The organism is Azonexus sp. MM2026_4 (genome assembly GCF_055901855.1).
Genome location: NZ_CM148380.1, coordinates 1469873 through 1918414, shown reverse-complemented (window position 1 = coordinate 1918414; position 448542 = coordinate 1469873). Strand labels below are relative to the sequence as shown.

The 448542-nt window shown below is 65.0% G+C and carries 425 protein-coding genes, 3 tRNA genes, 3 rRNA genes, 4 pseudogenes and 1 other annotated feature (2 of these 436 only partly in view); of the genes and pseudogenes, 215 read left to right on the top strand and 220 right to left on the bottom strand.

Features of this window, described 5'->3' with window-relative positions:
- Together AC0KWY_RS08875 and AC0KWY_RS08870 are read left to right on the top strand one after the other, a co-directional pair.
- Positions 1 to 699, top strand: partial view of a hypothetical protein gene (locus tag AC0KWY_RS08875; RefSeq protein ID WP_474029279.1) — the 3' portion only. Its footprint begins 378 nt before the window's first position; only the last 699 of its 1077 coding nucleotides appear in the window; the start codon falls outside the window, past its left edge; it ends in the stop codon at positions 697 to 699.
- 14 nt (positions 700 to 713) lie between these two features.
- Complete coding sequence (locus AC0KWY_RS08870) at positions 714 to 1763, top strand: TPM domain-containing protein (RefSeq protein WP_474029278.1); 1050 nt, start codon at positions 714 to 716, stop codon at positions 1761 to 1763.
- Here AC0KWY_RS08870 and AC0KWY_RS08865 read toward each other — a convergent pair.
- The 3 genes from AC0KWY_RS08865 to AC0KWY_RS08855 all read right to left on the bottom strand — a co-directional run bounded on the left by AC0KWY_RS08865 (position 1649) and on the right by AC0KWY_RS08855 (position 6806).
- Positions 1649 to 3346 (bottom strand): IS1634 family transposase, encoded by a 1698-nt coding sequence (locus AC0KWY_RS08865; protein ID WP_474026189.1) that lies wholly within the window; start codon positions 3344 to 3346, stop codon positions 1649 to 1651. The two genes, AC0KWY_RS08870 and AC0KWY_RS08865, sit on opposite strands and share 115 nt — an antisense overlap.
- Before the next feature lie 587 nt (positions 3347 to 3933).
- Entirely contained in the window at positions 3934 to 4857 is a 924-nt protein-coding gene (locus AC0KWY_RS08860) for a hypothetical protein (protein WP_474029277.1), read from the bottom strand.
- A gap of 5 nt (positions 4858 to 4862) precedes the next feature.
- On the bottom strand, positions 4863 to 6806 hold the full coding sequence (locus AC0KWY_RS08855; RefSeq protein WP_474029276.1) for an RNA-directed DNA polymerase: 1944 nt from the start codon (positions 6804 to 6806) through the stop codon (positions 4863 to 4865).
- A gap of 644 nt (positions 6807 to 7450) precedes the next feature.
- Between AC0KWY_RS08855 and AC0KWY_RS08850 the strand changes: the two genes are divergently transcribed.
- Both AC0KWY_RS08850 and AC0KWY_RS08845 read left to right on the top strand, forming a co-directional pair.
- Complete coding sequence (locus AC0KWY_RS08850) at positions 7451 to 7699, top strand: hypothetical protein (RefSeq protein ID WP_474029275.1); 249 nt, start codon at positions 7451 to 7453, stop codon at positions 7697 to 7699.
- A gap of 110 nt (positions 7700 to 7809) precedes the next feature.
- The gene (locus AC0KWY_RS08845) at positions 7810 to 8289 is read left to right on the top strand and encodes a DUF3592 domain-containing protein (RefSeq protein ID WP_474029274.1); all 480 of its coding nucleotides are present in this window, start codon (positions 7810 to 7812) and stop codon (positions 8287 to 8289) included.
- A gap of 208 nt (positions 8290 to 8497) precedes the next feature.
- On the opposite strand, the gene AC0KWY_RS08840 is transcribed toward AC0KWY_RS08845, so the two are convergent.
- From AC0KWY_RS08840 to AC0KWY_RS08810, 7 genes are read right to left on the bottom strand one after another with little or no spacing between them, the layout of a single operon-like run.
- Complete coding sequence (locus tag AC0KWY_RS08840) at positions 8498 to 8734, bottom strand: zf-HC2 domain-containing protein (protein WP_474029273.1); 237 nt, start codon at positions 8732 to 8734, stop codon at positions 8498 to 8500.
- Positions 8728 to 9366 (bottom strand): sigma-70 family RNA polymerase sigma factor, encoded by a 639-nt coding sequence (locus AC0KWY_RS08835; RefSeq protein WP_474029272.1) that lies wholly within the window; start codon positions 9364 to 9366, stop codon positions 8728 to 8730. The genes AC0KWY_RS08840 and AC0KWY_RS08835 overlap by 7 nt, the downstream gene beginning before the upstream one ends.
- The gene (locus AC0KWY_RS08830; RefSeq protein WP_474029271.1) at positions 9363 to 9875 is read right to left on the bottom strand and encodes an HvfX family Cu-binding RiPP maturation protein; all 513 of its coding nucleotides are present in this window, start codon (positions 9873 to 9875) and stop codon (positions 9363 to 9365) included. The genes AC0KWY_RS08835 and AC0KWY_RS08830 overlap by 4 nt, the downstream gene beginning before the upstream one ends.
- Positions 9876 to 9926: 51 nt before the next feature.
- Complete coding sequence (locus tag AC0KWY_RS08825) at positions 9927 to 10655, bottom strand: HvfC family RiPP maturation protein (protein ID WP_474029270.1); 729 nt, start codon at positions 10653 to 10655, stop codon at positions 9927 to 9929.
- Positions 10656 to 10657: 2 nt separating this feature from the next.
- Positions 10658 to 11500, bottom strand: a complete 843-nt coding sequence (locus AC0KWY_RS08820) for an HvfB family MNIO-type RiPP peptide maturase (protein ID WP_474029269.1) — start codon at positions 11498 to 11500, stop codon at positions 10658 to 10660.
- Positions 11500 to 12033 (bottom strand): peroxiredoxin-like family protein, encoded by a 534-nt coding sequence (locus tag AC0KWY_RS08815; protein WP_474029268.1) that lies wholly within the window; start codon positions 12031 to 12033, stop codon positions 11500 to 11502. The genes AC0KWY_RS08820 and AC0KWY_RS08815 overlap by 1 nt, the downstream gene beginning before the upstream one ends.
- A 57-nt stretch (positions 12034 to 12090) precedes the next feature.
- Positions 12091 to 12405: an HvfA family oxazolone/thioamide-modified RiPP metallophore gene (locus tag AC0KWY_RS08810; protein WP_474029267.1), complete on the bottom strand. Its 315-nt coding sequence runs from the start codon at positions 12403 to 12405 to the stop codon at positions 12091 to 12093.
- Between the two features lie 324 nt (positions 12406 to 12729).
- Here AC0KWY_RS08810 and AC0KWY_RS08805 point away from each other — a divergent pair, with 324 nt between their 5' ends.
- From AC0KWY_RS08805 to AC0KWY_RS08795, 3 genes are all read left to right on the top strand, one after another.
- Entirely contained in the window at positions 12730 to 14427 is a 1698-nt protein-coding gene (locus AC0KWY_RS08805) for an IS1634 family transposase (protein WP_474026189.1), read from the top strand.
- A 201-nt stretch (positions 14428 to 14628) separates the two neighbouring features.
- A complete protein-coding gene (locus AC0KWY_RS08800; protein WP_474029266.1) occupies positions 14629 to 15000 on the top strand; it encodes an addiction module antidote protein in 372 nt (123 codons plus the stop codon).
- A 351-nt stretch (positions 15001 to 15351) separates the two neighbouring features.
- Positions 15352 to 15876, top strand: coding sequence for a hypothetical protein (locus tag AC0KWY_RS08795; RefSeq protein WP_474029265.1), 525 nt, complete (start codon positions 15352 to 15354; stop codon positions 15874 to 15876).
- Positions 15877 to 15961: 85 nt separating this feature from the next.
- On the opposite strand, the gene AC0KWY_RS08790 is transcribed toward AC0KWY_RS08795, so the two are convergent.
- On the bottom strand, positions 15962 to 16090 hold the full coding sequence (locus tag AC0KWY_RS08790; RefSeq protein WP_474029264.1) for a hypothetical protein: 129 nt from the start codon (positions 16088 to 16090) through the stop codon (positions 15962 to 15964).
- 69 nt (positions 16091 to 16159) lie between these two features.
- On the bottom strand, positions 16160 to 16540 hold the full coding sequence (locus AC0KWY_RS08785) for an AraC family ligand binding domain-containing protein (RefSeq protein ID WP_474029263.1): 381 nt from the start codon (positions 16538 to 16540) through the stop codon (positions 16160 to 16162).
- Between the two features lie 299 nt (positions 16541 to 16839).
- Here AC0KWY_RS08785 and AC0KWY_RS08780 point away from each other — a divergent pair, with 299 nt between their 5' ends.
- On the top strand, positions 16840 to 18183 hold the full coding sequence (locus tag AC0KWY_RS08780) for a (Fe-S)-binding protein (RefSeq protein ID WP_474029262.1): 1344 nt from the start codon (positions 16840 to 16842) through the stop codon (positions 18181 to 18183).
- Positions 18184 to 18190: 7 nt separating this feature from the next.
- Here AC0KWY_RS08780 and AC0KWY_RS08775 read toward each other — a convergent pair whose 3' ends face one another.
- The 3 genes from AC0KWY_RS08775 to AC0KWY_RS08765 form a co-directional block, all read right to left on the bottom strand.
- On the bottom strand, positions 18191 to 18703 hold the full coding sequence (locus AC0KWY_RS08775) for a hypothetical protein (protein WP_474029261.1): 513 nt from the start codon (positions 18701 to 18703) through the stop codon (positions 18191 to 18193).
- Positions 18704 to 18776: 73 nt separating this feature from the next.
- Positions 18777 to 19421 carry a hypothetical protein gene (locus AC0KWY_RS08770; protein WP_474029260.1) on the bottom strand — a complete coding sequence of 215 codons (645 nt, stop codon included), beginning with the start codon at positions 19419 to 19421 and terminating at the stop codon, positions 18777 to 18779.
- Positions 19418 to 19981, bottom strand: coding sequence for a pesticin C-terminus-like muramidase (locus AC0KWY_RS08765; RefSeq protein WP_474029259.1), 564 nt, complete (start codon positions 19979 to 19981; stop codon positions 19418 to 19420). The genes AC0KWY_RS08770 and AC0KWY_RS08765 overlap by 4 nt, the downstream gene beginning before the upstream one ends.
- 231 nt (positions 19982 to 20212) lie before the next feature.
- Here AC0KWY_RS08765 and AC0KWY_RS08760 point away from each other — a divergent pair, with 231 nt between their 5' ends.
- The 3 genes from AC0KWY_RS08760 (at position 20213) to AC0KWY_RS08750 (ending at position 22157) form a co-directional block, all read left to right on the top strand.
- Positions 20213 to 20563, top strand: a complete 351-nt coding sequence (locus AC0KWY_RS08760) for a hypothetical protein (RefSeq protein WP_474029258.1) — start codon at positions 20213 to 20215, stop codon at positions 20561 to 20563.
- Between the two features lie 14 nt (positions 20564 to 20577).
- Entirely contained in the window at positions 20578 to 21513 is a 936-nt protein-coding gene (locus AC0KWY_RS08755) for a GlxA family transcriptional regulator (RefSeq protein ID WP_474029257.1), read from the top strand.
- Positions 21514 to 21803: 290 nt separating this feature from the next.
- The gene (locus AC0KWY_RS08750; RefSeq protein ID WP_474029256.1) at positions 21804 to 22157 is read left to right on the top strand and encodes a hypothetical protein; all 354 of its coding nucleotides are present in this window, start codon (positions 21804 to 21806) and stop codon (positions 22155 to 22157) included.
- Positions 22158 to 22213: 56 nt separating this feature from the next.
- Here AC0KWY_RS08750 and AC0KWY_RS08745 read toward each other — a convergent pair whose 3' ends face one another.
- The 8 genes from AC0KWY_RS08745 to nifL all read right to left on the bottom strand — a co-directional run bounded on the left by AC0KWY_RS08745 (position 22214) and on the right by nifL (position 29034).
- Entirely contained in the window at positions 22214 to 22522 is a 309-nt protein-coding gene (locus AC0KWY_RS08745) for a hypothetical protein (protein WP_474029255.1), read from the bottom strand.
- Between the two features lie 198 nt (positions 22523 to 22720).
- Positions 22721 to 23026: a hypothetical protein gene (locus AC0KWY_RS08740; RefSeq protein ID WP_474029254.1), complete on the bottom strand. Its 306-nt coding sequence runs from the start codon at positions 23024 to 23026 to the stop codon at positions 22721 to 22723.
- Positions 23023 to 23556 carry a flavodoxin gene (locus AC0KWY_RS08735; RefSeq protein WP_474029253.1) on the bottom strand — a complete coding sequence of 178 codons (534 nt, stop codon included), beginning with the start codon at positions 23554 to 23556 and terminating at the stop codon, positions 23023 to 23025. Before AC0KWY_RS08735 ends, AC0KWY_RS08740 begins: the two co-directional genes overlap by 4 nt.
- A 2-nt stretch (positions 23557 to 23558) precedes the next feature.
- The gene (locus tag AC0KWY_RS08730) at positions 23559 to 23828 is read right to left on the bottom strand and encodes a nitrogen fixation protein NifZ (RefSeq protein ID WP_474029252.1); all 270 of its coding nucleotides are present in this window, start codon (positions 23826 to 23828) and stop codon (positions 23559 to 23561) included.
- 4 nt (positions 23829 to 23832) lie between these two features.
- Positions 23833 to 24162 carry a (2Fe-2S) ferredoxin domain-containing protein gene (locus AC0KWY_RS08725; RefSeq protein ID WP_474029251.1) on the bottom strand — a complete coding sequence of 110 codons (330 nt, stop codon included), beginning with the start codon at positions 24160 to 24162 and terminating at the stop codon, positions 23833 to 23835.
- 124 nt (positions 24163 to 24286) lie between these two features.
- Positions 24287 to 25756, bottom strand: coding sequence for a methyl-accepting chemotaxis protein (locus AC0KWY_RS08720; protein WP_474029250.1), 1470 nt, complete (start codon positions 25754 to 25756; stop codon positions 24287 to 24289).
- A gap of 102 nt (positions 25757 to 25858) precedes the next feature.
- A complete protein-coding gene (nifA, locus tag AC0KWY_RS08715; RefSeq protein ID WP_474029249.1) occupies positions 25859 to 27487 on the bottom strand; it encodes a nif-specific transcriptional activator NifA in 1629 nt (542 codons plus the stop codon).
- 14 nt (positions 27488 to 27501) lie between these two features.
- Entirely contained in the window at positions 27502 to 29034 is a 1533-nt protein-coding gene (gene nifL / locus AC0KWY_RS08710) for a nitrogen fixation negative regulator NifL (protein WP_474029248.1), read from the bottom strand.
- Positions 29035 to 29308: 274 nt separating this feature from the next.
- On the opposite strand from nifL, the gene rsxA (AC0KWY_RS08705) reads away from it, so the two are divergent.
- From rsxA (AC0KWY_RS08705) to nifE, 14 genes are all read left to right on the top strand, one after another.
- Positions 29309 to 29887, top strand: a complete 579-nt coding sequence (gene rsxA / locus AC0KWY_RS08705; RefSeq protein WP_474029247.1) for an electron transport complex subunit RsxA — start codon at positions 29309 to 29311, stop codon at positions 29885 to 29887.
- Positions 29888 to 29900: 13 nt separating this feature from the next.
- Entirely contained in the window at positions 29901 to 30428 is a 528-nt protein-coding gene (locus AC0KWY_RS08700; protein WP_474029246.1) for an RnfABCDGE type electron transport complex subunit B, read from the top strand.
- A gap of 10 nt (positions 30429 to 30438) precedes the next feature.
- Positions 30439 to 31953 carry an electron transport complex subunit RsxC gene (gene rsxC / locus AC0KWY_RS08695; protein WP_474029245.1) on the top strand — a complete coding sequence of 505 codons (1515 nt, stop codon included), beginning with the start codon at positions 30439 to 30441 and terminating at the stop codon, positions 31951 to 31953.
- Complete coding sequence (locus AC0KWY_RS08690; protein WP_474029244.1) at positions 31950 to 33038, top strand: RnfABCDGE type electron transport complex subunit D; 1089 nt, start codon at positions 31950 to 31952, stop codon at positions 33036 to 33038. Before rsxC (AC0KWY_RS08695) ends, AC0KWY_RS08690 begins: the two co-directional genes overlap by 4 nt.
- 12 nt (positions 33039 to 33050) lie before the next feature.
- Positions 33051 to 33665 (top strand): RnfABCDGE type electron transport complex subunit G, encoded by a 615-nt coding sequence (locus AC0KWY_RS08685; RefSeq protein WP_474029243.1) that lies wholly within the window; start codon positions 33051 to 33053, stop codon positions 33663 to 33665.
- Entirely contained in the window at positions 33662 to 34333 is a 672-nt protein-coding gene (locus AC0KWY_RS08680; RefSeq protein ID WP_474029242.1) for an electron transport complex subunit E, read from the top strand. The genes AC0KWY_RS08685 and AC0KWY_RS08680 overlap by 4 nt, the downstream gene beginning before the upstream one ends.
- An 11-nt stretch (positions 34334 to 34344) precedes the next feature.
- Entirely contained in the window at positions 34345 to 34617 is a 273-nt protein-coding gene (locus AC0KWY_RS08675) for an RnfH family protein (protein ID WP_474029241.1), read from the top strand.
- Positions 34618 to 34622: 5 nt separating this feature from the next.
- Complete coding sequence (locus tag AC0KWY_RS08670; RefSeq protein ID WP_474029240.1) at positions 34623 to 35750, top strand: NAD(P) transhydrogenase subunit alpha; 1128 nt, start codon at positions 34623 to 34625, stop codon at positions 35748 to 35750.
- The gene (locus AC0KWY_RS08665; RefSeq protein WP_474029239.1) at positions 35750 to 36031 is read left to right on the top strand and encodes an NAD(P) transhydrogenase subunit alpha part 2; all 282 of its coding nucleotides are present in this window, start codon (positions 35750 to 35752) and stop codon (positions 36029 to 36031) included. The genes AC0KWY_RS08670 and AC0KWY_RS08665 overlap by 1 nt, the downstream gene beginning before the upstream one ends.
- A gap of 3 nt (positions 36032 to 36034) precedes the next feature.
- Positions 36035 to 37405, top strand: a complete 1371-nt coding sequence (locus tag AC0KWY_RS08660; protein WP_474029238.1) for an NAD(P)(+) transhydrogenase (Re/Si-specific) subunit beta — start codon at positions 36035 to 36037, stop codon at positions 37403 to 37405.
- A gap of 43 nt (positions 37406 to 37448) precedes the next feature.
- Complete coding sequence (locus AC0KWY_RS08655) at positions 37449 to 38774, top strand: citrate transporter (RefSeq protein WP_474029237.1); 1326 nt, start codon at positions 37449 to 37451, stop codon at positions 38772 to 38774.
- 151 nt (positions 38775 to 38925) lie between these two features.
- Positions 38926 to 40785 carry a potassium transporter Kup gene (locus AC0KWY_RS08650; protein WP_474029236.1) on the top strand — a complete coding sequence of 620 codons (1860 nt, stop codon included), beginning with the start codon at positions 38926 to 38928 and terminating at the stop codon, positions 40783 to 40785.
- A 184-nt stretch (positions 40786 to 40969) separates the two neighbouring features.
- A complete protein-coding gene (locus tag AC0KWY_RS08645) occupies positions 40970 to 42016 on the top strand; it encodes a ComEA family DNA-binding protein (RefSeq protein ID WP_474029234.1) in 1047 nt (348 codons plus the stop codon).
- A 118-nt stretch (positions 42017 to 42134) separates the two neighbouring features.
- Positions 42135 to 43532: a nitrogenase iron-molybdenum cofactor biosynthesis protein NifE gene (gene nifE / locus AC0KWY_RS08640; protein ID WP_474029233.1), complete on the top strand. Its 1398-nt coding sequence runs from the start codon at positions 42135 to 42137 to the stop codon at positions 43530 to 43532.
- 118 nt (positions 43533 to 43650) lie between these two features.
- Here the strand turns inward: nifE and AC0KWY_RS08635 are convergent, their stop codons facing one another.
- The 6 genes from AC0KWY_RS08635 to AC0KWY_RS08610 form a co-directional block, all read right to left on the bottom strand.
- A complete protein-coding gene (locus AC0KWY_RS08635; RefSeq protein WP_474029232.1) occupies positions 43651 to 45579 on the bottom strand; it encodes a TonB-dependent receptor plug domain-containing protein in 1929 nt (642 codons plus the stop codon).
- A gap of 26 nt (positions 45580 to 45605) precedes the next feature.
- Positions 45606 to 46373 carry an urease accessory protein UreH domain-containing protein gene (locus AC0KWY_RS08630; protein ID WP_474029231.1) on the bottom strand — a complete coding sequence of 256 codons (768 nt, stop codon included), beginning with the start codon at positions 46371 to 46373 and terminating at the stop codon, positions 45606 to 45608.
- On the bottom strand, positions 46363 to 47427 hold the full coding sequence (locus AC0KWY_RS08625; protein WP_474029230.1) for a 4Fe-4S binding protein: 1065 nt from the start codon (positions 47425 to 47427) through the stop codon (positions 46363 to 46365). Before AC0KWY_RS08625 ends, AC0KWY_RS08630 begins: the two co-directional genes overlap by 11 nt.
- Positions 47420 to 48262 (bottom strand): hypothetical protein, encoded by an 843-nt coding sequence (locus AC0KWY_RS08620; protein ID WP_474029229.1) that lies wholly within the window; start codon positions 48260 to 48262, stop codon positions 47420 to 47422. The genes AC0KWY_RS08625 and AC0KWY_RS08620 overlap by 8 nt, the downstream gene beginning before the upstream one ends.
- A gap of 182 nt (positions 48263 to 48444) precedes the next feature.
- The gene (locus AC0KWY_RS08615; RefSeq protein WP_474029228.1) at positions 48445 to 48948 is read right to left on the bottom strand and encodes a DUF4231 domain-containing protein; all 504 of its coding nucleotides are present in this window, start codon (positions 48946 to 48948) and stop codon (positions 48445 to 48447) included.
- A gap of 73 nt (positions 48949 to 49021) precedes the next feature.
- Positions 49022 to 49879 (bottom strand): hypothetical protein, encoded by an 858-nt coding sequence (locus AC0KWY_RS08610; RefSeq protein ID WP_474029227.1) that lies wholly within the window; start codon positions 49877 to 49879, stop codon positions 49022 to 49024.
- Here AC0KWY_RS08610 and AC0KWY_RS08605 point away from each other — a divergent pair.
- The 3 genes from AC0KWY_RS08605 to AC0KWY_RS08595 all read left to right on the top strand — a co-directional run bounded on the left by AC0KWY_RS08605 (position 49817) and on the right by AC0KWY_RS08595 (position 52651).
- Positions 49817 to 51616 (top strand): tetratricopeptide repeat protein, encoded by a 1800-nt coding sequence (locus AC0KWY_RS08605; protein ID WP_474029226.1) that lies wholly within the window; start codon positions 49817 to 49819, stop codon positions 51614 to 51616. The genes AC0KWY_RS08610 and AC0KWY_RS08605 overlap by 63 nt on opposite strands.
- A gap of 118 nt (positions 51617 to 51734) precedes the next feature.
- The gene (locus tag AC0KWY_RS08600; protein ID WP_474029225.1) at positions 51735 to 52328 is read left to right on the top strand and encodes a methyltransferase family protein; all 594 of its coding nucleotides are present in this window, start codon (positions 51735 to 51737) and stop codon (positions 52326 to 52328) included.
- 185 nt (positions 52329 to 52513) lie between these two features.
- The gene (locus AC0KWY_RS08595; protein WP_474029224.1) at positions 52514 to 52651 is read left to right on the top strand and encodes a hypothetical protein; all 138 of its coding nucleotides are present in this window, start codon (positions 52514 to 52516) and stop codon (positions 52649 to 52651) included.
- A gap of 67 nt (positions 52652 to 52718) precedes the next feature.
- Here the strand turns inward: AC0KWY_RS08595 and AC0KWY_RS08590 are convergent, their stop codons facing one another.
- The 3 genes from AC0KWY_RS08590 to AC0KWY_RS08580 form a co-directional block, all read right to left on the bottom strand.
- Complete coding sequence (locus AC0KWY_RS08590) at positions 52719 to 53795, bottom strand: cytochrome-c peroxidase (RefSeq protein WP_474029223.1); 1077 nt, start codon at positions 53793 to 53795, stop codon at positions 52719 to 52721.
- A gap of 267 nt (positions 53796 to 54062) precedes the next feature.
- Positions 54063 to 54284: a hypothetical protein gene (locus tag AC0KWY_RS08585; protein ID WP_474029222.1), complete on the bottom strand. Its 222-nt coding sequence runs from the start codon at positions 54282 to 54284 to the stop codon at positions 54063 to 54065.
- A 22-nt stretch (positions 54285 to 54306) separates the two neighbouring features.
- The gene (locus AC0KWY_RS08580; protein ID WP_474029221.1) at positions 54307 to 54816 is read right to left on the bottom strand and encodes a hypothetical protein; all 510 of its coding nucleotides are present in this window, start codon (positions 54814 to 54816) and stop codon (positions 54307 to 54309) included.
- A gap of 135 nt (positions 54817 to 54951) precedes the next feature.
- Here AC0KWY_RS08580 and AC0KWY_RS08575 point away from each other — a divergent pair, with 135 nt between their 5' ends.
- The 11 genes from AC0KWY_RS08575 to nifS all read left to right on the top strand — a co-directional run bounded on the left by AC0KWY_RS08575 (position 54952) and on the right by nifS (position 61845).
- Positions 54952 to 55197 carry a hypothetical protein gene (locus AC0KWY_RS08575; RefSeq protein ID WP_474029220.1) on the top strand — a complete coding sequence of 82 codons (246 nt, stop codon included), beginning with the start codon at positions 54952 to 54954 and terminating at the stop codon, positions 55195 to 55197.
- A 256-nt stretch (positions 55198 to 55453) separates the two neighbouring features.
- A complete protein-coding gene (nifN, locus tag AC0KWY_RS08570) occupies positions 55454 to 56857 on the top strand; it encodes a nitrogenase iron-molybdenum cofactor biosynthesis protein NifN (RefSeq protein WP_474029219.1) in 1404 nt (467 codons plus the stop codon).
- Complete coding sequence (locus AC0KWY_RS08565) at positions 56820 to 57293, top strand: NifB/NifX family molybdenum-iron cluster-binding protein (protein ID WP_474029218.1); 474 nt, start codon at positions 56820 to 56822, stop codon at positions 57291 to 57293. Before nifN ends, AC0KWY_RS08565 begins: the two co-directional genes overlap by 38 nt.
- Positions 57290 to 57757 carry a SoxR reducing system RseC family protein gene (locus tag AC0KWY_RS08560; RefSeq protein ID WP_474029217.1) on the top strand — a complete coding sequence of 156 codons (468 nt, stop codon included), beginning with the start codon at positions 57290 to 57292 and terminating at the stop codon, positions 57755 to 57757. The genes AC0KWY_RS08565 and AC0KWY_RS08560 overlap by 4 nt, the downstream gene beginning before the upstream one ends.
- Complete coding sequence (locus AC0KWY_RS08555) at positions 57747 to 58196, top strand: NifX-associated nitrogen fixation protein (protein ID WP_474029216.1); 450 nt, start codon at positions 57747 to 57749, stop codon at positions 58194 to 58196. Before AC0KWY_RS08560 ends, AC0KWY_RS08555 begins: the two co-directional genes overlap by 11 nt.
- A 10-nt stretch (positions 58197 to 58206) precedes the next feature.
- A complete protein-coding gene (locus tag AC0KWY_RS08550) occupies positions 58207 to 58350 on the top strand; it encodes a CCE_0567 family metalloprotein (protein ID WP_474029215.1) in 144 nt (47 codons plus the stop codon).
- Positions 58351 to 58448: 98 nt separating this feature from the next.
- Positions 58449 to 58790, top strand: a complete 342-nt coding sequence (locus AC0KWY_RS08545; RefSeq protein ID WP_474029214.1) for a hypothetical protein — start codon at positions 58449 to 58451, stop codon at positions 58788 to 58790.
- Positions 58787 to 59203 carry a hypothetical protein gene (locus AC0KWY_RS08540; protein ID WP_474029213.1) on the top strand — a complete coding sequence of 139 codons (417 nt, stop codon included), beginning with the start codon at positions 58787 to 58789 and terminating at the stop codon, positions 59201 to 59203. Before AC0KWY_RS08545 ends, AC0KWY_RS08540 begins: the two co-directional genes overlap by 4 nt.
- Before the next feature lie 123 nt (positions 59204 to 59326).
- Positions 59327 to 59650 carry a HesB/IscA family protein gene (locus AC0KWY_RS08535; RefSeq protein ID WP_474029212.1) on the top strand — a complete coding sequence of 108 codons (324 nt, stop codon included), beginning with the start codon at positions 59327 to 59329 and terminating at the stop codon, positions 59648 to 59650.
- A 10-nt stretch (positions 59651 to 59660) separates the two neighbouring features.
- Entirely contained in the window at positions 59661 to 60578 is a 918-nt protein-coding gene (nifU, locus tag AC0KWY_RS08530) for a Fe-S cluster assembly protein NifU (protein ID WP_474029211.1), read from the top strand.
- Positions 60579 to 60636: 58 nt separating this feature from the next.
- Entirely contained in the window at positions 60637 to 61845 is a 1209-nt protein-coding gene (gene nifS / locus AC0KWY_RS08525) for a cysteine desulfurase NifS (protein WP_474029210.1), read from the top strand.
- Between the two features lie 784 nt (positions 61846 to 62629).
- On the opposite strand, the gene AC0KWY_RS08520 is transcribed toward nifS, so the two are convergent.
- A complete protein-coding gene (locus AC0KWY_RS08520; protein ID WP_474029209.1) occupies positions 62630 to 63994 on the bottom strand; it encodes an AlbA family DNA-binding domain-containing protein in 1365 nt (454 codons plus the stop codon).
- A gap of 494 nt (positions 63995 to 64488) precedes the next feature.
- Here AC0KWY_RS08520 and AC0KWY_RS08515 point away from each other — a divergent pair, with 494 nt between their 5' ends.
- Complete coding sequence (locus AC0KWY_RS08515) at positions 64489 to 65559, top strand: IS30 family transposase (protein ID WP_474025629.1); 1071 nt, start codon at positions 64489 to 64491, stop codon at positions 65557 to 65559.
- A gap of 188 nt (positions 65560 to 65747) precedes the next feature.
- Here the strand turns inward: AC0KWY_RS08515 and secF are convergent, their stop codons facing one another.
- From secF to queA, 6 genes and pseudogenes are all read right to left on the bottom strand, one after another.
- Positions 65748 to 66695: a protein translocase subunit SecF gene (secF, locus tag AC0KWY_RS08510; RefSeq protein ID WP_474029208.1), complete on the bottom strand. Its 948-nt coding sequence runs from the start codon at positions 66693 to 66695 to the stop codon at positions 65748 to 65750.
- 12 nt (positions 66696 to 66707) lie between these two features.
- Positions 66708 to 68585 carry a protein translocase subunit SecD gene (gene secD, locus AC0KWY_RS08505; RefSeq protein WP_474029207.1) on the bottom strand — a complete coding sequence of 626 codons (1878 nt, stop codon included), beginning with the start codon at positions 68583 to 68585 and terminating at the stop codon, positions 66708 to 66710.
- Positions 68586 to 68633: 48 nt separating this feature from the next.
- A complete protein-coding gene (gene yajC / locus AC0KWY_RS08500) occupies positions 68634 to 68960 on the bottom strand; it encodes a preprotein translocase subunit YajC (protein ID WP_474029206.1) in 327 nt (108 codons plus the stop codon).
- 40 nt (positions 68961 to 69000) lie between these two features.
- Complete coding sequence (gene tgt, locus AC0KWY_RS08495; RefSeq protein WP_474029205.1) at positions 69001 to 70113, bottom strand: tRNA guanosine(34) transglycosylase Tgt; 1113 nt, start codon at positions 70111 to 70113, stop codon at positions 69001 to 69003.
- Positions 70095 to 70628, bottom strand: coding sequence for a GNAT family N-acetyltransferase (locus tag AC0KWY_RS08490; RefSeq protein WP_474029204.1), 534 nt, complete (start codon positions 70626 to 70628; stop codon positions 70095 to 70097). The genes tgt and AC0KWY_RS08490 overlap by 19 nt, the downstream gene beginning before the upstream one ends.
- A pseudogene (gene queA / locus AC0KWY_RS08485) lies at positions 70625 to 71667 on the bottom strand (tRNA preQ1(34) S-adenosylmethionine ribosyltransferase-isomerase QueA). Before queA ends, AC0KWY_RS08490 begins: the two are co-directional and overlap by 4 nt.
- A gap of 348 nt (positions 71668 to 72015) precedes the next feature.
- Here queA and AC0KWY_RS08480 point away from each other — a divergent pair.
- From AC0KWY_RS08480 to AC0KWY_RS08470, 3 genes are read left to right on the top strand one after another with little or no spacing between them, the layout of a single operon-like run.
- A complete protein-coding gene (locus tag AC0KWY_RS08480) occupies positions 72016 to 72342 on the top strand; it encodes a type II toxin-antitoxin system RelE/ParE family toxin (RefSeq protein WP_474029203.1) in 327 nt (108 codons plus the stop codon).
- Positions 72339 to 72659, top strand: coding sequence for a helix-turn-helix domain-containing protein (locus AC0KWY_RS08475; protein WP_474029202.1), 321 nt, complete (start codon positions 72339 to 72341; stop codon positions 72657 to 72659). The genes AC0KWY_RS08480 and AC0KWY_RS08475 overlap by 4 nt, the downstream gene beginning before the upstream one ends.
- Positions 72656 to 72964, top strand: a complete 309-nt coding sequence (locus AC0KWY_RS08470; protein WP_474029201.1) for a HigA family addiction module antitoxin — start codon at positions 72656 to 72658, stop codon at positions 72962 to 72964. The genes AC0KWY_RS08475 and AC0KWY_RS08470 overlap by 4 nt, the downstream gene beginning before the upstream one ends.
- Before the next feature lie 150 nt (positions 72965 to 73114).
- Here the strand turns inward: AC0KWY_RS08470 and AC0KWY_RS08465 are convergent.
- The 7 genes from AC0KWY_RS08465 to AC0KWY_RS08435 all read right to left on the bottom strand — a co-directional run bounded on the left by AC0KWY_RS08465 (position 73115) and on the right by AC0KWY_RS08435 (position 81952).
- Positions 73115 to 73199: transfer RNA gene (locus AC0KWY_RS08465), tRNA-Leu, on the bottom strand.
- Between the two features lie 25 nt (positions 73200 to 73224).
- Entirely contained in the window at positions 73225 to 73629 is a 405-nt protein-coding gene (locus tag AC0KWY_RS08460) for a Rap1a/Tai family immunity protein (protein WP_474029200.1), read from the bottom strand.
- Positions 73626 to 74372, bottom strand: a complete 747-nt coding sequence (cobA, locus tag AC0KWY_RS08455) for a uroporphyrinogen-III C-methyltransferase (protein ID WP_474029199.1) — start codon at positions 74370 to 74372, stop codon at positions 73626 to 73628. The genes AC0KWY_RS08460 and cobA overlap by 4 nt, the downstream gene beginning before the upstream one ends.
- Positions 74369 to 76960: a cyanophycin synthetase gene (cphA, locus tag AC0KWY_RS08450; RefSeq protein WP_474029198.1), complete on the bottom strand. Its 2592-nt coding sequence runs from the start codon at positions 76958 to 76960 to the stop codon at positions 74369 to 74371. The genes cobA and cphA overlap by 4 nt, the downstream gene beginning before the upstream one ends.
- 16 nt (positions 76961 to 76976) lie before the next feature.
- Positions 76977 to 79214 (bottom strand): cyanophycin synthetase, encoded by a 2238-nt coding sequence (locus AC0KWY_RS08445; RefSeq protein WP_474029197.1) that lies wholly within the window; start codon positions 79212 to 79214, stop codon positions 76977 to 76979.
- A 10-nt stretch (positions 79215 to 79224) separates the two neighbouring features.
- The gene (locus tag AC0KWY_RS08440) at positions 79225 to 79695 is read right to left on the bottom strand and encodes a cyanophycin metabolism-associated DUF1854 family protein (protein ID WP_474029196.1); all 471 of its coding nucleotides are present in this window, start codon (positions 79693 to 79695) and stop codon (positions 79225 to 79227) included.
- Position 79696: 1 nt separating this feature from the next.
- Complete coding sequence (locus AC0KWY_RS08435; protein ID WP_474029195.1) at positions 79697 to 81952, bottom strand: cyanophycin metabolism-associated ABC transporter; 2256 nt, start codon at positions 81950 to 81952, stop codon at positions 79697 to 79699.
- 101 nt (positions 81953 to 82053) lie between these two features.
- On the opposite strand from AC0KWY_RS08435, the gene AC0KWY_RS08430 reads away from it, so the two are divergent.
- Genes AC0KWY_RS08430 through AC0KWY_RS08420 form a run of 3 tightly spaced genes read left to right on the top strand, consistent with a single transcriptional unit; the run spans position 82054 to position 83589 of the window.
- The gene (locus AC0KWY_RS08430; RefSeq protein WP_474029194.1) at positions 82054 to 82617 is read left to right on the top strand and encodes a pseudouridine synthase; all 564 of its coding nucleotides are present in this window, start codon (positions 82054 to 82056) and stop codon (positions 82615 to 82617) included.
- Positions 82618 to 82621: 4 nt separating this feature from the next.
- Positions 82622 to 83065, top strand: coding sequence for a DUF192 domain-containing protein (locus tag AC0KWY_RS08425; RefSeq protein ID WP_474029193.1), 444 nt, complete (start codon positions 82622 to 82624; stop codon positions 83063 to 83065).
- Positions 83065 to 83589, top strand: a complete 525-nt coding sequence (locus tag AC0KWY_RS08420; RefSeq protein ID WP_474029192.1) for a chorismate--pyruvate lyase family protein — start codon at positions 83065 to 83067, stop codon at positions 83587 to 83589. The genes AC0KWY_RS08425 and AC0KWY_RS08420 overlap by 1 nt, the downstream gene beginning before the upstream one ends.
- On the opposite strand, the gene AC0KWY_RS08415 is transcribed toward AC0KWY_RS08420, so the two are convergent.
- From AC0KWY_RS08415 to xseA, 11 genes are all read right to left on the bottom strand, one after another.
- Positions 83586 to 84002, bottom strand: coding sequence for a hypothetical protein (locus AC0KWY_RS08415; protein ID WP_474029191.1), 417 nt, complete (start codon positions 84000 to 84002; stop codon positions 83586 to 83588). The two genes, AC0KWY_RS08420 and AC0KWY_RS08415, sit on opposite strands and share 4 nt — an antisense overlap.
- A gap of 103 nt (positions 84003 to 84105) precedes the next feature.
- Positions 84106 to 85962 (bottom strand): sodium:solute symporter family protein, encoded by a 1857-nt coding sequence (locus AC0KWY_RS08410; RefSeq protein ID WP_474029190.1) that lies wholly within the window; start codon positions 85960 to 85962, stop codon positions 84106 to 84108.
- Between the two features lie 12 nt (positions 85963 to 85974).
- Positions 85975 to 86229: a DUF4212 domain-containing protein gene (locus tag AC0KWY_RS08405; RefSeq protein WP_474029189.1), complete on the bottom strand. Its 255-nt coding sequence runs from the start codon at positions 86227 to 86229 to the stop codon at positions 85975 to 85977.
- Between the two features lie 129 nt (positions 86230 to 86358).
- The gene (locus AC0KWY_RS08400) at positions 86359 to 86883 is read right to left on the bottom strand and encodes a universal stress protein (RefSeq protein ID WP_474029188.1); all 525 of its coding nucleotides are present in this window, start codon (positions 86881 to 86883) and stop codon (positions 86359 to 86361) included.
- Between the two features lie 13 nt (positions 86884 to 86896).
- Entirely contained in the window at positions 86897 to 87862 is a 966-nt protein-coding gene (locus AC0KWY_RS08395) for a TerC family protein (protein WP_474029187.1), read from the bottom strand.
- Positions 87863 to 88047: 185 nt separating this feature from the next.
- A complete protein-coding gene (locus AC0KWY_RS08390; protein WP_474029186.1) occupies positions 88048 to 89808 on the bottom strand; it encodes a cation acetate symporter in 1761 nt (586 codons plus the stop codon).
- The gene (locus tag AC0KWY_RS08385) at positions 89801 to 90115 is read right to left on the bottom strand and encodes a DUF485 domain-containing protein (RefSeq protein WP_474029185.1); all 315 of its coding nucleotides are present in this window, start codon (positions 90113 to 90115) and stop codon (positions 89801 to 89803) included. Before AC0KWY_RS08385 ends, AC0KWY_RS08390 begins: the two co-directional genes overlap by 8 nt.
- Before the next feature lie 127 nt (positions 90116 to 90242).
- Complete coding sequence (locus AC0KWY_RS08380; RefSeq protein ID WP_474029184.1) at positions 90243 to 91538, bottom strand: sensor histidine kinase; 1296 nt, start codon at positions 91536 to 91538, stop codon at positions 90243 to 90245.
- Positions 91535 to 92197, bottom strand: a complete 663-nt coding sequence (locus AC0KWY_RS08375; protein ID WP_474029183.1) for a response regulator — start codon at positions 92195 to 92197, stop codon at positions 91535 to 91537. Before AC0KWY_RS08375 ends, AC0KWY_RS08380 begins: the two co-directional genes overlap by 4 nt.
- An 83-nt stretch (positions 92198 to 92280) precedes the next feature.
- Entirely contained in the window at positions 92281 to 92868 is a 588-nt protein-coding gene (locus tag AC0KWY_RS08370; protein WP_474029182.1) for a superoxide dismutase, read from the bottom strand.
- 40 nt (positions 92869 to 92908) lie between these two features.
- A complete protein-coding gene (gene xseA, locus AC0KWY_RS08365; protein ID WP_474029181.1) occupies positions 92909 to 94261 on the bottom strand; it encodes an exodeoxyribonuclease VII large subunit in 1353 nt (450 codons plus the stop codon).
- A gap of 285 nt (positions 94262 to 94546) precedes the next feature.
- Between xseA and AC0KWY_RS08360 the strand changes: the two genes are divergently transcribed.
- The 11 genes from AC0KWY_RS08360 (at position 94547) to AC0KWY_RS08310 (ending at position 118174) form a co-directional block, all read left to right on the top strand.
- Positions 94547 to 95152, top strand: coding sequence for a MotA/TolQ/ExbB proton channel family protein (locus AC0KWY_RS08360; RefSeq protein ID WP_474029180.1), 606 nt, complete (start codon positions 94547 to 94549; stop codon positions 95150 to 95152).
- Positions 95153 to 95155: 3 nt separating this feature from the next.
- A complete protein-coding gene (locus AC0KWY_RS08355; protein WP_474029179.1) occupies positions 95156 to 95572 on the top strand; it encodes an ExbD/TolR family protein in 417 nt (138 codons plus the stop codon).
- Positions 95572 to 96579: a tetraacyldisaccharide 4'-kinase gene (lpxK, locus tag AC0KWY_RS08350; RefSeq protein ID WP_474029178.1), complete on the top strand. Its 1008-nt coding sequence runs from the start codon at positions 95572 to 95574 to the stop codon at positions 96577 to 96579. The genes AC0KWY_RS08355 and lpxK overlap by 1 nt, the downstream gene beginning before the upstream one ends.
- Positions 96560 to 96736 (top strand): Trm112 family protein, encoded by a 177-nt coding sequence (locus tag AC0KWY_RS08345; RefSeq protein ID WP_416693585.1) that lies wholly within the window; start codon positions 96560 to 96562, stop codon positions 96734 to 96736. The genes lpxK and AC0KWY_RS08345 overlap by 20 nt, the downstream gene beginning before the upstream one ends.
- Complete coding sequence (gene kdsB / locus AC0KWY_RS08340; protein ID WP_474029177.1) at positions 96736 to 97506, top strand: 3-deoxy-manno-octulosonate cytidylyltransferase; 771 nt, start codon at positions 96736 to 96738, stop codon at positions 97504 to 97506. The genes AC0KWY_RS08345 and kdsB overlap by 1 nt, the downstream gene beginning before the upstream one ends.
- A gap of 86 nt (positions 97507 to 97592) precedes the next feature.
- A complete protein-coding gene (gene adk / locus AC0KWY_RS08335) occupies positions 97593 to 98246 on the top strand; it encodes an adenylate kinase (RefSeq protein ID WP_474029176.1) in 654 nt (217 codons plus the stop codon).
- Between the two features lie 4 nt (positions 98247 to 98250).
- Positions 98251 to 99522, top strand: coding sequence for a 6-phosphofructokinase (locus tag AC0KWY_RS08330; RefSeq protein ID WP_474029175.1), 1272 nt, complete (start codon positions 98251 to 98253; stop codon positions 99520 to 99522).
- A gap of 104 nt (positions 99523 to 99626) precedes the next feature.
- A complete protein-coding gene (locus AC0KWY_RS08325) occupies positions 99627 to 101792 on the top strand; it encodes a type I secretion system permease/ATPase (protein ID WP_474029174.1) in 2166 nt (721 codons plus the stop codon).
- A complete protein-coding gene (locus AC0KWY_RS08320) occupies positions 101789 to 103204 on the top strand; it encodes an HlyD family type I secretion periplasmic adaptor subunit (protein ID WP_474029173.1) in 1416 nt (471 codons plus the stop codon). The genes AC0KWY_RS08325 and AC0KWY_RS08320 overlap by 4 nt, the downstream gene beginning before the upstream one ends.
- Positions 103204 to 103821 carry a response regulator transcription factor gene (locus AC0KWY_RS08315; protein WP_474029172.1) on the top strand — a complete coding sequence of 206 codons (618 nt, stop codon included), beginning with the start codon at positions 103204 to 103206 and terminating at the stop codon, positions 103819 to 103821. Before AC0KWY_RS08320 ends, AC0KWY_RS08315 begins: the two co-directional genes overlap by 1 nt.
- Positions 103822 to 103954: 133 nt before the next feature.
- On the top strand, positions 103955 to 118174 hold the full coding sequence (locus AC0KWY_RS08310) for a retention module-containing protein (RefSeq protein ID WP_474029171.1): 14220 nt from the start codon (positions 103955 to 103957) through the stop codon (positions 118172 to 118174).
- A 63-nt stretch (positions 118175 to 118237) separates the two neighbouring features.
- On the opposite strand, the gene AC0KWY_RS08305 is transcribed toward AC0KWY_RS08310, so the two are convergent.
- Both AC0KWY_RS08305 and AC0KWY_RS08300 read right to left on the bottom strand, forming a co-directional pair.
- Positions 118238 to 118933 (bottom strand): Crp/Fnr family transcriptional regulator, encoded by a 696-nt coding sequence (locus AC0KWY_RS08305; RefSeq protein WP_474029170.1) that lies wholly within the window; start codon positions 118931 to 118933, stop codon positions 118238 to 118240.
- 26 nt (positions 118934 to 118959) lie between these two features.
- Positions 118960 to 120876 carry a sigma-54-dependent Fis family transcriptional regulator gene (locus AC0KWY_RS08300; protein ID WP_474029169.1) on the bottom strand — a complete coding sequence of 639 codons (1917 nt, stop codon included), beginning with the start codon at positions 120874 to 120876 and terminating at the stop codon, positions 118960 to 118962.
- Positions 120877 to 121147: 271 nt separating this feature from the next.
- Between AC0KWY_RS08300 and exaC the strand changes: the two genes are divergently transcribed.
- The 4 genes from exaC to AC0KWY_RS08280 all read left to right on the top strand — a co-directional run bounded on the left by exaC (position 121148) and on the right by AC0KWY_RS08280 (position 125717).
- Positions 121148 to 122668: an acetaldehyde dehydrogenase ExaC gene (gene exaC, locus AC0KWY_RS08295; protein WP_474029168.1), complete on the top strand. Its 1521-nt coding sequence runs from the start codon at positions 121148 to 121150 to the stop codon at positions 122666 to 122668.
- Between the two features lie 110 nt (positions 122669 to 122778).
- Complete coding sequence (gene yiaY / locus AC0KWY_RS08290) at positions 122779 to 123930, top strand: L-threonine dehydrogenase (RefSeq protein ID WP_474029167.1); 1152 nt, start codon at positions 122779 to 122781, stop codon at positions 123928 to 123930.
- Between the two features lie 75 nt (positions 123931 to 124005).
- Positions 124006 to 124368 carry a DUF779 domain-containing protein gene (locus AC0KWY_RS08285; RefSeq protein ID WP_474029166.1) on the top strand — a complete coding sequence of 121 codons (363 nt, stop codon included), beginning with the start codon at positions 124006 to 124008 and terminating at the stop codon, positions 124366 to 124368.
- Positions 124369 to 124415: 47 nt separating this feature from the next.
- Positions 124416 to 125717 carry an NYN domain-containing protein gene (locus AC0KWY_RS08280; protein ID WP_474029165.1) on the top strand — a complete coding sequence of 434 codons (1302 nt, stop codon included), beginning with the start codon at positions 124416 to 124418 and terminating at the stop codon, positions 125715 to 125717.
- 155 nt (positions 125718 to 125872) lie between these two features.
- Here AC0KWY_RS08280 and AC0KWY_RS08275 read toward each other — a convergent pair whose 3' ends face one another.
- The 14 genes from AC0KWY_RS08275 to AC0KWY_RS08210 all read right to left on the bottom strand — a co-directional run bounded on the left by AC0KWY_RS08275 (position 125873) and on the right by AC0KWY_RS08210 (position 140157).
- Positions 125873 to 126385, bottom strand: coding sequence for a hypothetical protein (locus AC0KWY_RS08275; RefSeq protein ID WP_474029164.1), 513 nt, complete (start codon positions 126383 to 126385; stop codon positions 125873 to 125875).
- 112 nt (positions 126386 to 126497) lie between these two features.
- On the bottom strand, positions 126498 to 126881 hold the full coding sequence (gene panD / locus AC0KWY_RS08270) for an aspartate 1-decarboxylase (RefSeq protein WP_474029163.1): 384 nt from the start codon (positions 126879 to 126881) through the stop codon (positions 126498 to 126500).
- A 78-nt stretch (positions 126882 to 126959) separates the two neighbouring features.
- A complete protein-coding gene (locus AC0KWY_RS08265) occupies positions 126960 to 128309 on the bottom strand; it encodes an HlyD family type I secretion periplasmic adaptor subunit (RefSeq protein ID WP_474029162.1) in 1350 nt (449 codons plus the stop codon).
- A gap of 1 nt (position 128310) precedes the next feature.
- The gene (locus AC0KWY_RS08260) at positions 128311 to 130047 is read right to left on the bottom strand and encodes a type I secretion system permease/ATPase (RefSeq protein WP_474029161.1); all 1737 of its coding nucleotides are present in this window, start codon (positions 130045 to 130047) and stop codon (positions 128311 to 128313) included.
- Positions 130048 to 130143: 96 nt separating this feature from the next.
- The gene (locus AC0KWY_RS08255; RefSeq protein ID WP_474029160.1) at positions 130144 to 131532 is read right to left on the bottom strand and encodes an autotransporter outer membrane beta-barrel domain-containing protein; all 1389 of its coding nucleotides are present in this window, start codon (positions 131530 to 131532) and stop codon (positions 130144 to 130146) included.
- A 127-nt stretch (positions 131533 to 131659) separates the two neighbouring features.
- On the bottom strand, positions 131660 to 132484 hold the full coding sequence (panC, locus tag AC0KWY_RS08250; RefSeq protein WP_474029159.1) for a pantoate--beta-alanine ligase: 825 nt from the start codon (positions 132482 to 132484) through the stop codon (positions 131660 to 131662).
- Between the two features lie 25 nt (positions 132485 to 132509).
- Positions 132510 to 133328, bottom strand: coding sequence for a 3-methyl-2-oxobutanoate hydroxymethyltransferase (panB, locus tag AC0KWY_RS08245; RefSeq protein WP_474029158.1), 819 nt, complete (start codon positions 133326 to 133328; stop codon positions 132510 to 132512).
- A 61-nt stretch (positions 133329 to 133389) separates the two neighbouring features.
- Complete coding sequence (gene folK, locus AC0KWY_RS08240) at positions 133390 to 133872, bottom strand: 2-amino-4-hydroxy-6-hydroxymethyldihydropteridine diphosphokinase (protein ID WP_474029157.1); 483 nt, start codon at positions 133870 to 133872, stop codon at positions 133390 to 133392.
- 1 nt (position 133873) lies between these two features.
- Positions 133874 to 135205, bottom strand: a complete 1332-nt coding sequence (pcnB, locus tag AC0KWY_RS08235) for a polynucleotide adenylyltransferase PcnB (RefSeq protein ID WP_474029156.1) — start codon at positions 135203 to 135205, stop codon at positions 133874 to 133876.
- Positions 135206 to 135253: 48 nt separating this feature from the next.
- Positions 135254 to 135922 (bottom strand): histidinol-phosphatase, encoded by a 669-nt coding sequence (locus tag AC0KWY_RS08230; RefSeq protein ID WP_474029155.1) that lies wholly within the window; start codon positions 135920 to 135922, stop codon positions 135254 to 135256.
- Complete coding sequence (hda, locus tag AC0KWY_RS08225) at positions 135919 to 136572, bottom strand: DnaA regulatory inactivator Hda (protein WP_474029154.1); 654 nt, start codon at positions 136570 to 136572, stop codon at positions 135919 to 135921. Before hda ends, AC0KWY_RS08230 begins: the two co-directional genes overlap by 4 nt.
- A gap of 3 nt (positions 136573 to 136575) precedes the next feature.
- Positions 136576 to 137331 (bottom strand): TerC family protein, encoded by a 756-nt coding sequence (locus AC0KWY_RS08220; protein WP_474029153.1) that lies wholly within the window; start codon positions 137329 to 137331, stop codon positions 136576 to 136578.
- Positions 137332 to 137349: 18 nt separating this feature from the next.
- A complete protein-coding gene (tyrS, locus tag AC0KWY_RS08215; RefSeq protein ID WP_474029151.1) occupies positions 137350 to 138624 on the bottom strand; it encodes a tyrosine--tRNA ligase in 1275 nt (424 codons plus the stop codon).
- 132 nt (positions 138625 to 138756) lie between these two features.
- Positions 138757 to 140157 carry a reverse transcriptase family protein gene (locus tag AC0KWY_RS08210; protein ID WP_474029150.1) on the bottom strand — a complete coding sequence of 467 codons (1401 nt, stop codon included), beginning with the start codon at positions 140155 to 140157 and terminating at the stop codon, positions 138757 to 138759.
- 290 nt (positions 140158 to 140447) lie between these two features.
- Between AC0KWY_RS08210 and AC0KWY_RS08205 the strand changes: the two are divergent.
- A pseudogene (locus AC0KWY_RS08205) lies at positions 140448 to 140709 on the top strand (IS5/IS1182 family transposase); the annotation flags it as partial.
- Between the two features lie 327 nt (positions 140710 to 141036).
- Entirely contained in the window at positions 141037 to 142908 is a 1872-nt protein-coding gene (locus AC0KWY_RS08200) for a 5'-nucleotidase C-terminal domain-containing protein (RefSeq protein ID WP_474029149.1), read from the top strand.
- An 88-nt stretch (positions 142909 to 142996) separates the two neighbouring features.
- Here the strand turns inward: AC0KWY_RS08200 and AC0KWY_RS08195 are convergent, their stop codons facing one another.
- From AC0KWY_RS08195 to creD, 5 genes are all read right to left on the bottom strand, one after another.
- The gene (locus AC0KWY_RS08195; protein WP_474029148.1) at positions 142997 to 143932 is read right to left on the bottom strand and encodes a COG2958 family protein; all 936 of its coding nucleotides are present in this window, start codon (positions 143930 to 143932) and stop codon (positions 142997 to 142999) included.
- 2 nt (positions 143933 to 143934) lie between these two features.
- On the bottom strand, positions 143935 to 145224 hold the full coding sequence (locus AC0KWY_RS08190; RefSeq protein WP_474029147.1) for a hypothetical protein: 1290 nt from the start codon (positions 145222 to 145224) through the stop codon (positions 143935 to 143937).
- Between the two features lie 25 nt (positions 145225 to 145249).
- Positions 145250 to 145378, bottom strand: a complete 129-nt coding sequence (locus AC0KWY_RS08185; protein ID WP_474029146.1) for a hypothetical protein — start codon at positions 145376 to 145378, stop codon at positions 145250 to 145252.
- 98 nt (positions 145379 to 145476) lie between these two features.
- Positions 145477 to 146784, bottom strand: coding sequence for a glycoside hydrolase family 3 N-terminal domain-containing protein (locus AC0KWY_RS08180; RefSeq protein ID WP_474029145.1), 1308 nt, complete (start codon positions 146782 to 146784; stop codon positions 145477 to 145479).
- Positions 146784 to 148115, bottom strand: a complete 1332-nt coding sequence (gene creD, locus AC0KWY_RS08175; RefSeq protein WP_474029144.1) for a cell envelope integrity protein CreD — start codon at positions 148113 to 148115, stop codon at positions 146784 to 146786. The genes AC0KWY_RS08180 and creD overlap by 1 nt, the downstream gene beginning before the upstream one ends.
- A 246-nt stretch (positions 148116 to 148361) precedes the next feature.
- On the opposite strand from creD, the gene AC0KWY_RS08170 reads away from it, so the two are divergent.
- The gene (locus AC0KWY_RS08170) at positions 148362 to 148694 is read left to right on the top strand and encodes a DUF7079 family protein (RefSeq protein ID WP_474029143.1); all 333 of its coding nucleotides are present in this window, start codon (positions 148362 to 148364) and stop codon (positions 148692 to 148694) included.
- A 457-nt stretch (positions 148695 to 149151) separates the two neighbouring features.
- Here AC0KWY_RS08170 and AC0KWY_RS08165 read toward each other — a convergent pair whose 3' ends face one another.
- Together AC0KWY_RS08165 and AC0KWY_RS08160 are read right to left on the bottom strand one after the other, a co-directional pair.
- The gene (locus AC0KWY_RS08165) at positions 149152 to 149565 is read right to left on the bottom strand and encodes a hypothetical protein (RefSeq protein ID WP_474029142.1); all 414 of its coding nucleotides are present in this window, start codon (positions 149563 to 149565) and stop codon (positions 149152 to 149154) included.
- Entirely contained in the window at positions 149562 to 149831 is a 270-nt protein-coding gene (locus AC0KWY_RS08160; protein WP_474029141.1) for an inner membrane CreD family protein, read from the bottom strand. The genes AC0KWY_RS08165 and AC0KWY_RS08160 overlap by 4 nt, the downstream gene beginning before the upstream one ends.
- Before the next feature lie 284 nt (positions 149832 to 150115).
- Between AC0KWY_RS08160 and AC0KWY_RS08155 the strand changes: the two genes are divergently transcribed.
- The 3 genes from AC0KWY_RS08155 (at position 150116) to AC0KWY_RS08145 (ending at position 152607) form a co-directional block, all read left to right on the top strand.
- Entirely contained in the window at positions 150116 to 151324 is a 1209-nt protein-coding gene (locus tag AC0KWY_RS08155) for an RtcB family protein (protein WP_474029140.1), read from the top strand.
- Positions 151325 to 151327: 3 nt separating this feature from the next.
- Positions 151328 to 151522, top strand: a complete 195-nt coding sequence (locus AC0KWY_RS08150; protein ID WP_374328137.1) for a hypothetical protein — start codon at positions 151328 to 151330, stop codon at positions 151520 to 151522.
- A gap of 119 nt (positions 151523 to 151641) precedes the next feature.
- On the top strand, positions 151642 to 152607 hold the full coding sequence (locus tag AC0KWY_RS08145) for a hypothetical protein (RefSeq protein ID WP_474029139.1): 966 nt from the start codon (positions 151642 to 151644) through the stop codon (positions 152605 to 152607).
- 139 nt (positions 152608 to 152746) lie between these two features.
- Here the strand turns inward: AC0KWY_RS08145 and AC0KWY_RS08140 are convergent, their stop codons facing one another.
- Genes AC0KWY_RS08140 through creB form a run of 4 tightly spaced genes read right to left on the bottom strand, consistent with a single transcriptional unit; the run spans position 152747 to position 156466 of the window.
- Positions 152747 to 153577 (bottom strand): DUF3037 domain-containing protein, encoded by an 831-nt coding sequence (locus tag AC0KWY_RS08140; RefSeq protein ID WP_474029138.1) that lies wholly within the window; start codon positions 153575 to 153577, stop codon positions 152747 to 152749.
- Entirely contained in the window at positions 153574 to 154296 is a 723-nt protein-coding gene (locus tag AC0KWY_RS08135; RefSeq protein ID WP_474029137.1) for a HipA family kinase, read from the bottom strand. The genes AC0KWY_RS08140 and AC0KWY_RS08135 overlap by 4 nt, the downstream gene beginning before the upstream one ends.
- A gap of 53 nt (positions 154297 to 154349) precedes the next feature.
- Positions 154350 to 155777 carry a two-component system sensor histidine kinase CreC gene (gene creC, locus AC0KWY_RS08130; RefSeq protein WP_474029136.1) on the bottom strand — a complete coding sequence of 476 codons (1428 nt, stop codon included), beginning with the start codon at positions 155775 to 155777 and terminating at the stop codon, positions 154350 to 154352.
- Positions 155778 to 155779: 2 nt separating this feature from the next.
- Positions 155780 to 156466 (bottom strand): two-component system response regulator CreB, encoded by a 687-nt coding sequence (gene creB / locus AC0KWY_RS08125; protein WP_474029135.1) that lies wholly within the window; start codon positions 156464 to 156466, stop codon positions 155780 to 155782.
- Between the two features lie 66 nt (positions 156467 to 156532).
- Between creB and AC0KWY_RS08120 the strand changes: the two genes are divergently transcribed.
- Both AC0KWY_RS08120 and AC0KWY_RS08115 read left to right on the top strand, forming a co-directional pair.
- Positions 156533 to 156961: a VOC family protein gene (locus AC0KWY_RS08120; protein WP_474029134.1), complete on the top strand. Its 429-nt coding sequence runs from the start codon at positions 156533 to 156535 to the stop codon at positions 156959 to 156961.
- A gap of 152 nt (positions 156962 to 157113) precedes the next feature.
- Positions 157114 to 157497, top strand: coding sequence for a hypothetical protein (locus tag AC0KWY_RS08115; RefSeq protein WP_474029133.1), 384 nt, complete (start codon positions 157114 to 157116; stop codon positions 157495 to 157497).
- 18 nt (positions 157498 to 157515) lie between these two features.
- Here the strand turns inward: AC0KWY_RS08115 and AC0KWY_RS08110 are convergent, their stop codons facing one another.
- Complete coding sequence (locus AC0KWY_RS08110; protein WP_474029131.1) at positions 157516 to 158130, bottom strand: hypothetical protein; 615 nt, start codon at positions 158128 to 158130, stop codon at positions 157516 to 157518.
- A 133-nt stretch (positions 158131 to 158263) separates the two neighbouring features.
- On the opposite strand from AC0KWY_RS08110, the gene bchE reads away from it, so the two are divergent.
- A complete protein-coding gene (gene bchE / locus AC0KWY_RS08105) occupies positions 158264 to 159829 on the top strand; it encodes a magnesium-protoporphyrin IX monomethyl ester anaerobic oxidative cyclase (RefSeq protein WP_474029130.1) in 1566 nt (521 codons plus the stop codon).
- A gap of 30 nt (positions 159830 to 159859) precedes the next feature.
- Here the strand turns inward: bchE and AC0KWY_RS08100 are convergent, their stop codons facing one another.
- Entirely contained in the window at positions 159860 to 160372 is a 513-nt protein-coding gene (locus AC0KWY_RS08100; protein WP_474029129.1) for an RDD family protein, read from the bottom strand.
- Positions 160373 to 160445: 73 nt separating this feature from the next.
- Positions 160446 to 162620 (bottom strand): catalase/peroxidase HPI, encoded by a 2175-nt coding sequence (katG, locus tag AC0KWY_RS08095; protein ID WP_474029128.1) that lies wholly within the window; start codon positions 162618 to 162620, stop codon positions 160446 to 160448.
- 254 nt (positions 162621 to 162874) lie between these two features.
- Between katG and purM the strand changes: the two genes are divergently transcribed.
- The 5 genes from purM to AC0KWY_RS08070 are packed head-to-tail and all read left to right on the top strand — an operon-like array spanning position 162875 to position 169694.
- Complete coding sequence (gene purM / locus AC0KWY_RS08090) at positions 162875 to 163915, top strand: phosphoribosylformylglycinamidine cyclo-ligase (protein WP_474029127.1); 1041 nt, start codon at positions 162875 to 162877, stop codon at positions 163913 to 163915.
- Positions 163887 to 164429: a septal ring lytic transglycosylase RlpA family protein gene (locus tag AC0KWY_RS08085; protein ID WP_474029125.1), complete on the top strand. Its 543-nt coding sequence runs from the start codon at positions 163887 to 163889 to the stop codon at positions 164427 to 164429. The genes purM and AC0KWY_RS08085 overlap by 29 nt, the downstream gene beginning before the upstream one ends.
- Positions 164426 to 165523: an efflux RND transporter periplasmic adaptor subunit gene (locus tag AC0KWY_RS08080; RefSeq protein ID WP_474029124.1), complete on the top strand. Its 1098-nt coding sequence runs from the start codon at positions 164426 to 164428 to the stop codon at positions 165521 to 165523. The genes AC0KWY_RS08085 and AC0KWY_RS08080 overlap by 4 nt, the downstream gene beginning before the upstream one ends.
- Positions 165520 to 168564 (top strand): efflux RND transporter permease subunit, encoded by a 3045-nt coding sequence (locus AC0KWY_RS08075; RefSeq protein WP_474029123.1) that lies wholly within the window; start codon positions 165520 to 165522, stop codon positions 168562 to 168564. The genes AC0KWY_RS08080 and AC0KWY_RS08075 overlap by 4 nt, the downstream gene beginning before the upstream one ends.
- A 2-nt stretch (positions 168565 to 168566) precedes the next feature.
- Positions 168567 to 169694 (top strand): response regulator, encoded by a 1128-nt coding sequence (locus AC0KWY_RS08070; RefSeq protein ID WP_474029121.1) that lies wholly within the window; start codon positions 168567 to 168569, stop codon positions 169692 to 169694.
- Here the strand turns inward: AC0KWY_RS08070 and miaA are convergent.
- Complete coding sequence (gene miaA / locus AC0KWY_RS08065) at positions 169684 to 170619, bottom strand: tRNA (adenosine(37)-N6)-dimethylallyltransferase MiaA (protein ID WP_474029120.1); 936 nt, start codon at positions 170617 to 170619, stop codon at positions 169684 to 169686. The genes AC0KWY_RS08070 and miaA overlap by 11 nt on opposite strands.
- Before the next feature lie 43 nt (positions 170620 to 170662).
- On the opposite strand from miaA, the gene AC0KWY_RS08060 reads away from it, so the two are divergent.
- Positions 170663 to 171478 (top strand): D-alanyl-D-alanine carboxypeptidase family protein, encoded by an 816-nt coding sequence (locus tag AC0KWY_RS08060; protein WP_474029119.1) that lies wholly within the window; start codon positions 170663 to 170665, stop codon positions 171476 to 171478.
- Between the two features lie 13 nt (positions 171479 to 171491).
- On the opposite strand, the gene AC0KWY_RS08055 is transcribed toward AC0KWY_RS08060, so the two are convergent.
- Together AC0KWY_RS08055 and mutL are read right to left on the bottom strand one after the other, a co-directional pair.
- Positions 171492 to 174182 carry a bifunctional diguanylate cyclase/phosphodiesterase gene (locus tag AC0KWY_RS08055; RefSeq protein ID WP_474029118.1) on the bottom strand — a complete coding sequence of 897 codons (2691 nt, stop codon included), beginning with the start codon at positions 174180 to 174182 and terminating at the stop codon, positions 171492 to 171494.
- Between the two features lie 27 nt (positions 174183 to 174209).
- Positions 174210 to 176045 carry a DNA mismatch repair endonuclease MutL gene (gene mutL, locus AC0KWY_RS08050; RefSeq protein WP_474029117.1) on the bottom strand — a complete coding sequence of 612 codons (1836 nt, stop codon included), beginning with the start codon at positions 176043 to 176045 and terminating at the stop codon, positions 174210 to 174212.
- A 42-nt stretch (positions 176046 to 176087) separates the two neighbouring features.
- On the opposite strand from mutL, the gene AC0KWY_RS08045 reads away from it, so the two are divergent.
- The 9 genes from AC0KWY_RS08045 (at position 176088) to AC0KWY_RS08005 (ending at position 183917) form a co-directional block, all read left to right on the top strand.
- Positions 176088 to 176732, top strand: a complete 645-nt coding sequence (locus AC0KWY_RS08045) for a DedA family protein (protein WP_474029711.1) — start codon at positions 176088 to 176090, stop codon at positions 176730 to 176732.
- The gene (locus AC0KWY_RS08040; RefSeq protein ID WP_474029116.1) at positions 176732 to 177433 is read left to right on the top strand and encodes a hypothetical protein; all 702 of its coding nucleotides are present in this window, start codon (positions 176732 to 176734) and stop codon (positions 177431 to 177433) included. The genes AC0KWY_RS08045 and AC0KWY_RS08040 overlap by 1 nt, the downstream gene beginning before the upstream one ends.
- Positions 177434 to 177435: 2 nt before the next feature.
- Positions 177436 to 178083: a phosphoribosylglycinamide formyltransferase gene (gene purN / locus AC0KWY_RS08035; protein WP_474029115.1), complete on the top strand. Its 648-nt coding sequence runs from the start codon at positions 177436 to 177438 to the stop codon at positions 178081 to 178083.
- A 6-nt stretch (positions 178084 to 178089) separates the two neighbouring features.
- Positions 178090 to 179091, top strand: a complete 1002-nt coding sequence (locus AC0KWY_RS08030; protein WP_474029114.1) for a DUF3108 domain-containing protein — start codon at positions 178090 to 178092, stop codon at positions 179089 to 179091.
- Positions 179092 to 179323: 232 nt separating this feature from the next.
- Positions 179324 to 180586: an RsmB/NOP family class I SAM-dependent RNA methyltransferase gene (locus AC0KWY_RS08025; RefSeq protein WP_474029113.1), complete on the top strand. Its 1263-nt coding sequence runs from the start codon at positions 179324 to 179326 to the stop codon at positions 180584 to 180586.
- The gene (locus AC0KWY_RS08020; protein WP_474029112.1) at positions 180583 to 181863 is read left to right on the top strand and encodes a mechanosensitive ion channel family protein; all 1281 of its coding nucleotides are present in this window, start codon (positions 180583 to 180585) and stop codon (positions 181861 to 181863) included. Before AC0KWY_RS08025 ends, AC0KWY_RS08020 begins: the two co-directional genes overlap by 4 nt.
- Positions 181864 to 181969: 106 nt before the next feature.
- Positions 181970 to 182509 (top strand): hypothetical protein, encoded by a 540-nt coding sequence (locus AC0KWY_RS08015; protein ID WP_474029111.1) that lies wholly within the window; start codon positions 181970 to 181972, stop codon positions 182507 to 182509.
- A 1-nt stretch (position 182510) separates the two neighbouring features.
- On the top strand, positions 182511 to 183566 hold the full coding sequence (locus AC0KWY_RS08010; protein WP_474029110.1) for a hypothetical protein: 1056 nt from the start codon (positions 182511 to 182513) through the stop codon (positions 183564 to 183566).
- A 135-nt stretch (positions 183567 to 183701) separates the two neighbouring features.
- The gene (locus AC0KWY_RS08005; RefSeq protein ID WP_416694053.1) at positions 183702 to 183917 is read left to right on the top strand and encodes a hypothetical protein; all 216 of its coding nucleotides are present in this window, start codon (positions 183702 to 183704) and stop codon (positions 183915 to 183917) included.
- Here AC0KWY_RS08005 and AC0KWY_RS08000 read toward each other — a convergent pair.
- On the bottom strand, positions 183904 to 184680 hold the full coding sequence (locus tag AC0KWY_RS08000) for a ParA family protein (RefSeq protein WP_474029109.1): 777 nt from the start codon (positions 184678 to 184680) through the stop codon (positions 183904 to 183906). The genes AC0KWY_RS08005 and AC0KWY_RS08000 overlap by 14 nt on opposite strands.
- A gap of 139 nt (positions 184681 to 184819) precedes the next feature.
- Between AC0KWY_RS08000 and AC0KWY_RS07995 the strand changes: the two genes are divergently transcribed.
- Genes AC0KWY_RS07995 through AC0KWY_RS07970 form a run of 6 tightly spaced genes read left to right on the top strand, consistent with a single transcriptional unit; the run spans position 184820 to position 189221 of the window.
- Positions 184820 to 185992 (top strand): acetylornithine/succinylornithine family transaminase, encoded by a 1173-nt coding sequence (locus tag AC0KWY_RS07995; protein WP_474029108.1) that lies wholly within the window; start codon positions 184820 to 184822, stop codon positions 185990 to 185992.
- A gap of 4 nt (positions 185993 to 185996) precedes the next feature.
- A complete protein-coding gene (argF, locus tag AC0KWY_RS07990) occupies positions 185997 to 186917 on the top strand; it encodes an ornithine carbamoyltransferase (RefSeq protein WP_474029107.1) in 921 nt (306 codons plus the stop codon).
- Between the two features lie 32 nt (positions 186918 to 186949).
- Positions 186950 to 188182 (top strand): argininosuccinate synthase, encoded by a 1233-nt coding sequence (locus AC0KWY_RS07985; protein WP_474029106.1) that lies wholly within the window; start codon positions 186950 to 186952, stop codon positions 188180 to 188182.
- 3 nt (positions 188183 to 188185) lie between these two features.
- A complete protein-coding gene (locus tag AC0KWY_RS07980) occupies positions 188186 to 188407 on the top strand; it encodes a DUF2788 domain-containing protein (protein WP_474029105.1) in 222 nt (73 codons plus the stop codon).
- A gap of 1 nt (position 188408) precedes the next feature.
- Complete coding sequence (ppnP, locus tag AC0KWY_RS07975; protein WP_474029104.1) at positions 188409 to 188720, top strand: pyrimidine/purine nucleoside phosphorylase; 312 nt, start codon at positions 188409 to 188411, stop codon at positions 188718 to 188720.
- A 6-nt stretch (positions 188721 to 188726) separates the two neighbouring features.
- Positions 188727 to 189221 (top strand): YajQ family cyclic di-GMP-binding protein, encoded by a 495-nt coding sequence (locus tag AC0KWY_RS07970; protein WP_474029103.1) that lies wholly within the window; start codon positions 188727 to 188729, stop codon positions 189219 to 189221.
- A gap of 48 nt (positions 189222 to 189269) precedes the next feature.
- Here AC0KWY_RS07970 and AC0KWY_RS07965 read toward each other — a convergent pair whose 3' ends face one another.
- On the bottom strand, positions 189270 to 189893 hold the full coding sequence (locus AC0KWY_RS07965; RefSeq protein ID WP_474029102.1) for a type 1 glutamine amidotransferase: 624 nt from the start codon (positions 189891 to 189893) through the stop codon (positions 189270 to 189272).
- Positions 189894 to 190008: 115 nt separating this feature from the next.
- Between AC0KWY_RS07965 and AC0KWY_RS07960 the strand changes: the two genes are divergently transcribed.
- From AC0KWY_RS07960 to AC0KWY_RS07930, 7 genes are all read left to right on the top strand, one after another.
- Positions 190009 to 190638: a retropepsin-like aspartic protease family protein gene (locus AC0KWY_RS07960; protein ID WP_474029101.1), complete on the top strand. Its 630-nt coding sequence runs from the start codon at positions 190009 to 190011 to the stop codon at positions 190636 to 190638.
- A 12-nt stretch (positions 190639 to 190650) separates the two neighbouring features.
- Positions 190651 to 190908 (top strand): hypothetical protein, encoded by a 258-nt coding sequence (locus AC0KWY_RS07955; protein ID WP_474029100.1) that lies wholly within the window; start codon positions 190651 to 190653, stop codon positions 190906 to 190908.
- A complete protein-coding gene (locus AC0KWY_RS07950; protein WP_474029098.1) occupies positions 190905 to 191492 on the top strand; it encodes a CoA pyrophosphatase in 588 nt (195 codons plus the stop codon). The genes AC0KWY_RS07955 and AC0KWY_RS07950 overlap by 4 nt, the downstream gene beginning before the upstream one ends.
- 43 nt (positions 191493 to 191535) lie before the next feature.
- The gene (locus tag AC0KWY_RS07945; protein WP_474029097.1) at positions 191536 to 192459 is read left to right on the top strand and encodes a CobD/CbiB family protein; all 924 of its coding nucleotides are present in this window, start codon (positions 191536 to 191538) and stop codon (positions 192457 to 192459) included.
- 25 nt (positions 192460 to 192484) lie between these two features.
- Entirely contained in the window at positions 192485 to 193666 is a 1182-nt protein-coding gene (locus AC0KWY_RS07940) for an acetyl-CoA C-acyltransferase family protein (RefSeq protein WP_474029096.1), read from the top strand.
- Positions 193667 to 193862: 196 nt separating this feature from the next.
- Positions 193863 to 195284, top strand: a complete 1422-nt coding sequence (locus tag AC0KWY_RS07935) for a circularly permuted type 2 ATP-grasp protein (protein ID WP_474029095.1) — start codon at positions 193863 to 193865, stop codon at positions 195282 to 195284.
- Complete coding sequence (locus AC0KWY_RS07930; protein WP_474029094.1) at positions 195278 to 196228, top strand: alpha-E domain-containing protein; 951 nt, start codon at positions 195278 to 195280, stop codon at positions 196226 to 196228. The genes AC0KWY_RS07935 and AC0KWY_RS07930 overlap by 7 nt, the downstream gene beginning before the upstream one ends.
- Positions 196229 to 196241: 13 nt before the next feature.
- Here AC0KWY_RS07930 and AC0KWY_RS07925 read toward each other — a convergent pair whose 3' ends face one another.
- From AC0KWY_RS07925 to AC0KWY_RS07905, 5 genes are all read right to left on the bottom strand, one after another.
- Positions 196242 to 197858, bottom strand: a complete 1617-nt coding sequence (locus tag AC0KWY_RS07925; protein ID WP_474029093.1) for an NAD(P)/FAD-dependent oxidoreductase — start codon at positions 197856 to 197858, stop codon at positions 196242 to 196244.
- Positions 197859 to 197862: 4 nt separating this feature from the next.
- The gene (locus AC0KWY_RS07920) at positions 197863 to 198315 is read right to left on the bottom strand and encodes a c-type cytochrome (protein ID WP_474029091.1); all 453 of its coding nucleotides are present in this window, start codon (positions 198313 to 198315) and stop codon (positions 197863 to 197865) included.
- Between the two features lie 62 nt (positions 198316 to 198377).
- Positions 198378 to 198692, bottom strand: a complete 315-nt coding sequence (locus AC0KWY_RS07915) for a hypothetical protein (RefSeq protein ID WP_474029090.1) — start codon at positions 198690 to 198692, stop codon at positions 198378 to 198380.
- Between the two features lie 210 nt (positions 198693 to 198902).
- On the bottom strand, positions 198903 to 199508 hold the full coding sequence (ureG, locus tag AC0KWY_RS07910) for an urease accessory protein UreG (protein WP_474029089.1): 606 nt from the start codon (positions 199506 to 199508) through the stop codon (positions 198903 to 198905).
- Positions 199509 to 199515: 7 nt separating this feature from the next.
- The gene (locus AC0KWY_RS07905; protein WP_474029088.1) at positions 199516 to 200211 is read right to left on the bottom strand and encodes an urease accessory protein UreF; all 696 of its coding nucleotides are present in this window, start codon (positions 200209 to 200211) and stop codon (positions 199516 to 199518) included.
- 567 nt (positions 200212 to 200778) lie between these two features.
- On the opposite strand from AC0KWY_RS07905, the gene AC0KWY_RS07900 reads away from it, so the two are divergent.
- The 11 genes from AC0KWY_RS07900 to AC0KWY_RS07850 all read left to right on the top strand — a co-directional run bounded on the left by AC0KWY_RS07900 (position 200779) and on the right by AC0KWY_RS07850 (position 213995).
- Complete coding sequence (locus AC0KWY_RS07900; protein ID WP_474029086.1) at positions 200779 to 201369, top strand: energy transducer TonB; 591 nt, start codon at positions 200779 to 200781, stop codon at positions 201367 to 201369.
- 14 nt (positions 201370 to 201383) lie between these two features.
- Complete coding sequence (locus AC0KWY_RS07895; protein ID WP_474029085.1) at positions 201384 to 202070, top strand: MotA/TolQ/ExbB proton channel family protein; 687 nt, start codon at positions 201384 to 201386, stop codon at positions 202068 to 202070.
- 10 nt (positions 202071 to 202080) lie between these two features.
- Positions 202081 to 202497 carry an ExbD/TolR family protein gene (locus AC0KWY_RS07890; protein WP_474029084.1) on the top strand — a complete coding sequence of 139 codons (417 nt, stop codon included), beginning with the start codon at positions 202081 to 202083 and terminating at the stop codon, positions 202495 to 202497.
- Positions 202498 to 202537: 40 nt separating this feature from the next.
- Positions 202538 to 204613 carry a TonB-dependent receptor gene (locus tag AC0KWY_RS07885; RefSeq protein WP_474029083.1) on the top strand — a complete coding sequence of 692 codons (2076 nt, stop codon included), beginning with the start codon at positions 202538 to 202540 and terminating at the stop codon, positions 204611 to 204613.
- Between the two features lie 98 nt (positions 204614 to 204711).
- A complete protein-coding gene (locus AC0KWY_RS07880) occupies positions 204712 to 206742 on the top strand; it encodes a TonB-dependent receptor (protein ID WP_474029081.1) in 2031 nt (676 codons plus the stop codon).
- 12 nt (positions 206743 to 206754) lie between these two features.
- A complete protein-coding gene (locus AC0KWY_RS07875) occupies positions 206755 to 208113 on the top strand; it encodes a hypothetical protein (protein ID WP_474029080.1) in 1359 nt (452 codons plus the stop codon).
- A complete protein-coding gene (locus tag AC0KWY_RS07870) occupies positions 208106 to 209077 on the top strand; it encodes a 4Fe-4S binding protein (RefSeq protein ID WP_474029079.1) in 972 nt (323 codons plus the stop codon). Before AC0KWY_RS07875 ends, AC0KWY_RS07870 begins: the two co-directional genes overlap by 8 nt.
- On the top strand, positions 209074 to 210357 hold the full coding sequence (locus AC0KWY_RS07865) for a double-cubane-cluster-containing anaerobic reductase (RefSeq protein WP_474029078.1): 1284 nt from the start codon (positions 209074 to 209076) through the stop codon (positions 210355 to 210357). Before AC0KWY_RS07870 ends, AC0KWY_RS07865 begins: the two co-directional genes overlap by 4 nt.
- A complete protein-coding gene (locus tag AC0KWY_RS07860) occupies positions 210354 to 211166 on the top strand; it encodes an acyl-CoA dehydratase activase (protein ID WP_026688275.1) in 813 nt (270 codons plus the stop codon). The genes AC0KWY_RS07865 and AC0KWY_RS07860 overlap by 4 nt, the downstream gene beginning before the upstream one ends.
- A gap of 2 nt (positions 211167 to 211168) precedes the next feature.
- Positions 211169 to 211870: an urease accessory protein UreH domain-containing protein gene (locus AC0KWY_RS07855; protein ID WP_474029077.1), complete on the top strand. Its 702-nt coding sequence runs from the start codon at positions 211169 to 211171 to the stop codon at positions 211868 to 211870.
- Positions 211871 to 211889: 19 nt separating this feature from the next.
- The gene (locus AC0KWY_RS07850) at positions 211890 to 213995 is read left to right on the top strand and encodes a TonB-dependent receptor plug domain-containing protein (RefSeq protein ID WP_474029076.1); all 2106 of its coding nucleotides are present in this window, start codon (positions 211890 to 211892) and stop codon (positions 213993 to 213995) included.
- Positions 213996 to 214093: 98 nt separating this feature from the next.
- On the opposite strand, the gene AC0KWY_RS07845 is transcribed toward AC0KWY_RS07850, so the two are convergent.
- The 5 genes from AC0KWY_RS07845 to AC0KWY_RS07825 all read right to left on the bottom strand — a co-directional run bounded on the left by AC0KWY_RS07845 (position 214094) and on the right by AC0KWY_RS07825 (position 217544).
- Positions 214094 to 215173 carry a nucleotidyltransferase family protein gene (locus tag AC0KWY_RS07845; RefSeq protein WP_474029075.1) on the bottom strand — a complete coding sequence of 360 codons (1080 nt, stop codon included), beginning with the start codon at positions 215171 to 215173 and terminating at the stop codon, positions 214094 to 214096.
- Positions 215170 to 216402 (bottom strand): PqqD family peptide modification chaperone, encoded by a 1233-nt coding sequence (locus AC0KWY_RS07840; RefSeq protein ID WP_474029074.1) that lies wholly within the window; start codon positions 216400 to 216402, stop codon positions 215170 to 215172. The genes AC0KWY_RS07845 and AC0KWY_RS07840 overlap by 4 nt, the downstream gene beginning before the upstream one ends.
- A 10-nt stretch (positions 216403 to 216412) precedes the next feature.
- On the bottom strand, positions 216413 to 216610 hold the full coding sequence (locus AC0KWY_RS07835; protein WP_474029073.1) for a hypothetical protein: 198 nt from the start codon (positions 216608 to 216610) through the stop codon (positions 216413 to 216415).
- Positions 216611 to 216788: 178 nt separating this feature from the next.
- Positions 216789 to 216977: a hypothetical protein gene (locus tag AC0KWY_RS07830; RefSeq protein ID WP_474029072.1), complete on the bottom strand. Its 189-nt coding sequence runs from the start codon at positions 216975 to 216977 to the stop codon at positions 216789 to 216791.
- A 192-nt stretch (positions 216978 to 217169) separates the two neighbouring features.
- Positions 217170 to 217544, bottom strand: coding sequence for a hypothetical protein (locus AC0KWY_RS07825; RefSeq protein ID WP_474029071.1), 375 nt, complete (start codon positions 217542 to 217544; stop codon positions 217170 to 217172).
- A 144-nt stretch (positions 217545 to 217688) separates the two neighbouring features.
- Here AC0KWY_RS07825 and AC0KWY_RS07820 point away from each other — a divergent pair, with 144 nt between their 5' ends.
- Genes AC0KWY_RS07820 through AC0KWY_RS07805 form a run of 4 tightly spaced genes read left to right on the top strand, consistent with a single transcriptional unit; the run spans position 217689 to position 221175 of the window.
- Entirely contained in the window at positions 217689 to 218903 is a 1215-nt protein-coding gene (locus AC0KWY_RS07820; protein ID WP_474029070.1) for an FAD-binding oxidoreductase, read from the top strand.
- Complete coding sequence (locus tag AC0KWY_RS07815; protein WP_474029069.1) at positions 218904 to 219497, top strand: hypothetical protein; 594 nt, start codon at positions 218904 to 218906, stop codon at positions 219495 to 219497.
- Positions 219494 to 220246, top strand: a complete 753-nt coding sequence (locus AC0KWY_RS07810; RefSeq protein ID WP_474029068.1) for a cytochrome c3 family protein — start codon at positions 219494 to 219496, stop codon at positions 220244 to 220246. Before AC0KWY_RS07815 ends, AC0KWY_RS07810 begins: the two co-directional genes overlap by 4 nt.
- A gap of 8 nt (positions 220247 to 220254) precedes the next feature.
- Positions 220255 to 221175: a cation diffusion facilitator family transporter gene (locus tag AC0KWY_RS07805; protein ID WP_474029067.1), complete on the top strand. Its 921-nt coding sequence runs from the start codon at positions 220255 to 220257 to the stop codon at positions 221173 to 221175.
- Positions 221176 to 221210: 35 nt separating this feature from the next.
- On the opposite strand, the gene ureE is transcribed toward AC0KWY_RS07805, so the two are convergent.
- Genes ureE through AC0KWY_RS07775 form a run of 6 tightly spaced genes read right to left on the bottom strand, consistent with a single transcriptional unit; the run spans position 221211 to position 225536 of the window.
- The gene (ureE, locus tag AC0KWY_RS07800) at positions 221211 to 221750 is read right to left on the bottom strand and encodes an urease accessory protein UreE (RefSeq protein ID WP_474029066.1); all 540 of its coding nucleotides are present in this window, start codon (positions 221748 to 221750) and stop codon (positions 221211 to 221213) included.
- A 3-nt stretch (positions 221751 to 221753) separates the two neighbouring features.
- Positions 221754 to 222326 carry a hypothetical protein gene (locus tag AC0KWY_RS07795; RefSeq protein WP_474029065.1) on the bottom strand — a complete coding sequence of 191 codons (573 nt, stop codon included), beginning with the start codon at positions 222324 to 222326 and terminating at the stop codon, positions 221754 to 221756.
- Positions 222327 to 222334: 8 nt separating this feature from the next.
- Positions 222335 to 224041, bottom strand: coding sequence for an urease subunit alpha (ureC, locus tag AC0KWY_RS07790; RefSeq protein ID WP_474029064.1), 1707 nt, complete (start codon positions 224039 to 224041; stop codon positions 222335 to 222337).
- Complete coding sequence (locus AC0KWY_RS07785; protein WP_474029063.1) at positions 224041 to 224346, bottom strand: urease subunit beta; 306 nt, start codon at positions 224344 to 224346, stop codon at positions 224041 to 224043. Before AC0KWY_RS07785 ends, ureC begins: the two co-directional genes overlap by 1 nt.
- A 10-nt stretch (positions 224347 to 224356) precedes the next feature.
- The gene (ureA, locus tag AC0KWY_RS07780; protein ID WP_474029062.1) at positions 224357 to 224659 is read right to left on the bottom strand and encodes an urease subunit gamma; all 303 of its coding nucleotides are present in this window, start codon (positions 224657 to 224659) and stop codon (positions 224357 to 224359) included.
- Between the two features lie 10 nt (positions 224660 to 224669).
- The gene (locus AC0KWY_RS07775; protein ID WP_474029061.1) at positions 224670 to 225536 is read right to left on the bottom strand and encodes an urease accessory protein UreD; all 867 of its coding nucleotides are present in this window, start codon (positions 225534 to 225536) and stop codon (positions 224670 to 224672) included.
- Positions 225537 to 225691: 155 nt separating this feature from the next.
- On the opposite strand from AC0KWY_RS07775, the gene AC0KWY_RS07770 reads away from it, so the two are divergent.
- On the top strand, positions 225692 to 226189 hold the full coding sequence (locus AC0KWY_RS07770) for a hypothetical protein (protein WP_474029060.1): 498 nt from the start codon (positions 225692 to 225694) through the stop codon (positions 226187 to 226189).
- A gap of 50 nt (positions 226190 to 226239) precedes the next feature.
- On the opposite strand, the gene AC0KWY_RS07765 is transcribed toward AC0KWY_RS07770, so the two are convergent.
- From AC0KWY_RS07765 to AC0KWY_RS07745, 5 genes are all read right to left on the bottom strand, one after another.
- The gene (locus AC0KWY_RS07765; protein WP_474029059.1) at positions 226240 to 227601 is read right to left on the bottom strand and encodes an efflux transporter outer membrane subunit; all 1362 of its coding nucleotides are present in this window, start codon (positions 227599 to 227601) and stop codon (positions 226240 to 226242) included.
- A 12-nt stretch (positions 227602 to 227613) separates the two neighbouring features.
- The gene (locus tag AC0KWY_RS07760) at positions 227614 to 229584 is read right to left on the bottom strand and encodes a MacB family efflux pump subunit (RefSeq protein ID WP_474029058.1); all 1971 of its coding nucleotides are present in this window, start codon (positions 229582 to 229584) and stop codon (positions 227614 to 227616) included.
- Positions 229585 to 229746: 162 nt separating this feature from the next.
- Positions 229747 to 230883, bottom strand: a complete 1137-nt coding sequence (macA, locus tag AC0KWY_RS07755; protein ID WP_474029057.1) for a macrolide transporter subunit MacA — start codon at positions 230881 to 230883, stop codon at positions 229747 to 229749.
- 234 nt (positions 230884 to 231117) lie between these two features.
- Entirely contained in the window at positions 231118 to 231567 is a 450-nt protein-coding gene (locus AC0KWY_RS07750; RefSeq protein ID WP_474029056.1) for a hypothetical protein, read from the bottom strand.
- Positions 231568 to 231804: 237 nt separating this feature from the next.
- On the bottom strand, positions 231805 to 232116 hold the full coding sequence (locus tag AC0KWY_RS07745) for a hypothetical protein (protein WP_474029055.1): 312 nt from the start codon (positions 232114 to 232116) through the stop codon (positions 231805 to 231807).
- A 153-nt stretch (positions 232117 to 232269) separates the two neighbouring features.
- Between AC0KWY_RS07745 and ovoA the strand changes: the two genes are divergently transcribed.
- Positions 232270 to 234426 carry a 5-histidylcysteine sulfoxide synthase gene (ovoA, locus tag AC0KWY_RS07740; RefSeq protein WP_474029054.1) on the top strand — a complete coding sequence of 719 codons (2157 nt, stop codon included), beginning with the start codon at positions 232270 to 232272 and terminating at the stop codon, positions 234424 to 234426.
- 221 nt (positions 234427 to 234647) lie between these two features.
- Here the strand turns inward: ovoA and AC0KWY_RS07735 are convergent, their stop codons facing one another.
- The 4 genes from AC0KWY_RS07735 to AC0KWY_RS07720 form a co-directional block, all read right to left on the bottom strand.
- Positions 234648 to 235505 (bottom strand): bestrophin-like domain, encoded by an 858-nt coding sequence (locus AC0KWY_RS07735; RefSeq protein ID WP_474029053.1) that lies wholly within the window; start codon positions 235503 to 235505, stop codon positions 234648 to 234650.
- A 287-nt stretch (positions 235506 to 235792) separates the two neighbouring features.
- Positions 235793 to 236053 carry a hypothetical protein gene (locus AC0KWY_RS07730; RefSeq protein WP_474029052.1) on the bottom strand — a complete coding sequence of 87 codons (261 nt, stop codon included), beginning with the start codon at positions 236051 to 236053 and terminating at the stop codon, positions 235793 to 235795.
- Positions 236054 to 236125: 72 nt separating this feature from the next.
- Positions 236126 to 236521 carry a hypothetical protein gene (locus AC0KWY_RS07725; protein WP_474029051.1) on the bottom strand — a complete coding sequence of 132 codons (396 nt, stop codon included), beginning with the start codon at positions 236519 to 236521 and terminating at the stop codon, positions 236126 to 236128.
- 399 nt (positions 236522 to 236920) lie between these two features.
- Positions 236921 to 237763 (bottom strand): hypothetical protein, encoded by an 843-nt coding sequence (locus tag AC0KWY_RS07720; RefSeq protein ID WP_474029050.1) that lies wholly within the window; start codon positions 237761 to 237763, stop codon positions 236921 to 236923.
- Between the two features lie 395 nt (positions 237764 to 238158).
- On the opposite strand from AC0KWY_RS07720, the gene AC0KWY_RS07715 reads away from it, so the two are divergent.
- From AC0KWY_RS07715 to AC0KWY_RS07705, 3 genes are read left to right on the top strand one after another with little or no spacing between them, the layout of a single operon-like run.
- Positions 238159 to 239187: an ABC transporter substrate-binding protein gene (locus tag AC0KWY_RS07715; protein ID WP_474029049.1), complete on the top strand. Its 1029-nt coding sequence runs from the start codon at positions 238159 to 238161 to the stop codon at positions 239185 to 239187.
- 59 nt (positions 239188 to 239246) lie between these two features.
- A complete protein-coding gene (locus AC0KWY_RS07710) occupies positions 239247 to 240026 on the top strand; it encodes an ABC transporter ATP-binding protein (protein ID WP_474029048.1) in 780 nt (259 codons plus the stop codon).
- Positions 240027 to 240035: 9 nt separating this feature from the next.
- Entirely contained in the window at positions 240036 to 240812 is a 777-nt protein-coding gene (locus tag AC0KWY_RS07705) for an ABC transporter permease (protein WP_474029047.1), read from the top strand.
- A gap of 44 nt (positions 240813 to 240856) precedes the next feature.
- On the opposite strand, the gene AC0KWY_RS07700 is transcribed toward AC0KWY_RS07705, so the two are convergent.
- Positions 240857 to 241813, bottom strand: a complete 957-nt coding sequence (locus AC0KWY_RS07700) for a LysR family transcriptional regulator (protein WP_474029046.1) — start codon at positions 241811 to 241813, stop codon at positions 240857 to 240859.
- 97 nt (positions 241814 to 241910) lie between these two features.
- Here AC0KWY_RS07700 and AC0KWY_RS07695 point away from each other — a divergent pair, with 97 nt between their 5' ends.
- Positions 241911 to 243104 (top strand): MFS transporter, encoded by a 1194-nt coding sequence (locus tag AC0KWY_RS07695; protein WP_474029045.1) that lies wholly within the window; start codon positions 241911 to 241913, stop codon positions 243102 to 243104.
- Positions 243105 to 243161: 57 nt separating this feature from the next.
- Here the strand turns inward: AC0KWY_RS07695 and AC0KWY_RS07690 are convergent, their stop codons facing one another.
- From AC0KWY_RS07690 to AC0KWY_RS07670, 5 genes are read right to left on the bottom strand one after another with little or no spacing between them, the layout of a single operon-like run.
- Positions 243162 to 244379: a hypothetical protein gene (locus AC0KWY_RS07690; RefSeq protein ID WP_474029044.1), complete on the bottom strand. Its 1218-nt coding sequence runs from the start codon at positions 244377 to 244379 to the stop codon at positions 243162 to 243164.
- On the bottom strand, positions 244376 to 245038 hold the full coding sequence (locus tag AC0KWY_RS07685; protein ID WP_474029043.1) for a hypothetical protein: 663 nt from the start codon (positions 245036 to 245038) through the stop codon (positions 244376 to 244378). Before AC0KWY_RS07685 ends, AC0KWY_RS07690 begins: the two co-directional genes overlap by 4 nt.
- On the bottom strand, positions 245035 to 245967 hold the full coding sequence (locus AC0KWY_RS07680) for a 2-hydroxyacid dehydrogenase (RefSeq protein ID WP_474029042.1): 933 nt from the start codon (positions 245965 to 245967) through the stop codon (positions 245035 to 245037). Before AC0KWY_RS07680 ends, AC0KWY_RS07685 begins: the two co-directional genes overlap by 4 nt.
- A gap of 7 nt (positions 245968 to 245974) precedes the next feature.
- The gene (locus tag AC0KWY_RS07675) at positions 245975 to 248848 is read right to left on the bottom strand and encodes a WG repeat-containing protein (protein ID WP_474029041.1); all 2874 of its coding nucleotides are present in this window, start codon (positions 248846 to 248848) and stop codon (positions 245975 to 245977) included.
- 16 nt (positions 248849 to 248864) lie between these two features.
- Positions 248865 to 250169: a hypothetical protein gene (locus AC0KWY_RS07670; protein ID WP_474029040.1), complete on the bottom strand. Its 1305-nt coding sequence runs from the start codon at positions 250167 to 250169 to the stop codon at positions 248865 to 248867.
- A 316-nt stretch (positions 250170 to 250485) separates the two neighbouring features.
- Here AC0KWY_RS07670 and AC0KWY_RS07665 point away from each other — a divergent pair, with 316 nt between their 5' ends.
- Positions 250486 to 252471 carry an ATP-binding protein gene (locus AC0KWY_RS07665; RefSeq protein ID WP_474029039.1) on the top strand — a complete coding sequence of 662 codons (1986 nt, stop codon included), beginning with the start codon at positions 250486 to 250488 and terminating at the stop codon, positions 252469 to 252471.
- Between the two features lie 97 nt (positions 252472 to 252568).
- Here AC0KWY_RS07665 and guaD read toward each other — a convergent pair whose 3' ends face one another.
- The 9 genes from guaD to AC0KWY_RS07620 form a co-directional block, all read right to left on the bottom strand.
- Positions 252569 to 253891 carry a guanine deaminase gene (gene guaD, locus AC0KWY_RS07660; RefSeq protein ID WP_474029038.1) on the bottom strand — a complete coding sequence of 441 codons (1323 nt, stop codon included), beginning with the start codon at positions 253889 to 253891 and terminating at the stop codon, positions 252569 to 252571.
- Between the two features lies 1 nt (position 253892).
- On the bottom strand, positions 253893 to 255266 hold the full coding sequence (locus AC0KWY_RS07655) for an 8-oxoguanine deaminase (RefSeq protein ID WP_474029037.1): 1374 nt from the start codon (positions 255264 to 255266) through the stop codon (positions 253893 to 253895).
- Between the two features lie 7 nt (positions 255267 to 255273).
- Positions 255274 to 256194, bottom strand: coding sequence for an ABC transporter permease (locus tag AC0KWY_RS07650; RefSeq protein ID WP_474029036.1), 921 nt, complete (start codon positions 256192 to 256194; stop codon positions 255274 to 255276).
- Positions 256195 to 256206: 12 nt separating this feature from the next.
- The gene (locus AC0KWY_RS07645) at positions 256207 to 257265 is read right to left on the bottom strand and encodes an ABC transporter permease (protein WP_474029035.1); all 1059 of its coding nucleotides are present in this window, start codon (positions 257263 to 257265) and stop codon (positions 256207 to 256209) included.
- The gene (locus AC0KWY_RS07640; RefSeq protein WP_474029034.1) at positions 257252 to 258793 is read right to left on the bottom strand and encodes an ABC transporter ATP-binding protein; all 1542 of its coding nucleotides are present in this window, start codon (positions 258791 to 258793) and stop codon (positions 257252 to 257254) included. The genes AC0KWY_RS07645 and AC0KWY_RS07640 overlap by 14 nt, the downstream gene beginning before the upstream one ends.
- A gap of 2 nt (positions 258794 to 258795) precedes the next feature.
- A complete protein-coding gene (gene xdhC / locus AC0KWY_RS07635; RefSeq protein ID WP_474029033.1) occupies positions 258796 to 259803 on the bottom strand; it encodes a xanthine dehydrogenase accessory protein XdhC in 1008 nt (335 codons plus the stop codon).
- Position 259804: 1 nt separating this feature from the next.
- Positions 259805 to 262108, bottom strand: coding sequence for a xanthine dehydrogenase molybdopterin binding subunit (gene xdhB, locus AC0KWY_RS07630; RefSeq protein ID WP_474029032.1), 2304 nt, complete (start codon positions 262106 to 262108; stop codon positions 259805 to 259807).
- Positions 262105 to 263598 carry a xanthine dehydrogenase small subunit gene (gene xdhA, locus AC0KWY_RS07625; protein WP_474029031.1) on the bottom strand — a complete coding sequence of 498 codons (1494 nt, stop codon included), beginning with the start codon at positions 263596 to 263598 and terminating at the stop codon, positions 262105 to 262107. Before xdhA ends, xdhB begins: the two co-directional genes overlap by 4 nt.
- A 79-nt stretch (positions 263599 to 263677) precedes the next feature.
- Positions 263678 to 264184 (bottom strand): nucleoside deaminase, encoded by a 507-nt coding sequence (locus AC0KWY_RS07620; RefSeq protein WP_474029030.1) that lies wholly within the window; start codon positions 264182 to 264184, stop codon positions 263678 to 263680.
- A 161-nt stretch (positions 264185 to 264345) separates the two neighbouring features.
- Here AC0KWY_RS07620 and AC0KWY_RS07615 point away from each other — a divergent pair, with 161 nt between their 5' ends.
- Positions 264346 to 265425: a BMP family ABC transporter substrate-binding protein gene (locus tag AC0KWY_RS07615; protein WP_474029029.1), complete on the top strand. Its 1080-nt coding sequence runs from the start codon at positions 264346 to 264348 to the stop codon at positions 265423 to 265425.
- A gap of 70 nt (positions 265426 to 265495) precedes the next feature.
- On the opposite strand, the gene AC0KWY_RS07610 is transcribed toward AC0KWY_RS07615, so the two are convergent.
- From AC0KWY_RS07610 to AC0KWY_RS07590, 5 genes are all read right to left on the bottom strand, one after another.
- Positions 265496 to 266431, bottom strand: a complete 936-nt coding sequence (locus tag AC0KWY_RS07610) for an NERD domain-containing protein (RefSeq protein ID WP_474029028.1) — start codon at positions 266429 to 266431, stop codon at positions 265496 to 265498.
- Positions 266432 to 266463: 32 nt separating this feature from the next.
- A complete protein-coding gene (locus tag AC0KWY_RS07605) occupies positions 266464 to 267699 on the bottom strand; it encodes a hypothetical protein (protein ID WP_474029027.1) in 1236 nt (411 codons plus the stop codon).
- Between the two features lie 27 nt (positions 267700 to 267726).
- Positions 267727 to 268179 (bottom strand): hypothetical protein, encoded by a 453-nt coding sequence (locus AC0KWY_RS07600; protein WP_474029026.1) that lies wholly within the window; start codon positions 268177 to 268179, stop codon positions 267727 to 267729.
- Positions 268133 to 268690 carry a nucleotidyltransferase domain-containing protein gene (locus AC0KWY_RS07595; RefSeq protein ID WP_474029025.1) on the bottom strand — a complete coding sequence of 186 codons (558 nt, stop codon included), beginning with the start codon at positions 268688 to 268690 and terminating at the stop codon, positions 268133 to 268135. Before AC0KWY_RS07595 ends, AC0KWY_RS07600 begins: the two co-directional genes overlap by 47 nt.
- A gap of 150 nt (positions 268691 to 268840) precedes the next feature.
- A complete protein-coding gene (locus tag AC0KWY_RS07590) occupies positions 268841 to 269287 on the bottom strand; it encodes an RrF2 family transcriptional regulator (protein ID WP_474029024.1) in 447 nt (148 codons plus the stop codon).
- Positions 269288 to 269410: 123 nt separating this feature from the next.
- Between AC0KWY_RS07590 and ccoG the strand changes: the two genes are divergently transcribed.
- Together ccoG and AC0KWY_RS07580 are read left to right on the top strand one after the other, a co-directional pair.
- Entirely contained in the window at positions 269411 to 270814 is a 1404-nt protein-coding gene (ccoG, locus tag AC0KWY_RS07585; RefSeq protein ID WP_474029023.1) for a cytochrome c oxidase accessory protein CcoG, read from the top strand.
- Positions 270815 to 271027: 213 nt separating this feature from the next.
- A pseudogene (locus AC0KWY_RS07580) lies at positions 271028 to 271835 on the top strand (IS3 family transposase); the annotation flags it as partial.
- Positions 271255 to 271363, top strand: a sequence feature (AL1L pseudoknot). (Overlaps the previous pseudogene by 109 nt.)
- A 99-nt stretch (positions 271836 to 271934) precedes the next feature.
- On the opposite strand, the gene AC0KWY_RS07575 reads toward AC0KWY_RS07580, so the two are convergent.
- The gene (locus AC0KWY_RS07575) at positions 271935 to 272315 is read right to left on the bottom strand and encodes a hypothetical protein (RefSeq protein ID WP_474029022.1); all 381 of its coding nucleotides are present in this window, start codon (positions 272313 to 272315) and stop codon (positions 271935 to 271937) included.
- 342 nt (positions 272316 to 272657) lie between these two features.
- A pseudogene (locus AC0KWY_RS07570) lies at positions 272658 to 272951 on the bottom strand (transposase); the annotation flags it as partial.
- Positions 272952 to 273808: 857 nt separating this feature from the next.
- On the opposite strand from AC0KWY_RS07570, the gene AC0KWY_RS07565 reads away from it, so the two are divergent.
- Positions 273809 to 275050, top strand: coding sequence for an ABC transporter substrate-binding protein (locus tag AC0KWY_RS07565; protein ID WP_474029021.1), 1242 nt, complete (start codon positions 273809 to 273811; stop codon positions 275048 to 275050).
- A gap of 3 nt (positions 275051 to 275053) precedes the next feature.
- The gene (locus AC0KWY_RS07560) at positions 275054 to 277420 is read left to right on the top strand and encodes a hybrid sensor histidine kinase/response regulator (RefSeq protein ID WP_474029020.1); all 2367 of its coding nucleotides are present in this window, start codon (positions 275054 to 275056) and stop codon (positions 277418 to 277420) included.
- 63 nt (positions 277421 to 277483) lie between these two features.
- Here the strand turns inward: AC0KWY_RS07560 and AC0KWY_RS07555 are convergent, their stop codons facing one another.
- From AC0KWY_RS07555 to AC0KWY_RS07535, 5 genes are read right to left on the bottom strand one after another with little or no spacing between them, the layout of a single operon-like run.
- On the bottom strand, positions 277484 to 277990 hold the full coding sequence (locus AC0KWY_RS07555) for an ureidoglycolate lyase (protein ID WP_474029019.1): 507 nt from the start codon (positions 277988 to 277990) through the stop codon (positions 277484 to 277486).
- The gene (alc, locus tag AC0KWY_RS07550) at positions 277987 to 279015 is read right to left on the bottom strand and encodes an allantoicase (RefSeq protein WP_474029018.1); all 1029 of its coding nucleotides are present in this window, start codon (positions 279013 to 279015) and stop codon (positions 277987 to 277989) included. Before alc ends, AC0KWY_RS07555 begins: the two co-directional genes overlap by 4 nt.
- Positions 279015 to 279953, bottom strand: a complete 939-nt coding sequence (puuE, locus tag AC0KWY_RS07545; protein ID WP_474029017.1) for an allantoinase PuuE — start codon at positions 279951 to 279953, stop codon at positions 279015 to 279017. The genes alc and puuE overlap by 1 nt, the downstream gene beginning before the upstream one ends.
- Before the next feature lies 1 nt (position 279954).
- Positions 279955 to 280689, bottom strand: coding sequence for an aspartate/glutamate racemase family protein (locus AC0KWY_RS07540; protein WP_474029016.1), 735 nt, complete (start codon positions 280687 to 280689; stop codon positions 279955 to 279957).
- 8 nt (positions 280690 to 280697) lie between these two features.
- Complete coding sequence (locus tag AC0KWY_RS07535; protein WP_474029015.1) at positions 280698 to 281414, bottom strand: GntR family transcriptional regulator; 717 nt, start codon at positions 281412 to 281414, stop codon at positions 280698 to 280700.
- Positions 281415 to 281738: 324 nt separating this feature from the next.
- Between AC0KWY_RS07535 and AC0KWY_RS07530 the strand changes: the two genes are divergently transcribed.
- Entirely contained in the window at positions 281739 to 283250 is a 1512-nt protein-coding gene (locus AC0KWY_RS07530) for an NCS1 family nucleobase:cation symporter-1 (RefSeq protein ID WP_474029014.1), read from the top strand.
- A gap of 309 nt (positions 283251 to 283559) precedes the next feature.
- Here the strand turns inward: AC0KWY_RS07530 and AC0KWY_RS07525 are convergent, their stop codons facing one another.
- Both AC0KWY_RS07525 and AC0KWY_RS07520 read right to left on the bottom strand, forming a co-directional pair.
- Positions 283560 to 284423: a hypothetical protein gene (locus AC0KWY_RS07525; protein ID WP_474029013.1), complete on the bottom strand. Its 864-nt coding sequence runs from the start codon at positions 284421 to 284423 to the stop codon at positions 283560 to 283562.
- Between the two features lie 320 nt (positions 284424 to 284743).
- Positions 284744 to 285556, bottom strand: coding sequence for a KilA-N domain-containing protein (locus tag AC0KWY_RS07520; RefSeq protein ID WP_474029012.1), 813 nt, complete (start codon positions 285554 to 285556; stop codon positions 284744 to 284746).
- Positions 285557 to 285737: 181 nt separating this feature from the next.
- On the opposite strand from AC0KWY_RS07520, the gene gpt (AC0KWY_RS07515) reads away from it, so the two are divergent.
- Complete coding sequence (gene gpt, locus AC0KWY_RS07515; protein ID WP_474029011.1) at positions 285738 to 286253, top strand: xanthine phosphoribosyltransferase; 516 nt, start codon at positions 285738 to 285740, stop codon at positions 286251 to 286253.
- A 153-nt stretch (positions 286254 to 286406) separates the two neighbouring features.
- Here gpt (AC0KWY_RS07515) and AC0KWY_RS07510 read toward each other — a convergent pair whose 3' ends face one another.
- On the bottom strand, positions 286407 to 287219 hold the full coding sequence (locus AC0KWY_RS07510; RefSeq protein WP_474029010.1) for a KilA-N domain-containing protein: 813 nt from the start codon (positions 287217 to 287219) through the stop codon (positions 286407 to 286409).
- A 181-nt stretch (positions 287220 to 287400) separates the two neighbouring features.
- Here AC0KWY_RS07510 and gpt (AC0KWY_RS07505) point away from each other — a divergent pair, with 181 nt between their 5' ends.
- Complete coding sequence (gene gpt / locus AC0KWY_RS07505; RefSeq protein WP_474029009.1) at positions 287401 to 287916, top strand: xanthine phosphoribosyltransferase; 516 nt, start codon at positions 287401 to 287403, stop codon at positions 287914 to 287916.
- On the opposite strand, the gene AC0KWY_RS07500 is transcribed toward gpt (AC0KWY_RS07505), so the two are convergent.
- Both AC0KWY_RS07500 and uraH read right to left on the bottom strand, forming a co-directional pair.
- Entirely contained in the window at positions 287917 to 289101 is a 1185-nt protein-coding gene (locus AC0KWY_RS07500) for a urate hydroxylase PuuD (RefSeq protein WP_474029008.1), read from the bottom strand. It lies immediately after the preceding gene.
- Entirely contained in the window at positions 289101 to 289454 is a 354-nt protein-coding gene (gene uraH / locus AC0KWY_RS07495) for a hydroxyisourate hydrolase (RefSeq protein WP_474029007.1), read from the bottom strand. Before uraH ends, AC0KWY_RS07500 begins: the two co-directional genes overlap by 1 nt.
- A gap of 211 nt (positions 289455 to 289665) precedes the next feature.
- Between uraH and uraD the strand changes: the two genes are divergently transcribed.
- Positions 289666 to 290181, top strand: coding sequence for a 2-oxo-4-hydroxy-4-carboxy-5-ureidoimidazoline decarboxylase (gene uraD / locus AC0KWY_RS07490; protein ID WP_474029006.1), 516 nt, complete (start codon positions 289666 to 289668; stop codon positions 290179 to 290181).
- Between the two features lie 7 nt (positions 290182 to 290188).
- On the opposite strand, the gene AC0KWY_RS07485 is transcribed toward uraD, so the two are convergent.
- Both AC0KWY_RS07485 and AC0KWY_RS07480 read right to left on the bottom strand, forming a co-directional pair.
- Entirely contained in the window at positions 290189 to 291160 is a 972-nt protein-coding gene (locus AC0KWY_RS07485; protein WP_474029005.1) for a LysR substrate-binding domain-containing protein, read from the bottom strand.
- Positions 291161 to 291309: 149 nt separating this feature from the next.
- On the bottom strand, positions 291310 to 291870 hold the full coding sequence (locus AC0KWY_RS07480; RefSeq protein ID WP_474029004.1) for a helix-turn-helix transcriptional regulator: 561 nt from the start codon (positions 291868 to 291870) through the stop codon (positions 291310 to 291312).
- A gap of 12 nt (positions 291871 to 291882) precedes the next feature.
- Between AC0KWY_RS07480 and AC0KWY_RS07475 the strand changes: the two genes are divergently transcribed.
- The 4 genes from AC0KWY_RS07475 to AC0KWY_RS07460 all read left to right on the top strand — a co-directional run bounded on the left by AC0KWY_RS07475 (position 291883) and on the right by AC0KWY_RS07460 (position 294560).
- A complete protein-coding gene (locus tag AC0KWY_RS07475; protein WP_474029003.1) occupies positions 291883 to 292095 on the top strand; it encodes a hypothetical protein in 213 nt (70 codons plus the stop codon).
- 182 nt (positions 292096 to 292277) lie between these two features.
- Positions 292278 to 292586: a hypothetical protein gene (locus tag AC0KWY_RS07470; protein ID WP_474029002.1), complete on the top strand. Its 309-nt coding sequence runs from the start codon at positions 292278 to 292280 to the stop codon at positions 292584 to 292586.
- Between the two features lie 86 nt (positions 292587 to 292672).
- Positions 292673 to 293650 carry an IS5 family transposase gene (locus AC0KWY_RS07465; RefSeq protein WP_474029710.1) on the top strand — a complete coding sequence of 326 codons (978 nt, stop codon included), beginning with the start codon at positions 292673 to 292675 and terminating at the stop codon, positions 293648 to 293650.
- A 196-nt stretch (positions 293651 to 293846) separates the two neighbouring features.
- The gene (locus AC0KWY_RS07460) at positions 293847 to 294560 is read left to right on the top strand and encodes a hypothetical protein (RefSeq protein ID WP_474029001.1); all 714 of its coding nucleotides are present in this window, start codon (positions 293847 to 293849) and stop codon (positions 294558 to 294560) included.
- A gap of 121 nt (positions 294561 to 294681) precedes the next feature.
- Here the strand turns inward: AC0KWY_RS07460 and AC0KWY_RS07455 are convergent, their stop codons facing one another.
- From AC0KWY_RS07455 to AC0KWY_RS07435, 5 genes are read right to left on the bottom strand one after another with little or no spacing between them, the layout of a single operon-like run.
- The gene (locus AC0KWY_RS07455; RefSeq protein WP_474029000.1) at positions 294682 to 295419 is read right to left on the bottom strand and encodes an amino acid ABC transporter ATP-binding protein; all 738 of its coding nucleotides are present in this window, start codon (positions 295417 to 295419) and stop codon (positions 294682 to 294684) included.
- Positions 295400 to 296056, bottom strand: a complete 657-nt coding sequence (locus AC0KWY_RS07450; protein ID WP_474028999.1) for an amino acid ABC transporter permease — start codon at positions 296054 to 296056, stop codon at positions 295400 to 295402. Before AC0KWY_RS07450 ends, AC0KWY_RS07455 begins: the two co-directional genes overlap by 20 nt.
- Positions 296053 to 296721, bottom strand: coding sequence for an amino acid ABC transporter permease (locus tag AC0KWY_RS07445; RefSeq protein ID WP_474028998.1), 669 nt, complete (start codon positions 296719 to 296721; stop codon positions 296053 to 296055). Before AC0KWY_RS07445 ends, AC0KWY_RS07450 begins: the two co-directional genes overlap by 4 nt.
- Before the next feature lie 44 nt (positions 296722 to 296765).
- On the bottom strand, positions 296766 to 297551 hold the full coding sequence (locus AC0KWY_RS07440) for a transporter substrate-binding domain-containing protein (protein WP_474028997.1): 786 nt from the start codon (positions 297549 to 297551) through the stop codon (positions 296766 to 296768).
- A 26-nt stretch (positions 297552 to 297577) separates the two neighbouring features.
- Positions 297578 to 298255 (bottom strand): FadR/GntR family transcriptional regulator, encoded by a 678-nt coding sequence (locus tag AC0KWY_RS07435; RefSeq protein ID WP_474028996.1) that lies wholly within the window; start codon positions 298253 to 298255, stop codon positions 297578 to 297580.
- A 321-nt stretch (positions 298256 to 298576) separates the two neighbouring features.
- On the opposite strand from AC0KWY_RS07435, the gene AC0KWY_RS07430 reads away from it, so the two are divergent.
- The 6 genes from AC0KWY_RS07430 (at position 298577) to AC0KWY_RS07405 (ending at position 307351) form a co-directional block, all read left to right on the top strand.
- Positions 298577 to 301546 carry a type VI secretion system Vgr family protein gene (locus AC0KWY_RS07430; RefSeq protein ID WP_474028995.1) on the top strand — a complete coding sequence of 990 codons (2970 nt, stop codon included), beginning with the start codon at positions 298577 to 298579 and terminating at the stop codon, positions 301544 to 301546.
- 4 nt (positions 301547 to 301550) lie between these two features.
- Positions 301551 to 303617, top strand: coding sequence for a T6SS effector phospholipase Tle3 domain-containing protein (locus tag AC0KWY_RS07425; protein WP_474028994.1), 2067 nt, complete (start codon positions 301551 to 301553; stop codon positions 303615 to 303617).
- Between the two features lie 275 nt (positions 303618 to 303892).
- Positions 303893 to 304846 (top strand): hypothetical protein, encoded by a 954-nt coding sequence (locus tag AC0KWY_RS07420; RefSeq protein ID WP_474028993.1) that lies wholly within the window; start codon positions 303893 to 303895, stop codon positions 304844 to 304846.
- Between the two features lie 20 nt (positions 304847 to 304866).
- A complete protein-coding gene (locus tag AC0KWY_RS07415; RefSeq protein WP_474028992.1) occupies positions 304867 to 305229 on the top strand; it encodes a hypothetical protein in 363 nt (120 codons plus the stop codon).
- 367 nt (positions 305230 to 305596) lie between these two features.
- On the top strand, positions 305597 to 306550 hold the full coding sequence (locus AC0KWY_RS07410; RefSeq protein WP_474028991.1) for a hypothetical protein: 954 nt from the start codon (positions 305597 to 305599) through the stop codon (positions 306548 to 306550).
- A 183-nt stretch (positions 306551 to 306733) separates the two neighbouring features.
- Entirely contained in the window at positions 306734 to 307351 is a 618-nt protein-coding gene (locus AC0KWY_RS07405; protein WP_474028990.1) for a hypothetical protein, read from the top strand.
- A 140-nt stretch (positions 307352 to 307491) separates the two neighbouring features.
- On the opposite strand, the gene AC0KWY_RS07400 is transcribed toward AC0KWY_RS07405, so the two are convergent.
- The 4 genes from AC0KWY_RS07400 to AC0KWY_RS07385 all read right to left on the bottom strand — a co-directional run bounded on the left by AC0KWY_RS07400 (position 307492) and on the right by AC0KWY_RS07385 (position 311775).
- Positions 307492 to 308628 (bottom strand): porin, encoded by a 1137-nt coding sequence (locus tag AC0KWY_RS07400; RefSeq protein ID WP_474028989.1) that lies wholly within the window; start codon positions 308626 to 308628, stop codon positions 307492 to 307494.
- 332 nt (positions 308629 to 308960) lie between these two features.
- Positions 308961 to 309815, bottom strand: coding sequence for a cache domain-containing protein (locus AC0KWY_RS07395; RefSeq protein WP_474028988.1), 855 nt, complete (start codon positions 309813 to 309815; stop codon positions 308961 to 308963).
- Between the two features lie 33 nt (positions 309816 to 309848).
- On the bottom strand, positions 309849 to 310496 hold the full coding sequence (locus tag AC0KWY_RS07390; RefSeq protein WP_474028987.1) for a response regulator: 648 nt from the start codon (positions 310494 to 310496) through the stop codon (positions 309849 to 309851).
- Positions 310474 to 311775 carry a sensor histidine kinase gene (locus AC0KWY_RS07385; protein ID WP_474028986.1) on the bottom strand — a complete coding sequence of 434 codons (1302 nt, stop codon included), beginning with the start codon at positions 311773 to 311775 and terminating at the stop codon, positions 310474 to 310476. The genes AC0KWY_RS07390 and AC0KWY_RS07385 overlap by 23 nt, the downstream gene beginning before the upstream one ends.
- 205 nt (positions 311776 to 311980) lie before the next feature.
- On the opposite strand from AC0KWY_RS07385, the gene AC0KWY_RS07380 reads away from it, so the two are divergent.
- Genes AC0KWY_RS07380 through AC0KWY_RS07370 form a run of 3 tightly spaced genes read left to right on the top strand, consistent with a single transcriptional unit; the run spans position 311981 to position 314944 of the window.
- Entirely contained in the window at positions 311981 to 313849 is a 1869-nt protein-coding gene (locus tag AC0KWY_RS07380) for a methanol/ethanol family PQQ-dependent dehydrogenase (protein ID WP_474028985.1), read from the top strand.
- A gap of 58 nt (positions 313850 to 313907) precedes the next feature.
- Positions 313908 to 314477 (top strand): pentapeptide repeat-containing protein, encoded by a 570-nt coding sequence (locus AC0KWY_RS07375; protein ID WP_474028984.1) that lies wholly within the window; start codon positions 313908 to 313910, stop codon positions 314475 to 314477.
- 5 nt (positions 314478 to 314482) lie between these two features.
- Positions 314483 to 314944 (top strand): c-type cytochrome, encoded by a 462-nt coding sequence (locus tag AC0KWY_RS07370; RefSeq protein ID WP_474028983.1) that lies wholly within the window; start codon positions 314483 to 314485, stop codon positions 314942 to 314944.
- Between the two features lie 74 nt (positions 314945 to 315018).
- On the opposite strand, the gene AC0KWY_RS07365 is transcribed toward AC0KWY_RS07370, so the two are convergent.
- From AC0KWY_RS07365 to AC0KWY_RS07355, 3 genes are all read right to left on the bottom strand, one after another.
- Positions 315019 to 316800, bottom strand: a complete 1782-nt coding sequence (locus AC0KWY_RS07365) for a PQQ-dependent methanol/ethanol family dehydrogenase (RefSeq protein WP_474028982.1) — start codon at positions 316798 to 316800, stop codon at positions 315019 to 315021.
- A 316-nt stretch (positions 316801 to 317116) separates the two neighbouring features.
- Entirely contained in the window at positions 317117 to 319858 is a 2742-nt protein-coding gene (locus AC0KWY_RS07360) for an ATP-binding protein (protein WP_474028981.1), read from the bottom strand.
- A 34-nt stretch (positions 319859 to 319892) separates the two neighbouring features.
- On the bottom strand, positions 319893 to 320882 hold the full coding sequence (locus tag AC0KWY_RS07355) for a substrate-binding domain-containing protein (protein WP_474028980.1): 990 nt from the start codon (positions 320880 to 320882) through the stop codon (positions 319893 to 319895).
- A 222-nt stretch (positions 320883 to 321104) separates the two neighbouring features.
- On the opposite strand from AC0KWY_RS07355, the gene AC0KWY_RS07350 reads away from it, so the two are divergent.
- The 7 genes from AC0KWY_RS07350 (at position 321105) to AC0KWY_RS07320 (ending at position 330082) form a co-directional block, all read left to right on the top strand.
- A complete protein-coding gene (locus AC0KWY_RS07350; protein WP_474028979.1) occupies positions 321105 to 321872 on the top strand; it encodes a quinoprotein dehydrogenase-associated SoxYZ-like carrier in 768 nt (255 codons plus the stop codon).
- A complete protein-coding gene (locus tag AC0KWY_RS07345; protein WP_474028978.1) occupies positions 321869 to 322807 on the top strand; it encodes a quinoprotein relay system zinc metallohydrolase 1 in 939 nt (312 codons plus the stop codon). Before AC0KWY_RS07350 ends, AC0KWY_RS07345 begins: the two co-directional genes overlap by 4 nt.
- Positions 322794 to 323552 carry a TonB family protein gene (locus AC0KWY_RS07340; protein WP_474028977.1) on the top strand — a complete coding sequence of 253 codons (759 nt, stop codon included), beginning with the start codon at positions 322794 to 322796 and terminating at the stop codon, positions 323550 to 323552. Before AC0KWY_RS07345 ends, AC0KWY_RS07340 begins: the two co-directional genes overlap by 14 nt.
- 10 nt (positions 323553 to 323562) lie before the next feature.
- Positions 323563 to 325875 (top strand): TonB-dependent receptor family protein, encoded by a 2313-nt coding sequence (locus AC0KWY_RS07335; RefSeq protein WP_474028976.1) that lies wholly within the window; start codon positions 323563 to 323565, stop codon positions 325873 to 325875.
- Positions 325876 to 325880: 5 nt separating this feature from the next.
- Entirely contained in the window at positions 325881 to 327215 is a 1335-nt protein-coding gene (locus tag AC0KWY_RS07330) for a HAMP domain-containing sensor histidine kinase (protein ID WP_474028975.1), read from the top strand.
- Positions 327212 to 327859: a response regulator gene (locus AC0KWY_RS07325; protein WP_474028974.1), complete on the top strand. Its 648-nt coding sequence runs from the start codon at positions 327212 to 327214 to the stop codon at positions 327857 to 327859. The genes AC0KWY_RS07330 and AC0KWY_RS07325 overlap by 4 nt, the downstream gene beginning before the upstream one ends.
- Before the next feature lie 132 nt (positions 327860 to 327991).
- A complete protein-coding gene (locus AC0KWY_RS07320) occupies positions 327992 to 330082 on the top strand; it encodes a TonB-dependent receptor family protein (protein ID WP_474028973.1) in 2091 nt (696 codons plus the stop codon).
- A 7-nt stretch (positions 330083 to 330089) separates the two neighbouring features.
- Here AC0KWY_RS07320 and gdhA read toward each other — a convergent pair whose 3' ends face one another.
- Both gdhA and rnk read right to left on the bottom strand, forming a co-directional pair.
- A complete protein-coding gene (gdhA, locus tag AC0KWY_RS07315) occupies positions 330090 to 331433 on the bottom strand; it encodes an NADP-specific glutamate dehydrogenase (protein ID WP_474028972.1) in 1344 nt (447 codons plus the stop codon).
- Between the two features lie 27 nt (positions 331434 to 331460).
- Positions 331461 to 331835 (bottom strand): nucleoside diphosphate kinase regulator, encoded by a 375-nt coding sequence (gene rnk / locus AC0KWY_RS07310; protein WP_474028971.1) that lies wholly within the window; start codon positions 331833 to 331835, stop codon positions 331461 to 331463.
- A 138-nt stretch (positions 331836 to 331973) separates the two neighbouring features.
- Between rnk and AC0KWY_RS07305 the strand changes: the two genes are divergently transcribed.
- The gene (locus AC0KWY_RS07305; protein ID WP_474028970.1) at positions 331974 to 332921 is read left to right on the top strand and encodes a LysR family transcriptional regulator; all 948 of its coding nucleotides are present in this window, start codon (positions 331974 to 331976) and stop codon (positions 332919 to 332921) included.
- A 3-nt stretch (positions 332922 to 332924) separates the two neighbouring features.
- On the opposite strand, the gene fnr is transcribed toward AC0KWY_RS07305, so the two are convergent.
- Entirely contained in the window at positions 332925 to 333668 is a 744-nt protein-coding gene (gene fnr, locus AC0KWY_RS07300) for a fumarate/nitrate reduction transcriptional regulator Fnr (RefSeq protein ID WP_474028969.1), read from the bottom strand.
- Positions 333669 to 333753: 85 nt separating this feature from the next.
- Between fnr and hemN the strand changes: the two genes are divergently transcribed.
- The 10 genes from hemN to AC0KWY_RS07250 all read left to right on the top strand — a co-directional run bounded on the left by hemN (position 333754) and on the right by AC0KWY_RS07250 (position 345759).
- Positions 333754 to 335157, top strand: a complete 1404-nt coding sequence (gene hemN, locus AC0KWY_RS07295; RefSeq protein ID WP_474028968.1) for an oxygen-independent coproporphyrinogen III oxidase — start codon at positions 333754 to 333756, stop codon at positions 335155 to 335157.
- 64 nt (positions 335158 to 335221) lie between these two features.
- Positions 335222 to 335893, top strand: a complete 672-nt coding sequence (locus AC0KWY_RS07290) for a sulfite exporter TauE/SafE family protein (protein WP_474028967.1) — start codon at positions 335222 to 335224, stop codon at positions 335891 to 335893.
- A 1-nt stretch (position 335894) separates the two neighbouring features.
- A complete protein-coding gene (locus AC0KWY_RS07285; RefSeq protein ID WP_474028966.1) occupies positions 335895 to 338099 on the top strand; it encodes a heavy metal translocating P-type ATPase in 2205 nt (734 codons plus the stop codon).
- The gene (locus AC0KWY_RS07280; protein ID WP_474028965.1) at positions 338092 to 339774 is read left to right on the top strand and encodes a putative bifunctional diguanylate cyclase/phosphodiesterase; all 1683 of its coding nucleotides are present in this window, start codon (positions 338092 to 338094) and stop codon (positions 339772 to 339774) included. Before AC0KWY_RS07285 ends, AC0KWY_RS07280 begins: the two co-directional genes overlap by 8 nt.
- A gap of 3 nt (positions 339775 to 339777) precedes the next feature.
- Positions 339778 to 339984 carry a heavy-metal-associated domain-containing protein gene (locus tag AC0KWY_RS07275; RefSeq protein ID WP_474028964.1) on the top strand — a complete coding sequence of 69 codons (207 nt, stop codon included), beginning with the start codon at positions 339778 to 339780 and terminating at the stop codon, positions 339982 to 339984.
- Between the two features lie 8 nt (positions 339985 to 339992).
- Positions 339993 to 340331: a hypothetical protein gene (locus tag AC0KWY_RS07270; RefSeq protein ID WP_474028963.1), complete on the top strand. Its 339-nt coding sequence runs from the start codon at positions 339993 to 339995 to the stop codon at positions 340329 to 340331.
- A gap of 213 nt (positions 340332 to 340544) precedes the next feature.
- Positions 340545 to 342878 carry a TonB-dependent receptor gene (locus AC0KWY_RS07265; RefSeq protein WP_474028962.1) on the top strand — a complete coding sequence of 778 codons (2334 nt, stop codon included), beginning with the start codon at positions 340545 to 340547 and terminating at the stop codon, positions 342876 to 342878.
- A gap of 52 nt (positions 342879 to 342930) precedes the next feature.
- Positions 342931 to 344052 carry an alpha-hydroxy acid oxidase gene (locus AC0KWY_RS07260; RefSeq protein WP_474028961.1) on the top strand — a complete coding sequence of 374 codons (1122 nt, stop codon included), beginning with the start codon at positions 342931 to 342933 and terminating at the stop codon, positions 344050 to 344052.
- Positions 344046 to 344729: a Fe2+-dependent dioxygenase gene (locus AC0KWY_RS07255; RefSeq protein ID WP_474028960.1), complete on the top strand. Its 684-nt coding sequence runs from the start codon at positions 344046 to 344048 to the stop codon at positions 344727 to 344729. Before AC0KWY_RS07260 ends, AC0KWY_RS07255 begins: the two co-directional genes overlap by 7 nt.
- Positions 344730 to 344745: 16 nt before the next feature.
- A complete protein-coding gene (locus tag AC0KWY_RS07250) occupies positions 344746 to 345759 on the top strand; it encodes an extracellular solute-binding protein (protein ID WP_474028959.1) in 1014 nt (337 codons plus the stop codon).
- A 68-nt stretch (positions 345760 to 345827) separates the two neighbouring features.
- Here the strand turns inward: AC0KWY_RS07250 and AC0KWY_RS07245 are convergent, their stop codons facing one another.
- The 23 genes from AC0KWY_RS07245 to AC0KWY_RS07135 all read right to left on the bottom strand — a co-directional run bounded on the left by AC0KWY_RS07245 (position 345828) and on the right by AC0KWY_RS07135 (position 361812).
- The gene (locus AC0KWY_RS07245; RefSeq protein WP_474028958.1) at positions 345828 to 346031 is read right to left on the bottom strand and encodes a (2Fe-2S)-binding protein; all 204 of its coding nucleotides are present in this window, start codon (positions 346029 to 346031) and stop codon (positions 345828 to 345830) included.
- A gap of 195 nt (positions 346032 to 346226) precedes the next feature.
- On the bottom strand, positions 346227 to 346709 hold the full coding sequence (gene bfr, locus AC0KWY_RS07240; RefSeq protein ID WP_474028957.1) for a bacterioferritin: 483 nt from the start codon (positions 346707 to 346709) through the stop codon (positions 346227 to 346229).
- Between the two features lie 10 nt (positions 346710 to 346719).
- Positions 346720 to 347205: a bacterioferritin gene (bfr, locus tag AC0KWY_RS07235; RefSeq protein WP_474028956.1), complete on the bottom strand. Its 486-nt coding sequence runs from the start codon at positions 347203 to 347205 to the stop codon at positions 346720 to 346722.
- 166 nt (positions 347206 to 347371) lie between these two features.
- Positions 347372 to 347614 (bottom strand): ferrous iron transport protein A, encoded by a 243-nt coding sequence (locus AC0KWY_RS07230; RefSeq protein WP_474028955.1) that lies wholly within the window; start codon positions 347612 to 347614, stop codon positions 347372 to 347374.
- 10 nt (positions 347615 to 347624) lie between these two features.
- Positions 347625 to 349565 carry a ferrous iron transport protein B gene (gene feoB, locus AC0KWY_RS07225; RefSeq protein ID WP_474028954.1) on the bottom strand — a complete coding sequence of 647 codons (1941 nt, stop codon included), beginning with the start codon at positions 349563 to 349565 and terminating at the stop codon, positions 347625 to 347627.
- Positions 349566 to 349652: 87 nt separating this feature from the next.
- Positions 349653 to 349904, bottom strand: a complete 252-nt coding sequence (locus AC0KWY_RS07220; RefSeq protein ID WP_474028953.1) for a FeoC-like transcriptional regulator — start codon at positions 349902 to 349904, stop codon at positions 349653 to 349655.
- Positions 349901 to 352231, bottom strand: a complete 2331-nt coding sequence (gene feoB, locus AC0KWY_RS07215) for a Fe(2+) transporter permease subunit FeoB (protein WP_474028952.1) — start codon at positions 352229 to 352231, stop codon at positions 349901 to 349903. Before feoB (AC0KWY_RS07215) ends, AC0KWY_RS07220 begins: the two co-directional genes overlap by 4 nt.
- Positions 352231 to 352461: a FeoA family protein gene (locus AC0KWY_RS07210; protein WP_474028951.1), complete on the bottom strand. Its 231-nt coding sequence runs from the start codon at positions 352459 to 352461 to the stop codon at positions 352231 to 352233. The genes feoB (AC0KWY_RS07215) and AC0KWY_RS07210 overlap by 1 nt, the downstream gene beginning before the upstream one ends.
- A gap of 16 nt (positions 352462 to 352477) precedes the next feature.
- Entirely contained in the window at positions 352478 to 352729 is a 252-nt protein-coding gene (locus AC0KWY_RS07205; protein WP_474028950.1) for a FeoA family protein, read from the bottom strand.
- Positions 352730 to 352756: 27 nt separating this feature from the next.
- The gene (locus AC0KWY_RS07200) at positions 352757 to 353479 is read right to left on the bottom strand and encodes a hypothetical protein (protein WP_474028949.1); all 723 of its coding nucleotides are present in this window, start codon (positions 353477 to 353479) and stop codon (positions 352757 to 352759) included.
- 39 nt (positions 353480 to 353518) lie between these two features.
- On the bottom strand, positions 353519 to 353944 hold the full coding sequence (locus AC0KWY_RS07195; RefSeq protein WP_474028948.1) for an ExbD/TolR family protein: 426 nt from the start codon (positions 353942 to 353944) through the stop codon (positions 353519 to 353521).
- A gap of 1 nt (position 353945) precedes the next feature.
- Positions 353946 to 354692, bottom strand: a complete 747-nt coding sequence (locus AC0KWY_RS07190; protein ID WP_474028947.1) for a MotA/TolQ/ExbB proton channel family protein — start codon at positions 354690 to 354692, stop codon at positions 353946 to 353948.
- A gap of 2 nt (positions 354693 to 354694) precedes the next feature.
- Positions 354695 to 355336, bottom strand: coding sequence for an energy transducer TonB (locus AC0KWY_RS07185; protein ID WP_474028946.1), 642 nt, complete (start codon positions 355334 to 355336; stop codon positions 354695 to 354697).
- Positions 355337 to 355435: 99 nt separating this feature from the next.
- Entirely contained in the window at positions 355436 to 355612 is a 177-nt protein-coding gene (locus AC0KWY_RS07180) for a hemin uptake protein HemP (protein WP_474028945.1), read from the bottom strand.
- A 115-nt stretch (positions 355613 to 355727) separates the two neighbouring features.
- Positions 355728 to 356165 (bottom strand): hypothetical protein, encoded by a 438-nt coding sequence (locus tag AC0KWY_RS07175; RefSeq protein ID WP_474028944.1) that lies wholly within the window; start codon positions 356163 to 356165, stop codon positions 355728 to 355730.
- Positions 356149 to 356352 (bottom strand): hypothetical protein, encoded by a 204-nt coding sequence (locus tag AC0KWY_RS07170; protein WP_474028943.1) that lies wholly within the window; start codon positions 356350 to 356352, stop codon positions 356149 to 356151. Before AC0KWY_RS07170 ends, AC0KWY_RS07175 begins: the two co-directional genes overlap by 17 nt.
- A gap of 10 nt (positions 356353 to 356362) precedes the next feature.
- The gene (locus AC0KWY_RS07165; protein WP_474028942.1) at positions 356363 to 356530 is read right to left on the bottom strand and encodes a hypothetical protein; all 168 of its coding nucleotides are present in this window, start codon (positions 356528 to 356530) and stop codon (positions 356363 to 356365) included.
- A gap of 5 nt (positions 356531 to 356535) precedes the next feature.
- Positions 356536 to 357147, bottom strand: coding sequence for a 30S ribosomal protein S4 (gene rpsD / locus AC0KWY_RS07160; RefSeq protein ID WP_474028941.1), 612 nt, complete (start codon positions 357145 to 357147; stop codon positions 356536 to 356538).
- A gap of 173 nt (positions 357148 to 357320) precedes the next feature.
- On the bottom strand, positions 357321 to 359177 hold the full coding sequence (locus tag AC0KWY_RS07155; protein WP_474028940.1) for a DEAD/DEAH box helicase: 1857 nt from the start codon (positions 359175 to 359177) through the stop codon (positions 357321 to 357323).
- A 193-nt stretch (positions 359178 to 359370) separates the two neighbouring features.
- Positions 359371 to 360165, bottom strand: coding sequence for a ferritin-like domain-containing protein (locus tag AC0KWY_RS07150; RefSeq protein ID WP_474028939.1), 795 nt, complete (start codon positions 360163 to 360165; stop codon positions 359371 to 359373).
- Positions 360162 to 361208, bottom strand: a complete 1047-nt coding sequence (locus AC0KWY_RS07145) for an aldo/keto reductase (RefSeq protein ID WP_474028938.1) — start codon at positions 361206 to 361208, stop codon at positions 360162 to 360164. Before AC0KWY_RS07145 ends, AC0KWY_RS07150 begins: the two co-directional genes overlap by 4 nt.
- Before the next feature lie 25 nt (positions 361209 to 361233).
- The gene (locus tag AC0KWY_RS07140) at positions 361234 to 361557 is read right to left on the bottom strand and encodes a hypothetical protein (RefSeq protein ID WP_474028937.1); all 324 of its coding nucleotides are present in this window, start codon (positions 361555 to 361557) and stop codon (positions 361234 to 361236) included.
- A 33-nt stretch (positions 361558 to 361590) separates the two neighbouring features.
- Positions 361591 to 361812 (bottom strand): YdcH family protein, encoded by a 222-nt coding sequence (locus AC0KWY_RS07135; RefSeq protein WP_474028936.1) that lies wholly within the window; start codon positions 361810 to 361812, stop codon positions 361591 to 361593.
- A 68-nt stretch (positions 361813 to 361880) separates the two neighbouring features.
- Between AC0KWY_RS07135 and AC0KWY_RS07130 the strand changes: the two genes are divergently transcribed.
- From AC0KWY_RS07130 to AC0KWY_RS07075, 12 genes are all read left to right on the top strand, one after another.
- Positions 361881 to 362189, top strand: coding sequence for a hypothetical protein (locus AC0KWY_RS07130; RefSeq protein WP_474028935.1), 309 nt, complete (start codon positions 361881 to 361883; stop codon positions 362187 to 362189).
- Positions 362189 to 362746, top strand: a complete 558-nt coding sequence (gene greB / locus AC0KWY_RS07125; RefSeq protein ID WP_474028934.1) for a transcription elongation factor GreB — start codon at positions 362189 to 362191, stop codon at positions 362744 to 362746. The genes AC0KWY_RS07130 and greB overlap by 1 nt, the downstream gene beginning before the upstream one ends.
- 338 nt (positions 362747 to 363084) lie before the next feature.
- Positions 363085 to 364623: ribosomal RNA gene (locus tag AC0KWY_RS07120) — 16S ribosomal RNA — on the top strand.
- Between the two features lie 60 nt (positions 364624 to 364683).
- Positions 364684 to 364760, top strand: a tRNA-Ile gene (locus AC0KWY_RS07115).
- A 205-nt stretch (positions 364761 to 364965) separates the two neighbouring features.
- Positions 364966 to 365041 (top strand) — tRNA-Ala (locus AC0KWY_RS07110).
- A gap of 208 nt (positions 365042 to 365249) precedes the next feature.
- A 23S ribosomal RNA gene (locus AC0KWY_RS07105) occupies positions 365250 to 368130 on the top strand.
- Positions 368131 to 368225: 95 nt separating this feature from the next.
- A 5S ribosomal RNA gene (gene rrf, locus AC0KWY_RS07100) occupies positions 368226 to 368339 on the top strand.
- The 16S, 23S and 5S rRNA genes sit together here with 2 tRNA genes alongside, the layout of an rRNA operon.
- A 157-nt stretch (positions 368340 to 368496) precedes the next feature.
- On the top strand, positions 368497 to 370419 hold the full coding sequence (gene htpG / locus AC0KWY_RS07095) for a molecular chaperone HtpG (protein ID WP_474028933.1): 1923 nt from the start codon (positions 368497 to 368499) through the stop codon (positions 370417 to 370419).
- A gap of 28 nt (positions 370420 to 370447) precedes the next feature.
- Positions 370448 to 370675, top strand: coding sequence for a DUF3820 family protein (locus AC0KWY_RS07090; RefSeq protein ID WP_474028932.1), 228 nt, complete (start codon positions 370448 to 370450; stop codon positions 370673 to 370675).
- Between the two features lie 68 nt (positions 370676 to 370743).
- The gene (locus AC0KWY_RS07085) at positions 370744 to 371808 is read left to right on the top strand and encodes a GspE/PulE family protein (RefSeq protein ID WP_474028931.1); all 1065 of its coding nucleotides are present in this window, start codon (positions 370744 to 370746) and stop codon (positions 371806 to 371808) included.
- Positions 371690 to 372538 carry a GspE/PulE family protein gene (locus AC0KWY_RS07080; protein ID WP_474029709.1) on the top strand — a complete coding sequence of 283 codons (849 nt, stop codon included), beginning with the start codon at positions 371690 to 371692 and terminating at the stop codon, positions 372536 to 372538. Before AC0KWY_RS07085 ends, AC0KWY_RS07080 begins: the two co-directional genes overlap by 119 nt.
- Before the next feature lie 106 nt (positions 372539 to 372644).
- The gene (locus tag AC0KWY_RS07075) at positions 372645 to 373418 is read left to right on the top strand and encodes an oxygen-binding di-iron domain-containing protein (RefSeq protein WP_474028930.1); all 774 of its coding nucleotides are present in this window, start codon (positions 372645 to 372647) and stop codon (positions 373416 to 373418) included.
- 7 nt (positions 373419 to 373425) lie between these two features.
- Here AC0KWY_RS07075 and AC0KWY_RS07070 read toward each other — a convergent pair whose 3' ends face one another.
- Genes AC0KWY_RS07070 through nth form a run of 3 tightly spaced genes read right to left on the bottom strand, consistent with a single transcriptional unit; the run spans position 373426 to position 375498 of the window.
- Entirely contained in the window at positions 373426 to 373857 is a 432-nt protein-coding gene (locus AC0KWY_RS07070) for a DUF1841 family protein (RefSeq protein ID WP_474028929.1), read from the bottom strand.
- Positions 373838 to 374869 (bottom strand): FIST C-terminal domain-containing protein, encoded by a 1032-nt coding sequence (locus AC0KWY_RS07065; RefSeq protein WP_474028928.1) that lies wholly within the window; start codon positions 374867 to 374869, stop codon positions 373838 to 373840. The genes AC0KWY_RS07070 and AC0KWY_RS07065 overlap by 20 nt, the downstream gene beginning before the upstream one ends.
- The gene (gene nth / locus AC0KWY_RS07060) at positions 374866 to 375498 is read right to left on the bottom strand and encodes an endonuclease III (RefSeq protein WP_474028927.1); all 633 of its coding nucleotides are present in this window, start codon (positions 375496 to 375498) and stop codon (positions 374866 to 374868) included. The genes AC0KWY_RS07065 and nth overlap by 4 nt, the downstream gene beginning before the upstream one ends.
- A 238-nt stretch (positions 375499 to 375736) precedes the next feature.
- Between nth and AC0KWY_RS07055 the strand changes: the two genes are divergently transcribed.
- Together AC0KWY_RS07055 and AC0KWY_RS07050 are read left to right on the top strand one after the other, a co-directional pair.
- The gene (locus AC0KWY_RS07055; protein ID WP_474028926.1) at positions 375737 to 376750 is read left to right on the top strand and encodes a cytochrome-c peroxidase; all 1014 of its coding nucleotides are present in this window, start codon (positions 375737 to 375739) and stop codon (positions 376748 to 376750) included.
- Positions 376747 to 379329, top strand: a complete 2583-nt coding sequence (locus tag AC0KWY_RS07050) for an EAL domain-containing protein (protein ID WP_474028925.1) — start codon at positions 376747 to 376749, stop codon at positions 379327 to 379329. Before AC0KWY_RS07055 ends, AC0KWY_RS07050 begins: the two co-directional genes overlap by 4 nt.
- On the opposite strand, the gene AC0KWY_RS07045 is transcribed toward AC0KWY_RS07050, so the two are convergent.
- The 10 genes from AC0KWY_RS07045 to AC0KWY_RS07000 form a co-directional block, all read right to left on the bottom strand.
- Positions 379294 to 380358, bottom strand: coding sequence for an RNA methyltransferase (locus AC0KWY_RS07045; RefSeq protein ID WP_474028924.1), 1065 nt, complete (start codon positions 380356 to 380358; stop codon positions 379294 to 379296). The two genes, AC0KWY_RS07050 and AC0KWY_RS07045, sit on opposite strands and share 36 nt — an antisense overlap.
- An 11-nt stretch (positions 380359 to 380369) precedes the next feature.
- On the bottom strand, positions 380370 to 381062 hold the full coding sequence (gene rsxE, locus AC0KWY_RS07040) for an electron transport complex subunit RsxE (RefSeq protein WP_474028923.1): 693 nt from the start codon (positions 381060 to 381062) through the stop codon (positions 380370 to 380372).
- A complete protein-coding gene (rsxG, locus tag AC0KWY_RS07035; protein ID WP_474028922.1) occupies positions 381059 to 381724 on the bottom strand; it encodes an electron transport complex subunit RsxG in 666 nt (221 codons plus the stop codon). The genes rsxE and rsxG overlap by 4 nt, the downstream gene beginning before the upstream one ends.
- Positions 381721 to 382743: an RnfABCDGE type electron transport complex subunit D gene (locus AC0KWY_RS07030; protein ID WP_474028921.1), complete on the bottom strand. Its 1023-nt coding sequence runs from the start codon at positions 382741 to 382743 to the stop codon at positions 381721 to 381723. The genes rsxG and AC0KWY_RS07030 overlap by 4 nt, the downstream gene beginning before the upstream one ends.
- The gene (rsxC, locus tag AC0KWY_RS07025) at positions 382740 to 384446 is read right to left on the bottom strand and encodes an electron transport complex subunit RsxC (RefSeq protein ID WP_474028920.1); all 1707 of its coding nucleotides are present in this window, start codon (positions 384444 to 384446) and stop codon (positions 382740 to 382742) included. Before rsxC (AC0KWY_RS07025) ends, AC0KWY_RS07030 begins: the two co-directional genes overlap by 4 nt.
- The gene (gene rsxB, locus AC0KWY_RS07020; RefSeq protein WP_474028919.1) at positions 384446 to 385012 is read right to left on the bottom strand and encodes an electron transport complex subunit RsxB; all 567 of its coding nucleotides are present in this window, start codon (positions 385010 to 385012) and stop codon (positions 384446 to 384448) included. The genes rsxC (AC0KWY_RS07025) and rsxB overlap by 1 nt, the downstream gene beginning before the upstream one ends.
- Entirely contained in the window at positions 385012 to 385596 is a 585-nt protein-coding gene (gene rsxA, locus AC0KWY_RS07015) for an electron transport complex subunit RsxA (RefSeq protein WP_474028918.1), read from the bottom strand. Before rsxA (AC0KWY_RS07015) ends, rsxB begins: the two co-directional genes overlap by 1 nt.
- Before the next feature lie 76 nt (positions 385597 to 385672).
- Entirely contained in the window at positions 385673 to 386728 is a 1056-nt protein-coding gene (locus AC0KWY_RS07010; RefSeq protein ID WP_474028917.1) for a quinone-dependent dihydroorotate dehydrogenase, read from the bottom strand.
- Positions 386729 to 386795: 67 nt separating this feature from the next.
- Entirely contained in the window at positions 386796 to 387116 is a 321-nt protein-coding gene (locus AC0KWY_RS07005) for an AzlD domain-containing protein (RefSeq protein ID WP_474028916.1), read from the bottom strand.
- Complete coding sequence (locus AC0KWY_RS07000; protein WP_474028915.1) at positions 387113 to 387829, bottom strand: AzlC family ABC transporter permease; 717 nt, start codon at positions 387827 to 387829, stop codon at positions 387113 to 387115. The genes AC0KWY_RS07005 and AC0KWY_RS07000 overlap by 4 nt, the downstream gene beginning before the upstream one ends.
- A gap of 74 nt (positions 387830 to 387903) precedes the next feature.
- On the opposite strand from AC0KWY_RS07000, the gene AC0KWY_RS06995 reads away from it, so the two are divergent.
- The 4 genes from AC0KWY_RS06995 to AC0KWY_RS06980 are packed head-to-tail and all read left to right on the top strand — an operon-like array spanning position 387904 to position 392442.
- Positions 387904 to 389295, top strand: coding sequence for a TolC family protein (locus AC0KWY_RS06995; protein ID WP_474028914.1), 1392 nt, complete (start codon positions 387904 to 387906; stop codon positions 389293 to 389295).
- Positions 389292 to 390527, top strand: a complete 1236-nt coding sequence (locus AC0KWY_RS06990) for an efflux RND transporter periplasmic adaptor subunit (protein WP_474028913.1) — start codon at positions 389292 to 389294, stop codon at positions 390525 to 390527. Before AC0KWY_RS06995 ends, AC0KWY_RS06990 begins: the two co-directional genes overlap by 4 nt.
- The gene (locus tag AC0KWY_RS06985; protein ID WP_474028912.1) at positions 390527 to 391225 is read left to right on the top strand and encodes an ABC transporter ATP-binding protein; all 699 of its coding nucleotides are present in this window, start codon (positions 390527 to 390529) and stop codon (positions 391223 to 391225) included. Before AC0KWY_RS06990 ends, AC0KWY_RS06985 begins: the two co-directional genes overlap by 1 nt.
- A complete protein-coding gene (locus AC0KWY_RS06980; protein WP_474028911.1) occupies positions 391222 to 392442 on the top strand; it encodes an ABC transporter permease in 1221 nt (406 codons plus the stop codon). Before AC0KWY_RS06985 ends, AC0KWY_RS06980 begins: the two co-directional genes overlap by 4 nt.
- A 132-nt stretch (positions 392443 to 392574) precedes the next feature.
- Here the strand turns inward: AC0KWY_RS06980 and AC0KWY_RS06975 are convergent, their stop codons facing one another.
- The 7 genes from AC0KWY_RS06975 to AC0KWY_RS06945 all read right to left on the bottom strand — a co-directional run bounded on the left by AC0KWY_RS06975 (position 392575) and on the right by AC0KWY_RS06945 (position 398467).
- Positions 392575 to 393072, bottom strand: coding sequence for a TPM domain-containing protein (locus AC0KWY_RS06975; protein WP_474028910.1), 498 nt, complete (start codon positions 393070 to 393072; stop codon positions 392575 to 392577).
- A gap of 1 nt (position 393073) precedes the next feature.
- Positions 393074 to 393895, bottom strand: a complete 822-nt coding sequence (locus AC0KWY_RS06970) for a TPM domain-containing protein (RefSeq protein WP_474028909.1) — start codon at positions 393893 to 393895, stop codon at positions 393074 to 393076.
- A 1-nt stretch (position 393896) separates the two neighbouring features.
- Positions 393897 to 394490: a LemA family protein gene (locus AC0KWY_RS06965; RefSeq protein ID WP_474028908.1), complete on the bottom strand. Its 594-nt coding sequence runs from the start codon at positions 394488 to 394490 to the stop codon at positions 393897 to 393899.
- 43 nt (positions 394491 to 394533) lie between these two features.
- The gene (locus tag AC0KWY_RS06960) at positions 394534 to 395826 is read right to left on the bottom strand and encodes an EAL and HDOD domain-containing protein (RefSeq protein ID WP_474028907.1); all 1293 of its coding nucleotides are present in this window, start codon (positions 395824 to 395826) and stop codon (positions 394534 to 394536) included.
- A gap of 66 nt (positions 395827 to 395892) precedes the next feature.
- Entirely contained in the window at positions 395893 to 396624 is a 732-nt protein-coding gene (locus AC0KWY_RS06955; RefSeq protein WP_474028906.1) for an arginyltransferase, read from the bottom strand.
- A 5-nt stretch (positions 396625 to 396629) separates the two neighbouring features.
- On the bottom strand, positions 396630 to 397331 hold the full coding sequence (aat, locus tag AC0KWY_RS06950; protein ID WP_474028905.1) for a leucyl/phenylalanyl-tRNA--protein transferase: 702 nt from the start codon (positions 397329 to 397331) through the stop codon (positions 396630 to 396632).
- 5 nt (positions 397332 to 397336) lie between these two features.
- Positions 397337 to 398467 carry an ABC transporter ATP-binding protein gene (locus AC0KWY_RS06945; protein ID WP_474028904.1) on the bottom strand — a complete coding sequence of 377 codons (1131 nt, stop codon included), beginning with the start codon at positions 398465 to 398467 and terminating at the stop codon, positions 397337 to 397339.
- Between the two features lie 105 nt (positions 398468 to 398572).
- Between AC0KWY_RS06945 and AC0KWY_RS06940 the strand changes: the two genes are divergently transcribed.
- The gene (locus AC0KWY_RS06940) at positions 398573 to 400147 is read left to right on the top strand and encodes an ABC transporter permease (protein ID WP_474029708.1); all 1575 of its coding nucleotides are present in this window, start codon (positions 398573 to 398575) and stop codon (positions 400145 to 400147) included.
- A gap of 5 nt (positions 400148 to 400152) precedes the next feature.
- On the opposite strand, the gene AC0KWY_RS06935 is transcribed toward AC0KWY_RS06940, so the two are convergent.
- The 3 genes from AC0KWY_RS06935 to AC0KWY_RS06925 form a co-directional block, all read right to left on the bottom strand.
- Positions 400153 to 400779, bottom strand: coding sequence for an ankyrin repeat domain-containing protein (locus AC0KWY_RS06935; RefSeq protein ID WP_474028903.1), 627 nt, complete (start codon positions 400777 to 400779; stop codon positions 400153 to 400155).
- Between the two features lie 75 nt (positions 400780 to 400854).
- A complete protein-coding gene (locus AC0KWY_RS06930) occupies positions 400855 to 401865 on the bottom strand; it encodes a Fe(3+) ABC transporter substrate-binding protein (RefSeq protein ID WP_474029707.1) in 1011 nt (336 codons plus the stop codon).
- Between the two features lie 118 nt (positions 401866 to 401983).
- The gene (locus AC0KWY_RS06925) at positions 401984 to 402493 is read right to left on the bottom strand and encodes a C40 family peptidase (RefSeq protein WP_474028902.1); all 510 of its coding nucleotides are present in this window, start codon (positions 402491 to 402493) and stop codon (positions 401984 to 401986) included.
- 134 nt (positions 402494 to 402627) lie between these two features.
- Here AC0KWY_RS06925 and AC0KWY_RS06920 point away from each other — a divergent pair, with 134 nt between their 5' ends.
- The 4 genes from AC0KWY_RS06920 to ppx all read left to right on the top strand — a co-directional run bounded on the left by AC0KWY_RS06920 (position 402628) and on the right by ppx (position 408285).
- Positions 402628 to 403623 carry an oxidoreductase gene (locus AC0KWY_RS06920; protein WP_474028901.1) on the top strand — a complete coding sequence of 332 codons (996 nt, stop codon included), beginning with the start codon at positions 402628 to 402630 and terminating at the stop codon, positions 403621 to 403623.
- Position 403624: 1 nt separating this feature from the next.
- Positions 403625 to 404740 carry a GGDEF domain-containing response regulator gene (locus tag AC0KWY_RS06915; protein WP_474028900.1) on the top strand — a complete coding sequence of 372 codons (1116 nt, stop codon included), beginning with the start codon at positions 403625 to 403627 and terminating at the stop codon, positions 404738 to 404740.
- A 50-nt stretch (positions 404741 to 404790) separates the two neighbouring features.
- A complete protein-coding gene (locus AC0KWY_RS06910; RefSeq protein ID WP_474028899.1) occupies positions 404791 to 406683 on the top strand; it encodes a propionate--CoA ligase in 1893 nt (630 codons plus the stop codon).
- Between the two features lie 114 nt (positions 406684 to 406797).
- Complete coding sequence (ppx, locus tag AC0KWY_RS06905) at positions 406798 to 408285, top strand: exopolyphosphatase (protein WP_474028898.1); 1488 nt, start codon at positions 406798 to 406800, stop codon at positions 408283 to 408285.
- Between the two features lie 24 nt (positions 408286 to 408309).
- Here ppx and AC0KWY_RS06900 read toward each other — a convergent pair whose 3' ends face one another.
- Positions 408310 to 408933 carry a TetR/AcrR family transcriptional regulator gene (locus AC0KWY_RS06900; protein ID WP_474028897.1) on the bottom strand — a complete coding sequence of 208 codons (624 nt, stop codon included), beginning with the start codon at positions 408931 to 408933 and terminating at the stop codon, positions 408310 to 408312.
- 116 nt (positions 408934 to 409049) lie between these two features.
- Here AC0KWY_RS06900 and AC0KWY_RS06895 point away from each other — a divergent pair, with 116 nt between their 5' ends.
- From AC0KWY_RS06895 to dnaB, 9 genes are all read left to right on the top strand, one after another.
- Entirely contained in the window at positions 409050 to 409799 is a 750-nt protein-coding gene (locus AC0KWY_RS06895) for an electron transfer flavoprotein subunit beta/FixA family protein (RefSeq protein ID WP_474028896.1), read from the top strand.
- A 1-nt stretch (position 409800) separates the two neighbouring features.
- Complete coding sequence (locus AC0KWY_RS06890; RefSeq protein ID WP_474028895.1) at positions 409801 to 410733, top strand: electron transfer flavoprotein subunit alpha/FixB family protein; 933 nt, start codon at positions 409801 to 409803, stop codon at positions 410731 to 410733.
- Positions 410734 to 410742: 9 nt separating this feature from the next.
- The gene (locus tag AC0KWY_RS06885; RefSeq protein ID WP_474028894.1) at positions 410743 to 411408 is read left to right on the top strand and encodes an energy-coupling factor ABC transporter permease; all 666 of its coding nucleotides are present in this window, start codon (positions 410743 to 410745) and stop codon (positions 411406 to 411408) included.
- A complete protein-coding gene (locus AC0KWY_RS06880; RefSeq protein ID WP_474028893.1) occupies positions 411363 to 413177 on the top strand; it encodes a type IV pilus assembly protein FimV in 1815 nt (604 codons plus the stop codon). Before AC0KWY_RS06885 ends, AC0KWY_RS06880 begins: the two co-directional genes overlap by 46 nt.
- 173 nt (positions 413178 to 413350) lie before the next feature.
- A complete protein-coding gene (gene rpsF, locus AC0KWY_RS06875) occupies positions 413351 to 413725 on the top strand; it encodes a 30S ribosomal protein S6 (RefSeq protein WP_474028892.1) in 375 nt (124 codons plus the stop codon).
- Between the two features lie 71 nt (positions 413726 to 413796).
- Positions 413797 to 414081, top strand: a complete 285-nt coding sequence (priB, locus tag AC0KWY_RS06870) for a primosomal replication protein N (RefSeq protein ID WP_474028891.1) — start codon at positions 413797 to 413799, stop codon at positions 414079 to 414081.
- Positions 414053 to 414328, top strand: coding sequence for a 30S ribosomal protein S18 (gene rpsR / locus AC0KWY_RS06865; protein WP_474028890.1), 276 nt, complete (start codon positions 414053 to 414055; stop codon positions 414326 to 414328). Before priB ends, rpsR begins: the two co-directional genes overlap by 29 nt.
- An 18-nt stretch (positions 414329 to 414346) precedes the next feature.
- Entirely contained in the window at positions 414347 to 414793 is a 447-nt protein-coding gene (gene rplI, locus AC0KWY_RS06860) for a 50S ribosomal protein L9 (protein ID WP_474028889.1), read from the top strand.
- Positions 414794 to 414855: 62 nt separating this feature from the next.
- Positions 414856 to 416262, top strand: coding sequence for a replicative DNA helicase (gene dnaB / locus AC0KWY_RS06855; protein WP_474028888.1), 1407 nt, complete (start codon positions 414856 to 414858; stop codon positions 416260 to 416262).
- 185 nt (positions 416263 to 416447) lie between these two features.
- Here the strand turns inward: dnaB and AC0KWY_RS06850 are convergent, their stop codons facing one another.
- The 3 genes from AC0KWY_RS06850 to AC0KWY_RS06840 all read right to left on the bottom strand — a co-directional run bounded on the left by AC0KWY_RS06850 (position 416448) and on the right by AC0KWY_RS06840 (position 419670).
- On the bottom strand, positions 416448 to 417695 hold the full coding sequence (locus AC0KWY_RS06850; protein WP_474028887.1) for a transglutaminase-like domain-containing protein: 1248 nt from the start codon (positions 417693 to 417695) through the stop codon (positions 416448 to 416450).
- Positions 417696 to 417769: 74 nt separating this feature from the next.
- A complete protein-coding gene (locus AC0KWY_RS06845) occupies positions 417770 to 419188 on the bottom strand; it encodes a PhoH family protein (protein ID WP_474028886.1) in 1419 nt (472 codons plus the stop codon).
- 26 nt (positions 419189 to 419214) lie between these two features.
- The gene (locus AC0KWY_RS06840) at positions 419215 to 419670 is read right to left on the bottom strand and encodes a peroxiredoxin (protein WP_474028885.1); all 456 of its coding nucleotides are present in this window, start codon (positions 419668 to 419670) and stop codon (positions 419215 to 419217) included.
- A gap of 80 nt (positions 419671 to 419750) precedes the next feature.
- Here AC0KWY_RS06840 and AC0KWY_RS06835 point away from each other — a divergent pair, with 80 nt between their 5' ends.
- Positions 419751 to 421898: an ABC transporter substrate-binding protein gene (locus AC0KWY_RS06835; protein WP_474028884.1), complete on the top strand. Its 2148-nt coding sequence runs from the start codon at positions 419751 to 419753 to the stop codon at positions 421896 to 421898.
- Here the strand turns inward: AC0KWY_RS06835 and gph are convergent.
- From gph to AC0KWY_RS06815, 4 genes are all read right to left on the bottom strand, one after another.
- Complete coding sequence (gph, locus tag AC0KWY_RS06830; RefSeq protein WP_474028883.1) at positions 421882 to 422550, bottom strand: phosphoglycolate phosphatase; 669 nt, start codon at positions 422548 to 422550, stop codon at positions 421882 to 421884. The two genes, AC0KWY_RS06835 and gph, sit on opposite strands and share 17 nt — an antisense overlap.
- Positions 422543 to 423241, bottom strand: coding sequence for a bifunctional 2-polyprenyl-6-hydroxyphenol methylase/3-demethylubiquinol 3-O-methyltransferase UbiG (gene ubiG, locus AC0KWY_RS06825; protein ID WP_474028882.1), 699 nt, complete (start codon positions 423239 to 423241; stop codon positions 422543 to 422545). The genes gph and ubiG overlap by 8 nt, the downstream gene beginning before the upstream one ends.
- A gap of 69 nt (positions 423242 to 423310) precedes the next feature.
- Positions 423311 to 423979: an OmpA family protein gene (locus tag AC0KWY_RS06820; protein ID WP_474028881.1), complete on the bottom strand. Its 669-nt coding sequence runs from the start codon at positions 423977 to 423979 to the stop codon at positions 423311 to 423313.
- A 43-nt stretch (positions 423980 to 424022) separates the two neighbouring features.
- Entirely contained in the window at positions 424023 to 425369 is a 1347-nt protein-coding gene (locus AC0KWY_RS06815; protein WP_474028880.1) for a TRZ/ATZ family hydrolase, read from the bottom strand.
- Positions 425370 to 425471: 102 nt separating this feature from the next.
- On the opposite strand from AC0KWY_RS06815, the gene gyrA reads away from it, so the two are divergent.
- From gyrA to AC0KWY_RS06705, 22 genes are all read left to right on the top strand, one after another.
- Positions 425472 to 428093: a DNA gyrase subunit A gene (gyrA, locus tag AC0KWY_RS06810; RefSeq protein WP_474028879.1), complete on the top strand. Its 2622-nt coding sequence runs from the start codon at positions 425472 to 425474 to the stop codon at positions 428091 to 428093.
- The gene (serC, locus tag AC0KWY_RS06805) at positions 428094 to 429179 is read left to right on the top strand and encodes a 3-phosphoserine/phosphohydroxythreonine transaminase (protein WP_474028878.1); all 1086 of its coding nucleotides are present in this window, start codon (positions 428094 to 428096) and stop codon (positions 429177 to 429179) included.
- 4 nt (positions 429180 to 429183) lie between these two features.
- Positions 429184 to 430275 carry a prephenate dehydratase gene (pheA, locus tag AC0KWY_RS06800; protein WP_474028877.1) on the top strand — a complete coding sequence of 364 codons (1092 nt, stop codon included), beginning with the start codon at positions 429184 to 429186 and terminating at the stop codon, positions 430273 to 430275.
- A 9-nt stretch (positions 430276 to 430284) separates the two neighbouring features.
- A complete protein-coding gene (gene hisC / locus AC0KWY_RS06795; protein ID WP_474028876.1) occupies positions 430285 to 431373 on the top strand; it encodes a histidinol-phosphate transaminase in 1089 nt (362 codons plus the stop codon).
- Positions 431374 to 432252, top strand: a complete 879-nt coding sequence (locus AC0KWY_RS06790; RefSeq protein ID WP_474028875.1) for a prephenate dehydrogenase — start codon at positions 431374 to 431376, stop codon at positions 432250 to 432252.
- Between the two features lie 2 nt (positions 432253 to 432254).
- A complete protein-coding gene (locus AC0KWY_RS06785) occupies positions 432255 to 433088 on the top strand; it encodes a DNA ligase (RefSeq protein ID WP_474028874.1) in 834 nt (277 codons plus the stop codon).
- A 46-nt stretch (positions 433089 to 433134) separates the two neighbouring features.
- Entirely contained in the window at positions 433135 to 434199 is a 1065-nt protein-coding gene (rfbB, locus tag AC0KWY_RS06780) for a dTDP-glucose 4,6-dehydratase (protein WP_474028873.1), read from the top strand.
- Positions 434196 to 435083, top strand: a complete 888-nt coding sequence (gene rfbA / locus AC0KWY_RS06775; protein ID WP_474028872.1) for a glucose-1-phosphate thymidylyltransferase RfbA — start codon at positions 434196 to 434198, stop codon at positions 435081 to 435083. Before rfbB ends, rfbA begins: the two co-directional genes overlap by 4 nt.
- Positions 435083 to 435631, top strand: coding sequence for a dTDP-4-dehydrorhamnose 3,5-epimerase (gene rfbC / locus AC0KWY_RS06770; protein ID WP_474028871.1), 549 nt, complete (start codon positions 435083 to 435085; stop codon positions 435629 to 435631). Before rfbA ends, rfbC begins: the two co-directional genes overlap by 1 nt.
- A 68-nt stretch (positions 435632 to 435699) precedes the next feature.
- A complete protein-coding gene (locus tag AC0KWY_RS06765; RefSeq protein ID WP_474028870.1) occupies positions 435700 to 437631 on the top strand; it encodes a bifunctional 3-phosphoshikimate 1-carboxyvinyltransferase/cytidylate kinase in 1932 nt (643 codons plus the stop codon).
- Positions 437632 to 437722: 91 nt separating this feature from the next.
- Positions 437723 to 439399 (top strand): 30S ribosomal protein S1, encoded by a 1677-nt coding sequence (gene rpsA, locus AC0KWY_RS06760; protein ID WP_474028869.1) that lies wholly within the window; start codon positions 437723 to 437725, stop codon positions 439397 to 439399.
- Positions 439400 to 439410: 11 nt separating this feature from the next.
- Positions 439411 to 439695 carry an integration host factor subunit beta gene (locus tag AC0KWY_RS06755; RefSeq protein ID WP_374328250.1) on the top strand — a complete coding sequence of 95 codons (285 nt, stop codon included), beginning with the start codon at positions 439411 to 439413 and terminating at the stop codon, positions 439693 to 439695.
- 67 nt (positions 439696 to 439762) lie between these two features.
- The gene (locus AC0KWY_RS06750) at positions 439763 to 440047 is read left to right on the top strand and encodes a LapA family protein (RefSeq protein ID WP_474028868.1); all 285 of its coding nucleotides are present in this window, start codon (positions 439763 to 439765) and stop codon (positions 440045 to 440047) included.
- Complete coding sequence (gene lapB / locus AC0KWY_RS06745) at positions 440044 to 441216, top strand: lipopolysaccharide assembly protein LapB (protein ID WP_474028867.1); 1173 nt, start codon at positions 440044 to 440046, stop codon at positions 441214 to 441216. Before AC0KWY_RS06750 ends, lapB begins: the two co-directional genes overlap by 4 nt.
- Before the next feature lie 7 nt (positions 441217 to 441223).
- Complete coding sequence (gene rfaE1 / locus AC0KWY_RS06740; RefSeq protein WP_474028866.1) at positions 441224 to 442150, top strand: D-glycero-beta-D-manno-heptose-7-phosphate kinase; 927 nt, start codon at positions 441224 to 441226, stop codon at positions 442148 to 442150.
- Positions 442151 to 442160: 10 nt separating this feature from the next.
- On the top strand, positions 442161 to 443159 hold the full coding sequence (gene rfaD / locus AC0KWY_RS06735; protein ID WP_474028865.1) for an ADP-glyceromanno-heptose 6-epimerase: 999 nt from the start codon (positions 442161 to 442163) through the stop codon (positions 443157 to 443159).
- On the top strand, positions 443152 to 444051 hold the full coding sequence (cysM, locus tag AC0KWY_RS06730) for a cysteine synthase CysM (protein ID WP_474029706.1): 900 nt from the start codon (positions 443152 to 443154) through the stop codon (positions 444049 to 444051). Before rfaD ends, cysM begins: the two co-directional genes overlap by 8 nt.
- A complete protein-coding gene (locus tag AC0KWY_RS06725; protein WP_474028864.1) occupies positions 444048 to 444833 on the top strand; it encodes a 3'-5' exonuclease in 786 nt (261 codons plus the stop codon). The genes cysM and AC0KWY_RS06725 overlap by 4 nt, the downstream gene beginning before the upstream one ends.
- Before the next feature lie 63 nt (positions 444834 to 444896).
- Positions 444897 to 445445 (top strand): inorganic diphosphatase, encoded by a 549-nt coding sequence (gene ppa, locus AC0KWY_RS06720; protein ID WP_474028863.1) that lies wholly within the window; start codon positions 444897 to 444899, stop codon positions 445443 to 445445.
- A 1-nt stretch (position 445446) separates the two neighbouring features.
- Positions 445447 to 447063: an NAD+ synthase gene (locus tag AC0KWY_RS06715; protein WP_474028862.1), complete on the top strand. Its 1617-nt coding sequence runs from the start codon at positions 445447 to 445449 to the stop codon at positions 447061 to 447063.
- Positions 447064 to 447090: 27 nt separating this feature from the next.
- The gene (locus tag AC0KWY_RS06710) at positions 447091 to 447429 is read left to right on the top strand and encodes a P-II family nitrogen regulator (RefSeq protein ID WP_474028861.1); all 339 of its coding nucleotides are present in this window, start codon (positions 447091 to 447093) and stop codon (positions 447427 to 447429) included.
- A 595-nt stretch (positions 447430 to 448024) separates the two neighbouring features.
- Positions 448025 to 448542: the start of a sodium-translocating pyrophosphatase gene (locus AC0KWY_RS06705; RefSeq protein WP_474028860.1), read on the top strand. The gene runs 1525 nt beyond the window's last position; the window shows 518 of its 2043 coding nt (coding positions 1-518); the start codon lies at positions 448025 to 448027; its stop codon lies off the right edge, out of view.

The following is a 448542-nucleotide window of genomic DNA, read 5'->3' as shown; positions in this document are numbered from 1 at the left end:
GCCATCCTGGCCATTCCCGGCACTGCCTTCTTCGCCGCCGAAGCGCCGCTCTACGCGGCCGCCCGCGAGATCGGCATGCAACGTACGCTACCCGCCGACAACCCCCCGCTGCGCCACACCGTGCAGCCGGTACAGCGCTACCACCTGCCCGGCGTCGGGCTGATCTACAGCCAGTCCCTGCTGGCGCCAGCCGATACCCGGCTGCTCGCCGTCGAACTGCGCCAGGGCGGGCTGTGGCCGGTCGATCAGGGCAGCGCCCATCCGGTTTACTGTACCAACGGCAACGACCTGCACCTCATGTGGTCGGCCAAAGAGGCGCCGCCCTACCTGCGGTTGCACTGGGAAAAGGGTTTCGCTGGTCGGCAGCGCTCGGAATTCACGCCGGCGCTGGATTTTGCCAACGCCCCGCCGGCCGCCGAATTCACCGTTGCCTTCCGGCCCGACGGCGTCGATCCGGTGGCGCCGATTCCCCGCCCGCGTGCCTACCTGATCCTCGAACAGCCCGGGCTGACGCCCTACACGCAGATGCTCGGCAGCCCGCCCGAAGCCGGCGAGAAACGCAGCACCGACTGCGTGCTGACCGGCTTCCAGCGCTGGACTCCCGGTGGCGACTGGCAAGTGCGGGCGATCGGGCTCAGCTTTCAACTGCCCAGTGGCGAATTGCTGCGCAGCCTGATCGAAAGGCCCGAGCCGGGCTGAGGAGAAGCGAAACCATGCCCGCCGCCCGCCGGACCCCCCTGAGTTGGCAGCGCCAGTTCTGGCTGGCGCTTTGCCTGTCCTTGGTCGCGCTGGCCGCCCGCGCCTTTGCGCCGCCGCCCTTCCAGGGCGACGTCCTCGACGAGACCGGCCGCCTTTCCGCCGAACAGCAAGCGACGCTCAGCCAGCGCATCGCCGAACTGCGCAGCCAGGACGGCATCTGGGCCGCCGTCTTCATCACCGGCAGCCTGCAGGGCGACAGCATCGAGATGGCGGCGGTCAAGACCTTCGAACAATGGCGCCTCGGCCGGGCCGACAAGGACAACGGCCTGCTCGTCATGGTCGCGCCCAACGAGCGCAAGATACGCATCGAAGTCGGCTACGGCCTGGAAGGTACGCTCACCGACGCGCTCAGCAAGCGCATCGTCAACGGCGTCTATCGGCCCGCCTTCCGCGACGACCGCTACGCCGAAGGCCTGCTCGCCGGCTTCGACGTCATGCGCCGGAGCATGCAGGGCGATCCCGCCGCCCTCGCCGAACTGACCGCCGGCAGCGCTGACGGCCAAGTCGCGGAGATCGACGGCGCGCTCTTTCTGCAGCGCCTCCTCGCCGTCTGCCTGGGCAACCTCTGCTTTCCCCTGATTTACTGGCTGCGCCGGCGGCGGCGTGCCGATGCGCAAAAAATCCGCGGTGCCTTCATCCTGTTCGCTTTCTTCGGCCTCTTCTTCGGCCTGTTCCTTGGCGTCTTCTCGCAAGCCTTCCCGGGCGATCCGGAAATCGTCTGGGCGCTGCTCGGCGCCAACGCCCTCTTCGCCCTCGTCTTCAGCCTGCCGCTGCTGTTCGGCGGCAGGGGGCGGGCTGGCGCCAGCGCTAGCGACGCCGGGCACTCCCGAGTTCGACAGTTAAACGCGCAAGCTGTTGTTTTATATGAACCGCAGTTCAAAAACGTGTACTACAAGAGAGAAAGTTGCTGTGGTTGCGTCGGTTTTTTCAATCTCAAAGCGGCAAAAACGCGGTCCTGTGTTTCGGAGAGGCGAGAAATGCCAGTGACTGGCCGTTCGGCCTGATTGATGCGAATCTGATGATGCTGAAGCTTCTGCAACTCCTGCAGCGCCCGCTCCGGCGACAGTTGCGCATCGGCGCTGCTCAATCGCTGTCGCATGACGCGGTAAAGGATCAAGGCAATGAAGCAGATGGCAGCGTGCGCCTTGATCCGCTCTGGCAGTCGATGAAACACCGGGCCAATCTCGATTTCCGATTTCAGCACCCGGAAGCCGCGCTCGATATCGGCGAGCGACTTGTAACGGTCAACCACGCACTGTGGCGACAAATCCGGCGTATTGGTTACCAGCAGCAATTTGCCATCCATCAGTTCAGCCAGCGCCAGGGCATCGGGGTCGATTTCGTAGGCAAAGAGCTCATTCTTCAAATCGACGCGAATGATATTGGCGAGATGCGCATCCTTGACCGCGTGATACAGCCGCGCCTTGGCGCCGCTGTCGGAGAGCTTTTTGCCACGGGCTTTCACCCCGGCATCCTGCGCATCGAGTTTGCCTACCCACGCGTTCGCCTGAGCTTCCAGCGCTTCGATTCGTTCGCGGCGCAATGCCTGGGCATCCTTGGCGACGTCAGGATCGTGGGCAACGACCAAGCGCAATCCACGCCACGGCAATTCGCTGACGATTTCCTGCTCAGCATCGACGCACTGCGCCTGAAAGCTGTCGAGCAGTTCGGCAAATTCGCTGTAGCGTCGTCCGGGAACGGCCAGCACAAATTCCAGTGGCTCACCGCTTTGCAGGCGGATCTCGGAGAGCGCCTCCAGGTTATCCAGCGACAGCAAGCCCCGATCTGCCACCAGCACCACCCTGCAAATCGACGGGAAGCGTTCGAGCACCGTCTTCAAGGTCGGCAACAAGGTGGGCGATTCCGCCGTGTTGCCGGCAAACACCTCGTGATAAATCGGCAGGCCATCGCCCGTTTGCACCACTCCCAGCATGACCTGACGGGCGATGAGGCCTTCCTTGGCCATGCCGAACTGGCGGACATCGCCTTCCTGGTCAGAGGTACCTTCCGTGCGAATGGTGGTCATGTCGTAGAACACCACCGACAATTCCTGATCGATCAAGGGGCGCAGCAAGTTGGCGACCATAGCATCGACTTCAGTTTGATGATCGACCAGGGCATCCATACTGCGCAGCAGATGCTGATGGGTGATCGATTCCACCTCAACGTCCGGCATCGCTACCGTCTCCAGCCAGCGCAAGATACCGAGCTTCGACTCCGGATCACACAGGCGATTGAACACCATGACCCGAATCAGCGCTTCGACATCGATGCTGTGCCGGGTCTTGCGGAACACGCGGCGCAGTTCGCCAAAGCCCAGCGATTCCCACAGTTCGTTGAGTGCCCAGACGTTGCCGAGCGCACGCGCCGATTCGAACTCGACTGCGGGCAATGGAGCATTCAGGAAATCCGGCCGACCGGTGACCTTGAGCAGGCCAGAGATGACGGAATCCAGGCTGTCGGTCAGTTGATCCAGGCGACCGAGCGTGACCAGGGTGCGATGCTTGGCCTTGCCAGCGTCGTCACGGAAGGCTTCGACAAGCTGGAGATACTGGCGCGGACCGGAACGAGTGATCTTGAGGAACATGCCAATACTTTACCAGCACGGCAATGCTTGTCAAATATAGCTATTAAAACCAGCGACGTGCCACTACACGACTTTTTGGAAAATCGCCTTGAAACCCGCATGGCTGCGTGGGCAACTGCTCGAAAATGGCCTTTTTTGGGCTCGAACTGTCGAACTCGGGGGCACTGGCACGTCAGTTCGTCGTCATCCTCTTGGGATTCCGGGTCCGGCGATTCCTCGTCGTCGGGCGGGGGAAGTTCAGGCGGCGGCGGGGCGTCGGGGGATTATTGACGCCAGGGCTTTCGGTCGGCGGCACGGAAAGCTCAGTCAACCGAGTTGCTCCCAGTAACCGCTATTGTTTGGACAGCATCCGGCCAACAACAGCCTCTCGTTACTTCCCGAAAGCCGTCATCTAAATGGCCGCTGCACTCCGAAAGCTGCCTGATAGCCAATTCGTGCTCGTCGGCCTTTGCTGTCATTCGCAATTCTGGCAGCACCGTCTGCTGTCGCGCAATTATCGGTCGTAAACTTTGCAGTTCTTCCAATTGCGTCTGGCCTAAAACCAAACGTCTTCAATAGACGTGAATATAGGAAACGCGCCCCTCGGCTCATTTTCCTAACGCAATTCTGGCCTGAAGATCTTCAAGCGGGAAACCCGGTGGAGTCGGCTTGAAATCCTTTGATTCCTTTTGTAGTCCATATCCCTTACGCTGATGCGTTCTAAGGGCTTTCAAGTTCAAACTCATGGTCAGAAACGTGAGGTTATCTCCTCCTTTAATCCGGAGCGGGTTCATGCTGTCCGATTTCGATGGGCTGACAATACGAGAATCTCCAAAGCGTGAGTCATTGACCTGAACCACGTAGCAATGAAGGTCTCTTGCCGCGGATTCGACAATGTTGGAGAAGTAGTTGATGTCGCGGTTAAATTCGGAGGCGACGATGAAATCAACCTTACCCTTAAACAAGGATCGATCTTCAATCGAAGCTAACTCGTAGCAGTTGTATATTGCAAAGCTTGATCCGCGCCATCTGAATAGGTGGTAAGGGTTCTTCTTGGCTGGTAGCTTTAGTCCTTCATTGGTTAGGATGAACTGTTCCTCTGGCGAATAGAAGCGTTTCAATCGCCTGACTGGCACGCATGTCCAATGTCCTGCGCCAGACCGGAAGGGCAAAGCAGCAAGAACTTCATTCAGCGCTTGGCTATTGCTGTTGATTCTGTGCTCAAGACCGCAGATTACCCCAATACGATGTTTTCGCGCCCACGCCACCAACATCGCTTCCCAAGCATGCGGCACACTGACCTCCGGAAAGATCACAAGGTCAATCCGCCTCTTGTCCATTCTCCGATAGCTAGAAATTTCATTCAACAGGTTTGAGATTAGTTTCAGTCTGGCAATGCTGAGATTTGGTTTTCCTAGATAGCTCGCTTCGATATCGGCAAAACAAACGGGAATGTTCGCAAGCGCAATCTGAATGCTGCTGTGAAGGTTAGGAGCATCTGCTCCCGTCGTGATCACGTCAAATTTTGCCATATTGATTATTCCTCGTTGATCGAAGGTTCCGACCAATCCACACCGGTAATGGAACGCCGATTGATGCGTTCAAAAATGTCCGATGCCACCTTGAATTCAGTTTTTCTTTTTAGCGAAATATCGCCGCTATACGCCAATAGCATGCATTCATCGAAGTTAACAAATCTTGGTGAATACTGAATCTTGAGTGGATCTAGCTTTACGGAAGATGAGGGCGCGCGGACGCTAAGGGGACCCGTGTATGTCGTAAAGTTCAGCAGTGGGCGGCGCACAAAATGGTGTCGTATTAGGTTGGAACGCCGCAACGTTTCAGAGTGAACCCCGTTCACCAATTCAGATAAGCCAAAATCTTCAGAGCAAACAGAGTTTGCCATTGCCAGGGAAAGTTCTAGATGTAGCTTGAGATCGTTCGTGAGTTGCTCTGTCACCTCCGATTTTTCGCAGCGGACAAGCAATATCTCAGAACTGAGTTGCTTGCTGAATGCCTTGAGAGTTGGCTGGTCGCCTGTAATGCCCAGCAAGGTAAATACCCTCTCCCATAAATCGAAGAACTCGATGGCACTTCGCCCCTTGAAAAACTTCTGCAGACCACGGCTGACCTTGCGATCTGCTGGGTCATCAGTCTGTAGATGGAGGATTGTTTGCCTTGCCAAATGCTTGGCTAATTCATAACGGTTTTCGGCTACCCCCTTGACGCTTCTAAACTTATTCACTGATCCTTCGTACAGAAGCTCATAAGCAACCTCTTCCATTGAGTTGTCGGCCTCGTCCACCGGCAATAGCAGAAAATCGCTCCCGTTTTCCTCCAACTTTTTCTGAAATTTCTCCAGACCGGCGATCGAATGGCGCGCATCGAAAAACTGAAGGATGCACTTCGATTGCTGAAGCATCAGCCCCGCTCGCTCCCGGATGGCATACGCTCCATTACCGGTATCATGAAGAATCTCGGTGCGAACTAGCAAATCTGACATGAAACCACCGACGGGATCGCCATTGTTCTCTTCTGCCGGATCGCGTGGATGAGGAACAACCAATAGGATGTCGTCAACATAGCGTCCGTAGTAGGCTGGACGAACTGCTTTTATAACTGCTGAATCAAATGCCAGCAGATACCAATTAGCGAGAACCAGCGACGAACACAGTCCAATCGGCAGACCTATCACATCCGGGCCAATATCGGGGTGTGTAAGACTGAGCATAGGCGCAATGGATTTGCGATATGCCATACCAATTTCTTCAACACACTTTAGGAGTGGATGCAGTTTATTGGTACTGCTTTCTCCATTTTCGGCCTCCATTTTCAATGCTGACTGAACCTCAGCAAAGTCGATGTTGACTCTGTAAAAATACTCCTGAACATCAAGGCCCAGTATCGCAACATTACGCTGCTCATCCATAAGCATCTGCTTGGCTCGACGTATTCCTGTGTCGCGCCAGCGTGCGTATTGCTCGTGATACTTTGCGAACAACGCGATGGAGTTATCTTCATCGTTCTGTAGGTTGCTTGAAAGACGAGATCCACAGCATTCCGTACCGAGCATTCGATCCAGTATTCGTCCTTCGAGCATGATCCACAACACTGCAATCAGGTGAAGCTCGATGGGGCCATCGAAAAAGTAGTTGATTCGATCAACCTCAATTTCCGATGCTGTCGTCACGTTGGTTATGAAGCGACCCTGTTGTGGTTGCCCATCTAAGCGGTCTTGAGGTCCTGGCTTAAGCTTCTTAGGAACTAGACGGAACCCGACACTCTCTAGCCAGCGACGAAATTGACGTTCTTTCACAGGAGATTTGGCATTAACCACCTTAAGCACTGATGCCAACTTAGAATCGAAAGATCCTTCACACTCGAATGCGGCAAGACGTGCGCGCAACCGGAGGTCAGTTTTGTCGTAATAGACGAGACTTTTTAGTTTTCTGTAAGCCAGATCAATTTGATCTTTTGTCACGCGCACGCTAGGCCACCCTGACCATAAGTGAAATTGCATAGCATCTTACTAGATTACATCCCACCTGATGCCCTGATCATCTGACTTGAGCGTCACATCCAGATGTCGGGTTCAGGCACTCAAGCAGACCTTGAGGGGCGTCGCGTGATAGTCCCCTACGGCCGAGTTGCTGTAGTTCAGAAATCGTTCAGTACGACTGCTCGACACAGTTACCTGCCGTTGGTCACGCGAATAAACCAACGACCGGATTGGGTCGGTAGCTGCCATATAAACAGCAACCGATCGCCATCAGGCAGAGTTCGGCCACGAGCAGCCCCTCAGGAAATCGCCACATTGGGGACGTTGGCTATGTCCGTATGATTGCTGATTGATTGGGAGACCTGCATCGGATAATCTCCATGCCATTCAGAACCTTACGGGTGATCCAATCGTGTCCGCATTATTAGCGAAGTAATCGGGCCGCGGCCGCAAATCGCCCCGAAGTAAGTCAACGTCACCCGCATACGAATCAATCACTTGAGATGACTTACTTGAGAGCAATGACCCGGGCGTTTCTGCTCGTGAATAACTGTTAGGCAGGCTGCCCAGTGAAATATTTGCTCTGATTCTTTTTAACCTGGATATCCATAGCATGGAGCGGCGATATGGAATTAGAAATCAAAGCCAAGTTGCAACAGATGTACGAGGCCGAACTAAAGGAACATCCGCCGCTCCCGCCGTGGCTGTTCATCCCGGGAGCTGACCGCTATGACATTGCATGGCGCATGGGCGCTGGTGAAGATCAGATCATGAAACTCGCCGCTTACTTTATGTTCTGCGGCCCCGAGGCACTTGCCCGTTACCGTGCAGCATATCCGGAGCCTAAGGGCTGGGAGGGGTGGTATGACGAATAGGCTTAAATTCAAAGGCAAGGAACAACAAAACCGTTGGCTCACACCGCCTAATATCACAATCCACCGGACCTTCGGCAAGCTGCGCTTGCCTTCGTCCGCTGATTTTAACGTTGGGCATCTTCAGCATTATGACTAGCAACTTTGCGCTATTCGGAATTGCTCTAGCCATCGGCGCAATACCGCTCGCGATCAAGTCAATGCGGCGTATTCGTCTCTATCGTCAGGCGCAAGATTGGCCAAAGGTGCCGGCTACGATAACCGAGTCGTCAGTCCGAGAAGAAACTGATAGCGATGGAACTTCCTACCTTCCCGAGTTTTCGTATCGGTACTCGGTCGCTGGCAGCGAATACTGTTCAACGGTTCACACAGAAGGCCTACCGTTTCCATGCACGGAAGACGCCGCACGGCAGATGGTGAAACAATTTGCTGCTGGAAGCGCAGTCCAAGTGGCGGTCAATCCGACCAACCCGGCCATCGCGGTTCTCGACACGGGTTTCCCCAAGCCTTGGTACGTTCTAATGATCGCCAGCATTGTTGCTTTCGTCGTCGGCACGTCGATCACACTCATTGAAGCCATTTTCGCGAAATGACACCCAAGCCGGCGCTCAACCTCGCTCCCTTTGGTCGCTGGACGCTGCGCAATAAAACCTCGCAGCGCCGGTTAGCTCTACGTTCCTGAACGTCCGTTTCTCCAATTAGCCAACTTCCGCTCTGGGTCGTTTCAAGTCGTTCGTTGGTCGGAAAAACGCAATCCCGTTGCACCGAACCGCTGGCTAGCCGGTTTCACCTTACCGTTGATCAGCGCTCCGTTGTCGGCGGTTCCTGCTGCCCGCTGCCGGAAGTTGTGCCGTCGCCACCCGTCAGTTCCTCCCGATACCCCCGGCACGCCTCGCGCAGGACGTGCAGGTGTTGCTGGTAGTTGCGGCAGCCCTTGCATATGGCGAGGTGGAGGCGGAGTTCGAGGCGTTCGGCGAGGCCGAGGTCGCGGTCTTGGGCTTCCGACATGCGGTGGGTGGCGTCCTTGCAGTTCAGCATGGCCGTTCTCCGGCGAGGAACCAGCCTTTTTCCAGGCAGCCGCGCAGGGCGCTGCGGGCGCGGTGCAGGATGACGTGGCAGTTGCTGGTGCTGATGCCGGCGGCGGCGCACACCTCGCCGGTATCGAGTTCGAGGAATTCGCGCATCATGAAGACGCGCGCGGTGTTCTTGGGCAGGTGGGTCAGGCAGGCATCGAAGACGGCCCAGAAGTGCTTGTCGCGCAGCGAGGCTTCCGGGTCGCCCCAGGCGGCCGGGCGGTGCGCCGGGTGCCAGTGGGCGTTTTCCTTGAACAGGGTGTCGAAGGCCTGGTCCAGGCTGTCCTCGTCGTCGCCGAAGGCGGAGATCGGCGTCGTCCGCGACTGCTGGCGGATCAGGTTGACGATCTTGTGGCGCAGGATGCCGAAGACCCAGGTCTTCAGCGCCGAGCGGCCGGCAAAATCCTTGCCGCCGGTGAGGGCGGCGGTCAGCGCGTCCTGGACGGCGTCTTCGGCGAGCGCGGCGTCGCGCAACTGGAGTTGGGCGAAGGCGAGCATGTCGTGGCGGACCTGTTCGACGAAGGCGTCGTCGATGATGGCGGCGGTGGCGATGGCGGGCTCCCTGGCCGGACGCGGATGCGCCCCATGGTAGCTCAAGCGGTGTTCCCCGTCGTCCGCCGGCGCAGCCAGTGGTCGACCGACAGGCGGCCGGGGCCGAGCAGCAGCAAGGGCAGCAGCATGGCGAGGAAGATCGCCGGCAGCTTGTAGTTGCCGTGGCCGTCGTCGCTGATCGCGTAGCCCTGCAGCAGTTCGCCCAGCGTCTGCCAGCTTGCCGGCCAATGCACGCTGAGGATGGCAACGACGGTGAGGACGATCAGCGACAGCGAGAAGAAGCGGGTGGCCAGGCCGAGGATCAGCGCGATGCCGCCGATCAGCTCGAACCAGGTGGCCATCTGCCAGCTTAGCTCGACCGGCACGAGGTTGAACGGGAAGGGGAAACGTTCCTGGATGTCGGCAAACCAGTTTTCGCCGAGGAATTTGGCCTGGCCGGCTTCGAAGTACTCCCAGCCGAGGACGACGCGCAGCGAGAGCAGCCCTAGCCAGAGGCCGATCAGGTCGAGCCCGTCGAGCAGGCGGTGGGCGAGGGCGGTGAGGGTGTGGCGCATGGTCGGGCTCCGTAGGGGTTTGATCCTTGGTCGGAGCCGGGGGGCAAAAACTTACAGCGTGCCGAGCACGATGCCTTGCCGGCGCAGGTCGGCGAGCAGTTCGACGGCGAAATCGACCAGTCGCCCGGGGGCGGCGTGCTGCAGTTCGGCGGCGATCTGCCGCGCGGCGGTCTCGCCGCTCTGCGGGGTTGCGGCCAGCAGCGCGAGCAGGCGGGCGGTGACCGGGTTGGTTTCGCTGAAGCGGACGATGTCGTCGGCGTCGCGATGGACCAGCAGGTGCGTCGTTAGCGGCCGGCGCGGGCGCCAGTCAGGGCCGATGCGGTGCACCGGCCAGGCGTAGGCGAGGTTGAACAGCACCGGGTTGAGGACGACCGTGCCGTGGCGCAAGTCGCCGGCCGGATCGTGCGGCGGAATCGCCGCGTCGGCGATATCGGCGGCCAGTTCCACCCACTCGTAATGCGCCAGTTCCGGCAGCCAGCGCGGCAGGCGCAGGCCGGGCGTGTCGGCCAGGAAACGCATGAACTCGCGCGGGATTTCGCGGAACCACGGCGTGTGCAGAGGCCAGTCACGGCGGAAGCGGCGACCCAGGCGTAGCCAGCGTGCCTCGCCGAGGATCGCGCGGCAGACCGGGAAGGCGCTGTCGATGAAGCCCTGCAGGTTGTTGCCGACCAGTTCGCGGTATACGCCCATGCCGCGTGCCGGCACGCCGGGCGGGCGGGGGGCGCGTTGCGGGTCGCGTAGGTGGTGGGCGAAGGCTTGCTGGAAGGTCTGGAATTCCATGTTCAGGCTGCCTTGCGCTGCTTCGCCGCGGCTTGCAGCCGGGCGATGGTGTCGACCTCGGCGCTCAGGGCCGCCAGATCGGGGAAATTGAAGTCGCGTTCGAGGCAGGTCGGCACCTCGCCGCCGATGCGCGCGTAGGCGTCGGCGAGCAGCGCCCACACCGGGTCGATCACCGGCGCGCCGTGGGTGTCGATGATCAGCCCGTCCGGCTCGACGTAATGGCCGGCGACATGGACGTAGCAGGTGCGCGCCAGCGGCAGCGCGGCAAGGAATTCGTGCGCGTCGAAACCGAAGTTGCGGCTATTGACGTAGATGTTGTTGACGTCGAGGTGGAGCAGGCAGTCGGCGGCCTCGACCACGGCGGTGATGAACTCGGCGGCGTTCATCTCGGCACCGGGCGGCTCGACGTAGGTCGAGGCGTTCTCGATGCCGATCTGCCGGCCGAGGATGTCCTGCGCGCGCCGGATGCGCTCGGCGGTCCAGCGCACGGCGGCTGCGGTCTGCGGGATCGGCAGCAGGTCGTAGAGCTGGCGGTCGTCGGCGCACCAGGAGAGGTGTTCGGTGTACAGCGTTATCCCGTGTTCGCGCATGAAATCGCGGATGCGGTAAAGCAGCGCCTCGTCGAGCGGCCCGCTGCCGCCCAGCGACAGCGACAGGCCGTGGCAGACGAAGGGGTAGCGCTCGGTGAATTCGCGCAGTTGCCGCGCCGAACGGCCGCCCATGCCGGCCCAGTTCTCGGGCGCCAGTTCGAAGAAATCGATGGCCGCCGGCACGCCGGCCTGCAGCGGGGCGATCAGTTCGCGCCGGAAACCGAGGCCGGCGCCGCGTGGCGGGCGGGCGTCCATCAGGCTTCTCCGCGCGCCGGGTAGTCCTTGGCGACGACGAAGTCGATGGCGCCGAGCATGTCCTTGAAGTGCGGCCGGGCGAAGGGCATGGTCTGGACGTTGGCCCAGTAAAGGGTGAGGTCGGGGCGGATCAGGAAGACGCCGGGTTCGGAAAAGCGCGCCGGTTCCTCGACGCCGGTCGAGGTCAGGCCGCGGCCGGTGGAAATGTACAGACCCCAGGCGCGGGCGTCGGCTTCGCTCAGGCCGTAGCCGAGATCGAGCCGGTCGAGCGACCATTCCTCGGCGGCGCGGCGGGCGCGTTCTTCGGTGTCCGATGAAAGCACCTTGACGACCACGCCGCGGGCGGTGAATTCGTCGTACAGGCGGTTCAGCTCAGTCAGGTAGGCGCGGCACAGCGGGCAGTGGTAGCCGCGGTAGAAGACGAGCAGCGTGAAGCTCGGCGCTTCACCGGCGGCGAGCGAGAGGCGCTGACCGGAGAGTTGCGGCACGGCGAGCGCCGGCACCGGCCGGCGGGGGGTCAGGGATTGCGGCATGCGGCGTTTCCTTGGTGAAAGGGCCGGCGAGTGTCGCCGGCCCGGTGTGGCGGTGTCTTACTTGTTGGCCCCGCACTTGGCTTCGCCGCACTTGCCGTCCGCCTTCTTGTCGGCAGGCTTCTTGTCTGCGCCGCACTTGGCATCCGTTTTCTTGTCGGCGCCACACTTGGCGTCCTTCGCCTTCTTCTCCGCGCCGCACTTGGCTTCGCCGCATTTGCCATCCTTGCCCTTGGTATCGGCCTGCGCCAGCTGGTAGCCGGCCGACAACTGCTTGGCGGCGAAGGGGTTGTCGGCAGCGTGGGCAATCGGGGTCAGGGCGACGGCGGCAAAGGCGGAACCGATGGCCAGCGAGGTGAGGGTCTGCTTTTTCATGATGATCTCCGTTGAGTTGGGGGTGAGGGCAGAAAGCCTGCCTGTTGCTTGGTCGGCGCGGCGGCCGGGTTTCTTACAGAAGATTTCAGAAAAGTGTGGTCATTCGGACCCGGGAATCCGGCAAACGTTCGACGCTGCGCGCCACTTCACAGCGGGCTTGCGTCCCCGAGTTCGACAGTTCGAGCCCAAAAAAGGCCATTTTCGAGCAGTTGCCCACGCAGCCATGCGGGTTTCAAGGCGATTTTCCAAAAAGTCGTGTAGTGGCACGTCGCTGGTTTTAATAGCTATATTTGACAAGCATTGCCGTGCTGGTAAAGTATTGGCATGTTCCTCAAGATCACTCGTTCCGGTCCGCGCCAGTATCTCCAGCTTGTCGAAGCCTTCCGTGACGACGCTGGCAAGGCCAAGCATCGCACCCTGGTCACGCTCGGTCGCCTGGATCAACTGACCGACAGCCTGGATTCCGTCATCTCTGGCCTGCTCAAGGTCACCGGTCGGCCGGATTTCCTGAATGCTCCATTGCCCGCAGTCGAGTTCGAATCGGCGCGTGCGCTCGGCAACGTCTGGGCACTCAACGAACTGTGGGAATCGCTGGGCTTTGGCGAACTGCGCCGCGTGTTCCGCAAGACCCGGCACAGCATCGATGTCGAAGCGCTGATTCGGGTCATGGTGTTCAATCGCCTGTGTGATCCGGAGTCGAAGCTCGGTATCTTGCGCTGGCTGGAGACGGTAGCGATGCCGGACGTTGAGGTGGAATCGATCACCCATCAGCATCTGCTGCGCAGTATGGATGCCCTGGTCGATCATCAAACTGAAGTCGATGCTATGGTCGCCAACTTGCTGCGCCCCTTGATCGATCAGGAATTGTCGGTGGTGTTCTACGACATGACCACCATTCGCACGGAAGGTACCTCTGACCAGGAAGGCGATGTCCGCCAGTTCGGCATGGCCAAGGAAGGCCTCATCGCCCGTCAGGTCATGCTGGGAGTGGTGCAAACGGGCGATGGCCTGCCGATTTATCACGAGGTGTTTGCCGGCAACACGGCGGAATCGCCCACCTTGTTGCCGACCTTGAAGACGGTGCTCGAACGCTTCCCGTCGATTTGCAGGGTGGTGCTGGTGGCAGATCGGGGCTTGCTGTCGCTGGATAACCTGGAGGCGCTCTCCGAGATCCGCCTGCAAAGCGGTGAGCCACTGGAATTTGTGCTGGCCGTTCCCGGACGACGCTACAGCGAATTTGCCGAACTGCTCGACAGCTTTCAGGCGCAGTGCGTCGATGCTGAGCAGGAAATCGTCAGCGAATTGCCGTGGCGTGGATTGCGCTTGGTCGTTGCCCACGATCCTGACGTCGCCAAGGATGCCCAGGCATTGCGCCGCGAACGAATCGAAGCGCTGGAAGCTCAGGCGAACGCGTGGGTAGGCAAACTCGATGCGCAGGATGCCGGGGTGAAAGCCCGTGGCAAAAAGCTCTCCGACAGCGGCGCCAAGGCGCGGCTGTATCACGCGGTCAAGGATGCGCATCTCGCCAATATCATTCGCGTCGATTTGAAGAATGAGCTCTTTGCCTACGAAATCGACCCCGATGCCCTGGCGCTGGCTGAACTGATGGATGGCAAATTGCTGCTGGTAACCAATACGCCGGATTTGTCGCCACAGTGCGTGGTTGACCGTTACAAGTCGCTCGCCGATATCGAGCGCGGCTTCCGGGTGCTGAAATCGGAAATCGAGATTGGCCCGGTGTTTCATCGACTGCCAGAGCGGATCAAGGCGCACGCTGCCATCTGCTTCATTGCCTTGATCCTTTACCGCGTCATGCGACAGCGATTGAGCAGCGCCGATGCGCAACTGTCGCCGGAGCGGGCGCTGCAGGAGTTGCAGAAGCTTCAGCATCATCAGATTCGCATCAATCAGGCCGAACGGCCAGTCACTGGCATTTCTCGCCTCTCCGAAACACAGGACCGCGTTTTTGCCGCTTTGAGATTGAAAAAACCGACGCAACCACAGCAACTTTCTCTCTTGTAGTACACGTTTTTGAACTGCGGTTCATATAAAACAACAGCTTGCGCGTTTAACTGTCGAACTCGGGTGCGTCGAGTCTGCGGTCAGCGTGCGCATGCGCCGTGCCGAGGAAGGTAACTTCGGCGATTGCGCACCGGCGGGCAAAGGGCATCAAGATGGCGCTGAAACTGGCGCGCGAAATATAGGCGGATGTAGGAGACGGCGATGACACTGAAACTGCGCAAATGGGATGTGGTCGAGGAACTGAAGACCGACGAGGACATGGCGTTTTGCCTAGAAGCGGCCATGGAAGAAGCCGGCGATGATGCGGCCTTCATCGCCAAGGTTCTCGGCGATATCGCCCGGGCCAGAGGCATGACGCAACTCGCCCGCGATACCGGCATCGGACGCGAAAGCGTTTACAAGGCGCTCTCCGGCGAAGGTAGCCCCTGTTTTGCCACCATCCTCAAGGTCGTCCCCGCCCTTGGCGTAAGACTGCACGCCGCGCCGCTATCCGCTCCGGTCAAGCAGGCACGGCAATCCCAAAAAGACTACCGGGGAGTTGGTTCCGGTACGATGAATGTCGTGCTTTGGTGAGTTAATCGGGGGGGCAACGGGCCATGGCCGTCTCCTGAACTCAACTTCAGCTTGGAGCCTTGTTATTCCATATGGTTCATTGCACGATCCGGGCATGAAGAGATTTTTCTACAGCGTCGTGGGTCTCCCCAGGTAATCCACATCAGGAGTTTTATGCTAAGTCACCATCCTCGATTCCACAGAGGTGCATCGTCTGGCCTTGTTTACAAACTCGGTGGCCTGCCTTGGGGCTTGCCTGAGCGGTTGTGGCCGATATGTGAAGAATGTGGGCGCCCTATGAGTCATCTGGGGCAATTCCCGGCCCGCTCGCCAGAGCCGAATGCGCCCGTGTTGCCAATTGGGGAGGACGAAGTGCTGTTCCTCTTCAAGTGTGAATGGGGTAGCGTGTGCAGCTTCTGGGATTTTGCCGATGGCGCAAACCGGGTTTTCAGCCTGCCGCGCAAGGAATTGGGTGATGTGCCCACGCAACCGCCAGCCGTCCAGGCGCAAGAGGACGGGGAAGAACTCAGAATCTTGCCCGAACTGGGTATCGCCTGTTGGCTGGCGCAAGACGATGGCGCCCCCGTCGAGCTGGAGGATGCCTTCTACGATTATGGCCGCCACAATGACCTGCCCGACGATATCGCCTATCCCCACGATTGGGCATATGAGTGGCTCACCAAATTTGGCGGCGTTCCCTACTGGACGGCCAATGGCGCACTAGGCCAGCCATCAATTCCGCCGGGGCGCATGCTGCTGCAAATCGATAACTGGGTGACGATGGATGATGGCAGCCAAGCTGTCGAAGTCGCCAACTTCTGCTCCGATGGCACTGCCTATGTTTTCATCGACCGCACACAATCGCCCCCCGCGTTTTCGATGATTATCAACCGTTGAAATGGTGTCGCCATGACCGCAGATTCCTGCTGGATCAATGACGAACCATGCTTCCAGCGCGTTGGCTGCGCCCGGGAGTAGCGATTCAATCCGGCCCCGGACTGAGCCGGGCGACAAAGTGGGCGCTGGCGACGAGACCGAACTGGGTGGCGTCGAAGGGCATGGCGGCTTTCGCAAATGGGCGGAGTATCGCCAGGCGGCGCCGGCCGCTCATGGAAGAAATTGCGCGCTTCAGCGCCGGCTGGCGTATTGCCCCGGGGTAGCGGCGACGCGTTCGCGGAAGCTACCGAGTAAGTGGCTCTGCTCGGCAAAACCGGTGGACAGCGCGGCATCGCAGATCGGCGAGCAGGTGGCCGAGGGCGGCGGCGAATGGCGCCGGCTCGGGGCTGTCGTGGCTGGCCGCGAAAACCAGGTCGAAACGCTCGTAGGCGAGCGGATCGCGGGCGAGCTGCCAGGGGCGCTTGGCGAAGGTAGTGCCGGCGGTGCGCGTCGCCAGGAAATCGGCCATCCAGGCAGCGTCGAGGTAGAGCATGGGGTAGCCCCTGGTGGCGCGGTCTTCCGGGTTGCTGGTGTGCGCCTGAGCGGGCGGGATGACGACCAGATCGCCGGGCGCCAGCCGGTGGAAAACCCGCTGTGGCCGGCGTCGCCCACGCCGATCGACCATTCGGCGTGGGCCTGCGGCCGCTAGCCGGCCTGCGAGTCGGCGGCGCTGTGCGCTTCGACGAAAGGCCGCGCGGGCGAGCGGTGAAAGCGCGGCAGCTTTCGCGTTGTCGCTTGAAGCGCTGGCGTGGCGGCGGAATTCATGAGGCGATTCGCTCAGGGATGGCGGTCGTCTGTCGAACCGCCCCCCGAATGCCGGGGGGGGCGGCTTCGGCATTGTCGTGAATGCAACAAGCGGTGGTGTTGCAGCTTGTTGATTTTCCATTGATTTTTCGTGGCGCCGGTTTTGCTTGCTTGAAAGTCATGAAAACCCATCTCGACTGGTCGGCCTACGACACCTACGGCGTCGGCGATGCCTACGCCGGCATTCCCGCGACCGGCGGCAACTACGCCAAGGCGGTTGCCGTCTGCATGAACAACCACCAGTGCCAGCGCGACGGCAAGGGCGTGATGTGCCCGAGCTTTCGCATCACGCACGACCCGGCGCATTCGACCGGCGCGCGGGTCAAGGCGTTCAAGGCGGCGCTCAACGGTGAGCTCGGCGACGACCCCTTCGCCCACCCCGAGCTCGCGGCGGCGATGGACCTCTGCGTGTCGTGCAAGGGCTGCAAGAAGGAATGCCCGAGCGCGGTCGACATGACGCTGATCAAGACCGAATACCTGGCGCAGAAGAACGAGCGCCAGGGCGTACCGCGCCGCGCCCGGCTGTTCGGCGCGCTGCCGCGCTGGCTGCACGAATGGCGGCCGACGCTGCAGGCGCTGGTGCGGCTGCGCAACGCTTCGCCCTGGGTGGCGAAGCTCGCCGAGCGCCGGCTCGGTATCTCGGCGCGGCGGCCGATTCCGCAGATCGTCGCCGCCGGCTTCAAGGCCGACGCGGCGCCGGCAACCGGCGAACGCGGCAAGGTCGTGCTCTTCGTCGATACCTTCACCCATTACTACACGCCGGAAATCGCCGCCGCCGCGCTGAAAGTGTTGCGCGCCGGCGGTTACGCGGTCGAGGTGCTCGAACCGGTGGCCGACGATGGCGAACGCGAACGCCCGCTGTGCTGCGGCCGCACCTACCTGTCGCAAGGCATGGTCGAGGAAGCCAGGGGCGAAGCGCGCCGGGTGATGGCCGCGCTGGCCCCGGCGCTGGCTGCCGGCACGCCGATTGTTGGTCTCGAACCGTCCTGCCTGCTGGCGCTGCGCGACGAGTTCTACAGCCTCGGCCTCGGCCCCGACGTCGGCCAGCTCTCGAAACAGGCCTTCCTGTTCGAGGAATTCCTGATGCGCGAAGGCAACAAGGGCCTGAAGCTCAAGCTCAAGCCGATTCCCGGCGGCCGTGCGCTGGTGCATGGGCACTGCCACCAGAAGGCTTTCGGGGCGATGAAGTCAGTCAGGAAGGTACTCGGCTGGATTCCGGAATTCGAATTCGAGATCATCGACGCCAGTTGCTGCGGCATGTCCGGCAGCTTCGGCCTGGAAGCCGAACACCACGACGCATCGCTGGCCATGGCCGAACTCGCGCTGCTGCCGGCGATCTGCGCCGCCGGCGCCGATACCGTGATCGTCGCCGACGGCTTCTCCTGTCGCCACCAGATCGCCGACGGCAGCGGCCGCCAGGCGGTGCATGTGGCGGTGCTGCTGGCGCGCGCGCTGGACGGCTGAGGGACGTTCAGGGGGCGGCGGTGCGCCGGTAGATGCCGCCGTCGGTCAGCGTGAAGCCATGCTTGCGCATCAGTTGAATGGCACCGCCTTCCGGGTGGCAGGAAGAGAACCCGCCGAGGTTGAGGCCGGCGCGCATGATCCAGCCGCCCTCGGTGAACAGCGCGGCGTAGGAGAGCAGGCGGCTGCCGGTTTCCGGATCGACGACGGTGACGGTGATCTTCTTGATCGGAATCGCGGCGTTCAGTCGCCGGGTCACGGTCTGGCGCTGGTCCTCGATGGCCTGCTGTGCCGTCTGCAGGCTCGGGCTGATCGAGTAGTGCTCGGCCTTCCGGCATTCGTTGGCGAACTGCGCGCGGCCGATGATCTCGTCGCCGAAGGGCAGCGCCAGGATCAGCGCCAGCACCGCCCAGTGCTGCCAGCCCGATTGGCGCAGGCCGAGCCGATTGCCGAGCATCCGGGCAAGGCTGGAGGAAAGGTAGAGGTAGGTGGCAAACAGGGCGAGGACGAGCAGGCCGATCATGGCGCCGGATTCCCGAGAGCGAAGGATGCCGGCATTTTAACCGCGCTGCCGGCGGGCGCTGCCGTCTCGTCCCTCAGGGCAAGGCGTGGGCGACGAGCGGCCCGCTTGCCGCCGCGACCGGCAGGCGCAGCGTCGCGTAGCCGCGATAGTTGCCGGCCTTGGCCTCGTCGCTGAACCAGACCAGCCATTCGCGCCGGCCGTCGGCGGCGACGACGTCGGCGATGACCTCGAAGCGGTAGCGCCAGTCTTCGGTCTCCAATGTCACCGCGTGCGTTTCGACCTGCGGCACGGCGTTGCCGATGGCGGCGAGCGTGAAGTTGTCGCCCAGGCGCGGCCGCAGCGACGACGGGAAGCTGCGCAGGTCCAGGCGCTGCAGCAGTTCGCGGCCATAGGACGGCGGCTGCGCCGCCGTCGGCGCCAGTGTGCTGGCCTGGCCGAGCAGCGCCAGCGCATCGCACACCAGGTAGGCCTGGGCGATGCCGCGATTGTTGACCGCTTCGTCGACCGTGCCGCTGCGCTGTTCGGCCAGGTAGCCGTGACAATCGCGCACCGTGCGGCCGCTCGAAAAGCGCAGCGGCGGCCGGACGGCGCTCATCGTCTGCGCCTCGTTCGCCCAGGCCTGGCGCAATCCGGCGTTGAAGACTTCGCGCTCGCCGGGCTTGCCTGGCACGGCGGCGCAGGCGGCAACGAGGAGCAGGATGGGGAGGAGGCGCTTCACTTGGCGATTTTCTCCAACAGAGTGGCTTCCAGTCCGCGCCGGGTCGGGTAGGCATCGCCGAAAGCCCGCAGCAGCTTGACGGCTTCGGCCCAGTCCTGGCTACTGACGGCTTTCCAGAATTTCGGGGTCTTGGCGCTGAGGTCGCCGTACTGGAAGGATACCGAGGCGATGACGGTTTGTGCCTCCGCCGGCAGCGAATAGAAGTCGGTTTTTGCCGTGTTGTCGATGGCGGCCGCGTAGCGGCGCTTCAGCTTGTCGACTTCCTTGGCCTTCACCGCTTTGTCGATCTCGCTCGCTTCCGCCGCCGAGATGGTCAGGCTCTTGGCGCTCAGCGCATCGGTCGCCGCCTTGGCGGTCTTGCCGAGATAGGGCTTGAGCTTGGTGACCAGCTCGGCGGACAGGCCGAGGTTGTTCAGGTCCGATTCGTTGCGCTGGCCGATGTCGAAACCCGTTGCCACCGTCACCCCGCTCTTGCTGACCTCGCTGGCGGGAACGTAAGCCTCGGTGACGCTCCCGCCTTCGCGGTCGCTGATGAATTTGTAGTCGATCTGGTTTGCCATGTCTTGTCCTTGTGCCGGTGAAGGGGGAATTGATCGCCCGGTATTCTATGGCCAAGCCGGTGGCATATGACAAAGAATTTTACCGTTGGGGGGTCATGGCGCTCAGCCGCGCTCCAGAGGGGGAACGCATTCGTGTCCGATTCCGTCCGCTTGCGGTCCCGTTCCGGTCTGTCGTCCTGCCGTGCCCTTGCCTAAGCTTCGTCTCCAGGGAAACCGTCACGGGAGACGATCATGGAACGCGAAGTCCTGTTGTTGTTGCCGCTGCCGGCCGGGGTCGATGCCGATTCGGCACTGCTGCGGCGGCTGTTCGAGCGCTGGTGGCAGGGCGCGGCGGCGGTGGCGCTGGGCGCTGCCGACGGCTGGCCGGTGCCGGTCGAGCGCCGCTTTGCCGGGGCCGGCGTGCCGCTGGCGCTGCGCTTCTGGTTGTGGCGGCGGCGGGCGTCGCGGGTGATCGTGGCCGGCGTCGGCGCCGCCGGGCTGGTGGCCGAATTGCGCCGCCTGGGCTGGGCCGCCGAGCTGCCGGGCGGCGCTTCGTGCGACACTGGCACGGCGGGCGCGGCGGGGCTGCTGCGTCCGGCCTGATCGGGAGTTTTGCCATGGACATGCTGTTCATCCTGCATCCGCAACACACGGCCTTCGATTTCGCCGGGCCGGCCGAGGTCATCCACATGGCGGCGCAGGCCGGCGCGCCGTTCCGCCTGCGCGTGGCGGGGCCGCAAGCGGAGTGCGTCAATTCGCTGGGCGTGGTCAATCGCGTCGATCCGCTGCCGCAGACGCTGGCCGACGACACGCTGGTCTTCCTGCTCGGTACCGAGGACGAGCCGCGCGATTACGCGACGCCGGCGGCGCGGGCCATCATCGACTGGCTGCACGCGCATTTCGAGCCGAGCCGCCACCGGCTCGCCTGCATCTGCTCGGGTTCGCTGCTGGCGGCGCGCGCCGGCCTGCTCGACGGCCGCCAGTGCACGACGCACCACGCGCTGATCGCCATGCTGCGCGACTGGGCGCCGCGCGCGCAGGTGCTGGAGAACCGGATGTTCGTCGAGGATGGGCCGCTGTTCACCTCGGCCGGCATCGCCGGCGGTGTCGACCTGGCGCTGGCCATCGTCGAGCGCTTTGCCGGCGGGCCGCTGGCGACGCAGGTGGCGCGGCGCATGGTGATCTATTTGCGGCGTACCGGCGCCGACCCGCAACTGTCGCCGTGGCTGGCCCATCGCAACCACCTGCATCCGGCGGTACACAAAGCGCAGGATCTGATCGCCCGCGACCCGGCGGCCGATCTCGGCGTGGCCGAAATCGCGGCGCAGGTGCATGTCAGCCCGCGCCACCTGAGCCGGCTCTTCCGCAACGAGGCGGGAATCGGCATCCTCGACTACCGCCACGGCCTGCGCGTCGAACTGGCGCGGCAGTTGATCGGCCAGGGGCAGAGCGTCGAGCGCGCCGCCGCAGGGGCGGGCTTTGCCTCGGCGCGCGATCTGCGCCGGGTCTGGAAGCAGCACGCGACGGGAACGCCGGCGCAGGGGGTAGCCTGAGGTCCGTTCATCCCTACCGCCGCACGCCGCTGCCGGCTGCGGCGAAGCCCCGGCTCGGGGCGATCCTCGCTTGTCTGGCCGGCCTGCTGGCCTCCCCGTTCATCGGCTTCGCCGGGGTTGGGCGGGTCGGCGAGGCGGGCCTGCTACTCGGCCTCGGTCTGGCGCTGCTGCCGCTTGCCGGACTGGCGGCGCTCGCCTGGCGATACCAGCGGGGCCGCCGCCGGCTGCCGCCCGCACTGGTGGCCGAGTGGGGGCAGGGCAGATTGGTGCCGGCAGCGGGCGGGCCGGCCGTGACGGCGCCCTGGCGTTGCGCCAGGGGGCGGGACTGGATCGAGGTGCGCAACGACGGCGTGCTGGTTGCGCGCCACGTGCTGCTGGGCCTGCCCGGCGTCGCCGAGGCGACGGCAAAACTGTGGATGGCCGGCGAGATCGGCGAGTTTTTCGTCAACTGGGCGGCAGTCAGCGAGTGGCGGGTCGAAGAAGACAGCGACGGTCCGGATCGTCATGTCCTGAGCCTGGGGGCCGGGGGCGGAATACATCTGCGCCGCTTTGGCACGCCGGCGGAGGAGGTCGGCGTGCTCGACGCGGTGCGCAGCATCGGCGGTTTGCCGGTCCGTCTGCGCTGCGATCTGGATGATGCGTGAGGCGGCTCCGGCAGCGGCTGGGGCGATACCGGCTGCCGGGCGCCATGGCGGCAGGCCTATTCGCCTTCGCCGACCGCTTCGCGGGAAGTGGAAAGGAAGCCGCGCCCCTGCGCGAAATAGATGTACACCGGTTTTTCGTTGCGCAATACGTCGAGCACGCTCTGGAACATCGCCGAAGGCAGGTGCATGGCGATGATGCCGCCGCTTTCGCTGTCGTTTTCGAACTGCATGCCGGGGTCGTTGAAGCGGAGGTAGGCGGCGACCTTGTCATCCGCGCCGTAGAGCGTGATCTGTGCGCGGTTGGTCTGGTAGCCGTCGGGGCTGCCGTAGAACAGGATGTGGTAGTTGCGGATTTCCTTGGACATTTTGGGTCTCCTGATTTGGGGCACCGGCCGCGCCGCGGCTGACGCATCACGGCCCGCGCGGGTCTGGAAAAATCTCGAACGGGTGCTGCCTGCCGGGCAATGCGGGCCACCTCCTTTCCGAGTCATTTGCGGGTAATGACGTCGTTCTAGACGATGGCGGCACGATGTCAAGCATGACATCGTGCTGGTGCTTGCCGCTCAGGCGTCGAAATGCAGTGCCAGGCTGGCGAGGGCTTTGGGCAACGGCAGGTTTTCCTCGGCTTCGAGGATGCCGGGCACCGGGTGCGGGTATTCGAAGAAGACGCCGTAGGTGCCGGGACGCTGGCCGTGCAGATAGACGTGGGCGCGCAGGCTGCTGAGTTCGCTGTGGCGCAGGGTGACGATGTCGGGGTCGGCGCCGTTGTCGGGGGCGATGTCGCAGGCTTCGCCGAACTGCTCGTCGAGGCTGACCAGCAGGCGGCGCAGGGAACGGCTCTTGGGTAGCGACCAGGGATTGGTGTTCATCGCAGCAGCTCCGGTTTGATTTGTTCCAGCCAGGTGTCGATGCGGCTTTCGCTGAGGTTCGCCTGCCAGTGCTGGTCGAGCGCCAGGCCGAGGAAATGGCCGTCGGCGACGGCCTGCGAGGCCTTGAACTCGTAGCCGGCGACCGGCCAGCGGCCGACGACGCGGGCGCCGCGGGCGACGAAGGCGTCGTGCAGGAGACCGATCGCGTCGACGAATTCGTTCGGGTACTTCTGCTGGTCGCCGAGGCCGAAGATGGCGATGGTCTTGCCGGAGAGGTCGGCGTCGGCCAGTTGCGGCAGGAATTCCTCCCAGCTCGGCTGGCTCAGTCCGGTCAACGCGCCGGGCAGCTCGCCGTCGCCGAGCGTCGGGCTGCCGACGATCAGGCGCTCGTAGGCGAGGAAGTCGGCGAGCGCGCTGCGCCCGATATTGACCGGGGCGGCGGCGGCCGCCCCGAGTTTTTTGGCGATCTGCTTCGCCACCAGCCGGGTGCGGCCGGTGTCGGTGCCGAAGAAGATGCCGATCTGCTCCATGCTCAGGCGCTCACCGCGAGTTCCTGGGTCAGCTCTTCCGGCAGCACGCCGACCGGGTCGCCGAGGGTGCCGTCGGGGCCGTTCTCGAAGCGCACCAGGTAGATTTCCTGGTCGGGGTCGGCTTCGACGTGGCCGAACTGCACCACCACGCCGCGCGAGCCGGCGGCGGCGATCAGGCCTTCTTCCTCTTCGACGCCGGGCATCCCGCCGTCGTTGAGGATGTCGGTGGCGGCATAGACGAGGTCGCCGATTTCGTACTGGACGAGAGCCATGATGTCAGGCCCAGACGTCGGCGGGGGCCTTCAGGCGTTCGACCGGCTGGTCGAACATCAGGTCCTCGTCGATGATGGTGCCGACGTCGGCCGGCTTGACGCCGACGTACATCGTGCCTTCCGGGTAGACGATGACGGTCGGGCCGAGATGGCAGGGGCCGAGGCAGCCGGTGTTGGTGAGCAGGAAGCCCGAATTCCACAGGTTGCGGGCCGTGAACTCGTCGGAGAAGGCCTGCCAGGTGGCGGCGCAGCCCTTGTCCTGGCAGGAACCGCGCGGGTGGCCGGCGGGGCGGCCCTGGACGCAGACGAGTACGTGTTTCTTGGGTCTTGGCATGAGATTCTCCTTGTCGATGGAGAATCTTTAGCAAGGGTGGTGCCAGCTGTTAGTCCTTGTTTTTCAACGGGATGCGGCTGGGCGCCTGTGTCGGGTTAACGACAAAGCCGCGTCTGCCGTCGTCTCAGTGGTTGCCGTGCTTCTCGCGCACCATCGCGTCGAGGGCGTCGATCACCCCGTCGCTGCCGTCTTCGACCCGCTCGAAGGCGCCGTGCAGCTTCTCCTGGATTGCGTAGTCGGTTTCCCAGCCCGTCGCCAGCAGTTCCATCGCCCGGTGCATGTTCTGGTGCACGTTGCGGTGCGGGTCGCCGATGCGGCGGAAGCTGCCGACGTTGCCGAAGATGGCGAGGGTTTCGGCGCTGCCCAGCCATTTGCCGAGGCGGCAGGACTGTTCGTTGACCTCGACCGCTCTCGCGTTGTCCGAGTTGACGCCGTGGCTGATCGCCAGGTAGCCGTTCTGCTTGTAGATGAAGTGGTCGACCTTGGCCAGCGCCGCAAAGCTGACGTCGTGGATGTAGTGGATCTGTTCCAGCGCGCTGGCGGAGGCGGTGGCGACGTCGGCGAAGCGGGCGTCGAAGTCGCCGATGGTGCCGCGCGATTCGGAAGCGATGCCGCGCATGTCGCCGGCGTTGGCCAGCATGCGCTCGGCGTCGTTCTGCAGCGTCTTCATGATGCCGGAGATCGCCGTCGACGCCTTGATCGTGTCTTCCGCCAGCTTGCGCACCTCGTCGGCGACGACGGCGAAACCGCGACCGTGTTCGCCGGCGCGGGCGGCCTCGATGGCGGCGTTGAGGGCAAGCAGGTTGGTCTGGTCGGCGATGCTGGCGATCAGCGTCACCGAACGGGCGATTTCCTCGCGGTGGGCGTTGAATTCGACGATCGCGTGGCCGGTGTCCTCGATCTTGTCGACCAGGCGGTTCATCGCCGCCACTACCGCGTCGATCGCCGCGCTGCTTTCCTGGGCGGCGTCGGCGTTGGCGGTGGACAGGCGGGTCAGCGCATCGGTGGCGGCGACGATGCCGAGCATGTCGTTCTGGATCGTCCGCATGTTCTTCAGCAGGTTCTCCTCGTTCAACTGGCCGAGGCGGGAGAGCAGGTTGTTGCGCATTTCCTGGTGGTAGTTGCGCATCAGGATGGCCAGCGATTGCTTGCCCTGGTTGACCGCCTCGCGGAAGACGCCGTGCAGGCCCTGGCTGGCAATCGTCGCGTCGAAGCGGTTCTCGCTCGCCGCCTTGAGCGCTTCGCGCTGCTTGCCGAAGCAGTTCTCCATCTGGTCGAGCATGGCGTTGACGTTGCGACAGACGCTGCCCAGTTCGTCGCGTCGGCCGGTGTCGGGAATCCGCTGACCGATCACGCCCTGGGCGATTTCGCTGGCGACGCGGGAAATGTGGTTGAGCGGGGTCAGCGCGACGCGCAGCTTGTGCAGGTAGAACAGGCCGCTGCCGATGCCGAAGGCCATCAGGCAGGCGAACCACAGCCAGTCGATGGTCAGCCAGCCGTGGGTGGCCATGCCGATCAGGCCGGCGACGAAGAGGAGGACGTTGAGAAAGACGACTTCGACGACGGCGCTGGTGATGAAGGGCGAACGCTGCATGGGCTTTCCTGGCGGATGGTGAGACGGGGCAAGACGGGATTCTTGCCGGCGAATGTTACGGCATGATGCGGCGGCCGTGCCAGCACGGCCGCGCCGCTGCGCTCAGAACTGCTTGACCTCGATGTTCAGGGTCTGGATGCGGTAGGCAATCTGCCGCGGCGTCATGCCCAGGATGCGCGCCGCCTTGGCCTGTACCCAGCCCGCCTGTTCGAGCGCGGCGATCACCCGTTCGCGTTCCGACAGCGAGGGATCGGCCAGGTCAACCTCGTCCACCGGGGGCGGTGCCGCTGGCGCGCTGGCGAACGGCGCCGGTCCGCCGTTGCGCAGCGGCCGCCCGGAGCTGCGCTCGCGGCTGCTCGGGAAGCGGATCAGGTCGACGTCGATGCGGCCGTCCTCGGAGAGCACGGCGGCGCGTTCCAGGCAGTTCTCCAGCTCGCGCACGTTGCCCGGCCAGTCGTGGCTGGCCAGCCGGCGCTGCGCCATGTCGGTGAGGATCAGCTTGCGCTTCTGGTCGTTGCCGATCTTGCCCAGCAGGTGGCGGGCGATGTCCGGGATGTCCTCGATCCGCTCGCGCAGCGGCGGCAGGAAGAGCGGCATGACGTTGAGGCGGTAGAACAGATCCTCGCGGAAATCGCCCATTTCAACGGCGGTTTCCAGATCGCGGTGGGTGGCGGCGATGATGCGCACGTTGACCTTGATCGTCTTGCTGCCGCCGACCCGCTCGAACTCGCCTTCCTGCAGGATGCGCAGCAGCTTGGCCTGGAAGGCGGCGGAAACTTCGCCGATTTCGTCGAGGAACAGGGTGCCGCCGTTGGCCTGCTCGAAGCGGCCCTTGCGCGCTTCCACCGCGCCGGTGAAGGCGCCGCGCTCGTGGCCGAAGAGTTCGGATTCGAGCAGGTTCTCGGGCAGCGCCGCGCAGTTGAGCTTGACCAGCATGTTGCGGGCGCGCGGCGAGTTGTAGTGGATGGCGTTGGCGATCAGTTCCTTGCCGGTGCCGGTCTCGCCGCGGATCAGCACGGTGGTGTTCCACTTGGCGACCATGCGCGCCTGGTCGAAGACCCGGCGCATCACCGCCGAATGGCCGACCATGCTGTCGAAGCCGTGCTGGTGGCGGACGGTGCGGCGGAGCAGGTCGCGTTCTTCGAGCAGCGTCGATTTTTCCTGGGCGACGTCCATCGCCAGCCGCAGGTTCTGGCCGATCAGGTTGGCGACCATCTCGACGAACTGGGCGCGTTCCTCGAGCAGCCCGTCTTCCGGCGCTTCCGGCTGGACCGCGAGGACGCCCTGCAGGTTGCCGCCGACCTTGATCGGCACGGCGATGAAGGGCAGTTCCGGTTCGTAGATGCGCATCCGGTTGAGGAAGCGCGGCTCGTCGGCGACGCGCATCAGCTTGATGCTGCGCGGCCGTTCCAGGATCAGGCCGATGATGCCTTCGCCCGGTCCGTACTGTGCAGCGTCGGCGTCCGGACCGTCGGGGTTGTAGATGGTATGCACGGCGAGCTTGCCGCTCTCGGCATCGACGACGCCGATCAGGCCGCGCGTCAGCCCGGCTTCCTCGTGCAGCACGCGCAGCACTTCGCGCAGCGATTCGCGGAAATTCAGCGACCGGCTCAGTTCCCGGCTCACCGCGTAAAGTGCGGAAAGGAGCAGGATGTTGAGCTCGTGCGTGCGGCAGAAGCCGCCGCCCGGGGGGCATTCGTCGGCGCTGTGGATCGTGTGGTGTTCCTGCATGCTCATGGTCCTGGTCAGATCGGGTCGCCGTCGACGCGGAATTCGACGATGGCGGCGCAACCGCCGCTCGGGCTCTCGTCGAGATCGATGATGCCGCCGTGGTCGGCGACTACCTGCTGGGCGCGCGACAGGCCGGTGCCGATGTGCTTGCCGCTGCCGTTCTTGGCCGTGAAGAAAGGTTCGAACGCCTTGTGCCGCCACTCCATCGGGATGCCGGGGCCGCTGTCGAGGACGGAGACGCGGATGCAGTCGTCGATCACCTCGCTCTTGATCAGCAGTTCGCGGCGCGGCCAGCCCTTGACGTTCATTGCCTCGATCGCGTTCTCGACCAATGCCTTGAACAGCATGCGCAACTGCAGCGGCCGCCCGCGCAGCGGCGGCAGCACCGCCGACGGCTGCCAGTCGACGGTGATGCCGGCCTTGAGCAGGCGCGCCGTACACACTTCGAGAACGTCGCGCAGGATTTCGTTGAGATTGACCCGCACCACAATCTCCTGCGGGCTTTGCGGAATCACCTGGCGCAGCGACTCGACGTGCTCGCGGCTGGTTTCCAGCACGTGGCGCAGCATTTCGGCGCTGCCCGGGTCGCGCCGCTGCAGCACGGCGATCGCCGAGGCCATCACGTTGAGCGGCTCCTCGAGGCGGAAGACGGCGGCCGACAGGCCCTCGCGGATCGCCGCCGTGCGTTCCTCGTCGGCCAGCGACGCCTTCAACGCGGCGCCGTGGGCGCGTTCCTGTTCCTCGCGCAGGTTGGTGATGTCGGAAATCACCAGCAGCAGGCCGGACTGGCCGGCGGCGCAGAAATAGCTGTCGGCGCAGTCGTTGTGCATCTCGATCGCCGAGGCGCTGACCGACAGCCAACGGGCGCGGCCGATCGGGCTGTCGAGGCGCATCTCGCGGTTGCTGAACTCGCAGCGCCGGATGTCGCCGGCCAGCGCCTCGTACCATTCCGGCGCCAGCGCGTCGAGCAGGCGGTGCGCCGGTTCCTTGGCGCGCATGTCGGTGACCAGCTTCTTGTACTCCTGGTTGTCGAGGACGACGCGGCCGGCCGGGTCGAGCAGCGCGAAGGCGACCGGCGCCGCATCGACCACCGATTCGATCAGGTGCTTGTGGTTGCGCAGCGAACGTTCGAGGCGGTGCAGCTCGGTGACGTCGCGGTGCATGCCGAGGAAATGGGTGATTTCGCCGGCGGCGTTGTGCACCGGCGTGATCGACACTTCGGCGAGGTAGGTGCCGCCGCACTTGCGCTTGTTGAGCAGCTTGCCCGACCAAGGCTGGTGCGCCTTCAGCGCGCTCCACATCTCCTGGTAGAGCTCGCGCGGCGTGGTGTGGTTGGAGAGAACCGATTCGTTGAGGCCGATGATTTCCTCGGTGCCGTAGCCGGTGATCCGGCTGAAGCTCTCGTTGGCATAGAGGATGCGCGCGCTGGTATCGGTGATCGAGATCGCCAGATCGGCCTGGCTGACCGCCTGGCGATAGACATCGGGCGGCAGGACATCCTTCAGGGCCTGAAGGCTGGGTATCTCGGGTTGAGTCTGGGCCGGCATGGGGTGCTCCGCAGGGTGCGTCAAAAACGATGACGTGCTCCAAGCAGGTTTCATGCCGTTGCTTGCGGATTTTCGGAAATGCACGGTTTGTCGCGGCCTGGGCGGGAATTCGACAAATTTTCTGTGGCCTTTGCGACAAAGTGTTGCGGAAAAAATGCACCACTTTGGTGTGTCGTCGGAGAAAAGGCCGCAGAATGGCCCCCGCCGGGCCTTGGCGACGGATGGCACGGCTTATGCAGTATCGGCGGTGATCTTCCTTTCGAGACTTCCGTCCATGAGCGAAATCCTGTTACTGCTGCTGTCCACCGCGTTGGTCAATAACGTGGTGCTGATCAAGTTCCTCGGCCTCTGCCCGGTGATGGGCGTGTCGAAAAGCGTCGATAGCGCGCTCGGCATGGGGTTGGCGACGACCTTCGTCCTGGTGCTGGCCAGCGCCGCCTCCTGGATGATCGACAACTGGCTGCTGCAGCCGCTCGGTCTGGGTTACCTGCGCATCCTCGCCTTCATCCTGGTGATCGCCGCGCTGGTGCAATTCACCGAGATGTTCATCAAGAAGTCGAGCCCCGCCCTCTACCAGTCGCTCGGCATCTACCTGCCGCTGATCACCACCAACTGCGCCGTGCTCGGCGTCGCGCTGCTCAACGTGCAGCAGCAGTACAGCCTGTTCAAGAGCCTGCTCTACGGCTTCGGCTCGGCGGTCGGCTTCACGCTGGTCCTGCTCATCTTCGCCGGCCTGCGCGAACGCGTCGCGCTGGCCCGCGTCCCCGCCGCTTTCGGCGGGGCGCCCATCGCCTTCGTCACGATCAGCCTGCTGGCGCTGGCGTTCATGGGTTTTTCCGGATTCAACGTCTAAGGGAGAGCACAAGATGATTGCTGCCATTCTCAGTCTTACCCTGCTTGGTGCCGCTTTCGGCATCATTCTCGGCATCGCCAACAAGTTGCTGGCGGTCGAGGGCAACCCGGTGGTCGACGAACTGATCGCCCTGATGCCCGGCTCCAACTGCGGCCAGTGCGGCTTCCCCGGCTGTTCCGGGGCGGCGTCGGCGATTGTCGACGGGACGGCGGCGCCGACCTGCTGCCCGCCCGGCGGCAAGGCGCTGGCGACGGCGATCGCCGCGCGGCTCGGGCTGACCGTCGATCTCTCGGCGCTCGGCGACGACGGCCCGAAGATCGCCGTGGTCGCCGAGGAACTGTGCATCGGCTGCTGCCGCTGCTCCAAGGTCTGCCCGACCGACGCCATCATCGGCGCCGCCAAGCAGGTGCACAACGTCTTCCGCGAGGCCTGCACGGGCTGCTCCAGTTGCATCGAGAAATGCCCGACCGACGCCCTGGTGATGCAGCCGGTGCCGGTCACCCTGCAACACTGGGTCATGCCCAAGCCGCTGGCCGCCTGAGGAATTCACCATGGGATTCATGAACCTGTTCAAGCATTTCCTGGGCAAGGACTGGGGCGTCCATCCGGACGACCACAAGCATCCCGCCTGCGCGTCGCCGATCCGCAAGCTGCCGGTGCCGCCCCGCCTGCACCTGATGCTGTCGCAGCACGTCGGTGCGCCGGCGCGGCCGGTGGTCGTCGTCGGCCAGAAGGTGAGCAAGGGCGAGCTGATCGCCGCCGCTCAGGGCAACATCTCGGCGCCGGTGCATGCCTCGACCTCGGGCGTCATCGCCGCCATCAGCGACGTCACCGCGCCGCACACCTCCGGGTTGACCGGCATGGCGATCTCCATCGACAGCGACGGCGAGGACCGCTGGCTGGAGGTCGAGCCGACCGCCGATCCCTTCGCCCTGGCCCCCGAGGAAATCGCCAACCGGGTCGCGGCGGCCGGCATCGTCGGCCTCGGCGGCGCCACCTTCCCGTCGTCGGTCAAGCTCAACCTCGGCCGCCGCTCGAAGATCGACACGCTGATCATGAACGGCAGCGAGTGCGAACCCTACCTCTCCTGCGACGACCGCGTGATGCGCGAACGGGCCGCGGAAGTCGTCACCGGCATCCGCCTGATGCTCATTGCCACCGGCGCCGGCCGCGCCCTGGTCGGCATCGAGGACAACAAGCCGGAAGCCATCGCCGCCATGCAGGAGGCCGCCGCCGCGCACCAGACGGTGACCATCGTGCCGGTACCGGCGCGCTATCCGATGGGCTCCGACCGCCAGTTGATCGTCGAGCTGACCGGCCGCGAGGTGCCGTCCGACGCCCGTGCCGCCGACGTCGGCGTGATCGTCCATAACGTCGGCACCGCCTACGCGGTGCAGCAGGCGGTCTGCCTCGGCCGGCCGCTGGTCAGCCGGGTGATGACCCTCAATGGCGGCGCGGCGGCGATGCCGGGCAACTACGAAGTACCGCTGGGTACCCTGGTCAGCGACCTGATCGCCTTCACCGGCGGCCTCAAGGGCGAATGCGCCAAGCTGGTGATGGGCGGGCCGATGATGGGTTCGCTGCTGCCCCATACCCGGGTGCCGGTGATCAAGGGCACCAGCGGCATCCTCCTGCTCGACGCCCGGGAAGCCGCGGCCAGCGAAGCGGAGAACTGCATCCGCTGCGGCAGTTGCGTGAAAGCCTGCCCGATGGGCCTGCTGCCGCTCGAAATGAGCGCCCGCATCCGCAACGGCGACATGGACGCCGCCGCCGATCTCGGCCTCGCCGACTGCATCGCCTGCGGTTGCTGCGCCTACGTTTGCCCGTCGCACATTCCGCTGGTCCAGTACTTCTACCATGCCAAGGGCGATCTCTACGCCCGCGAGCGGACCAAGCTGCGCACCGAGGCGACCAAGAAACTGGCCCAGCAGCGCCAGGCGCGCCTGGAGCGCGAAGCCCGCGAGAAGGCCGAAGCTGCCGCCAAGCGCAAGGCCGAACGCGCGGCGGCGGCGGAAGCCGCCAAGGCCGCTGCCGCGGAAGCCGCCAAACAAGGAGAAATCGCATGAAACAGGCAACTCTGAACGCGGCGCCGCTCGCCTCGCCGCACGCCCACGGCGGCGGCTCGGTCAGCCGGACGATGTTCCGGGTCCAGCTTGCGCTGCTGCCGGCGACGATCTACGGCTTCTGGCTGTTCGGCTGGCCGTCGTTCTTCCTGTGGCTGCTGACCATCCTCTCCTGCCTCGGCTTCGAAGCCTTTGCGCTGAAGCTGACCGGCAGCCAGCGCATCCGGGCGACGCTGGGCGACGGCTCGGCGCTGCTCACCGGCTGGCTGCTGGCGATGACGCTGCCGCCCTGGGCGCCGTGGTGGGTGGCGGTGGTCGGCGGTTTCATCGCCATCGTCGTCGCCAAGCAGGTGTTCGGCGGCGTCGGCCAGAACGTCTTCAATCCGGCGATGGTCGCCCGCGTCGCGCTGCTCGTTTCCTTCCCGCTGCCGCTGACGCAGTGGGTGCTGCCGCTGTCGGCGACGGCGGCGGGCGGGCCGGATTTCGTGCTGTCGCTGCAGATGTTCCTCGGCAACCAGCCGATCCCCGACGCGATGGCCAGTGCCTCGCTGCTCGGCTACGCCAAGACCGAACTGTCGCGCGGCGTCGATCTGCTGCAGGCGTTGAACGCCGGGCACGCCCCGGCGCTCTCCTGGGTCGGTTCGCGGCCGGGCAGCCTCGGCGAATCGGCGTCGCTGCTGATCGCCGCCGGCGGCATCTACCTGATCGCCTGCGGCATCATCTCCTGGCACATTCCGCTCGCGGTGATCGCCGGCATCGCCGTGCCGGCGGCCATCGGCCACGGCATCGACCCGGCCCGCTACCTCGACGCCCCGGCCCACCTGTTGTCCGGCGCGGCCATGCTGGGCGCCTTCTTCATCGCTACCGACTACGTCACCTCGCCCAACACGCGGGCCGGGCAACTGGTCTTCGGCGTCGGCGTCGGCCTGCTCACCTGGATCATCCGCACCTGGGGCGGTTACCCGGAAGGGATGGCCTTCGCCGTCCTGCTGATGAACGCCCTGACGCCGGTCATCGACCGCTTCGCCAAGCCGCGCATCCTCGGCCGCGACCGCAAGGGCAAGCCGCTGGCCATCGCCGAGAAATAAGGGAGCATGCACATGAATTTCGAGTCATTCCGGGAAAAGATGTTCTACCAGCCGGTGTTGCTCGGCGTCTTCTCGCTGCTGGCGAGCGGCGCCCTGGCCTGGGCGTCGAGCGCAACCAGCGGGGCGATCGCCGAGGCGGAAGCGCGCGACCTGCGCAACTCGCTGTCGGAAGTGCTGCCGGCCGGCTTCGCCGACAACGACTTCCTCAACGACAAGCTGGAAATCGAGCGTGGCGGCAAGCCGTTGGTGATCTACCGCGCCCGCCGCGAGGGCGTCGTCAAAGGTGCCGTGTTCACCGTTGCCGAGCGCGGCTACGCGGCCGACATCGTCGTCCTGATGGCGGTCGACAGCGACGGCCGGATGCTCGGCGCACGCGTCCTCAAGCATGCCGAAACCCCCGGCCTGGGCGACAAGATCGAATTGTCGAAAGCCCCCTGGATCAAGAGCTTCGACGGCAAGTCGCTGGGCGATCCGCCGGCCGAACGCTGGGGCGTCAAGAAGGACGGCGGCGTCTTCGACCAGTTCGCCGGCGCGACGATCACCCCGCGTGCCGTGGTCAAGGCGGTGAAGGGCGGTCTGCTCTTCTTCGCCGAACATCGTGCGCAAATTCTCGGAGAAAAATCATGAGCCAGAACTTCGGTCAGCTCTTCAAGGACGGGCTGTGGGAACAGAACGTCGTCTTCGCCCAGATGCTGGCGCTGTGCCCAACCATGGCGGTGACCACCAGCGGCACCAACGGCCTCGGCATGGGGCTGGCGAGTACCGCCGTGCTGGTGGTGTCGAACGTGCTGGTCTCGATGATCCGCCAGACGGTCAGTTCGCAGGTGCGGATTCCGGTCTTCGTCGTCCTCATCGCCACCCTGGTGACCGTGGTGGACATGGCGATCAACGCCTGGATGCACGATCTGTACAAGGTGCTCGGCCTGTTCATCGCGCTGATCGTCGTCAATTGCGCGATCCTCGGCCGGGCCGAAGCCTTCGCCGTCAAGAACGGGGTCGCCGCGTCGGCGGTCGATGGTCTGGCGATGGGCCTCGGTTTCACCGGGGCGTTGACCTTCATCGGCCTGATCCGCGAATTCCTCGGCGCCGGCACGCTGTTCGCCCAGGCCTCGAACCTGCTCGGGCCGTCGTTCGCCTTCCTCGAAATGAAACTGACCGGCTTCGACGGCGCCCTGCTGATGATCCTGCCGCCGGGCGGTTTCGCCATCCTCGGCTTCCTGCTGGCCGGCAAGCGGGTGCTCGACAACCGCCTGGCCAGCCGTGCCGTGCCGGCCGCCGAGCCGCTCGCCACCTGAAGGAGCTTGCCATGCAGATAGGTGTTGCCTATTCCGAACCGGGCCGCCAGGTCTGGATGAACATCGAAGTGCCGGATACCTCGACGGTCAACGAGGCGATCGAGCGTTCCGGCATCCTCAACCAGTTTCCCCAGATCGACCTGAGCAGCCAGAAAGTCGGCGTCTTCGGTCGCCTGGTGAAGCTCGACGCAGCGCTGAAGCCGGGCGACCGGGTCGAGATTTACCGGGGAATCATTGCCGACCCCGAAACCGTTCCCCGTAAGGACATGGACCAGGACGATTGAATCAAATGCCAATAAAAATGACAACGGTGCGCGAAGTCGCACCCGGTGAACAGCGCGTCGCTCTCGTCCCCGAGACGGCAAAGAAGTTTCTCGCCCTGGGCGTGAAGCTGTGCATGGAACAGAGCTCGGGGATCGCCAGCCACCTGCTCGACAGCGACTACCCGGAAGTCGAGTGCGTGCCGGGCGTGGCGCAGGCCTACGCCAACGCCGACGTGATCCTGCGGGTGACGCCGCCGTCGCTCGACGAGATTGCGGCGATGCCGGAAGGCGCGGTGCTGATCGGGCTGCTGAAGCCGTATGAGTCGAAGGAACGGCTGGCGGCACTGAACGCCCGCAAGATCACCGCCTTCTCGCTCGAACTGCTGCCGCGCATCTCGCGCGCCCAGAGCATGGACGCGCTGTCCAGCCAGGGCGCCTGTTCCGGCTACCAGTGCGGGTTGATCGCCGCCGCCCGGTGCACCAAGTTCTTCCCGATGCTGACCACCGCCGCCGGTACCATCCGCCCGGCGCGCGTGCTCGTCATCGGCGCCGGGGTGGCAGGTTTGCAAGCCATCGCCACCTGCAAGCGCCTCGGTGCCATGGTCGAAGCCTACGACGTGCGCGCCGCGGCGCGCGAGCAGATCGAATCGCTCGGCGCCAAGTTCGTCGATACCGGCGTTTCCGCCGACGGCGCCGGCGGTTACGCCCGCGAGCTGACCGCCGAGGAAAAGGCGGCGCAGGCCGAGAAGCTGGCCAAGGCGGTCGCCGCCGCCGACGTCGTGATCACGACGGCGGCGATTCCCGGCAAGAAGGCGCCGGTGATCGTCACCAAGGAGATGGTCGGGCGCATGAAGTACGGCGCCATCATCGTCGACATGGCCGCCGAATCCGGCGGCAACTGCGAGCTGACGCAGCCGGGCGAACACGTCATCGCCAACGACGTGAACATCCACGGCCCGCTCAACCTGCCGTCGCGCATGCCGACGCACGCCTCCGAGCTGTACGCCAAGAACATCTACAACTTCCTCTCGCCGTGGATCAAGGACGGCGCCCTGAACATCGACTGGAGCGACGAGGTCGTCGCCGGCACCGTGCTGTGCCGCGACGGCGCCACCGTCCATGCCACGGTCAAGCAAATCCTGGGAGACGCCTGATGGACGGTCTGCTCGCGTTGTACATCTTCATGCTCGCCGCCTTCACCGGCTACGAGATCATCGCCAAGGTGCCGGTGATCCTGCACACGCCGCTGATGTCGGGGTCCAACTTCGTCCACGGCGTGGTCGTCGTCGGCGCGATGATCGCGCTCGGCCACGCCGAGACGCCGCTCGAACAGGCCATCGGCTTCTTCGCCGTGGCCCTGGGCGCCGCCAATGCGGCCGGCGGTTACGTGGTTACCGAACGCATGCTCGGCATGTTCAAGAAGAAGGAGGGCTGAGTCATGCCGATCACCGTTCAAGGCGCCTGGTTCGCCGGCGCCCTGCTGTTCATCTTCGGTTTGAAGGGCATGAGCTCGCCGGCCAGCGCCCGCAAGGGCATCGTCATCGCCGGTTACGGCATGCTGATCGCCATCGCCGGCACCTTCCTCATCCCCGGCCTGCACAACCTCGGCCTGATCGCCCTGGCCCTGGCGCTCGGCGGCGGCGCCGCCTGGATTTCCGGGCAGAAGGTCAAGATGACCGACATGCCGCAGATGGTCGCCATCTACAACGGCATGGGTGGCGGCGCGGCGGCGGCGATTGCCGCCATCGAGTTCGCCCGCGGCGACGCCCAGGGCCTGGTGACGACGACGCTCGCCGTGCTCGGCGCGCTGATCGGCGCCGTCTCCTTCACCGGCTCCTGCGTCGCCTGGGCCAAGCTGCAGGGCGTGCTCAAGAAGGCTTACCGGCTGCCGGCGCAGAACGCGGTCAATGTCACGCTGGCGGCGGTCGCCATCGGCCTCGGCCTGACCATGATCGCCCTGGCGCCGGCGCCGGCGCAGCCGCAGTTGATCATCGGCTTCTTCGTCGTCGCGCTGCTGCTCGGCCTGATCGTCACCCTGCCGATCGGCGGCGCCGACATGCCGGTGGTGATCTCGCTGTTCAACGCCTTCACCGGCCTGGCGGTCGGCTTCGAGGGCTACGTGCTCGGCAACCCGGCGCTGATCATCGCCGGCATCGTCGTCGGCGCTGCCGGCACGCTGCTCACGCAGTTGATGGCCAAGGCGATGAACCGACCGCTGTCCAACATCCTGTTCACGCCGATGGTCGCTTCCGGCCCGGGCGAGGCGATCAGCGGTTCGATGAAGGAATTGTCCGGTCTGGATGCGGCGGCGATGATGCGCTACGCCAGCAAGGTGATCATCGTTCCCGGCTACGGCATGGCGGTGGCGCATGCCCAGCACAAGGTCTGGGAAATGACCGAGATCCTGGAGGAAGCCGGGGTCGAGGTGAAGTTCGCGATCCACCCGGTGGCCGGGCGCATGCCGGGGCACATGAACGTGCTGCTGGCGGAAGCCGGCGTGCCTTACGACAAGATCTTCGACCTCGAGGAAATCAACGGCGAGTTCGGCCAGGCCGACGTGGCGCTGGTGATCGGCGCCAACGACGTGGTCAATCCGAGCGCGCGTACCGACAAGACCAGCCCGATCTACGGCATGCCGATCCTCGACGCCGACAAGGCGCAGAACGTCATCGTCATCAAGCGCGGCAAGGGTACGGGTTATTCCGGTGTTGAAAACGCGCTCTTCTACACCGACAATTGCCGCATGCTCTACGGCGACGCCCAGCCGATGGCCGGCGAAATCATCCAGCACCTGAAAACCATGGGGTGATCCGCGTTGCTTCGAACATCTTCATAACTTCCGAGAACAGCCCATGTATCGCCTACTTGCCCTGCTTTTCCTGTTTCCGGTCACGGCGTTCGCCGCTGGCGACCTGCCGACCGTGGGCGGGATTCCCGTCGATTTCATCCTCTTTGCCCTGACCCTGCTCGGCGTTGCGCTCTTCCACAATGCCACGCTCTACGTCGCGCTGACCGGCCTGGTGACGATCAGCCTGTACAAGATGGTGTTCACCGGTTTCAAGACCGGCGTCGGTCTGGCCGGTTTCGTCGGCCATCTCGGCCATGAATGGGTCACCGTCGCCAACCTGTTCTGCCTGCTCACCGGCTTCGCGCTGCTCGCCCGGCATTTCGAGAAGAGCCACGTGCCGGTGGTCCTGCCGAAGTTCCTGCCGGCCGACTGGCGGGGCGGTTTCGTGATGCTGGTGATGGTGTTCGTGATCTCCAGCTTCCTCGACAACATCGCCGCTGCGCTGATCGGCGGCGCCATGGCGCACCAGTTGTTCCGCGGCAAGGTGCATATCGGCTACCTGGCGGCGATCGTCGCCGCGTCGAACGCCGGCGGTTCCGGTTCGGTGGTCGGCGACACGACGACGACGATGATGTGGATCGACGGCGTCAGCCCGATCATCGTCCTGGACGCCTACGCTGCGGCCGTCGTCGCCCTGCTCATCGTCGGTTACTTCGGTGCCAAGCAGCAACACGCCTATTCGCCGATCATCAAGGGCGGCCATGCCCATACCCACATCGACTGGGGGCGTCTGTTCATCGTCGCCCTGATGCTGGTCTTTGCCGTTGCCACCAACGTCACGATCAACGTCAACGCGCCGGAGATGGCCAACCATTTCCCCTTCATCGGCGTTGCCGTCTGGGTGGCGATCATCCTGACCATCCCGGTGCGCCGCCACGACTGGGAACTGCTGCCGGAAACGGTGAAGGGGACGGTCTTCCTGCTCTCGCTGGTGCTCTGCGCCTCGATGATGCCGGTCGAGCAACTGCCGCCGGCCTCGTGGCAGTCGGCCTTCGTTCTCGGCTTCGTGTCGGCGGTCTTCGACAACATCCCGCTGACCGCGCTGGCCTTGCGCCAGGGCGGCTTCGACTGGGGCTTCCTGGCCTACGCCGTCGGTTTCGGCGGTTCGATGCTGTGGTTCGGCTCGTCGGCCGGGGTGGCGCTCTCCAACATGTACCCGGAAGCCAAGTCGGCCGGTCGCTGGCTGAAGTACGGCTGGCACGTCGCCGTCGCCTATGTTGCCGGCTTCATGGTCATGCTTGTCCTTCTCGGCTGGCATCCGGATGCCGGCCACAAGCCGGCACCCGCCACGCCGGCGGCGGTCGAAGCGCCGGTGGCGCCCGCTCACTGAGCGCCGCAGCCAATCACCAAAGGCGGCCCTGGCCGCCTTTTTCGTTTCTGTTTGACAAAAGTCATAGCCGGCCAGACGGCCGGTGCTAGATTGTCCCGTTGGAGCATCAAATAAAAAAACCGGCGCGCCAGACGTGCCAACAGGGGAACGCATGCACACAAGAAAAGCCCTCCCGGCGCTGACGCTGGGGGCGATCGGTGTCGTCTTCGGCGATATCGGGACCAGTCCGCTCTATGCGCTGAAGGAAATCTTCAACGGCCACCACCCGATTCCGGTGACGCCGGAAAACATCCTCGGCATCCTGTCAATGATCTTCTGGTCGATCATGCTGCTGGTGGCGTTCAAGTACGTGCTGCTGATCATGCGCGCCGACAACCGCGGCGAGGGCGGTTCGCTCGCCCTGCTGGCACTGGTCACCGAGCGCGCCCGGAATCCGCGCCTGGCCTGGGTGATCACCTTGCTCGGCATCTTCGCGGCGGCGCTATTCTACGGCGACAGCATGATCACGCCGGCGATCTCGGTGCTGTCGGCGGTCGAGGGGATCGAACTGGTGACGCCGACGCTCAAGCCCTACGTGATCCCGGTCACGCTGCTGATCCTGACCGCGCTGTTCTTCATCCAGAAACGGGGCACCGGCACCGTCGGGCTCTACTTCGGTCCGGTCATGGCCTGCTGGTTCGCCGTTCTCGGCGCCCTCGGCATCCTGCACATCGTCAATCACCCGGGCGTGCTGGCCGCGCTCAATCCGGCCTACGCGCTGAGTTTCATCCACGAACATCCGAAGCTCGCCTTCCTCGCGCTCGGTTCGGTGGTGCTGGCGGTGACCGGCGGCGAGGCGCTGTATACCGACATGGGGCACTTCGGGCGCTTTCCGATCCGCCTGGCCTGGTTTGCTTTCGTGATGCCGGCGCTGGTGCTCAATTATTTCGGCCAGGGGGCGCTGCTGCTGGCCGAACCGGCGGCGATCCAGAATCCCTTCTTCCACCTGGCGCCGGACTGGGCGCTGATCCCGATGCTCGGCCTGGCCACGCTGGCGACGGTGATCGCTTCGCAGGCGGTGATTTCCGGCGCCTTCTCGGTGGCCCGCCAGTCGGTGCAGATGGGCCTGCTGCCCCGGATGCAGATCGTCCACACCTCGGGCATGGAAGAGGGGCAGATCTACGTTCCCTTCACCAACTGGAGCCTCTACCTGGCGGTGGTGGCGTTGGTCATCGGCTTCAAGTCCTCGTCCAACCTGGCCGCCGCCTACGGCATCGCGGTCACCGGGACGATGCTGATCGACACCATCCTGGTCGCCTTCGTGATGCTCCTGATGTGGCGCTGGCACTGGGCGGCGGTGGCCATCGTCGGCCTGTTCTTCCTCGGCATCGATCTCGCCTTCTTTGCCGCCAACGCGATCAAGATTCCCGACGGCGGCTGGTTCCCAATCGCCATGGGCATCGTCTCCTTTACCGTGCTGACGACCTGGCGGCGCGGACGGCAACTGGTGGCGCAGGAAATGGCCAAGCAGAGCATTCCGATGGAAGACTTCATCGAGGCCATCGACGATGTGCACCGGGTCCAGGGGACGGCTGTCTTCCTGACCAGCTCCAAGGTCGGCGTGCCGGCGGCGCTGCTGCACAACCTCAAGCACAACCAGATCCTCCACGAGCGGGTGGTGCTGACCACGGTGCAGACGGCGGATACGCCCTACGTCAACGATTTCGAGCGGATCTACCTGCACCGCATGGGCAAGGGCTTCATGCGCGTGGTGATCCGCTACGGCTTCATGGAAAGTCCCGACGTGCCCGGCGCGCTCGACCAGTGCAAGCGCCTGGGCGAGCGTTTCGACCTGATGGAAACGACCTTTTACCTGTCCCGCGAGACCATCGTGCCGGCGCTGACCCAGCGCTTCACGCCGCTGCGTGCGCGCCTGTTCGCGCTGATGTCGAAGAACGCCACCAGCGCCAGCGATTTCTTCCACATTCCGACCAACCGGGTCGTCGAACTGGGGACACAACTGGTGATCTGATAGCGCCGGCGCGCTGCGCCGTTCCGACGCCAAGGCCAGCCGCCCGTCATGGGCGGCTTGTCGTTTTTGCGACAGAAATCCGCCTGGCATGCACCTTCGTTGTGCATAAAAATTATCGTAAGCGATTGATTGATTTAAATATTTTGCGGCCTATAATGCGCGGCTTTTTTCCTCGGAGAAGACCGTGTCCGCAATCCCGTCCCCGGCTACCGCCCTCGGTGCCAACCATGGCTATCGCTTTGCCGGCGACAGCGTTCATCTCAACGCCGAAGTGACGCTCGCCGCCAGCGATCTGCAGGACGGCAGCCACTGGTCGCTGCAGTTGTGGGCGAGCGGCGCCGGCTTTGCCGACCGCGCGCCGGCCGGCGTCAAGGTCGCCGAATTTCCGCTGCAGCCGCTGCCCGGCTGTTTCAATGTCGATGCCTGCGTCGCCGCCCTGCCGCCGGCCGGGCCAGACGCCTTCACCATGGCGCTGATGCTGGTTGCCGGCGATGCCGACGGCAGCGTCGAGGTGCGCGACCTGGCGATCTATCCGGCGCCGCAGTCTTTCGCCCAGCCGACGCTGGAAGGCGCCGTTGCCTGCCGGGTCGCCGACGGCACCGCCGAAATTTCCGTCGACCGCATCGCCAATCCGCGCTCCGCCGACAACCTCAGCGGCACCCTGGCCCTCGAGGTGTGGGCGCTGACGACGCCCTACGCCGGCGGCGCCTGGACCGGCACCCCGGTGGCCAGCCTGATCCTCGGCCGGCTGGCCGGTGGCGAGGCATGGACCGATTGCCGCTACACGGTGCCGGCAGTCGGCGCCAGCGACGCGGCGCTGACCGTGATGCTGCGCGAGTGGACGGCGGCCGGCTACCTGACGCGCGATTACCGCAATCTGCCGGTCGTAGCTGTCGCGGCATCCGCTGCCGCTGCTGCGACCACCGCTGACAGCGCTGCCATCGCCACCGCTGCCGCTGTCCCGTCGCTGGCGCCGGCACCGGCCGCGTCGCCGGCCAAGCCGGTGGCGAAGAAGGCCGCGGCGAAAGCGCCGGCTGCCGCGGTGCAGCCGGCCACGCTCTCGGTCAATGCGGCGAGCGTCGATGAACTGGCCGCGCTCAAGGGGCTCAGCCGCGCGGTCGCGGCCGCCATCGTCGCCGGTCGTCCTTACGCCAGCGTCGCCGACCTGCTGCGGGTCAAGGGGCTCGGTCCCAAGCTGCTGGAAAAGCTCGGCGCCAGCCTGCGCGTCTGAACGGGACGGGCTTGTCGTAAAGGCGACAAGCCCGTTTTTCTAGGTTTTTACGAAAAATCAGTGACTTGGCTGGTGGCACCCATCTTGCTGAGTAGTCTGCGGACTACCGGAGATGCGCATGAAAACCAGCGAAATCCAGGCCCTGCTCGACGAGCCCGCCTGCAGCCACAACCACAAGGAAAAGTCGGGCTGTGCCAAGCCCAAGCCCGGCGCCACGGCTGGCGGTTGCGCCTTCGACGGCGCCCAGATCGCGTTGCTGCCGATTGCCGACGTCGCCCACATCGTGCACGGGCCGATCGCCTGCGCCGGTTCCTCGTGGGACAACCGTGGCGCGCGCTCCTCGGGCGTCACCCTGTACAAGATCGGCATGACCACCGACCTGTCGGAAACCGACGTCGTCATGGGGCGCAGCGAGAAACGCCTGTTCCATGCGATCAAGCAGGCCGTCGACAGCTATGCGCCGGCCGCCGTCTTCATCTACAACACCTGCGTCACCGCACTGATCGGCGACGACATCGAGGCGGTCTGCAAGGCCGCCGCCGAGCGCTGGGGCGTGCCGGTGGTGCCGGTCGATGCGGCCGGTTTCTACGGTACCAAGAACCTCGGCAACCGGCTGGCCGGCGAGGCGATGTTCAAGCACGTCATCGGCACGCGCGAACCGGAACCGGCGAAGCCGCGCCCGGACGGCCTGCCGACCTATGACATCAACCTGATCGGCGAATACAACATCGCCGGCGAGTTCTGGCACGTCGCGCCGCTGTTCGACGAACTCGGCTACCGCATCCTGTGCACGCTGTCCGGCGACGCCCGCTTCCACGAAGTGCAGACCATGCATCGGGCGAAGGTGAACATGGTCGTCTGCGCCAAGGCGCTGCTCAACGTGGCGCGCAAGATGCAGGAAAACTACGGCCAGCCGTATTTCGAAGGCAGCTTCTACGGCGTCCAGGACGTCTCCAATGCGTTGCGCGATTTCGCCCGGCTGATCGGCGATCCCGAGCTGATCGCCCGTACCGAGGCGGTGATCGCCCGCGAGGAAGCCAAGGCGCACGCCGCCCTCGAACCCTGGCGCGCCCGCCTCAAGGACAAGCGCGTTCTGCTCTACACCGGCGGCGTCAAGTCGTGGTCGATCGTCTCGGCGCTGCAGGATCTCGGCATGAAGGTGGTCGCCACCGGTACCAAGAAATCGACCGAAGAGGACAAGGCGCGCATCCGCGAACTGATGGGCGAGGACACCAAGATGATCGACGACGGCAGCCCCAAGGCGCTGTTGTCGACCTATCACGAGTATCAGGCCGACATCCTGATCGCCGGCGGCCGCAACCTGTACACCGCACTGAAGGCGCGCATTCCCTTCCTCGACATCAACCAGGAACGCGAATTCGGCTATGCCGGCTACGCCGGCATGAGCGAACTCGCCCGCCAACTGGCGCTGTCGATGGAAAGCCCGGTGTGGGCCGCGGTCAGGAAACCGGCGCCGTGGGCGAAGGCGGTTTCGGGGACGGCGCTGGCGGCCTGAAGCGGCAGCGGCTTTCGTCAGGAATGCCGCATGCGCCGCGCTGGTGGCGGGTTGCTGCAGCAGACGGAGGGCGCCGTGGCACCCTCCGCTTAATCTTCTGAACGGAGGAGCCGAGGGATCAGAAGCGGTAGCTGCCGCTCACGTAGAAGAAGCGCTTTGGTGGGTCTTCCAGCGAATACATCGAACCCCAGTTGTCCGGTGCCTGGCGATCGAACAGGTTGGTCACGCCAGCCGCCACCGAGAACTGCGGGTTGATGCGGTAGCCGACCTTGAGGTCGGTCGTTCCGTAATCGCTGGAGAGGTTGAGGCCGCGTATCGTGTTGTGGGCGTTGTAGTAATTGAAGTAGTAACGCCCCTGCAGGTCTGCCGTCCAGCCGCCCTGCTCGAAACGGACTCCCATGCGCGCGATGTTGCCGGGTCTGCCGGTCAGCCGGTCGCCGGTTTCGTCGTTGCGGGCATCGATATGCTCGTAGCTGGCTTTCAGCGACCAGGCCTGGCTGATCTGCCAGGCGCCGCTCAACTCGATGCCTTTGATCGTGACCTTGCCGATATTGGTGTACACCGAACGCGATAGCACGCCGAAGGGATCGGTTGGCAATCGGGGCGCCGAAATGGTCGTGATCAAGTTCTTGCTGCGCGTTTCATAGGCGGACAGGTCGAGCTTGAAATTGCTCCCCGTAAACCCGGCTGCCAGTTCAAAACTGCGGCTTTCTTCGGGTTCCAGGGTGCTGTTCCCCAGGATCAGGAAGGTGCCGCGGCGGAAGGTGGCATATTGTTCGAGCACCGAGGGGGCGCGGAAGGCTTCGCCGTAACCGGCCCGGAATCGCCAGTTGCCGGGTGCGTACTGCACCGAGAGACGCGGCGTCGTCGCGTCGCCGAATTCGTTGAAACGGTCATGCCTGACGCCCGCGAGCAGGCTCCATTCGTGATTGAAACGGATGTCTCCCTGGGCAAGCACGTAGTTGTTGGTGCGATCGCCTTCCTGGCTCGTGTTGTTGATGATGTTGAGCTTGTCGTTCTGCTGGCCGAGGCCGAGCGTCAACGTGTGTTCGCCAATCGGCAGGATGTAGCGGCCGGCATACTGGGTTTGCGTGTAGTCGGTTTTTTCGATCAGCGGGTAGGCGCGGGTCGTCTTCGCATCGCTCTTTCCCCAGGCTGCGTCCAGGACGAGGAAGCCCGAGGCGATCTCGCCGGTGTAGTTGAGACTGGCGTAGTCGCGGTTTTCGCGTTCGTAAGCGTTGAAGCGGGTGAACGGTGCGCGGGTCAGTTCCCCCGGGCTGTCGTCGTCCTGCCGGGCACGCTCCAGATTCAGGCGCAGCTTGTGTCCTGGCGCCACCTGAAGGCCGCCCTGGTAGTTGACGTAGGTTTCGTCCACGCCCTTCAGGTCGGCGGCGTAGCTGCTGCGGTCAACGCGATAGTCGTCCCGGTTGCGCTGTTCGATGCTGATCCGGTGCGTCAGCATCTCGCCGCCGTATTCGAGCCGGGCTTTCCAGAGATCGGTTTCGCGCTGGCCGCCTTCGGCCTCGCCATAGGTGGCTGACAGGGCGCCGTGCAGGCCGCTGCCGAGCCTGGGTTGGCGGGTGATGACGTTGATCACGCCGCCGGAGGCGTCCGCGCCGTAGAGGGCCGACATCGGGCCGCGCACGATTTCGATCTGTTCGACGTCCTCGGTGCCGTAGAGGTTGATGTCGCGCGAGCCGTACTTCTGCGTGCGCCGCATGCCGTCGAACAGGATCAGCGTGCCGCTGCTGGTCATCCCGCGCATGCTGACCGTGCTGTTCAGCGAGGTGCCGCGAGTATCGACGCCAACCGCCTGGTCGAGCGTGTCGAGCAGCGAGACGCCGGCGCTGGCTTCGATATCGCGACGCTTGATCACCTGGACGCTGGCCTGGACGTCCTGGACGTCCTGGGCGTAGCTGGCGGCGGTGACGACGACGGTTGGCATGACGCCGGTTTCCTCGGCGGCGAGCGGGGCACTCAGCGCCAGCGGGATCGCGGCGCAGAGCGGGTGGAGACGTGGTCTGAATGGTGAGGGGATGGTTTTCATGAGGTCAGTGCTTGCATGGGAATGAATCAATCCGCGGGGCGGTGGAAAACGATAGGGCGAGCTTCCGCTTCTGCCTGGGAAGCCCTGTTGTGCTGGCGCGACAGCCAGCCAGCGGCGACCAGGCAGGCGAGCAGGGCGGCGATCGCCAAGGTCGGTGATACCGAGGCGACCCGTCGGCAGCCGATGAGCAGCAGTACGGTGGCGGCGCCGAGGCGCAGCAGCCCGGCCAGCCACGGCTGGTCGGCGCGCAGGTGGGCACCGACGCTGGCGCAGGCCGGGATCAGCACGATCATCGGGGTCAGCAGGGCGCCGAGCCCGAATACCAGGCCGAGCAGCGCGCCCTGAGCGGCCGACGGTCCGGCCGCGGCAGTCGCCAGCAGGGTGGCCAGCGGCGCGCAGGGAATCAGCGTCAGCGCGACGCCGAGCAGGAAAGGCGGGAAATTGGCGATTTTCTGCGGTCGACCGCAAGCGGCGTGGCTTTGCCGCGCCGGCGCCGCCAGCAGCAAGGCGGTCAGGCAGGCGACGCCGCCGATGACCAGGTTGCCGAGGCCGCCGGCCAGCCATTTGACGAAGCCGGCGCCGACCAGCCCGGCCAGTCCGCCGAGCGTCGAATAAGCCAGCAGGCGGCCGCCGAGGAAGAGTCCGGTATCGATCAACCCGGCCCGCCGGCCGCCGGCCTTGCCGAAGGCCAGCGTGCCGATGAACGGCAGACAGGTCGCGGCGCAGGCGGTCAGCCCGAGCGAAACACCGAGCAGGAAGACGGTCAGCAGCGATGTCGAGGTTTCAGCCGGCATGGGTTTCCCGCTGCGGCTTGCGCACGATGCGTATCGGCTTGACCTCGCCTTCCGGCGTTTCGCCGCGGACCCGTTTCTTGTAGTACTCGCGGGCCGACGAGAAGAGCGCTAGCGGTCCGAACTTGATGCGGATGACGCCGTCGTCGGGACAGAACTCGGCACAGCGTCCGCACAGCGTGCAGTCCTCGCTGAAGGCCCGCCGGCCGTGCTCGTGGTGAATTTCCGGGATGTCCATCGGACAGGCTTTGCTACAGATGCCGCACTTGTCGCACTTGGCATGTTCGATCTTGCTCAGGCGCAGCAGCGCGCCATGGCGGGCGACGGCGTTGAGCGCCAGCATCGGGCAGATGCGGCAGAACGGCTGGCGTACCGCCAGCGCCGCGGCGATGACGAAGCCGGCGAGCAGGTTGCCGACGATGCCCAAACCGAGGCTGAAGCCGTCGCCACCGGTACGGATTGCCAGCTCCTCGGGGTTGGCGGTGAGCAAGGTGGTGACGATGCGCGACGGGCAGATGTCGCAATAGGGGTTGCCGGCCGAATGCGGCGCGTAGCCGAGGCCGGCGAGCAAGGGAACGACGAAAACCAGGCCGAGCAATAGCAGCCATTTCACCGGCCGCAGCCAGCGCAGCTTGCCGGCCGGTACCGGCGTCATCCCGAAACCGAGGCGGCGGCCAAGACGGAACAGCCATTCCTGGACCGTCCCCAGCGGGCAGACCCAGGCGCAGAACGCCTTGCCGAGCACGAAGAAGAACAGCAGGAAGGTGCTGAAAGTGACGAAAACCGGGATCAGGACCTGCACGGTGATCTGCTGAGCTTTAGCCATCACCGCGCCGACCCGGTGATCCATCTGGTGCTGCAGCGGCACCAGCGCGCAGTAGCCACCGTTTGCGTTGTCGTAGGCACAGGAGAGCGCCGGCAGCGCGGTCGATACCTTCTGCGCGGCGTAGCTGCCGACGACCAGACCGCCATAGACGCTGATAGCGAAGGTCAGCAACTGCACCAGGAGGCGCAGCCGCGACAGCGTTGGAATGCGTTGCTTGAGCCAGTCACGCATGCTTTTTCTCCTTGCGGCGCAGGAGCGGTACGGCCAGGGCCATGCCCAGCGCGAACACCCCGGCGCCGAGCGCCAGGTTGCGTTCGCGCATCCGGTCCGGGTTGTAGACGTGGTTGTAGGTGGTCAGGTGGTGCTTGCCGCCGGCATCGTGCTCGACCGAGAGAACGAAGGCCTGGCGGGCATTCATGCCCTCCTTCTCGGTCAAGCGCTCGGCCATGAAATCGCGGGGAAAGCCGATTTCGGCAACGCCGTCGGCATCGGCAATGAATAGCTGGCGGCTACCGCCCTCGGTTTCCAGGGTCAGCCGGTGGCCGGGCAAGGGCTGATTGTCGTGACGTAGCAGGAAGCGCCAGCGGCTGCCCTCGCGCGTGCCGCCGTGCTCCTGCAGGCGCAACGGAACGATCTCGAGGCCGCCGCGCGGGGCGCGCAGCATCTCGGTAGGAACCTGCGGACGGGCCGGAAAAAAATAATAGGTGGTGGCGCGGACGACTTCATGCGCGTTTTCGCGCGTTGCCATGAACCACAGGTGGCCACCAGTGCCCATCTGCGCCTTGCTTACCGTCCAGCTGCCGCGCCCCGTGTCGAGGGCGACTGCGGCCGGGGCCTCGGGGGTCTGCAGAACAACACGGTCGAACTCGCCGCCGATCGCTTCGACCCGCATCCCGGGCGCCGCGCCGCGACTCATCGTCACCTGTAGCTGGGCATGGCGGGTCCAGCTTGTCGTCGAGACGGCGGCCGGCGCCGCGTGGTGTTCGCCATGGGCCAGCGAATGAGGGCTGTTGGCACTCAGGAGGAATGCCAGAAGCGTTGGGGCGAGAGCCTGATGTGGTGACATTGCGCGCGTCGATGAATTGCAGAGCGCGCAATGGTTACACAACGTCACAAAACTGCCGGTGCGACATATTGCCGCACTAAATATATGATTAAATTATTGTTTTGATTTATATCAAGCGGCTTTCCCCGATTCGGGAGAGGCGCGGCAAGATTTGCTCAACTGGGTGCACGGCATTTCCAGGATCAGTCGGTGGAGGAGCCTGGCGCTGCCCCCGGATTCCAACTTTCGGCCTTCGCGCTATCCGCCGTCGGCCCCTGCCGGTGGCCGACGATCTGCCGGTTCCACTTGTCGTTGGAAGCGCCGAGGATTTCCTGCAGACGGAAGAAGTATTTTTCGACCTGATCGGGCGGACTTGCCTCGTCGAGTACGAAAGCCGCCTCGCGCTGCAGATCCATCAGCGTGTAATAGGTCATGCGCTCGTGTATCCACAGTTCGGAAGGTTTGCGCAGGCCCTCGACCGAGGTCAGCACCCCGGTGCCGGCGGAGACCAGCAGAATGACGACGCTGATCGCCGCGGCGGACTCCGGGAATTTCAGTGACAGTCCGGCGAGCAGGGCCGACAGCGAAGTCAGCAGGAAAACCGCGTAACGCAGCCGGCGGTACAGGCGCTTGTGCTTCTCCGATTCCGCCTTGAAGACCTTCACCTTGTCGGCGAGCTGATCGAGCAGGAACTGACGTTTGTCCATGGCGTTTCCCTCCTTCCGTGGTAGCCGGCATGACCTTGGGCAGGCGGCCTGGCGGTTTGGTTCATTCGCCGTATTAGCCCTGTTGCCGCCGCGATTCCTCGATTTCCTTGTACCGTATCAATCGCCTTTTCGCCTCCGCGAACGACGTTATCCAGTCGAGCGTAGCCGGGTCCTTGTTTTCCGGGTGTGGCGCCATGAATTTCTGATGCAAGCGCATCATCAGAACCCTGGTCGCTTCTTCTTCGGAAATGTATGACTCATCCCAGGTGGTTCTATGGCTGACGGGCGAGTGGTCGCCATTGAACTCCTCGTAACGGATGCCGATTTGCACGCCGTTTGCCGTTTGCGCCAGGAAAAGTTCCCGCTTGAGCCCCTCGTCGGTGACGACCAGGCCAGTGGGGGCAGTCTGGAAGACAGGGTAATCGCGAAGAAAGGCGGCCTCGATCATCGCTTCGCGTTTGAACCAGCGCCAGATCCGGAAGACGATCAGCGCCAGCGCGCCGATCCCGAGATAAAACAGCTTTCTATCATGGATGAAAAGCGTCACCAGAGCAGCCAGCAGGAGCAACAACGCACCGCCAAGCAGATACATCAACCAGAAGCCCGAGTCTGCCGCCCGGAGCCCGATCCACATGCTTGTCAGCAGCCAGAACAAGAGGACACCGAATAAAACGCTTTCCAGGTTCATATGTTGGCGAAAGTAGAGATGGCAGGATTCTGACTGAAAAACCTGCTTCGGGTATGGTTTTGTCATTTTCTTGGTGGCTGCTTGTTGCTTGTTGATATTCCTCTTGGGTAAGCGGCAGTCATGCGGCATGATGCGATCATTTGCCGGCGCTCGCCGGTAGCCTTCAGGACAGTCATCGCCATGAATCGCGAATTCGCTCAACCCAATCTCGATGCCATCTTTCAACAAGCGATAGCGCTCCATCAGGCCGGGCGCCTGCCCGACGCGCTGGAGGCTTACCAGCATGTCATCGGCCAGCTCCGGCAATACGTCGAGGCTTTCCTCAACGCCGGCAGCCTGCTGGAACGATTCGGCCAGTTGAACGAGGCGCTGCAGAACTACGATGCGGCGATCGCGTTGCAGCCGGCGATTCCCGACAGTCACTGCCTGCGCGGCAACCTGCTGTTCCGGCTGCACCGCTTCGACGAGGCGCTGGCCGCCTACGAGCGGGCGATTTCCCTTTGCCCCGGCTTTCCCGAGGCCTACCTCAACCGCGGTCTGTTGCTGGCGCATCTGGGGCGCGTCGACGACGCCCTGGCGAGTTATGCGCGGGCGATCGAGAGCAAGCCCGATTACCTTGGCGCCCACCTCAATCGCGGCCAGTTGCTCAAGGAGCTGCGGCGTTTCGACGAGGCGCTGGCGAGCTACGAGCGCGCCTTGCGCATCGACCCGAACGCCGCCGACGTCTACAACAACCGCGGCATCCTGCTCGGCGAACTCCGCCAGCACGAGGCGGCGCTCGCCAGCTACCGGCAGGCCATCGCGCTGCGCCCCGAGCACGCCGATGCCCATGTCAATCTGGGCGTTCTCCTCGCCGAACTCGACCGGGTCAACGAAGCCCTCGCCAGTTACGACCGGGCCCTGGCGATCCGTCCCGATTACGCGATGGCCCTGAACAACAAGGCGATCCTGCTCAAGGAAACGCAGCGCTTTGACGAGGCGCTGACCTGTATCGAGCGGGCGATCCGCCTCCAACCCGATTTTGCCGACGCCCACTACATCCGCGCCGAACTGCTGCTGCTGGCCGGGGATTACGCCCGCGGCTGGGCGCTCTTCGAGGCGCGCTGGCAGAGCCGCTACCGGGCGACGACATCGCCGCGGTCCGCAACGCCGTTGTGGACCGGCCAGCCGCTGGCGGGAAAGACGCTGCTGATCGAACCGGAAGTCGGCTTCGGCGACCAGATCATGTTCGCGCGCTACGCCCGGCTTGCCGAACAGCAGGGCGCCCGGGTCCTGCTCCAGGCGTCGGCGCCGCTGTGCGAGCTGTTCGCCGGCCTGGGCGGGGCGATCGACGTGCGGGAAGAGGGCGATGCCGCGCCGGCGGCCGATTTCCGCTGCCCGATCATGAGCCTGCCGCATGCCCTGCAGACGACGGCGGACGGCATTCCGGCGGATTTTCCCTACCTGGGCGTCCCGCCGGTGCGCCAGACCGCCTGGCGCGAGCGGCTGGGCGCGGCGCGGGCGCCGCGCATCGGGCTGGTCTGGTCGGGCGCTGCGGACCGCTACCAGGACCGCAATCCGCGCACCGCCCGCAGCTTGCCGCTGGCCGCCCTGGCCCGGCTGCTGCGTTTGCCTTTTGCTTTCCATGCCCTGCAGAAGGAGATCGCGGCGGGCGACGCCGAAACCCTGGCCGCCTTCCCGGCGCTGACCAGCCATGCCGGCGAACTGAACGATTTCGCCGATACCGCCGCCCTGATCGGTGAAATGGACCTGGTCATCGCCGTCGATACGGCGGTCGCCCACCTGGCCGGCGCGCTCGGCAAGCCGCTGTGGGTGATGCTGCCCTGGGCAACCGACTACCGCTGGCAGGCGAGCGGCGAGACGACGCCGTGGTATCCCGCCGCCAGACTGTTCCGGCAAAGCCGGGCCGGGGACTGGGAAGGCGTCGTCGAGCGGGTGGGCGAGGCGCTGGCCGCGACTTTCGCCGCGAGCGAACAGTGAGCCTGTTCCCGTCGCGGCGCCCCGCCAGGCGGCCCGCTGCGCTCCCGGAAGCGCCGGGCCGATTTGCCGCCAGCGGTGAAGCGGCGAGGGAAAATCCGTGCCGACGCGAGGGGCGCCGATGAGCAGCCTCCAATCGCTCGTGCTGTCGCTGATTCACCTGCTGACCTTCGGCCTGTACGTCGCGAAATATGGTCGCTTGCGCCAGAACCGGAACTACGCCGGGGCAGGCAAGCCGCCGGTCGAGAAGATGCCGCTGGCGCGTCGGCTGACCAAGCTCGCCTTCGTCGCCAGCAGTTTGCTGGTACTGATCGGTTTCTGGGTCCGGGAGGCGCACTTCGGTTATCTCCCGGCGCCGCTGTCGCTCCGCGTCGGCGGCGTGCTGCTCTCGCTGGGCGCCTTCCTGCTCCTGAGCCGGTCGCTGAACCGCCTCGGCGAAAACTACTCGCCCCTGTTCGACACGCATCGCCCCTATTCCATCGTCGACAGCGGGCCCTACCGCCACATCCGTCACCCGGTCTATCTCTGCAACATGCTGATCATCGCCGGCTACGTGCTGGCCAGCGCTTCGCTGGTGGTGCTGCTGTTTTCCCTCTGGGGATGGGGCTACATGCTGCGCTCGATCAGCCGGGAAGAGGCGTTTCTGGCAAACGAGTTTGCTGAATACCGGGATTACCAGAAGCGTAGCTGGCGCATCCTGCCCTACCTGTATTAGCGGTGGCGTTCGGGGCGGGAAAGTGCGGACGATGAATTCGGGGTGAACGCGTGCCTCAGGTGAGGTTCAGGCAGGGACGCGCAGAATGCAGTCATGGCCGATGCATGCACCAGCGGCGTCGTCCCCGACAGAGCAGAACCAGAATACTCACTTTCACGGCGCCCTGGGCGCCCAAGGAGCACACCATGAAATTCCGCGACACCATATTCTTCCGCGAACTGCTTGCCGTCGTCGTCGGCAGTGGCCTGATGATCGCCAGCTTTACCTTCGTTGCCGTTCCCTACAGCCTGGGATCGGCCAATGTCGTCCTCCATCTGACCTGAGTCGCCAGCCGGCAGGCTCCCGCCAAGGCGGGAGCTGCAAGCGACGCGGTCGGCGGCGGAAAGGCGATTATTTCCTTGCTGTCTTGGCCGCGAGATGCGGGTCGACCGGCGGCACGACGCTGCTGCCCGGGGTCATCGGCAGGCGCGGCATCGTCTGTTGCGGGAAATTGCCGCCGAGACTGCCGAGGAAGGCGACCAGGTCCTTGACCTGCGCCGCTGACAGTTCCTTGTTCAACTGGGTCTTGGCCATCACGCGTACCGCTTCGTCGAGGCTCGCCACCTTGCCGTTATGCAGGTAGGGCGCCGTCAACGCGACATTGCGCAGGGTCGGCACCCGCCACAGATGGCGGTCGCTGTCCTTGCCGGTCACCGAGTGGCGGCCGGTGTCCGAGAGCAGGTCGTACTTCTTGTCGTACACGCTGCCGGCGATGTTGGGGAACTTCATGAAGAAACCTTCGCCGGCCGGCAGCGCCGGGCCGCTGAAATTGGCGCCCATGTGGCAGGCGTTGCAGCCGACTTCGGTAAAGGTTTGCATGCCGCGCAACTGCTGCGCGTCGAGCGCGTTCTTGTCGCCCCGCACATAGCGGTCGTACGGCGTATCCGGGTTGATCAGCGTGCGCTCGTAGGCGGCAATCGCCTGCGCGACATTGTCCATGCTGAGCGCTTCCCGGGCTTCGGGGAAGGCTTTCCTGAACAGCGGCAGATAGTCGGGAATGGCCTGCAGGCGGGCTATCGCGACCTTGGCGTCGCTCATGCCCATTTCGATCGGATTGGTGATCGGTCCCTTGGCCTGGTCTTCCAGCGTGGCGGCGCGGCCATCCCAGAACTGGCTGGAGAGGAAGGCGGCGTTCCAGACGCTGGGCGCGCTGCGTCCGCCGCGCGCGTCGTGCATGCCGATCGAGTTCGGCCGGTTGTCGTCGCCGCCCGCCATCACGTTGTGGCAGGAATTGCAGGACATCGTCCCGTGTTCGGAAAGGCGCGGGTCGAAGAACAGCATCTTGCCCAGTTCGACTTTCGCCTCGGTCTGCGGGTTGTTTGCCGGGCTCGGCGCCTGTTTCGGCAGCGCTTCCCATTGCTGGGCATGCGCGGCGAGGGGTAGTGCGAACGCACCATAGAGCATCAGGTTCAATACCGATTTTTTCATGGTTTTCACTCCTGCATCGTTTGTCTGAAAGGGGCAATGCCAGGTGCGGGCAACCTCCGGCCGAGATGTTTTTCGGTGGATTAGGCTTCAACAACAAAGCATTGCGCGGTCAACGATTGCATTTTGCATATGAACGGGGGGTGAATTTTTGCAGCCGTTTTTCGACATCTCGGAACCGGGGGCGAGCGCCTGGTTGGCCCTGGCGTCGAACCTGCCGCTTGTTGATTTGGCGTATTCCCCAGTGCGGATGATCTCGCCGGGCTGGCGTCAATCGCCGTCGTCAAACTCCACGCCATGCAGCGAAGGGCCCGGATTGCCGCCAGCGGAACTCGAAAAGTCGCGCTTTGCGGCTGCCAGCTTCACCCCGTACTGGCGTTCGAAGTCCCGGCGGCTGCGCCACTCCCTGAGCTGCAGGAAAAGCCCGAGCAGCAGTGCGGCCAGGCAGGACGCGCATTTCTGCGCTGGTGGTGGCGGTTCGGGACGGTTCATGGCGCGCCGCCGGGTGACCCGGTCAGGGGGCGGGCGTTGTTTCGGTCGGGCTTGTCGGTACGGCGAGTCGGGCAATGGCGCCCGCCTTGGCGACGAGCGCGCCGGCAATGAACAACTCGGTGACCGAGACGGCGAGCTCGAGTTTGAGGTCGGCCGTCAGGGAAGCGAAGGATGAGTTGATCTCCGCAAACAGGAAGGCGCGATACAGAACCCAGACCACGCTGGGCAGGGCTTTCGCTGCCAGCCACAGACCGAGCAGGGCGATGCCGACCCGGGCCAGTTCGTGGCCCCGCACCGACAGTCTGTTGTCATGCACGGTGCGGGGGACGATGGTGTGGGCGACGACCATGGGGCAAAACCAGAGCCATGCGGCGAAAAGCAGGAAAAGCCCACCGACGAAATAGCGGCCGTACTGAACCGAGGGGCTTGTCTCCAGCGTCGATGGAAAGGTGGTGAAGTAGGCGAGACTGGACAGGATCAGCCATACGGCAAACAGCCTGACAGCGGTACCGACGAGTTGTTGCGGAGTCATGAAATCCTCGGAAAAGGCAGGGACAGTTGAGCCCCGTGTTGCACGCAGGGGGCTGTACTGACCAATGTCGTAGTGATTTCAGCATCATATCCGGTTAAGCTGGACCGCATACTTCCGATCCGAAGGGGATATCTCATGCGCCACGGTCAACCACGAGCTAGCGCTTCATCCGGCGGCGATCTGGCGCAGTACGCCGATACCATTGCCCGGATGCAGCGGGCCCTGCATCGCATTTACGCCAACAAGAAGGCGATCAGCGAAAGTCTTCTGCGGTCTGCTGCCGCCTTGCGCACGATTTCGGCGGCAGGGGGCAGTCGTCGCAGCAATCCCGAGTCGTCGTCCTGCCGACGGCAAGGCAGCAGCGCCGGTCCGGCTGCTTGAGGCAGCAAATGGCACGGCGCGGCAGGTGACGCCGGCTACCTCCCCTACGCCTGAGTCGCAGAAACTCTGGACTATCCGCGCCGGAATGGCGGGGTACTGGCTGCCGCGGCCGATGCGCTGCGCTGGTGCATTGTTCGTCATCGGGTTTGTCGGGTTTGCGACAGATTAATGATTAGCAAGTTGTTGTTTTGATTGTGTTGTTTTCTTGGCGCGTTCATTGCTTTGAGGTGGGCAATCTCTGAGGAGCGATGCTCATATGGCCGAAATCATCCAATCGAAGAAGGCGCTGGCGGTGAATCCGTTGAAGGTGAGCCAGCCGGTCGGCGCGTCGCTGGCATTTCTCGGGCTCAACCGCAGCCTGCCGCTGATGCATGGCTCGCAGGGCTGCACGGCCTTCGGCAAAGTGTTCTTCGTGCGCCATTTCCGCGAGCCGATCCCGCTGCAGACGACGGCGATGGACCAGGTGTCGTCGATCATGGGCGCCGACGAGAACGTGGTCGAGGCCTTGCGTACGCTTTCCGACAAGAGCAAACCGGACATCATCGGCCTGGTGACGACCGGTCTCTCCGAGACGCAGGGCACCGATATCCTGCGCACGGTCAAGGAATTCCGCGCCGCCCACCCGGAATTCGACGGCGTGGCGGTGGTCCCGGTCAATACGCCGGATTACCTGGGCTGCCTGGAGAGCGGCTTCGCGCTGGCGGTCGAGGCGCTGATCCGGACGCTGGTGCCGGCGAGCGATTGCGCCGGGCGGCGGCCGAAGCAGGTCAATGTGCTGGCCTCGGCGATGCTGACGCCGGGCGACATCGAGGCGATCAAGGAGTGGATCGAGGCTTTCGGCCTGCGCCCGGTGGTGGTCCCGGACATCGGCGATTCGCTCGACGGCCACCTGGTCGAGGCCGAGTATTCGGCGCTCACCATCGGCGGCACGCCGCGCGTCGAGATCGAGGCGCTGGGCGAGTCGGCGGCGACCCTGGTGGTCGGGCCGTCGCTGGCCAAGGCCGCTGACATTCTCAAGGAACGCACCGGCGTTCCCGATTTCCGCTTCACCGGCCTGATGGGGCTCGACGATTGCGATGCCTTCACCCAGGCGCTGGCGGAGATTTCCGGGCGCGAGGTGCCGGCGAAGGTGGAGCGGCAGCGCGCCCAGTTGCAGGACGCGATGGTCGACAGCCATTTCATGCTCGGTTTCGCGCGCATCGCGCTCGCCGCCGATCCCGACCTGCTCGGCATGCAGGTGCGTTTCCTGAGCGGCATGGGCGCCGAGGTGGTGGCGGCGGTCAGCCCGCATCGTCACGAAAGCCTCGCCGCGCTGCCGCTCGCCAAGGTCATCGTCGGCGATCTGGAAGACATGGAAGTGGCGGCGCGCGCCGGCGGTGCGCAACTGGTGATCGCCAACTCGCACGCGGTGGATACCGCGCGCCGGCTCGCTCTGCCGCTGCTCCGGGCCGGCTTCCCGCAGTACGACACGATGGGCGGTTACGCCCGTACCTGGGTGGGTTACCGCGGTTCGCGGCAGGCCCTGTTCGATATCGCCAACCTGATGCTGGGACAACACCATGAACTCGAAGCCTATCGTTCTTTCTACTGGAGCGACGACCGCGATGGCGTCGGACAGCGCCATGTCGTCACGTCGTCTGCAACTGGTCTGGTCCATTAAGCAGGCGCCGCAGGCCGTGTTGCGCGTTGCCTTCGCCTCCACCGACCGGACCCGGGTCAACCAGCACTTCGGCGCCGCCGAGGGTTTCGCCGTCTATGACGTGACGCCGGACAAGGCGACGCTGGTCGGCGTCGCCGAATTCGCCGAGGAGGCGATGGACGGCAACGAGGACAAGCTGCTGGCCAAGGTCGGCTACCTGTCCGGCTGCGCCGCGGTCTATGTGATGGCGATCGGCGCCTCGGCGATCAAGAAGCTGCTGGCCGCCGGCATCCAGCCGATCCGCGTCGGCGAGGTCGATGCCATCGACGACCTGCTGGTCGAGATTTCCGGCGCCATGCGCGACGGCGGCGTGCCCTGGATCGATCGCGCGCTGGCCGCGCAACGCAAGGACAACGACCGCTTTGCGGCGATGGAAGACGAGGGGTGGCAGGGATGAGCGCGCTCCTTGAACACCGCGGCGTCGTGCAGCGGGTAGCCGACGGCAAGGCCGTCATCGCCATGGAAACGAGCGGCTGTTCGTCCTGCGGTCACGGCGGCAGTTGCGGCATCGGCAAGATGGCGGCGGGGCGCCCGGCGACCCTGCTGACGCTGCCGACGAGCGAGGAATTGCGGCCGGGCGACGTGGTCGCCGTCGTGCTGCCGCAAAGCCGCCTGACCACCTCGGCGCTGCTCGGCTACCTGTTTCCGGCGCTCGCCATGCTGATCGGCGCCGGGCTCGGCACCAGTTTCGACGGCAGCGACGGCGGCACGGCGATCGGCGCCATGCTCGGTTTCCTGATCGCCATCGTCCTCGCCCGCCTGGTCATCGGCCTGCTGCCCGGGCTGATGCCGGCACCGCAACTGCTGGCCCGGCCCCAACCCGCAAGAATTTCCCCCAAGGAGTTTCACCATGAGCACTGATCCGATTTTCGAGACCGACTTCATCAAGGAGATGGCGCGCCAGATGCGCGCGTTGGACACCTACGGCACCTACAGCGGCTGGACCGTCGAACAGATCCTCGACCCCTTCGTCCTGACCAAGGAACGCAAGGCGGGCATTCCGCTGATCGGCGACCCGGACGACGAGACGATCTCGCGCGTCAAGGCCTTCTACAACGCGATTGCCGTGCTGATCGAGAAGGAATGCAAGCTGCTGGCGGTGCCGCTGGTGCACCTGACGCACGAAGGTTTCGGCCGCGCCCTGATCACCGTCGGCAAGCTGGTCGCCGTCGACAAGACCTTGCGCGACGTGCATCGCTTCGGCTTCGCCAGCCTGTCCAAAATGAAGGACGAAGCCGACAAGCTGCTCGGCATCGCCCTCGAACGCATCGGCCAGTACCCGGTCGTTGCCGGCCTGTAAGGAGAGTGCCGTGAGCGACGAGGAACTTGCCGCCCTCGACAAGGAAGTGAAGAAGCTGAAGCGGATCGCTTCCGAGTGGGCCTCGCAGATGCACGATCTCGTGGAAGACCGCCTGCCGGCGGCCTACCAGGAGATTCCGGGCATCGCCCAGTGAACTTACGAAGCCTGCCAGGCCTGGGCCGAAGCCAACCAGCGGTTGGCGGCGGCGCAGAAGGCGCGGGCGGCGGCTTGAACGCAACTGGCGGAGCGACGATGACGGCGCCGTCCCCGGAGCTCGGCGAGTCGCTGTGCCGGGCGCTGCGCGAGCAGGTCGGCAAGCTCGGTCTGTCGATCGGCGACGAGCCGGTGTGGTCGGCCGCCAGCCTGGCGACCGAGCGCGACCCCTTCTCGCAGGCGGAGAGCGTCGTCGCCGTCTGGCGCGGCGGCGAGCGTTTCGGCAAGGCGACCTTCTTCCCGGACGGCCGGGTGTTTGCCGAGTACCAGGTGCTGCTGCCCCATCCCGGGCGGGCTGGCGCCTATGTGGATGCCGTGCAGGTCTGGGGGCGGGCGCCGGCGTGGCGCGGCGAAGCGGTTGTTGCGGAGTATCCGGCATGAGCATGGACACGCGTTTGATCCTCCTGCACAAGCAGGGTACCAGCGGCCGTTTGCGCTACCTCTGCCTGCCCGACGGCGTTGCCTTGTTTTCTCCCTTGCCGGCGCCGGCGGCGCTGCGCCCGGAAGACTGGTCGCCAACCTTGCAGGTGCATCCGAGCGCGCCGCTGCGCGAGGCGGAAACCCGGCTTGGCCTGGCCGAAGGGGCGATCGAGGCGGTGCCCGATTTTCACTGCTGGGTCGATACGCCGGCCGGCGATGTGGCGGTGCTGCTCGGCGGCTTCACCAGCATCGATCCGCCGTTCGCTGCCGCCGAGCGGCTGGGCGGTCGTTTCATCACGATTGCCGAGGCGCGCCCGCTGAGCGCCATCGAGCGCGACCTGATGCGGCGCGCCTACGAACACGTCCTGGGTTGATTGTCGCAAAACCGACACGCCTGGTGCGGCGCAACAATATATTGAATTCAATGGTTTGAGCTTGTTTCAGGGGATGGCACGGGGCTTGCAACGGATAGCTCATCCACCCCTGGGAGAATTGCCATGATCAATCTGACCCCCGCCGCCACGAAGGCTGTACAACGCTTCATCCGCGGTTCCGAAACGCCGGTCATCGGCCTGCGCCTGATGATCTCCGGCGGCGGCTGCTCCGGCCTGCAGTACGGCATGAAACTGGAGGCCGAAAAGGCCGAGGACGATTGGGAACTCGAGGTCGATGGCGTCAAGCTGCTGGTCGACCCGATGACCATGCCGATGATCGACAACGTCACCATCGACTTCGTCAACACCCTGACCCACACCGGCTTCAAGTTCGACAACCCCAACGCCAGCGCCCAGTGTTCCTGCGGCTCGTCGTTCTCGGTCTGAGGAAACAATCATGTGGGAATATTCTGACAAGGTCCGCGAGCACTTCTTCAACCCGCGCAACTCCGGTCCGCTGGAAGAAGCCAACGGCATCGGCGACGTCGGCTCGATCCAGTGCGGCGACGCGCTGCGCCTGATGCTCAAGGTCAACCCGGAAACCGAGGTGATCGAGGACGCGCACTTCCAGACCTTCGGCTGCGGCTCGGCCATCGCTTCGTCGTCGGCACTGACCGAGATGATCAAGGGCATGACGCTGGACGAGGCGCTCAAGGTTTCCAACCAGGATATCGCCGACTTCCTCGACGGTCTGCCGCCGGAAAAGATGCACTGCTCGGTGATGGGGCGCGAAGCCCTGCAGGCCGCCGTCGCCAACTACCGCGGCGAGGAATGGTCGGACGACCATGAAGAGGGCGCGCTGGTCTGCAAGTGCTTCGCCATCGACGCCGTGATGATCGAGGACGTGGTCAAGGCCAACAACCTCAACACCGTCGAACAGGTCACCTTCTACACCAAGGCGGGCGGCGGCTGCGCGGCCTGTCACGAAGGCATCGAGGAAATCCTCGCCAAGATCAAGGCCGAGCGCGCTGGCCCCGGCGAAGTCTCGCCGCCGCCGGGCCATCTGCCGGTGCTGCAGACGGAAGCCGCCAAGCCCGCCGCGGCGCCGAAGCCGGCCGCCAAGCTGTCGCTGGTGCAGAAGATCCGCAAGATCGAGGAAGTGCTGGAAGACGTCCGCCCGATGCTCCAGCGCGACCACGGCGACATCGAACTGGCCGACGTCCAGGGCAAGAAGATCTATGTCCACCTGAAGGGCGCCTGCTCCGGTTGCATGATGGAAGCGGCGACTCTCGGCGGCGTCCAGCAGAAGATGATCGAGGCCCTCGGCGAACTGGTGCAGGTACTGCCCGCCTCGCTGATGCCGGCCGAAGCGTAAGTTCAAAAAAAGACAACGATCCCCCGATCCCAACGGAAATTCTGACAAGGACTGCGCCATGACCCCGATCTATCTGGACAACAATGCGACGACGCGGGTCGATCCCGCCGTCGTCGAGGCCATGCTGCCTTTCTTCACCGAGCATTTCGGCAACGCCTCGTCGATCCATGCCTTTGGCAGCGAAGTCGGCAAGGCGCTGAAGAAGGCGCGCGGCCAGGTGCAGGCGCTGCTCGGCGCCGAGCACGACTCGGAAATCATCTTCACCTCCTGCGGCACCGAGTCCGACTCGACCGCCATCCTGTCGGCGCTCAAGGCGCAGCCGGAGCGCAACACGGTCATCACGACCAATGTCGAGCACCCGGCGATCCTGACGCTGTGCGACTGGCTGGAGAAGGAAGGCTACATCGTCCACAAGCTGAAAGTGGACAAGAAGGGCCGCATCGACATGGACGAGTACAAGTCGCTGCTACATGACCGCGTCGCCGTCGTCTCGGCGATGTGGGCCAACAACGAGACCGGCACCATCTTCCCGGTCGAGGAAATGGCCGAACTCGCCGCCGCCAAGGGCATCATGTTCCATACCGACGCGGTGCAGGCCGTGGGCAAGATTCCCATCGACCTGAAGAACAGCAAGATCGACATGCTCTCGCTGTCCGGCCACAAGCTGCACGCGCCGAAAGGCATCGGCGTCCTCTACCTGCGTCGCGGTTGCCGTTTCCGGCCGCTGCTGCGCGGCGGCCACCAGGAACGCGGTCGCCGGGCCGGCACCGAGAACTCGGCGTCCATCGTCGCCCTCGGCATGGCCTGCGAACAGGCGATGCAGCACATGGCCACCGAGAACACCGAAGTCCGCCGCCTGCGCGACAAGCTGGAACAGGGCCTGCTGTCCCAGATCACGCACTGCTTCCCGACCGGCGACGTCAGCAACCGCCTGCCCAACACCAGCAACATCGCTTTCGAATACATCGAAGGCGAAGCGATCCTGCTCCTGCTCAACAAAATGGGGATCGCCGCCAGTTCCGGCTCCGCCTGCACCTCGGGCTCGCTCGAACCGTCGCATGTGATGCGGGCGATGGGCATTCCCTACACCGCCGCCCACGGCACCATCCGCTTCTCGCTGTCGCGTTACAACACCGAAGCCGAAGTGGACCGGGTGATCGAAGCGGTACCACCGATCATCGCCCAGTTACGCAAGCTGTCGCCGTACTGGGGCGAAAAGGGCCCTTCCGCCAACCCGGAAGCGGCTTTTGCACCGACTTACGCGTAAGCGTTTACCGAGTCTCTCTCAGTGGTAACTTCAGGCCTCGGAAGCGATTCCGGGGCCTTTTTTTGGTGCGGGTTGGGGTTTTTTGAACTGCTGTGTTCTGCGCCTGGCGGGCGGGCGTGTTTGGTCGACTAAGCGCTGGGTTCTGCTGTTGCCCGGCGGGCGGCTTTGGTTTCTGATGCGCTGTTTTCCGCGCCTGACGCGCGGGCGTACTTTCTTCTTGCTTCGCCAAGAAGACAGTAGCCAAAGAAGAAGGCGACCCTAGGTCGGCGCCCGCTACGCGGGTTCCCTGCGCTACTCGTCGTTGGCGGGGGCTGCGCAACTCGGGGCTTTGCCCCTCAAACAGTGCTCGCCCTTTTTCCGCCAACGCCTGCGTTGCTCGGCGCCTCCCAAGGGGCCCGGCAAACCGAGCGCTGCTGAGAGAGTCATGATTTAAACCTTGGCCATTCTGCAGAGACGCCTTTTGGGGCCCCCTTGTGGAGCGCCGAGCAACGGAGAAGGGCCGCAAAAAGGGGGCAGGCTCAAATTATCTACAAGGGGCCCGGTACACCGAATGCAGTTTTTCGGATTTCGGGGCAGTCGACCGTGAGGGTCTCGTGGCGAAGGGTTTTGGCGTTGCATTGGATCGTGACTGGCTCCTATCGACCCATTGCTGCCCCTCTGCCAAGGAAAGCTGACGTTCAAGGTGCCCTGAGGCGTCAGCTCTAGCTGTCAAAGTTTGAGGATGTCAAGACCCTCTCATGCCAGGGTCCCCGAACGTATATGAATCACTCCTACGCCCCTGCGTCTAGAAACCGCCAGCTCTCATGCGAGCGAGTTCCTCCACGACCAGCGACATCGGCAATTCAAAGAAGTCGAAAAGTGCATAGAGTGGCGACAAGAGAGGATGAACGATCTCAGGCAAGTTTGAATCGATTACGTGGGCGTCAATGTACGTGTTCAAAGTAATCGCATCTTGGTGCGCTGCGCTGCTGTCCCAAACGTGGCGGTGGCCGTTCAGGCTGACCAAGGTTCGACCGGCGAGGCCTTCATAGGTAACCGATAACCTAATCGTTGTCGGTCCTTCAAAGAGGTTGGCCGCGAGCCGTCGGGCTTGTAGCAGCACTTCGCCGATCCTCCAGACTGGCAGGGTAATGTCAAAGACAGATGTCAATGGAATTGCGGCTTGTCCTGGGCGTTGAATGTCCCCTCCATCTTCCTGATAGCCACGCATAAGGAAGGCTAAGCCATCCGGATGAATCCGCCAGAAATCGGAATGTGCAGGATCCCTGCTTTCTGGCGGAGTTTGGACATCTCGACCCAGCCAGCATTCCACGACACCGTCGATTGGATATGGTTCGATCCCAACTCGCGTCGGATACCAGAACGGCGGCCACCCTGTGTGCCGAACAACGCTCGCCCTGAGCACTTCTGGAAATTGCGCTGGAGGGATCGGCTTGGGGTCACCGACTATCTCGTAGGCGATGCAGTAGCGCCCATGAGGGAAGCGTGCTCCCACCCCTTGCGGAAGGGCTTCAATGAGGCCATTCCAGCGCGTGCGGGCAGAGGTAATCCATTCGTCGAGCCGAGCCGGTTCAGGTGGTTGCTCCAATTGAGGAACGGCACCAGTGATCAGATCTCGGATTTGGTCGAACATTTCGTCTCGTCGATTCCGAAGGCATCGTCCTAGAAGATCGTCCCAGTCCTGTGCGCTTTGCGGCGTCTCGCTTCGCGGACCCGGCCTGCGAATATAGATGGTGTTGTTCTGAACGGTATTGCCATTTGGTCCGGCGCGCCGTGCCCGAACCGGCACTCGATGGCCGCCCGGAACGACGACGACCGGAAAGATAGCGCCTGCCGGATTTGCGACAAAGTGTACTGCGCAGTGGAACGGAGGGTCACAGTAATTGTGGACAATGCCATTTACCTGGTCCTGGCTGTAAGCATCGAACGTAGCCGGCCTGCCTTCCGCTTCCGCCACACCAGCATCGGTTTCGATCTGGCCAAGGATTATGAATCCACCACCATGGTTAGCGATGGCAAGCACAGCCTTCGCGAATGTCGCCTTATCATCGTTCGATCCCTGCAGATCAAGCCAATTCTTTACCTCGCAATCGAGATCCTCTCGAGGGGCGACCAGCAGGTCGGCGAGACGTTCGTGCGAAACAATCATGTTGCCTTCCGAATCAAAGGGGTCTGGCCAAGAAACACCGATAGCATAACCGCCGCGCAGCCGATTGTCCGCTTCAGAGCAAAGTGATCGACGGCCGCTCCTGGCCGAATGCTGTCAGCGCCTGCTGGTCAGAATATGATTCATCCACGAACAGGCGATGATTTCCGGGGGTTACTCCGCCACAAGTTTGTTTTTTTGCTCAAACGACAGGTCGACCGCAAGCGATTGGTTTTCCCCCGAAAAGTCCTGTCAACCGCAAACATTCGCGTCCGGTCGGTGTTCGGGGTCCCCCTGAGAGGCGCTGAGCAACGCAGGCGGTCCGGGGGAAGTCGGCTGGCGTTGTCTGAGCCGCGTAGCGGCGAGTTTAGCCAGCCGCCCGGACCGTCGAGTAGCGCAAGGGACCGGGCGCAGCCCGGCGCCGACCTGGGGGTGGCTTTTTCTTTGGCTGGCGGTTTCAAATCCCAAGTGCAACACTTCATAACCGGAGGAGTTGCATGACGAGAACGTATCAACAATTGAGTGCGGAAGAACGCGGCGTGGTAATGGCGATGAAGGAGCAGGCCAGTAGTGCGCGGGCGATAGCCAAGGTGCTTGGCAGATCGCCCAGCACCATCACGAGAGAACTTCGCCGCAACGGCTACCAGAGCGAAGAGGAGCAATGCGTCATGGGACGCCCCCGAGTGGCTGGCGGCTACGATGCAAACCGCGCCGGCAAGCGAGCCCGGCGGGTGCGACGTGCGGCCTGGCCGGTGCGCAAGCTCCACCGCCAAGGCGCCTTGTGGGCCGAGGTCAGGGCGTTGCTGGAACGCAAGCTCTCGCCCGAGCAGATTGCTGCCAAACTCAAGCAACGCCACCCTGAGCAGCCCCAATTGCAAGCCTCCCACGAAACCATCTACACCGCGATCTATGCCATGCCCAAGGGCGATCTTCGCCGCGAACTGGTCGTCCTGCTGCGCCAGGGGCGAGGCGCACGCAAGCCTCGCACGCGAGGCAAAGATCGGCGGGGATCGCTGCAGGACATGCTGAGCATCCACGTACGCCCGCCCGAGGCCAGCGACCGCTTGCTGCCTGGCCACTGGGAGGGCGACCTGATCAAGGGCAAGGCCAACGCTTCGGCTGTCGGCACCCTGGTGTGCCGCAAGTCGCTGTTTGCCATGCTGGTCAAGCTCGACGGCAGTACGGCGATCGATGCGCTCAACGGATTCACGCAGGCCTTCAGCGGGCTGCCGCCTGAGATCCGACAGACCCTCACCTATGACCAAGGCAAGGAGATGGCGCTGCACAAGAAGCTGGCCGAGAACACCGGCCTGAAAATTTACTTTTGTGATCCTCACAGCCCGTGGCAACGTGGCATCAATGAGCACACCAATGGTTTGCTGCGCCAATATTTGCCGAAGGGCACTGACCTGAGTGTCCACTCCCAGCGCGAACTCGATCACATGGCCTGGGAACTCAATATGCGGCCGAGAAAAACCCTGGGGTGGCGCTCTCCCGCCGAGGTGTTCTTCGATAACATCTTCATGGACAAAGCAGGGCTGATTCCAAATGTTGCACTCGGTCTTTGAAACCGCCGCTACTTTCTTTTTTCCACAAAAAAGAAAGTATGCCCGCGCGTCAGGCGCGGAAACCGGCGCTTCAAAAACCAAAGACACCCACCAGTACCCCCCCAAGAAAATCCAATGCCCCAAAAAACAAAACCCGGCCTGCCATCAGCAGACCGGGTCCAGAATTCCAGGCCGAAAAGGCCGTCAACTCAAACGCAGGCCCCGTCGTCGGTGACACCCTCGGCCGCCGTCTTCTTCGGCTTGATGAACTGTTCGCGCGAGACGCCCAGCCACATGACCAGCGGGCTGGCGACCAGCACCGACGAGTAGATGCCGAAGCAGATGCCGATGGTCAGCGCCAGCGAGAAGTAGTACAGCGTTTCGCCGCCGAAGATCAGCATCGACAGCACCATGATCTGGGTCGAGCCGTGGGTGATGATCGTCCGGGAAATCGTGCTGGTGATCGCGTGGTCGAGTACCTGCGGCGTGGTCATGCCGCGGACCTTCTTGAAGGTTTCGCGGACGCGGTCGAAGACGACCACCGATTCGTTGACCGAGTAGCCGAGCACGGCCAGCACCGCCGCCAGCACCGACAGCGAGAATTCCCACTGGAAGGCGGCGAAGAAGCCGAGGATGATCACCACGTCGTGCAGGTTGGCGATGATCGCCGAGACCGAGAAGCGCCATTCGAAGCGGAAGGCGAGGTAGAGCATGATGCCGGTGATCACCACGAGCAGTGCCATGGCGCCGTTCTCGGCGAGTTCCTTGCCGACCTGCGGGCCGACGAACTCGACGCGGCGCAGTTCGGCGCCCGGCGCGTCGGCGGACAGCGCCTGCATGACGCGTTCGCCCTGCTGCGCGCTGTTTTCGGCGCCGCGCAGCGGCAGGCGGATCATGACGTCCTGCGAGGAGCCGAAGTTCTGCACCGAGTAGTCGGTGAAACCGGTCCGGCTGAGCGCGCCGCGGATCTTCTCGAGGTCGGCGCTCTGCTGGTAGTTGACCTCGATCAGCGTGCCGCCGGTGAATTCCACCGACAGGTGCAGGCCCTTGGTGGCGAGGAAGAAAACGGCGGCCAGGAAGGTGAGCAACGAGATGATGTTGAACACCAGCGCATGGCGCATGAAGGGGATGTCTTTTTTGATGCGGAAGAATTCCATCGCCGTGTTTCCTTAATTCTGGCCGTTGGCCGCAGTGTTGCCCGGCTTCCAGATGGCGCCGATGGCGATCTTGGTCAGCTTCTTCTGACGGCCGTAGATCAGGTTGATCATGGCGCGCGAGACGACGACGGCGGAGAAGATCGAGGTCAGGATGCCCAGGCAATGCACCACGGCGAAACCGCGCACCGGACCGGAGCCGAAGATGAGCAGCGCGAGGCCGGCGATCAGCGTGGTGATGTTGGAGTCGAGAATGGTGCCGAAGGCGCGCTCGTAACCTTCCGAGAGCGCCGCTTGCGGCGGCATGCCGTTGCGCAGTTCCTCGCGGATGCGTTCGTTGATCAGCACGTTGGCGTCGATCGCCATGCCCAGCGTCAGCGCGATGGCGGCGATGCCGGGCAGGGTCAGCGTGGCCTGCAGCAGCGAGAGCAGGGCGACCAGCAGCAGCAGGTTGGCGGCCAGGGCGATCACCGAGACTAGGCCGACGACCTGGTAGTAGAGGATCATGAAGACGGCGATCGCCAGGAAGCCCCACATCGTCGACTGGAAGCCGCGCTTGATGTTCTCGGCGCCGAGCGATGGGCCGATGGTGCGTTCCTCGATGATGTCCATCGGTGCCGCCAGCGAGCCGGCGCGCAGCAGCAGGGCGACGTCGTTGGCTTCGCTGGTCGTCATGCGGCCGGAAATCTGCACCCGGCCGCCGCCGATTTCGGTACGAATGACCGGTGCCGTGACGACTTCGCCCTTGCCCTTCTCAATGAGCAGGATGGCCATGCGCTTGCCGACGTTGTCGCGGGTGACGTCCTTGAAGATGCGGGCGCCGGCGGCGTCGAGCGTCAGGTGCACGGCCGGTTCCTGGGTCTGGCCGTCGAAGCCGGGCTGGGCGTCGGTCAGGCGGTCGCCGGTGAGGACGACCTGTTTCTTGACCAGCAGCGGCGAGCCGCCGCGCTCGGTATAGAGCTCGGTGCCGAACGGCGGGTTGCCGGCGAGACCGGCTTCCAGCGCGCCCGTGCTGTCGTCGACCATGCGGATTTCCAGGGTCGCGGTGCGGCCGAGGATGTCCTTGGCCTTGGCCGTGTCCTGCACGCCCGGCAACTGGACGACGATGCGGTCGGCGCCCTGCTGCTGGATCACCGGTTCGGCGACGCCGAGTTCGTTGATCCGGTTGTGCAGGGTGTTGATGTTCTGCTTGATCGCGAATTCGGCGATCTTCTTCTGCGCTTCCGGCTTCAGCGTTGCCAGCAGGCGCAGGTCGTCGCCCTGACCGGCTTCGGCCAGCGCCAGGTCGTCGGCGTTGCTGCCCAGGACCTTGCTGGCGGCGGCGCGGGTTTCGGCGTCGCGGAACTTGATGACGATGCGCTCGCCGTCGCGGTTGATGCCGGCGTGGCGGATGTTCTTGTCGCGCAGCAGGCTGCGCAGGTCGGCGGCGGTCGAATCGAGGCGCTTGGTGACGGCACCCGGCATGTCGACCTGGAGCAGGAAATGCACGCCGCCGCGCAGGTCGAGGCCGAGGTACATCGGCAGCGCGTGCAGCGAGGTCAGCCATTGCGGCGAGGCGCTCAGCAGGTTGAGGGCGACGACGTATTGCGCTTCGGCGGCATCCGGATTGAAGGCGCGCTCGATGGTGTCCTTGGCCTTCAGCTGGGTGTCGGTGTCCTTGAAGCGGACCTTGACGCCGACGCTGTCGAGCTGCACGCCGTCATGGGCGATGCCGGCGCTGCGCAGCGCGTCCTCGACGCGGGTCTGGGTGGCGGCGTCGATCTTGAGCGTGACCTTGGCGCTGGAGACCTGGACGGCCGGCGATTCGCCAAAGAAATTGGGTAGGGTGTAGATGAAGCCGAAGACCAGCGCGATGGCGACGGTGACGTACTTCCAGAGGGGGTAGCGGTTCATGGCGGCTTTGCAGCGAGAAGGGCGGCCGCAGCCGCCCTTCGGGATGGATTACAGCGACTTCAGCGTGCCCTTGGGCAGGACGATGCCGATGGCCGGCTTCTGGACGACGACTTCGACGTCCTTGGCGATCTCGACGGTGGCGTAGGCATCGTCGACCTTGGTGATGCGACCGACGATACCGCCGCCGGTGACCACTTCGTCGCCCTTCTGCAGCGCGGCGAGCAGCGCCTTGTGTTCCTTGGCCTTCTTCATCTGCGGGCGGATCATCAGGAACCACAGCACGACGAACATCAGGATCATCGGCAACAGTTGCATGAAGCCCCCGGTCGGGTCGGCAGCGGCGCCGGCGGTCTGGGCGTGGGCAAGGCTAATCATGGGTTTACTCCGGGAATCGTGAAAATCGGAACGGGGGATTCTAACACTGGCCGGAGGATCGGTCGCGGGCGAAGCCGGTTGACCATTCGTCCAGTTTTTCCGCTTCGATGGCGGCGCGCATCTCGGCCATGATGGTCTGGTAGAAATGCAGGTTGTGGATGGTGTTCAACATGCCGCCGAGGATTTCGCCGTTGCGGAAGAGGTGGTGCAGGTAGCTGCGCGTGAAATTGCTGCAGGTGTAGCAGCTGCACGAGGGGTCGAGCGGGCCGGTGTCGGCGCGGTAACGGGCGTTCTTGATCTTGACGTCGCCGAAGCGGGTGAACAGGTGGCCGTTGCGCGCGTTGCGCGTCGGCATCACGCAGTCGAACATGTCGATGCCGTTCTTCACCCCGTTGACCAGGTCTTCCGGCGTGCCGACGCCCATCAGGTAGCGCGGCTTGTGGGTGGGCAGGCGCGGCGCGGTATGGGCGAGGACGCGCGCCATGTCGTCCTTGGGCTCGCCGACCGAGAGGCCGCCGATGGCCATGCCGTCGAAGCCGATGTCGCACAGGCCGGCGATCGATTCGTCGCGCAGGTCTTCGTACATGCCGCCCTGGACGATGCCGAACAGCGCGTTGGCGTTTTCCAGCCGGTCGTGCTCGTCGCGCGAGCGTTTGGCCCAGCGCATCGACATGCGCATCGATTTGGCTGCTTCGTCGTGGCTGGCCGGGTAGGGCGTGCATTCGTCGAAGATCATGACGATGTCGGAATTGAGCACCTTCTGGATCTGCATCGAGATTTCCGGCGACAGGAAAAGCTTCGCGCCGTCGTGCGGCGAGCTGAACTTGACGCCTTCCTCGGTGATCTTGCGTAGCGCCCCGAGCGAGAACACCTGGAAGCCGCCGGAGTCGGTGAGGATCGGTTTCTGCCAGTTCATGAAGTCGTGCAGGCCGTTGTGCGCCTTGACCACTTCCAGGCCGGGGCGCAGCCAGAGGTGGAAGGTGTTGCCCAGGCAAATCTGCGCGCCGATCTCGGCGAGCGCCAGCGGCGTCATTGCCTTGACCGTGCCGTAGGTGCCGACCGGCATGAAGACCGGCGTCTGGACGACGCCGTGGGCCAGCGTCAGGGTGCCGCGGCGGGCGCCGCCGTCGGTTTTCAGGAGTTCGAATTGCATGCGCGGATGGTCTCGTCGGGCGCCCGGGGGCAGGGGGCGTAGGGCAGGTCGCGGCCAAGGAAGGCCGTGCCCGGGATCGGGTTGAAGCTGACCGGCTCGGCGTCGCCGAAACCGAGGTCGGCATAGAGCTGGCGGGCGGCGGCGAATTCGGGCAGGACGTCGAGGCAGACGCGGCGATAGCCGGCGGCGCCGGCCAGCGTCAGCGCCCGTTCGACCAGGCGGCGGCCGAGGCCGGTGCCGCGGGCGGCTGGTCGGACGTAAACCCGCTTGAGTTCGCAACATTCGGCGTCGACCCGGCGCCAGGCGGCGCAACCGAGCACCGCACCGGCCTGCCGGGCAAGCAGCAGGCCGCCGTCGGGGGCTGCATACTTGCCCGGCAGGCCGGCGAATTCGGCGGCGTGGCCCTGGTAGTCGAGGCTGACGCTGGGAGAGGCGACGTACTCGCGGAAAATCGCCAGCACCGCTTCCCGGTCTTCCGGAAAGCAGGCGGCGTGGATCTCCTCGGCGGCGGTCATGGCTGGGCGCGTTCGAGCAGCATGGCGTCGCCGTAGCTGAAGAAGCGGTAGCGCTCCGCCACCGCGTGGGCGTAGGCGGCGCGGATCGCGTCGTAGCCGGCGAAGGCCGAGACGAGCATCATCAGCGTCGATTTCGGCAGGTGGAAGTTGGTGATCAGCCGGTTGACCGCCTTGAAGCGGTAGCCGGGGGTGATGAAGATGTCGGTTTCGCCGCTGCCGGCGTTGACGACGCCGTCGTCGGCGGCGGCCGATTCGAGCGTGCGCAGGCTGGTCGTGCCGACGGCGATGACCCGCCCGCCGGCCGCGCGGGTGGCGGCGATGGCGTTGGCGGTGGCCGCCGGCACCTCGTAGCGCTCGCTGTGCATGCGGTGGTCGGCGATTTTTTCGACGCGCACCGGCCGGTAGGTGCCGGCGCCGACGTGCAGGGTGACGAAAGCGGTATTGACGCCCTGGGCGCGCAGCGTCGCCAGCATCGCCTCGTCGAAATGCAGGCCGGCGGTCGGTGCGGCGACGGCGCCCGGCTCGCGGGCATAGACCGTCTGGTAGCGGGTTTCGTCGGCGCCCTCGGCGGGATGCTCGATGTAGGGCGGCAGCGGCAGCGCGCCGTACTGTTCGGCGACGGCCCAGAAATCGTCGCGGTTGACCAACTCGATGGCGAACAGGTCGCCGTCCTTGCCGGCGCGGCCGGTCATGCGCACGCTGAAGGCGTCGGCCAGGCGCAGCCGGCAGCCGGGTTTGGGCGCCTTGCTGGCGCGGATCTGGCACAGCGCGTGCGTCGCATCGACGATGCGTTCAAGCATGATCTCGACCTGGCCGCCGGTCTCCTTGATGCCGAAGAAGCGCGCCTTGATCACCTTGGTGTCGTTGAACACCAGCAGGTCGCCAGCGGCGAGCAGGCCCGGCAGGTCGGCGAAGCGGCGGTTGACGTGCGCTCCCCCGGCGACATGCAGCAGGCGGCTGCCGGTGCGCTCGGGCGCCGGGTGCTGGGCGATCAGTTCGGGGGGAGGGGGAAGTCGAAGTCGTCGACAGTCAGGGACATGACACCAACACGGCAGGCAAACAAAAACGGCTTTCCCAATGGAAAGCCGAACTTTCATCACTACCCCGTTCCGGCATCGTGCACAGGCGGGGCGTTTCTGGATCAGGCGGTACTATAGCAGAGGCTGTCCCGGCGAGGAATTTGCCGGGTCATGCTGCCGTGGCATCGTAGAGGTTTTGCCGGGCGAAGCGGCGACTGTAGCATCCGCGTCGACCTCCTCGCATGGTTCGCCTGGCTAGACGCTTGGTGACCGGAGCGGGTTGCTCGTCGGCAGCCAGGCGAAGAAAAATGCCGATAACGGAAGCCTTCGATGCTTGATGTCTATATAAATATTTATATAATCAGACCATGAAACCAGTAGAGTTTTGCGGTAACTCGATAGACGCACTGAGATCTTTTCCAGAAAGCGCCAAGCGTGAAGCTGGCTACCAGATAGACAAGGTTCAGCATGGTGAAGAGCCGGACGACTGGAAGCCTATGACGAGCATCGGCGGCGGGGTGAAGGAAATCCGCATCCGGGACGAGGCAGGTGCGTTCCGGGTGATCTACCTGGCAAAGCTGGCCGATGCCGTCTATGTACTGCATTGTTTTCAGAAGAAGACAGAGCAGACGAGCGAGCGTGATATCCGGCTGGCACGGAAACGATTCAAGGAACTGACGGAGGCAAGGAAATGAACGAGCAGCGATTCAACAGTGTTTGGGACGCGATCGAGGACACACCGCAGCAGGCGGCGAGCATGCGCGTTCGCTCCGAGCTGATGATGGCTTTGCAGCAGTGGCTCAAGTCCGAAGGATTGACCCAGGCTGCTGCGGCCGGTTTGTTCGGTGTGACCCAGCCCCGAGTTTCTGACTTGATGCGCGGGAGAATCAATCTGTTCTCGCTCGATACCCTGATTGATATGGCTGCCACGGCGGGACTTGCGCCCTCGGTGACGATCAGGAAGCCCAAAGCCGGAAAGAACGCAGCCCACCGGGAAGCGCTGGTGGCATGAGCGGGATGTTTGATCCTCCGCACCCCGGCGAAACCCTGCGCGATGACGTGCTACCCGCTCTGGGGCTGACTGTCACCGATGCGGCCGCACAACTGGGCCTTAGCCGTGCCCTCCTTTCCCACGTGCTGAATGGCCGCACAGCAATTTCCCCAACCATGGCGCTGCGTATCGAGGCTTGGCTGGGCGTTGAGAACGGCGGCAGCGCCGATGCCTGGCTCGCGCAGCAAACCGCATACGACCTTTGGCAAGCACGCCAAACTGGGGCGCCGACCGTTATCAAGGCAGTCATTCAACGCAGTGCCTGACCGAGCAAGCTGCCCCCGGGCCCGCGAACCGAAAAACGGGATTTCAAAACGGGATTTTTTTACCCGCCGGGGCTACAGGGAAAAATCTGTAGCCAGAAAAGCAAAAAGGCCAATTCCGGAGAATTGGCCTAACTGCTTGACTCTAATGCTTGGTGCCCCGAGCCAGACTCGAACTGGCACACCTTTCGGCGGCGGATTTTGAATCCGCTGCGTCTACCGATTCCGCCATCGGGGCGAATGGAGCGCGGATTATCCCTGAATCACTTCTTCGGTTCAAGCACTTCCGGGCAGGGGAAGGCCCGGGCCAGCGCGCCGGCGACCAGGGTGGCGGTGCCCATCGTCGTGTCGGGCGGCACGCGTTCGACGTGGATGACGACGGCCCGCACCAGGCGCAGCGACAGGTCGGGTTCGTTCTTGGGCAGGCAGAAGGCGTTGATGCGCAGGCCGACCTTGTCGGCGAGGTGGTCGCCGACCGAGTAGCCGTCGGCGAAGCCGGCGACGTAGGAAATGCAGCGACCGCTGCGCAGCGCGACGTAGGGGTCGCTGCTCTTGTCGCCGGCATAGAGCCTTTCGGCGGCCCGGCAATCGTCGAGTAGTTCCTTGGCGTTGTAGGCGTGGGCGTGGCCGGCGACGAAAAGGGCGAGGAGCAGGAGGAGGCGGGTCATGGGGTCTCGAACCAGGAAAGTTTGTCGTGCAGGCCGACGACGCTGCCGACGACGATCAACGCCGGCGGCTTGATGCCGGATTCTACGATGCATTGCGGCAGTTGCCCCAGCGTTGACAGCAGGGTGCGCTGGTCGGGCAGGGTACCGCGGCGGACGATGGCGGCCGGGGTGTCGGCGGGCAGGCCGTGGGCGATCATCTGCCGGCAGATTTCCGGGGCGCCGCCGACGCCCATGTAGAAGACGACGGTCTGGCCGGGGCGGGCGAGCGCCGGCCAGTCGAGGTCTATCGTGTGGTCCTTGAGGTGGCCGGTGACGAAGGTCACCGACTGGGCATGCTCGCGGTGGGTCAGCGGGAAGCCGGCGTAGGCGGCGCAGCCGGCGGCGGCGGTGACGCCGGGGACAACCTCGAAGGGAATGGCGGCGGCGTGCAGGATTTCCAGCTCCTCGCCGCCGCGCCCGAAGATGAAGGGGTCGCCGCCTTTCAGGCGGACCACCGCCAGACCTTCGCGGGCCAGATCGACCAGCAGGCGGTTGATTTCCTCCTGCTTCAGCGTGTGTTTCGCCGCCTTCTTGCCGACGTAGATCTGGCGTGCCCGGTCCGGAAACAGCGCGCGCACGCCGTCGCCGACCAGGTGGTCATAGACGATGGCGTCGGCGCTGCCGATCAGGCGGGCCGCCTTCAGGGTCAGCAGGTCGGGGTCGCCGGGGCCGGCGCCGACCAGCCAGACCTTGCCGCCGCTCACTGGCGGGTTTCGGCGATGCGCCGCTCGATGTGGGCGAGCGCTTCCTCGACCTGGTCGATCAGGATCAGGCAGAGGTCGCCGGGCTGCAGGCGGGCCAGCGCGGTGTCGATGGCGAGGAACTCGCCGGTGATCGCTTCGACATGACGGACCCGTGTCGACTTGGTGAGACCTTCGCGCAGCAGCGCGATCACCTCGCCGTCGGCGCGGCCGCGCTGGCAGGCGTCCTGATAGAGGACCGCTTCGTCGAAGGCTTCGCCGAGGATTTCGGTCTGTTGGCGGATGTCTTCGTCGCGCCGGTCGCCGGCGCCGCTGATGACGACCACCCGCTTGCCGGCCGGCATCGCCTCGACGGCACCGACCAGCGCCAGCATGGCGTCCGGGTTGTGGCCGTAGTCGGCGATCAGGGTAGCGCCCTGGTAATCGAAGACATTGAAGCGGCCGGGCGCCGTCAACGCATCGCTGACGAAGCCGGCCAGCGCCCGTTCGACGGTTTCCCAGGCATAGCCGAGGGCCCAGGCGGTGGCGACGGCGGCCATCACGTTCTCGATCTGGAAGCCGATCGTGCCGTTGCGCGTCAGCGGTACGCGCGACAGGGGAATGCGGTATTTGCGCCGGCCTTCGCCGCAGACGATGTCGCCCTGATCGACGTAGAGCACGCGTTTGCCCTGGGCGCGGTGGGTAGCCAGCACCGGGTGGGTCGGATCGAGGGCAAAGAAGCAGACGCGGCCCGGGCAATGCGGCGCCATCGCCGCCACCACGGGGTCGGCGGCGTTGAGCACGGCGGTGCCGGTGGGCGCGACGTTCTGGACGATGACGCGCTTGATCACCGCCAGGTCATGCACGGTGGTGATGTAGTTGAGGCCGAGGTGGTCGCCGAGGCCGAGGTTGGTGACCACGGCGACGTCGCACATGTCGAAGCCGAGCCCCTCGCGCAGCAGGCCGCCGCGCGCCGTTTCCAGCACCGCCGCGTTGACGTCGGGGTGCGCCAGCACGTTGCGGGCGCTGCGCGGGCCGGAGCAGTCGCCGCTGTCGATGCGCCGGTTCTGGACGTAGATGCCATCGGTGCTGGTCATGCCGACGCGCAGGCCGTTGGCTTCGAAGATGCGGCCGATCAGCCGGCTGGTGGTGGTCTTGCCGTTGGTACCGGTGACCGCGACGACCGGGATGCGGCCGCTATCGGGCTTACCGTCGGGGCCGTCGGGATACATCATGCCGACGATCGCCTCACCGACCGGGCGGCCCTTGCCGAACGAGGGATCGAGGTGCATGCGCAGGCCGGGCGCGGCATTGACTTCGACGATGCCGCCGCCTTGATCTTCGAGCGGCTTCAGCATGGTGTCGCAGACGACGTCGATGCCGGCGATGTCGAGGCCGACCGTCTGCGCGGCGGCGACGGCGGCGGCGGCGAGTTCCGGGTGCACGTCGTCGGTGACGTCGGTGGCGCTGCCGCCGGTGGACAGGTTGGCGTTGTTGCGCAGGACGACGCGGACGCCGCGCTCGGGCACCGAATCGGCGCTGTAGCCCTGTTCGGCGAGGCGGGCCAGGGCGATGTCGTCGAAGCGGATCTTGGTCAGCGAGGTGGCGTGGCCGTCCGAGCGGCGCGGGTCGCGGTTGACGATGTTGACCAGCTCGCGGACCGAGTGCGTGCCGTCGCCGATGACCAGCGGCGGATCGCGGCGGGCGGCGGCGATCAGCTTGTCGCCGATGACCAGCAGGCGGTAGTCGTGGCCGGGCAGGTAGCGCTCGACCATGATGTCGTCGCGGAACTCGATGGCGACGCGGTAGGCGCGGCGCACCTGCTCCTCGGTCGTCAGATTGACCGAGATGCCCTTGCCCTGGTTGCCGTCCTGCGGCTTGACCACCACCGGCAGGCCGATCTCCTGGGCAGCGGCCCAGGCGTCGTCCTCGTCGGCGACCGGGCGGCCGGTCGGCACGGCGACGCCGGCGGCGTGCAGCAGTTGCTTGGTCAGTTCCTTGTCCTGCGCGATCGACTCGGCGATGGCGCTGGTGTGGCTGGTTTCCGCGGCCTGGATGCGTTTCTGCTTGCTGCCCCAGCCGAACTGGACCAGGCTGCCCTGCGTCAGGCGGCGGTAGGGAATGCCGCGGGCGACGGCGGCGGCGACGATGGCGCCGGTTGACGGGCCGAGGCGGATGTCCTCGTCGAGCTCGCGCAGTTCCTTGAGGGTCGCGTCAAGGTCGAAGGGGGTGTCGTCGAGCGCTGCCCGGCAGAGCTGTTCGGCGCGCTCGAAGGCGAGCCGGCCGACATCCTCCTCGGTGTATTCGACGACCACCTGGTAGACGCCGTTTTCGACGGTCTGCGCCGTCCGGCTGAAGGTGACCGGGCAGCCGGCCTGGGCCTGCAGGCCGAGGGCAGCGAATTCCAGCGCGTGGGCCATCGAGACGGTGTCGAGGTGATCGGTCGGGATCAGCTCGCCGAGCTCCGGGAAACGGGCGCGCAGGCGGGTTTCGAAACCGGGCAGGTCGGCGATGGCGCGCTCGGCGCCGGTGCAGGTGACGATCGCCTGGATGGCGGTGTGGCGGCTCCACAGGTTGGGGCCGCGCAGGGCACGGATACGGGAAACGTCCATGGCTGCTTCCTTGGGGTCAGATACGGCTGGCGACGTTGGCCGACTTGCGGGCACGGCGCGGCAGCAGGGCAAAGGGATCGGCGAGGTCGAGACCGAAGGTCTTGATGCCGGTGATGATGACGTCCTGGGTCAGGCCGAGCGCCCAGCCGGCGGCGACGGCGGCCAGTACGTTGGCGATGGCTTCCGGGGCCTTGGTCTTGCCGATCGCCGGCACGTCGCCGAGGCGGCAGAGCCGGATTTCGTCGGGGCCGCTGCCGAGGCAGATGCGGCCTTCGCTGACATAGACGGCGCGTTTGCCGGTGTCGAGGTGGTCGTTGAGGGCGGGGGCGTCGGTACTGCCGGCGAAGAGGATGGCTTCGCCGTCGCACAGTTCGGCCAGTGCGGCCACCGCCGGGTCGTCGCCGTTGAGGATGCAGTAGCCGCCGCGCAGCACGACGTCGACCTGGGTGCGGTAGGTGGCACGCCAGGTCGTGTAATACTCGCCGCCGGTCGGCTGGATGTCCCAGCGCGAGAGGTCTTCGCCGTCGGGCAGGATGTTGGTGACGATGCCGACCGAGCAGCGGTCGTAGGGCAGGCCTTCGCCGAGGATGACGCGGCCGCCGTTCTCGATCACCGCCGCCTCGACGGCGCGGTTGAGCAGCAGCCGGCGAGCGCCGGCAAAGTTGGCGGCGTCCTGCTTCTGCACCCGGCGCCGACCGAGGAAGACGCCGTCGCTGCAGGCCAGGCCGACGGCGCGACCGGACAGGTGGAGAAGGTGGGCAACCAGGCGGGCGACCGGCGTCTTGCCGCGCGAACCGGCGACGCCGATCACCGGGATGCGGCCGCTCTGGTTGGCGCCGAACAGGTTGTCGACGATGGCGCGGCCGACCGGGCGCGGCTGGCCGACGCCGGGCTTGAGGTGCATGAGCAGGCTGGGGCCGGCATTGACTTCGACGATGGCGCCGCCCTGCGCGGCCAGCGGCTGGGAAATGTCCTTGCACACCAGGTCGACGCCGGCGATGTCGAGGCCGACGATGCGGGCGGCCAGCGCGCAGACGGCGGCGGTTTCCGGATGAACCTCATCGGTGCAGTCGAAAGCGTGGTTGGCGGTGCGCTGGATCAGCACCTCGCGGCCGGCGGCCGGGATTGCGTCGGCGTCCAGCCCCTGGCGTTCGAGTTCCATGCGCGCCGCCGAGTCGATGCGGATCACCGACAGCGGATGCAGTTCGGTCGGGCCGCGGCGCGGGTCGGTGTTGACCTGGCTGTCGATCAGTTCGCGCACGGTGGACTTGCCGTCGCCGGTGACGGTGATCATTTCGCTGCGGTTGGCGGCGACCAGCTTGTCGCCGACGATCAGCAGGCGGTGTTCGACGCCGGGGATGGAGCGCTCGACGAGGACGCCGGAACCTTCATCGACGGCGACCGACCAGGCTTTCTCGATCTCCTCGCGGCTGGAGAGGTCGATGAAGACGCCGCGCCCGTGGTTGCCGTCGACCGGCTTGATGCATACCGGCAGGCCGATGTCTTCGGCGGCTTCCCAGGCATCGGCGGCATCCTTGACTTCGCGGCCTTCGGGAATCGGCACCCCGCAGTCGGCGAGCAGCGACTTGGTGAGGTCCTTGTCGCGCGAGATGGTTTCGGCGATGGCGCTGGTGGCGTCGGTTTCGGCCGTCCAGATGCGGCGCATCGCGGCGCCGTAGCCGAGCTGCACCAGGTTGCCGTCGGCGAGCAGGCGGATCGCCGGGATGTCGCGGTCGTCGGCGGCATCGACGATGCTGGCGGTCGATGGGCCGAGGCAGCAGGAATCGACCATGTCGCGCAGTTCCTCGATGGCGGCGGCGATGTCGAAGGGCGTGTTGTCGATGCAGGCCATCACCAGGTCGCGGCCGAGGTGCAGCGCCTTGCGCGTGACATCGTTGTGCCAGGCGCGGATCACCACCTTGTACACACCGCGCTCGCTGGTTTCGCGAGCCTTGCCGAAACCGCCGGGGAGACCGGCGAGATTCTGCAGCTCCAAGGTCACGTGTTCGAGGACATGGCCGGGCCAGGTGCCTTCCTGGACGCGGCGCAGGAAGCCGCCGCGCTCTTCGTAGCTGCAGCGATGCTCGACCAGCGACGGCAGCAGGGCGACCAGGCGGTCGTAAAAGCCGGGAATGGTGTTGGAGGGGAAATCCTCCAGCTCGCCGATGTCGATCCAGGCTTCGAGCACCTGGCGATAGGTCCAGATGTTGGGGCCGCGCAGTGTGACGATGTCGCGGATGACGATGTTTTTCATGGTGTCGGACTCACAGGAAGCGGTCGAGCAGCCGCCGGCTGTGCCGGTCGAGCGCCGCGACGTCGCGAATCAGGAACTGGATGCCGTGGCTGTCGGCGATCAGCAGGCGGCCGCCGGGCAGGCGACGGATGTCTTCCTCGCCCTTGAGCAGCAGTTCGGCCGGGCCACGGTCGGTGCGCAACTGCCAGGTGCTCGGGCAGGCAAAACTGGAAACCTCGACGATGGCGTCGATCATCGGCATGAACTCGCGGCCGGCGAGTTCCTCCTCGATCAGCGCCCGTTCGGCTGCCGGCAGATCGGCCACGGCGTCGGCCCAGCCGACTTCGTGGCCGTCGCCGCTGAGCAGCGACAGGCCTTCGTCGGGGGCGGCGATGGGAAAGGCGCGCACCGGGACGACGCCTTCGTGGCGCTCGCCGGCGGCATCGATCAGCAAGAGCCGGCCGTAGGCGTCGCGTTGCAGGGAAAATCCGGAATGCGCCATGTTATGCCTCCGCGCCTTCGACGTTGCGCGCCTGCGCCTGATAGAGCTTGTAATAGTGCCCTTCGGCGGCGATCAATGCATCATGGGTGCCGGTTTCGACGACCTGGCCGCGATCCATCACCACCAGCCGGTCGGCCTTCCTGAGCGTGCTCAGGCGGTGGGCGATGGCGATCGTCGTGCGGCCGCGCACCAGGTTGTCGAGCGCCTTCTGGATTTCCTTTTCGGTCTCGGTGTCGACCGACGAGGTGGCTTCGTCGAGGATCAGGATCTTCGGGTCGATGAGCAGGGCGCGGGCGATCGAGATGCGTTGGCGCTCGCCGCCGGACAGCCCCTGGCCGCGCTCGCCGACCAGCGAATCGTAGCCCTGCGGCAGGCGCAGGATGAACTCGTGGGCATGCGCGGCGCGGGCGGCGGCGATGATTTCGGCGCGCGTCGCCTCCGGTTTGCCGTAGGCGATGTTCTCGGCGATGGTGCCGAAGAAGAGGAAGGGTTCCTGCAGCACCAGGCCGATGTGGCGGCGGTATTCGGCGACCGGCACGCTGCGCACGTCGACGCCGTCGATCAGCACGGCGCCCTCGCTGACGTCGTAGAAGCGGCAGATCAGGTTGACCAGCGTCGATTTACCCGAGCCGGAATGGCCGACCAGGCCGACCATCTCGCCCGGTGCTATGGTCAGGTCTACGCCCCGGGTGACGGCCCGGGTGCCGTAGCGGAAACTTGCCTGCTTGAGCGCAATGCGCCCTTCGACCCGGTCGAGATGGACCGGACGCGTCGGCTCCGGCACCGACGACACATGGTCGAGGATGTCGAAGATGCGCTTGGCGCCGGCGGCGGCCTTCTGCGTCACCGAGACGATGCGGCTCATCGAGTCGAGCCGGGTGTAGAAGCGGCCGATGTAGGCGAGGAAGGCGGTGAGCACGCCGACCGTGATGTCCTTGTGCGAGATCTGCCAGATGCCGAAGGCCCAGACGACGAGCAGGCCGATTTCGGTCATCAGGGTGACGGTCGGCCCGAACAGCGACCAGGTGCGGTTGAGCTTGTCGTTGAGCGCCAGGTTGTGCTTGTTGGCGTCGCGGAAGCGTTCGGCCTCGCGTTTTTCCTGGGCGAAGGCCTTGACCACGCGGATGCCGGGGATGGTATCCGCCAACACGTTGGTCACTTCGGCCCAGACCCGGTCGACCTTCTCGAAGCCGGTGCGCAGACGGTCGCGCACGGTGTGGATGAGCCAGGCGATGAAGGGCAGCGGCAGCAGCGTGACCAGCGCCAGCCAGGGGTTGATCGAGAACAGGATGGCCGAAGTCATGGCGATCATCAGCACATCGGTGGCGAAGTCGAGCAGGTGCAGCGACAGGAAGACGTTGATGCGGTCGGTTTCCGAACCGATGCGCGCCATCAGGTCGCCGGTGCGCTTGCCGCCGAAATACTCCAGCGACAGGCCGAGCAGGTGTTCGTAGGTGGCGGTGCGCAGGTCGCGGCCGATCCGTTCCGAAACCAGCGCCAGGATGTAGGTGCGCAGCCAGCCGAGGATCCAGGCCAGCATGGCAGCGCCGAACAGGCCGCCGAGGTAGAGCGTGACCAGGTCGCGGTCGATCGGCTGGCCGTTCTGGAACGGAATCAGGATCTCGTCCATCAGCGGCATGGTCAGGTAGGGCGGCACCAGGGTCGCTGCCGTCGACGCCAGGGTCAGCAGGAAGCCGGTGAGCAGGCGGCCCTTGTAGGGGCGGGCGAAGCGCCACAGGCGCAGCAGCGTCCACGTTGACGGGGCGACCGTTTCGGCGCGCGTGCAGATCGGGCATTCGTCTTCGCCCGGCGGCAGCGGTGCCTTGCACTTCGGGCAGAGGTCGTCGCCGCTACGTTCGATCGGCGTGCCGCTCAGCCGGCTGTCGCGCTGCAGCGCGAACTCGCCGCACAGGCGCAGCGCCGCCAGGTTGCGTCCCATCGTGTAGCGCCAGACGGCGTGTCGGGCATTGTCGTCGACCAGTTCCAGGGTGCCGACACCGGCGTGGTCGTGATGTTCGAGACGCAGGCCGGCAAGCAGCGGCCAGACGCCGCCCTTGGTGTCGGTTGCCGTCCACGCCAGCAGGCGGCGGGCGGTGAGGAGAAGCAGGCCGCGCGTGAAACGCAGTTGGCCGTCGAGATCGGTTTCCAGCCAGGCTTCGACGCGTTCGTCGGGCTCCAGATGTTGATTGACAGTGTTTTGCCAGGCGGCGGGGAGGGCGGGCTGGCGCTCGGGCGACGGAGCTTGCGGTTGCGGCATCAAAGGGCTTGGGGACAAGGTTTCAGCAATAACGCGGCGAATGGCGGACGGTTGACGGTGGCTGCCGTAAAATCGCGACTTTATCCAGTTGCGCGGTCGTCGTGTCGAAAATCGTCATCTTCAACAAGCCTTACGGCGTCCTCAGCCAGTTTACGCCGGAAGGGCGCTGGCGGGGGCTGGTCGACTACATTCCGCTCAAGGGCGTGTATGTCGCCGGGCGCCTCGATGCCGACAGCGAAGGCCTGTTGCTGCTCACCGACGACGGCCGCCTGCAGGCGCGCATTGCCGACCCGCGCCACAAGCTGGTGAAGACCTACTGGGCGCAGGTCGAGGGCGAACCGGGCGAGGCCGATCTCGACCGTCTGCGCGCCGGCATCCGCCTGTCCGATTTCACCGCGCTGCCGGCCGAGGTGCGCCGCATCGACGAACCGCCCGGCCTCTGGCCGCGCGATCCGCCGATCCGCTACCGGGCGGCGATTCCCACCAGCTGGCTGGAAATCCGCATCGCCGAGGGCAAGAACCGGCAGGTGCGGCGGATGGGCGCGGCGATCGGTTATCCTGTGCTGCGTCTGGTGCGGGCGGCGATCGGCCGGCTGACGCTGGCGGATCTCGGGCTCGGCGAGTGGCGCCAGCGCGAGGCGACGATTGATGATTTGCGAGGTTGAAGGAATGAAGAAACTCGGATTGGCCGGTGTCTGCGGCCTATTGCTGGCGGGGCTGGCGGGAGCGGGTGAGGCGATGCCGGTGATCGAGCTGAGCGCCGGTTTCCACCGCATCGAGGCCGAGGTGGCGGCCGAGGACCGCCACCGCCAGACTGGGCTGATGCACCGTGAGACGATGCCGGCGCAACGCGGCATGCTCTTCGTCTTCGCCCAGGCAAACACCCACTGCATGTGGATGCGCAACACCCTGCTGCCGCTCTCGGTCGCTTTCATCGACGGCGATGGTTACATCATCAACATCGAGGACATGGCGCCGAAAACCGAGGACAACCATTGCGCCAAGCAGCCGGCGCGTTACGCGCTGGAAATGAACCAGGGCTGGTTCGCCAAACGCGGCATCGCCCGCGGTACCCGCCTGCGCGGTCTCGAACGCGCGCCGACGCCGCGCTGATGCCGGTCCGGCTCGACTGGCGGGGCAGCCTGCCCGGCGCGGCGCGGCCGTGGCGCGACTGGCTGGCCGAACCGGCATCGCTGACCGCGCGCTGCCAGCGCCACTGCCGGGAATTCCGCGTCCGCGTCCTGGCCCAGGGGCGCGCCCCGGCCCTGGCCGACGAGACGGCGCACGGGCGGCCGCCGGTGCGCGAGGTGCTGCTCGAATGCGACGGGGTGCCGGTGATCTTCGCCGAAAGCGTGCTCGCGGGCAGCCGCTGCGGCCGCCTCGGCCGCTGGTTCGACCGTCTCGGCAGCCGTTCGCTCGGCTCGCTGCTCTTCATCCACCGCGGCTTCCGGCGCGGTGACATCGAATTCGTCCGTCTGCAGCCGCGCGACGCGCTGCACCGCCGCGTCTGCACGGCGCTTGGCCGGCCCCTGCCGGCGCTCTGGGCGCGCCGCTCGCGGCACTACCTCGATGGCGGCAACGTGCTGGTCAGCGAGGTCTTCCTGCCGGCACTGCGCGAACTGCGGCCGGTCGCTTAGCCGGGAATCCCGGTACGCGCCTGCGCTTCGGCGGCGGCCCGGGCGGCCGCCTTTTCCGCCTGCCGGCGCTTGAGGTCGGCGTTCATGTGGGCGTTGCGGCTGAGCGCGAAACTGAGGAAGAACTTGCACCAGATCGTCGATCCGGCAACCGCCATCCAGGTGTCGTATGCCATTTCCCCAGTCAGTACGCCGAGGATCACGGCCAGCGCGATGCTGCCGCAGATCAGGTTGATCGCCGCCTCGAAGGGGGCGTATTTTTCCGCGTTGGGCGGCGGTTCGCCGCGCTTGAGCGCAACTTCCGAGAAATCCTTGTTGATCGCGATGCGCCAGGCGCGGCGCAACCAGTAGAACGAAATCGGGAACAGGGCCAGGAACAGGATCCAGGTCATCGCGACGTGTACGTCAAAAACCATCATCAACCTCGATATTCGTCAAGCCGCGGCGAGCGCCGGGCACTCCGGGAAAAACCCCGCCGGGACGGCCGGCGGGGTTTCCGGGAGCTTACTTCAAACCCGCTCAGTGAGCGCCATTGACCAGCTTCGAGCCGCGCGGGATGCGCACCTGCTCGACCATGTGCTGGATGTGCTCGGGCGGTTCCTTGGTCATCTTGTCGACCACGAAGGCAACGATGAAGTTGACCAGAGCGCCGATCGCCCCGAAGGCTTCCGGCGTGATGCCGAAGAAGCTGTTGGCGCCGCCGATCATGTCGATGAACTCGGTGCCCTTGATGAAGAAGATACCCTTGTGCGCGAAGACGTAGAACAGGGTGACGAACAGACCGGCGAGCATGCCGGCGATGGCGCCTTCCTTGTTCATCTTCTTCGAGAAGATACCCATCATGATCGCCGGGAACAGCGAGGAAGCGGCGATACCGAAGGCCAGCGCAACCGTACCGGCGGCGAAGCCCGGCGGGTTGAGACCGAGGTAGCCGGAGACGACGATGGCGACCGCCATCGAGATCTTGCCGGCGAGCAGCTCGTTCTTTTCGCTGATGTCCGGGTTGAAGACGTTCTTCACCAGGTCGTGCGAGACCGCCGAGGAGATCGCCATCAGCAGGCCGGCAGCAGTCGACAGCGCGGCAGCCAGACCGCCGGCAGCGACCAGGGCGATGACCCAGTTCGGCAAGAGGGCGATTTCCGGGTTGGCGAGCACGATGATGTCGGCGTTGACCGTCAGCTCGTTACCCTTCCAGCCAGCGGCTTCGGCCTTGGCCTTGGCGTCGGCGTTCTTGGTCTTGTCGTTGTAGTACTGGATGCGGCCGTCGCCGTTCTTGTCCTCGAACTTGAGCAGACCGGTCTTTTCCCAGCGCTTCATCCACTCCGGACGCTTTTCGACTTCCAGGCTGGCTTCCGGGGCATAGAGGTCGCCCTTGGCCTTGACGATGTCGGCATTGACGACCATCTTGCCGTTGGCGTCGGTTTGCAGGCCGACCGCCGAGTTGACCGTGCCGTGCAGGTTCAGCTTGGCCATCGCGCCGACAGCCGGGGCGGTCGTGTACAGCAGGGCGATGAAGATCAGCGCCCAGCCGGCGGAGGAGCGCGCGTCCTTGACCGTCGGCACGGTGAAGAAGCGCATGATGACGTGCGGCAGACCGGCGGTACCGATCATCAGCGACATCGTGTACACGAACATGTTCAGCGTGCTGCCGGCCGTCGTCGTCGTGTATTGGCCGAAGCCGAGGTCGGTGACGACCTGGTCGAGGCGGGTCAGCAGGGCGACGTCGGTACCCGACATGCTCGAGCCGAGGCCCAGTTGCGGCAGCGGGTTGCCGGTCAGGTTGAGCGAGATGAAGAAGGCCGGCACCAGGTAGGCGGCGATCAGCACGATGTACTGCGCAACCTGCGTGTAGGTGATGCCCTTCATGCCGCCGAACACGGCGTAGAGGAAGACGATCGCCTGGCCGATGTAGATGCCGGTATCGCTCGAGACGCCGAGGAAGCGCGAGAAGGCGACGCCGACGCCGGTCATCTGGCCGATGATGTAGGTCAGCGAGGCGGTCAGCAGGCAGATCACCGCCACCGTCGATGCGGTCTGCGAGTAGAAGCGATCGCCGATGAACTGCGGCACCGTGAACTTGCCGAACTTCCGGAGGTACGGGGCAAGCAGCATCGCCAGCAGAACGTAGCCGCCGGTCCAGCCCATCAGGAACAGGCCGCCGCCGTAACCCATGTTGGCGATCAGGCCGGCCATCGAGATGAACGACGCAGCCGACATCCAGTCGGCGGCCGTCGCCATGCCGTTGGTGATCGGATGGACGCCGCCGCCGGCGGCGTAGAACTCGGCCGTGCTACCGGCGCGAGCCCAGATGGCGATGCCGATGTACAGCGCGAAGCTGGCACCGACCACCAGGTAGGTTGTGGTTTGAAGATCCATCGTTCTTCCCTCTCAGTCTTCGTGTACGTCGAATTCACGGTCGATATCACCCATCTTCTTCGCGTAGTAGAAGATCAGGATGATGAAGCCGTAGATCGATCCCTGATGGGCGAACCAGAAGCCCAGGGGGTAGCCGCCGAGTTTGATCGTGTTGAACACGTCGACGAACAGGATGCCTGCGCCGAACGAGATCAAAAACCAGACGATCAGGATCTTGGTCAGCAGACTAAGTACTGTTGACCAGTAGTCCTTGCCGCTTTTTTCCATTATTTGTCTCCTCCAGATGATTGGAATGGGGGGGCGGAACGCGGACGCTCCGACCACCCTGTTCTCGAGTTTGGGAGGGAAAACTTACGGCTGACTGACGATTCGTTAATTTTCGTGTAAGTATTCGCGTCAGCGGGGCGCGCACTGGGCGCCGGTGATGAGGACGGGCAGCGTGCTCGACTGGATCACCTTGCTGGCGACCGAACCGAGCAACAGGTTGGCGGTGGCGCCCAGGCCACGGCTGCCGATGATGATGCCGCGCGCCCTGACGGCACGGGCGAAGTCGCAGATCGCAGTTGCCGGATCGCCATGCATCAGCGCATGCAAAGGGACAGTCAGCCCGGCGCCGGACAAGGCGGCGCGGGCGCTCGCGGTAGCTCGCCAGCTACGCTCGGCCAGTTCGTGTTCGGCAGCTTCCTTGCTCAACCAGGGTTCGACGTGGAGCAGGGCGAGGCGACCCGAGGGCATGCCGCGGACCAGGCGGATGGCTTCCTCGACGGCGCGCTGGGCGTGCGTCGAGCCATCGCTGCAGAGCAGCCAGGTTTCCCCGTCGATCTCTGGCGCGACGGGGATGGGGGAAAGACAGAGGTGAACGACGCGTCCCTCGTCGTCGCGGACGACGGAACTCGGCGTGGGGATCGGCTCGGTTGGCATGGTGGAGGCTCCTTCAGGCATTTTGGCGGCGCGACATGAACAGGCTCAGGAGGACGGAACTCAGGATGATGCTGCCGACGATGCCCAGCGACCAGTGGATCGGCATGTGGAACCAGGGGGCGGCGAGCATCTTGCCGCCGATGAAGACGAGGACGATGGCGAGGCCGTATTTGAGCAGGTGGAAGCGGTCGGCCATGTCGGCGAGCAGGAAGTAGAGCGCCCGCAGGCCCATGATGGCAAAGATGTTCGAGGTGAAGACGATGAAGGGGTCGGTGGTCACCGCGAAGATGGCCGGAATGCTGTCGACCGCGAAAACGACATCGCTGGCTTCGATCAGGATCAGGACCAGGAACATCGGCGTCGCCCAGAGGACGCCGGCGCGCCGCACGAAGAAGGCTTCGCCCTGGAACTCCGGGGTGATGCGCAGGTGGTGGCGCAGCCAGCGCAGTAGCGGATTCTGTTCGAGGTCGGGCTGGGCTTCGGCGAGAACCAGCATCTTGATCCCGGTGACCACCAGGAAAGCGCCGAAGACGTAGAGCAGCCAGGCGAACTGGCCGACCAGCCAGACGCCGCCGAGGATCATGCCGGCACGCATGACGATGGCGCCGAGGACGCCGTAGAGCAGGACACGGCGCTGCAGCTCGGGCGGCACCGCAAAGTAGCCGAAGATCATGACGAAGACGAACATGTTGTCCACCGACAGCGACTGTTCGATCAGGTAGCCGGCCAGGAACTCCAGCGCCTTGCGCTCGGCGATCTCGGCGCCCAGGGTCTGGTTCAGGTACCACCAGAGCAGGCCGGCGAAGAGCATCGCCAGGCTGGCCCAGGCGGCGACCCAGGTGCCGGCTTCCCTGACCGATACCCGGTGCGAGCGGCGGCCGCCGAAAACGAAGAGATCCAGGGCCAGCATGGCCACGATGAAAGCGATGAAGCCGGCCCACATGCCGGGGGTGGCGAAACTGTCGGTGCTGATCGTCATGGACGGGAGGGGACCGGAGATTGAAGTGGCGACAGATTACGCCGGCCGGGCCGTCGATCAAGGCTGCGCATTCTTATCAACGTTCAGAAAAAACCGGCGCGCTCAAATAAGAAAAAGGCCCCCGCCGTGGCAGGGGCCTTGCAGTTGGCCGGAGGGCATCCGGCCGGAGTTGTTTTTCTTCTGACTTAGTGGCCGCTGGCGCCGGATGCACCGATACCGGTTTCCGAGCGGACTTCCTGGTCGAGGTAGGCTTCGCGTTCCTTCTTGGCCTGCGCGCTGTTGTCGAGGATCGAGAACAGCCAGATGCCGACGAAGCCGATGGTCATCGAGAACAGGGCCGGCGAGGTGTAGGGGAACCAGGCGGAACCCTTCGGGTTGCCGAGCGTGGCTTCCCAGATCGACGGCGAGACCACGGTCAGCGCAACCGAGGAGATCAGGCCGAGGAAGCCGCCGATCACCGCGCCGCGGGTCGTGCAGTTCTTCCACAACACCGACATGAAGAGCACCGGGAAGTTGGCCGAGGCAGCGATGGCGAAAGCCAGCGAGACCATGAAGGCGATGTTCTGCTTTTCGAAGGCGATACCCAGCACGACGGCGATGACGCCAAGAACGATCGTGGTGATCCGGGAAACGCGCAGTTCAGCAGCCGAATCGGCCTTGCCTTCCTTGAACACGGTGGCGTACAGGTCGTGCGACACGGCGGAAGCACCGGACAGCGTCAGACCGGCAACGACGGCGAGGATGGTGGCAAAGGCGACCGCGGAGATGAAGCCGAGGAAGATGTTGCCGCCGACCGCGTTGGCCAGGTGGATAGCCGCCATGTTGCCGCCGCCGAGCAGGGCGCCCTTGGCGTCCAGGAACTGCGGGTTGGTCAGCACGAAGGTGATGGCGCCGAAGCCGATGATGAAGGTCAGGATGTAGAAGTAGCCGATCCAGGTGGTCGCCCAGAAAACGGACTTGCGGGCTTCCTTGGCATCCGGCACGGTGAAGAAGCGCATCAGGATGTGCGGCAGACCGGCGGTACCGAACATCAGCGCCATGCCGAAGGAGATCGCCGAGATCGGGTCCTTGACGAAGTTGCCCGGGCCCATGATCGACAGACCCTTGGCGGCGGCTGCGGCGGCGACGCCTTCAGCGGTAGCGGCGGGATCGGTCTTCAGGGCTTCGGCCAGCAGGCCCTTGGCGGCCAGTTCGGTCTTGATCTTGACCGCTTCGGCGAACATCGCTTCCGGGCTGAAACCGAAGTGCAGCAGCACCATGAAGGCCATGAACGAGGCACCGCAGAGCAGCAGGATGGCCTTGATGATCTGTACCCAGGTCGTCGCGGTCATGCCGCCGAACAGCACGTACACCATCATCAGCGCGCCGACGATGACCACCGCCATCCAGTATTCGAGACCGAACAGCAGCTTGATTAGCTGGCCGGCACCGACCATCTGGGCGATCAGGTAGAAGGCGACGACGACCAGCGTGCCGGTGGCGGCGAAGGCGCGGATCGGGGTCTGCTTGAAGCGGTAGGCGGCGACGTCGGCGAAGGTGAACTTGCCGAGGTTGCGCAGGCGTTCCGCCATCAGGAAGGTGATGATCGGCCAGCCGACGAGGAAGCCGATCGAGAAGATCAGGCCGTCGTAGCCGTTGGCCATCACCGCGGCGGAAATACCGAGGAAGGACGCGGCCGACATGTAGTCGCCGGCGATCGCCAGGCCGTTCTGGAAGCCGGTGATGCCACCGCCGGCGGTGTAGAAGTCGGCCGCCGACTTGGTCTTGGCCGCTGCCCACTTGGTGATCCACAGCGTGAAGGCGACGAAGATCGCGAACATCGCGATGGCGGTCCAGTTGGTCGCCTGCTTCTCGGCCTGGCCGAGGTCGGCGCCGGCCGCGAAGGCCGTGCCGGCAACGGCGGCCAGGGCGAGCGCGCCGAGGAGTTGTTTGTGCTGCTTAACCATTGCTGGCCTCCTTGACGATTTCCGCCTTCAACTGGTCGAATTCGCCATTGGCGCGGCGCACGTAGATGCCGGTGATGACGACGGTGAACAGGATGACGCCGACGCCGATGGGAATGCCGATCGTGGATACGCCGGTGCTGTTCAGCGGCGTGGCCAGGAATTCCTTGTCGAACGCGATCAGCGCGATATAGCCGTAATAGACGATCAGCATGAGCAGGGTCATGACCCAGCCGTAGTTATTGCGGACCGATTTTAATTGCTGGTATTTTGGATTTGCCCGGATCCGGGCATAAACGTCTTGCGACATCGTCGACCTCCTCGTTTTGTTGTGGCGGTTACGGGATATGTAACGATTTAAATGATCGGCCCGCCACCTTACACAGAACTTAATGAAGTCAACTTAAGAAAAATCCGCAGGATGGCGCTTGTCGGCGTCAGTTGAGCGGCAGTTCGACGCGCACCGTCAGGCCGCCGCCCGGCGTGTCGTCGAGCGCGATCCGGCCATTGTGGTGGCGGACGATTTCGAGCGCGATCGCCAGTCCCAGGCCGCTGCCCGGAATCGACGTGGCGAGACGGCAGAAGGCCGCGAAGACGCGTTCCCGCTCGCTGGCGGGGATGCCCGGCCCGTTGTCGGCAACGCTCAGGCGGGCGCATTCGTCGTCGTGGGTGACGCTGATGTCGATCCGGCCATCGTCCGGGGTATAGCGGATGGCGTTGTCGATCAGGTTGGAGAGCAGCACGCGCAGGGCCTCCGGGTCGCCCACCAGCGCGGTCGGCATCTGCTCGGCGAGGCCGAGGTCGATTCCCTTGGTGGCGGCCAGGATGTCGCATTCGATGATGACGGTTTTCGCCAGTTCGAGCAGATCGACCGTTGTCATTGCCCGTTTGCCGGCAAATTGCGGGTCGAAGCGCGCCAGGTGCAGCAACTGGCTGACCAGGTGTGAGGCCCGGTCGACGCCGGCGCGCAGATTGCTCAGCGCTTCCTGGCGCACCAGCGGGTCGGCTTCGGTGCTGACCACCTGGGCATTGAGCTGCAGCGCGGTGAGCGGCGTGCGCAGTTCGTGGGCGGCATCGGCGATGAAGCGCTGGCGGGCGAGAAAGGCCAGATCAAGGCGTTGCAGCATGTCGTTGAGCGCATCGACGATGACCAGCATCTCGTCGGGGTAGGGCTCGCGGGGAATCGGCGACAGGAAACCGGGGACGCGTTCGCGGATTTCCTGGCGTAGCTGGCGCAGCGGCTGGAAGGCCTGGGCGGCGGCGATGGCGATGAAGCTGCCCATGATGACGACGAGCACCGTGAACGGGACGATCAGCGAACTACCGAACTCGCGGAACCACAGGGCGTGCGAATCGCTCGGATTGGCCACCTGGACGGTGCTGCCGCGATCCTCGATGACCACCGCGTGCCACTCCTGTTCCTGCCAGGTGAAAGTGCTGAAACCCGGTTTCTGGCGCGGTAGCGGCTGATCGGGGCGGGAGGCGAACAGCAGCTTGCCGTCCTTTCCCCAGACCTGGCTGATGATGCTCTGCTGGTGGTTGGAGAGATCGTAGATCTCGGGGTGCATGCCGTGGTGGCGCATCACCGCCCAGGCCACCTGTTCCAGCGACAGGTCGCGGCTGCGGCTGAACTCGTTCCAGGTCATCCGGTAAGTCAGCGCGGTGACGAAGGCGGCGGTGATGATCAGGGTCCCGATCTGCCAGGCGAGCAGGCGGGTGAGAACGGAGTTCACGCCGGCTCAACCAGCTTGAAACCGATGCCGCGGATGTTGCGGATCCATTCCTTGCCCAGTTTCTTGCGCAGGCGGTGCAATTGCACTTCGATCGAATTGCTGGCGATTTCCTCGCCCCAGCCATAGAGGCGTTCTTCGAGCTGGGTGATGCTGAGGACAACGCCGGGAACCTCGATCAGCGCCATCAGTAGGCGGAATTCGCGGTCCGACAGGTGAATTTCCTGGTCGGCCAGCCTCACCTGGCGCTTGCGCGGATCGACGCGCAGCGCGCCGAGGCACAGTTCGCTCTGCGTCCAGCCCTGGGTGCGGCGACGCAGCGCGAAGACCCGGGCGACCAGTTCCTCGAGTTCGAAAGGTTTGACCAGGTAATCGTCGGCGCCGGCGTTGAGGCCGCTGACCCGGTCGTCGAGGCCGCCGCGGGCAGTGATGATGAGAACCGGCAGGCGCTTGTTGCGGTGTTCCAGGCGGGCCAGGATGTCGATGCCGTCGACGTGCGGCAGGCCGAGATCGAGGATCAGCATCCCATAGTCGTGTGCCTGGATCGCGCCGACGACATCCAGACCGTCGCTGACCCAGTCCACGGAAAAATCGTGTTTGCGCAGGCTGGCCAGAATGGCCGAAGCGATCAGCGCGTCATCCTCGGCGAGCAGGATTCTCAAGGGCAATCACTCATTGGAAAAACGGCCCCCGGGATTTGTCCGGGGGCCGTTCGGATTGATGCGTGAGGCATCGAGAAAATGGATCAGCCGGCGAAGTTGGCTTCGACGAAGGACCAGTTGACCAGGTGGTTGAGGAAGGTTTCGACGAACTTCGGACGCAGGTTGCGGTAGTCGATGTAGTAGGCGTGTTCCCAGACGTCGACGCAGAGCAGGGCCTGGTCGCCGGTGGTCAGCGGGGTACCGGCGGCGCCCATGTTGACGATGTCGAGCGAGCCGTCGGCCTTCTTCACCAGCCAGGTCCAGCCGGAACCGAAGTTGCCGACGGCGGAGGTCTGGAAGGCGGCCTTGAAGGCGTCGAACGAGCCCCACTTGGCGTCGATGGCCGCGGCCAGCGCGCCGCTCGGCGCACCGCCGCCGTTCGGCTTCATGCAGTTCCAGAAGAAGCTGTGGTTCCAGACTTGGGCGGCGTTGTTGTAGATGCCGCCGGCCGGGGCCTTCTTGACGATGGCTTCGAGGTCGAGGGCTTCGTATTCGGTGCCCTTGATCAGGTTGTTCAGGTTAACCACGTAGGCGTTGTGGTGCTTGCTGTAGTGGTAGTCGAAGGTCTCGGCCGACATGTGCGGGGCGAGTGCGTCCTTGGCGTAGGGCAGAGCGGGCAGTTGGTGTTCCATTTAGTATTCTCCGTTGTTTGTCAGGGGTGATTTGAAAATTCTAGTCAGCTTCCGGCGGGGCGACAACCTGATCGACCGTTGCCGCCAGACCGCCGCGGGCCAGCCGGATCTGCAGCCGGTCGCCGGGGCGGACCGCCAGGCTGTCCTGCAGCGGCTTCCCGTCGGCATTGCTGACCAGCGCGTAGCCGCGTGCCAGCACTGCCTCGGGGTCCAGTTGTCTGAGACTGCCGGCGAGGTCATTTAGTTTCATTCGTCGTTCGGCGAGTTGCCCGCGGCTGGCTTGTTGCAGCCGATAGGCCAGTTGCGCCAGCGCGTTTTCGCGGTAGCCGGCCTGCGGGCGGCAGCCGGCGGCGCGGCGGGCCAGCGTGCTGAGCGCCAGACGCTGGCGCAGCAGGCCGGCGGCCTGGGCGCGCTGCAGGCGGTCGCTCAGGCGCGCCACGTGCTGGTGCTGGCGGAGCAGGGTCTGCGCCGGGTGAAGCAGGCGTGCCCGCAACCAGTCGAGGCTCTGCTGGTTATCGGCCAGTTGGCGTTGGCCGGCGCGCCGCAGGCGGCGTTGCAGTTCGTCGAGACGTGCCTGCAGCGCGCTGCGCTCGGGCGACAGCAGTTCGGCGGCGGCGGTCGGTGTCGGCGCGCGGCGGTCGGCGGCGAAGTCGGCGATGGTGAAATCGGTTTCGTGGCCGATGCCGGCGACCACCGGCAGCGGGCAGGCGACGATGGCGCGGGCGACCGCTTCTTCGTTGAAGGCCCAGAGGTCTTCGATACTGCCGCCGCCACGGCAGAGGATGACGGCATCGGCTCCGCTCCTGCCGGCGGCGGCCAGGGCGGCGGCGAGGCGTGCGGCGGCGCCGTCGCCCTGCACCGGCGCCGGGTGGATCTCGACGGCGAGGTAGGGGGCGCGCCGGTGCAGCGTGCTCAGCACGTCGCGCAGCGCCGCCGCCTGCAGGCTGGTGACGATGGCCAGGCGGCGCGGGTAGGCTGGCAGCGGGCGTTTGCGTTCGGCGGCGAAGAGACCTTCGCCGTCGAGTTGCGCCTTGAGCCGCAGGAAGCGTTCGTAGAGGTCGCCCTGGCCGGCACGGCGCAGCGATTCGACGGTGAGTTGAAACTCGCCGCGCGCTTCGTAGAAAGAAACCAGCGCGTTGGCTTCCACCTTCTGCCCGTTCTCCGGGCGCCAGCCCAGGAGCTGCGCCCGGTTGCGCCAGATCACGCAGCGCACCTGGGCATTGCCGTCCTTGAGCGAGAAATAGACGTGGCCGGAGGCTGCCCGCGTCAGGTTGGAAATTTCGCCGCCGACCCAGAGCAGCGGGAAGGCGGACTCCAGGCAGTCGCGCACCAGGCGGTTGAGCGCGCTGACGCTGAGCACGGAGTTATCGACAGGCAGCTGGGGGGAGGGCATGGCTGCATTCTACCTGCGGAAGTCTTTTCCCGGTAGGCGCTTGACATTTCTGTTGAATTTCAAGTTGTTGATTTTAGGTAATTTTTATTCTATGCCTCGTTTTGTGGCAGGGCAGGCGAAAGCCTTGTTTCTTGCGGGTTTGCGGCGACTGATGACAGCTCTTCCACAGACTTATCCACAGCTTTTGGGGATAAGCCGCGGCGGCCCCGGAAAATCGTCGTGCTTGCCCCTGCGGCGCCGGGGAGGCAGAATTGCGGACTGAATTTTCCCCAAGGACATCGTCAAGTGTTTGAAATCGTCAAAGCGGCCGGCTGGCCCATCTGGCCTCTGTTGCTGGCCTCGGTCATCTCCATGGCGCTGATCATCGAGCGCCTGATCAGCCTGCGCCGGGCGAAGATCGTGCCGGCGGGCCTGTTGCAGCGGGCGGTCGGGGAATTCCGGCGCGGTGCCGACAATGGCAAGCTGCTCGAAGAGCTGGACCGCCACTCGCCGCTCGGTCGCGTGCTGGCGGCAGGACTGCGCAACGTGAACAATTCCCGGGAAGTGATGAAGGAATCGATCGAGGAAGCCGGTTCGGCGGTTGCCCACGAGCTCAACCACTACCTGACGACGCTTGGTACCATCGCCTCGATCAGCCCGCTGATGGGGCTGTTCGGCACCGTCATCGGGATGATCGAGATCTTCGGTTCGCAGGCGCCGGGCACCGGCAACCCGCAGCAACTGGCGCACGGCATCTCGATCGCCCTGTACAACACCGGTTTCGGCATCTTCATCGCGATTCCCAGCCTGATCTTCTGGCGCCATTTCCGGGCGCTGGTCGATGGCTTCGTAGTCGAGATGGAGCAGCAGGCGGTACGCCTGGTCGAAGTGATGCACGGCGACCGGAAGTAAGCGATGAATTTCCAGCGCGGACGCGGCCGCGAAGAGCCGGAAATCAACCTGATCCCGATGATCGACGTGCTGTTGGTGATCATCATCTTCCTGATGCTGACGACCACTTACTCGAAGTTCTCCGGCCTCGAGATCAACCTGCCGATGGCCGACGTCGCCCAGGAAAATCAGCAGCCGAACGAGATCGATGTCGCGGTCACCGCCGCCGGTCAGATCCTGGTCAACAAGGCGCCGCTCGCCAGCGGCGAGATCGAGGCGATTTCGGCGGCGCTGCAGCAGGCGGCAGCCGGGCGCAAGGAACCGGTGATCGTCATCAACGCCGACGCCAAGGCGACCCACCAGCGCGTCATCGACGTCATGCAGGCCGCGCAGTCGGCGGGCTACCCGCACATCTCCTTCGCCACCCAGTCGCCCGAGTGATGCTCGCCGGCTGGTTGCAGCGACACTGGTACGAACGCCGGCTGATGCCGGCGTTCTGGCTTCTGCTGCCGCTGCTGCTGCCGCTCAACCGGCTTTTTGCCGGCGTTGCCGGCTGGCGGCGCCGGCAGGCGCGACCGCAGCGCTTGCCGGTGCCGGTCGTCGTCGTCGGCAACCTGACCGTCGGTGGCGCCGGCAAAACGCCGCTGACGCTGTGGCTGGCCGGCCAACTGGCGGCGCGCGGTTTTCGTCCCGGCATCGTCAGCCGCGGCTACGGCGCTGCAGCGGCCCAGCCGCGTCCGGTGCTGGCAGCGTCAACGCCGGCCGAAGTCGGCGACGAACCCTTGCTGCTCGCCCGGCGTAGCGGCGTGCCGGTGTGGGTCGGCCGCGACCGCGCCGCGGCCGGCCGGGCGCTGCTGGCGGCGCATCCGACGGTCGACCTGCTGCTTTGCGACGACGGCCTGCAGCATTACCGGCTGGCGCGCGACGTCGAGATCGCCGTCTTCGACCGGCGCGGCGCCGGCAACGGCTGGCGCCTGCCGCTGGGGCCGCTGCGCGAGCCGCTGACGCGGCTGGCCGAAGTCGATGCCGTGGTCGGCAACGATTTTGCCGCGGCCGACCTGGCCGGCGGCCGGCCGGCGTTCGCGATGACGCTGCGCGCCGGCGACTTCTACCGCCTCGACGATCCGGCAGTCCGCTGCGTCGCCGCCCAGTTGCGCGGCCGCCCGCTGCACGCGGTGGCCGGGATCGGCGATCCCGGGCGCTTTTTCCGGACGCTGGCCGGCCTCGGCCTGGACTGCGTGCCCCATCCCTTCCCCGATCATCACGCCTACGCGGCCGGCGACCTCGCTTTTGGCGACGACGCGGTGCTGCTGATGACCGAGAAGGATGCAGTAAAATGCGCCGGACTGACGGCGGCGGAGACCTGGGTTCTGCCCGTCGACGCCGATCTGCCGCCGGCATTGACCGATTTGATAGTGGAGAAACTCCGTGGACGCCCGATTGCTTGAAATACTCGTCTGCCCGATCTGCAAGGGCCCCCTCGACTACCGCAAGGCGGCGCAGGAACTGGTCTGCAAGCCGTGCAAGCTGGCCTACCCGATCCGCGACGACATCCCGGTCATGCTCGAGGACGAAGCGCGGCCGCTGGGCGCCGACGAAGCGTGATGACGCCGGCGTTCAAGATCGTCATCCCGGCGCGTTACGCGTCGAGCCGCCTGCCGGCCAAGCCGCTGCTCGATCTCGGCGGCAAGCCGATGGTCGTCCGCGTCGCCGAGCGGGCGCGGCTCGCCGGCGCCGAGGAGGTCTGGGTGGCGACCGACCATCCCGCGGTGCGCGCCGCCTGCGAAGCGCACGAAGTCGCCGCGCTGATGACGCGCACCGACCACGCCACCGGCACCGACCGTCTGGCCGAAGTGGTGGCACAGCGCGGCTGGAGCAACGACACCATCGTCGTCAACGTGCAGGGCGACGAGCCGCTGATCGAGCCGGCAGTCATCGTCCACACCGCGCGCCAGCTCGCCGCCAGTGGTGCCGACATTGCCACCGTTGCGCATCCGATCGCCGAGCCGGCCGATTTCTTCAATCCCAACGTGGTCAAGGTGGTCTGCCGCGCCGACGGCGATGCCGCCTATTTCTCGCGCGCCCCGATCCCCTATGCGCGCGACCATTTCGCCCGCGAGGGCGGCGGCGCCAGCCTGCCCGACGGCCTGCCGGCGCTGCGCCACGTCGGCCTCTACGCCTACCGCGCCAGTTTTCTGAAGGCCTACGCCGGGCTGGCGGTGGCGCCGACCGAGCAGTTCGAGGCACTCGAGCAACTGCGCGCCCTGTGGCACGGCTACCGGATCAGCGTCGCCCTGGTGGACGCGGCGCCGGCGCCCGGTGTCGATACGCCCGAGGACGCCGAGCGGATGCGCAAACTGTTTGACCGTGCCTGAATAAGCAGGTAATTTCGGCCGTCTAGAGAACGGCGCCGCAACAGCCGACAACAAGAATTTTCATACGTAACCAGAGGGACTTCTCAATGAAATTGATTCTTTTGGGCGCACCCGGCGCCGGCAAGGGTACGCAGGCCAAGTACATCTGCGAAAAATTCGGGATTCCGCAGATCTCGACCGGCGACATGCTGCGCGCCCAGGTCAAGGCCGGCACCCCGCTCGGCCTGGAAGCCAAGAAGCACATGGACGCCGGCGGCCTGGTCCCGGACGCCGTGATCATCGGCATGGTCAAGGATCGCCTGCAGCAGGACGACTGCCAGAACGGTTACCTGTTCGACGGCTTCCCGCGCACCATCCCGCAGGCGCAGGCGATGAAGGATGCCGGCGTGTCGATCGAGTTCGTTCTGGAAATCGACGTTCCGGACAGCGACATCATCGAACGCATGGCCGGTCGCCGCGCCCACCTGGCTTCGGGCCGTACCTACCACGTCAAGTTCAACCCGCCCAAGGTCGAGGGCAAGGACGACGTCACCGGCGAGGACCTGGTCCAGCGCGACGACGACAAGGAAGAAACGGTCAAGAAGCGGCTCGATGTCTACCACTCGCAGACCAAGCCGCTGGTCGATTTCTACGGCAAGTGGGCAGCCGAGGGCGATGCCGCGGCGCCGCAGGTGCGCAAGATCGCCGGTGTCGGCAGCGTGGACAACATCACCGCGGCGGTTTTCGACGCCCTGAAGTAAAACCATGGTGGCGAGGAACGCCTTCTACGCGCAGTCGGGAGGCGTCACCGCCGTCATCAACGCGACGGCGTGCGGCCTGATCCAGGAAGCACGCCGTTTGCGTCTGCAACATCCGGCGCGGATCGGCAAGGTCTACGCCGGCCACGACGGCATCCTCGGCGCACTCACCGAGGAACTGATCGACACCGATCTCGAGACCGACGCCGACATCGCCCGCCTGCGCTACGCGCCGGGTGGCGCCTTCGGTTCCAGCCGCTACCACCTCGGGCCGCTGGCCACGCACCGGCGCCATTTCGAACGGCTGATCGAGGTTTTCCGCGCCTACGACATCGGCTACGTCTTTTTGAACGGTGGCGACGGCAGCATGGGCGCCGCCTGGCACCTGTCGCAGACGCTGGCCGGGCTCGGCTACCCGGTGCAGGTGATCGGCATTCCGAAAACCGTCGACAACGACCTGGTGCTGACCGATACCTGTCCCGGTTTCGGTTCGGTCGCCAAGTACGTGGCGACTTCGATGCGCGAGGCCGGCTTCGACGTCGCCTCGATGGCGCGCACCTCGACCCGCGTCTTCATCCTCGAAGCGATGGGTCGCCACGCCGGCTGGATTGCCGCCGCCGCCGGCCTGGCCAGTGGCCACGAAGGCGAACCGCCGCACCTGCTGCTGTTTCCCGAGGTCCGTTTCGACGCCGAAGGTTTTCTCGCCCGCGTCGAAGCCTGCGTGCAGCGTTTCGGCTACTGCACCATAGCCGCCGCCGAAGGCCTGTGCGACGAAGGCGGCTGCGAGATCGGCGCGCTGCCGCAGAGCGAGTTGCCCAGCCATACCCGGGCCGGCGGCGTTGGTCGTTACATCGCCGAGCTGATCCATGCCCGGCTCGGTTACAAGTACCACCTGGCGCTCGCCGACTACCTGCAGCGGGCGGCGCGCCATCTTGCTTCCGGTACCGACGTCGAGCAGGCGCATGCGCTGGGCGTCGCCGCCGTCGAGCGGGCGCTGGCCGGGAAGAGCGACATCATGCTGACCCTGCGCCGCCTGGCCGACCGGCCCTACCGCTGGGAAATCGGCGAAGTGCCGCTGACCGCGGTGGCCAACCGGGAGCGGCGGATGCCGGCCGAATTCATTTCCGCCGACGGCTTCCATATCACCGACATCTGCCGGGCCTATCTTCAGCCGCTGATCGCGGGCGAGGACCCGCCGCCTTTCCGCGACGGTCTGCCCGACTACGTACACCTCGGCAATCATCGGGTTCCCCGGCGCTTGCAGGCTTTTGTGCCCTGAGGCATGCTCGCGGGGTGACGCCGTTTGCAATGTTTTGCATTTGGCGTGACGCTGAAAGGTAGAATCGGGCAACCATACAAATAACATGAAGGGCGACCCCAGGGATGAGCATTTCCGTTGAAGCGGTAAAAACCGGAATCCGGGCGGATTTGTTGCACCACGATCCCCTGCTTGACTGCCTGGTCGAACTGACCCGTATTCATGGGCGTCCTGGCACCCGGGCGGCATTGGTCGCCGGGCTACCGCTGGAAAAAGGCATCCTCTCGCCGTCGTTGTTCCCGCGTGCCGCCGCCCGCGCCGGTCTTTCCGCCAAGCTGTCGCGGCGGCCGCTGGAGCGGATCGATGCCGTGTTGCTGCCGGCCGTCCTCATGCTCAATGGCGAAGAGGCCTGCGTTCTGCTCGGTTGGGACGAAAGCGGCGAGAACGCCCGCCTGCTGTTCCCGGAAACCGGGCAGGGCACGGTCGTCCTCGGCCGGGTCGAACTCGCCGCACGCTATACCGGGATCGCCATCTTCGCCCGGCCGCATTTCCGCTTCGACAAGCGCACGCCGCAGGTCGGCGAGATCAAGCTGCGCCACTGGTTCTGGGGCGCCATGGCCGACCAGTGGCCGGTCTATCGCGACGTACTGGCCGCCGCGCTGCTGATCAACGTGATGGCGCTGACCATGCCGTTGTTCACGATGAACGTCTATGACCGGGTGGTGCCCAACCGGGCGATCGAGACGCTCTGGGTGCTGGCGCTCGGGGTCTCGCTGGTGATCGTCGTCGATCTCGTGCTGCGCACCCTGCGCGGTTATTTCATCGATCTCGCCAGCGCCCGCATCGACATGCAGTTGTCGGCCAAGATCATGGAACGCGTCCTCGGCGTGCGCATGGAAGCGCGGCCGGCGGCAGTCGGTTCCTTCGCCTCCAACCTGCGTTCCTTCGAATCGGTGCGCGACTTCATCACCTCGGCGACGGTCACCACCTTCATCGACCTGCCGTTCGCGCTGCTCTTCCTGCTCGTCATCGGCATCATCGCCTGGCCGCTGATCTTCCCGGTGCTGGTGGCGATGGTTCTGGTGACGGTGTACGCCTACGTGCTGCAGCACAAGATGCACGAGCTTTCGGAAACCACCTACCGCGCCGGCGCCTTGCGCAACGCGACGCTGATCGAGAGCCTGACGGCGCTGGAGACGATCAAGACGCAGGGCGCCGAAGGCGTCATGCAGAACAAGTGGGAAAAGTCGGTGGCCTTCGTCGCCCGCGTCAACAACCAGATGCGCTTCCTGTCGGCGGCGGCGACCAATGGCGCAATGGAAGTGCAGCAACTGGTCAACGTGGTGGTCGTCATCGTCGGCGTCTATCTGATCAGCGAAGGCATGCTCAGCATGGGCGGCCTGATCGCCTGCACCATGCTGTCGTCGCGGGCGGTGGCACCGCTCGGCCAGGTGGTCGGGCTGCTGATGCAGTATCACAATGCCAAGGTGGCGCTGACTTCGCTGGAGCAGGTCATGGCCAACCCGGTCGAGCGCCCGAACGACGCCAATTTCGTCCACCGGCCGGAATTGCGCGGCAACATCGAGTTCCGCGACGTCGCCTTCAACTATCCGAATACCCAGGTGGCGGCGCTGAAAAGCGTCAATTTCTCGATCCGCGAGGGCGAGAAGGTGGTTGTCATCGGCCGCGTCGGCTCCGGCAAGACGACCCTGCAGAAACTCCTGATGGGCCTTTACCAGACGACCGGCGGCGCGGTCAGCATCGACGGCGTCGATGTCCGCCAGCTCGATCCGGCCGACCTGCGCCGCAACATCGGTTACGTGCCGCAGGACGTGACCTTGTTCTACGGCACCATGCGCGACAACATTTCGATCGGTGCGCCCTTCGCCGACGACTCGGCGATCCTGGCGGCGGCCGAAGCGGGCGGCCTGACGGAATTCATCAACCGCCATCCGGACGGTTTCGAAATGATGATCGGCGAGCGCGGTGAATCGCTGTCCGGCGGCCAGCGCCAGGGCGTGGCGATCGCCCGTGCCTTCCTGATGGACCCGCCGATCCTGCTGCTCGACGAGCCGACCAGCGCGATGGACTTCTCGTCGGAGCAGCAGTTCAAGCAGCGCCTGAAGACGATCGCCGCGCACAAGACGGTGATCATCGTCACCCACCGCAACAGCCTGCTCGACCTCGCCACCCGCATCATCGTCATCGACGACGGCAAGGTGGTCGCCGACGGTCCGCGCGACCAGGTCGTCCAGGCGCTGCAAAGCGGCCGTATCGGGAGGGCGTCATGAGTCGCTTGAAAGCCTTCCTGAGCGCAGTTCATGCCTGGCTCGAGCGGGTGGCGCAGCGCGCCCGGCCGCGCGTCGAGCGCCTGCTCGGGCGCTTGCCCAACCGCGAGGAAATCGAGGTCGTCGATTTCGCCACCGACGCCGACCTCGCCATGCTGCGCCAGGAGCCGTTGCGGGCGCGGGTGTTGCTGCGCTCGATCATCTTCGTTTTCGTACTCTTCGTCGTCTGGGCGGCCTTCGCCCGGCTCGACGAGGTGACGCGCGGCGAAGGCCGGGTCATCCCGTCGCGCCAGGTGCAGGTGCTGCAGTCGATCGACGGCGGCCTGGTTTCGGACATCGAGGTGCGCGAAGGCGACATCGTCGAAGAGAACCAGTTGCTGATCAAGATCGACGAGACGCGCTTCGTTTCCTCGGTCAAGGAAAACCGCGCCCAGTACCTCGGTCTGTTGGCCAAGGCAGCGCGGCTGCGGGCGATTTCCGAGGGCAAGGATTTCGTGCCGCCGGCCGAAGTGACCAAGGAAGCGCCCGACATCGTTCTCCAGGAAAGCCAGCTCTTCCTCGCCCGCCGCAGCGAACTCGACGCCGCGGTATCGATCGCCCGCCAGCAACTGGCGCAACGTCAGCAGGAACTGAACGAGGCGACCGCCCGCCGGGCCCAGGCGTCGCAGGGCTTTGACCTGACCTCGCAGGAATTGGCGCAGACGCGGCCGCTGATCAATTCCGGCGCCGTTTCGGAAGTCGACCTGCTGCGTCTGGAGCGCGACGTTTCCCGCTATCGCGGCGAGCGCGACATGGCGTCGGCGCAGATCACGCGGACCCAGGCGGCAATCTCCGAGGCGCACCGCAAGATCGAGGAAGTTGAACTCAGCTTCCGCAACGAAGCCGGGCGCGAACTGTCGGAGACGATGACCAAGCTGAGCGGCCTGGCCGAGGGCAGCGTCGCCCTTTCCGACCGGGTCAAGCAGTCGTCGATCCGCTCGCCGGTGCGCGGCGTGGTCAAGCGGCTGCTGGTCAACACCGTCGGCGGCGTCGTCCAGCCGGGCAAGGACATGATCGAGATCGTTCCGCTTGAGGATGCGCTGCTCCTGGAAGCCCGCGTCCTGCCGCGCGACATCGCCTTCCTGCGGCCGGGGCAGCCGGCCATGGTGAAGTTCTCCGCCTACGATTTCGCCGTCTATGGCGGCCTCGAAGGAACGCTGGAGCACATCGGCGCCGATACCGTGACCGACGAGAAGGGCAACGCCTTTTACCTGGTCCGCGTGCGGACCAACAAGCCCGGCTTTGGCGACGCCAACCTGCCGATCATTCCCGGGATGGTCGCGGAAGTTGATATCCTGACCGGCAAGAAGAGCGTCCTGACCTACCTGCTCAAGCCTGTCCTGCGGGCGAAGAGCGTCGCCATGACGGAGCGTTGATGAACCATCTGATCGTAGACCGGGAAGCCCGGATGTTGCCCAACTGGCGCGATGCGATGCCGGCAGCGGCTGTCGTCTCGCGGCGGGCGACCGCCGGCGGCGACGGCAGCGGGGCCGGCATCCGCTGGTGCCGTCTGCGTACCGGGGAAAAACTGGCCGACGTCCTGCCGCATCTGCCGGCCGCCTTGCCCGGTTACCGGACGGTGATCCTGGCCGACGAGCCGAGTGATGCGCTGACGCTCGAGAGCCTGTCCGCTGGCGCTTCCGGCTGCTGCAATACGCACGCGGCGCCCGAAGTGCTGAAGCAGGTCGCGCTGGTGGTCACCAACGGCGGCCTGTGGGTCGGCCAGTCGCTGCTGCAGCAGGTCATCGGCAATACCACCCGGGCCCTGGCGCAGCGTGCCAAACCGGCGGCCGACGATCCGCTGCCCGGGCTTTCCGAGCGCGAGCAGCAGGTGGCCAGGCTGGTGGCCGCCGGGGCCAGCAACAAGGAAATCGCCGATCGCCTGCAGATCGCCGAACGCACCGTCAAGGCGCACCTCACCGCGATTTTCGAGAAGACCGGCGCCCGCGACCGGTTGCAGTTGTCGCTGCGCATCAACGGCGTCAACCTGTAGCCCGCAAACCCCCGCCGGGAGCGCCCTGGCGGGGATTTGCGACATGCCATTGACAACTGTACTTTTGTTCAATAGTCAAGCTCCTTGTCACTCCCTACACTGAAACTTCCCCCACAGTGTCTGGAGAACAAAAATGGCTGCTGTTATTGCAAAAGTTACGTCGATCAACGGCGAAGCCTTCGCCCGTGATGCGTCCGGTAAGCTGCGCCCACTCAAGGTCGGCGACGTTCTCTATGAAGGGGAAACGGTAGTTTCCGGCAACGGCGCGCAGGTCGTGCTGGCTATGAACGACGGGCGCAGCGTCACCGTTGGCGGCCAGCAGAGCGTGACCCTCGACGCCGAAGTGGCGGCGCTTGAAAAGCCCGACGCCAGCGACAGCGCGCTTGCCCATGACGGCAAGGCGCTCGCCCCGATCACCGCCGTCATCGCTCAGGGCAGCGACTTCGATGCCCTGCTCGAAGAAGAAGCCACCGCCGCCGGTGAGGCTGGTGCCGGTAACGAAGGGCACGGCTTCGTCGAATTCGCCCGTATCGTCGAGACCGTCGGCGGGCAGGCCTACCAGTTCTCCACCGAGCGGGTGGCGGCTGAAGACAGTTTCAACGGTGGCGACCTCAATCAGGAAAACGAAGCGCCTGCCGCGACCGATTACACGGTGACCACCGATGAAGACACGCCGGTTTCCGGTCGCGTGGTGGCAGTCGATCAGGATGGCGACCCGCTGACCTACACCAAGGGCAGTGACCCGCAGCACGGTACGGTGACGGTGAATGGCGACGGTACCTGGACCTACGTGCCGGCACCGGACTACAACGGCAGCGATCGCTTCACGGTGACGATCGACGACGGCAATGGCGGAATCGCGACGTCGACGGTGACGATCGGCGTGACGCCGGTCAACGATCCGCCGATCCCGGACGACCCGACCAACCCGAACTTCGATCCGACGACCGGCAACTACAGCGTGACGACCCAGGAAGACACGCCGGTCTCCGGTCGCGTGGTCGGCTCGGACAAGGACGGCGACACGCTGACCTACAGCAAGGCCAACGACCCGCAGCACGGCACGGTGACGGTCAATGGCGACGGCACCTGGACCTACGTGCCGGGCCCGGACTACAACGGAACTGACAGCTTCACGGTGACGATCGACGACGGCAACGGCGGAACCGCGACATCGACGGTGACGATCGGCGTGACGCCGGTGAACGACCCGCCGATCCCGGACGACCCGACCAACCCGAACTTCGACCCGACGACGGGCAACTACAACGTGACGACCCAGGAAGACACGCCGGTTTCCGGTCGCGTGGTCGGCTCGGACAAGGACGGCGACACGCTGACCTACGGCAAGGCCAACGACCCGCAACACGGCACGGTGACGGTCAATGGCGACGGCACCTGGACCTATGTCCCGGGCCCGGACTACAACGGAACTGACAGCTTCACGGTGACGATCGACGACGGCAACGGCGGAACGGCGACGTCGACGGTGACGATCGGCGTGACACCGGTCAACGACCCGAGCGTTCTGACCGCGGACACGAAGACGGTGTTCGAAGACGCGGTGGCGAGCGGCAATGTGCTGAGCAACGACAGCGACCTTGACGACACGCTGACGGTAGCGAGCTTCACGGTCAATGGCGCGACGGTGAATGCCGGCGAGACGGTGACGCTGGCGAACATCGGCAAGCTGACGATCGGCAGCGACGGGGAATACACCTTTACGCCGGTGGCGAACTGGAACGGTTCGGTGCCGCAAGTGACGTACACGACGAACACGGGCAGCACGAGCACGCTGGACATCACGGTGACGCCGCTCGACGACACGCCGGCGGCGAGCGACGACACGGCGCGGACGGACGAAGACCGCGCGGTGACGATCGACGTGCTGGCGAACGACCGCGACGTCGATGGCGACACGCTGACGATCACGCAAGTGAACGGAACGGCGATTGCGGTCGGCAGCCCGGTCGCGGTGGCGAACGGCGAAGTGCGACTGACGGCGGACGGCAAGCTGGAATTTGCGCCGGCGGCGAACTACCACGGTCCGGCGGACTTCACGTACACGGTGACCGACGGCCGGACGCCGGTGCAGGCGAACGTGCATGTGGACGTGACGCCGGTCAATGACGCGCCGGTGGCGAACGACGACCGGGTGACGGTGGTCGAAGACGAACCGAAGACGATCAACGTGCTGGGCAACGACAGCGACATCGACGGCGACAAGCTGACGATCACGCAGATCAACGGCACGGCGATCACGGTCGGCGTACCGCTGGCGGTGAGCAACGGCACGGTGACGGTGAATGGCGACGGGACGGTGACCTTCGATCCGGCCCCGGGGTACAACGGCGAAGCGATCTTCACCTACACGGTGAGCGACGGGACGGCGACGGACACGGCGACGGTGACGATCGACGTCGGCGGCGTCAATGACGCGCCGGTGGCCGCCCCGGATGCCGGGACGACGGATGAAGACACGGTGCTGAACGTGCCGGCGGCGAGCGGGGTGATCCTGGGCGCCGGTGCCGACACCGACGTCGATGGCGACAGCCTGCAAGTCTCGGGCGTTGCGTTCGGCGGCGCGCTGGGCAAGGTCGGCGAAGGCGTGGCGGGCCAGTGGGGCACGCTGACGCTGAACGCCGACGGCTCGTACCGCTACCAGCCGAACGACGCAGCACAAGGGCTGGACGACGGTGAAAGCCGGCAGGACGTGTTCTCGTACACGGTGAGCGATGCCGCGGGGCTGACGTTGACGACGACGCTGACGATCACGGTGACCGGGGTCAATGACGGCCCGGTGGCAGTGGATGACAGCAAGCAGATCCCGGAAGACACGCCGGTGACGCTGCCGGTGCTGGCGAACGACCTCGATGTCGATGGCGACACGCTGACGATCACGCAGATCAACGGCCAGCCGGTGACGGTCGGTCAGGTGGTGACGCTGACGACGCCGACCGGCGGCGCGATCGGGACGGTGACGGTGAATGCAGACGGGACGGTGACCTTCGATCCGGAAGCGAACTTCAACGGCCCGGTGGACTTCACCTACACGGTGACGGACGGCACGGCGAGCGACGTGGGCAACGTGCACCTGGTGGTGGACGACGTGAACGACCCGCCGGTCGCCCGAGACAACCTGGTGGAAGGCGACGAAGACACGCCGGTGACGTTCGACCCGAGGTCGAACGACTCGGACGACGACGGCGACCCGCTGACGATCACGGAAGTGAACGGAACGGCGATCGACGCCAACAATCCGGTGGTGGTGACGCAAGGCGTGATCGAGATGAACGCGGACGGCACGCTGAGCTTCACGCCGAACGCGAACTACAACGGGACGTTCACGTTCGACTACACGGTCGCCGACGGCCGCGGCGGTTCGGACACGGCAACCGTCGAGATGAAGATCAACGCGGTCAACGACCCGAGCGTTCTGACCGCGGACACGAAGACGGTGTTCGAAGACGCGGTGGCGAGCGGCAATGTGCTGAGCAACGACAGCGACCTTGACGACACGCTGACGGTAGCGAGCTTCACGGTCAATGGCGCGACGGTGAATGCCGGCGAGACGGTGACGCTGGCGAACATCGGCAAGCTGACGATCGGCAGCGACGGGGAATACACCTTTACGCCGGTGGCGAACTGGAACGGTTCGGTGCCGCAAGTGACGTACACGACGAACACGGGCAGCACGAGCACGCTGGACATCACGGTGACGCCGCTCGACGACACGCCGGCGGCGAGCGACGACACGGCGCGGACGGACGAAGACCGCGCGGTGACGATCGACGTGCTGGCGAACGACCGCGACGTCGATGGCGACACGCTGACGATCACGCAAGTGAACGGAACGGCGATTGCGGTCGGCAGCCCGGTCGCGGTGGCGAACGGCGAAGTGCGACTGACGGCGGACGGCAAGCTGGAATTTGCGCCGGCGGCGAACTACCACGGTCCGGCGGACTTCACGTACACGGTGACCGACGGCCGGACGCCGGTGCAGGCGAACGTGCATGTGGACGTGACGCCGGTCAATGACGCGCCGGTGGCGAACGACGACCGGGTGACGGTGGTCGAAGACGAACCGAAGACGATCAACGTGCTGGGCAACGACAGCGACATCGACGGCGACAAGCTGACGATCACGCAGATCAACGGCACGGCGATCACGGTCGGCGTACCGCTGGCGGTGAGCAACGGCACGGTGACGGTGAATGGCGACGGGACGGTGACCTTCGATCCGGCCCCGGGGTACAACGGCGAAGCGATCTTCACCTACACGGTGAGCGACGGGACGGCGACGGACACGGCGACGGTGACGATCGACGTCGGCGGCGTCAATGACGCGCCGGTGGCCGCCCCGGATGCCGGGACGACGGATGAAGACACGGTGCTGAACGTGCCGGCGGCGAGCGGGGTGATCCTGGGCGCCGGTGCCGACACCGACGTCGATGGCGACAGCCTGCAAGTCTCGGGCGTTGCGTTCGGCGGCGCGCTGGGCAAGGTCGGCGAAGGCGTGGCGGGCCAGTGGGGCACGCTGACGCTGAACGCCGACGGCTCGTACCGCTACCAGCCGAACGACGCAGCACAAGGGCTGGACGACGGTGAAAGCCGGCAGGACGTGTTCTCGTACACGGTGAGCGATGCCGCGGGGCTGACGTCGACGACGACGCTGACGATCACGGTGACCGGGGTCAATGACGGCCCGGTGGCAGTGGATGACAGCAAGCAGATCCCGGAAGACACGCCGGTGACGCTGCCGGTGCTGGCGAACGACCTCGATGTCGATGGCGACACGCTGACGATCACGCAGATCAACGGCCAGCCGGTGACGGTCGGTCAGGTGGTGACGCTGACGACGCCGACCGGCGGCGCGATCGGGACGGTGACGGTGAATGCAGACGGGACGGTGACCTTCGATCCGGAAGCGAACTTCAACGGTCCGGTGGACTTCACCTACACGGTGACGGACGGCACGGCGAGCGACGTGGGCAACGTGCACCTGGTGGTGGACGACGTGAACGACCCGCCGGTTGCCCGAGACAACCTGGTGGAAGGCGACGAAGACACGCCGGTGACGTTCGACCCGAGGTCGAACGACTCGGACGACGACGGCGACCCGCTGACGATCACGGAAGTGAACGGAACGGCGATCGACGCCAACAACCCGGTGGTGGTGACGCAAGGCGTGATCGAGATGAACGCGGACGGCACGCTGAGCTTCACGCCGAACGCGAACTACAACGGGACGTTCACGTTCGACTACACGGTCGCCGACGGCCGCGGCGGTTCGGACACGGCAACCGTCGAGATGAAGATCAACGCGGTCAACGACCCGAGCGTTCTGACCGCGGACACGAAGACGGTGTTCGAAGACGCGGTGGCGAGCGGCAATGTGCTGGCGAACGACAGCGACCTTGACGACACGCTGACGGTAGCGAGCTTCACGGTCAATGGCGCGACGGTGAATGCCGGCGAGACGGTGACGCTGGCGAACATCGGCAAGCTGACGATCGGCAGCGACGGGGAATACACCTTTACGCCGGTGGCGAACTGGAACGGTTCGGTGCCGCAAGTGACGTACACGACGAACACGGGCAGCACGAGCACGCTGGACATCACGGTGACGCCGCTCGACGACACGCCGGCGGCGAGCGACGACACGGCGCGGACGGACGAAGACCGCGCGGTGACGATCGACGTGCTGGCGAACGACCGCGACGTCGATGGCGACACGCTGACGATCACGCAAGTGAACGGAACGGCGATTGCGGTCGGCAGCCCGGTCGCGGTAGCGAACGGCGAAGTGCGGCTGACGGCGGACGGCAAGCTGGAATTTGCGCCGGCGGCGAACTACCACGGCCCGGCGGACTTCACGTACACGGTGACCGATGGTCGGACGCCGGTGCAGGCGAACGTGCATGTGGACGTGACGCCGGTCAATGACGCGCCGGTGGCGAACGACGACCGGGTGACGGTGGTAGAAGACGAACCGAAGACGATCAACGTGCTGGGCAACGACAGCGACATCGACGGCGACAAGCTGACGATCACGCAGATCAACGGCACGGCGATCACGGTCGGCGTACCGCTGGCGGTGAGCAACGGCACGGTGACGGTGAATGGCGACGGGACGGTGACCTTCAATCCGGCCCCGGGGTACAACGGCGACGCGATCTTCACCTACACGGTGAGCGACGGGACGGCGACGGACACGGCGACGGTGACGATCGACGTCGGCGGCGTCAATGACGCGCCGGTGGCGGCGCCGGATGCCGGGACGACGGACGAAGACACGCTGCTGAACGTGCCGGCGGCGAACGGGGTGATCCTGGGCGCCGGAGCGGACACCGACGTCGATGGCGACAGCCTGCAGGTGTCTGGTGTTGCGTTTGGCGGCGCGCTGGGCAAGGTCGGCGAAGGGGTGGCGGGCCAGTGGGGCACGCTGACGCTGAACGCCGACGGCTCGTACCGCTACCAGCCGAACGACGCGGCACAAGGGCTGGACGACGGCGAAAGCCGGCAGGACGTGTTCTCGTACACGGTGAGCGACGCCGCGGGGCTGACGTCGACGACGACGCTGACGATCACGGTGACCGGGGTCAATGACGGCCCGGTGGCGGTGGATGACAGCAAGCAGATCCCGGAAGACACGCCGGTGACGCTGCCGGTGCTGGCGAACGACCTCGATGTCGATGGCGACACGCTGACGATCACGCAGATCAACGGCCAGCCGGTGACGGTCGGTCAGGTGGTGACGCTGACGACGACGACGGGCGGCGCGATCGGGACGGTGACGGTGAATGCGGACGGGACGGTGACCTTCGATCCGGAAGCGAACTTCAACGGCCCGGTGGACTTCACCTACACGGTGACGGACGGCACGGCGAGCGACGTGGGCAACGTGCACCTGGTGGTGGACGACGTGAACGACCCGCCGGTCGCCCGAGACAACCTGGTGGAAGGCGACGAAGACACGCCGGTGACGTTCGACCCGAGGTCGAACGACTCGGACGACGACGGCGACCCGCTGACGATCACGGAAGTGAACGGAACGGCGATCGACGCCAACAATCCGGTGGTGGTGACGCAAGGCGTGATCGAGATGAACGCGGACGGCACGCTGAGCTTCACGCCGAACGCGAACTACAACGGGACGTTCACGTTCGACTACACGGTCTCTGACGGCCGCGGCGGTTCGGACACGGCAACCGTCGAGATGAAGATCAACCCGCTCGGCGATCCTCCCGTTATCACCGGGGATGATCTCGGTGCGGTGACCGAAGACGCCAGCAACCCGAACCTGAGCGACACCGGCACGCTGCTGGTGAGCGACGTCGATGGCGCGGACGAAGCGGTGTTCCAGACCACCGGCATCGTGGCCAGCGCGGGTGCGCTGGGCAGCCTGTCGATCACCGAAGCGGGCGTGTGGACCTACACGGTGCCGAACGCCGACGTGCAGTACCTGGGCGCCGGCGAAACCAAGGTCGAAACCTTCACGGTGAAGACCGCCGACGGCACCGAGCACGACGTGGTGATCACGATCACCGGCACCAATGACGGCGCCGAAGTGAGCGGCGACGACAAGGGTGCGGTAACCGAAGACACCTCGAACCCGAACCTGAGCGACACCGGCACGCTGCTGGTGAGCGACGTCGATGGCGCGGACGAAGCGGTGTTCCAGACCACCGGCATCGTGGCCAGCGCCGGTGCGCTGGGCAGCCTGTCGATCACCGAAGCGGGCGTGTGGACCTACACGGTACCGAACGCCGACGTGCAGTACCTGGGCGCCGGCGAAACCAAGGTCGAAACCTTCACGGTGAAGACGGCGGACGGCACCGAGCACGACGTGGTGATCACGATCACCGGCACCAATGACGGTGCCGAAGTGAGCGGCGACGACAAGGGGGCAGTGACCGAAGACGCCAGCAACCCGAACCTGACCGACACCGGCACGCTGCTGGTGAGCGACGTCGATGGGGCGGACGAAGCGGTGTTCCAGACGACGGGCATCGTGGCCAGCGCGGGTGCGCTGGGCAGCCTGTCGATCACCGAAGCGGGCGTGTGGACCTACACGGTACCGAACGCCGACGTGCAATACCTGGGCGCCGGCGAAACCAAGGTCGAAACCTTCACGGTGAAGACCGCCGACGGTACCGAGCACGACGTGGTGATCACGATCACCGGCACCAATGACGGTGCCGAAGTGAGCGGTGACGACAAGGGTGCGGTAACCGAAGACACCTCGAACCCGAACCTGACCGACACCGGCACGCTGCTGGTGAGCGACGTCGATGGGGCGGATGAAGCGGTGTTCCAGACCACCGGCATCGTGGCCAGCGCCGGTGCGCTGGGTAGCCTCTCCATTACCGAAGCGGGCGTGTGGACCTACACGGTACCGAACGCCGACGTGCAGTATCTGGGCGCCGGCGAAACCAAGGTCGAAACCTTCACGGTGAAGACCGCGGACGGCACCGAGCACGACGTGGTGATCACGATCACCGGCACCAATGACGGTGCCGAAGTGAGCGGCGACGACAAGGGGGCTGTGACCGAAGACGCCAGCAACCCGAACCTGACCGACACCGGCACGCTGCTGGTGAGCGACGTCGATGGGGCAGACGAAGCGGTGTTCCAGACGGCCGGCATCGTGGCCAGCGCCGGTGCGCTGGGCAGCCTGTCGATCACCGAAGCGGGCGTGTGGACCTACACGGTACCGAACGCCGACGTGCAATACCTGGGCGCCGGCGAAACCAAGGTCGAAACCTTCACGGTGAAGACCGCGGACGGCACCGAGCACGACGTGGTGATCACGATCACCGGCACCAATGACGGCGCCGAAGTGAGCGGCGACGACAAGGGTGCGGTGACCGAAGACGCCAGCAACCCGAATCTGAGCGACACCGGCACGCTGCTGGTGAGCGACGTCGATGGCGCGGACGAAGCGGTGTTCCAGACCACCGGCATCGTGGCCAGCGCCGGTGCGCTGGGCAGCCTGTCGATCACCGAAGCGGGCGTGTGGACCTACACGGTACCGAACGCCGACGTGCAGTACCTGGGCGCCGGCGAAACCAAGGTCGAGACCTTCACGGTGAAGACCGCCGACGGCACCGAGCACGACGTGGTGATCACGATCACCGGCACCAATGACGGTGCCGAAGTGAGCGGCGACGACAAGGGCGCGGTAACCGAAGACGCGTCGAACCCGAACCTGAGCGACACTGGCACGCTGCTGGTGAGCGACGTCGATGGCGCGGACGAAGCGGTGTTCCAGACGACCGGCATCGTGGCCAGTGCGGGTGCGCTGGGCAGCCTGTCGATCACCGAAGCGGGCGTGTGGACCTACACGGTACCGAACGCCGACGTGCAATACCTGGGCGCCGGCGAAACCAAGGTCGAAACCTTCACGGTGAAGACCGCGGACGGTACCGAGCACGACGTGGTGATCACGATCACCGGCACCAATGACGGCGCCGAAGTGAGCGGCGACGACAAGGGCGCGGTGACCGAAGACGCCAGCAACCCGAACCTGACCGACACCGGCACGCTGCTGGTGAGCGACGTCGATGGGGCGGACGAAGCGGTGTTCCAGACGACCGGCATCGTGGCCAGCGCGGGTGCGCTGGGCAGCCTGTCGATCACCGAAGCGGGCGTGTGGACCTACACGGTCCCGAACGCCGACGTGCAATACCTGGGCGCCGGCGAAACCAAGGTCGAAACCTTCACGGTGAAGACCGCGGACGGCACCGAGCACGACGTGGTGATCACGATCACCGGCACCAATGACGGTGCCGAAGTGAGCGGCGACGACAAGGGGGCAGTGACCGAAGACGCCAGCAACCCGAACCTGACCGACACCGGCACGCTGCTGGTGAGCGACGTCGATGGGGCGGACGAAGCGGTGTTCCAGACGACGGGCATCGTGGCCAGCGCGGGTGCGCTGGGCAGCCTGTCGATCACCGAAGCGGGCGTGTGGACCTACACGGTCCCGAACGCCGACGTGCAATACCTGGGCGCCGGCGAAACCAAGGTCGAAACCTTCACGGTGAAGACCGCCGACGGTACCGAGCACGACGTGGTGATCACGATCACCGGCACCAATGACGGTGCCGAAGTGAGCGGTGACGACAAGGGTGCGGTAACCGAAGACACCTCGAACCCGAACCTGAGCGACACCGGCACGCTGCTGGTGAGCGACGTCGATGGCGCGGACGAAGCGGTGTTCCAGACCACCGGCATCGTGGCCAGCGCGGGCGCGCTGGGCAGCCTGTCGATCACCGAAGCGGGCGTGTGGACCTACACGGTACCGAACGCCGACGTGCAGTATCTGGGCGCCGGCGAAACCAAGGTCGAAACCTTCACGGTGAAGACCGCGGACGGCACCGAGCACGACGTGGTGATCACGATCACCGGCACCAATGACGGTGCCGAAGTGAGCGGCGACGACAAGGGGGCTGTGACCGAAGACGCCAGCAACCCGAACCTGACCGACACCGGCACGCTGCTGGTGAGCGACGTCGATGGGGCAGACGAAGCGGTGTTCCAGACGGCCGGCATCGTGGCCAGCGCCGGTGCGCTGGGCAGCCTGTCGATCACCGAAGCGGGCGTGTGGACCTACACGGTACCGAACGCCGACGTGCAATACCTGGGCGCCGGCGAAACCAAGGTCGAAACCTTCACGGTGAAGACCGCGGACGGTACCGAGCACGACGTGGTGATCACGATCACCGGCACCAATGACGGTGCCGAAGTGAGCGGCGACGACAAGGGGGCAGTGACCGAAGACGCCAGCAACCCGAACCTGACCGACACCGGCACGCTGCTGGTGAGCGACGTCGATGGGGCGGACGAAGCGGTGTTCCAGACGACGGGCATCGTGGCCAGCGCGGGTGCGCTGGGCAGCCTGTCGATCACCGAAGCGGGCGTGTGGACCTACATGGTACCGAACGCCGACGTGCAGTATCTGGGCGCCGGCGAAACCAAGGTCGAAACCTTCACGGTGAAGACCGCCGACGGTACCGAGCACGACGTGGTGATCACGATCACCGGCACCAATGACATCCCCGATGTCCGTGGTGACGATCCGTCGATCCTCGGTGACCAGCTGCGCACGCCGGAAGACACGCCGCTGACCATCCTGCCGTCGGCCCTGCTGGCCAACGACAGCGATGTCGATGGCGATGCGCTGACGGTGGTCGGCGTCGATAGCGTGGCTCGCGATGCCGGTGGCAATCCGGTCGGTACCGTGACGGCGACCTTCGACGGCAATGGCAACGTGGTCAGCATCGAATTCACGCCGAACAAGGATTACAGCGGCGAGGCGACCTTCGATTACACCGTTTCCGACGGTCACGACACGGCGAGCGCGACGGTGACGGTGGAAGTGACGCCGGTTGCCGACACGCCGCTGGTGACGATCCAGGTTGGCGACGCGGTGACCAACAACGTCACCATCGACAACACCAACGTCCTGGCCGGCGCCGGCTTCACCGTCACCGCCTACAACCTGGACGGCAGCACCGGTACGGTCAGCGTCGTCAATAACGGCGGTTCCACCGGCAACGTGACCGGCTTCGGTGTCGATCAGGTGTCTTCCGGTGCCGATAGCGAAATCGGACACGCCGCAGGCGTTTCCGAAAAGGTCCGGGTGACCTTCGACGATCCGGTGTCGAGCGCGACGATCCAGCTTGCCTGGCTGCATTCCAGCGAACGCGCCAGCTACACGTTGTACGACAGCGCCGGCAACGTGATCGGCCAGGGCTCCATGAACGGTGTCACCGACGTGCTCGATTCGCCCTTCACGGTGGTCAGCGACAACGGTCAGCAGATCAGCTACATCGAATTCAGTGCCCCGCGCGCCGGCGACGATTACCTGATCCACTCGGTCACCTTCGCCCAGACCAAGAGCCATGATCTGACGATCACGGTGACGCCGCAGGACATCGACTACTCGGAAGATGTCGCGACGGTCACGGTGTCGGTACCGGCCGGGGTCACGCTGTCGCATGGGACGCAGAATCCTGACGGGACCTGGACCCTGCCGCTGGTCAGCGATGGTGCCTACACCGTCACCATCGACCCGGTGACCAAGGCGGTGCAGATTACCGGCCTGACGATGACGACGCCGGTCGAAATGACGCAGTCGATGACCGTGACGGTCACCGCGACGGCGCGCGACGGTTCGGATCTGGCCGACGGCTCCGCCTCGATCTCGACGGTGGGGCTGGTCACCAGCATCGCCACGGTATCCGAGGAAGGTCTGGCAGGCGGCAATCCCGACAACAGCGGCAGCCCGGACACCACCGATGCGGTGGTTGCCAGCGGCACGCTGGCGATCTCCGGCGACGGCGACCTCAGCATCACCTTCACGCCGCCGGCCGACCTGACGTCGAACGGTACGGCGCTGACCTGGGTCACTTCGACCGTCGGCGATGCCACCATCCTGACCGGTTCGGCCAATGGCCAGGACATCCTGACCGTGACGGTACAGCCGAATGGCGCCTACCAGGTCGAACTGAAGGGGGCGCTCGATCATCCGGTGACGGACCTCGAGGACATGCTGCGCCTGGATATCGGGGTGACGGTGAGCAACGGCGTCAACAGCACGACGACGCCGCTGACGGTGCTGGTCGAGGACGATTCGCCGGTGGCCGGGACGCTGACGCAGGATGTCGTGGTGACGCAGAACACCAACGTCATGATCATCCTCGACAACTCGGGCAGCATGAACGACACGGTCGGCTCGACGACCCGTCTGGCCTTGGCCAAGGCGGCGCTGATCAACCTCATCAACACCTACGACGGTTACGGTGAAGTGGCGGTCCAGTTGGTCACCTTCAGCACCGTTGCCAACATGTCGAGCGGCGTCTGGGTCAGTGCCAAGGATGCCATCGACCTGATCAATGCCGTCACGTCCACCAACAGCACCAACTACGACGCCGCGCTGGCGCAGGCGATCGAAGCGTGGGGCAACGCCGGCAAGCTGACGACGGTGCCGCCGGGCGGTACGCTGCAGAACGTGGCCTACTTCCTGACCGATGGCGCGCCGAATGCCAACGACGGCGACGTCAACGCGTTGCTCAACCAGGGAACCGCCAACGGTGGTGCCGATCAGGGTATCCAGTCCGGTGAAGAGTCGATCTGGACGCAGTTCCTGACTGCCAACAACATCAACTCGATCGCAGTCGGCGTCGGTTCCGGGCTGAGCACCACGCAGATGGCGCAGATCGATCCGGTGGCCTACAACGGGACGACGGGAAGCAACACCAACGCCATCCAGGTGCTCAACGAAAGCAACCTGTCGGCGGTGCTGCAGGCAACGGCGATCCCGGCCAGCTCCGGCAACCTGCTCACCGGTGCGACGCCGGGTGCGGTCGGGGCCGACGGTGGCCACCTAGTCAGCGTTGCGATCGGCGCGGTCGGCGACCGCAGCACCTACACCTGGGACACGGCGAACAACACCGTCTCCGTGGTCCGGGACGCTGGGGCAACGGGCAGCTACACCTGGGATGCGGCGACGCATGTGCTGACGATCACCACCGAACTGCAAGGCACCTTCACCGTTGATATGGACTCCGGCGACTACACCTACCGGCCGTCGGCAACGCTGACCGGTACGGTCCAGGAAGTCGTCGGGTTCACGCTGATCGACAACGATGGTGACCGTGCCAACGGCGAACTGACGATGAACATCTCCCGCAACGCGGGCGGTGAGGTCGACGGCAGCACCGGGAACGACACGCTTGACGGTACCACCGGCAACGACGTCATCAACGGCCTGGCCGGCAACGACATCGTCAACGGTGGCGACGGAGACGACAAGTTGTCGGGTGGCGCGGGCACCGACCAGCTCACGGGCGGTACCGGCAACGACATCCTGTCCGGCGGTGCCGGTGCCGACACCCTGGATGGTGGCGAAGGCAACGACATCATCTGGGGCGGCGCCGGTGGCGATACGCTGACCGGTGGCCTGGGTGCCGATACCTTCCAGTGGGTGCTGGGCGACCGCGGCAGTATCCAGTCGCCGGCGATCGACCGGGTGACCGACTTCAACGGTACCCAGGGCGACGTGCTCGACCTGCGCGATCTGCTGCAGGCGCCGGTCAACGCGTCGGCGGCCGATCTCGACAACTTCCTGCACTTCCAGTACTCGGGTGGCAACACGACGATCTACGTCAGCACCAGCGGGGCGTTCTCCAACGGCAACACGGCCGGTGGCCTGCCGAGCAACGTGTCCAGCAACGATGTCATGCAGATCGTGCTGGAAGGGGTCGATCTGGTCGGTGGCGGCAGCCCGTCGGATCAGCAGGTGATCCAGAACCTGTTGAACCAGGGGCGTCTGCTCACTGATTGATCTTCCGCGTCGTCAATAGCAAAAGGGGCTGGTCATCCAGCCCCTTTTTTTCGTCCGCCGGTTTCAGTCCAGGCTGGCGCGCAATCTCGCCAGGTCCGGAATCTCGATCTCCCGGCCGTGGACGACGATCAGTCCTTCGTCGCTCAGTTCGTGCAGGATGCGCGAGAAATGTTCCTGGGTCAGGTTGAGGCGCGAGGCGACGATGCCCTTGGTGGTCGGCAGGGCAAGCCGGGCCGCATTGCCGGTCGCCGCGCAGGGCGCCAGTTCGCGCAACAGGTAGGTGACGATGCGCTCCTTGCCGGAATGCAGCGAATAGCCTTCCAGGTCGTTGACCATCTGGTGCAGGCGGATCGCCATGCTGGCGAGCATCTTGCGCGCCAGCTTCGGGTCCTTGGCCAGTTCCTCGTCGACCGTGGTCTTGGCGATGTGCAGCAGGTGGGAGTCGGCGAGCGCCTGGGCGTCGACGATGTAGGGCGACTCCATGAACATCAGCGCCTCGCCGAAGCTCTGGCCGGGGCGGATCACCTCGACCACCTTTTCGTTGCCCTGGGCCGAGGTGAAGGCCAGCTTGATCTGGCCGGAGAGCAGCAGATGGAAGCCAAGGCAGGGGTCGCCGCGGTGGAACAGCAGACTGCCCTTGGCGGCGCGGATTTCCCGGCTGCCGCGGGCGATGCGGTCGATCTCCTCGGGCGACATGTTGGTGAACAGCGGCAGGTCGGCGAGCAGGGCGTGGATTTCGGGTCTGGGCAGGGTGGTCATCGTCGCTTCTTCATTGGGCAGCCAGATCAGGCGCGTTCGCCCTTCAGCTTGCGGTACAGGGTCTGCCGGCTGATGCCGAGCTGGCGGGCGGCGGCGCTCAGGTTGCCGGCGTGGTCGGCGACCGCCTGGTGGATGGCGGCGAGCGACAGGGCGGCAAGGTTGCGCTGGCCGGGTTCGTTGCCGGCGGCCGGGGGCTGGGGCGCGCGCTGCAGCGCATCGACCAGATCGTCGGGCAGGTGCGGCCAGTCGATCAGCGATTCGCCGGGGTCGAGCATGGCGCAGGCGGTGCGCAGCACGCTGGCCAGTTGCCGCAGGTTGCCCGGCCAGGCGTAGCCGGTGAGGCGGTGCTGCAGCGCCGGTTCGATGGCCAGCGGGGCGTCCGGGAAGAATTCGCCGAGCAGCTTGTCGCACAGCGCGGCGAAGTCGTTGCGCTCGCGCAGCGCCGGCAGGTTCAGTGTCAGGCCGTTGATCCGGTAATAGAGGTCGCTGCGGAACTGGCCGGCGGCGCTGGCTGCCGGCAGGTCGCGATGGGTGGCGCAGATCAGCGAGAAACGGACGTCGACCGCGACGCCACCACCGAGCGGCAGCACCTTGCGTTCCTGGAGGACGCGCAGCAGCCGGGTCTGCATCGCCAGCGGCATGTCGCCGATCTCGTCGAGGAACAGGGTGCCGCCTTCGGCTTCGCGCAGGCGGCCGATGTAGCCCTCCTTGCGGGCGCCGGTGAAGGCGCCGGGCTGGTAGCCGAAGAGTTCGGCTTCGATCAGGTTTTCCGGCAGCGCGGCGCAGTTGATGGCGACGAAGGGGCCGTTGCGCTGCGGCGAGGATTCGTGCACGGCGCGCGCGAACAACTCCTTGCCGACGCCGGATTCGCCGCTGAGCAGCAGCGGGATGTCCTTGCCGAGGATGCGCCGCGCCTTGTCGGCCGCCGCCCGCCAGCGCAGATCGCCGGTGTCGAGGGCGGTCAGCGCGTCGCTACGCGGCGGGGTAGCGTTCTTCGGAAGCGACAGGGCGCGCGGTTCGTGGCCGTCGAGCCGGGCGTAGATGGCCTGGCCGTCGTGGCGGTGGAGGCTGAGGAGCTGGCCGGGACGGCGCCGGCTGCGGGCGAGCAGGTCGTCGATCCGGGCGTCGAGGCTACGGAACAGCGGGGTGCCGCCGATGTCGGCCGTCGATAGGCCGAGCATGCGCAGCGCGTTGCGGTTGGCGCCGACGATCCAGCCGTCCTCGGAAAGGGCGACGATGCCCTCGGCGACGGTGCCGATGCCGGCCGGGTCCGGGTGCAGGTAGAGGCGCAGGTGGCGGCGGCAGGCATCGGCGACCAGCCGGTTCTCGATCATCCGGGCGGCGGTGTTGACCAGGCCCAGGGTGTGCGGATGACGGCTGCGCCGGTCGCCGGAAATATCGAGGATGCCAAGCAGTTCGCCGGTGGCGGAGACGATGGGCGCGGCGGCGCAGGTGAGGAAGGTGTTGCGTTCGAGGAAATGCTCGTCGCCGTGGATTTCGATACCGCTCGCTTCGGCCAGCGCCGTGCCGATGGCGTTGGTGCCGCGCTGCCGCTCGTCCCAGCAGGCGCCCGACATCAGCGCGACGCGCTCGGCCTTGCCGAGAAAATCGGTGTCGCCCAGGGTGTGCATGAGGACACCGTGATTGTCGGCAAGGACGACCAGGCTGTGACTGTGGCGCACCTGTTCGAACAGGTATTCCATGATCGGCCGCGAGTGGTTGAGCAGTTCGCGGTTGCGCCCCAGGGCGCGGCCCAGTTCGCCGGCCGTCAGATTGTCGGGGACGGCCAGGCGGCCGGTCGGCGTCAGGCCGGCGGCAAGGCTGCGCCGCCAGGAGCGGGCCAGGCGTTCGTCGATTTCGCTATCGGCAAAATTGCCGCCGTCGAGCAGCTTGAGTCTGGCCTGCCGCAACTGTGGGCCGGCTACGGGGGGATGGGCGTGCATCGGGGTTGTCTCCTTATCGGGTCGCGGCCCGTTTTTTGCCGAGTATAGGCCGCATGCCGGGCGATGCAAGTGTTGCGGGAGCAAATGTGCCAGCCTGTTCCAAATTGTTACACCTGTTGCCGCCTGCAACGTTCCAGCAAGGATTCCGGTGTTGTATTTCTGCTCGATAAAGCAATGAAATCAATCGCCTGGAATGCTGGCACGAGACTTGATATGGGGAGGCGGCCAATAGGCAAGCAATTTACCGATCCGTAAAAGACGAGGAGACAAAATGATCTACGCAGCCCCCGGCGCCGCTGGCGCAAAAATCGCCTACAAGGCCAAGTACGACAACTTCATCAACGGCCAATGGACCGCGCCGGTCAAGGGCCAGTACTTCGACGTGGTGACCCCGGTCAGCGGCAAGGTCTACACGCAAGCCGCCCGCTCCACCGCCGAAGACATCGAACTGGCGCTCGACGCCGCCCACGCCGCCTTCCCGAAGTGGGGCAAGACCGATGCCGCGACCCGCTCCAACATCCTCCTGAAGATTGCCGACCGCCTCGAACAGAACCTCGAACTGCTCGCCTACGCCGAGACCGTCGACAACGGCAAGCCGATCCGCGAAACGCTGGCTGCCGACATCCCGCTCGCCGTCGACCACTTCCGTTACTTCGCCGGTTGCCTGCGTTCGCAGGAAGGCGGCATCTCGGAAATCGACGAGAACACCATGGCCTACCACATCCATGAGCCGCTCGGCGTCGTCGGCCAGATCATCCCCTGGAACTTCCCGATCCTGATGGCCGCCTGGAAGCTCGCCCCGGCGCTCGGCGCCGGCAACTGCGTGGTCCTCAAGCCGGCCGAATCGACGCCGATCTCGATCCTGATCCTGGTCAACCTGATCGCCGACCTGCTGCCGCCGGGCGTGTTGAACATCGTCAATGGTCTCGGTCGCGAAGCCGGCATGCCGCTCGCCACCTCCAAGCGCATCGCCAAGATCGCCTTCACCGGCTCCACTGCCACCGGTCGCGTCATCGCCCAGGCCGCCGCCAACAACCTGATCCCGGCCACGCTGGAACTGGGCGGCAAATCGCCCAACGTCTTCTTCGCCGACATCATGGACAAGGACGACGGCTTCCTCGACAAGGCGATCGAAGGCATGGTCCTGTTCGCCTTCAACCAGGGCGAAGTGTGTACCTGCCCGAGCCGCGCGCTGATCCAGGAATCGATCTACGATGCCTTCATCGAACGCGTCATCAAGCGCGTCGCCGCGATCAAGCAGGGCAGCCCGCTCGACACCGAAACGATGATGGGCGCCCAGGCCTCGCAGATCCAGATGGACAAGATCGAGTCCTACCTCAAGCTGGGCAAGGAAGAAGGCGCCCAGGTGCTGATCGGTGGCGAACGTGCCCACCTCGGCGGCGACATCGAAGGCGGTTACTACATCCAGCCGACGCTGTTCAAGGGCCACAACAAGATGCGCATCTTCCAGGAAGAAATCTTCGGGCCGGTGCTCGCGGTGACCACCTTCAAGGACGAAGCCGACGCGCTGGCGATCGCCAACGACACCATCTACGGCCTCGGCGCCGGCGTCTGGAGCCGCAACGGCAACGTCGCCTACCGCATGGGTCGCGCCATCCAGGCCGGCCGCGTATGGACCAACTGCTACCACGCCTACCCGGCGCACGCCGCCTTCGGCGGCTACAAGGAATCCGGCATCGGCCGCGAGACCCACAAGGTCATGCTCGACCACTACCAGCAGACCAAGAACCTGCTGGTCAGCTACGCGGAACAGAAGCTGGGCTTCTTCTAAACCAGCCACCGACGCCCGCCTTGCGCGGGCGTTTTGCCAACTACCGGTCGGTCAGCGGGTTCAAGGGGAACGCCGCGCGGCCGGGTCATCATTTATGGAGAACAAGCAAGATGGCACAAAGTGCGTTTTTCATCCCCGCCGTCAACCTGATGGGCGAAGGCTGCCTCGAGACAGCCGTCCAGTCCCTGGGAGGGTACGGTTACCGGCGGGCGCTGATCGTCACCGACGCCTGGCTGGAGAAGGCCGGCGTCGCTGCCCGGGTAGCCGGTCTGCTGCAGGAGGCCGGGATCGCCACTGAAATCTTTGCCGGGGCCCAGGCCAATCCGACCATCGGCAACGTCGAGGCCGGCCTTGCCCAGTTGCGTGCCGCCGATTGCGACTGCGTCGTCTCGCTCGGCGGCGGTTCGCCGCACGACTGCGCCAAGGGCATCGCGCTGGTCGCCGCCAACGGCGGTAGCATCGCCGACTACGAGGGTGTCGACCGCTCGGCCAAGCCGCAGCTGCCGCTCATCGCGATCAACACGACGGCCGGCACGGCCAGCGAAATGACGCGCTTCTGCATCATCACCGACGAGGCGCGGCACATCAAGATGGCCATCGTCAACCGCCACGTGACGCCGCTGCTCTCGGTCAACGACCCGCTGCTGATGCTGGCCAAGCCGCCGGCGCTGACCGCGGCGACCGGCATGGATGCGCTGACGCATGCGGTCGAAGCCTACGTCTCCACCGCGGCGACGCCGATCACCGACGCCTGCGCCTTGAAGGCGGTGACGATGATCGCCGCCAACCTGCGGCAGGCGGTCGCCGACGGCCAGAATGTCGCCGCCCGCGAGGCCATGGCCTACGCCCAGTTCCTCGCCGGCATGGCGTTCAACAACGCCTCGCTCGGCTACGTCCATGCCATGGCGCACCAGCTCGGCGGCTTCTACAACCTGCCGCACGGCGTCTGCAACGCGGTGCTGCTGCCGCATGTCGAAGCTTTCAACGCGGCCGTCGTCCCCGAGCGTCTGGCCGATGTCGGCGCGGCAATGGGCGTCGCCCTCGATCATGCCGGCAGTGCCGAGAATGCCGCCCGCTGCCTCGACGCGATCCGCCGCCTGGCCGCCGATGTCGGCATCCCCAAGGGCTTGCTCGAACTCGGCGTCAAGGAGGCCGACATCCCGACCCTGGCCGCCAACGCGCTGAAGGACGCCTGCGGCCTGACCAATCCCCGGCGCGCCGACCAGGCCGACATCGAAGGCATCTTCCGCGCCGCCTTGTAAGTTTTCGCTGTAGTCTCTGCGTGCCCTTGCGGGCTTTTCCGGGGGCCTCGTGCCCCCGTTTTTTTGGAGAAAACCATGGTCGATCGCGTCACCGCCACCCCGGAAGCCCTGGCCCTGATCCAGCAACTGCAGGGCCAGTACGGCCCCGAGCTGATGTTCTACCAGTCCGGCGGCTGCTGCGACAACAGCAGCCCCAACTGCTACCTGCAGGGCGAGCTGACCATCGGCCCCTACGACGTCCATCTCGGCGAGATCGGCGGCGTGCCTTTCTACATCAGCGCTTCCCAGTACGAGTACTGGCAGCATACGCAACTGATCATCGACGTCTTCGACGGCCAGGGCGGCACCTTCTCGCTCGAATGCGGCAGCGGCAAGAGCTTCATCACCCGCTCGCGCCTGTTCACCGACGAAGAGGCGGCACAATTGCAGGGCGCCTGAGCGTGCCGGCGGTATACTGACCGCCTTCTACAGAACGGATCGACTTCATGGCCGCCAACGACACCGCCAGCATGGCGCTTTTCTGCGACTTCGAGAACATCGCGCTGGGCGTGCGCGACGCGCAGTACGAAAAATTCGACATCCGCCCGGTGCTCGAGCGGCTGCTCGCCAAGGGCAGCATCGTCGTCAAGAAAGCTTATTGCGACTGGGAACGCTACAAGGGTTTCAAGGCGGCGATGCACGAAGCCAACTTCGAGCTGATCGAAATCCCGCACGTCCGCCAGTCGGGCAAGAACTCCGCCGACATCCGCATGGTCGTCGATGCGCTCGACCTTTGCTACACCAAGGCGCACGTCAACACCTTCGTCATCATCTCCGGCGATTCCGACTTCTCGCCGCTGGTTTCCAAGCTGCGCGAGAACGCCAAGAAGGTCATCGGCGTCGGCGTCAAGCAGTCCTGCTCCGACCTGCTGGTTACCAATTGCGACGAATTCATCTATTACGACGACCTCGTCCGCGACCGCGAAGCCAGCCGTTCCGGACCGCGCCGCGAACGCGAGAAGCGCTCGCCGGAAGAGGAAGCCAAGCGCACCGCCAAGGTCGAGGAGCGCAAGGCCAAGGCCATCGAACTGGTGGCGGCGACCTTCGCCGACCTCATGGCCGACCGCGGCGAAGCCGAACGGATCTGGGCCTCGGTGCTCAAGGAAGTGGTGAAGCGGCGCAACCCAGGCTTCAGCGAGAGCTATTACGGCTTCCGCACCTTCGGCAACCTGCTTGAAGAAGCCGCCGGCCTCGGCCTGCTGGTGGTCGGTCGCGACGACAAGTCCGGCACCTACGTCACCCGTGCTCGCGCCCACGAAAGTGAAGCGCACGGCCTGGAAACGAGTGCCCCGGAAATTGCCGCCGAAGCTGTCGTGGCGCCTGCCGAAACAACCGAGTTGTCCGCTGCCGAAGCCACTTCCGTCCCGGAAAAGCCGGCCGAGGAAAAGCCGGCCGCGCGGCGCCGCGGCGGTCGTCGCACGCGCAAGGAAAACCGCGAGGAAGGCATCGCCATCGGCGAGGCGCCAGCCCCCGAAGCGCCTCCGGCCAGCGTTGCCGAGGAACGCGTAGCCGCACCGCTGGAAGTCGAGCCATCGGCCGTTGAGGAAGTGGCGGTAGTCGAAACGCCGAAGAAGGCTACGCGTGGCGGTCGCCGGACTTCGCGCAAACGCAGCGAGGCTGCCCCCGAAGCGCCCAGCGCCGCGCCGCTCCCGGAAGTTGCCAGCGAAGCGCCGGCCAGCGAGAAGAAACCGGCCCGCAAACCGGGTCGCAGCCGCAAGCCAAAGAAGGCCGAGGACGGCGCCGCCTGATCCTTGGCGTGAAACTCCCCCCGGTAGCGCCAGCGCTCAAGCTGGGGGAGCCAACCAAAGGGCTGCGCTTACCGGCGATTGCCGAAGATCGGCGAGCAATCCGCTCAGGGAAATGCTTGCCACCAGGGGGGATTGCGGCGCCGCCGGCGGCGCAATCAGATGACGCGCAGCAGCAGGGTGCGTAGTTCCTCGGCGCGGCGTTTGCCGTCGCGGGTCTGGACAATGGCGTGATACCAGGGGGCAAACTGTTGCCTGAGTTCCTCGTGACTTTTCGCGGCGTGGACGGCCTTGACGATATGAAGGTAGCCGAAGGGGCCGCAGAAGGTTCGCAAGGTGTTCTGGATGAAGTTGCGAGCCAGTTCAATGTCCTTGGCGTTAGGGGAGGCCGGTAGCGGCCGGAAGGCGTCGATTGCCGGCAGCGGCTCGCTGGGGGCTTCCTGCAAATCGCCGGCAGCGTTCTGCACCCCGCCGATTTCAATGAACCCGGATTCTTCAAGGAGACCCAGGGTGTGCTGCAGATCGTCGTTCTGCAGCAGTTCCCGCAACTCCTCGACGCTGCGTTTGCCATCGACCATGATCAGCACACGCCGCTGGCGGGGCGTCAGCCCGCCGGATTTCTGCGTCAACTCGGCCTGGCCCTTGTCTGTCTTGGCGAAAATTACGCCCATCAATCGTCTCCATCATATTGTTAATTAACTATTGTGGAACGAATTGTACAGAAAAAGAAAAGCCCGCCAATGGGCGGGCCTCTTCGGCAGGACGTCGGTGAAACGCTGGCCGTCAGGCTGCGGCTTGGACCGGAATCTTGTGACCGCGGCGGACGATGCGGTTCTGCGAGTCGACGTAGATCAGCGACGGCTCGTGTTTGGCGAGCTCGACTTCGGTATACGTGGCGAAGGTGGCGATGATCAGGATGTCGCCGGGCGCCGCGCGGCGCGCGGCGGAGCCGTTGACCGAGATGACGCCGGAGCCGCGTTCGGCGCGGATGGCGTAGGTCGTGAAACGTTCGCCATTGTTGACGTTCCAGATGTCGATCTGCTCGTATTCCTTGATGTCGGCTGCTTCCAGCAGGTCCTCGTCAATGGCGCACGAACCTTCGTAATGCAGATCGGCGTGCGTTGCCGTCACGCGATGCAGCTTGGATTTCAACAGGGTTCTCTGCATGGCTTTACTCATCCAGACAGTTGGGGGAAGCGAATTTTAACGGCATTACCCCTCGTGTCAACGATCTTTTTGCTGGGTTTACTGTTCCCGGAAGGTGCGGGCGAGGACGTTGCTGAGCGGTTGCACGATGTACTGGAGCAGCGTGCGCTCGCCGGTCCTGACGATGACCTCGGCGGGAATGCCGGGCTGGATTTGCAGGCCGAGCTGTTGCAGCGAGCTCACGCCGGCCGGGGTGAGCTGGATGTGGCTGTTGAAGTAGGGGAGGCCGGTGTGTTGATCGACCAGGCGGTCGCCGGCCAGGTAGACCAGCTTGCCTTCGACCACCGGCGTCGTCGTTGCCTTGAAGCCGGTGAAGCGGATGTCGGCGAGCTGTCCGGTGTGCACGGTGTCGACATCGGCGGGCGAGATGCGTGCTTCGATCAGCAGCGCGGCGCCGGTCGGCACGATGTCGAGGATCGGCGTTCCCGCCCGCAGTACGGCGCCCGTCGTGTTGACCTGCAGTCCCATGACCTGGCCGGCGACCGGGGCGCGAATGCTGGCGCGCTCGACGCGGTCGGCCAACGACAGTGACTTCTTGCGCATCTCGTCGAGGCGTTTCTGGATTTCGGTCAGGGCATCGACGTCCTGGGTCCGGAACTCCGCCTTGCGGAAATCGATCAGCATCCGGGTTTCCTGCTGCTGGACCTGCTGGTTGGCGATGTTGGCATCGTTTTCGGCAATCTCGGCCTGCAGTTCGGAAATCAGTCGTTCCGTCTGGTTCAGCTTGTGCCGGCTGATGAAGTTCTTGGCCACCAGACGTTGCAGGTCGGCGAGCTCGGATTCGAGCGAGCGCAGGGTGTCGTTCTTGCTGCCGTTGATCCGGGAGAGGCCGGCAATTTGTGATCCCGATTGCTGGATGCGTCCGTCGAGCACCCGCAGTTCGCCGCTGCGCGAGGCGCGGCGGGCGTTGAAGAGGGCGGTCTCGCTTTGCATCAGTTGGGCGATTTCCGGATCGGCGCTATCGAAATCTTCCGGGAAGGCGATGCTGCCGGCACCTTGCAGTTCCGCCTTGAGACGGGCTTCGCCGGCGCGCAGCGCCTGTGTCTGGCTGCGCGCGACGTCGAGATCGGCCTGGAACTGGGTCTGCTCCAGCGTGATCAGTAGCTGGTTGCGCTCGACATGCTCGCCTTCGCGGACGTGGATCTGGTGGATGATGCCGCCCTCGAGATGCTGCAGGGTCTTGCGGTCGAGTTCGACCTTGACCACGCCGGGGGCGACGACCGCACTGCCGATCGGCGCCAGGGCGGCCCAGCCGCCGAACAGGACGAAGGTGCTGACGATGACGAAAAAGCCGATGCGACGCGCGCGCCCTTCCTCGACGATGGCGTCGAGCGAGCGATCCTCACCCAGCACCAGGGCATTGCTGCGGAGTTCCTTGTGGGGGTGCATCTCAGACGACTTCCTTGAGCTTGGGCGGCGGCGCGTGACGATTCAGCTCGGCCAGGACGGCGTCGCGCGGACCGAACATCGACAGGCTGCCGTCGGCGAGGACCAGCAGCTTGTCGACGGCGGCCAGCACATTGGTCTTGTGGGTGATGATGAAGACGCTGGCGCCGTCGCGACGCAGCATCTGCAGGGTGTCGAGCAGGGCCATTTCGCCCTGGTGATCGAGGTTGGCGTTGGGCTCGTCGAGGACGACCAGACGGGGCGAACCGTAAATGGCGCGGGCGATCCCCAGGCGCTGGCGCTGGCCGCCGGAAAGGTTGGCGCCGCCGTTGCCGAGTCGGGTGTCGTAGCCCTGCGGCAGGCGCAGGATCATCTCGTGGATACCGGCATTGCGCGCCGCGGCGACGACCTTTTCCGGGTCACGGGCGCCGAAACGGGCGATGTTGTCGCCGACGCTGCCTTCGAACAGTTCGATGTCCTGCGGCAGGTAGCCGACATGCGGGCCGAGTTCGCTCTTGTTCCAGGTGAAGATGTCCGCGCCGTCGAGCCGGACGCCGCCCTTGGCACAGGGCCAGATGCCGAGCAGGGCGCGGGCCAGCGTCAACTTGCCGGCGGCGCTGGGGCCGATGATGCCGGTAATGGTGCCGGCGCGGACCTGCAAATGGATGTCGTGCAGCAGCACGGTGTTGCTGCCGGGCGCGGTGACCGTGATGTTGTCGACCAGCAGTTCGCCCTGTGGCGCCGGTAGCGACATTTCGCTTTCCACCAGGTGGTCGTTGTGCAGGCTGGCGTTCAGACGTTTGTACTGTTCCCTGGCCTGGGCGAACTGCTTCCAGATGCCGAGCACCTGGTCGATCGGTGCCAGGGCGCGGCCGAGCAGGATCGAGCCGGCGATCATCATGCCCGGCGAGATTTCCTGCTTGATCGCCAGGTAGGCGCCGAGGCCGAGGATCAGCGACTGGATGACGATGCGCAGGGTCTTGGCGAGCGCGGTCAGCATCGACGAGGTGTCGGCCGCCGCGTTCTGCTTGAGCATCGCGCTCTTGGTCCGGTTCAGCCAGCGCTGCCGGATGTGGCCGAGCATGCCCATGGCGGCGATCACTTCGCCGTTGCGATAAAGCCGGTTCAAGGAGGCGTTGGCCTCCTCGTATTCCTGGCTGGATTCCTTCAGCGGCTTGCGGGTGATGCGCTCGTTGGCGATCGTGATGCCGATCAGGATCAGCGCGCTGACCACGCCGGCGACGCCGATCCAGACGTGGAAGGCGAACATCACGATGAGGTAGAGGGGAACCCAGGGCGCATCGAAAAAGGCGAACAAGCCGTTGTTCGAGACGAATTGCCGGATGCCCTTGAGGTCGTGCAGGGGTTGTGCCCCGGACACCAGTCCGCCGGAAAACACCGCCTGCCGGTAGCCGACATCGAACAGCGGCGTCGCCAGCAGGATGTCGAGCCGGTTGCCGACGCGCCGCATGATGTCCTGACGCGCCCAGTCGAGCAAGCCCATGGCGGCCATGAAGACGAGCATCAGCAGGGTCAGGACATAAAGTGTCGGCAGGCTGCTGCCAACCACGACCCGGTCATAGACCTGCAGCATGTAGATGGCCGGCACCAGCATGGCCAGGTTGATGAACATGCTGAAGGCAGCGATGCTCAGGAAGCTGTTCTTGCAGAGCTTGAGCGCCTGTTCCAGGGTGGCGTGGGGATGCGGAAAATGCAGGGGCGGCAGGATGTGGCGGTTCATCCGTGGGCAGGCTCACGATACGGTTGCGAAAACCAAAAAAGGGGGCTTGCGCCCCCTGTGTCCGAGTTGCTTGGTTTCAACTCGCTGCAGCTTTGCTCAGAAGATCTGGGCGTTGAAGCACGGGATACTGTAGACCTCTTCGATGAAGTTGGTGTCGATGATGCTGTCGCTGGTCGGTGCGGCGCTGGCATCGACGAATTGCAGGTCCTCGAACCACCAGGCAGTCATCTTTTCGCCGGTGGCGTTGTTGGTGATGTCCATCGAGGCGCCGGTCCAGCTCTTCTTGACCGTGTAGTCGCTGGCATCGCCGACCAGGGTCAGCGTGTCCTTGCCCAGGCCGCCGTCGACGACGCTGCGGTCGGCAAAGCTGCCCAGCGTCAGTTTGTCGTCGCCCAGGCTCATGTAAACGCGACCCTGATTCTGGCCGACATAGACGGTATCGTTGCCGCAGCTGGCATCGACGACGCAGCTATTGGTGCCGATCCAGGCGGTGTCCTGGCCGTCGCCGAGGTTGGCGTGATTGGACGTGCCCTTGACCACCAGTTGGTCGTCACCGGAACCGAGGCAGGTGCTCTTCAGGTTGCCGTCGACCAGGAGATGGTCGTTGTCCCAGTAGCCGAGAACCGAGCAGTCAACGTTGCCCGAGATGTAGGCTTCGTTGTTGCCGCTACCCATGTTGATATGGTCGGCGTTGCCGTAGATCACGAAGCGGTCGTTGCCGCTGCCGGTGACCAGGCAGCCGGCGTCGCCGCCGGTGATGACATTGCCGGCGGCGACGCCGACGAGGACGGCGTTGTCGCCATCGCCCAGGCAGGCGTGCTTGAGGTCGCCGCCGGTCTTCACCGCATCGATGCCGCCGCAACCGATGACCGAGTCTGCATCGCCGCCGACGACGGCGCAGTTGTCGCCACTGCCGAGGTTGGCGTGCTTGAGGTTGCCATCGACGAAGAAGTGGTCGCTGCCATGGCCGCCGACCAGGCAGTCGGCATTGCCGCCGGCAATGATCTTGTTGTTGCCGTCGCCGACGCAGGCGTGCTTGAGGTCGCCATCGACGGTGACGGTGTCGTCGTTCTTGCCGGTGATGACGCAGTCGGCGCTACCGCCGACGGTGAGCGTGTTGTTGCCGTCGCCCAGATTGGCGTGGCCGAGGTTGCCGCCGACGGTGACTTCGTCGTCGCCGGCGCCGCAGGCGTTGACGACGCAGCCCAGGTTGCCGTCGACATTCAGGGTGTCGTTGCCGCTGCCGAGAAGAACGTGCTTGGCGTCGCCGCCGATGTCGATCTGGTCGTCACCGTTGCCGGCGTCCACGCAATCGACGCTGCCGACGATGGTGATGTTGTCGTTGCCGTCCCAGGTATGTACATAGTTGGCGTTGCCGCCGATCTTCAGCGTGTCGTTGCCTTTGCCCAGACAGACATTGCGGATGTCGCCGGGCAGGTCGTAGTTGGAATCGATGGTGTCGCGATCGATGAGGTCTGCCGCCATTGCCTGAACTCCTTAAAAATGCGCTTGGCGCGTGGTCAAAGTGATTTATGCACGGAGTTTATGGCAAAAGTGTATTTCTTTTGTAAAGAAATGCATGAAGCATCGTTGGTGATGCGGGGGGGCGGGTTCAGACCTCCAGGTTGTCGATCAGGCGGGTGCGGCCGAGCCGGCTGGCGGCGAGAATGACGAGCGGCTGCGCGGGCGTTTCCGGCGGCGCCAGGTCGTGGCGACGGCGGATGGCGATGTAGTCGGTCTGCCAGCCGGTGGCGGCCAGTTTTGCCACGGCAGCCTGCTCGAGAGCGGCGAAATCGGCGTTGCCGGCGCGCAGTTCGGCGGCGGTTTCGTTCAGCGTGCGGTAGAGGCGCGGCGCTTCGGCGCGCTCGGCCTCGCTCAGGTAGCCGTTGCGCGACGACAGTGCGAGGCCGTCTTCGGCGCGTACCGTCTCGCCGCCGACGATGGCGATCGGCAGCGCCAGTTGGCGGGTCATGTTGCGGATCACCATCAACTGCTGGTAGTCCTTCTTGCCGAACAGCGCGACCTGCGGCTGGACGCAGTTGAACAGCTTGCTGACGACGGTGGCGACGCCGCGGAAGTGGCCGGGCCGGAATTCGCCGTCGAGGATGTTCTGGATGCCCGGCGGCTCGATGAAGTATTCCTGCGCTTCTGGGTAGAGGTCGGCCTCGGTCGGCGCGAACAGGACGTCGACGCCAGCGGCGGCGAGCTTGTCGCAATCGGCCTGGAAGGTGCGCGGATACTTGTCGAAGTCCTCGTTCGGGCCGAACTGCAGGCGGTTGACGAAGATCGAGGCGACCACGGTGTCGCCGTGCGCGCGCGCCTGTTCCATCAGGCTGATGTGGCCGGCGTGCAGGTTGCCCATGGTCGGGACGAAGACGATGCGGCCGCGCTGGCGCAGGGCAGCGCGCAGGTCGGCGATGGCGGAATGGATTTGCATGGGGCTGGTCTGGGTTGGCCGGGGATCAGCCGGCGTAGGTGTGTTCCGGGCCGGGGTAGCTGCCGTCGCGGACGGCGGCGGCGGCGCGGCAGGCGGCGTCGTGCAGCGAACTGGCGCCGTCCATGAAGTTGCGGACGAACTTGGCTTTGCGGCCAGGCGGGATGTCGAAGGCGTCATGGACGACCATGACCTGGCCGGAGCAATCCTTGCCGGCGCCGATGCCGATGGTGATGAGGTGCAGCGCGGCGGTGACTTCGGCGGCCAGCGCGGCGGGGATCGCTTCCAGGACGATCATCGTCGCCCCGGCTTCCTGCAGTGCCAGCGCGTCGTCCTTCAGGCGCTGCGCGGCGGCTTCGCCCTTACCCTGCACCTTGTAGCCGCCGAGTACGTGCACCGACTGCGGCGTCAGACCGAGGTGGCCGCAGACCGGGATGCCGCGGCTGACCAGGAAGCGTACCGTCGCTGCCATCTCGGCACCGCCTTCGAGCTTGACCATCTGGGCGCCAGCCGCCATCAGCGCGACGGCGTTGCGGAAAGCCTGTTCGGGCGATTCCTGATAGCTGCCGAAAGGCATGTCGGCGAGGATGAAGGCGCGGTCGGAACCGCGCTTGACGGCGGCGGTGTGGTAGGCGATGTCGGCGACGGTCACCGGCAGCGTCGTGTCGTGGCCCTGGATGACGTTGCCCAGCGAATCGCCGATCAGCAGGCAGTCGATCCCGGCGCCGTCGAGCAGGCGCGCGAAGCTGGCGTCGTAGCAGGTGAACATGACGACTTTTTCGCCGGCCTGGTAAAGCTTGGCCAGATCGCCCTGGGTCGTGCGGCGGGTGACGGTTTGTGCGGACATGGGGGATTCGCTCCTATGAATCGGACGCCTAGGATACACAGCGGCGCCGCGGGTGCAATAGTCAGGCGTCGAGTCGCCGGATGCCCTGGCTGGCGACCGCCGGCAGCCACGCGGCGAGCGTGCCGCGGCCGGGGAGGCTGAGGGTCGGGTCGAGGTCGGCCAGCGGCAGCAGGACGAAGGCGCGCTGGTGCAGGCGCGGGTGCGGCAAGGTCAGGCGCGGCGTCGCGATGACCTGCTGGTCGTAGAGCAGCAGGTCGAGGTCGAGCGTGCGCGGGCCGTTGCGTTCGCCGCGGATGCGGCCGAACTGCTGCTCGATGGCGAGCAGTGCGTCGAGCAGGGCTTCCGGGGGCAGCGTGGTTTCGATGCGGGCGGCGGCATTGACGAAGTCCGGCTGACCGGCAAGGCCGACCGGCGCGCTCAGGTAGAGCGCCGAGCGGGCGAGCAGGCGGCTGTCCGGCAAGGCGTCGAGCGAGCTGAAGGCGGCACGCAGGGTGGACGCCGGGTCGCCGAGATTGGCGCCCAGGGCGATGTAGGCAATGGCCATCTCAGACTTCGGGTTCGGCAGCCGGTTTCTTGCGCTTGCGCCGGCGTTTCTTCTTGTCGCCGGCGGCTTCCGGCAACAGCATGTTGGCGCGGCCTTCGCCGTCGGCATGCTGGAAGGCCGTCCACCAGTCGCCGGTTTCACGCTCGATTTCGCCGGCTTCGGCACGCAGCAGCAGGAAGTCGTAACCGGCGCGGAAGCGCGGATGTTCGAGCAGCGCGTAGGGGCGCTTGCCGGTGCGCTGCTCGAAACGCGGCTGCAGGGCCCAGATTTCCTTGATGTCGCCGGCGATGCGGCGGGTGATCGCCAGCTTCTCGGCCTGCACGTCGAGCACCGTGTCCATCGCCTGGTAGAGCGCCGGAATCTTCGTTTCGCCGGCGGCCATGAGCTTTTCCCAGTGCGCCAGCACCTCGTGCCAGAGCAGGGTGGCGAACAGGAAGCCGGGCGAGCTGCTCTTGCCGCGGCGGATACGTTCGTCGGTGTTGGCCAGGGCGGCCATCACGAAACGTTCGCCCATCGGCTGTTCGAGGATCACGTCGAGCAGCGGCAGCAGGCCGTGGTGCAGGCCCTCGTCGCGTAACTGGGTGATGCATTTGACGGCGTGTCCGGAGGTCAAGAGCTTGAGCATCTCGTCGAACAGGCGGGCGGCCGGCACGTTTTCCAGCAGACCAGCCATCTCGCGGATCGGCTTCTTCGCCGCCGGGTCGATGGCGAGGCCGAGCTTGGCCGCCAGCCGGACGGCGCGCAGCATGCGCACCGGGTCTTCGCGGTAGCGGGCGCGCGGCTCGCCGATCATGCGCAGCGTCTTCGCCTTGAGGTCGCCGACGCCGTGGTGGTAGTCGATCACCGTTTCGGTGGTCGGGTCGTAGTACAGCGCGTTGGCGGTGAAGTCGCGGCGCGCCGCGTCTTCCGCCTGGCTGCCGAAGACGTTGTCGTGCAGCACGCGGCCGTGTTCGTCCTTCTTGGTGTTCTCGTCGAGTTGGCCGCGGAAGGTGGTGACCTCGATGGTCTCCTGGCCCATCATCACGTGGACGATCTGGAAGCGGCGGCCGATGATGCGCGAACGGCGGAAGGCGCGTTTGACTTCTTCCGGCGTGGCGTCGGTGGCGACGTCGAAATCCTTCGGCTCGGCGCCGATCAGCAGGTCGCGTACGGCGCCGCCGACGACGTAGGCCTTGAAGCCTTCGGCCTGCAGGGTTTCGCAGGTACGCCGGCTGCCGCTGGAGAGGCGGTCGCGGGTGATGCCGTGGCCGGAGACCGGGATGACCACCGGTTCGTTATGGCCGGCGCGGTTTTTCTTGCCGCTAAAGACGCGGGAAATGAGTTTGCGGATCACGAGTTCCTGGGGGGCAGGCGCATGGGGCGCGACGGAAAGACGGGGATTTTACCGCAAAGTGATGATTTTCCAGCCCATTTCGCTCGCGTAAGCACGCAGTCTGTCGTCCGGGTCGACGGCGACCGGCATTTTCACCTGGTTCATCAGCGGCAGGTCGTTGTGCGAGTCGCTGTAGAAGCTGGTGGTTTCGAAGCTGCCCCACCACAGGCCGAGCGCTTCCAGCCACTGTTCGACGCGGACGATCTTGCCCGCCTGGAACGACGGCGTGCCGGTCGAAGTGCCGAAGAAAGTGCCGTCCTTGAGGTCGGCGGCGGGGACCGTGCCGATCAGGTGCGGGATGCCGAATTCGCGGACGATGGGGCCGGTGACGAAGCTGTTGGTGGCGGTGACGACGGCGCACAGGTCGCCGGCGTCGAGGTGGTCGCGGACCAGGGCGCGCGCCTTGTCGCCGATGATCGGCCGGATGTGGCGGTCCATGAACTCCGCATGCCAGGCGTCGAGCTGCTGCCGCGAATGGCGGGTCAGCGGCGCCAGCTGGAATTCGAGGAAGGCGCCGATATCGAGCGTGCCGGCCTTGTAATGCTCGTAGAACTCGACGTTCTTGGCTTCCTGGACCTCGCGGTCGACGACGCCCTTGGCGATCAGGAACTGCGCCCATTCGAAATCGGAGTCGCCGGCGATCAGGGTGTTGTCCAGGTCAAAGAGGGCGAGATTCATGCGGGGCTTTCGTGGTTGAGCAGTTCGCGCAGCAAGGGCAGGGTGACGGCGCGTTTGTGTTCGAGGGTGTGCTGGTCGAGGGCGACGATGAAGGCGGACAGCCAGCGCATGTCGCGCGGCGCGTGGCGCAGCAGGTAATCGATCGCTTCCGGCGGCAGCTTCAGTGCCCGTTCGCGGGCCTGGGTGGCCAGCGCCGCCGCCTTTTCGGCGTCGCTCAGCGCCTGCAGGCGGTAGATCAGGCCGGAACCGAGGCGGGTGCGCAGGTCTTCGCGCAGCGCCAGGTGGGCGGGCGGCTGGGTGGCGGCGACGAGCAGCCGGCCGCCGGCCATCTTCAGCCGGTTGAACAGGTTGAACAGCGCCACCTGGCCTTCGCCGTCGAGGGCCTCGACGTTATCGACTGCCGCCAGCGTCGTTTCGCCGAGGCTGGCCAGCGCCGGGTCGGCCGCCGCGTCGAGGTAGTCGAAACCGCTCGCCTGCAGCAGGTGGCTGCGTCCGCAGCCGGCCCCGCCGTACAGGCAGAAGGCGGTGTCGGCGGGCGTCCCGGCCAGCCAGCCGGTCAGCGCGGCAACCGTCTCGGCGTTGGTGCCGGCGACGAAATTGTCCAGGCTGGGCGCGCTCTCCGGCAGCAGGTCGAGCAGCAACTGGCGCATTGCTCAGCCTTGCCCTTCTTCGCGCACGTAGGGCTCGCGCAGGTCGACCGGCTTGGCGGCGTTCTTGCGCAGGCGGATGTTGAGCATTTCGACGCCGACCGAGAAGGCCATCGCGAAATAGATGTAGCCCTTCGGCACGTGGTGGCCGAAACCGTCGGCGATCAGCACGACGCCGACGACGACCAGGAAAGACAGCGCCAGCATCTTGATCGTCGGGTGCTCGGAGACGAACTTGCCGATGGCGCCGGCGAACAGCATCATCAAGCCGACCGAGGCGACGACGGCGGCGATCATCACGCCTACCTCGCGCACCATGCCGACGGCGGTGATGATCGAGTCGAGCGAGAAGACGAGGTCGATCAGCATGATTTGCACGATCACCCCGGCAAAGCTGTTGGCGACCTTGCGCGACTCCTCGCCTTCCTCGCCTTCGAGTAGCTGGTGCACTTCGCCGGTGCTCTTCCAGATCAGGAACAGGCCGCCGCCGATCAGGATCAGGTCGCGCCCGGAGAAACCGGAACCGAACACCGTGAACACCGGCTCGGTCATGCCGACGATCCACGACAGCGCGAGCAGCAGGCCGATGCGCATGAACATGGCGAGGAAGAGGCCGAGCTTGCGCGCGAACTCCCGGGTTTCCTTGGGCAGCTTGTCGACGATGATCGAGATGAAGATGATGTTGTCGATGCCGAGCACCAGCTCCAGCGCGGTCAGCGTGAAGAAGGCGATCCAGATTTCGGGATTGAGCAGGAAGTCCATGACGGTTCCGGGTAAGGGTTATTGCCAGCGCAGCATCGCGTACTGTTTCTTGCCGCGGCGCAGGATGGTGAAGCGGCCGTAGAGGCGGTCGTCGCCGACGAGGCGGTGGTCGAGCGAGTCGGCCTTGTTGCCATTGATCGTCACGCTGCCGCCCTGGATGAAGGTGCGCGCTTCCGACTTCGACTTGGCCAGGCCGGCGGCGGCGAGGGCGTCGATCAGGCTGTCGGCGGCGCTGTCGAGCGTGATGCCGGGCATGCCGTCCTGGGCCAGTTGTTCGAGGTCGTTCTCGGTCAGGTCGGCGAGCTGGCCGGAGAACAGGCATTCGGTGATGCGCCGCGCCGCCATCAGTGCCACTTCGCCGTGCACCAGGCGGGTCGCTTCCTCGGCCAGGATGCGCTGGGCTTCGGGCTTGCCACCGCTCGCCTGGTCGGTCGCTTCGATTTCGTTGATGCGCGCCACCGGCAGGAAGGTGAAGAACTTGAGGAACTTGTAGACGTCGGCGTCGGCGGTGTTCAGCCAGAACTGGTAGAAGGCGTAGGGCGAGGTCTTCTTCGGGTCGAGCCAGATGGCGCCCGATTCGGTCTTGCCGAACTTGGTGCCGTCGGCCTTGGTGATCAGCGGCACGGTCATGCCGTAGACCTGGGTCTGGTGCAGGCGGCGGGTGAGGTCGGTGCCGGCGACGATATTGCCCCACTGGTCGGAACCGCCCACCTGCAGCTTGCAGCCGAATTGTTTGAACAGTTCGGCGAAGTCATAGCCCTGCAGCAGGCTGTAGGAAAACTCGGTGTAGGAAATCCCCTGGTCCTCGCGCACCAGGCGTTGCTGCACCGATTCCTTCTTGATCATCGCGTTGACCGAGAAGTGCTTGCCGATGTCGCGCAGGAATTCCAGGCAGTTCATGGCGCCGAACCAGTCGTGGTTGTTCGCCATCAGCGCCGCGTTGTCGCCGTCGAAGCTGAGGAAGGGTTCGACCTGGCCGCGGATCTTGCCGACCCAGGAAGCGATCACGTCCGGTGTGTTGAGCTTGCGCTCGGTCGCCTTGAAGCTCGGGTCGCCGATCATGCCGGTGGCGCCGCCGACCAGCGCGATCGGCTTGTGCCCGGCCTGCTGGAAGCGCTTGAGGATGAGTACCGGCACCAGGTGGCCGAGGTGCAGGCTGTCGGCGGTCGGATCGAAGCCGCAATACAGCGTGATCTTCTCCTCCTGCAGCATTTTGTCGAGCGTTTCCGCGTCGGTGAGCTGGGCGATCAGGCCGCGCTCATGCAGATCCTGAAGCAGGGGGGACTGGTACATCGGTGAAATCTCCATGGGAGGGGCGCCATGCCAATGGAACGGGCGCCGGAAAAACGGACGCAGGATTTTAGCAGAGCGGGCGGGGGGCGGCGGTTTTTCGCGCTTTGCCGTCGGCAATGGGAGATGGCGCGATCAGGTCCAGTCGATCTGCCCGAACAGCGCCAGCAGCTTCTCTCCCCGGGCCGGATTCACTTGCCGCAACCAGGCGAGGCGGCCTTGCAGGTAGGCGCGGAAATCCGGGTGTTGATCGCGGTTCTGTCCCCTTGGGCCGTGGCGGCGGCAGTTGGTGAGGATGGCTTTCAGCCGGTCGTACTCGGCGCGCGGCAGGTTGGGATGGCGGTTGATGAGCAGACCGGTCAGCGTCTGCGCCTGACTGGCCGGGCACAGGCGGGTCTTGCGCCAGTTCGGGGCAAAGCCTTCCTGAATGACGATTTCCTCGACCAGAAACTGGATGCGGCGGGCGCGGGGCGCATCGTCCACCGGCAGCGAAAAGGCGAGGTCGTCGACGTAACGGCTGAAGCCGCTGCGGCACTCGCGGGCCAGGCCGGCCAGGCGGAGATCCAGCCGCCAGGCGCAGAGGTTGGCCAGTGCCGGCGAGGTCGGTGCGCCTTGCGGCAGGTGGCGGGTGGCGAAGCGTCGCGCCCATGCCTGCGCCTGGCGGCGGCTTTCTAGGCTGGCATATTCGTCTTGCGGCAGTTGGCGCAAGACGCGCATCGGCGTCGCGTGCGTGCACAGTTGGGTCAGGCAGTGCGCGCTGGCCGCTGGGTAACCGAGGGTGCGGAACAGGGCAAAGACGCGCCCGGCCGGGATGCTGGCAAAGAAATCGCGCAGATCCATTTTCAGCAGCAAGGGCGAGGCGGCGTGGCGGCGGGCATTGTCGACCACCGACAGACCACGCACGCAGCCGGTCGCCGCCGCGTGTACCGGCACCTTGTCGAGAATGCCGTGCAGGATGCGGCGCTGGATGGCGCGCAGCGTTTCCTTGGGCGCCTCGATCAGGCGGGCGCCGCCGCTTGCCTTGCGCAGCCAGCGATAGCGGTAGTGATCCAGCTTCGGCTGGTTTGGCGATACCTGCCAGTTGCCGCAGAACCAGGCCAGCTCGTTGGGCAGCAGGCCGAGCCAGTCGGCCAGTTCGCCGGGCGTGGCGAGCGCCGGTAGGGAGCGCCCGGCGAGCGCTGCGGGCGGTTCGCCCATCGGCGGATGGAAAGCGAAATGGGCGCGGATGCGCGGACGGACGCACCAAGGCAGAAAAGCCTTGCGAAAGTGGCGGTAAGCCAGCACCGCTTCAAGCAAGGCGTCGTGCTGATGGGCGGTGAACGGCGCACCGAATTCCTGGTGTAGATGCAGGACCAGCAACGGCAACCAGCCTGGATTCTCGCCCAGCGCGTGGCGGCCTCGTTCGCGCAGACTGGCGGGGTCGGAGTCGCCGGCAAGGAAGGCGTGTACCAGCCCGCTGGCGACCGATCGCATGGCCCTGGCCGGCAGCAGGTCGTCCGGGGCGAAGTCGTCGGCGAAGTCGTCGGGATCGTTCATGTCGCGCCTGCGGGCGTGGCGCCCTTTCCAGCCTGTCGTGTCCTGCCTGAACCGTCCACGCCAGCGGCGTGTGAGGTTCAGGCGATGAAAAGTCCAACTGCGAGAAAACCGCCGGGGTAGCCCCGGCGTGGCCGGATTGCAGGCAACCCGAACCCGCCTGGAAAGGCGCGCCACGCGGCAAGCCTAGTGCAGCGCCGGGGTGAGCGTCAATGACGCGGTGCTAGCTTTGAGGCCGGGCTGGAACCGTCGCATCGCTTCCCGGAGCGCGTTGCACGCCGACCAGCGTCGCCTTCACGGTCGATGGCACGCTGATTGAAGCCTGGGCGTCGGCAAAAAGCTGCGAGGCCAAGAATGCTTCCGGCAAGCCGCCGGAAGTCGGTGCTCGCAACGCGACGGTGGATTTTCAAGGGCGAGGAGCGCAAGAACGACACGCACGCCTCGACGACCGATCCGGATGTTCGCCTGCTCGAGAAGTCCCGGGGCAATGAAACCAAGCGCTGTTTCATCGGCCGCGCCTTGATGGAAAGCCGGGATGGCTTGGCGGTCTTCGCAAGACCTGGGGCGCAATCCGTCCCGCGCTTGCCGAAAAACAGCCGAAATAATCCGCGCATCCCAGGTGCGGGAGAATGCAGCGCAATGACGATCCCGGAAAACGCTGGGTTTCAATTGAAGAATTTCGGAGCGGTCATAAAAACTCAATCTCTGAAATATATAGTCCGGGACGCAGCATTTCAGCTTCCTGGCTTAAGAGAACTGCAATTCGAGTTCATTGCGCCGGCTTTTCTCATGGATTAAACGATTCGCGGCGGCGATATTGGCAATCCATATTGCCAATATCGCCGCATCATGAATTAATAAACATTAAACGGGGTTAGTATCATGCGTTTGTTTTCATTGAAACCGATTCTCACCGCCATATTTCTCGCCGGCAGCGTGGCCGTACTCTCCGGTTGCATTGACGACGGTGACAGCAACAAAAAGCCCAAGGCGGTGTCGGTCAAGATCATCCACACCAACGATCACCACTCGTATCTCGACAGCAGCAGCTACGATCTCATGATCGACAACGTTGCGACGCGGGTCGACATGGGCGGTTTCGCCAGGCTTTCGACGATTATCGAACAGGAAAGAGACGATCACAGCATCGTGGTCAATAGCGGCGAGCTCAACGGTACGCTCTATTTTTCGCTTTTCAAGGGCGAGCCGGATTTCAAATTATTCAACGAACTCAAACTCGACGGTTACACCCTCGGCAACCACGAGTTTGACGAAGGCGATGCCAGGCTCGCCGAACTCATTGAGATGGCCAATTTCCCGATATTGTCTTCGAATATGTCGCCGGAGCCGGCTAGCCCCCTCTATGCGGTCAAGGACAAGATAAAACCCTACGTCATCAAGGAAATTGATGGCGAGAAAGTCGGCATTATCGGAATTCTCAAAGTCGAAAAGACCAAGAACTCTTCGCTGGTTTCCGACGATGTCACTTTCGCCGATGAAATCGAGACCGCCAAGAAAATGGTGGCCGAGCTTGAAGCCAAAGGCGTCAACAAGATCGTTCTGGTCAGCCACGTCGGTTACTACAACGACATTCTGTTCGCCCAGCAAGTGCCCGGTCTCGATGTCATCGTCGGCGGCGATACCCACTCCCTGCTTGGCGATACTTCGGAACTCGCCCAGATCGGCCTGGCGCCCATCTACGCCAACGACCAGACCGGTCCGTTTGCCGGTTACAGCCACGATGAGATCGCAAAAATGGATGGTCTGGGGAAATACCCGACCACGGTCACCGGCCCCAGCGGTGACCCGGTTTACGTGGTAACCGCGTGGAACTATGCCTACGCGCTAGGCGTGCTGAATGTCGACTTCGATGCCGAGGGCAAGGTGAAGAATGCCGATGGCAACATCATCATTCCTGTCGGCGACACATTCCAGCGCAAGAACGGCTCGGGGACATTCGTCCAGGTGGCCGAGGATGTAAAAGCCCAGATCATGGCCGCCATCGACGCTTCTCCCATCCTGACCGTGGCCGGCCTGAATTCCACGATTGATGCGCTCCTTGCGCCTTACCGGGTGAAACTGGAGGAAGCGAAGAACGAAGTGGTCGGCAGCATTACGGAAACGATGGCCAACACCCGAATTCCCACCCCGTTTGCCGCCGGTCAGACCCCAAGCGGAAGTTTCGCCGGACAGGTCGTTGCCGAAGCGTTCAGGAAAACCAATCCGGCGATCGATGTCGCCATCCAGAATGTCGGCGGGGTACGAGCCAACCTGCTCGCCGGCCCGATCACCATGGCGCAGGTGATCGAGGTTCTGCCTTTCTCCAACACGATCGTCATGATCAACATGAAAGGCTCCGACATCGTCAAGGTGCTCAACGAAGGCGCCTACTACTCGCTGCACTCGGGTTCCACCGGTGCCTTCCCGGTCGCCGCGGGTCTTCGCTACGATGTCTTCCTCAGCGGTGGCGAATACGAAGTGATCAAGAACGTGGAAGTACAGGACAGGAATACCGGCACTTGGTCAGCCATTGCCAACGACACCGTGTACACCGTTGCCACCAACTCCTTCACCGCCCAGGGCAAAGACAACTACCTGACTTTCAAGAGCGTGAGAGATGCGGACCCCACCGTTTTCGAGAATACCTACATTCTCTATTACGTACCCTTGGTGGATTACATCAAGGGCTTGCCCAACAGGCTGCTTCCTGCGCTCGACTTGACGACGTATTGCCTGAAATCGGTTACCCCATAAGTCAAACAAGGCCACCCCAGCAAAGCCGGACGAAAGTCCGGCTTTTTTCATGGTGTGCCAGGCATCTCCCTTGTCTTGCGTAAAAGGCTTAAAAATCCGCTGCCTCAGGGATGTCCCACTTGCCGACCTGGGCGCTGTCGGTCTGGTGGAACTGCCGGACCCAACTGACGAACTCGCGGAAGTCACTGTTTTCCACGGCCAGGCGGTTGCAGGCGTCCCAGTCGATTTCGCTGCGTTCCCGTGCCGGGATCAGGATTTCGCTTTCGCTGGGGGCGCCGGTGTCCAGGCGGATCAAGCCAATACCGTAAGACGCGCCGAGCAGTCGAAGCTCCTTCATCGCGCTTTCCTGGATGTCGGCGGCGACGAGATAACCCAGGTTCGCCCAGGACGAGTTGGACACCGCCTGGAACCAGGTTTCGCGGACGTTGGCGCGATTGATCAGCAACTTGACCTCGAACGACCAGAGGCGTGCCCGTTGTGCGCCGGCTTGCTGCACGCAGGCGCGGATTTCCTGATCCCAGTCTTCGCCCAGGTTTTCCAGGGCGACCAGATCGGGGAAAAGCCACTTGTTGCCGTTGGGGCCGTGGCGGTTGGTGGCGCGTTTCTCGTCGATGCGTTTGGGGTAAAGCTTCAGATCGCCATACAGGTAACGGCACAACAACGGGTAAAGATCGTGTTCGCTCAGTTTGCCGGGCTTGTTGGCCTGGGCCTGCTTTTCCACCTCAGCCACTTCCGCCGCCTCACTCGCCGCCGTCCAGTAATACTGGCGCGGGCGTCCCTCGGTCGTTCGAATCTGCGGCCAGCGCTTCTGGATCACCGGCCGATTCGAGCCGATCTCGGCGACCAGTTGCCAGAGAAAGGCCGCGTCGTCGCTCAAGTCCTGCTGGCTGTTCTTGCGCTTTTCCTCGCAAGCTTCGCGCTGGTTGGCAAATATCCACTCGGCAATCTGACGGGCGGTGAAGCGCTCATTCGGGTGCGCCTTGAGAAGGTCGGCTATGGTCTGGCGCAGGTTCATCTTGGCCATGCTCATTTCTCCGAAGAAGGCGGCGGGGCGGTGGGTTCAATCGTAACGCAGGGCTTCTGCGCCTGGCTCGGGGCGGAGTTGCCGGCGCGTTTTTCCGGGTAGGCCATGCTGATCACTTCGCTGCTGCGCAAGGTCAAGCGTGTTTCCGACGATTCGTCCTTGAACGCCAGCAACTGTTCTTCGCCGATGCGCGAAAGAATCGTCAGGCCTTGGATACGGCAGGTGGCATCGGGAGGCAGCGGTTTTTGCTTGGCGCACAGGGATGTCGTCAGTTGCGCGGCGATGCTTTGGCATCCGGTTGGTGTGACCAGCATCGTGGTGTTTTCCAGAGCGCCGAGTTTTAGCGTGCGCATGACGCTCTCCGACATGCTGCCAAGGCCACCAAGTGCGAACAGAAACAGGAAGAGCGGCAAAACGCCGAGCAGTAACGCCGATTTCCAGTTGTGAATGGCGGCGATGCCGACAGCGCAACTTACGGAAATGACCACCCAGTAGTTGAGCAGGCTCTCAAAGTCGCTTTCCCGCTGAAAAAGTGGAAACAGTTGAAACAGGAAGGTACTGATGCAGATCAGCAAGAGTGTCAGGAAGCCAAGAATCCATAGCCCGTGGGTATGGCCTCTGAATTTTCGGTAGCGCACTCTGGCCAGTAGTTTAGCCGGCCCGCCTTTCTCATAGCGCGCGGTGAAAATCACGACGCCAATCAAATAAAGGCCGCTGATCGTCAAAGTGGTCGTAACCAAGGGCCAGCCAAAAAAAGTGTGCGTCAGATCTAGATAAGCGGGGCCGAGTATCGCGAGCAAGGCGAGAAACTCAGCGACGTAGACATAGAGCAGAAAGCTCACGCGCGCCTTGCCCCTGAACTTTTGTCTGGCCGGCGTTTTTTCTTCATCGTCGAATATGCCCGAACCAGGATTGACGACTCGGTAACGCAGGCAAAGCTGTAGCGCAGCGCCAGGCAATCCTAAAAGGATCGCCAGAGAACCCAGCGTCAGCGTTCCCGCCATGGCAACACCCAGCAATATTCCAGTGATCGATTCAAGGCTAATGGCGGGGAGGTATTGAATGCGGAAGAAATACACCAGCATCAACAGCCCGCCCAGCGAGAAGGCGAGGGCGATCAGCGAACCGGCGAAATGCTCGCTGAATCGTTGTCTGGCCCACAGCAGGATTGTTCGAAGCTGGCCGATATGACGCGCATTTTTGGCAGTTTGCGTTTGCCGAATCGCTCGCCGGGGCGAATAACCGGCGCCGGCGTTGGCGGAAGGTTTGCGGTTCGGCAAGGGGGCGCTCATGGGGCCGGGTTCTTCTCAAACGACTTCAGTTAGGCAAGCGCCGCCGCTTCTTATCGAAAGGGCTGGATTCGAGCCAGTCGAGATGAGCCTCGGTAAATTGGGTGAGGCTGCTACGGATGTTCGCATCTTTGAAGATGCTGGCGAAGTTGTGCATGGGTTTGCTCGGTGATCGTTGGGCAGGCGGTTTGCGGTGCTGCCGAAGCTGTGTCAGCCGAGGATTTTGACACGGACGCGGTGCTGCTCAAAAGAATGTCAGTGGCGTTGAGATTGTCCGGCCGGGAAGTCATTCAGCCGTTGCCTGCTTGCCGCCAGGTTTTCTGCCGTCAGCCGCCCATCGGTCAACGCCGCTGCCGCGCCGTAAACCGCCCGGTAAACCTGGCGCGGGTCGTAGCTGACCAGGAGCAGATCGACGCCGGCGGCCAGCGCTTCGCTGGCCACTTTGCCGATGCCGAGGTCGTAGACCGCGCCCATGTTGAGGTCGTCGGTAACCAGCACGCCGTCGTAGCCCCAGTCCTTGCGCAGCAGGCGGACGACGGCCGGCGAGTGCGAGGCGGCGCGTTGCGGGTCGAGCGCTTCGAGCGTGACGTGGCCGAGCATCAGCGCGCTGCCGGCGTGGCCGGCGAGGCTGCGGAAGGGTAGCCAGTCGGCGGCGAGTTCGGCCGGCGTCTCGCTCAGCCGGGCCGGGTGCAGGTGGGTGTCGCGGTCGACCCGGCCGAGGCCGGGAAAATGCTTGAGCGTGCCGCGCACGCCGCTGGCGGCGAGGCCGTCGAGGTAGCCGGCGGCGATTTCGGTGACGCCTTCCGGATCGCTGCCGATGGCGCGCGCCGGGATGTCGCTGAACCTGTCGCCGGCAGGTCGGTCAGCCGGGCGCAGGTCGACCACCGGGCCGAAGTTGAGATTGACGCCGAGCCCGGCCAGTGCCTGGCCCTGACGCGCGCCGTAGGCCTGCGCGGCGCGGCCGGGATCGGGCTGGTCGACCACGCCGGCCAGCGGCGGCAGGCGTTCGAGCAGTGGCGACAGGTGATTGACCCGGCCCCCCTCCTGGTCGGCGGCGACGATCAGCGGCGGCAGGCCGGCCTGCGCGCGCAGCGCCTGCAGACCGGCGATCTCGGTGCGCACGTCGGCCAGGCTACGGCCGTGCACGTTGCGTCGGCCGACGTAGATGCCGCCGATCAAGCCTTTGGCCGCCAGTTCGCGGATTTCGTCGAGATCGGTGTAACCGACGATGAAATGCCCACCAACCGCGCGCATTGCCGGCCCGGCGGCGAGTACCGCCTGGCGTTGCCACTGGTAGTCGAGCGCCTGCCAGCCGAGCAGCAGCCCGATACCGACCAGCAGCACGCGGGCGATGCCCGGCAGCCGCCGCCAGCAGAGCAGGCCGAGCGGCGGCAGCACCCAGAGCAGCGCGCTTTCGACGTGGCGCAGGCCGAACAGCAGCGGGTGCTGGTAATACCAGGCCGAGGGCAGCAGCACCAACGGCCACAAATTGGCCGCCAGTGTCGCCGCGCCGGGCAGGCGGCGCGCCGGGGCGCCGCGCAGGGGCAGGGCGAGCGCCGCCATCAGGCCTGCTCCGTCTTGCCGGCCAGGCTGTGCCAATCGACGCGGCGGGTGGCGAGCATGATCGTGCCGAGTGCCGTGAAGAGGAGCAGGGCGCCCATCAGCAGCGCGTTGTCTTCCGAGAGCAGCACGCCGTACAGCACCCCATAGAGGCCGGTGAGGCCGCCGGCAAAGGCCAGCCCGCGCCTCGCGCCGCCCAGCGCGCCGGCCAGGTAGAAGCCGATCAGCGCGATGCAGGCGAGCGAGGACAGTCCGTAAGCCAGCGCGAACGACAGGTGTTCGGAGAGCGCGATGAGCAGCAGGAAGAAGAGCGCCAGCGCCAGCCCGACCAGCAGGTACTGCATCGGGTGGATCGGCGCGCGGCGCAGGATTTCGGTGAGAAAGAAGCCGGCAAAGGTGAGGACGATGAACAGGATGCCGTACTTCACCGCTCGCTCCGATTGCAGGTAAACATTCACCGGGTTGACGAAGTCGATCGACAGCGCCTCGCCCGAAGTCGGGTCCAGCGCGCGGTCGAAATCGCGGGCGAGGTGGGAAATCGCCCACTGCGCATCGAAGCCGTCGGCGCCGACGCTGCGCTCGCGCGGCAGGAAGCGGCCGCCGAAATTGGGGTGCGGCCAGTCCGACTTCAGGTGAATCCGGTTGCTCTGCGCGCTCGGCGTGATCGCCAGGCGGGTGGTGCCGGTCAGTTGCAGCGGAAAGCGCACGTCGAAACTGTGCGTCTTGCTCGGGTCGATGCGCCCCAGCGGCACGATCAGTTGCGGCATCTTCAGCGCCTCGCCGGTTTCCAGCCGGTTACCCGGCGTGACGAAACGGAAAGGCTTGCCGTTGATCGTCACCTCGGGATCGACATCGACCCCGCGCGGATCGGAAACGCCCACGACCAGCGTCGCCTCGGCATCGATCAGCGTGCGCTCCGGCGCGCTGGCGGCGAACGGCTCGATCACCAGCTTCGCCTGGTTGACCAGATCGAGATGGAACAGCCGCGCCTGGTAAATGCCGCGATGGCGGTTTTCCACCCGCGCCGAACCGTCGATGTTCAGGCTCTCGGCGGAGATCAACTGGCGCTGCGTCTCGATGCGCGACACCGTGCCGGTGATCTTGCCGCTGGCCGGATCGCGCGTCGGCTCCTGCACCCGCTCGCGGAATTCGAGCAGGATCACCGGCCCGACCAGCGTCTGTGCGCCGGCCGAACTGTTGGCGATGTTCTGCTGCACTTCGTGCTGGCGCTGACTGCGATCGCGAATCTGCCCCTCGATCAGCGCCAGCGGCACCAGCAGCAGGATGGACATGACGACAACGGCAATAATCTTGAACAGCAACTTGCGGTCCATGAAAGGCTCCCTGAGTGAATGACGGAGCCAGTCTCGCCGCCGCAAGTGAGGGCAGGGCGAAGTGGGGGCGGGGGATTGTGAAGCGGGGGTGAAGTGGGCGGTCGACCACCGCAAGCCGCAGCATCCCATGGCGCGGGAGTAAGCCAATGGAATGCTATGATCCCGCCCACTTGCCTCCCGGCTGTACGCTGAACGATGGCTTCACCCGCTTCCGAACCCGAAGACCGTGTCCAGGTGTGGACCGCCTTGGCCGAACTTTTCGTCGCGCGCGAATTGCAGGATTACGACTACCGAAGCATCGCGCAAACGCTGCGCGCGGCGGAGGTCGGCGCGGCGGAACTGGCGAACATCCTGCGCGACGAGGTGGCGCCCGCCTTCATGGGGAATTTCAGCGGGCTCAACCCGATGCCCGAGATGGAGGGGTGGTCCGAGGACGAAGTCCGTGCCAGGGTACCTGCTGCCATGGCGCGTTCCCGGAGATGGTGGCAACGGCTGTTCAGGCGCTTGCGCCCGGACCCGCTACGGCATCCGGTGCTGCAGGAGCGTTACCGGGTTCTTCTGGGATTGCTTGGCGACTAGCGGGGCGGATAATTTGAGCCCGGCCCCTTTTTCCTTCAAGCAAGGCGTGTACCAGTCCGCTGGCGACCGAACGCATGGCCCTGGCCGGCAGCATGTCGTCCGGGGCGAAGTCGTCGGGATCGTTCATGTCGCGCCTGCGGGCGTGGCGCCTTTTCCAGCCTGTCGTGTCCTGCCTGAACCGTCCACGCCAGCGGCGTGTGAGGTTCAGGCGATGAAAAGTCCAACTGCGAGAAAACCGCCGGGGTAACCCCAGCGTGGCGGGATTGCAGGCAACCCGAACCCGCCTGGAAAGGCGCGCCACGAGGCAAGCCTAGTGCGGCGCCAGGGGGAGCATCAATGACAAAATCCCGCGCTCAAGCGGTGTTGTGACGCAGAAGTTTTTCTGTCCGCACCGCCAAGCGAAGACCTGCAACAAACGAAGTGCAAATCGGGGCAATGGCGGGCCGTACCCAGTTCGCTAGGTGGATTTCAGGCGGTTTCTTTGCTCAAGACGGCGTGCCTGTTCTTGCGGCTCACGATTGACCTCATCGCCCGGTTTTTGCAACCAGGTGACCAAGGCCGCGTTGAAGAAAGTCAAACCCCAGAACATGAAGAATCCGGCCGAATAGACTGCAATCGGTTGCCAGGAAACCGGTTCGCCAAACAAGTAGAGCTGTTGCGGATCGATGATCGTGAAAAAGACCGCTTCACCGAAAATGGCGCTGAACAAAGAAGCACCAAGCAAGAAAATCCATTTCGCCATACTGACCTCCCGAGCCAACAAGGTGTGACAAAAGGTGTTGCACGCTGTGTTTGGACCATGCCGGGCTGCAAAGTTCAATTCCGGTCGCCCGCAGGCCGCCCCGGCGGGCGGCAGGGCGGCCGCGTTCATGCTTCCTCCGGATTGCTGCTCAGGCGATGCCAATTGACGTGGCGGGTGGCGAGCATGGTTGTGCCCTGCGCGGCGAAGAGCAGCAGGGCGCCCATCAGCAGCGCGTTGTCTTCCGAGCGCAGCACGCCGCCTAGCGCGCCGGCCAGGTAGAAGCCGATCAGGTTGAATGAATCATGCTTGCGAAGGGCCTTGTCAGAACCTGGGTTCAGCCAGCCAATGCAGTAGAAATTTGCATGTTGCGCCAATGCAACACCTGTTGCATCCATGCCGAAATATCACCTTGACCCCCGCCCCATCCCCCCGCGATACTTCCCCCACGTTTTGCCAACCGCATTTTTTGAAAGGAGTACGACATGCCTGCACGAGATCACGAGGTTTTCCAGCGCTGAGCCGCAGGCGAGTCGTCGCCCGGAACGCGCTGATCAGCGAATCCGGGCCGGGAAATGAACCCTGGCCGTCCGCCGGGGTTTTTTATGCCTTTTTGGCGGTTGACCGCAAAGTTTTCACCGCGGGCCGGATTCCATAGCAAAGCACTATTCTGGAATCCATCATGGGCATTCAATTAGAACTGAACAAGGGGCGCGTCCCGGTCAAGGTGTGGACGCGCGATATCGAAGCTTCGGCCATGCAGCAGTTGCTGAACGTGGCCAATCTGCCGATCGTGCATGGCCATGTCGCGGCCATGCCGGACGTGCATGCGGGCATCGGCGCCACCGTCGGCAGCGTCATTCCGACGCGGCAGGCGATCATTCCGGCGGCGGTCGGCGTGGACATCGGTTGCGGCATGAACGCGGTGCGCACGACGTTGCGTGCCGAGAATTTGCCGGACAATCTGCGCAGTTTGCGTCTGGGCATCGAAGGCAGCGTGCCTTGCGGCTTCGAACAGCACGCGGCGAGCCGGATGCGCGGCAGCGCCTTGCAGCGGGTCGGGCGGGTGCTCGACCAGCGGCTGGACGCGATTGTCGGCAAGCATCCGGGGCTGATGAAGATGCAGCGCCGGTTCAACGAAACCTGGCTGTGCCAGCTCGGCACGCTGGGCGGCGGCAATCACTTCATCGAGCTGTGCCTGGACGAGGCCGGCGCGGTGTGGGTGATGCTGCATTCCGGCTCGCGCGGCATCGGCAACGTCATCGGCCGCTATTTCATCGCCGCCGCGCAGAAGGACATGCAGCGTCACCGCATCCATCTGCCGGACCGCGACCTCGCCTATTTCAGCGAGGGCTCGGACCTGTTCGACGATTACGTCGAGGCGGTGGAGTGGGCGCAGGATTACGCGCTGCTCAACCGGCAGCAGATGCTGGCGGCGGTGGTCGAGGTGTTGAAGAAGCAGCTGCCGCCTTTCCGGCTGGAGAGCGAGGCGATCAACTGCCACCACAACTACGTGGCGCGCGAGCGGCATTTCGGCGAGAACCTGTTCATCACCCGCAAGGGCGCCATTTCGGCGCAGGCGGGCGAACTGGGCATCATCCCCGGCAGCATGGGGGCGCGTTCGTACATCGTGCGCGGGCTGGGCAATGCGCAGTCGTTTTGCTCGTGCGCGCACGGGGCGGGGCGGCGGATGAGCCGCAGCGCGGCCAAGCGGCGCTTTTCCCGTTTCGATCTGGAAGACCAGACGGCGGGCATCGAGTGTCGCAAGGATGGCGGGGTCGTCGATGAAATTCCGGCGGCGTACAAGGACATCGATCAGGTGATGGAGAACCAGCGCGATCTGGTGGAGGTGGTCCATACCCTGAAGCAGGTCCTGTGCGTGAAGGGGTGAGCGATGGCCAAGAAACTCGAACCGCTGATCCTGCCGCAAAGCCGGCCGCGCAACCCGCTGCTGGTGCCCGGCCTGACCCGCCGCGCCGGCCCGCACGGCAACACCCGCAAGGCCGCCCGCCAGCAGGCGCGGCAACGCACTCGAGAGATGCTCGATGCGTTGCTCGCCGGCGACGTGGCGGAGTTTGAAATCGATTGAAGGACAAGGCCGCGGCCGATCCGGTCGCGGCGCATTTTTTACCAAGGAGAAAACCATGACTGACCTTTCCCAGCCCCCGCTACGCACCTCATTCCCGAATGCACCTCCCGGAGTCATCCATGCAAAAAGCACTCGCCGACGAGATCGTCGCCTGTCTACAGGGCGAACGCACCGTCTACTCTTATTACCGTGACCGCTACGGCATCGGCCTGTTGCGGCACCACTGCCGCCAGCAGCCGGGGCGGCGTGCGCCGGTCGCCGCCTTGCGCCGTTCCGCCTACGCCGGCCTGCTCGAAAAACCGCGCCTGAAGCCCTTGCTCGCCCATTGCGGCGGCAGCCTCGACGAAGCCTGGCTCAACGCCGCCGATTACGATGCGGCGCAGACGCCTTTCATCCTCAACCTCGCCCAGTGGGGCAACGAGCGCCGCGGCGACTGGCGCTGGCAGCAAACCTCGCGGCCGGGCGTCAATCTTGTCCTGCAACTCAATTTCAGTGGCGAGCACCAGCGTCTTTTCGCGCCGCTCGGCGATGCCAAGCACCTGTTCACCTACTACGGCCACCCGGTTGCCCGCCAGCGTCACACGCTGGCCTGGGCGCGCATCGACATCGACTGGGCGAGCGGCAGCGCGCTGATCGAGGAAATCCAGAACGACTGGCTGCGCTACGCGGACGATCTGGAAGCCTGGCTGTTGCGGCAACAGCGGGCCGGAGCCGGCGACAGGGACGTCGTCAGGTACGGCTACCGCAAGCTGCCGTTACCGCTCGGCCAGTCGCTCGCCTACTGTCGCCACCTGCGCGAACGCTATCGCCCGATCTGGGCGGAAGCCATGCTATGGGCGGCGATTGCCTTCCTGCGCGAGGAAATCGGGGTCGCGCACATCTACTACCACAGCGAAGCGAGCGGTCGCCTGCTCAAGCGCATCGGCCACACGGCGCCGCCGCGCTCGCTGTACACCGAACTGCCGCGCCGCTTCTGCTTCCAGCCAACCGCCGACTGGCCGGATTTCCTGCTCGCCGACAAGGCCAACGTAGGACTGCGGCGGCAGAATCCGGCGGTGGAGATGTTTCGGTTGGCGGCGGAGTGACGGCCCTCTGCTCTGGAACCTGGTAGCGAGTGAGTTTCGTCGGCAACTCAGTGGCTGACGATTCTGCACGTCCCCAAAAGGCGTGTGCACCAAAGGGGCGATGCAGTTCGCTGTCTAGCTGTTTGATTTTCAGGCGAAATTACAAGGCGCCAGCAAACCGCCGAAGCGTCGTTTCGTCATTGGCAGGGGCGGTTTGCAAGTTCATGCCCAGCAACTCGGCGCGCACCTCGGCAAATGCCTTGAAGCACTTGCTGTCTTCGGCGGGTGCTTCGGTGGAAATCAGCGTGGCCTCGGGCAGCAGGCCCCTGGCCTGCAAACGGCGTAGTTTTGGCACCCACGAATCGGCGTGCTCGAAGACTTTGAACGGCTCGTCCTGTGCCAGGAAAAGTGGTTTGATGGCCCTGACCGGTTTGCCGTTGTCGAGCAGCACAAATGGAAAGCGCGCCCGGGTGTCGTCGTCGGCGATGGTGTGGGCCTGGAAGGGCTTGGCGAGCGGCAAAGTGCGCAACAACTGACCGATGCGTTTTTCCAGAACTTCCTCGCGGTGTTCCGGCGTCGCGAAATCGTGCTCGACGTAACGGCCAAACAGGCTCTCGAGTTCAAGCGCCGGGTCGGCGGTCAGAATCGCACGAGCCGGGGCAAAGCGCACGATCGCTTCGCGTGGATGGGTCAGCGCGGTGAACAACTGGCGGGCATTTTCGGCATCGGCGCGGGGGAAAACTTCGGTCTCCAGCATCGTTTTGACGCGCGCCAACTCCTGCTCGAAAAGCCCTAGAGCGCGAACGAACACGGCGCGGTCCAGGCGTTCGAAGAAACCGGTGATGCGCTTTGTCCGTCGGGCGTTTTGCAGACGGAAACCGAAAAAGCCGCGCTCCGGGCAAAGCAAGGCGACGCCCACGTTGGCGAACTCCCCTGTTTCTGCATAGGGAAGGAACTGCACGACAGCGTAGCGGCAAGCAAACTGGCTCATAGCGTCCTCCAGAAGTCAGGGGTTGCACAACGCGCCGCCAAGCTGCGGGCGGCTACCGGGTCGAATTGGCAGGGAATATCTTGCTCGTCGTTTTCCCACCGCCATTCGGGAGGGACATTATCGCAAGCCTCATCCCAGACGGAAAGCGCATCATTGAGCCGCGCCGCGTAACGAGCCTGTTCGGCCAGGTCTTTGAATACCGCGTCGTGCTGCCCGGCAAACAGATGGTGCGCCCAGAAATCCGCTGCTGAAAAAGCAGGGTCGAACGCCTGGTTGTGATCAATGACCACCAATTCCTTGTTGCCTGAATGCCATAGCAGATTTGGGTTGCCGCGCGTGCGGTCGCCGTTTTTCAGCCACCAGTCAAAAACCAGAATATCGCGCTGCAGGGTTTTATCGACAGCCGGCGCAGCGGCCAACTCCAGCCACTGGCAGCCTGCGGCGTTGCGCGAAGCGAACGCCGGGCCGTTGCCCAGTGGGCGCAAGTCGGGCGGACATTCGCGAATCAAGGCGGCCGGCACTTCGGCGATGCAGAAGGGCGGAATCGGCAGCCCGAAAGCCCGCCCGAGATTCCCGGCCAGCCACTCCGCCCATAAGCTGGCTCGTCCGCTGGCCCGACCTTTCACGAAATACAACTCGCCGTCGTCGCCCCGGCACAGGAAAGGTGAAGACAAACCCTGATCGGCCTGTTTGATGACTTCGACGATGGTTAGCGACATGAAAGCTCCGATCGGTAAAGCGCGTCAAGAGATGGCTACGGAGTTCTGGGGCGTCAAGGCTGCGGCAACCTGATCCAGGCTTCCCCACCACCCTCCGGGTGATTCGCAAACCCCGCTTCGCCACCATGCAATCTTGCCACCTCGCGCACCAGCGCCAGTCCCAGCCCGGTGCTTTTCTTGCCGGTCGCCGGGCGGGGCAGGGAGTAGAAGCGGTTGAAGAGTTGTGCCAGGGCGTAGTCGGGGGCGCCGGCGCCGTGGTCGCGCAGGCGGATTTCGGCGGTTTCTGCGGTTGTATGCAGAGTCAGCGAGATTTCGCCGCCGGCGGGTGAGAATTCGATGGCGTTGTCGAGCAGGTTGAGGACGGCCTGGCGCAGCAGAAAGGCGTCGCCGTTGAGGGTGACGCCCGGTTCGGCGTCGATGACGCAATGCACATTGCGCGCGGCGAGCGCCAGTTGGCGGTCGGCGACGGCGGTTTTCAGGAGTTCGGTGAGGTCGACCGCGGCCTTGGCGCCGGGCGCTTGCAGTTGTTCGACGCGGGCGAGTTGCAGCATGCGGTCGATGATGTCGCGCAGGCGCCCGGCCTGTTCGCCGATGCTGGCGGCGAAGCGGCGGCGGTCTTCTTCCGGTAGCTCGTCTTCGAGGATTTCGGCGGCGCCGATCACCGCGGTCAGCGGGCTTTTCATTTCGTGCGCCAGGTTCTGCACGTAGCGTTCGACGTACTGCTTGCCTTCGAGCTTTTCGCGCATCGTCGCCAGCGCCTGCGCCAGTTCGGAGAGTTGGCGGCCGCCGCCGCTGGGCGGTTCGGCTTTGCGCCCTTCGCTGACGGCGCGGGCGTAGTCGCGCAGGCGGTGGATCGACCAGCTGAGCCAGGCGGTGAACACCAGGCCGATCACCGCCGTTGCCAGCAGCAGCGTCAGGCCGGAGGCGCGCACGCGGTCGGTGGCGCGGTCGACGAAGGGGGCGATCGAGGTCATCGGCTTGGCCAGCGAGATGACGCCGATCAACTGGCCGTCGCGGCGCACCGGCGCGGCGACGTGCATCACCGAGGTGGTCGGATCGTCCGGCTTGTAGCGGCTCTGGCGGGCGCCGTATTCGCCGCGCAGCACGCGGGCGATGTCCTTCCATTGCGAGAAGTCAGTACCCTGCGCCTGACCGGCGGAGTCGTAGACGACGACGCCGCGCGCGTCGGTGAGATAGATGCGCAGGTCGACGCTGTCCTTCTTGATGCCGTAGATTTCGGCGCCCGGATGGCGTTGCAGCGCGGCGGCGACGGCCGTGGCGAAGGCGCCGTCATTGATCTGCCCGGCGGCGAGTTCGCGGGCGGCCAGTTCGGCGAGCAGGTTGGCGCTGTCGACCAGGCTTTCCTCGGTGGCCTGGCGGATGCTCGGCTCGCTTTCCTTGACGAAGGTGTACAGCACGAACCAGGCGGCCAGCCCGACGACCAGGAAATAGCCGAAGAACAGGCGGACCGAGATGTTCACGCTCAGGCGGCCAGGCTGTAGCCGAGGCCGCGATGGGTGAGGATGACCTCGTCGTCGCGCACCGCGCGCAGCTTGCCGCGCAGCGTCTTGATGTGGGTGTCGACGGTGCGCTCCAGGCTTTCGCCGTCGTCCTGCCACACCGCCGCCATGATCTGCGGGCGGCTCAGGATGCGCCCCGGGCGTTCGAGCAAGAGCGCTAGCAGCAGGTATTCGTAGCGGGTCAGCGCCAGCCAGTGGCCGTGGTAGGCGATGCGCAGACCGTCGCGGTCGACGGCGAATCTTTCCGGATTGGGCGCCGGGGCGCCGGAGTCGCCGTTCTGGCGCGGCTCCGGATGCAGGCGGCGCAGGATGGCGCGCACCCGCGAGGCGACCTCGCGCGGGCTGAACGGCTTGGTCACGTAGTCGTCGCCGCCCAGCTCGAGGCCGACGATGCGGTCGACCTCGTCGGAACGGGCGGTCAGGAACAGCACCGGCAGGTCGGACTCGCGGCGCAGCGCGCGGCAGACGTCGAAGCCGGTGATGTCGGGCAGGCCGACGTCGAGCACGACGAAATCGACGCCGCCCTGTTGCAGCCGCGCCAGCGCCTCGCCGCCCAGCGTGCAGCACTCGGTGGCAAAGCCCTCGGCGCGCAGCGCGTAGCTCAGCGTATCGGCGATGGCCGGTTCGTCGTCGACGATCAGGATTTTCATGATGGGGGGCAATGATACGGCATGGCGCCGGCGACGGGATTGACAGCGTTTCCGGCGCCCCGGACGATGGCGCTCCCGCTACTTGCCGCCATGCACATGATCGACCATCTCGACCACCTCGTCCTGACGACCGCCAACGAAGCCGCCTGCATCGATTTCTACACGCGGGTGCTGGGCATGTCGCTGGAGACCTTCGTCGGCGGCACGCCGCCGGTCGAGCGCAAGGCCTTCAAGTTCGGCCGGCAGAAGATCAACCTGCACCTCAAGGGCAAGGAATTCGAGCCCAAGGCGGCGCTGCCGACGCCCGGTTCGCTCGATCTCTGCTTCATGGCCAGCCGGCCGCTGGCGACGGTGATCGAACATCTGCAGGCCTGCGCCTGGCCGGTCGTCGAAGGCCCGGTCCGGCGCACCGGCGCCACAGGTCCGATCCGCTCGGTCTACGTGCGCGACCCCGACGCCAACCTGATCGAGATTTCCGAGCCGGTCGCCGGCTGAACTGCCGCTTCATCCTCGCTTCATCGTCGCCTCACCCGGCCCGGCGACAGTGGCGGCCTGAACCTTTCGGGAGTCCGCCATGCCAACAGTCATTTGCTCCGTCGTGCCGTCATCCGACTTTCCCGCCCGTCGGCGGGTGGGGGGCTGAAGCGATGTGGCTGCTTCTGCTCTATCCGCTGCTCTTCATCCTGCTTTGCGCCGCTTGCGCCAGCCTGGCCTGCCGTCTGCTCGGCGCTGGCCGTCTCGGCTGGCAGCCGGCGCTGCTCTACGGCGGCGGCGCCTTCCTGGTGATGCATGGCGGCTTCGTCTTCGGGCTGTGGCGCGGTGTCCTGCCGCTGCTCCTGCCCTTCATCGCCCTCGTTATCTGGGGCTGGTTCTTCTTCCTGCGCTGGCCGCGGCACGAGGCGGAAACCGTGGGGCTGGAAGCGGGCCTCTGTCGTTCGCTGCTTGCGGCCGGCCTGTACTTCGTCATCGGCTCGGGGATGCTGCTTTTCCTGTTCTCGCTGGATGGCTGGAATATCCCGGCGATCGACTGAAAGGTCCGGCCCACCGGTTCACGGATTGACTAGCGCCGCCAGGAAACGCTCGGCGGCGACGCTGGCCGGCCAGGGTTCCCAGGGGGTGCCGCCGTATTGGGCGAGCAGCGGGTCGTCAGTCAGTGGTCTGGCCTTGATGCCGAGTACGTTGCGCACTTCGGCGGCCGACCAACCGGCGACGTGCACCGCTTCGCTGGCGGCGGCGAGGCGGTCGGCTTCCTTGTGGCGGCGCTTTTCCTCGTCGCTCCAGGCGGGCAGGCCGTAGCGCAGGAAGACGGCCTGCGTCAGGCGTTCGGTCAGCGCCGCGAAGGCGTCGCCGAGGATGGGTTTGAGCGGCGAGATGGGGTCGAAGCCGATCAAGCCTTCTTCGGCGTCGTGCAGGAGTTCGCGCAGGGCGACGGCGGGGGCGAGCGGTTCGGGCGACATCTGGCGGCGCAGCGTCAGGACCAGGATGCTGTGCTGGGCGACCGACAGGGGACGCGGCCAGACCGAATGGCCGCCCCAGCGGAAGGTCCGCGCCAGGCCGATGGCCAGGTCGCGGTCGTCCCAGTCGAAGGGCGTGGGGTCGAGCAGGTCGAGCCGCTTTCCGGAGGGTTGGCGGACCCAGGCGCGGGGGGCTTGCTGACGGCTCATCTCGATGCGTGCGGCGGGGCGGTTTTTACGTTGGAGCAGCGACTTTAACACCGGCCGAGCCGGCTTCACCCTCGCTTCATGCTCTGCTCACCCGGCCGGTCGACAGTGGCGGCGTGTATTTCAGGAGACCGCCATGAACCGCAACGCCAAGATTCTGCTGCTCAATCCGCCGCATACCGCCATCGGCAGCCGGGTGCCCGACGACCATCTGCCGCCGCTCGGCCTGCTCTCCATCGGCGGGCCGCTGCTCGACGCCGGCTTTGCCGTCGAACTGCTCGACGCCGACTACGACCCGCTTTCGCCGGACGAGATCGTCCGCCGCGTGCGGGCGGCGGCGCCGCGCATCGTCATGGTCGGCCATGCCGGCTCGTCGACGGCGCACGCCACCATCCTTGAACTGGCGACCCGCATCAAGGCGGCGCTACCCGAGGTCTGCATCGTCTATGGCGGCGTCCATCCGACCTATCACTGGCGCGAGACGTTGACGCAGTGCCCGGCCATCGACCTGGTCGTGCGCGGCGAGGGCGAGCGCACGGCGCTGCTGCTGGCGCGCGCCATCGTCAGCCACGGCCTGGTAGGCACCGTGCCCGGCGTTGCTTTCCGCCAGGACGGGCGGGTGTGGGCGACGCGGCAGGCGAAGCCGATAGCGAATCTGGACGATTACCGCGTCGCCTGGGAGTTGATCGACTTCGCCCGCTATTCCTACTGGGGCGGCCGGCGGGCGGTGGTCGTGCAGTTCTCGCGCGGCTGCCCCTACCTGTGCAGTTATTGTGGCCAGCGTGGCTTCTGGCGCAGCTGGCGGCATCGCGATCCGGTCCGTTTTGCCCGCGAACTGGCCTGGCTGCACCGCGAACACGGGGTCGAGGTGATCAATTTCGCCGACGAACTGCCGACCGCCTCGCGCGCCGCCTGCCAGGCCTTCCTTGAGGCGCTGATCGCGGAAAACGTCAATCTCACCCTGGTCGGCTCGACGCGCGCCGGCGACATCGTGCGCGACGCCGACATCTTGCACCTCTACCGCCGCGCCGGGGTTATCCGCTTCCTGCTCGGCATCGAGAGCTACGATCCGGCGACACTGGAAGCCATCCGCAAGGACGCGACGCCGCGCGAGGACGCCGAGGCGATTCGCCTGCTGCGCCGCCACGGCATCGTTTCGATGGCGACCTACGTGGTCGGCTTCGGCGCGGAGACCGACCGCGATTACTGGCAGTCGTTGAAACATCTGCTGCGCTACGACCCGGACCAGATCCAGTTGCTCTACGCGACGCCGCACCAATGGACGCGTTTCTTCGAGACGGTCGCCCAGCGCGAGGTGGTGCAGACCGATACCCACCTGTGGGACTACAAGCACCAGGTGCTGTCAACGCCGGGCATGCCGCCCTGGCGCCTGCTGCTCTGGGTCAAGGGCATCGAGGTGGCGCTGCAACTGCGGCCGCGCGCGCTGCTGCGCACCTACTTCAGCCGCGACCCGGAATTCCGCCACGCGATGCGCTGGTACGTGCAGATGGGGCGCCGCGTCTGGTTGCGCGAGGTTGGCGAGTTCCTGTTCGGCAAGCGGCCGCGTTCGGGCGGACCGAGTCTGGCCGAGTTCGACCGGCGCCAGCGCGAACTGCCGCAAGGTTCGGTGCAAAATTCGGCGCATGGCGCGACGGTGGTCGCCTTGCCGGGCGGCCTGGACGAACGCCTGTCCGGCGCCTGAATGCGTGCCGCGCGCCGCTTGGGGCGTCGCTCAGGCGCGCGGGAAGCGGACGGGTTGCGGGCCGCGCTGCCTGGCCCTGATCACCACAGTGCTGGCCAGCTTGTCGTGCCAGCCCTGTTTCCTGCTGTCGAACCCCACCCACAGGAGGCCGAGCCCCAGCGGAACGATCGAGACGAAATAGGCCAGGTAGCGCCCGATACTTTGCGCGAGCGACAGGCTGGCGCCGGATTCGGCATCGACCACGCGCAGCGAGAGGACCGCCTTACCCGGTGTGGCTTGCCGTTGCGTCCAGAACCAGACCACCGCGGCAGCCGGTAGGACCCAGGAAATCAGGAAATCGGCCGGCCCGGCGAGCAGGGCTTCGCTGTCGAAGTATTCCCAGCCGTAGAAGGAAACGAGCAGCGGCAAGGTGATGACCACGATCAATAGCGAGTCGATGATGCTGGCGCCGACCCTGATCCAGAAACCCGCGTATTCGACATCCGTTTCGTCCATGGCAACCCCGTTCAGCGACTGGTGACAGCGCCGGAATGGCTTTGTCATGGCGCGATCCTGCCTTGAATCGGCAGTCACGGCAAGCTGCCCCCGCGGCCTCGCGGCAGCGGGGGCGCTTGGTTCAGCTCAGGTCGAAGCGGTCGGCGTTCATCACCTTGGTCCAGGCAGCGACGAAGTCGCGCACGAACTTCTCGCGGTTGTCGTCCTGGGCGTAGACCTCGGCGTAGGCGCGCAGCACCGAGTTTGAGCCGAAGACGAGATCGACGCGGCTGGCCGTCCAGCGGGTGGCGCCGCTTTGCCGGTCGACGATGGCGTAGCTGTTGCGGCCGGTCGGCTGCCAGGCGTAGGCCATGTCGGTCAGGTTGACGAAGAAGTCGTTGCTGAGCACGCCGACGCGCTCGGTGAACACGCCGTGCGCGCTGCCGCCGTGGTTGGCGCCGAGGACGCGCAGGCCGCCGACGAGCACGGTCATTTCGCAGGCGGTGAGGCGCAGCAACTGGGCGCGGTCGAGCAGCATTTCCTCCGGCGTCACGGCATAGGCCTGCTTCTGCCAGTTGCGGAAGCCATCGGCCAGCGGTTCGAGGACGGCGAAGGACTCGACGTCGGTCATTTCCTGGCTGGCGTCGCCGCGACCCGGGGCGAAGGGCACCGGGATGTCGAAGCCGGCGGCCCTGACCGCCTGTTCGACGCCGACGTTGCCGGCGAGCACGATGACGTCGGCGACGCTGGCGCCGGTTGCGCCGGCGATCCGCTCATAGACCGCGAGCACCTTCTCCAGTCGCGCCGGTTCGTTGCCTGCCCAGTCCTTTTGTGGGGCGAGGCGGATGCGGGCGCCGTTGGCACCGCCGCGCTTGTCGGAGCCGCGGAAGGTGCGGGCGCTGTCCCAGGCGGTGGCAACCATCTCGGCGAGCGACAGGCCGCTGGCGGCGATCTGTGCCTTGACGGCGGCGACATCGTAATCGGTACGGCCGGCCGGGACCGGGTCCTGCCAGATGAGGTCTTCCGCCGGCACGTCGGGGCCGATGTAGCGCGCCTTCGGGCCCATGTCGCGGTGGGTCAGCTTGAACCAGGCGCGGGCAAAGGTTTCCGAGAAGTAGGCCGGATCGTCGCGGAAGCGTTCGGCGATTTTGCGGTATTCCGGGTCGAACTTGAGCGCCATGTCGGCGTCGGTCATCATCGGCAGGCAACGGAGCGAGGCGTCTTCGACGTCGACCGGCTTGTCTTCTTCGGCGATGTTGATCGGTGCCCACTGGTGCGCGCCGGCCGGCGACTTGGTCAGCCACCAGTCGTACTTGAACAGCAGCTCGAAGTAGCCGTTGTCCCACTTTGTCGGGTGCGTCGTCCACGCGCCTTCGATGCCGCTGGTCACGGTGTCGCGGCCGATGCTGCGGCTGCTGTGGTTGTTCCAGCCCAGCCCTTGCTCATTGACGTCGGCCGCTTCCGGCGCGGCGCCGAGATTGGCGGCGCTGCCGTTACCGTGTGCCTTGCCGACGGTGTGACCACCGGCGGTGAGGGCAACGGTTTCCTCGTCGTCCATCGCCATGCGGGCGAAGGTGACGCGCATGTCCTGCGCCGTCTTCAGCGGGTCGGGCTGGCCGTCGACGCCTTCCGGGTTGACGTAGATGAGGCCCATCATCACCGCGGCGAGCGGGTTTTCCAGGTCGCGTTCGCCGGAATAGCGGCTGCCTTCGCTGCCGGTCGGCGCCAGCCACTGCTTTTCCGAGCCCCAGTAGATGTCCTTTTCCGGATGCCAGATGTCCTCGCGGCCGAAGGCGAAACCGAAGGTCTTCAAGCCCATCGACTCGTAGGCCATGTTGCCGGCGAGGATGATCAGGTCGGCCCAGGACAGCTTGTTGCCGTATTTCTTCTTGATCGGCCACAGCAGGCGGCGCGCCTTGTCGAGATTGACGTTGTCCGGCCACGAGTTGAGCGGCGCGAAACGCTGGTTGCCGGTGCCGCCGCCACCCCGCCCGTCGGCGATGCGGTAGGTGCCGGCCGAGTGCCAGGCCATGCGGATCATCAGGCCGCCGTAGTGGCCCCAGTCGGCCGGCCACCAGGGCTGGCTGTCGGTCATCAGCGCCTTGAGGTCGGCCTTCAGGGCGTCGACGTCAAGCTTCTTCACTTCCTCGCGGTAGTTGAAACCGGCGCCCAGCGGGTTGGTCTTGCTATCGTGCTGGTGCAGGATGTCGAGGTTGAGCGCCTTCGGCCACCAGGCCATGTTGGAATTGCCACTGGCGGTGTTGCCGCCGTGCATCACCGGGCATTGGCCGGTGGGCTTCGAGGTGTTTTCTTCCATGTTCGTCTCTCCTGACTGAATTTATCGGTCGCCGTTTGCAGCCTTGCATCGGCGATTTGGGGTGAACTCAGGTTAGCACCGCATGGCTTGATGGAAAGGGCTTTGGTCATGACTTTTGGCTATCGACTGTATTGGTTTTTCCCGCTTGCGCATGCCGATGTCGTGACGAATGCATGGCTGGCTGTCGCGAGTTTCGGGAAGCGGCTCCGTTTCGGGTAAAATCCGGTTTTTTCAGCAATTTGCCCCTGCCTACCATGACCCAGAATACCCCGCTTTCCTACCGCGACGCCGGTGTCGACATCGATGCCGGCGATGCGCTCGTCGACCGCATCAAGCCGCTGGCCAAGAAGACGCTGCGCGATGGCGTGCTCGGCGGCATCGGCGGCTTCGGCGCGCTGTTCGAAGTGCCCAAGCGCTATCAGGAGCCGGTGCTGGTGTCCGGCACCGACGGCGTCGGCACCAAGCTCAAGCTGGCCTTCCAGTTGAACCGCCACGACACCGTCGGCCAGGATCTGGTGGCGATGAGCGTCAACGACATCCTGGTGCAGGGCGCCGAATCGCTGTTCTTCCTCGACTACTTCGCCTGCGGCAAGCTCGATGTCGACACCGCCGCGTCCGTCGTCGGCGGTATCGCCAGGGGTTGCGAACTGGCCGGTTGCGCGCTGATCGGTGGCGAAACCGCCGAGATGCCGGGCATGTACCCGGCCGGCGAATACGACCTGGCCGGTTTCGCGGTCGGCGTCGTCGAGAAGTCGAAGATCATCGACGGCAAGTCGATTGGCGAAGGCGACGTGGTGCTCGGCCTGGCTTCCTCCGGCGCGCATTCCAACGGCTATTCGCTGGTGCGCAAGATCATCGAACGTTCCAACCCGGATATGAACGCGCCGTTCGACGGCGAACGTAGCCTCGCCGAGGTGGTGATGGCGCCGACCCGCATCTACGTCAAGCAGGTGCTGGCGACGATGCAGAAGGTGACGATCAAGGGCATGGCCCACATCACCGGCGGCGGCCTGCTCGAGAACGTGCCGCGCGTGCTGCCGGAAAACACCGTCGCCGAACTGCAGAAGGCCGCCTGGCCGCGGCCGAAGCTGTTCGACTGGATGCAGCAGGAAGGCCAGGTCGACGAGAAGGAAATGCACCGCACCTTCAACTGCGGCATCGGCATGGTCATCATCGTCTCGGCGGCCGAGGCGGACGCCGCCGAAGCCGAACTGAAGGCACAGGGCGAGGCGGTTTACCGCATCGGCCGGATTCGGGCACGGCAGGGTGACGAAGCGCAGACCCTGGTGGTCTGAGCGCCTGCGCCAGGCCGCGCTGTTCGGCGCCGGCCTCGGCCTGGCGGGGGCGGCGCTGGCGTTCGAGTTGCCGGCGGCGAGCGGCAACTCGATCGTCGACGGGCTGGCCAGTTTCTACAGCAGCCGTTTCCACGGTCGCAAGACCGCCACCGGCGAACGTTTCGACAAGAAGCAGCTCACCGCCGCCAGCAACCATTTCCCGCTCGGTAGCCACGTCGCGGTGCTGCGGCCGGCGAGCGGGCTGTGCGTCATCGTCCGCATCAACGACCGCATGCATCACCGGCAGCGCAGCGGGCGGGTCATCGACCTGTCGGCGGCCGCCGCCGATTACCTCGAAATGTTGAAGGAAGGCATCGTCCAGGTGCGTCTGGCGCATTTGCCGGATAACTGGCGCGAACGCGGGCCACAGGCCTGCGGCGAAGCTTTCACCGCCGCCAACCCGGCACCGCGCGGCGAACCCGGCTTGCTGGAACAGATCGAAAACGGCATTTCCCAAGGAATCACCCAGCCATGAAGCAGATGAAGCGGCGCGGCATCGTCGCGCTTTCCCTGGTCGGCCTGATCGGGCTCGGCTACTTTGCCTGGTCGGCCAACCGCGGCGGGCAGGCCGTTGCCGCGCCGGAACCGGCGGCCAAGGCGGCGCCGGCCGGCGGCCCGGCAAAGCCGGTGGCGGTCGAACTGGCCAAGGTAAAGGCGGTCGATTTCACCGACGAGACGAGCGCGGTCGGCACGCTGAAGGCCGCCGAATCGGTCGTGCTGCGTCCCGAGGTCAGCGGCCGCATCGCCCGCATCGGCTTTCGCGACGGCGCGCTGGTGCGGCGCGGCGACCTGCTGATCGGCCTCGACGCGACGATCCAGGAAGCCGAGCTGGCGCAGGCCAGGGCCAACGTCGAACTGGCGCGGACCAGCTTCCGGCGCAACCAGGAACTGCTGGCGAAGAAGTTCATCAGCCCGCAGGCGCTCGACGCCTCGGCGGCGACGCTCAAGGTGCAGGAGGCGGCGTTGCAACTGGCCACCGCCAAGGCCGCCAAGATGCGGCTGCTGGCGCCGTTTGCCGGCATCGTCGGGTTGCGCGACGTGAGCGTTGGCGGCTACGTCAAGGAAGGCGAGGAACTGGTCAACGTCGAGGACATCTCCAGCCTGCGCGCCGATTTCCGCCTCGCCGAAGCCTATTTCGGCCGCTTGCGGCCGGGCCTGGCGCTCGAACTTTCCAGCGACGCGCTGCCCGGCCAGACCTTCGCTGCGACGGTCGAGGCGATCGATCCGCAGATCGATCCGGCGGCGCGCTCGATCGCCATCCGCGCCCGCCTCGACAACCGCCAGGGCAAGCTGCGCCCGGGCATGTTCGTGCGCGTCCGCGTCGCCTTCGGCGAGCGTAAGGGCGTGCTGATGATTCCCGAGGAAGCGGTGCAACCGGGCGCCAAGCCGTCGGTGTTCCGCGTCGTCGATGGCAAGGCGGAAGTGGCGCCGGTCAGGCTCGGCCTGCGCCGCGACGCGCAGGTCGAGGTGGTCGAGGGACTGGCTGCCGGCGATTTGATCGTCACCGCCGGCCAGTTGAAGCTGCGCCCCGGCGCCCCGGTGAAGATGCCGCAAGCGGCGCAACCATGAGAATTTCCGAGATCTGCATCGAGCGGCCGGTCTTCGCGACCGTGCTGTCGCTCGTCATTATGCTGCTCGGCATCGTCTCCTACGACCGCCTGACGGTGCGCGAATACCCGAAGATCGACGAGCCGGTGGTCACCGTTTCGACCGATTACCGGGGCGCCTCCGCCGACATCATCGAGTCGCAGGTGACCAAGCCGCTCGAGGATTCGTTGGCCGGCATCGAGGGGGTCGAGGTCATCACCTCGATCTCGCGCGCCGAGCGCAGCCAGATTTCGGTTCGCTTCAAGCTCGAACGCGAGCCCGATTCGGCCGCCGCCGACGTCCGCGACCGCGTCTCGCGGGTGCGCAACCGGCTGCCCGACGAGGTCGACGAGCCGGTCATCGCCAAGGTCGAGGCCGACGCCAACCCGATCATCTGGCTCGCCTTTTCCTCCGACCAGCATTCGCCGCTGGAAGTCACCGACGTCGCCAACCGCTTCGTCAAGCCGCGCCTGCAGACGCTGCCCGGCGCCGCCGACGTGCGCGTCTTCGGCGAGCGCAAGTTCGCCATGCGCATCTGGCTGGACAAGCAGCGCCTCGCCGCCTACCGGGTCACCGCCGCCGACGTCGAGGACGCGCTGCGCAAGCAGAACGTCGAGGTGCCGGCCGGCCGCATCGAGAGCCGCGAGCGCGAATTCTCGGTGGTCGCCAGCACCGACCTGCAGACGCCGGAACAGTTCGCCGCCGTCATCCTGCGCAGCGTCGACGGTTATCCGGTGCGTCTCGGCGACGTCGCACGGGTCGCGATCGGCGCCGCCGCCGAGCGTACCTCGGTGCGCTTCAAGGGGCGTTCGGCGGTGTCGCTCGGCGTCATCAAGCAGGCCACCGCCAACCCGCTCGAACTGTCCAAGGCGCTGCGCGCCGAGATGCCGCGCATCGCCGCCGAACTGCCGCCGGGGATGACCGTCGACATCTCCTACGATTCGTCGATCTTCATCGACCGCTCGATCAAGTCGGTGTTCACCACCATCGGCGAGGCCATCGTGCTGGTCCTGGCGATCATCTTCTTCTTCCTGCGCAACCTGCGGGCGACGCTGATTCCGCTGGTGACCATCCCGGTCTCGCTGGTCGGCGCCTTCGCCATCATGTTCACGCTCGGCTTCTCGATCAACACGCTGACGCTGCTGGCGCTGGTGCTGGCGATCGGCCTCGTCGTCGACGATGCGATCGTCGTGCTGGAAAACATCTTCCGCCACATCGAGGAAGGCATGCCGCGCCGCGAGGCGGCGTTCAAGGGAGCGAAGGAGATCGGTTTTGCCGTGGTGGCGATGACGCTGACGCTGGCCGCCGTCTACGCGCCGGTCGCCTTCATGACCGGGCGCACCGGCAAGCTGTTCATCGAGTTCGCGCTGACCCTGGCCGGCGCCGTGCTGGTTTCCGGCTTCGTCGCGCTGACGCTGTCGCCGATGATGTGCTCGGTGCTGCTCCGGCACGAGGAAAAGCACTCGAAGGGCTTCGTCCTCGTCGAGAACTTCCTCAACTGGCTGAACGCCGGTTATCGCCGGGTGCTGAGCGCGGCCTTGCGGCAGCGCTGGATCGTCTTCATCGGCTTCGTCGTCGTCGCGCTCGCCTGCGGCGTCCTGCTCAAGGCGCTGAAATCCGAACTGGCGCCGGTCGAGGACCGCGGCGTCATCCTCGGCATGTTCAACGGGCCGGATGGCGCGACGCTCGACTACACGGAGAAGTATGCGCGGCAGATCGAGGAGATCTACAGCCGGACGCCGGACATCGAGCGTTATTTCGTCGTTTCCGGCAACCCGGTGGTCAACCAGGGGATCTCCTTCGTCGGCCTGACCGACTGGAGCGAGCGCCGGCGCAGTTCCTCCGACATCGCCAAGGAACTGTTCCCGAAGTTCGGCGCCGTGCCCGGCGTCATGGCCTTCCCGGTGACGCCGCCGTCGCTCGGCCAGAGCCCGCGCGAGAGGCCGATCAACTTCGTCATCGTCACCAGCGCGCCCTACGCCGAACTGCAGAAGGTGACCCAGGAGTTCCTCGGCGAACTGGCCAAGAACCCCGGGCTGACCAACGTCGATACCGACCTCAAGCTGAACAAGCCGGAACTCTCGGTCGCCGTGCGCCGTGACAAGGCGGCCGACATCGGCGTGCCGGTCGAGACCATCGGCCGCACCCTGGAAACCTTCCTCGGCGGTCGCCAGGTCACCCGCTTCAAGCGCGACGGCGAGCAGTACGACGTGATCGTCCAGGTCGCCGACGCCGACCGTGCCAACCCCGCCGACATCCGCGACATCTACGTGCGCGGCGGCGACGGCAGCATGCTCTCGCTCGACAACCTGCTCGACATCGGCGAAACCGTGGCGCCGCGCGAACTCAACCACTTCGGCCAGCGCCGGGCGGTGACGATCACCGCCAACCTGGCGCCCGGCTACACGATAGGCGAAGCGCTGACGGCGATGGACCAGCTCGCCGCGCAGGTGCTGAAGCCGGGCTATACCGTCGACTACAACGGCCAGTCGCGCGAGTTCCGGCAGTCGTCGGCGTCGCTGGCGCTGACCTTCGCGCTCGCTCTGGCCTTCATCTACCTGGTGCTGGCGGCGCAGTTCGAGAGCTTCCGCGATCCCTTCATCATCCTGCTCACCGTGCCGCTGTCGATGGCCGGCGCGTTGTTCGCGCTGTGGGCGACCAACGGCACGCTCAACGTCTACAGCCAGATCGGCCTGGTGACGCTGGTCGGGCTGATCACCAAGCACGGCATCCTGATCGTCGAATTCGCCAACCAGTTGCAGGAACAGGGGCGCGAGTTGCACGCGGCGGTGATCGAGGCCGCCGAACTGCGCCTGCGGCCGATCCTGATGACCACCGGCGCCATGGTGCTGGGCGCCGTACCGCTGGCGCTGGCGAGCGGCGCCGGCGCCGAATCGCGGCAGCAGATCGGCTGGGTGATCGTCGGCGGCCTGCTGCTCGGCACCTTCCTGACGCTATTCGTGGTGCCCGCCGTCTATACCCTGCTGGCGGCGCGCAAGGCCGCCTTGGCAAGCCAGGAGTGAGCATGGAAGAAAAACCGCTGGTCTTCATCGTCGACGACGATCCGGTCCTCCTCGACGTGCTCGACGCGGCACTCGCCGATGATTTTCGCCGCGAATCGTTCACCGCCGGCGAGGCCTGCTTGGCGCGGCTTGCCGAATGCCGGCCGGACATTGTCCTGCTCGACCTCAGCCTGCCCGGCATCGGCGGTTTCGAGGTCTGCCAGCGCCTGAAGGGCGACTGGGAAAGCCGCGACATCCCGATCCTCTTCATCTCCGCCAGCGACGACATCGACACCCGCCTGCTCTGCTACGAGGCGGGCGGCGAGGATTTCATCACCAAGCCCTTCGACCCCGCCGAATTGCTGCGCAAGGTGCGCGTCGCCGCCCGCATCCTCGACGAGAAGCGCGCCCTCCACGAACAGGCCGGCTACGCACAACGGACGGCGATGTCGGCGATGGTCAGCATGGGCGAGCTGGGCGTCGTTCTGCAGTTCCTCAGCAAGTCCTTCGCCTGCGGCAGCCAGGAAGAGCTCGGCGCCGCGCTGCTCGACGCGCTGCGCCAGTACGAGCTGAACGCCGCGCTGCAGTTGCGCCTGGGCGACGGCGCGCTGACCGTCAGCGACAACGGCCGCGAATTGCCGCTCGAAGTCTCGGTGCTCAACCACGTCCGCCATTCCGGCCGCATCTTCCAGTTCCGCAGCCGCTGCGTCTTCAACTACGGGCGGGTGACGGTGCTGATCAACGACATGCCGCTGGCCGACCCCGACCGCTGCGGCCGCATCCGCGACAACGTCGCGCTGCTCGCCGAGGGGGCGGACGCCCGGATGCGCTCGATCGAGGCCGAGGAACTGGCGCGTCACCGCCGCGCCGGCATCGAGGCGGCGCTGCCGCGCGTGCAATCGACGCTGGAATCGGTGCAGGCCAATTACCGGCGCAATTCGCTGGAGCTGACGCAGGCGATGATCGATTTCCAGGAAGCGCTCGGCAAGTCCTTCATCTCGCTCGGTCTCAGCGAGTCGCAGGAGCACTCGCTGACGACGCTGGCCGACGACGCCATGCAGCGCATGGTCGCCAGCCAGGACGCCAGCCTGCAGACGATCGGCGAACTGCAGGCGCTCGCCATCAGTCTGCGCGACGTGCTCAGGCGTTGAGGAAGCGGGCGACGCGGTCGGCGACCCGTTCGCTGAGTTGCGGCGCGACGCAGTCGAGGCTTTCCGCGGCGAACGAGTTGCCGAGCCAGGTGATCTGCCGCTTGGCCAGCTGGCGGGTGGCGAAGATGCCGCGCTCGCGCATCTCGCGGCGCGTGATCAGGCCGTCCTGAGCTTCCCAGACCTGGCGGTAGCCGACGCAGCGCATCGATGGCAAGCCGGCGTCGAGCCGGTATTTGCGGCGCAGTCCGGCGAGTTCTTCGTCGAGACCGGCGAGCAGCATCTCGTCGAAACGGCGGGCGATGCGTTCGTGCAGCACGGCGCGCTCGGACGGCAGCAGCGCCAGTTGCAGGAAATCGTAAGGCGGCTTCTCGGCGGCGCTCTCCTGCAGCAGTTCCGACATCGGCCGGCCGCTCGCCAGACAGACTTCGAGCGCGCGCTGGATGCGCTGGCTGTCGTTCGGCGCCAGGCGGGCGGCGGTGACCGGGTCGAGCCCGGCGAGCCGGGCATGCATCGCCGGCCAGCCGGCACGCGCCGCTTCGGCGTCGAGTTCGGCGCGCAGCGCGGCGTCGGCCTGCGGCAGTTCGGCCAGGCCATGGAGCAGGGCGCGGAAGTAGAGCATGGTGCCGCCGACCAGCACCGGCACGCGGCCGGCGGCGGTGATCTCGGCCATCGCGGCGAGGGCGTCGGCGCGGAAGCGGGCGGCCGAGTAGCGTTCTTCCGGCGTGATCAGGTCGATCAGACGGTGCGGGTAGCGGGCCAGCGTCGCGGCGTCCGGTTTGGCGGTGCCGATGTCCATGTCGATGAAGACCTGCGCCGAATCGACGCTGATCAGTTCGACGGGGAAGCGGTCGGCGAGCGCCATCGCGGCGGCGGTCTTGCCCGAGGCGGTCGGGCCCATGAGCAGGATGGCGGGCGGCAGATTCATGGCGGCGAATGCTAGCACGGCTGGGGGCTATAATCCCTGCACCATGTCTTCCCTTCTCACCCGTCGCCGCCTGCTCGCCGGCGGCCTGCTCGCCCCGACGCTCTGCCTGCCCGCGCTGGCCGGGCCGGCAGCGGTCGATCGCCTGCCCGGACTGAGCGCCCGCCACGCCTACGTCGGTAGCCTCGACGACACGCTGCTGGCGATCGACGCCGATCGCCCGGTGCAGATCGCCTCGATCAGCAAGCTGATCACCGCCTGGGTCGTGCTCAGTGCCGAACTGCCGCTGGGCGAGAGCATCCGCATCGAACAGGACGACGTCGTCCGCTCGGAATACACGCGCTCCAGCCTGGACGTCGGGACCCGCTGGCGGCGCGAGCAACTGCTCGAATGGCTGGTGGTGACTTCCGACAACCGGGCGGCAGCAGCGCTGGCGCGGACCTATCCCGGCGGTTGGGAGGAATTCCGCTACGCGATGCGGGCGCTGATGACGCAGGTGCAGTTGTTCAGCTTCGATTTCGGCGACGCCGCCGGCCTCTCGTCGACCAACCGCGCCAGCGCCCGCGATCTCGGCGTGCTGCTGGCGACCCTGGCGCAGATTCCGTATTTCCGGGACTTGTCGCGCAAGACGGCGGTGGGCGGCAAGCTGAACGTCAACCGCTTCGCCCATGACCGTTCGGTCGCGCTGCTCGCCGGCAAGACCGGCTTCACGTCGGCGGCCGGCTTCTGTCTGGCCGAGGCCGAGCAGTTCGGCGAGCGGGTCGTCGCCATGGTCGTCCTCAACGCCAACGACCGCGAGGCACGGGCCCGCGACATGGCCCGCCTGCGCAGCTACGCTCGGGAAAGACTGGGCACCGCCTGAGGCGGGTTCTGCCTCACGGCTGCACCATGTTGCGCAACATGGCTTCGGCGCTGGCCGCGCTGGCCGGCTTGCCGAAGTGGTAGCCCTGCATCAGGTCGCAACCCAGTTCGAGCAGGAATTCGGTCTGTCCCGCCTGTTCGACGCCTTCGGCGATGACTTCCTTCTGCAGGCTGGCGGCGATGGCGATGATGGCGCGGACGATGGCGACATCGTCGCTGTCGGCCGGCAGGTCGCGGACGAAGGACTGGTCGATCTTGATCCGGTCGAAGGGGAGCCGCTTCAGGTAGCCGAGGCTGGAGTAGCCGGTACCGAAGTCGTCCACCGACAGCTTGATGCCGATCGCTCGCAGTTGTTGAAGCACGTCGATGATGCGGTCGGTGTCGTGGATGAAGGCGCTCTCGGTGATTTCCAGTTCCAGCCAGCGCGCGTCGAGGCCGGTTTCGGCGAGGATGCGGGCGACCCGCTGCGGCAGGTCGGGCAGGCGCAACTGCACCGCCGACAGATTGACGGCGACCACCACCGGCGGTAGGCCCATGTCCTGCCAGCGACGATTCTGCTGGCAGGCTTCGCGCAGGACGCGCTCGCCGACCTGGTAGATCAGACTGCTTTCCTCGGCCACCGGGATGAAACGCGCCGGCGGGATGTCGCCGAGTTCCGGATGGCGCCAGCGGACCAGCGCCTCGAAGCCGATCAGGCGGCCGTTGCGGACGTCGGTCTGGGGCTGGTAATGGACAAAGATGTCGTCGCCGTAGAGGGCGCGGCGCAGGTTGTTTTCCAGCGTCACCCGTTCGGAAATGCGCAGGTTCATTTCCGGCGTGAAGAAACGGTAGGTGTTGCCGCCGGCCGCCTTGGCCTGGTACATCGCGGTGTCGGCGTTCTTCAGCAGGCTGCCGATGTCGTTGCCGTCGTGCGGGTAGGTGCAGATGCCGATGCTGGCACCGACGCGCAACTCGTGGCCGGCAACGATGAAGGGATGGCTGATGGCGTTGATCAGGCGCTGGGCGATCGTCGCCAGGCGCGCCGGTACTCCATGGCCGCGGATCAGGATGGCGAATTCGTCGCCACCCTGGCGGCTGATCGTGTCGCGTTCGTCGAGGCTGGCGCTGAGCCGCTGGGCGACCTGCAGCAGCAACTGGTCGCCGATGTCGTGGCCGAGCGTGTCGTTGATGTTCTTGAAATGGTCGAGGTCGAGGAACATCAGCGCCAGTTCCGCCTGGTTGCCGAGCGTTTCGGCAAGCGCGCTGGCCATGTGCTCGGTGAGCAGGGCGCGGTTGGGCAGGTCGGTCAGCAGGTCGTGTTCGGCCAGATGGCGGATGCGTTGCTGGTCTTCGCGCAACTGCGTGATGTCGCGGGCGACCCCGGCAACGCCGGCGATCACGCCGCGATCGTCGAACACCGGGGTGGCGATGTATTCGTAGTGGCGCTGACCGTCCTGCCCGGCATGCAGGCTGCCGGCCCGCTTCTGTTGACACTGCTGCAGCAGCGCTTCGGCGGAGAGGGCGGCGAGCGCCTGGCCGAGCGTCGTCGGCAGCCCGTTTTCCACCGGCTGGCCGAGGATCGAATCGACCGCCTTGCCGGACAGTGCCGCGTAGGCATCGTTGACCGCGATCAGCAGGCCCTGGCGGTCGCTCAGCCAGGCCGGGTCGGGCAGGCTGTCGAGCAGGGCGCGAGTGCGGCGGAAGGTGGTTTCGTAGGCGCGGGTCATGCCCTGGGCGATTTCCCGGGCGCGGTCGTAGGTGCGCATCCAGACGAAGATCCAGCCGGCGAGCACGGCGGCGAGCAGGGCGGCGCTCAGGCTGGCCCAGAAGACCTGCTGCCGCCAGTTGGTCAGGAAGTGCGCCGGCGCATGGCCGACGACGACGTAAAAGGGGTAGTCGCCGACGCGGCGGGCGACGTAGAGGCGTTCGATGCCATCGAGCGCCGACGGCGTGGTGAAGCTGGTGTGCTTGCCCTGGCGGCGGATCAGCTCGGCGATGCTGGGGTTGCTGACGATCTGGCCGATTTTCGCCGGTACCGCCGGGTAGCGGGCGATCAGGCGCTCCTGGTCGTCGAGCAGGGCGACGCTCTGGCCGCTGCCGAGGTCGAGGTTGGCAAAGAAGTTCTGGAAATGGTCGGTACGGATCGCCGCCTGGATCAGGCCGGCGAAATTGCCGTGGCTGTCCTCGATCCGCCGGCTCAGCGTGACCACCCAGTTATGGGTGATGCGGGCGTACAGCGGTTCGGAAATGACCAGCTTGCCGGACGGGTCGTCGCGGTTGCGCTGGAAATAGCCGCGGTCGTCGATGCGGGCCATCGCCGTCCGGCCGCTGGCGTCGAAGATGAAGCGGCCCTGGGCGTCGGCGACGCGCAGACTTTGCGATTCGCTGGCGATCAGTTGCAGGTGGCGGGCCAGACTGGCGTTGATGTCGATGGTGCCGACCGCGTTGCTGGTGCGCAGCGCGGACAGGTGCAACTGGCCGGCGAGCAGGATCGTGTCAACTTTGTCGATCGTGCTGCGGGCGTGATCTTCGAGGACGCGCGCAAGATTGTCCAGGTTGCGCAGGGCGAAATCGCTTTCGCGTTGGTGGGCGATGATCAGGCCGATCGCCAACAGTACGGCGTAGGTAAGGAAGGCCAGCGTTCCCAGTCCAAGCAGGGCAACGCGGCGCCAGTTATCCTGCTGGTGCGAAACCAGATTCTGGATTCGCGAAATAAGAAACTTCATCGATGCTCCGGGCGTGATGAACCTGGATTATCGACCGCGAAGAAACAATTTGTCGAGTTCGTCGAGCGACAGCGCGGTCCACGTCGGTCGGCCGTGGTTGCACTGGCCGGCGCGTTCGGTCTCTTCCATCTGCCGCAGCAGCGCGTTCATCTCGGGAATCGCCAGTTGCCGGCGGGCGCGCACCGCGCCATGGCAGGCCATGGTCGCCAGCAGTTCGTTGCGCCGCGCGGTGGCCAACTGGGTGATGCCGTGTTCGCGCAGGTCGGCGATCAGCGAGCGCGCCAGCGCCACCGGGTCGCCCGACTGGAGCAGCGCCGGCACGGCGCGCACGCCGAGCTGGCCGGGGCCGAGCGGGGCAATCCGGAAGCCGAGTTCGGCTAGCGCTTCCGCATGTTCCTCGACCGCCGCGACATCGAGCGGATCGGCCGAGAAGACGGCCGGGATCAGCAGGTTCTGGGTCGCTACCTGGCGGTTGTCGAAGGCGGTCTTCAGCTTTTCGTAGAGGATGCGCTCATGCGCCGCGTGCATGTCGACGACGATCAGTCCGCCGGCGTTCTGCGCCAGGATGTAGATGCCGTGCAGTTGCGCCAGTGCGTAGCCGAGCGGCGGGCCGTCGCGGTCGACCGGCACTTCCGGACGGAATTGCGGCGCATCGGCCGCGCTACTGCTACTGGTCGGCGCCAGGCGCTGGGCGGCCTGGGCGAAGGCCAGATAGGCCGTGGCGGCGGGCTCGGCAACGCCGAGGCTGGCCTGGTGGCGCAGCGGCGGCGGGAAGGCAGGGGCCGCTGATGCGGTGGCGGAGTACGGATTTTTCTCGGCGAAAACCGGGGTCTGTCCCCGGTTTTCGCTCGGGCCCGGCGTTTTTGCCACGGCCGGCGCCTGGATCGGCGTCGCCAGCGTGCGCTGGATGGCGTGGTAGACGAACTGGTGCACGGCGCGCGAGTCGCGGAAGCGGACTTCGGTCTTGGCCGGGTGGACGTTGACGTTGACCAGCCCGGGGTCGATCTCGAGGAACAGGCAGACGGCCGGCTGGCGGGCGCCGTGCAGGACGTCGCGGTAGGCTTCGCGCAGCGCGTGGCCGATGATCTTGTCGCGCACGAAGCGGCCGTTGACGAAGACGTTCTGGCCATCCTTGGCTTCGCCGGCGCGGGTCGGGTCGATGGCGAAACCGCTCAGAACGATCGGCCCGGCGGCGGCGTTGACCGAACGCGCGACGGCGACGAAGTCGTCGCCGACCACTTCGGCGATGCGCCGGGCGCGGTCGGCCGGGGCCAGTTGAAACAGACTGCGGCCGTTGTGCGTCAGGCTGATGGCGACGTCGGGCCGGGTCAGCGCCAGGCGGCGGACGGCATCGGCGCAGTGGGCGAACTCGGTGCTCTCCGACTTGAGGAATTTGCGCCGGGCCGGGGTGTTGTAATAGAGGTCGCGCATCTCGACCACGGTGCCGGCCATCAGCGCCGCCGGCTCGGGCTCTGCACCATTTTCGCCGCGCAGCTTCCAGGCGTGGCCGGCGCCCCTTTCGCGGCTGGTGATGGCGAGTCGGGCGACAGCGGCGACCGAGGCCAGCGCCTCGCCGCGAAAACCGAAGCTGGCGACGCGTTCGAGGTCGTCGAGGCTGGCGATCTTCGAGGTGGCGTGCCGGGTCAGCGCCAGCGCCAGCTCGTCCCTGGCAATCCCGCAGCCGTCGTCGGTGATGCGGATCAGCTTGACGCCGCCTTCCTCCAGATGCACCTGAATCGCCGTGCTGCCGGCGTCGAGGCTGTTTTCGAGCAGTTCCTTCAAGACCGAAGCGGGTCTTTCGACGACCTCGCCGGCGGCAATCTGGCTGATCAGGAGGTCGGGGAGGCGGGCGATGGTAGGCATGCCCGGATTATAATGCCGCCTCGTTCAAAGACCGGCCCGCGCATGGAACTGCTCACCCAATTCATCGACATCGTCCTCCACCTCGACGTTCACCTCGCTCTCCTGGTCCAGCAGTACGGCCTGTGGATCTACGCCATCCTCTTCTTCATCATCTTCGCCGAGACCGGTTTCGTCATCTTTCCCTTCCTGCCCGGCGATTCGCTGCTCTTCGTCGCCGGCGCGCTGGCCGCGCTCGGCCAGGGCGGCATGGACATCACCACCCTGTGCGCCGTCCTGCTCGCCGCCGCGGTGCTGGGCAACACGGTGAACTACCAGATCGGCCGCTTCCTCGGGCCGAAGGTCTTCCACTGGGAAAACTCGCGCATCTTCAACAAGGCGGCGCTGCAGAAGACGCACGCCTTCTACGAGATCCACGGCGGCAAGACGCTGATCATCTCGCGCTTCCTGCCGCTGTTCCGCAGCTTCGCCCCGTTCGTCGCCGGCATCGGAGCGATGTCCTGGGCCAAATTCACCTTCTTCAACCTGATCGGTGCCGCCGCCTGGGTGCTGTCGCTGTGCCTGGCCGGTTACTGGCTGGGCAACCTGCCCTGGGTCAAGCAGAACCTGTCGCTGCTGATCCTCGCCATCATCGCCGTCTCGTTGCTGCCGGCGGCGATCGGCTACCTGCAGCACCGGCGGAGCGCCTGATGCGCTGGCTGATCGTCGTCGTCCTCGCGCTGTCGCAGCTCGCCTGCGCGACCAAGCTGGGGCGCGACGGTCGCACCGAGACGACGGTCAACGCGCGCTACCTGCTGAAGACCGAGGTCGACCGCATCACCGACACCAGCCGGCGCGAGGTCGTCGCCGGCCTGCTGGCGATCGCCGACAAGCTGTACAAGCGCAACCCGCGCGAATGGAAGCAATCCGGCGCGGCCAGCCGCGAGGCGGCGGTGCAGCGTCTGCGTCAGCGGGTCAGTGCCGCCTGGCCGGAACTGCGCGGCCAGCGCGAACGCCTGGCGGCGAATCTGGCCTTCGCCGAGGAATTCGCCGGCGATCGCGTGGCGGCGCTGATGTTCGGCCTGCTGACCATGGTCGATGCGGCTTACGAACACAAGGACGATTTCTACGTCCTCGACAGCCTGGACGAGACCAAGCTGCACAACGCCGCGCGCAACATGGAAATCGCCATCTGGAAGCTGGGCCACGATCGCCGCGCCAGCGGCGAATTCTTCATCCTGTCGAACGAACTCGACCCCGGCAACCGCAACATCTCCTTCGAGCGCGAATTCGGCCGCATCATCGGCCTGCTCGACTTCATGGCGCAGATCGTCGCCGACCGCAACGGCCGCACGCTGTCGCGCGTCACCCAGTCGCTGGCGACCGCCATCTTCCTTCCCGTAGGTCTCTGAACATGAAAAAGATCGTCATCCTGATTTCCGGCCGCGGCAGCAACATGGAGGCATTGATCGCCGAACGCGACGGCGGCCGCCTGCCGGTCGACATCGCCGCCGTGATCAGCAACCGGCCGGCCGCCAAAGGCCTGGACACCGCCGCCGCCGCCGGCATCGCCACCCGCTGCCTCGACCACAAGGCCTACGCCGGGCGCGACGAGTTCGATGCCGCGCTCGCCGCCTGCATCGACGAATTTACGCCCGACCTGGTGATCCTCGCCGGCTTCATGCGCATCCTGACGCCGGCCTTCGTCCGTCACTACGAAGGTCGCCTGCTCAACATCCATCCCTCGCTGCTGCCGTCCTTTCCCGGCTTGCACACGCACCAGCGGGCGCTCGACGAGGGCGTGCGCATCCACGGCTGCACGGTGCACTTCGTCACCGCCGAACTCGACCACGGTCCGGTCGTCATCCAGGCCGCGGTGCCGGTGGTCGACGGCGACGACGAGGCGAGCCTGGCGGCGCGCGTGCTGCGCCAGGAACACCGCATCTACCCGCAGGCCGTGCGCTGGCTGGCCGAAGGCAGGGCGCGCCTGGTCGACGGCCGGGTCGTGTTCGATGCCTCGCTGGTTGACGACGCGGTACTGATCGCCCCCGGCCTGCGCTGATCCTAGATGCGCTACATTCTGGTCGTTGCCGTCGCCTTGTCCGTGCTGGTGCACGCCCTGGCCTTGTTCGGCATCGACTTCGGGATGTTCGGCGAACCGCCGGAAACGCCGCCGTTGCAGGCCGAGTTGCGGCGCCCGCCGCCGCTTCCGCCGCCACCTGCGCAGCCGGCTACGCCGCCGCCCGCGGCGAAGAAACCCCTTGTGCCGACCCCGGCGCCGGCGAGCGCGCCGCCGCCGGTCGTGCCGCCCAGTAGCGCCCCGGAAAACGCCTTGACGCCGGGCGAGCTGCTGCCGCCCGAGGTGACATCCTCGCCGGAGCCGCCAACTCCTGCCGTAACACCGCCGGTAGCCCCGGTGGCCCCGGTGCTGGCCGGCAGCGGCCGGCTGGCCTTCGTCGTCGTCAAGGATTCGCTCGGCATGCAGATCGGCCGCGCCGAGCATCGCTGGGAGTTTCCCGGCGACGGTACTTACCGTCTGCGAGCGATGATCGAGACCAGCGGCCTCGCCGCACTGTTCAAGCCGCTGCGCCAGGAACATGAAAGTCGCGGCCGGCTGGGGCCGGGCGGCTTGCAGCCGGAAAGCTTCCGCGTCCTGCGCAACGGCGTGTCGCGCGGCGAGGATGCCGATTTCGACTGGGCGACGCGCCAGGTCCGGCTGCAGCGCGACGGTAGCGTGCAGGCGCTGACGACCGGGAGCCAGGACCTGCTGTCGCTCAATTACCAGCTGGCCTACCTGGCGGCGCTGGAAAACGGCAGCAGCATCGGCGTCGTCACCGGCCGCAAGTACCAGCCCTACAGCCTCGATGCCTTCGGGGAAGAAACCATAGAAACGCCGGCCGGCAAGTTCCGCACCCTGCACCTGCGGGCCGCCGGCGACACCGTCACCGAAATCTGGATCGCCCTCGACCGCTGGCGACTCCCGGTTAAAATCCGTTTCACCGACAAGAAGGGCGACAGTTACGAATTGCGCGCCACCGAAATCGACGCCGCCCCGGAAAATAATCCTTGAAACCTCAGTTGACCGCTTGTCTCTCCTGGTGCCGCCGCATGAATGCCGACCGCCGCGTCTGCGCTACGACTTCCCCTTTGGGTGATGGCGCTACGCGGCCGCTGGCACGTCCGGACGGCTGCCCGGCTTTGTTGCTCCTCCTTGCAGGCATGAGCCTGCCGCGTCGTCGCTTCGCGCCGGCCATCCCGTCCAAACGCGCCATCGGCCGCGTCCAACTGAAGTTTCAAGGATCATGAAAGCCCGTTTCACACCCGCCCTGTTTGCCCACGCCGAGCAGTTGCTCGGCCAGTTGCTGCGTTTCGACCATCCGGCCGACGCCGTTGTTTCGCATTATTTCCGTGAGCACCGCCAGCTCGGCCACGCCGACCGCGCCTTCGTCGCCGAGACGGTGTTCGCCTTCCTGCGCCGTCGGCGCAGCCTGGACGCCCGCTGCGGCGAACGCCCCGACAACCGGCAGCGCCTGCTGGCGACGCTGGCCGTCGCCCGCGGCTGGAGCCAGCGCGAGCTGGCGCCGGTGCTGAAGGCGAGCGAGGAGGCCTGGCTGGCCGGCGTCAAGGCGGTGCGTGACGACGACCTGCCGCCGGCGGTGCGCTGCGACCTGCCGGACTGGCTGTACGAGCGCCTGCTCGCCCAGTACACCGACGAGGAAATCCGCGCCCTGGCCGCTGCCCTCAACCGGCCGGCGCCGCTCGATCTGCGCGTCAATACCCTGAAGACCGACCGTGAGCGCTTGCTCGCCCGGCTCGCCGCCGACGGTATCGGCGCCGCACACGGGCGCTGGTCGCCGCTGGCCGTGCGCCTGCGCGACAAGCCGGCGCTGGCGAAGACTCCGGCCTTCCTCGACGGCAGTTTCGAGGTCCAGGACGAGGGCAGCCAGTTGCTCGGCCTGCTGCTCGAGGCCAAGCGCGGCGAGATGGTCGTCGATTTCTGCGCCGGTGCCGGCGGCAAGACGCTGCTGCTCGGCGCGCAGATGAAGAACACCGGCCGTCTCTACGCCTTCGACGTTTCCGACAAGCGCTTGGCCAACCTGAAGCCGCGCCTGGCCCGTTCCGGGCTGTCCAATGTCCACCCGGTGCGCATCGAGCACGAGCGCGACCTGAAGGTCAAGCGCCTGGCCGGCAAGGCCGACCGCGTGCTGGTCGACGCGCCCTGTTCCGGGCTCGGCACGCTGCGCCGCAATCCCGACCTGAAATGGCGTCAGGACGCCGGCGCGGTCGCCGAACTGACCGCCAAGCAGGCCGCCATCCTGGCCTCGGCGGCAACCCTGGTACGGCCCGGCGGGCGCCTGGTGTACGCGACCTGCAGCCTGCTGCGCGAGGAAAACGCGGCAGTGGTCGAGGCCTTCCTCGCCGCCCATCCGGGCTTCGTCCTGGTGCCGGCGGACGGCGTGCTGGCGCGCTTCGGCATCGAACTGCCCGGCGCCATGCTGCAACTCTTGCCGCAGCAGCACGATACCGACGGTTTCTTCGCCGCCGTCATGGAGCGCCAGGCATGAACGATTCCGAAATCGCCTTCGGCAAGCTGATCGGTCACCTGCTCGAAGACTTCCACGAGCCCAGTTTCATCTGGCAGGTGGCGGCGCTGCTGAGCAGCCTCGGGCTGGCCTGGGGTATTGCCCGCTGGTGGCAGGCGAAGCATCCGCAGGAGGCGGGCTGGCATCTGCGCCAGGTCGGCAACCGGCTGGCTTTCCCGCTTTCCGGCATGCTGCTGACCGGCGTCGCGCTGCTGATCCTGAAGAATTTCTTCCCGGTCACCCTGCTCAAGCTGGCGCTCTCCCTGCTTGGCTCGATGGCGCTCGTGCGCGGCGTCGTCTTCGTGCTGCGCCAGGCCTTTCCCGGCGCCGGCTGGCTGGCCGCCTGGGAAAAGCTGATCGCCACCCTGGTCTGGGGCTGGCTGGCGCTCTACATCACCGATCTCGCGCCTTACGTGGTCGATGCGCTGGAGCAGGTCGATTTCAAGATCGGCAAGCAGCACCTCAACCTGTGGGTGATCTGCAGCGGCATCGTCACCGTCTTCCTGACCGTCGTCTTCGCCTTGTGGGTCGCCGGCGTCATCGAAGGGCGCCTGATGCGCATGCAGTCGCTCGACGGCAACCTGCGCATCGTCGGCGTGCGCGTCGCCAAGGCGCTGCTCACCGTGGTCGCCGTGCTGACCAGCCTGGCGCTGGTCGGCATCGACATGACGGCGCTCTCGGTGTTCACCGGGGCGCTCGGCGTCGGTCTCGGTTTCGGTCTGCAGAAGATCGCCAGCAACTACGTCTCCGGCTTCATCATCCTGCTCGACCGCTCGATCCGCATCGGCAACATCGTCCAGGTTGGCGCCGACAGCGGCACGGTCACCCAGATCACCACCCGCTACACGGTGTTGCGCCATGCCGGCGGTACCGAGTTCATCGTCCCCAACGAGACCCTGATCGGCAGCACGGTGCAGAACCAGACCTACTCCGACAACAGCATGCGTCTGGCGACGACGGTCGGCGTCGCCTACGACTGCGACCTCGAACTGGCGATGCGCCTGATGGTCGAATGCGCGCAGCGCCAGGAAAGGGTGCTCGCCGATCCGGCGCCGAGCGTGCTGCTCACCCAGTTCGCCGACAGCAGCATCAATCTCGAGCTGGGCTTCTGGGTCGCCGACCCGGAGAACGGCAAGATGAACGTCGTGTCGGTGATCAACCTCGACATTTGGCGCAGCTTCCGCCAGCACGGCGTGCAGATTCCCTTCCCGCAGCGCGAAGTCAGGCTGCTCGGCGGCGTTCCGCAGCAGGTTTCCTGATCCCCTTTGCCATGCCTTCGGGCTGGAATAATGTCGTTGACATTGCCGGTGGCGCGGCCTATTTTGCCTGGCTCTGAGAGGAACTTGGCGGAAAGGCGGGGGTTCGATGAAGGCAGCAAGTTCACTGGTCGGCATCCTGGTTGCGCTGGCGGCATCGACCGCGACGGCGCAGCAGGAAGACGCCGCAGGCAGCGCGCCGCCGCTGGTTGAAATCGCCGAAGCGCGCTGGTCGGCGGCGGTCGATCCGGGGTCGCGGCAGCCGGTCGCCCTCCCGAGCAATGCGCCGGCCCGCCGGCCGCTGGTGCTGTGGATGCGCCTGCGGGCGAGCGAGGCGGCGCTGGCCCGGCTCGAACAGGCGGGACGGCTGCCGATCCGCCACCGTTGGTTTCGCGAGAGTTTCGCCGGGGTGCAGGCCGAGGGGCAGACCGAGATGACCGATTCGATCGCCCTCAGCGCCGGCAGCCGCGAGCTGCTTGCCGCGCTGCGCCAGGAAGTCAGGGCGCGCGGCCATTTCGACTGGCGGACCTGGAGCGCCAAGGCGCGTCCCGGTCCCGGCCGGTGGAGCGTCGCCGTCGTCTATGCCGACCATACGCCGGTCCTGTGCGACGGCGGCAAGCCTTGTCGTTACTCGATCACGGTGAAATGAGATGACCCAGACCCCGCTCGTGAACACGGCATTGCGGCGCGCCATCGAAGAGGCCGACCTGTTGCTGGCCTACGCCGCCGAAAACGGCCTCGAACTCGACGAAGGCGTGCTGGCGACCATCGTTGCCGCCCGGCAACTGCCGGATGCGGCCACCGATGCGGCGGCGGTGGCGGCGACGACGCGTTTCTGGGAGGCCTACGGCAGCCTGGCCCGCGCTGTCCAGCCGGTGACTTCGGACAGCATCGAAGCGACGATGGGCCGCCAGGGGCGGCGCGGTGTCACTGGTCGTCTGCTCGACCGGCTCTTCGGCCCCAAATTGACGACGCACGCCGAGCGCAGCATCTATCGTTTCTCGCTGGGCTCCTTCGTGGTCCTCGTGCTGTTGCTGGCGGTGCAGATGTACTGGGTGATCGGCAACCGGCTCGAAGCCCAGGCGGCGCAACTGGTCGCCGAAGCCGAGCGGGTCGGCGAACGGCTGGCGACGCTGGGCAAGGCGCAGCTCGCCGACGACGACCGGGAACTCCTGAAACTCGAGGCGGCCGGTGAGCAGCTCAATCTCGATCTGGCGATCCGCGTCGCCGCCCTCGAACAGTGGAACGACATCTGGCGCGCGCTGGTGCCCGGCATCGCCCGGCGCAGCGCGGCGCTCGACGAGGCCGCCGGCAGTCCCTTCTCGACGATGCGCAAGGCCCGGCTGGAGGCCAGTCTGGCCAAGGAGTGCGTCGAACTCTACCTGCTGCCGCTGCTCTACGGCCTGCTCGGCAGTTGCCTGCACGTGCTGCGCACGCTGGCCGCCGGCATCGAGCGCCGTACCCACGTCGCCGGCCGCCTCTATCAGGTGCGCATCTACACCGGCGGACTGACCGGGCTGGTGATCGCCTGGTTCGGCGTCGGCGGCGATGCGACCAGTCCGCTCGCCTCGCTGACCCCGTTCGCGCTGGCCTTCCTTGCCGGCTACAGCGTCGAGCTGCTGTTCGCCTTCATGGACCGTCTGGTGTCGGCATTCGTCGGGCGCAGCGAGGCTTTGCCGGGGGCTGGCGGCAGCTCGCCGAAGTAAGCCGCAACAAGGGGTGTTGAGCGGCGGCCAGGGAGACGGTTTTTTACAATGTAAACGGATTGTGTTGTTAGTACCAACGGCATATACTCCCCGTAGAACTTTGATCTATCAGGACTTTTTATGCTGGCTGGGACGATGAACAAATTTCTCTTCCGGATCAGGACGCGCAACGGCGTCGTCGTCGACCATCTTTCCTTCTACGGGCGGGATGAGGACGAAGCGCGACGCAAGGTGGCGCAGATCTACAACCACTGCGAGGTGCTCGAATGCACGCAGCGGCGGGTCAGCATGAACGGCCGCCTGGGGACGGTCAATTACGAGAGTCTGGCGCTGCCGCTCAGCCTGTCGTGAGCGGCAGGCAGCCGCGTTCGGCCAGTTCGTCGAGCAGGCTGCGGTAGTCGTGGGCACCGGCGCTGGCGGCGTTGTGGCGGAAGACGTCCTGTTGTAGCGACGGGCTTTCGGCCACCGTCACATTTTCCGAAATCGCAATATCGAGGACGTCGTCGCCGTAGCGTTCGCACAGGCGCTGGCGCACGTCTTCGCTCATCCGCCGGCGGCGGTCGAAACGGGTCAGCAGGTAGAGCCGGGTGACGCGGCGCTTCATCACCGGTTCCAGGACTTCCAGCGTGCGCGTGATGTGCTCGGCGGCCTGCAGCGACAGGTAGTCGGTGGATACCGGGATGAGCAGCGTGTCGCAGGCGAAGATGGCGTTGAGCGCCAGGACGCCGATGTAGGGGCAGCAGTCGATCAGGCAGTGGCGGTCGGGATGGACCGCTTCCAGCGCGTCGAGGCCGTGGCGCAGCTTGTTGAGGACGGCCGGTCCCTTGCCGAAGATCGAGTCCACCTTGATCAACTGCTGGTGGGCTGGAATCAGTTGGCCAATGTGCTCCCACTCGACTTCGAGCGATTGCAGGGTCTGCTGGTCCTGGAAAAAGGCGAACAGGCTCTTCCCGGAGGCGAGCGGGATGTCGCCGTGAATACTGGAGAGATGGCCTTGCGGATCGAGATCGATGAGGAGCGGGGCGTTTCCCGAACGATGCAGGGCGGCCCCGAGGTTGAGCGCGGTGGTCGTTTTACCGACGCCGCCTTTCTGGTTGAAAATGGCGATTCGCATGGTGTGGCCGTTCTATACAAGGCGCTATTTTTCACTTAACATTCAGCTTTCTGCAACTCTTTCCGGATATTTTTGCCGGTCCGCGTTGCAATCGTTCCGGCGGCGATGGCCGCCGTTTTCGTTTTATGGGGTTTGCCTCATGTCGCATGTCATGAACACCTACGCCCGCCTGCCGGTGGCTTTCAGCCATGGCAAGGGCAGCCGGGTCACCGATACCGAGGGCCGCGAGTACCTGGACGCGCTCTCCGGAATCGCCGTCAATACCCTGGGCCACGCCCATCCCAAGCTGGTCGCGGCGATCGCCGAACAGGCCGGGCGCCTGATCCACACCTCCAACCTCTACGGCGTCACCGGCCAGGAAAAACTGGCCGACAAGCTGTGCGCGCTGTCCGGCATGCAGGAAGTGTTCTTCTGCAATTCCGGTTGCGAAGCCAACGAGGCGGCGATCAAGCTGGCGCGTTTCTACGGCCACAAGAAGGGCGTCGAGCTGCCGACCATCATCGTCATGGAAAAGTCCTTCCACGGGCGGACCATGGCGACCCTGTCGGCCACCGGCAACTACAAGGTGCAGGTCGGCTTCGAGCCGCTGGTCGCCGGCTTCGTCCGCGTTCCCTACGGCGATCTCGACGCCATCCGCGCGGTCGCCGAGCACAACCGCAACATCGTCGGCGTGATGCTGGAAGTGATCCAGGGCGAGGGCGGCATCCACCTGCGCGACGCGGCCTACTACCGCGGCGTGCGCGAGATCTGCGACGCCCACGAATGGCTGATGATCTGCGACGAAGTGCAGTGCGGCATGGGCCGCACCGGCAAGTGGTTCGGCTACCAGCAGGTCGGCGTCCAGCCGGACGTCGCGACGCTGGCCAAGGGCCTCGCTTCCGGCGTGCCGATCGGCGCCTGCATGGCCGGTGGCCGCGCCGCCGGGCTGTTCGGGCCGGGCAACCACGGCTCGACCTTCGGCGGCAACCCGCTCGCCTGCACGGCGGCGCTGACCACCCTCGACTGCATCGAGGAAGAAGGCCTGCTGGCCAACGCCGAACGCATCGGAGCGCTGATCCGCCAGGGCTTCGCCGAAGGCCTGGCCGGCACGGCTGGCGTCGTCGATATCCGCGGCCACGGCCTGATGATCGGCGTCGAGCTCGACCGTCCGTGCGGCGCGCTGGTCGCCCAGGGGCTGGCCGCCGGCCTGCTGATCAACGTCACCGGCGACACCGTGATCCGCCTGCTGCCGCCGCTCAACTTCAGCGAAGCCGACGCCCGCGAACTGGTGGCCCGCATGCTGCCGCTGATCAAGGCCTTCCTGGCGGGGTGAGACGATGGCGATCAAGCATTTCCTGCAATTCAAGGACTTCACCCGCGAAGAACACCAGTACGTCTTCGAGCGCACGCGCTGGATCAAGGACCAGTTCAAGTCCTACCAGAAGTACTGGCCGCTGACCGACCGCACGCTGGTGATGATCTTCGAGAAGGCGAGCACGCGCACCCGCCTGTCGTTCGAAGCCGGCGTGCAGCAGCTCGGCGGCTCGGCGATCTACCTGAATACCCGCGATTCCCAGCTCGGGCGCGGCGAGCCGGTCGAGGACGCGGCGCAGGTCATCTCGCGCATGAGCGACATCGTGATGATCCGCACCTTCGAGCAGGACATCATCGAACGCTTCGCCGCCAACTCGCGGGTGCCGGTGATCAACGGCCTGACCAACGAATACCACCCCTGCCAGATCCTCGCCGACATCTTCACCTACATCGAGCACCGCGGCTGCATCAGTGGCAAGACGGTGGCCTGGGTCGGCGACGCCAACAACATGTGCAACACCTGGCTGCAGGCCGCCGAAGTACTCGACTTCAAGGTCCATGTGTTAACGCCGCCCGGCTACGAATTGAACCCGGAGCTGATCGCTGGGGTCAACCCGTCGCGCTACGCGGTCTTCGCCGACCCGATGGACGCCTGCCGCGGTGCCGACCTGGTCACCACCGACGTATGGACGTCGATGGGCTACGAGGCCGAGAACGAAGCGCGCATGAAGGCCTTCGCCGACTGGTGCGTCAACGCCGAGATGATGGCGGTCGCCGATCCGAAGGCGCTGTTCATGCACTGCCTGCCGGCGCATCGCGGCGAGGAAGTGACGGCGGACGTCATCGACGGTCCGCAATCGGTGGTCTGGGACGAAGCGGAAAACCGCCTGCACGTCCAGAAGGCATTGATGGAATACCTGCTGCTCGGCCGTCTCAAGGTCTGAGCTGCATTGTCAAAACGTAACTGGAAAAGCAAATGAGCGACGTCAAGAAAGTGGTTCTCGCCTATTCGGGCGGTCTGGATACCTCGGTCATCCTCAAGTGGCTGCAGGACACCTATCAATGCGAAGTGGTGACCTTCACCGCCGACCTCGGTCAGGGCGAAGAGCTCGAGCCGGCGCGTGCCAAGGCGCTGAAGTTCGGCATCAAGCCGGAAAACATCTTCATCGACGACCTGCGCGAGGAATTCGTGCGCGACTTCGTCTTCCCGATGTTCCGCTGCAACACCGTTTATGAAGGCGAATACCTGCTCGGTACCTCGATCGCTCGCCCGCTGATCGCCAAGCGCCTGATCGACATCACCAACCTGACCGGCGCCGACGCCATCTCGCACGGCGCCACCGGCAAGGGCAACGACCAGGTCCGCTTCGAACTCGGCGCCTACGCGCTGAAGCCGGGCGTCAAGGTCATTGCGCCGTGGCGCGAATGGGACCTGCTGTCGCGCGAGAAGCTGCTCGCCTACGCCGAACGGCACGGCATCCCGGTCGAAATGAAGCACAAGCAGGGCGGTTCGCCGTACTCGATGGATGCCAACCTGCTGCACATCTCCTACGAAGGCCGTCACCTGGAAGACCCGGCGGCGGAAGCCGAGGAAAGCATGTGGCGGTGGACGGTATCGCCGGAAGCGGCGCCCGATGCGGCCGAATACCTCGACATCGAATACGAGAAGGGCGACATCGTTGCGCTCAACGGCGAACGCCTGAGCCCGGCCCAGGTGCTGACCAAGCTCAACCAGCTCGGCGGCAAGCACGGCATCGGCCGTCTCGACCTGGTCGAGAACCGCTACGTCGGCATGAAGTCGCGCGGCTGTTACGAAACCCCGGGCGGCACGATCATGCTGCGCGCCCACCGCGCCATCGAGTCGGTCACCCTCGACCGCGAAGTCGCCCACCTCAAGGACGACCTGATGCCGCGCTACGCCAGCCTGGTGTACAACGGCTACTGGTGGAGCCCGGAACGCGTCGCCCTGCAGACCCTGATCGACCACACCCAGCAGAACGTCAACGGCTTCGTCCGCCTCAAGCTGTACAAGGGCAACGTCATCGTCGTCGGCCGCGATTCGAAGACCGATTCGCTGTTCGACTCGACCATCGCCACCTTCGAGGACGACGCCGGCGCCTACGACCAGAAGGATGCCGGCGGCTTCATCAAGTTGAACGCGCTGCGCATGCGCATCGCCGCCAACCTGAAGGCGCGCAAGGGCGGTTGATCGGTGGAAGACACGCTGTTCGGCTTCAACGAGGAGCAGATCGCCGACTTCTTCTCGACCTGGGGAGTCGGTGCCTTCATCCTCTACATGCTGTTCATCATCGGCGAGATCGCCTGGCGGTCGAAGGCCGGCAAGACGGGGACCTTCGTCCTCTTCTTCGTCCTTTCCTTCGGCATGCTCGGCTTCATCGCCAAGTCAGTGATTCAAAAAATCTGGGGTATCTGAAATGTCGCAATACGACAACGTTTCCGTGGTCAAGCAGGCCAATGTTTATTTCGACGGCAAGTGCGTCAGCCATACCGTCATCCTCGCCGACGGCACCAAGAAGACGGTCGGCGTGATCCTGCCGGCCAGCCTGACCTTCAACACTGGCGCGCCGGAAATCATGGAAGGCGTCGGCGGTGCCTGCCGCGTCAAGCAGAAGGGCGAGAGCGAGTGGAAAACCTACGGCGCCGGTGAGTCGTTCAACGTGCCGGGCAATTCCAGCTTCGAGATCGCCTGCGACGAGCCCTATCACTACGTCTGCCACTTCGGTTGAGCCACCATGCCATCCTTTGACTTCACCTCCGAAGCCGACATGGTGGCATTGAAGAATGCCGTCGATGTCGCATCGCGCCAGATCGAAAATCGCTACGATTTCAAGGGCACCTCGGCCAAGGTCGAGTTGAACGAGAAGGACAAGGCGATCACGCTGTGGGGCGATTCCGAGTTCCAGCTCGACCAGATCAAGGACCTGCTTTTCCCGGCCATGGAAAAGAAGGAAAAGGACAGCGTCAAGCGGCTCGATATGCAGAAGATCCAGAGCGTTTCCGGCAACAAGTCGAAGCAGGAAATGAAGATCCGCGACGGCATCGACAGCGAACTCGCCAAGAAGATCGTCAAGCTGATCAAGGACGCCAAGCTCAAGGCGCAGGCCTCGATCCAGGGCGACGCGGTGCGCGTTTCCGGCAAGAAGATCGACGAGTTGCGCGAGGCGATCGCGCTGGTCCGCTCGAAGATCACCGACTTCCCGATCAAGGACGGCAACTACCGCGATTGATCGCCGGCAGCGGACCCGCACAGGGCGGCCTCGGCCGCCCGCTTGCGTTTACCGGCGCAGGTTGGCGATCCAGGCAGTGTAGAGCTGGTCGGACAGCGCGCGCATCGCCGGCAGGCGTTCGCCGACCTGGCCGTTCATGTCTTCCGGCGTCTGCACGCTCGGCAGGTCGCCGACGGCCAGTGCCTCGTCGGCCCACTGGTCGGCCCAGGTGGCGATCATCTCCGGCGTCATCTCGACGTGGCACTGCATGCCCAGGTGCGGGCCGAGCACGTACATCTGGTTGGCGCAGTAGGCGTTGGCGAACAGCCGGCTGGCGCCGGGCGGGATGCTGAAGGTCTCGCCGTGCCATTGGAAGACGGTGTTCGCCCGGCCGGCGAAGTCGCCCAGCCAGCGGCGGGCGATGGCGTTGTCCTCGGCCAGCGCCTCGCCCCAGCCGATTTCCTTGACCGGGTTCTTCGTCACCTGGCCGCCGAGCGCCTTGCTGATCAATTGGCCGCCCAGGCAATGGCCGATCACCGGAATGTCGCGGGCGACGGCGTCGCGGATCAGGGCGCAGATGGGTTCGATCCAGGGCAGCGGGTCATTGACGCTCATCGGCCCGCCCATGAAGCAGAGGCCGGCGAAATCTTCGCCGCTGGCGGGCACCGGTTCACCCTCGTCGACGGCGATCAATTTCCATGGAATCCCTTGTCGCTCAAGGAATATGGCAAAATAGCCCGGACCTTCGGTGGGGGAGTGACGAAAGATGGCAACGGGTTTCATGGCGGTACTCGCAAGGTGTTTCCGGATGCCGCATTTTACGCTGGCATGCCTGGGCTGTCTGAGCTCCGTTGCCCTGGCGCAGGAGGTCGGCCTGGCCGGGGTCATCGGCAGCAAGGCGCTGCTCATGATCAACGGCGCGCCGCCGCGGGCGGTGCCGGTCGGCAGCACGGTCAACGGGATCAAGGTGCTGTCGGTGCAGGGCGACCAGGCGGTGATCGAGATGGGCGGCCGCAAGCGTCCCTTGCGCGTCGGCCAGCATGCGGTCGGTGTCGCTGCCGACGGCGCCGGCGAGAAGATCGTCCTGACCGCCGACGGTCAGGGGCATTTCGTCACCCTCGGGACGATCAACGGCGCTTCCGTGCGCTTCCTGGTCGATACCGGGGCGAGCATGATCTCGCTTGGCGCCAGCGACGCGCGGCGCATGGGACTGGATTTCAACCGGGGTCAGAAGGGGGTTTCGCAGACCGCCAACGGCCAGACCACGATCAGCGTGGTCAAGCTGGACAGCGTGCGCGTCGGTGGCGTCACGCTGCACCAGGTTGACGCGGCGATCCACCAACATGACCTGCCGATTGCCCTGCTCGGGATGAGTTTCCTCAACCGGATGGAAATGCAGCGCGACGGCAGTACGATGACGCTGAAAAAGCGCTACTAGGAGAGAGAAACCATGCCACAACAGGCAAACGAGATCGCGCTGCTGCGCGAGGAACTGGAAATGCTGATGGGCGAACGTCAGGCGCTGCTGCGCGTGGTCGGCGCCAGCGCCGCGCTGATCGCTTCGCTCGACAGCAAGCGCCTGCCGGTGGCTGCCGTCGAGGCGGCGGACATGGTCGCCACCAGCATCAACGGCTTGAGCGAGGAAACCCTGCAGGATGCGCTGTCGGCGGTTCATGCCGAAATCGAGGAGGATTCGGCCGGCGCATGAGCATCGACCTGGAAAGCTTGCGGCGCAGCCTGCTGGAGAACCCACCGGCGGGCGAGGCGGTGGTCGAGGACGGCGCGGCGAGCGGCAAGCTGACGCCGGCCGCGGTGCTTTTTCCGATCGTCCGGCGCGCCGCCGGTCATACCGTGCTGCTCACGCAGCGCACCGCCCATCTGCGCGATCACGCCGGCCAGGTCAGTTTTCCCGGCGGGCGGGTCGAGGCGGCTGACGCTTCGCCGCTGGAAACCGCGCTCCGTGAAACCGAAGAGGAGATCGGCCTCGCCCGGCGTCACATCGAGGTCCTCGGCTACCTGCCGGAGTACCGCACCGGGACTGGGTTCTGCGTCGTGCCGGTGGTCGCCGCGGTAACCCCGCCCTTCGACCTGGCGCCCGATCCTTTCGAGGTCGCCGAAATTTTTGAAGTACCGCTTGCCTTCCTGCTCGACCACGCCAATCACCAGCGGCATTCGGTGCATCTGCGCGGCGCGCTGCGCCATTACTATGCCATGCCCTACGCCGGACATTTCATCTGGGGGGCGACCGCCGGCATGATCCGTTCGCTGAGCGAAAGGCTTGTGGTATCTTGACTCCGATACGAAGAAACATGGCAGTTGATTGCCGCCTTGCCCCATGAGCCTCCTTTCGCTGATCGCCGTTTTCCTGATCGAGCAGTTCAAGCCGCTGGACTACCGGCGCGTCGTTGCGACGCCGCTCGAGGCCTGGGCCGATTTCATCGAATCGCGCTTCAACGCCGGCGCCCGCCACCACGGGATCGGTGCCTGGCTGATCGCGGTCGCCCTGCCGGTGCTGCTGCTGGCCGGGCTGTATTACGCGTGCTACGCGGTGAGCCCGCTGCTCGCCTGGTTGCTCAATGTCGGCGTGCTCTACCTGACCATGGGCTTTCGCCAGTTCAGCCACCATTACACCGAAATCCAGCTGGCCTTGCGTCTGGGCGATCTCGAGCGCGCCCGCCAACTGCTCGGCGAATGGCAGGACCGGCCGACGCAGGGCTTGAGCGCGCGCGAGGTGGCGCGGCTGTCGATCGAGGGCGCGTTGGCCGCCTCGCACCGCCATGTCTTCGCCGTCCTGCTCTGGTTCGTGCTGCTGCCGGGGCCATGCGGCGCGCTGCTCTATCGCCTGGCGCTGATCGTGCGCGAGCGTTGGACAGTGCTCGGCGGCGCGGCGCATAATGAGTTCGTAACATTCGCCCGGCAGGCTTTCGCCCTGATCGACTGGTTGCCGTTACGGACGACGGCCTCGGCCTTCGCCGTCGTCGGCGATTTCGAGGATGCCGTGCATTGCTGGCGGACGCAGCCGGCACTGTGGCCGGACCGCGATCTCGGCATCGTGCTGGCAAGCGGGGCGGGGGCGCTCGGTGTGCAGTTGGGCGGCTCGGTGGTGGACGAAGGCGAGGTTTCCGACCGGGCCGAACTCGGCCTGGGCGAACCGGCCGACGTCGATTTCATGCAGAGCGCCGTCGGTCTCGTCTGGCGGGCGACGGTGTTGTGGGTGTTGTTGCTCTTTTTGTTGGGGCTGGCCAATCTGGCGGGCTGAAAATAATTTTTAAGAGGAGTTCTACATGAGCAGAGAAGTTGTTGTCCTGAGCGCAGTCCGTTCCCCGATTGGCGCCTTTGGCGGTTCCCTCGCCGATTTCGATACCAGCGAACTGGCCGGCATCGTGATGAAGGAAGCGATCGCCCGTTCCGGCGTCGATCCGCAACAGATCAACTACGTCACCGTCGGCACCACGATGCCGACCGACTCCCGTTATGCCTACGCTTCGCGCGTCGCCTCGATCCAGGCCGGCCTGCCGATGGAATCGGTGGCCATGCAGGTTTCCCGCCTGTGCGCTTCCGGCCTCCAGGGCATCGTCACCACCGCCCAGAACATCATGTTGAACGATGCCGACTACGGTATCGGCGGTGGCGTCGAAGTCATGTCGAAGGCCGCCTACCTGATGCCGACGCTGCGTTCCGGCGCGCGCATGGGCGACACCAAGGCGGTCAACTCGATGGTCGCCGTCCTCACCGACCCGTTTGGCGTCGGCCACATGGGCATCACCGCCGAAAACCTGGCGGAAAAGCATGGCATCACCCGTGAAGCGCAGGATGCCTTCGCCGTCGAATCGCAGCGTCGTGCCGCTGCCGCCATCGACGCCGGCTACTTCCAGTCGCAGATCGTTCCCATCGTCAAGCAGACGCGCAAGGGCGAAGTCGTCTTCGACACCGACGAGCACCCGAAGCGCGGCACGACGATGGAAAGCCTGGCCAAGATGAAGCCGGCGTTCAAGAAGGACGGTACGGTCACCGCCGGTAACGCTTCCGGCATCAACGACGGCGCTGCCTTCTTCGTGCTCGCCGCCGCCGACGTTGCCGCCAAGGCCGGCTACAAGGCGCGTGCCCGCATCGCCGGTTATGCCGTTGCCGGTGTGCCGAACGACATCATGGGCGAAGGCCCGATCCCGGCGACCAAGCTGGCGCTGAAGAAGGCCGGCCTGACGCTCGATCAGATGGACGTCATCGAATCGAACGAAGCCTTCGCCGCCCAGGCCCTCTCGGTGTCCAAGGTGCTCGGCCTCGACCCGGCGAAGACCAACCCGAACGGCGGTGCCATTGCTCTCGGCCACCCGGTCGGCTGCTCCGGCGCCTTCATCGCCACCAAGGCCCTTTATGAACTGGAACGCATCGGCGGCAAGTACGCGCTGGTCACCATGTGCATCGGCGGCGGCCAGGGCATTGCGGTCATCCTCGAACGCGCCTGACCGACCCGTTGCAACATCCTGAAAATCGCCGGCAGACGCCGGCGATTTTTTTTGCACCAGCTTGAATTGGCATGGCACCACATTGGGGCGGTACTTTGCGCTGCCTTTTGCCAACTCACTGATTCGATGCCATTTTGGGGCGTGGCATGGATTCTGCTGAAAGTTCTTCGAGAGCATCCTCAGTGACGAGTCCAACATGAACTTCTATAACGAGATGTATGACGCCAACGGCGGCGTCCGGGAGCACTACAAGGGATACGAGGCCTGGCTGCAGGCGACGCCGCCCGAGCGCATCGAGCGCAAGCGCGCCGAGGCCGACCTGGCCTTTCACCGCGTCGGCATCACCTTTGCCGTCTATGGCGAGGAGGCCGGCAAGGAGCGCCTGATTCCCTTCGACATCATTCCGCGCATCATCCCGGCGGCAGAGTGGAAGGCGCTGGAGCGCGGCATGCGCCAGCGGGTGCGGGCGCTCAACATGTTCCTGTGGGACATCTACCACGACCAGGAAATCCTCAAGGCCGGCAAGATCCCGGCCGAGCAGGTGCTCAACAATGCCCAGTACCGCGCCGTGATGCAGGGCGTCGATGTGCCCGCCGGCATCTATGCGCACATTGCCGGGGTCGACGTGGTGCGCGCCGGCGCCGGCGAGTTCTACGTGCTCGAAGACAACCTGCGCGTACCGTCGGGTGTTTCCTACATGCTCGAAGACCGCAAGATGATGATGCGGCTCTTCCCGGAGTTGTTCGCCCGGCACAAGGTGGCGCCGGTCCAGCACTACCCGGACATGCTGCTGGAAAAACTGCGCGCTGTCGCGCCGCAGGGCATCGCCGACCCGACGGTGGTCGTGCTGACCCCGGGCGCCTACAACAGCGCCTATTTCGAGCACAGCTTCCTGGCCCAGCAGATGGGCGTCGAGCTGGTCGAGGGGCGCGATCTCTTCGTCAAGAACGACACCGTGTACATGCGCACGACGCAGGGGCCGCAACGGGTCGACGTGATCTACCGGCGGATCGACGACGACTTCATGGACCCGCTCGCCTTCCGTGCCGATTCGGCGCTCGGCGTGCCCGGCATCCTGAAGGCCTACCAGGCCGGCAACGTCACCCTGTCGAACGCGATCGGCACCGGCGTCGCCGACGACAAGTCGATCTATCCCTACGTACCGGAGATGATCCGCTTCTACCTCGGCGAAGAGCCGCGCCTGAACAACGTGCCGACCTACATGTGCCGCAAGCCGGACGAGCTCGCCTACGTGCTCGATCACCTGGCCGAGCTGGTGGTCAAGGAAGTGCATGGTGCCGGCGGCTACGGCATGCTGGTCGGCCCGGCCTCCACCAAGGAGCAGATCGAGAAGTTCCGCCAGTTGCTGCTCGCCAAGCCGGAGGGCTACATCGCCCAGCCGACGCTGGCGCTGTCCAACTGCCCGACCTTCGTCGAGGCCGGCATCGCGCCGCGTCACCTCGACCTGCGCCCCTTCGTGCTGTCCTCGGGCAAGTGCGTGAACATGGTGCCCGGCGGCCTGACCCGGGTTGCGCTGACCGAGGGCTCGCTCGTCGTCAATTCGTCGCAGGGCGGCGGCACCAAGGATACCTGGGTTCTGGAGGATGAATCATGCTGAGCCGTACCGCCGATCACCTGTTCTGGATGTCGCGCTACATCGAGCGCGCCGAGAACCTTGCCCGCCTGCTCAACGTCACCTGGCAGATGTCGCTGGTGCCGCAGTCCGAAGGCGCAACCAACCAGAGCTGGGCCGCGATCATCGCCTTGAACAGCCTCGAGGAGGCCTACGCCGCCAAGTACGACACGGTCACCGGCGAGAACGTGCTGCGCTTCATGGTCAGCGACCCGGACAATTTCTCGTCGATCTTCAGCTGCCTGCGCCTGGCCCGCGAGAACGCGCACGCCGTGCGTGGCACGCTGACCACGGAAATGTGGGAGACGATGAACTCGACCTGGCTGGAAGCCCGTGAAAAGAGCTTCGAGCAGATTGCCAACGCCGGCATCGGCGAGTTCTTCGAGTGGGTCAAGATGCGTTCCTCGCTGTCGCGCGGCACCACGCTGGGCACCTTGCTGCAGGACGAGGCCTTCCACTTCATCCGTCTCGGCACGCTGCTCGAACGCGCCGACAACACGGCGCGCATTCTCGACGTCAAGTACCACGTGCTGCGTCCGCACGGCGAGGAAGAGGAGGCGACCGACTTCTACCAGTGGGGCGCGCTGCTCCGCTCGGTGTCCGGCTTCGAGGTCTATCGCAAGGTCTACCGCGACGTCATCACGCCGGAGCGGGTCGCCGAACTGCTCATCCTCAACAGCGACATGCCGCGCTCCCTGCGCTTTTGCCTCAGTGGCGTGGTCAAGAACCTGGAGCTAGTTGCCAACAGCCATTCCGGCGAGACCCTGCGCCAGGCCGGCCAGCTCTACTCGCAACTGCGTTACGGCCGCATCGACGACCTGCTGGAAGGCGGCCTGCACGAATGGCTGACCGACTTCATGGACCGCATCTACCTGATCGGCGACGGCATCAGCAAGGACTTCCTGGTGCCGATGAGCGAGGCGGCCTGAGTTTCGGCCGGCTTCACTGCCGGCCGAGCATCGCCAGCGCCAGCGCTTCGGCGACCTTGATTCCGTCCACGCCGGCCGACAGGATACCGCCGGCGTAGCCGGCGCCTTCGCCGGCCGGGTAGAGGCCGCGCGTGTTGATGCTCTGGTAGTCGTCGCCGCGCTTGATGCGCAGCGGCGACGAGGTGCGCGTCTCGACCCCGGTGAGCAGCGCGTCGGCCATCGCGAAGCCCTTGATCTGCCGGTCGAAGGCGGGGATCGCCTCGCGCAGCGCGTCGATCACGAAAGCCGGCGCGCATTGGGCGAGGTCGGTCAGGTGTACGCCCGGCTGGTACGACGGCTCGACGCTGCCGAGCGCGGTCGACGGGCGGCCGGCGAGGAAATCGCCGACCCGCTGCGCCGGCGCGTCGTAGCTGCTGCCGCCGGCGATGAAGGCCTGGCTTTCCCAGTGGCGCTGGAAGTCGATGCCGGCCAGCGGGTTCTGCCGGTAATCGCCGGGGAAGTCTTCCGGTTCGACATTGACCACCAGCGCCGAGTTGGCGTTGCGCTCGGCGCGCGAATACTGGCTCATGCCGTTGGTGACGACGCGCCCCGGTTCGGACGTCGCGGCGACCACCTGGCCGCCCGGGCACATGCAGAAGCTGTAGGCGGCGCGGCCGTTGGCGCAGTGATGCACCAGCTTGTAGTCGGCGGCGCCGAGTAGTTCGTTGCCGGCGTTGGGGCCGAAGCGGGCCTTGTCGATCAGCGTCTGCGGATGCTCGATGCGGAAACCGATGGCGAAGGGCTTGGCTTCGACATAGACGCCCTCGGCGTGCAGCATCTCGAAGGTGTCGCGGGCGCTGTGGCCGATCGCCAGCACGACGTGGCGGCTGGCGATGCGTTCGCCGCCAGCCAGTTCGACGCCGGTGACCTGGCGGTTCTCGGTGAACAGGCGCTCGACGCGGGCGCCGAAGCGGATTTCGCCGCCCAGTTCGCGGATCGTCGCGCGCATGTTCTCGACCATCTTGACCAGGCGGAAGGTGCCGATGTGCGGCTTGCTCAGGTAGAGGATCTCCTCCGGCGCGCCGGCCTTGACGAACTCGGTCATCACCTTGCGGCCGAGGAAATTCGGGTCCTTGATCTGGCTGTACAGCTTGCCGTCGGAGAAGGTGCCGGCGCCGCCCTCGCCGAACTGGACGTTGGATTCCGGGTCGAGCTGGTGCTTGCGCCACAGGCCCCAGGTGTCCTTGGTCCGCTCGCGCACCGCCTTGCCGCGCTCCAGCAGGATCGGCCGGAAGCCCATCTGCGCCAGCAGCAGCCCGGCCATCAGGCCGCACGGACCCATGCCGATGATCACCGGGCGCTCGTTCAGCCCGGCGGGGGCGTGGGCGACGAAGTGGTAATCCATGTCCGGCGTCGGCACGAGATGGCGGTCATCGGCCAGGCGGGCGGCGACGGCGGCCTCGTCGCGCAGTTCGACGTCGATCTGGTAGATGAGGACGATCGCCGATTTCTTGCGCGCGTCGTGGCTGCGCTTGACGATGCGGAAATCGAGCAACGCCGCGTCTTCGATCCCCAGGCGGGCGCACAGGGCGGGCCGCAGCGCGCCCGGCGGATGGTCGAGCGGCAGCTTGAGTTCGGTCAGGCGGAGCATGGTTTCAGCGCGTCTTGAACGGCTTGTGGCAGTCCTGGCAACTGGCGTACACCGCGTCGTAGGCGGTCTGGATGCGCGCCTGGTCCTTGCTCTGCGCGGCGGCCAGCAGTTCGTCGGTGCTCTTCAGGAAAATGTCGCGCTGCTGCGCGAAACGGTCCGGCTCCTGCCAGACCAGCGGCGTCGCCTTGGTCGGCGGGTAATTGGTGTCGGCGCCGAAATGCGCCCAGGGGCCGTCGCGCTTCTCGTGCAGCGCGCTGGCCAGGCGCAGGAACTTTTCTTCCTCGTAGCGTTTTCCGCGCAGCATCACGCCCATCGGCTCGAAGACCTTGATGATTTCCTTGAACGCGGTCTGCCGGGTCTTGACCGGCTGGCCGGGGCGGGTGTCCTCGGCTTCGCCGCAGGCGGCGAGGAGAAGGGCGGAAAGCAGGGCGGCGGTAAGGGTCCGGGAAAGACGCATGGCGGTACGGGGATGGCTTTGACGAAGGCCGGATTATACCCGCCGCCGGGCGTGCCGCCGGCCTACCAGGCGCGGGCGCCCTGCAGGTAGTTGCGCAGGGGCGCCGTGCGCGGCGTTGTCGACTCGCCGGACGCGGCGGCCGCTGCCGCCGGGGCTGCGCTCGGCACCCTGGCTGCCGGCAGCAGCAGGTCGCGCAACTGCAGGAGCTGGACCAGGAGTTCCTCGTCCTCGGCCGCTTCCTCGATTTCGGCCAGCCGCTGCCGGGCGTAGCCGGGGTCGCGGGTGAGGCGTTCGAGGTCGACGGTCTGGCCCAGCGTGCGCTTGACCTGCAGCTTGAAGCGGGCGAGTCGCTGCGCGGTTTCCATCGTCTTGTCCATGCGCTGTTCTCCTGTTCTGGTCTGGCAGTCCCGTTGGGGGCGGGGTGTTCGGAGATTAGCGAGATTCGTGCCGGTTGCGGCGCTGCAGCAAGGGGCCTGAAAAATCAGCGGTTTGCCGTAAAAACCCTTGTCTGGCAAAGGTCTTGACGAGTCACGATGGTGCGCGGAAGAGCCGCTTTCGGCTGTTTTTGGTGCGCTGCGAAACGGTGTTCAGAGCATGCCGCGCTCGCGGATGAAGGCGATGATCGTCGCCAGCCCCTCGCCGGTCTTCAGGTTGCTGAAAACGAAGGGGCGCTCGCCGCGCTGCGCCTTCGCGTCGTGTGCCATGACCTCCAGAGAGGCGCCGACCAGCGGCGCGAGGTCGATCTTGTTGATCACCAGCAGGTCGGACTTGGTGATGCCGGGGCCGCCCTTGCGCGGGATCTTCTCGCCGGCGGCGACGTCGATGACGTAGATGGTGAGGTCGGAGAGTTCCGGCGAGAAGGTCGCCGCCAGATTGTCGCCGCCGGATTCGACGAGGATCAGCTCGACGCCGGGAAAGGCACGCTGCAGGCGGTCGACGGCCTCGAGATTGATCGACGCATCCTCGCGGATCGCCGTGTGCGGGCAGCCGCCGGTTTCGACGCCGATGATGCGTTCCGGCGCCAGCGCCGAGTGATTGACCAGGAACTTGGCGTCCTCGGCGGTGTAGATGTCGTTGGTGACCACGGCCATGTCGATCTGTTCGCGCAGGGCCTGGCACAGCGCCAGGGTCAGGGCGGTCTTGCCGGAACCGACGGGGCCGCCGATGCCGACTCTGAGGGCTTGTTTGCTCATGTTTTTCCTAGGATCTGAAGAGACGGGAATACTGGGTTTCGTGGCGCGCGCTGGCGATCGCGAAGGCCGGCGTGAAGTTCGACCAGGCGGCTTCGGGCAGGGTCAGGGCGCTTTCCGCGATTGCCGGAAGACGGGCGCCGAGATCGGCGAGCAGGCGCTGGCCGGCGGCCTGGCCGAGCGGCACCGCCTTCAACGCGGCCATCACCTGGTTTTCCGCCCATGACCACAGGTAAGCGGTCAGTGCCGCTGCCGGGTCTAGCTTCCAGGCGGCGGCGATGCCGGCCCAGACGGTGGGAAAGGCGACTTCGGGCTGCGCTTCGACGACGGCGCCAACGCCGGCCAGCGACTCGTCGCGCAGGTCGCGCAGCAGGCGGCGCAGCGAAAAGCCCATCTGCGCCGTTTCGGCGCGCAGCTCGGCGGTTTCGCGGCTGGCCAGGAAATCGCCGTCGAGGCGCCGCACTTCGTCGGTGTCGCCGTTTGTCCAGGCCGTGATCAGCGCCGCCACCAGCGGCGCCTCGTAACGGCCGATGCCGTGCGCGAGCAGGTCGGCAAGCCAGCGGCCGGCGCCGGCCTCGTTGCTGATGACGCCGGATTCGACCGCCCATTCGAGTCCCTGCGAATAGGTGTAGGCGCCGACCGGCAGTGCCGGGCTGGCGAGTTGCAGCAGGCGGGCGAGTTGCAGCGAGGGCAGGGCGGGCGTCATGGCGGCATTGTCTCCCGGCTGCCGTCGCCGGCCAATACGCAGTTGTGCGCAGGCAGACCAGGGCGGTGTTGTGGAAGGCGGGAATGCCCTGTTCGGTGTCGGCGGCGATCTCGCCCGGCGACAGCGCGCCGAACTGCGGCGCGGCGCCGGCTTTGCGCTGCAGTTCCGCCAGTTCGAGGCTGGCACCGGCGGCGAAATGCAGGCGCCGGCCGGCGCAGTAGAAGGTGAGCGGCGGGCTGGCCGACCCGGCGCCGGGTCGGGTTGGCGACGCTGCTCCAGGGGCGTTTCGCGGTGGGGTGGGAAAAATCGAACCGGTAATTCTAAGTTATTGTTTCTGCGTTGCTATGCGGCAAATTGCCGCATCACCTGGTGCGACAATTTGTCACTTCTCCTGGCCGGAACCTTTCTCCAGAATCCGCCTCGCGCCGTTGTGGCGTGCTTTATCCGAGTGACCCGAGCGGCCCGTCTAGAGGCCTGCGGGTCAGGGGTGCCAAGAGGGGTTTGCCGATGTCTTTGTTTTTCCCGCAGGGCCGGGGGGCGCCGGGCGGGCTGCGGTCCGCGGGGGGCGTGGGCTCCGCCATTCTGGTGCACGGCATCCTGTTTGCGCTGATCGCCTTCGGGGCGACGCAGGGCGAGCGCATCATCGAAGCGGCGAAGCCGATCGCCGTGCGCCTGCTCAACGAGGCGGCGCCGACGCCGCCGCAACCGCTGCCGCCAGCACCGCCCAAGGTGACGCGGCCTACCGTCAAACCAGTAGCGCAGCCGGTGCTGGCCGCCGCGCCGGCGCCCGCTGCGACCAGCACTTTCGTCGTCGCCGAGCAGCCGGTCGCCACCCCGGCGCCGGTCCAGGCGCCGCCGGCCCCGGCCGCGCCGGCCCTGGTCGAGGCCCGTTTCGACGCCGATTACCTGTCCAACCCGAAGCCGCCGTACCCGGCCGCGTCGCGCCGTCTGGGCGAGACCGGCACCGTGCATCTGCGCGTCCATGTCAGCGCCAGCGGCGAGGCGATCAAGGTCCAGCTCAAGAAGAGCAGCGGCTTCGAGCGCCTCGACAACTCGGCGCTGGAAACCGTCGCCCGCTGGCGCTTCGTTCCCGCCCGCCGGGGCGACGAGGCGGTTGCCGCCTGGGTCGTCGTGCCAATCGTATTTGAGCTTTCTTAAAAAAGGAGTCCTCGATGGGGATCATGCATTTCTGGAACCAGGGCGACTGGGTGACCCACGGCATCGCCATCCTGCTGGCGATACTGTCGGTCCTCAGCTGGATGATCATCGGCAGCCGTTTCTTTGCCCAGTTGCGCGTCAACCGCGGCATCGAGCGCGCTTTCGACGCCTTCTGGGACGCGCCCAGCCTGGCCAGCGGCGTCGCCGCCATCGGCGAACAGGACAAGAGCGGCATCTTCGCCGGCATGGCACAGACCGCGGCGCAGGTGATGGAAGCGCACGAGCGGCGCCAGGGGCAGAGTATCGGCAGCGGTGTCTCGCACAGCGAAACGCTGACCCGGGCGCTGCGCAACTACATGGTGCACGCCCAGGCGCGCAACGAATCGGGGCTGACCCTGCTCGCCTCGGTCGGCTCCACCGCCCCCTTCATCGGCCTGTTCGGCACCGTCTGGGGCATCTACCACGCGCTGGTCGGCCTTTCCGGCGCCACCCAGGTGGTGCTCGACAAGGTCGCCGGGCCGGTCGGCGAAGCCCTGATCATGACCGCCGCCGGCCTCTTCGTGGCGATTCCCGCCGTGCTCGCCTACAACGCACTGAGCCGCGCCAACCGGCTGGTCACCGCCTACCTCGACGGCTTCGCCCACGACCTGCACGCCTACCTGACCACCGGCACCCGCATTACGCTGGCGCGGGCGGCCTGAGGAGCGCGCGATGTCCTTCGGTTCCTTCAACGAGGGCGGCAACGCCCCGATGGCCGACATCAACACGACCCCGCTGGTCGACGTCATGCTCGTCCTGCTGGTCATCTTCATCATCACCGCGCCGCTCTTCCACCAGGCGATCCCGATCGACCTGCCGCGCGTCAGCTCGACCAAGCTCGACGACAAGCCCGAGGTCATCCAGCTGGCGATCAACGCCGACGGCATCGCCTACTGGAACGGCGAGGCGGTACACCGCGACACCCTTGACGCCCGCTTCGCCGAAGCCAGCGTCCGCCAGCCCGAATTGCACCTGCGCGCCGACCGCGAGGCGCGCTACGAAGCCGTCGCCGACGTGATGGCGGCGGCGCAGCGCAACGGCATCGTCAAGATCGCCTTCGTCACCCAGCCCAAGGGCGAGGCGAAGTGAATCGAACAAACATTCCATAAAAAATACCAGGGGGTAGTTCATGAAATCCAGGCAGCGCCTGCTTGCCGTCGCCGTGGCGGCGGCTTTCGTTCAACCGGTATTCGGCGCCGACGACGGCGACCGGGTGCTGTCGCCGGTCAAGGCGGAGGCCGCGCGCGAGGTCGAAGTCCAGTCGCGCACCGAACTCGGCCGCCTGACCGAATACACGCCGCTCGCCGGGACCGTCGTCGAGCGCGAGGAACTGGAGACGGTGCGCTTCGTGGACTCCTTCCACGAACTGCTGCCGCGGGTGCCCGGCGTCAGCATGAGCCGCAACATGCGCTTTACCGACGGCGGCAAGAACTACACCGAGAACCGCATCGACGGCATGCGTGCCCGCAACAGCGGTACCTACGGTTTCGTGGACCAGGTGAACTCGGGCGACATCGAGCGCATCGAGTTCATCCGCGGGCCGGGGTCGGTGTTGAGCGGCAGCAACGCGATCGGCGGCACGATCAACGTGATCACCCGCGATCCCCCGGCCAAGCGCGAATACCAGGTGACCGGCGAAGCCTTCGAGGACGGCGGCTATCGCATGGGGCTCAGCGGTGGCGACCGCCTCAGCGACAGCCTCGGCTACTTCTTCAACATCAACCAGCTGGACCATGACGGCTGGCGCGACCATACCGACCAGAAGAAGACCTCGCTCAGCACCAAGTGGGTGTGGCGTCCGGACAGCAGCTCCAAGCTGGCGCTGCGCTACGAATACATCGACGACGACTACCAGAACGCCGGTTCGCTCGACGAAGCGCAATTCCGCGCCAACTGGCGGCAGGCCGAGCCGGACAGCTACCTGCGCACCGCGGTCAAGTATTCGACGCCGTCGCTGCACTACCGCAAGATGTTCGGCGACTTCGGCGAGCTCAATCTCTACGGCCAGCAGCGGCACACCGAGCAGACGGCGCGCTCCTCCGGGTTCAGCGGCGGCGGCTCGACGCTCGGCGATACGGACTCCGACGAAACCAATTTCCAGTTGATGTACAAGCACAACTTCAGCCTGGCCAAAACCTCGGTCACCGGCGGTTTCGATTACCTGGACACGGCCAGCGACAGCAAGAAATTCAAGGATCTCAGCCCCAAGAGCTTCCACTTCTCGCGCGGCGCGTTGACCGGGTACTCGAAGTCCTACGAAAAGAACAAGTCGCCCTTCCTGCAGGTCGAGTTCTCGCCGCTCGACCCGCTGCGTCTGACGCTGGGCGTGCGGCGCGACGACATCAGTTACCGGGTCGACGACAAGTTCAATGACAACAAGGACGGCAGCACCAGCTACGCGAAGACGGTGCGCAAGTTCGGCGCGGTATACGAAATCTCGCCGCAGACCCTGGTCTGGGCGAACGTTGCCGAGGGTTTCATGGGGCCCGGCGTCAGCACCCTGCTCGGCAGCGGCACGCCGGTACCGGCGACGCCGGCGGCGGCCTGGGCGTCCCGCTACATACCGGCCAACATGAACCTGAAGCCGGAAGAGTCGATGACCCACGAAATCGGCGTCCGTGGCAGCTTCGATTTCGGCCTCAAGTACGACACCGGCTATTACGAGACCGACTTCGAGAACCTGATCGTTTCCCAGGCTTGCATCCAGAACGTCGATTACTGCCGCACGCGCAACGTCAACGCCGCCAAGGCCAGCGCCCACGGTTTCGAGACGGCGCTTTCCTACGACATCAACAAGTACCTGGAAATCGGCCTGTCGCACACCTACGCCCGTTACCGCTATGGCGACTACAAGACGGCGACGACGGACTACACCGGCACCCGCCGCTACTACACGCCGCGCAACCACTACAACCTGCGCGTCGTGGTCAAGCCGGCCGCCGGCTGGCGGGTCGAAGTGGAAGGCGACCACATCGAGAGCTACTACACCAACCAGGCCAACAGCGACCGCTACAGCCGTCCCGACCTCTACAACCTGCGCGCCAGCTACAGCGCCAAGTCCTGGAGCGCCTGGCTGCACGTCCTCAACCTGATGGACACCAAGTACGCGGAACGGGTCGGCTCCACCGACGCCGGCGTGCGCAATTCCTATACGGAAGGCTACACGCCGCGCCTGGTCCGGGTCGGTATTTCCTACCAGTTCTGATGCAAAGCCGCATTTCTCTAGGTGAATTCATGTCGGAAAAGAACGTTCGGGATGGCGCAGCGAATGTGCCACGGGCAATCGCCCTTGTTGTGTTGGGGGTGTCCTGTCAATGGGCCTTGGCGCAGAGCGAGGACAAGCTCCTGGCGCCGGTCAGAACGACCGCCGACGCCGATCTGAGCGTTCAGGAAAAATCGGCGATCGAGACCTTCAGCCCGTATTCGCCGATGTCCGGGACGACGATCTCGCCCGAGGTCCTGGACACGGTGAAGTTCGTCGATCCCCGGCGCGAACTGCTCTGGCGCGTTCCCGGGATGACCATGATCCGCAACATCCGCATTCCCGACGGGAGCAAGAGCTACACCGACAAGCGGGTCGACGGGATGCGGGTGAATACCTACAGCACCGGCAACTTCAATGCGCTCGACGAGACCAGCCCGTCGGACGTCGAGCGGGTCGAAGTGATCACCGGCCCGGGCTCCGTGCTGAGCAGCAGCAACGCCTTCGGCGGAACGATCAACGTCATCACGCGCGATCCGCCGCGCGAACTGGAGCGCCGGATATCGCAGGAGATTGGCGCCTTCGACCTCTACCGCACAGATTATTCCCAGGGCGGGCCGCTGAATCGTGACCTCGGTTATTTCTTCAACCTGAATTACATGGATAACAAGGGCTGGCGGGAGAACGACAGCGCCTCGCAAAAGAAGGGCGCGTTGAGCGGGAAACTGGTCTATCGCCCGGACGAGTTCTCGAAACTGACCGCCCGTCTGGAATATCTGAACGATATCTCGCGCGATCCCGGATCGATTTCCGAACAGCAGTTTCACGACGACTGGCGCGAGGCTCTGGCGACCCAGTACAAGAAGACCGACACCACCTACGTCACGCCGTCGTTTCAATACAAGCGGCGGATCGGCGACAACGGCGAGTTGAACGTTTCGGCGCTGAATCGCGTGACGACCTCGAAAAGCCTCAGTGCCACCTCGGCCGCCGCGATGAGTGTGGGCGAGGGCGATACGACGGAGAACAGCATCCAGTCGATGTATCGCCACGACTTCTCGTTCGCCATGTCCACGCTGTATCTGGGCGTCGATACGACCTGGATGGATGCCAAATCCAAGAGTTTCAAGAACGCGACTTCCTATGCCCGCGCGCTGGACGGCGATTTTGCCAAGGGGGCGCTGAGCACCTCTACCGTGGGCACGGAAAAGCACACCTCGCCCTTCCTCCATTACGAGTTCTCGCCGCTCGACTCGCTCCGCCTGTCGATGGGAATCCGCAAGGACGACTTCGATCTCGAGACGGACAACAAGCTGGGCGACAAGGGCGACGGCCGCAAGAGCTTTTCCAAGCTGGTCCGCAAGTTCGGTGCCACCTACGAATTCGCCGGCGGTTATGTGCTCTGGGCGCGCGCCGCCGAAGGCTTTCTGGCGCCGAGCGTGAGCGACCTGCTGGGCACCGGCGGCGCCCCGAACAAAGCCACATACGTGCCGATGAACATGAGCCTCAAGCCGATCGAGTCGATGACCTACGAGCTGGGGCTGCGCGGCCAGTTGCTGGCGAAGCGCCTGCGCTTCGATACGGCGTATTTCGATACCGACATGAAGAACATGATCGTCCGCGAAGACTGCGCGCCGGCCGAGCCGTGCTACCAACGGAACGTCAATGCCGGCAAGGCCCGCCTGCACGGCCTGGAAACCTCCATTTCATTTGACGTCACGCGCTGGCTGGATACCGGGCTATCTCATACCTGGAGCATCGTCGAGTACAAGGACTACAAGACGCCGACCTACGACTACTCCGGGAATACCTGGAAAGGCGCGCCCGAGCACCACTTGAACTTGCGCGTCGGGGTCAAGCCCGTCGAAGGTCTGCGGGCGGAGCTGGAGTACGACCACATCGCGTCCTACTACCGCAACAACGAGAACGTCGGCGGCACCTACAAGCGACCGGACCTGTTCCACCTGCGCGTTGCCTACAAGACCAAAACCTGGAGCGCCTGGTTGCACGTCCTCAACCTGTTCGACAAGAAATACGCCGAACGGGCCTGGATGACCGCCGCCGGCAAGGCGACTTACGACGAAGGCTACAAACCGCTGACCCTGCGCGCCGGCGTCAGCTACAACTTCTGACGGGAGCGAAACGTGCGCATAGTGAAAGAATGGGTTCTGTTGTCGATGCTGCTCTGCGCGGCAAATGTGCCGGCGCAGGACAGCGGCGAGCGGCGCGGGCCGCCGCCCGGCGTCAGTCGCGGCGATTACGCCGGGCCGCGGCCGCCGGCCGATGCTTCCGACGAAGAAAAACGGGCCTTCTGGCGGGCGCGGGCGGCCGAGCGGCGCCAGGCCGAGGCGGCGCCGGTCGCTGCAGAAGCCGCTGCGCCGGCAGCCGAAAAGGCGCCGCCGGCGGCTGATGCTCGCCCGGGCAAGCCGGCAGCCGGCCAGGCAACGGCCGCTCGCGCCCAGGCGGTCGATCCGCATGCCGGGCACACGATGCCGATGGCCGCGCCGACGGCGTCGGCCGCCGCCGCCTCGGGCCGGCCGCGCGGCATGCGCGGCGGCGGCGACGGCGTGCTCTGGTTGAGCGACCAGGCACCGCGCCGCGACGGCGGCGGACGTCCGGGCGGCGCCCGTGGCGGCATGGCCGGCATGGGCGGGATGGCTGGCATGGACGACAGCGGCATGGGCGGCGCGCCCGGCCGCATCCCGAACAAGCGCCTGTGGCTGCGCAGCGGCAGCAACCCGCTGACCGCGGGCAGCGTGCCGGCGAGCGAGCCGGTGCTGCTGCTCGATGCGCAGCAGCAGGCGTCGTCGATCGACGTCGAAGCGCACGGCGGCCCCTACAACGTGACTTTCCCGATGCCCGAACCGGGCGTCTACAACGCCTATTTCGTGCGCCGCGCGGTCGATCAGGAAACCCTGGCGGTGACCGTCGCCAAGGCCGAGGTGATGCGTTCGGCCGGCCATGCGAAGGTCGAAGGCGAAGACCAACTGATGGTGCCGCGCACCGATTCCCGGGTGCCGGTCGAGATCGTCCGCGAGCGCAAGGATGGGGAAGGGCTGTTCACCCGCATCAACTACGGCGACACCATCCGCTTCCAGGTGCTGCGCGACGGCAAGCCGGTGCAGAACGCCCGCGTCAGCTTCACCAGCGGCCAGGGCTGGAGCAACAGCGTGCAGTCCGACGAGGACGGCCGCGCCGGCTTCGTCGTCATCCGCGACTATTTTCCCGACTGGCGCGAGTTCGACCGCCGCCACCGCGAAACCTTCGTGGTCAGCGCCAGTTTCCCGGTCGACCAGGCCGGCGAATGGCAGGGCAGTCCCTACCACAGCGTGCGCTACACGACGACGCTGGCCGGCGCCTACTATCCGGCGATCGAGGACTACGAGTCCTACGCCTGGGGGCTGGGCATCGCCGTCGTCGCGCTGCTCTTCTCGGGCACCGCGGTCTACCTCTACCGGCGCCGCCGCGTGCGGCCCTACCGCGAGGTGAGCTTCGATGAGTAAGCTGCGCGACGCGGTCAACAAGGTCGACCTGAAGCGTTTCCGCTTCTGGTTCCAGCTCGCCGCCTTCGTCCTCTTCGTCTATGGCGGTTACCTGGCGATCAACCTCGGCAACAGCCTGCCGATGTTCAGTTGCGGCTACCTGCGCGACGGCCGCGCCGGCGTCTGCTACCTGCTGCCGCTGCAGCACCAGCTGGCGCGGCCCTGGCCGCAACTGTTCAGCTATGCCGGGATCGCCGTGCTCACCGGCTTCGGCATTTTTGCGCTGTGGTTCATCGTCCTCAACAAGGGCTGGTGCGGCTTCGTCTGCCCGCTCGGCACCTTGCAAGACTGGCTGACCAGCCTGCGCCAGAAGCTCGGCATCCGCCAGTCGGGCTATACGCACGAACAGTTCCGCAAGCTGACCTGGATCAAGTACGTGCTGCTCGCGCTGCTGCTGCTGATTCCGCTCGGCATCGGCGGCGGCCTGTGGTCGCACGAGGTCGGCGCGCCGTTCTGCCAGATCTGCCCGGGGCGGATGGTGTTGCCGCTGTTCGTCGGCGACTTCTCGCAATGGACGATCGACTTCTCCAGCCCCGGCAAGATCGTCCTCACCGCGCTGGGCATGGGCATCACCGGCCTGTTCATCGTCGGCGCCTTCGTCAAGAAGCGCTTCTTCTGCTTCTTCTGCCCGATGAGCGCGCTGCATTACCTGCTCTCCAAGCCGGCGCTGCTGCGCCTGCGCAAGGACGGCAGCAAATGCACCCGCTGCGGCGACTGCTACACCGCCTGCGACATGGAAATCCGCGAAATCGCCGACGACGTGACGCGCAAGGAAATCATGACCGACGACTGCACGCTGTGCCTCAAATGCGTCGCCGCCTGCCCGGAAAAGGGCGCGCTGAAGGTCGATTTCGCCAACATCACCTTCTTCGAATCGACCGAGGAAGGTTTCATCAAGCGCATGAACAAGGGAATCCGCAAGTGAGTGAAATCCGCGAAGTGCCGCTCAAGCCGGCGTTCAACCAGAGCCGCCAGGCGCGCGAAGCCGAGGTCATGCTCAACCACATCGTCAACGATTTCATCGACAACCCGGCGGCGATGACTTACTTCTACGACCTCTTCCGCCACGCCTTCATTGAGGGCAAAGCGCTCGACCGCGACGGGCCGGGCATCGGCACCACCTGCATCCAGGTGCCGGAAGAGCTGATCTACGCTGCCGGCGGCACGCCGGTCCGCCTGTGCAACGGCGCCTACCATTACGATCAGGTCGGCGCCGACTTCATGCCGGCCAAGTCCTGCTCGCTGGTCAAGGCGACGCTCGGCCGCCTGCATTCGGAAAAGGCCGTGCCCGACGTCGGCAAGCTGGAGCTGATCGTCAATCCGACGACCTGCGACCAGAAGAAGAAGGCCGCCCAGATGATGGAAGGCATGGGCTACCAGGTCTACGACCTGGACCTGCCGAGCGCCAAGGACAACGAGGCGGCGCGCGAATACTGGCGGCGGGTGGTCAAGCAACTGGCGGCGCGCCTGCAGAAAGTCACCGGCAAGAAGCTGACCCGGCAGCGCCTGCGCGAGGCGATGGCCAAGACCTCGCGCGCCCAGGCGGCCTTCCGCACCCTGCACAATTTCCGCCGCAAGGCGCCGTCGCTGATCCTCGGCAAGGACGTCTTCCTCGTCACCAACGCCTATTTCTTCGACGACATCGAGCGCTGGAGCGCCGCCGTCGAGGCGCTCAACGCCGAACTCGCGCAGCGCGAGGCCGAGGCGTTCAGCGCCGTGCAGAAGAAGGCGCCGCGCATCGTGTTCACCGGCTCACCGCCGATCTTCCCCAACATCAAGCTGCCGCTGCTGATCGAAGAGGCGGGCGGCGTCGTCGTCGCCGACGAGACCTGCTCGGCCAACCGCATGCTCTACGACATGACGGCGGTCGACGAATGGCTGCTCAGCCACATGATCGAGAGCATCGCCGACAAGTACCTGAAGCCCTGTACCTGCCCGATCTTCACCCGCAACGACGACCGCATCCGGCGCTTGCTCGACCTCGTTTCCACCTTCAACGCCGACGGCGTCGTCTACCAGTCCTTCGCTGGCTGCCAGGTGTACGAGATGGAGCAGCGCAGCGTTGCCGAAGCGCTGAACAAGGCCGGCATCCCGATGCTTTACATCGAGACCGACTACAGCCCGGACGACATGGGCCAGCTATCGACCCGCGTCGAGGCCTTCCTCGAATCCATCAAGACCCGTAAAAGACAGGCTCGCGCATGACTTACTTCGCAGGCATCGACATCGGCTCCACCGCCATCAAGACCGTACTGATCAACGCGGGCGGCGAGATTGTCGGCATCCACGTTACCGACTCCGGCAGCCTCTTCCACAAGAACGCCAAGGAGGCGCTGCGCGTGCTGCTGGAGAAATCCGGCGTGGACCGGGCGCAACTGAAATACCTGATCGCCACCGGCTACGGCCGCAAGCTGTTCAAGGAAGCCGACGATTCGATTTCCGAGATCACCGCCAACGCCATCGGCGCCCACGAGACCGGCAAGGCCTACGGCGGCGTGCGCACCATCATCAACATCGGCGGCCAGGATTCGAAGGCGATCCAGATCGACGACAGCGGCAACGTCAGCAACTTCGTGATGAACGACAAATGCGCCGCCGGCACCGGCCGCTTCCTCGACGTCGCCGCGCGCAACCTCGACCTCGACCTGGAAGACCTCGGCGACATCCACTTCACCGGCAGCGGCGCGCCGCTGTCGATCAACAGCACCTGCACCGTCTTCGCCGAATCCGAGATCATCGGCCTGCTCGCCAACGGCCACGGCAAGGCCGAGATCGTCGCCGGCATCCACTATTCCATCGCCAAGCGCACGGTGCGCCTGGCCAAGCGGGTCGGCATCGAGGACCGCGTGTACATGGACGGCGGCCCGGCGCTCAACAAGGGGCTGGTGGCGGCGATTCAGGACGAGCTGCAGCGCGAGCTGGTGGTGCCGCAATACCCGCAGACGACCACCGCTTACGGCGCCGCCGTGCTGGCGCGCAGCGAGTTCCTCGCCGAACAGCAGGAAGGCCACTGACGATGCCGGTCGAGGCGGTGGCCATCGGCCTGCCGATGGCGCTCGGGCTGGGGCTGGTCTATGGGCTCGGCCCTTGTCTGATCAGTTGCCTGCCTTATCTCGGGCCGCTCTTCGTCAATGCCGACCAGGGCATCGTCCGTTCCTGGCGTATCCTGCTGCCGGTCTCGCTTGGCCGACTGACCGTCTATGGCGGCTTCGGCGCGGTCAGCGGCTGGTGGGGCGGCCGTTACGTCGGCGGCGTCAATGGCTGGGTCGTCCATCTGACGGTCGGCATTGCCCTGGTGCTGGTCGGCGTCGCGCTGCTCGGCCGGCGGCGCCCGGCTTGCGGCAGTTGCGCGCCAAAAGGTGAACAGAAAATCAGTTGGCGACCGCGTCAGGCGGCGGCCCAGGCGATGCCGTCCGGGCTCTACCTGATGGGCGTCGGCATGGCGCTGACGCCGTGCGCGCCGCAGGGCGCGGTACTGGTCGCGGCGGCGGCCAGCGGCACGGCGTGGAGCGGCGCCGCGCTCGGCCTGAGCTTTGGCCTCGGCGCCATCGCCGCGCCGTGGCTGGTGTATGGCACCGTCGTTGCCTACGTCGGCCAGCAACTGCGCGAACAACTGGGGCGCTGGCAACCGCGCATCGAAGCATTGAGCGCGTTCCTGTTGCTGGGAACGGGCCTCGTCCAGCTCTGGCAAGGGGCCAGCGCTGGCGGCATGGTTTGAAACGGGAGAAGAGAAAAACATGAACAAGGCTTGGATGGCCGGCCTGCTGGCCGTGCTGGCAGGGCAGGGCTGGGCGGCGGAACAGGTGTTGTCGACGGTCACCGTGACCGCCGACGCCGATGCGCTGGAGGAGCGACGCCAGGCGGTGACGCAGAAGGTGATCCTCAACCAGGCGGAAATCGCCAACCTCGGCGCGACGACGGTCAGCGAGGTGATCAGCAAGCTGCCCGGCATCGACGCCGGCAGCCAGGGCAGCGACGGCGGCCAGGGCATGCGGGCGCGCGGCATGGTGCGCGACTCGGTGCAACTGCTGATCGACGGCGAGCGGGTCGGCGGCAATTCGCGGATGGCGGCGGCCTCGGTCGGCCGCCTGCCGTCCGGCGAACTGGAGCGGGTCGAGATCCTGCGCGGTTCGTCGGCCGAATTCGGCGGCGGTGCCTCGGTCACGGTGAACCTGGTGATGAAGAAGACCGCGAAGAAGTCCGACACGACGCTCAAGCTCGCCACCGGCACGCGCGACGGCCGGGTCTTCGGCCAGAGCACGGTGACGCGGCGCGGCAATGCCGGCGAGTTCTCCTGGGTGCTGCCGCTGACCATCAACCACCACGTCATGGTCTCCAGCAGCGACAGCGACCGCCAGGCCTTCGCCGGCGGCGCCCGCAACGCCTGGGCGATGGACGAGAACGACGGCCGCTTCTCGATGAACGAGCTGGTCTTCAGTCCGCGCCTCAACTGGCGGCGCGGCGGCGACAGCTTTTCGATCTGGCCGACGCTGTTTCGCGGCGACACCCGGCGCTGGGGCGAAATGGAACGCTACAGCTACGCCGACCCGCTGGCCGGCACCGGACTCGCCGCCGACGGCAGCCGGTCCGACCGGGAAAGCGGCAAAACCCGCCTCTACCGCCTGCGCCTCGAAGGCGAGCGCAAGCTCGACGGCGGCAAGCTGAGCTCGCGCCTGGCCTGGATGAAAGGGCAGCGCGACACCGACACCCGGCGCAACTACCTGAGCGCCGGCGGCGTCCTGACGCCGACCCGCGACCGTCTCGAACGCGACGAGGACGAACTGAACGGCATGGTCCGCCTCGACCGTGGATTCGGTAGCCATGTCGTTTCCCTGGCGCTGGAAGGCGCCCGCCTAGAACGCGACGACCGCCAGGATTTGTCCGGCGCCGCCAGCCGCTACCGGACCGGCGAGCGGCAGACGATTGCCTGGGTGCAGGACGAATTTTCCCTGACGCCGCGTACCACGCTGACCCTCGGCCTGCGCGGCGAGCAGTTCCGCCTCGACGTGGAGGGCGACAGCCGCCGCCACGGCATCGTCGCCCCGTCGCTGGCGGTACGCTGGGAACCGTTGGAACGTTGGGTCTTGCGCAGTTCCATCGGCCGCGGCCTGAAGCTGCCGCGCCTCGACGAACTGAGCAACCGGCCGGTCCTCAGCCTGAGCGCCAACACGCCGCTCGAAGCCGACCAGCGCGGCAATCCCGACCTGCAGCCGGAGCGCAGCACCAACTTCGAAGTGGTGCTCGAACACTACCTGCCGGCCGACGCCGGCGTGCTCGGCTTCAATCTCTACGCTCGCCAGACCAGCGATTTCGTCGAACGCCGGGTGGCGCTCGAAGGCGCCCGCTGGGTCGACCGGCCGTACAACGAAGGCGACGCCGAGCACTGGGGCGCCGAACTCGATGCCAAGCTCAACCTCGCCAAGCTCGGTGTCGCGCCCGGCACCCTCAAGGGCCACCTGACCGTGCCGCGCAGCCGGGTGCACGACGAGCGCCTCGGCCTGACCCGGGAAGCCCGCGAATCGCCGCGCTACCAGCTGAGCCTTGGCTACGAGCGGCCGTTCGGCCAGCGCGTCACGGCCGGCCTCGACCTGCAGCATTTCGCCGAAGTGAAGACCAGCATCCCGGGCGAGCGCCAGGAGCGCACCGAGGACCGTACCGTTCTCGACCTGTTCGCCGTCTACCGCCTGCAGCCCGGCCTCAACCTGCGCTTCAACGCCAACAACCTGCTGCGCGCCGACACCTGCAAGCTCGCCCGCGCCCACAGCGGCGCCAATGACTGGCAACTGGAAACATGCAACGGCGCCGTCGCCAGCTACATGCTGACGTTGGAGGGGAGCTGGTAGGAAACACCGCCATCGGCGGGCGCTGCGCCGCATTCCCGCCGTGAAAGTTCCCAGGTGGTGTCGGGAAGCCTTTCCTTCCCGGCGCAAGCGCAGTCGCGCTACGTCGGGTTGCTCGGATTGAGCGAGTTACGAATGCGCCGGGCGACCTTGCTTCCAATTGCGCCGGGTTCGCGTAGAACCTGGCGCCAACTGGCGGGGGGCTGCAACAGGAGGCGCATCATGACCGAGGGGGGAGGATGGTCATGCAGCAGGCAATAATCGACGATTTCGCAATACCGGGTGTCCTTGCCAAGCGGATTGGCAACCAGGAAATCGCGCTCGAACAGCGTCAGGAAACGCTGTATCGGCTTGCGTAAAGGCCGGGGGCAAGCGCGCAGCGTTTCCACCACTTCCGGTGCCAGTGCATGATGCGGCCCGCCGCGGGCTATCAGTCTGGCCAGGTCGAGCAGTTTCATCAGCCTTAGCTGGCCCGTTTCGATCGGCGGGGTGCTCATCAACGAACACTGGATCAAGCTGTGCATGACCCGGTCGGCCAGCGCCAGGCGGGCGATCGGCAGTCCATCCAGCGTCGCAGGTTCGCAGCGCGCCAGCGCCCGGTCGTCCGGCAACAGGTCGCCGAACGACTTGCGCACGATGTGGCGATGCAGTTCCAGGCGCATCGGGCGCTCCGGGTGGTATAGCGGCGCGTAATGATGGGAGTCCTGCCAGTCGGTCGTTGCCGCCAGACTGTCCGTCCTGTAGCCCAGACGCGACAGAACGGCCAGGGCATCGGCCTGTTTCCTTGGCGATGGAACCCAGACATCGATGTCGCTCATCAATCGCGGGCGCGCCTGTCCTTCCGGTTCGCTCATCAAGGCCGCGCCTTTCAACCAGACCGGCAGGATGTCGGCCTCGGCAAAGGCAACATTGATTTCCTTCATCTGTGCCAGAAGCCCGGCCTGGCGTGTCGCCATCATCTGGCCCACCTCGACAAGGCAGTCCAGCATTGCTTCGGGTACGTTCTCCTGCAAGCCCCTGTCGATCAGTCGGGGGAGCAGTTCAGGCAGTACGAGATGGGTGTCCGCCAACTCGAACAGAATTGGCCAACGCGGGTCTTCGGGACTCACTTCCGGAATCGCATCATCGCTGGCGGGGGCCAGGATACGGCAAAGCAGCGAGTAGGCTTCCTTGCGCGTCACTGGCATTTCACCAGGCCTTCCAGTCCATTTGCTACGGCATCGAGGTCGCCATAGGTCAATTTGTAGGCGGGGAGCTTTTCGAGCATTTCCAGCAGGATTTCGGCATGTGCCATGTCCATGGTTTGCCTGGTGGTCACCCCGGCACTGATCAATTCGCAAAGGGTTTGCACGGGGGGGATCGGCGTGATCTCAAGCGTGGCCCCGGGGGAGAACCTGGGCAACAGGATGGCGCGCAATGATTGGCGCGCTTCTGTTGGAACGCGATTGCCGCCGATGGGCAGAAAACGCGCCTGCCGGTCGGCGTAAGGGACGACGGGCAGAGTGTCGATACTCGGGTAATGAGGGCGCAGCGTGGGCCAGCTTCCCGGTTTGAGGCCGATCGCCGACGGGAAGGGGTGGACCTCGAAGTCCTTGCCTTGGGACGGGCGTCCCAGCGCAACGATGTCGTCACCCAGATAGCCCCAGCCATGGGCGACCAGATAGGCCGTCAGGGTGCTTTTCCCGGCGCCCGAGACGCCCGGCAGCAAAAGGACGGACCCCGCCCGGGAAACCGCCGCCGCGTGCATGGTGGCAAACAGGCCTTGCTCGGCATAGGCAGGCTGGAGCAGGGCGGTGACCAGGCTGGAAATGGCAAAGCTTTCGTCACCGGTCCACAACACCGAGTCCCTGCTGGCCAGCCAGAAAGCTTCCCCGTCATGAATCCAGCGCAACGGGATCGGATTTTCGTTTTCGGCGGCAGCAATCATGCCGGAGAGCACGCCCCGCACCCTGGCCAGGGTATAGGGGTTGCCCGGGGCGCCGGTATCGCCTAAATCGACGCTGAAGGACTTCCCGCCCAGGCGAAGCGCCAGTTGCGAGACGACGACATGGTCCGGCAGGCGTTTGTCGGCCGGATGCCAGGTGCCACGGTCACGATCCGGGTCCCGCGCAACGCAGGGGCGTCGGGTGATCCGGTAGCCGCCCTGGATTTCTTCAAGCCAGCCTCTTGCCAGCCATTCGGTCAGGGTGCTTTCTACCGTCGCGGTGAGATCGTCGGGGGTGTCGTCGATCAGTTCGGCGCAAGCTGCGCTCAAACTGTCCAGATCGCGGATGCTTTCATCAAGCAGCAGCCAGAGAATGGCGGCCGTTGGATTGAGCACACCCAACTCGGCGCGTTCCTGATCGACCAGGACCAGATGCTCTTCCAGCAGCCTTGCGTAAAAGGCTTCCGATGCCGCGATACCCGTCATGAAACGGGCTCTAGCAGGTAAGGCTGCAGGCGCTTGCCTTGACGGACAATAGAGCCTGCGTCGCAGGGGCCGCGTAAGAGACCTTTTTGGCAATCCGCAACATTGCCTCTCTGCGTTTCAACGAAACCGTATCGCCTTGTGCCGTTTCGGAATGGGCCGCCGGCAAAGCGACGCCAGTGGCTTGTCGATGTTCGTTGGTCTGTTTCATGTTCTTTTCGGGCTTCTCTTGGAGTCAACGCTGTTCAGTTGAAATTTCTCCGAATTTACGGGGCGACGCGCACCATCCTGGCGAGCGTTTCGTCATGCATGAACCTGGACGGTTTGCGGATGGGCTCGCCGGAACGCTGTCCGCTCCGGGGGAAGGGGAGATCAAGCGCGGCGGACGGTCAGGATGCCGTTCTCGCCTGCATGGAAAACAGGGCCAGCGTCGCCGGTGCGGCATACGATGCCTTCTTGGCAATTTTTTTCAAGGCTTCGCGGCGCTTCAGCGAAACAGCGTCGCCGGGCTGCGCTTCTGCATCAGCCGCAAGCAGGTTGTTTTCGGCAGTTTGCTGGTGATCATGGGTGTTCTTCATTTTGTCTCCTTGAGGAATCTCGCCGGCGAAATCCCGTTGATTCCATTTTTCCGATGGCACGCCGCATCTCTCGCTTCATCGCTCGGGATGCCTCTTCTGTCACGGTTTCTTGTGGTTTTGGCGAGAGTCCGTGTGGTTGAGCGGCAGCATCTCCGGACGGCTCTCTTCATTCATTTCCTGCGGGCCAGGTGATCAGGATGCTCTTGCTTGCATGGAAAACAGGGCAAGCGTTGCGGGGGCAATATAGGATGCCTTTTGGCCGATCCTTTTCATGGCTTCGCGGCGCTGCAACGAAACGGTATCGCCTTGCTGCGGCGTTACCTGGTCCTCGGGAATCACATTTTCAGCAGTTTGCGCGTCGGTGTTCTTCATTTCGTTTCCTGTCGTTGTATCGGCTAAGCCGGCAGTTTCAGCGCGTGAAGCTGAAGTGCTGCGCAAACCAAAGCGCTTGCATTCTGGCGTGCCTGTGCCTCGCGCACAAGCGATTTTCAGCCCAGCCTGTCGTTGCGCAGGCTGTGCAAGATCTGCTTGATATTGCTCGCCGATTTCAGCGATGCAGCGTCGCATTCAGGTCGCGTTCATCACACCGGCGGCAGACTTGCCCGCATTCAACGCCTTGTGCGCTGCAAAAAAAGCTTCTCCGAACAATATTCCGCTCTTGCGAGCGAGCTAGCATGGGGCATTGCGCCCGCAGCCACCATCGAGAATGTCATGACCTCCCTGTCCCTGGTGCTCTGGATCGTCCTCGGCATCGCCCTCCAGTTGCTGCTCTGGCTGGCGGTCACGCTGCGCCACCACTGGCGCGATTATCGTGCGCTGGGCGTAGCCGGTATCCCTGCGGCAGCGTTCGCGGCGGTGCCGGACGAACAGCCGGCCAGCGCCGGCTGGTCCGGTTGGCGGGATTTCCGGGTGGTGGAGAAAACCGTCGAGGATGCGGCGCAGTCGGTTTGCTCCTTCCATCTGCAGCCGGTCGACGGCGTGGCCTTGCCCGAATTTCTGCCCGGTCAGTTCCTGACTTTCAAGCTCATCTTGGCGTCGGGCGAAGAGATCGTCCGCTGCTATTCGCTGTCGGACGCGCCGCGCCGCGATCGCTACCGGGTTTCGATCAAACGGGTCACGGGCGGGCGCGCATCGAACCATTTTCACGATCATGTGCAGCCCGGCACGCAGTTGCAGGTCCGCGCGCCGGCCGGCCATTTCCATCTCGACCGGAGCATGGAACCGGTGGTGCTGGTCGCTGGCGGCATCGGCATCACGCCGCTGCTGTCGATGCTCGCCTGGAGCCTGGCCGCCCAGCCCGGGCGTGAGGTCTGGCTGTTCCTGGGCGTGCGAAATGCGCGCGAGCTGATCGAGCCGGCCCGGCTGGCGGCGTTGGCCGCCGCGCATCCGAATTTCCGTCTGCATTACTGTTTCAGCGATCCGCTGCCGGAAGAACGCGAGGGCGTCGATTACCAGCACCGCGGGCGCTTGTCGGTGGCGCTGATGCGCCAGTTGCTGCCGCTCAAGGCCTGGCAATTCTACATCTGCGGCCCCTTGCCGATGATGGAGAGCGTGGTCGGCGACCTTGCCGCCTGGGGCGTGCCGGAATCGTCCATCCACTACGAAGCCTTCGGTCCGGCTTCGCTGCCGCGGCCGGCGGCGGCAGCAGCGGCCAGCGTGCCGGCCGGGCAAGAGATCGTCGTCAATTTCGCCCGCTCGGGCCGCCAGGCGGTATGGCAGGCGAGCTTCGGCAGCCTGCTGGAACTAGCCGAAGCGAACGGCGTGGCGGTCGATTCCGGCTGTCGCGCCGGCGCCTGCGGCAGTTGTCAGACGCGGGTCAGCGCCGGCGAGGTGAGTTACCGCCATCCGCCGGATTTCGATCTGCCGCCCGGGTATTGCCTGTTGTGCTCCGCGCTGCCGAAAACCAGCCTGACCCTGGAGGCCTGAATGACTGCGATGCTCACCACCAGTTCGCTCTGGCGCCGGCACATCCTGCCTTTTTCCCTGTTGCTCGGCCTGCTGGGCGCGGCCACCCTGGCCGGGGATTTCCTGCTGCACCGTTTCAACCTGGTCTGGGTCGGCCGCTATCTCGGCATTCCCGGCACCCTGCTGATCATCGGTTCGCTGGTCTATTCGCTGCGCAAGCGCAAGTACATCCTTTCCGGCAATCCCCGGACCCTGCTCAACCTGCACGAAATCACCGCCTGGCTGGGCTCGCTGATGGTGCTGCTGCACGCCGGCATCCATTTCAACGCCATCCTGCCCTGGCTGGCGACGGTGGCGATGGGCGTGAACGTGATCAGCGGCATGGTCGGCAAGCTGCTGCTGGGGCGGGCGCGCGAATACCTGGTCGGCCAGCGCGAGCAGCACGAACAGAGCGGCCTGGCGAAGGATGAAGTGGAGCGCGCCGTGTTCTGGGACGCCGTGACGCTCGATGCGATGAGCCGCTGGCGCAAGGTGCACATCCCGATCTTCATCGTCTTCGCCGTGCTGGCGCTGGGCCATATCTTCAGCATCTTCCTGTTCTGGGGCTGGAAATGAAGCGCATCGTCAAGATCATCCTGGCCCTCAACCTGCTGGTCGCTACCGTGCTGGTCTTCGTCTATCCGCACCTGATGCTGGCGCCGGGCAAGCTGATTCCGGGGCACGCCAAGCTGGAAAGCGATTGCTTCGCCTGTCACGCGCCGTTTTTCGGCAGCGCCTCTGAGCGCTGCGCGAGCTGCCACAAGCCGGAAGAGATCGGCCGCCTGACGACGACCGGCCAGCCGCTCGCCAAGCCGCTGACCAAGACAGCTTTCCACCAGAAGCTGGCGAGCAGCGATTGCGTTGCCTGCCACAGCGACCATGCCGGCGTGAAGCGCTTCCGCAGCAGCGGCCGTTTCGACCACAATCTGCTCGACCGGGCGACGCGCGGCGCGTGCCGCAGTTGCCACGAGGCGCCGCGCGACAAGCTGCACCGGCAGATCAGCGGCGAATGCAGCAGTTGCCACGGCCAGCAGAAATGGCGGCCGGCGACTTTCGATCACCGCGAGTACTTCGTGCTCGACCGCAAGCACAACGTCCAGTGCGCGACCTGTCACCTGGGCAGCGATTACCGCCGTTACACTTGCTACGGTTGCCATGAACATACGCAGGAAAACATCCGCCGCGAACATATCGAGGAAGGAATCCGCGACTACAGCAACTGCACCGAATGCCATCGCAGCGCCGACGAACACGACATCCGCGGTCGGGGCAAACATGGGGAATCGCGCCGCGAGGGGCGGCACGGAGATGACGATGATGATTGAAGGAAACCATGACTGAACGAAACACCAACGCGCCGGCCTCGCTGCAACGCTACGCCTGGCTGTCCATCGCCGCTGCCGTTTCCACCATCCTGCTCAAGGGCTGGGCCTGGCAGATGACCGGCTCGGTCGGCCTGCTGTCCGACGCCATCGAATCCTTCGTCAACCTGGCCGGTGCGCTGATGGCCTTGTGGATGCTGGCGCTGGCCGAAGCGCCGGCCGACGACAAGCACCCGCACGGCCATGGCAAGGCCGAGTATTTTTCCAGCGCCTTCGAGGGTTTCCTGATCCTGGTCGCCGCCGTCAGCATCGCCTACGCGGCGCTCAGTCGTCTGTTCGACCCGCAGCCGCTGGAATCGGTCAGCGTCGGTCTGGTCATTTCACTCTCAGCGTCGCTGATCAACCTCGCGGTGGCGCGGGTGCTGATGGCGGTCGGGCGGCGGCACAACTCGATCTCGCTGGAAGCCGACGCCCACCATCTGATGACCGACGTGTGGACCTCGGTCGGCGTCATCCTCGGCGTCGGCCTGGTCTGGCTCACCGGCTGGCTGTGGCTCGACCCGCTGCTGGCGGTGGCGGTGGCGATCAACATCCTGTGGACCGGCTACCAACTGGTGCGCCGTTCGGCCGACGGTCTGCTCGACGCCGCCTTGCCGGCCGAACAGGTGGCCGCCGTCGAAGCGCTGCTCGCCGGCTATCGCCAGCGCGGCTTGGCCTTCCACGCGCTGCGCACGCGGCAGTCGGGGGCGCGCGCCTTCATCACCCTGCACGTTCTGGTGCCCGGACAATGGACGGTGCAGCAGGGGCACGACCTGGTCGAGGAAATCGAGGCCGGCATCCGTGCCGCGGTGCCGCGCTCGCATGTGCTGACCCATCTCGAACCGATCGAGGACGCCGGCTCGCTGGCCGATCTCGAACTCGACCGCCCCTAGCCGGCACAGGAAGCGGCCGCCGCCGGGCCGCCGTCTCAGCGCTTGCGGAACTCGTGGATCTTCGGCACAGAACGGTGCGGGCCGTGGCCGGGGTCGTGCAGGTCGGCGTGCTCGGGCTCGTCGCCGTGGTGATGATGACCGCCGTGTGAACCATACGCACCGGATTCCGGCTGGAAGGATGCTTCCGTCTCGCTGATCGCGCAACCCAGCCCGCGCGCCATGTCGGCCAGCACGTGGTCGGTCTGGAAACGCAGCTTGCCGCCATTCGCGGTCGGCAGAATTTGTACCGGCACGTGCCGGTTGCCCAGGTGATAGGCGGCGCGGGCGAACAGCAGCGGGCTGTCGGCGACGGCCTCGATCAGCTTTTCCGGCGCGGCGAGGATTTCGACAACGGCCGAACCGTCTTCCGCCGCCAGCTTGTCGCCGCCGTGCAGATGGTCGCCGCGCTCAAGAAAAATGCCGGCTTCAACGCCGGAAGCCAGCGTCACTTTGAGCCGGCTGCGCTTTCTCTCGTCGTAGGCAAGGGCGACAGAATCGGTGGCGGGGGCGGTGGTGCGTCGGTTGAGGATGAGCATGAATTATTTGGGGCCAACGCCCTTGAAGTTGTCCGGATCGAAGTCGGCGAAATCGATCTTGCCGAAGTCGCGCGGCGGTTTGTAGGTACGGGTTTTCATGTTGTCCGGCGCCGAGGTGTGGAAGGACGACTCGTCAACGCGCACCAGTTGCCAGGTTTTGTCGCGGCGCGAATAGGCAAAATCGAAGCTGAAGGCCCAGCGCCAGTTGCTGCCGCCGTAGTGATGGACCGTGAATCGCCCTTTGCCTGCTTCGAGGCTTTCGTAGGGGTCACCAAAAATTCCGCCGCATTGCCGGCAAAACACCACCTTGTCGTTGCGCTTGACCACGTTGAGCCGGCCATCCGACTGGCGCAAGGCGATGAGCAGCGTGCGCTGGCCATCGTCTTCGGCGGCTTCGTGGATCAACAGAACATCGGGGCGACCGTCGTTGTCCAGGTCGGCGTTTTGCCAATCGAGCAACTGGGTGCCCTTAGGCAGCAGCGGGAGAAGCTCCGCCGGCGGTTTCTCCGGTTCGGCGTGCACAACGCCCAGCGGCAGGCAGGCGAGCCAGCCGAGGGCGATGCAGGGGAAGGACAAGCGCATGCTCAGAACAGGAAGTAGCGCTGCGCCAGCGGCAGTTCGGTGGCCGGTTCGCAGACCAGGTGCACGCCGTCGGCCTTGACCACGTAGGTTTCGGGATCGACGGTGATTTCCGGGGTGGCGCCGTTGTGCACCATGTCGGATTTCTTCAGCGTGCGCGTGCCGGAGACGGCGACTAGCGGTTTGGCAAGGCCCAGCGCCTTGATGGCCGGATTTTGCAGCGCCGCCTGCGAGACGAAGGTCACCGAGGTCTTCAGCGCCTTGCCGAAGCTGCCGAACATCGGCCGGTAGTGCACCGGCTGCGGCGTCGGGATCGAGGCGTTGGGGTCGCCCATCGCGGCAGCAGCGATCATGCCGCCCTTCAAAATCAGCGACGGTTTGACGCCGAAGAAGGCCGGCTTCCACAGCACCAGGTCGGCCAGCTTGCCGACTTCGATGGAGCCGACGGTGTGGGCGATGCCATGCGTCAGTGCCGGGTTGATGGTGTACTTGGCGATGTAGCGCTTGACGCGGAAGTTGTCGTGGCGGGCAGTGTCTTCCGGCAAGGTGCCGCGCTGGACCTTCATCTTGTGCGCCGCCTGCCAGGTGCGGATGATCACCTCGCCGACGCGGCCCATGGCCTGCGAGTCGGACGACATCATCGAGAAGACGCCCATGTCGTGCAGGATGTCTTCGGCGGCGATGGTCTCGCGGCGGATGCGCGATTCGGCAAAGGCGACGTCCTCGGCGATGCTCGAATCGAGGTGGTGGCAAACCATCAGCATGTCGAGGTGCTCGTCGATGGTGTTCACCGTGTACGGCATCGTCGGGTTGGTCGAGCTGGGCAGTACGTTGGCCAGACTGGTGGCCTTGATGATGTCCGGTGCGTGGCCGCCGCCGGCGCCTTCGGTGTGGAAGGTGTGGATGGTGCGGCCCTTGAAGGCGGCTATCGTCGCTTCGACGAAGCCCGATTCGTTCAGCGTATCGGTATGGATGGCGACCTGCACGTCCATCTCGTCGGCCACGCTCAAACAGCAGTCGATGGCGGCCGGCGTCGTGCCCCAGTCCTCGTGCAGCTTCAAGCCGATGGCGCCGGCCTCGACCTGCTCGCGCAGCGCTTCCGGCAGGCTGGCGTTGCCCTTGCCGAGGAAGCCGAGGTTCATCGGGAAGGCGTCGGCGGCTTCGAGCATGCGGAGGATGTGCCAGGGGCCGGGCGTGCAGGTCGTGGCGAAGGTGCCGGTGGCCGGCCCGGTGCCGCCGCCGATCATCGTCGTCACGCCCGAATACAAGGCCTCGTCGATCTGCTGCGGGCAGATGAAATGGATGTGGCTGTCGATGCCGCCAGCGGTGACGATCATGCCTTCGCCGGCAATCACCTCGGTGCCGGGACCGACCACGATGGTCACGCCGGGCTGGATGTCCGGGTTGCCGGCCTTGCCGATGGCGGCGATGCGGCCGTCCTTCAAGCCGATGTCGGCCTTGACGATGCCGGTCACGGCATCGACGATCAGCGCATTGGTGATCACGGTATCGACCGTTTCAGCGGAAACGCGCTGGCTCTGGCCCATGCCATCGCGGATGACCTTGCCGCCACCGAATTTCACTTCCTCGCCGTAGATCGTGTAGTCCTTCTCGACCTCGATGATGAGGTCGGTGTCAGCCAGACGGAGACGGTCGCCGGTCGTCGGGCCGAACATTTCGGCATAAGCCTGACGGGTAATCTTGTTTGCCATCACAGTGCTCCCTGAATCAGGCCGCGGAAACCATAGACCTTGCGCTCGCCGGCCAGCGTGACCAGTTGCACGGTGCGCGTCTGGCCCGGCTCGAAGCGCACGGCGGTGCCGGCAGCGATGTCGAGGCGGTAGCCGCGCGCCGCTTCACGGTCGAAGCTGAGGCCGGCGTTGGTTTCGTAGAAGTGGTAGTGCGAGCCGACCTGGATCGGGCGGTCGCCAGTGTTGGCGACGACCAGCGTGATCGTCGGGCGGCCGGCGTTGAGTTCAAGTTCGCCGGGTTCGGCGAGGAGTTCTCCGGGGATCATCGTGTTCTCCTCAAACAATCGGGTTATGGACCGTGACCAGCTTGGTGCCGTCCGGGAAGGTCGCTTCGACCTGGATTTCCGGGATCAGCTCCGCGATGCCGTCCATCACATCGGCGCGGGTCAGCACCTGGGTGCCGGCGTGCATCAGTTCGGCGACGGTTTTGCCTTCGCGGGCGCCTTCCATGATCGCGCAGGTGATCAGCGCGACGGCTTCCGGGTAGTTCAGCTTCAGGCCCTTGGCCAGCCGCCGCTCGGCGAGCAGACCGGCAGTAAAAATCAGCAGCTTGTCTTTCTCACGCGGTGTCAGTTCCATAACGACTCCTTCAGGTATTCCAGATTCGGGGCAGCACGGCCGGTCGGCCGCAGCAGGCCGGACGCAGGATTTTCCACAGTTCGGCGAACCACAGCCGGGCGGCTTCGCTGTTGTCGCCGAGGTAACGGGCAATCAGCAGGCCGGGCGGGGCGGTGATGCCGTGGCGGGCGCCATCGCTGGGCGTCAATGTACGCAGCGCTTCGAGCAGGGCGGCGGCCTGTTGCGGCAGTTCCGGAAAGCTGCATAGCAGCGTGCCGCACACCGTCGCGCCGGCCCAGCCAGCCGGGCTGGCGAGCATGGCGTCGCCGCCGGCGACGCTGCCGCGCTCGATCCACAGCGGTTTGCCGGCGCGCTCGATGCGGCAGTGCAGGTCAAAGCGCCCGTGGTCGAAGCGTTCGCCGGCCGCGGCGCGGCCCAGGCAGAGGATGTCCCAGCCGAGGTAGCGGCTGTCGGCGGCGAGCGTGACGCGGGTATCCATGCGGGCAATCGCGCCGTCGAAGACGATGCTCTCCTGCGGCAGCCATTCCAGCGTCGCGCCGGCAGCGACGTTCAGCGTCACCGTCTGCGACGCCGCGGCGCCGCCCGAGCGGTACCACTTGCCGGCGCCCGGCGTGGTGATCTGGGCGTGGCTGTCGCGGTCGACGGCGATGTCGATGGCCAGATGGTCGCCGCCGGCGATGCCGGAGGGCGGATGCAGCAGCAGCGTCTGGCAGACGGCGTCGCCTTCCGGGTAGAGCGCCTTCTGCACGCGCAGCGGGCCGCGGTGGCGGTTTTCGCGCAGTACGCTGCGGGCGCCCTGCCGGGCGAAGGCAAGGTGCAACTCGGCGTGCCAGGTGGCCGTGCTGTCCGCCTGGAAAACGGGGAGGCGCGAAGTCATGGGCGGATTATCCGGGAAGGGCTGGCGGCGGGGAATACGCAGGACTACGCATAATCCGTATAAGTCGATCGTGCGGTGGCGGGCCTAACCGGTACACTGTCGGCTTCGGCCGCGCATCGAGTTCCGAGCGGCGCCATTTCCAGCAAAGGTTTTCCATGTCCCCCATCCACGATCACGAACTGCTTCTCCTGCTGGCCGTCTCGGTTGCCGCCAAGCGCCGGCCGGCCGAACCGGCGACCATCGTTGCGGCGGTCGAATTGATTCAGGGCAGCCTGCCCAGCGCCGCCGAGTTCGCCGCCGCCTTTGCCAGCCTCGACGGCGCCGGCCTGGTTGCCGGTGGCGACGACGGCATCCGCCTGGCGCCGGCCGCCGAGCAACTGGTCGAAGCGCTGCCGCGGCGGGGCGACAGCGCGCTGCGCCTGGCTGCGCTGCGCGGCCTGCTCGCCGGCTACAACGCGGCGACACCGGAAATCCCCGTCGCCATCGATGCCGCGCCTTGGCAGTCCGCCATCCAGTCGCACCGCGCCGCCGCCGCCGGACCCGCCGCCAACCTGCTGATGCCCAAGCCGAAACCCGAAACCCAGTCGCGCCCTGGCCAGCGGGTGCGCAAGCCCATGCCGAAGTCCAAGTCAAGCAAGGCACGCCAGCGCTGAGTTGCCGGGAGGGAGGGCGTTTTTGAAACCGCCGTTTTTTCAACGCCCTGTTAGTGGCAGGCGACCGCTTCGGATGCCCCACCCAGACCGAGAGCCCGATATAGCGTCGCCAGATTGTTCAGCTGGCGGAACCGGTTCAGGAGCCGGGCGCGTTCGCTGACGCGTTGCCTGGCCTGGGCATCCAGCCACAACTGGACATCGGTCATGCCTGCCTTGAACCGTGACTGAGCAATCGCTTCGGCGCGTTTGGCCTGCTCGATTGCCTGGTCCAGCTTTTTCCCTTCGGCCATGAGCTGGGTGCGCGCCGACAGGCTGTCTTCGACTTCGGCCAGGGCGTTGTAGAGGCGCTGGCGGTAGTTGATCACGGCTTCTTCGTACTGGTTCTCGGAGACGCGGATGGCTAGTTGCGTCGTATTCCACTGGATAAAGGGCAGGCTCAGACCGACCCCTAGGGTTGCCGCCGGGTTTTGCAGCAGGTTGAGCAGTGTGTTGCTGCTTGTCCCCAATCCGCCGGTCAGGGAAAAGCTTGGGTAATAGGAGGTGCGGGTGTAATCGATGTGGGCCAGGCTGGCGCGCAGGCGAAATTCCGCGGCATGGAGATCCGGGCGGTTGGCCAGCATTTCGGCGGGCAGGCCGGCGGCAATCTCGGGCAGGGGCTGTTGTTCGATATCGCCGGGATCAACGATTGCGCTATCGGGCGGTTGATTCAGTAGCAGGGCCAGCGCGTGCCGGGTTTCGACCTGCTGCTGGACAAACTGGGTGCGCGTTGCTTCCTGGGACGACAAGTTGAGTTCGGCTTGCGCAACGTTCAGGCTGGAGGTCGCTCCGGCAGCATGACGGACGCGGGTCAGATCGAGCGTGCGTTGGGCATAGTCGATATCGGCAGTGCTCAGGGCCAGTAATTTGTTGAGATAGGCGAGTTGCCAGTACAACTGGCTGGCCGTACCTTCGAGCGAGATGGCCAGGGCTCGGCAATCGGCTTCGCTGGCTCGGGCTTCGAGATGGGTCGCCTGGCGCTGGCTGGCCAGTTTGCCCCAGAGGTCAAGCTCAAAGCTGAGCACAACGCTGGCGCCGCTCGCATTCTGGCTGGCATTGGGGTCGAAAGTATGGGTTCTTGTCGCGCTTGCGCCGGCGGCAACACTGGGGCTGCGGTTGGTGTCGATCTGGGCGGCAAGCAGTTGGGCCCGGCGGACACGCAGGGCGGCCGTGGCAAAGTCGTTGTTGTGGCGCAGCGCTTGCTCGATCAGCGCGGTCAATTTCGGGTCGGCGAAATTGATCCACCAGGTGTCCGGCGTCTGCTGGTTGCTGCTGGTTACCGTCGTCCAGCGGGCGGGTACTTGCGGTTCCGCAGGTGGCGAGGTCAAGGCCGAACATCCCGAGAACAGCAGACTCACCAGAAGGATTCTTTTCATCGGGGATATCTTTCAGACGCTCGACAAGGCTGCATGGGGATGCAGCAACGAGGCCTTGCGGGCCGGGAGGAAGCCGAAGGTGAGGCCAACCAGGCTGGAGCAGAAAAATGCCAGGGCGATGGATTGCCAGGTCAGGATCATTTTCCATTGGGTGACGGTGACAAACAGCGAAAAGACATAGTCGCCCAGGAACGAAAGCAGGATGCCGAGGGTGCCGCCAATCAGGCAAATGACCACGGCTTCGACGATGAATTGGCTGAGAATGTCCTTTTGCCGGGCGCCGACCGCCATGCGAATGCCGATTTCCCGTGTCCGTTCGCTGACCGAGACGAGCATGATGTTCATGACGCCGATGCCGCCGACCAGCAGGGCAATCGAGGCGACCAGCGAGAGCATCAGGGAAATCGAGCGCGTCGTCTGTTCGTAGGCCTGGGCCAGGGTGTCCATGTTGTTGGTGAAAAAATCCTTGTAGCCGTGTCGGTAGGCGAGCAGGGTGGCCAGGTTCTTTTCGGCCAGGTGGCTGTCCTGCCCCTCGCGGATGCGTACCGTGATGCTGTCGAAATGCTGAAAGCCGAACAGGCGGATGCCGGCGGTGCTGTAGGGCATCAGGACATTGGGACCGGAGGCGGAAAAGAGATCCTTGCTTTTCTGGCTGGTCACGCCGATCACGGTGCACGGCACGATACCGACGATGATGACCTGGCCGACCGGGTTTTCGCCCGCCTTGAAAAGTTCGCGACGGGCTTCCTGATCGATCACCACGACCTGCGATTGCCGTGTCATCTCGTCCGCACGGAAGGCCCGGCCTTCGGCCAGCTTGACGCCACGCACGGCAAAGAAGCTCTCGCCAACGCCGGTCACCATGCCGGTGCTGCTGGCATTGCCGTAGCGCAACGGAAAGCTGGCCATGGTCATCGGCGTTACGCTGTGTACGTAGGTTTGTTCGCGGATCGAATCGATGTCGCCGGGCAGCATGGTATGAATGCCCTCGGCCTGGCTGTCGCCCCAGCCGCTGCCGCGCCGCAGTTCGACGCGGTTGGAGACCAGCGGGCCGATGGTTTCCCGGATGTGGCGTTGCCCGCCTTCGCCGATGGCTTCGATCGAAACCACGGAGGCGATGCCGATTATGATGCCGAGCATCGTCAGCGCGGTACGCAGAGGTTGCGAAACCAGCGCCAGGCGCGCCATGTTGAAAGCTTCGGCAAGGTGCAGCAGCTTACTTCTGAATGCGCCTGGCGTTTGCGGCCGGGCTTGGTTCGGCTCGCGTTTTTTCTCGGCGAGCAGTGCTGGGGCGCGGACATTGGGGCGGTCGTTGACGATTGCTCCGTCGCGCAGTTCGATGATCCGTTCAGCGTAGGCGGCGACATTCATGTCGTGCGTAACGAGGATCACGGTATGTCCGCCGGCATGCAGATCAAGCAGGATCTGCAGCATTTCCTGCCCGGTTTCGCTGTCCAGTGCGCCGGTCGGTTCATCGGCCAGAATCACCTGTCCGCCATTGAGCATGGCGCGGGCGATGCTTACGCGCTGCTGCTGACCACCAGAAAGCTGGCTGGGCCGATGTTGCAGGCGCTCGCCCAGGCCAAGCTGGGCGAGCAACTGGCTGGCCTTGGCCAGGCGTTGATGACTCGGGGTGCCGGCGTAGATCGCCGGAATCTCGACATTCTCCAGGGCGGACAAGCCGGGCAACAGGTGGTATTGCTGGAAAATGAAGCCGAAATACTTGCAGCGCAGCCTGGCCAGTTCGTCGCTGCTCAAGCTCCCGGTGTCCTGTTTATTGGCGAAGTAACGGCCGGAACTGGGGCGATCAAGACAGCCGAGTATGTTCATCAGCGTCGACTTCCCCGAGCCGGATGCGCCGACAATCGCCACCATGGTGCCCGCATGGATGGTCAGGTTGATGTTTTTGAGGACGACGATGTCCTGGTCACCGACCTTGAACTGCTTGCCAATGTTCTTGAGTTGCAGGATGGGTTCGAGCATTGCTGGACGATCTAGTGGTCTGTTTCGCAAATGCCAGGACAGGAAAATGCGTCTTCAGTCCTTTGGCCGTGTGGCTCACCCTTGCCATGACTGCGCTTGGCGCCTTGCGCCGCACCGAAAGTCGGTATATTCATTTTGCCCCCTGGCTGGCGAAGTTGCTCACTAGGTGTTCCCAGTGCCGTCCTCGATGATCACTTCATCACCCTCGTTGAGGCCTTCGACCTGGATCCAGACCCGGTCATTGATGCCAGGAGCGACCATGCGCGAAGTAATCTCGCCATTCTTGTCGCGCACGCGTACCGGGTAATAACCGTTGGGCTGGGCCTGACCGAGGGCCGAGAGAGGCACGCACAAGACGTTCTTGACCTCGCTGAGGACGACGGTGACCTGTGCCGTCATGGCGATGCGCAGGCGATGGTTGGGGTTAGGAACGTCGAACAGGGCGTTATAGAAAATCGGGCCGACATTTTTTGTGTTGTCTTTCGCGAATTCCTGCGGCGCCGGTTCAATCTTGCTGACCTGGCCGAAATGCCGTTCGGCGGCATCACCGAGAATCGTGAAATAGGCCGTCTGGCCGGCTTGAATGTGGATGACGTCGGCCTCGGAAATCTGTGCCTTGACGGTCATGGTGTCAAGATTGGCCAGTTTCAGGATGACCGGTGCCTGTTGGGCGGCGACGACGGTCTGGCCTTCCTGGGTGACGATGGCGACGACATCGCCATCCATCGGCGCGGTGATTTGCGTGTATTGCAGATTGGTCGTTGCCGAATTGACCAGCGCTTTAGCCTGTTCGATCTGGGCGCTGAGCGAAGCGAAGCTGGCATTTAGCGACTGGAGCTGGGCTCTCGCCGATTCCACTTCCTGGTGGGAAGTCGCCTCGTGGCTCAGCATTTCCTGCTGGCGGAGCAGTGCCATCGCCGCCTGCCACTGGCTGGCCGCAATCGCCCGCCGCTGGGCTTCGAGGCTTTGCAGGCTGGCTTTGGCCGAGATCAGTTCATTCTGGGCCAGGGCCGGATCGATTTCGGCGAGCAATTGTCCTTTGACGACACGATCGCCGAGGCTGACTTTCAGCGACTTGAGTTGTCCGGAAACCCGTGCGCCGACATCGACTTGTTGCTGGGCTTGCAGATTGCCCGTGGTCATGACCGAGCTGACCAGATCCCGGCGCACGACAGTCGCTGTCAGGTAGGTTTGCTTTTTCGTCGCAGCGAAATAGGTCTGGAGTGCGAAACCGGCAAGCACTATCGCAACCAGCAGGGCGCCCAGCCAGCCCGCTTGCCGGGCATTGATTTTTTGCATGATTCGTTGAGACCTGTTTCTGTGACGGCGGCTAATCCGATTCACCCTGACCGCTTATCGATTCTGAAATCTCTGGTACCGACTGCCCGGAGCGAGAACAGAAAGCTCCGGAAAAGCTATTGTGCTGCAAGTTGCGCGGCTGGCCATCGTTGCGAGCAAAACGAAGGCGATTCCCCCTAACCAGGCGGGGGGAGAGGGAATCGCCTTGTCATCGTTTAGATGATCCGGTTTTGATTAGTCGTCATTCTGGCTGGAGCGCTTGCTGGATTTCTTCGCTTCGCGGTCATGACGGTTGTGCTTTTCCTCCTTCGCTTTGTGGTGGTGTTTGTTTGACGGAGGCGTGACGACCGGCGGGGGCGTGACAACCGGCGGGGGCGTGACAACCGGCGGGGGCGTGACAACCGGCGGAGGCGTGACAACCGGCGGAGGCGTGACGACCGGCGGGGGCGTGACAACCGGCGGAGGCGTGACGACCGGCGGCGGTGTGGGCACCGTGTGGCAAGCCGAGCAGTTGTCCATGGCCGGGTGAGGACTGGGCGGCGGTGGCGCGACGCAGGCGCCACAACTCGGGATGGCTAAGGCATTGCCGGCAAACAGAGTGCCAACGACAACCGGGGTAATCAAAGCGATGCCGCGAGCGATCTTGCGCAGCTTTGTTACCGTATCTTTACCTCTATTTTTCACTAATTTTCTCCTGTCCATATTGATAGTCGGCTTTGCAGCCCTTATGCGAAAAATACTTTCGCTTGGATGAAGTAGGCATAATGTATGCCAGTGGGAAAAAATACCACGTAATCAAATGGGATACTTATTGAATCTTGTACGAATTTGTAAATTCAGGCTGAATGGGCGTTATTGCTGTCGCTTTGTGGCGACGCGGCTTATGGGGTTTGCGTCTATTGTATTGAATTTATGGGATTTTTAATTGTCGTTGATTCTGCTTTTTTCAGATTGAACCGCACTTTGATGCAGCAAGGTTTTCGGCCTGGTTTGGGTAAGCGGATTGCATGGAATCGAGTCGTCGGTTTTGACCTTGCTGGGTAGCTTGTGCCGCAGGATGTCGATCGGGTTGGGGCAGGAGAGCATGCTGGCGGTGATGTGGCGATGCGCCCAGGCGTAGAAACATTGCCGCTCGCTTGTGCAGATCACTGCACGGCGCGCCAGCCCTGAATTTCGGGGCTGGTGGCGGAGCGGCAGGCGGGCTCGCTCCTCTTCGACAGCGCCGCCAGGCATGGCGCATGGCAGCCCTGCGTTGCCTCACCCGCGCGATCTCCTGATTTTGCCCGGCACGGATATCGTCGATGGGAAGCCAATGCGCCCACTTTGCCTGCGCAAAATCTGCCCATACACTGGCGTCGTCATTCAACCGTCCCGGGTCGTGCTTCCATGAATTCCCCCTCCCAACGCAGCGCCGCCGAACTTGCCCGATTCCCGCGCACCCCCTGTCTGGCCGGGAGCGATGTCGAAGCCAAGCGCGCCGAGTTGCTGCGCTATTTCCACGCCACCTTTGACCGCTATGAATCGCTGTTCGAGGTGCTGAGCTGCGACGAGGCGTATTACACAAAGCCGATCAGCCTGCGTCACCCGCTGATTTTCTACTTCGGCCACACCGCCACCTTCTTCATCAACAAGTTCCTGCTCGCCGGCCTGATCGACAAGCGCATCGACCCGCGCCTGGAATCCATGTTCGCCATCGGCGTCGATGAAATGAGCTGGGACGATCTCGACGACGCCCGCTACGACTGGCCGACGGTCGACGAGGTGCGCGCCTACCGCCGGCAGGCGCGGCAAGTCATCGATGGCGTCATCCGCCATACACCGCTGGCGCTGCCCATCGGCTGGAACGATCCGTTCTGGGCGGTGCTGATGGGGATCGAGCACGAACGCATCCACCTCGAAACCTCGTCCGTGCTGATGCGCCAGCATGCCCTGCGCTACGTCAAGCCGCACCCGGCCTGGGCGCCCTGCCGCGCCAGCGGCCCGGCGCCGGTCAATACGCTGGTCGATATTCCCGGCGGCCGGGTCGTGCTCGGTCGCGCCCTGAGCGATCCGTTCTACGGCTGGGACAACGAATACGGCCAGCACCAGGCGGATGTCGCGGCCTTCCAGGCGTCCCGCCATCTGGTCAGCAACGGCGAGTTCCGCGAGTTCGTCGATGCCGGCGCCTATGCCGACGACCGCTACTGGGACGAGGAGGGCGCCGCCTGGAAGCGCTTCGCCCAGGCGACCCATCCCACTTTCTGGGTGGCCGACGCCAGCGTGCCGGGCGGCTGGAAGCTGCGCCTGCTCGCCGAAGAAGTGACCATGCCCTGGGACTGGCCGGTGGAAACCAACTGCCTGGAAGCGCGCGCCTTCTGCCGCTGGAAAACCGAGCAGAGCGGCCTGCCGCTGCGTCTGCCGAGCGAGGACGAATGGCACCGCATCCACGAGCATGTGCAGCTCTCCGACGTGCCGCCCGACGCGCCGGCCAGCGCCAACCTGCATCTTGACCACTGGGCCTCGAGTTGCCCGGTGAACCGCTTCGCCCACGGCGAGTTGTTCGATGTCGTCGGCAATGTCTGGCAATGGTGCGAAACGCCGACCTATCCCTTCGACGGCTTCGCGGTGCATCCGATCTACGACGACTTCACCAGCCCGACCTTCGACGAGCGCCACAACATCATCAAGGGCGGCAGCTGGATCGCCACCGGCAACGAATCCCGCGCTGCCTCGCGCTACGCCTTCCGGCGCCACTTCTTCCAGCATGCCGGCTTCCGCTACGTGGCGAGCGAAATGCCGGTGACCAACCCGGTGTCCGCTTACGAAACCGACGCCATGGTCTCGCAGTACGCCGAATTCCATTACGGCGACCCGGCCTTCGGCGTGCCCAACTTCCCCCGGGCGATGGCCGAACTCGCCATCGCCGCGCATCGCCACCACGGCAACGGCGGGCAGGCGCGCGCCCTCGACCTCGGCTGCGCCACCGGCCGGGCCAGCTTCGAACTGGCGCGGGTGTTCGAGCAGGTCGTCGGCATCGACTTCTCGGCCCGCTTCATCCAGGTCGCCATCCGTCTGCAGGAAACCGGCACCGTGCGCTACACCCTGCCCGACGAAGGCGAGCTGGTCAGCTACCACGAGCGCCGCCTGGACCGCCTCGGCCTCGCCGAAACGGCCGGCCGGGTGGCGTTCTGGCAGGGCGACGCGTGCAACCTGAAGGACATCTTCGGCGGCTTCGACCTCATCCTCGCCGCCAACCTGATCGACCGTCTGTACGCCCCGCGCCGCTTCCTCGACAGCGTCGCCGCCCGCCTCAACCCCGGCGGCTTGCTGGTGCTGGCCTCGCCCTACACCTGGCTGGAGGAATACACCAAGCGCGACGAATGGATCGGCGGCTACAAGAAGGACGGCGAGTCCTACTCCACGCTCGACGGTCTGAAGGACGTCCTCGGCGCCAGCTTCACCCTCGTCGAAGGACCGCAAGCCGTCCCCTTCGTCATCCGCGAAACCCGCCGCAAGCACCAGCACACCCTGAGCGAGGTGACGGTATGGAAGCGCAACTCATGAGCAGCGGGGGCGACGCGTTCAGCCTGCCAGAGTGCCGCCGCCATCAGCGAGGCGCTTGGCGGTGGCGCGCATTGGCCGAGAGCAAGGCGCAACTGCCGGCCGATTAAGGGCCATGCTCGACGGCTACAGCAGTCAGTCCATCCGTGACGCCTGGCGCTGGTGCCGAAATCAATGCCGCGCTTGCCTGCGCCCTGTCCCCGGTGAGCGTCAAGCCAGGATCGTCAAAGCTCTGCAAGGACGCTTGCGATGGGCGCTGGCGTGACCGAAGTCGGCATCTGGAAGGGGTTGCCCTGAATCAATACGATGGCAGCGGTTGGTGCGGCCGCCAGGGCAAAAAGCAGTACCGCGACGAGGGCGGCACGCGGCTGATCGACATGAATTACGGCAATCGACAGCAGTGTCAGAAGACCGAGAAACGCCATGCCCAGCCATTTCAATGGGTTGACGTGGGTTTGGCTCAGAGCGATGCGCTGGTCCCGCAGATCTCGTATTTCAATGGCTTTTTGCAACATCAAAGCCTGCAGGTTGGCTCCGGCAACCTGCGCCACCGGCGGGCTGGCCAGTAGCGCCAACAATGCATCTTCCTTGAGCATGACCGAACGGCTGGTCTGGCGTTCTGCTAGCGCAGGCCATTCATCCACGATGGCGCGTGCGTAATCGGCAAGGCTGGTGCGTATCTGTTCCTTCACCGGTTGCCCCAACGTACCGCTCAAAGCGGCAATAGTGCGCAACGAGTCGGCCTCCCGGTAAACCGCATTCATCGCACGATCATGGGCGCTCCAGGTATCGTTGGCGAGGAAGGCCAGGGTCAGGCCGAACAACACCCCAATGATGTTGATGAAGGGTGGTGCGACCCCACGCAAGCTGTGCAGAGTGGCATGCCAAGGCTGATGTTGCATGGCTCGATGAATCAGGTACACCGCCGCAAAGGTTCCCACCACCGCCAGCAGGGCATAGCAGTATTGATCGTAGGTTTGCCAACTACCCATGAGAAGCTTCCAGCACAAAGATGCGAAGGATAATGGAAAGAGCGCTGGAAAGCGCCAGCACCAGTTGTCTTCCTGGTCGAGCGAATGCACGCAACGGGGTGGGTGCCGCCTGCCGATACCCGCTACCGGATTGGCTTGCGTTGCGTCCTTTGGGTGGGGCAGAGGAGGCTTTCGAGTCCCTCAGTGTGAAATCGCAGGCAGTTGCCCAGCGAATCGCGTGTACTTGACCGGCTTGAATCGACCCTAAGCGGCCATAGCCTACTTGGGAAAGCAGCCTTTCAGGCACGTTATAGGTAAGGGGCTGCCCGCTTGCGGGCAGCCCCGTCGGAGGCCGACGGGAATGTTCGACGTAACCGAAAAAGTTTGAGGAAACACAATTAGCCTCTCTCATCTTTTACGGTTGCTGCGCTAACCAAGCTTTCTAGATCCTCATTCGCGAGTTGGATAAGCGAAGGAATATCCTCTGGATGTTTTTCTCGTGCTAGAAAGACGATGGCACCCAGCGTTTTGTCGTTTTTATTGGCGACCTGATCCAGCAGGCTAAGAATATCTTGTAGTGCTGATGCACCAAATTTTCTTTCAATTTCGTGTACTCGGTCTCCGTGAGAGAGAGCATATTCTTTCGGATTTCTGGCCACGGTAACTATTCCTGCAGTGACGTCCAACGTGAAAGTGAGCGGACGCCGCAGGCGGTCCGCTCCAATGGCAGGTTAAACAGCAAGTTCCCCCCCCGCTCGGCCCAAGGCAACTTCAAGCATTTGCTCGGCGGACAGGTCTTTAGTCGTCGGCTTGCCGAAGTACTCATCCGGCCAAAAGATCAAATCGCTGAGGCGGTCGTCGCCAGTGTTTACACGCAAGCACTCGACCCAGTACTCGATTTGGAATTCGGTGCCATTCGCCTCGCAGACCAACTGAAGCATCTCCAGCATCTCGGCCTCAGTTGCGTCCGCGGGAAGTGCATGCCAATCGACCAGACACTTTTGGGCAAAGGTCTCCGGGTCGATAGACCCAAATGCGCCCACGACCTGCTGCGGGGAAATGATTCGACCTACCAGCAGCCCCAACTGTCGAAGTTCTGCGGTGTAACTCGCGCCTGCCTCGTGCAAGCTGTAGATGCACCGTGCGAGTTCCTGCGCGGCAGGCAGAGCTGGATGGTGCGCGACGGGATCAAGGAGGTGCGATCGCATCTTGCTGTTTAACAGTTATTCACGAGCAGAAACGTCCGGGTGATTGCTAATAATACGGACACGATTAGATCGCTCGTAAGGTTTTGAATGACATAGAGATTATCCGAAGGCGGTCTCCTTATCAATCAGCAATCATACGGACAGAGCCGATGTCCGGTATGAAGCAGATTCTTGAAGGTCCGCCCTTGGCCGTCTGCCGTCGTTCCTCGCGCTGTCTCTGATGATCATCCGCTCAGTTTTCCGTCGATCTCCGGCGAGTGAACGCAAACAGGCCGCCCACCGGGCGGCCTGCCAGTATTCCAGATACTTGCCGAGCGATCAGAAGTGGTATTCGGCGCGCACCATCGGCGTCTTGGCGAAGGCGCCGTCGCCGGCCGGGCCCTTGTGGTCGTTGCCGAACTTGTTGCGCCAGTACTGGTATTCCAGGCCGACGCGGAAGGTCTTGGCCTTGGCGCCGACCAGGCTGCTGGCGTCGTACATGATCATCGCGTCGATGTTGGTTTCCGGCTTGGTCGGGCCGCCGAACTCGTTCTTGCCCTTGGACGCGATGTAGTTCAGGTAGCCTTCGAAGGAGAGGGGCAGCGAGCCGAGCGGAATGCCCCAGGCGGCGTTGAGCATGGGGTGGGCGTCGTAGTGGTAGCGTTGCGGATGGGTGCGCGGGGCATTGCTTTCCCACAGTTGCAGGACGCTGACGTTGAGGAAGCCGGGGACGTCGAACATCACCGTCGGGCCGGCGACCAGCATGCGCTTGCGCGACTGGTAGCTGTCGCCCGACTTGTTGTTGTAGTCGAAGCCGGCGGTGAAACCGACGCCGCGCAGCGGGCCCCATTTGAACATTTCCGGCTTGCCGGCGATCTTGCCGAAGTCGAGGGTGTGGCGATAGACGACGTAGGCTTCGTGGGCGCCGCTGCTGCCGTTGAGCGAATCCTTGTCGTCGGAGAGCAGCATGTCAACGTTGAGGAAGTTGGTGCCGTACTTGTAGCCGCTGACGTGGCCGAAGTTGAAGATGTTCTTCTTGATGTCGTTCTTGTTGAACGGCTCGCCGAACTGGGTGCCGTAGCGCCAGCCGATGTAGGTGTCGCTCCAGTCGGCGGCGCTGGCGCCGGTAATGCCGACGGCGAGCAGGACGCTGGCGGCGACGATGGACTTCTTGGCAAACATGATTGAACCTCCGGGTTTGAATTGGCATGTGCGCGTTGGATGTTGCGGTGCAGCAGCCAAGCGATGGGCAAAATCTATCAGGAAGCCTCGCGCATATCCGGCATACCCGGTATCGCTAAAACCATATAGTCTGTTTCTTATATCCTGTTGAATATAATGGGATTGTCTCGTATGAAATATTCATTTTTCATGCACAGCACAGGGGCGTTTCCGGTCCCTTGGCACCAAATTGAGGCGCGTTTTTGCGCCAAATCCGGGAAAAAGCGCCCGCCGCGCACTCCGGCACCGGACCGAAAAATCCGGCTTTGTAAAAATTTCTTTTAAAACAGTGTGTTGCTGCTTGGCACGGCGATTGCCTAAGGACGGTCATTACAAACCGTTCAGGAGAACCCTTCATGTCCGTTCCGTTCAATGCCTGCCGTCGCCTTCTGCTTGCCGCCGGCCTCGCCTGCTTGACCGCGCCGGCGCTCGCCCAGGCGCCGCTGAAACTCAAGTTCACGCTCGACTGGCGTTTCGAAGGGCCGTCGGCGCCTTTCCTGATGGCCAAGGCCAAGGGTTACTTCGCCGCCGAAGGGCTCGATGTCGAGATCGATTCCGGTGCCGGTTCGGCCGGTGCCGTCACCCGCGTTGCCACCGGCGCCTACGAAATGGGCTTTGCCGACTTCAACGCGCTGGTCGAGCATGACGCGAAGACGCCGGGCTCGAAGATCCAGGCCGTCTACATGGTGTACAACGCGACGCCGGCCGCCGTCTTCGTGTTGAAGAAGTCGGGCATCACGAAGCCGGCCGATCTGGTGGGCAAGACCCTGGCGGCGCCGATCTTCGATGCCGGGCGCAAGGCCTGGCCGGCTTTCGCCAAGTCGAACAAGCTGGCGGTTGACGCCGTCAAGTGGCAGACCGTCGAACCGGCGCTGCGCGAGACCCTGCTGGCGCGCGGCGACGTCGATGGCATCACCGGTTTCTACTTCACCAGCCTGCTCAACCTCGAAGCGCGCGGCGTCAAGCCGGCCGACATCGTCGCCTTGAAGTACCCGGATTACGGCGTTTCGCTGTACGGCAACGCGATCATCGCCAGCCCGAAGATGCTCGCCGAGCAGCCCAAGGCGGTGGCCGGCCTGCTGCGCGCCTTCAACAAGGCGCTCAAGGAAACCATCGCCAACCCGGACGCCGCCATCGCCTACGTCAAGGAACGCGATCCGCTGATCAACGTCGCGCTGGAAACCCGCCGCCTCAAGCTGGCGCTCGAATCGAGCGTGATCACGGCGGAAGTCAAGGCGAACGGCCTCGGTGCCGTCACCACCGACCGCCTGCAGCGCTCGCTGGCCGAAACCGTCGAAGCCTATGGTCTGCCGACGACGCCGAAGGCCGCCGACCTGTTCAACGCCGCCTTCCTGCCGGCGGCCGCCGAGCGCGCGCTCAAATAAGGCGCCCCGGGCCGGCGGCAGCCGCCGCCGGTTGACGCTGTCACCGATAGGGAATCCGCATGTCTTTCGTCAAGTTCGAGAACGTCAGCCTGGCCTACGCGCCGGGCGGCGCCAACGCCATCGAGGATGTCAGCCTGGACATCCGCGAAGGCGAATTCGTCGCCGTCGTCGGTCCGTCCGGCTGCGGCAAATCCACGCTGATGAAGCTGGTCTCCGGCCTCAAGCCGCCGAGCAACGGTTACGTCTTCGTCGATGGCCGCGAGGTCGGCGGGCCGCTGAAGATCGTCGGCATGGCCTTCCAGGCCGCCAACCTGCTGCCCTGGCGCAACACGCTGGACAACGTGATGCTGCCGCTGGAGATCGTCGAGCCCTTTCGCAGCAACCTGAAGAAGGAAAAGGCGCAATACACCGCCGACGCCGAAGCGCTGCTCGCCCGCGTCGGGCTGGTCGGTTACGGCAGCAAGTTTCCCTGGGAACTGTCCGGCGGCATGCAGCAGCGGGCGTCGATCTGCCGCGCACTGATCCACCAGCCGCGCCTGCTGATGCTCGACGAGCCCTTCGGCGCGCTCGACGCCTTCACCCGCGAAGAACTCTGGTGCATGCTGCGCGACCTCTGGCAGGAGAAGCCGTTCACCGTCATCCTGGTGACTCACGACCTGCGCGAAGCGGTCTTCCTCGCCGATACCGTCTACGTGATGAGCAAGCGCCCGGGCCGCATCCTGGTGCGCAAGGAAATCGACCTGCCGCGTCCGCGCCCGCTCGACGTCACCTACACCGACAGCTTTGCCGCCTACGTGCACGAACTGCGCGACCACATCGGCCGCATCCGCGAATCCTGAGGAATCCCCATGGCCATCAAAACGTCCACCGCCATCAAGGCTGCGCCCTGGCTGCTTACCGTCGCCATCTTCCTGGTCTGGGAAATCATCTGCAGCGGCCTGAAGATTCCCGACTACCTGATGCCGGCGCCCAGCGCGATCTGGGCTTCCGGCCTCGAATACGCCGGGCCGATCATGATGCACGCGCTGCAGACGCTATGGACGACGCTCGCCGGCTTCGTCCTCGCCGTCGTCGTCGGCATGCTGCTCGGCCTCGCGGTCGGTGCTTCGCCGCTCATCTACAAGGCGACCTATCCGCTGCTGGTCGGTTTCAACAGCATTCCCAAGGTCGCCTTCGTGCCGGTGCTCGTCGTCTGGTTCGGCATCGGCACCATCCCGGCCATCCTCACCGCCTTCCTGATCTCCTTCTTCCCGGTCGTGGTCAACGTCGCCACCGGCCTGGCGACGCTGGAGCCGGAACTGGAAGACGTGCTGCGTTCGCTTGGCGCCCGCCGCTGGCAGATCCTGGTCAAGGTCGGCATCCCGCGTTCCTTGCCCTTCTTCTTCGCCTCGCTGAAGGTGGCGATCACGCTAGCCTTCGTCGGCTCGGTGATCTCGGAGACGGTGGCTTCCAACCTCGGCATCGGCTACCTGATGATGTCGGCCAGCTCGTCGATGAACATGCCGCTCGTCTTCGCCGGGCTGATCGTCATCGGCGTCATGGGTGTCGTCATGTACGAACTCTTCGCGCTGGCCGAGAAGCGCCTGACCGGCTGGGCGCACCGCAACCCGAACGCGCCGGGCTGAGCTTGGGCAACTGTCGCGACGACGGCGCCTGCGGGCGCCGTTTTTCATGGCCGGGCGGTGAACTCGCCGAAAATTGCCGGCGCGTTGGCGCGCACGATTTCGACGAAGCGGCGCAGGCGAGCCGGGTAGAAGCGGGCGTAGGGATAGACCAGGCTGATCGGCAGCGGCTGTGCCTGCCACTCGGGTGCCAGATGGACCAGGTCGCCGCGCGCGATGTCGTCGGCGAGCATCCAGGCCGAGGCGATGCCGGCGCCGACGCCGCGCAGCATGGCGCTGCGCAGGGCGTACAGGTTGTCGGTGCTGAAGCGCGGCGTGATCGGGAAACGCCGCTTCTTGCCGCTGCTGACGTGGTTCAGCGCTACCTCGTTGCGGTAATAGGTGCGCAGCGCCAGCCAGGGCAGATCGGCCAGTTCGCCGGCGTCGACCGGCAGCGGTCGGCCGGCGAGGACGGCCGGTGCGGCGACGGCAATGCGATGCACCTCGCCGAGGCGGATCGCCACCAGGCCCGGATCGCCGATCTCGCCGACCTGGATCGCGCAGTCGATGCCGGCGGCGATGTAGTCCTGGATGCTGCGGTCGTCGTGCAGCAGCCATTCGACGGTCATCCCCGGATAGCGCCCGAGGTATTCGGCGAGCGGGGCGATCAGCCGGTCCTGCCCGAAGGCGTGCGGGACGATGACGCGCAGCGTGCCTTCCGGCGCGTCGTCGGCGCCGCGCAGCTCGGACTCGAACGAAGCCCAGCTGGCGAGCAGTTCGCGGGCACGTTCGTAGCAGCGCTCGCCGTCCTGGGTCAGGCCCATGTGGTGCGTCGTCCGTTGCAGCAGGCGCACGCCGAGCGAGCGTTCGAGCGCCTGCAGGCGGCGGCTGATCGTCGGCTGCGTGGTTCCCATCTGCTCGGCGGCGGCCGACAGGCTGCCGGCTTCGACGATGCGGACGAAGGTCTGCATCAGTTCGATGCGGTCGCCGCTGGCGAGCGGCGCTGGCTGGGCTGGTTTTGTCATGCGATCAATGTATAACAAATCTGCATTTCAATGCACTACACAATCTATTTGTGAATGATCAACATGTCGTCTCGTCATCCCTGAAACCGAGTCCATCATGTCCGCTTCCCCGAACTCCCCCGCCGCCGGCCTGACGCCGCTACTGATCCTGTTGCTGGCAATGAGTGCCGGCCTGTCGGTCGCCTCCTTGTACTACAGCCAGCCCATGCTCGGCGTGCTGGGCGCCGACATCGGCGCTTCCAGCCGCAGCATCGGCCTGGTGCCGACGCTGACCCAGCTCGGCTACGCCCTCGGCATCCTGCTGCTGGCGCCGCTCGGCGACCGCTACGACCGGCGGAGCATCATCCTGGTCAAGAGCGGCGTGCTCTTGCTGGCGCTGCTGGCGGCCGGGCTGGCGCCATCGATCCACTTGCTGCTGCTGGCCAGCCTGATCGTCGGCCTCGCCGCCACGCTGGCGCAGGACATCGTGCCGGCCGCCGCCGCGCTGGCTTCCGCCGAACAGCGCGGCCGTGTCGTCGGCACCGTGATGACCGGGCTGTTGCTCGGCATCCTGCTGTCGCGCGTGGTCAGCGGCGTGGTCGCCGAACTGTTCGGCTGGCGCAGCATGTTCGTGATTGCCGCGCTGAGCATCCTGGCCGTCGTCTACACCGCCTGGCGCCACATGCAGGCGGCGCGGCCGGCGACCAACCTGAGCTACGGCGCCTTGCTCGCGTCGCTGCTCGGCCTGTGGCGCGCCCATCCGCCGCTGCGCCGCGCGGCGCTGGCGCAGGGGCTGCTGGCGCTCAGCTTCAGTGCCTTCTGGTTGACGCTGGCGGTCATGCTGCACGGCGAGCCCTTCCATCTCGGCAGCGCCGCCGCCGGTGCTTTCGGCCTGGCTGGCGCGGCCGGCGCGCTGGTCGCGCCGCTTGCCGGGCACCTGGCGGATCGGCGCGGCCCCGGCTTGGTGACGCGCCTGGGGGCGGCGCTGACGGCGCTCGCCTTTGCCGGCCTGACCGCCGCCTGGCTGTGGGCGCCGAGCGGGGCCCAACTGACGCTGCTGGCCATCGGCACGGTGCTCTTCGACCTCGGCGTGCAGGCGACGCTGATCGCCCATCAGACGCAGGTTTACCAGATCGATCCGGGCGCCCGCAGCCGGCTCAACGCGGTGCTCTTCGTCGGGATGTTCTCCGGCATGGCGAGCGGCGCGGTCCTCGGCAGCCTGTTGCTGGCCAGTTGGGGCTGGGCGGCGGTGATGGGGATGGCGACGCTGAGCGCCGCTGGCGCGCTGTGGGTGCGTCTGCGCGCGGCATGAAGCCGGTGTCGATGCCGAGTCTTTGCGGCGCCGCCGCCGGGCCGGGGGGGCCTGGTTTTACGGGCGCGGCGGGTCGCGCCTGATCTCGACGTCGTCGGTGTAGCGGTCGGCCGCCGCGCCGCAGGGTGCCGGACGGCGCAGCGGCAGGCCGGGGCCGGTGGTGAGCAGGGCCAGCCGCTGCTGCGCCTGGGCGATTTCCAGTGAGCGCTCGGCGATGATGATGCCATCGTCCTGGAAATACAGGGTGACGTCGGTCAGGTGGGCGCGGCCGGCCGGTCGGTACGGCGTAGAGAATTTCGGCACCTGGGCCAGCGCTTCGTGCCAGCGCGGGTTCGCCTCGGCGAATTGCCAGCGCACGCGCAGCGGCCCGCTCAGTTCGTTGATCGCAAATGCCGAGTAATTGCGGCTGGTACAGGCGCCATCGGCGCTTTCGCTGGTGAAGGCGTGGTCGCCGAGGTTGACCGCCTGGCCGTCGATTTCCAGCCGGGCCAGGGGCAGGGTGTGCAGATTGGCGAGATGGAAGGCGACGAGCGGGATTTTCCGTCCCCACTGATCCATCGCCTGCGAACCGGAAAGGCGCAGCGCCGGCGTCACTTCGACCCGGTCGGCGTAGTGGAAGTAGAGGTAGGTCAGCAGCGCTGCCTCATCGCTTGCGCTCGGCTGTCTGCCGTTGAATAGTTTCGGAATTTCCGGGTAAGGCGCGGCGACGACTACCGGCAGTCGGGTTGCCAGCGTATTTCCCGGGTGACCGTAATGCACGGCGAGGCTGTCGAAATCGGCCACCAGACGGCTGCCGGCGTAGGGCCATAGTCGGTCGAGGTCGTCGTTGTTCCAGACGTAACGCGTCAGGCGGGCAAAGCTTTCCGGCTGCGCGCCGGGCAGTTCGCCTGAAAAGGTTGAACTGCCGGAAGTGGTTTCCGGGTCCAGCCACAGGCTGCGCCCGGAAAGATTGATATGAACTTCCTCGATGTTCGGGTGCGCCTGGTGGAAACGGTGGCGGCGGATCTCATCGAAGAGGCCGTACAGCCACAGGCATGCCAGTACAGCCAGCGGCGGTCCCCAGATCGACCAGTAGGCCTTGGCCGGCGCCCGGCGTCTGAAATAGACGATCGACATCAGCAGGGCGATCAGGCCCAGCGGGGCGAGAACCACCATGGCGACGCCGACCGCCAGGTAGACGCCGGCCACGTTGTCGCCGCTGAAGAGCAGCAGCATGCCAAGCATGACCAGCGCCATCAGCCCGCCGACAATGGCGGCGCCGAGATGGGGTTTCATGGCGCTTCCCGCTGTTCGTCGCCGGCCTGCGCGTCGGCCAGCCAGGCGAGCAGGATGCCTTGCAGGAAGAGCACCTGGGCGGCGAGTTCCAGGCATTCCTCGATGGTCTGTAGCAGGCGCTGGCCGGCGAGGTCGAGGCGGTGGATGTCCCAGGCGTCGACCAGTACGGCCAGCGCGGCGACGCCGACGCCGGCCAGGAAGCGGCGGCGGGCCGCTGGATGCTGGCGCCAGAGCGGCAGCAGCCAGGGCAGGACGAGCAGGCCGCCGAGCATGTAGAGCAGCAGGACGAAGTCGCCCGGGCCGAGCGGCAGGAAGGGCAGGCTGATGGCGTGTGGTGCCAGGAACTGGTCGCGAATCCGCTCGTGGATGGCGAAGCGGTCGTCCAGGCAGAGGAACAGGAAACCGGCACCGAGCACCAGCCAGCGCCGCGCCGGATCGGCGGCGCCGCGCAGATGGTGCATGGCGGCGGCGGCCCAGGCGGCGAGGGCGCAGGTGTACATCACCGCGACTTCGAGCGAGGTCATCGGCGTGTCCTCGCTGGCGATCCACTTCCAGTATTCCGGCCAGCGACCGGCGATGAGGATTGCTGTCATCGACAGCGGCAGGAGGCTGCTGGCGAGCAGCAGGGTGCGGCGCAGGCGGCGGGTGACGTCGTTCATGCTTGGGCGAGTTCGATCAGATGCTTGACCCAGGCCTCGGCGCCGCGCGCCATGGCCTCGTTCGAATACCAGGCGGTGTGCCCGGTCTGCAGGATGCGGCCGGCTTCCAGCCCGGCCAGCTGGGCGGCGCAAAAGACCCGCTCGTCGACCGCGTAACCGGCCAGGTGGCCGCTGGCGATGGCGGCGCGGACCGCGTCGTGGTCTACCAGTTGCGGGCGCGAGGGGTTGATCAGGTAGCCGCCGGCCGGCATCGCCCGCAATTGCTCGCTGCCGATCAGCGGCGGTGCGCCGCGCGCGACGCTGGCCGCCAGCATCACCACCGGGCAGCAGGCCAGCAGCTCGCCGAGCGCCATCGCGCGCCAGCCGTCCGCCGCCGGCACGGCCGGGTCGCAGTAGTGGATGTCCATGCCGAAGGCGGCGGCCAGGTGCGCGATGCGCCGGCCGATGCGGCCGAGACCGACGATGCCGAGCTTCTTGCCGGCCAGTTCCCAGCCACGCAGCGAGATCGAATCGGGCAGCTCGCCGCGCACCACCCGGTCGCTCAGGTGGAGTCGGCGCGACAGCCCGAGCAGCATCGCCAGAGCGTGCTCGGCAACGCTCTGCGCCGAATAGTCGGGGAGCAGGCGGACGTCGACCTGACGTCGGGCCAGTGCCTGGCGGTCCAGCCATTCGTCGCCGGTCGCATAGACGGCGAGGCCGCGCAGGCGCGGCAGGCGGTCCACCAGAGCGGCGTGGAAATCCTTGCAGGCGCGCCGGGTCAGGCCGACGACCTCGGCCTGCGCGCATTGTTCGACAAGGTCGGCGTCGGACAGCAGCTCCGGCGTCGTCCGGTAAGCGACGGCGGCCACCGCCTCCAGCCGGCGGGCGAGCGTCTCGGGCAGGCTGGCGCGGCCGCGGGCGGAAAACAGCACGAGGTTTTTCTTGCGCATGGCGGCCTCAGCGGCAATTTGGCTTGCCGGCGGGCCAGATCGCCTTGCCCTGGCCGTCGAGCAGGACCGCTTGCGTGCCGCAACGCCAGCCGCCGTGCACCAGCAGCTTGCCCCGCTCGTCAATCAGGCCGAGATTGCCCTGCAGGACGACCGCGGCGCGCCCTTCGCTGAAGTTGCTGGCGGCTTCGTAGCGCGGCGGAATCACCAGCTTGCCCCGGGTGTCGATGAAACCGATGCGCTGTATCGCCTCGGGCTGGCGCGGTCCGGCCGGCAGCGTCTTGACCACCATGGCCAGACCGCCGCTCACCGGCTCGATCTCGTCGTAGGGCAGCGGGCCGACCAGGCGCCCGTCGCTGCTGGCGAGATAGCGCTGCTCCCGGTAGTGGCGGGTGAGTACCGTCCAGCCTTCGGCAAAATCGTGCAAGGCTTCGCCGCGCAGTTGCAGGCGCTGCTGCCAGTCGAAACCGCGATAGGTGAGCAGCGGATCGCTTTCGCCCTCGATCTTGGTTTCCGTCTTTTGCCATGCAGCTGCCGTTTCCTCCGGCCAGGCGAGCGGTTGCGATGGGGTCGAGATGCTGCCGTCGCCGCGCACGTTGGCGGGCTCGTCGGCGACGGTTTCCCGCGCGTAGCCTGCGGGCGAGAGTTCGCTGAGACGGTATCTGCCCGGCGCCAGAACCCAGCGGCCGGTGCTGTCCAGGATGCCCGTCAGGGTCTGCGGTTGGGCCAGGAACCAGCCGTCGCCGAGGGCGCGGATGTTGGCCTGCGCCGGGGCGATGAACTGGCTGCCGTCGGGCCTGAACAGGCCGCGGTAGGTTTCGCCGCCGGCGTGTTCCTCGACTTCGATCAGCGCTTCTTCAGCGTCCCGGAAAACATCGAGGCTGTCGTAGCGCGGCGCCAGTAGCTCCTTGCCGTCCGCTGCCAGCAGGCCGACGACGCCACGCTGCCGGTAGGCGAGTTCGCTCGGCAGCTGGTAGCGCCAACCGAGGAAGTTTTCACCGTGCCACAAGGGTTCCGGCTGATCTCTGGCGCTCGGCGGCAGCACCCAGCGGAGTTCGCTGTCGAGCAGTCCCCAGCCGCTTTTCAGGCGCGCCGGAACGAGACCGGCAATGGCGGTGTCGCCCAGATCTTCGATGCCTTCCGGGCCGGCTACGTCGGTTACGCCGTCGTCGCCAAGGCGCAGGAAGCGGGTTTCGCCGTCGGCATCGTGGTAAGCCAGCAGACCATTGCCCAGGCGCTGGTATTGTTGTCCTTCGGGCAGCGGCCAGCTGCGGCCGCGGCTGTCGATGGCCAGTCGCTGGTCGTCGCTGCTGGCCAGGGCAAGGCCGTCGATGAAGTCGCCGAGGCTGTCGTAGCGCGGCGGGATCGCCCATGCGCCAGCGGCCGTGATGGCGCCGAACTTGTCGTTGGCTTTCATGACCAGCGGCCCGCGCAGCGGCAGGCTGCCGTTGTAGTCCCGGCCACTATCGCGGTCGTATTGCCAGTCCGGCTTGCTGATGATGGCGCCGTCGGCCGTGACGATGCCGGGCGTCTCGTAGCTCTTGTGTACGCGGGCGACAGGCAGCTCGCTCAGGGCGCGGCGGGGATGCTGCTCGTCGGTGATCAGGTCGATGCCGTCGAATTGACCGGCGAAGGCGGGCGAGCTGTCGGTCAATTGCACCTTGTCCGGGGTCAGCAGCGCGAAGCGGACGCCGTCCAGGTAGCTGTCGGGCTTGGGATAACGGCGCTGCACGAGCAAGCGGTCGGCCTGGGCGCTGACCTGTATCGAAACCACGGTGTCGTCCTCGGCGCCGGTTGTCTCCGGCAGCGGCGGGCTGAGGTCGAGGGCGAATTGCTGGCCAGCGGCGTGGAAGACCCAGACCTGGCTCTTGCAGGCGCTGATCACCAGCCAGTCGCCGTGTTGTTCGGAATTCGGCCACTGGCACTGCAGGACCAAGCGCTCCTTACCCTGGCGGTCAAAAATGTGGCGCGTCGAGCCTTCGACTTCGGGCATCGCCAGGTACATTCCGTTGGGCAGGGCGTCGATGCGCTCGAACTGGGCCGGGACGATAAATTTCCCCGTCTCGTCGATCACGCCATAGCTTTTCCCGACGCGCACCGTGGCTTGACCGCGGTTGAAGTCCGAGCTTGCGGAAAAACGGGTATCGACAATCTCCCGGCCTTGCCCATCGATCAGGCGATAGCGGGTTTCGTCGTTTTCCTTTTCCTCGCTGAAACAGGCCTGGCGGCCGCAGTGCTCGCGGGCTGCAGAATCGCTGGCGAGTGCCTGGCGGCGGCCATCGCCATGGTGCAGTTCCGGGGCGAATTTCTGCGTCGCCTTGAAGTGGCCGGGCCAGACCTGGGTGCCGATGTCGAGGTCGTCGGCGAAGCGATGGACGATACGGCCCTGGCGGTCGAGCAGTTCCTGTCGCCACGCCTTGGTACGGGCCAGCGCCAAGCCGTTCGCGTAAGGCTCGATGAGCATGTAGCCGGGCGGCACGATCCAGCGTCCGTTGCGGTCGATGACGCCGTTCTGTCCATCTTCATTCTCGACGACGGCGAGTCCTTCGCTGAAGTGGCTGGCTTCCCGGTAGGCCGGGGCGATCGCCCAGCGTCCGGTGCTGTCGATGTAACCCCATTTCCCGTCGACGGCGGCCGGCGCCAGGCCTTCGCTGAAGCCTTGGGTTTCGTCGAAGGTCGGTGGGATCACCGGCCGGCCTTGCCGGTCGAGGTAGCCCCAGGCGCCAGCGATCGAGAACGCGGCGAGACCTTCGCTGTACGGACAGAGATCGGCGATGGCGGAATATTCGGTCAGCGGTAGCTTGCAGGCGTATTCGGCGTGGAGCGGGAAGGCGGCGCAGAGGGCCAGGACGGAAACGAGACGGGCAACGGGGAGGGGGCGCATGGGGAAGGGGCGGAAATCAGAAACGGCCGATCTGGCAGTTGGGAATGAATCGATCGCGGGCGGCTTGCTGGATTCGGCGGACGGCCAGCAGCACGGCTGCGGGAGTGTCGGCGGCACTCACTGCCGCCAGCCTGGCGGCGGCGTCGGCTGGCGCCGGCGTTTCTTCCTGGCACAGGCGGGCCGCCGCCTGGCATACCGCCTGTGCCTCGCCGCCTGCGGCGGCGGGGTCGTTGACATTGATCCTGAAGCCTTCGCTATCGCCGCTGTCGCGCTGGCGCAGTTGGGCCAGTAGTTCGTCCACGGGCGGCGCCTGCCGGGCCAGGGGCTTGCCTGCGGCGTCGCGCCAGATGATCTCTTCGGGATGGCTGAGGCCGAGCTGGCAGTGGGCCAGATGGACGACCTCCAGGCCGGCCACCTTTTCCAGCGCGGCGCGGCTGAGCGGCGGGGTGACGTCCGCATAGGCGTAGTAGGCGGCGTCGGGCTGGCGGTAACGCACCAGACCGTCCGGCGTGGCGGCCAGCAATTGGAAGGCAGCTTGTGCCGCTGGCGGCGTCTTCGCCTTCGCCGTCGCCGGTACGGCGGTGAAAGTGAACGGTTTCAGCCATTGGGCGAAGCGGCCTTGCACGGCCGCGAAGATCTGGCGCGCGGTTTTCGCAGGCGGCTTGGCGAAGGTCTTGAGCGCCGGACGGAAAGCGACCTGCTGCCAGAGTCGGCTGACGTCTTCCGCCAGCGCCTTGCGCAGCGGTTCGGGGCGGATGGTGGCGGTGTTCTGGCGTCGCTCTTCGGCCGCACGCCGCGGCAGCAGCGTCGGGTCGGCGTGGGCGGCGCAGGCCAGAAAGATTTCGCTGCCGGCCGGCCAGGCTTCGAGTGACAGGTCTTCGCGCAGACGCGATTCGATGCCGGCCTTCCAGGCGTCGAAATCGTCCCGCGGCGTGGCGCGACTGGCGACGACGCTGCCGTCCGCGGCCAGCAGGCGGGTTTCGTAAGTGAAATGGAGGCCGGTCTGGCAATCGATCAGCCGCTGTTCGGATTCATGCTGGCCCAGCGCGTTTTCCTGCGCCGACCACTTTTCCTTGTTGTGGCCGGGATAACGCGAGGCCGATTCGAGCAGGCCGTCCGGGCGCAGCTTGAGCGCCTTGAGATGTACGGCGTGCGCGGTATCGCGCGAATACATCGGGAAATTCAGCCATTCGCTCGAATCCGCATGGGCGGGGATCGACAGCAGGCAGGCGGGCAGGATTGCCAGGAAGCCCGGCCAGGCCCGGGAGATGCGGCGGGGAGACGGCCTGAAACCCCGGGGATGCGAATTTTCGGATGTCATGAGGTTTCTTGGGATTTCCATGTCATGGATTTTCGGAAAGGCGGTGATTCTGTCCATGCCGGATGAAAATCGCAATGAATATTTGCCTTGCCGCGACAGTATTCCACCTGGATCGAATTTCCCGCCTTGGGCCGGATTTCCATGCCTTAGTGCTGGAGTCGGCGCCGCTTGCTGCCTGACCAAACGCCGTATCGCCGCTTGCCAGATGTGATCGGTACGGCGTGAGCGGTCGGTTTTGAAAGGGGGAATTCATCGGCGAAGAGGGTGTATTCTTATGGAATCATCCACTTGGTCAGAATTCAGGGGTGGTATCCCGATGGTTTTCGGAAAGCCGACGCTGCGTTTGTCGATCCTGACCGCGGTCATATGGACTGTCGTGCTGCTCCTTTCGCTCGCCTGGAATCTGCACCAGGTCAGCAACCAGGCGATGTCGATGGCCTATGCCGAAGCGCGCGCCAACCTCAACAAGGACATCACCTTCCGCCGCTGGGCGACGCATCACGGCGGCGTTTATGTGCCGCTCACCGAAACCCAGAAATCGGTGCCCTGGCTGTCGCATGTGCCCGGCCGCGACGTCACGACGACCGACGGTCGCCAGCTGACCCTGCTCAATCCGGCGTCGATGCTGCGCCAGATGATGGATCTGTATGCCGAGTCGTATGGCATCCGCGGGCGGATCACCGGCCTCAAGTACCTCAATCCCGGCAATGCGCCGGACGACTGGGAGCGCCGGCAGCTCGAAGCCTTCAGCCGCGGCGAGCGGAACGAGATCTGGGAAACCACCGAAATCGAAGGACAGCCTTACCTGCGCTACCTGCGCGCCATGTACATGGAAGATGGCTGCGAGAAATGCCACGCCATCCTCGGTTACAAGAAGGGCGACATGCGCGGCGCGACCGGGCTCAACCTGCCGCTGGCGCCCTATCTGGAGCGGATCGCCGAATCGCGCTGGCAGCTCGGCCTGAGTCATGCCCTGATCTGGCTGCTCGGCCTGGCCGGCATCGTCTTCGGCGCCCGGATGTCGGCCCGCTGGGAGCGGGAGCGGGAGACGGCGCGGCAGGAACTGCTGCAGCATCGCGATCGCCTGGAAACGCAGGTCCGCGAGCGCACGGCGGCGCTTTCCGTGGCCAAGGAAGCGGCCGAGGCGGCGAGCCGGGCGAAGAGCTCGTTTCTCGCCAACATGAGCCACGAATTGCGCACGCCGATGAACGGCATCATGGGCATGCTCGACCTCGCCCTCAAACGGAGCAGTGACGACAAGGTCCGCGAACAATTGCTCAAGGCCAGGCAGTCGTCGAAGATCCTGCTCGGGGTGATCAACGACATCCTCGACCTGTCGAAGATCGAAGCCGAGCGCCTGGTGCTGGAGAACATCGAGTTCAGGCTCGGCGAAGTGCTGGAGAACATTACCAGCCTGATGGCCGAGCGGGTCGCCGAAAAAGGCCTGCAGTTGCGCATCGAAATGGCCGACGGCCTGGCCGGGCAGGCCTTCCGGGGCGATCCGCTGCGCCTCGGCCAGGTGTTGCTGAACCTGACCGGCAATGCGGTCAAATTCACGGCCAGCGGCGGCGTCACCCTGCGCGTTCGCCCGCTTGCCGAAGACGCCGAGCGGATGCAGCTACGCTTCGAAGTCGCAGATACCGGCATCGGCATATCGCCGGCCGAGCAGCAACGCCTGTTCGAAGCCTTCGAACAGGCTGACAGCTCGATGACCCGCAAGTACGGCGGTTCCGGGCTGGGGCTGGCGATCTGCAAGCAACTGGTGCGCCTGATGGGGGGCGAGGTCGGCGTAGAAAGCGTGCCCGGCCAGGGCAGCACCTTCCGCTTTTCGGCATGGCTGGCAAAGTGCGCAAGCCATGTCGCGCCGGCCGCCGAAGCAGCAGCCGGCGTGCCGGAGGCGGCGGCGCACTGGCGGGATTTTGCCGGCGTGCGGGTGCTGCTGGCGGAAGACGAGCCGATCAACCAGGAGGTGTCGCGCTGCCTGCTCGAAGACGCCGGTTTCGTCGTCGATCTCGCCGGCGACGGGCGGATCGCCGTCGAACTGGCGAGCCGCCGTCCCTACGGGCTGATCCTGATGGACATGCAGATGCCCAACCTGAACGGCCTCGACGCCACCCGGATCATCCGCAAGGGCGAGATGAACCGGCATACGCCGATCCTGGCGATGACCGCCAATGCCTTCGACGAAGACCGCAAGACCTGCCTCGACGCCGGTATGGACGACCACATCAGCAAACCGGTCGACCCCGAGCGCCTGTTCCTCACCCTGGCCCACTGGCTGACGCGGAGTTGCCGGGAGTAGCGATCTTGCTGCCGGCCTTTCCGGCTCCGATAGAAGCCGGCGATGGGCAGGCAATCGTCGCGCCGCTGGCGCGACAATTCGCAGCTTGGCTAACCGCTCAGCTTCGCGGTGCGACCCTTTCCCCCAGCACATGCGTCGCCGTCACGCAGCGTTCGTCGCCGAGGATCATCAGCGCGAACAGCGTGGCCGCCAGTTCGTCGGTGTTCTCCAGGCGGAAGTCGAGTTCCGGCGTCGCGCGCGGGTTGAGGACGATGAAGTCGGCTTCCCTGCCGGGGGCGAAGTTGCCGATGCAGTCGTCGAGGTAGAGCGCGCGGGCGCCGCCCAGGGTGGCGAGGAACCAGGCGCGCAGCGGCGGCAGCGGGCGGCGGTGGACTTGCGAGACCTTGTAGGCTTCGTCGAGCGTGCGCAGCATGCTGAACGAGGTGCCGCCGCCGACGTCGGTGGCGAGGCCGACGCGGATGCCGCTAGCGACGGCGGCGGCGTGGTTGAAGAAGCCGCTGCCGAGGAAGAGGTTGGAGGTCGGGCAGAAGGCGGCGGCCGTGCCGGTTTCCGCCATGCGCGCGGTTTCGGCCGGCGACAGGTGGATGCAGTGGCCGTAGATGCTGCGCGGGCCGAGCAAGCCGTGGCGGTCGTAGACGTCGAGGTAGTCGCGCGCCTCGGGGAACAGCGACTTGACCCAGGCGATCTCGTCGAGGTTTTCGGCCAGGTGCGATTGCACGTGCAGGTCCGGTTTGCTCCGGTAAAGCTCGCCGGCCAGGCTGAGTTGCGCCGCGGTCGAAGTCGGCGCGAAGCGCGGCGTCACGCAGTAGCGCAGCCGGCCTTTGCCGTGCCAGCGCTCGATCAGCGCCAGGCAGTCGCGCTCGGCGTCGGCGACGGTGTCGCACAGCGCGGGCGGCGCGTGGCGGTCCATCATGACCTTGCCGGTCAACATGCGCAGCCGGCGTTTTTCGGCGCCGGCCATGAAGGCGTCGACCGAGCCGGCATGCACGGTCGAGAAGACGGCGGCGGTGGTCGTGCCGTGGGCGAGCAGGCGGTCGAGGAAGTAATCGGCGGTTCTGGCGGCGACTTCCGGATCAGCGAAGGCGGTTTCGGCCGGGAAGGTGTAGTCGTTGAGCCAGTCGAGCAGTTGCCGGCCGAAGGAGGCGATCACCGCCGATTGCGGGTAGTGGCAGTGGGTGTCGACCAGGCCGGGCAGGATCAGTTGGTTGCCGTAGTCGATGACCGTGGCGGCGGCGCGTTCGGCCGGCGCGATGCCGGCCTCGACCGTGGCGCGCGGGCCGGCGGCGGCGATGCGGCCGGCGACGATCCACAGCGCGCCGTCGGGGAAGTACTCGTAGCTGTCGGCGGCGTCCTGCTCGCCGGGGTCGGCGAGGAAGTGGAGGACGCGGCCGAAGACCAGTTGATTGCGGGTGGCGTTCATGTCAGTGCGCGGTGTCGGCCAGTTGCCGGGCCAGCCGGTTGTGTTCGGCAACCAGCGGCGGCAGGTCGAGCGGCAGCAAGTGGCCGTCGGCGACCACCGCCTTGCCGTTGATGATCGAATGGCGCACCGTTTGCGGCGTGCAGAAGACCAGCGCGGCGACCGGGTCGTGCACGGCGGCGCCGGCCAGGTCGAGGCCGCCGGTCGGGAAGGCGACGAGGTCGGCGCTCATGCCCGGGGCCAGCGCGCCGATGTCGTCGCGGTTGAGCACTTTGGCGCCGCCCAGCGTCGCCAGTTCCAGCGCCTGGCGGGCGCTCATTGCGGCGGGGCCATGGCCGACGCGGGCGAGCAGCATTGCCTGGCGCGCTTCGCCGAGCAGGTGGGCGGCGTCGTTCGAGGCGCAGCCGTTGACGCCGAGGCCAACATTGACGCCGGCCGCGCGCAGCGCCGGGATCGGCGCGATGCCGGAGGCCAGGCGCATGTTCGAGCACGGGCAGTGGGCGACGCCGGTGCCGCTGCGCGCAAAGAGCGCTATGCCCGGCGTGTCGAGCTTGACGCAGTGGGCGTGCCAGACGTCGTGGCCGACCCAGCCGAGCGATTCGGCGTATTCGGCCGGCGTCATGCCGAACTTCTCGCGGCTGTAGGCGACGTCGTTGTCGTTTTCGGCGAGATGCGTATGCAGCGAAATACCATAACTGCGCCCGTAGCTGCGCGCCAGTTCGGCGGCGTCGCGCATCAGTTCGCGGCTGACCGAGAACGGCGAGCAGGGGGCGACGACGATGCGCTGCATGGCGTGGCGCTTCGGGTCGTGCCAGGTTTCGATCAGGCGCTGGGTGTCCTTGAGGATGGCCGCTTCGTTTTCGACAAGGCGATCCGGCGGCAGGCCGCCCTGGCTTTCGCCGACGCTCATGCTGCCGCGCGCGGCGTGGAAACGCATGCCGATGGTCGCGGCGGCTTCGATGCTGTCGTCGAGGCGGCTGCCGTTCGGGTAGAGGTAGAGATGATCGCTCGACGTGGTGCAGCCGGAGAGGATCAGCTCGGCCATCGCGGTCAGCGTCGACACGCGGATCATTTCCGGCGTCAGCCCGGCCCAGATCGGGTACAGCCGGCGCAGCCAGCCGAACAGCTCGGCGTCCTGCGCGCCGGGGATGGCGCGGGTCAGGCTCTGGTACATGTGGTGGTGGGTGTTCACCAGGCCGGGCAGGGCGACCGTGCCGGCCAGAGAAATCACCCGGTCGGCGTCGCTTGGCAGTTGATCGCCGGGGCCGACCGCCTCGATCACCCCGTCGCGGATGAAGACGCCGCCGCCGGGAATTTCGCGGCGGGCAGCGTCCATCGTAACGAGGACGTCGGCGTCCTTGAGGAGCAGGGTGGTCATCGCAAACTCAGGGCAGGAAGGGTTTGCCGAGCGAGGCCGGCAGGTTCAGTTGCAGCAGTTTGCGGTCGCGCGAGATCAGCACCAGGACGACGATGGTCGCCAGGTAAGGCAGCGCCGCCAGCACCTGCACCGGCACCTCGATGCCGAGGCCTTGGGCGTGGAACTGCAGGATGGTGACGAAGCCGAACAGGTAGGCGCCGAGCATCAGCCGGGTCGGCTTCCAGGTGGCGAAGACGACCAGCGCGACGGCGATCCAGCCGCGCCCGGCGCTCATGTTCTGGACCCACAACGGCGTATAGACCGTACTCAGGTAGGCGCCGGCGATGCCGGCCATGGCGCCGCCGAAGATCACCGCGCCGTAGCGGATGGCGATCACCGGGTAGCCGATGGCGTGGGCGGCGTCCGGCGCTTCGCCGACCGCCTTGAGCAGCAGGCCGAGGCGGGTTTTTGCCAGGGTCCAGGCGACCAGCGCGAAGGCGACGAGCGACAGGTAAACCACCCAGTCCTGCTTGAACAGCGCCGGGCCGAGCAGCGGGATGTCGCTGAGCAGCGGGATGGCAATCGGCTGCAGCCCGGGCAGGCTGTAGCTGACGTAGTGCTGGCCGATGAAAGCGGAGAGGCCGATGCCGAAGATGGTCAGGGCCAGCCCGCAGGCGGCCTGGTTGGCGGCCAGTGACAGGGCGAAGAAACCGAACACGGCGGCCGCCGCGGCGCCGGCCAGGGCGCCGGCCGGCAGCCCGGCGACGACACCGAGGCCGGTTTCGGCGGCGGCGGCGAAGCCGGCAATGGCGCCGATCAGCATCATGCCTTCGACGCCGAGGTTGATGACGCCGCTGCGTTCGGCGACCAGTTCGCCGAGGCCGGCGAAGATCAGCGGGGTGGCGGCGGCGAGGGTGCCGGCGAGGATCAGGGGCAGGTAGTCGAGCATCGCGGTCTCCGGTCAGCGGGCGCGGCGGCGCAGGCGGTTGTCGATGAAGGCGTCGGCGCCGAGCAGGAAGAAGAGCAGCATGCCCTGGAAGATGCCGGTGATCGCCGCCGGCATCTGCAGGCTCAGTTGCGCCGCTTCGCCGCCCAGGTAGATCAGCGCCATCAGGCTGCCGGCGAGCACGATGCCGAGCGGGTGCAGGCGGCCGAGGTAGGCGACGATGATCGCCGCGAAGCCGTAGCCGGGCGAGATGTTGAGGTTCAACTGGCCGACCGGCCCGGCGATCTCGCCGACCCCGGCGAGGCCGGCGGTCATCCCGGAAATGACCAGGCTGAACCACACCGTCTGCTTGGTCGGAAAACCGGCGTAACGCGCGGCGGCCGGCGCCTGGCCACCGACTTCGAGGCGGTAGGCGAGAAAGCTCCGGGCGTTGAACAGCCAGAAGGCGAGCACCGCGAAAATGACGATCCACAGCGAACTGTTGATCCGCAAACCCTCGGCCAGCAGGCCGAACAGCGCCGCGTCGCCGAACATCACCGATTGCGGGAAGTTCATCCCCTCCGGGTCGCGCCACGGGCCGTGCATCAGGTACGACAGCAGGTGGCTGGCGACGTAGGTCAGCATCAGCGTGGTCAGCGTTTCCTCGGCGTTGAAGCGCGTCTTGAGCAGCGCCGGGATGGCGCCCCACAGCGCGCCGCCGATGGCGCCGGCGACGACCATCGCCGGCAGCACCCAGGCGCCGCCGGTGTCGCCGTAGGCGATGCCGATGCCGCCGCCGCACAGCGCGCCGACGATCAACTGGCCTTCGGCGCCGATGTTGTAGATGCGCGCCTTGAAGCCGATGGCCAGGCCCTGGGCGATGAGGATCAGCGGGCAGGCCTTGATCAGCAGTTCGCTCCAGCCGTAGCCGGTGGTCAGCGGTTCGACGAAGAAGACATGGAAGGATTCGAGCGGCGATTTGCCGAGCGCCTCGAACAGCAGCGAGCCGACCAGCAGCGTGGCGGCGATGGCGATCAGCGGCGCCGTCCAGCGCATGACTTGCGACGGCTGGGCGCGGGGTTCAAGCAGGTGCATGGCTGGTCTCCGCTGCGTTGCCTTCGTTGAACAGGCCGGCCATCTGCAGGCCGACCGACTCGGCATCGGCCTGCTCGCGCGGCTGCGGCGCCGACAGGCGACCGGCGGCGAGGACGGCGATGCGGTCGCTGATTTCGAACAACTCTTCAAGCTCCTCGGAAATGACCAGGATGGCGACGCCGGTGCGCGAAAGGTCGAGCAGCGTCTGGCGCAGGAAGGCCGAGGCGCCGACATCGACGCCCCAGGTCGGCTGGGCGACGATCATCAGCTTGGGCGCCAGCATGATCTCGCGGCCGACGATGAATTTCTGCAGGTTGCCGCCCGACAGCGAGCGGGCGGCGGCGCCCGGCCCGCCGCAGCGGACGTCGAAGCGGGCGATGCACTGTTCGGCGAAGGCCTGCGCTTTGTCGAAGGCGACCAGCCCCCAGCGTTTCATGCCCTGGCGGTGGCCAGTGAGCAGCGCATTGCGATCCAGCGGCAGCGCCGGTACCGCGCCGCGCCCCAGCCGCTCCTCGGGGACGAAGACCAGCCCCCGGTCGCGCCGCCGGCCGGCGTCGAGATGGCCGATGGCTTCGCCGGCCAGCCAGATGGCTTCGCGGTCCACCGTCGTCTCGCCGGACAGCGCGGCCAGCAGTTCGGCCTGGCCGTTGCCGGAAATACCGGCGATGCCGACGATTTCGCCAGCGTTCACGGTCAGCGAGACGTTGTGCAGCGAAGTGCCGAAAGGATCGTCGGAAGCGAGGCTGAGGCGCTCGACCTGCAGTACCGGATGGACCGGGCCGTGGTAGGGCGGCGCCTCGCAGACCGGCAGTTCGCGGCCGATCATCAGGCGCGCCAGCGAGGCCGGCGTTTCCTCGCGCGGGATCGCGTCGCCGGTCACCTTGCCGCCGCGCATGATCGTCGCGCTGTCGCACAGCGACTTTATTTCGTGCAGCTTGTGGCTGATGTAGAGAATGGAGACGCCTTCGGACGCCAGTCGGCGCAAGGTCTCGAACAGCTTCTGTACCGCCTGCGGGGTGAGCACCGAGGTCGGCTCGTCGAGGATCAAGAGCTTCGGGTCCTGCAGCAGGCAGCGGACGATCTCGACCCGCTGCCGTTCGCCGACCGACAGGCTATGCACCAGCCGGTGCGGGTCGAGCGGCAGGCCGTAGCGCTCGGAAACTTCCTTGACCCGCACCGCCAGCCCGGCGAGGTCGAAGGGTTCATCGAGGACCAGCGCGATGTTCTCGACCACGCTCAGCGTCTCGAACAGCGAGAAATGCTGGAACACCATGCCGATGCCCAGCTTGCGCGCCTGCGCCGGGTTGGCAATGACGACCTGGCGGCCGTCCCAGAGCATTTCGCCGCTGTCGGCCTTGACCACGCCGTAGATGATCTTCATCAGCGTGCTTTTGCCGGCGCCGTTCTCGCCCAGGATGGCGTGGATTTCACCGGGCATCACGGTCAGGCTGATATCGTCGTTGGCGACGACGCTCGGGTAGCGCTTGCTGATGTGCAACAGCTTCAGGCGGGGTTCGGGCGGGCTCATGCTTACTCCGGCTGGTCGGGACGGACGGGGGATGCGCTCAGGCGCGGACGGCCGGCCTGGTGCAGCAGTTGGCGTGCATGATGCAGGCTGAGCAGTTCGGCGGCAACCGCCAGGGCGATCGCCGCCGGCTCCTTGCCGACGATGCCGGGGATGCCGATCGGGCAGGTCAGTTCGCCGAGGCGCTCGCGGGCGAGGCCGCGGTCGACGAAACGGCGCTCGAAACCGGCGCGCTTGCTGCGCGAGCCGATCAGCCCGAAGTAGGCGAAATCGCGGCGGCGGAAGATCGCCTCGCAGAGCGAGAAATCGAGCGCGTGGCTGTGCGTCATGACGACGAAGAAAGTGCCGGCCGGCGCCTGCGTTACTTCGCTTTCCGGCAGGTCGGTGGCGCGCAGGTCGAGGCCGGCAGTGTCGAACCCGGCAAAAGCCTCGTCGCGCGTGTCGATCCAGGTGATGGCGGCGCCGAGCGGCTGCAACTGGCGGACCAGCGCGCGGCCGACGTGGCCGGCGCCGAAAATCCACACCGGGAAGGCGTTGCCGGCGATGTCCTGCACGAAATGCCAGTCCTCCGGCCCGCCGAGCAAGGCGGTGGCGCAGGCGGAGGCGCCGGTCTGCCAGGTCGATGCGCTGTCACCGGCGGCCAGCCGGCGTTGCAGGCGGGCACCGCCGGCCAGCGCGGCGCTGCGCTGTGCCCAGGCGGCGGCTGCACTGGCGGGGATTTTCTCGTAGGCGAGCCAGACGACACCGCCGCAACACTGGCCGAGCCCGGCGCCGAGCGCGTAGCGCACCACCTGCGGCCGGCCGCCGCCGGCCAGCAGACGGTCGGCGTGGGCGGTTGCCTGCCATTCGAGGTGGCCGCCGCCGATGGTCAGTTCGGTATCGCTGGCGCCGACCAGCATGGTCGTCCCGGCGTCGCGCGGCGCCGAGCCCTGGATGGCGGCGACGGTGACCAGCACGACGTCCTCGCCGGCGGCGAGGCGGGCGGCCAGCGGCGCGACCCAGTCGGCGGCCATCTCAGCGTGCTCCGCCAGCGAGTGCGCGCAGGATCGCTTCCGGCGTCGCCGGAGCGTCGAGCCGCAAGGGCTGGCCGGCCGGCAAGGCAGCAGCGACCGCGTCGCGCAGCGCCTGGTAGACCGAGAGGGCGAGCATGAACGGCGGTTCGCCGACCGCCTTCGAGCGGTGGATGCTGTCCTCGACGTTGGCGTTGTCGTAGAGGCGGACGTTGAAGACGTCCGGCAGGTCGCTGGCGGTCGGGATCTTGTAGGTCGACGGGGCGTGGCTCATCAGCTTGCCGTCCGGGCGCCACCACAGTTCCTCGCTGGTCAGCCAGCCCATGCCCTGGACGAAGCCGCCTTCGATCTGGCCGATGTCGAGCGCCGGATTGATCGAGCGGCCGGCGTCGTGGAGGATGTCCACGCGCAGCACGCGGCTCTCGCCGGTCAGCGTGTCGATCGCCACCTCGCTGCAGGCGGCGCCGTAGGCGAAGTAGTAGAAGGGGCGGCCGAGCTTGGTCACCGGGTCGAAATGGATTTTCGGCGTCTTGTAGAAACCGGCGTCCCACAACTGGATGCGGGCGCGGTAGGCGCGCATGATCAGGTCGGCGAAGGCTTCGTCGAAGGCGCTGCCGGCGCGTACCCGGCCATCGGCAAATTGCACGTCGGCGGCGGCGACCGCGCCGTTGGTCAGTTCGACGACGAAGGCGGCCAGCCGCGCCTTGATGTTGTTGCACGCCGCCTGCGCCGCCTTGCCGTTGAGGTCGGTGCCGCTCGACGCGGCGGTGGCCGAGGTGTTGGCAACGCGCCGGGTGTCGGTGGACGACAGGCGGACGTCGGCGAAGGGCAGGCCGAATTCGTGGGCGACGATCTGGCGTACCTTGGTGTACAAACCCTGGCCCATCTCGGTGCCGCCGTGCGAGACGAGCACGCTGCCGTCGGTATAGACATGGACCAGCGCGCCGGCCTGGTTGTAGTGCGTGGCGTTGAACGAGATGCCGAACTTGACCGGGGTCAGCGCGATGCCGCGCTTCAATACCGGGCTGCCGGCGTTGAAGGCGGCAATCGCGGCGCGGCGGGCGGTGTAGGCGCAATCGCGTTCGAGTTCGGCGACCAGCGCCGGGGCGACGTTGTCTTCGATCGTCGTGCCGTAGGGGGTCAGCGAACGGGCGCCCGGTTCGACGTCGTAGAAGTTGACGCGGCGGACGGCCAGCGGGTCGCGGCCGAGGTGGCGGGCAATGTCGTCGAGCACGTTCTCGATGACGAACATCCCCTGCGGCCCGCCGAAACCGCGAAACGCCGTGTTGGAGACGCGGTTGGTCTTGCAGCGCAGGCTCTTCAGGGCGAGCGCGTCGAGGTAGTAGGCGTTGTCGACGTGGCAGATCGTGCGGTCGTTGACCGGCCCCGAGAGGTCGGCCGAGTGGCCGCAGTCGGAGGCGAATTCAAGGCGCAGGCCGAGCAGGCGGCCGGCCTCGTCGAAGGCGCTTTCCCACTGGTAGCGGTAGGGGTGGCGCTTGCCGGTGGCGACCATGTCGTCGTCGCGGTCGAGGCGCAGTTTGACCGGTTTGCCGGTGTTGACCGCGAGCAGGGCGGCGAGGCAGGCCCATTGCGCCGACTGCGATTCCTTGCCGCCGAAGGCGCCGCCCATGCGCCGGCATTCGACGCTGACGCGGTGGGCGCGCCAGCCCAGACAGTGGGCGACCATCTGCTGCATTTCGGTCGGGTGCTGGGTCGAACAGAGGACGTGCAGCGTGCCGTCGTCGCCCGGCTGGGCATAGGAAATCTGCCCTTCGAGGTAGAAATGCTCCTGGCCGCCGAGCATGGCGCTGCCGCTCAGCCGGTGCGGCGCGTCGGTGAAGGCGGCATCGACGGCGCCGCGCTGCATGGAAAACGGCGGCAGCACCCAGGATTCGGCGGCAATCGCCGCGTCCATGTCGAGGACGGGTGGCTCGCTGGCGTAGTCGATCTTCGCCAGACGCACCGCCCGGCGGGCGATGTCGCGCGTCTCGGCGGCGACGACGAAGACCGGTTGGCCATGAAAACGGATTTCGCCGTCGGCGAGGATGGGGTCGTCGTGCAGGATCGGCCCGCAGTTGTTGTCGCCGGGAATGTCGGCGGCGGTGAGCACGGCGCGCACGCCGGGACAGGCGCGGACGGCGCTGAGGTCCATGCTGCGGATGCGGCCACGGGCGATGGTCGATAAACCGGGCGCCGCGTGCAGCGTGCCGGCGGCTTGCGGCAGGTCGTCGACGTAGTGGGCGCGGCCGCTGACGTGCAGGCGGGCGCTTTCGTGCGGCAGCGGGCGGCCGATCAGCGAGGCGCTCATGGCTGATCCTCCGGGGCAATCGGCGCCAGCGCGGCGAGGCGCACCGGCGCGTCGGCGGCGCCCGAGGTTTCCAGCCAGAAGCGTTGCAGCAGGTTGGCGGCAACGCTCAGCCGGTAGGCGCTGCTCGCGCGCACGTCGGTGAAGGGGGCGAAGTCGCTGCTCAGCGCGTCCATCGCCCGGCGCACGGCGGCGGCGTCCCAGGGCCGGCCGAGCAGCGCCGCTTCGGCGCCGGCCGCCCGTTTCGGGGTCGCGGCCATGCCGCCGAAGGCGAGGCGGGCGCGGCGGATGCAGCCTTCGTCGTCGACATGAACGGCCAGCCCGCAGGCGACCGCCGAGATGTCCTGGTCGAGCCGCTTGGCCACCTTGTAGCTGCGGAAATGGCGTTGCAGTCTGGCGGCCGGCGCATCGAGGACGAGCGCGCGGACGAATTCGCCGGTCTGCAGCGCCGTCTTCTGGTAATCGAGGTAGAAATCCTCCAGCGCCATTTCGCGCGTCGCCGCGCCGCGCTGCAGCACGATGCGCGCGCCGAGAGCGATCAGCGCCGGCATCGAATCGCCGATCGGCGAGCCGTTGGCGACGTTGCCGCCGAGCGTGCCGGCGTTCTTGACCGGCGTCGAGGCAAAGCGCCGGGCGAGTTCGGCCCATTGCGGCTCGAAGGCGGTGAGCGCTGCGAAGGCATCGGTCAGCGTGGCGCCGGCACCGATTTCCAGCCGGCCGGGGCCGATCTGGATGCGCTTGAGTTCGGCGACGGCGCCGGTCAGGATCAGTTCGCCGAGGTCGCGCCCCTGCTTGGTCACCCACAGGCCGACGTCGGTGCCGCCGGCGACCAGCCGGGCGTTCGGCAGCCGCTCGCGCAACTCGGCCAGTTCGGCCAGCGTGCGCGGGCTGTGGCTGCGCCGACCGTCGCCGAGGTAATCGAGCGGCGGCAGGTCGGCCAGTGTTTTCAAGGCAGCGATCACCGGCAGGCGGTCGAGGCGGCGGCGCGGCAGCGCGTAGGCGTCGCGCGCGGCATCGACGATGGGGCGGTAGCCGGTGCAGCGGCACAGGTTGCCGGACAGCGTGTGGTCGATCTCGTCGCGTTCCGGGCAAGCTTCCTGGTTTTCATAGAGGGCGAACAGCGACATGGCGAAGCCCGGCGTGCAGAAACCGCATTGCGAACCGTGCCGGTCGACCAGCGCCTGCTGCACCGGGTGCAGTTGTTCGCCGGCCGCCAGATCCTCGACCGTGAACAGCGCCTTGCCGTCGAGCGAAGGCAGGAACTGGATGCAGGCATTGACCGCGCGCAGGCGCAGTTCCTCGGCACCGGGCGCGCCGACCAGTTCGCCGATCACCACCGTGCACGCGCCGCAGTCGCCCTCCGCGCAGCCTTCCTTGGTGCCGGTCTGCTGCAGGTCCTCGCGCAGGTACTGGAGCACCGTGCGCGTCGGCGCCGGCCCTTGCACCGACTGGATGGCACCGCGGAAATAGAACTGGATCGGACGTTCGGACATGGACGGAAAGTTCGTTGATGGCATGGACCGAAATTAGCACAGGGCAAACGCGCCGGGCAGCACCCGCCATGGATAAGGACTATGCGCCCTGGCTTATGGTTCGCCAGAATCCGGCGTGCGCCGCCGCCGCCTCGTCTTCCAGGCAGGGGCCGACGACCTCGATAGGGCGCTGGCCGCGGGCGAAGACCTCGCGGCAGGGCAGGGCGAAGGTCGGGTTTTCCGGGTGGTCGCCGGTCAGCGTCAGCAGGCGGTGTTCGGACAGCGCATAAACGACGCGGCCGATGCCGCACCAGTAGATCGCCCCGGCGCACATGGCGCAGGGCTCGGCGCTCGAATACAGCGTGCACCGGGCCAGTTGCGCCGGCGTCAATAGGCGGGCGGCGCGGGCGGCAGCGACCAGTTCGGCGTGGCGGGTAGGGTCGCCTTCGGGCGGCAGGGAATCGTTGCCGGCCTCGGCCACGATGTGGTCGTGCTCATCGACGACGATGGCGGCAAACGGATGCTTGCCGGCCTCCCGCACCTGGCGGGAGAGGGTAATGCAATGCTGCAGGAAACGGGTATCCTTGCCGTCGGGCTGGGGGAGCATGTGGAACCTCCGGTCAGTGTTGCCCGGCATTATCCGGTGCGCGGCGGCAGCCTGATGACAGTAGCGAGCAATACTGTTCATAACGTTGGCAGGATAGGTTGCCGCGGCGCGCGTTGCTAGAGTGAAGGCGACCCAACAGACCCCGCAAAGGAGAATTCCGCATGCTTCCGAAAAGCCTCAAGACATTTGCCGCCGCAGGCCTGCTCGCGCTGACCTGCATCACCGGCGCGTCGGCCGCCGAGCCGCTCAAGGCCGGTTTCGTCTACATCGGCCCGACCGGCGACCACGGCTGGACCTACGCCCACGACGTCGGCCGCAAGAACGTCGAAGCGCAGTCCGGCGGCAAGGTGAAGACCACCTATGTCGAAAACGTCCCGGAAACCGCCGATGCCGAGCGCGTCTTCCGCGACATGGCGCAGAAAGGCCACAAGGTCGTCTTCGCCACGTCCTTCGGTTACATGAACCAGATGGTCAAGGTCGCCAAGGCCTTCCCCAACACCGTCTTCATGCACGCCACCGGCTACAAGACCGGCAAGAACCTCGGCGTCTACGACGTGCGCACCTACGAGGGCGCCTACATGCTCGGCGTCGTCGCCGGCAAGATGAGCAAGGGCAACAAGCTCGGCGTCGTCGCCTCCATCCCCATCCCGGAAGTCATCCGCAACATCAACGCCTTCACCCTCGGCGCGCGCAGCGTCAACCCGGCGATCACCACCCGCGCCATCTGGGTCAATAGCTGGTTCGACCCGGGCAAGGAACGCGAAGCGGCGCTGGCGCTGATCGCCCAGGGCTGCGACGTGCTGATGCAGAACACCGATTCCCCGGCCGTCGTCCAGACCGCCCAGGAAAAGGGCGTCCTCGCCTTCGGCTGGGATTCCGACATGAGCAAATTCGGCGCCAAGGCCCAGCTCGCCGCGTCGATCCTGCACTGGGGCGTGATCTACAAGAAGACCCTCGACGACGTCGCCGCCGGCACCTGGAAGAGCGGCGACATCTGGTGGGGCGTCAAGGAAGGCGCGGTCAACATCGACAACTTCGGCCCGGCCGTCCCGGCCGCAGTCAAGAAGCTCGCCGAAGAACGCCGCGACGCCCTCAAGGCCGGCACCCTCCACCCCTTCAGCGGCCCGCTCAAGGACCAGACCGGCAAGCTCGTCCTCGCCGCCGGCAAGACCTACACCGACCCGGAACTGAAGCAGATGAACTTCTACGTCGAAGGCGTCGAAGGGGCGATTCCGAAGTAAGCGGGAAGTGTTTGCTGCCGGTGGCTGCCGGCGAAAAAGCAAATGCCCCCGGCCTTGGTCGGGGGCTTTGTTAATTGGCGAGAAGATCGGCTTCCTGCCAGATGAGCTCTTGTTCCAGAACTTGGATGAAGCGCTGAGCATTGAATCCGTTTGGGTACAAGGTTGCCAGAGTTCGTCCTTCGGCCGAAAAAATTTCGTCTGGTATTCCACTACCTGTTCTCATTATGCCAAGCGGGTCGGTCAGCAATTGGAGGTCGTCCCGAAGCGCGATCAGGATTTCTTCGATCGATACTTTCAGAAAACCCTCGAATCGCTCGTGATCAAGTTCGATCGAGGTGTCGGCAATGATCCCATATACGGGACAGCGCCCAGGCAGCCCCAGGTTTAATTCCCCCTCATGTGGCGTCTCAAGCATTTGATTGATGGCCGCGACCTTGCGTCGTAACTGTTGCCCGGCTTTGCGTAAGCTTGTTTTGCCATGGAGCCATGCTTCGCGAGTGCTCCTTCGCCTGAACGACGATTTGACCTCGACGATGAAAACAAGATCGTCACGGGTACAAATCAGGTCGATTTCGCCAACTTCCGGGTAGCTTGTCGGGTTGGGATGAAATCCTTGAACTACCTTGAAACCCCGCTGTTCGAAGCATTTGCCAAGCCTTGCCTCGATGCGGCGCGTTTCTTTTTGGGCCTCGGCGCGCCGGGTCCCCAGGCGACGCAGATTGTTGATGGCTGCCGTGGCATTGTTTTGTTGTCCAGTTATCCAGGGTAACTGAACGAAATACCTGCCCAACTTCAGAAATGGACGTTCGAGTATTTCGGGAATCGGCCCGGAAGAGTCGCTACGCAGGCGAGCAGCCAGGCTTTCCCAGTCGCTCGTCCAGAAATCCAGGATCGAGGCCGCCATCGGCAAGCTGCCCACGGGGTGTTTTTGGGAAACCGTCCAGCCGACTATCGACTGGATTTTCTGCTGTCGTTCCGACCAGGTCAGTGGAAAACGAATCTGCATCCCATCGATCAAACCCTGAAAAGCGAGTTCGCTCAGCGCGGCAATTGAGTTTCCGGATTTTTCGAACAGCTGCCGATATTCAGATAAAAATTCCTGCTGAAAAATGCGGAGGTGAGTTCCAGCGAGAGTAGCGCCTGAAAGAGGTCAACGCGTTCTCCTGACTCAAGCAGTACCGCGTCATCGATTCCGTAGACTTCCTCGAGTTCCAGCCGGGTTCGCAGTGCACGAATATAAGCCAGTTGGTTGGCTTGGTGGTTTTCTGTCTTTCCGAGCGGCTGGTCGGAAATTTTCGATGAATAAAAATCTTGCAGCGCTCGGTAAAACCAGTAGCCGTGAAATTGGAGCAGGCGTTGCCCATCTCGCTCCCAGCGGGCTCGGAGCGACGGATCAATGATTTCAATCTCCAGTCGATCACCTTGACGGACAAACTGAACTGCGTCGTCGTAGCTGTGTGCGTCGACCGAACGGGAGATGAATTCATTCATTTCGACCTGTGCCGCCATCAAGGCTGAGAATGCTTGCAGTATGTCGAATCGGGGTGGTAATCCCGATCTTCCCGGAAACAGGAAGGGGGCCATGTGTTCGGCCATCGACAAACCAATCTGTTTATCGCTCAGTCGGATTTTTGTGGCTGACGAGCTTTTCAGCTTCCAGGCAATCAAATCCGTCAGCGCGTACCAGATATTTTCATCGCTCGTCTCCAGTTCAGAACGGGTTGGTTTTTCCGGGATCAAGTATTCGAAGGCATACAAGCTGGCGTAAATCAGGAGCTCGAAGGGGGAAAGATCAGCGAGTTTTGCCTGCCATTTGTCAATCTCCTGTTGGCGCACCTCGCAGGCGTCAACAAAAATATCAACGATCAAGCACTGCTCTTGGATTTCAGGAGCGATGTTCGCAATCTCCCGAAGCTCTGCCAGTCGGCCTTGTTTGGGGTGGTATGCCATGCGGGCATATCGTATTGCTCTGCTGAGTGCGTTGGGCCGGGATTGAGCTATGGACAACAGTAGAAGAGGTGCGCTGACTCGTTCCTGGTTGAGATAGCGAGCCAGCGCCAGCAGCATGACCTCTGCCTCCCAAATATCTGCTGGCAATTGCTTCAGAAAAGCAGCGCTCCAGAACTCGGCATCACGCTCTGCCTGTGTCAGCTTGCGTTTGCCTCGGAGAGATGGTTTTCCGTCGAGGTAATATTCCGCTACTCGAATGGCGGCTTCGCCTTCCGATATTCCCGAAACCATCAACTCGCGACTGCGTTCTTGATATGGGTTCAATCTGGCGCTCGATGTCACGTGTGATCGCTAGAGCTCATCCGCCAGCAGATCCGGGCGATGGGCTGCCAGCCATTGCCGGGTGTGGCCAAGGAGTGCTTCTGCCTGGTGCAGGCATTCCCGGAGCGCGGCGTCGGTGACGGGGTCGCCCTCGTAGTCGTTGAGGTTGCGCTGTTTGCGCAGGGCGTCCAGGACGATGACCGTGTCAGTGGTGACTTCCAGCGTTTTTGGCAGCGTTTGCAGGGCGGTTTGATGGTGGCCGGGCTGGCTGGTTGCCGTGCGGTAGCCCTTGGCCCACAGGCCGATCATGGCGCATTGCATGATGGTCTTGTAGGCGGCATCGAAACGGTTGTCGTTGCTCAGTTCACGCAGGCCGGCGTCGGCCAGGTTGCGCTCGGCCGAGGCAAGCAGGCGCAGGACGCCGCTGGCTGTGGCTTCAAACGCCTGCAGGCGATGGATTGCCAGCAAATTTTCCAAGGTCATGGGCGTTTCCGATCACGAAAAGTTGGGGGCCGACGAGGATATTCTGCACGAAGCCATCACCGGTTTCGATGCGCCGCACGAACTCGGTAGCCGAGTAAAGCACCGGGTTGATTTCGCGTTGCAGGATCTCCTGTGCAGGATGCAGTGCCTTGATGGCGTCGGCAAAGCGGCAATCAGCAATCAGCAGCAGGTCGATGTCGCTGCGGGCGTTTTCCTCGCCACGCGCCAGCGAGCCGAAGACCAGCGCCAGTTCCGGTTGCGGCTGCAATTGGCGCAAGGCGTCGGCCAGAATGTCAACCAGGCCGCTGGTTTTACGGAACAGGCCTGCCAGTTCGGCAAAAACCGGACATTCCCGATTGGCTTGGTAGCGCACCTGGTTGCCCTGCTTCTCACGTAGCAGAAGGCCGACTTCGGCCAGCCTGGCTAACTCCTTGTGCAGCGTGCCGGCGCTGGTGCCGGTCAGACGCGCCAGTTCGCGGACGTGGTAACTGCTTTCCGGGTGCAGCAGCAACTGCCCCAGCACTCGCTGTCGGTAGGTCCCGAAAAGAAGATCAAGCAGCACGGGAATTCAAGTGTAGTCATTAATGCTTCGATTGTAGTCGAAAGAGCTTCGTTGTGGCTGGGGCTGCGTGTGTTTATCAAGCATTCAATTCAGCTGCTGTCACTGTCGCCACACCGTGGAAAGTGCCGTCGGTGGGATGCTGGCGTCGGGGTCGGCCAGCAGGTCGCCTAGCGTGTAGCTGTCGAGGACCAGGAACATCGCCTGCAGGGCTTCGTGCAGCACGCCCTTGACCCGGCAGATGCCGTCGATGCGGCAGGGGTAGGTGGTGCCGAAGCAGTCGGCCATCGCGAAGTCGGTTTCGGTCTGGCGCAGCACTTCGCCCAGGCCGATTTCGGCCGGCGGGCGCGCCAGGCGCAGGCCGCCGCCCTTGCCGCGCACCGTCTGCACGTAGCCGCAGCGGCCGAGGTGGAGGACGACCTTCATCAGGTGGCTTTCCGAAATCTCGTGCCAGGCGGCGATCTCGCCGATGCTGATCAGCCCGCTCGGGCGCTCGCCGAGGTAGAGCAGGACGCGCAGGCTGTAGTCGGAAAAGGTGCTGAGTCGCATGCCGGCTCCATAAGGGGAATTTTTGATGTTGATTATAGGGAGGCGAGCCGTTACCATAAAGCGGAATTTTAAATTCCACTTATGATTTCCTCGTCTGGCGGGGAGTTTTCAGGCAGCGCAGAAATGGCCCACCCCACCCCGAGAAAAGTCATCGACATCCGGCCGGCCGGCGATCCCGAGGCCAAGGTCTACCCGCGTTCGGTGGACGGGCCGTTCACCCGCTGGCGCTGGTTCTTCGTCTGGCTGACGCAGGCGGTTTTCTACGGCATCTGCTGGCTGCCCTGGGACGGCCGGCAGGCGGTGCTGTTCGATCTCGACGCCCGCAAGTTCCATCTCTTCGGCCTGGTGCTGTGGCCGCAGGACACGATCTACCTGGTGATCCTGATGATCGTCGGCGCGCTGGCGCTGTTCCTGTTCACCGCCGTCGCCGGCCGCCTGTGGTGCGGCTACAGTTGCCCGCAGACGGTCTACACGGAAATTTTCCTCTGGCTGGAGAAGCTGATCGAGGGCGACCGCGCCCGCCGCATCAAGCTCGACGCCCAGCCGTGGAGCGCCCGCAAGCTGGCGATCAAGGGCGGCAAGCACCTGGCCTGGGGGCTGTTCGCGTTGTGGACCGGCATCACCTTCGTCGGCTACTTCGTGCCGATCCGCGAGCTGGTCGGCGAGTTGGCGAGTTTTTCCGCCGGGCCGTGGGCGAGCTTCTGGGTTGTCTTCTACGCTTTCGCCACCTACGGCAACGCCGGTTTCCTGCGCGAGCAGATGTGCCGGCAGATCTGCCCGTATGCCCGCTTCCAGTTCGTCATGTTCGACCCGGACACGCTGATCATCGCCTACGACAGCCAGCGCGGCGACGCCCGCGGCGCCCGCCCCAAGGGCGCCGATCCCAAGGCGCTCGGGCTGGGCGACTGCGTCGATTGCGGCATCTGCGTGCAGGTCTGCCCGACCGGCATCGACATCCGCGACGGCCTGCAGAACGAGTGCATCGGCTGCGCCGCCTGCATCGACGCCTGCGACCAGGTGATGGACAAGATGAACTACCCGCGCGGGCTGATCCGCTATTCGACGGAGAACGCCATCGCCCAGCGCCTCACGCCGGCCACCGTGCTGCGCCGGGCGCTGCGCCCGCGCGTGCTGATCTACGCGACGCTGCTGGTCGGGCTGACGCTGGCCATGGCCTGGTCGCTGGCGCACCGGGCGCCGCTGCGCATCAATGTCGAGAAGGACCGCAACACACTGGCCCGCGAGGCCGACGACGGCACCATCGAAAACATCTACCGGCTGCAAATCCTCAACACCGGCGACGACGCCCGTCGGCTGCGCATCGCCGTCAGCGGCGAGGCGCCGCTGGCCGTCGCCGGCGATACCGCGCTGCAGGTGCCGGGCGGCGAAAGCGGCGCCGCCACCGTCGTCGTTCGCGCCGAACCGGGCAGCCTGGCGGCCGGCGCCCACCGCATCGTCTTCGTCGTAGACGACGGCGCCGAACCGGCGGTCAGCGGCAGCGCCGACGCCCGCTTCTGGATGCCCTGACGGCGGGCCGTGGTTCAGCCGGCCAGCGCCGCCCCGGGGATCTTGCCGGGTAACGATGCCGGGTCGGTTGCGAAATCGCAGGCAGCAGAGCACCGAATCGACCCGTTGCTGTCATTGAATCGGCCCGGGAATTGAGGCTCTATTTCTTGAGAGAATGGAGTCATGAGCAAGACGAACAAATGTTCCCCGTAAGTCAGAGAGCGTGCCGTACGGCTGGTACAGGAAGCGCATAAGGATCGGTCATCGCTATGGGCAGCCGTTGAGTCGATAGCGCCGATGATTGGCTGTTCAACGGTGACGTTGCACGATTGGGTCAAGAAACATGAAATCGACACTGGCGTGCGCGATGGCATTCCGACCGCCGAACGTGAGCGCATCAAGGCGCTGGAACGCGAAGTCAAGGAACTGCGCGAGGCCAACGAGATACTGCGACTGGTCAGTGCGTTTTTCGCGCAGGCGGAGCTCGACCGCCTCAAGAAGGAGTGAGGTCGTTCATCGACCAGCACCGAGAGCGTTTCGGGGGCGGGCCGTCCGCTTACTGGCGCCATGCAGCACGCCAGCGTGATCCCGCGTTGCTCAGTACTCGGGCTCGCAGGGACGCCTCTTCCTGATTCCGCACATTCAGCGCGTCTGGCAGGCCAACTTTCCGGTGTATGGTGCCAACAGGGTTTGGCGGCAATTGCAGCGGGAAGGGATTCAGGTGGTGCGTTGTACCGTTGAGTGCCTGATGCGCCGGCAGGGTCTGCGCGGCGTGAGGCGCGGGAAGGTGGTGCGAACCACCTTCGGCGACGCCGCGGCACCGTGCCCGTTGGATCGAGTCAATCGGCAGTTCAAGGTGGACCGGCCGAATCAGTTATGGGTTTCGGATTTCCCCTACGTTTCTACTTGGGCAGGATTCGTCTATGTCGCCTTCGTGATTGATGCCTTTGCTCGCCGGATTGTCGGTTGGCGGGTCGGTCGTTCAATGCGCACCGACTTTGTTCTAGATGCCCTGGAACATGCGGTCCGAGTGTCGATGCCCTGAGTGCATTGCAGGGCTATGAGGGTAAGAAAAAACTACTTTGCCATAAAAATATTTAAGTGGATTTTTCTTTATGCTGAGTTGACAGGGGGAAGGTGTCTATAGGCATTTTTTTAGGTTCGGGCCATCATCGATTTTAAGCGCCTCGCCCTTGCCGAGCACCATCTTGATATTCCTCAACCACGCCTCTCCCTCTCCTGTGCAGCTAAGTGAAGCTTGCAAGTGCCCTTCTTCTTTCATGCTGATTTGCTTGACCGTGCAATTGGATTCACCAAACTCGATTAATTGAGCAGTGATCACTGCTCCACCCTCAGGAGCGCCGAGTCTTGTACTTGGCTTTAGATTCCACGCTTTACAGCTCTTGGCTGTTCCCCATACCCCATGATAGTGAGCGGGAATGATAGTGTCGGCAATCGCGATGTTGGCAGCAAGCAGCATCGCGAGCGCGACTGCTTCAATTCGAGTATGGCGCCAATTCAATTTAATACTCCAGAAAATTTATGTTTGTGATGCCTTCTGCTACTCATTGCTATCCAATAAAAAATATGGATATGCCTTTTTTGGTCTGATGGAATTAACCTAACAAGGTCTTAAACCCGCACAAAAAAGGTATCAAGATAAACTAAGACGTATTTGCCCGTTCCCAACTTGCTTGAGTCTCAATCCATGTGGATTTTTTGAATGAAGCGCAAAAACGCTTAAGTTGGCAAAAAAACTTGAGCCCTTAAGCCGATAAAACCTTGGCAATGCGACGAGCCAGAGAGTATTTGAACTCAATAAATATTGCAATGCCATTTTTTGGCAATCAATCCATGCTCCCTATGCGAAGGATCGTTCAACTATCCAGCGCAGGGGCATCACGGCAAAGGTGTGCAGTTCACTGCGTTTGACGTTTTGCGCCTTGGCACCGAGCGGTTTGCCGACGGCCTGGGCAAATGACCGACCGACATAGCCGCCATCGGCCAATACCCGCTGAACGGCTTGTAAATCAGCCGCGCAACGACCGAGGGCAAGCAAGGCCCCTTTGTGCTCTGTCACATTGGCCGTCGTGACGGCGATCGCGTGAGGCAAGCCTGGGCTATCGACCGCAATATGGCGCTTGATTCCCGTTGGTTTTCCTATCCTGAATTCAGGAAGGCAAACGGGAGCGGATCATGGACGCGAAATCATTCCGTGGCTGGCTAGGCCAGTTGGGCGAGCTGTCGGATCGGCAGCGTGAGCAATTGCAGCATCGGCTGCTTGGTGGCGAATCAAGTGATGATGCCTGTGAGTGGATCAATCGACGGGCCCAGGAGAGCTTGGCCGGTCCGCATTGCTGGGCGGCCCACGGGCAGGGCTGGGGCCGTGAGTTGGGGATGCAACGCTAGCGATGCTGCGATTGCCGCCGCACCTTCAATGCCCTGACCGGCTCCCTGCTGGCCGGGCTGAAATGTCGTGCGGCATGTGTGGTTTGCACGAAGGCGATGATCGACGGCTGTAAGCCAAGCCTTCAGTTTATGGATGGCGGAGTCCGAATTATTGTGGATGCAACCGGTTACCGGTCTGTTCAGGCCGAGTTGTGTGAATTGGCTATCTGGCTGTTTCCAAAGCACGGCGGCCGTCCGGATGACCGCTCGTCTGAATGCTGGAACGGCGGCGGTTGGCCGATTGCTGCCTGCCGTCGTCTGGTCAGATGAAATGAAACCGCGTGGTCGACTCAGTCGAGATTCCGCAGTCTGTCGGCCGGATCGTCGTCCGCGCCGGTCGCCGGGCACACGGCAGCGCCGGTTTTCCCGGCAGCCCAAGAAGGGTTGTCGATACCGGGCAAGTCTGATGCAATCTATGTATTTGTCATCGCAAATGCCCTGAAACCCCGCTGCCGCCGGGCCTCCTGGCCCTCCCCGGGGCCTGCGTTGCGGCTCGGGCGATCGCTCCCCGGCGCGATAGCGGAGTATGATTGGGGAAACAAGCTGGAATCAGGGAGCGAATCGCAAATGCGGATAAAAAAACCATTTGGCATTCTGGCGTTGGCGCTGTTCCTGAGCGCTCCCGCCGCGGCCGGGCCGTTGCCGCCGATCCTGATCGCCCATGTCGCGCCGACCACCGGCCGCTTTGCCCTGCATGCCGAAGCCGACCGGCGCGGCGCCGAGATGGCGATCGAGGATTTCAACCTGCAGGGCGGTGTGCTGGGCCGGGAAATCGTCCTGATTTCGAGCAATCCGACGATGGATGCCAAAAAGTCCGCTGAGGTGGCGGAGACGCTGATCACCCGCAACAAGGTCGGCTTCATGGTCGGCGCCATCGCCTCCAACGTCGCGGCAAGCATGTCGGCGGTGGCGCAGAAACACGGCGTGATCTTCATCAACACCAATTCCTCATCGCCTTCCGAAGCGCTGGAAAACGCGCATCGCAGCAAGTTCGTGTTCGATGCCAGCGGCGCCAATTTCAACCGGGCCCTGCTCAAGTACGCGCTCAAGGACCGCAAATCGAAGCGCGTCCTGCAATTGATCGAGGACAACGCGGCTGGTCACAGCAATGCCGAAGCGATGCGCCCCTACATCGCCGAATACGGCGGGCAATTGGTGGGCGAGGTGCTGGCGCCGGAAAACCTGAGCGATCCCAGCGAAGTGCTGAACAAGGTGGCGGCGATCCCGGCTGATGTGGTCACCGTGGTGATCAGCGGCGACAACCAGATCAAGCTGTTTTCCCGGATCGACCCCAGGGTGCTCGAACGGCAGTTCTGGATCGTCGGCGAAGTGGACTGGGAAGAGCTCTACCCGGCGCCGGGCACGCCGCGTCCACTGTTCGGCACGACCTGGGCCTGGAATCTCGATACGCCGGGCAGCCAGGCTTTCGTCGAGCGTTACCGCAAGCGCTACGGTCACACCCGGCTCGACTGGCCGGGCGACGTCACGCACGCCGCCTATCTGGCCACCCGCGCCCTGCTCGAAGCCATCGCCAGGGCCGGCACCACCGACAACCACGCCGTCATCGCGCAACTGGAGCAATACCGGGCCGAACCGAGGGCGCGCATGCAGCACGACGCCGCCTACATGGACCCGGTCAGCCATCACTTGCAGCAGACCATCTACATCGCGCGCTGGAAGCCCGATCCGGCAAAGCCCGAGCGCGGCATCGAGATCGTCGGCCGTGTCAGTCCGGAACAGGCGCGGCATGCGCCGGAAAAAAACACCCGGTTGGAATCCCTGGCCGAAACACCGCGCTATTCACCCTGAACCATGACCGGGAAATTTGGCCTGATCGGCCGCATCGCGTTGCTGGTAGTGCTTGTTGAAATCGTCGTCTTCGGTGTTCTCGGCGGGTTCTACGTCAGCCGTTTCAGCAGCGCCCTCGACGAGAGGATGATCGCCGGCCTGCGCAACGTCGGCCGCATGCTGGCGAGCGAGAGCTTGCCGATCAGCTCGTTGTCGCAGGAACGCCTGATCGCCGACCTGGTTGGCGCCCCCTACCTCGAAGGCCTGGCCATTGGTGGCAACGGCCGCGTCATCGTGGCCACCGACAGCGCCTTGCTCGGCCGGGACGCCGCATCGCTGCCGGGGATCGACCCGCGCTGGCTGGCCGCCGAGGCGCCGGACGAACAATGGATCGCCGCCGGCGACCGCCTGACCAGCGTCCAGCGCCTGCGCGGGGAATCCGCCAGCGCCCCGCTGTACACGGCGATCATCGCCGTCAGTACCGAGGCGGTATCGGCGCGCAAGCAGTCGATCATCCTGCTCGGCGTGATCGGTTCGCTGTTCTTCATCGTCCTCAGTTCGGCCGTGCTGATCGTCGTCGCCCAGCGTTTCATCGGCCGCCGGGTCGGCGCGACGCTGGCCGTCCTCAAGCGCGTCGAGGAAGGGGCGCTCGACGAGCGCATTCCCGTCACCAGCGAGGACGAGCTGGGCGAACTGCAGCGCGGCACCAACTCGATGATCGCCCGGGTGCGGGAGATTCTGGACGAACTCCGGGCGTCGCGCGAAGCGCTGGCGGGCAGCGAGGAGCGCATGGCGCTGGCTCTGCAGGGCGCCAACGACGGCATCTGGGACTGGGACCTGGTCAGCGGCGAGGTCTATTTCTCGCCGCGCTGGAAGTCGATGCTGGGCTACGGCGAACACGAACTGGCGGACGAGTTCGCCACCTGGGAAAGGCTGACCGACGCCGAGGGCCGGGAACGGACGATGCGCCTGATCGACGACGTGCTGAGCGGCCGGGCCAGGGTCTTCGACATCGAATTCCGCATGCGCCACAAGGACGGGCAGTGGGTGGACATCCGTTCCCGCGCCTTTCTCCAGCGGGGCGGCGACGGCAAGCCGCTGCGCCTGGTCGGCACGCACGTCGACATCAGCGAGCGCAAGCGGGCGGAGGCCGAGCTCGACGCCCACCGCCATCACCTGGAATCGCTGGTCAAGGCGCGCACCGCCGAACTCGAAGTGGCCAGGGACATCGCCGAGGCGGCAAGCCGGGCCAAGAGCACCTTCCTCGCCAACATGAGCCACGAGCTGCGCACGCCGATGAACGCCATCATGGGCATGACGGCGATCGCCCTGCGCCACGCCGAGGACGCCAAGCTTCGCGACCAGCTGGAGAAGATCGACTCGGCGTCGCGCCATCTGCTGCACGTCATCAACGACATTCTCGACATCTCGAAGATCGAGGCCGAGCGCCTTATTTTGGAGCGCACCCGGTTCCGGCTCGGCGAGCCGGTGGAAAACCTGTTGAGCCTGATCGGCCACAAGGTGACGGAAAAGGGGCTGCGCCTCGATGTCGATCTGGCGCCGGGTCTCGCCGGCCGCCATGTGGTCGGCGACTCGGTGCGCCTGGGCCAGGTGCTGATCAACCTGATGGCCAACGCGATCAAATTCACCCAGAGCGGTGCCATCATCCTGCGCAGCCGGGTTCTGGAAGAAACCCGGAATGAACTGCTGCTGCACTGGGAGGTCGTCGATACCGGCATCGGCATCGCGGCCGATGACCAGAGAAGGCTGTTCAACGCCTTCGAGCAGACCGACAGCTCGATGACCCGCAAATACGGCGGCACCGGCCTCGGGCTGGCGATCAGCCGGCGGCTGGTGAAGATGATGGGCGGCGAAATCGGCGTCGAAAGCGCGCTCGGTCGGGGCAGCCGCTTCTGGTTCACGGTCCGCCTGGAAAAGGCCAGCGACGTGGCGGTCGAGGCGGCGCCGAGCGGCGAGGTGCTTTCCGCCGAAGCCCGTCTGCTGAAGGACTACGCCGGCGTGCGTATCCTGCTGGCCGAGGATGAGCCGATCAACCAGGAAGTCTCGCTCGGCCTGCTCGGCGATGCCGGCCTGACGGTCGATCTGGCGGAAGACGGCCAGAAGGCGGTGACGCTGGCCGGCGAGCGCCGCTACGACCTGATCCTGATGGACATGCAGATGCCGAACCTGAACGGCCTGGATGCGACGCGGGCGATCCGCGCCGGTGGCCCGAACGCGGCGACGCCGATCCTGGCGATGACCGCCAATGCTTTCGACGAGGATCGCCAGGTCTGTCTCAATGCCGGCATGAACGACCACATCGCCAAGCCGATCGACCCCGATCACCTGTACATGACGCTGCTGCACTGGCTGGCGAAGCGCGGCGCCTGAAGCGGGACGCCCCGGCGCCGGCCGGCTGAACGCGGGGCGGCGGCGAACTGCCTCCCAGTTGCGTCAGGCGCTGGCGGCCGGCAGCGTCAGCTGCACCGCCGGCACGATCGCCGTTTCCTCGCAGTTGTTGCCCGGGCCGCTGCGGTCGATGACGAGGAAGTCGGAAACTTCGTTGAGCGCCAGCAGCGGGTGGTGCCAGGTGCCGGGCGCGTAATTGACGCCCGCGCCGGGTTGGGCGAGGAAGGCGCGCAGATCGTCGGGGCCGGGCGGCGGGCCGGGCGGTGCGACGACGATCAGGTAGGGTTGGTTGCCGAGCGGCATGAAGGCTTGCGAGCCGAGCGGATGGCGCTCCAGCATTTCAATGGCGAAGGGCAGGGCGCGTGGCTGGCCACGGAAGAGGCTGACGATCAGCTTGCCGTCCGGGCCGGGGACCAGTTCGGCGAGGTCGTGGTAGCGCTCGGTGTTGCCGCCGTTGATGGGAAAGCGCCGCTGCGCGGCGGCGACCGCGATGACCTCGCCGAAAGGGGCGAAAGCGGCCGCGGTGAGCGGTTCGGGAAGCAGTTTTTTCACCGCGCCACCTTGCCCCACAGGCGCAGCCTTGAAACGCCGCCGTCCGGGATGATGTTCAGCCGCACGTGCGTCACCGGGCCGAGGTCGGCCAGGCCTTCGAAGCTGTGGATGGCGTCCATGCTCAGTTTCTGCTCGCCGAGCAGCACCGGCCAGAACATGCTCTGGGTGATCACCGACTGGTCGGTGCCGCCGTCCATGCGCGCTGCCTGGATCGAGCAGCGGTCGGGGAAATTGCCCTTGAAGTGGGCGGTGTCAACTTCGACCCGCTCGATGATGCCGGGCGCGCCCAGTTGCAGGATGCACCAGTCGTTGCCCGGTTCGCGGCGGCGGCGGGTTTCCCAGCCGTCGCCCATGTTGATGCCGCGGCCGGGGGCGATCAGGTTGGCCGCCGAGCCGAAGTGGGCGTCGTTCCACGCGACGGCGCGGCCGCCGTTTTCCAGTGCGACGAGGTCGTAGATGCGGTCCGGCTCGCTGGCATCGAAGACGCCGACCGGCTGGCCGTAGGCGCGCAGACGGGCGATGCCGCCGTCCGGGTACATGTTGATGCGCAGGTGGCTCCAGGTGTCGGCGCTGTCGACGGCGAGCAGGTGGTGGCTGTTGCCGCTCAGCGTGGTCGACGGCAGGATGCGCTTCCAGCGGGCCTTGGCCAGGACTTCGGGGTCGTCGGATTCGCAGTCGGTGGCGTCGATCGAGACGGCCGGCGCGAAGTTGCCGGTGAAGTGGCTGGTATCGACGTCGAAGCCGCGCAGGATGCCGCGCCGGCCGAGCTTGACCAGGCTCCAGTCGTAGCCGGTGGTGCGCTTGCGGCGGGTTTCCCAGCCGTCCATCCACTTGCCGTTGGCGTCGTACTTGCCGGGCACGAAGACCGCCGGCTCGGGGTTGAGCATGCGTTCGAGCGGGGCGAAGAACTCGTCGGTGGCGAACAGCGCGCGGGCGCCGATGCGGGTATCGGCGAGGTTGACCGAACGCTTGGCCCAGTCGGGCAGGTCGGCGGCGGCGGAAACGATGGGGGCGGCGTGGATCATTATTTTTGGTCCTGGCGGTAGGGATGGGTCGCCTGCCAGTGGCGGGCGATGTCGAGGCGACGGCAGACCCAGACGCGGTCGTGCCGTTCGATGTAATCGAGGAAGCGCTGCAGCGCAAGGAAGCGGCCGGGGCGGCCGAGCAGGCGGCAGTGCATGCCGATCGAGAGCATCTTCGGCGCTTCGTCGCCTTCGGCGTAGAGCACGTCGAAGCTGTCCTTCAGGTACTGGAAGAACGGGTCGCCGTGGCTGAAGCCCTGCGGCAGGCAGAAGCGCATGTCGTTGGTGTCGAGCGTGTACGGCACGATCAGGTGCGGCACCGTGCTGCCGTCGGTCTTGGTGACTTCGGTCCAGAACGGCAGGTCGTCGCCGTAGTAATCGCTGTCGTAGAGGAGGCGCCCGTCGTCGGCGACCAGACGGCGGGTGTTCGGCGAATCGCGGCCGGTGTACCAGCCGAGCGGGCGACTGCCGGTCATCTGCTCGATGACTTCCAGCGCCAGGCGCATGTGTTCGCGCTCGGTCGCTTCGTCCATCGTCTGGTAGTGAATCCAGCGCCAGCCGTGGCAGGCGATCTCGTGGCCGAGTTCGACGAAGGCGGCGGTGACTTCCGGGCTGCGCTGCAGCGCCATGCCGACGCCGAACACGGTGAGCGGCAGGCCGCGTTTCTCGAATTCCTTGAGGATGCGCCAGACGCCGGTGCGCGAGCCGTATTCGTAGATCGACTCCATCGACAGGTGGCGGTCCGGGTAGCTGGCCGGGTTGAACATCTCGGAAAGGAACTGCTCGGAGCCGGCGTCGCCGTGCAGCACGCAGTTCTCGCCGCCTTCCTCGTAGTTGAGGACGAACTGGACGGCGATGCGGGCTTTACCCGGCCATTGGGCGTGCGGCGGCTGGCGGCCGTAGCCGGCGAGGTCGCGCGGGTAGGGGGCGGTCGGTGACATGTCAGGCACTCCGGGTCAGATGCTGGAAACGGCCGGCGAAGGGCTTCGCCGGCGGCAGGGCGTAATCGCCGTGCTTGCTGGTGTGCAGGCCGAGGCCAACGAGCGCTTCGGCGAACTTGACGGCGGCGGTGACGCCGTCGATCACCGGGATGCCGAGCGCTTCGCCCATCGCCCCGGCGTAGTCGGCCATGCCGCCGCAGCCGAGGACGATGGCGCCGGCGCCGTCTTCGTCGCGGGCGCGGCGCGCTTCGGCGAGCAGGACGCCGCTGCAGGCGGCGCCGTCTTCCAGATCGAGCACCGGGATTTCGGCGGCGCGCACGCGCTGGCACTGGTGGGCGTAGCCGTAGGCGGCGAGCAGGTGTTCGGCGATGACGACGGTGCGCTGCAAGGTCGTCACCACCGAAAAGCGGGTGGCGAGCATGGCGGCGACCTGGAAGGCGGCCTGGGCGATGCCGAGCACCGGCGCCCGGGTCAGTTCGCGGGCGGCGGCCAGACCGGGGTCGCCGAAGCAGGCGATGACGTAGGCGTCGGCGCCGGCTGCTTCGCCGCGCAGGATTTCCTCGCAGACGCCGACCGCGGCGATCGCCTCGTCGAAATGGCTTTCGATGGAAACCGGGCCGTCGGCCGGGTTGACCGCAACGATCTGCGTACCCGGCGCGGCGACGCTTTGCGCGGCGGCGCCGATGCTGGCGGTCATCGCGGCGGAGGTGTTGGGGTTGATGACGTGGATGCGCATCGCCGGCCTCAAGGCTTGGCGGCCGAGCCGCCGATGAATTCGCGCAGGACCGCCTGCAGGTCGGGCGTTTCCTGTTCCCAGCGCAGGCTGCGCTCGATGGTGGTCAGGTGCTCGGCCATCCAGTCGGCGGCTTCGGCGAAGGCGCCGCGGGCGATCAGGTCGATGATCTGCTCGTGTTCGGAATGCCGGCAGGTGACCGAGATCGGCGAACCGTAGGTGGCGATGATCAGCGAACTGCGCGCGATCAGGCGGGCGACCAGTTCGCTCAGCACGGCGTTGCCGGCGAGGCCGATCAGGCGGATGTGGAATTCGCCGGAGAGTCGGATCGCGGCGGCGCGGTCGCCCTTCAGTTGGGCTTCGTCCTCGGCCGCGTTGATTGCCTTCAGCGCTTCAAGGTCGGCGGCGCTGACCTTGCCAGCCATCTCGGCCAGGGCGCCGCATTCGAGAATGCGTCGGGTGGCGAAAATGTCGCGCGCTTCCGGCACCGAGGGTTCGGCGATCTGCGCGCCGCGATTCGGGCGGATCTCGATCAGGCCTTCGTAGGCCAGCCGCTGCAGCACCTTGCGGATGATCGTCCGGCTGGCGCCGAAGGTCTCGGCCAGCGTGTCTTCCGGCAGGCGGGTGCCGGGCAGCAGGCGCGAGTCGCAGATGGCGGCGTGCAGATGCTGGTAGATGATCTCGTCGCGCTCCTGGGCAGCGTCCTTGGTGGGTTCGGTCTTGGTCATGTACGGCGTTTCCTGGCTGGCTCGGTGGCTTACTTTTGGTGCAGTCTTGTTCAGAGTTGCACCAAATGTGTAACTGATTTGTCAACAAAATTGTATACAACTAATTAATAGTTGTGCAACAAAATTGTTTTCTATCGAATACAAGTTGCTGTTTTTGCACGCTTGCCGCTTTCGTTGGTCGATCTGTCGGTCGCTGCCGCTAGAATTTGGCACGGCGATTGCTCTGGGTTTCTGGACAAAACCGGTTCTGTTTGTTGCTAACCGGATTTGAAATTGTATACAACAGTACCTGAAACCCCTGCCTTTTCCTAGAAAGGAAATCCCATGAACAATATAAAGCCGGCCGAATACAGCGATCGCCTCTACAACGAGGACCTTGCCGCGTTGAAGGACAAGAACTGGAACTGGTACAACATCTTCGCCTTCTGGATGTCGGATGTGCATAGCGTTGGCGGCTACGTCTTTGCCGGCAGCCTGTTTGCCCTCGGGCTGGGCAGCTGGCAGGTGCTGGTATCGCTGCTGGTCGGCATCGTCCTGGTCAACATCCTGTGCAATCTGGTCGCCCGGCCCAGCCAGATGGCCGGCATTCCCTACCCGGTCGCCTGCCGCATGTCCTTCGGCATCTGGGGGGCCAACATCCCGGCCATCATCCGCGGCCTGATCGCGGTTGCCTGGTACGGCATCCAGACCTTCCTTGCCTCGTCGGCGCTGAGCATCGTCCTGCTGCGCTTCTTCCCCGGGCTGGAAAGCCTGATGCACAGCCAGTTCCTCGGCCTTTCCTACCTCGGCTGGGTCGGCTTCATGACCATGTGGGTGCTGCAGGCCGCCGTGTTCTGGCACGGCATGGAAGCGATCAAGCGCTTCATCGACTGGGCCGGTCCGGCGGTCTACGTCGTGATGTTCGCGCTGGCCGCCTGGATCGTCTGGAAAGCCGGCCCGGAAAACATCTCGCTCAACCTGGGTGAAGTGAAGTACAGCGGCCTCGAATCGCTGGGCATGATGATCACCGCCATCGCCCTGGTCGTCTCCTACTTCTCCGGCCCGATGCTCAACTTCGGCGACTTCTCGCGCTACGGGCGGACCATGGAAGAAGTGAAGCGCGGCAACTTCTGGGGGCTGCCGGTCAACTTCCTCGCCTTTTCGGTCGTCACCGTGGTCATCACCTCCGGCACCATCCCGGTTTTCGGTCACATGATCACCGACCCGATCGAAACCGTCAGCCGCATCGACAACACCACCGCCGCCGTGCTCGGTGCCTTCACCTTCGTCACCGCGACCATCGGCATCAACATCGTCGCCAACTTCGTCTCGCCGGCTTTCGACTTCTCCAACGTCGCGCCCAAGTACATCAGCTTCCGTACCGGCGGTTTCATCGCCGCCGTCGCGTCGATCTTCATCACCCCGTGGAACCTGTTCAACTCGCCGGAAGTGATCCACTACACGCTCGACATGCTGGCCGCCTTCATCGGCCCCTTGTTCGGCATCCTGCTGGTCGATTTCTACCTGGTGCGCAAGCAGGAAATCGTCGTCGAACGACCTGTACACGGAAAGCCCGGACGGCGCCTACTGGTACGACAAGGGCGTGAACAAGCGCGCGGTCTACGCGCTGATTCCGGCAGTTTTGATCGGCATCGCCATCACGCTGTCCGGCGTCAAGGCGGTGGCCGACTTCAACTGGTTCATCGGCTGCCTGCTCGGCGGGGTGTTCTACAGCGCCCTGATGAGCCGCCGCCCGGTGCTGGCCGGGGCGAGCGCCTGATACGCTTTGTGCTCAAGCAATGGGGCCGACCTGCGGGTCGGCCTTTTTACGTTTACCGGCTGGGCGCCGCACATTGAAGCGTGGATGTAGCAAATGCGCTGGCAATGTCCGTAATTTCAGTCATTAAGCGTTTAGTGTCCAGGATTGCGGACATTGCCTTTGACTCAAGCGGCTCTGCGCAGTATTTCTCCGTGGAGGTAAGGAGTGATGAAGATGGTAATAAAAAATGACTGCGGTAATGATTTTTGGTTGTTTATATCAGGGCTTGAGGCGTATTTAAATTGTTATGTTTTTTTATCCGTTGTGTTTTAACGAATTGTGTGCGGTGTTTGTCGAAATTTAATTTCTATGGCTACCGAGCGATTAGGCTTCGTGGCGAAAACCCATCAAAATATAGGATCTTGCTTCATTCTGGAGTATGTAATATTAACATCTAGTTTATATCTGTTTTTTACAACGTCGGTTATTAATTGGTGGAACCATTTTGGTGCTTCCGGACTTACTCTGATCGATTGGATTAGCTCTGATAAGTTGACGTCTATGTAACTTCCTGGCTCGTCGCGTTGCTCCATAATATTTGACATTGGTTGATATTTGATAAGTCTGATTTCCTGTTCGAAAGAATAGAATTTCGATTTGTGAAGATAAGGTGATAGCAAATGTTTTTTTGAGAAGTGCTCATTTTCGTGGTCAATATAGCTTACATCTGATAGGTAGGCCTTTGAGCCATCCGCGATCATCACGGAGCGCGCTAGTGCATTAACTGATGATTCTATGCAAATCGCATTTGCTGAGCCTCCATATATTTTCCACATAGCCATGCTTTCTTGGTCATTCCTGTGCCAACAGCAAACATCGAGCCAATCTCTTTGTCGGTTGAATACGTCACGGTACCTTGATCGATCATATTCGCCAAAAACAGTCTTAACTAAACCTGAATAAATTTTCTGTTTTATGATTGTGTTTTCGCGGCTTTCTTTTTCCAGCTCTTCAGGTGATATTTTTTCGGCTCTTGGCAACAGTCTGTTTACTACAAAGTCTAGAATTTCCGCTGTGCCATTTAATATTAGAGCATCAATATGTGTGAGGCCGCCCTCCAAACGGTCTTCAAAATTCGATATTTTCGACAGGAACAACTTCGATGTTTCAAGTAAGTGCAAAAATTTTGGGAGGTCCATGTAACGTTGGATGTTTGTCTCTGCATCGAGTGTTTCGGCAACCTCTACAAAGTTTTCTTGAATGCCGACCATTGATTTGCTCCAAAATAAATCGTAATGAAACTTGGCGGGCTACGACTGTTATTCGTGGCTTCCGTGGTGACCAAAAATCCTGGCCCAATCCCGTTTTTGAGTATTTTGAACATACTATGCTTTTGCTCTGTCTTCCAGAATAAATCAGCCAAGCAACAACAGCGATCACGATGTTAGGGGACAGACCACGGTTTTTGTTTCTGATCCGTTGCTCTCAGAAATCGTGCTTTTCGGGAGCTTGGCGATGCTGTCCAGTACATCCGGATGGCGCTTGTACAAGCTGAGGCTGGCCAAGGGGCTCAAGGCTTCCGCCGCTACATTCATTGCCGCTTCCCTTCCAGTCGCCGGGTGCCCGCATCCGCCAGCAGTAGTTTCATTTGCTGGATGGCGGTTTGGTTGAGCAGTGCCAGCCGTTCGGCCTGCGCCAGCTTCTGGTGGATGAAGTGGGCGTTGAGCGTTTCCAGGTTGGCCAGGCAGACCAGTTGTGCGGCATTGGCTTCGTCGCGGATGTTGCCCTTGTTGCCGGGGTTTTCGTCACGCCATTGTTTGGCGGTTTTGCCGAACAGTGCCATGTTCAGCAAGTCCGCCTCGCTGGCGTAAATGAGGCTGGTCTGCTGTGGCGTCAGTTGTGGCGGAATCAGTTCGGCCTTGATGGCGTCGGTGTGGATGCGGTAGTTGATCCTGGCCAGATTGCGGCGAATGTCCCAGCCGAGTTGCTGGAATTCCGTCTCCTTGAGGCGCTGGAATTCCTTGATCAGGTAAATCTTGAATTCGGCGCTGATCCACATGCCGAATTCAAAGGCGATGTCCTTGTGGGCGTAGGTGCCGCCATAGCGTCCGGCCTTGGCCACCAGGCCGATGGCATTGGTTTGGGCTACCCATTCCTTGACGCTGAGCTTGTAGTTGTTTAGCCCGGCCTGTCTTTCAATTGCGGCGAATCCGCCATAATTAAAAGCGGGGTTGTGCACTTGCTCCCAGATGCCCAGAAACTCCACGGTATTGCGGTTGCGCAGCCAGTCGGAGATGAAGAAATCGCCATCTTTGGCCTTGAGCATGTCGGTCAGCGAGATGAAGTCCATGTCGTTTTCGGCATAGACGGTGATTGACGTGCCTTTCACGTCGATCTTGGCCATGTTCATTCTCCCTTCTGAGCCGCCAGGCGGTGGATAAGACTTCGTCATTATGCCTGAGGCCTCCGCAAGTGCTTTCGTGCCAATGCGGCGCTGGATGGCTGCGTATCGTCGAACCGGGCAGCGACCGGCTAATCCCGCCGCTCCCCTATAATCCCCCCTTTCCCCAACTCAGGACCGCACCATGGAAAACGCCCCCGCCAGCCCTTATCGTGACGACATCGTGATTTCCTGGCCGGAGCTGCATCGGGATACCCGCTTGCTCTGCCATCAACTGGTCGAGAAGGGGCCGTTCAAGGGGATCATTGCGATTGCCCGGGGCGGGTTGATTCCGGCGGCGCTGGTGGCGCGGGAGCTGGAAATCCGGCTGGTCGATACGATCTGCGCTTCCAGCTATGAAGCCGCCGACGACGACAGCGCGCAGACGATGCGCAAGGAAGTGAAGATTCTCAAGGGCGTGGAAGGCGATGGCGAGGGCTATCTGCTGATCGACGATCTGGTCGATACCGGCAACACCGCGCGCGTCATCCGCAAGCTGCTGCCCAAGGCCTTCTTCGCGACGATTTACGCCAAGCCGCAGGGGCTTGAGGTGGTCGATCTGTGCGTCAAGCAGTTTGCCCAGGACAAGTGGATCTACTTCCCCTGGGACATCGACTACCAGTTCGTCGCGCCGATCAAGAAGAAGCTCGACAAGGCCTGATGAAATAATAGGGGACAGACCACGGTTTTATTTGCGGTCCATTGTTCTCAGAAGCCGTGCTCTCCGAGAAGGTGGCGATGCAGGTCAGTACATTCAGATTGCGCCTGTGCAAGCTGAGGCTGGCCAAGGGGCTCAAGGCTTCCGCCGCTACATTCATGGCTTTTTCCCTTCCAGTCGTCGGGTGCCCGCATCCGCCAGCAGTAGTTTCATTTGCTGGATGGCGGTCTGGTTGAGCAGTGCCAGCCGTTCGGCCTGCGCCAGCTTCTGGTGGATGAAGTGGGCGTTGAGCGTTTCCAGGTTGGCCAGGCAGACCAGTTGTGCGGCATTGGCTTCGTCGCGGATGTTGCCCTTGTTGCCGGGGTTTTCGTCACGCCATTGTTTGGCGGTTTTGCCGAACAGTGCCATGTTCAGCAAGTCCGCCTCGCTGGCGTAAATGAGGCTGGTCTGCTGTGGCGTCAGTTGTGGCGGAATCAGTTCGGCCTTGATGGCGTCGGTGTGGATGCGGTAGTTGATCCTGGCCAGATTGCGGCGAATGTCCCAGCCGAGTTGCTGGAATTCCGTCTCCTTGAGGCGCTGGAATTCCTTGATCAGGTAAATCTTGAATTCGGCGCTGATCCACATGCCGAATTCAAAGGCGATGTCCTTGTGGGCGTAGGTGCCGCCATAGCGTCCGGCCTTGGCCACCAGGCCGATGGCATTGGTTTGGGCTACCCATTCCTTGACGCTGAGCTTGTAGTTGTTGAGCCCGGCCTGTCTTTCAATTGCGGCGAATCCGCCATAATTAAAAGCGGGGTTGTGCACTTGCTCCCAGATGCCCAGAAACTCCACGGTATTGCGGTTGCGCAGCCAGTCGGAGATGAAGAAATCGCCATCTTTGGCCTTGAGCATGTCGGTCAGCGAGATGAAGTCCATGTCGTTTTCGGCATAGACGGTGATTGACGTGCCTTTCACGTCGATCTTGGCCATGTTCATTCTCCCTTCTGAGCCGCCAGGCGGTGGATAAGACTTCGTCATTATGCCTGAGGCCTCCGCAAGTGCTTTCGTGCCAATGCGGCGCTGGATGGCTGCGTATCGTCGAACCGGGCAGCGACCGGCTAATCCCGCCGCTCCCCTATAATCCCCCCTTTCCCCAACTCAGGACCGCACCATGGAAAACGCCCCCGCCAGCCCTTATCGTGACGACATCGTGATTTCCTGGCCGGAGCTGCATCGGGATACCCGCTTGCTCTGCCATCAACTGGTCGAGAAGGGGCCGTTCAAGGGGATTATTGCGATTGCTCGGGGCGGGTTGATTCCGGCGGCGCTGGTGGCGCGGGAGCTGGAAATCCGGCTGGTCGATACGATCTGTGCGTCCAGTTATGAAGCCGCCGACGACGACAGTGCGCAGACCATGCGCAAGGAAGTGAAGATACTCAAGGGGGTGGAAGGCGATGGCGAGGGCTATCTGCTGATCGACGATCTGGTCGATACCGGCAACACCGCCCGCGTCATCCGCAAGCTGCAGCCCAAGGCCTTCTTCGCGACGATCTACGCCAAGCCGCAGGGGCTTGAGGTGGTCGATCTGTGCGTCAAGCAGTTTGCCCAGGACAAGTGGATCTACTTCCCCTGGGACATCGATTACCAGTTCGTCGCACCGATCAAGAAGAAGCTCGACAAGGCCTGATCAGCGATAGCCGCCGCCGGCCCAGGCGGCGATTTTCTGGCGCTCGGCATCGGTCATCGCGGTGACGTTGCCGAGCGGCATGGCCTTTAGTTGTACCGTCTGCGCCAGAATGCGCGGGCCGAGGGCGCGGATTTGCGCCGGGGTGTCGAGGACGACGCCGGCCGGCGCTGCCGGCATCAGCGTTGGCGTGGCCGAGTGGCAGGCGACGCAGCGGGCGGTGAGCACCGGTTGAATTTCCGCCACGCTGGGTGCGCCGTTGGCGGAAACGGCGAGCGGCGCCGGGGCCAGCCAGACGAAGACGCCGAGCAGCAGGGCGCCACCCGCCGCCGGATACTGCCAGGCAAAGACGCCCTTGTGGCGCAGGTTGAAGAAGTGGCGGATCAGTACCGCGGCGAGCAGGATCAGCGCCAGCACCAGCCAGGCCTGCGGGTGGTTGTAGGTGAAGGCGTAGTGGTTGGAGATCATGCAGAACAGCACCGGCAGCGTCAGGTAGTTGTTGTGCACGCTGCGCTGTTTTGCGCGCAGGCCGTGGATCGGGTCCGGCGTTTCGCCGCGCTGCATCATGGCGATGGTTTTCTTCTGGCCGGGAATGATCCAGAAGAAGACGTTGGCGCTCATCGTCGTGGCGATCATCGCGCCGATATGCAGGAAGGCGGCGCGGCCGGAGAGCAGGTGGGTCAGCCCCCAGGCGACGGCGACGACAAAGGCGAAGTAGAGCGCCGCGAAGACCAGCAGGTTGCGGCGCAGCAGGACGCGGCAGAGCACGTCATAGACCAGCCAGCCGACGACCAGCGTGGCCAGGCCGATGCCGATGGCGGCGGCGGGCGACAGGTCGGCCTTGGCCGGATCGACCATGTAGCTGGCGGCCTGCGTGTAATAGAGCACGCCGAGCAGGAAGAAGCCGGTCAGGAAGGTCGAGTACGACTCCCATTTGAACCAGTGCAGTTCGCTCGGCAAATGGGCCGGCGCGACCAGGTATTTCTGCGGGTTGTAGAAACCGCCGCCATGCACGGCCCACAGTTCGCCGCCGACGCCTTTTTCCTTCAGCGCGGGGTCAGTCGGCGGCTTCAGCGAGTTGTCGAGCCAGACGAAGTAGAACGAGGAGCCGATCCAGGCGATGCCGACGATCAGGTGCAGCCAGCGCAGCAGCAGCGAGCCGACTTCGATCAGGTAGTTGAAGTCCATCAGCTGCCCCGGTAGGTGGAATAGGCCCAGGGCGAGACGAGCAGCGGCACGTGGTAGTGGCCGTTCGCGTCGGCGACGCCGAAGCGCAGCGTGATGCGGTCGAGGAAGGGCGGCTCGGGCAGTTCGGCGCCGGCGGCGCGGAAGTAGGCGGCGGCGTCGAAGACCAGTTCGTAGATACCCGGCAGCAGGTCGGCGCCGCTCAGCAGCGGGGCGTCGGTGCGGCCGTCGGCGTTGGTCGTGCCGCTGGCGAGGACGACTGGCGTCGCGCCGTCGAGGCGGCTCAGGGTGTAGGCCATGCCGGCGGCCGGGCGGCCGCTGGCGGTGTCGAGTACGTGGGTGGAGAGGCGTCCCATGGCGGGTTTCCGGCAGCGTTGACGATGCGTCGATTATAGAAAGGCACGGGCTGTGGCGGGTTTATAAAGGCTATCGGGTTTTTCGGATGTCGCGCCGCCGGGGGCGGGGGAATATCTGCCGACAGGCAAGACCATTATGCGAATGGCGCGGCTTGCTGGCCGTCGGGCGAGTCCGTAAGCTAGTTTTCAGACCGATCTCACGGATGAAACGATGACCTTGCACTTACCTCTCGCCAGCCTTTCGCAACTTGACCGGACAGGCTTCGATGCCGCCGTCGGCGCCGTGTTCGAGCATTCGCCCTGGGTCATGGCGCGGGTCTGGGAACGGCGTCCGTTTGCCGACCGCGCCGCCTTGCGCGCCGCGATGCAGGCGACGCTGGCCAGTGCGGGGCGTGATGAAGTGCTGGCGCTGATCCTCGCCCACCCGGAACTGGCCAGCAAGGCGGCGCTGCGCGGCGAACTGACCGCCGATTCGGCGCGCGAGCAGGCCGGCGCCGGGCTTTCCGCGTGCAGTCCGGAAGAACTGGCGGAAATCCGCCGCCTCAACGACGCCTACCGCGCCCGCTTCGGCTGGCCTTTCATCATTGCCGTGCGCGGGCTGACCCGCCAGGACATCATCGCCGCCATGCGCCGCCGTCTGGCGCGCAGTGCCGACGAAGAATTTGCCGAGGCACAGGCGCAAATCCTGCGCATCGCCGACCTGCGCCTCGACGCGCTGCTCGCCTGAGCCAGCCTCAGGCGCGCAGGCGCTGGCGGCCCGCCGGCTCGGCGCTCGGCGGATTGATCCGCTGACGGATCACTTCCCCAATCTGCTCGCGGAACCAGCGGCATTCCTCGGCGTGGTGCGTGCGGTCGTGCCAGAGCAGGTAGAACTGCATCTTCGGAAATTCGACCGGCGATTCGGCGTAGCAGAGGTCGCCCAGCGCGCAGCAGTGTTCGGCGAAGATGCGCGGCGCCGAAAAGATCAGGTCGGCCTGCTGCAGCACGTAGGGCACCAGGTTGAAGTAGGGCACGCTGGCAACGACGTTGCGCTTGATCCGGTCGCGCGCTAGTTGCATGTCGATGACGCCGCGCTGGCCGACGGCGTAGGGCGTCGGCACCAGGTGTTCGGCGTTCTGGTAGTCGTCGGCGGTGAGCCGGTGGCCGGCCAGTGGATGGCGCTTGCGCATCAGACAGACGACGTCGTCTTCGAATAGCGGCGCCAGGCGCAGGTGCTCGGGCGGCTGCGGCCAGTTGCCGATGACGATGTCGAGTTCGCCGGTTTCCAGCGCCTTGGCATAGTCGTGTTCCGGCCCGAAGGAGTGCAGCACGACCTGCGAATGCGGCGCGTGCTGGCGCAGGTGGGCGACGATGTTGCCGATCAGGATCGCGTTCAGGTAGTCCGGCGTGGCGATGTTGAAGACGCGCTTGGTCTTCATCGGGTCGAAACGCACCTGTTGCAGGCCGATGGCCTCAATCTGGGCGAGCGCGATCTTGACCGGTTCAAGCAGCGACTGGCCGCGCTCGGTCGGCGTCATGCCGTTACGGCTGCGCACCAGCAACTGGTCGCCGGTGATGTCGCGCAGCCGGCGCAGGGCGGTGCTCACCGCCGGTTGCGACTGATTCAGGCGGCGGGCGGCGTTGGAGACGCTGCATTCGGTGAGCAGGGCATGCAGCACTTGCAGCAGATGCACGTCGATGGATTCCCAGGAACAACTCGCGGCCATGCTTTTCCCCTTGTCGAAATTGTTGTCGGATTCTCCTAGCAATAAACGCGCCTTTGCCGACGCGAGGTAAAACGGCCATTTTCGGTACTTCGGTGCACCGCTTTCGCGCATCGGGTAGGTGCCGCGCACCGGGGAAAGGCGCAAGCGGACTAGCGCAGCGGCGGGATTCCTGAAATCAATGCAACCAGGGTGACTTGCCGGTCCGTCTGGGTCTTGCCGAAGACGGCGCGCAACTGGGTTTTCACGGTCGGCAGCTTGACTCCCTGGGCCGCGGCGTACTCCTCCAGCGTCTCGCCATGGCACAAAGCCCGCGCCAGCCTCGCCTCGGCCGCCGACAGGCCGAACATCGACATCAACTGGCGGGCGCTGGCGATGCGCCGTCGGTCGAGCGGGAACACCAGGCAGGCGACGTTCCGAGTCTGCCCGGGTAAAGGCCGCTCGCCGTGTCGGCTCGGTTCCAGCAGGATCGTGTAACGTGCCTGCGTAGGTGCGCCGCTCGGGCAAATCAGGGTTTCCGCCCGATCCTCCCGCGCCACCCGCGCAATCGCCTTCATCAACAAGCCGTTGAACCCGGGGTCGCCCGCCCCGAAATGGCCATGGCGAATCTCGATGGCACCGCCGCGCTGTAGGAAATTGGTCGAGCGCTCATCGATATCGAGAACCAGCCCGCCCGGCGAAACCAGCAATGCCGCCACATAGGGCGAGAACAAGGCGCTCGCCCCATGATCGACATACTGCCGAATCACCCGGCAATGCTGCAGGAAATCGAGATATTCCGTCGTCCCGAAATTGTTCTCGTGAAGAAACGTGCAATCGGCACACACCCACGCCTGATGCGCACCCAGCGAACAGTTGGGGCGAACGTGCCGACAGCTCGGCGCTTCCCCTGCCTGAGCCGCATCGAATCCTTCCTTGGTTCTTGTATTGGGCGCTAGCCCATCTTCCGGCTGCTCAATTTTGCGTTCCCCCGCGTCATCAGACGCCGCTGATTAAAGACCCCCGCGATGCGACATCAGCGTATCACGATCATCCGTATGGATGATGCATTTGGGGTATGGCGAGGGGTAGGCTGGTTAACGTGTCGTGCTAGTGGTTCTGGTTAATAGAGGGGGGAATTATGGAATTGAAAACTGAACTTTCTACAAGCACCGCCAATACATTCACCGCGTATGCCCCCCCGCTGCTTTGGGGTGTATGGACAAATATTTTGAGTCATGGCGGAGTTGTATCCAAAAAAATTGCTTACGCCCCGATTGGGGAAACGGTTGTTATGGGAAAAGTTCGCTATTACAGAAATAAAGACAAGCAAGTTGAGGAAGAATTCAAAGATGAAGTGATCATAACTACTGCGGATGTGTGGGCAAATATCGAGGTTTGTTTTAAAGGGGTGGTGACCGGATCAACAGTTGAGGGAACCATCGAGTAAGGGAAACTCTGCACAAGTAGCCGTCATGCATCGCAATTTGTGAAAATGACGGCATTGTCATTGAGTTGATGAGACAGATGAAACCGATGAAGCAACTGAGCCTGGCCGAGATGGGTTTTTTGCCGAAAGCTGGCAAGCAAACCCGCAAGGCAGTGTTCCTTGCAGAGATGGAAACGGTGGTTCCGTGGTCGCGTCTTGAGTCGCTGATCGAGCCGTTCTACCCGAAGAAGGGAAACGGCCGCCCGCCGGTGCCGCTGTGCACGATGCTGCGGATTCACTTCATGCACCAGTGGTTTGGTTACTCTGACCCGGCGATGGAAGAAGCGCTGCACGATGTGCCGCTGCTGCGCCAGTTTTCCGGGCTGGATGCCTTCGAGGATGTGATCCCAGACGAAAGCACCATTCTTCGCTTCCGGCATCTGCTGGAGAAGCATGATCTGGCGGTAGCGATCTTTGCCGAGGTCAATGGTGTGCTATCGGAGAAAGGCCTGTCGATGAAGCGTGGCACGGTGGTTGATGCGACGCTGATTGCAGCACCGAGTTCGACGAAGAACGAAGACAAGAAGCGTGATCCGGAAATGACGCAGACCAAGAAGGGCAATCAGTGGCACTTCGGTATGAAGGCGCACATTGGCGTCGATGCCGACAGCGGTTTGATTCATACCGTGGAATGCACGACGGCCAAGGTCGCCGACATTGCGATGATGGAGAAGTGCCTGCACGGGGAAGAAGCCATTGCGCTCGGTGATCGCGGCTATCACAAGAAGAACCGGACGATTGACGCGTTCCAGAAGGAAGGCAATCTGTCTGTTCTGACGCCGACCAAGAAACCGGCTGGCGGAGCGCTGACCGAGGGTCAGAAGGCGTTCAACCGGATGCTCTCGTCGGTGCGGGCAATTGTCGAACTCCCGTTCCGTGTGGTGAAGCGCCAGTTTGGCTTTGTGAAGGTTCGTTACCGTGGTCTGGCAAAGAAGACGGGGCAGATCGTGATGCTGTTTGCGCTGGCCAATTTGTGGATGGCTCGCAAGCGATTGTTGCCTTTGGTGGGCGAGGTGCGCCCGTGAAACGTGAAATGCAGGGAAACCTCCCTGGATTTCACGGTCAACGGTCAAAAGTCGCCTGATTTTCATCTTTTTTATGACGGCCTGCGCGGAAATTGCCGGTTGTGCAGAGAATCCTTAGTGCAATGACCCTGGGCTCGTAACTGAGTACGCGAGTGTTTTGGCTACCTGTTTAATAAACAAACGAAGGAGCATTACAATGGGATTCAGAATTAAAATTGGTGGTTTTGAGATCAAAGGAGATACTCCTGACGAAACACTTAAGAAAGCAGTAGAACGAGCTCAAGAAACATCGAAGCTCGCCTTGACAGCTCTAAAAAGCGGCAATCTTGAAGATTACAAGAGGCTCGCCGGGAATCTAGTGCTGAACAACAATCTAGCAACCGTTGGAGCAAAAAAAGCCGCCCAAGAGATATTTCCGAACATCCCCGCCGACAAGCTGGAACAGGTAGTTGGTGCAGGAGTTATAACTTTATTAGGGACTCAAGACCTAACTTTGACGGTATTGTCGGTTGCGCAGGAATACCTTGCTATTTATCCAAATTTGGATGCAGAAGAACACGCGCCGCCTATTGCTCCAACTATCGGAGCTCCGACCAGGCCGCAAAAAATATATAGTGCTAATTGCTTAAAACTCTGGAAATATGCTCATCCAGATGGCCGTGCCGACGTGTGGGCTGGTTTTAATAAGCTCCCTGTTCTAACTGACTCTAACGGCAACAAGACGGTATGGCCTACCGTTGATCTCTTGGCAGGTGACATTGTAGAAATGACCTCTGAGCTTGATCCTATGGCAGAAGAGCCCTACACAGTGAAGAGCAGCAGAGCAACTTTTACGGGGACAAGCAGAAACACCCCCGGTATTGGCACTGACCAAGTGACTCTTCTGATTAAGTTCTCGACGATAGTTTGATGCCCCCCCCCGAGTTCGGCAGTTCGAGCCTAAAAAAAAGGCCATTTTCGAGAAGTTGTCCGCGCAGTCACGTGGAGTTCCCTGGATTTAGTGGAGAGGGAAAAAATATCCTATCCTCATCTCATGGGAGGGGCTGTATTGACCCAATAAAACTAGCCAGTTCCGCCGTCTGCGGGTTGGCGAACAGTTCCTGCGGGTCGCCGGCTTCGTGGATGCGGCCCTGGTACATGAACACCAGTTTGTCGCCGACTTCGCGCGCGAAGCGCATTTCGTGGGTCACCATGATCAGCGTGATGCCTTCGGCGGCGAGGTTCTTGACCACGGCGAGCACTTCGTTGACCAGTTCCGGGTCGAGCGCTGAGGTGATTTCGTCGCAGAGCAGGACGCGCGGCTGCATGGCCAGCGCGCGGGCAATCGCTACGCGCTGCTGCTGGCCGCCGGAGAGCTGGTCGGGGTAGGCGTCGAACTTGTCCTGCAGGCCGACCTTGAGCAGCATCGCCTTGGCCAGGTCGCGGGATTCGGATTCGGGCATCTTCTTCACGACGCGGGTGGCGAGCATGACGTTCTGGCCGGCGGTCAGGTGCGGGAAGAGGTTGAACTGCTGGAAGACCATGCCGACCTTCTGGCGCAGCGCGCGCAGGTCGGTTTCGTGCGGGTGGATGCGTTCGCCGTCGACTTCGATGCAGCCGTCGTCGAAGCTTTCCAGGCCGTTGATGGTGCGCAGCAGCGTGCTCTTGCCGGAGCCGCTGCGGCCGATCAGGGCGATCACCTGGCCTTCCTCGATATCGAGGTCGATGCCGCGCAGCACGTGGTTGCTGCCGAAATGCTTGTGCAGGGCGTCAATGCGCACGAGAGCCATGGATTTTCCTTTCGAGGATGCGGGAGTAGGCGGAGAGCGGGTAGCACAGGGCGAAGTAGCCGAGCGCGACGAGGCCGAAGACGAGGAAGGGCTGGTAGGTGGCGTTGGCGAGCATGGAGCCGGTCTTGGTCAGCTCGACGAAGCCAATGATCGAGGTGACGGCGGTGCCCTTGACCACCTGCACCGAGAAGCCGACGGTCGGCGCGATGGCGATGCGCAGCGCCTGCGGCAGGATCACGTAGCGCATCTGCTCGACGTGGGTCAGCGCCAGGCTGGCCGAGGCTTCCCACTGGCCTTTCGGGATCGATTCGACGCAGCCGCGCCAGATTTCGCCGAGGTAGGCGCTGGTGAACAGCGTCAGGCCGATGGCGGCGGCGATCCACGGCGAAATTTCGAGGCCGATCAGGCTGCCGCCGAAGAAGATGATGAACAACTGCATGAGCAGCGGCGTGCCCTGGAAGACCTCGATATAGCCCTTGGCCAGCCGGCGCGGCAGCGGGGCCTTGGCGATGCGGGCGAAGAGCACGGCCAGGCCGGCGATGCCGCCGAGGACGAAGGCGGTCAGCGAGAGGCCGACGGTCCACAACGCGCCGTCGAGCAGGTTGCGGGCGATGTCCCAGGTCGAGATGTCGTTCATTTCGTTCTCCGGGCGATCAGTCGTTGTCCGGCCTGGATCAGCACCTGACGGACGGCGATGGCGAGCAGAAAGTAGATCGCGGTGACGACGAAGTAGGTTTCGAAGGCGCGGAAGTTGCGCGACTGGATGAAGTTGGCGGCGAAGGTCAGTTCCTCGGCGGCGATCTGCGAACAGACCGAGGTGCCGAGCATGACGATCACCACCTGGCTGCAGATGGCCGGCCACACCTTGAGCAGCGCCGGCGGCAGGACGACGTGGCGGAAGATCTGCGCCCGGCTCATGGCCAGCGACTGCGCCGCTTCAATCTGCCCCTTGGGCGTCGCTTCGATGCCGGCGCGGATGATCTCGGTGGTGTAGGCGCCGAGATTGACGACGACGGCGAGGATCGCCGCCTGCCATTCGTTGATCTGCACGCCGAGCGAGGGCAGGCCGAAGAAGATGAAGAACAACTGGACGAGGAAGGGGGTGTTGCGGATCGCCTCGACATAGACCGCGAACAGCCGGTCGAAGGGGGCGAGCTTCCAGGCCCGCGACACCGCGCCGAGGATGCCGACGGCGAGCCCGCAGACGGTGCCGATGGCAGTCAGCGCCAGCGTCTTCAGGGTGCCGTCGACGAGTACCTCGCGGTATTCGAGCACGGAAGCGAAATCGAATGCGTAAGCCATCGGCTATCCTCCGGCGCCGCCCGCGGGCGGCGCCCAGTGGGTTATCAGAGACCGGCCGGCAGCGGGGCCTGCAGCCAGCGTTGCGAAACCTGGTTGAGTTCGCCGTTGGCCTTGAGCTTGCCGACGATCTCGTTGACCTTGGCCAGCATGGCAGCTTCGCCCTTGTTCACGCCGACGTAGCAGGGCGAGTTCTTGATCAGGAACTTGGTGTCCAGGCGGCGGATCTTGGTGCGCTCATTGACCGCGGCGGCAACGACGTTGCCGGTGGCGATCAGTTGAACCTGGCCGGAGAGGTAGGCCGAGATGGTCGCGTTGTTGTCCTCGAAACGCTTGATCGTCGCGCTGGCCGGGGCGATCTTGCTGAATTCCAGGTCTTCGACCGAGCCGCGGGTGACGCCGACGGTCTTGCCGGCGGTGTCGGCGGCCGCCTTGATGGCGGCGTCGGCCGGCCCGAAGATGCCGTTGAAGAACGGGGCGTAGGCGATCGAGAAGTCGATCACCTTCTCGCGGTCCGGGTTCTTGCCCAGGCTGGAGATGACCAGGTCGGCCTTGCCGGTGGTCAGGTAGGGAATGCGGTTGGTGCTGCTGACCGGGATGATTTCCACCTTGAGCTTGAGTTCGCGGCCGATCAGGTTGGCGACGTCGATGTCGTAGCCGCGCGGCTTGAGGTCGGGGCCGACGGTGCCGAAGGGCGGGAAGTCCTGCGGCACGGCGACGCGCAGCACGCCGCTCTTCATGGCGTCGGCGAGGACGTCGGCCTGGGCGAGGCCGATGCCGCCGGCGAGCAACGAGGCGGCGACGAGGGACTTGAGGAATTGACGTTTCTGCATGGCGAGGCTCCTGGATGGGTGGGAAATCAGGGTTGGACGAAACGGATGCCGACGCGGCCGGCGGCGGAAAGCAGGTGCTGCTGCATCGCCTTGCGCGCGCTGGCGGCATTGCCGGCGGCGACGGCGGCGAGGATGGCGGCGTGTTCGTCGGCCGGCTGCCAGATGTGGCTGCTGTCGGCGAAGGGCAGGCGCAGGCTGTAGGCGAGCTGGGCCTGGAAATGCTGGGTGATCGCCGCCAGCGCCGGGTTGCCGGAAAGCTCGGCGAGCGCCAGGTGGAAGCGCAAGTCGCAGTCGGCGGCGGTGACCAGGTCGCTGGCGCCGAGCGCGCGCTGCATCTCGCTCTGGCACTCGCGCAGTGCGGCGATGCCGTCGGCGTCGCGGCGGCGGGCGGCGAGGGCGGCGTTGGCCGGCTCGATGACGAAACGCATCTGGAAGATGGCGTCCGGCGGCATCGCGTTCGGTCCGCTCGGCAGGTTGGCAAGGTCGGCCGGCGCGCCGGCGGTGACGAAAACCCCCTTGCCGGCGAAGGAGCGCAGCAGGCCGAGGGCTTCCAGCATGGAGATCGCCTCGCGCAAGGAGGCGCGGCTGATGCCCAGGCTCTCGGCCAGTTCGCGCTGGCCGGGCAGGGCGGCGCCGGGCGCGTAATCGCCGTCGAGAATGCGGCGTTGCAGGGTTTGGGCGGCGATGTTGGAGACGCTTGGCATGGGTTTCTTCCGTTCAGACCGGTCAGACCGGTTAAGGCTTGATAGCATGTGGCGTGCCAGGTGATTCCTGCGCCGGGTTTGCATTGTTTGTTATTGTTTTTAAAGATAATGTTCATTGCGCGGCGGATATCCGGCGTGCCGTCGTGATGCCCCAATCCGGGGAGCGTTACTGTATCGGCGGTTCAGGATGGTGCGTTGTCCAAGCGTGCCGATGGCTTTCGGGGAAAGCACTTTCTCGTCCTGGTTATGGTGTTGTTTATTCCGTTGTCACATGACGCCATCTTCGCTATCCTTCCGGCTTCCCATTTAGCCGTCACCGCTATGTCCATCGACCTCGTGCGCAACCTGTTCTCGAGCGACACGCGCCTGTACGCGCTGTCCTGGCGGGACGAGGGAATGCCGCAACTGGAAGTCGAATGCTGGTGGGGGCGGGAGAGCCTGTCGGGCGGATTCGAGTACGTCATCGACCTCGTCTCGCCGGACGCCCGGCTCGGCCAGTCGCGTTTCCTCGGCAAGGCGCTGGCACTCGACGTCCGACTGGCCGACAGCAGCACCTTCAAGCGTCACGGCTACGTGCGCTGGGCGGCGACGCTCGACGCCGACGGCGGTTTCGGCCGTTACCGGCTGATCGTCATCCCCTGGCTCTGGCTCACCTCGCGCGGCCGTCACCACCGGGTCTTCCAGGAACGCACCGTGGTCAACATCGTCGACACCGTGTTCGCCGATTACGCCGACGTCGCCGCCTGGCAATGGGCGGACGAAGTCGCCGGTTTCCTCGCCGACACCCGGCCGCGCAGCTACTGCGTGCAGTACAACGAATCCGACTACCAGTTCGTCTCCCGCCTGCTCGCCGAGGAAGGCCTGGGCTGGCGCGTCGAAGCCGACGACGCGGCGCCCGGCGGCCACCGCCTGACGATCTTCGCCGACAGCCGCCTGCTGCCGCAGGACCCGGTGTCCGCCAGCGGACTGCGCTACCACCGCAGCGATTCGCAGGAAGCCCAGGACGCCATCCTCGCCTTCGGCGAACACCGCCGCCTGCTTGCCGCCAAAACCACGCTGCTGTCGCACGACTACAAGGCCAAGCGCGCCATCGCCGCCAGCGTGCCGACGGCGCAACCGATCGGCGGCGCCAACGCGCCGGCCCTCGAGAACTACGACGACGCCGGCCCCTACGCCTTCGCCAGCCTGGCCGAAGCCGAACGCTACGGGCGGCTGGCGATGGAAGCACGCGAAGCCCGCTACCTGACCTGGCTCGGCCGCGGCAGCGTGCGCAGCCTCTCCGCCGGCACCTGGATCGCCATCGGCGACCTACCGCGTGCCGGCGATCACCGCTACCTGGTCTGCGAGGTGAACCACGCCGGCATCAACAACCTGACCGCCGCCGCCATGGCCCGCCTCGCCGAACGCCTGCGCCTCCCGCAGAACCTCGGCCAGGACGACCCGCTCTCCGGTGGCGACACCGTCGAACCGGTCGCCGCCCCCGAACGCCTCCCTGCCGAACTCCTCGAACTCGCCCGCGAACGCGGCTACGGCAACGCCTTCACCGGCCTGCACGCCGACCTCCCCTGGCGGCCGGCGCTCACCGACGACACCGGCCTGCGCCTCAACCCGCGCCCCACCGCCCCCGGCCCGATGACCGCCACCGTCGTCGGCCCCAACGGCGAGCAGAGCCCGAACGGCGCCGACGAAATCTGGTGCGACCGCTACGGCCGGATCAAGATCCGCTTCCCCTGGCAACAAGCCGAACGGCCGGACGACCGCGACAGCTGCTGGATGCGCGTCCTGCAACGCCAGGCCGGCCCCGGCATGGGCTGGCAATGGCTGCCACGGATCGGCCAGGAAGTGCTGATCGACTTCCTGAACGGCGACATGGACCGTCCCTACGTCCTCGGCGCCCTCTACAACGGCAAGGGCGCCGGCGGCGTCCCCGCCACCCCGGGCGGCCGCCCGGGCGAAAGCGACGCCAGCGTCTTCGACCCCGCCACCGACCACCGCCCGGCCGGCCAGGGCAACCTCGCCGGCGGCAACAGCCCCGCCTGGCACGGCGGCGCCAGCCACAGCCACCGCCACCCGGCCGCGCTCGGCGGCTTCAAGAGCAAGGAATTCGGCGGCCAGGGGTTCAATCAATTGGTGATGGACGACAGCGACCGCCAGCAACGCATCCAGCTCAAGAGCACCCAGCACAGCAGCGAACTCAACCTCGGCCACCTCATCCACCAGGCCGACAACTACCGCGGCAGCTTCCGTGGCACCGGTGTCGAACTGCGCACCGACGCCTGGGGCGCGCTGCGCGGCGGGCGCGGCGTACTGATGAGCACCTGGCCGCTCGCCACCCCCGGCACCCCGGCCGGCGACTTCGCCCCCGGCATGGCCCTGCTCAGACAAGCCGACACCCTGGCCCGCACCCTCAGCCAGGCCGCCAAGACCCACCGCACCGTCGAACTGTCCAGCGCCATCGGCAGCACCAGCGCCGAACAAAGCGCCATCGACCAACAAGCCGCACCGATCAAGGCCCTGCACACCGTCGCCAGCGGCATGGTCGACGCCAAAGACGAAAGCCAGGCCAGCGCCGACGCCCAGGCCAAGACCACGACGGCCGACACCGACAAACGCCCGCACCCGACAGACCCGGCGATCCTGCAAGCCGCCCGCGCCAACTTCGCCCACGTCGCCGGGCAGAACCTGCAATACGCCAACGACGAAACCACCACCTTCGAGAGCGGCGAAGACAGCAACCTCGCCATCGCCGGCAAGGCCAGAATCCACACCGGCCAAGCCATCGGCCTGGTGGCCGGCGCCATCCGCCCCGGCGAAGGCAACACCGGCATCAAACTGATCGCCGCCAAAGACGACATCGACCTGCAGGCGCAGAGCGACGAAATGAAGTTCCAGGCCAAGCAGGAGCTGAAGATCGTCTCGGCGAATGCCCACGTCGACTTCGCAGCGGCGAAGAAGATTCATCTGGCGGTGAAAGGCGGTGCTTCAATCACCATCGACGGCGGCATCACCGTGCAGTGTCCGGGGACGATTACGGTGCATGCGAGCAAGAAGAAGTTCAGTGGGCCGGAGGGGATCGGCTATGCCTTGCCCGAATTTGTGCAAACCGGCAATTTCAAGCGCCAGTACATCATTCACCGTGCCACCGACGGCGAACCGATTGCCCGCCAGAAATACCGCATCAGCCTGAGCGACGGTCGCGTCGTCGAGGGGATCAGCAATGAGCAGGGCGAAACCGAACTGGTCGAGTCCGACGCCTTGCTGATCACGACCATCGCCTTACTTTCGGATTGAACCTATGGAAAATTCGGCGGACATCCTTTCAAGCGATCTGACTGTATGCGAAGGCATGCACCAGTCTCACGTCTATCTCTCCCATTTGCCGGGCATCATCATTTTCGTGCACGGCGTCAATTCCGATGGGGAATGGTATGAGCAAACCGAGGAGGGATTGATCGACGGTCTGAATCGCCGACTCGGCCTGCATCGCTCGCCGAATCCCGAGGGGAAATTGAAAATGGCTACCTACGAACCGGAAATCGAACCCGGCGGAAAACTGAATCGTTCCCTGAATGGCAAGAATTTCGTCAAGGATGCCGAGCGCTCGCCCGTCATCCGTTTCCGTTGGGGCTACAAACTTGCGGGCAAGCCCAAGAGCGACACCGATGCCATCGATGAAAACAAGGAATACAAGCAGAGCGGCTTCATCTGGCTCAACGAAATGGATGCCTGGGGCGGCGGTCCTTTCCAGAACGGAACGAGCGCCTTGCCCTACATGTGGGGCGTCGGTATGGACGACCGGGTGTTCTGGTGGCTCTACCTCAACATGTTTCCGGTTGATGGCCGGGAAGTCTATGCCTGCCCGCCGCGCGCCTATTACGCGCATGCCTCGCACCGCCTCAAGGAACTGATCAAGGCGATTCGCAAGAAGCAGGCCGATTGCCCGATCACCGTCATCTGCCACAGCCAGGGCAACATGATTACGCTGGGGGCTGCGATGCTCGGCCTTAAGGAGGATGAATCCTTCATCGCCGATACCTACATCATGAGCAATCCGCCTTACAACCTGGAGTCGCCCGCTACGGAAGAATTCGTCGTCGCCAAGCAACCTGGCGGCTTCGGCGAATTCGGCCATGTCACGGCTACGGCTCGCAAGGATACCTTCAAGCGCTTTCTCGATGGGGTGGCCAAAAGGGCTGGCAAGGGCCAGTCACTGGAAGAGATCAACCGGATCATGGGCTGCAAGGATGTCGAAAGCCAGACCCCCTTGTTCCAGATGGAAAAGTTTCCGGACAAGGACGCTGCCCGTCGCAAACCCGAACCCGGAAAGGATCGCGACAATCGGGGCAAAGTCTTCCTGTACTGCAATCCGCACGACCAGTTGATCGGCGTCACCCCGATCCAGGGCATCGGCTGGAAAGGCTTGCGCGATGAGGACATCGATGCTGTGAAGGGGGACGGCAAGATTTACCAGCGGGTCTGGGCGCAGGCCGGAGGCAATCAATCGCCGCCCTTTGCCGTCGGTTGCGAAGCCTGGCAGCGCTACCACTACATCAAGCACAACCACGACCCCAACCAGTTCTGGAACCCCAAGCCGCCGAACATGCGTTACGTGCTCAGCCTGAACCACAATCAGGGCTTTGTTTCCCGCATCCTGACCGTGTTGAGCTCGATCTTCATCTGGCCGGCGTCGCGCATGATTGATCTCCCGATCAACACCCCTCCCGAAAAGGACAGGGAGGTTCCGATTACCGCTCCAGTGCTGCCCAAGCCGGTAACGCCGCGTTCCGTACGCTACGGCGATACATCAGTCCAGTTCGACGAAGGCAAGGATCCTGTCTCCAACGCGCTGGACAAGACAAACCGGGAAAAATGGCAGGACATCCTGCCGGAAAAGATGGACGAGAAAACTGAACCGAAGGGGGATGGGAAGACTGAGGCCCAATGGGAATTCGAAACCCGGGCCCGCCTCGAAGCCGCCAAGCGGCGTGGCGAAATCGGCGATACCCCGGAAGACGAGCGGGCGATGATGAAACGCTACCTCTCGGAAAATCCCAACGCCACCGACCACGGCACGATCCTGACCAACCCCGAACATTCGGCGGAGGTCGTGGCCTACGATGTCGCGGTTGGCTTCGTTGATCCGTGCAAGATTACGGCGGAAGACATGGCTGAATTCCGAAGCTTTGCCCACTGGATGTATATGGAAGATTCAAGACTGGATGCGGAAGGCTTTAAACATTATTGGAAACTTGGCTTGTTCAAAAGCCACCAAGTTCAATACACATACAACCACGAGCACATGGTGGCCAACACCGATATCTCGAACGAACGTAAACAGAATTTCTTTGGACTGCTGCGATGAAGAGCCGCCGCCAATTCCTGACCGGAGCCCTAAGCATGGGATTACTTGACTTCCTAGGATTCAACCGTCCCGCGCGCGCCGCCGCAGAGTCGGCGCCTGCCTCCGCTAAGCCGGACTGGCCGACAGGGGCGGTTGCTCAACTGGTTGGTGCCAGTACGATTTCGCCGCTGTTTGATCCCGGCTACCCGCTCGACCATTTTCTGCCGACACTGCTTGCCTTAAAGCCGGACGAGGCGCCTCCAAAAATCTACAAGGGGATTACGGGATCACGTCATATGCCCAAGTATCAGGCTGAAGAAAACCTGCTTACTACTTTGACCGTCAGTTTCTCCTTTACTGTTAGCTACTACAACCAGACGGCCTATGGCGGCTATCACCAGTTTCTATGGAACGACGTGAGGATGAAGCAGTTGCACATCGTCGCTGGATTCACTGCAGAGCGCACGCCAGAGAAAGCCTGGGAGCTTTGGCATACCGCCTATCTCGCCTTCGGCGAAGACACCCGCCCCGGCAGCTTCACCCTGGCCTCCGGCAACGCCGGATGGACCACGCTGGAAGCCGGGTTGGGGAAGATCGCGACACCGGAGGCCAAGGTCATCTGGCTGGGCACCGTCGATGCGCCGAGCTGGCCGAAGGATGAGTTGCCGAACGAGGCAGCAGTGCTGCTGATGTTGGCGCATCCGGGCTTTGTCAGCGGGCGCTCGGCGCTGGCTTACTTCACCGCGCCGGCTGTCGTGCCGGTGAAGTCGGTGGACAAGGTCAAGGGCGAGTCGGCGCGCGTCACCGCCTTGCGCCTGGCGGTCGAGCAGGCCTGCGCCAGCGCAGGCATCGCGCCGTCGGCGATCGGCACCGTCGCCCGCGATTGCGGTCGTTACACGCCGGCTGCGGCACAGCGCCTGGCCGATACCGGCGCCGCGCTGCACGACCTGCTGCCGGATTACGACCTGCATCGTGACGCCATCGACCTGCCGGCGGTGTTCGATGAGCTGGGCGCCAACACCGTCAGCTACACCCTGCTGCTCGCCGCCTATGCCGCCAACCAGCGCCGCCATCCGGTGCTCTATATCTCCAGTCGCGATCCCGACGCCGGTCGCGCCATGCTGATCCTGCCCAACCCGCAGCCGGCTGAAATTCAGGACCCCGCCCGCATCGACCGCGAGGCCAACAGCCGCGGGCAATGGTATCGCCCCTGGTGGGGGCAGCGGCTTGATGGCAAGAAGGATTTTTGAGACGAGAGATGAATGTCTGCATGAAGAATCAGCATTTCAAAACACTGTCGCTCGCGCTGGCTGCGTTCGCTCTGAGCGCCTGCGTGGCCTTGGCGCCCAAGCCGTCGCCCGGTTTTGTCTTGTCCGATTACCGTGCGTTGCGCCAGCCATCTGGCCCGGACCCGTCGGTTTGCGCCCATCGCTACGCGCTCAGGAGCGAAAGCAAGGATGTGCCCGTTGCCGGAATACGCTACCGGATCAAGACTGATGACGGACAAGTCGTCGAAGGCGTGACCGACGAGAAGAGTGAGACGGCGGTTTTTCAGGGGGCGTGTGGAACGCGCATCTCCTTGTATCTGGCGACCACCGGCATTAGCTGGATCAAACCGGAAACCGCTCCTTGAGCCTGCGCCCGATGCAAGCCTTCGCCAACTTCGCGCTGTTGCCCCGGAAAGTTTATGGCGTCGCCGCTGTCGCGCGCCAGATTCCATGGAAATGAAGAGCCGCCGCCAATTCCTGACCGGAGCCCTGAGCATGGGATTACTCGATTTCCTCGGATTCAACCGCTTGGCGCTTGCCGCTGCAAAATCGGCGCCTGCCGCCGTCAAGCCGGACTGGCCGACAGGAGCGGTTGCTCAACTGGTTGGTGCCAGTTTGATATCGCCTCTGCTGGCCCCCAGATACCCGCTGGACCACTATCTTCCAACCGTGCTTGCCCTCAAACCTGATGACGCACCCCCAAAAACCTACAAAGGGGTAACGGGTGAAGGTTTGCCGCGTTATCGTTTCGACGAAAATCTACTCGATGAACTGACTGCCAGCTTTTCCTTTACCGTCAGCTATTACAACGAGACAGCTCGCGGCGGCTATCACCAGTTCCTGTGGAACGAGGTGCGGATGAAGCAGTTGCACATCGTCGCTGGATTCACTGCAGAGCGTACGCCGGAGGAAGCCTGGGATCTGTGGCGAAGAGCCTATCAGTCCTTCGGAGTGGACACCCGCCCCGGCAGCTTCACCCTGGCCTCCGGCAACGCCGGATGGAGCACGCTGGAAGCCGGGCTGGGCAAGATCGCGACGCCGGAGGCCAAGGTCATCTGGCTGGGCACCGTCGATTCGCCGAGCTGGCCGAAGGATGAATTGCCGAACGAGGCCGCGGTGCTGCTGATGTTGGCGCATCCGGGCTTTGTCAGCGGGCGTTCGGCGCTGGCTTACTTCACCGCGCCGGCTGTCGTCCCGGTGAAGTCGGTGGACAAGGTCAAGGGCGAGTCGGCGCGCGTCACTGCCTTGCGCCTGGCGGTCGAGCAGGCCTGCGCCAGCGCCGGCATCGCGCCGTCGGCGATCGGTACCGTCGCCCGCGATTGCGGTCGTTACACGCCGGCTGCGGCGCAGCGCCTAGCCGACACTGGCGCCGCGCTGCACGACCTGCTGCCGGATTACGACCTGCACCGCGACGCCATCGACCTGCCGGCGGTGTTCGATGAGCTGGGCGCCAACACCGTCAGCTACACCCTGCTGCTCGCCGCCTACGCCGCCAACCAGCGCCGCCACCCGGTGCTCTATATCTCCAGTCGCGATCCTGACGCCGGTCGCGCCATGCTGATCCTGCCCAACACGCAGCCAGCGGAAATTCAGGACCCCGCCCGCATCGACCGCGAGGCCAACAGCCGCGGGCAGTGGTATCGCCCCTGGTGGGGACAGCGGCTCGACGGGAAGAAGGATTTCTGATTTGCCATCTGGTATTTTCTGGCTGGCCCCGTTGTTGATCGTCCGTAATCGGCGGTGCCCGTCCGCCCACGGGCACGATGACCGCCATCGATGCCAACCCCGGCGGCAAGAGTCGTCCAGTCGGCGTCGAGGAAATCTGGTCCGACCGTTCCGGCTGGGTCAATGCAAGCCCGGAGTGCTGAAATGAGCAAATTCGACCAAGACTATTTCTTCGTCTTGAAGGAGAGGGATGAGCGACTTCCGTTCATGACCCCGGACGATGACACGTCACGGAAACCCTATACGTCGGAGTTGTTGCCCCTGCATACCAAGCCACTGGTTTTCCACAACGGATCGCTGGAATATCAGCAACAAAACCGCATTCTTCCTTCCGACCCTCCACCAGAGCTGCTTTTTCACGGATCAGACATCCTGGTCAAAGATTCACTCCGCGACAAGCTTCTGTCGCTTGAGATACCCAATCTCGCCATACAACCCGCCATCTATATCGACCACAACAATAAGTGGCATGAGGATCGCTGGTACCTGACATTTCTGGAGCGCTTCGACTGCTGGGACCGGAACTCCTCTAGCTACCACAATCGGGATTTTGAACCGGACGAAGAGCCCGCATACAAGGTTCGTCGTTATTCCCTGAATGATGAACTGCTGGAGAGAACGCCAATCGCTGCCCGGCGGCTCTTCAAAATGGGCGGAACTACGGTGGGCTTCGTCGTTGTTCACGTCTCCATCGCCGCTCACTTCCGCCTCAGCGGTGCCGTGCTCGTGCCTATCGCCGAATATGGCGTGTCGCATCCCTGATTGCTGCGGTTTGCCCTCGGTGAATACAGTGCCAACCAAAAAAACGGGGCGTCCCGCAGGGCGCCCCGAAAAGATGCAGAAGCATCTCACGCAAGAAAAGCAGGCCCGACGCGCCGCTGTTGCAGCGCGTCGGGGTGGGGTCAGAAGCTGTGCTTCATCCCCATGGCGAAACCCTTGACGCCGACGCCGCTGAGGCCGAGCGAGTTGCCCATCGGGTTGATGGTGAAGCCGGCGTTGTCGTCGTTCCGGATCTGCGCGTAGTCGGCGTACAGTTCGGTCCGCTTGGACAGCGAATAGCGGGCGCCGATTGCCCATTTGCGGGCGTTGGCGTCGTTCAGCGTGCGGTCCTTGACCTGGCCGTAGCTGGCCAGCGCCTTCAGCTTGCCGAAGGGCATCTCGGCGCCGACGAACCAGTTGCGGCGGTCGTATTCCTGACCGGCGGCGAGGCCGCCCAGGTTCTGGTTGCCCGGGGTGGCGGCGTCGAGGTCGATGTTGCCGCCGATCAGCGAGTTCGGGTCGCCCTTGATGACGTCGTAGACGCCGGAGACCTTGATCGGCCCGAAATCGTAGGAGGCGCCGCCGGTCAGCACGTAGAGGCGGCTGTTGGAGTAGCCGACGGCCTTCGTGGTTTCGTAGTCGAGGTTGACGCTGAGCGGGCCGTTGGCGTAGATCAGGTTGGCGGAGAACAGGCGGTCGTCGCCGTTGTTGCCGCCGTTGGCGACGCCGCCGACGGTATGGACGCCGTTCAGGCTGCCTTCGTTGCCCTGGGTGTTGGTCGCCGTCGCCAGGATCAGGGTGAAGCCGTTGAAGGCCGGCGAGACGTAGGCCACAGCGTTGGACGCGCGGTCGTACTGGGTGGTCATCGAGGCGAAGTTGCCGACCGAGTAGTTGCCGAACGGGTTGTACTTGCCGTAAATGCCGTAGCGCAGGCCGTCGAGGTAGCCGGCGACGACGGTGCCGAAGCCGCCGGTGACGCCGATGAACTGGTGCCCGGCCTGGGTCGGGCCGGTGCCGATGTCGGGATTGATCCGGTACTGCAGGTCGAACAGCGCCTTGACGCCGTTGCCGAGGTCTTCCGTGCCCTTGAAGCCGATGTGGCTCTGCGAGCCGGCGCTCTGCACGGCGTTCTGCGACTTGCTCGGGGCGACCGCGCCGTTGTCGCCGCTGCGGTGCATCCAGCCCATATCGACGTTGCCGTAGACGGTGACATTGCTCTGGGCCAGGGCGCCCGCCGAAGCGGCGGCCGCGATGGCCAGCGCGATGATTTTTTTGGTCATGGATTGTCTCCAGGTGATTTGCATTGATGTGTGCCGTGCGGGCTCCCGACCCGCCGGCATTCCCCCGTTGCCATCGCCAGGCGATGGTGTGGCGCGGCCTTTAGTGCGAAGTACGTGCCAGCCGGCGCCGGGCTTGGTTGCATCGGCGAAAAGCCTTGCCAGGACTTGGTTTCGGCGATTGAGGCGGGGCTGTTGGCGAGTCGGGTGCTGGCGCCGGTCGCTCATTTTCTGGACAGGTGTTCAAGGATGGAGCGCAACGGAGCAGCCTGTTTCCGCCGGCCGCCGACAAAAAAGCCGGCCACGCGGGCCGGCTGTGCGGGAGCGCTGGTGCCTTATTCGCGGTAGAAGCCGACGCCGATCAGGCTGTCGCCTTCGCGGCGGATGAAGGTGCGCTTCTTTTCGACGGCGTTGGTGACCGGGTTGCGCCACACGTAATCGACCGTGCCTTCGCCCTTGGTTTTGGCCAGGTCGAGCATTTCGCGGATCAGCGGCTTGCCTTCGACGTCGTGCAGGTCGCTGGCGTCGCTGCCGGTCCATTTCGGGTTCATGCCGTGCGCTTCGAACTTGCCGCTGCCCAGGTTGACGGCGAAGACGTAGAGGTCGTCATGGACGAAGCGGCCCTTGGGGTCGTTGAAGCTGCCCAGGGCGGCGGCCAGGCCGCGCTGGCGGATTTCGGCGCTGGCGGTGTCGAGCAGCTTACGCGCATCGTCGGCGCCGGCGCGCACGGCGTAGTAGCCGACGCCGAGGATGTAGTCACCCTGGCGGTGCAGCCAGGCGAACTTGGGTTCGACGCGGTTGCTCTTGCGGTTGAGCCAGACGTAGCCGATGCGCGCTTCCGGCTGCTTTTCGGTGACCGCGATCATTTCGCGGAACAGCGGCAGGCCGGCGGCGTTGACGCTGTCGAGGACCTTGAGGCCGATCAGGCTGTCCGGCGCGGCGCCGTTGGCGACGTAGGTGCCCTGGCGGTCGATCACGTAGACATAGAGGTCCTTCCTGACGAACTGGCCTTTCGGATCGCTGAAGGCGGCCCAGGCTTTCTCCGGGCCGTTGGCCTTGAGGTAGGCGACGGCCTCGTTGAACAGGGCGCGGGCTTCGCGCGGCGTCGCGTGGTCGGCGGCTGCGGCCAGGGTCGAGGCGGCGGCGAGCAGCAGGGCGCCCAGGCAGCGGGCGAGTGACGATGACTTCATTGTGGTCTCCGGGTGTGGTGGATGGTTATGGATTCAGGCGCCGAGCGCGTGATGGATATCCACCAGGCCGTGCCGGGCGGCCAGGTGGAGCAGTTTGAAATCGTTGTCGGCGTCGAGCTTCTGGCGGATCAGCGTGAGGTAGTTGAGAACCGTCTTCGGGCTCAGGTGCATCGAGCTGGCGATGCCGCTGGCCGATTCGCCATGCACCAGCATGCGCAGCACCTCGAATTCGCGCGGCGTCAGGTGGGCCAGCGCGCCGTCGCCGTCGATCGCCTCGGCGGCCAGGACCTGGGCGATTTCCGGGGAAAAGACGCGTTTGCCGGCGGCGATGCGGCGGATGCCGTCGATTACCTCGGCCGGTTCGCTGTACTTGGTCAGGTAGCCGAGGGCGCCGCTGCGCAGCGCCTGGGTGACGTGGCCGGCGCCTTCGTGCATGGACAGGACCAGCACCTTGAGCGCCGGCTGGCGGGCGAGCATGCCGCGGATCGCCTCGATGCCGCTGCTGCCGCGCAGGCTGAGGTCGACCAGGGCGACATCGGCGACGGTGCGCAGGGCCAGCGCGTTCGCCTCGTCGGCGCTCGCTGCCTCGCCGACCACCTGCAGCCCGGGCTCGGCGTCGAGCAGGCGGCGGTAGCCGTTTCTGACCACGGCGTGGTCGTCAACCAGAATGATGCGGATCATCTTGTTCTTCCTCCTTCGTCTCTTCCTCTTGCAGCGGCAGGCTGACCTGCAACTGCACCCCGCGCCCCGGCCCGCCCGCCACCTGCAGGCGGCCGCCGACCATGTCCAGGCGCTCGACCATGCCGAGCAGGCCGCCCTGATGCGCCGGGCGGTCGGCCGGCAGCCCCTGGCCGTCGTCCTCGATGCACAGCAGCAGCTCCGCCGCCCGGCGTTCGATGCCGACCCGGCAATGGCGGGCGCCGCTGTGGCGCACGACATTGGTCAGCGCCTCCTGCACCACCCGGTACAGCGCCAGGCTGGCCGCCTCGGCCAGCGCCGGCAGGGCGCCGGCCAGCTCAAGCCGGAACTCGATCCCCGTCCCCCGTTGCTGCCAGTTGCCGACCAGCTCGCGCAGGGCGCCGGCCAGGCCGCCGGCTTCCAGCCCGTGCGGTCGCAACTGGCCGAGCATGGCGCGCAACTGCAGGCCGCTGGTACGGACGTCGCGGCGCAGTTCGCGGGCGCATTCGGCGAGCTGTTCGCCGCTCAACTGGCCGGCGTGGCGCTCCAGGTAAGCGGTGGTGATGCCGATGGCGGTCAGCGTCTGCCCCATCTCATCGTGCAATTCCCTTGCCAGGGTCTTGCGCTCGGCTTCCTGCACCTCGATCAACTGGCGGGCGAGCTGGCGCTGGGCGGCGCGCGCGGCGCCCAGGGCGGCGGCGAGATCGTCGATGGCACCGGCGACGCGGCTGAATTCGCGCAGCGCGAAGGCCGGCAGGCGCGCCGCTTCCTCGCCGCGCGCCAGCCGCTGCAGACCGGCCTCCAGTTCGCGCACCGGACTCAGCGCGCGGTGCGCCGCCCACCAGGCGACGAGCAGGGTTGCTCCAGAATAGAGCAACAGGGTGATGCAAAGTCGAACAGTGTCGTCCAGCCGCTCGTCGATCTCCGAATCCGGGTTGGCGGCGATGTACAGCGTCTGCCCGCCGATGTGCACGGTGCGCGGCGTCGGCCGCGCCGCTTCGGGGGCGAGCAGGGCGGCCAGCCAACTGCGTGCGGCCGGCGGCTGCGCCGTCGCCTCGATGCTGAGGTGGCGCAGCGGCGCATCGCGCAGCAGCGCCTGCAGTTGCTCGGCGCTGGTCCCCGGCTGGCTGGCGGCGACCAGGATGTCCACCAGGTGGGTCGAGGCGGCGACTTCGGCGTCGAGATCGCCGCGCAGCGACTGCAGGTGGATGGCGACGGCCACCAGCAACAGGCCGCCGAGCAGGGCGCCGAGATAGTCCACCAGTCGTCGTCTGAGATCCATTGCGCCCCCTTCTTATTGTCATGGGCGAGGCTGAGCAGGTTTCGTACCGAGCGCGCGGAAGGTCGGGAATTTTTCCCGGTTTGCCCGGGAGCTTCTCCCGGGACGGGGGGCAAAAGCGCTTCCTATACTCGGCTCGCCTGTCGCAATGGACAGGCCGCCCCCGATCCATCGGGAAGCAGACGACACCTTTCAGGAGACAAAAAAGATGGCAACAACCCGGTTCAATCCCCGTCCGACCCTCATCGCCGCCCTCGTCGCCGCCACCCTTTGCGCCCCGGCGATGGCCGGCAGCAAGGTGAGCTGGGAAGACATTCTCAACGACGACAAGACCACCCAGGACGTGCTGTCCTACGGCCTCGGCCTGAAGGCGCAGCGCTTCAGCCCGCTGACCAGGGTCAACACGAAGAACGTCGAGCACCTGGTGCCGGCCTGGAGTTTCTCCTTCGGCGGCGAAAAGCAGCGCGGCCAGGAAGCGCAGGCGCTGGTCCATGATGGCGTGATCTACGTCACCGCCTCCTACTCGCGCATCTTCGCCATCGATGCCCGCAGCGGCAAGCGCCTGTGGGAATACGAGGCCCGCCTGCCCGACGACATCCGCCCCTGTTGCGACGTGATCAACCGCGGCGCCGCCATCTACGGCGACAAGATCTACTTCGGCACGCTCGACGCCGCCATCGTCGCCCTCAACAAGGACACCGGCAAGGTCGTCTGGCGCAAGAAGTTCGGCGACCACAAGGTCGGCTACACGATGACCGGCGCCCCCTTCGTGGTCAAGGACCAGAAGAGCGGCAAGGTGCTGCTGGTGCATGGCTCGTCGGGCGACGAGTTCGGCGTCGTCGGCTGGCTGTTCGCGCGCGATCCGGATACCGGTGAGGAAGTCTGGGCGCGGCCGATGGTCGAAGGCCACATGGGCCGCCTGAACGGCAAGGAAAGCACGCCGACCGGCGACAAGAACGCGCCCTCGTGGCCGCGCGACAAGGACGGCAAGCTGGTCGAAGCCTGGCATCAGGGCGGCGGCGCGCCGTGGCAGACGGCCAGCTACGACGTGGACAAGAACATGGTGGTGATCGGCGCCGGCAACCCGGCGCCGTGGAACACCTGGCACCGGACCAAGGAAGGCGACGATCCGCGCCACTGGGACAGCCTGTTCACCTCCGGCCAGGCTTATGTCGACGCCAGCACCGGCGAACTCAAGGGCTTCTTCCAGCACACCCCGAACGATGCCTGGGACTTCTCCGGCAACAACTCGGTGGTGCTCTTCGAATACAAGGACCCGAAGACCGGCAAGCCGGTCAAGGCCTCGGCGCACGCCGACCGCAACGGCTTCTTCTTCGTCACCGACCGCGAGAAGCTGACCAACGGCGCTGGCTACCCGAACAAGCCGACCTCGCTGATCGGCGCCTGGCCCTTCGTTGATGGCATCACCTGGGCCAAGGGCTTCGACCTCAAGACCGGCAAGCCGATCGAGAACGACAACCGCCCGCCCAAGGTCAAGGACGGCGCCGAGAAGGGCGATTCGATCTTCGTCTCGCCGCCTTTCCTGGGCGGCACCAACTGGATGCCGATGAGCTACAGCCCGCAGACCGAGCTGTTCTACATCCCGGCTAACCACTGGGCGATGGACTACTGGACCGAGAAGCTGACCTACAAGGCCGGCTCCGCCTATCTCGGCCAGGGCTTCCGCATCAAGCGCCTGTTCGACGACCACGTCGGCATCCTGCGCGCCATCGATCCGAAGACCGGCAAGATCGCCTGGGAGCACAAGGAGAAGTTCCCGCTCTGGGCCGGCACCCTGACCACCGCCGGTGGCCTGTTGTTCACCGGGACCTCGGACGGCTACGTCAAGGCTTTCGACGCCAGCAACGGCAAGGAGCTGTGGAAGTTCCAGACCGGTTCCGGCGTGGTTTCGGTGCCGATCACCTGGGAAATGGACGGCGAGCAATACCTCGGCATCCAGTCCGGCTATGGCGGCGCGGTGCCGCTGTGGGGCGGCGACATGGCCGACCTGACCAAGCAGGTGACGCAGGGCGGCTCGATGTGGGTGTTCAAGCTGCCGAAATCGCTGAAGAACTGAGTTGGCGGCCATCCCTGCATGGGCGGGGATGGCTTTTTTCCTGACGATCGGAAACGCGATGTCACTTCGTACCCTGTTTCTCGCCTTGCTGCTCAGTCCCCTGGCCGCCGCTGCCGCCGAGCCGGTCGAGCCGCTGGTCATCAACGGCTGCGGCATCTGGCCGCATGCGCGCTGTGCCGGCGCCGACCTGCGCCACGCCAACCTGGCCGGGCGCAACCTGGCCGGTGCCGACCTGCGCGGGGCGCAACTGGTGCGCGCCGACCTGCGTGGCGCCAACCTGGCCGGTGCCAATCTCGACGGTGCCGACCTGACCGCCGCCCAGCTTGGCAAGGCCAGCGCGCCGACGGCGACCTTCCGTGGCGCCCGGCTGGTCGGCGCCGATCTCGAGTTCGCCCGGCTGTTCCGCGCCGACTTTTCCGGTGCCGACCTGAGCGCCGCCAATCTCGAAGCGGCCAAGGTCAATTTTGCCTGGTTCGTCGGTGCCCGCCTGATCAATGCCAACCTGCAGGAAAGCAAGTTCTTCGCGGTGAATTTCCGCCACGCCGACCTGAGCGGCGCCTTCCGCCGCTTCACGGTCTTCCAGGATGCCGACTTCGAGGCCTGCACGGCCTGCCCGACCGATTGGTGACGCCGATGCCGCTGCTCGTTTCCCTGTTTCTCCTCGTTTTCCTGGCCGCGCCGGCGCTGGCCGGCGAGGTCGCCGTCGCGCCCGAAGTCGATGCCTCGGCCTTGCCGCCGCTCGGTACGCAGTGGCTGACGACCAATCCCTATCGCGGCAACGCGGCGGCCGTCGATCTCGGTCGCCTCGCCTACAACCAGGCCTGCGCCCGCTGCCACGGCGCCGACGCGGCGACCCGGGCGGCGCCGGCGCCCGACCTGCGCAACCTGGACCGCTACTGCCGGCGCATCGCCGACGCCGAGCTCCAGGCCGCCTGCCTGCGCGACAACGACGACTATTTCGCGCACAGCGTCCGCCACGGCAAGGTCATCGTCGGCGTCACCCACATGCCGCCCTGGCAAGGCGTGCTCAAGCAGGAGCTGGCCTGGGCGATCCAGGTCTTCATCGAAGCCCAGGCGCGCGGAGCGCGCCAATGAGGCGCTAGTCGTCGGCGCAAGAAAAACGGCGCCCGGGCCGTAGCCGGGGCGCCGCTGTTGCCGGGCGTCGCTGTTCAGCGCTTGTGCAGCTTGAATACCCAGACCGAACCGCCCTGTTCGAGGAAGTTCACGCGCTTGGCGACATCGCCGCCCCAGAGCGGCACGGCGCCGCCCCAGCCGGTGGTGACGGCGAGCATCTGTTCCCCGTCCTGTTCCCAGGTGACCGGCGGTGCGACGATGCCGGTGCCGACCTGGAAGGACCAGATTTCCTTGCCCGTCTTCGCATCGACGCCCTTCAGGTAGCCCTCCGGCGTGCCATAGAAGACCAGACCGCCGGCGGTGGCCAGCGCGCCACCCCAGAGCGGGGCGTAGTTCTTGTTCTCCCAGACGATCTTGCCGGTGGCCGGATCGACCGCGCGCATGACGCCGATGTAGTCGTCGTGGATGGCCTTGATGGTGAAGCCGGCGCCCAGGTAGGCAGCGCCCTTTTTGTAGGAGACCGGTTCGTTCCAGATGTCCATCGACCACTCGTTGGCCGGCACGTAGAAGAGGCCGGTCTGCGGGCTGTAGGCCATCTGCTGCTGGTTCTTGCCGCCGAGGAAGGACGGCGCCGAGAAGACGACCTTGCCCTTCTTGCCATCGACGCCGGCCGCCGGATCGCCCGGACGCCCTTCGTCGATGTAGTTCGGCCGGCCGGTTTCCAGGTTGATGCTGCTCGCCCAGGTGATCTTCTTGACGAAGGGGAAGGCGTTCAGCAGCTTGCCGTTGGTCCGGTCGTTGACGAAGAAGAAGCCGTTGCGGTCGGCCTTGCCGCCGGCCTTGACGAGCTTGCCGGTCTTCGGGTCCTTGTAGTCGAAGGAGACGAACTCGTTGACGCCGTCGAAGTCCCAGCCGTCGTGCGGGGTGTTCTGGTAGTGCCAGACGATCTTGCCGGTGTTGACGTCGATGGCGACGGTGGACGAGGAGAAGAGGTTGTCGCCCGGGCGCAGGTGGCTGTTCCACGGGGCCGGGTTGCCGGTGCCGGCGAAGATCAGGTTGGTTTCCGGATCGTAGGTGGCGCCGTTCCAGGTGGCGGCGCCGCCGGTCTTCCACAGGTCGCCGGTCCAGGTGGCGTTGAGGGTGCCGGAGATGCCGTTCTCGATTTCCTTGCCTTCGGCGTCGTAGCGGTAGCCCATGTGGCCTTCGACGGTCGGGCGCGTCCACAGCAGCTTGCCGGTCAGCGGGTCGCGGGCGTCGATGCGGCCGACGGCGCCGAATTCGCCGCCGGAAACGCCGGTGATCAGCTTGCCCTTGGCGATGATCGGCGCCGCGGTGGCCGAGTAGCCGGCGGCGTAGTCGCCGATCTTCTGCTTCCAGGCGACCTTGCCGGTCTCCTGATTCATCGCCACCAGTTGCGCGTCGAGCGTGGCGAAGATGACCAGGTCGCCGTACAGCGCGGCACCGCGGTTGATCACGTCGCAACAGGGCATGATGCCGTCGGGCAGGCGGTGCTCGTACTTCCACAGCTTCTTGCCGGTCTTCGCGTCGAAGGCGAACAGGCGGCTGTAGGAAGCGGTGACGAACATCCGGCCGTTGTGGATCACCGGCTGCGACTCCTGGCCGCGCTGCTTCTCGCCGCCGAAGGACATCGACCAGGCGGGGACCAGGTTCTTCACCGAGTCGGTGTTGATCTGCGTCATCGGGCTGAAGCGCTGGCCCTGGGTGCCGAGACCGAAGCTGACGACGTCGCCGACGGTTTTCGCGTCGTTGAGAATGTCGGCATCGCTGACCGTGGCGCCGGCCGGGCTGCCGGCGACGGTGAGCGTCGCCGCGAGGGCGAGCCCGAGCAGGTGCCGGGGAAGTTTGTGACTGTGCATGGAACGTCTCCTTGGTTGTGCGTTGATTCCGTCGCCGCCGTGTACCTTTCCCGGGACCGGTCGGCGACGAAGCTAGCCGACTGCAAGCCCTGTGCCATCGTCCCCGCTGCCGGCTGCAAGCGCCCGGCAGCAAGGCCGGCGGGAACGCCGCCGCGTTGCGGGCGGCGCTCTGGCGGCTGCTGAAAATGCACACACCTGCTCAAAACTTGCACAGCCTGCGTGCTGCGGGAGATCGTTCAGTTACGGGGGAGGCGGCGTGGATTGGCCGCGCGCCGGAAGCCGCGCCCGGCCAGGTGCAGTTCCCGGCGGAGCGGGCTCAGTCGGCCGGCACGCCCGGTAGCCACTGGCCGAGCGTCGTCTTGAGCTGGCCGAAATTGACCGGTTTGGGCAGGAAATCGTCCATCCCGGCATCCCGGCATTTCTGCCGGTCCTCCTCGAAGGCGCCGGCGGTCAGGGCGACGATCGGCACCGGCTGGCGCTGCGCCTCGCGCTCCCAGTCCCGGATCGCCCGGGTCGCTTCGAAGCCGTCCATCACCGGCATCTGGCAATCCATCAGCAGCAGGTCGAAGTGCTTGCCGGCGCGCACCAGGGCCAGCGCTTCCGCGCCGTTGCCGGCGCTGACGAAGTCCAGCCCGAGCTTGTGCAGCAGGGCTTCGATGACCTTGCGGTTGGTCGGGTTGTCCTCGACGACGAGGATGCGGACGGCGCCGTTGGCGGCCGTGGCATCGGCGTGCTCGGCGAGTGCCGGCGGCGCAGTTGCTGCCGTCGGCGGCAGCCGGCTTTCTTCGCCGCTGGCGCCCAGTCCGGCGCGGATCGTGAACCAGAAGCGGGAGCCTTCGCCGCTGCGGCTGCTGACGCCGACTTCCCCGCCTGCGAGGCGGGCCAGGCTGCTGACGATGGAGAGGCCGAGGCCGGTGCCGCCGTACTTGCGCGTGGTCGAGCCGTCGGCCTGCGAGAAGGGCTGGAAGAGCAGCGCCTGCTTGTCCTCGGGGATGCCGATGCCGCTGTCGATGACGGCGAATTCGAGCAGGGCGCCGTGGTCGTCGCGGCTGACTTCGCGGCCTTCGATGCGGATTTCGCCGTGGTCGGTGAACTTGATCGCGTTGCTGACCAGGTTGGAGAGCATCTGCCGGATGCGCACGGCGTCGGCGAGGTAGTGCTGCGGCGGCCCGTTCCAGCCTACCGTCACCGGCAGTTGCTTGCGTTGGGCGGTGTCGGCGAAGAGGCGGACGGTCTCGGCGATCAACTGCTGCGGCGCGAAGTCGATCCGTTCGAGTTCGACCTTGCCGGCTTCGACCTTGGACAGGTCGAGGATGTCGTTGAGCAGCGAGAGCAGCGTTTGCCCGGAGTTGAGGATGGTACGGACGTACTCCTGGCGTTCCTCGTCGGAAAGGTCGGGCATCTGCAGCAATTGCGCCATGCCGAGGACGCCGTTCAGTGGCGTCCGGATCTCGTGCGACATCATCGCCAGGAACTGGCTCTTCGCCCGGCTCGCCGCCTCGGCCGACTGCTGCATCTTCTTGAGGTGGGAAATGTCCATGTAGAAGCCAACCACGTGGTTGGTCGGCGTCCGCCGTTCGACGATGCGCAGCCAGCGGTCGCCGCCCAGGGCTTCCTCGATGTCGGTGGTACCCGCGGCGTGGGCGGCCAGGCGTTCGGCCAGCCAGCGTTCGCGGCGGCCGACCGCCTCCGGGTACACGCCGCTCTCGGCGGCGCAGCGCATGATCACCGCGAAACGGGCGCCGGGAACGACCGCGTCACGGCAGGCGGCGTAGAGGTTGCGGTACTTCTCGTTGCAGATGACCAGGCAGTCGTTCTCGTCGAAGACGACGAAGGCTTCGTCGATGGTCTCGATCGCCGTGCGCAGCGTGTGCGCGCTTTCCAGCAGCGACTGTTCGGCCCGTTGCAGTTCGTCGGAGACGGCGCGCTGGATCCTGAGGTTTTCGAGGTAACCGTTGAAGCCCTGGATCAGTGCCGCGATCTCGTCCTGCTTGGCCGGCTCGGGCAGCGGGGCGAGCGTCGCCTCGGGGTTCTCGCGCAGGCGCTGGAACTGTTCCGAGACGGCGCGCAGCGGGCTGACCACGGTGCGGGCGAAGAAGCGGGCGAGCAGGGCGACGCCGCCCAGGCCGATGAGGAGCAGGAAACCCGCCGCGGTGGCCAGTCGGTTGACCGGCGCGGTATGCAGGGCGAGCGGCGTGGACAGCACCAGATAGGCGCCGATGCCTTCGAGCGGCCGCTTGGTCAGGATCACCTCCTGGCCGTCCAGGCGTAGCTGCTGGGTGGCCGGGCCTTCCCGGATCTGCTTGAGCAGCGCCGGGTCCATCGGGGCGCCGAGCAGCGCGCGTTCGGGGTGGTACATCAGGCGGCCCTGCGGGTTGACCAGCATCAGTTGCAGCCCGGCCAGCGCATTGTCGGCGGAGAAATACTCGCGTACCACGTCGTCGTTGAGGTTGATCAGCAGCAGGCCCACCGTGTCGGTGGTGCCGGTTTCCGGGGAGAAGTGGCGGATCAGCCGGGTGACCGTGATCACCTTCTTCTGCGCCGACGCGGTGTTGATGTTGTCCTCGATCCCGCGCCAGACCACCGCGCTGTCCGCTGCCGAGGTTTCCGCCATCATCCGGCGCATCGCTTCCGTTTTGAGGCCGCTGACGTTGAGCGTCTCGCCGACGTGGAAGTGCTCGCCCTGCGTCGAGAAGAGATCGATCGAGACCAGGCCCTTGACGCGGACGAACCCGTTCAGGATGTAGCCGATCTGCGCCTTGGTGTTGAGCGTTTCGTAGCTGTTCGCCGAACCCTGGTCGGCGTCGCGCAGCGCGCCGGCGATCGCCTCGTTGCCGACGATGCTCGCCGCCAGATCCTCGACCTGGTTGCGGTAGAGGCGCAGGTAGCCCGCCGTGTCGGTCATCAGGCGCTGGTTGTATTCGCCGGCCTGGGTGATGACGATGTCGCGCGCAATCTGGAAGGCGGCCAGCCCGAAGATCAGCAGGGGAACGACGCCGGCGGCGAGCAGGTAGCCCACCAGCTTGGCGGTGATGTTGAAGTGAGGCTTGGAAATCACGACTTGGGATCGCCGGTACGAGGCACGGCCTTGCTTAGTTGAGGGTGGCGGTGGTGACCAGGCGGGTGTCGATCAGCATCAGCGCCGGCACGGTATCGCCCTTGATCAGGCGGGTGGCGAGAAGGACGCCCTGAAACCCCTGTTCGGCGGCCTGCTGGTCGACGGTGACCGCGAGGCGCCCGGCCCGCACTTCGGCGACGGCTTCCTCCAGGGCATCGTAGGAGGCGACCTTGACCTGGCTGCGCTGCGTTTCCTGCAGGCACTTAAGGGCGCCGAGCGCCATCATGTCGTTGGCCGCGAAAAGCAGGCGGATCTCGGGGTGGCGGGCGAACATCTGCTTGGTCACGGCATAGCCTTCGTCGATCTTCCAGTTGGCGCTCTCGCTGGCGACCAGGCGGATGTTCGGGTTGTCGGCGAAGGCGCGGCGGGCACCTTCCATCCGCTGGCGGGCGTTGTCGGCGCTGCGGATGCCTTCGAGGATAGCGGCCTGGGTGGCGGCCGGCGCGCCGTCGGCGATGAAAGCGGCCGAACGGTAGGCGGCTTTTTCGTTGTCGACGCTGATGAAGGGAATCTCCTTGCCGCCGGCCTGGCGGATCGCCTCGGCGTCCAGGCGGTTGTCGATGTTGACCAGCTTGATGCCGGCGTCGCCGGCCTTCTTCAGTACCGGCACCAGGCGCTGCGAATCGCCGGGGGCGATGACGATGGCGTCCACGCCGGCGGCGATCAGGTCCTCGACGATCTGGATCTGCTGTTCGATCGAGGTTTCCTGGGCGGCGGTCTTCACCACCAGTTCGATGTTCAGTTCCTGCTCGGCGCGCCGTGCGCCTTTCTCCATTTCGATGAAGAAGGGATTGGTCAGCGTCTTCATCACGAAGCCGACCTTCTTCCTGGCCGGGACCGGCGCCGTCTGGCTGGCCGGGGCGTTGGCGCTGCTGACCGTGGACAGAGAGGGGCCGCTGCTGTCGCTGCAGGCGACAAGTCCGAAAAATGGCAGAACGATGGCTAAATGACGCAAGAGTTTCACGATCTACCTCTCTGGCAAAATTGATACCTTAGCACCGATTTGCCACCGGCAGGCGATGCGGGCCGCTTTGCCGTCTGCTGCGAATGGCAACAACTGCTCCAGACTTGAACAGTTTGCCCGTGTCGCCGCCGGGACAAGCTGGCCGGGCCGGCCTTTGCGGATTGGCACGCCACTTGCAGTCTCATTGCCCATAACAGCCCGCAGGGCGAAGTGGAGTGAGACATGAATCCGATCACAGGCCTGGCCGCCATCATCCTGGCGGTGCTGCTGACCGTCCGGCCCGCGCTGGCCGGGCAGGAAGACGTCGACCCGCTGGGGTCGGCGCGCTGGGGCGACATGCGTTACCTGTTCCCGGAACAGGCGACGTTGCGCTTCGACCCGCGGGTCCGCGTGCTGGCGCCGGAAGTCGCCGAGAACCCGATGCAGGTGCCGGTCACCGTGGACGCCAGCGAACTCGGCCCGGTCAGTGAGGTGATGGTGTTCGCCGACTTCAACCCGATCGTCGAGGTGCTGCGCTTCTATCCGCAGGCAGCGCCGGCCTGGCTGGGCTTTCGCATCAAGCTGCAGCAGTCGTCGCCGGTGCGGGCGGCGGCGCGTACCGCCGACGGCGTCTGGCATGTCGGCGGTGCCTGGGTGACGACGGTTGGCGGCGGCTGCACCGCGCCCTCGGCCAAGGCCGCGGCGCCGGACTGGCAGGCGCGCCTCAACCAGGTCAGCGGCCGGCAGTGGGAAAGCGGCGCGCAGGCCGGCCGGGTCCGCCTGCGCATCGAACATCCGATGGACACCGGGCTGGTCGCCGGGATTCCCGCCTTCCACCTGGAGCAGGTCGAACTGCTGGCCGACGGCCGTTCGCTGATGCGCCTGCAACTGCACGAGCCGGTCAGCGAGAACCCGGTGTTCACCCTCAAGCGCGGCGCCGCCGACGGGCCGGTCGAGGTGCGCGGCCACGACAACAACGGCAATGCCTTCCAGGCGAGGATAGAACCATGAAGCGCTGGCTGCCCCTGGCTTTCCTGGGCGTCGCGCTGGCTGCCGCCGGCGCCGATTTCGACTATCGCCTGAGCGCCGAGCGCGTCGCCGACGACGTCCATGTCTTCGTCGGCAAGACCGAGGATTTCACCCCGGCCAACGGCGGCAACATCGTCAACACCGGCTTCATCGTCGCTCCCGGCGGCATCGTCGTCATCGACAGTGGCCCGTCGCGCCGCTACGGCGAGCAGATGCGGCGGGCGATTGCCGCGGTGGCTGGGCGGCCGCTGGCGCTGGTCATCAACACCCACCATCACCCCGACCATTTCCTCGGCAACCAGGCTTTTGCCGACGTGCCGTTGGCGGCGCTGCCCGCCACCATCGAAGGCATCGTCAGCGACGGCAATGCTTTTGCCGAGAACCTTTACCGCCTGACCGGCGACTGGATGGCCGGCACCGAGGTGCTCGTGCCCAAACAGGCGCTGGCCGGCGGCCGCCAGGAGATCGCCGGGCGCCGCCTGCGCCTGCTGGCGCTCGACGGCCACACCGGGGCCGACCTGGCGATCTACGACGAGGCGAGCGGCGTGCTGTTCACCGGCGACCTCGGCTTCTTCGGCCGGGCGCCGACGACGCCGCACGCCGACGTGAGCCGCTGGCTGGCGGCGCTCGACACGCTGGAGGCGATCACCCGCGAGCCCGGTTTCCACGCCGTTGTCCCCGGGCACGGCCCGGTGGCGCGCGACGCGGCGCCGCTACGGCAGACCCGTGCCTGGCTGAACTGGTTGCAGATGGCGCTGCGCCGCTCGGCGGAAGGCGGGCTGGACATGAACGAGACGATGGCCCAGCCGCTGCCCGCCGAGTTCGCCGGCCTGCCGGTGGCGGCCAGCGAATACCGGCGCTCGGTCGGCCACCTGTTCCCGGCCATCGAACGGGAGGCGCTCGGTGCGCCGCGCTGAGCTGACGGGCGCGCTGCGCAGCCATCCGTCGCGGCCGGCACGCCGGCTGGGCGTGCTGATGCTGCTCTCGGTGCTGCTGCACGGCGGCCTCTTCCTGTTCATGGCGAAGGGTCGGCCGGCCTCGCCGCAGCCGTTGCCGACGATCGTCGCCACGCTGCGCCTGGCGCCGCCGTCGAACAACGTGGCGTCACCGGCGGCCAGCGCGCCGGCGACGCCGCTCCCGCAGGTCCGGCGCTTGCCGGCGGCCGCGGCGAACCCCCGGGTTCCGCGGTCGCAGGCGAGCGCCAGGCCGGCCAACGACGCGTCGCCGGCAACGCGCCCGGCCGCCGTGCCGGCGGCCGGCGTCAGCAGCGACACGGCGACGGGGCCGGCGCTTGCCGCCCCCGCCGTCGCCGCGGCCGAGGCAACGCTCGGCAGCGTGCCGTCAGCCGCCCCCTCGGCGCCGCCGGCGGCAGCGCTGGCCGCTTACCGCCAGCGTCTCGCCGAGCTGTTCGCGCAGCAGCGCAGCTATCCCCGCCTGGCGGCGATGCGCGGCTGGGAGGGCGAGGTCCGTCTGCGCCTGCGCGTCGCCCGGCGCGGCAACCTGGTCGCCGTCGACGTCGAGCGGTCGAGCGGCTTCGACGTCCTCGACCAGCACGCCCGCGCGCTGCTCGCTTCCATCGGCGACCTGCCGCCGCCGCCGGGCGATGGCGGCGAAATCCAGGTCGTCGTGCCGATCAATTACAAACTCGATAGAACCACCTGAGGAAGCCCCGATGTCCCGCCGTCTCACGCTCTCACCGCTTGCCCTGGCGCTCGCCGCCGCCTTCGCCCCGGCCGCTGCCGCCGAATCCGTGGTCGAACTGCCGGCCGTCGAGGTGGTCGGCAATTCGCCGCTCGCCGGCATCGGCATCCCGCGCCTGCAGGTACCGGCCAACGTGCAGGTGGTCGGCGAGCGTGATCTGGCGCAATCGGCGGCGCTCAACCTGCCGGGGCTGATGGGCCGCCAGCTGGCCGGCGTGACGATCAACGAGGTGCAGGGCAACCCTTTCCAGCAGGACGTCAATTACCGCGGCTTCACCGCCTCGCCGCTGCTCGGCACCGCCCAGGGGCTGTCGGTCTATCTCGATGGCGTGCGCGTCAATGAGCCCTTCGGCGACACCGTCAACTGGGACCTGCTGCCGCAGGCGGCGCTCGCCGGCATGGAAGTGGTGCCCGGCTCCAACCCGCTGTTCGGCCTCAACACCCTGGGCGGCGCGCTCGCCCTGCGCACGCGCAATGGCTTCGATCATCCGGGGACGACGCTCGAGGCGATGGCCGGCAGCTTCGGCCGGCGCACGCTGGGATTTTCGTCCGGCGGCCAGCGCGACAGCCTGGGCTGGTACGTCGCCGGCGACGGTTTCGCCGAGGACGGCTGGCGCGATTTCTCCAAATCCGACGCCGGCCGTTTCTTCGTCAAGCTGTCCCAGCGCAGCGCTGCCGGCGAACTCGACTTCAGCCTGCTGCGGGCGCGTACCAGGATGACCGGCAACGGCCTGCTGCCGCAGTCGATGTACGAAGCAGACCGGGCGCAGGTGTTCACCCACCCCGACCAGACGCGCAACGATCTCCTCCACCTCGCCCTGGTCGGGCGTCTCTGGCTGAACGGCGAGCAGAGCCTGTCGGGCAACGTCTACCACCGGCGCAACACGACGCGGACGCTGAACGGCGACGCCAACGACGAATTCGAGGACAGTCCCTTCGATGGCGTTTCCGACGAGGAATCCGGCGCCAACAACCGGACCCGCACCCGGCAGCGCGGCGAAGGGCTGGCGCTGCAGTGGAACCTGAACGGCGCCCGCCAGCAGATGACGGTCGGCGCGTCGTGGGACCGCGCCCGCATCCGTTTCCGGCAGACGCAGCAGCTTGGCGTGATCGACCCGACGCGCGGCGTCGGCGACCTCGAAGACGAGGAAGTCGAGAACGCGATCCGCGGCACCACCGAGACCCTCAGCCTCTTCGTCACCGACACTGTCGCTCTCAGCCCGGTTCTTCACCTGACCGCGTCGGCGCGCTACAACGCCAGCCACGTCACCACCTTCGACCAGCTCAACCGCGTCGCCCCCAACCTCGACGGCGATCACCGCTACCGCAAGCTCAACCCGGCGCTCGGCCTGACCTGGCAGGTGCTGCCGGCGCTCAACGCCTACGCCGGCTTCAGCCAGGGCAACCGGGTGCCGACGCCGATCGAGCTGGGCTGCGCCGACCCGGCCAATCCCTGCACGCTGCCCAACGCGATGGCCGCCGACCCCTATCTCAAGCAGGTCGTCGCCCGCACCCTGGAGGCCGGGCTGCGCGGCAAGCTGGCCGGCGGCATCGGCTGGAATGCCGGCGTCTTCCGCACTGTCGCCGACGACGACATCCTGTTCGTCGGCACCTCGACCAGCGCCGGCTACTTCACCAACTTCGGCCGCACCCGGCGCCAGGGCGTCGAGCTCGGCATCGACGGCCGGCACGGCAAGTTCGACTGGTTCGCCAGCTACAGCTGGCTGCACGCCACCTTCGGCTCGGCCGCCTGCCTGCTCGCCGAGAACAACAGCTCGCGCGGCACTTCTGCCGCATGTACGGCGAACGGACAGGACGACGAGATCGAGGTGCGCAAGGGCGACCGCCTGCCCGGGCTGCCGGCGCACAGCCTCAAGCTCGGCCTGAGCTGGCAGGCCGCCGACTGGCTGCGCCTGGGCGGCGACCTGCAGGCCTTCTCCGGGCAGTACGCGCGCGGCAACGAGAACAACGCGCACCGCGCCGGCAGCGCCACCGACGCCTTCGGCAACACGCGGGTCTTCAGCGGCAGCGGCCGCCTGCCCGGCTACGCCATCCTCAACCTCAACGCCGAGGCCCGCCTGGGCGGCGGCTGGGAGGTCTTCGCGCGGGTCGACAACGTCTTCGACAAGCGCTACGCGACGGCCGCCGCGCTGGCCGAAAACCCGTTTGCCGCCAACGGTGCCTTCCAGGTCGACGCCGCCGACTGGCGGCGCGAGACCTTCGTCGCGCCGGGCGCGCCGCGCGCCGGCTGGCTCGGCGTGCGCTACCGCTTCGCCGGGGTGTGAACGCGATGCGCCCGCTACGCCTGCACACCCGCATCAGCCTGGTCCTCACCGGCTTGGCCGGCAGCCTCTGCGCGGTCCTCGTCGGCCTCTGGCTGCACGGCGCGCGGCAGGGCATCCACGAAGAAATCGAGGCCGCCAACCGGGTTTCCGGGCAGTGGCTGGCGGCCCTCGTCGAACGCCTGCCGGCGAACGCCGCCGAGCTGCAGGCGGCGCTCGCGCCGCTCGGCCGTATCCGCGCCAACGAACTGCAACTGCTCGATGCCGGTGGCCGCCTGCATTACCGCTCGCCGCCGCCGACCTACAAGGCCGGGCGGCAGGCGCCGGACTGGTTCGCCGAACTGTTGCGGCCGCAGATCGCGCCGCGCCTGCTGGCGGTCGGCGAGCTGCGCCTGGTCCTGGTGCCCGACGCGTCGCGCGCGGTGATCGACGCCTGGGACGAGCTTTGCGCCGTCGCCGGTTGGGCGCTCGGCCTGCTTGGCTTGCTCTTCGTCGTCGTCCGCCGCGCGCTGGACCGCGCCTTGCAGCCGCTGGACGAGGTGATGCGGGCGCTGCAGCGGATCGGTTACGGGCGCTTCGACCTCCGTCTGCCGGTCTTCCCGGTGCCTGAGCTGGCCAGCCTGTCGAATGCCTTCAACGGCATGGCCGACCGCCTGCGGGCGGCGGTCGACGACAACGTCCGCCTGGAAACCGAGCGCGAGCTGGCGCAGCGCCTGCAGGCCCGGCTGGAGGAGGAGCGGCGGCAGATCGCCCGCGAACTGCACGACGAGATGGCGCAAGGCATCACCGCCGTGCGCGCGCTGGCCGGCGCCGTCGTCCAGCGCACGGCGGAACAGCCGGCGCTGCAGGCACCGGCGCAGCACATCCTGGCGGTGACCGGCGAACTGCAGGACGGCGTCCGCCGCATCCTGCACCGTCTGCGGCCGCTGCCCGGCGGCGAGCTGGCGGTGCGGCTGAACGACTATTGCGCCAGTTGGCGGCGCCAGCACGAGACGGTGGCGCTGCAACTGCGCGTCGCGCTCGCCGGCCACGAGCCGGACGACGCGCTGGCCGCGGCGGCGCTGCGCATCGTCCAGGAAGGGCTGACCAATGTCGCCCGGCACGCCGCCGCCAGCGAGGTCGAGCTGAGCGTCAGCGGCGGCGACGGCGTCCTGCGTATCGCGCTGCTCGACAACGGGCGCGGCGCCGGCGGGCGCTCCGCCGCCGCCGGCTGCGGCCTCGGTCTGACCGGTATGGGCGAGCGGGTGGCCGGCCTCGGCGGCAGCCTGCATTTCTTCACCCCGGCCGGCGGCGGCTTCGGCCTGGTCGCGACGCTGCCGCTTTTTTCCCTGGAGGAAGCATGAACCCATCCCTGAAAAACGTCCGCGTCGTGCTCGCCGACGATCACGCGGTGGTCCGCCTCGGTTTCCGGCTCTTGCTCGAAGGGGCCGGAGCGCTGGTGGTTGGCGAGGCGGCCGACGGCGAAGGCGCGCTGCGCCTGCACGCCGAAATGGCGCCCGACCTGCTGGTGATGGATGTGTCGATGCCGGGCGGCGGCGGCCTGCTCGCCCTCGAACGCCTGCGCGCCCGCGACCCGGCGGCGCGCATCCTGATGCTCTCGGCGCATCACGACGAGATCGTGCCGGTGCGTGCGCTGCGCCTGGGCGCCAACGGCTACCTGTGCAAGCGGGCGGCGCCGGCCGAGTTCCTGCGCGCCGTCGCCCAGGTGGCGGCCGGGCGCCGCTACCTCGATCCGGAGCTGGCGCAGCAGGTGGCGCTGGCCCAGCTTTCCGGCACGGCGCAGCCGCTGGAGACGCTGACCGAGAAGGAACTGGCGGTCTTCCTCAAACTCGCCGCCGGGCAGACGGTCAACGACGTGGCCGGCGACTTTCACGTCAGCCCGAGCACGGTCGGCACCCACCTCTACCACATCAAGCAGAAGCTGAACCTGCGCAACCCGGCGGAGATCACGCTGCTGGCGGTGCGCAACGGGCTGATCGAGGCCTGAGACGGGGGCGAATCATGATTTTCATGAGGCCGCGCTGGCGAACTCCGGGACGGCAGGCCGGCGGCGGCTGGGAATAATGAACCGGAGACGGGCCGCCACGGTCCGCCCAACCATAAACCAGGAGAGAGACTGATGAACTGCCGCCCGACCCCCATCGCCGCCTGTCTGGCGCTTGCTTTCGCCGTGCCGGCCGCGGCTGCCGACGACGCCGTGCGGCTCGACCCGCTGGTCATCACCGGCAGCCGCGTCGAGCAGAATACTTTCGACCTGCCGGCGGCGATCGACGTCGTCGATGTGGCGAGCGTCGGCGCGACGCAGGCCCGGGTCAATGCCTCGGAAGCGCTGGCCGGGGTGCCGGGGATCGTCGTCCAGAACCGCCAGAACTACGCCCAGGACCTGCAGATTTCGTCGCGCGGCTTCGGCGCCCGTACCGCCTTCGGGGTGCGCGGCATCCGTCTGGTCGCCGACGGTATCCCGGCGTCGATGCCGGACGGGCAGGGGCAGGCGGCGACCTTCAACCTCGACCGCGCCGAGCGCATCGAGGTCATGCGCGGTCCCTTGTCGGCGATCTACGGCAACGCGGCGGGCGGCGTCATCCAGTTGTTCACGCCGGACGGCAAGGGCCGGCCGAGCGTCGAGGGACGCTTCAGCGCCGGCAGCGACAGCAGCTGGAAAACCGACCTGGCGAGTCAGGGCGAGGTCGGCGGCGTTTCCTACGTGGTCGATACCTCGCGCTTCGTCTCCGACGGCTACCGCGACCACAGCGAAGTCCGGCGCGACCAGTCGCTGGTCAAGCTGGGCGTTTCGCCGAGTCAGGACGGGCGGCTGACTTTCGTCGCCAGCAGCTTCCGCCAGGTGGCCGACGACCCGCTCGGCCTCGACTGGGCGAGCGCCCGCAGCAAGCCGACCAGCGTCGTGCCGGCGGCGCTCGCCTTCGATACGCGCAAGCGGATCAGCCAGCAGCAGGGCGGCCTCAACTACGAGCACCGCTTCGGCGACGACAGCCTGCAGTTGGCGGCCTACGCCGGGCAGCGTTCGGTGATCCAGTACCAGTCGATTCCGCTCGGTCCGCAGGGCAACCCGCGCCATTCCGGCGGCGTCATCGATTTCGAGCGCAGCTATGCCGGCGCCTCGGCGCGCTGGATCGCCCGCCGCGAGGTCGGTGGCGGCCGACTGACGACGACCCTGGGGGCCGATTACGAGCGTTCGGTCGACGACCGCCAGGGTTTCGAGAACTTTGTCGGCGCGACGCTCGGCGTCAAGGGCGCCTTGCGCCGTGACGAAACCGACCGCGTGGCGGCGAGCGGCGTCTACGTGCAGAGCCAGTGGCAGGGCGAGCGCTGGAACTTCAGCGGCGGCCTGCGCCACAGCCGCGTCGCGTTCAAGGTCAGCGACCACTACATCGCCGGCGTCAACGGCGACGACAGCGGTTCGGTCGATTACCGGAAGACGACGCCGACGCTGGCCGCGATGTACGCGCTGACCCCGGCGGTCAATCTCTACGCCAGCGTCGCCCGCGGCTTCGAGACGCCGTCACTGAACGAATTGTTCTATTCCGGTCCGGGCGCGACCTTCAGCTTCGACCTCAAGCCGGCCACCAGCACCCACCTCGAAGCCGGCGTCAAAGCCATGCTCGGCGACAACGCGCGGCTCGACGTCGCGCTGTTCGAAGTGCGCACCAAGGACGAACTGGTCGTCGCCGCTTCCGCCGGCGGCCGTACCAGCTACATCAACGCCAGCCGGACGCTGCGCCGCGGCATCGAAGCCTCGCTCGACGCCCACTGGGCTGGCGGCTTCTCCGGCCGGCTCGCCTACACCGGCCTGCGCGCCGAGTTCGACAAGGCCTATACCGGCAACAGCGGCGTCGTCGCTGCCGGCAACCGCCTGCCCGGCGTGCCGTCTTCGCAACTGTTCGGCGAACTGGCCTGGAAACACGCGGCGAGCGGCTTCCAGGCGGCGATCGAAGGCGTCGCGCGCAGCCGCGTTTACGTCGATGACATGAACGCGGCGCGCTCGGCGCCCGGCTACGCGATCGCCAACCTGCGCTTCGCCGTCGATCGCAACTACGGCGGGCTGTCGGCCGGCGCCTTCCTGCGCATCGACAACCTGTTCGACCGCGAGTACATCGGTTCGGTGGTGGTCGGCGACGGCAACGGCCGCTATTACGAACCGGCGCCCGGCCGCGGCTGGCTGGCCGGGGTGAGCCTGAAGCACCAGTTCTGAGCGCGGCTCAGACGACGCCCTGGGCGAGCATCGCGTCGGCGACCTTGACGAAGCCGGCGACGTTGGCGCCATCGACGTAGCTGACCTTGCCGGCGGCATTGCGGCCGTGGCGCAGGCAGGTGTCGTGGATGTCGACCATGATCCGGTGCAGCCGGGCGTCGACTTCCTCGCGCGGCCAGGAGAGGCGCATCGCGTTCTGGCTCATTTCCAGGCCCGAGGTGGCGACGCCGCCGGCGTTGCTCGCCTTGCCCGGGGCGTAGAGCACGTCGCTCGCTTCGAACAGCTTCACCGCTGCGGCGGTCAACGGCATGTTGGCGCCTTCGGCGACGCAGATCGCGCCGTTGGCGAGCAGGGTACGGGCATCGTCGGCGTCGAGTTCGTTCTGCGTCGCGCAGGGCAGGGCGACGTCAACCGGCACCCGCCACGGCTTTTCGCCAGGCAGGAAGCTGGCGCCGACGCGTGCCGCGTAGTCGCTGACGCGGCCGTAGCGGTGGTTCTTTACGTCCATCAGTTCGGCGAGTTTTTCGCCGCTGAAACCGTCCTCGTCGACCACCGTGCCGCTTGAATCGGAGACGGTGACGACGCGGGCGCCGAGCGCCATCGCCTTCTCGACCGCGTACTGGGCGACGTTGCCGGCGCCGGAGACACTGACGCGCAGCCCGTCGAAACTGCGGCCGCGCTGCTTGAGCATTTCCTCGGCGAAATAGACGGTGCCGTAGCCGGTCGCCTCCGGACGGATCAGCGAACCGCCGAAGCTCAGGCCCTTGCCGGTGAACACGCAGTCGGCGCGGTTCGACAGTTTCTTCATCATGCCCGCCATGAAGCCGACCTCGCGGCCGCCGACGCCGATGTCGCCGGCCGGCACGTCGGTGTCGCTGCCGATGTGGCGGAACAGCTCGCTGACGAAAGCCTGGCAGAAGCGCATCACCTCACCCGGGCTGCGGCCTTTCGGATCGAAATCGGAACCCCCCTTGCCGCCGCCCATCGGCAGCGTGGTCAGCGCGTTCTTGAAAGTCTGCTCGAAGGCGAGGAACTTGAGGATCGACAGGTTGACCGAGGGGTGGAAGCGGATGCCGCCCTTGTAGGGGCCGATCGCCGACGAGTGCTGGATGCGGTAGCCGCGATTGACGCGCACCTCGCCGTGATCGTCCACCCAGGAGACGCGGAAGGTGAGTACCCGCTCCGGCTCGACCAGGCGGTCGAGCAGGCCGTGCTCGGCGTAGCGGGGATGGTCCTGGATGAACGGCCAGAGGCTTTCGATGACCTCGGCGACGGCCTGGTGGAACTCCGGTTGCCCGGGGTTTCGTGCGGCAACATCCTGGTTGAATTCTGCGAATGACTTGTAGCGCACGCGGCGGGCTCCCTTTGTTCTTGTTGATCAGTGTGCTGCGGTCGAGGCCGGCTGGATGACTTCGACCACGGTCAGCCGGCGGCTGTTGCCGCCGGGAAAGTCCCAGTCGATTTCATGGCCGACGCCGAGGCCGATCAGCGCGGCGCCGACCGGGGCGAAAACGGAGACCTTGCTGGCCGCCGGGTCGGCCTCGTCGGGATAGACGATCTCGACCTGGCGGCTGTTGCCGGTTTCCTGTTCGGTATAGCGGACGCGCGACCCCATCGTGACGATGTCGGCTGGTATTGATTCGTCGGGGATAACAATGGCGCGCTCAAGCTCGTCGCGCAGATCGTCGGGCGGCTGGATTGCCATCAGGCGAACGAAATCGCTCTCCCTGATGATCAGGTTGTTCTGCTGCATTTATCTGAATTTTCTGGTGATTTTTGTTGATCGGTTTTTTGTGTCGTGGGATTGCGGATGGTAGAAGGAAGTCCAAGGCTTGATAAGCCGGCGACTTTGCACAAGACTGTTTCCTTTTTAATAACAATTGGAGTGCGCGTGCACGACATCAACGACATGCTGCTGTTCGCCCAGGTGGTCAAGGCGCGCAGTTTTTCCGGGGCGGCATTGCGCCTGGGAATTTCCAAGTCGCGCGTCAGCAAGTCGGTGGCGCGGCTCGAGGCGGCGCTCGGCGTTCGCCTGCTGCAGCGCAGTACGCGCCGGCTCAGCCTGACCGAGGTCGGCGAGGCCTACTTCGAGCATTGCGACCGCATCGTCGACGAAATGGCGCAGGCCGAAAACACCATCGGCAGCCTGCACCGCGAGCCGCGCGGCAAGCTGCGCTTCAGTGCGCCGGTCGCCTTCAGCACGCTGCACGTGGCGCCGGCGCTGGCCGATTTCATGCTGCAGTACCCGGAACTGTCGGTGGACATGACGATCAGCGACCGCCTGGTCAATCTGGTGGACGAGGGCTACGACCTGGCGCTGCGCATCGCGCCGGTGCCCGGCGACAACCTGGTCGCCCGCCGGCTGGCGCCGATCCGTCGCAAGATCTGCGGCAGTCCGGCCTACCTGGCGCGCTGGGGCGTGCCGGAAAAGCCGGAGGACCTGGCCAGGCACAACTGCCTCGACTACACCTACTTAACGACGCAGGGCTTCTGGCACCTGCGCGGCCCCGGCGGCGACATCTCGGTGCCGGTGGCGGGCAGCCTGCGCATCAACGACGACGAGGCGCTATCGCAGGCGGTGCTGGGCGGGCTGGGGCTGGCGCTGCTGCCGACCTTCATCGTCGGCAGCGAGTTGCAGGCCGGGCGCCTGGTCGAGGTGCTGCCCGGTTACGTGCCGGTCGAGCGTTTCATCTACGCGGTGCATCTGCCGAACCGGCACCTGCCGCTGAAGGTGCGGGCCTTCATCGACTTCCTGCAGCAGCGCTTCGGCGACGAGCCGGAATGGGATCGCCCGGCATCGCCGGGCAGCGCGCGCCGCTGGCTCGGGCTGAGCCGTTGAGGCTCAGCAGCGGTGGGTCATCAGCGCCTTCAGGCCGCTGACGTTGAGGATGCGGATGTGCTTCTGCTGGACCGCGATGTAGCCTTCTTCCTGGAACTTCGAGAAGGCGCGCGACACGGTTTCCAGCTTGAGGCCGAGGTAGCTGCCGATTTCCTCGCGCGTCATGCGCAGGTAGAACTCGGCGTGCGAGAAGCCGCGCGCCGTGAAGCGCTGCGACAGGTTGAGCAGGAAGGCGGCCAGCCGCTCTTCGGCGCGCATCGTGCCGAGCAGCATCATGACGCCGTGGTCGCGGACGATCTCGCGGCTCATCACCTTGTGGAAGTGATGCTGCAGGTTGTGGATCTCGCGCGACAGGCTTTCCAGGCGGTTGAACGGGATCGCGCAGATCTCGCTGTCTTCCAGCGCGATGGCGTTGCAGGTGTGGTGTTCGGTGCTGATGCCGTCCAGGCCGAGCAGTTCGCCGGCCATCTGGAAGCCGGTGACCTGGTCGCGGCCATCCTCAAGCAGCACGTCGGTCTTGAAGAAACCGCTGCGGATCGCGTAGATCGAGTCGAAGGCTTCGCCGGCGCGGTACAGGTGATCGCCGCGCTTGATCCGGCGCCGGGTCGAAATCAGGTCGTCGAGCCGCTCCAGTTCCTCAAGGCTTAGGCCGAAAGGCAGACAGAGTTCGCGCAGGTTGCAGTTGGAGCACGCTGTCTTGATGACGGTCAGCGTCATCTCCTGATTCAGCGGGATCGGGCTGGGCATTGGCAACCTGCGTCGGCTTGATCCATGTCAACCGGAAATGCGATCCATCCCCACATAATCGGGCCAAAACTTGGCGCCATGTTCAATGAATTTCGCAACTGAAAACCTCGTCTTTGACCCACAGATCATTCGCCGTTTCGACGTAAACGGCCCACGCTACACGTCGTATCCCACTGCCGACCGCTTCGTCGAGGCTTTCGACGCCGAGGCTGCCGCTCTCTGGCTCAGCAAGCGCAACATCGGCGGGATCAGCCGACCGCTCTCATTATACTTCCACATCCCCTTCTGCAACACCATCTGTTATTACTGTGCCTGCAACAAGATCATCACCAAGGATCACGGGCGCAGCGCCAAGTACCTGAAGTACCTGGGCAAGGAGCTGGCGCTGCAGAGCGCCGCACTTGAGGGTAGCGGGGGCGAGCACGAGGTCATCCAGCTGCACTGGGGCGGTGGTACGCCGACTTTCCTGTCGCACGACGAGATGCGCCAACTGATGGCGGAGACGCGCCGGCACTTCAAGCTGCTCGACGGCGGCGAGTATTCGATCGAGGTCGACCCGCGCAAGGTCGATACGGCAACCGTGGCGCTGCTCGGCGAACTCGGTTTCAACCGGATGAGCGTCGGCGTCCAGGATTTCGACGAGCGCGTGCAGGTCGCGGTCAACCGCGTGCAGACCGAGGAAGAAACGGCGAACGTGATCGCCGCGGCGCGTGCCAACGGTTTCAAGTCGGTGTCGATCGACCTCATCTACGGTCTGCCTTTCCAGAGCGTGATGGGTTTCAACCGGACGCTGGAGCGCGTCCTGGCGATGGACCCGGACCGCCTGTCGATCTACAACTACGCGCACCTGCCCGGGCTGTTCAAGCCGCAACGGCGGATCGCCGACGCCGACCTGCCGAACGCCGACACCAAGCTGCAGATCCTGGCCCTGGCGATCAAGAAGCTGACCGACGCCGGTTACGTCTTCATCGGCATGGACCACTTCGCCAAGCCCGACGACGAACTGGCGGTGGCGCAGCGCCAGGGGCGCCTGCATCGCAACTTCCAGGGCTATTCGACCTACGCCGACTGCGACATGCTGTCCTTCGGCATCTCGTCGATCAGCAAGGTCGGTCCCACTTACTACCAGAACGTCAAGACGCTCGACGAGTACTACGACCGGCTCGACGCGCCGATGCTGCCGGTGGTGCGCGGCATCGAGCTGACCGCCGACGATATCCTGCGGCGTTCGATCATCCAGGCGCTGATGTGCCATTTCGAGCTGTCGATCGAGAGCATCGAGAGTTCGCACCTGATCGACTTCCACAAGTATTTCGCGGCCGAGATCGAGGATCTGCGCGAGATGGAGCGCGGCGGTCTGCTGAAGATCGAACGCGAGTGGATCACCGTGCTGCCGCCGGGGCGCATGCTGGTCCGCGTCATCGCCATGGCCTTCGACCGCTACCTGCGCGCCGACCGTCAGCGGACGCGTTACTCCAAGGTGATCTGAGCGGCGTGCCAGGAAGGGCCGGGGCGGGTTACACTGCGGTCTTTCCTGTCGCAAGCCTTGCCCCATGCCTGATTCCGGCTTCCTGGCACTGTTTCTCGTTGGTCTGCTCGGTGGTGCGCACTGCGTCGGCATGTGCGGCGGCATCGTCGGCGCACTGGCGATGGGCAGCCCGGCCCGCTGGTCGATGCACCTTGCCTACAACGGCGGCCGCATCCTCTCCTATGCCATTGCCGGGGCAATTGCCGGGGCGCTCGGCGCCGCCGGGCTGGGGCTCGAAGGACAGGTGCCGGCGCGGCTGATCCTCTACTTGTTCGCCAACCTGATGCTGGTCGCGCTCGGCCTCTATCTGATCGGCGTCACCCGCGCGCTGGCCTTCACCGAACGGCTCGGCCAGTCGCTGTGGCGGCGGCTGCAGCCGCTGACCCGGCGTTTCCTGCCGGCGACGCGGGTCGCTCAGGCCTTTCCGCTTGGCATGCTGTGGGGCTGGCTGCCCTGCGGTCTGGTCTACAGCGCGCTGGCCAGCGCGCTCTCGGCCGGTTCGGCGCAGCGCGGCGCCCTGCTGATGCTGGCTTTCGGCGCCGGCACCCTGCCCAATCTGCTGCTCGCCGGCATCCTGCTGGCGCGGCTCAACGAATTCGTGCGCCGGCCGGCGGTGCGCTGGACTTCCGGGCTGCTGGTGCTCGGCTTCGGCGTCTATGGCCTGTTCGGTCTGCCCCATCTACTGGAGGCGAGCTGACATGGAAGCTGACCAGGCCGAGCGGGTCGTCGAGTTTGCGATTGGCGGCATGACCTGCGCCGCCTGTTCGACGCGCCTGGAAAAGGTGCTGAACCGGCAACCCGGCATGCAGGCCAACGTCAATCTTGCCGCCGAGCGGGCGCGCGTGCGCCTGAGCGGGGTCGGCGCCGAGGCGGTGATTGCTGCGGTGGCGAAGGCCGGGTTCAGTGCGGCGGTCGTAGACGCCGGCACCCGCGAGCGGGAAAAGGCGGAAAAACAACGCATCTACCACAGCGAGATCCGCCGTTTCTGGATCGCCGTGGCGCTGAGCCTGCCGCTGGTCGGCCAGATGCTGTTCATGTTCGGCGAACACGGCATGCACAACGAACTGCCGCGCTGGCTGCAGTTCGCGCTGGCGACGCCGGTGCAGTTCTGGATCGGCTGGCGTTTCTACGACGGCGCCTGGAAGGCGCTGCGCGGCGGCGGCGCCAACATGGACGTGCTGGTCGCGCTCGGTACCAGCATGGCCTGGGGTTTCTCGACCGTCGTGACTTTCCTCGGCATGAGCGGGCAGCATGTCTATTTCGAGGGCGGGGCGGCGGTGATCACCCTGGTCCTGCTCGGCAAGCTGCTCGAGGCGCGGGCCAAGGCACGGACCTCGGAGGCGATCGAGTCGCTGATCCGCCTGCGCCCGAAGACGGCGCGCGTCGAACGCGACGGCCAGTGGCTCGAACTGCCGGTCGATGCGCTGATGCCGGGCGACGTCTTCCTGGTCCGCCCGGGCGAGAGCGTGCCGGTCGACGGCGCGGTGATCGACGGCGAATCGAGCGTCGACGAGGCGATGCTCACCGGCGAGAGCATGCCGGTCGGCAAGCGCAGCGGCGACAAGGTTTTTGCGGCCACCGCCAACGGCAGCGGCAGTCTGCGTTGCCGCGCCACCGGCGTCGGCGAGCAGACGCTGCTCGCCGGCATCATCCGCCTGGTCGGCGAGGCGCAGGGCTCGAAGGCGCCGGTGCAGCGGCTGGCCGACCGGATTTCCGGGATCTTCGTGCCGGTGGTGTGCAGCATCGCACTGGCGACCTTTGCCGGCTGGTGGTGGATCGGCGGCGATTTCGCGACGGCGCTGGTCAATGCCGTCGCCGTCCTGGTCATCGCCTGTCCGTGCGCGCTCGGCCTGGCGACGCCGACGGCGATCATGGTCGGCACCGGGCAGGGCGCCCGCGCCGGCATCCTGGTGCGCAACGCCGAGGCGCTCGAACGGGCCGAGAAGATCGCCGTGCTGGCGCTCGACAAGACCGGCACGCTGACCGCCGGCCAGCCGCAGGTGACCGACCTGCTGCCTTTCGGCATCGGCCGCGAGGAAGCGCTGCAACTGGCGGCGGCGCTCGAACACCATTCCGAACACCCGTTGGCGCGGGCGGTGATCGCTGCCGCCGACGGCCTCGAACTGCCGGCGGTGAGCGGTTTTGCGGCGACCGCCGGGCATGGCGTCAGTGGCGAGATCGGCGGTCGCCGTCTGCGCCTGGGGGCGCCCGGCTGGCTCGGCCTGGCCGCCGACGGCGCGGTCGCGGTGCTGCAGGGCGCCGGCAAGACGGTGATCGGGCTGGCCGAGATCGACGGTGACGAAAAAGTCACGCACATCCTGGCGCTGATCGCCATCGCCGATGCGCTGCGCCCGACCTCGCGCGAGGCGGTGGCCCGTCTGCGTCAGCGCGGCATCCAGGTGGTCATGCTGACCGGCGACAATCCGGCGACGGCGGCGGCAATCGCCGCTCAGGCCGGGATCGACGAATTCCGCGCTGGCATCCTGCCGGGCGACAAGGCGGCCGCGGTCAACGCGCTGAAGGCGGACGGCGGACTGGTGGCGATGGTCGGCGACGGCATCAACGACGCCCCGGCGCTGGCCGCGGCCGACGTCAGCTTCGCGATCGGCGCCGGTTCCGACGCGGCGATCGAGGCGGCCGACCTGACGCTGATCCGCAACGACCTGCTCGGCGTCGCCGACGCCATCGCGTTGTCGTCCGCAACGCTGGGCAAGATCCGGCAGAACCTGTTCTTCGCCTTCATCTACAACGTCCTCGGCATTCCGCTGGCGGCTTTCGGTTTCCTCAGCCCGGTGGTGGCGGGGGCGGCGATGGCGATGAGTTCGGTGTCGGTGGTGTCCAATTCGCTGTTGCTGCGGCGCTGGCGTCCGGCCGCCGGGCGGGGCGTTGAACGTCATGGGTAAACGCGGGGCCGACCTCTTTCGCGCTACGATGGATGCGGCGCAGGTGGGTATTTTCGTTCTGGCGCGCGGCCGTTTCCTCTACGTCAATCCCTACATGCGCAGGCTGTTCGGCTACGCCGAGGTCGATTTCATCGAGCGTCTCGGGCCGTACGACCTGGTCGTCGCCGAGCAGCACGAGCGGATCACCGAACAACTGGCCCGGCGGCCGGACGGCGGTGCCGTTGAAGCCAGCGAGTTTACCGGCCGGCGCCAGGACGGCAGCCTGTTCACCATGTCGGTGCTCGGCATGCCTTCGCGTTTCGACGGGCAGGTGGTCGCCGTCGGCACCGTCATTGACATCACCGACCGCAAGCAGGCCGAACAGCGCATCCGCGAACTGGCCGATTTCGACGCGCTGACCGGCCTGCCCAACCGGCGCCTGCTGCACGACCGCATCGAGCAGATGATCGCCGCCGCTGAACGGGACATGCACGGCGCCGCGCTGCTTTTCCTCGACATCGACCATTTCAAGCGGGTCAACGACTCGCTCGGCCACAGCGTCGGCGATGATTTGCTGTGCGCGCTGGCGCAGCGCTACGTCAAGGTGGTGCGGCGGATCGACACGCTGGCCCGCCTTGGCGGCGACGAGTTCATCATCCTGCTGCCCGAGGTGAACGCCGCAGCGGCGGCCGATGTCGCCCGTCGCGTCCTGGAGATTGCCGCTTCGCCGTTTTCGGTCGGCGGTCACGCGCTGACCGTCACCTCGTCGATCGGCATCGCCCTCTACCCGCAGGACGGCAAGGACATCGACACCCTGCTCAAGAACGCCGATACGGCGATGTACAAGGCCAAGGATCTCGGGCGCAACACTTTCCAGTTCTATTCCTCGGACATGAACATGGCGACGCTTGAGCGCCTGATGATGGAAAGCAGCCTGCGCCAGGCACTGACCGAGGAACAGTTCGTTCTCCATTACCAGCCGCTGGTCAGCCTGCAGAGCGGCGAGATCGTCGGCGTCGAGGCGCTGATCCGCTGGTTGCATCCCAATCTCGGCACCATCATGCCGGACCGCTTCATTGCCGTCGCCGAGGATAGCGGAATGATCAACCCGATCGGCGACTGGGTCCTGTTCGAAGCCTGCCGTCAGGCCCAGGCCTGGATTGCGGAAGGTTTGCTCTTGCGCACGATGGCGGTGAATGTGGCGCCGGTGCAGTTTCGCCAGGCCGGTTTCGTCGAAATGGTCGCCGGCGCGCTGAGCGCCACCGGGCTGGTCGCCGACTGCCTGGAACTCGAACTGACCGAACGCACCGTGATGCACGACGCCGAATTCACGCTCGGCACCCTGTCGGCGTTGAAGCGGATGGGGGTCAGCCTGGCGCTCGACGATTTCGGCACCGGCTATTCCTCGCTCGCCTACCTGAAGCGTTTCCCGGTCGGCAAGCTGAAGATCGACCGCTCTTTTGTCATGGACCTGGAAAACGACGCCGACGACCAGGCGATCGCCTCGACCATCGTCAGCATGGGGCGCAGCCTGCGCTTGACGGTACTGGCCGAAGGCGTGGAAACTCCGGAACAACTGGCGCTGCTGCGCAAAATGGGTTGCGGCATGGTGCAGGGCTTTCACTACAGCCGACCGCTGGCCGCCGCCGAGATGACCGAATTGCTGCGCCGCCAGCCTTTTCTCCACAGGGACTGAAGCATGGAAAACACTGAAATCCGGATCGGCGGCATGAGCTGCCAGGGCTGCGTCAAGAACATCACCGGCGTGCTCAGCGCTCTGCCCGGCGTCGCTTCGGCCGAGGTCTCGCTGGAAGCGGCGCAGGCGCGTGTCGCCTACGACCCGCAACAGGTCAGCCGGGCCGACCTGCTCGGCGCGATCGAAGACGCCGGTTTCGACGCCGAATAAAGCCGGCGATGACCGTGCCGCCCGAGGCCGATTGTCTGCTGCTTGCCCGGGCCTTGCCCGAATCCGACCTGCCGGCGACCCACGGTCTTCCCGAGCCGGCACGGTTGCCGGCGTTGTTGCGCTGTTTCACCGGGGTTTACGAGGCGGAGTACGCTCCGCCGCCGGAACTGCTGGCACACCATGGCGAGCACCCTGCGGTCAGGCAGGCAATCGCGGCGCACGCTGGCGGTGCCGGCAGCGAACCGCTGCTTCTCGTGCGCTTCTCCCATGCCCGCCTCGCCGACCTGCTGGCCATCCTTCTGCAGCAAGGTTTTGCCGGGTTTTCCCCGGTTTGCCGCCTGTCTTGAATCCCGATAGTTTTGTGTTCCGCGCGTTACGGCGCTGTTACCACTTGTAACGTAACCGCAAATGCGATAGATTCGCGTCTGCAATTAAGCAAGCCAGCCTGAAGCCAGCCAGCTTTTCCCCAACCTTATTGCCGTTGGGATGTCCTGGTCGCTTCCACCTGCTGGCAGCTCTCGTCCGGATGTCCCGCCGCGGCATCAATCCAGGATACGAGAGTGAAAAGAAAAGCTCAGGAAATCAAGCTGCCGGCCAGCTTCCGGACCTTGCCCCCGACCCGTTCGATGAAGAAGACCGGCATCGCGCTGGGGATTTCGACGACGATGCTGGCGCCGGTCGCCGCCTTCGCCACCGAACCGGCGAGCGAAGCCGAAATGGCGCCGGTGACCGTCGTCGAACGCGTCATCGACCACAATCCCTATGCCGAACCGGATGCCCCCTACAAGGCGCGCGTCTCCGGCGACGAGCGGCGCAAGCGACCGCTGGCCGAGACGCCGGCCAACATCAGCGTGCTGACCAAGACGCAGATCGAGGATTCGGGCTACACCGATCTGCGCGAAATCCTCGACGCGCAACCGGGGATCACGCTCGGCACCGGCGAAAACGGCAACGCCTTCGGCGACCGCTACATCATCCGCGGCCAGGAAGCGCGCAGCGACGTCTTCGTCGATGGTCTGCGCGACCCCGGGATGACCATTCGCGAAAGCTTCGCTGTCGAACAGGTGGAAATCTCCAAGGGGCCGAGTTCCAGCTTTGCCGGTCGCGGCACCGCCGGCGGCGCGATCAACTCGATCACCAAGCAGGCGACCACCGACTACGACTTCACCAAGCTGTCGGTCGGCCTGGGCACCGACGACCATCGCCGCGTCACCGTCGATACCAACTACGCGCTGACCGATACCGTCGCCGTCCGCGCCAACCTGCTCTACGGCTACGAAGAAGTGCCCGACCGCAGCCCGGCCGACCGCGAGCGCAAGGGCGTCGCGCTGTCCACGCTGATCAAGCCGAACGAGCGTTTCGACATCCTGCTCGACTACTACGGCTTCCGCGGCGAGGACCGCCCCGACCTCGGCGCCTATCTCTACGGCGCCTTGCCCAACCGCAAGCCGTTCAAGGACGCACCGGTCTATGCGCAGGACGAGGACTTCCTGAAGTCCGAGGTCGACACCTTCACGGCACGGCTGAAGTACCGCTTCAACGACAATGTCCGCCTGACCAACGCGACGCGCTGGGGCAAGTCGGAAAACGGCTATGTCGCCACCGGCGCCAGCTATGCCAGCGCCAGCAGCCTCAACCTGTCCACCCACCAGGGCTGGCAGGAGGTCGATTACTTCGCCAACCAGACCAACCTCTTCGTCGATACGGTGATCGGCGGCATGAAGCACGAGTGGAACCTCGGCCTCGAATACACCGACCATTCGGTGCTCAACGGCGTTTATCTGATGGATGGCGCCACCCGGGTCAGCAACGTTCCATTCAGCGCCATCGACGGCGGCGTTTCCCGCGCCAACATCCGCAAGGGCGACTGGGACATCGACTGGAACGTCAAGACGGTTTCCGCGTCGCTGATGGATACGGTCAACCTGACCGAGAAATGGACGGCTTTCGCCGGCGTCCGCTACGACCATTTCAAGTACGACATGAAGGCGTTCTGGAACCACGACAGCAGCAATGCGACGCCCAACGTGCTCGGCAACTTCAAGTATTCCGACTCGCTGTGGAACGGCCATCTCGGGCTGACCTACAAGTTCCGCCCGGACGCCAATGTCTACCTGACCTACTCGACGGCCAGCGACGTCAACGGCGGCGAGTCCGATGTCGGTACCGGCAGCGGCTACGGCGGCGTCGTCGTGCTGCCCAACGGAACGACCAACGGCTATATCGGCGCCTCGCCGGAAAAGACCGAAAACATCGAGCTGGGCACCAAGTGGAACCTGCTCGGCGGCAAGCTGTTGGCGACCGCCTCGCTGTTCCAGATCACCAAGTCGGAGGTCATGGAAGGCGCCGACTATGCGACGGTCGGCACCTTCAACACCGGCGAGAACCGCGTGCGCGGCATCGAGTTCGGCCTGGCCGGCAACCTGACCGACAAGCTGAGCGCCTTTGCCGGCGTCACCTTCATGGACTCGGAGGTGACCAAGTCGGCGAACCGGGAGAACAAGGGCAAGACGCTCAGCAACTTCGCCGACAAGACGGCGTCGGCACAGTTGCGCTACCAGGCGACGCCGGCCTTCGCCTTCGGTACCGCGGTCAAGTACGAGAGCAAGAAGTACGCGGGGCAACCGGACACTGCGGCCGGCTACGTCACGGCGGCGCAGGTCGCTGCGGGCAGCCAGCCGGCGTCGAACCTCGGCGCCTACACCCAACCGATTCCGGCCTACACGGTGTGGGACCTGTTCGCCGAGTACCGGGTGAACAAGGCGGCCAAGTTGCGCCTGAACGTCGGCAACGTCTTCGACAAGGATTACTACCTTGCCGGCTACCGTTCGGGCTCCTTCCTCTACAAGGGCGATGCCCGCAACGCCAGGCTGACGCTCAATTACGAGTTCTAAGCCAGGGCAAAAGGAAACGGGCGAATCTTCCGGGTTCGCCCGTTGGCATGCAATGCAAGAAAACCGACCGCCACTGACCGCCATTCCCGCCGAGATCCGCTGCGCGCAGGATTACGAAGCGATCGCCGGGCATTTTCTGGCCGCCGATCGTCTCGCCTACATCGCCGGTGGCTGCGGGCACGAGACGACGCTGGCGGCGAATCGCGCCGCCTTCGACGGCACCCGGATCTGGCCGCGCCTGCTGCGCGATGTCGGCCAGGGGCATACGGCGCTGGAGCTGTTCGGCCGCCGCCTGGCGCATCCGATTCTGCTGGCACCGCTCGCCTACCAGACGCTGGCCCACCGGCAGGGCGAAATCGACGTCGCGCGCGGTGCGGCGGCGAGCGACAGCGGCTTCGTGCTGAGCACGCTGGCCGGGCGGACACTGGAAGAGGTGGCGGCGCAGGCCGGCGCGGAGCGCTGGTTCCAGCTGTATTTCCAGGCCGAGCGCCGGCATACGCTAGACCTCGTCCGGCGCGCCGAGGCCGCCGCCTACCGGGTGCTGGTGGTGACGCTGGACACGGCGATCAAACTGCCCAGCCTGCGCGCCCAGCGCGCCGGTTTTGCGCTGCCGGCGGCGGTGGTCGCCGCCAATCTGACCGATTACCCGGCCGCGCCGCCGCCTGTCATCGAGCGCGGACAGAGCCGCGTCTTTCAGGGGGTGATGGCGCAGGCGCCGACGCTCGCCGACCTCGACTGGCTGCTTGGCGAGACGCGTCTGCCGGTGCTGGTCAAGGGTGTCCTGCATCCGCAGGATGCGGTGCTGCTCAAGGAACGCGGCGTTGCCGGGCTGATCGTCTCCAACCACGGCGGTCGCTCGCTCGACGGCGCGCCGGCCAGCCTCGCCGCGCTGCCGGCGATCCGCGCCGCCGTCGGCGACGCTTATCCGCTGTTGCTCGACAGCGGCATCCGCAGTGGCAGCGACGTCTTCAAGGCGCTGGCGCTGGGCGCCGACGCGGTGCTGGTCGGCCGCTTGCAGACCTACGCGCTGGCGGTTGCCGGGGCGCTCGGCGTTGCCCACCTGCTGCGCTTGCTGCGCGAGGAACTCGAAGTGTGCATGGCGCAGGCAGGCTGCGCGACGCTGGCCGACATCGGTGCGGCGATGATTTTCAAGGAAAAGGAAACGAGATGTTGATTCCGATCGAAGGAGTCCTGAGCAAGGACGAAGTCAGGCAGTTCCGCGAGTCGCTCGCTGTCGCGCCATGGGAAGACGGCCTGAAGACGGCCGGTACGCTGGCCCGCGCCGTCAAGCGCAACCAGCAACTGGCGGATGGCTCGCCGCTGGCGGTCGAGTTGGGTAACCGCATCCTCAGGCGACTCGGCAACAACCCGCTGTTCATCTCGGCGGCCTTGCCGGCGCGCATCTATCCGCCCAAGTTCAACCGCTACGCCGACGGCGGCACCTATGGCGCGCATGTCGATAGTGCGGTGATGCAGGTGCCGGGCACGTCGATTTCGGTGCGCAGCGACCTCTCGGCCACCCTGTTCCTCGCCGAGCCCGACGAGTACAACGGCGGCGAGCTGGAAATCGAGGGCCCCTTCGGCATCCAGGCGGCCAAGCTGGCGGCCGGCGACCTCGTCCTCTATCCGTCGAGCAGCCTGCACCGGGTGACGCCGGTGACGCGCGGTGCCCGCATCGCCTCCTTCATGTGGATCCAGAGCATGGTGCAGAACGACAGTTCGCGCACGCTGCTCTTCGATCTCGACCAGGCGATCCAGGGCATGACCGGCGTCGTGCCGGCCGACGACGAGCGTCTGCTCAAGCTGACCGCCGTCTATCACAACCTGCTGCGGCAGTGGGCAAACCCCTGATTTCAAGGAGAAACGCGTGCTCAAGCGACTGCTGCCCATCCTCGCCGTCCTGCTCGGCGCCGGCCTCGCCCAGGCCGAGGAGAAAGTCCTCAACCTCTATTCGGCGCGCCATTACCAGGCCGACGAAGCGCTCTACGACAACTTCACCAAACAGACCGGCATCCGCATCAACCGCATCGAAGGCAAGGCGCACGAGCTGATCGAGCGTATCCGCAACGAGGGCGCCAACAGCCCGGCCGACGTCTTCATCACCGTCGATGCCGCCAGCCTGGCGGTGGCCGACGCCTGGGGGCTGTTCGCGCCGGTCAGGTCGGCGGTGCTGGAAAGCCGGATTCCGGCGCACCTGCGCTCCGACACCTGGTTCGCCTTCTCGACGCGGGCGCGGATGATCATCTACAACAAGCGCAAGTTCAAGGCGGAAGACGTGCCGAGCTACGAAGCGCTGGCCGATCCGAAGCTGCAGGGACAGTATTGCAGCACGCCGGGCGGCCACGTCTACAACCTGACCCTGGTCGCCGCGCAGATCGCCCACCGCGGCGAGGCGGCGAGCGAGGCCTGGGCGCGCGGCCTGGTCGCCAACCTGGCGCGCAATCCGCGTGGCGGCGATACCGACCAGATCAAGTCGGTGGCCAGCGGCGAATGCGGCGTCGCCGTCTCCAACAGCTATTACCTGGTGCGGATGATGGCCTCCGAGCGGGTCGAGGAGCGCAATCTGATGAAACGCGTCGGCATCGTCTGGCCGAACCAGGACAGCTACGGCACCCACATCAACGTTTCCGGTGGCGGCATGGTGAAGACCACGAAACACCGCGAGGCGGCGCTGCGTTTCCTCGAATACCTGGCGAGCGACGAGGCACAGCGCTATTTCGCCAACGGCAACAACGAATGGCCGGCGGTGCCGACGGTCAAGGTGGCCAACGAGGAACTCGCAGCACTGGGCAGCTTCAAGGTGGACACGACGCCACTGCAGAACATCGCCAGGCAACTGCCGGCCGCCCAGAAACTGCTCGACCGCGTCGGTTACCGCTGAGCAAGGGCGCTTCGGGCAACAAAAACGGGAACCCGCGGGTTCCCGTTTTTGTTGGGCCGGTATCCGTCTCAGGCGGCGAGCAGGACCACCTTGCCCGGCTTGCCGCCCTTGTCCTGGGCTTCCTTCAGGCATTCGTGGGCGCATGAGGCGCAGCGGCCGCAATCGCGGGTGACGCCCAGTTCGCGGCGCAGGTCTTTCAGGGTGCGCGCGCCGTCGGCGGCAGCCTGGCGAATCTGGCGATCGGTGACGGCATGGCAGACACAGACGTACATGAAAGGCACCTCGAAAGGTAATGCGAACAATTCCTATTGTATGGTGTTGAGAACGAATGTCAATACCTACTTGGGCTTTGTTGCAGGCGCGACAAACTTCTCCTTGCGGGAAGCTTGTACGCAAATACGGTGCCAGTCGCCGGTCAACGAAAAAGCCGCGGACTGGCCGCGGCTTTGTGACGAGGTGGGCTGGGCTCAGCCTTCGCCCGGCTCCATGTGCGCCTGCAGGTAGTTCGGTAGGGTGACGTTGACGATCAGCGATTGCTGGGTTTCCAGCCAGTCGATCGCCTGTTCGCAGTGTTCGAGCAGGTCTTCGAGCAATTCGCGGCTGACGTAGTCCTGCGCTTCTTCGCACAGCGCGATCGCCTCGATCAGCAAGGGGCGCTGGATGGTCTGTTCGTACTTGAGGTCGCCAGCCAGGCACTCGACGACGTTCTCGCCGATCAGCAGCTTGCCGAGGTTCTGCAGGTTGGGCAGGCCTTCGAGGAAGAGGATGCGTTCGATCAGCTCGTCGGCTTCCTTCATGACGCGGATCGACTGCTTGTACTGGTAGTCGTTGAGCTTTTCCAGACCCCAGTTGCGGAACATCCGGGCGTGCAGGAAATATTGGTTGATCGAGGTCAGCTCGTTCTTGAGGACCTTGTTGAGGATTTCGATGACCTTCTTGTCGCCTTTCATGTCGCGCTCCTCAGGCCGGGCTGCCCGAGCCCATCTGGCTCTGCAGGTAGTTGGGCAGGCCGACCAGGTCGATCAGGCGCAACTGCTTTTCCAGGAAGTAGGCGTGGTCGACTTCGGTGTCTTCCAGCTGCGCCGCCAGCATGTCGCGGGAAACGTAGTCCTGGGCCTTCTCGCAGGCGGCGATCGCCTTCTTGAGGTCGCCATCGACCTTGTACTCGACGTCGAGGTCGGCCTTCAGCATGTCGGGAACGTTCTTGCCGATCTTCAGCGTGTCGCGCTTCGACAGGTCCGGCTTGCCTTCGAGGAAGAGGATGCGCTGGATCAGCGCGCGGGCGTGCTGGCGCTCGTGGTCGGATTCGTGGATCGATTTCTCGGCCAGTTCGTTGAGACCCATGTCGGCGTACATCTCGCCGTGGATCAGGTACTGGTTGACGGCGGTCAGTTCGCCGGCCAGCAGGTCATTGAGGATGTCGATGATTTTCTTGTCGCCCTTCATGGCATTTCTCCGCAAGTTAGGAAATGGCTGGCTGGCGTGACGCGGCTGGCTTGCCGTGTGCCGGATTGTATAGGTTGCGACCGCGCAAGTGCCGGTGGGTTCCCGGAAAATTTCGTAAAAACAATGAATTACGAAACGTTATCATTTGCGCTTCCGGCGCGGCGTTTCAGCGGGTGACCCAGATGTGACGGGCGACGCTGTGTTCCAGCGCCAGTTCGACCTCGTCGGCGAGGATCACGGTCATCGGTTTTTGCTGCAGCACGCGGATCGGTCGCGTTTCGGCGAGGCCGTAGGCGGTCAACTGCTCGCGCTGCAGCGGGTCGATTTCTTCGCCCAGCGCGGCCAGTTTGACTTCGCTGCCGGGCGGGATGAAGGCGAGCGGCAGGCGGGCGTCGTGTTGGTGGGGCATGGGTGGTTTCCTACCAGAGGGCGCGCAGCGCGAAGTTGAACAGGCCGCCGACGAAGAAGGCGAAGGGGACGACGATGGCGACCATCGCCGCGGCGACGCGGATACCCTGTTCCTTGACCATCATCAGCAGGCTGGCGAAGCAGGGGATGAACAGGGTGATGGTGATCATGCCGACGACGGCCTGGATCGGCGAGAGCTGGTCGGCCATGACGAACAGGCCGGTGGCGCCGAAATCGCGGCGCAGGAAGCCCATCACGAAGGCCGCCGAGGCTTCCTTGGGCAGGCCGAGCCAGCCGGTGACCAGCGGTTCGCCGGCCTCGACGATGGCGGGCAGGATGCCGAAGCGGTCGAGCGCGAACATCAGGAAGGTGCCGACCAGGAACAGCGGAATGACTTCGACGAGGTACCACTTGAGGCGGCCGCCGGTTTTCTTGAGGACGTTGCCGGCAATCGGCAGGCGCATCGGCGGCAGTTCTGTGACCAGCGGGATGCGCCGGCCGGGAATCAGGCGGGCGGCGAGGAAGCCGGAAAGCAGCAGGACGCCGACCATGGCCAGGGCCCAGACCAGCACCGCGGTGAAGGAAAAGCCGCCGAGCATGCCGAGGACGACGCCGAGCTGGGCCGAACAGGGAATGGCCAGCGCCAGCAGGAAGATGGTGATCAGGCGTTCGCGCGGCGAGTGCAGGATGCGCGTGGTCAGCGTCGCCATCGTCACGCAGCCGAGGCCGAGCACCATCGGCAGCACGGCGCGGCCGTTGAGGCCGATCATCGCGAACAGGCGGTTGGCGATCACCGTCAGGCGCGGCAGGTAGCCGGAGTCCTCGAGCACGCCGAAGGCGATGAAGAAGGTGGTGACGATGGGCAGGATCAGCGCCAGCGCGTAGGTCATGCCCATCGTCCACAGGCCGTACTGGCCGACCAGCAGGTCGCTGATCCAGGTGCCGCCGGCAGCGTTTTCGACGAGCTGGGTGAAGGCCGGGTTGAGGATGCCTTCGAAGAGGTCTTCCTCGAACAGCCCGACCAGCGTCGTTGCGCCGAAGACGCCGACGAACTGGTAGACCGCGTAGAGCACGCCGAGCAGGATGGGAATGCCCCAGACCGGATGGACGACGGCCTGGCCGACCCGTTGCGAGAGCAGCGGGCTGCTGTTCACGGCGCGTCGGGTGACCGCCGTTGCCAGCGCATCGGCGGCGGCGGTGCGTTCGCGGGCGAGCAGCGTCGGCAGGTCGCCGTCGGCATTGGCGCGGGCGGTCTGGCGCAGGTTTTCGAGGCGGGGGTAGTCGGCGCCGGCGCGTTCGCGCAGCCAGGCTTCGACTTCGTCGTCGTTGCCGAGGAAGAGGATGGCCAGGCCGCGGGCGGCGAGCACCGGGTGCGGCGCCAGCTCGGCGATCAGCGCGGCGGCGGCGGCGATGTCGCTTTCCAGTTCGGGATCGTAGTGCAACAGGCAGTCGGCGACCGCGGCCCGGGCCAGGCTGCCGCTCAGTTCGCCGATGCCTTCGCCGCCGGTGGCGACGGTGGCCAGCACCGGGATCGCCAGTTCCTCGGCGAGCGATTCGACGTCGACCATGACGCCGCGCGCCGTCGCTTCGTCGTGCATGTTCAGCGCCAGCACCATCGGCACCCCGAGCTCGGCTAGCAGGGCGGTCAGGGTCAGCGTCCGGCGCAGGTTCTTGGCGTCGCCGACCTGGATCAGGCTGCGGCTGGATTCGTTGAGCAGCGCCCGCACCGTCGCTCTTTCGTCGTCGCTGCGCGAGGGCAGGGCGAGGACGCCGGGGGTGTCGAGCAACTCCGTCTGGCTGTCGAAGCGGGCGCTGGCGCGGGTGACTTCGACGGTGGTGCCGGGGTAGTTCGAGACATTGACGTAAGCCCCGGTCAGGCGGTGGAAAAGTACCGATTTGCCGACGTTGGGATGGCCGACGAGAAGGACTGCGCGGGAGACTTGGGCGTTCATGGGAACGATTCTACTTTGTAATCGACAAACCACCCAAGCCAGACGGCATGGGCGATTGCGGGGTGTTGGCAGGGGGGAGTCGGCGCATCAGCGCGGTCCGTGCATGACGCTGGCGGCGGTCTCGCTCCACTCGTACAACTCGATGGTGGACGGGGGGCATTTGCTGCAGCCGCCGCCGCACGCCGTGCCGGCCGGCAGGCGGCGGATGCGGCCCTTGCGCTCAAGCATGCCGAGCATCGGGCGCAGGGCGTCGGTGTCGGCGTTGAGGGCGATCGCCATGTCGCTCAGGGCGGCACGGCGATGTTCGCGCAGGTAATGCTCGAGGCGGCTGACGATCATCGCGCTGCCGCCAGCATCGCCAGGTTTTCCCGCCGCCCGAAATGGCGCAGGGTGAAGAAGAAGCCGGCGAAGGCGACGCAAACCGTCGCCACCCAAGCCATTGAGGTGGCAGGATGGGCGGCGTAGGTGGCGAGCTGGTAGTAGATCGTCGCCGTGCCGTAAGCCAGGCCGCTGGTCCAGCCGGCGACGAAGAGCGTCCAGCGGGCGCCGCTTTCCTGGTAGACCGCCGCCGTTGCCGCCGTGCAGGGGAAATAGAGCAGGATGAACAGCAGGTAGGCGAAGGCGCCGGCCGCACCGTCGAAGCGGGCCGCCATGGCGGAGAAGGTGCTGCCGGCGACTTCCTGGTCTGCGGCGACCGCGGCCTGGTCGCTGACGTCGCCGATGCCCAGGCCGAGCGGATCGGCCCATTTGCCGAGGGCGTCGCCCAGGTTGGCGGGAATCGTCGCGAAAGCCTCGTCGAGCTTGGCGCCGAGGTCGAAGGGCTCCTCCTCGGCGGGGGCTTCGCCGGCCGCCGCGGCATCGCTCTCGGCGAGTGCCTGGTAGGCGGCGTCCAGGGTGCCGACGACGGCCTCCTTGGCCAGGATGCCGGTGAAGATGCCGACCGCCGCCGGCCAGTTTTCCTCGCGCATGCCGAGCGGCGAGAAGGCCGGGGCGATGCTGCGCCCGACTTCGGCGAGCAGCGACTTGTCGCTGTCCTCGTTGCCGAAGCTGCCGTCGGGGCCGACGGCGTTGAGGAAGTTCAGCACCAGCACCATCGGCACGATGATGCGGCCGGCGCGCACGATGAAGCTGTTCAGGCGTTCCCAGGTGGCGAGCAGCACGCCCTTCAGCGTCGGCAGGTGGTAGGGCGGCAGTTCCATGATGAAGGGCGTCGCTTCGCCCTTGAGCAGGGAGTTCTTGAGCATCAGGCCGGTCAGCACGGCGAGCGCGATGCCGGTCAGGTAGAGCGCGAAGACGACGTTCTGCGCGTTTTCCGGGAAGAAGGCGGCGCCGAACAGGACATAGACCGGCAGGCGGGCGCCGCAGGACATGAAGGGCGCCATGGCGATGGTCATCAGGCGGTCGCGACGATGTTCCAGGGTGCGCGTCGCCATGATCGCCGGCACGTTGCAGCCGAAACCGACGATCAGCGGCACGAAGGATTTGCCGGGCAGGCCGACCCAGCGCATGAAGCGGTCCATGACGAAGGCGGCGCGCGCCATGTAGCCGGAGCCCTCGAGCACCGACAGGAAGAGGTAGAGGAAGCCGATCACCGGGATGAAGGTGGCCACCGTCTGGATGCCGCCGCCGATGCCCTTGGCCAGCAGCACCGTCAGCCATTCCGGGGCGCCCAGGCTGCCGAGCAGTTCGGCGCCGCCGTCGACCAGCAGGGCGCCGGTGAATTGGTCGAAGAAGTCGATGAAGGCGCCGCCGATGTTGATGGTGAACATGAACATCAGGTACATCATGACCAGGAAGATCGGGATGCCGAGCGCCCGGTTGAGGACGACGCGGTCGATGCGGTCGGTGAGGTCGCGGGTGACCTCGCCGCTGTGCCTGACGCTGGCGTTGGCGATGCGGTTGGCAAGGCCGTAGCGGGCGTCGGCGATAAGGATGTCGAGATCGCCATTGAAGGCCTCTGCAGCCTCGGCGGCCTGGCGGGTGAGCTGGTCGCCGAGAATCTGGCGGGCCAGGTCGTCGCCTTCGAGGACGCGCACCGCCAGCCAGCGCGGCGAACTCGGGCTTACCGGCAGGCTCGCCGCGATGCTGGCGGCGAGCAGGTCGATGCAGCGGGCCAGCGGTTCGGCGTAGTCGACACGGGCGGTGGCTCGCGGCTGGTCGTCCGCCGCCCGGCTGATCGCCGCCTTCAGGGCGTCGATGCCGCTGCCGGTCGCGGCGATGATCGGCAGCACCGGGCAACCGAGTTGCCCGGCGAGTTCGTCGGCATCGACCTGCATCCCCTTGGCTTGCGCAACGTCGGTCATGTTGAGGACGAGGAGCAGGGGAACGCCCATCTCGACCAGTTGCGTCGTCAGGTAGAGATTGCGTTCGAGGTTCGAGGCATCGACGATGTTGATGATCAGGTCGGCTTCGCCGGCCTGCACGTAGTCGCGGGCGACGCGCTCGTCGAGCGAAATGTCGCGGTCGACGACGTCGAGCGAGTAGGTGCCGGGCAGGTCGATGACCTCGACCAACTGGTCGGCGAGCCGGTATTCGCCGCTCTTCTTCTCGACGGTGACGCCGGGCCAGTTGCCGACGCGCTGCCTGGCGCCGGTCAGCGCGTTGAACAGCGTGGTCTTGCCGCAGTTGGGGTTGCCGACCAGACCGATGGTGATTTTCGCTTTCATCACAGCTTCTCCACGTTCAGGCTGGCCGCTTCTTCCTTGCGCAGCGATAGGCTGCAACCGCGGACCTTGATTTCCACCGGGTCACCCATCGGCGCGACGCGGGTGATGCCGATTTCGACGCCGGGCGTCAGACCCATGCTCAACAGCTTGCGCCGATAGGCACCGCCGGCTTCGCCGTAGCCCGTCACTTTGGCGCGTTCGCCGACCTGAAGTTGTCCCAGAGTGGTCATGCGTGTTCTCCCCGATTCAGTTGCAAGCGTCGGCCAGCGGCGCGACCATGATCTTGTGCGCCATGCCGCCGCCCAGCGCGAAGCGGGTCTCGCCGCGCATGACGACGACGCCGCCGCCTTCGCGCTGGCGGACGATCAGCTCGGCGCCGACGTTCAGACCCATCTCGGTCAGGCGGCGGTCGAGGCCGCCGCCGCCCATCAGGGCGGCAACGCGGACATGCTGGCCGGCGCTGGCCATGCTTAAGGGGAAGGTCTTGACGTGGCTCATGGCGTTCATCCGGTCAGTGTTGAAGGGTCAGAATTCCCAGGCCAGGCCGACTTGCCCGAAGCTACGGTCGTTGCCCCGGCCAACGGCGCCCGAGACCTTGAAGCCGTCGAAAATTTCGTAGCGCAGGCCGATTGCCTTGTCCGGGCCGCTGTGTTCCTCGCCGAAGGTTTCGACGGTCAGTTGCAGGCCTTCGGTCAGCGGGAATTCGTAGCCGATGCCCCAGGTGCCGAGCGTTTCGCTATCGCCCTGCGCCCTGGTACGGGCGGCGCCGAGGTTGATGTGCAGGACCTGACCGTTTTCCAGGCGATAGGACGCCAGGGCGCTCGCCGAATAGCTGCGCTCGGTGAATTTCTCCGGCGTCTCGCGGTCGTTGATGCGGGTGCGGCCGTAATCGAAACGGGCACCCAGCGACCAGCCGGTTTCGTTCTGGTAGGGCACCCACTTGGCGCCGAAGCCGACGCCGCGGGCGCGGCTGTCGGGGTCGCTGGCGTGATCGGTGGCGCGGGCGACGCCGATTTCCATTTCGAGGTTTTCCAGGAAACCGAAGCCGAACAGCAGTTCGCCGCCGCGTACCTTGTCGTCCTTGCTCAGGACGCTTTCGATCTTCATGCCGCCCTTGTCCAGGGTGCCGGCGTCGTTGACGTTCATCGGCCCTTCGGCATGCGCCAGCGAGGTGATCAGGAGCCCACTGCCGATCAGGGCGGCGAGTCGGGCAGGGCGTTTTTGCAAGGCGTGGCGGAGCGGATTCATGGTGGTTTTCCGGTGGGTTTCAGTAGGTGTACATGGTAATCAGGGGGCGCTGGTTGCAGGCTGGGTGACGAAACCGATTTTGGCAAGACCGGCCCGGCGCGCCGCGCTCATCGTTTCGGCGACGCTTTCGTAACGGCTGTCGCGATCGGCCTTCAGGTGCAGTTCAACATTGGCATCCCGGGCGACGGCATCGCGGAAGCGGCTTTCCAGCGCCGCCGGATCGATCGCCTCGCTGCCGATGAAGATGCGGTTGTCGGCGGTGATCGAGACCTGCAGCGTCATCGGCTTTTCCGGCGTCGGCGTGCTCGAGGCGCGCGGCAGGTTGACCTTGACCGAGTGCGTCATCAGCGGCGCGGTAATCATGAAGATGATCAGCAGTACCAGCATCACGTCGACCAGCGGCGTCATGTTGATCTCGGCCGTCGGCATCTGGCTGCCGGTGCCGTTGAAGCTGCCCATCGCCATGTTATGCGGCCTCCGTCGCGGCGCGGGCGCGCATCGGGTGGATCTGGGCGCTGTTGGCGACCAGCGGCTTGCCGACGGTGAAGAAGGCGTGCAGGTCGTGGGCGAAGGCGTCGAGGTCGGCGAGGATGACGCGATTGACCCGGGTGAAGGTGTTGTAGGCGAATACGGCTGGCAGCGCGACGGCGAGGCCGGCGGCGGTCATGATCAGCGCTTCGCCAACCGGGCCGGCGATCTTTTCGAGCGCCGCCTGACCGCTGACGCCGATCGCCACCAGCGCGTGGTAAATGCCCCAGACGGTCCCGAACAGGCCGACGAAGGGCGCGGTGGCACCGGTGGTGGCGAGGAAGGTGAGGCCGTTTTCCATCCCCGACTGAGTGGTCAACAGTTGCTGGCGCAGCGCCCGTTCCATCTGCTCGGACGGATCGAAGCGCGAAGCCAGACGGTCGCTGACCGCCTCGCAGTCGACGTTGCAGCTATGCGCCTGGACGGCGAGCTGGGTGTAGGGGCTGTCGGCACCGGCCTGGCGCAGTCTTTCGATGCCCTCGCCGACGCTCTTCGCCGCCCAGAAAGCGCCGACCGCCCGCGCTGCCTGGCGCATGCGCCACCAGTCCCAGGTCTTGGCCAGGATCAGGTACCAGCTGGCGATCGACATGACGACGATCAGCACCGCCACCGCATGCGACACGGTGTCGCCCTGGGCCCACAGGTGGGCGAGGCCGAAGGCGTTTTCTTGAACGGTTTCCTGCATGCTTATTGCTCCAGTTTGAAGATGATGGGGACCAGGACCCAGCTCTGAACGGCGAGGTCGCCGCGTTTGGCCGGTATGAATTTCCAGTTGCGCACGGTTTTCAGCGCCGATTCGTCGAGTCGGGTGCTACCCGAGGAGCTGCGTACCTCGATCGCGTCGGCGGTGCCCAGTGGCGTCACCGAAACGCGCAGGACAACCTTGCCTTGCTCGCCCATGCGGCGCGCTAGCGGCGGGTAGGGCGGCGGCGGATTGCGCAGGTAATCGGCATCGAAGCGGGCCTGGCTGACGGCCGGCGCGGCGGGGGCGGGCGGCGCCGGTTCGAGCACCGGCGGCGGGGCGACCGGCGCCTGCTCGGCCGGGGCCTGGCTGGTCGTGGTTTCGAGCACCGGCGTTGGCGTCTTCGGTGTCGGCTGCGGTTTTTGCCGGATCGGCTCGGGTTTGGCCACCGGCTGCGGCTTGGCTTGCGGTGTCGCCTCGATCTGCGGCGCCGGCAGCAGATCGACCAGCAGGGGTGTTTCGATGATCTGCGGGGCGATGGTCTTGGCCGCCAGCACAACCAGCAGGACGGCGGCATGCAGGCCGACGACGATGGTCAGCAGGCTGCCGCGCCGGGGTGTCGAGGGATGACGAAGTGTGTGGCTCATGGCGATATTCAGGAAGTCCCGCGCTCGCCCAAAAAAACCCTTGGCTTGCTGGCATCTGGCGCGCTGGCTGTGGGGAAAGTCTTACAACGGAGAGAAAACTTATTTGGTCAGGATCAGCTTGTTTTCGCGGGTGACGCGCAACAGGTAGCGCTGGCCCGCGTGTTCGATTTCGACGGTGTTCGCGCCGCGCAGGATTTCCTTGCTCTCGAGCCGGAGGATGCCGCCGTTGTTGGGCACGGGGTTCGTTGGCGGCGTGGTCTTGGACGGGCTGTTCATATTGCGGCGGCGTGTTGAAGACGATGAGTGAATCTTATAGAAATACGAACGATTGTCAATACCATTCGTTTGTAGGGGCGCCGGAAGGCCTGCCCCGCGTTGCGAATCCGGAGGCTCACGGCGCAACCGTCCTGTCAGATTGACAAAGTCGTAGCGCGAGTCGGTCGCGTTCGCAGGCGATCCGCTCGCATTCGCGCTGGGCTGCACACAGGGTTTTGTCCAACTGCCAGACGCGCTGCGCGGCGGCCATCAGTTGCTGGTTGGCTTCGCGTGCTTCCATCAACTGCCGGCCGAGTTCAATGATGGCCTGGCCGGACTCGAGTCGATCGAGGCGTTCCCGAAGGGTCTTGCACTCGCTCTGAAGGGCATCGACGTGCTCGGCTTGTCCAGCCAGACGTGTCGCATGCAGCGTCAGGAGGCGCTTGCGCTGGCTGCGTGCCTGCTGCAGGGCGCGACGCAAGGCGCGGTTTTCGGCGAGCAGGGGGTGGTCCCCCGTATCTTCGTTCGCCGGCTCGCGTTCGAGGATGGCCCTGTTCTCAAGCGGCGCTAGCATGTGGGTTCTCCGGGGCACCGAGGCGCAGGCTGGCACGTTCGCACAGTTGCCGCGTGTTGTCGTCCATTTCCAGATCACAAAGCTGATCGAGCAGGCGCGCGGCATGTAGTGCCGAGTGGCGGCAGCCTGTTTCTTCATGAATCAGGAGCTGGCTCAGGATGGCTGCCCACAAGTTGCTGTTCGGCATCATTTTCTCCTCAGGCGGCGGCGATCATCAACCAGAGCAACAGGCCGGCGATCGCGGTATTGATCAACAGGGTATTCATGATGTGGCCTCGCTGTTCGGGATTGATCTCGTTACGTTTCAGGGGCGACCAACTGCACGCTCCGCTGGGCTCCGGAAAGGGCGGCGAGTTGTGTTCCATGGGATCTACATCCGGGGCGCGTAGTATTCGACAACGCGTTGCAGGTCGAGCGGGAAGGGGGCGGCGTCGGGTAGCTGCCGCAGGCGCGCGCTGTAGCTGGTGCTGTCGAAGGCGATCCATTCCGGGCGTTCCAGTGAAGGAACTTCCAGCGTGGCGCGTAGCAGACCGATCCTGCTGCCGGTTTCGGTCGGCCCGAAGGCGTCGCCAACGCGCAGCCGGATCGACGGTATCGTCACCCGTTTGCCGTTCAATTGGAAATGCCCATGGGCGAGCAATTGGCGAGCGGCCGGGATGGTTGGCGCGAAGCCGGCGCGGAAGACCAGATTGTCGAGACGGCGCTCGAGCAGTTCGATCAGCTTGTTGCCGGTGGTGCCGCGGTGTTTCTTGGCGTCGGCGACGGTGCGGCGCAACTGGCGCTCGGTGATGCCGTAGTTGTAGCGCAGCTTCTGCTTTTCCATCAGTTGCAGACCGAATTCCGACGGGCGGGCGGTGGTCTTGCGGGCGCCGTGCTGGCCGGGCGGTTGCGTGCGTTGTTGCGGCGATTTGCGCGACAGGCCGGGCAGGCTGACACCGAGAGCGCGCAAGACTTTGAGGCGGGGGCCGGTATAGCGGGACATAAGCACTCCAGACGTTTCGGGGAAACTGGCTGGCTTGCGGAAGAACGCTAGCTGGCTACTTGTTGCGAATTATTCGCGTTTGCGATTGCGCTGTCAAGGAATTCAGACTCGGGTCATCCAGGCGAAAAAAAAGCCAAGGTATTTCACCTTGGCTTTCATGGGATGGGTTGTGTTCAGCGGTCGGCGAACGGCTTCTTCTTGAACTTGCGCTCGCCGTCGAACTTGCGTTCTCCGCCACTGAATTTCCGCTCGCCGCCGAAGCTGCCGCCGGAACGGCCTTCGTCGGGGCGCAGGTTGATCGGCACGCCGCGGATGCGGGTACGCTTCAGTGCGTTGGAGGCTTCGGTGGGCATGCCCGCCGGCAATTCGACAGTGCTCGATTCTTCATAAAGGCCGATACGGCCGATGAAGCGGCTTTCGATGCCGGCTTCGTTGGCGATTGCACCGACGATGTCGCGGACTTCGACGCCGTGGTCACGGCCGACATCGATGCGGTAGCGCACCATGTCGCCGGCCGGCGCGGGCCGGGCCGGGCGTTCGGTACGCGGCGGGCGGTCCTCGAAGCGCGGGCGCTCGCTGCGTTCTTCGAAACGCGGCCGTTCGCTGCGTTCGCCACGTTCCTCGAAACGCGGCTTGCGTTCGCGGTCGGCGAAACTGGCCGGGCGGCGTTCGCCCTGTTCGTCGCGGAAGGGGCGCGGTGCCGGGTCTTCGCCGACGATCTGCAGCGGCTTGCTTTCCTGGGCCATCATGGCCAGCGCGGCGGCGACTTCCTCGGCACCGACCTCTTTTTCCTCGCATAGCTGCGAGACGATGTTGGCGAAGAAATCGAGGCCTTCGGCATCGAGGACTTCTGCAACCTTGGCCTTGAAGTCGGCGACCCGCTTGTTGGTGACGTCGGCACGGCTGGGCAGCGTCAGCGGTGCGATCGGCTGCCGGGTGGCGCGCTCGATGGTGCGCAGCATGCGGATTTCGCGCGGGGCGACGAAGAGAATCGCGTTGCCGGTGCGACCGGCGCGACCAGTGCGGCCGATGCGGTGCACGTAGGCTTCGGTGTCGTACGGAATGTCGTAGTTGATGACGTGGCTGACGCGCGGCACGTCGATGCCGCGGGCGGCAACGTCGGTGGCGATGACGATGTCGAGGGCGCCGGACTTCAACTGTTCGATGACACGTTCGCGCATTTGCTGGTTGAGGTCGCCGTTCAGCGCGGCAGCCGCGTAGCCGCGGGCGTTGAGCTTGTCGGCGAGTTCGACGGTGGCGGTCTTGGTGCGCACGAAGATGATGGCGGCGTCGAAGTCTTCTTCGACTTCGAGGATGCGGGTCAGCGCGTCGAGCTTGTGCATGCCGGAAACCTGCCAGTACACCTGGCGGATGGCGGCGACCGTGGCGGTGGCCGACTTGATCTTGATTTCCTTGGGATCGACCAGGTATTTCTGGGCGACGCGGCGGATCTGTTCCGGCATCGTCGCCGAGAACAGCGCGGTCTGGTGCTGTTCCGGGGTGCGCTCGAGAATCCATTCGACGTCGTCGATGAAGCCCATGCGCAGCATTTCGTCGGCTTCGTCGAGGACCAGGGTTTTCAGATTGTCGAGATTGAGCGTCTTGCGCTCCAGGTGGTCCATGACGCGGCCCGGCGTGCCGACGATGACGTGGGCGCCGCGCGCCAGTTGCTTCAACTGGATGGTGTAGCTTTGGCCGCCGTAGATCGGCAGCACGTGGAAGCCGGGCAGGTTCTTGGCGTAGCTCTGCAGCGCTTCGGCGACCTGGATCGCCAGTTCGCGCGTCGGCGTCAGGATCAGCGCCTGCGGCTTGCTCACCTTGATGTCGATGGTTTCCATCAAGGGCAGCGCGAAGGCGGCGGTCTTGCCGGTGCCGGTCTGCGCCATGCCGATCATGTCGCGGCCGTCGAGCAGGACGGGAATGCACTGGGCCTGGATGGGGGAGGGGGTTTCGTAACCGATTTCGCTCAGGGTCTTGAGCAGGGATTCGCTCAAGCCGAGTTCGGCAAAGCTGTCGACGGTAGACGTCATGATGCTGTTCCTTTCCGCGCTGCCGGTTCGCGACGGGCAGCGGTATTCGCCCGAATCGCGGGCGGCCTGGGTGACCCCGACGCAGCCATGCCGGGGAATAAATCAATGGGGTGAATCCTGCACAAGAACCTGAAAAACCGGGGGCTGCTCGGAGTTACTGCGGGCGATGCATCAACGCATTGAACTGATTATTCTACCTTTTTTTTGCCAGTGCTGCCAGTTCGGCGGCGCTGAAACCGGCCTGCAGGCGGGCTTTTTCGTTCATCGGAGTGGCCGGCCGCGGCGCCTTGTAGGTATGAAGCAGCTCGCGGTAGGTGGTTTCGGCGTCGCTTCCGCGCTGTTCGCAGAAGGTCCGGAACCAGCGGTCGCCGAGTCCGACGTGGCCGATTTCATCGCGCAGGATGATGTCGAGGGCGCGGGCGCTCGCCTCGTCGCCGTTCTCGGCCAGCCGGCGCTGGATCGGCGGCGTCGCGTCGAGGCCGCGTGCTTCGAGCAGGCGCGGTACCAGCGCCATGCGGGCGAGCGGGTCGTCGGCGGTTTTTTCGGCCATTTCCCAGAGGCCGGCATGGGCCGGGAAATCGCCGTAATCGTGGCCGTAGCTGGCGAGCCGGTCGCGTAGCAGCGAGAAGTGCTCGGCTTCCTCGGCGGCGACGCCGATCCAGTCGGCGTAATAGGCTTGCGGAAGGCCGCGGAAGCGGGCGGCGTGGTCGAGCGCCAGGTTGATCGCAGTGAATTCGATATGGACGATCGCGTGCAGCAGCCGGGCGCGCCCTTCCGGCGTCGTCGGGCTGCGTTGCGGCACGGCTTTCGGCGGCACGATCTCGGGCCGCGCCGGCCTGCCGCAGCGCAGTTCGAGCGGCGTCTCGTCCCGCCAGTCGAGCCGGCCGGCGCGCCAGTCGGCTGCGATGCCGGCAGTCAGCGCCAGCTTCTCGTCGATTTCCGTGGCCGCCAGTGCCGCGGCCAGGCGAGGGAACAGCGACCCGCTCACGGTGCCGGGTTGGTGTAGCGCAGGTGGATGGCGTCGATCGCTTCGAGCAGTTCGCCGTGCATCGGCGTCAGCGTTGCCGGCAGCGTTTCCTTGAGCTGGGCCAGCGACGAGGCGCCGATGATGGTGCTGGCGACGAACCAGCGCGAGCGGACGAAGCCGAGCGCCAGTTGCGTCGGTGTCAGGGCGTGGCTACGTGCCAGTTCGACGTAGGCGGCGACCGCCGGGGCGACGTTGGGCTTGGTGTAGCGCTGGCCGAAATTCGGCCATTGCGTGAGGCGGCCCGCTGCCGCCGGGGCGGCCAGATACTTGCCGGTCAGGTGGCCGAAGGCGAGCGGCGAGTAGGCGAGCAGGCCGACGCCTTCGCGGTGGCAGGTTTCCGTCATCGCCGTTTCGTGGGTGCGGTTGAGCAGGCTGTAGGCGTTCTGCGTCGACACGATGCGCGGCAGGCCGAACTGATCGGCGAGCCGGGTGAATTCCATGATGCCCCAGGGGTGTTCGTTCGAAACCGCGACATGCCGTACCTTGCCCTCGGCCACCAGTTCGGCCAAGGCTTCGAGCTGGGCGCGGATCGGCGTACATTCGCGTTCCTTGTCCGGGTGGTATTGCCATTGGCCGAACATCGGCTGGTTGCGCTCCGGCCAGTGCAATTGATAGAGGTCGATGTAGTCGGTCTGCAGGCGCTGCAGTGAGCCCTCGACTGCGGCGCGGATGTTGGCGCGGTCGAGCGCCAGCGGGCCGCCGCGGATCCAGTCGAGGTTGCGGCTGGGGCCGGCGACCTTGGTGGCGACGATGATCTTGTCCCGCGCCTGCCGCTTCAGCCAGCGGCCGACGATGCTTTCCGAGGCGCCGCAGGTCTCGGCGCGCGGCGGCACGGCATACATTTCGGCGGTGTCGATGAAATTGACGCCGTGTTCCAGCGCGTAATCGAGCTGGGCATGGGCGTCGGCTTCGCCGGTCTGCTCGCCGAAGGTCATCGTGCCGAGGCAGACGTCGGGAACGTTCAGTGAACTGCGCCCGAGCGGGCGGCAATGAAACAGGCTCATTATCTAAGGCTCCGTTAGCGTTGAGTCAGGGGCGGTCGGTGAGCACGCCGTAAATCAGCACATGGCGCTGCAGCACCGGGTCGTAGCTGGCGGGAACGATGGTCAGCCGATGCTCATCGGCTGACGCGCAGTGTTGCCGAACCCAGGTGGCGGCGGCATTCCTGGCCGACGGGAAATCGTCGAACAAGGCTGTCAGGTCGCTAGTCCTGACGGGCATGAACTCATTGCGCCGGCGATCGAGCAGGGTGTCGGTGTCGAGCATCTGCACGGCGTAGCCGTTGGCGGGGCGACGCAAGGGAAGGCGGGTGATGTCGTAGGGATCGCCGAAAGCGTTGTCGGGGAAATGCACTTATATATATGGTGTGAAATGGGTGTTCGGTGTTCAGGCAGGAATGTCGGGAACCAGCATCTGTTCCAGCAGGAGGATGCGGTCCTTGAGCACCAGCTTGCGTTTCTTCAGCCGGCGAACCAGTAGTTCGTCCGGTGGCGGATTCTCGATCAGATGGGTGATCACCAGGTCGAGGTCACGATGCTCTACCCGCAACTCGTTGAGCTGTAGCCGGATATCGCTGGTTTCCTCGTCGCTGAGCGGGTGGAGGGACATGGTGTGGCTCCTGACAGCATATGCGCTTTTGCTTAGAATAACCGAACCAAGAACAGGAGGAGAACATAATGCAGCACCACATCATCGTGTCGTTCGGCAAGGGTGAGGAATTCGAATACCGCCTGGCGGACGCCGGGGCTGCCGACGAGGCGCGCCAGTGGTTCGACCGCGAATTTGTCGCCCTGGAATGCGATGTGTCGACCCCGACCGGCAAGATTCTGGCAGTTGATCGAATCCTGAGCGTCGCCAAGTATGCCGGGATCGAACGCTTCCGCGAGCAGCCCGCGTGGGCCGAGCAATTCTCCCGCAGCACGGCGGCCATACTCGGGCGCGACCTGATTCGGGTCGATGTCGAGCAGTACAGCATCGGTTATTGATGAACAAGGCTTTCGTCCGCGAAAGCGAAGGGGATGACGACGAGGAGCTTCAGCCCGCCTTGCGCATCCCCCCGGGAACCCGCAATTACATCACCCCGGCCGGGCACGCCCGGCTGAAGGCTGAACTGGAACATCTGGTCAAACGCGAACGCCCGCACGTCGTTGAAATCGTCGCCTGGGCCGCCTCCAATGGCGACCGTTCGGAAAATGGTGACTATATCTATGGCAAGCGTCGTTTGCGCGAGATCGACAGACGTATCCGCTTCCTCACCAAGCGCCTGGATATCGCCGAGATTGTCGATCCGCTGCGGCAGGGTGAGAACGATCAGGTCTTCTTCGGTGCCACGGTGACGGTGGCCGATGCTGAAGGGGCGGAGAATACCTACACGATCGTCGGGATCGACGAGGCCGACGCCTCACGTGGTCGCATCAGCTGGATATCGCCGCTGGCCCGTGCCCTGATCAAGGCGCGCGAGGGGGACTCGATCCGTTTCCAGAGCCCGGTTGGCATCCGCGAAATCGACATCGTCGAAGTACGCTACGAAGCCCTCGGTTAAGTTTTTTCCCGAAACGTATTGACGCGAGGGATTTGATGTGTAGAATGCGCACCTTCCTTGCGGTGCCGGGGTTTTCGGCGGTGTGAGGCAGGCGGTGAGGTGAAAGAAATTTTGCTGAAGTGCTTGACGGAAGTGAGGAGTTGGTTCATAATCTCGCTTCTCTGCTGCTGACGAAGTGAAAGCGACGGCGCGGTGGAATTGATCTTTAAAAGTTAGGACAACCGATAGGTGTGGGTGTCTTGATGCGAAGCGACTTAGGTCGCAAAAGTATTAAGGCAAAAACACCGAGTAATAGGTAGAGAAATCTACCGTCAGTGAATTTGCGAGTTAGTTGGATTGAACTGAAGAGTTTGATCCTGGCTCAGATTGAACGCTGGCGGCATGCCTTACACATGCAAGTCGAACGGCAGCACGGGAGCAATCCTGGTGGCGAGTGGCGAACGGGTGAGTAAAGTATCGGAACGTACCCTAGAGTGGGGGATAACTATCCGAAAGGATAGCTAATACCGCATATTCTATGAGTAGGAAAGCGGGGGATCTTCGGACCTCGCGCTCTGGGAGCGGCCGATATCAGATTAGCTAGTTGGTGGGGTAAAGGCCTACCAAGGCGACGATCTGTAGCGGGTCTGAGAGGATGATCCGCCACACTGGGACTGAGACACGGCCCAGACTCCTACGGGAGGCAGCAGTGGGGAATTTTGGACAATGGGGGCAACCCTGATCCAGCCATGCCGCGTGAGTGAAGAAGGCCTTCGGGTTGTAAAGCTCTTTCGGCCGGGAAGAAATCGCGCAGACTAATAATCTGTGTGGATGACGGTACCGGAATAAGAAGCACCGGCTAACTACGTGCCAGCAGCCGCGGTAATACGTAGGGTGCGAGCGTTAATCGGAATTACTGGGCGTAAAGCGTGCGCAGGCGGTTTTTTAAGACAGGCGTGAAATCCCCGGGCTCAACCTGGGAACTGCGCTTGTGACTGGAAGGCTAGAGTATGGCAGAGGGGGGTGGAATTCCACGTGTAGCAGTGAAATGCGTAGAGATGTGGAGGAACACCGATGGCGAAGGCAGCCCCCTGGGCCAATACTGACGCTCATGCACGAAAGCGTGGGGAGCAAACAGGATTAGATACCCTGGTAGTCCACGCCCTAAACGATGTCAACTAGTTGTTGGGTGGGTAAAACCATTTAGTAACGTAGCTAACGCGAGAAGTTTGACCGCCTGGGGAGTACGGCCGCAAGGTTAAAACTCAAAGGAATTGACGGGGACCCGCACAAGCGGTGGATGATGTGGATTAATTCGATGCAACGCGAAAAACCTTACCTACCCTTGACATGCCAGGAACTTGCCAGAGATGGCTTGGTGCCCGAAAGGGAGCCTGGACACAGGTGCTGCATGGCTGTCGTCAGCTCGTGTCGTGAGATGTTGGGTTAAGTCCCGCAACGAGCGCAACCCTTGTCGTTAATTGCCATCATTTAGTTGGGCACTTTAACGAGACTGCCGGTGACAAACCGGAGGAAGGTGGGGATGACGTCAAGTCCTCATGGCCCTTATGGGTAGGGCTTCACACGTCATACAATGGTCGGTACAGAGGGTTGCCAAGCCGCGAGGTGGAGCCAATCCCAGAAAGCCGATCGTAGTCCGGATTGTAGGCTGCAACTCGCCTGCATGAAGTCGGAATCGCTAGTAATCGCGGATCAGCATGTCGCGGTGAATACGTTCCCGGGTCTTGTACACACCGCCCGTCACACCATGGGAGCGGGTTCCGCCAGAAGTGGGTAGCCTAACCGCAAGGAGGGCGCTTACCACGGCGGGGTTCGTGACTGGGGTGAAGTCGTAACAAGGTAGCCGTAGGGGAACCTGCGGCTGGATCACCTCCTTTCTAGAGAAAGCATCCTGGCACCCACAACCTATCGGTTGTTCGAAAGTAGCAAACAGACGAGGGTCTGTAGCTCAGTCGGTTAGAGCACCGTCTTGATAAGGCGGGGGTCGTTGGTTCGATTCCAACCAGACCCACCAACTGGCATTTGGTAACACTGCGCACTTCGGCGTTGTCGCGCGGCTTGCATACGAGAGTATGCGGCGCCACGCTCCGCCTTGAATTGCTTGGTTACCAAAAGCCAGTGGAACGTCTATCAGATGAACGAGCAGTACTAGGCGCGAGGAAGGGCCGCATAGCAGCGCTATGCAACCGACCGAGCAACGACGTAATGCGAAGTTCAGCGGGGGATTAGCTCAGCTGGGAGAGCACCTGCTTTGCAAGCAGGGGGTCGTCGGTTCGATCCCGTCATCCTCCACCAGAGACCAGTGATAAGCAAAGGTGCTTATCACTGGCTTTTGAAAGAAAGCTACTGTTCTTTAACAAGTTGGAAGAAGGTTGTGTTGTTCCTTGATGAGAGGAATGACACGTTGTGATTGCATCTGATTGTTCATTACAGCTAATGGATGATCGGCACAAAGTTTATGAGTTGCCTGTAGCCGCTCTCGCAAGAGAGGACAAGGTTATAGGATCAAGCGACTAAGTGCATGTGGTGGATGCCTTGGCGATCACAGGCGATGAAGGACGTGTAAGCCTGCGAAAAGCTTCGGGGAGCTGGCAATAAAGCTTTGATCCGAAGATGTCCGAATGGGGAAACCCACCCGCAAGGGTATCGCTTACTGAATACATAGGTAAGCGAGGCGAACCCGGTGAACTGAAACATCTAAGTAGCCGGAGGAAAAGAAATCAACCGAGATTCCGTAAGTAGTGGCGAGCGAACACGGAAGAGCCTGCTAGTGATAGCGGAACTGTTAGGAGAACGGAATGGAAAGTCCGGCCGTAGTGGGTGATAGCCCCGTATTCGAAAACAGATCCGTGGTACTAAGTTAGCGAAAAGTAGGGCGGGGCACGTGAAACCTTGTCTGAACATGGGGGGACCATCCTCCAAGGCTAAATACTCGTGATCGACCGATAGTGAACTAGTACCGTGAGGGAAAGGCGAAAAGAACCCCGGGAGGGGAGTGAAATAGAACCTGAAACCGCATGCATACAAACAGTGGGAGCCTCCTTGAGGGGTGACTGCGTACCTTTTGTATAATGGGTCAGCGACTTACGTTGTGTTGCGAGCTTAACCGAATAGGGGAGGCGTAGCGAAAGCGAGTCTGATAAGGGCGTTTAGTAGCACGGCGTAGACCCGAAACCGGATGATCTATCCATGGCCAGGATGAAGGTGCCGTAACAGGTACTGGAGGTCCGAACCCACTAACGTTGAAAAGTTAGGGGATGAGCTGTGGATAGGGGTGAAAGGCTAAACAAATCCGGAAATAGCTGGTTCTCCCCGAAAACTATTTAGGTAGTGCGTCACATATCACTTCCGGGGGTAAAGCACTGTTATGGCTAGGGGGTCATCGCGACTTACCAAACCATGGCAAACTCTGAATACCGGAAAGTGCGAGTGTGGCAGACAGACAGTGGGTGCTAACGTCCATTGTCAAGAGGGAAACAACCCAGACCGCCAGCTAAGGTCCCAAAGACATGGTTAAGTGGGAAACGAAGTGGGAAGGCATAGACAGCTAGGAGGTTGGCTTAGAAGCAGCCATCCTTTAAAGAAAGCGTAATAGCTCACTAGTCGAGTCGTCCTGCGCGGAAGATGTAACGGGGCTCAAACCATGCACCGAAGCTGCGGATATCCGTAAGGATATGGTAGGGGAGCGTTCTGTAGGTCTGTGAAGGTGTCTTGTAAAGGATGCTGGAGATATCAGAAGTGCGAATGCTGACATGAGTAGCGATAAAGGGAGTGAAAAGCTCCCTCGCCGAAAGCCCAAGGTTTCCTACGCAACGTTCATCGGCGTAGGGTGAGTCGGCCCCTAAGGCGAGGCAGAAATGCGTAGTCGATGGGAAACAGGTCAATATTCCTGTACCGGCTCTAGATGCGATGTGGGGACGGAGAAGGTTAGGTCAGCCAACTGTTGGAATAGTTGGTTTAAGCGTGTAGGCGTGCCCCTTAGGCAAATCCGGGGGGCTAAGCTGAGGCGTGATGACGAGGCACTACGGTGCTGAAGTGATTGATACCAAGCTTCCAGGAAAAGCCACTAAGCTTCAGTCTAGAGACGACCGTACCGCAAACCGACACAGGTGGGCAGGATGAAAATTCTAAGGCGCTTGAGAGAACTCAGGAGAAGGAACTCGGCAAATTAACACCGTAACTTCGGGAGAAGGTGTGCCCCGGTAGGTTGTAGAGCCTCGCGCTCGAAGGCCGATGGGGTTGCAGTGAAATGGTGGCTGCGACTGTTTAATAAAAACACAGCACTCTGCAAACACGAAAGTGGACGTATAGGGTGTGACGCCTGCCCGGTGCTGGAAGATTAATTGATGGGGTGCAAGCTCTTGATCGAAGTCCCAGTAAACGGCGGCCGTAACTATAACGGTCCTAAGGTAGCGAAATTCCTTGTCGGGTAAGTTCCGACCTGCACGAATGGCGTAACGATGGCCACACTGTCTCCTCCTGAGACTCAGCGAAGTTGAAATGTTTGTGAAGATGCAATCTCCCCGCGGCAAGACGGAAAGACCCCATGAACCTTTACTGCAGCTTTGCATTGGACTTTGAACCGGTTTGTGTAGGATAGGTGGGAGGCTGTGAAACCGGGACGCTAGTTTCGGTGGAGCCAACCTTGAAATACCACCCTGATTTGTTTGAGGTTCTAACCTTGGCCAGTGAATCCTGGCCGGGGACCGTGCATGGTAGGCAGTTTGACTGGGGCGGTCTCCTCCCAAAAGGTAACGGAGGAGTACGAAGGTACGCTTAGGGCGGTCGGACATCGCCCATAAAGTGCAATGGCAAAAGCGTGCTTGACTGCGAGACCCACAAGTCGAGCAGGTGCGAAAGCAGGTCATAGTGATCCGGTGGTTCTGTATGGAAGGGCCATCGCTCAACGGATAAAAGGTACTCTGGGGATAACAGGCTGATACCGCCCAAGAGTTCATATCGACGGCGGTGTTTGGCACCTCGATGTCGGCTCATCTCATCCTGGGGCTGTAGCCGGTCCCAAGGGTATGGCTGTTCGCCATTTAAAGAGGTACGTGAGCTGGGTTTAAAACGTCGTGAGACAGTTTGGTCCCTATCTGCCGTGGGCGCTGGAAATTTGAGAGGGCCTGCTCCTAGTACGAGAGGACCGGAGTGGACATTCCTCTGGTGTACCGGTTATGACGCCAGTCGTATCGCCGGGTAGCTATGAATGGAAGAGATAAACGCTGAAAGCATCTAAGCGTGAAACTCGCCTCAAGATAAGATTTCCCGGGGCCTTGAGCCCCCTTAAGGGTCGTCGAAGACCACGACGTTGATAGGTCAGGTGTGGAAGCGCAGCAATGCGTTAAGCTAACTGATACTAATTGCCCGTGCGGCTTGATCCTATAACCTTGTTCATACAAGTAACTCTAAACAAGCAATCACAACACACAACCCCTTCCTCCTTGGCTTGATCACAAAATCAAGCACACAAGTTTCGCTTGGCGGCAATAGCCTTCTGGACCCACCCCTTCCCTTCCCGAACAGGACCGTGAAACAGAAACGCGCCGATGATAGTGAGCATCTCGCTCGCGAAAGTAGGTCACCGCCAGGCTCCCAGTCCAAAAGACCCCTGCTAGCCATCTAGCCGGGGCCTTTTGCCGTCTACTCGCCGGGTAAATCAAAGAAAATTTGCGCTGGATGGCTTGAAATATGCTGGCTCGTCCCCAACTCCTGAGTACTTTTTGATACCTCGATTGGGAGTTTGACGCATGTCCGAATCAGCAACCGCCAGCCGCGAAACCCTCGGCTTCCAGACGGAAGTCAAGCAACTGCTGCACCTGATGATCCATTCCTTGTACAGCAACAAGGAAATCTTCCTGCGCGAACTGGTCTCCAACGCTTCCGACGCCTGCGACAAGTTGCGCTTCGAGGCGTTGAACAACGCCGCGCTCTATGGCGACGACAGCGAACTGAAGATCCGCATCGCCTTCGACAAGGCGGCGCGCACGATCACCATTTCCGACAACGCCATCGGTCTGAGCCGCGAAGAAGCGATCGCCCATCTCGGCACCATCGCCAAGTCCGGGACCAAGGAGTTCTTCTCGGCGCTGACCGGCGATCAGGCCAAGGATGCCCACTTGATCGGCCAGTTCGGCGTCGGTTTCTATTCTTCATTCATCGTTGCCGACAAGGTGACGGTGATTTCCCGTCGCGCCGGCCTGGACGCCGCTCAGGCGGTGCGCTGGGAGTCGGCCGGTGAGGGCGACTACACCGTCGAGATGGTCGACAAGGCCAGCCGCGGTACCGACGTCATCCTGCATCTGCGCGACGGTGAGGACGATTTCCTGAACAGCTGGAAACTCAAGTCGATCATCCGCAAGTACTCCGATCACATCACCCTGCCGATCGTCATGAAGAAGGAGGACTGGGACCAAGAGAAGGGTGAGCAGGTCGTCAGTGACGAAGACGAGACGGTCAATCAGGCCAATGCCCTGTGGGCGCGCAGCAAATCCGAGATCAGCGACGAGCAGTACACCGAGTTCTACAAGCATGTCGCGCACGATTTCGAGGACCCGTTGTGCTGGACCCACGCCAAGGTCGAGGGCAAGCAGGAATATACGCAACTGCTTTACGTCCCCTCGCGTGCACCGTTCGATCTCTGGGATCGCAATGCCCGCCACGGCATCAAGCTCTATGTCCGGCGCGTCTTCATCATGGACGACGCCGAGAAGCTGATGCCGCTCTACTTGCGCTTCGTGCGCGGCGTCGTCGATTCCGCCGATTTGCCGCTCAACGTTTCGCGCGAAATCCTGCAGGAATCCAAGGACATCGACAACATCCGCTCCGGTTGCACGCGCAAGGTACTGTCCCTGCTCGAGGGCATGGCCAATAGCGACGACGCGGCGGAAAAGGAGAAGTACGCCAAGTTCTGGGAAGCCTTTGGTGCCGTGCTCAAGGAAGGGATCGGCGAGGATTTTGCGAACAAGGACAAGATCGCCGGCCTGTTGCGCTTCGCCTCGACTCACGGCGACGGCGACAAGCAGGTGGTCTCGCTGGCGGACTACATCGGCCGCATGAAGGAAGGGCAGGAAAAGATCTACTACGTGACCGCCGACAGCTTCAACGCGGCGAAGAACAGCCCGCATCTGGAAATCTTCCGCAAGAAGGGAATCGAAGTCCTGCTGCTCTCCGACCGCGTCGATGAATGGGTGGTCGGTCACCTTACCGAGTTCGAGGGCAAGTCCCTGCAATCGGTGGCGAAGGGCGGACTCGACCTCGGCAAACTGGAAGACGAGGCGGAAAAGCAGGAAGCCGAGAAGGCGGCCGACGAGTTCAAGGACCTGCTCGACAAGATCAAGGGCGCGCTCGGCGAGCGGGTCAAGGAAGTGCGCATCACGCATCGCCTGACCGACTCGCCATCCTGCCTGGTCGCCGACGAGCACGATCCCTCCGGCAACCTGGCCCGCATGCTGAAGGCGGCCGGTCAGCCGATTCCCGCCGCGAAGCCGATCCTGGAAATCAACCCGCAGCACCCGGCGGTCCTCCGCCTGAAGTACGAGGAAAGCCGTTTCGACGACTGGGCGGCCCTGCTGTTCGAACAGGCCACTCTTGCCGAAGGCGGTCAGCTCGACGATCCGGCCGGCTTCGTCAAACGCATCAACGACCTGATGCTGGCGCTTTCCGGTAAATGAACGAACGGGGCTGCGGCCCCTTTTTTCCATGCACGCCAACGATCTCGAACTGCTGGTCCGGTGGACGATGCCTTATGGGAAGTACAAGGGCCGTCTGCTTGCCGATCTGCCCGGGCACTATCTGGCCTGGTTCGCCCGCGAAGGTTTCCCCGAGGGGGAACTCGGGCGCCTGCTCGCCCTGATGCATGAGCTTGATCACAACGGACTCAGCGGCTTGCTCGCACCGCTGCGCCAGAAGGGCGTAAAAGGACTTTAAAAGCAGAACCGGGGCATGTTTTTGGGCTATAGTCGCAAGCTGTTTTCCTGGCTCGGGCAGGCCCAAGAATGGATTCGACGCAAGAAAGCGCAGTACATGAGCATCGTCTTTCCCTGGCGGAGGTGCTCGAAATGGCCATCGCCGATGGCCTGGTCGACACCGAAGCGGCAGAGGCGCTGAAGACCGAGCGCAAGCTGCACGGCAACAAGGTTCATCCGCTGATCGTCATCGCCGATCAGAAGTGGCGCACCCCGGTGGCGCCGGTGAAGGTGCTGACGCTCGATGTGCTGACCGAATGGCTGGCGGCGCGTTGCGGTCTCGACTATTTCCATATCGATCCGCTGAAGATCGACTTCACCGGCATCGGCGAAGTGATGTCCAGTGCCTACGCCGGGCGTTTCGGCATCCTGCCGGTACAGGTGACGACGCGCGAGGTGGTGGTGGCGACGGCCGAGCCCTTCCTGCGCGAATGGGAGGGCGAACTGCGCCAGATCCTGCGCAAGGACATCCGTCGGGTGATGGCCAATCCCGAGGATATCGGCCGTTACCTGATCGAGTTCTTCAACCTCGCCCGCTCGGTCAAGAAGGCCTCTGCCAAGGGCGAAGTGACCAGTGGGCTGTCGAGTTTCGAGCAATTGGTCGAACTCGGCAAGGGCAACCGGCAATACGACGCCAACGACCAGCACATTGTCCATATCGTCGACTGGCTGTGGCAGTACGCATTCGACCAGCGGGCCTCCGACATCCACATCGAACCGCGGCGCGATCTCGGCATCGTCCGCTTCCGCATCGACGGCGTGCTGCATCAGGTGTACCAGATACCGATGACGGTGATGAACGCCATGACCAGCCGGATCAAGCTGCTCGGGCGCATGGACGTGATCGAGAAGCGGCGGCCTCAGGACGGGCGGATCAAGACTCGGACGCCGGGCGGCCAGGAAGTGGAGTTGCGCCTGTTCAACCCTGCCGACGGCGTTCGGCGAAAAGCTGGTGATGCGCATCTTCGATCCGGAAGTGCTGGTCCGCGATTTCCGCTCGCTCGGTTTTTCGCAGGACGACCAGGCGCGCTGGCAGCAGATGACGGCGCTGCCCAACGGCATCGTCCTGGTCACCGGGCCAACCGGCTCGGGTAAGACGACGACGCTGTACACAACCTTGAAGTATCTGGCGACGCCCGAAGTGAACGTGTGTACGATCGAGGACCCGATCGAAATGGTCGAGCCGGCGTTCAACCAGATGCAGGTGCATCCGGCAATCGGGCTCGATTTCGCCGATGGCGTGCGCGCCCTGATGCGGCAGGACCCGGACATCATCATGATCGGCGAAATCCGCGACCTGGCGACCGCCGAGATGGCGATCCAGGCGGCGCTGACCGGCCATCTGGTGCTGTCCACGCTGCACACCAACGATGCGCCGGCGGCGATCACGCGCCTGCTCGATCTCGGCGTGCCGGCCTACCTGATCAATTCGACGCTGCTCGGCGTCATGGCGCAGCGCCTGGTGCGCACCCTCTGTCCGCACTGCAAGAAAAGTCTGCCGATCAACGAGGAGGAGCGCGCCGCCTGGCGGGCGCTGGTGCAGCCCTGGAAGGCGGCGGAGCCGACCCATCTGTTCCATGCTGTCGGCTGCCTGGAATGCCGGATGACCGGCTACAGCGGGCGGGTAGGCGTTTATGAGATTCTCCTCAATTCGCCGGAGGTCAGGCGCCTGATCCGGCCCAACGTGGAAATTCCCAGGGTACGCGATCAATCCTTCCGCGAGGGCATGCGCCCGCTGCGCATTTCCGGCGCCTTGAAGGTCGCGCAGGGCATGACGACGATGGAAGAACTGATCAAGCAGGTGCCGCCCGCCGAGGAGCTCTGAGGCAGCGGCGCATTTTCTGCCGAAGCGGGCGAACCAGCCAGCATCGGCCGGGCTAGGCAGAAGCCGGTGGCAGGGGGATAATTGGCCATTCGGTATTGGGGGTGATATGGCAGTTGAATTGTTTAATGACGGCAAGCACATCGTCCACGCGTTCTACGATCTGGTAGACGATTCGCCGGGTGGGGCAGTGCAGTGCAACCAGTTCCTGGTCGTGGACAACGGTCACGGCGCGCTGATCGATCCCGGTGGCAACATGACCTACTCCGGTCTCCTGATGGACATGCAGAAGTATTTCTCGTCCAAGGATCTGGATTACATCCTGGCTTCCCATCCCGACCCGGACATCATCGCCTCGGTCAACAAGTGGTTCGTCGCTTCGCACTGCAAGGTGATGATTTCTGCGCTATGGACGCGTTTCGTGCCGCATTTCACCACCGGCAAGGATGTCTCCCACCGTATCGTCGGCATTCCCGATCAGGGTTCGGTGATCCGCCTTGGGCAATGCAATGTCCTGGCCCTGCCGGCGCACTTCATGCACGCCGAGGGCAACTTCCAGTTCTACGATCCGGTGGCCAAGATCCTGTTCACCGGTGACCTCGGTGCATCGTTGGTGCCGCACGAGATGGCTGCCGATGCGGTGACCGATTTCCACGGTCATGTGCGCTACATGGAAGGCTTCCACAAGCGCTACATCGTTTCGCGCAAGATCTGCCGCTTCTGGGCCAACATGGTCCGCCAGCTCGAGATCGAGCAGATCGTCCCGCAGCACGGCTCGCGTTTCGTCGGCCGGCGCGCCGTCGAGGACTTCATCAGCTGGGTCGAAAGCCTGGAATGCGGGGTGGACCTGATGACCCAGGGCAACTACCAGATTCCCCGCTGATCCCTTTTCAGCGCATGCCGGCCCGCTGCCGGATGGCCTCGATGTAGGCCTGCGCGTCCATCGCCGTTCCCTGGCGCTGGGCGCGCCAGATGGTTTCCCCCAGACATTCCAGCAACACGTGTTCGGCGTCGTGCGCGTCCATCCGCGCGCGCAGGCTGTCGAACGCCGCCTTGATCCCTGCCGGCTGGTCGATGCTCAACTGCTCATGGATCGCCAGGTGCAGCGAGAGGTGGAGGAAGGGGTTCATCTGTCCGCCGTCCGGGGTCCAGTCCTGGTTGAGCGCCGTCTCGGGATGGGCGAGGAGGGCGTGATACTCCGGATGGCGGGCGGCAATGTCGGCGGCGGCGATTTCGGCGCCGACCACCGGCAGGCGTTCGAGATGTTTTTTCCAGGCGGCGCAGAAAAACTGGCGCACCTGATCACGGCTGGGATTGAACATCGTTTTTCTCGTAAAGCAGGGTCAGGACGGCATTGCTGAACAGACGGTTGCCGTCGGCCAGCGGGAAGATCTGCCCGGTACCGTAAGCGCCGAGCAGGGGAACGTCGGGAAAATTCGCGGTGAAAGCCAGGCGATCGAGATCGTCGTTGCCATAGAACAGGGGGCCGCGGCCGAGACAGGAAAACATCAGCGCGAATGCCGGGTTCCTGCCGGCGGCGCGCGCTCCGCGCAACTGTTCGCCGATTTCCGCGGCGGCGGCTTGCGGCTGGCGGATTGCCCAGCGCAACTTGTCGCCGATCGCGCAAGGCGTGGCCACGGTCAGCGAGCCGTCCGCATTGCAGGCCAGGATGCCGGTGGCCGGCGAATTGTTGGCGGCGAGCAGGTGCAATCGGTGGAGCAGGGTGTGGTCCTGCCATTGTCCGGGGAGCGCCTGGCGCAGGCTGTCGATCGCTGTTTGCCCGTCCAGTTCGCGCAATTCATGACCGGTGGCGGCGGTGACGGTCATCGCTTCGCCCAGTTGCAACAGTCCCGGCGAGAGCAGTGCCGTTACCGGCAGGTCCGGCAGGGGCACGGTGCACCGGGCATCGGTGCAGGGGCGGGCATTGTTCCAGGTTTCGCCCTGGCTTTCGACGATGCCGGCCCGCCGTTGGCCGCTCTGCCAGTCGAGGGCCAGCCGCCCCTGGTTGCTCAACGAGAGCAGGGGCTCGCGGGGGCTGCCTGGCGGCTTCGGTAGATTGGAAAAAACCAGTGCCGCCGCGCCCGGTTGGTCGATTTGCCAGCCCTCTTCGGTGAGCAGGCCGCTTGCCGTGCCGCCGCTGATCTGCAGGCAGGCCGCGGCGCCGGCAGCGCAGCGCAGGGTTTCCGGCAGGAGACGGGCGAAATCGCGGGTCAGCAGCAGCAAGACGAATTCGGCACGCTGCAGGCCAGCCCGTTCCAGGGCACGCGAGATTGCTTCGCCGGCCAGTTCGGGGGCCGCGACAAATCCCTTCGCCTGACCGCTGGCGACGATCACGCCGTCTTGTCCTTGAATTCGCAGAGATCGTAGACGCAGCACGCGGCGCAGGCCGGCTGGCGTGCCTTGCAGATATAGCGGCCGTGCAGGATCAGCCAGTGATGGGCATCCTTGAGAAATTCCCGCGGCGTGACGCGGAGCAGCTTGTTTTCCACGTTGACGACGGTCTTGCCGGGGGCCAGGCCGGTCCGGTTGCCGAGACGGAAGATGTGCGTGTCCACGGCAATCGTTGGTTGGCCGAAAGCGGTGTTGAGGACGACATTGGCGGTTTTCCGGCCGACGCCGGGCAGCGCCTCGAGCGCGGCGCGATCGGCGGGAACCTCGCCGGCGTGTCGTTCGAGCAGGATGCGGCAGGTGGCAATGACGTTTTTCGCCTTGGTCCGGTAGAGACCGATCGTCTTGATGTAGTCGCGCAGGCCGTCCTCGCCGAGGGCGAGCATCGACGCGGCGTCGGGGGCAACCGGAAAGAGGCGGGCAGTCGCCTTGTTGACGCCGACATCGGTCGCCTGGGCGGAGAGGATAACGGCGATCAGGAGCTGAAACGGCGTTGCGTAGGCAAGCTCGGTGGTCGGCGCCGGATTGTTTTCGCGCAGGCGCTGATAGAACTGTTCGACGACGGATTTTTTCACGGGTTGGCTGCGTCTGGGATTGTCAGTCGGTGGCGAATGCGCGATATTGGCGGGCAATGCATTTTAACTGATGAAGAATAGAGCAAACGACGCAGATGCGCCTTAAGGTCAAGGAAGGGGCAGGCATCGGGAGATGGGCTGTTGCCGTCAAACGGAACGAAATTCGCGAGCCGTTGCGGGGGCTTGAAGCGCGGGCGGTGGGCATGAAGCGGTCTGCGCGCCATGTTGCGAGGCCGGCATGAAGAAGCTGCTGGCTTTCCTGATCCTGCTGGTGCTGGTGGTCGGTGCCGCCTGGTACTCGACGACGGAGCGCGGCAACGACAGCCTGCTGAACGAAGATTTCACGCTCCCCAACGACGGGGCGATGCAGGCCTTGCGCCCTCTGCCGTTACCCCGGCCTCAGGTGCCGCTACGGGTTTCGCTGGGTGAGCGCCTGTTCTTCGATACCCGCCTCTCGGCCGACAAGACGATAGCCTGCGCCACATGCCATCGCTTCGATCGCGGCGGCGCCGATGGGCAGCCGGTGTTGACCGGTATCGGAGGCGCCCACGGTCCGATCAATGCGCCGACCGTGTTCAACAGCGCCTACGCCTTCGCCCAGTTCTGGGATGGCCGGGCGGCCACGCTCGAGGAACAGGCGGCCGGGCCGGTGCACAATCCCCTCGAAATGGGATCGTCGTGGCGCGTCGTCCTTGAACGCCTGAATGCCGATCCGGCGATCCGGCGGGATTTTGCGCTGGCCTATGCGGACGGTCTGACGGCCGACAACGTCGCCAATGCGATTGCCACTTTCGAGCGCACCCTGATCACCCCGGACGCGCCCTTCGATCGCTATCTGGCGGGCGACCGGCGGGCCATGGGCCAGCTTGCCATCGACGGCTATGAACGCTTCCGCGACTATGGTTGCATCAGTTGCCATCAGGGGGTGCTGCTCGGCGGCAACATGTATCAGAAATTCGGCGTTCTCGGCGACTACTTCGCCAAGCGCACACTGACCACGGCCGATCTCGGGCGCTACAACGTCACCGGCCGTGAAGAGGACCGGCATGTCTTCAAGGTGCCGAGTCTGCGCAACGTCGCGTTGACCGCGCCCTATTTCCATGACGGTTCGACCGATTCGCTGGCGGTAGCGGTCACCATCATGGGCCGCTACCAGCTCGGTCGCGAGCTTTCCCAGGAGGATGTGGCGGCCATTGTCGCCTTTCTCGAAAGCCTGACCGGCAAGCAGCCCGTCGTGGGGCTGCCCCAATGAGCCTGAGCCTGGCCGAACTGCGGGCACACCGGGCGTGGAAGGTGATGTTGGTCGGCATCCTGACTGCCTTGTTGACCTGGCTCTTCTTCAAGGCCGACGAAGTTTCGTCGCAGGCCCACGATAACTACACGCGTACCCTGCGCCAGTTTCAGCGCTATGACGAACAACTGGCCTCCAAGGTCGTTGCCAGCCATGCCGGGCTGGTGCAGAACTACGATGGCATGGCCTTCTATCTGGCGCGCCTGCGGGAAACCGGCCAGGCGCTGAAATCCTTCCCGGCCTGGTTGGACGGGGCGCAGCGACAAACGATCGAACAGGGACTGCTGGCGCTGATTGCCGCCGAAGAAGCCAGAGCGCTCGATATCGACCGTTTTCAGCGCGCCAACGCCGTTCTGCGCAACTCCAAGCTGTATCTGCCGCGGGCGGCCGATGCCTTGCTGGCTGGCGAATCGTGGTCGAGCGCGGGCGCCTTTGCCGATTTCGTCCGGCACCTGGTCGGCATCAGCATGACACGCAATCCGGATGAGAGTGAATTGCGCCAGTTGCGCCGGGAGTTGCAGGCCCTGCGCAATGCCGGCGGACCGCCGGCGCTGGCCGGCATTCTCGTGCATGCCGAAGTGCTGATCGAACAAAGTCCGGTGGTGGCAACCCTGGTCAACCGGATCGTCAAGGCGCCGACGGCGGAACTCCACGACAAGTTGCTGCGCAGTTATCTGGAGGCCTATCGGACGGCCGTCGCCTCGGCTTCCTATCACCGCACGCTGCTCTACGCGATCGCCATGATGCTGCTCGGCTACGCGCTGTACGCGGTGTTTCGCATCGAGCGCGACCGGCGGGCCTTGCGCCTGGCCCATACCGACCTGGCGACGCGCTACGAGGCGCAGCGGCGCGCCGAGGGCGAGTTGCGGCTGTATGGCACGGTGTTCACCCACGCCACGGAAGGCATGGTGATCACCGATGCCGGTTCGCGCATCGTCGCCGTCAACCCGGCCTTCTGCGCGATCACCGGTTACTCGCCCGAAGATGTGATCGGCAAGACGCCGGCGCTGCTCAATTCCGGACGGCAGGGCGAGGATTTCTACCGCAACATGTGGCAGTCGCTGATCCAGATCGGCCAGTGGCAGGGCGAGATCTGGAACCGGCGCAAGGATGGCGGCATCTATCCGGAGTGGCTGTCGATCGCGGCGGTGCCCGACGAGCCCGGCGAATCCGGTCACTTCATCGGCGTCTTCACCGACATTTCGGAACGCAAGCAGAGCGAGGCGCGCATCCATCACCTGGCGCACCACGACGCGCTCACCGGCCTGCCCAACCGGCTGCTGCTGGAAGACCGGATCGAGCAGGGGATGCTCAAGTCGAAGCGCATGCAACGGCAGATGGGGATCATCTTCATCGATCTCGACCGCTTCAAAAACATCAACGATACCCTCGGCCACGCGGTCGGCGACGAACTGCTGATCCAGGCGGCGCAACGTGGGCTGAACGCCTTGCGCGAGACTGACACGCTGTGCCGGCAGGGCGGCGACGAATTCGTCGTCGTCCTGCCCGAGCTGGAAAGCGGTCAGGATGCGGCGCACGTCTGCAGCAAGCTGCTCAGCAGCTTCTGTCAGCCCTACCTGCTGGCCGGACACGAGCTGACGGTGAGCGGCAGCGCCGGCATCGCCCTCTACCCGGAAGACGGCGAAACCGCCTCCGAGCTGCTGCGCAAGGCCGACGCGGCGATGTACCGGGCCAAGGAGGAAGGGCGCAATACCTTCTGCTTCTTCTCGGCGGAGATCAGTACCGCGACGCTCGGCGACCTGCTGCTGGAAAACGACCTGTTCGGCGCCCTCGACCGCCAGGAACTACTGATGTACTACCAGCCCAAGGTCGATGCCGGCAGCGGCGAGATCGTCGGCGCCGAAGCCCTGATCCGCTGGCGGCATCACGAGCGCGGCCTGGTTTCGCCGGAGCAGTTCATCCGCCTGGCCGAGGAAAATGGCCTGATCAACGCGATCGGCGAATGGGCGATCCGCAACGTCTGCGCCCAGCAGCGCGCCTGGCTCGACGCCGGCCTGCTGGTGGTGCCGGTGGCGGTCAACATTTCCGCGCTGCAGTTCGCGCAGCAGGACTTGCCCAACATGCTGGCGCACGTCCTCGCCGATTACGGTTTGCCGCCGCAGTTGATCGAGCTCGAACTGACCGAATCCCTGCTCATGCGCAATTCGGCGCGCGCCGCGCTGGTCCTCGAAACCTTGCGCAAGATGCATGTGCAGGTGGCGCTCGACGATTTCGGCACCGGCTATTCCTCGCTCAGCTACCTGCGCCAGTTTCCCCTGCATGCGCTGAAGATCGACCGCAGCTTCGTCAGCCAGATCGACGAGAACGGCGAGCCGGTCCGCCTCGCTTCAGCCATCATCGCCATGGCGCACGAGTTGGACTTGGTGGTGATCGCCGAAGGCGTCGAGAACGAGGTGCAGGCGAATTACCTGGCGGCGCACGGCTGCGACCACTTCCAGGGCTACTTCTACGGCCGTCCGCAGGCCGTCGAGGATTTCGGCAAGCTACTGGCTACCCGCCAGCTCGGCAGCGTCGCCTGATCCGGCACGGCGGCCGGGGGCCGGCGAACCGTCCAGCCGGCGGGCGCGCAGTTGACCGCAACCGCCATCGACTTCCTGGCCGGCCGACTGGCGGACCGTGGTGCGAACGCCGCGGGCGTGCAGGTAATGCGCCAGTTCGGTGATGCGTTCGTTCGATGGCCGCTGGAAATCGAGAGCCGCCGTCGTGTTGTACGGAATCAGGTTGATCAGCGCGTACTTGCCGTGCAGCAGGCGGACGATGCCGTCCATCTCGGCGAAGCTGTCATTGACCCCGGCGAGCAGCGTCCATTGGTACTGGATCGGATAGCCGGTCAGGCGGGCGTAGTCCTCGCCCTGCGCCACCAGCTGTTCCGGCGCCATCTGCGGCGCGCGCGGCAGCAGGCGGGCGCGCAGGGCGGCGTCGGTGGTGTGCAGCGACAGCGCCAGCGCCGGACGCACCTTCTGCTGCGGCAGGCGCTCGAAGACGCGCGGGTCGCCGACCGTCGAAAAGACCAGGTTCTTGTGCCCGAGGCCGCCGGCGGTGCCGAGCAGGTCGATGGTTTCGAGCACGTTGTCGAGGTTGTGCGCCGGCTCGCCCATGCCCATGAAGACGACACGGCGCAAGGTCTGGCGGCGACGGGCGATGACCACCTGGGCCAGCATTTCGGCGCTGCTCACCTGGCGCAGCAGGCCGCTGCGGCCGGTCATGCAGAAAGTGCAGCCGACGGCGCAGCCGATCTGCGTCGAGATGCAGACGCCGTCGCGCGGCAGCAGTACGCTCTCGACGGTCTGCCCATCGGCCAGTTCGATCAACAGCCGGCTGCCGTCGCTGGCCGGATGCTCGGAGACGACGCGGGCCAGTCCGGCGAGTCGTTCGTCGAGTTCGGGCAGGGCCTGGCGCAGCGCCAGCGGCAGGTGGTTTTCCGCCGCCTGGCGGCGGCTGCCGGCGTCCAGCACCATGCCCTGCAGCCAGGCGCGCAGCAGTCGTGCCTCGTGCGTCGGCTTGGCGCCAAGGGCGCGCAGCCGGGCGCGGAAATCGTCCAGATGCACCGCGCCGGCCGTCAGGCGCCGGCTTCGGCGGTCGCTTCGTCAGCGACCGGCGGTTTGCGCCGGGCGCGTTCGGCGGCGCGGGCGTCCATCCAGTTCTTCCAGGCGATCAGGCAGCCGAGCAGGATGAAGGCGCCCGGCGGCAGGAGGCCGAGCAGGAAGCCGGGATAGCTTTCGGGCAGGATCTGGATCGGGCTCAGCGACGGGAAGACCATGTCGATGCCGCCGAGCAGCGTGCCGTTGCCGAGCAGTTCGCGCAGGCCGCCGAGCAGGCCCAGGGTCCACAGCATGCCGAGGCCCATGAAGACGCCGTCGAGCGTCGATTGCAGCGGCGGATTCTTGGCGGCGAAGGCTTCGACGCGGGCCAGCACGATGCAGTTGGTGACGATCAGCGGGATGAAGATGCCGAGGACCAGATACAGTTCGTGCAGGTTGGCGTTGAACAGCAGGTCGACGACGGTGACCAGCGCGGCGACGACGAGGATGAAAACCGGGATGCGGATTTCGTGCGGAATCAGGTTGCGCAGCGCGGCGACGGCGACGTTGGAGAGCGCCATGACCAGGATGGTGGCGAGCGACAGCATGATGCCGTTGACCGCGTTGGTGGTCACCGCCAGTAGCGGGCAGAGGCCGAGCACCTGGACCAGCGAGGTGTTCTGTTTCCACAGCCCGTTGTAGGCGATGGTGCGGAATTCGTCGCGCGTCATCGTTGCGTCTCCATCCTGAACAGCGCGGCGCCCTGGCTGTCCGCCCAGACGACCGCCTTGCGCACCGCCTTGGCGACGGCACGCGGGGTGACGGTGGCACCGGCGTGGTAATCGATCTCGCCGCCGTCCTTGCGTACCCGCCAGGCGCGTTCCGGCGTGTTGGCGAGCGAGCGGCCGGCAAACTGGCCGATCCACGGCTGCGCCTTGTTGCGGTCCTTCTTCGGTTCGACGTAGTCGCCCAGGCCGGGAGTTTCCTTGTGCTGGGTGACGCGCACGCCGGCCACGCTGCCGTCGGCGCGGACGGCGAGCAACAGGCGGATGCGGCCGGCGTAGCCGTCCGGCGCGACGGCCTCGAAGACCAGCGCGGCGGGTTGCCCGGCCTTGCGCGCGCGATAGACCTTGCTCGGTTCGTTCAGGCCCAGTTCCGGCGTCGGCGGCAGGGTCACGCTGTCGTCGAGCAGCGCATTGTCGTAGTCGGCGGACGGCAGCACCTCGTTGATCAGCTTCGTCTTCTCCTGCTGCGCCGAGGCTTCGATCGACGGCTTGGTCCACTGGTAGGCGGCGGAGAGCAGGCCGGTGAACACGATGACGAAGAGGAAGAGGATGGCGGCGGTGCGCAGCGCCATGTTGGTGGCGGTGAATTCGCGCGGCGTGCTGGTCATGGCCGCTCCTCCTTCATGCCGAAGATGCGCGGCTGGGTCAGGCGGTCGATCAGCGGCGCCGAGAGGTTCATCAGCAGCACCGCGAAGGCGACGCCGTCGGGGTAGCCGCCGAAGACGCGGACGATGTAGGCGAGCAGGCCGGCGCCGAAGCCGAAGATCAGCTTGCCGCGCACCGTCGTGCAGCCCGACACCGGGTCGGTGACGATGAAGAAGGCGCCGAGCATGGCGCCACCGGACAGCAGGTGGAACAGCGGGCTGGCGAAGCTCTCCGGCCGATACAGCCAGAGGCCGCCCGAAATCAGCACCATGGCGGCGAGGAAGGCGAGCGGCGCGTGCCAGGTGATGACCTTGCGCTGCCACAGCCAGAGGCCGCCGAGCAGGTAGGCGCCGGTCACCCATTCCCAGCCGCGGCCGGCGAAGTTGCCGTAGATATCCTGGTTTTCCAGCAGGTGGGCGACGTTGACCTGGCCTTCGCCCAGTTTCAGCGCCGTCTTCATGGCGTCGAGCGGCGTTGCGCCGGACAGGGCGTCGACGCGCGGGGCAAGGCCGAAGATGATGTTGAGCTGGTCGAGCAGCGGCAACTTGAGGCCGATGCTCGGCCACTGCGACATCAGCGCCGGGAACGAGACGATGCCGACGGCGAAGGCGACCATCGCCGGATTGAACGGGTTCTGCCCGAGACCGCCGTAAAGGTGCTTGGCGACGACGATGGCGAACAGCGTGCCGGTGGCGACCAGCCACCACGGCGCCAGCGGCGGGAAGGTGAGGGCGATCAGCCAGGCGGTGACGACGGCCGAACCGTCGGACAGGAAAAGCGCCAGCGGCTTCTCGCGCAGCTTGAGGATGGCGGCTTCGGCGAGCAGCGCGGTGAGCGAGGCGATCGCCAGCTGGACCAGGATCGCCGGGCCGACCAGCCAGAAGTAGACGGCAATGCCGGGGACCAGGGCAAGGCAGACCTGGGTCATCACCTGGCTGACGCTGGCATCCTTGAGCAGGTAGGGGGCGGGGGCGAACATCATTCGGTCCTGGAATCGGTGCTGGCGGCAGGCGCCTCGGCGACGCCGGCAGCGGCGCGGCGGGCTTCGATGGCGGCCATTTCCTGCGCCTGTTGCGGGGTCAGTTCGTCGGTATTCTTCGCCTGCACGGCTTCCCGCTGCGCTTTGGCGCGCGCCATCGCGGCGGCGATGGCGGCCTTCTTGGCGGCGGCGGGGTCGTCGCCGGCTGCTGCCGGCGTTTCGGCGGCGACCGTGCCGCCAGCCGCCGCCGCGGCTTCCGCCGCCTTCTTGGCGGCCTGGGCGGCAGCCGCCTTGGCCAGCTTCTCCGCCTTGTCGGTCTTTTCGCGCTCCTCGCGGAACTGCTTGAATTCGAAGCGCTGCTTGGCTTCCTCGGCCGCCTTCTTTTCACGCTCGCGGGCCCAGATCTCGCTCTTCGCGAAGCGGAAATACTGGACCAGCGGAATCCGCGACGGACAGACGAAGGAACAGCAGCCACATTCGATGCAGTCGAAGATGTGGTACTGCTGGGTCTTGCCGAAATCCTTGGCGCGCGAATGCCAGTACAGTTCGAACGGCTGCAGTTCGTGCGGGCAGGCGCGGGCGCAGGCGCCGCAGCGGATGCACGGCATTTCCGGCGCCTTCGGCGGGAACAGGCGCGCCGAATGGGCGATCAGGCAGTTGGTCGCCTTGATCACCGGGGCGTCGGCGTCGGGTACCAGGAAGCCCATCATCGGCCCGCCCATGACGACGCCGTCGGTATCCGGGTGCGGCTGGGCGAGGCGCATCACCTCGTCGATCGGCGCGCCGATCAGCACCTCGTAGTTGCGCGGCTGGCCGACGTTGCCGGTCAGCGTGACGATGCGCGAAATGACCGGTTCGCCGTGGGCGATGGCGCGCCAGGCGGTGTAGGCGGTGGCGACGTTGAAGCACTGCACGCCGAGGTCGGTCGACCGCTTGCTGGCCGGGACTTCCTTGCCGGTGAGGACGCGGATCAACTGCTTGGCGCCGCCGGCCGGGTAGCGCGTCGGGACGACGACCACCTCGAACGGCTCGGCCAGCGCCGCGACGGCGGCGCGCATGGCGGCGGCGGCTTCCGGCTTGTTGTCCTCGATGCCGATGAGGACCCGCGCCGGTTGCAGCAGGTCGCGGAAGATGCCGACGCCGCGGACGATTTCCTCGGCGCGTTCGCGCATCAGCAGGTCGTCGCAGGTGATGTAGGGTTCGCACTCGGCGCCGTTGATCACCAGTTCCTGCATCGGCACCGTGCGCGACGCGGTCAACTTGCCGTGGGTCGGGAAGACCGCACCGCCGAGACCGACGACGCCGCAGCGTTGCAGGTATTCGCGCACCGCTTCCGGCTCGGCGGCGGCGTAGTCGAACGGCTGGCGCTCGATCCATTCGTCGCGGCCGTCCGGCTCGATGACCACGCAATCCGCCGGCAGCCCCGACGGGTGCGGCATCTTGCCCGGGCCGACGGCAACCACGATCCCCGAGGTCGGGGCGTGCACCGCGGCCGAAATCCAGCCGTCGGCCTCGCCGATCATCTCACCCTTGCGCAGCCGCTGACCGACTTCCACCAGCGGCCGCGGCGTGCCGCCGATGCTCTGGTGGAGCGGCACGATCAGGCGCGACGGCAGCGGCGCCGGGGCGATCGGCTGCCGGTTCGAGATGTCCTTGTTGGTCGGCGGCTTGACGCCGCCGTTGAAGGAGAACAGCTTGCTCAGCATCAGGCGGCCTCCCTCTCCGGTGCGGCGGGACGGATGGCGACCACCGGGTATTTCCATTTCCAGTTATCCAGCGTTTCCTGCACCACTTCCATGTGGATGCATTCGACCGGGCAGGGCGGCAGGCACAGCTCGCAGCCGGTACATTGTTTGGCGATGATGGTGTGCAGTTGCTTGGCAGCGCCGACGATGGCATCGACCGGGCAGGCCTGGATGCACAGCGTGCAGCCGATGCAGGTGTTCTCGTCGATGCGGGCAACCTGCTTCGGCTTCTCTTCGGCCTCCAGCGCCTTGACTTCGCGGCCGAGCAGGTCGGCCAGGCGCTGCACGCCTTCCATGCCGCCCGGCGGGCACAGGTTGATGTCGGCCTCGCCCTTGGCGATCGCTTCGGCGTAGGGCTTGCAGCCGGGAAAGCCGCACTGGCCGCACTGCGTCTGCGGCAGGATGGCGTCGATCTTTTCGACCAGCGGGTCGCCGTCGACCTTGAACTTGATCGACGAGAAACCGAGCGCGGCGCCGAGCACGAGCGCGCCCAGGGCCATGATCGCAATGGCGAGCAGGATGTCCATTATTGGTACTTGTCCAGACCGGCGAAGCCCATGAAGGCCAGCGCCATCAGGCCGGCGGTGACGAGGGCGATGGCCGAGCCGCGGAAGTGGGTCGGCACGTCGGCGCCTTCGATGCGTTCGCGGATGCCGGCGAAGAGGATCAGCACCCCGGAAAAACCGACCGCGCTGCCGGCGCCGAAGAGCAGGGATTCAACGAAATCGTAGCCGTTGGCGATGTTGAGCAGCGGCACGCCGAGCACCGCGCAGTTGGTCGTGATCAGCGGCAGGTAGATGCCCAGCGTCTGCTGCAGCGTCGGCGAGGTCTTGGCGATGACCATCTCGGTGAGCTGGACGATGGCGGCGATGGTGACGATGAAGGACAGCGTGCGCAGGTATTCCAGCCCGAACGGCGTGAGCAGGAAGTGGTCGATGATGTAGCTCGAACCGGTGGCCAGCGTCAGTACGAAGGTGGTTGCGGCGCCCATCCCGTAAGCCGTTTCCAGTTTCTTGGAAACGCCCATGAAGGGGCACAGGCCAAGAATCTTGACGAGCACGACGTTGTTGACCAGCACCGCGCCGACGAGAAGAAAGAGGTAGTGGCTCATGGAAGGGGGAAGGAGCGAAGGCGGCTATTATCGGAGTTTGCGGGGCCGCGAACAACCGCGCGCCGGGCAGGGAGATTTATGCAGTGATGGGTTTTTTCTCGGCCAGCGCGCGGGCGACGGACTGGCCCATTTCGGCCACCAATTCCGGTCCGCGATAGATGAAACCGCTGTACACCTGGACCAGGCTAGCTCCGGCACGGATTTTCTCGGCGGCATCCTCCCCCTTGAGAATGCCACCGACACCGATGATCGGTACTTCGCCGGCCAGCGCCTTCGCCAGCTTGTGTTGCACGTCGGTCGACTTGCGGAACACCGGCGCCCCGGACAGACCGCCGCCTTCGTTGCCGTTCGGCAGGTGATCGACGCCCTCGCGGGAGAGCGTGGTGTTGGTCGCGATGACGCCGTCGAAACGGTGCCGGCGCAGCGCGTCGGCGATCGTCGCGATCTGCGTGTCGTCGAGGTCGGGCGCGATCTTCAGCGCCATCGGCACATAGCGGCCGTGCTGCTCGGCGAGCGCCTGCTGGCGTGCCTTCAGTTGCGCCAGCAGGTCGTCGAGCGCTTCGTCCTTCTGCAGTTCGCGCAGGTTGCGGGTGTTCGGCGACGAGATGTTGACGGCGACGTAGCTGGCGTCGCCATAGACCTTGTCGAGACAGATCAGGTAGTCGTCGGCCGCCTTCTCGATCGGCGTCGTCGCGTTCTTGCCGATGTTGATGCCGAGGATGCCGCCGTTCTTCGGGAAGCGGGCGGCCCGCACGTTGGCGAGCAGCGCGTCGACGCCGGCGTTGTTGAAACCCATCCGGTTGACGATGGCCTGCGCCTGCGGAATGCGGAACAGGCGCGGCTTCGGGTTGCCGTCCTGAGGGCGCGGGGTGATCGTGCCGATCTCGATGAAGCCGAAACCGAGCCCGGCCAGCGCATCGATATGGGCGCCGTTCTTGTCCAGCCCGGCAGCGAGGCCGACCGGATTCGGGAAGCGTAGCCCCATCACCTCGACCGGGCAGGCGGGCGCCGGCTTCGCCAGCAGGCCGAGGAGGCCGGCGGACTCCAGGAAGGACATGCCGGTGAGGCCGATGCCGTGCGCCGTTTCGGCGTCCAGCGCGAAAAAGAACTTGCGGATGAGCGGATAGAGCATGGTGGCCGGCATTTTAACGTAAATGACGGATTTCGCGGCCGTTCGCCTCTATCTTTCGTGATATGGATCAGCCCGCCCACCAGCGCAGCGCGTGCAGTACCGCCATGCCGACGATGAAGGGTAGCCAGGGGTTGCGCCAGCGCAGCGCGGTCGCCGCCGCGGCCAGGCCGGCGGCGAGCTTGGCGTTGAACGGGGCGAGCTGGCCGCCGACGACCAGCAGGTCGGGGGCGACGATTGCCGCCAGGGCCGCTGCCGGGGCGTAGCGCAGGGCGCGCTGGACGGTGGCGGGCAGGCTGACGCGGTTGCCGAGGACGATGAAGCTTGCCCGCGGCAAGGTCGTCGCCAGGCCGATGACGATGAAGATCAGCCACAGGTCGGCATCGTTCATCGGCGGCCTCGCCGGTGTTCGAGGTTTTCCGCCAGGAAGCCGGCGGCGATGCCGGCGACGATGGCGACGACGGTGCCGAGCCGCAGCGGCATGCCGCGCAAGAGCGTCGCCGCGCCGCCGCCGACGAGCGCCGCGACCAGCATCGGCCGGACGCGCGACATCGGCACCAGCAGCACGATCAGGGCGATGCTCGCCATGAATTCCAGCGACCAGTCTTTCGGCACCACCGTCGCGGCGTGGATACCGAGCAGCGTGAACGCCTGCCACAGCAGCCACGACCACAGCGACGGCGCCAGATAGTAGCCGAGCCGCCAGCGCGGGTCGTCGGCCTTCTGCAGGCCGTCGGCGCAGGCGGCGAAGACGCCGTCGGTGAGCAGGTGGCCGGACAGCCAGCGGGCCGCCGGGCCGACGCCGCGGAAGGCGGGGGCGAGGGCGGCGCTGAAGATGACGAAACGCAGGTTGAGGGCCAGCGCGGTGAAGAAGATCAGCCAGACCGGTGCGCCGGCGACGATCAGCGGCAGCGTACCGAGTTGGGCGGTGCCGGCGAAGACGATCAGGTTCATGCCCATCGCCTCGACCGGCGAGAAGCCGGCGCTGCGCATCGCCATGCCCATGACCAGCGCCCACGGCACCAGGCCGACCGAGAACGGCAGGAAAACGGCGAAACCGGCGCGGGCGCCGGCGAGGAAGGGAGAAGTTGCGGTTGCGGACATGCGAGCGAAGATACAACAGCCGGCAAACAATTTGTAACAGCGGGGCGCTGCCCGCCCCGGCTAAACTGTCGGCCATGCGTGCCCTGACCAGAATTTTCCCGGTTTTACTCGTTTTGACCGCCCAGGCGGCGGCAGCGGTCGACCTGGCCGATCCGCTGGCCACCGAGGCACTGCTGCCCCTGCGTCAGGCATCGGCGCTGGCCGCTCGCGTTGGCGCCGCGCCTTGCGCCGACACACTGCCGGAAACGCCGCTGACGGCGCAGGCCGCCGTCGATCTCGCCCTCTGTCGCCACCCGCAGACCCGCGAACTGTGGGCCAACGCGCGGGCGCAGGCGGCGCAGGTCGGAGTCGCCCGGGCGGCCTGGCTGCCGACGCTCGACGCCCGCGCTGCCACGGCGCGTAATTTCAACGAGGGCAGCCGGTACAACTCGAGCAGCGCGGCGCTCGATTTCTCCTGGCTGCTGTTCGACGCCGGCCGGCGCAGCGCTGCCGAGGAAAACGCCAGCCAGTTGCTGGAAGTCGCGCTGGCGACCCGCGATGCCAGCGTGCAGGCGCTGTTCCTCGCCGCCCTGCAAGGCTATTACGGCGCCCAGGCGGCACAGGCGGCGGTGCAGGCGACGCTGGACAGCGAAACCGCCGCCCGCGCCAGCCTGGAGGCCGCCGAACTGCGCTACAAGGTCGGCGTCGCCACGCCGGCCGACCGCCTGCAGGCGCAGACCGCGCTGTCGCAGGCGCGGCTGGCCCGGCAGCGGGCGGCCGGCGAAGCGCGCAACGCGCTGGGCGGGCTGGCCAACGCGCTGGGCTTCCCGGCGCAGACGCCGCTGCAACTGGCGCCGCCGGCCGAAATCGGCGAAACCGCCGCCTTCCGCGACGAGGTCGAGGCGCTGATCGGCAGTGCCGTCGACCGTCGTCCCGACCTCAAGGCGGCCGAAGCGCAGGTGCGCGCCGCCGCCGCCGCGGTCGACGCCGCCCGCGCCCAGGGCCGGCCGACGCTCGGCCTGTCGGCCGGGCCGGACTGGCAGCGGTTGGCGGGGACGACGACGCACGGCGGCAGCATCGGCTTGACCTTGAACGTGCCGCTGTTCTCCGGTTTCGACACCACCTACCGCGTGCGCGCCGCCGAGGCGCAGCAGGAAGCACGCGTCGCCCAGCGCGACCGCCTGCGCAACCAGGTTTCGCTCGACGTCTGGCAGGCTTACCAGAACCTGGCGACGGCGACCGAGACATTGCAGACGACGCGCGACCTGCTGGCCAGCGCCGAACAGGCCGACCGCGTCGCGCGCGGCCGCTACCGCGCCGGCGTCGGCAACCTGCTCGACCTGCTCAACGCCCAGAGCGCGCTGGCCGACGCCCGGGTCCAGCGCATCCGCGCCGAACTCGACTGGAACATTTACCGCGCCACCCTGGCCCAGGCCATGGGGGCGCTCGACGACACGCTGCTGCGGGCGGCGGAGGAAAGACGATGAACAGGAAGACAGGCCGGCTGTTGTTCGGCGCGCTGCTGATCGCCGCGCTTGGCGGCGGCGCTTACTGGTATTTCGCCGGCGGCGCCGGCCAGACGCCGGAGCAGCGTTACCGGACGGCGGAGATCGGTCGCGGCGACGTCACCCAGACGGTGTCGGCCAACGGCACGCTGAACCCGGTGGTGCTGATCAGCGTCGGTACCCAGGTCTCGGGAACGGTGAAGAAGCTCTACGTCGATTTCAACGACAAGGTCACCGCCGGCCAACCGCTGCTCGAACTCGACGACGCGCTGGTCTCGGCGAGCGAGCGGCAGAGCGCGGCCAGCGTCAGCAGCGCGCGGGCGACGCTGGAGCTGGCGACGGCCAACGAGGCGCGGATGAAGGCGCTGCTCGCCGAAGAATACGTCTCGAAGCAGGAATACGACCAGGCGGCGCAGGCGCTCAAGGCGGCGCGCGCGCAACTGGCGCTGAGCCAGGCGCAGAACGCCCGCGACCGGGCCAACCTGGGGTTCACGACGATCCGCTCGCCGGTCGACGGCGTCGTCATCGACCGCGTCGTCGACCTCGGCCAGACGGTGGCGGCCAGCTTCCAGACGCCGACGCTGATCAAGATCGCCAAGGACCTGTCGGAGATGCGCATCGACACCAGCTTCGCCGAAGCCGACATCGGCGCCATCCGCGAGGGGCAGAAGGCGCGCTTCACGGTCGATGCCTTCCCCGACCGCAAGTTCGAGGGCGTCGTCCAGCAGATCCGCCTCAACCCGACGACGCAGCAGAACGTCGTCACCTACAACGTGCGTATTTCGGTCGCCAACCCCGAACTGATCCTGCTGCCGGGGATGACCGCCTACGTGACGATCGGCGTCCAGCGCCGGGAAAAGGCCCTGCTGGTGCCCAACGCCGCGCTGCGCTTCAAGCCGGCGGATGCCGCTCCCGCCAAGGCGCAAGGCGGCCGGCCACCGTCCGGCATGGCGCCGGGCATGGGCGCCGGGGCCGACGGCGGCGGTGCCAAGTCCGGCAACGCCAAGGGACGCAAGCGCGACGGCCAGCAGGCCACGGTTTACGTGCTGGCCGACGGCAAGCTGCAGCCGGTGGCGCTGCAGCTCGGCATCACCGACAGCCGCAACACCGAGGTGCTGGGCGGCGAGCTGGCCGCCGGGGCACAGGTCGTCGTCGGCGAGAACGGGGGCGGCGGCGGCAAGTCGCCGTCGTCGGTCGGCATGCGGATGTTCTGATGGCCGGCGACGTCATCCGCGTGCTCGGTCTGGGCAAGTCCTACCCGACCGCGGCCGGCGAGTTTCCGGCGCTGCGCGGCGTCGACCTGGCGATTGCGGCGGGCGAGTACATCGCGATCATGGGACCGTCCGGTTCAGGCAAGTCGACCTTCATGAACCTGCTCGGTTGCCTCGACACGCCGAGCGTCGGCGAGTATTTCCTGGCCGGCGAGAACGTCGCGACGCTGGACAAGGACGCGCTCGCCGTCCTGCGCAACCGGACGCTCGGTTTCGTCTTCCAGGGCTTCAACCTGCTGCCGCGCATGAGCCTGCAGGACAACGTCGCGCTGCCGCTGGTCTATGCCGGCGTCGACAAGGCGACCCGGCGGGCGCGGGCGCGTACCCTGCTCGAACGGGTCGGCCTCGGCCAGTACGCCGAGTCGCTGCCCAACCGGATTTCCGGCGGTCAGCAGCAGCGGGTGGCGATCGCCCGCGCGCTGGTCAACGCGCCGCGCCTGATCCTCGCCGACGAGCCGACCGGCAACCTCGACAGCCACACCAGCGAGGAAATCATGCGCCTGTTCGGCGAACTCAACGGCGACGGCATCACCATCGTCCTGGTCACCCACGAACCCGACATCGCGGCGCACGCCAAGCGCCAGGTGCGCTTCCTCGACGGCCGCATCGTCAGCGATCACCTCACCGGAGTTGGTCCATGATCCATCCGATGCTCGGCGAAGCCTGGCTGGCGATGGGCGCCAACCGCCTGCGCACGGCGCTGACCATGCTCGGCATGGTGATCGGCGTCGGTGCCGTGGTGATCATGCTGGCCATCGGCCAGGGCGCGCAGTACGCGGTGCAGCAGACGATCAGCACGATGGGCGCCAACCTGTTCATCGTCCTTTCCGGCTCCTTCACCACGTCCGGCGTGCGCAGCGGCAGCGGCGGCGGGCCGACGCTGAGCGTCGCCGACGCCGAGGCGATCGCCGAACTCGACGGCGTCGTCAACGTCGCGCCGACCCACCAGGGAACGCGGCAACTGGTCTATGGCGCGCAGAACTGGAGCAGCCAGGTGATCGGCACCACGCCGGCCTACCTCGATGCGCGCGCCTGGAGCGTCGTCAATGGCGGCGCCTTCGGCGATTCCGACGTGCGCTCGGCGACGCGGGTGGCGCTGATCGGCAAGACCGTCGCCGAGAACCTGTTCGGCGACGAGGACCCGGTCGGCAAGACGCTGCGCATCCAGCAGAGTCCCTTCGTCGTCGTCGGCGTGCTCGGCGCCAAGGGCCAGAACCTCGACGGCCGCGACCAGGACGACAGCGTGATCATTCCGCTCAGCACCGCCCAGCGCAAGGTCTTCGGCACGCCCTTCCTGGGTTCGGTGCGGATGATCATGGTGCAGGCGGATTCGGCCGACAGCATGGAGCGCGTGATGGACGCGACGACCGCGCTGCTGCGCCAGCGCCACCGCCTGCGCGACGACATGCCCGACGATTTCTACATGCGCAACCTGTCGGCGGCGGCCGAATCGGAAGCGGCGACGACGCGGACGATGTCGGTCCTGCTCGGGGCGATCGCCTCGATTTCGCTGATCGTCGGCGGCATCGGCATCATGAACATCATGCTTGTCTCAGTGACCGAGCGGACGCGCGAGATCGGCATCCGGATGGCGATCGGTGCCCGGCGCAAGGACATCCTCAGCCAGTTCCTGCTCGAATCGGTGATGATTTCCTTCGCCGGCTGCCTGCTCGGCCTGCTGCTCGGCATCGGCATCGCGCTGGCGATCAACGCCTTCACCGGCATGGTCGTCGTCATTTCCGGCAGCGCCGCCCTGCTCGCCTTCGCGGTGGCGGCCGGGGTCGGCATCTTCTTCGGCTGGTACCCGGCGCAGAAGGCGGCGCGCCTCGATCCGATCGAAGCCTTGCGCTACCAGTAAACCTAGAACCCTCAGTTGACCGCTTACCTCTCTTTGTGCCGTCGCACGAATGCTGACCCGGTACCTACGATTCGACTCACCGTTAGGTGATGGCGCTACGCGCCCGCGTTCAACCGAGGTTTCAAGGGTGACTCAGCGCACGCGCGGCCGGTTGGCGAGCTCGTCCGGGTTGTCGTCGCCGGCCGGGAAGTGCTGCGCGAGCAGCGCCGTCGTCCGGTCGACGGCGAGGTGCAGGCCGTTGGCGTAGCGGCCGGCGGCGAACTCGATTTCCACGGCGCGGCAGATGGCGTCCCATTCTGCCTGCGCGACGCAGGCGGCGATGCCGCGGTCGGCGAGGATTTCCAGTTGGCGGTCGAGCAGTTGCACGTAAATCAGGATGCCGGTCGCCTCGCGCGTCTGATCGACGCCGTACTGCCGGAACAGTTCTTCGGCGCGCTGCCGGCTGTCGAGGTCGCGGCGTAGCGCCGACCAGGGCAGCGTGCTGTCGACGGCGACACAGATTTCGCCGCGATGCCGCCGTTCGGAAGCGGCGATGCTCGCCGTCAGCGCGTCGAGTTCGGCCGGTCCGAGGGCGCGGCGCAGTAGCCAGGACGGTGCGCTCAGATGACGCAGGGCATGCCAGAGTCGCATTTCACCACCTCCCCGAGGCGCCGCCGCCACCGAAACTGCCGCCGCCGCCCGAGAATCCGCCACCGCCGGAAAAGCCACCGCCGCCGCGCCAGTTGCCACCGCGCCCGACGCGCAGGAAAGAGGCAAGGAAGGTGACGACGATGGCGATCAGGCCGGCGCCGAGCGAACCAAAAGTCAGCCAGGCCAGCCAGCCGGCGAGGAGCGAAACCGCCAGCGAACCGAGCAGGCCGAAGATGGCACGGGCGATGCTGGCCACAAAGATGGCGACGAAGAGCAGGGTGTTGCTGTCGAAGCTGCTGTCACCTTTGTCATGCTTGGTCACCGGTGGCGGCAGGGTTTCGCCGCTGATCAGGCGGCCCAGCGCATCGACCGCGGCGTTGAGGCCGCCGGCGAAGTCGCCCTGGCGGAAACGCGGCGCCATCTGTTCGTCGATGATGCGGCGGGCGATGGCGTCGGGAATTGCTCCTTCCAGCCCGTAACCGACCTCGATGCGCATCGCCCGGTCGTCGCGGGCGACGATGACGATGACGCCGTCGTTAACGCCGCGGCGGCCGATCTTCCAGGCTTCGGCGAGGCGGATGCCGTATTGTTCGATGCTTTCCGGTTGCGTCGTCGGCACGATCAGGACGACGACCTGGGCACCCTTTTCGGTTTCCAGGCGGGCCAGGCGTTCGTTCAGCGCGCTGCGCTCGACGGCGCTCAAGGTCGCCGTCGTGTCGACGACGCGTCCGTTCAGCGCCGGCAGCGCGAGCGGCCCGGCGCTCCAGCCGGTGAGCGGCAGCAGCGCGAACAGGCAGATGAGGAGCCAGCGGCGCAGCGACAATTTACTTGTTGTCGAACTTGACGGCTGGCGCGTCGGCAATCGCTTTTTCGTTGTCGACGCTGAAGTTGGCCTTCGGCTTCCAGCCCATGACCATCGCCGTCAGGTTGTTCGGGAAGGTGCGCACCGAGATGTTGTAGATGCGTACCGCGTCGATGTAGCGGTTGCGGGCGACGGTGACGCGGTTCTCGGTACCTTCGAGCTGCGCCTGCAGGTCGCGGAAATTGGCGTCGGCCTTCAGTTGCGGATAGTTTTCGGCGACCACCAGCAGGCGGGCCAGGGCGCTGCTCATCTCGGCCTGTACCTGCTGGAACTTGGCGAAGGCGGCTTCGTCGTTGATCAGTTCCGGCGTCGCCTTGATCCCGCCGACGGCGGCGCGGGCCTCGGTGACGCGGATCAGCACTTCCTTCTCGTGGGCGGCGTAGCCCTGGACGGTGGCGACCAGGTTGGGCACCAGGTCGGCACGCCGCTTGTACTGGTTGAGGACTTCCGACCAGGCGGCATTGACGCCTTCGTCGTTGATCTGGATCTGGTTGTAGCCACAGCCGGAGAGCAGGGCGGTGATGACGGCGAGCAGGGCAAGGATGCGCAGGCGCATGGTGGGGACTCCTGGGGGATTCAGTGGTGGATTGAGGCGGCGTTCACGCGTCGCCGACCTGGGCGGTGGCCCAGCTCAGCGCCTCGCGGTAACAGGCGACTAGGCGGGCCGGCCGGATCTGTAGGGCGCCGGCGAGGATCACCGCCTGGTCGAGCCGGCAGCGTTCGAGCATGATCGCCAGTTGCAGCGGCGGCGCGTGTGGCCCTTCGTTGCGCAGCAGCGCGGCGGCGACCGCTTCCGGCAACTGGATGCGGGCGAGGATTTCGCTCAGCGGCCGTTCGAGCAGGCAGTCGATCAGCGACAGCAGGCCGACCAGGAAGGCTTCGTCGGCGGCCTGTCCGCTGTCGCGGGCGAGGCCGGCAAGCAGCGCAGCGCGGCCCATGGCCAGCATGAGCAGGGTGCCGTCGCGGCCGTTGTCGCCGTCCATCCGGAACATCGCCAGCGACAGCCAGCGGTACAGCGCGTCGCGGCCGAGCAGGGTGATCGCCTCCTCGATTCCGGCCACCTGGCGCGGCAGGCCGTAGAGCGGCGAGTTGGCCATTTCCAGCAGCTTGACGACCACTGCGGGGTCGCGCATGGCGGTGGCGGCGATCGCCTTCAGCGGCGCGTCGGCGCGGATCTGGTTGAGCATGTCGATGACCACCAGCCGGCTTTCGCTGATCCGGTCGGCGCTTGCCGCCTGATCCCGGCTGGCGGCGAAACCGCCGCTGCAATAGGTGATGCCGAGGCGCTGGCAGAGCCGGAATTCGTCCCAGGATTCGATACCGTCGGCGAGCAACCTGACGCCGGGGCGCCGCCGGGCGAGCGCCTGCAGCCGCTGTTCGAGCGCGGCCAGCGGCACTTCGTGGAATTCGAGCAGGAACAGGTCGACCGGCAGTTCGGCCTGGGCGTCCACCTGCCAGGGCAGGTAGGCGGCGACCCGGCCGCCGGCGACGTGGATGGCGTCGATCAGGGCGCGCGGGTCGGCACAGGCGGCAAGGTCGGTGATCAGCAGGTGGCTGTGGGCGGCGAGCAGCGGCCTGAAGTCGGCGTCGGCCCACTGGGCGGCGCTCAGGGGGATCAGCAGCGGGCGCTGTGCGGCGGCCGGGCGGACGTTTTCGTGCACCAGGCCGGCATGCAGCAGGGCAGCGCTGATCGCCGTATCGCCGTCGAGGGCGCGCGGCAGCAGCCGGTAGCCGGCGATCCGGCGGTCGGCGCCGATCAGTTCCTGCCAGGCGAAGAGGAGGCGCGGCGCCGCCGCTGCCGGAGGCGTTGCCTCGACCTTGGGGGCGGTGGCTTTGGCGGCGGGCGGGCTGCCCAGACGAGCGAAGAGTTTCTTGAACAAGGGGATGGGCAAGGCGGGTTGATCTGCCTGGCATCATAGGCCAGACGACGGCTTTCGGGAATGCCGGCAGCCTTGCCCTTACGCCGGCAGGCGCGCCCAGTTGCCGTCGCGGTAGCCTTCGATCGGCCGGAAGCGCGTCTTGTAGGCCATCTTGCTGCTTTCCGCGATCCAGTAGCCGAGATACAGGTAGGGCAGGCCGAGCGCCTGGGTCTGCCGGGCCTGCCAGAGGATGTTGAAGGTGCCGTAGCTGGCGCCGGGGACGTCGGGGTCGAAGAAGGTGTAAACCGACGACAGGCCGTCGTCGAGGACGTCGATGACGCTGACCATGCGAACGCTTCCGTTGTCCGAGAATTCGATCAGGCGGCTGTCGACGTGGCTTTGCAGCAGGAACTGGGCGTACTGCTCGCGGCTGTCCTCGTCCATGCCGCCGCCCGGGTGGCGGCTGTCCTGGTAGCGGCAGTAGAGGTCGAAATGCTCGGGCTCGAAACGCAGCGGCAGTTCGCGGACCTGCAGCCCGGCGTGCTGCTTCCAGGCGCGGCGCTGGCTGCGCGTCGGGCGCAGTTCGGCGACCGGCAGGCGGACCGGCACGCAGGCGCGGCAGCAGTCGCAGTGCGGCCGGTAGGTGAACAGGCCGCTGCGCCGGAAACCGGTGCGGATCAGCACGGCGTAGATCTGGCTGTCGATCAGGTGGGCGGGCGTCGCCACCTGCGAGCGCGCCTCGCGCTCCGGCAGGTAGCTGCAGGGATAGCGCGAGGTGGCGTAGAACTGGAGCAGCGAGAAGGGCAGGTCGGCGTCGTCGGGCTGGGACATGGCGGTCATCCAACGTTCGCCAGGTTGGCCGTCGTCCAGCGGCTGCCGGCCTCTCCGCTCACCAGGTCGGCGAGACGGGACAGGAAGTCGGCGCGCGGGATTTCGCGGGCTCCCAGCGAAGCGAGATGGGGCGTGTACATCTGGCAGTCGATCATACCGAAGTCATGGGTGCGGAGGTGGCGGATCAGGTGGGCAAAGGCAAATTTCGAGGCGTTGTCGCGGCGGGAAAACATCGATTCGCCGTAGAACATGCGGCCGATGGCCAGGCCGTAGAGTCCGCCGACCAGCTTGCCGTCTTCCCAGGTTTCGACCGAATGCGCCCAGCCGAGTTCATGCAGGCGGACGTAGGCGGCCATCATGTCGGCGCTGATCCAGGTGCCGTCCTGGCCGGGGCGCGGGGTGGCGGCGCAGCCGGCGATGACGCCGCGGAAATCGCTGTCGAAGGCGACTCGCAGCGGCCCGCTGCGCAGCAGCCGGCGCAGCGAGCGCGACAGGCGGAATTCGTCGGGGAACATCACCATGCGCGGGTCGGGGCTGTACCACAGGGGGTGGCCCTCGACCGTGCCCCAGGGAAAGATGCCGCGCCGATAGGCGTCGAGCAGCCGCGTTGCCGACAGCCCGCCGCCGACGGCCAGCAATCCCCCCGCCTCGGCGCTGGCCGCTTCGACCGGCGGGAAGTGAGCGTGCGGGCCGAGAAAGGGGATCATCCGGGTCAGGCCGGCGAGGCGGCGGCTTGCTGTTCGAGGCGGCGTTCGCAACCGGGGTCGTCGCCGCAGGCTTCGTGTTTCTTGAAGGCGATGACGTGGTCGGCGTCGAGGCGGATGCCGATCTGTTCGCCCAGCGCATGGTTGTGGTGCGAGGGAACCAGCGACAGCACCTCGCTGCCGCTGGCGAGGCGCAGGGTGTACAGGATTTCGGCGCCGCGGAAAGCCTTGTGCAGGACCTCGGCGCGGACTGGGCTGGCATCGTCGTGAACCACGTCGTCGGGGCGCAGCAGGATGTCGACCCGGCAGCCGTCCTCGCAATGGGCACAGCTTTCGTGGCATTCGACCGGTGTGTCGGAAAGCAGCGTGCCCAGTTCCATGCGCACGCTGTTGCCGCTGCCGACGACGCCGGGCAGCAGCACGCCCTGGCCGATGAAGTCGGCGACGAAGCGGTTGGCCGGGCGGTGGTATAGGTTGTACGGCGTATCCCATTGCTGGATGCGGCCGTTGTACATGACGCCGATCTCATCGGCGATGGCGAAGGCTTCGTTCTGGTCGTGGGTGACCATGATCGCGGTCGATCCCTCGCGCTTGAGGATTTCCCGGACTTCGAACGAGAGACGCTCGCGCAGGCCGACGTCGAGGTTGGAGAAGGGTTCGTCGAGCAGGATCAGTTCCGGACGCGGCGCCAGTGCCCGGGCCAGGGCGACGCGTTGTTGCTGGCCGCCGGAGAGTTCGTGCGGGTATTTGTCGCCGAGGCCGGCCAGGCCGACGGTGGCCAGCATCTGGCGCACGCGCAGGCTGGCCGCTTCGTCACGGCGCCGGTCGAGACCGAAGGCGATGTTTTCCCCGATGCTGAGGTGGGGGAAGAGCGCGTAATCCTGGAAGACCATGCCGATCCGGCGTTTTTCCGGGGCGACGTGCTGGCCCGGGCGGCTGACGACCTGGTCATGGATGCGGATTTCGCCGCCGACGATTTCCTCGAAACCGGCGATGCAGCGCAGCAGGGTCGTCTTGCCGCAGCCCGAGGGGCCGAGCAGACAGGCGATGCTGCCGGTTTCGAGACGGAAACCGACACCGTCGACTACCGGGTGTTTGCCGTAGCGCTGAAGAATGTGGGTTAATTCGAGCTGTGCCATGGTGCTCGATTATAATTCGCATTCATGAACTCGCGCTCAAGCTTCCTTCTTCCGCGGCTGTCGCCGCTCCTCATCGTTGGTCTCGTCGTCGCAGCGCTTGCCGCCATGCCGGTGAGCAGCGTCGGCCTCAACCTGTTCGTCGGCGGCACCAGCGAAACCTGGGCCCACCTGGTGGCGACGGTGCTGACCGAGTACGTCACCAATTCGTTGTGGCTGTGCCTGGGCGTTGGTGTCGGGGTCGCCCTGGTCGGCGTGACGACCGCCTGGCTGACGGCGATGCACGATTTTCCCGGGCGCCGCGTCTTCGAATGGGCGTTGGTTCTGCCGTTGGCGGTTCCGGCTTATGTCATGGCATATGTCTATACCGACTTCCTGCAGTTCGTCGGTCCGCTGCAGACCGCTCTGCGCGAGACTTTCGGCTGGGAACACGGCGATTACTGGTTCCCCGACATTCGTACGCTACCTGGCGCGGTGTTGATGTTCGTCAGCGTTCTCTATCCTTATGTCTATCTGCTGGCACGCAGCGCCTTCCTGGAGCGGGCGAGCGGCATGCTCGAGGCGGCCAGGACCTTGGGCATGGGGCCGTGGCGCGCTTTCTTTTCGGTTTCACTGCCGCTGGCCCGGCCGGCGATCGCCGCCGGTATCGCGCTGGCCCTGATGGAAACATTGGCCGACTATGGAACGGTGGCCTATTTTGCGGTCAATACCTTCACCACAGGCATCTACCGCGCCTGGTTCTCGCTCGGCGACCGCATTGCGGCGGCCCAACTGGCGGCCATGTTGCTCGGTTTCGTGCTGCTGCTGCTGATGGTCGAGCGGGTGTCGCGCGGGCGTGCCCGCTATCACGATACGACCGGGCGCAATCGTCCGCTGGCCGGCATGCGCCTGAGCGGTGCCCGGGCGCTGCTGGCTTCCGGTTTGTGCCTGCTGCCATTGCTGCTTGGCTTCCTGTTGCCCGCCGGCTTGCTGTTGAAGATGGCTCTGGCCGAAGGCGATGCCCAGTTTGGCGAACGTTTCCTGGTCCTCTCGCGCAACAGTTTCGTATTGGCAGGAACGACCGCACTGATCGGCGTCCTGTTGGCGCTGCTGCTGGCGTACGGGGCACGTCTGGCCAAGGGCGGATTGGCGGCCGGGCTGAATCGTCTGGTCGGTCTCGGCTATGCGGTGCCGGGGGCGGTGATCGCGGTCGGCGTGCTGATCCCGGTGACGCGCCTTGATCAATGGCTGGCCGGTCAGTGGGAGAGCTGGTTCGGCAGCAATCCGGGCCTGCTGCTGACCGGCGGCATCGCCGCCCTGATCTACGCCTATCTCGTACGTTTCCTGGCGGTGGCGCTGCATACCGTGGAGTCCGGGCTGGGCAAGATCACGTCCAGCATGGACGATGCCGCCCGCAGTCTCGGGCTCGGTCAGGGAGAAAGCCTGCGCCGGGTGCATGCGCCGCTGCTGCGCGGCAGTCTGCTGACCGCCGGCCTGCTCGTATTCGTCAACGTGATGAAGGAGTTGCCGGCAACGTTGGTAATGCGCCCGTTCAATTTCGACACGCTGGCGACGCAGGCCTATACCCTGGCTTCCGACGAGCGGCTGGCGGAAGCGTCCACCGCTTCGCTGGCCATCGTCGCCGTCGGTATCCTGCCGCTGATCCTGCTGTCCCGCCAGATTGCGTCAAGTCGTCGCCGTTGAGCGGCTCACTTGTCGGAGATCGTCTCTGGCGGTGAGGGATCGGTCTTTTCCCAGGCGCCGCCGGAGCGTTCGAAATCCAGCGCCAGAACGTTGGTATCTACGCCATAGACGCCCTTCAGGTCTACTTGTTCGATGGCGTCCTTCGGTTGCGAGGTGATGAATCTGACCATGTTGTCATGGCGGGTTTCCGTTGCCGTTGGCTCGCTCGGCTTACTTTGCGGCGAGTCGAATTCGAGCAGTGGCATGTCCAGGACCGGTTTTTTTCCCGAAGACAATTCCTTGGCGCGTTCGTAGATCGCGGGCGGGATATTCAGGTCGGCTGGAATCTTGGCATTGTTGGCCAACAGCAGGGCGACGATTTCCGTGTGGCCGGCACGCATCGCCAGGCGTAGCGGTGCTCCATTGCCTTCTGCGGTCGGTGCTTCAAGATCGGCGCCACGCCTGATCAATTCGCGAACGATCGGGGTGTTGCCGATGAAGCACGCGGTACGCAGCGGTAGACCACGATAGCCGTGGATATCAGGCGTTTCGATGTCGGCGTTGTCATCAAGCGCGGAGGCGACCCGGTGCAAACTGTTGGCACGGATCGCCTCGATTAATGCGTTTGCTGCACCAAGGTGGTTGGATCCCATGACTCATTCTCCTGTGCTGCCGGAGATTCTAGGGGATGGCAGCCGCTTTGGCGAGAGGGAAGAAGGAATGCCCGCTTACTTGAAACCGACCCGGTCGAAAATCATTTGTGCCTTGACCTGATACATTGCCAGGCTATTGACCGGCAGTTTGTCCGCCTTGAATTTGCCGAGCTTGTTCAGCGCCGGGTTGTCGACCTTGACCGATTCGACGACCGGCCATTCGTTGTTGCCGTCGGCAAAATAGCGTTGTGCCGAATCCGAAGCCAGATATTCCAGGAACTTGATCGCCGCCGCCTTGTTCGGTGCGTGCTTCAGGATGCCGCCGCCGGAAACGTTGATGTGGGTGCCGGTCGTTGCCTGGTTGGGCCAGACGACGCCGACCTGCTCCATGATCTTCTGGTCGGACGCCTTGTCCGAACGCATCAGGCGGGCGACGTAATAGCTGTTGGAAATGGCGACGCCGCATTCGCCAGCGGCAACCGCCTTGATCTGGTCGGTATCGCCGCCCTTCGGGCTACGGGCAAAATTGGCGACCATGCCGCGTGCCAGTTCTTCGGCCCTGGCCTCGCCGTCATGCGCGATCACCGAGGCGAGCAATGACAGATTGTAGGGGTGCGAGCCCGAACGCGAGCAGAATTTCCCCTTCAATTTCGGATTGGCGAGGTCGCTGTAATTCTCTACATCGGTCGCCGGGATGCGGGTCTTGTTATAGACGATGACGCGGGCGCGGGTGGAAAAGGCCGCCCATTCCGCAGTACGCAAATGGGCCGGGATGCGCTTGTCCAGAATGGGCGAACTGAGCGGTGCGAACAGGCCCATTTCGCGAGCCTTGGCGAGGCGTGAGGCGTCGACGGTCAGCAGGACGTCGGCTGGACTGTTGGCACCTTCGTTGCGAATGCGTTCGAGCAATTCGTCTTCCTTGCCTTCGATGCGGTTGATCTTGATGCCGGTTTGCTTGGTGAAATCCGCGTAAAGCGCATCGTCGGTCTGGTAATGCCGGGCCGAATACAGATTGAGCACTTTGTCCTGAGCCAGTGCCGGCTGCAGCGCGGCAGCAATGGACAAGGCGATGAGCGAAGCTTTCATCTTCATGGGATCTCCGATGTTTTGCGTCTAAGAATTGTTCTAGTTTATAACAAAATTTGTTAATGAGAAATATTACCGATTGCTGGCCAAAAAAACGGCCAAACGGCCGTTGTTGCGATCAGCGTGCTTCGATGATTCTTCTGGCGCCGTTGAAACGGCTCTGCCAATAACTGTTGTTCATGTTCTCGACCCGAACTTCGGAACCAGCACGCGGCGCATGCATGAAGTGATTGTCGCCGAGGTAGATACCGACATGCGAAAAGGTACGGCGCATGGTGTTGAAGAAAACCAGATCACCGGGCTGCAACTGGCTGGCGTCGATCTGTTCGCCAACCTGGCTTTGTTCGCGCGCGGTACGCGGTAGGTAGGTGCCGATGCTTTCCTTGAACACCATCTGGACGAAACTGCTGCAGTCCAGGCCATTCTCCACGCTGTTGCCACCCATCTTGTAGCGCACGCCAACCAGCTTGAGGCCTTCCAGGATGACATCCTGCGTGACGTTGGTGTAACGTTCGACGAAGGACATCGGGGTTTCCGGCGAACGCGTGGTTTCGGCCGCGCCAACCGGGCAGGCGCCGGTCAGGAAAAGTGCGGAGCCAAGCAGCAGGGATGTGATTTGTCGATACATGGGCGCGTAATCTATTTGAAATCTGCCGGTGTGTAAAGTCCATTGGTCCTGCTGGTGAGTAGAAATGAAACTATGTTCATAATCCGTAATTATGAATACAATCCCAACCCCAAAGCGTGAGGAGACAGGTCGCCATGGATTCGTTCAAAGCATTGTTGATTGAAGAGAGCGAAGGCAAGGTCGCCAATCGCTTCGTCAATATGACGGTCGCCGACCTCGATGCCGGTGATGTGCTGATCCGGGTCGCCTACTCGAGCGTCAATTTCAAGGATGCGTTGGCCGCCACCGGAACCGGCAAGATCATCCGGCGTTTTCCCTGTGTCGGTGGTATCGATCTTTCCGGCACTGTCGTCGCCAGCGACGACGCGCGCTTCAAACCGGGCGATCCGGTCATTGCGACCAGCTTCGACATCGGCGTCGCGCATCATGGCGGTTACGCCGAGATGGCCCGGGTACCCGCCGACTGGGTGGTGCCGCTGCCGGCCGGAATGTCGCTTTACGAGGCGATGGTGCTCGGCACGGCGGGCTTCACCGCGGCCCTCGGCGTTGTCCGCATGGAAGAAAACGGGCTGACGCCAGCCAAGGGGCCGGTGATCGTTACCGGCGCGACTGGTGGTGTCGGCAGTCTGGCCATCGACATGCTGGCGCAGCGCGGTTATCACGTCGTGGCGCTGACCGGCAAGGAAAGCGAAGCGGACTACCTGCGTAGCCTCGGCGCGGCCGAGGTGATGCTGCGCCAGAACCTGGACCTGAGCAAGATCAGGCCGCTTGACCGGGCGCGCTGGGCAGGCGCCGTAGACAATCTGGGCGGCGACGTACTGGCCTGGATCGCCAGTACGATGGAGCAGGGCGGAACCATCGCCAGTATTGGTTTGGCCGCCAGCATGAAGCTGAATACCTCGGTGGCGCCGTTCATCCTGCGCGGGGTTTCGCTGCTTGGCATCGACTCGGGCTACATCCGCGAGCCCTATCGCCATGGCGTCTGGCAGCGCCTGGCAAGCGATTTGCGCCCGCCGCACCTGCTGGAGATGGCGAGGACGATCAGTTTTTCGCAGTTGCCGGAGACTTTCGAGCAATACATCGCCGGCAAGGCGAAGGGGCGGGTCGTCGTCGAATTGGCCGGAGGCTGACATGGCTGCCTTGCCGCGCATTCTCATCGTCGATGATTCGAAAGTGGTGCGGACCTCGCTGGCCCAGCACATGCGCGATCATTACGAGGTGCGGGAGGAGGCCGATGGCGAGGCCGCCTGGCAGACGCTGGTCCTCGATCAGTCGATCCGGGCGGTGGTCTCCGACATCCAGATGCCGAAGATGAACGGCTACCAGTTGCTTGAGCGTTTGCGCTCGTCGCGCTTGCGGCGTCTGCAGCAAATGCCCTGCATCCTGGTGACCGGTGAGGAAACCGAAGAAGAAAGAGGCAAGGCGCGCGGTCTGGGGGCTTCCGATTTCCTGCCCAAGAGCAGCGGCGCCAGCGAGGTCTTGGCCCGCTTGGGCAACCTGCTGGCCTTGCAGCAGGCCCAGGAAAGCCTGGATAGCGGTCGCGAGCAGATGGTCCAGAACCCGGCGACTGGCCTGTTCACCCGCCGTTACCTTGAGTTGCAGGTGGCCCAGGCGCTGTCGCATTCGGCGCGGCATGGCATGGACGTCAGCATGATGGTGCTGGGCTTTGATGGTTATGACCGGCTGTGCGACAAGATGGGCCCGGAAATGGCCGAGGAGGTCGGCAATCGCTTCGCCCGGATGCTGGCCGGCAAGGTCCGCCAGGAGGACAGTCTGGGGCATGTGGCGGCGGGGCAGTTTGCTGTCGTTTCGCCGGGAACGGCGGCCAATTTCTGCGCCTGTTTTGCCGAGCGGGTCCGCCAGGCAGTGGAGGTGGCGCGGCTGTCCGTGCACGGCGAGGCGTTGGCGCTGACGGTCAGCATCGGTCTGGCGAGCGTGCCGGTGGATGTCGTGAGTTCCGCCGGTGCCCTGCTGGAGCTTGCGACGCAGCGCATGCAGCAGGCGATGGCGGCAGGTGGCAACCGGGTCGAGGCCGGTGGCGTGTTGCCGGCGACGCGGCCGATTTCCCTGCCGCATGCGCTGGAATTGCTGCGTGCCAACCGGCCGGCGCCGGTCGTGCCGCATCTCGATGCCTTGCTGGGGCAACTGATGCCCCTGCTCGTGCTGATCGACAAGGAACTCGACTTGACGCTCCCGATCGGGGAGCTCGAGCGTTATCTGGGCGAACGGAACAGTAAAAACCAATAATCCGTTCTTTTATTTTGTGCAGGAACCATTAGCTAGCTAGAGGGAGCTTTATGACGACTTACAAGGAGTTTCACCAGTATTCGATCGAGAAGCCGGACGCGTTCTGGACCGAACAGGCCCAGCTCATCGACTGGAAGGAACCGTTCACCCAGGTCTGCGATTTTTCGCGGCCGCCGTTTGCCAAGTGGTTTGTTGGCGGCAAGACCAATCTGTGCCACAACGCGATTGACCGCCACGCTGCGAAGCGTCCGGATGATCGCGCGCTGATCTACATCTCGACCGAGACCAACGAAGAGAAGATCTACTCCTTCGCCGAACTGCAGGCCGAGGTCGAGCGCATGGCGGCGATCTACCTGAGCCTCGGCGTCAAGAAGGGCGACCGCGTCCTGATCTACATGCCGATGATCCCGCAGGCGGCGTTCGCGATGTTCGCGGCGGCCCGTATCGGCGCCATCCACTCGGTGGTTTTCGGCGGTTTTGCTTCCGGTTCGCTGGCTACCCGCATCGACGACGCCAAGCCGACCCTGATCGTTTCCTCCGACGCCGGCATGCGCGGCGGCAAGGCGGTGCCCTACAAGCACCTGCTCGATGAAGCGATCGAGATCGCCGAGCACAAGCCGACCAAGGTGCTGATGGTCGACCGTGGCCTGGACAAGGGCTTCAACAAGGTTGCCGGGCGCGACGTCGATTACGCGGCGCTGCGCGAGCAGCTGATGAACGCGCGTGTCGAGTGTGAATGGCTGGAATCGTCCGAGCCTTCGTACATCCTCTACACCTCCGGTACCACCGGCAAGCCGAAGGGCGTGCAGCGCGACACCGGCGGTTACGCCGTGGCGCTGGCTTCGTCGATGAAGCACATCTACTGCGGCGGCGAGGGCGAAACCTATTTCTCCACCTCCGACATCGGTTGGGTGGTCGGTCACTCCTACATCATCTACGGCCCGCTGATCGCCGGCATGGCGACGATCATGTACGAAGGCACGCCGCTGCGCCCCGATCCGGGCATCTGGTGGCAGATCGTCGAGAAGTACAAGGTCAACGTCATGTTCTCGGCGCCGACCGCCGCCCGCGTGCTGAAGAAGCAGGACCCGGCGTACATGCACAAGTACGACCTGTCGTCCTTGAAGCACATCTTCATGGCCGGCGAGCCGCTCGACCAGCCGACCCACGAGTGGTTCCAGAACGAACTGCAGAAGCCGGTCATCGACAACTACTGGCAGACCGAAACCGGCTGGCCGATGCTGGCCGCGCTGCATGGCATCGAGAAGACGCCGATCAAGTTCGGCTCGCCGTCCTTCCCGGTCTACGGCTACAACCTCAAGATCTTCCGCGAGGACGGTTCCGAGTGCGGTGCCAACGAGAAGGGCATCGCCGCGGTGATTCCGCCGCTGCCGCCCGGCTGCCTGTCCACCGTCTGGGGCCAGGACGACCGTTTCGTGTTGACCTACTTCACGCTGTTCAAGGATCCGCTGGTCTATTCGTCCTACGACTGGGCGATCAAGGATGACGATGGTTACTTCACCATCCTCGGCCGCACCGACGACGTAATCAACGTCGCCGGTCACCGCCTGGGCACCCGCGAAATCGAGGAAGCGATCCAGAACCACGCCGCCATCGCCGAAGTCGCCGTCGTTGGTGTCGAGGACAAGCTGAAGGGGCAGATGCCGATGGCCTTCGCCGTGGTCAAGGACGCATCCAGGATCGCCACGCCGGAACTGGTCAAGGCGCTGGAGAAGGAAGTCTTCGGCACCGTCGACGGCATTCTCGGCGCCATCGCCCGGCCGGCCCGCGTGCATTTCGTCGTCGGCCTGCCCAAGACCCGCTCCGGCAAGATGCTGCGCCGCTCGCTGCAGGCACTGGCCGAAGGGCGCGATCCGGGCGATCTGACGACGATCGAGGATCCGTCGACGCTGGAAAACATCAAGAAGCTGCTGGCCGGCTGATCGCTCGCTGTCCGAAAAAAACCGCCGGCAGTTGCCGGCGGTTTTTTTTGTAAGAATCCCCGCTGATATCGGGTGCTAGAATCGCCGCCTGACAGAACGGACAGATTCCATCGAATGATTTACGAAACTGTGGCGGCCGTCGATCTTGGATCGAACAGTTTTCGGCTGCAGGTTGGGCGCGTGGTCGACGACCAGATTTACCCGCTGGACTCGCTCAAGGAGCCGGTACGTCTGGCTTCCGGGTTGACCGAAGACAAGTTGCTGGATGCCCCCTCGCAGGAACGTGCGCTGAGCGCCTTGCGCCGTTTCGGCGAACGCCTGCGTGGCCTTGACCGCGGCGCAGTGCGGGCGGTGGCCACCAACACCCTGCGGGTGGCCAAGAACGTCGGCGAATTCCTGCCTTATGCAGAAGAGGCCCTGGGTTTTCCGATCGAAGTCATTGCCGGTCGCGAGGAAGCCCGTCTGATCTACATCGGCGCTTCACATTCGCTGCCGACCGCCAACCACAAACGTCTGGTTGTCGATATCGGTGGCGGTTCGACCGAGTTCATCATCGGCAAGCGCCACGACCCGCAACTCATGGAATCGCTGTACATGGGCTGCGTCAGTTTCACGCTGAAGTATTTCCCCGGCGGACGCATCGACAAGCGCCGCCTGCGCGAGGCGCAGGCGGCGGCGGCCAAGGAGATCGAACTGATTGCCCATGATTTCCAGAAGCTGGGCTGGAAGGAGGCCGTGGGCTCATCCGGGTCGGCGCGGGCGATTGCCGACATTCTGGAAATGAACGAACTGAATCCCGGCAACGTTGGCGGGATCACCCGGGAAGGGCTGGACCGTCTGTGTGCCTTGCTGGTCAAGGCTGGCTCCGCCGAAAACCTCGACCTCAAAGGGGTCAAGGGCGACCGGATGCCGGTGCTGCCGGGCGGGATAGCGATCATGGCGGCAGTGTTCGAGGAACTCGACATCGACTGCATGACCTACGCCGACGGCGCCTTGCGTCTGGGCGTCCTGTACGACCTGCTCGGGCGTTTTCACCAGCACGACATGCGCGACGCGACCGTCGCCAACTTCCGCAAGCGCTACCAGGTGGAACGCGACCAGGTGGAGCGCGTCGAGGCGGTCGCACTGTCGGCGCTGACGCAGTTGTCCGGCGGCGCCCCCGAGGAGGCCGACATCCAGTACCTGTCCTGGGCCTGCCGGCTGCACGAAATCGGCATTTCGGTGGCGCACAATGCCTATCACAAGCATGGTGCCTACATCCTGACCTATGCCGATATGCCCGGTTTCTCCAAAAAGGACCAGGCGCGCCTGGCGCTACTGGTGCTCGGTCATCGCGGCAAGCTGGAAAAGCTTGCTGAAGTTCCGGCCGCTGACGGCGTCTGGCGCCTGATATTCTGTCTGCGGTTGGCGGTCGCCCTGCACCGTACCCGCGATGACCGGCAACTCCCGGCCTGGCGGGTGTCGGCCACCGAGCGCGGCTTTGCGCTGGTCCTGCCCGGCAAGTGGCTGGCGAAGAATCCCTGGACGGCTGCGGCGTTGGCGGAAGAAGCGCTGATCTGGAAACAGATCGGGCGCGAGTGCGTGGTGCGCCCCCTGGATTGAAATCGGCTCCCGGCGGTTTGCCGCTCAGCCGGCGACGATATGCTGGGCGATGCGCCGCTTGAGGTCGGCCGGGTCGTTGTCGAAGCGATCGTAGTGCATCAGCGACAAACCGAAGACGCAGGCATAAAGCAGTAGGCTGCGGCTTTTGGCGCTGGCTTCCGTCATCCCGGAGGCGACGAACAGGCGGCGGGTGCATTCCAGGCGGTAGAGATCGACAGCCTCGACGACGGCCGCGGCGCGACTGTCGTGGCGGGCCCAGTCGCGGACGGCCAGCTCGATCGACATCCCCTTGCGATTGCGGTTGGCGCCGTACAGTTCGATCGCGTAATGGAGCTGTTCCAGCTCCTGGCCCGACTGTACGGCCGTGGTTTTCTCGATGTCGCGGATGCGCCCTTCGCGCCAGCGTTCCAGCACCGCATCGAGCAGCGCTTGACGATCCCTGAAGTGCCAGTAGAAACTCCCCTTGGTGACGCCGCAGCGTTTCGCCAGAACTTCCACCCGCAAGCCGGCGACGCCCTCCTTGGCGAGGACGTCGGTGGCGACGTCGATCCAGCATTCAGGATCGAGCTGGGTGCGGCCGGCGACCGTCTTGCCGCTGGCACGAAGACCTTTGTTCTTGATCGGGGACTTGACAGCTTGATTTTCCATACGCTACCGTATGCTTTTCCATACGACACAGTATGGAGATTGTCCGGTTTGCCAAGTCGTCTGTCAAACGGCGAAGATCAATAAAAAATACTGACCGAAATACATAGGAGAAAACAGTGAAAATTCTTGTTCCCGTCAAACGGGTGGTGGACTACAACGTCAAGGTGCGGGTCAAGGCCGATGCTAGCGGTGTCGATCTGGCCAACGTCAAGATGAGCATGAACCCCTTCGACGAAATTGCCGTCGAAGAAGCGGTGCGGCTCAAGGAGGCCGGTATCGCGACCGAAGTCGTCGCCGTTTCCTGTGGTCCCGCGGCCTGCCAGGAAACCCTGCGCACGGCGATGGCCATCGGTGCCGACCGCGGTATCCTGGTCGAGACCGATGTCGAATTGCAGCCGCTGGCCGTCGCCAAGTTGCTGAAAGCCCTCTGCGACCGCGAGCAGCCGCAACTGGTCGTTTGCGGCAAGCAGGCGATCGACGACGATGCCAATCAGACCGGCCAGATGCTGGCTGCGCTGAGCGGCTGGCCGCAGGCGACCTTTGCTTCCAAGGTCGTGATTGCCGACGGCAAGGCGACGGTCACCCGCGAAATCGACGGTGGCCTGGAAACCCTTCAGTTGTCGCTACCGGCGGTGGTGACCACCGATCTGCGTCTGAACGAGCCGCGCTATGCGACCCTGCCGAACATCATGAAGGCCAAGAAGAAGCCGCTCGATACCGTCAAGCCGGATGCGCTTGGTGTCGATGTCGCACCGCGCCTGAAAACCCTGAAGGTCGTCGAGCCGGCGAAGCGCTCGGCCGGCGTCAAGGTTGCCGACGTGGCAGAACTGGTCAACAAACTCAAGAACGAAGCAAAGGTGATCTGAGATGAGTATTCTTGTTATTGCCGAACACGATCAGCAAACGATCAAGTCTGCCACCTTGAACACCGTTGCCGCCGCCGCCAAGATCGGTGGTGATGTCCATCTGCTGGTCGCCGGCAGCGCCTGTTCCGGAGCGGTGGCCCAAGCGGCTGCGCTGCAGGGCGTGACCAAGGTGTTGGCGGTAGATGCTGCGCAATACGAAGCCCAGACGGCGGAAAATCTGGCGGCGCTGGTGCTCGCCAATGCTTCGTCGTACACCCACATCCTGGCGCCGGCGACCACTTTCGGCAAGAACCTGCTGCCGCGCGTTGCCGCCTTGCTCGATGTCGCGCAGATATCCGAAATCACCGCGGTGGAGTCCGTCGACACCTTCGTCCGTCCGATCTATGCCGGAAACGCGATGGCGACGGTGCAGAGCCAGGACCCGGTCAAGGTGATCACCGTTCGTACGACGGCCTTCGATCCGCTCGGCAACGGGGCTGCTGCTCCCGTTGAAAGCCTGGCTGCTGCCGCAGACACCGGTCTGACCGTGCTGCAGGGGCGCGAACTGACCAAGTCCGAGCGTCCCGAACTGGGGGCAGCGAAGATCATCGTTTCCGGTGGTCGCGGTCTGGGCAGCGGCGAGAATTATCATCGTCTGCTCGAGCCGCTCGCAGACAAGCTCGGTGCTGCGCTCGGCGCCAGCCGGGCGGCGGTCGATGCCGGTTTTGTCCCGAACGATTATCAGGTCGGTCAAACCGGCAAGGTTGTTGCCCCGCAGCTCTATGTCGCCATTGGTATTTCCGGCGCCATCCAGCACCTGGCCGGCATGAAGGACTCCAAGGTGATCGTGGCGATCAACAAGGATCCGGATGCGCCGATTTTCCAGGTTGCCGATTACGGCTTGGTCGCCGATCTGTTCGAAACGGTTCCGCAACTCGAGAATAGTCTCGGCTAGAATGAGTCGGTGAATCTCACCGACGACCTTTTGGGCGAAATGTGGTACTGGGCGGCTTGGGCTGCCTGGGTGCCGCTTTTCGCCCTCAGTGTTTGGCGCGCTCCGTGGAAGCGCCTGGCTGCTTCCGAGCAGTCCAACCTATGGCTGGGCATGATCGTGTTGTTGGTGCTGGTCTGGAGCATGAAGGCGGGGGTCAAGCCTGGGCTGGCGCTGCATCTGCTCGGTGCTAACGTCTTCACCCTGGCGTTCGGCCCGCATCTGGCATTCATCGGGCTGTCTCTTGTTACTTTTGGTATTACCCTGAACGGTGGTGCCGGAATTCTGGCTTTTGCCGTCAATGCCTTGCTGCTGGCCGGGCTCAGCGTACTGGTCAGCAGCCAGTTGTTTCAGCGGCTGTCCCGTGTTTTGCCCAAGCATTTCTTCGTTTTCATCTTCGTGAATGCCTTTCTCGGTGCCGGGGTCGTCATCCTGAGCGTCGGACTCGTTTCAAGCCTTTTGCTCGGGATGGCGGGGGCTTATTCCTGGGGCTATCTTTTCGAAGAGCATTTTCCGTATTATCTCCTCCTGGCATTTTCTGAGTCTTGGTTGTCAGGAATGGTGGTCACGTTGTTCGTGGTTTATCGGCCGCAATGGGTGGTGTCTTTCGACGATTCGAGCTATCTTTCCGGCAAATAGTTGATACAATCCGCTTATTTGATCGTCATCTGGGGGCATTGTTGAATCAGCAGGGATTTCGGATAACGCTGGGCTTGCTGTGCTTGGTCGTGCACAGTGGCGCGATGGCGATTGGGCTGGGTGAACTGCATGGCCAGCCCGCGCTGGGCAATCGCCTGGAGTTGTCAATCAGCATTCTTGGGCAAGAGAAGGAAAACCTGGACCCAAGCTGTTTTCGCTTGGTGCGACCGGGTGGCGGTGACGATCTGCCTTGGTTGAAACAGGCTGATTTGCGCGTCGTGGCGGGCAAGCCGCCGCAGCTGAAAATAACTTCGCATCAGGTGCAGCGTGATCCGGTAGTGCGGCTTGCTGTTCATCTGGCTTGCGGGCACGAAGTCTATCGGGAATACACCATCCTGGCTTCGCCCGATGTCGATGCGCGTCAGGAGGGTGCGGCCAAGGTTGCTGCTATCGCCGATGCCAAACAACCGGCTCCGGTGCGCAGAGCCGTCAAGCCTTCGGCGAACATGCCGGCGTCGCGTCAGGTGGCGCGTAGTGATGTTTCTGCTCCGCTTGCTGCTAATCCCAGGGAGAGCGCGCCGCTGGGAGGGGATCAGCTTCTGGTTTCGGCAGCCGACATCGGCGGTGATCTTCCTTTGCGTGTTTCGCCTTTGTTGCGCGAGCAGTCGCGGGAGGCCAGCGATACCCAGCGTGAAATGCTTCGGCTTGAGTTTCGCATGTTGCAGGCGCTGCATGAGCAAGCCGGTGGACAACTCGAAATGGCCGAGAAGTTGCGGGCCATGGAGAGTGCGCTAGCCGAGCTTCAGGGGCGCGCCCTGTCGCTGACGGAAAGTGCTTCCGAAAACAAGTCTGCAGTTCCCCCCGTATCTAATCAGGCGCCTACTCCCAGAAAGGCTGTTGAAGAGGACTCGGGCTGGTGGTTTTACGGGTTGTTGCTGGGTGTCGTGCTGGCACTGGGTGCCTGGCTTTTCCTCAGAGGCAGGCAAGGGCGGCGGGCGCAGGAAGAGGTTTTCCCTAGTGCCGCCTCCGAACAGTTGATCGACGCACCGCGCAAGGGAGAGCTCGACGACGTAAAGCGCAAGGTTGATCTGCCCCTGGAGGCGCCGGTTTCCGGAAGTTCGCAGAAGGTTGATGTGGAATTGGCAGGTGCTACTGGTGCCGCGCCGGTGGTTGCGGAGAGGCCGCAGCCGCGGGCGCTGCCGGGCGATTCCGTGCTTTCCATCAATGCGACGACGCTTGACGAGCACTTCGAGGCCAATCCGGTCATGGAGTTGGCTGACATCATGCTTTCCTTTGGTCGTGTCAAGGGAGCGGCGCAGGCATTGCAGGAATACATCGACAACAATCCGCAAGAGGCTTTGCAGCCTTGGATACGGTTGATGGATGTCTACCGCATGGCTGGCATGCGTGAGGAATTCGAGGCTGTTTCCCGTAATCTCAATCAGCATTTCAACGTCGAGGTCCAGTCCTGGAGCGATGGCAAGGAAGCAACTGAAGTTGATCTCATGCTGGACGGTGACGGGGCGGCGGCGGCATCGGGGGCGCCGGTCCGGCCTCAGGCTCTGGAAGAAATGCCGCGGATCATCGGCAGCGTTGTCAAGATGTGGGACCGGGAGGATGTCGTCGGTTATCTTTACGAGCTCCTGCGCGATAATCGGGGCGGTCAGCGGCAGGGCTTCTCCTTGCCGGTTGTCGAGGATATTCTGTTCCTGATTGAGCTCAAGGAAACCGCGAACCGGATGGAGAAGGAAGGTGCCCGCGGGCTTTGAGTTGCGCTGGCTCGGGAAAACCGGCATTTCATGCCGGTTTTTTTTTGGTCTTGATTTTCTGAAATTTCGCCGCTTCTGTGTTTTACAGTTCCGGGATAGCTGTTATCATGGCAGGCTTTCCACCTTGCCCTACCGTTACGCATGATGGGGGGTTTATCCCAAAAGGAGTTTGCATGCGCCATTATGAAATCTGTTTTATCGTCCATCCGGACCAGAGTGAACAAGTGCCCGGCATGGTCGAGCGCTATCGTTCCATTGTTACCGCCAAGGGCGGTTCGGTGCATCGTCTGGAAGATTGGGGGCGTCGTCAACTGGCCTATCCGATCCAGAAAATTCACAAGGCTCACTACGTGCTGATGAATATCGAGTGCGATGGTGAGACCCTCGCCGAGCTCGAGCATTCCTTCCGTTTCAATGATGCTGTCCTGCGTCATCTGACCGTTAAGATGAAGGCTGCCGTGACTTCCCCTTCGCCGATGATGAAGGAAGAGAAGTCGAAGTCGCTGCTCGCCGGCGATGCTGAAGCGGTTGTCGAAGCCGCTGCCTGATCGCGGATTGCACGGGGAATAGCGCACTGAATCAGATCACCCTGTCCGGATGCCTGGTTGAACGCAAGCGTTTGCGTTACACACCGAGCGGAGTTCCGGTCAGCGAAGCCAGGATAAGCCACCAATCGACGCTCACCGAGAACGGTAGCGAAAGGCGGGTGGAGGTCGAGATGGCAGTAATCGCTTTGGGTGAATCGGCGCGCTGGCTGGAAGCAGCCCCGCTTGGCAGCACCATCGGAATCCACGGATTCCTGGCTGCTCGGGGTAAAAACAGCAGATCCTCGGTGATACACGCCAACACTATCGAATATTTGGAAGGAAACGAAAATGGCACGATTCTTCAAGAAGAAGATTGATGACAAGAAAAAGCGTCGCGGCAACAGCCTGTTCAAGCGTCGCAAGTTCTGCCGCTTCACTGCAGAAAAGGTCGAACAGATCGACTACAAGGACGTCAACGTCCTCAAGGAATACATCCAGGAAAACGCCAAGATCATGCCGGCTCGCCTGACCGGCACCAAGGCCGGCTATCAGCGCCAGCTGGGCACCGCGATCAAGCGCGCCCGCTTCCTGGCCCTGCTGCCCTACACCGACAACCATCAATAATTTTCGGGGAGACGAAACATGCAAATCATTCTGCTCGAGAAGGTTGTCAACCTGGGTAACCTCGGCGATGTGGTCAAGGTCAAGGACGGTTACGCCCGTAATTTCCTGATCCCGCAACGCATGGCCAAGCGTGCCACGCCGGCTGCCATGGCTGAATTCGAAGCGCGTCGCGCCGAACTGGAAAAGGCTGCTGCCGAAAAGCTGGCTGCCGCCCAGGGCGTTGCCGACAAGATGAACGGTACCGCCGTCTCGGTCGCCCGCAAGGCCGGCATGGATGGTCGCCTGTTCGGCTCGGTTGGCAATGCCGACATCGCCGAAGCCCTCAAGGCTGCTGGTTTCGATGTCGACAAGGCTGCCATCCGCATGCCGGAAGGCCCGCTCAAGGCGATCGGCGAATTCCCGATCGACGTTGCGCTGCACACCGATGTCGTGGCCAACATCACGGTCGCCGTGGTTGCCGAGTAAGACGCTTTAACTTACGCTTCAAGGCCTCGCAATTGCGAGGCCTTTTTAATTTGCAGGGCACCATGAACCAGCGACAGAACAAGTCCCGGGCCGCCGATCCCGTACTCGATACCTTGCGCGTCCCGCCGCATTCGATCGAGGCGGAGCAATCGATTCTTGGTGGCCTGCTGCTCGACAACAATGCCTGGGATCGCATTGGCGATCAGGTCGCCGAGAGCGATTTCTATCGCGATGAGCACCGGCGGATTTTCCGGCAAATCCGCAACTTGCTTGAAAAGGCAAAGCCAGCCGACGTGGTGACGGTTGCCGAGGCACTGGATGCCGCCGGCGAAAACGATCAGACCGGCGGTCTCGCCTATCTCGGCGAACTGGCGGCAAACACGCCGTCGGCGGCCAATATCCGGCGTTACGCGGAAATTGTCCGCGAGCGTGCCGTGCTCAGGCAACTGGTGGCCACGGCCGATGAAATCGCGTCCGATGCCCTGAATCCGCTGGGTCGGGATGCGGCTTCGCTGCTTGACGAAGCCGAGTCCAAGATCTTCAAGATCGCCGAAGCCGGTGCCGGTCACGCCGAAGGTTTCGTACATATCAACCCGCTGCTGACTCAGGTTGTCGAGCGTATCCAGGAACTGCACGATCGTGACAACCCCTCCGACATCACTGGCGTGCCGACCGGTTTCGTCGATCTCGACCAGAAGACCTCGGGCTTTCAGCCGGGCGACCTGATCATCGTCGCTGGTCGCCCGTCCATGGGTAAAACGGCTTTCGCGCTCAATATCGCGGAGAATGTCGCGGTCGATAGTGGTTTGCCGGTTGGTGTGTTCTCCATGGAAATGGGCGGGGCGCAGCTGGCGATGCGGATGCTGGCTTCGATCGGCCGGCTCAATTCGCAAAGTCTGAGAACCGGGCGGATGAGCGACGACGAGTGGTCGCGTCTGTCGTTTGCCCTCGGCAAGCTGCACGAAGCACCGATCTACATCGACGAGACCGGTGGTCTGAGCCCGGCCAACCTGCGCGCCCGGGCGCGTCGGCTGGCGCGCCAGTACGGCGGCAAGCTCGGCCTGCTGGTGATCGACTACATCCAGCTAATGAGCGGCAACAAGGCGGGCGAGAACCGCGCCACCGAAGTCTCGGAAATCTCGCGCTCGATCAAGTCACTGGCCAAGGAACTGCAGGTGCCGATCGTCGCCCTTTCGCAGTTGTCACGGAAGGTCGAGGAACGTACCGACAAGCGGCCGATGATGTCCGACTTGCGCGAATCCGGCGCCATCGAGCAGGATGCCGACGTGATCCTGATGATGTACCGCGACGAATACTACAAGCCCGACTCGCCGGACAAGGGACTGGCCGAAGTGATCATCGGCAAGCAGCGTAACGGCCCCACCGGCACCGTACGCCTCGCCTTCCTCGGCGAATACACCCGCTTTGAAAACCTCGCGTCGGGCGGTTTCCAAGACGCCCGAGACTAGGTTCGAGGTTTCGGCGCCAGCCAAAACCTCGCGTCGGGCGGTTTCCAAGACGCACGGGACTAAGTTCGAGGTTTCGGCGCCAGCCAAAACCTCGCGTCGGGCGGTTTCCAAGACGCACGAGACTAAGTCCGAGGTTTCGGCACCAGCCAAAACCTCGCGTCGTCGGTAGTCGCTGCCCCGTATTCCTACAGCACGACTTGACGTGTGCTGATCCGGATTGACGAGTTGTTCGGGTTGAGCGCGTCGATGTTCTGCGTGCCGACGCGCAGTTGTGGGAGGACGAAGAAGGGCAGGGAGTGCGACATGCCGGCGATCTGCAGGTCGTTGCCGGTATGAAATCCTGCCCAGTTCATTTCCCAGACGCCGAACAGGACCCGTCGCAGCGATGCCAGTTGGCCGCTGCTGTCCCGGAGGGCTTCGTAAGCGACCGCCCGCCGGACATCGCTGGGGTCGGCCGGAATCCAGCCGTAGCCGGGCAAGTAGAACTCCGCCCGGACATGCTGGGCGCGCGTGGCGTCTTCGCTACGCAGGCCGAGCGAGGGGAACAGCCGCGAGCGGCCGATCCGGATGCCATAGACGCAGCGCGCCGGGATGCCGATGGCCCGGCAGACGGCGACGAACAAGCCGTTGATGTCGGCAGAGCGGCCGCCGTACTGGCCCGAGATCAACTGCCGGTGAATATCACCATTGCCACAGCCGGGCAGGGATGGGTCGTAGATCGCGTTTTCGCAAATCCAGTCGTAAATGGCCTTGATTTGAGCCAGCGGGTCCTTGATCCGTCCGACGATGCGTTCGCCCAACTGGCGGGCCAGACCATCGTTGGGAATCAGCGTGCTGGCCTGCAGGTTCTGGCGCAGGATGTCATCGCGCTCCGGTGCGACGCTGCGCCGGGTGATGTCGAAGTGCCGGTCGGCCGTGCTGACCTGCGTGACGAGGCGCAGCGAGGCATTACCCGCATCGTTCCATTCACAACGCAGCATTTCCAGAGTGCCTTCGGGTCTGCGTTGCAGGCTGATGTTGCGGGCATCGGTCTGCCAATTGTGACCGAGCATTCTCTGATAGAGACTGTCCTGGCTCGATGGCAGGGGAAGCCAGAGGCTGGCGGTTTGCCCCGGCGCATGCAGCGTCAGCGTCGTGACGATTTCGTAGGTCTGCCAATCGGTCGGGGCTTCCTGGGCGCGAACCGGTGGCAGGCGTGAAGTCGAGGTGCCTTCCGTCGGAGCGTCGATCAGTGGTGTGGCGGCACTATGTACGGCCGGACGCGAAGTCTCGGCGAAATTGGCGCGTGACGAACGAGCACTTTTCTTCTTGCTGGTTTTCCGGGTGGATTTTTTCGAGGCAGTTTTATGTTGGGTCTTTTTCTTTGCCGCCAGGGCATCGCCGGTAAAGAGCGAGAACAGTGCGGATGCGGCCAGAAAGTCTCTGCGTTTCAAGGCGAACCTCGGGAAAAAATCAAGGTTGAAATGAAAAGGCCGTGTCAGACACGGCCTTGCCAAAGTGCCGCCGACTATAGCACGTCGGCTGCGTGATCAGCCAGACGCGAGCGTTCGCCTCTTTGTAACGTGATGTGACCGGAATGCGGCCAGCCCTTGAAGCGATCGACGACGTAGGTCAGGCCGGAGCTGCCCTCGGTCAGGTAGGGCGTGTCGATCTGCGCGATGTTGCCCAGGCAGATCACCTTGGTGCCGGGGCCGGCGCGGGTGACCAGCGTCTTCATCTGCTTCGGTGTCAGGTTCTGCGCTTCGTCGATGATCAGGTACTTCTTCAGGAAGGTACGGCCGCGCATGAAGTTCAGCGACTTGACCTTGATCTTCGAACGGATGATGTCGTGCGTCGCCGCCTTGCCCCAGTCACCGCCATAGGGGCTGCTGTCGTCGGTATTGGTCAGGACTTCGAGGTTGTCCTCGAGCGCGCCCATCCACGGCGCCATCTTTTCCTCCTCGCTGCCGGGCAGGAAGCCGATGTCCTCGCCGACCGGCACGGTGACGCGGGTCATGATGATCTCGGCGAACTGTTTGCTTTCCAGCGTCTGGGTCAGGCCGGCGGCCAGGGTCAGCAGCGTCTTGCCAGTGCCGGCCTGGCCGAGCAGGGTGACGAAATCGATCTCCGGATTCATCAGCAGGTTGAGCGCGAAGTTCTGCTCGCGGTTGCGGGCCGTGATCCCCCAGATCGCGTTTTTCGGATGGGTATAGTCGACCAGGGTTTCCAGCACCGCGCTCTTGCCAGCGGTTTCCTTGACGATCGCCGCGAAGCCGTCCTTCTCCAGCCAGACGAATTCGTTGACCAGAAACTGCGGGCAAAGCGGACCATTGACCCGGTAATAGGTCTTGGTGTCCTTCTTCCAGGATTCCATGCCCTTGCCATGCTTTTCCCAGAAGTTGTCGGGCAGGGCGCGAGTGCCGGAGTAGAGGATGTCGGTGTCCTCGAGCACCTTGTCGTTGAAGTAGTCCTCGGCCAGCAGGTTCAGCGCCCGCGACTTGATGCGCATGTTGATGTCTTTCGACACCAGGATCACCGGGCGCTTGGGGAATTTCTTCTGGAGGTGGATGACGACCGACAGGATCTGGTTGTCCACCTTGGAGGTCGGCAGGCCTTGCGGCAGTTCGGTGCTGATCGCCTCGGTCTGCAGGTAGAGGCGGCCGCTGGCCAGCTTGGCCGACGGCCCGTAGAGGGCGATCCCCTCGTCGATATCGACGTCGTCGTGGGCCAGCATCTCGTCCAGCATGCGCGAGGCCTGGCGAGCGTTGCGGGCGATTTCCGACATCCCCTTCTTGTGGTTGTCGAGCTCTTCCAGGGTCATGATCGGCAGGAAGATGTCGTGCTCCTCGAAGCGGAACAGACAGCTCGGATCGTGCATCAGGACATTGGTGTCGAGCACGAAGATCTTGGTCATTGCGGGCTTCTTGGCGGCGGGTTGGCGCGGCATGGGGGTCTCGCGGGGACGGTTGGAAATCAGAGGGTGTGGACGAAGTCGAGCACTTCCTGAGCATGGCCGGCGACCTTGACGCCGCGCCACTCGCGGCGCAGCACGCCGTTGCGATCAATGACGAAGGTGCTGCGCTCGATGCCGCGGCATTGCTTGCCGTACATCATCTTCTGCTTGATCACGCCGAACAGGTTGCAGACGGCTTCGTCGGCGTCGGAGCCGAGCTCGAACGGGAAGGATTGCTTGGCCTTGAAGTTCTCGTGCGACTTCAGGCTGTCGCGGGAAACGCCGAGGACGACTGCGTCGGCGGCGGCGAACTGGGTGTGCAGGTCGCGGAAGTTCTGCCCTTCCGTGGTGCAGCCGGGCGTGCTGTCCTTGGGGTAGAAATAGATGACGACGATGCGGCCGGCCTGGTCGGCGAGCCGGAAGGTGGTGCCGCTGGTGGCGGGCAGGGTGAGGTCGGGGACCGGGGTGTCGAGCATGGTGGCTTCCTGTGGTTGTTTTGGGCCATTGTGTTCGGAGCCCGCTGGCCCGGTCAAGCCTTTGTTATACACTGGCGGCCATGGGAAAACTGCCTGCCTGCCTGCTTTTCTGCCTGGGTCTCGCGGCCTGTGGCGAGTCGTGGAACACGCCCTATCCGGCCGCCGATGCCGGCCGCGAAATCCTCTACACCGCCTTCACCGACCGCCCCAAGCACCTCGACCCCGCCCAGTCCTACACCGAGGACGAGGCCGCCTTCACCGGCCAGATCTACGAACCGCCGCTGCAGTACCACTACCTGCGGCGCCCCTATCAGTTGATCCCGGCAACCGTCGAAGCGGTGCCGCATCCGCGCTACCTGGCGGCCGACGGCAGCCGCCTGCCGGACGATGCGCCGGACGCGGCGATCGCCGAAAGCGTCTATGAGCTGACCCTGCAGCAGGGCATCCGTTACCAGCCGCATCCGGCTTTCGCACAGGACGCCACCGGGCAGCCGCGCTTCCTGGGGGCCGAGGCGGCGGCCGGTCGGCAGAGCATCGCCGATTTTCCGGCGACGGCCAGCCGCGAACTGAGCGCCGACGACTACATCTACCAGATCAAGCGCCTCGCCCATCCGCGCCTGCATTCGCCGATCTACGGCATGATGGCCGACAAGATCGTCGGCTTGCGCGAACTCGGCGAACGCCTGCGGGCAGCGGCCAAGGACCTGCCGGGCGACGCCTGGCTCGATCTCGACGCCTTCGCCCTGAGCGGCGTCGAACGCGTCGATGCGCGGACCTGGCGCATCCGTATCCGTGGCAAGTATCCGCAGTTTTCTTACTGGCTGGCGATGCCCTTCTTTGCGCCGGTGCCGCGCGAGGTCGATCGCTTCTACGCCCAGCCCGGCATGCGCGAGAAGAACCTGACGCTCGACTGGTGGCCGGTCGGCACCGGCCCCTACATGCTGACCGAGAACGACCCGAACCGGCGCATGGTGCTGGCCCGTAACCCGAATTTCCGCGGCGAACCCTATCCCTGCGACGGCGAAGCCGAAGACGCCGGCGCCGGTCTGCTCGCCGATTGCGGCAAGAGCATGCCCTTCATCGAGCAGGCGGTCTTCACCCGCGAGAAGGAGGCGATTCCCTACTGGAACAAGTTCCTGCAGGGCTACTACGACGCTTCCGGGATTTCCTCGGACAGCTTCGACCAGGCGGTTCGCGTCAACGTCGGCGGCGACGTCGCGCTGTCCGACGAGATGCGCGACAAGGGCATCCGCCTCCTGACCTCGGTGCGGCCGTCGACCTTCTACATGGGATTCAACCTGCAGGACCCGGTGGTCGGCGGGCTCGGCGAGCGGGCGGCGAAGTTGCGCCGGGCAGTGTCGATCGTCATCGACCAGGAGGAGTTCATCTCGATTTTCCAGAACGGTCGCGGCATCGCCGCCCAGGGGCCGCTGCCGCCCGGCATCTTCGGCTACGAAGCGGGCGAGGCGGGAATCAACCGCGTCGTCTATGACTGGGTCGAAGGCCAGGCGCGGCGCAAGTCGGCGGCTGTCGCCAAACAGTTGCTCGCCGAAGCCGGCTATCCGAACGGTCGCGACGCCAGGACCGGCGAGCCGCTGGTCCTCAACCTCGACACCACCGGCGGCGGGATGGGCGAGAAATCGCGTCTCGACTGGCTGACCCGGCAATTCGCCAAGATCGACGTGCAACTGGTGGTGCGCGCCACCGACTTCAACCGCTTCCAGGATAAGCTGCGGCGCGGCGCCGTCCAGCTTTATTACCTGGGCTGGAACGCCGACTACCCCGATCCGGAGAACTTCATGTTCCTGCTGCACGGTCCGGAAGCGCGCCTCAAGGGCGGCGAGAACTCGTCGAACTACGAGAATCCGGAATACGACCGTCTGTTCCAGCAGATGAAGAACATGGAGAACTCGCCCGAGCGCCTGGCCATCATCCGGCGCATGAACGACATCCTGCGCCAGGATGCGCCCTGGGTCTTCGGGCTGCACCCCAAGAGCTACACGCTGACCCACCGCTGGCTGAAGAACCGCAAACCGAGCGATGTCGGCAACAACACGCTGAAGTACCAGCGGATCGACGCCGTCAACCGGGCGCAGGCGCGGCGCGAGTGGAATGCGCCGGTGCGCTGGCCGCTGCTGGTGGCGCTCGGGTTGCTGTTGCTGGCGGTGGTGCCGGCCTTGATCGGTTACCGGCGGCGCGAACGGGCGGCGGTCAGGTCGGCCGACTGAAGGCGGCGATTTCCCGCGGGTGCTCGACGATGCGGTCGGCGCCCCAGGCCTCGATCGGGCGCTCGACGCCGAGGTAGCCCCAGCGCACGGCGACTGTGGCGCAGCCGGCGGCCTGGCCGGCGACGATGTCGCGCTGGTCGTCGCCGACGTAGAGGGTGGCGGCCGGCGCCACCCCGAGCAGTTCGCAGGCGTGCAGCAGGGGCAGCGGCGACGGTTTGGCGGCGGCCGTCGTGTCGCCGCTGACGACGCAGGTGGTGCGCGGCGCCAGGCCGAGCAGGCGGACCAGCGGGTCGGTGTAGCGCATCCGCTTGTTGGTGACGATGCCCCAGCGCAGCCCGTTCTCCTCAAGCCGGTCGAGCAGGTCGGCAATGCCGGCGAAGAGTTGCGTGTCGACGCACAGGCGGGTTTCGTAGTGGGCCAGGAAGCGCGCCGCAAGAGCGGCATAGTCAGGGTGCTCGGGGCTCATGCCGAAGCCCTTGAACAACATGCCGCGCACGCCCTGCGAGGTGAACGGGCGCAGTTCGGCGAGCGGCTGCGGCGCCCAGCCTTCCTCGAGCAGCAGGCGATTGACGCAGGCGGCGAGGTCGGGGGCGGTGTCGGCGAGCGTGCCGTCGAGGTCGAAAAGGACGGCCCGGGGAGCGGCCTCAGGCATTGCGCTGGGCGCGCAGCAGATAATTGACGCTGGTGTCGCGGCCGAGGCTGTAATCCCGGGTCAGCGGGTTGTAGCTCATGCCGAGGATTTCCTGCGGTTCCAGGTTGCCCATCTTGGCCCAGCGGGTGAGTTCCGACGGCTTGATGAACTTGGCGTAGTCGTGGGTGCCCTTGGGCAGCAGCTTGAGCAGGTATTCGGCGCCGATCACCGCGAACAGGTAGGCCTTCGGGTTGCGGTTGAGCGTCGAGAAGAACACCTGGCCGCCGGGTTTGACCAGGCGGGCGCAGGCGGTGATGGTGCTCGAAGGATTGGGCACGTGTTCGAGCATTTCCAGGCAGGTGACCGTGTCGAAGGCGCCGGGCATCTGTTCGGCCAGTTCCTCGGCGGAAATCTGCCGGTAATCGACCTTCTGCCCGCTCTCCAGCAGGTGCAGGCGGGCGACGCCAAGCGGCTTTTCCGAGAGGTCGATGCCGGTGACCTCGGCGCCCAGCGCAGCCATGCCTTCCGAGAGCAGGCCGCCGCCGCAGCCGACATCGAGCACCCGCTTGCCGCGCAATCCGACGCAGCGGTCGATCCAGCCCAGGCGCAGAGGGTTGATGTCGTGCAAAGGTTTGAATTCGCTGTTCGGGTCCCACCAGCGGTGGGCCAGGTCGCCAAATTTCTGCAGTTCGCTGGGGTCGGCGTTGAGCATGGTCGGTTTCGCAAGGCTGAAAAAGAAAAGGCCCTGCCGAAGCAGGGCCTGCATTGTAGCAGCGGCGGATTACTTGGTGCCGATGACTTCGATGTCGACGCGGCGATCGGCCTGCAGGCAATCGATCAGCGACTTCGACTTCTTCTCGCTCTTGCCGCACTTGTCGCCGGTGACCGGCTGGGTTTCGCCCTTGCCTTCGGTGTAGACGCGGTTGGCTTCGATGCCCTTGGCAACCAGGTATTCCTTGACCGCGGCAGCGCGCTTCTCGGACAGCTTCTGGTTGTAGGCGGCACCACCGATGCGGTCGGTGTGGCCGACGGCGAGGATTACTTCGAGCTTGATCTGGCCAGCCTTGGCGACCAGCTCGTCGAGCTTGGCCTTGCCTTCCGGACGCAGGACAGCCTTGTTGAAGTCGAACAGCGCGTCAGCGGCGACGGTGACCTTCTCGCCGGTCGGCTTGACGCCAGCGACAGCAGCCGGCGTGGTGGCCGGAGCGGCGATCGGCTTGCCTTCGCAGGCGGCCTTCGGCAGCAGGTCGCGGTCGCATTCGCAACCGGCCTTGTCGGCGGCGGCGGCGGCCGGGGTCCAGTAACCGGTGCGCCAGCAGAGGCCGAAACCGCTCTTGGCGACGACGTCGCGCTGGTCGATGACATAGACACGTTCCTGAGCGACGGCGGCAAAGCCGATACCTGCCAGCAGGGCAACAGCCAGGGATTTCTTGGCGATATTCTTGATCATGGTCTTCCCTCGTTGAAGAAATTGGAAATTTCAGCGGTTTGCATCAGGGTGCAAGCGCTTTCCCCGTGCAGACTTCCGCTTTATTCTGCCATAGCGCGGCGGATGCATCCAAGCGAAATTCCTTGCCAACCCGTAAAGTTTTGTGCTCTAGCAGACACTTCCCGGCCACCCAGACATGGCTGACCTGTTCGCGGCCGGCGACATTGACCAGGTGCGACAGCGGATCGTAGCAGGGCTGGCATTCAAGATCGGCCAGCGAGACCGCGCACAGGTCTGCCTGCTTGCCGCGGGCGATGGAGCCGGTAATGCTGTCCAGGCCCAGCGCTCGCGCGCCATTCAGGGTCGCCATGCGCAGCGCCGTCGCCGCTGGCAGGGCAGCGGCATCGCCGCTGCTGCCCTTGGCCAGCAGCGCCGCCAGGCGCATTTCGCCGAACAGGTCGAGGCGATTGTTGCTGGCGGCACCATCGGTGCCGAGACCGATGTTGATGCCGGCGGCGTGCATTTCGGCAATGCGGGCGATGCCGCTGGCAAGCTTCAGGTTGGAGGTCGGGCAGTGGGCGATGCTGCAGCCGGCGTCGGCGAGCAGCCGGATTTCGCTGTCGTCGAGATGGACGGCGTGCACGCCGATGAAGCCGGGGCCCAGCTGGGCCAGCGCCTGCAGGCGGGCGAGCGGGCGCTGGCCGTGCTGCTGCAGGCCATCGGCGACCTCCTGCCGGGTTTCGTGGATATGGCAGTGGATAGGCAGGTCGAGTTGTTCGGCCAGCGTGGCAATACGCTGGAAAGTGCGGTCGGCAACGGTATACGGCGCGTGCGGTGCCAGGCAGAAGCTGAGCAGTGGGTTGTCGCGGCAGGCTTCGCGGGCGGCGAGGCCCTTGGCGATGTAGTCGTCGGCGTCGCTGGCGTAGTTGCCGGGGAATTCCAGCGTGGTGATGCCGAGCGCGGCGCGCATGCCGAATTCCGTGGCGGCTTGCGCGGCGGCTTCGGGGAAGAAGTACATGTCGTTGAAGCAGGTGATGCCGCCGCGCAGCATTTCGGCGCAGGCCAGCCGCGTGCCGTCGAGGACGAAGGCGGATGAAACCAGCGCTCCTTCCGCCGGCCAGATATGGCGTTGCAGCCATTCCATCAGCGGCAGGTCGTCGGCGATGCCGCGCAGCAGCGTCATCGCGGCGTGCGTGTGGAGGTTGATCAGGCCGGGGATCAGGATGTGCTGTTCGAGGCGGTGCTGCTCGGCAGCCTGGTAACGCTGGCGGGCTTCGGCGGCTGGCAGGATGTCCAGGATGCGTCCGCCGCGTACCGCGACCGCGTGGTTGTGCAGGATTGCGTCGGTTTCTACCGTGGCGATCCAGCGGGCTTCGATCAGCAGGTCGATTTTTTCGGGTGTCGGTGTCATGGAAATGGGCAGCAGTGGGCCGGTGGCGGCGTGGTAAAATAGCAAATTACCTGTGTTACAACCAAACATAGTGCCGGCCAGCCCGGCGCGGATACCAGAGACATGGACCAATTCGCCAAAGAAACCCTGCCGATCAGCCTCGAAGACGAGATGCGGCGTTCCTATCTCGATTACGCGATGAGCGTGATCGTTGGCCGGGCGCTGCCGGATGCGCGCGACGGCCTGAAGCCGGTGCATCGCCGCGTGCTTTACGCGATGCACGAGACGAACAACGTCTGGAACCGTCCTTTCGTCAAGTGCGCCCGCGTCGTCGGCGAGGTCATGGGTAAATATCACCCGCACGGCGATTCGGCGATCTACGACACGCTGGTGCGCATGGCGCAGGATTTTTCGTTGCGCTACACGCTGGTCGACGGTCAGGGTAACTTTGGCTCGATCGACGGCGACAATGCGGCGGCCATGCGTTATACCGAATGTCGCCTGGATCGCATCGCTTCCGATCTGACCGCCGATATCGACAAGGAAACGGTCGACTTCGAGCCGAACTACGACGGCAAGGAGCTGGAGCCGTCGGTGTTGCCGACCCGCATTCCCAACCTGCTGATCAACGGTTCGGCCGGTATCGCCGTTGGCATGGCGACCAATGTGCCGCCGCACAACCTCAATGAAGTCGTCGCCGGCTGCCTGGCCTTGCTGGAAAACCCGGCGCTGTCGATCGACGACCTGATCGAGTACATCCCGGCGCCCGACTTTCCGACCGCCGGCCTGATCTACGGCGTGATGGGCGTGCGCGAAGGCTACAGGACCGGCCGCGGCCGCGTCGTCATGCGCGCCCGCACCCATTTCGAGGACATCGGCAAGGGCGACCGCCAGGCGCTGATCGTCGACGAGATTCCGTATCAGGTTAACAAGAAGTCGCTGATCGAGAAGATCGCCGAGCTGGTCAACGAGAAGAAGATCGAAGGCATCTCCGACATCCGCGATGAATCCGACAAGTCGGGCATGCGCATCGTCATCGAGCTGAAGCGCGGCGAGGTCGGCGAGGTCATCCTCAACAACCTGTACAAACAGACGCAGTTGCAGGACACCTTCGGCATGAACATGGTGGCGCTGGTCGATGGTCAGCCACGCTTGCTGAACCTGAAGCAGGCGCTGGAGTGCTTCCTGTCGCACCGGCGCGAAGTGGTGACGCGGCGCACGGTGTTCGAACTCAGGAAGGCGCGCGAACGCGGCCACATCCTCGAAGGTCTGGCCGTCGCGCTGTCCAACGTCGACGAAATCATCGCTCTGATCAAGGCGGCGCCGACGCCGGCCGACGCCAAGATCGGCCTGATGGGGCGCCAGTGGCGCAGCCCGGTGGTCGAGGAAATGCTGGTCCGGGCAGCCTCCGACGTTTCGCGCCCGGACGGCCTGCTGCCGGAATTCGGCTTGTCCGAACAGGGCTATCGCCTGTCCGACGCGCAGGCTCAGGCCATCCTCGAACTGCGCCTGCAGCGCCTGACCGGTCTGGAGCAGGACAAGATCGTCAGCGAGTACAAGGAGGTCATGGCCAAGATCCTCGACCTGCTCGACATCCTGGCCCGCCCGGAGCGCATTACCGAAATCATCGTCAATGAACTGACGGCGATCCGCGACCAGTTCGGCGACGAGCGCCGCTCGGAAATCGTGCTGCACACGCAGGAACTCGGCATCGAGGACTTCATCACGCCGCAGGACATGGTCGTCACCCTGTCGCACGGCGGCTACATCAAGGCCCAGCCGCTCGCCGACTACCGCGCGCAGAAGCGCGGCGGGCGCGGCAAGCAGGCGGCGGCGATCAAAGACGAGGATTTCGTCGACCACCTGTTCGTCGCCAACACCCACGACTACATCCTGTGCTTCTCCAACCGGGGTCGCTGCTACTGGCTCAAGGTCTATGAAGCGCCGCAGGGCAGCCGGACCAGCCGCGGCAAGCCGATCGTCAACCTGTTCCCGCTGGAAGAAGGCGAGCGCATCAACGCCGTGCTGCCGGTCAAGGAATTCGCCGACGACAAGTTCATCTTCATGGCCACCCGCGACGGCACGGTCAAGAAGACGCCGCTGTCCGACTTCTCCAACCCGCGCAAGGCCGGCATCATCGCCGTCGATCTGCTCGACGACGACTACCTGATCGGTGTCGAACTGACCACCGGCCAGAGCGACATCGTGCTCGTTTCCAACGCCGGCAAGGCGGTCTGGTTCGACGAGGAAGACGTCCGGCCGATGGGCCGTGGTGCCCGCGGCGTGCGCGGCATGAAGCTGCAGGAAGGGCAGACCGTCATCTCGCTGCTGGTCGCCGAGGATGACCAGCAGACGGTGCTGGTCGCCACCGAGAACGGCTTCGGCAAGCGCACCGTGCTCGCCGACTTCCGTCACTCCGGGCGCGGCACGCAGGGCGTCAAGGCGATTGCCGATTCCGAGCGCAACGGCGTGGTGGTCGGTGCCAAGCTGGTCGGCGACGACGACGAGGTGATGCTGATCACCACCGGCGGCGTGCTGATCCGCACCCGCGTCTCGGAAATCCGCGGCATGGGCCGGGCGACGCAGGGCGTCACCTTGATCTCGCTCGACGAAGGCGAGAAGCTGGCGGGCCTGGAGAAGGTTGCCGAGTCGGTGGCCGACCCGGTGGCGGAAAGCGAAGGGGAAGCCGATGCGGCTGGCGAAAGCGCCGCGCCGGCAGCCGAAGATCAAGGTGGAGAAGCATAAATGACGCGTATCTGGAATTTCAGCGCCGGTCCGGCTGCACTTCCCGAAGAGGTCCTGCGCCAGGCGCAGGAAGAGCTGCTCGACTGGCAGGGCGCCGGCTGCAGCGTCATGGAAATGAGCCATCGAGGCAAGGAATTCATGTCCATCCTGGCGCAGGCCGAAGCCGACCTGCGCGAGCTGATGGGCATTCCCGAGCAGTACAAGGTGCTGTTCCTGCAGGGCGGGGCGACGCAGCAGTTTGCGCAGATTCCGATGAACCTGCTGGCCGGCCGCTCGGCCGACTACATCGTCACCGGCTCGTGGTCGAAGAAGGCGGTCAAGGAAGCGCAGCGTATCGGTAATGTCCGCGTCGCGGCGACGACCGAGGACAGCGGCTTCACCCGCCTGCCGACGGCCGAGGAGATCAAGCTCGATCCCTTCGCCGCCTACCTGCACGTGTGCACCAACGAGACCATCCACGGCGTCGAGATTCCCGCCGAGCGCATCGCCGACACCGGCGTGCCGCTGGTTGCCGACATGTCGTCGCACATCCTGTCGCGCCCGGTCAATGTCGAGAAGTTCGGCCTGATCTACGCCGGTGCGCAGAAGAACATCGGCCCCTCGGGCGTGACGCTGGTCATCGTTCATCGTGACCTGCTCGGCATGGCGCCGCTCAACATCCCGACCGTGATGGATTACGCGGTGATGGCCGAGAACGGCTCGATGCTCAACACGCCGCCGACCTTCGGCATCTACATCGCCGGCCTGGTTTTCCAGTGGCTGAAGAAGCAGGGCGGTCTGGCCGGCATCGACGCGATCAACGCCGAAAAGGCGCGCATTCTCTACGAGTGCATCGACAATTCCGGCGGTTTCTATACCAACCCGGTCGATCCCGATTGCCGTTCGCGGATGAACGTTCCGTTCGTGTTGGCCGATGCCGCGCTCGACGCGCCTTTCCTGGCGGCGGCCAAGGATGCCGGCGTGCTCGGCCTGAAGGGCCACAAGTCGGTCGGCGGCATGCGCGCCTCGATCTACAACGCCGTCTCGCTCGACGCGGTCAAGGCGCTGGTCGGTTTCATGAACGATTTCGCCAAGCGGAACGGGTGAGCGCATGAGCGACGATCTCTCGAAAGCTCTGGCCGGCGTGCGCGCCGACATCGACCGCATCGACGGCGACATCCTGCGCCTCTTGAACGAACGTGCCCGCTGCGCCCAGCGCGTCGGCGAGATCAAGGCCGAATTCGGCGACGCCGGTTTCATCTACCGGCCGGAGCGCGAGGCGCAGGTGCTGCGCCGTTTGCAGGACAGCAACCCTGGGCCGCTGCCGAACGAGAACATCACCTTCTTCTTCCGCGAGGTGATGTCGGCCTGCCTGTCGCTCGAACAGCCGCTCGGCATCGCTTTCCTCGGCCCGCTCGGCACCTTCTCGGAATCGGCGGCGACCAAGCATTTCGGCCATGCCGGCCGCCTGCTGCCGCAATCTTCGATCGACGATGTCTTCCGCGAAGTCGAGTCCGGTCATGCCCATTATGCCGTCGTGCCGGTCGAGAATTCGACCGAAGGCGCGGTCGGTCGGACGATGGACCTGCTGCTCGGCACGCCGCTGAAGATCTGCGGCGAGGTCGTGCTGCGCATCCACCAGAACCTGCTGTCGAAGGAAACAGAGCTCAAGGCGATCAGCCGCGTCTATTCGCACGCTCAGTCGCTGGCGCAGTGCCACGAATGGCTCAACCGCATGCTGCCGCAGGCGCAGCGCATTTCGGTCGGCAGCAACGCGCAGGCGGCGCAGAAGGCCGCCGAGGAAGCCGGTTCGGCGGCGATCGCCGGCGAGGCCGCGGCCGCCCGTTACGACCTGCCGCGGCTGGCCGAGAACATCGAGGACGAGCCGAACAACACCACCCGTTTCCTGGTCCTCGGCAAGCACGACGCCGGGATTTCCGGGCGCGACAAGACCTCGCTGATCATGTCGGCGCCCAATCGCACCGGCGCCCTGCACGAATTGCTGGCACCGCTGTCCGCCGCCGGCGTCTCGATGTGCCGGCTGGAGTCGCGGCCGGCGCGCAATGCGCTGTGGGAATACGTCTTCTACGTCGATGTCGATGGCCATCGCGACGAGCCGGCGGTCAAGGCCGCGCTCGAACAGTTGGCCGGCAACGCCGCCTACCTGAAAATCCTCGGCTCCTACCCGGTCGCCGTTTTCTGAGGAATCCCGATGTCCCTCACCGAACAAGCCCTCGCCTACGTCCGCGCCATCTCGCCCTACCAGCCGGGCAAGCCGATCACCGAACTGGCCCGCGAGATGGGCATTCCGGTGGATAGCATCGTCAAGCTCGCCTCCAACGAGAACCCGCTCGGCATGAGCCCGCAGGCCAGGCAGGCGGTGGAAGCGGCGCTTGCCGGCGTCGAGCGCTATCCGGACCAGTTCGAGCTGATCGCCAAGCTGGCGGCACGCTGCGGCGTCGCGCAGAACCAGGTGGTGCTTGGTAACGGCTCGAACGACGTGCTCGACCTGGTTGCCCGCGCCTTTCTCGCCCAGGGCCGTTCGGCGGTGTTCGCCCAGCATGCTTTCGCCGTCTATCCGCTGGCCACGCTGTCGATTGGCGGCGAGCTGATCTGCGTGCCGGCGAAGGATTTCGGCCACGACCTCGAGGCGATGCTCGCCGCGATCCGTCCGGACACCCGCGTCGTCTGGATCGCCAACCCGAACAACCCGACCGGCAACTTCCTGCCCTATCCGGAAGTGCGCGCCTTCCTGGAAAAGGTGCCAGCCGATGTCGTCGTCGTCCTCGACGAAGCCTATAACGAGTACATCCCGCCCGAAGCGCGCGTCGATACCGCCGCCTGGGTCGCCGAATTCCCGAACCTGGTGGTCTGCCGCACCTTCTCCAAGATCTACGGCCTGGCTGGGCTGCGCATCGGCTACGGCGTCACTTCGGCGGCCGTCGCCGACCTGATGAACCGCGTCCGCCAGCCGTTCAACGTCAACAACCTGGCGCTCGCCGGCGCGCTCGCCGCGCTCGACGACGACGAATTCCTGCAAGCCAGCTACGAGCTCAACCGGCGCGGCATGGCGCAGATTGTTGGCGCGCTGGAAAAACTCGGCCTGGCCTACATCCCGTCCTACGGCAACTTCGTCACCTTCAAGGCCGGCGATGCCGCCGCGGTGAACCAGAAGCTGCTGCAGCAGGGCGTCATCGTCCGGCCGATCGGCGGCTACGGCATGCCCGAGTGGCTGCGCGTGACGATCGGCAGCGAAGCCGAGAACGCGCGCTTCATCGCGGCGCTGGAAAAGGCCCTGTAAATGGACGCCGGCCAGCCCGAGTTCGGCAAGATCGTCGTCTTCGGTACCGGCCTGATCGGCGGTTCCTTCGCGCTCGGCCTCAAGGCGGCCGGCGCCGTCGAGGAGGTGGTCGGCTTCGGCCGCACCCCGTTGACCTTGCGCGTGGCGCAGGAACTGGGCGTCATCGACCGCGCCGGGATCAACCCGGCGCACGAGATCGGCGACGCCGACATCGTGCTGGTAGCGACGCCGGTGGCGCAGATGCCGGAAATCTTCGCCCGCATCGCGCCTTATCTCGGGCCGAACACCATCGTCACCGACGGCGGTTCGACCAAGGGCGACGTCGTCGCCGCGGCGCGCGCCGCCTTCCGCGGCCACATCGGCAAGTTCGTGCCGGCGCATCCGATTGCCGGCGCTGAGAACAGCGGGCCGTCGGCCGCCCGGCAAGACCTCTATCAGGGCAAGAAGGTCGTCGTCACGCCGCTGCCCGAGAACAACGACGAGCGCCTCGACCGCGTCAAGCGCGCCTGGGCGCTGTGCGGCGCCGACATCTACGAGCTGACGCCGGAAATGCACGACCGCGTCTTCGCCGCCGTCAGCCACCTGCCGCACCTCCTGTCCTTCGCCCTGGTCCATGACCTGGCGGTGCGCGACGACGCCGAGCTGTTCTTCACCTTCGCCGCCTCCGGCTTCCGCGACTTCACGCGGATCGCCGCCAGTCACCCGGAAATGTGGCGCGACATCTGCCTCGCCAACCGCGAGGCGCTGCTCGGCGAACTCGACAGTTATCGCGCCCAGCTCGACGAGTTGCGCGACGCGCTGGCCCGCGCCGACGGCGAGCGTCTCGAAGACGTCTTCGGCATCGCCCGCCAGGCGCGCCGGGAGTGGGCGGGAAGCTGAACGTGCGGCGGCTGCGCGCGCTGCTCTGCGGGCTCGCGCTGCTGCTTGCCCTGCCGCTCGCCGCGGCGCCGCCGGAACTCCTGCTGGCCAACGTCTATCGCGACGACATCGACCCCGCCGCCTATCTGGTCAGCGAGAAGCTCGACGGCGTGCGCGCCGTCTGGGACGGCGAGACGCTGCGTTTTCGCAGCGGCAACCGGGTCAATGCGCCGGCCTGGTTCACCGATGCCCTGCCGAAAACGCCGATGGACGGCGAGTTGTGGCTGGGCCGTGGCCAGTTCGAGCGCCTCTCCGGCATCGTCCGCCGCGAACAGCCGGTCGATGCCGAGTGGCGGGAGGTCCGCTACATGATCTTCGAACTGCCCGGGGCGCCGGGGACTTTTGCCGAGCGGGCCGGGCGCATCCGTGCAATCGTCGCTGCCGCGGCCTTGCCCTGGCTGGTCGAAGTGGCGCAGGCAACGCTGGCCAGCCGGGAAGCGCTGCGCCAGCGGCTGGCGCAAACCGTCAAGGCCGGCGGTGAAGGCCTGATGCTGCATCGCGCCGACGCGCCCGGCGAAACCGGCCGTTCCGATACGCTGCTCAAGCTCAAGCCCTGGCTCGACGCCGAGGCCGTCGTCATTGCCCACCTGCCGGGCAAGGGCAAGTACGCCGGGCAGCTCGGCGCCTTGCGCGTGCGCCTGGCAGACGGTCGCGAATTCCGTCTCGGCACCGGTTTTTCCGATGCGCAACGCCGGAATCCGCCGCCGATCGGCAGCGTCGTCACCTACCGCTACCGCGAGCTGACCGGAAAAGGGCTGCCGCGCTTCGCCAGTTTCCTGCGCCTGCGTCAGGAATGACTGCGGCCTGAGTTAAAATCTCCCTTTTTACTGAACAGCGATAAGCATGATCCTCGTCACTGGCGGCGCCGGTTTCATCGGCAGTAATTTCGTTCTTGACTGGTGCGCGCAAAGCGACGAACCGGTCATCAATCTTGATGCCCTGACTTATGCGGGCAACCTGGAAAACCTGGTGGCGCTCGACGGGAATCCGGCGCATGTGTTCGTTCGCGGCGGGATCGGCGACTTTGACCTAGTTGCCAAGCTGCTGGCCGAGCACAAGCCGCGGGCGGTGGTCAATTTTGCTGCCGAATCGCACGTCGATCGCAGCATCCACGGTCCGGAGGATTTCATCCAGACCAACATCGTCGGTACTTTCCGCCTGCTGGAGGCGGTGCGCGCCCATTTCGGCGGACTGGGCGCGGAGGAAAAGACGGCCTTCCGCTTCCTGCACGTGTCGACCGACGAAGTCTATGGCTCGCTCGCCAGCGACGATCCGGCCTTCACCGAGACCAACCGTTACGAGCCGAACAGCCCGTACTCAGCGAGCAAGGCAGCCTCCGACCATCTGGTGCGCGCCTATCATCACACCTACGGCCTGCCGGTGCTGACCACCAACTGCTCGAACAACTACGGTCCCTACCATTTCCCGGAAAAGCTGATCCCGCTGGTTATCCACAACGCGCTCGCCGGCAAGCCGCTGCCGATCTACGGCGACGGCCGCCAGATCCGCGACTGGCTCTACGTCAAGGACCATTGCTGCGCGATCCGGCGCGTCCTGGAAGCCGGCCGCCTTGGCGAAACCTACAACGTTGGTGGCTGGAACGAGAAAACCAACCTCGAGGTCGTGCATACCTTGTGCGACATGCTCGACGAACTGCGCCCGCGCGCCGATGGCCAGTCCTACCGGACGCAGATCACTTTCGTCAGCGACCGCCCCGGCCACGACCGCCGCTACGCGATCGATGCGACGAAGCTGGAGCGCGAGCTGGGCTGGAAACCGGCCGAAACCTTCGCCACCGGCATCCGCAAGACGGTGCAGTGGTACCTGGACAACCCGGCCTGGGTGCAGAACGTCACCAGCGGTGCGTACAAGCAGTGGCTGGGCAAGCATTACGGAGAAAACGCATGAGTCAGCAGCGCAAGGGCATCATCCTCGCCGGCGGTTCCGGCACCCGGCTCTACCCGGTGACGCTGGCGGTTTCCAAGCAACTGCTGCCGATTCACGACAAGCCGATGATCTACTATCCGCTGAGCACGCTGATGCTCGCCGGCATCCGCGACATCCTGGTCATCTCGACGCCGCAGGACACGCCGCGCTTCCAGCAACTGCTCGGCGACGGCAGCCAGTGGGGGCTGAACCTGCAATACGCGGTGCAACCCAGCCCGGACGGCCTGGCGCAGGCCTTCATCATCGGCCGCGACTTCATCGGCGGCGGCGATTCAGCGCTGGTGCTCGGCGACAACATCTTCTACGGCCACGAGTTCGCCAACGACCTCGCCGCTGCCGGCGCGCAGCCTTCGGGGGCGACCGTCTTCGCCTATCACGTGCATGATCCGGAGCGTTACGGCGTCGTCGAATTCGACGCGGCGGGCCGGGCGGTCAGCCTCGAGGAAAAGCCGAAACAGCCCAAATCGAATTACGCGGTCACCGGCCTCTACTTCTACGACAACCAGGTGCTCGACATGGCGCGCGACCTCAAGCCGTCGGCGCGCGGCGAACTGGAAATCACCGACATCAACCGCCTCTACCTCGAACGCGACCAGCTCAGCGTCCAGGTCATGGGCCGCGGCCACGCCTGGCTCGATACCGGCACCCACGAAAGCCTGCTCGACGCCAGCCAGTTCATCGCCACGATCGAGAAACGCCAGGGGCTGAAGATCGCCTGTCCCGAGGAAATCGCCTTCCGCAAGGGCTGGGTCGATGCGGCGCAACTGGAAAAACTGGCGCAGCCGATGCTCAAGAATCCCTACGGCCAGTACCTGATCGGCCTGCTCGGCGAGCGGAGGTTCTGATGCAACTCGTCTCCACTTTGCTGCCCGGCGTGCTGCTGCTCGAACCGCGCGTCTTCGGCGACGAGCGCGGTTTCTTTTTCGAGAGTTTCAATCAGCGCGCCTTCGACGAAGTGGTCGGCGAGCACGTCGATTTCGTTCAGGACAACCACTCGAAAAGCCGGCGCGGTGTGCTGCGCGGCCTGCATTACCAGCTGCCGCCGAAAGCCCAGGGCAAGCTGGTGCGCGTCGTCGAAGGCGAGGTTTTCGACGTCGCGGTCGATCTGCGCCGCACCTCGGCGACCTACGGCCACTGGGCCGGTGCCCTGCTGTCCGCCGCCAACAAGCGGCAGATGTGGATACCGCCGGGCTTCGCCCACGGTTTCGTGACCCTGAGCGAAACCGCGGAGTTCCTCTACAAGACCACCGACTACTATGCGCCCGAGTACGAGCGCTGCATCCGCTGGAACGATCCGGCGCTGGCCATCGAATGGGGCTACAGCCGGGAACCGCAACTGTCGGCCAAGGACGCCGCGGCGCCGGGCTTTGCCGAGGCCGAAAAGGCTTTCTGAGGGCGGGGGCTTCGGACTTTGACGGTCCCCGGGTAAACTGGCGCATTTTTCACCCCGCCAGGTTCGCCATGGAATTCCTCGACCTTCCCCAACTGCTTTCCGCCGCCGGCAGCGTCCGCCTGCCCGGTTCGAAGAGCATTTCCAACCGCGTCCTGCTGCTCGCTGCGCTCGCCGAGGGCGAGACCGAGGTGCGCGACCTCCTGGCTTCCGATGACACCGAGCGCATGCTGGAAGCCCTGCAGACGCTTGGCGTCGGCGTCACGTCGCTGGGCGGCGAAGCCTGGAAGATCGCCGGTTGCGGCGGTCGTTTCCCGGTCCGCCAGGCGGAACTCTTTCTCGGCAACGCTGGCACTGCCTTCCGCCCACTTACCGCGGCGCTGGCGCTGGCCGGCGGCGACTATGTATTGAAGGGCGTCGCCCGCATGCATGAGCGGCCGATTGGCGACCTGGTCGACGGCCTGCGCCAGCTCGGCGCTGACGTCACCTACCTCGGCAACGACGGCTATCCGCCGCTGCAGTTGAAGCCGGCGACGATCCGTCCGGACGGCGCGGTCAAGGTGCGCGGCGACGTCTCCAGCCAGTTCCTGACCGGCCTGCTGATGGCCCTGCCGCTGACTGGCGAGACGGTCACGGTCGAGGTCGTCGGCGAGCTGATCTCCAAGCCCTACATCGAGATCACGCTGGCGACCATGGCCCGCTTCGGCGTCGTCGTCGAGCGCGACGGCTGGCAGCGCTTCACCGTCAAGGCCGGCAGCCGCTACGTGTCGCCGGGTACGGTGTATGTCGAGGGCGATGCCTCGTCGGCGTCCTATTTCCTGGCCCTCGGCGCCATTGGCGGCGGGCCGCTGCGCGTTGAGGGCGTGGGTGCCGATTCGATCCAGGGCGACGTGAAATTTGCCGAAGCGCTGGCGCAGATGGGCGCCATCATCGAAACCGGGCCGAACTGGATGACTGCACGCGCGCCGCAGGGCGGCCTGGTCGCCGTCGATCTCGATTGCAACCACATTCCCGATGCGGCGATGACGCTGGCCACCGCCGCGCTGTTTGCCCGGGGAACAACCACGCTGCGCAACATCGCCAGTTGGCGGGTCAAGGAAACCGACCGCATCGCGGCGATGGCGACCGAGCTGAGGAAGCTTGGCGCCGAAGTCGAGGAGGGCGCCGATTTCATCAGAATCACGCCGTTGACCGTCAGACCCGCGGCGATCGATACCTATGACGATCACCGCATGGCGATGTGCTTCTCGCTCGCCGCCTTCGCGACGCCGCTGCGCATCAACGATCCGAACTGCGTCGCCAAGACCTTCCCCGATTACTTCGCGCGCTTCGCTGCAGTGACTCGGGCGGCGCCGGTGATCGCCATCGACGGCCCGTCGGCTTCCGGCAAGGGGACGGTGGCGTCGCGCGTTGCCGCCGCGTTGGGTTTTGCCTACCTCGACTCCGGCGCGCTCTACCGGCTGACCGCGCTCGCCGCGCAGCGGGCGAACGTCGCCTGGGACGACGAAGCCGGCGTTGCCGACGTCGCCGCGAGGCTCGACGTCGTCTTCACTGGCGATGACATCCGCCTGGCCGGCGTGCTGGTTGGCGACGCCATCCGCACCGAAGTCATTTCGGCCGGCGCCTCGAAAGTCGCGGCCTTGCCGGCTGTGCGCGAAGCGCTGCTGTTCCGCCAGCGCGCTTTCAACACTGCGCCCGGCCTGGTCGGCGACGGTCGCGACATGGGCTCGGTGGTCTTCCCGCGGGCGCCGCTCAAGATATTCCTTACCGCCACTGCCGAGGCGCGCGCTGAACGGCGCTATAAGCAGTTGATCGAAAAAGGTTTCTCTGCTAATCTCCCGGACCTTCTGTCGGACCTGCAGCAACGTGACGCGCGCGATTCGCAGCGCAGCGTGGCGCCACTCAGGCAGGAGGCGGATGCCAGGCTGCTGGAAACCACCCATCTCACCATCGAACAGGCGGTGAAACAGGTGCTCGACTGGTACGCGGAAGCAAACTCGTAGTACGGCGTTGCCGGCCATGCCGGTCGGCAACTTGTTTTTCACCTCAACCCGCTGTGGGCTTTGTGGCTCGTGGCAAGGAACTCGCTCCGTAATGGAATCTTTTGCTCAACTTTTTGAAGAATCCCTGGCTCGCCAGGAAATGCGTCAAGGCGAAGTCATCACTGCAGAAGTGGTGCTCATCGATCACAATTTCGTTGTGGTCAATGCCGGCCTGAAATCCGAATCCTACGTTCCCGTAGAAGAATTCCTCAACGACCAGGGTGAAGTTGAAGTCGCCGTCGGCGATTTCGTCCAGGTCGCCATTGAAATGCTGGAAGACGGCTACGGTTCGACCCGTCTTTCCCGCGATCGCGCCAAGCGCATCGCCTCCTGGAACTTCCTCGAGCAAGCCCTCAACGACGGTGCCCTGGTTTCCGGCACCATCACCGGCAAGGTCAAGGGTGGTCTCACCGTCATGTCCAACGGCGTCCGTGCCTTCCTCCCGGGCTCGCTGGTCAACATGCGTCCGGTCAAGGACACCACGCCGTACGAAGGCAAGACCATGGAGTTCAAGGTCATCAAGCTTGACCGCAAGCGCAACAACGTCGTCCTGTCCCGTCGTGCCGTCCTCGAAGCGACCGCCGACAAGGATCGCGAAAAGCTGATGGAGAACCTCAAGGAAGGCGCTACCGTCAAGGGCGTCGTCAAGAACATCACCGACTACGGCGCATTCGTCAACCTGGGCGGCATCGATGGCCTGCTGCACATCACCAACCTGGCCTGGCGCCGCGTCCGTCACCCGAGCGAAGTGCTCAACGTCGGTGACGAAGTTACCGCCAAGATCCTCAAGTTCGACGCCGAGAAGAACCGCGTCTCGCTGGGCATGAAGCAACTGGGCGACGATCCGTGGGTCGGCATTGCCCGTCGCTACCCGGCCGGTACCCGCCTGTTCGGCAAGGTCACCAACCTGACCGACTACGGCGCTTTCGTCGAAATCGAACAGGGCATCGAAGGCCTGGTGCACGTCTCCGAAATGGACTGGACCAACAAGAACGTTCATCCGTCCAAGGTCGTTTCCCTCGGCGACGAAGTCGAAGTCATGATCCTCGAAATCGACGAAGAACGCCGTCGTATTTCGCTGGGCATGAAGCAGTGCCAGGCGAACCCGTGGGACGAGTTCGCGATGAACCACAAGAAGGGCGACAAGGTCAGGGGCGGTATCAAGTCGATCACCGACTTCGGTATCTTCATCGGCCTGCCCGGTGGCATCGACGGCCTGGTTCACCTGTCCGACCTGTCCTGGTCGGCGACCGGCGAAGAAGCGATCCGCAACTTCAAGAAGGGCGACGAAGTCGAGGCCGTCGTGCTCGGCATCGACGTCGAGAAAGAGCGCATCTCCCTGGGCATCAAGCAGCTCGACGGTGATCCGTACGCCAACTTCATCGCCACTCACGAGAAGAACAGCATCGTGCGCGGTATCGTCAAGACGGTCGACGCCCGTGGCGCCGTGGTCACGCTGGATGGCGAAAACGAAGCCTACCTGCGTGCCTCGGAGTTCTCCCGCGAGCGTACCGAAGACCTGTCGCAGCATCTGAAGGTCGGTGACGAGGTCGAAGCGATGATCATCAACGTCGATCGCAAGACCCGCGGCATCAACCTGTCGATCAAGGCCAAGGATCAAGCCGAACAGCACGAAGCGATGCAGAAGTTCTCTGCCGACACTTCCGCTGCGACCGGTACGACCAACCTGGGTGCGCTGCTCAAGGCCAAGCTGAACCAGCAAGGCTGATAGGCTGCGACATGACCAAATCCGAGCTCATCGTCCGGCTGGCGGAGCGTTTTCCGCAGTTGGTGGCGAAGGATGCCGATTTCGCAGTCAAGATGATTCTCGATGCGATGTCCGAAGCGCTGGTGCGCGGCGATCGCATCGAGATCCGCGGATTTGGCAGCTTCGCGCTCAACTACCGGCCGCCGCGCGTTGGACGTAACCCGAAATCCGGGGACAAGGTCAGTGTGCCGGCGAAGTGGGTTCCCCACTTCAAGGCCGGCAAGGAACTGCGCGAACGGGTCGATCAGTCGATCTGAAGCCGGGCTTGGCCCAATGTGGTAGATTCGGGGCAGTGAGTTTCACTGCCCCTTTTCATTGAATGTCATGACAGCCCTGACCTGGTTCCTGCGTTTCATCATCTTCGCTTTCCTGGTGGTCTTTGCCGTCCAGAATACGGCGCCGGTCACCCTGAGCCTGGCGCTCGACTACCAGTGGCAGGCGCCGCTGGTCATCGTGTTGCTGGTCTTCTTCGGTGGAGGGGCCTTGCTTGGCCTGCTCTCCCTGGTCGGCACGGTGTTCCGCCAGCGACGCGAAATCACCCGTCTCAAACGCGCCCTGCTCAAGGTCGAGCAGCCGCCGCTGCCGGATCTGCCTGCGCCGCAACAATGAATGAACTGTTCGAATACTGGCAGTTGCTGCTGGTCCCGGTGTTTTTTGCCATGGGCTGGGCTGCCGCCCGCGTGGACATGCGGCAGGTCGTGCACGAGTCGCGGACCTTGCCGCGTTCCTATTTCAAGGGCCTGAACTTCCTGCTCAACGAGCAGCCGGACAAGGCCATCGATTCCTTCCTAGAAGTCGCCAAGGTCGATTCGCAGACCGTCGAGCTGCATTTCGCGCTCGGCAACCTGTTTCGCCGGCGCGGCGAGACCGAGCGGGCGATCCGCATGCACCAGAACCTGCTGGAACTGCCGGACGTCGAAGACAAGCACCGCCTGCAGGCGATGGTCGAACTCGGTCAGGACTTCCTCAAGGCCGGCCTGCTCGACCGCGCCGAAGATATTTTCAACAAGCTGCTGGGTACCGCCCGCGAGGCCGACGCCAAGCGTTCGCTGCTCGAGATCTACCAGGTCGGCAAGGAGTGGCAGAAGGCGATCGAAATCGCCCGCGAACTGCCCGACGTCGCGACGCACAAGGACATCGCCGAATACTACTGCGAGCTGGCGGCGGGCGAGATCATGCGTTCGCGCCACGACTCGGCGCGCCAGTATCTCGAGGTGGCGATCCAGGAGAACCGCAAGTGCGTGCGCGCCAGCATCCTGCTCGGCGACCTGTTTGCCCAGGAGGGCAAGGCGGCGGAAGCGATCGACGTCTGGCAGGCGATCGAGCAGCAGGATCCCGCCTATCTGTCGCTGGTCGCCCAGCGCCTGCTCGATGCCTACCGCAAGCTGTCCCGGCTCGATGCCGGGGTAGCCCTGCTGCGCGGTTATCTCGAACACTATCCGTCGATCGACCTGCTCGAAGTCGTCTACCAGCTGGTCCTGGAAAACGAGGGCAACGAGGCGGCCTATCGCCTGGTGCGCGCCGAACTGCAGCGCAACCCGACGCTGGTCGGCCTCGAGCGGCTGATCGCCGCCCGTCTGCCGCTGGCGTCGCCGGAAGTGCGCGGCGACCTGGAACTGGGCAAGACCATCGTCCAGGGCTATACCCGGCGCCTGTCGCGCTATCGGTGCAATAATTGCGGCTTCAAGGCGCGTCAGTTCTACTGGCGTTGCCCGGCCTGCGGCGGTTGGGAGACCAGCCCGCCGCGGCGCAGCGAGGAATTCGATCAATCCCTGTAGGACTTCGATGCTGGAAAAACTCTCGCAGGTGCGCCTGCTCGTCGTCGGCGACGTCATGCTGGACCGCTACTGGTTCGGCGAAGTCAGCCGGATTTCACCGGAGGCGCCGGTGCCGGTGGTCAAGGTCGAGCGTATGGAAGAGCGCCTCGGCGGTGCCGCCAACGTCGCCCGCAATGCCGCCTCGCTCGGCGCGCGGACGACCCTGCTTTCGGTGGTCGGCGACGACGATGCCGGCCGGGCCTTGTCCCGCCTGCTTGGCGACAGCGACATCGCGGCCGACCTCAAGATCGACCGCCAGATCGACACCACGGTCAAGCTGCGCGTCATCGGTCGTCAGCAGCAACTGCTGCGCATCGACTTCGAGACCGCACCGTCGCACGAAGTTCTTGACGCCAAGCTCGCCGAATACGAGCGTCGCCTTGCCGATTGCGACATCGTCATCCTGTCCGACTACGGCAAGGGCGGTCTCACCCACATTGCCGAGATGATCCGCCTTGCCCGTGCCGCCGCCAAGCCGGTGCTGGTCGATCCGAAGGGCGACGAGTGGGCCAAGTACGCCGGGGCGACGGTGATCACCCCGAACCGTTCCGAGCTGCGCGACGTCGTCGGCCGCTGGTCTGGGGAAGACGTGCTGTTCGCCAAGGCCGAGAAGCTGCGCGGCGAACTCGGCCTGGAGGCCTTGCTGGTCACCCGCAGCGAGGAGGGCATGACCCTCTTCGCAGATGGCCAGACCTTCCACCAGGCGGCGCAGGCGCGCGAAGTCTTCGACGTTTCCGGCGCCGGCGACACCGTCATCGCCACCCTGGCCGTCATGCTTGCCGCCGGTGCCGACTGGGCCGAGGCCATCCGCATCGCCAACGTCGCCGCCGGCATCGTCGTCGGCAAGCTCGGCACCGCCGTCGTCACCCGCGACGAAATCGCGGGTGCCCTGTAAAGGAGAGAACATGTACACCATCGTCACCGGCGCCGCCGGGTTTATCGGTTCGAACATCGTCAAGGCTTTGAACGAGCGCGGCGTGACCAGGATCATCGCCGTCGACAACCTGAGCAAGGCGGAAAAGTTCAAGAACCTGCTCGATTGCGAGATCGCCGACTACATCGACAAGCAGGACTTCATCGCCCGCATCCAGGCCGGCCATTTCGACGGCGAGGTCGACGCCATCTTCCACGAGGGCGCCTGTTCCGACACCATGGAAACCGACGGCCGCTACATGATGGAGAACAACTTCCGTTACTCCAGCATCCTGCTCGACTGGTGCCTCGACCAGGACGTGCAGTTTCTCTACGCCTCGTCGGCGGCGACCTACGGCGCTTCCAGCGTGTTCAAGGAAGAGCGCCAGTACGAGGGGCCGCTCAACGTCTACGGTTACTCGAAGTTCCTGTTCGACCAGGTGGTCCGCCAGCGTCTGGCGCAGCAGCCGTCGTCGCAGATCGTCGGCTTCCGCTACTTCAACGTCTACGGCCCGCGCGAGAACCACAAGGGGCGGATGGCCTCGGTCGCCTTCCACAACTTCAACCAGTTCCGCGCCGACGGCAAGGTCAAGCTGTTCGAGGGCTCGCACGGCTACCCGGACGGCGGTCAGATGCGCGATTTCGTCTTCGTCGGCGACGTCGCCAAAGTGAATCTGTTTTTCCTCGACCATCCCGAAAAATCCGGCATCTTCAACCTCGGCTCCGGCCGCGCCCAGAGCTTCAACGATGTCGCCGTGGCCGCCGTCAACGGTTGCCGCAAAGCAAAATCGGAGGCACCGCTGGCGCTCGAGGAGCTGCGGGCACAGGGCTTGCTCGAATACATCGCCTTCCCCGAGGCGTTGAAGGGCAAGTACCAGGCATTCACGCAAGCCGATCTGACGAAGCTGCGCGACGCCGGCTACGAAGCGCCGATGGCGACGGTCGAGGAGGGCGTTTCCCAATACATCGACTGGTTGCATGCCCATGTATAAAACCCTGCAGGATTTTGTCGGAAACACGCCGCTGGTTCGCCTGCAGCGCATTCCCGGCGCCATCAACGAGGCGCGCGGCAATGTCATCCTGGCCAAGCTCGAAGGCAACAACCCGGCCGGTTCGGTCAAGGATCGCCCGGCGCTGTCGATGATCCAGCGCGCCGAAGCGCGCGGCGACATCAAGCCGGGCGACACGCTGATCGAGGCGACTTCCGGCAACACCGGCATCGCGCTGGCCATGGCGGCGGCGATCAAGGGCTACAGGATGATCCTGGTGATGCCCGAGAACCAGAGCATCGAGCGTCGCCAGAGCATGCGCGCCTACGGCGCCGAACTGGTGCTGACGCCCAAGGACGGCGGCATGGAACTGTGTCGCGACGTCGCCGAACGGATGCGCGACGAAGGCAAGGGCATCATCCTCGACCAGTTCGCCAACCCGGACAACCCGGTTGCCCACTACGAAGGCACAGGCCCGGAAATCTGGCGCGACACCGGCGGGCGCATCACCCATTTCGTTTCCAGCATGGGCACCACCGGCACCATCATGGGCACCAGCCGCTACCTCAAGGAAATGAACCCGGCGATCACCATCGTCGGCTGCCAGCCGGAAGAGGGCAGCCAGATTCCCGGCATCCGTAAGTGGCCGGAAGCCTACCTGCCGAAGATCTACGCGCCGACCAACGTCGACCGCATCGAATACGTCAGCCAGGCCGACGCCGAGGCGATGACCCGGCGGCTCGCCGTCGAGGAAGGCATCTTCGCCGGCATCTCGTCCGGCGGCGCGCTCGCCGTGGCGCTGCGCATCGCCGCCCAGGTGGAGCATGCGACCATCGTCTCGATCGTTTGCGACCGCGGCGACCGCTACCTGTTGACCGGTGTTTTCCCCGCATGAAGCCGGTCCTCGTCTTCGACATCGAGACCATTCCCGACGTTGCCGGCCTGCGTCGGATCAACGAGCTGCCGGGCGAACTGTCGGATGCCGAAGTCGCCGAACTCGCCTTCCAGCAGCGCCGGGCGAAGAACGGCAGCGATTTCCTGCCGCTGCACCTGCAGCGCATCGTCGCCATTTCCTGCGTGCTGCGCACGCTCGACGGTTTCCGCGTGTGGTCGCTGGCCGAGCCCGATCTCGACGAAGGCGCGATCATCCAGCGCTTCTTCGACGGCATCGAGAAATTCACGCCGCAGATCGTCTCCTGGAACGGCGGCGGCTTCGACCTGCCGGTGCTGCACTACCGCGGCATGCTGCACGGCGTCGCGGCGCCGCGCTACTGGGACATGGGCGACGGCGACTACGCCGACTCGCGCGACTTCAAGTGGAACAACTACATCAGCCGCTACCACACCCGTCACCTCGACCTGATGGACCTGCTGGCGATGTACAACGGTCGCGCCAATGCGCCGCTCGACGAACTGGCCAAGCTGTTCGGCTTCCCCGGCAAGCTCGGCATGGACGGCAGCAAGGTCTGGGACGCCTGGCAGGCCGGGCAGGCGGCCGACATCCGCGATTACTGCGAGACCGACGTGGTCAATACCTACCTCGTCTACAACCGTTTCCGGCGCATGCGCGGCGAGTTCACCGCCGACGAGGAGCGCGCCGAACAGGAATTCGTCAAGGCGCAACTGGCCCGGATCGACGCGCCGCACTGGCGCGAGTTTCTTGCCGCCTGGCAATGATCCCGCAGCGCAGCAAGCTATAATCGCGAAGCTTTTTTTCAAACCCAACGCAGAGAGAAAACAATGGCTCTTAACAACGTTCCCTCCGGCAAGTCCCTCCCCGACGACTTCAACGTGATCATCGAGATCACTGCCCATTCCGACCCGGTCAAGTACGAAGTCGACAAGGAAAGCGGCGCCATTTTCGTCGATCGCTTCATGTCCACGTCGATGCACTATCCGTGCAACTACGGCTACATCCCGCACACCATCGCCGGCGACGGCGATCCGGTCGACGTGCTGGTGATGAGCCCGTTCCCGCTGCCGCCGGGCGTTGTCGTCCGCTGCCGGCCGCTCGGCCAGCTGTCGATGACCGACGAAGGCGGCGAAGACGCCAAGCTGCTCGCCGTGCCGGTGTCCAAGCTGACCCCGCTGTACAACGACGTCAAGACCTACGAAGACACGCCGGAACTGCTGCGCCAGCAGATCGCGCACTTCTTCGAGCACTACAAGGACCTGGAGCCGGGCAAGTGGGTCAAGGTCAATGGCTGGCAAGGCATCGACGCCGCCCGCGAAGAAATCATGACCGGCATCCAGCGTTACAACGACGCGAAAGACAAGCCGAACTACTGAGATGCTGCGTATCGCCGTTGCCCAGTTCAACGCCGTCGTCGGTGACCTGACCGGCAACGTCGACCGCATCGTCGCCTGTGCCGCCGCGGCCAAGGCCCGCGGCGCGCAGGTGCTGCTGACGCCGGAACTGGCGTTGAGCGGCTATCCGCCGGAAGACCTGCTGCTGCGCCCGGATTTCTACCGTGCCTGCCAGCGGGCGCTCGACGACCTGGCCGCCCGTGTGGACGGGATTGCACTGGTCGTCGGCCATCCCGAAGAACATCAGGGTGCCTGCTACAACGCCGCGACGGTCATCGAAAACGGCCGCCCGCTTGCCGTTTACCGCAAGATGCGCCTGCCCAACTACGACGTCTTCGACGAGAAGCGCTATTTCGAGGCCGGACGCGAGGCCTGCGTCGTCGAACTCGGCGGCGTCCGCTGCGGTATCAACATCTGTGCCGACATCTGGGAAACCGGCGCCTTCGAAGCTGCCTGCCAGGCCGGCGCGGAAGTCGTGCTGGTGCTCAACGCCTCGCCCTGCCACCTGGAGAAGCACCAGGAGCGCGCCGAGGTGCTCGGCGAGCGGATTGCCGCCACCGGCATTCCCGCCATCTACTGCAATCTGGTCGGCGGCCAGGACGAACTGGTTTTCGACGGCGGCTCCTTCGCCCTCGATGCCCGTTGCCAGGTCGCCATGCGTCTGCCGCAGTTCGCCGAAGCGCTCGGCATCGTCGAGGTCGACGGGCCGCGCCTGCATTCCGCCGACCTCGTCGAACCCCTGTCGCTGGAAGCCGAGGCCTACTCGGCGCTGGTCATGGGCGTGCGCGACTACATCGGCAAGAGCGGCTTCAAGGGCGCGATCATCGGCCTCTCCGGCGGCATCGATTCGGCGCTGACGCTGTGCGTCGCCGTCGACGCGCTCGGCGCCGACAAGGTGCACGCGGTGATGATGCCGTCGCCCTACACGGCGCAGATGAGCCTCGACGACTCGCGCGAGATGATTCGCCAGTTGGGCTGCAGCTACGACGAGATCGCCATCGCGCCGGCGATGGCCACTTACGAAGCCATGCTGGCGCCGCTGTTCGACGGCCTGCCCAGCGACACCACCGAAGAGAACATCCAGGCGCGGATCCGCGGCAACCTGCTGATGGCGCTCTCCAACAAGACCGGCAAGCTGGTCCTGACCACCGGCAACAAGTCGGAGATGGCGGTCGGCTACTGCACGCTGTACGGCGACATGGCCGGTGGCTTCGCGGTGATCAAGGATGTCTACAAGACCCTGGTCTATCGTCTGTCACGCTACCGCAACACGCTGTGCAGCGGCGCGCCGGTGATCCCCGAGAACATCATCGTCCGCCCGCCGTCAGCCGAGCTGAAGCCGGACCAGAAGGACCAGGATTCGCTGCCCGAATACGAGGTGCTCGACGCCATCGTCCGCGCCTACATGGAAGAGGACCGCAGCCCGCGCGAGATCATCGCCGCCGGCCTGCCCGAAGCCGATGTCCGGCGCGTCGTTCGCCTGTTGCGCATCGCCGAATACAAGCGCCGCCAGGCGCCGGTCGGCATCCGCATCACGCCGCGCGGTTTCGGCAAGGACTGGCGCTATCCGATCACCAACCGTTATGCTGACGAATATTGAGCATCAACCGAGAAGAGGGAAACAGACATGAAAAAAATCGAAGCCATCATCAAGCCGTTCAAGCTCGACGAAGTGCGCGAGGCGCTGTCGGAAGTCGGCATCACCGGCCTGACGGTCACCGAAGTCAAGGGCTTCGGCCGCCAGAAGGGGCATACCGAGCTGTACCGTGGCGCCGAATACGTCGTCGATTTCCTGCCCAAGATCAAGATCGAGATCGTCGTTGCCGGTCCGCAGGTCGAGCCGGCGATCGACGCCATCGTCAAGGCGGCGCGCACCGGCAAGATCGGCGATGGCAAGATTTTCGTCACCAGCGTCGAACAGGTTGTCCGTATCCGTACCGGCGAGACCAACGAAGCGGCCATCTGATCGCCTGCCGGTAGGCCAGAGCTTGGAACGGGACGGCGCCAGCCGTCCCGTTTTTGTTTCCGGCTTGGTGCATGCCAAGCGGTTTGTCATGGTATTCCCGGCGATTTGCACCAAGTCTGAGCAAATCGTTTGACCGTCCCGGCAAAAGCGGGTAATTTCCTTCGCCTGAGGGGGTTCCCCTCATCCGTCAGTCAGGATTCTCCAACGATTCAGTGGCAAGCGGGATTTCATGTACATCATTCAGGTAGAGAGAAGATGTGACGGCAACTGCCGTCACCTATCCCCAATCTTCCCGGCATGCCGTGAGGCATGTGGCGATGACAGGGTCGGTATGTCCGGCCGTGTCATGTCCCTGAACTAAGGGCCAGAGTATGACGACGCGGCCAGCCTTCCTCGCAGTACCCGGAAGCGCTGTCGCGATCGGTGCGGTTTTTCAGACAAGACCCGATTCGGCACAGACCGACAAGCACCCGTTTTCCTCCTTTTCCGGTGACTGCCCTGGCGCATCCGCGTCTGGGTCGTGTCTTGCCGTCCGGAAAGTATTGCGGAGAAATAGCCTGTTCAATTTTTGTCAGTCTAAAGAGAGGGAGAAGTAATGTCTTCTGCATTGTGGTTGGCGTTGTTATGTGCGGGGTTGGCGGTCATCTACGGCTGGTTGTCCAGTCGTTCGATTCTTGCGTTGCCGGCGGGGAACGAGCGCATGCAGGAAATCGCCAAGGCGATCCAGGAAGGGGCGGCCGCCTACCTGAGTCGGCAGTACAAGACCATCGCGATGGTCGGCGTGGTGATGGCGGTGCTGATCGCCATTTTCCTCGGCATGCCGACGGCGGTCGGCTTCGTCATCGGCGCCACGTTGTCCGGTGCCGCCGGTTTCATCGGCATGAACGTTTCCGTCCGCGCCAATGTGCGTACCGCCGAAGCGGCACGCGGGGGCATTGCGCCGGCGCTTGACGTCGCCTTCAAGGGCGGGGCGATCACCGGCATGCTGGTGGTCGGCCTCGGGCTGTTCGGTATTGCCGGCTACTACGGCGGCATGCTGGCTTTCGGCCTGCCCCAGGACAGTGCGCTGCATGCGCTGATCGGTCTGGCTTTCGGTTCGTCGCTGATTTCCAT

Excerpts from the sequence above, each read along its gene's own strand:
- AC0KWY_RS08870 (WP_474029278.1), top strand. The coding sequence starts at position 714 with ATGCCCGCCGCCCGCCGGACCCCCCTGAGTTGGCAGCGCCAGTTCTGG.
- AC0KWY_RS08865 (WP_474026189.1), bottom strand. The coding sequence starts at position 3,346 with ATGTTCCTCAAGATCACTCGTTCCGGTCCGCGCCAGTATCTCCAGCTT.
- AC0KWY_RS08860 (WP_474029277.1), bottom strand. The coding sequence starts at position 4,857 with ATGGCAAAATTTGACGTGATCACGACGGGAGCAGATGCTCCTAACCTT.
- AC0KWY_RS08850 (WP_474029275.1), top strand. The coding sequence starts at position 7,451 with ATGGAATTAGAAATCAAAGCCAAGTTGCAACAGATGTACGAGGCCGAA.
- AC0KWY_RS08840 (WP_474029273.1), bottom strand. The coding sequence starts at position 8,734 with ATGCTGAACTGCAAGGACGCCACCCACCGCATGTCGGAAGCCCAAGAC.
- AC0KWY_RS08830 (WP_474029271.1), bottom strand. The coding sequence starts at position 9,875 with ATGCGCCACACCCTCACCGCCCTCGCCCACCGCCTGCTCGACGGGCTC.
- AC0KWY_RS08825 (WP_474029270.1), bottom strand. The coding sequence starts at position 10,655 with ATGGAATTCCAGACCTTCCAGCAAGCCTTCGCCCACCACCTACGCGAC.
- AC0KWY_RS08820 (WP_474029269.1), bottom strand. The coding sequence starts at position 11,500 with ATGGACGCCCGCCCGCCACGCGGCGCCGGCCTCGGTTTCCGGCGCGAA.
- AC0KWY_RS08815 (WP_474029268.1), bottom strand. The coding sequence starts at position 12,033 with ATGCCGCAATCCCTGACCCCCCGCCGGCCGGTGCCGGCGCTCGCCGTG.
- AC0KWY_RS08810 (WP_474029267.1), bottom strand. The coding sequence starts at position 12,405 with ATGAAAAAGCAGACCCTCACCTCGCTGGCCATCGGTTCCGCCTTTGCC.
- AC0KWY_RS08805 (WP_474026189.1), top strand. The coding sequence starts at position 12,730 with ATGTTCCTCAAGATCACTCGTTCCGGTCCGCGCCAGTATCTCCAGCTT.
- AC0KWY_RS08800 (WP_474029266.1), top strand. The coding sequence starts at position 14,629 with ATGACACTGAAACTGCGCAAATGGGATGTGGTCGAGGAACTGAAGACC.
- AC0KWY_RS08790 (WP_474029264.1), bottom strand. The coding sequence starts at position 16,090 with ATGAGCGGCCGGCGCCGCCTGGCGATACTCCGCCCATTTGCGAAAGCC.
- AC0KWY_RS08785 (WP_474029263.1), bottom strand. The coding sequence starts at position 16,540 with ATGGTCGATCGGCGTGGGCGACGCCGGCCACAGCGGGTTTTCCACCGG.
- AC0KWY_RS08780 (WP_474029262.1), top strand. The coding sequence starts at position 16,840 with ATGAAAACCCATCTCGACTGGTCGGCCTACGACACCTACGGCGTCGGC.
- AC0KWY_RS08775 (WP_474029261.1), bottom strand. The coding sequence starts at position 18,703 with ATGATCGGCCTGCTCGTCCTCGCCCTGTTTGCCACCTACCTCTACCTT.
- AC0KWY_RS08765 (WP_474029259.1), bottom strand. The coding sequence starts at position 19,981 with ATGGCAAACCAGATCGACTACAAATTCATCAGCGACCGCGAAGGCGGG.
- AC0KWY_RS08760 (WP_474029258.1), top strand. The coding sequence starts at position 20,213 with ATGGAACGCGAAGTCCTGTTGTTGTTGCCGCTGCCGGCCGGGGTCGAT.
- AC0KWY_RS08755 (WP_474029257.1), top strand. The coding sequence starts at position 20,578 with ATGGACATGCTGTTCATCCTGCATCCGCAACACACGGCCTTCGATTTC.
- AC0KWY_RS08745 (WP_474029255.1), bottom strand. The coding sequence starts at position 22,522 with ATGTCCAAGGAAATCCGCAACTACCACATCCTGTTCTACGGCAGCCCC.
- AC0KWY_RS08740 (WP_474029254.1), bottom strand. The coding sequence starts at position 23,026 with ATGAACACCAATCCCTGGTCGCTACCCAAGAGCCGTTCCCTGCGCCGC.
- AC0KWY_RS08735 (WP_474029253.1), bottom strand. The coding sequence starts at position 23,556 with ATGGAGCAGATCGGCATCTTCTTCGGCACCGACACCGGCCGCACCCGG.
- AC0KWY_RS08730 (WP_474029252.1), bottom strand. The coding sequence starts at position 23,828 with ATGGCTCTCGTCCAGTACGAAATCGGCGACCTCGTCTATGCCGCCACC.
- AC0KWY_RS08725 (WP_474029251.1), bottom strand. The coding sequence starts at position 24,162 with ATGCCAAGACCCAAGAAACACGTACTCGTCTGCGTCCAGGGCCGCCCC.
- AC0KWY_RS08720 (WP_474029250.1), bottom strand. The coding sequence starts at position 25,756 with ATGCAGCGTTCGCCCTTCATCACCAGCGCCGTCGTCGAAGTCGTCTTT.
- nifA (WP_474029249.1), bottom strand. The coding sequence starts at position 27,487 with ATGCAGGAACACCACACGATCCACAGCGCCGACGAATGCCCCCCGGGC.
- nifL (WP_474029248.1), bottom strand. The coding sequence starts at position 29,034 with ATGCCGGCCCAGACTCAACCCGAGATACCCAGCCTTCAGGCCCTGAAG.
- rsxA (WP_474029247.1), top strand. The coding sequence starts at position 29,309 with ATGAGCGAAATCCTGTTACTGCTGCTGTCCACCGCGTTGGTCAATAAC.
- AC0KWY_RS08700 (WP_474029246.1), top strand. The coding sequence starts at position 29,901 with ATGATTGCTGCCATTCTCAGTCTTACCCTGCTTGGTGCCGCTTTCGGC.
- rsxC (WP_474029245.1), top strand. The coding sequence starts at position 30,439 with ATGGGATTCATGAACCTGTTCAAGCATTTCCTGGGCAAGGACTGGGGC.
- AC0KWY_RS08690 (WP_474029244.1), top strand. The coding sequence starts at position 31,950 with ATGAAACAGGCAACTCTGAACGCGGCGCCGCTCGCCTCGCCGCACGCC.
- AC0KWY_RS08685 (WP_474029243.1), top strand. The coding sequence starts at position 33,051 with ATGAATTTCGAGTCATTCCGGGAAAAGATGTTCTACCAGCCGGTGTTG.
- AC0KWY_RS08680 (WP_474029242.1), top strand. The coding sequence starts at position 33,662 with ATGAGCCAGAACTTCGGTCAGCTCTTCAAGGACGGGCTGTGGGAACAG.
- AC0KWY_RS08675 (WP_474029241.1), top strand. The coding sequence starts at position 34,345 with ATGCAGATAGGTGTTGCCTATTCCGAACCGGGCCGCCAGGTCTGGATG.
- AC0KWY_RS08670 (WP_474029240.1), top strand. The coding sequence starts at position 34,623 with ATGCCAATAAAAATGACAACGGTGCGCGAAGTCGCACCCGGTGAACAG.
- AC0KWY_RS08665 (WP_474029239.1), top strand. The coding sequence starts at position 35,750 with ATGGACGGTCTGCTCGCGTTGTACATCTTCATGCTCGCCGCCTTCACC.
- AC0KWY_RS08660 (WP_474029238.1), top strand. The coding sequence starts at position 36,035 with ATGCCGATCACCGTTCAAGGCGCCTGGTTCGCCGGCGCCCTGCTGTTC.
- AC0KWY_RS08655 (WP_474029237.1), top strand. The coding sequence starts at position 37,449 with ATGTATCGCCTACTTGCCCTGCTTTTCCTGTTTCCGGTCACGGCGTTC.
- AC0KWY_RS08650 (WP_474029236.1), top strand. The coding sequence starts at position 38,926 with ATGCACACAAGAAAAGCCCTCCCGGCGCTGACGCTGGGGGCGATCGGT.
- nifE (WP_474029233.1), top strand. The coding sequence starts at position 42,135 with ATGAAAACCAGCGAAATCCAGGCCCTGCTCGACGAGCCCGCCTGCAGC.
- AC0KWY_RS08635 (WP_474029232.1), bottom strand. The coding sequence starts at position 45,579 with ATGAAAACCATCCCCTCACCATTCAGACCACGTCTCCACCCGCTCTGC.
- AC0KWY_RS08630 (WP_474029231.1), bottom strand. The coding sequence starts at position 46,373 with ATGCCGGCTGAAACCTCGACATCGCTGCTGACCGTCTTCCTGCTCGGT.
- AC0KWY_RS08625 (WP_474029230.1), bottom strand. The coding sequence starts at position 47,427 with ATGCGTGACTGGCTCAAGCAACGCATTCCAACGCTGTCGCGGCTGCGC.
- AC0KWY_RS08620 (WP_474029229.1), bottom strand. The coding sequence starts at position 48,262 with ATGTCACCACATCAGGCTCTCGCCCCAACGCTTCTGGCATTCCTCCTG.
- AC0KWY_RS08615 (WP_474029228.1), bottom strand. The coding sequence starts at position 48,948 with ATGGACAAACGTCAGTTCCTGCTCGATCAGCTCGCCGACAAGGTGAAG.
- AC0KWY_RS08605 (WP_474029226.1), top strand. The coding sequence starts at position 49,817 with ATGAATCGCGAATTCGCTCAACCCAATCTCGATGCCATCTTTCAACAA.
- AC0KWY_RS08610 (WP_474029227.1), bottom strand. The coding sequence starts at position 49,879 with ATGGAGCGCTATCGCTTGTTGAAAGATGGCATCGAGATTGGGTTGAGC.
- AC0KWY_RS08600 (WP_474029225.1), top strand. The coding sequence starts at position 51,735 with ATGAGCAGCCTCCAATCGCTCGTGCTGTCGCTGATTCACCTGCTGACC.
- AC0KWY_RS08595 (WP_474029224.1), top strand. The coding sequence starts at position 52,514 with ATGAAATTCCGCGACACCATATTCTTCCGCGAACTGCTTGCCGTCGTC.
- AC0KWY_RS08590 (WP_474029223.1), bottom strand. The coding sequence starts at position 53,795 with ATGAAAAAATCGGTATTGAACCTGATGCTCTATGGTGCGTTCGCACTA.
- AC0KWY_RS08585 (WP_474029222.1), bottom strand. The coding sequence starts at position 54,284 with ATGAACCGTCCCGAACCGCCACCACCAGCGCAGAAATGCGCGTCCTGC.
- AC0KWY_RS08580 (WP_474029221.1), bottom strand. The coding sequence starts at position 54,816 with ATGACTCCGCAACAACTCGTCGGTACCGCTGTCAGGCTGTTTGCCGTA.
- AC0KWY_RS08575 (WP_474029220.1), top strand. The coding sequence starts at position 54,952 with ATGCGCCACGGTCAACCACGAGCTAGCGCTTCATCCGGCGGCGATCTG.
- nifN (WP_474029219.1), top strand. The coding sequence starts at position 55,454 with ATGGCCGAAATCATCCAATCGAAGAAGGCGCTGGCGGTGAATCCGTTG.
- AC0KWY_RS08565 (WP_474029218.1), top strand. The coding sequence starts at position 56,820 with ATGTCGTCACGTCGTCTGCAACTGGTCTGGTCCATTAAGCAGGCGCCG.
- AC0KWY_RS08560 (WP_474029217.1), top strand. The coding sequence starts at position 57,290 with ATGAGCGCGCTCCTTGAACACCGCGGCGTCGTGCAGCGGGTAGCCGAC.
- AC0KWY_RS08555 (WP_474029216.1), top strand. The coding sequence starts at position 57,747 with ATGAGCACTGATCCGATTTTCGAGACCGACTTCATCAAGGAGATGGCG.
- AC0KWY_RS08545 (WP_474029214.1), top strand. The coding sequence starts at position 58,449 with ATGACGGCGCCGTCCCCGGAGCTCGGCGAGTCGCTGTGCCGGGCGCTG.
- AC0KWY_RS08540 (WP_474029213.1), top strand. The coding sequence starts at position 58,787 with ATGAGCATGGACACGCGTTTGATCCTCCTGCACAAGCAGGGTACCAGC.
- AC0KWY_RS08535 (WP_474029212.1), top strand. The coding sequence starts at position 59,327 with ATGATCAATCTGACCCCCGCCGCCACGAAGGCTGTACAACGCTTCATC.
- nifU (WP_474029211.1), top strand. The coding sequence starts at position 59,661 with ATGTGGGAATATTCTGACAAGGTCCGCGAGCACTTCTTCAACCCGCGC.
- nifS (WP_474029210.1), top strand. The coding sequence starts at position 60,637 with ATGACCCCGATCTATCTGGACAACAATGCGACGACGCGGGTCGATCCC.
- AC0KWY_RS08520 (WP_474029209.1), bottom strand. The coding sequence starts at position 63,994 with ATGATTGTTTCGCACGAACGTCTCGCCGACCTGCTGGTCGCCCCTCGA.
- AC0KWY_RS08515 (WP_474025629.1), top strand. The coding sequence starts at position 64,489 with ATGACGAGAACGTATCAACAATTGAGTGCGGAAGAACGCGGCGTGGTA.
- secF (WP_474029208.1), bottom strand. The coding sequence starts at position 66,695 with ATGGAATTCTTCCGCATCAAAAAAGACATCCCCTTCATGCGCCATGCG.
- secD (WP_474029207.1), bottom strand. The coding sequence starts at position 68,585 with ATGAACCGCTACCCCCTCTGGAAGTACGTCACCGTCGCCATCGCGCTG.
- yajC (WP_474029206.1), bottom strand. The coding sequence starts at position 68,960 with ATGATTAGCCTTGCCCACGCCCAGACCGCCGGCGCCGCTGCCGACCCG.
- tgt (WP_474029205.1), bottom strand. The coding sequence starts at position 70,113 with ATGCAATTCGAACTCCTGAAAACCGACGGCGGCGCCCGCCGCGGCACC.
- AC0KWY_RS08490 (WP_474029204.1), bottom strand. The coding sequence starts at position 70,628 with ATGACCGCCGCCGAGGAGATCCACGCCGCCTGCTTTCCGGAAGACCGG.
- AC0KWY_RS08480 (WP_474029203.1), top strand. The coding sequence starts at position 72,016 with ATGAAACCAGTAGAGTTTTGCGGTAACTCGATAGACGCACTGAGATCT.
- AC0KWY_RS08475 (WP_474029202.1), top strand. The coding sequence starts at position 72,339 with ATGAACGAGCAGCGATTCAACAGTGTTTGGGACGCGATCGAGGACACA.
- AC0KWY_RS08470 (WP_474029201.1), top strand. The coding sequence starts at position 72,656 with ATGAGCGGGATGTTTGATCCTCCGCACCCCGGCGAAACCCTGCGCGAT.
- AC0KWY_RS08460 (WP_474029200.1), bottom strand. The coding sequence starts at position 73,629 with ATGACCCGCCTCCTCCTGCTCCTCGCCCTTTTCGTCGCCGGCCACGCC.
- cphA (WP_474029198.1), bottom strand. The coding sequence starts at position 76,960 with ATGGACGTTTCCCGTATCCGTGCCCTGCGCGGCCCCAACCTGTGGAGC.
- AC0KWY_RS08445 (WP_474029197.1), bottom strand. The coding sequence starts at position 79,214 with ATGAAAAACATCGTCATCCGCGACATCGTCACACTGCGCGGCCCCAAC.
- AC0KWY_RS08440 (WP_474029196.1), bottom strand. The coding sequence starts at position 79,695 with ATGGCGCATTCCGGATTTTCCCTGCAACGCGACGCCTACGGCCGGCTC.
- AC0KWY_RS08435 (WP_474029195.1), bottom strand. The coding sequence starts at position 81,952 with ATGCCGCAACCGCAAGCTCCGTCGCCCGAGCGCCAGCCCGCCCTCCCC.
- AC0KWY_RS08425 (WP_474029193.1), top strand. The coding sequence starts at position 82,622 with ATGAAGAAACTCGGATTGGCCGGTGTCTGCGGCCTATTGCTGGCGGGG.
- AC0KWY_RS08420 (WP_474029192.1), top strand. The coding sequence starts at position 83,065 with ATGCCGGTCCGGCTCGACTGGCGGGGCAGCCTGCCCGGCGCGGCGCGG.
- AC0KWY_RS08415 (WP_474029191.1), bottom strand. The coding sequence starts at position 84,002 with ATGGTTTTTGACGTACACGTCGCGATGACCTGGATCCTGTTCCTGGCC.
- AC0KWY_RS08410 (WP_474029190.1), bottom strand. The coding sequence starts at position 85,962 with ATGGATCTTCAAACCACAACCTACCTGGTGGTCGGTGCCAGCTTCGCG.
- AC0KWY_RS08405 (WP_474029189.1), bottom strand. The coding sequence starts at position 86,229 with ATGGAAAAAAGCGGCAAGGACTACTGGTCAACAGTACTTAGTCTGCTG.
- AC0KWY_RS08400 (WP_474029188.1), bottom strand. The coding sequence starts at position 86,883 with ATGCCAACCGAGCCGATCCCCACGCCGAGTTCCGTCGTCCGCGACGAC.
- AC0KWY_RS08395 (WP_474029187.1), bottom strand. The coding sequence starts at position 87,862 with ATGACGATCAGCACCGACAGTTTCGCCACCCCCGGCATGTGGGCCGGC.
- AC0KWY_RS08390 (WP_474029186.1), bottom strand. The coding sequence starts at position 89,808 with ATGGTTAAGCAGCACAAACAACTCCTCGGCGCGCTCGCCCTGGCCGCC.
- AC0KWY_RS08385 (WP_474029185.1), bottom strand. The coding sequence starts at position 90,115 with ATGTCGCAAGACGTTTATGCCCGGATCCGGGCAAATCCAAAATACCAG.
- AC0KWY_RS08370 (WP_474029182.1), bottom strand. The coding sequence starts at position 92,868 with ATGGAACACCAACTGCCCGCTCTGCCCTACGCCAAGGACGCACTCGCC.
- xseA (WP_474029181.1), bottom strand. The coding sequence starts at position 94,261 with ATGCCCTCCCCCCAGCTGCCTGTCGATAACTCCGTGCTCAGCGTCAGC.
- AC0KWY_RS08355 (WP_474029179.1), top strand. The coding sequence starts at position 95,156 with ATGAATTTCCAGCGCGGACGCGGCCGCGAAGAGCCGGAAATCAACCTG.
- lpxK (WP_474029178.1), top strand. The coding sequence starts at position 95,572 with ATGCTCGCCGGCTGGTTGCAGCGACACTGGTACGAACGCCGGCTGATG.
- kdsB (WP_474029177.1), top strand. The coding sequence starts at position 96,736 with ATGACGCCGGCGTTCAAGATCGTCATCCCGGCGCGTTACGCGTCGAGC.
- adk (WP_474029176.1), top strand. The coding sequence starts at position 97,593 with ATGAAATTGATTCTTTTGGGCGCACCCGGCGCCGGCAAGGGTACGCAG.
- AC0KWY_RS08330 (WP_474029175.1), top strand. The coding sequence starts at position 98,251 with ATGGTGGCGAGGAACGCCTTCTACGCGCAGTCGGGAGGCGTCACCGCC.
- AC0KWY_RS08325 (WP_474029174.1), top strand. The coding sequence starts at position 99,627 with ATGAGCATTTCCGTTGAAGCGGTAAAAACCGGAATCCGGGCGGATTTG.
- AC0KWY_RS08320 (WP_474029173.1), top strand. The coding sequence starts at position 101,789 with ATGAGTCGCTTGAAAGCCTTCCTGAGCGCAGTTCATGCCTGGCTCGAG.
- AC0KWY_RS08315 (WP_474029172.1), top strand. The coding sequence starts at position 103,204 with ATGAACCATCTGATCGTAGACCGGGAAGCCCGGATGTTGCCCAACTGG.
- AC0KWY_RS08310 (WP_474029171.1), top strand. The coding sequence starts at position 103,955 with ATGGCTGCTGTTATTGCAAAAGTTACGTCGATCAACGGCGAAGCCTTC.
- AC0KWY_RS08305 (WP_474029170.1), bottom strand. The coding sequence starts at position 118,933 with ATGACCACCCTGCCCAGACCCGAAATCCACGCCCTGCTCGCCGACCTG.
- AC0KWY_RS08300 (WP_474029169.1), bottom strand. The coding sequence starts at position 120,876 with ATGCACGCCCATCCCCCCGTAGCCGGCCCACAGTTGCGGCAGGCCAGA.
- exaC (WP_474029168.1), top strand. The coding sequence starts at position 121,148 with ATGATCTACGCAGCCCCCGGCGCCGCTGGCGCAAAAATCGCCTACAAG.
- yiaY (WP_474029167.1), top strand. The coding sequence starts at position 122,779 with ATGGCACAAAGTGCGTTTTTCATCCCCGCCGTCAACCTGATGGGCGAA.
- AC0KWY_RS08285 (WP_474029166.1), top strand. The coding sequence starts at position 124,006 with ATGGTCGATCGCGTCACCGCCACCCCGGAAGCCCTGGCCCTGATCCAG.
- AC0KWY_RS08280 (WP_474029165.1), top strand. The coding sequence starts at position 124,416 with ATGGCCGCCAACGACACCGCCAGCATGGCGCTTTTCTGCGACTTCGAG.
- AC0KWY_RS08275 (WP_474029164.1), bottom strand. The coding sequence starts at position 126,385 with ATGGGCGTAATTTTCGCCAAGACAGACAAGGGCCAGGCCGAGTTGACG.
- panD (WP_474029163.1), bottom strand. The coding sequence starts at position 126,881 with ATGCAGAGAACCCTGTTGAAATCCAAGCTGCATCGCGTGACGGCAACG.
- AC0KWY_RS08265 (WP_474029162.1), bottom strand. The coding sequence starts at position 128,309 with ATGCACCCCCACAAGGAACTCCGCAGCAATGCCCTGGTGCTGGGTGAG.
- AC0KWY_RS08260 (WP_474029161.1), bottom strand. The coding sequence starts at position 130,047 with ATGAACCGCCACATCCTGCCGCCCCTGCATTTTCCGCATCCCCACGCC.
- AC0KWY_RS08255 (WP_474029160.1), bottom strand. The coding sequence starts at position 131,532 with ATGGCGGCAGACCTCATCGATCGCGACACCATCGATTCCAACTACGAC.
- panC (WP_474029159.1), bottom strand. The coding sequence starts at position 132,484 with ATGCAAATCCATTCCGCCATCGCCGACCTGCGCGCTGCCCTGCGCCAG.
- panB (WP_474029158.1), bottom strand. The coding sequence starts at position 133,328 with ATGTCCGCACAAACCGTCACCCGCCGCACGACCCAGGGCGATCTGGCC.
- folK (WP_474029157.1), bottom strand. The coding sequence starts at position 133,872 with ATGGCCATTGCCTACATCGCCCTGGGCGCCAATCTCGGCGACCCGGCG.
- AC0KWY_RS08230 (WP_474029155.1), bottom strand. The coding sequence starts at position 135,922 with ATGAATCTCGCCCTCTTTGACCTGGACAACACCCTGATCGCCGGCGAC.
- hda (WP_474029154.1), bottom strand. The coding sequence starts at position 136,572 with ATGCGCCAGTTGCTGCTCGACCTGCTGCCGGAGAGCGCGCCCAGCCTG.
- AC0KWY_RS08220 (WP_474029153.1), bottom strand. The coding sequence starts at position 137,331 with ATGGACTTCCTGCTCAATCCCGAAATCTGGATCGCCTTCTTCACGCTG.
- tyrS (WP_474029151.1), bottom strand. The coding sequence starts at position 138,624 with ATGTACCAGTCCCCCCTGCTTCAGGATCTGCATGAGCGCGGCCTGATC.
- AC0KWY_RS08210 (WP_474029150.1), bottom strand. The coding sequence starts at position 140,157 with ATGAACGATCCCGACGACTTCGCCGACGACTTCGCCCCGGACGACCTG.
- AC0KWY_RS08200 (WP_474029149.1), top strand. The coding sequence starts at position 141,037 with ATGCGTTTGTTTTCATTGAAACCGATTCTCACCGCCATATTTCTCGCC.
- AC0KWY_RS08195 (WP_474029148.1), bottom strand. The coding sequence starts at position 143,932 with ATGGCCAAGATGAACCTGCGCCAGACCATAGCCGACCTTCTCAAGGCG.
- AC0KWY_RS08190 (WP_474029147.1), bottom strand. The coding sequence starts at position 145,224 with ATGAGCGCCCCCTTGCCGAACCGCAAACCTTCCGCCAACGCCGGCGCC.
- AC0KWY_RS08185 (WP_474029146.1), bottom strand. The coding sequence starts at position 145,378 with ATGCACAACTTCGCCAGCATCTTCAAAGATGCGAACATCCGTAGCAGC.
- AC0KWY_RS08180 (WP_474029145.1), bottom strand. The coding sequence starts at position 146,784 with ATGGCGGCGCTCGCCCTGCCCCTGCGCGGCGCCCCGGCGCGCCGCCTG.
- creD (WP_474029144.1), bottom strand. The coding sequence starts at position 148,115 with ATGGACCGCAAGTTGCTGTTCAAGATTATTGCCGTTGTCGTCATGTCC.
- AC0KWY_RS08165 (WP_474029142.1), bottom strand. The coding sequence starts at position 149,565 with ATGAACGCGGCCGCCCTGCCGCCCGCCGGGGCGGCCTGCGGGCGACCG.
- AC0KWY_RS08160 (WP_474029141.1), bottom strand. The coding sequence starts at position 149,831 with ATGGATGCAACAGGTGTTGCATTGGCGCAACATGCAAATTTCTACTGC.
- AC0KWY_RS08155 (WP_474029140.1), top strand. The coding sequence starts at position 150,116 with ATGGGCATTCAATTAGAACTGAACAAGGGGCGCGTCCCGGTCAAGGTG.
- AC0KWY_RS08150 (WP_374328137.1), top strand. The coding sequence starts at position 151,328 with ATGGCCAAGAAACTCGAACCGCTGATCCTGCCGCAAAGCCGGCCGCGC.
- AC0KWY_RS08145 (WP_474029139.1), top strand. The coding sequence starts at position 151,642 with ATGCAAAAAGCACTCGCCGACGAGATCGTCGCCTGTCTACAGGGCGAA.
- AC0KWY_RS08140 (WP_474029138.1), bottom strand. The coding sequence starts at position 153,577 with ATGAGCCAGTTTGCTTGCCGCTACGCTGTCGTGCAGTTCCTTCCCTAT.
- AC0KWY_RS08135 (WP_474029137.1), bottom strand. The coding sequence starts at position 154,296 with ATGTCGCTAACCATCGTCGAAGTCATCAAACAGGCCGATCAGGGTTTG.
- creB (WP_474029135.1), bottom strand. The coding sequence starts at position 156,466 with ATGAAAATCCTGATCGTCGACGACGAACCGGCCATCGCCGATACGCTG.
- AC0KWY_RS08120 (WP_474029134.1), top strand. The coding sequence starts at position 156,533 with ATGGCGCTCCCGCTACTTGCCGCCATGCACATGATCGACCATCTCGAC.
- AC0KWY_RS08115 (WP_474029133.1), top strand. The coding sequence starts at position 157,114 with ATGTGGCTGCTTCTGCTCTATCCGCTGCTCTTCATCCTGCTTTGCGCC.
- AC0KWY_RS08110 (WP_474029131.1), bottom strand. The coding sequence starts at position 158,130 with ATGAGCCGTCAGCAAGCCCCCCGCGCCTGGGTCCGCCAACCCTCCGGA.
- bchE (WP_474029130.1), top strand. The coding sequence starts at position 158,264 with ATGAACCGCAACGCCAAGATTCTGCTGCTCAATCCGCCGCATACCGCC.
- AC0KWY_RS08100 (WP_474029129.1), bottom strand. The coding sequence starts at position 160,372 with ATGACAAAGCCATTCCGGCGCTGTCACCAGTCGCTGAACGGGGTTGCC.
- katG (WP_474029128.1), bottom strand. The coding sequence starts at position 162,620 with ATGGAAGAAAACACCTCGAAGCCCACCGGCCAATGCCCGGTGATGCAC.
- purM (WP_474029127.1), top strand. The coding sequence starts at position 162,875 with ATGACCCAGAATACCCCGCTTTCCTACCGCGACGCCGGTGTCGACATC.
- AC0KWY_RS08080 (WP_474029124.1), top strand. The coding sequence starts at position 164,426 with ATGAAGCAGATGAAGCGGCGCGGCATCGTCGCGCTTTCCCTGGTCGGC.
- AC0KWY_RS08075 (WP_474029123.1), top strand. The coding sequence starts at position 165,520 with ATGAGAATTTCCGAGATCTGCATCGAGCGGCCGGTCTTCGCGACCGTG.
- AC0KWY_RS08070 (WP_474029121.1), top strand. The coding sequence starts at position 168,567 with ATGGAAGAAAAACCGCTGGTCTTCATCGTCGACGACGATCCGGTCCTC.
- miaA (WP_474029120.1), bottom strand. The coding sequence starts at position 170,619 with ATGAATCTGCCGCCCGCCATCCTGCTCATGGGCCCGACCGCCTCGGGC.
- AC0KWY_RS08060 (WP_474029119.1), top strand. The coding sequence starts at position 170,663 with ATGTCTTCCCTTCTCACCCGTCGCCGCCTGCTCGCCGGCGGCCTGCTC.
- AC0KWY_RS08055 (WP_474029118.1), bottom strand. The coding sequence starts at position 174,182 with ATGAAGTTTCTTATTTCGCGAATCCAGAATCTGGTTTCGCACCAGCAG.
- mutL (WP_474029117.1), bottom strand. The coding sequence starts at position 176,045 with ATGCCTACCATCGCCCGCCTCCCCGACCTCCTGATCAGCCAGATTGCC.
- AC0KWY_RS08045 (WP_474029711.1), top strand. The coding sequence starts at position 176,088 with ATGGAACTGCTCACCCAATTCATCGACATCGTCCTCCACCTCGACGTT.
- AC0KWY_RS08040 (WP_474029116.1), top strand. The coding sequence starts at position 176,732 with ATGCGCTGGCTGATCGTCGTCGTCCTCGCGCTGTCGCAGCTCGCCTGC.
- purN (WP_474029115.1), top strand. The coding sequence starts at position 177,436 with ATGAAAAAGATCGTCATCCTGATTTCCGGCCGCGGCAGCAACATGGAG.
- AC0KWY_RS08030 (WP_474029114.1), top strand. The coding sequence starts at position 178,090 with ATGCGCTACATTCTGGTCGTTGCCGTCGCCTTGTCCGTGCTGGTGCAC.
- AC0KWY_RS08025 (WP_474029113.1), top strand. The coding sequence starts at position 179,324 with ATGAAAGCCCGTTTCACACCCGCCCTGTTTGCCCACGCCGAGCAGTTG.
- AC0KWY_RS08020 (WP_474029112.1), top strand. The coding sequence starts at position 180,583 with ATGAACGATTCCGAAATCGCCTTCGGCAAGCTGATCGGTCACCTGCTC.
- AC0KWY_RS08015 (WP_474029111.1), top strand. The coding sequence starts at position 181,970 with ATGAAGGCAGCAAGTTCACTGGTCGGCATCCTGGTTGCGCTGGCGGCA.
- AC0KWY_RS08010 (WP_474029110.1), top strand. The coding sequence starts at position 182,511 with ATGACCCAGACCCCGCTCGTGAACACGGCATTGCGGCGCGCCATCGAA.
- AC0KWY_RS08005 (WP_416694053.1), top strand. The coding sequence starts at position 183,702 with ATGAACAAATTTCTCTTCCGGATCAGGACGCGCAACGGCGTCGTCGTC.
- AC0KWY_RS08000 (WP_474029109.1), bottom strand. The coding sequence starts at position 184,680 with ATGCGAATCGCCATTTTCAACCAGAAAGGCGGCGTCGGTAAAACGACC.
- AC0KWY_RS07995 (WP_474029108.1), top strand. The coding sequence starts at position 184,820 with ATGTCGCATGTCATGAACACCTACGCCCGCCTGCCGGTGGCTTTCAGC.
- argF (WP_474029107.1), top strand. The coding sequence starts at position 185,997 with ATGGCGATCAAGCATTTCCTGCAATTCAAGGACTTCACCCGCGAAGAA.
- AC0KWY_RS07985 (WP_474029106.1), top strand. The coding sequence starts at position 186,950 with ATGAGCGACGTCAAGAAAGTGGTTCTCGCCTATTCGGGCGGTCTGGAT.
- ppnP (WP_474029104.1), top strand. The coding sequence starts at position 188,409 with ATGTCGCAATACGACAACGTTTCCGTGGTCAAGCAGGCCAATGTTTAT.
- AC0KWY_RS07970 (WP_474029103.1), top strand. The coding sequence starts at position 188,727 with ATGCCATCCTTTGACTTCACCTCCGAAGCCGACATGGTGGCATTGAAG.
- AC0KWY_RS07960 (WP_474029101.1), top strand. The coding sequence starts at position 190,009 with ATGCCGCATTTTACGCTGGCATGCCTGGGCTGTCTGAGCTCCGTTGCC.
- AC0KWY_RS07955 (WP_474029100.1), top strand. The coding sequence starts at position 190,651 with ATGCCACAACAGGCAAACGAGATCGCGCTGCTGCGCGAGGAACTGGAA.
- AC0KWY_RS07950 (WP_474029098.1), top strand. The coding sequence starts at position 190,905 with ATGAGCATCGACCTGGAAAGCTTGCGGCGCAGCCTGCTGGAGAACCCA.
- AC0KWY_RS07945 (WP_474029097.1), top strand. The coding sequence starts at position 191,536 with ATGAGCCTCCTTTCGCTGATCGCCGTTTTCCTGATCGAGCAGTTCAAG.
- AC0KWY_RS07940 (WP_474029096.1), top strand. The coding sequence starts at position 192,485 with ATGAGCAGAGAAGTTGTTGTCCTGAGCGCAGTCCGTTCCCCGATTGGC.
- AC0KWY_RS07935 (WP_474029095.1), top strand. The coding sequence starts at position 193,863 with ATGAACTTCTATAACGAGATGTATGACGCCAACGGCGGCGTCCGGGAG.
- AC0KWY_RS07930 (WP_474029094.1), top strand. The coding sequence starts at position 195,278 with ATGCTGAGCCGTACCGCCGATCACCTGTTCTGGATGTCGCGCTACATC.
- AC0KWY_RS07925 (WP_474029093.1), bottom strand. The coding sequence starts at position 197,858 with ATGCTCCGCCTGACCGAACTCAAGCTGCCGCTCGACCATCCGCCGGGC.
- AC0KWY_RS07920 (WP_474029091.1), bottom strand. The coding sequence starts at position 198,315 with ATGCGTCTTTCCCGGACCCTTACCGCCGCCCTGCTTTCCGCCCTTCTC.
- AC0KWY_RS07915 (WP_474029090.1), bottom strand. The coding sequence starts at position 198,692 with ATGGACAAGACGATGGAAACCGCGCAGCGACTCGCCCGCTTCAAGCTG.
- ureG (WP_474029089.1), bottom strand. The coding sequence starts at position 199,508 with ATGAGCAAACAAGCCCTCAGAGTCGGCATCGGCGGCCCCGTCGGTTCC.
- AC0KWY_RS07905 (WP_474029088.1), bottom strand. The coding sequence starts at position 200,211 with ATGACGCCCGCCCTGCCCTCGCTGCAACTCGCCCGCCTGCTGCAACTC.
- AC0KWY_RS07895 (WP_474029085.1), top strand. The coding sequence starts at position 201,384 with ATGGGGATCATGCATTTCTGGAACCAGGGCGACTGGGTGACCCACGGC.
- AC0KWY_RS07890 (WP_474029084.1), top strand. The coding sequence starts at position 202,081 with ATGTCCTTCGGTTCCTTCAACGAGGGCGGCAACGCCCCGATGGCCGAC.
- AC0KWY_RS07885 (WP_474029083.1), top strand. The coding sequence starts at position 202,538 with ATGAAATCCAGGCAGCGCCTGCTTGCCGTCGCCGTGGCGGCGGCTTTC.
- AC0KWY_RS07870 (WP_474029079.1), top strand. The coding sequence starts at position 208,106 with ATGAGTAAGCTGCGCGACGCGGTCAACAAGGTCGACCTGAAGCGTTTC.
- AC0KWY_RS07860 (WP_026688275.1), top strand. The coding sequence starts at position 210,354 with ATGACTTACTTCGCAGGCATCGACATCGGCTCCACCGCCATCAAGACC.
- AC0KWY_RS07855 (WP_474029077.1), top strand. The coding sequence starts at position 211,169 with ATGCCGGTCGAGGCGGTGGCCATCGGCCTGCCGATGGCGCTCGGGCTG.
- AC0KWY_RS07850 (WP_474029076.1), top strand. The coding sequence starts at position 211,890 with ATGAACAAGGCTTGGATGGCCGGCCTGCTGGCCGTGCTGGCAGGGCAG.
- AC0KWY_RS07840 (WP_474029074.1), bottom strand. The coding sequence starts at position 216,402 with ATGACGGGTATCGCGGCATCGGAAGCCTTTTACGCAAGGCTGCTGGAA.
- AC0KWY_RS07835 (WP_474029073.1), bottom strand. The coding sequence starts at position 216,610 with ATGAAACAGACCAACGAACATCGACAAGCCACTGGCGTCGCTTTGCCG.
- AC0KWY_RS07830 (WP_474029072.1), bottom strand. The coding sequence starts at position 216,977 with ATGAAGAACACCCATGATCACCAGCAAACTGCCGAAAACAACCTGCTT.
- AC0KWY_RS07825 (WP_474029071.1), bottom strand. The coding sequence starts at position 217,544 with ATGCGACGCTGCATCGCTGAAATCGGCGAGCAATATCAAGCAGATCTT.
- AC0KWY_RS07820 (WP_474029070.1), top strand. The coding sequence starts at position 217,689 with ATGACCTCCCTGTCCCTGGTGCTCTGGATCGTCCTCGGCATCGCCCTC.
- AC0KWY_RS07815 (WP_474029069.1), top strand. The coding sequence starts at position 218,904 with ATGACTGCGATGCTCACCACCAGTTCGCTCTGGCGCCGGCACATCCTG.
- AC0KWY_RS07810 (WP_474029068.1), top strand. The coding sequence starts at position 219,494 with ATGAAGCGCATCGTCAAGATCATCCTGGCCCTCAACCTGCTGGTCGCT.
- AC0KWY_RS07805 (WP_474029067.1), top strand. The coding sequence starts at position 220,255 with ATGACTGAACGAAACACCAACGCGCCGGCCTCGCTGCAACGCTACGCC.
- ureE (WP_474029066.1), bottom strand. The coding sequence starts at position 221,750 with ATGCTCATCCTCAACCGACGCACCACCGCCCCCGCCACCGATTCTGTC.
- ureC (WP_474029064.1), bottom strand. The coding sequence starts at position 224,041 with ATGGCAAACAAGATTACCCGTCAGGCTTATGCCGAAATGTTCGGCCCG.
- AC0KWY_RS07785 (WP_474029063.1), bottom strand. The coding sequence starts at position 224,346 with ATGATCCCCGGAGAACTCCTCGCCGAACCCGGCGAACTTGAACTCAAC.
- ureA (WP_474029062.1), bottom strand. The coding sequence starts at position 224,659 with ATGGAACTGACACCGCGTGAGAAAGACAAGCTGCTGATTTTTACTGCC.
- AC0KWY_RS07775 (WP_474029061.1), bottom strand. The coding sequence starts at position 225,536 with ATGACTTCGCGCCTCCCCGTTTTCCAGGCGGACAGCACGGCCACCTGG.
- AC0KWY_RS07770 (WP_474029060.1), top strand. The coding sequence starts at position 225,692 with ATGTCCCCCATCCACGATCACGAACTGCTTCTCCTGCTGGCCGTCTCG.
- AC0KWY_RS07765 (WP_474029059.1), bottom strand. The coding sequence starts at position 227,601 with ATGAAAAGAATCCTTCTGGTGAGTCTGCTGTTCTCGGGATGTTCGGCC.
- AC0KWY_RS07760 (WP_474029058.1), bottom strand. The coding sequence starts at position 229,584 with ATGCTCGAACCCATCCTGCAACTCAAGAACATTGGCAAGCAGTTCAAG.
- macA (WP_474029057.1), bottom strand. The coding sequence starts at position 230,883 with ATGCAAAAAATCAATGCCCGGCAAGCGGGCTGGCTGGGCGCCCTGCTG.
- AC0KWY_RS07745 (WP_474029055.1), bottom strand. The coding sequence starts at position 232,116 with ATGCCTGGCGGCGCTGTCGAAGAGGAGCGAGCCCGCCTGCCGCTCCGC.
- ovoA (WP_474029054.1), top strand. The coding sequence starts at position 232,270 with ATGAATTCCCCCTCCCAACGCAGCGCCGCCGAACTTGCCCGATTCCCG.
- AC0KWY_RS07720 (WP_474029050.1), bottom strand. The coding sequence starts at position 237,763 with ATGTTTGCCAAGAAGTCCATCGTCGCCGCCAGCGTCCTGCTCGCCGTC.
- AC0KWY_RS07715 (WP_474029049.1), top strand. The coding sequence starts at position 238,159 with ATGTCCGTTCCGTTCAATGCCTGCCGTCGCCTTCTGCTTGCCGCCGGC.
- AC0KWY_RS07710 (WP_474029048.1), top strand. The coding sequence starts at position 239,247 with ATGTCTTTCGTCAAGTTCGAGAACGTCAGCCTGGCCTACGCGCCGGGC.
- AC0KWY_RS07705 (WP_474029047.1), top strand. The coding sequence starts at position 240,036 with ATGGCCATCAAAACGTCCACCGCCATCAAGGCTGCGCCCTGGCTGCTT.
- AC0KWY_RS07700 (WP_474029046.1), bottom strand. The coding sequence starts at position 241,813 with ATGACAAAACCAGCCCAGCCAGCGCCGCTCGCCAGCGGCGACCGCATC.
- AC0KWY_RS07695 (WP_474029045.1), top strand. The coding sequence starts at position 241,911 with ATGTCCGCTTCCCCGAACTCCCCCGCCGCCGGCCTGACGCCGCTACTG.
- AC0KWY_RS07690 (WP_474029044.1), bottom strand. The coding sequence starts at position 244,379 with ATGAAACCCCATCTCGGCGCCGCCATTGTCGGCGGGCTGATGGCGCTG.
- AC0KWY_RS07685 (WP_474029043.1), bottom strand. The coding sequence starts at position 245,038 with ATGAACGACGTCACCCGCCGCCTGCGCCGCACCCTGCTGCTCGCCAGC.
- AC0KWY_RS07680 (WP_474029042.1), bottom strand. The coding sequence starts at position 245,967 with ATGCGCAAGAAAAACCTCGTGCTGTTTTCCGCCCGCGGCCGCGCCAGC.
- AC0KWY_RS07675 (WP_474029041.1), bottom strand. The coding sequence starts at position 248,848 with ATGCGCCCCCTCCCCGTTGCCCGTCTCGTTTCCGTCCTGGCCCTCTGC.
- AC0KWY_RS07670 (WP_474029040.1), bottom strand. The coding sequence starts at position 250,169 with ATGACATCCGAAAATTCGCATCCCCGGGGTTTCAGGCCGTCTCCCCGC.
- AC0KWY_RS07665 (WP_474029039.1), top strand. The coding sequence starts at position 250,486 with ATGGTTTTCGGAAAGCCGACGCTGCGTTTGTCGATCCTGACCGCGGTC.
- guaD (WP_474029038.1), bottom strand. The coding sequence starts at position 253,891 with ATGAACGCCACCCGCAATCAACTGGTCTTCGGCCGCGTCCTCCACTTC.
- AC0KWY_RS07655 (WP_474029037.1), bottom strand. The coding sequence starts at position 255,266 with ATGACCACCCTGCTCCTCAAGGACGCCGACGTCCTCGTTACGATGGAC.
- AC0KWY_RS07650 (WP_474029036.1), bottom strand. The coding sequence starts at position 256,194 with ATGCTCGACTACCTGCCCCTGATCCTCGCCGGCACCCTCGCCGCCGCC.
- AC0KWY_RS07645 (WP_474029035.1), bottom strand. The coding sequence starts at position 257,265 with ATGCACCTGCTTGAACCCCGCGCCCAGCCGTCGCAAGTCATGCGCTGG.
- AC0KWY_RS07640 (WP_474029034.1), bottom strand. The coding sequence starts at position 258,793 with ATGAGCCCGCCCGAACCCCGCCTGAAGCTGTTGCACATCAGCAAGCGC.
- xdhC (WP_474029033.1), bottom strand. The coding sequence starts at position 259,803 with ATGGCCGCCGACTGGGTCGCGCCGCTGGCCGCCCGCCTCGCCGCCGGC.
- xdhB (WP_474029032.1), bottom strand. The coding sequence starts at position 262,108 with ATGAGCGCCTCGCTGATCGGCCGCCCGCTGCCGCACGAAAGCGCCCGC.
- xdhA (WP_474029031.1), bottom strand. The coding sequence starts at position 263,598 with ATGTCCGAACGTCCGATCCAGTTCTATTTCCGCGGTGCCATCCAGTCG.
- AC0KWY_RS07620 (WP_474029030.1), bottom strand. The coding sequence starts at position 264,184 with ATGCTCCCCCAGCCCGACGGCAAGGATACCCGTTTCCTGCAGCATTGC.
- AC0KWY_RS07615 (WP_474029029.1), top strand. The coding sequence starts at position 264,346 with ATGCTTCCGAAAAGCCTCAAGACATTTGCCGCCGCAGGCCTGCTCGCG.
- AC0KWY_RS07610 (WP_474029028.1), bottom strand. The coding sequence starts at position 266,431 with ATGCAGATTCGTTTTCCACTGACCTGGTCGGAACGACAGCAGAAAATC.
- AC0KWY_RS07600 (WP_474029026.1), bottom strand. The coding sequence starts at position 268,179 with ATGACCTTGGAAAATTTGCTGGCAATCCATCGCCTGCAGGCGTTTGAA.
- AC0KWY_RS07590 (WP_474029024.1), bottom strand. The coding sequence starts at position 269,287 with ATGCGACTCAGCACCTTTTCCGACTACAGCCTGCGCGTCCTGCTCTAC.
- ccoG (WP_474029023.1), top strand. The coding sequence starts at position 269,411 with ATGGCCCACCCCACCCCGAGAAAAGTCATCGACATCCGGCCGGCCGGC.
- AC0KWY_RS07565 (WP_474029021.1), top strand. The coding sequence starts at position 273,809 with ATGCGGATAAAAAAACCATTTGGCATTCTGGCGTTGGCGCTGTTCCTG.
- AC0KWY_RS07560 (WP_474029020.1), top strand. The coding sequence starts at position 275,054 with ATGACCGGGAAATTTGGCCTGATCGGCCGCATCGCGTTGCTGGTAGTG.
- alc (WP_474029018.1), bottom strand. The coding sequence starts at position 279,015 with ATGATCCACGCCGCCCCCATCGTTTCCGCCGCCGCCGACCTGCCCGAC.
- puuE (WP_474029017.1), bottom strand. The coding sequence starts at position 279,953 with ATGTCACCGACCGCCCCCTACCCGCGCGACCTCGCCGGCTACGGCCGC.
- AC0KWY_RS07540 (WP_474029016.1), bottom strand. The coding sequence starts at position 280,689 with ATGCGCATCCACGTCATCAACCCCAACACCTCCGCCGCGATGACCGCC.
- AC0KWY_RS07535 (WP_474029015.1), bottom strand. The coding sequence starts at position 281,414 with ATGACCAAGACCGAACCCACCAAGGACGCTGCCCAGGAGCGCGACGAG.
- AC0KWY_RS07530 (WP_474029014.1), top strand. The coding sequence starts at position 281,739 with ATGAACAATATAAAGCCGGCCGAATACAGCGATCGCCTCTACAACGAG.
- AC0KWY_RS07525 (WP_474029013.1), bottom strand. The coding sequence starts at position 284,423 with ATGGTCGGCATTCAAGAAAACTTTGTAGAGGTTGCCGAAACACTCGAT.
- AC0KWY_RS07520 (WP_474029012.1), bottom strand. The coding sequence starts at position 285,556 with ATGGCCAAGATCGACGTGAAAGGCACGTCAATCACCGTCTATGCCGAA.
- gpt (WP_474029011.1), top strand. The coding sequence starts at position 285,738 with ATGGAAAACGCCCCCGCCAGCCCTTATCGTGACGACATCGTGATTTCC.
- AC0KWY_RS07510 (WP_474029010.1), bottom strand. The coding sequence starts at position 287,219 with ATGGCCAAGATCGACGTGAAAGGCACGTCAATCACCGTCTATGCCGAA.
- gpt (WP_474029009.1), top strand. The coding sequence starts at position 287,401 with ATGGAAAACGCCCCCGCCAGCCCTTATCGTGACGACATCGTGATTTCC.
- AC0KWY_RS07500 (WP_474029008.1), bottom strand. The coding sequence starts at position 289,101 with ATGGACTTCAACTACCTGATCGAAGTCGGCTCGCTGCTGCTGCGCTGG.
- uraH (WP_474029007.1), bottom strand. The coding sequence starts at position 289,454 with ATGGGACGCCTCTCCACCCACGTACTCGACACCGCCAGCGGCCGCCCG.
- uraD (WP_474029006.1), top strand. The coding sequence starts at position 289,666 with ATGACCTTGCACTTACCTCTCGCCAGCCTTTCGCAACTTGACCGGACA.
- AC0KWY_RS07485 (WP_474029005.1), bottom strand. The coding sequence starts at position 291,160 with ATGGCCGCGAGTTGTTCCTGGGAATCCATCGACGTGCATCTGCTGCAA.
- AC0KWY_RS07475 (WP_474029003.1), top strand. The coding sequence starts at position 291,883 with ATGATCGACATACTGCCGAATCACCCGGCAATGCTGCAGGAAATCGAG.
- AC0KWY_RS07470 (WP_474029002.1), top strand. The coding sequence starts at position 292,278 with ATGGAATTGAAAACTGAACTTTCTACAAGCACCGCCAATACATTCACC.
- AC0KWY_RS07465 (WP_474029710.1), top strand. The coding sequence starts at position 292,673 with ATGAAGCAACTGAGCCTGGCCGAGATGGGTTTTTTGCCGAAAGCTGGC.
- AC0KWY_RS07460 (WP_474029001.1), top strand. The coding sequence starts at position 293,847 with ATGGGATTCAGAATTAAAATTGGTGGTTTTGAGATCAAAGGAGATACT.
- AC0KWY_RS07455 (WP_474029000.1), bottom strand. The coding sequence starts at position 295,419 with ATGGCTCTCGTGCGCATTGACGCCCTGCACAAGCATTTCGGCAGCAAC.
- AC0KWY_RS07450 (WP_474028999.1), bottom strand. The coding sequence starts at position 296,056 with ATGAACGACATCTCGACCTGGGACATCGCCCGCAACCTGCTCGACGGC.
- AC0KWY_RS07445 (WP_474028998.1), bottom strand. The coding sequence starts at position 296,721 with ATGGCTTACGCATTCGATTTCGCTTCCGTGCTCGAATACCGCGAGGTA.
- AC0KWY_RS07440 (WP_474028997.1), bottom strand. The coding sequence starts at position 297,551 with ATGCAGAAACGTCAATTCCTCAAGTCCCTCGTCGCCGCCTCGTTGCTC.
- AC0KWY_RS07435 (WP_474028996.1), bottom strand. The coding sequence starts at position 298,255 with ATGCCAAGCGTCTCCAACATCGCCGCCCAAACCCTGCAACGCCGCATT.
- AC0KWY_RS07430 (WP_474028995.1), top strand. The coding sequence starts at position 298,577 with ATGTCCATCGACCTCGTGCGCAACCTGTTCTCGAGCGACACGCGCCTG.
- AC0KWY_RS07425 (WP_474028994.1), top strand. The coding sequence starts at position 301,551 with ATGGAAAATTCGGCGGACATCCTTTCAAGCGATCTGACTGTATGCGAA.
- AC0KWY_RS07420 (WP_474028993.1), top strand. The coding sequence starts at position 303,893 with ATGCCCAAGTATCAGGCTGAAGAAAACCTGCTTACTACTTTGACCGTC.
- AC0KWY_RS07415 (WP_474028992.1), top strand. The coding sequence starts at position 304,867 with ATGAAGAATCAGCATTTCAAAACACTGTCGCTCGCGCTGGCTGCGTTC.
- AC0KWY_RS07405 (WP_474028990.1), top strand. The coding sequence starts at position 306,734 with ATGAGCAAATTCGACCAAGACTATTTCTTCGTCTTGAAGGAGAGGGAT.
- AC0KWY_RS07400 (WP_474028989.1), bottom strand. The coding sequence starts at position 308,628 with ATGACCAAAAAAATCATCGCGCTGGCCATCGCGGCCGCCGCTTCGGCG.
- AC0KWY_RS07395 (WP_474028988.1), bottom strand. The coding sequence starts at position 309,815 with ATGAAGTCATCGTCACTCGCCCGCTGCCTGGGCGCCCTGCTGCTCGCC.
- AC0KWY_RS07390 (WP_474028987.1), bottom strand. The coding sequence starts at position 310,496 with ATGATCCGCATCATTCTGGTTGACGACCACGCCGTGGTCAGAAACGGC.
- AC0KWY_RS07385 (WP_474028986.1), bottom strand. The coding sequence starts at position 311,775 with ATGGATCTCAGACGACGACTGGTGGACTATCTCGGCGCCCTGCTCGGC.
- AC0KWY_RS07380 (WP_474028985.1), top strand. The coding sequence starts at position 311,981 with ATGGCAACAACCCGGTTCAATCCCCGTCCGACCCTCATCGCCGCCCTC.
- AC0KWY_RS07375 (WP_474028984.1), top strand. The coding sequence starts at position 313,908 with ATGTCACTTCGTACCCTGTTTCTCGCCTTGCTGCTCAGTCCCCTGGCC.
- AC0KWY_RS07370 (WP_474028983.1), top strand. The coding sequence starts at position 314,483 with ATGCCGCTGCTCGTTTCCCTGTTTCTCCTCGTTTTCCTGGCCGCGCCG.
- AC0KWY_RS07365 (WP_474028982.1), bottom strand. The coding sequence starts at position 316,800 with ATGCACAGTCACAAACTTCCCCGGCACCTGCTCGGGCTCGCCCTCGCG.
- AC0KWY_RS07350 (WP_474028979.1), top strand. The coding sequence starts at position 321,105 with ATGAATCCGATCACAGGCCTGGCCGCCATCATCCTGGCGGTGCTGCTG.
- AC0KWY_RS07345 (WP_474028978.1), top strand. The coding sequence starts at position 321,869 with ATGAAGCGCTGGCTGCCCCTGGCTTTCCTGGGCGTCGCGCTGGCTGCC.
- AC0KWY_RS07335 (WP_474028976.1), top strand. The coding sequence starts at position 323,563 with ATGTCCCGCCGTCTCACGCTCTCACCGCTTGCCCTGGCGCTCGCCGCC.
- AC0KWY_RS07330 (WP_474028975.1), top strand. The coding sequence starts at position 325,881 with ATGCGCCCGCTACGCCTGCACACCCGCATCAGCCTGGTCCTCACCGGC.
- AC0KWY_RS07325 (WP_474028974.1), top strand. The coding sequence starts at position 327,212 with ATGAACCCATCCCTGAAAAACGTCCGCGTCGTGCTCGCCGACGATCAC.
- AC0KWY_RS07320 (WP_474028973.1), top strand. The coding sequence starts at position 327,992 with ATGAACTGCCGCCCGACCCCCATCGCCGCCTGTCTGGCGCTTGCTTTC.
- rnk (WP_474028971.1), bottom strand. The coding sequence starts at position 331,835 with ATGCAGCAGAACAACCTGATCATCAGGGAGAGCGATTTCGTTCGCCTG.
- fnr (WP_474028969.1), bottom strand. The coding sequence starts at position 333,668 with ATGCCCAGCCCGATCCCGCTGAATCAGGAGATGACGCTGACCGTCATC.
- hemN (WP_474028968.1), top strand. The coding sequence starts at position 333,754 with ATGAATTTCGCAACTGAAAACCTCGTCTTTGACCCACAGATCATTCGC.
- AC0KWY_RS07290 (WP_474028967.1), top strand. The coding sequence starts at position 335,222 with ATGCCTGATTCCGGCTTCCTGGCACTGTTTCTCGTTGGTCTGCTCGGT.
- AC0KWY_RS07285 (WP_474028966.1), top strand. The coding sequence starts at position 335,895 with ATGGAAGCTGACCAGGCCGAGCGGGTCGTCGAGTTTGCGATTGGCGGC.
- AC0KWY_RS07280 (WP_474028965.1), top strand. The coding sequence starts at position 338,092 with ATGGGTAAACGCGGGGCCGACCTCTTTCGCGCTACGATGGATGCGGCG.
- AC0KWY_RS07275 (WP_474028964.1), top strand. The coding sequence starts at position 339,778 with ATGGAAAACACTGAAATCCGGATCGGCGGCATGAGCTGCCAGGGCTGC.
- AC0KWY_RS07270 (WP_474028963.1), top strand. The coding sequence starts at position 339,993 with ATGACCGTGCCGCCCGAGGCCGATTGTCTGCTGCTTGCCCGGGCCTTG.
- AC0KWY_RS07260 (WP_474028961.1), top strand. The coding sequence starts at position 342,931 with ATGCAAGAAAACCGACCGCCACTGACCGCCATTCCCGCCGAGATCCGC.
- AC0KWY_RS07255 (WP_474028960.1), top strand. The coding sequence starts at position 344,046 with ATGTTGATTCCGATCGAAGGAGTCCTGAGCAAGGACGAAGTCAGGCAG.
- AC0KWY_RS07245 (WP_474028958.1), bottom strand. The coding sequence starts at position 346,031 with ATGTACGTCTGTGTCTGCCATGCCGTCACCGATCGCCAGATTCGCCAG.
- bfr (WP_474028957.1), bottom strand. The coding sequence starts at position 346,709 with ATGAAAGGCGACAAGAAGGTCATCGAAATCCTCAACAAGGTCCTCAAG.
- bfr (WP_474028956.1), bottom strand. The coding sequence starts at position 347,205 with ATGAAGGGCGACAAGAAAATCATCGACATCCTCAATGACCTGCTGGCC.
- AC0KWY_RS07230 (WP_474028955.1), bottom strand. The coding sequence starts at position 347,614 with ATGCCCCACCAACACGACGCCCGCCTGCCGCTCGCCTTCATCCCGCCC.
- feoB (WP_474028954.1), bottom strand. The coding sequence starts at position 349,565 with ATGAACGCCCAAGTCTCCCGCGCAGTCCTTCTCGTCGGCCATCCCAAC.
- AC0KWY_RS07220 (WP_474028953.1), bottom strand. The coding sequence starts at position 349,904 with ATGATCGTCAGCCGCCTCGAGCATTACCTGCGCGAACATCGCCGTGCC.
- feoB (WP_474028952.1), bottom strand. The coding sequence starts at position 352,231 with ATGAAAGCGAAAATCACCATCGGTCTGGTCGGCAACCCCAACTGCGGC.
- AC0KWY_RS07210 (WP_474028951.1), bottom strand. The coding sequence starts at position 352,461 with ATGACCACTCTGGGACAACTTCAGGTCGGCGAACGCGCCAAAGTGACG.
- AC0KWY_RS07205 (WP_474028950.1), bottom strand. The coding sequence starts at position 352,729 with ATGAGCCACGTCAAGACCTTCCCCTTAAGCATGGCCAGCGCCGGCCAG.
- AC0KWY_RS07200 (WP_474028949.1), bottom strand. The coding sequence starts at position 353,479 with ATGAATCCGCTCCGCCACGCCTTGCAAAAACGCCCTGCCCGACTCGCC.
- AC0KWY_RS07195 (WP_474028948.1), bottom strand. The coding sequence starts at position 353,944 with ATGGCGATGGGCAGCTTCAACGGCACCGGCAGCCAGATGCCGACGGCC.
- AC0KWY_RS07190 (WP_474028947.1), bottom strand. The coding sequence starts at position 354,692 with ATGCAGGAAACCGTTCAAGAAAACGCCTTCGGCCTCGCCCACCTGTGG.
- AC0KWY_RS07185 (WP_474028946.1), bottom strand. The coding sequence starts at position 355,336 with ATGAGCCACACACTTCGTCATCCCTCGACACCCCGGCGCGGCAGCCTG.
- AC0KWY_RS07180 (WP_474028945.1), bottom strand. The coding sequence starts at position 355,612 with ATGAACAGCCCGTCCAAGACCACGCCGCCAACGAACCCCGTGCCCAAC.
- AC0KWY_RS07175 (WP_474028944.1), bottom strand. The coding sequence starts at position 356,165 with ATGCTAGCGCCGCTTGAGAACAGGGCCATCCTCGAACGCGAGCCGGCG.
- AC0KWY_RS07170 (WP_474028943.1), bottom strand. The coding sequence starts at position 356,352 with ATGCCGAACAGCAACTTGTGGGCAGCCATCCTGAGCCAGCTCCTGATT.
- AC0KWY_RS07165 (WP_474028942.1), bottom strand. The coding sequence starts at position 356,530 with ATGGAACACAACTCGCCGCCCTTTCCGGAGCCCAGCGGAGCGTGCAGT.
- rpsD (WP_474028941.1), bottom strand. The coding sequence starts at position 357,147 with ATGTCCCGCTATACCGGCCCCCGCCTCAAAGTCTTGCGCGCTCTCGGT.
- AC0KWY_RS07155 (WP_474028940.1), bottom strand. The coding sequence starts at position 359,177 with ATGACGTCTACCGTCGACAGCTTTGCCGAACTCGGCTTGAGCGAATCC.
- AC0KWY_RS07145 (WP_474028938.1), bottom strand. The coding sequence starts at position 361,208 with ATGAGCCTGTTTCATTGCCGCCCGCTCGGGCGCAGTTCACTGAACGTT.
- AC0KWY_RS07135 (WP_474028936.1), bottom strand. The coding sequence starts at position 361,812 with ATGTCCCTCCACCCGCTCAGCGACGAGGAAACCAGCGATATCCGGCTA.
- AC0KWY_RS07130 (WP_474028935.1), top strand. The coding sequence starts at position 361,881 with ATGCAGCACCACATCATCGTGTCGTTCGGCAAGGGTGAGGAATTCGAA.
- greB (WP_474028934.1), top strand. The coding sequence starts at position 362,189 with ATGAACAAGGCTTTCGTCCGCGAAAGCGAAGGGGATGACGACGAGGAG.
- htpG (WP_474028933.1), top strand. The coding sequence starts at position 368,497 with ATGTCCGAATCAGCAACCGCCAGCCGCGAAACCCTCGGCTTCCAGACG.
- AC0KWY_RS07090 (WP_474028932.1), top strand. The coding sequence starts at position 370,448 with ATGCACGCCAACGATCTCGAACTGCTGGTCCGGTGGACGATGCCTTAT.
- AC0KWY_RS07085 (WP_474028931.1), top strand. The coding sequence starts at position 370,744 with ATGGATTCGACGCAAGAAAGCGCAGTACATGAGCATCGTCTTTCCCTG.
- AC0KWY_RS07075 (WP_474028930.1), top strand. The coding sequence starts at position 372,645 with ATGGCAGTTGAATTGTTTAATGACGGCAAGCACATCGTCCACGCGTTC.
- AC0KWY_RS07070 (WP_474028929.1), bottom strand. The coding sequence starts at position 373,857 with ATGTTCAATCCCAGCCGTGATCAGGTGCGCCAGTTTTTCTGCGCCGCC.
- AC0KWY_RS07055 (WP_474028926.1), top strand. The coding sequence starts at position 375,737 with ATGAAGAAGCTGCTGGCTTTCCTGATCCTGCTGGTGCTGGTGGTCGGT.
- AC0KWY_RS07050 (WP_474028925.1), top strand. The coding sequence starts at position 376,747 with ATGAGCCTGAGCCTGGCCGAACTGCGGGCACACCGGGCGTGGAAGGTG.
- rsxE (WP_474028923.1), bottom strand. The coding sequence starts at position 381,062 with ATGACGCGCGACGAATTCCGCACCATCGCCTACAACGGGCTGTGGAAA.
- rsxG (WP_474028922.1), bottom strand. The coding sequence starts at position 381,724 with ATGACCAGCACGCCGCGCGAATTCACCGCCACCAACATGGCGCTGCGC.
- AC0KWY_RS07030 (WP_474028921.1), bottom strand. The coding sequence starts at position 382,743 with ATGATGTTCGCCCCCGCCCCCTACCTGCTCAAGGATGCCAGCGTCAGC.
- rsxC (WP_474028920.1), bottom strand. The coding sequence starts at position 384,446 with ATGCTGAGCAAGCTGTTCTCCTTCAACGGCGGCGTCAAGCCGCCGACC.
- rsxB (WP_474028919.1), bottom strand. The coding sequence starts at position 385,012 with ATGGACATCCTGCTCGCCATTGCGATCATGGCCCTGGGCGCGCTCGTG.
- rsxA (WP_474028918.1), bottom strand. The coding sequence starts at position 385,596 with ATGAGCCACTACCTCTTTCTTCTCGTCGGCGCGGTGCTGGTCAACAAC.
- AC0KWY_RS07010 (WP_474028917.1), bottom strand. The coding sequence starts at position 386,728 with ATGCTCTATCCGCTCATCCGCAAGTTCTTTTTCGCGCTGGACGCCGAA.
- AC0KWY_RS07005 (WP_474028916.1), bottom strand. The coding sequence starts at position 387,116 with ATGAACGATGCCGACCTGTGGCTGATCTTCATCGTCATCGGCCTGGCG.
- AC0KWY_RS07000 (WP_474028915.1), bottom strand. The coding sequence starts at position 387,829 with ATGTCCGCAACCGCAACTTCTCCCTTCCTCGCCGGCGCCCGCGCCGGT.
- AC0KWY_RS06995 (WP_474028914.1), top strand. The coding sequence starts at position 387,904 with ATGCGTGCCCTGACCAGAATTTTCCCGGTTTTACTCGTTTTGACCGCC.
- AC0KWY_RS06990 (WP_474028913.1), top strand. The coding sequence starts at position 389,292 with ATGAACAGGAAGACAGGCCGGCTGTTGTTCGGCGCGCTGCTGATCGCC.
- AC0KWY_RS06985 (WP_474028912.1), top strand. The coding sequence starts at position 390,527 with ATGGCCGGCGACGTCATCCGCGTGCTCGGTCTGGGCAAGTCCTACCCG.
- AC0KWY_RS06980 (WP_474028911.1), top strand. The coding sequence starts at position 391,222 with ATGATCCATCCGATGCTCGGCGAAGCCTGGCTGGCGATGGGCGCCAAC.
- AC0KWY_RS06975 (WP_474028910.1), bottom strand. The coding sequence starts at position 393,072 with ATGCGACTCTGGCATGCCCTGCGTCATCTGAGCGCACCGTCCTGGCTA.
- AC0KWY_RS06965 (WP_474028908.1), bottom strand. The coding sequence starts at position 394,490 with ATGCGCCTGCGCATCCTTGCCCTGCTCGCCGTCATCACCGCCCTGCTC.
- AC0KWY_RS06955 (WP_474028906.1), bottom strand. The coding sequence starts at position 396,624 with ATGTCCCAGCCCGACGACGCCGACCTGCCCTTCTCGCTGCTCCAGTTC.
- aat (WP_474028905.1), bottom strand. The coding sequence starts at position 397,331 with ATGATCCCCTTTCTCGGCCCGCACGCTCACTTCCCGCCGGTCGAAGCG.
- AC0KWY_RS06945 (WP_474028904.1), bottom strand. The coding sequence starts at position 398,467 with ATGGCACAGCTCGAATTAACCCACATTCTTCAGCGCTACGGCAAACAC.
- AC0KWY_RS06940 (WP_474029708.1), top strand. The coding sequence starts at position 398,573 with ATGCCGGTGAGCAGCGTCGGCCTCAACCTGTTCGTCGGCGGCACCAGC.
- AC0KWY_RS06935 (WP_474028903.1), bottom strand. The coding sequence starts at position 400,779 with ATGGGATCCAACCACCTTGGTGCAGCAAACGCATTAATCGAGGCGATC.
- AC0KWY_RS06930 (WP_474029707.1), bottom strand. The coding sequence starts at position 401,865 with ATGAAAGCTTCGCTCATCGCCTTGTCCATTGCTGCCGCGCTGCAGCCG.
- AC0KWY_RS06925 (WP_474028902.1), bottom strand. The coding sequence starts at position 402,493 with ATGTATCGACAAATCACATCCCTGCTGCTTGGCTCCGCACTTTTCCTG.
- AC0KWY_RS06920 (WP_474028901.1), top strand. The coding sequence starts at position 402,628 with ATGGATTCGTTCAAAGCATTGTTGATTGAAGAGAGCGAAGGCAAGGTC.
- AC0KWY_RS06915 (WP_474028900.1), top strand. The coding sequence starts at position 403,625 with ATGGCTGCCTTGCCGCGCATTCTCATCGTCGATGATTCGAAAGTGGTG.
- AC0KWY_RS06910 (WP_474028899.1), top strand. The coding sequence starts at position 404,791 with ATGACGACTTACAAGGAGTTTCACCAGTATTCGATCGAGAAGCCGGAC.
- ppx (WP_474028898.1), top strand. The coding sequence starts at position 406,798 with ATGATTTACGAAACTGTGGCGGCCGTCGATCTTGGATCGAACAGTTTT.
- AC0KWY_RS06900 (WP_474028897.1), bottom strand. The coding sequence starts at position 408,933 with ATGGAAAATCAAGCTGTCAAGTCCCCGATCAAGAACAAAGGTCTTCGT.
- AC0KWY_RS06890 (WP_474028895.1), top strand. The coding sequence starts at position 409,801 with ATGAGTATTCTTGTTATTGCCGAACACGATCAGCAAACGATCAAGTCT.
- AC0KWY_RS06880 (WP_474028893.1), top strand. The coding sequence starts at position 411,363 with ATGGGTGGTGTCTTTCGACGATTCGAGCTATCTTTCCGGCAAATAGTT.
- rpsF (WP_474028892.1), top strand. The coding sequence starts at position 413,351 with ATGCGCCATTATGAAATCTGTTTTATCGTCCATCCGGACCAGAGTGAA.
- rpsR (WP_474028890.1), top strand. The coding sequence starts at position 414,053 with ATGGCACGATTCTTCAAGAAGAAGATTGATGACAAGAAAAAGCGTCGC.
- rplI (WP_474028889.1), top strand. The coding sequence starts at position 414,347 with ATGCAAATCATTCTGCTCGAGAAGGTTGTCAACCTGGGTAACCTCGGC.
- dnaB (WP_474028888.1), top strand. The coding sequence starts at position 414,856 with ATGAACCAGCGACAGAACAAGTCCCGGGCCGCCGATCCCGTACTCGAT.
- AC0KWY_RS06845 (WP_474028886.1), bottom strand. The coding sequence starts at position 419,188 with ATGCCGCGCCAACCCGCCGCCAAGAAGCCCGCAATGACCAAGATCTTC.
- AC0KWY_RS06840 (WP_474028885.1), bottom strand. The coding sequence starts at position 419,670 with ATGCTCGACACCCCGGTCCCCGACCTCACCCTGCCCGCCACCAGCGGC.
- AC0KWY_RS06835 (WP_474028884.1), top strand. The coding sequence starts at position 419,751 with ATGGGAAAACTGCCTGCCTGCCTGCTTTTCTGCCTGGGTCTCGCGGCC.
- gph (WP_474028883.1), bottom strand. The coding sequence starts at position 422,550 with ATGCCTGAGGCCGCTCCCCGGGCCGTCCTTTTCGACCTCGACGGCACG.
- ubiG (WP_474028882.1), bottom strand. The coding sequence starts at position 423,241 with ATGCTCAACGCCGACCCCAGCGAACTGCAGAAATTTGGCGACCTGGCC.
- AC0KWY_RS06820 (WP_474028881.1), bottom strand. The coding sequence starts at position 423,979 with ATGATCAAGAATATCGCCAAGAAATCCCTGGCTGTTGCCCTGCTGGCA.
- AC0KWY_RS06815 (WP_474028880.1), bottom strand. The coding sequence starts at position 425,369 with ATGACACCGACACCCGAAAAAATCGACCTGCTGATCGAAGCCCGCTGG.
- gyrA (WP_474028879.1), top strand. The coding sequence starts at position 425,472 with ATGGACCAATTCGCCAAAGAAACCCTGCCGATCAGCCTCGAAGACGAG.
- serC (WP_474028878.1), top strand. The coding sequence starts at position 428,094 with ATGACGCGTATCTGGAATTTCAGCGCCGGTCCGGCTGCACTTCCCGAA.
- pheA (WP_474028877.1), top strand. The coding sequence starts at position 429,184 with ATGAGCGACGATCTCTCGAAAGCTCTGGCCGGCGTGCGCGCCGACATC.
- hisC (WP_474028876.1), top strand. The coding sequence starts at position 430,285 with ATGTCCCTCACCGAACAAGCCCTCGCCTACGTCCGCGCCATCTCGCCC.
- AC0KWY_RS06790 (WP_474028875.1), top strand. The coding sequence starts at position 431,374 with ATGGACGCCGGCCAGCCCGAGTTCGGCAAGATCGTCGTCTTCGGTACC.
- rfbB (WP_474028873.1), top strand. The coding sequence starts at position 433,135 with ATGATCCTCGTCACTGGCGGCGCCGGTTTCATCGGCAGTAATTTCGTT.
- rfbA (WP_474028872.1), top strand. The coding sequence starts at position 434,196 with ATGAGTCAGCAGCGCAAGGGCATCATCCTCGCCGGCGGTTCCGGCACC.
- rfbC (WP_474028871.1), top strand. The coding sequence starts at position 435,083 with ATGCAACTCGTCTCCACTTTGCTGCCCGGCGTGCTGCTGCTCGAACCG.
- AC0KWY_RS06765 (WP_474028870.1), top strand. The coding sequence starts at position 435,700 with ATGGAATTCCTCGACCTTCCCCAACTGCTTTCCGCCGCCGGCAGCGTC.
- rpsA (WP_474028869.1), top strand. The coding sequence starts at position 437,723 with ATGGAATCTTTTGCTCAACTTTTTGAAGAATCCCTGGCTCGCCAGGAA.
- AC0KWY_RS06755 (WP_374328250.1), top strand. The coding sequence starts at position 439,411 with ATGACCAAATCCGAGCTCATCGTCCGGCTGGCGGAGCGTTTTCCGCAG.
- AC0KWY_RS06750 (WP_474028868.1), top strand. The coding sequence starts at position 439,763 with ATGACAGCCCTGACCTGGTTCCTGCGTTTCATCATCTTCGCTTTCCTG.
- lapB (WP_474028867.1), top strand. The coding sequence starts at position 440,044 with ATGAATGAACTGTTCGAATACTGGCAGTTGCTGCTGGTCCCGGTGTTT.
- rfaE1 (WP_474028866.1), top strand. The coding sequence starts at position 441,224 with ATGCTGGAAAAACTCTCGCAGGTGCGCCTGCTCGTCGTCGGCGACGTC.
- rfaD (WP_474028865.1), top strand. The coding sequence starts at position 442,161 with ATGTACACCATCGTCACCGGCGCCGCCGGGTTTATCGGTTCGAACATC.
- cysM (WP_474029706.1), top strand. The coding sequence starts at position 443,152 with ATGTATAAAACCCTGCAGGATTTTGTCGGAAACACGCCGCTGGTTCGC.
- AC0KWY_RS06725 (WP_474028864.1), top strand. The coding sequence starts at position 444,048 with ATGAAGCCGGTCCTCGTCTTCGACATCGAGACCATTCCCGACGTTGCC.
- ppa (WP_474028863.1), top strand. The coding sequence starts at position 444,897 with ATGGCTCTTAACAACGTTCCCTCCGGCAAGTCCCTCCCCGACGACTTC.
- AC0KWY_RS06715 (WP_474028862.1), top strand. The coding sequence starts at position 445,447 with ATGCTGCGTATCGCCGTTGCCCAGTTCAACGCCGTCGTCGGTGACCTG.
- AC0KWY_RS06710 (WP_474028861.1), top strand. The coding sequence starts at position 447,091 with ATGAAAAAAATCGAAGCCATCATCAAGCCGTTCAAGCTCGACGAAGTG.